Genomic DNA, 449221 nt, shown 5'->3' on the forward strand with positions numbered 1-449221 from the left:
GTGATCTCCAGGAGGTGGCGGGAGTCGAGGCCGAGGATGGGCCGTCCGTCCGAGGTCAGGTTGCCGATGCGGGACAGCGCGGCGGTGATGCGCTCGGCCGCCTCGAACGTGGGCGCATAAAGAAGGTGATGCACCTTCCGTGTGCGTTCACCCTTTTTGTAGATGGTTGAGATCTCGACGGAGAGCAGAAAGCGCACCGGCGCCCGGCAGGCGGGCGGTAGGGTACGGGCCACCCGCCGCTCCAGCTCGGGCCGCAGCCGGAACAGGCCCGGTTCGGCGGGAACGAGGTTCTGCCGCAGCTCCTCCATCCACGCCGGATGCGTGAAATCCCCGGTGCCCACGACCGATACGCCTTTGCGTCCGGCCCACCAGGCCAAGTGTTCAAGGTCACAGTCCTTGCTGCAGGCGCGGGAGTACTTCGAATGGATATGAAGGTCCGCGTAGAACATCACGTCGTCGCCGCCGTCTCTCGATCGTCCGACCCAACCGCATTGGATCCTGCCATGCCCCGGGACTTATGATCGCCCGATCGCCGGGGCGGCCGGATTCCCCGGAAGCCCTTGCTCACAGGGGATCGCGGACTCCGCGGCGGTGGTCCGCGCGGCGCATTCCCATGCACCGTGGGGCTTAAGGGATGCTTCGCGGCTGTTATTCGCGATGCCGGAGGTGTCGCTAAAACGGAGAGACGCCCGTTTACTGAACGAGCTGCCGCCGGCGTCGTACGGGCGCTCGAAGCCTCAGACGCTGCGGGAACGCCGATGGCGGGCCCGTACGTTGATCAGTCGGCTCGGGGCCGGACTCGACCAATCCCGCGCCACCGTGCGGCCCAGATGTTCGCGGACGTCGGGCCCGAAAGGGGGCGGTGCACCTCCCGGCGAGGTGCTGGGAGACAATTTCATGGTGAGGATGCAGGTCCAAGAGCACAGCGTTCGGGGCAGGCGTCCGTTTAACCCGACCGGAACGGAAGGCGTGGGTTGGATGTGGAAGGACCTGGCGGCCCTCGCGCCGCCACTCACGGTGGCGGCCGCGTTCTTGGCAGGCGTGTTCTGGGTGGTGCGGCGAGAGATGGGCGGTAAGCGACGGCGCGAACGTACCCCCGAGAAGCGCCGGAGCGGCGAGTAACCCGGAGGATCCGGAGCGATTGCCGGGGATAACGCTGCGTAACGGGCGTGCTAAACTCGGATCTGTGGTTCGAATTGTCATCGGCCACCGTCGCGGTATATCTTTGGCAACCGAATGCAGTTTGCTCCGGTGAAAGGTCAGTCTCCATGGCAGAGCAGATCATTAAGCGCCTCATCGACGACCTCGATGGCGGCGAGGCGGAGGAGACGGTTCCGTTCTCTATCGACGGTGTCTCCTATGAGATCGATCTCAGCAGCGACAACGCGAAGAAGCTGCGTGATTCTCTGTCGCCGTTCGTGGAGCACGCGCGGAGGGCCGGTGTGGGACGCCGCCGCCGCAGCCGTGCCGCCTCGAGCCGCGAGCGTAGCGCGGACATCCGTGCGTGGGCGAAGGCGCGTGGGATCAAGGTCAACGAGCGTGGCCGCATCCCGGCGACTGTCGTCGAAGAGTACGAGCGCGCGCACTGACCCGCGGCACAGAGAAGTCAGACCGGCCCGTTGCCCGAGTTTTGTCGGCGGCGGGCCGTTCGCTTGCGGCGTACGGGGAACATCCGGGGCCCGCGCGGTAGTTGGATGAGGATGAACAGTCCTAGCCCGGGGAATCTTCTCTGGTACGGCGCCGAGGTAGGGACCGCGGGGCGGGCTAGCATGCGGGAGGACAGGGTCGGACATCCCGGCTTCTGCCCGACCGCTCTGTGAGGAGCGACGAGATGTTCGAGAGGTTTACGGACCGCGCGCGGCGGGTTGTCGTCCTGGCTCAGGAAGAGGCCAGGATGCTCAACCACAACTACATCGGCACCGAGCACATCCTCTTGGGCCTCATCCACGAGGGCGAGGGTGTTGCCGCCAAGGCTCTGGAGAGTCTGGGCATCAGCCTCGAGGCCGTCCGCCAGCAGGTCGAAGAGATAATCGGCCAGGGGCAGCAGGCTCCTTCGGGACACATCCCGTTCACTCCGCGGGCGAAGAAGGTCCTTGAGCTGTCGTTGCGTGAGGCGCTGCAGCTCGGCCACAACTACATCGGGACCGAGCACATCCTGCTGGGCCTGATCCGCGAGGGTGAGGGCGTGGCGGCCCAGGTCCTGGTGAAGCTGGGCGCCGATCTGAACCGCGTCCGCCAGCAGGTCATCCAGCTGCTGCACGGTTACCAGGGCAAGGAGCCGGCGTCGTCCGGCGGCCCGTCGGAGGCGGCGCCTTCGACCTCGCTGGTGTTGGACCAGTTCGGCCGCAACCTGACCCAGGCCGCGCGCGAGGGCAAACTCGACCCCGTCATCGGGCGAGAGAAAGAGATCGAGCGGGTCATGCAGGTGCTGTCCCGCCGTACCAAGAACAACCCGGTGCTGATCGGGGAGCCCGGCGTCGGCAAGACCGCCGTCGTGGAGGGCCTGTCCCAGAAGATCGTCAAGGGCGAGGTTCCCGAGACGCTGAAGGACAAGCAGCTCTACACGCTGGACCTCGGCGCCCTGGTCGCCGGTTCCCGCTACCGCGGTGACTTCGAAGAGCGCCTGAAGAAGGTGCTCAAGGAGATCCGCACGCGCGGCGACATCATCCTGTTCATCGACGAGCTGCACACGCTCGTCGGGGCGGGCGCCGCCGAGGGCGCGATCGACGCCGCCAGCATCCTGAAGCCGATGCTGGCCCGCGGTGAGCTGCAGACCATCGGCGCCACGACGCTGGACGAGTACCGCAAGTACCTGGAGAAGGACGCCGCGCTGGAGCGCCGTTTCCAGCCGATCCAGGTGGCCGAGCCCTCGCTCAGCCACACGATCGAGATCCTCAAGGGCCTGCGGGACCGCTACGAGGCGCACCACCGCGTGTCGATCACCGACAGCGCGCTGGTGGCCGCCGCCCAGCTCGCCGACCGCTACATCAGCGACCGGTTCCTGCCCGACAAGGCGATCGACCTCATCGACGAGGCCGGCTCGCGGATGCGGATCCGCCGCATGACCGCGCCGCCGGACCTGCGCGAGTACGACGAGAAGATCGCCGACGTGCGACGCGAGAAGGAGTCCGCGATCGACGCGCAGGACTTCGAGAAGGCCGCCGCGCTGCGCGACAAGGAGAAGCAGCTTCTCCAGGCCAAGGCGCAGCGGGAGAAGGAGTGGAAGGCCGGCGACATGGACGTCGTCGCCGAGGTCACCGAGGAGCTCATCGCCGAGGTCCTCGCCACGGCCACCGGCATCCCGGTCTTCAAGCTCACCGAGGAGGAGTCCGCGCGGCTGCTCCGCATGGAGGACGAGCTCCACAAGCGGGTCATCGGCCAGAACGACGCCATCAAGGCGCTGTCCCAGTCGATCCGCCGTACCCGCGCCGGCCTGAAGGACCCGAAGCGTCCGGGCGGTTCGTTCATCTTCGCCGGCCCGTCCGGTGTCGGTAAGACGGAGCTGTCCAAGACCCTGGCGGAGTTCCTGTTCGGCGACGAGGACGCGCTGATCCAGCTCGACATGTCCGAGTTCATGGAGAAGCACACGGTCTCGCGGCTGTTCGGCTCCCCGCCCGGTTACGTCGGGTACGAAGAGGGCGGCCAGCTGACCGAGAAGGTCCGCCGCAAGCCGTTCTCCGTCGTCCTGTTCGACGAGATCGAGAAGGCCCACCCGGACATCTTCAACTCGCTGCTGCAGATCCTGGAGGACGGTCGCCTGACCGACGCCCAGGGCCGGGTCGTCGACTTCAAGAACACCGTCGTGATCATGACGACGAACCTCGGCACCCGCGACATCTCCAAGGGCGTCTCCGTCGGCTTCGCCCGGGAGAACGACCAGCAGGGGTCGTACGACCGGATGAAGGCGAAGGTCAACGAGGAGCTCAAGCAGCACTTCCGGCCCGAGTTCCTGAACCGTGTCGACGACACCGTGGTCTTCCACCAGCTCACGCCGAAGGAGATCATCCAGATCGTCGACCTGATGATCGCCAAGGTGGACGAGCGGCTGAAGGACCGCGACATGGGCATCGAGCTTCGTCAGGAGGCCAAGGACCTGCTGGCCGAGCGCGGGTACGACCCGGTGCTGGGCGCCCGTCCGCTGCGTCGCACGATCCAGCGGGAGATCGAGGACAACCTGTCCGAGAAGATCCTGTACAACGAGCTGCGCGCCGGCGAGATCGTCATCGTCGGTGTCGAGGGCACCGGCGAGACCGCCAAGTTCACCTTCACCGGTGAGCCGAAGCCCGCCTCGGTGCCCGACTCCCCGCCGCCCGCGGCCGAGTCGGTCAACCACCCGTAGTACGAGCACGTCAGAGGCCCCGCGTTCCGCACGGAACGCGGGGCCTCGTCGTTGCGTCAAATGGTCATTGCGAAGTGGATCGTTATCCGTGCGGTCTCTCGCAACGCCTCCGGACTAACTGGGGCGTTTTACGCAAATCGGGTGATGCGTTCCCCAACCAGAGTGGGGTCGCAACAAAAACGAAAGGAACGACATGTCGATCGTAGGCATGAGTGGTGTGGACCTGAGCAACTTCGACCTCGTCGTCAAAGCAGGCGAGGAGGTCGAACGCGCCGACGTCACCGGCCTCGTCGCCGTCCTCAACGGCGGGAAGCTGCGGGCCGACACCGTGACCGGTCGCCTCTTCGTGTACGAAGGCGGCCAGGCCACGATCGGTGAGGTCACCACCGACGACAACCCGGGCATGATCGGCAGCATGATGCGAGGCGGCGTCGACCTCCTCGGCCGGGCGACGATCGGCAAGGTTCACAGCGGAGGCCACGTCTGGGTCTCCGGTGTCGCCGATGCCACCATCGGCGAGGTGTCCGGTGCCGAGAGCCGCGTCGTCCTCAGCGAGGGCGGCCACGCGACCATCGGTGAGGTCTTCGGCGAGGCGATCGTCACCGTCGAGACCAGCACCAAGGCCGTGATCGGCGAGATCCGCGGCCAGGGCAAGGCCATCGTCAAGGGCCGGGCCACCATCACCAAGGTCTTCGACGAAGGCTGCGTCGAGGTCGGCGGGCACGTCGGCGTCGGCACGGTCATCGACTACGGCCGTGTCGATGTGGAGCTCGGTGGTGAGGCCGGGATCGGCAAGGTGTCCCGCAAGGGCCGCCTCCGCGTGTGCCGGGGTGCCCAGGCGACCGTCGGCGACCTCTTCGACAAGGGCATCGTCACCACGTGGAGTGCCGAGGTCACCATCCTCAAGGCCCACGAGGGCGGAGTCGTCGACGGCGGAGACGAGAACGTGGTCACCATCGTCGAGGACCTCCGCTAACCGCTTCGGCGCCGACGCGTCGGGGTTCCAACACACGATCATTCGATCGCTCCCACATGCGAGAGGGCCCGCACCAGCGGGCCCTCTCTTCGTTGTGGGTGGACGTGTCGAACGCTCGGTGAAGCTGAGCTGGGCACCCGAAATAGTGCGGGATGTCGGCTGGTGGCAGGCTGTTGACCGAGCTTTTCGCTCGCCGCGCGGCATTCGAGGGAGAGGGAGACGAATGGAGTACGTGAAACTCGGCACGACCGGCATGGACGTGTCGCGGATCTGCGTGGGGTGCATGAGCTTCGGCCTGCCCGACCGGGGGAACCACGCCTGGACCCTGGACGAGGAGCAGAGCCGCCCGCTGATCCGTCGCGCCGCCGAGGCCGGGATCAACTTCTTCGACACCGCCAACGTCTACTCGGACGGCACCAGCGAGGAGATCGTCGGCCGGGCCCTGGCCGACTACGCCCGGCGAGACGAGATCGTCCTGGCGACCAAGGTGCACGGGCGGATGCGGCCCGGCCCGAACGGCGGCGGGCTGTCCCGTAAGGCGATCATGACGGAGATCGACAACAGCCTGCGCCGTCTCGGCACCGACTACGTCGACCTCTACCAGATCCACCGCTGGGACCCCTCGACGCCCATCGAGGAGACCATGGAGGCGCTGCACGACGTGGTGAAGGCCGGCAAGGCCCGCTACATCGGCGCCTCGTCCATGTACGCCTGGCAGTTCGCCAAGGCGCAGTTCACCGCGGAACGGCGCGGGTGGACGCGCTTCGTGACCATGCAGAACCACTACAACCTCCTCTACCGAGAGGAGGAGCGCGAGATGATGCCGCTCTGCGCGGACCAGGGCGTCGGCGTCATCCCGTGGAGCCCGCTGGCCCGTGGCCGTCTCACCCGCGCCTGGGACGAGACGACCCACCGCACCGCCACCGACGAGTTCGGCAAGACCCTCTACCAGGAGGGCGACCGGGAGATCGTCGAGGCCGTCACCGAGATCGCCGAGGCACGTGGCGTGCCGCGCGCCCAGGTGGCGCTCGCCTGGGTGCTGAGCAAGCCGTTCGTCACGGCGCCGATCGTCGGCATGGGACGGGACCGGCACCTCGACGACGCCCTGGCCGCGTTGGAGCTGCGGCTCACCGACGACGAGATCGCCCGGCTGGAGAAGCCCTACACCCCGCGCGCGGTCGCCGGCTTCTGATCCTCGGTCATCCCACGGACGGGTAGACCTCCACATCGCGCGCACGGCGGGCCGCGCGCTTGAAGACCTCCGTCTGCGTGGGGCGCTGGGCGATTTCAGTGAGTGTTCCGGAATGACGCATTTTTCAGGTGGGTGGCCCGCCATTCTCCGAGCATTCCGCTCGGTGGCCGGGTCACCCGCCGTCGATCCGGTCGCCGCGCCCCTGGCACCGCATTGATGATCTTGTGAGGGGGTGGCCTGTCCTGGATTAAGATCACTTGCTCCAGGCACCTTACGGAAGGTCGCGCGTGGAGACGAGCGAGGTCAACGGCGGGTCGACGGGCGCCGCGCAGGGGTCGGATCTGCGCATCGACATCGCGCATTCCGCGCGGATCTACGACTACATGCTCGGCGGTAAGGACAATTTCGCGGCGGATCGCGCCGCGGCCGACGAGATCGCCAAGCACCTGCCCACCCTGCCGGTCTCGATGCGGGCCAACCGCGACTTCATGCTCCGTATGACCCGGTATCTGGTCACCGAGCTGGGCATCCGGCAGTTCCTGGACATCGGCACCGGTCTGCCGACCTCCCCGAACCTCCACGAGGTCGCCCAGGGGATCGCGCCGGAGACCCGCGTGGTGTACGTCGACAATGACCCGATCGTGCTGGCGCACGCGCGGGCGCTGCTGACCAGTTCCGCCAAGGGCAGGACCGCCTACATCGACGCCGATCTCCGGGACACCAAGGCCATACTGGAGTCCGCCGACCTCCGCGACACCCTGGACCTGAGCCGGCCGGTCGCGCTGACCCTCATCGCGATCCTGCAGTTCTTCGTCGACGAGGACGAGGCCCTTGCGGTCGTACGGTCCCTGATGGCGCCGCTGGCGCCCGGCAGCGTGCTCGCCCTGTCGGTGGTGCCCACGGCGGACGAGGAGAGTCCGCTGGCGAGCGGGGTGCAGGCGTACCGCTCGCAGGGCATTCCGATGAAGATGCGCACCGCGGCCGAGACCGAGCGCTTCTTCGAGGGCCTCGACCTGATCGAGCCGGGGGTCGTCAAGGTCACCGAGTGGCACCCCGGCGGGCCGGTCGACCTGGCTGATCCGGTGCCCCACATGGTGGGCGGCGTCGCCGTCAAGCGCTGAACCGCTTTCAAGGATTCACGGATCCGCGCCGCTACCTTGCCGACGGGCGGCAGGGCCGGACGGTCCTACCTGGTTCGGCATCAAGGGTCGAACCGTCCATCCGCTGCTCTCGCGGAAGGACCCAAAAAGGGCGAAATGGAAGGGTCCCGAAATGAACCGTAAGCCGCCTCAACTTCTCTCGTGTGGCAACTGCTACGGAACGTGTGCCTGTAAGTCCCTGAGGTCCGTCGCGGACTACCTCCGGGAAGAAGCCGCCGCCGACATGGCGGAAGGCAACGTCAGCGGCGCGGCCGAGAACCTGGCAGCCGCTCGCGTGCTCGACCGCGGCCTCTGATGATCAACATGGCCGGCCGACAACGGCCGGCGGCTGGCCCCCGGACGCGCGATGCGCGTCCGGGGGCCAGGTCTTACCGATGCCCAGCAGTTGGAATGCCTTCTCGCGCCGCAGGACTCATGAGCGCCGATGCCGCGCAGGGACCGACGGCGTCGGCCGCCTGGCGTCATCGCCTGGCAAACCGGATACGACAAGGGCGGCGGTTGATCGGTGCCGTCGAACCCGACGACACCGTCGGCACCTACATCGTCAGCGGCATGGCAGACCGGTAAGAGCGTGACCGCGGTCAACCTGAGCTGGAACGGCCACCTGCGCCCCGGCGCGTCCGCGGCCGTCGGGTTCACCGGCGCCTGGACCGGCCGGAATCCGGTGCCGACGGCGTTCACCCTGAACGGGCAGAAGTGCGGTAGCTGATCAAAGGCTCGGAGGCCCGCCACCGTGCGGGCCTCCGGCTCGGGCCGCGCCGTCTCGCGGGTCCGGCCGGGGTGTGAGTCCGCGGCTCAGGTCTCACCATCGGCCGCGCGGGCGGCCGGCGCGGCGTCGTCGCCCGTGGCCGGGACCGCCGGGGGGACGGTCCGGGCCCACTCGGCCCAGTCGGCCAGCGCCTGGTAGATCCGGGTCGCGGCCTCCACGGCCACGCGCATGGACCGGGTCTGGCCGCTCGTCCCGAAGTCACCGCGGTCCTTGGCCGCCGCGTAGCCGCGCGCGACCTCGGCGATCTCGGCGAAGAACTCCTGCTCGCGGCGCAGGTGCGCCTGGAGGTCGTCGGGCTCCATGAGCCAGAAGAAGAACGACCGGAGGACGGACTCGATGCGGAGAGTGTGGTCGACCTTCTCCTCGGTCAGCCAGCGGCGTATCTCGGCCAGTCCGGTCTCGGTGATCCGGTACGCCTTCCGGCCGCGCGGGCCGTGGCTGTCCACCTCGATCATCCCGGCGTCGGAGAGCCGGGACAGCTCCGCGTAGATCTTCGGGTGCTGGGCCGGCCACACCGGACCGAGGTGCTCCTCGAAGCGCCGGGCCAGGTCGTAGCCGCTGGCCGGTCCTTCGGCGAGCAGCCCGAGCAGGCCATGCCGCAGCGACACTGCCTCACCGTCCTCACTCGTGAATCGGACGTCCATCTTGACATGTCCTCCTGGGACGGCTCATGATCCTCATGTCCCAAAGTACATGTCCCAAGGTACATGTGAGGTCGAACATGAGTCAGGCAGCGCAGCGGAACGAGCGCGCGGTCTTCGTCACCGGAGCCGCCGGAGGAATCGGCACCGCGACGGTCCGCGCCCTGGCCGAGCGGGGCTACCGCGTCTACGCCGGGGTGCGCCGCGACGCCCCACACCTGCGAGAACTGCGGAGAGTGGACCAGATCCAGGCCGACGTCACCGACCCGGACAGCGTCGCCGAGGCCGCCGCGGAGGTCGCGCGGCTCCAGGACGGCCAGGGCCTGCACGCCGTCGTCAACAACGCGGGGATCATCATCCAGGGCCCCCTGGAACTGGTGCCCGCCGACGAGCTGCGCCGCCAGTTCGCCATCAACGTCTTCGGGCCCGCCGAGGTCGTACGGGCGTTCGCGCCGCTGCTCTGGAAGGGCCACGGCCGCCTGATCAACATCAGCGCTCCGACGGGCAGGCTCGCGGCGCCGTTCGCCGCTCCGATCTCGGCGAGCAAGGCCGCGCTCGACTCACTGTCCGACGCCCTCCGCATCGAGCTCGGAGCACAGGGCATCGCCGTCGTCACCGTCATCCCGGGGGCCGTCGAGACGCCGATCTTCGCGAAGGCGGATCAGGCGGCCGAGGCCGCCCTCGCGGACGCCGACCCCGCGCGCCTGGCGCTCTACCGGCCGCAGCTGGCGGCCGTGGGCGCCGCCCTCGCGAAGATGCGGCAGTCCAAGCCCGAGACGGTCGCCGCCACGATCGTCAAGGCGATCGAAGCGTCCCGGCCGAAGACGCGGTACCTGGCCAACTCCGACGTCCGGCCGATGCTGCTCATCGCACGGTTGCCCGTCAGGCTCCGGGACCGGCTGATCGTACGGGTCCTCGGCCTGGCCAAAGCGACCTGAACTCACCTGGATCACGAGGGGGAAGAGATGACGAACACCGGGATCGCCCTGGTCACCGGGGCCACCGCCGGGCTCGGCCAGGCCGTCGCCAAGGCCCTGGCGGAGTACGGGACGCACGTCCTGGTGCACGGCAGGGACGCCGACCGGGCCGCCGCCGTCGCCGACCGGATCGAGAAGGCCGGCGGCACCGCCGAGATCTACCTCGCCGACCTCGCCTCGCTCGCGCAGACCCGCGAGCTGGCCGACCGGGTGCGCGCCGACCACGGCAGGCTCCGGCTGCTGGTCAACAACGCGGGGATCGGCGCCGGCCGCCCGCCGTACCGCAGACGGCGGCTGAGCGAGGACGGCCACGAGCTGCGGTTCGCCGTGAACTACCTGGCTCCGGTGCTGCTGGCACGGCGGCTGACGCCGGCCCTGCGGGACGGGGCACCCGCGCGGATCGTGAACGTCGGCTCGGTCGGGCAGGCCCCGGTCGACCTCGACGACCTGCGGATGGACGCGCACTACACCGGCGCCCAGGCGTACTACCGCAGCAAGTTCGCGCTCGCCGCGTTCACCTTCGACCTGGCGGAGGAACTGGCGGACACCGGTGTCACCGTCAACTGCCTGCACCCCGCGACGTTCATGAACACCCACATGGTCCGGGAGGCGATGATGCCGCCCATGTCCACGGTCGGCACGGGGGCGAAGGCGGTGCTGAACCTCGCGGTCGGGCCGGCCGGCGGCGCGGCCACGGGCCGGTACTTCGACGGCGGGAAGGAGGCGAGGGCACACGAAGGCACCTACGACCCGGCGATCCGCGCCCGGCTGCGCGCCGTCACCGCCGAGCTACTGGCGCCCTTCCTCGGCGACGGCGCCGGGAGCGCCGTACGGTAGCGGTCTCAGTGGCCGATGGCACCGTCGATGCGTTCGCGCAGCAGGTCGGCATGGCCGTTGTGCCGGGCGTACTCCTGGATCATCAGCGCGTACACCCAGCGCAGGGTCATCTCGATGCCCCGGCGCGGGTCGAGGAACGTCTCGTCGAGCGAGCGCCCCGCCGTCACCTTCCGGACGAGCTCGACCTCGCGGGCGTACGCGGCCAGGTCCGCCTCCGCGTCGGCGCCGGCCACGTCGAACTCGGCGTTCAGGTCGTCGTCGGTGCAGTACAGGTAGCCGGGCCGCTCTCCGGCGAACCGGTACCGGAACCAGTCGCGCTCCACCTCGGCCATGTGGCGGACCAGGCCGAGCAGCGACAGGCCGGACGGCTCGACACTGCGCCGCTTGAGCTGCTCGGCGGTCAGCCCGCCGCACTTCCACAGCAGCGTCCGCCGATGGTGGTCCAGCCACGCCTCCGCACTCGCGCGCTCGTCCGCCGCCAGCGCCGAGAAGGGAACAGGATCGCGGGCGATCTCCGGCGCCGTCCAAGTCATGGGCTTACGCGAGGCCATGCGATGACCTCGACGCAGTTGGAATCCCCGGTGCCCCTGTAGGTTGCCTTGCGCCACCGAAGCTGCACCTCGACGCAGTTCGAGTCCCCGTCAGCGCTGTAGCTGCTCTTCCGCCATCCACGCATTTTGTTACGCCTCCTCCGCATATGCCTCGATCATCTCCGCGGACATGTCGGGTGGCAACGCCAGGGCAGCGAGTTGCTGAAATGCCCGGTGCGCCCGAAGCACCTCTCCCGGAGTGTCGATTAGCTGACCGCGTGACCAGCCGTCGGAGTACGCGACGTCAGGCGCATCAGGGAAACGCATGACGCTGATCGGCCCACCGATCGCTTCGTGCAGGCAGGCAGAGAAGGGAAGGATCTGGATGGTGATGTTTCGGCGAGGAACAGCCAGCCTCTGTAGTTGCTCGCGGAAGGCCGCCGGATCACCGATTCGGCGGCATAGGACCGCTTCGTCGCTGATCGCGTGGAGTAGAGGTGGAGGTTCTTGATCGAGAATCCGCTGACGCCGCATCCGAAGTTGGACCAGCTCTTCGACCTCTTCTGGGGATAGATGCCGACGGGCTCGATGCACTAAGCGGGCATACGCCTTTGTCTGAAGTAGCCCTGGTACCAGTCTCATGTCGTATTCGTAGATCGTGTCCGCGCGCTGCTCAAGCTCGATGCGGTCGCCGAAGGGGCTGCCGTCGTCTTGGGCCTTCTTGGAGAGTTCGGTCATGACGCCGGGGAGGTTGAAGAGGGCGTCGGCGTGTTCGCCGAGGCCGGGTGGGGGCTTGCGGCGGCCTTGCTCGACGGAGGCGACCGTCCAGACGGACCAGGGGACGCGCTCGGCGAGTTGTTCGCGAGGCCAGCCCATGCGCTCGCGGTGGCGTCGTAGTTCGGTGCCGAAGTAGGAGACGAAGCCGGAGGAGTTCGCCATGGGTACGGGCTCCTTGTACGCGTCGGGGGAGAGCGGAGGGGTACGAGCTGCAGTCATTCCGCAGCGTAATCACTCGGTGACATCATCGTCAGGCAGATGGAAAAGTCCGATCACAGGAGGTCACCGTGCAGATGAAGATTGAGGGCGTGTACGTCTCAACGTGCGCCCATGTCCCCGAGAACACGGCACTGCGGGTCGTCCGGCACGCGGACGAGGAGATCACTTCCGTGCGGTTCGGCGAGGACGAACTGCTCGTCGTCGAACTCGACGACGCCATGATCCCAACCCTCGTCGAGGCCGTCCAAGGCGCCCGCCCGCCCAAGGCCGACACCGCCTGATCGAGGGCCTGGAACCGGGGTGTACGCATCCCGGCTCTGCCGGGTCCTGCGCACATCGCCTCTGGGGGTCAGCGGGGGAGGGTGAACCGGCCGTCGTCCAGGGGGTCGATGAGGCCGTCCTCGATGAGCGACGCGAGGGCGCGCTCACGCTGCCGTACGTCGTCCCACGCGTCATCGAGCGCCGCGCGCTCCACGGGGCCGCTGGCGTGCCGCAGAACGGCGAGGAGACGGCCCCGGCACTGGCGGTCCGTCCCGGCGTACGTCTGCCCCTTCCGGGCGGGGCCGTCGTACGGGGGCTTGCCCGCCAGCCGCCACGCGCAGGAGGCGATCACCGGGCAGTCGGCGCAGCGCGGAGTCCGGGCCGTGCATACGAGCGCCCCCAGCTCCATCACCGCCACGCCCCAGGTCGCGGCCGTCTCCGCGTCCGGCGGCAGCAGCGACTCGGCGAGGCGGACTTCGCCGGCCGTCTGGGTCTTCGGCGGGTACTCGACGCCGGTGACCATCCGGGCCAGCACCCGGCGCACGTTGGTGTCCAGCACCGCGTGCCGCTGCCGGTAGGCGAAGCTCGCCACCGCCGCGGCCGTGTACGCGCCCACGCCCGGCAGCGCGCGCAGGTCGTCGTACGCGGGCGGCACCTGCCCGTCGTGCCGATCGACGATCGCGCGGGCGCTCGCGTGGAGGTTGAGCGCGCGCCGCGGATAGCCGAGCCGTCCCCAGGCGCGGACGGCCTCGCCCGGCGGCTCCGCGGCCAGCGCGGCGGGCGTGGGCCAGCGGGTCAGCCACGCCTCGTAGGCGGGCAGGACCCGGGAGACCGGCGTCTGCTGCAGCATGATCTCGCTGACCAGAACCGCCCAGGGGGAGGCGTCCGGCCGCCGCCAGGGCAGATCCCGCGCGTGTTCGGTGTACCAGCTGAGAATGGGCTCGGCGTAGGTAGGTCGGTGCATGGTGAGTTCGATCCTGACACGGCGGGTCGCGATAGCACGCACTGATCAAAAAAGGATACTTAGCGTATGGACTCCGATACGCAGGGGGACCTGGGGGAGGCGGACGCCTACTGGCGCCGCCGGGTCTACGTCCTGGCCGGGGGGATCACCGCCATCGGCCTGATGGCGTGGGCCTGCTCGGGTCCCGATCACAAGAAGTCGACGGCCCAGGTGCGCAACGCCGCGGCCTCGGTGACGCCGCTGCCGGTCACCGTGACCCCGGCGGCGACACCGGCCGCTCCGACGGCCACTCCGAAGGCCACGGTGACGGTCACCGTGACGCCCGGCATACCCGCCGCGAAGCCGCGCGGCGGGGATCCCTGTGACGACGCGGACGTGGTCGTGGGGCTGACGCCGAGCAAGGACGTCTACCAGGACAGGGAACACCCACGGTTCCGGATCAGCGTGGTGAACACCGGCCGCCGGGCCTGCACGTTCGACGTGGGCGGGAAGGCGCTGCGGCTGCGCATCACCTCCGGCTCGGACCCGGTCTGGTCGTCCGACCGGTGCGCCGCCGGCCCCGCCTCCGATCTCCAGCTCCTCCGGCGCGGGGTGCCGTACATCGCGGACGTCGACTGGGACCGCACCCGCTGCGGCGGCGACTCCCGCGCCCGCCCGGGGACGTACGTCGTCACCGCCAAGAGCGGCGGCGTCCGGCCGCAGAGCCAGGTCTTCCGCCTGCGCTAGGAACCCGTCCGGTGGATCGTGCGGTGCTCCATGCCGGCACGGAGGCCAGGCTGAGCACTGCCCGATGGCGGCGGGTTCGTCACCCCGGCCGACCGGGTCGACAACCGGGACGGCTCCCGTCCGCCGCCCGCGTCGTACCGAATGCTCGGCGACCGCCGAACGTCGGCATGCGGTAGTTGCGTGACGATCGTGCCGCGGCACAGTAGCCGCTGAGGCCCGACAACCGCGGGCGACAACGAAAACCGTCGTCCGTGTGCCATTGCACGCGGGCCGAATGACAACGGAGATTCCTCATGCACGCGATGCTCATTCACGTGGTGATCATCCTCGCCACCTGCTTCAGCTTCACATTCCCCTCCCTCGTCGTCGGCGCTCTCCTGCACCGCGACAACGGCATCGTCTTCGCCAGCGCCGGCGCCGGCATCAGCTTCGTCTTCGTCATCGTCGGCGCCGTCCTCGGCGGATGCTCCGGCGTTATCGCCGGCGTCTTCCTGGCCCTCGTCGTCATCCGGGTCATGATCGGCGTCCGGCGGCGCGTCCTGAAGCGCCGATGACGGCGGGGCTCACTCGGTGAACCGGCTCGGCGGCCGGTTCCGCCCGCAAACGTCTGGTCCTGCGGCCTCGGCCACGGGAGCAGGTTCCCTCGAATCCCGCGCCGCACATCCGGCAGCACGGTAACCCCTGAAGCTCGCATACCGCGGGCGGCAGTCAAAAACCCATCGTTCGCGTGCCATTGCGCGCGGGCCAGATGACAACGGAGATCCTCATGCCCTTCATCGTGACGATTCTCGGTATCGTCCTCATGCTCGCGGTCGCCTTCGGCGTCGGTGCGCTCATGAACGGCACCAATGGCATCGATGGCGTCGCCTTCGGCGTCATCACCTTCCTCGTCGGCCTCCTCGGCGGCTACGTCGGCGCCTACTACACCGGCGGGAACGGCACCTACGTCGGCGGCTACGTCGGCCTCATCCTGGGCTGCATGGTCGCCAGAAAATTCGGCCTGCGCCGCTGACGGCAAGGTTCACTTGGCGGACCGGCTCGGCGGCCGGTCCCGCTCGCAAGCGTCTGGTCCTGCGGCTTCAGCCGTGGGACCAGTTCTTTTTTCGGGCCCGTATCGCGCATCCGCCGCGCCGAACAGTCCTGATGGATCGGCATCCTTGCCGCCAGGACGGGTAGGAGGCGGGCCACAGCGATCCACGGAAGAAGGGGAGTCGACATGAGCGCTCAGGACAAGGCCGCCAACACCGGCGACAAGATCAAGGGTAAGGCGAAGGAAGCGGTCGGCAAGGTCACCGGAAACGAGGAGATGGAAGCCGAGGGCAAGGCCGACCAGGTCAAGGGTGACGCGAAGCAGGCGGGCGAGAAGGTCAAGGACGTCTTCAAGGACTGATCCCGGCGATCCTTTCTGGAACGCCGGTATCGAACGTAAGGCCGCAGCCGGGAGCTGCGGCCTTACGCGTGGGTCCTGTCGGCGGCGCTCCACGCGGGGCGGCCGGTTTCGTGCGTCCCTGCCGCCGGGTGGACCGGTCGCGTCAGACGTAGCGTTCGAGGATCGAGGACTCGGCCAGGCGGGACAGGCCCTCGCGGACGCTGCGGGCGCGGGACTCGCCGACCCCGCCGACCGACTGCAGGTCGTCGATGCTGGCGGCGAGGAGCTTCTGCAGGCCGCCGAAGTGCTCGACGAGGCGCTCCATCAGCAGGGCGGGCAGGCGGGGGACCTTGGCGAGCAGCCGGTAACCCTTCGGGCTGACCGGTGTGTCCAGCGGGTCGTTGCCGCCGAAGTCGAGGACGTCCGCCACGGTGGCCAGGTCGAGGAGCTCGGAGGCCGACAGCTGGTTCAGCGCGGCGAGGACCTCGTCGACCGAGCGGGTGTGGTCCTCCGGCTGGTAGTCGCGCACGATCAGCTCGCGGTCGATGTCGACGCCGGAGACCAGCTCGTCGAGCTGCAGGGACAGCAGCCGTCCGTCGGTGCCGAGCTCGACGACGTAGCCGTTGATCTCGTCGGCGATGCGGCGCACCATCTCCAGGCGCTGCACGACCGCGCTGACGTCGCGCGCGGTGACGAGATCCTCGATCTCCAGCGCCGACAGCGTGCCGGAGACCTCGTCGAGCCGCAGCTTGTAGCGCTCGAGGGTGGCGAGGGCCTGGTTGGCGCGGGACAGGATGGCCGCCGAGTCCTCCAGGACGTAGCGCTGGCCGTCGAGGTAGAGGGCGATGATCCGCATCGACTGGCTGACCGACAGCACCGGGTAGCCGGTCTGGCGGGCGACCCGCTCGGCCGTGCGATGCCGGGTGCCGGACTCCTCGGTCGGGATCGTCGGATCCGGCATCAGGTGCACGCCGGCGCGCACGATGCGGGTGCAGTGGGCGTCGATGACGATCGCGCCGTCCATCTTGGCCAACTCGCGCAGCCGGGTGGAGGAGAACTCGACGTCGAGCTCGAAGCCACCCGTGCACAGGCCGGCGACGACACGGTCGTAGCCCATCACGATCAACGCACCGGTGTGGCCCCGCAGGATGCGTTCCAGCCCGTCGCGGAGCTGCGTCCCCGGAGCGATCGCGGCAAGCGTTGCGCGGCGTCGCTCGTCTCTGCCCTTGTCTTGTGCTGGCACGTGACCCCCGGAGGTCTCTGAACGGCGGTCAGTTTATCGGTGAACGCGAAAAGCCGACCCGCTCCCCTCGTCCGACGGCGGTCGCGCGGCGGTCACGCGTCCGCTCCCGCCGTCGCGAACGCGAGGCCGATCGCCGTCCACACGTCGTCCACTTCTGTCACTTGCATACCCTCATCCGTCACGATCGTGCCACCGGCGCGGCCGGATGTGGGGTCGAGTGACCCGCCGGGCACGATGGCGCGCCGGTAGCCGAGCCGGGCGGCCTCGGAGAGCCGCCGCTTGGCCGCCTGCACGCCGCGCACCTCACCGGCCAGCCCGACCTCGCCGAAGGCGACCAGGTCGGAAGGCAGGGTGGCGTCGTTGGCCGCGCCCGCGACGGCGAGCGCCACGGCCAGGTCGACGGACGGCTCGCTGAGCCGCACGCCGCCGACCGTCGCGGCGTACACGTCGCGGTCGTGCAGCTTGATGCGGCAGCGGCGCTGCAGCACCGCGAGCATCATCGCGATCCGCGCGGAGTCCAGCCCGGACGTCATGCGCCGCGGGTTGGCCAGCGGGGAGGGGGCGACGAGCGACTGCACCTCCGCGACCAGCGGCCGCCGGCCCTCCAGCGTCACCGTCACGCAGGTGCCCGGCGCGGGCTTCTCCTGGCGGGTCAGGAACAGGCCGCTGGGATCGGCCAGCCCGATGATCCCCATCTCCGACAGATCGAAGCAGCCCAGCTCGTCGGTGGGGCCGTAGCGGTTCTTCACCGCGCGGATCATGCGGAGCCGGCTGTGCCGGTCGCCCTCGAAGTAGAGCACCACGTCCACGAGGTGCTCCAGGACGCGCGGACCGGCGATCGAGCCGTCCTTGGTCACGTGGCCGACGACGACCGTGGTGATGCCGCGCTCCTTGGCGACCCGGATCAGGTTGGCCGCCACCTCCCGGACCTGGCTCACCCCGCCGGCGGCGCCGTCCACCTCGGCGGAGCCGATCGTCTGGATCGAGTCGACCACCAGCAGCTCCGGGGCGACGGCGTCGACCTGGCCGAGAACGGCCGCCAGGTCGGTCTCGGAGGCGAGGTAGAGCCGGTCGGCGATCGCGCCGATCCGGTCGGCCCGCAGCCGCACCTGCTCCGCCGACTCCTCACCGGTCACGTACAGCGCGGTGCCGCGGTCGGCGTGCAGCGCCGCGACCTCGAGCAGCAGGGTCGACTTGCCGATGCCGGGCTCGCCGGCCAGCAGCAGCACCGCACCCGGCACCAAGCCGCCGCCGAGCACGCGGTCGAGCTCGTCCAGCCCCGTGGCGGTGGTCTGCGCGGCCTGCACGTCGACCTCGCCGATCGGCCGGGCCGGCGCGCTGACCGGCCCGGGCGTGACGACCCGCGCCGGTTTCGCCGCGCCCGCCACGTCGACGGTGCCCCACGCCTGGCACTCGCCACAGCGCCCGACCCACTTGGAGGTCTGCCAACCGCACTCGGCGCAGCGGTACGCCTGCTTCACGCTCTTCGCCATGCCCGCGACTGTACGGCCCGCCGCCGACAAATGAGAGTGACCTCGGTGACGGTGGGTGACATAGTAGTCACTGGCCGACTTCGGACAGGTATGTTGACTGGGCCTGTCCGTCGGCCCTTACTTGCGGGCAGAGGGGCAGGGGAGGGCGCGATGCGCAGGTGGCCGGCACTCATGGCGTTGATTCCGACGCTCGTCGCCGGTGGCTCCGGGCGGGCGTGCTCCGCCACCGGCGCCACCGGTGTCTCGGCGCGGGAGGCCGCCGCCGCCGGCCGCTACGTCGCGCTCGGCGACTCGTTCACGGCGGGGCCGTTGATCCCGCACCGGCACGGCACTCCGATCGCCTGCCTGCGCTCCGACCACAACTATCCGTCGCTGGTGGCGCGGATGCTGCAGCCCGCCTCGTTCACCGACGTGAGCTGCAGTGCCGCCACGACGGAGAACATGAGCCGCGCACAGTCCGTCCTGTTCGGCAAGAACATCCCGCAGCTCGACGCGGTGACCGGCGACACCACCCTGGTGACGCTCGGCATCGGCGGCAACGACATCGGCTACAGCCGGATCGTGCTGACCTGCGCGACGCTCAGCCTCGCCAGTCCGCACGGCGCGCCCTGCACGCGCTACTACGGCTCGACCCTGGACCAGCGGATCTCCGCCACCGCGTCGAAGGTCGCCGCGGTCCTGCATGCCGTCCACGCCCGCGCCCCGCGCGCCCGCGTCCTGGTCGTCGGCTATCCCCGGATGCTGCCCGCCCGTACGGGCTGCTGGCCGAACGTCCCCACCGCCTCCGGCGACATCCCGTTCCTCGACCGGTTCGAGCGGCATCTCAACACGATGCTCGCCGAGGAGGCCCGGCGCGGTGGTGCGGGCTTCGTCGACGCGTACCGCACCGCCCAGCGGCACGACATGTGCTCCACGGACCGGTGGGTCGAGGGGATCCTGATCACGAACCCGGCCGCGCCCGTCCATCCGAACGCCAAGGGCATGCAGGCCGTCGCCGACCGCGTCCTCGCCGTGCTCGGCGCGTCCCGCGTGACCGGTGACTGATCCGGGTACGTGTCAGTAGCGCCGCCACCACAGGTTGACGGCGTAGTCGACCTCACAGCCCTCGACCTCGCTCAGGAACTCCGCGGCGAGCTCGGCCGGAAACTCGATCTTCAGTACGGCCTCGAGGTCCGCGCGGTCGTCGAAGCGCCAGCGAATGTCCAGCGGCGTACGGGAGAACCCATGCCGAGACCAGAACCGCTCGACGGTGACGGGGTCGTAGGACGGCAGCCAGCGCCGGAACCACGCCCCGAACGTCGACCGCGTGGCGTCGTTGTCGATGAGGAACGCCGCGCCCCCGCGTCGTACGACCCGGCTCAGCTCCGTGAGGCCCGGTTCGCAGCCGGGCCCGAAGAAGTACGCCCAGCGGGCGTGGACCACGTCCACCGACGCGTCGGGTACCGGGAGCGCCTGGGCCGCGCCCACGCGCACGGCCACGTCGGGGACGCCCGCGACGCGGCGGCGGGCGAGGCCGGCCAGTCCGGCGTGCGGTTCGACGCCGACGACCTTCGCGGCCGTCCGTGCGAACGCGGGCAGGTGGAAACCGGTGCCGCAGCCCACGTCGAGCACCACCGCGCCGTCCCACGGCCGGATCTCGCGCATGGCCTGCTCGATCCGGCCGTCCGGGTCGACCGCGCGGTTCTCCAGCTCGTAGACCTGCGGACTGTTCCAGATGTTGGGGCTGGCGATGGCTCCAGGGGCGATCACGCCTCCACGGTAGACGGCGCCGGCGGTGATCGCGCCGCCACGGTGGACGGCGCCGGCGGTGATCGCGCCGCCACGGTGGACGGCGCCGGCGGTGGTCACGCCGCCACGGTGGACGGCGCCCCGGAATACCACACCGTCACGGCCGGCGCCGGGACGGCTGGCCGGACCAGCCGATGGAACGCATAGGCTTGCCGATTGTGGAAGAAGTCCTCCAGGTCCCCGACGCGCCCATCGTTCTGTCCTCGGCGTCGGTCTACCCGGAGAAGACGCCGGCCGCGTTCGACCTCGCCGCGCGCCTCGGGTACGACGGCATCGAGATCATGGTCACCGCCGATCCGGCGAGCCAGGACATCGACGTGCTGCGCAGACTGTCCGACTATCACCAGATTCCGATCACGTCGATCCACGCGCCGTGCCTCCTGCTGACCCAGCGGGTCTGGGGGCGGGAGCCCTGGGGCAAGCTGATGCGCTCCAAGGACACCGCCGAGAAACTCGGCGCCGACGTCGTCGTGGTCCATCCCCCCTTCCGCTGGCAGCGTGAGTACGCCCGTGAGTTCGAGCAGGGGCTCGCCCGCATGCAGGAGGAGACCGACGTCGTCTTCGCCGTGGAGAACATGTTCCCCGTACGGGCGCGCACGGCCGAGGTCGGGATGTACTCCCCGCATTGGAATCCCGTCGACCTGCCCTATCCCAGCGTGACGGTCGACCTGTCGCACGCCGCCGTGTCCGGCTCGGACCCGCTGGAGATGGCGGACGCCCTCGGTGACCGGCTCGCGCACATCCACCTCGCCGACGGCATCGGCATCGTCAACCGCGACGAGCACCTGGTCCCGGGCCGGGGCAACCAGCCGTGCGCGCAGATGCTCGAGCGGCTGGCCGCCCAGCGGTACACCGGCCAGATCGTCGTCGAGATCAACACGCGCCGTGCCACCGACCGCGAACAGCGGGAGAGCGACCTCGCCGAGTCGCTGGCGTTCGCGCGCCTGCACCTGGCCGCGGCCGCCTCCGCCGGCCACTGGCAGGTGAACTCCGAGGGCGAGGTCACGCCCTCGTGACGGCGTCGGCGGCCCCTCGGACCAGTGATGAGGGGCGCCGCGGATGACGGCGCCGACGCGCCGCCCGGGACGCCGGCCGGGACCGTCCTCGTCGCGGGACGACATCCTGGCGGCCGCGCGCGTGCTGTTCGGCGAGCGCGGCTACGACAAGGCCTCGATCCGGGCCATCGCCCGCGAGGCGAGGGTGGACCCGGCGCTGGTCCACCACTTCTTCGGGTCCAAGGAGGAGCTCTTCGCGGCGGCGATGGAGTTCCCGGTGGACCCGTCGGTGTTCCTCGGGCAGGTCATGGCGGGTCCGCGGGCGCAGATCGGCGAGCGGATGGCGCGGACCTTCCTGCGGATCTGGTCGGATCCGCGGCTGCGCCCGCAGTTCGTCGGCATCTTCCGGTCGGCGGCCACCACGGAGCAGGGCGCGGCGCTGCTGCGGGAGTTCATCACCCGGACGATCCTGACCCGCGTCGCCGACACCCTGGACCTGCCGCCGCTGAACCTCGCGGCGGCCGCGGCCCAGATGATGGGCGTCGTGATGCTGAAGTACATCGTGCAGGTCGAGCCGATGGCGTCGGCGACCGAGGACGAACTCGTCGCGCTGCTGGCGCCGACGCTCCAGCGGTACCTCGAGGGCTGATCCGCCCGTCCCGCCGATCAGGAGTCCGCGAGCGTGGCGCTGATCGTGGTGTGCACCGTCTTCAACACTCGGCCGCTGTGGTCGTAGGCGCGGACGAGCAGCGTCTTGTCGGGGGACGCCTCTCGTACCGGTCACGGGTCTTCTCTCGTCCTGTCATGTCGGTAGACGCGACGGGAGAGCGCCACTATGCCCCGATCGCGGAGCGGATTCGGAGTCCTGTGGGCGATCGGTGACGAAGCTCGGAGCCCTTGACACGTCAGGGGCGCAAGCCTAATTTCAACGCATGATGAATTCCGTCATCGAGGCTCGGGACCTCCGGGTCGTGCGGGGCGGGCGTCCGGTCCTGCACGATCTGACCTTCGACGTGCCGCGCGGTTCCGTCGTCGGCCTGCTCGGGCCGAGCGGCTGCGGCAAGACGACGCTCATGCGGGCCGTCGTCGGCGTGCAGATCGTCCAGGGCGGCACCGTCACCGTGCTCGGCCGCCCGGCCGGCCACCGCGAGCTGCGCCACCGCGTCGGCTACGCCACCCAGCGGCCGGCCGTCTACGCCGACCTCACCGTGCGGGAGAACCTGCGCTACTTCGCCGCCGTGCTCGGCGCCCCGAAGGGCGACGTCGACCGGGTCACCGACGAGGTCGGCCTCGGCGGCGCCCGCGACCAGCTCGTCGCCGCCCTGTCCGGCGGCCAGCTGAACCGGGTGAGCCTCGCCGTCGCGCTGCTCGGCCGGCCGGAGCTGCTCGTCCTGGACGAGCCGACGGTCGGGCTGGACCCGGTGCTGCGCGGCGAGCTGTGGGAGCTGTTCCACGAGCTGGCCGGTCGCGGGACGACCCTGCTCGTCTCCAGCCACGTCATGGACGAGGCCGCCCGGTGCGAGCGGCTGCTGCTCATGCGGGAGGGCCGGATCATCGCCGACGACACGCCCGGCGCGCTGCGCGACCAGACCGGCACCGGCGACCTCGAGCAGGCCTTCCTCAAGATCATCGAGCGGAGAGAGAAGGTGGGCCGGCGGTGAGCGTCACTGTCACCCTCGCGACGGCCCGGCGGATCCTGAGCCAGCTCCGGCACGACCACCGAACGCTGGCGCTGATCGTGGTCGTCCCCAGCCTGCTGATGGTCCTGCTGCGGTACGTCATGAACCGGCCCGAGGCGTTCGACCGGTTCGGGCCGATGCTGCTCGGCGTCTTCCCGCTGGTCGTGATGTTCATCGTGACCAGCGTCGCCACGCTGCGGGAGCGGACGAGCGGCACGCTGGAGCGGCTGATGACGATGCCGCTCGGCAAGCTCGACCTGCTGCTGGGCTACGCCCTGGCGTTCGGCGTCACCGCGCTCGTCCAGGTCGCGGTCGTCGCCACCATCTCCCTCACCTGGCTCGGCCTGGACCTGCGGGGGTCGGTGTGGACGCTCGTGGTCCTGACCCTCCTCGCGGCCCTGCTCGGCGTCGCGCTGGGGCTGTTCACCAGCGCCTTCGCCCGTACGGAGTTCCAGGCGGTGCAGTTCATGCCGGCGTTCATCCTGCCGCAGGTGCTGCTGGCCGGGCTGTTCGTGCCGCGCGACCAGATGTCCACGGTCCTGCGGTGGATCGCCGACGTGCTGCCGCTGTCGTACCTCGTCGAGGCGATGCGGGAGCTGACCGGCCACTCCGGCCTGACCGGCACGCTCGGGCGCGACATCGCGGTCATCGCCGGCTGTACGGTCCTCGCCCTCCTGCTGGGCGCCGCGACCCTCCGCCGCCGTACGCCCTGACGCGGTCAACCCGAGGGAGATCCATCGTGACCGGCCTCGTCAAGGCTGGCATAGCCTGATGGGCGATCGGGACAGTGTGGTCCTCAGGGAGAGGGGGAACCTTGCTCCGCCAGGCTCTCTTGGCCGCCTCACGCAGCGGTGGCGTACGCCGGATCGTCGAGACCGCGCCGTACAGCAGGAACGTCGTTCGCAGGTTCGTCGCGGGGGAGACCGCCGCCGACGTCCTCACCACCACCGACCGGCTGATCTCCGATGGTCTGCTGGTCACCATCGACCATCTCGGTGAGGACACCGTCGAGGCCGTCCAGGCCAAGGCGATCACCGCCGAGTACGAACGGCTCCTGGAGCGGGTCGCCGAGGCCGGGTACGGTCCCCGCGCCGAGGTCTCGGTCAAGCTGACCGCGCTCGGCCAGTTGCTCGACGACGGCGAGCGCATGGCGCTGGAGAACGCCCGGCGCGTCTGCGCGGCCGCCCGGCAGGCGAACACCACCGTGACCCTCGACATGGAGGACCACACCAGGGTCGACTCGACGCTGCGCATCCTGAAGGAGCTGCGGCAGGACTTCCCCGACACCGGCGCGGTCATCCAGGCCTACCTCCGCCGCGCCGAGGAGTACTGCGCCGACCTCGCCTACGAAGGATCACGGGTACGCCTGTGCAAGGGCGCCTACAACGCCCCCGACTCGGTCGCGTTCACCGGCAAGGACGCCGTGGACAAGTCTTACGTGCGGTGCATGCGGGTGCTGATGGCCGGGCGCGGCTACCCGATGCTGGCCACCCACGACCCGCGGCTCATCGAGATCGCCGGCGCGCTCGCCGTGCTGAACGAGCGGAGCCCGGACGGCTTCGAGTACCAGATGCTGTACGGCATCCGCCCGAACGAGCAGCGGCGCCTGACCGAGCTCGGCGGCCAGGTGCGCGTGTACGTCCCGTACGGCCGGGAGTGGTACGGCTACCTCATGCGCCGGCTCGCCGAACGCCCCGCTAACGTCGGGTTCTTCCTGCGGTCGCTCGCCTCGAAGTCCTGAGACCTCGAAGTCCTGAGCGAGGAACGCGGAGAGAGAAGGACCGCCCCGGCCGGATTGGGGATAACGCACACACGGGAGGTGCGGGCCGGGGCGGTCCGGTCAACGGGCCCGGAGGCCCTGATTCTCACGGTGTTCCCATCGATTACTTGTCCGCTGGACCGGATGGTGTTCCCGTGAGGGGCGCGTGACGCCTGTCACAGCGGACCGGTCGTCTTGCTTCCCGGTCCCTGGCGGTCGCCGTCGGATGAGCCGCGGCGACCGCCAGGGGAACGGGTCAGCCTCCGGTGTAGGCGCGGATGATGGTCTGGTCGACCTTGCCGCCGCCGGAGTCGGTGGCCTGGACGCGCAGCGAGACGGCCTGGTCCTTCGCCGCCGTGGGCAGCTTGGCGGTGTACTTCGCGCCGCCCGCGGCGGTGACGGTGGCGGCCTGCCAGGTCTTCCCGTCGTCGAGCGAGGTCCACAGCTTCAGGCCGGTGGCCGTGGCGGCGGCCGCTCCCGCGACGCGGGCGACGGTGAAGGTCGCGGTGTCGCCGTCCGGGTGGTTGAGCACGTCCAGCGGCAGCGCGTAGTCCACCGTCAGCAGCGGCACCCGCTCCTCACCCGGCTTCGAGCGGAACGTCCACGTCGTCGAGGTCTTGGTCGACATCGGCAGCAGCTTCGACACGTCCACGTCGTAGCCGAGCCGGTAGGTGCCCGCCTTCGCCGGAACGCTGAAGTCGCCGTAGGAGTGCGTGCTCGTCCCGGCGAGGCTGTCGCCCACGTACAGCCGCATCGTGCGCGACGTGGAGCTCTCCCAGACGGGGTCGCCGAGCAGGCAGTCGAAGCCGTCCGGCAGATCCTGCAGGTCGACCAGTTCGACGTGGATGTTCCCGCGGGCCCGGGTCGTCGGCCCCGGCTGGCACCCGCTCGCCGACGGCTCCGTCGCCGAGTAGGGGCCCGGCCGGAACGGCTGGCGGAACCAGTCGTTCGTGTAGGTCCGCCCGGCCTCGTAGCGCCGGATCGGCAACTGCGTCACCCAGCCGTACTTGGCGATGTCCGTGCGGAACGCCTCGTTGATCCACTGAACGCCGGCCTCGCCGGACACGTAGTCGATCCGCGTCGAGCCCGCGGGAACCTCGCTGGACGCCTCGTTCACCAGGAAGCCGGCCGGAGAGACGCCGTACCGCTTCTCGGTGTCCGGGTGGGAGGTGTCGCCGACCAGGGCGCCGAAGCGCTCGTCGATCCGCGCGAGGTCCTTGGCGGTGGCCGTGTACTCCACCGTCGCGGGGACCTCGGACCCGAGGCCGTGGAGGATGTCGTAGACCGTCTTCCCGCCGTCGGTCAGCCGGCCGTAGGCGTACGCGCGGAACGTGCCGGTCCGCGCGGGAGCGATCGGCGTGCTGTACACGGTGGGGGAGCCGTCGAACGCGAGCACGCCGGTGCCCCAGACTCCGGCCCCGATGCCGCGTTCGGCCATGAGGCCCTGGACGGCGCTCGGGTCGGCCGTCGTGCCCGGCGCGGACAGCCGCACGGGCTGTGCCCGGGAGCCGTCGAGCGTCACGGTGGTGTCGCCCTGCACGGTGACGTCGGTGTCTCCGGCGAATGCGGAGCGGGCCTTGCCCTCCGTGGTGTCGTCCACGCTGCCGAGGACGGAGTAGTGGCCGGCCGGCACGGTGATGCTCGTGACCCCGCCGGCCGGGATCTCCGTCCCGTTGTCGTACAGATCGGGGTTGTCGTTGTTCACCACTCCGACATAGCCGCCGAGCGCCCCATCGGGAGTGCCCGGGATCGGCGTGGCCTTCAGCGTCAGCGTGTGGGTCTCCGGTTCGGCGGTCGCGCCGACCGGGACGCGAAGGGCGACGCCGTCCGCCGTGGCGGTGACCGCGCCGCTGTAGTGGCCCGCCGTCGACAGGCGACCGGGGTCGAGCGTCAGCGTGACGGACGCCGACCCACCGGCCGGGACGTTCACCGTCGCGGGCAGGCCGAGCGCGGCCACGCTCTCGCCCTGTGGGGTGGCGAGGTGGGCGGCGAGCTTCAGCGTCACGGCGGCCGATCCGCTGTTCGTCCAGCTCAGCTGCTGGGTGAGGGCCTTGGTCGACCCGTGCGGGATCGATCCGAACGAGACGGCCGACTGGTCGCCGAGGACCGTCGCCGCAGTCGCGGCGCCCACGTCCAACCGTCCGGCGCCCGTCTCGTAGACCGTCCCCGACGCCTCGTGCGCCGTGGTCACCAATGCCGCCTTGAGCTGCGTCGATGTCCAGGACGGGTGTTTTTGCAGCAGGTCGGCCGCCGCGCCGGCGACGTGCGGGGTGGCCATGGAGGTGCCGCTCGCGGAGGTGTACCGCGCGTCGATGAGGTGTCCCATCGACGTGCCCGCGGCGCGGGCGGCGACGATGTCCACGCCGGGAGCGGAGATCTCCGGTTTCAGTAGCGCGCCGCCACGGCTGGAGAAGCCGGCGACCTTGTCGTCCCCGTCCACCGCGCCGACGGTGAGCGCCGACGGCGCGACACCGGGCGACTCGATGCTGTCGGGGAGCCCGTCGTTCCCGGCCGCGACGACGAACAAAGTGTTGTCCTTCGCGGTGAGCTCCTCGACGGCCTTGGCCGTCGGGTCGTTCGCCGGGTCGTCGGTCCAACCGCCCAGGCTCATGCTGACGATCCTGGCCTTGGGCGCGGCCCACTCCATGCCGGCGATGACGTCGGAGTCTCGGCCGCTGCCGTCGTCGCCGAGAACCTTGCCGATGAGGAGGTCGGCGTCGGGGGCGACGCCCTTGCGCTCACCGTGAGCGGCGGCGCCGGTCCCGGCGATCGTCGCCGCGACGTGCGTGCCGTGCCCGAACCGATCGACGGTGTCGGCGCTCTCGCTGAAGTTCTGCTGCTCGGCGATGCGTCCCTGGAGGTCCGGGTGGGTGGCGTCGACGCCGGTGTCGAGCACGGCGACCTTGACGCCCTTGCCGGTGGCGCCGGCCTTCCAGGCGGCGGGGGCGCCGATCTGGTCGAGGTTGTGGTCGAGCGCCTGGGCGTGGACCTTGCGGTCGAGCCAGATGTGCTGGACGTCCCCGGCCAGCGCGCTGCGGGCCAGCGCGGGCCCCTTCGCCCTGGGCTGGCGGACCGCGGTGGCGCCGATGCTGCGGAGGGTCCGGCCGCCCGCGGCGAGCGCCTTCACGCCGCCACCGCTCTTGACGATCAGCGGCAGGCCGGTGCTCGCGCCGTCGTCGTCCCCGTCGTTGATCAGGGTGGTGACGTCGAAGAGCGCCGGGTCGTAGACCTTCCCGAGCTTCCGGACGACGTCCTGGGGGATCACCCGGATGGTCCCGTCCGGCCGGATGTCCCGGACGAAGGGGATCTTCTTGCGGCCCGCTCCCGGTTCCACCGAGACGAGCGGCGGGCGGTTCGCGGCGGTCTGCACGTGGACGACGTCCCCGGTGAGGAGCGTCACCGTCCACGACCTCCCGGCGGGGAGCTTGGTCGTCTTGGGCTTCGCGGCCTGCCGGGCACTGGCGGCGGGCGCGGCGGAGGCGGTGTGGGCGGTGGCCGGAACGCCGGCGGCCACCACTCCGGCGAGCGTGATCGCCACGCCCGCTCTGGGTCTTCTCATTGGGACTCTCGATCCTCATGGACAACACCTGTCACAAGGGATTCGCCGAACGAGCCCCGATCTTTCCGGCCGAATCGGATCTTTTCGGCGTCCGCAGGTCAGGGCGCCGGCCGTACGGGCGGCTCGGTACGCTTCTGGGAGACGGGAGGCTGGAGACGATGATCGCGATTCTCGGCGCCGGCAAGATGGGCGAGGCGCTGCTGTCCGGAGTCCTGCGGGCCGGGCGCAAGCCCTCGGAGCTGCTGGTCACGACGCGGCGCGAGGAGCGGGGCGCGCTGCTGCGCGAGCGGTACGGCGTGCAGGTCGCCACCAACGCCGAGGCCGCGGCGACCGCGGACACCCTCGTCCTGGCCGTCAAGCCGCAGGACATGGACACGCTGCTGCGGGAGCTACGGGACCACGTCCCGGCGGGCCGCCTCGTCATCTCGATGGCCGCCGGCATCCCGACCGCGTTCATCGAGGAGCGCCTGCCCGACGGCGTCGCGGTCGTCCGCGTCATGTCGAACACGCCCGTCCACGTCGACGAGGCGATGAGCGTGATCTCCGCGGGCACGCACGCCGGGGAGGAGCACCTGAAGCTGACCGAGGAGCTGATGAGCCCGGTCGGCAAGGTGCTGCGCATCCCCGAGTCGCTGCAGGACGCCGCCACCGCCCTGTCCGGCAGCGGCCCCGCGTACTTCTACTACCTCGTCGAGGCGATGGTCGACGCGGGCATCCTGCTCGGCATGCCGCGCGCGGCGGCGCTCGAGATGGTGATCCAGTCGGCGGTGGGCGCCGCGATCATGCTGCGCGACTCCGGCGACCACCCGGTCATGCTGCGCGAGGCGGTCACCTCGCCCGCCGGGACGACGATCTCGGCCATTCGCGAGCTGGAGCGCCACGGCGTGCGCGCCGCCGTGATCGAGGCCATCGAGGCCGCCCGCGACCGCGGCCGCGAACTCGGCGCGGGCTGACCGCCGTTCCCCGGCCGATCACGATGTAAGAGACGACCCCAGGGTTCGCGGCCCTTCAGTGGGACCAGGTCACACTCCCGCTGATCTGTGACCTGGTCTTTCTCTGCGCTTCACGATGCGGGAGCACGGGCTTGCCGAGGTCACGCATTCGGTGATTCGTCCGTCCGTGCCGCGAGACGGTGTGCCCTGGCCCCGAATCATTCTGCGATGTAATCGCGTAGATGCGGTGAGTGATGGTTATTCTATGTAGTCACAAAGACACCATCAGCAACGGTCGTACGGGAGAGCCATGCACAGCGAGACCCCTCAGCCCAGCCGCCGCCCGGGCAACCTGTTCTGTCGCGTCCGAGGAGGCGTCGTGGGCGTCGCGGCGGCGGCCGGGATACTGCTGCCGGTGGCCGGGAGCGTTCCCGCCCACGCCCAGACCCAAAAGGTCTACACCGCACCGGGCGCGACCACCTTCACCGTGCCCACCGGGGTGTCCCAGATCAGGGTCGTCCTGACCGGCGCCGGAGGAGGCGGCAGCATGGGGACCGGCAACACCGTCTACCTGTCCGGCGGCAGTGGTGGGGGCGGGGGCGCCACCTCGTTCTGCACCCTGGCCGTCCATCCCGGTGACAACATGACCATCACCGTCGGCGCCGGCGGCGCCGCACCGAACGGCGACGGCCTCGCCGGGACGGCCTCCTCCATCGCCTACGCCAACGAGGGCGGCGCCAGCGCCGACGCCGGCGGCGGCGGCCATACCGGTCCCGGCGGCCACGAGGACGCCGGCGGCGCGGGAGGAATGAATGCCACCTGGTGCGCCGGCAGCGATGCCGGTCAGAACTTCGGCCAGGCCGGCACGGCGGGCGTCAAAGACGCGGGAGGCCCCGGAGGCGCGCCCGGCGCCGGGGTATCCAGCGCCTGCCCGGCCGGTACCGGCCGAGGCGGAAACGGCGCCGACTCAGCTCCTGCCCCCTACCGGCGCGGCTTCCCCGGCGCGAACGGCTGCGTCGTCCTCGTCTACTGACACCCCACGACAGCACCGACGCCTCCGGCCGGAGGCCGATGAGCAGGTACGAGAGCTGCCGGCCCGCGTCGGGCCGGCGGACAAGGGGGTCATCGTGGAGAGCGGAGCGCCGGCGGAGGTCTTCGACGAGCCACGGAGCCCCCGGACCCGTGCCTTCCTGGCGAACGTTCGCTGAGTCGCGCCGTAAATTCTCGGCCGTACGTTGAACCGAAGCGGCCTCGCGAACGGTGATGCAGGTATGGGCCTGATACTTCGCCTGCTCGTCGTCGCGGGGCTCGCGGTCGACGCGTACGTCCACTTCCACCTGGCCGGTGACCTGGGATCGGGCGGCGGCCTCACCGAGGGCACGCTGTTCTGGATCCAGGGGGTACTGGCCGCGCTCGTCGCCGTGCTGGTACTCCTCCGCGCGACTCGCCTGACCTACGGGATCGCCTTCGTCGTCGCGGCGAGCGCCCTCGGCGCGGTGCTGCTCTACCGCTACGTCGACGTCGGCCCGCTGGGGCCGTTCCCGAACATGTACGAGCCGGTCTGGTACGCCGAGAAGGTCGTCACGACCGTCGCCGAGGCGGTGGCCACCGTCGCCGCCGCCCTCGGCCTCTGGCAAACGTCGCCACGACCACGAACGACCGGGTGAGGGAACGCCGAGCCCGGCCCGGCCGGCTTGGAGCCATCCAAGCCGGATCGACCAGCCACTTTGACGCCGACGTTGACGGGCCAACCTCGACAAACCGGCCATCGCCCCGTCCACAACGGCGGCGACGTGGTCACGCCGACGGCAAAGTCACCGCGACACCGTGACCGACGGGGCTTCACCGGGTGACGCGGCGGCCGCGAGCGATCTCGGCGGTCTCGATCTCCCGCCGGGCGCGCAGCAGCAGCCCCACCCATGACCGGTACGGCCGCCAGGCCTCGGCGATCGCCGCGAGGCGCGCCGGGCTGGGGTCGTGCAGGCCGTACTCGTGGGCCATCTCGTCGTGCAGCCGCCGCTCGGAGGCGGGGAAGACGTCTGGGTGCCCCGCACCCCGGATGAGGATCAGCTCGGCGGAGAACAGCCCGATGCCGGGGATCCGCTGCAGCTCGACGAGGGCCTGCGCGGTCTCGATCGCCCGCAGCCGGTCGGCGTCCAGGTCGCCGTCGAGGGCGGCGTGGGCGATGCCGTGCAGGCGCTCGATCTTGACCGGCGGCAGCCCCGGCACGTCGGTGACGGCGAGCAGCCGCTCCGGTCCCGGGAAGCTCGCCACCCCGCCGACGACGTCGCCGAGACGCTCCGCCATGCGCTGCTTGATGGCGGCGGCCTGGGCGATCCGGATGCGGTGCCCGATCACGGTCCAGCAGGCCGCCTCGTACGGCGAGTGGAACAGCACCGGCCGCAGGCCCGGGAAGCGGTCCCGGAGCCGTACGACGTGCGGGTCGTCGAGTTCGGCGAAGCCGGTGCCGTCGACGTCCAGCGACAGGATCCGCCGGGCGTGCTCGGCGGCCGCCGTCACGTCGTCGGGGTGCGCCTCGATCTCGGCGTGGACCGTGTCGCCCTCCTGACGGAGCCGTACGCCCACGGGACGCCAGGACGGCGCGGCGGGGAAGGCGAGCGCGAGCGTGCCCCGGTGCCGCCCGGCGTCCGGCCGGCCCGCCGGCGTGAACCCTTCCAGGAACCGGATGCTCGCCGCCAGGTCGAACGGCCCCCGCACGGCGAGCGCGACATTTTCCGTCATACCGCGATGGTCACACTGAGGTACGACGTTTTGCCGCGCTACAATCGAGCCCATGCGAGGAATGCTCAACAGCAGTAGCTGGTGGGTCGCCTGACGGCGGCCGACCTCTCCTCGCGTACCCACTCGACGGCCGCCGCCTCGGCGGCCGTTTCTCGTTCCGCCGGGTGCGGTGGCCCTGTTCACAAGGAGTCACCGTGGCCCGCGTCCTCAGCCTCTTCACCCCCTCCGGCCGCCCGACCCTCGGCAACCTGCTGGGCGCGCTGCGGCCGTCCGCGCTGCGCCTGACCGCCGACGCGGCCCGTACGGATCACGTGTACGGGATCTCCGACCTGCACGCCCTCACGAGCCCGCACGACCCCGCGCTGCTGAACGAGCGGGCGCTGGAGCTGGCCGGGCTGGCCGTCGCGGCCGGCATCGACCCGGAACGGTGCGTGTTCTTCCGGCAGAGCGCGGTCCCCGCGCACACCGAGCTGTCGTACCTGCTGGAGAGCACCGCCCACTACGGCGAGATGCAGCGGATGATCCAGTTCAAGGAGAAGTCGGCGCGGCACGAGGTGGTGCGCCTGTCGCTGCTCACCTATCCGGCGCTGATGGCCGCCGACATCCTGCTCTACCAGGCGACCGACGTCCCGGTCGGCGCGGACCAGTCCCAGCACCTCGAACTGGCCCGTGACCTGGCGGAGCGCTTCAACCGCGCGTACGAGCCGGTGTTCACGCCGCCCCGTGCGGTGCTGCCGAAGGCCGCGGCGCGCGTCATGGACCTGGCCGACCCGTCGCGGAAGATGAGCAAGTCGATGGACTCGCCGGGAACGATCTACCTGCTCGACCCCGTCGACGTCGTACGGCGCAAGGTCATGCGGGCGGTCACCGACTCCGGCTCGGACGTGACGTACGACCCGGAGGGCAAGCCGGGCGTGTCGAACCTCCTGGCCATCCTGTCCGCGTGCACGGACACGCCGGTCGAGTCGCTGTCGTACTCCTCGTACGGCGAGCTGAAGCGGGCCACCGCCGACGCGGTGATCGCGCTGCTCCAGCCGCTGCAGGAGCGGTACGCCGCCATCGCCGCCGACCGCTCGGGGCTGGAGAAGACCCTGCGCGAAGGGGCGGAGCAGGCCCGCGACCTGGCCGCGCCGACGCTGGCGGCGGCCCGGCGCGCCATCGGCCTGACGGCCGCCTGAAGGACCTCCCCCTTAACGGGTCCGCCGCCCGGTCGCACCGACGCGACCGGGCGGCGCGATCAGAAGCCTTCGAGAAGGCTGCGTTCCACCGGTCAGGGGTGCCCTGTCGGTACACCCTTCAGCAGTGCCTTCCTCCCACCCGGACGACGGCCTTTGATGGGTGACGGCCACCTTGCCCACCCCGGAGCACTCGGGAAGCGGGCTTCGAATCGAAGGAGCGATCTCCATGCGTGTCCACGCCTACGCCGCACCGGCCGTCGGCGAGCCGCTGACCCCCACGACCATCGAACGGCGTGACGTCGGCCGGGGCGACGTTCTCATCGAGATCAAGTACGCCGGCATCTGTCACTCCGACATCCACACCGTAAGCGGCGACTGGGGCACTCAGCCCTACCCACTGGTCCCCGGCCACGAGATCGTCGGCATCGTCACCGAGGTCGGCGCCGCCGTCACCCGGCACCGGGTGGGCGACCGCGTCGGCGTCGGCTGCATGGTCAATTCCTGCGGGCGGTGCGTCAACTGCCGCAACGGTGACGAGCAGTACTGCCGGGAGGGGATGGTCCCCACCTACGCGGGTGTCGACCGGGACGGCACCGTCACGCAGGGCGGCTACTCCACGCACGTCGTCGTCGACGCCGACTTCGTCCTGGCAGTGCCCGAGGGCATCGACTTCGCCGCCGCGGCGCCGCTGCTGTGCGCCGGCATCACCACCTACTCGCCGTTGCGCCACTGGGGCGCCGGGCCGGGCAAGAAGGTCGCCGTCGTGGGCCTCGGCGGACTCGGGCACATGGCCGTCAAGATCGCCCACGCCATGGGCGCCGAGGTCACCGTGCTCTCGCAATCCCTGAAGAAGCAGGAGGACGGCCTGCGGCTCGGGGCCGACCATTACCACGCCACCGGCGACCCCGACACGTTCGAGCGGCTCGCCGGCCGGTTCGACCTGATCGTCAACACCGTCAGCGCCCGCATCGACGTCGACGCCTACCTCGGCCTGCTCGCCGTCGACGGCACCCTGGTCAACGTCGGCGCCCCCGCCGAGCCCCTGAGCGTCAACGTGTTCTCCCTCCTGAGCGGCCGGCGTTCCTACGCCGGGTCGATGATCGGCGGCATCGCCGAGACGCAGGAGATGCTGAATTTCTGCGCCGAGCACCACATCGGCGCCGACATCGAGCTGATCTCGGCGAATCAGATCAACGAGGCCTACGAGCGTGTTCTGGCCTCCGACGTCCGCTACCGGTTCGTCATCGACACCGCCACCCTCGGCTGACACGGAGCGCGACCGAGCGGGGCAGAGGGACGCTACGGCGACGTCACCGTTGGCCGACGGAGATCGTAGAGAGCGGCCCTCATGTGTGAGGGCCGCTCTCTTCCGGTGCCATGGCCGGCCTCCGGCCATGGCTCTTGTCGCTTCGGCTCCGTCTACCGGCGACCGAAGGAGATGATCCTCCTCGCGGTCCAGGACAACCCGGCGCCGATGGCGAAGCCGATCGTGACCGCGAGCGCGGCGTGGTGTCCCCATCCCACCTCGGCCATGATGGGGGGCTCGCGGGTCAGGCGGCCTCGGGGACGGAGCCGTGGTCGACGTCGCGGCGGATGAAGTGCGCGGCCTCCCGCATCGCCTCACTGGCCTCCGGTATCAGGCCGTTGAACATCTGGAACACGTGCATCTGGCCGGGCCAGACCTGCAGCTCGTAGTCGGCCCCCGCCTCGGCCAGCGCGTCGGCGAACTTCTCGGCCTCGTCCCGCAGCACCTCGATCCCGCCGACCTGGATGAGGAAGGGCGGGAGGTCGGCGCTCGCGCAGGTGAGGAGCGACAGGCGTGGATCGTTCCAATCGCCGCCCCCCACGTACAGGCGGCCGAACCGCGTCGCGACGGCCGGGACGATGAACGGGTCCCGGCGCAGCATCGGCGAGGTCAGCGCCAGTTCGCCGGTCAGGTCGATCCAGGGGGAGAAGAGCACCACCTTGCCGGGTGTCGGCAGGTCCGTGCGGCACGCCTCCCCGGCCAGGGCGGCGGCCAGGTGCCCGCCGGAGGAGTCGCCCACCACGGTGATCCTCTCGGGCGGCAGGCCACGGGCCAGCAGCAGGCGGTACGCGTCCAGGGCGTCCTCGAACGCCGCCGGGAACGGGTGCTCCGGCGCCTGCCGGTAGCGCGGCGCGAGCACGGGCATCCCCGTGTCCATGGCCAGCCGGGTGGTGATCACCCGGTGCGTGCGGGGCGAGCAGATCGCGTACGCCCCGCCGTGCAGGTACAGGATCACGCCGCGGCTCGCGTCGCCGCCGGGCGGCCGCAGCCACTCGCCGCGGACCGGGCGCCGGATCTCCGGGAGGTCCACGCACGGGTCGTTGAGGGGCTGGACGTGGACGCGGGGGTCGGCGCGCAGGCAGTGCGAACCCGCGCCCAGGAGGGTGCGCCACACCCGGACGCCGGTCGGCCCGCCTTTGACGCGGCCGGAGAAGGGCCGGACCCCCAGCCGGATGGCCGCGGCCAGCGCACGGCTCTGGGAGCTGGGGGTCCGCTCGTACGGGGGGAGTTCGGCATCTGCGACGTACGTCATGGCAACCGCCTCCTGGGCCAGGAGTCACCTAGTTAGTTAGATGCCCCACATGTCCGGTTCTTCACGTCACAAACTTGTAGAGTTAAGCGCTACATGTCTGACATCTGGCAAATTCCGGGAGGCCTGGCATGTCGCTGCAGCCGGTTCAACGGGCGTCCGCCGTCGAGGCCGTGCTCGACCAGATGCACGCCCAGGTCGCCTCCGGCGCCTGGGCGGTCGGCGCCCGCATCCCCGGCGAGCACGAACTCAGCGCCCGGCTGCGGGTCAGCCGGCCCGCCGTACGGGAGGCCATCCGCGCCCTGAGCCACGTCGGCGTGCTCGAGGTCCGGCGCGGCGACGGCACCTACGTGCGCAGCGCCGCCGACCCCCGGCCACTGCTGCGGCGGGTCGAGCGGGCGTCGCTGCGGGACGTGTTCGAGGTGCAGCTCGCCTATGACGTCCAGGCGGCCAAGCTCGCCGCCGTGCGCCGTACACCCGAGGACCTGCGGCGACTCGAGGGCCTCCTGCGCGACCGCGACGCCGCCGAGGCCCCCGAGGCCTTCGGCGAGGCGGACTCCGGCTTCCACCTGGGCGTCGCCGAGACCGCGCGGAACGCGCTGCTGACCGAGGCGTTCCGGTTCTTCCGGCACCGGCTGCGCGAGTCGCTGAGCGCCCTCCGCGAGGACCGCGACCTGCCCGAGGGCGGCCCCGAGCCGCACCACGCCGTGCTGGCGGCGATCGCCGACGGCGACCCTGAGGCGGCCGGCCGCGCGGCGGCCCGCGTCGTCGAACCCACCCTTCGCGCCCTGGAGGACGTCCTGTGAGGCGCTACGCCGGCATCGCGCTGATCGTCCTGGTCGCGCTCAACCTGCGTCCCGCGATCGTCGCGGTCGGTCCGCTGCTCCGCCAGATCCAGGATGACCTGCACCTCTCCGGTACGGCGGCAGGCGCGCTGACGACGCTCCCGCTGGTCTTCTTCGGCTCGTTCGGCCTGGTGCTGCCCCTGCTGCGACGGTCGCCGCGCGGGGAACGCCTGCTGGTCGCCAGCATGCTCGTGCTCGTCGTCGCGCTGCTGGTGCGCGTGCTGCCCTCCCAGATCGCACTGTTCGGCGGGGCGCTCCTGGCCGGGATCGCGATCAGCGTCGGCAACATCGCCGTCCCGTCGATCATCAAGCGGGACCATCCCCAGGCGATCATGGCGGTCACGGCCGTCTACACGATCGCGGTGACCGTCGGCGCGGCGGTCTCCTCGAGCGTCGCGGTGCCGATCGAGCACGCCACCGGATCCTCCTGGCGGCTTCCGCTCGCGCTGCTGGCCATCCCCGCGGGCCTGGCCGCGCTCGCCTGGCTGCCGCGCGCCCGCCGGGCCGCCGCCGCGGTACCGGCCGCCGAAGGCTCGCCGCAGGTCTGGCGGTCCGGGCTGGCCTGGCAGGTCACCGCGTTCATGGGCGTCCAGTCGCTGCTGGCGTACGTCGTCTCCGGCTGGCTGCCGACGCTCTGCCAGGACCGGGGGCTGAGCGAGACGGCGGCCGGCTACGCCCTCGGCGTCACCAGCCTCCTGCAGGCCGTCGGCGCGCTGGCCGTCCCGGTGATCGAGCGCCGGCTGCGCGACCAGCGGCCCCTCGTCGTCCTGGTCGGCGTGCTCTGCCTGATCGGCTTCTCCGGCACCGCCTGGGCGCCGATCGGCTCGGTCTGGCTGTGGATCGTCGTGCTCGGGCTCGGACAGGGCGTCGGCTTCGCCACCGCCCTGTCGTTCATCGGCCTGCGCTCCGCCGACGCGCACGTGGCCGCGCAGTTGTCGGGGATGGCGCAGGGCGTCGGCTACGTGATCGCCGCACTGGGCCCGCTCGCCGTCGGCGCGGTGCACGACGCCACGCACGGCTGGAGCGTTCCGTCGATCATCCTGCTGGTCGTGTCGGTGATCCTCGTAGTGCCCGGCCTCGGCGCCGGTCGTGCTCGCACGATCGGCGCCGAACCCGAGCCCGTCCTCGTCAGCCGCCCGTGACCTTCGGCGCGCTGTCCGCGACGGTCACCTTCAGCTGAGCGGTCGACTCCGTGACGGTGCCGACGGGCGCCTGGCCCTTCTCCGCGTCCGTCACCACCGCTCGCCGGCCGAGGAACAGGTACGTCTTCGGGTCGAAGATGTACTCCGACCGCTCGCCCGCGTCCTCGTCGGTCCGGGCGACCGCGATGCCCTGACGACCCGCGGCGTCCTCGGCCCGCCCCACGGCCTGTGCGCCCGGGATGGTCGCGGCGGCGCGGAACAGCGCCGCGCGCTGTGCGGACGGCAGGTAGGCCTCCGTCAGCATGGCGCCGACCCGCGACCACGCCTCCCGGTCGCCTTCCAGGGTCCCCGGCCTCAGATGGTCGTACAGGTGGGCGCGCATGCCCTGGGGGTCGGCCGGCAGCCGGCTGAGGTACGCGTAGTCGTTGCGCAGGTACTCGGCCCTCTGGTCGACGTCCGCCGCTCGCGTCGGCCCCGACGCGCCGACCTCCTTCTCGGCCTCGGGCGGGATCGGCCACTTCCCGTACCGCTTGGGCGGCAGGACGGTCTCCGTCAGGACGCCGCCCGTGGCCCGGCCCTCGACGGGCAGCCAGATCTTCCGGCGGGAGCAGGCCAGGTAGCGGAAGTTGCCCTTCTCGTTGTTCACGTCCGAGGTCTCGTCCGCCTGCGACTCGAAGACCAGGAACTGGCCGGGCCTGGGGTGCAGCTCACGCTGCCTGGTCGCGGCGTCGGCCGCGCGGTCGAGGGTCTGCACGACAGCCACCGGCACGGCCATCGGCGTGTACGACGCCTTCGGATCGCTCGAACCGCCACCGGTGAACACGATCCCGGCGACCGCCGCTGCGGCCAGCCCGGTCGCGACGGCGCCCAGGCCGATCCGCAGTGGCCACGCCCTTCCCTGCCGGGCCGGCCGCGGCAGCCGGGCCGACCCGGGGGCCACGATCTCGGACAGCAGCCGGTCCTCCTCGGCGCGCAGGTCCGCCAGGGCGGGCCGGGGCACCTCCGCGCGCAGCAGGTTGAGCTGGGTCATCTCATCCATGTTCGATTTCCTCGCTGACAGAAGTGGGATCGACGCCGCCGAGTTCCGCGCGTAGCTTCTTCCGGGCCCGGTTGACGCGGGAGCGCACCGTTCCGATCGGCACCCCGAGCGCCTGGGCGGCCTCCTGGTAGCCGAGCTCGCCCCAGGTCACCAGCAACAACGCGTCGCGGTGACCGGCGGGCAGCCTCCTCAGGGCGGCGGCCAGGCGCCGCCGTACGGCCCCCGCGCTCACCCGCTCGTCGGAGCGGGTGAACGGATCGGTGACCGGGTCGATCCCGGTCCGCTCGAGGGCGCGCAACTGCCGCACCTCGGTGCGCTGGTGGCGTCCGATCCGATTGGTCGCGATGCCGTACAGCCAGGGACGCGCGCTCGACCGGGTCAGGTCGTACCGGTCCCGCTGCCGGAACGCCGCCAGGAAGGTCTCCGCGACGACGTCCTCGGCGGCGTCCGCGCCCAGGCGGCGGGTGACGTACCGCTTGATGTCGGGTGCGTGCCGACGGAACACCTCGGCGAACGCATCGGGCTCTCGCCGGGACCGCTCGATCACGGAGGCGTCGTCGGCCTCCGTGGCGGTCCGGCTCGTCTCGCTCATACTCCGGCCTCTCGGCTTTCGGTCAGGACGACCGTTGTTGCCCGCCCGGAGAAGGCCGGTTCCCGCCCGGAGGCCGGATCACGAAAAAGGGGTCAGACGCGGGTGGGGCGGCGGACGAGTTCACCGCTGCAGCTGGCGCAGACGTGGGACAGCATCCGGGTGCACGGCCCGCAGTAGGAGCACTCGTAGCTGCAGATGTAGGCGAGGCCGTTCTGGTCCAGGGGGGCGGCGCAGCGTTCGCACGCGCCGCGCATCTCGAGCGCCATGGGCGCGCAGCCTACCGGTACCGTGACCGGTGGACGCTTCGCGGGCGCGGTCGGGAGGTAACAGCGGTGAGTGCCTCGTTTCGGGTCTTCTGGGACGACCGGCTGGTGACGTACGACTTCGGGGACGAGCACCCGATGAATCCCGTCCGCGTCGAGCTGACGATGGCGCTCGCCCGCGAGCTGGGCGTGTTCGACGCGCCGCACGTGTCGGTCGAGGGGTTCGAGCCGGCCGACGACGCGCTGCTGACCCTGGTGCACGATCCGGCCTACATCGAGGCGGTGCGCCGGGAGCGGCTCGACGTCGCGCGGGGCCTGGGCCTGGCCGACAACCCGGTCTTCGCCGGCATGCACGACGCGTCCGCGCTGGTGGCCGGCGCCTCGGTGGCGGCGGCACGGGCCGTCTGGACCGGCGAGGCCGAGCACGCGGCCAACATCGCCGGCGGGTTGCACCACGCCATGCACGGCGCGGCGTCCGGGTTCTGCGTCTACAACGACCCGGCGATCGCGATCGCCTGGCTGCTCGCCCAGGGCGCGGAGCGGGTCGCGTACGTGGACGTCGACGTGCACCACGGCGACGGTGTCCAGGCGGCGTTCTACGACGACCCGCGCGTCATGACGATCAGCCTGCACGAGACGCCGCGGACACTCTTCCCCGGCACCGGGCTGCCGAAGGAGACGGGGGCGCGGGGCACGTCGGTCAACGTCGCCCTGCCGCCCGGCAGCGGCGACCGGCACTGGCTGCGCGCCTTCGACGCGGTGGTCCCGCCGCTCCTGCGCGAGTTCCAGCCGGAGATCCTGGTCACCCAGCAGGGCTGCGACAGCCACGAGCTCGATCCCCTCGCCCACCTGACGCTGAGCGTCGACGGGCAGCGCGCCGCGTACCAGGCACTGCACCGGCTGGCGCACGAGACGGCCGGTGGGCGCTGGGTCCTGACCGGCGGGGGCGGGTACGAGCTCGTCCACGTCGTCCCGCGCGCCTGGACCCACCTGCTCGCCGAGGCGGCGGGCCGGCCGATCCCGCCCGACACGCCGACCCCGGAGTCCTGGCGGGAGTTCGTACGACGCCGCACGGGGCAGCGGGCGCCCGAACGCATGACCGATGGAGCGAACACGGAGGTGCGGCCGTGGGCGAGGGGGTACGACCCGGCGGATCCGGTGGACCGGGCGATTCAGGCGACGCGGCAGGCGGTGTTCCCGGAGCACGGCCTGGACCCGATGCCGTGAGCCTTGCCGATCAGCCGGTCCCGACCCGCGACGAGCTGCGCGAGCACCTGGTCCGTACGCTGATCGCCGGGGTGGTCGCCACGCCGCGCCAGGGCAACCTCCTGCACTACCGGCGGATGGCGGCGCGCAGACCGGACTACCTGTTCGGGCTCGAGCTGGAGCGGGACTGGGGGTTCGAGCAGATCTTCGCGCTCATGGTGGACAGGTGCGGGATCGATCCGGATCCGGCGCACCTGTACGGCGACGACACGATCGACCCGGATCGGACGATCGACGCCCTGGAGGCCCTGGCGGGCCGGCTCGCGCAGGCGGCGGAGCGCCGGGAGACGGTGGTGCTGGCCACCGGGCATCCGGACGGGCTGCTGCCGGTGTACGTCGCGGTGGGCCGGGCGCTGCGGGCGCGCGGCTGCCGGGTGCCGACGCCCGCGTCCGGCTGGGCGTACGACGTGCGGACGGCGCGCGGCGTGGAGCGGCGGGAGATCCGCTATGTGGAGGGCGTCGCGACGCTGGCCACCGGCGCGGACCTGCACCATACGCACGACGCGGACCCCATGCGCGCGATTTTGCGCGAGCTTTCCGACGGCGGCGGACCCTGGCCGGATCTGGTCATCGCGGACCACGGATGGGCGGGCGCGGCGGGCCAGGCGGGCGTCGACACGGTCGGGTTCGCGGACTGCAATGATCCGGCCCTGTTCGCGGGGGAGGCGGAGGGGAAGGTCCGTACCGTGGTTCCCCTGGACGACAACGTGCTCCCGGATCACTACACCCCGCTCACTGTGTATCTTTTGACACATTCGAGCCTGATTGATTGAACTCCCCTCTTGCGACTCGGGAATCACGATTTACGCTGGAGGAAAGTACACGGCCGTGATCAAAGTCACCCAAAGGTCTGACGCGCGGCGTGTGGAAGAGGGCGTCCGATGAGCTCAGGCGAGCGACCTCTCAGCGAGGTCAGGTTCCTGACTGTGGCCGAGGTGGCTGCGGTGATGCGGGTGTCCAAGATGACCGTATACCGCCTCGTTCACTCGGGAGAACTACCGGCGATTCGCGTGGGACGTTCGTTCCGCGTACCAGAGCAGGCTGTCCACGACTATCTGCGGGACGCGTACATCGAAGCGGGCTGACGCTCGCGTTCCTCACCGGGAGGCGGAGGCCTTCGCGGCGAGTGGCGGCGGCCCACGACCGATCGGCGTCGAGGCGGCGGTACCCTTGGGCACCGGGCCATGTGCCCGCCAAGGGTGCTGATCGCCCGTCTCCTGCTGATCATCGAGTGAGGGTTCCGTGGGCTCTGTCATCAAGAAGCGTCGTAAGCGCATGGCCAAGAAGAAGCACCGTAAGCTGCTGAAGAAGACGCGCATCCAGCGTCGCAACAAGAAGTAACGCAGCCGTCCACGGATGGGGGGACACCGGTGCCGTCGACGCGTCCCTCCGCGAGTACAGCGTCAGGCCCCGGCGCGAGCCGGGTGGTCCTGGTCACGGGCGTTTCCCGGTGGCTGGGGGCACGGGTGGCCGAGGCGCTGCAGGCCGAGCCGAGCATCGAGCGGGTCATCGGCGTCGACACCGTGCCGCCCGAGGCGTCCCTCGGGCGCACCGAGTTCGTCCGTGTCGACATCCGTACGCCGAGCATCGCGAAGATCATAGATTCGGCGCGCGTCGACACCGTCGTGCACCTGAACCTCGTGACGATGACCGCGGCCGCGCGGATGACGACCAAGGAAGTCAACGTCATCGGCACGATGCAGCTGCTGGCCGCCTGCCAGCGGTCGGCCGCCATGCGCAAGCTGGTGGTGCGGTCGTCGGCGGCGGTGTACGGCTCGTCGCCTCGTGACCCGGCCGTGTTCACCGAGCTCGACGAGCCGGTGGCGCCGCCGGCGCACGGCTACGCCAAGGACGCGGTCGAGGTCGAGGGGTACGTCCGGGGGCTGGCCCGGCGCCGCTCCGACCTGCTGGTCTCCGTGCTGCGCTTCGCGAACTTCCTCGGACCGAACGTCGACAATCCGCTCAGCCGCTACTTCCACATGCCGGTGGTGGCGACGGTGCTCGGGTTCGACCCGCGGCTGCAGTTCATCCACGAGGACGACGGGATCGAGATCCTGCGCCGGATGGCCGTCGAGGACCATCCCGGCTGCTTCAACGCGGCCGGCGACGGCGTCGTGCTGCTGTCCCAGGCCCTGCGCCGGGCCGGTCGGCCGATCGTCCGGCTTCCGTCGCCCGCCGTGCAGACGCTCGGCGACGTAGGCCGCCGGTTCGGCGGGCTGAAGGGCTTCTCGCCCGAGCTGCTGCGCTGGCTGACCTACGGCCGCGTCATCGACACGACGCGCCTGACGACCGAACTGTCCTGGCGTCCGAAGTACAGCTCCGAAGAGGCCTTCGCCGACTTCATCGATTCGCAGGGGCTCGGGCGAAGCCTGCGGACGGAAATCTTTGACCTGGTCACCGGCGGGGTAGGGGGCTTCAGCAGGAGGTGACCGCAGTCTGATGTCCGAGGAAGCGAGAGCGGTGATGGGGCACGAGGCCGAGGTGATCCCACTTCACGGCGACACGCCCGAACACCGCACCCAGCCACCCGGGGAGCTCGAGCAGAAGATCGCGTCGGCGCTGCGCTTCGTACGCCACCGGCTGGGCGGCGACTACCACGTCGACGAGTTCGGCTTCGACCCGGAGCTGAACGACACGCTGCTGATGCCGCTCGCCCGTCAGCTGTACGAGCGGTGGTTCCGCGCGGAGATGTTCGGGCTGGAGAACGTCCCGGACACCGGGCCCGCCCTGGTCGTCGGCAACCACTCCGGCACGCTCCCGCTGGACGGCGTCATGCTCCAGGTCGGGCTGCACGACCACCACCCGGCCAAGCGCAACCTCCGGCTGCTCGGCGCCGACCTCGTGTACCAGATCCCGATGCTGGCCCACCTGGCCCGCAAGAGCGGGCACACGCTCGCGTGCCAGGCCGACGCGGCCCGGCTGCTGGCCAAGCGCGAGCTGGTCGGCGTGTTCCCCGAGGGGTTCAAGGGCGTCGGCAAGCCTTACAGCCAGCGGTACCGGCTGCAGCGGTTCGGCCGCGGCGGGTTCGTCGCCACCGCGCTGCGCGCCCAGGTGCCGATCGTCCCGGCCGCGATCGTCGGCGCGGAGGAGATCTACCCGAAGATCGCCGACCTGCGGCCGATCGCCCGGCTCTTCGGCCTGCCGTACTTCCCGGTCACACCGACGTGGCCGATGTTCGGGCTGCTGGGCCTGGTCCCGCTGCCGTCCAAGTGGATCATCGCGTTCGGCGAGCCGATCATGACGGACGAGTACGACCCGGAGCAGGCCGACGACCACATGACCGTGCTCAACCTGACCGACCAGGTCCGCGAGACCATCCAGAACATGCTGTACGACCAACTCCGCCGCCGCGCCTCGATCTTCTTCTGACGGCATTTGACTTAGAGCGCGCTCTAAGGGGCAGCCTGGTCCCCATGGAGAAGAGAAGACTGGGCACGCAGGGACTCGAAGTGTCGGCGCTCGGCCTGGGCTGCATGGGCATGACCTGGGCGTACGGTCAGGGTGACGACACCGAGTCCGTCGCCACCATCCACCGGGCGCTGGAGCTCGGCTGTGACTTCTTCGACACCGCCGAGATCTACGGCCCCTGGACCAACGAGGAGCTCCTCGGGCGGGCGCTGCACGGCCGCCGCGACGAGGCGGTCGTCGCCACGAAGTTCGGCTTCGACATAGCCGAGAACGGCGAGCGCCGGGGGCTGAACAGCCGTCCCGAGCACATCAAGCAGGTGCTGGAGCAGCAGCTTCGGCGGCTCGGCACCGACCATGTCGACCTGCTCTACCAGCACCGGGTGGACCCCGACGTGCCGATCGAGGACGTCGCCGGCGCCGTCGGCGAGCTGGTCCAGGAGGGCAAGGTCCGCTTCTTCGGCCTGTCCGAGGCCGGCGCGCAGACGATCCGCCGCGCGCACGCGACGTTCCCCGTCTCGGCGCTGCAGTCGGAGTACTCGCTGTGGGAGCGGGGTCTCGACGACGAGATCCTGCCGGTCGTCCGCGAGCTGGGCATCGGCCTCGTGCCGTACTCCCCGCTCGGCCGCGGCTTCCTCACCGGTGACGTCCGCCGGGCCGAGGACTACTCGGAGGACGACTACCGCCGCACCGACCCGCGCTTCCAGGGCGCCAACTACGACGCCAACGTCAAGGCCGCCGAGGCGGTCCGCGAGATGGCGGCGGGCAAGGGCGTGACGGCGGGGCAGCTCGCCCTGGCCTGGCTGCTGCACCAGGGTCAGGACGTCGTGCCGATCCCCGGCACGAAGCGCCGCACGCGGCTCGAGGAGAACCTCGCGGCCACCGAGGTCCGGCTCACCGACGCGGAGCTGGCCGAGCTGGAGTTGCCGGTGTCCGGCGCCCGGTACCCCGAGACCATGCTGCGCATGGTCCGCCGCTGACCGACAGCGGCACGACCGAGCGGCCCGCTCCTCCGTGCGCCGGCCTCCGGCCGGTCCCGGGTGGGGGATCTCGAGAGCCGAGATCCCCCCATCCGGGGCGTCCGCGTCAGGGCCTGAACCCCCGGGCGAAGTCCTCCACAGTGGTGGGACGGACGGCGCGGATGTTCGGCAAAAGCCCCGCCCGCGATCCGACCGGCATGCCGTCGTGACGGCAGCCGACACGCCGGCCGGCTTCGAGTAGGTCGTCATCGCGGCTCGGATCGGAACGCCCGGCGGTAAGCGCCTGGTGTGGTGGCCAGGGTGTTGAGGAAGCGTCTGCGGAGGTTGGTGGCCGAGGAGAGACCGACGCGGCGGGCGATGGCGTCCACCGGGAGGTCGGAGGACTCCAGCAGGTCTCGGGCCGTGGCGATCCGCCGGGCGAGCAGCCACTGCCCCGGGCTGGTGCCGAGCTGCTCGGCGAACCGCCGGGTGAGGGTGCGCGCTGAGACGCCCGCGTACACGGCCATGCTCTCGACGGTCACCGGTTCGCTGAGCCTTCCGCTGATCCACTCCAGCAACGGCGCGAGCGTGCCGTCGATCTGCGCGGGGTGTGGAGGCGCCGAGTACTGCAACTGCCCGCCTTCGCGGTGGGGCGGCATGACCATGGTCCGCGCGATGTGCGCCGCGTACCGGGCGCCCTGGTCGCTGCGGACCAGGTGCATGCACAGGTCGAAGCCCGCCCCGGCGCCGGCGCTGGTGGCCACGTCACCGTGGTCCACGTACAGCACATCCGGGTCGGCCCGGATGCGCGGGAATCGCGCGGCGAGCTCATCCGCCAGCGCCCAGTGGGTGGTCGCCTGTCGTCCGTCGAGCAGACCGGCGTGCGCCAGCGCGAAGGCGCCGGAGCAGATGCTGACCACCCGCGCCCCGCGGGAGTGCGCGCGGCGCAGTGCCTCGATGACCGCGGGGGAGGGTGGCTTCTCGGTGGGCAGCCAGCCCGGGACGACCACGGTGTCGGCCCGGCCGAGTGCCCCCAGTCCGTCGGGCACGACCATGTCGTACCCGGCGTGCGTCGCGACCGGGCCAGGGCGTTCCGTGCACACGCTGAAGGTGTAGCGCGTCGGGAGTCCTTGCCGCTCGATCCCGAACACCTGAGCCGCGCAGGCGAGTTCGAAGGTCGATTGCGGTGGGCGGACGAGCGCCACTACGCGATGCATGGCGGGAAAGTACCGCGTGATGTCTTTCCTGACACTCGGCGGGGCGGCGGTTCGCCGCCAGGCTGGTCCCATGACGACAGAACAGAACACGCCTGCCCATGTCTGGTCCGCCGTCCAGGACGCCCCGGTCCAAGAACTCTTCCCGGGCATCCGTGCGCGCCCGCTGTGGCACGGGGACAATGGCGCGAAGGCCTATGTGCTGGAGATGGACGCGAACACCTGCTGGCAGGGAGTCGACGTCCATGAACCGGGTCCCGAAGAGGTCTTCGTGGTCTCCGGGGTCTTCAACGACGGAGAGCGGGACTACCCGGCTGGTTCCTTCATCCACGCCTCCGCAGGTTCCTCGCACGTACCGCAGACGACCACGGGCTGCACGCTGTTCCTCTTCTACCCGGAGGGGTAGATCACCCGTCCCCGCTTCAGGTCCGCCCGGATCATGCGCCCGGCCGGCCCGGCGCGGGCCGGTGTACGGCTCAGTGGTCGCGGTAGTGGCGGCGGAGGGCGACGCCGGCGGCGACGCCGCCGGCGAGGGCGCCCGCTCCGGCGGCGGCCGGCAGCGCGACCATGGTGACCTTGCGGCCGGTGCGGAAGTCGTGCACCGGCCAGCCGTGTTCGCGGGCGTGTTCGCGCAGGTCGGCGTCGGGGTTGACGGCGTTCGGGTGGCCGACCGCGGTCAGCATCGGCAGGTCGTTGAAGGAGTCGCTGTACGCCGCGCAGCGCGACAGGTCCAGGCCCTCGCGCTTGGCGAGCGCCCGGACGGCGCCGGCCTTGGCCGGGCCGTGCAGGAGGTGGCCGACGAGGCGTCCGGTGTAGACGCCGTTCTCGGTCTCGGCGACGGTGCCGAGGGCGCCGGTCAGACCGAGCCGGTGCGAGATGATCCGGGCCAGCTCGACCGGCGTGGCGGTGACGAGCCACACCTGCTGGCCGGCGTCCAGGTGCTTGAGCGCGAGCGCGCGGGTGCCGTGCCAGATCCGGTCGGCCATCTTGTCGTCGTAGATCTCCTCGCAGAGACTGACGAGCTCGCTGACGCTGCGCCCGGCGACGAACGCCAGGGCCGCCTCGCGCGCGGTGCTGATGTGCTCGGCGTTCTCCGCGCCGCGCATCCGGAAGGCCGCCTGGCCCAGCGCGAACAGCGCCAGGTCGCGGACGGTGAACAGCTTGCGGGCGGCGAGCCCGCGCGCGAAGTGGTAGATGGACGCGCCGCGGATCAACGTGTTGTCGACGTCGAAGAACGCCGCCGCGCTGGGATCGGGGACCGGAGCGGGCGTGTCCACCGCGGCGGCGGCCGCCGCGGCCTCACCGGCCAGCTCCGCGTCATCGGCACCATCGTTCCAAGGCCACAACCGCATGAGACGAGCGTAACCAGTTTTGATCAGTGGTAACCGAGAGGGACCGTCAGTGTCTTCTCCGCAGCGGCGTCAACGGACGTCGCGCGGAACGACCCGCGCGAGGGAGCGTACGGCGCGGTGCTGGAGCGCCTTGACCGCGCCGCTGTTCTTGCCCATGACCGTGGCGGTCTCCGCGACCGACAGGCCGTGCAGGAACCGCAGGACGACGCACTCCCGCTGCTCCGAGCCCAGACCCCGTACGGCGGCGAACAGCGCCCGGTGGGTCCAGGCGTCCAGGACGGCGCGCTCGGGCCCCTCCTCCCAGCGGTCCCCTTCGTCGGGCTCGGCCGTGCAGATCTCCATGCGGTACCGGCTGGACTTGAAGTGGTCCAGGATGAGGTTGCGGGCGATTGTGACGAGCCAGGCGCCGAAGTCCTTGCCCTGCCAGGTGAACACGCTCATCCGGCGCAGCGCCCGCAGGAAGGTCTCGCTGGTCAGGTCCTCGGCGAGCGGGTGGGCGCCGACCCGGTAGTAGACGTAGCGGTAGACGAGGTCGACGTAGCGGTCGTACAGCGCGGCGAACGCCTCGGACTCGCCGGCGCGGGCGCGAAGCACCAGGTCGCGCAGCTCATCCTGGTCGCCGGCCGGGTCGAGGTCGACCGGCCCCCGGGGCGACACGGGCGGGGGGTCGAGGGCGAGGCTGCGCATGCGGACTCCTCGGTGCTGATCGGCCACCGGGTGTGTCGAAACATGCTAGATACCAGTGAGTAACTGGTGCAATGGTGACGGATGATGAATCCCGTCTTATATCCGCGCGGCTGGTACATAGCGATTTCCGGAACGGACCGGGGGATCCGTTACCTGTCCGCTCCGGAGATCGGGCACCATTGGGGCGATGGTGAACGTCGCGGTAGCGCTTCTGGCGACCCTCGCCGCCCTCGGGTGCGCGGGGCTCCTCGGCATGCGCGCCCTGCCCGAGCGGCGGATCCACCTGTTCGCCTGGACGGGCACCCTCGTCGCGCTGGGCATCGCGCTCGCCGCGATGACCATGGGCTACGCGGCGGGCTTCTCGCCGGCCCTCCTGCGGTGCGTCACGCTGTTCGGCGCCCTGCTGGCGCCGTTCAGCCTCGCGCTCGGGGTCGTCGAGATGGTCGCGCGCACGGTCCAGGCGAGGTTCGCGGCCCGGCTGATCGCCGGCTCGTACGCCGTGGTGGCCGTGGTCATCATCCTGCTCGACCCGATCATCGGTACGTTCGGCAAGAGCCTGCCGAAGATCGCGGGCCACTACTCCTCGCTGCCCAACCTGGTCGTGAACGGGGGGCACGTCTTCGCGGTCGTGTCGCTCGTCTCCTGCGTGGCGGTCACCGCGACGCGCGGCAACAAGCGCGACCGGCGGGCGACCGAGATCATGCTCACCGTCGCGATGGTCGCGTTCGCGGGCGTCCTCCTGGTCACCGCGACCCGCGGCTTCCTGCCGGGTCCGCTGGCGCCGCTGGCGCTCGGCGGCGCCGTCGCCCTGACCTGGTACGGCGTCTCCCGGGTGCTGCCGAAGCCGGCCCACGACGCCGAAGACGAAGACGAAGAAGCGGAGCCGTACGACGAGATGTCCAACTACGCAGGGCAGCCTCCCCTTGGCCGGCCGTCCGGTCCGCCGCCGCAGAGCTCCCAGGGCCGTCCGGGCGGCGGGCAGTACCCCGCGCAGCCGTCACCCGCGCCGCCGGCCGCCGTGTCCGGGGGGCTCCCGTTCCCGCTCGGGCAGTACGGCCGGATCACGATGTACACGCTCCACGACGGCCACCAGGACGCGTTCGACCGGCTGGCCGCCGAGGTCACCCGCGCGGTGATCGAGCGCGAGCCGGGCACGCTCGTCTACGCCTGCCACGCCGTCGACAACGCGCCGTTGCAGCGGATCTTCTACCAGCTCTTCCGCGACGCCGCGGCGGTGGAGAACCACACCCGCCAGCCGCACGCGCAGCGCTTCGCGGGCGAGGTGCGCAACCACGTCGCGAGCACGAACGTCATCGAGCTGACCACCACGGCCGCGAAGGTCGCACCGCCGCCCGACCCCCAGCGCCCGCCACGCCCGCAGGAGCCGCAGCGCGGTGCGTACGACGCCCAGCGGCCGCACCCGGACCCGCAGCGTCCCCCGTACGACGCCCAGCGCCCGCAGGAGCCGCAGCGCGCCCCGTACGAAGGTCAGCGTCCACAGGACCCGCAGCGCGCCCCGTACGACCCTTCCCGGCAGCCCCGCGCGGCCCAGCGCCCCCATGACATGACCGGCCCGCGCCCGGTCCAGCGGCCCGTGCAGGACCCGGGCCGTCCGCCCCACGACATGACCGGTCCGCGTCCGGCCCCGCCGCGGCCGAACGGACACTCCGGGCCGCCGCAGCCCCCGTCGAACCCGTCGAACCCCGGCGTACGCTGGCCCCATGGCTGACACGCCTCGCGTCCTGCTGCTCGGCAAGCCGGGCTGTCACCTGTGCGACGACGCCCGCGAGATCGTCTCGCGGGTGTGCGACGAGCTCGGCGTCGGCTGGGAGGAGCGGGACATCACCGCCTCCGAGGAGGACACGCGGCTCTACTGGGAGCAGATCCCGGTGACCTTCGTCGACGGCGTCCAGCATGACTTCTGGCGGGTCGACGAGCCACGCCTGCGCGCCGCACTCGGCGCCTGACCAGGCTGTCAATGTCTTCTCCGTCACATCGCGCGGCGTTCCGGGACGCCTCGGGAGGGGCGGCCGAACCGGCCGGAGGCCTTGCTGAGCTGCGGGTCGAGGGCCACGAGACGATCCCTCGAGGCGGTCGGGCGAACCTACAGAAGTGGTCTCCCGACTTTGTGCATGCGTTCACAAAGGCTTAATCTGAGGAAAGTCCAGGCGACCGGGCCGACGGGCGACTCAGGACCGGCCGCGCGTCGAGTCTCGAAGAGCAGGCTTGTGACCCGTCGATCCACCCTCGGTGCGCGAAACCGGGGCATCCCAGAGGCGACCGTCGCCAGGCTGCCGGTCTACCTCCGCGCCTTGCACACGCTCGCCGAGCGCGACATCGTCACCGTCTCGTCTGAAGAACTGGCCGCCGCGGCGGGCGTCAACTCGGCCAAGCTCCGCAAGGACCTGTCCCACCTCGGGTCGTACGGCACCCGGGGCGTCGGCTACGAGGTGCAGTACCTCGTCTACCAGATCTCCCGCGAGCTCGGCCTCACCCAGGACTGGTCGGTCGCCATCGTCGGCCTCGGAAACCTCGGCCGTGCCCTCGCGGGCTACGGCGGGTTCGCCTCCCGCGGGTTCCGGATGGCCGCGCTGCTCGACGCCGACCCCGTGATCGTCGGCGAGCGCATCAACGGCCTGACCGTCGAGCACATCGACAAACTCGAGCAGATCATCGCGGACTGCGCGATCTCCATCGCGGTCCTGGCCGTGCCCGCGTCGGCCGCCCAGCCGGTCTGCGACCGCGTCGTGTCGAGCGGCGTTACGAGCATTCTGAACTTCGCCCCCGTTGTCCTGGCTGTGCCAGAAGGGGTCGATGTGCGTAAGGTCGACTTGTCGATCGAGCTTCAGATCCTCGCGTTCCACGAACAGCGCAAGGCCGGCGGCCCCGCCGGGGTGGAACAGGAGTATCTCGAAGCGGTGGACGGCTCATGAGCCGAGGGGACGTGACGACACGGCCGCTCCGCTGCCCGGGGCCGTCGGGTGAGGGACGGGAGCACCAGTGAGCATTCTCGTGGTCGGGCTGAGCCACCGCAGCGCCCCGGTCGCGTTGCTGGAACGCACCGCGGTGACCGGGGAGCGGCTGGTCAAACTCCTGCACGACGTCCACGGCTCGCCGAACGTCAGCGGGGCCGTCGTGGTCTCCACGTGCAACCGCATCGAGGTGTACGCCGACGTCGACAAGTTCCACGCCGGTGTCTCCGCCATCTCCGAGTTGCTCTCGCAGCACTCGGACGTGTCGCTGGACGAACTCTCCCGGCACCTGTACGTCCACTACGAGGAACGCGCGGTCCAGCACGTCTTCTCGGTGGCCTGCGGCCTGGACTCCATGGTCGTCGGCGAGGGTCAGATCGCCGGCCAGCTCCGCACCGCCCTCAAGCTCGCCCAGAAGTACGGCACCGTCGATCGGGCGCTGAACGAGGCGATCCAGCAGGCGCTGCGCGTCGGCAAGCGGGCACGGAACGAGACCGGCATCGACCGGGCGGGCGCCTCGCTCGTCACCGTCGGCCTGCGCCGGGCCGGCTCCCTCACGGGCCGGCGCGCCCTGGTGGTGGGCGCCGGTTCGATGAGCTCGCTCGCCGCCGCCACCCTCGCCCGCGAGGGCATCGGCGAGATCGTCATCGCCAACCGCACGTACGAGCGGGGCGTGCGCCTGGCCGAGGCGACCGACGCCCCGGCACGGGCGATCCGCCTCGAGGACCTGCGGCAGGCGATCGCCGAGGCGGACATCGTCGTCTCGTGCACCGGGGCCGCCGGCCTCGTGATCACTCCGGACATGGTCCAGGGCCCGGTCTTCCTCCTCGACCTCGCCCTGCCGCACGACGTCGACCGGGCCGTCCGCGACCTGCCCGGCGTCACGCTCGTGGGCCTGGACGACCTCAGCGCCGGCGAGGACGCGCCGGCCGAGGCCGACACCGACGCCGTCCGGCGGATCGTGTGCGAGGAGGTCAAGGCCTTCCAGTTGAGCCTCGTCGCGGCGACGGTCGCCCCTACAGTGGTCGCGCTGCGCAGCAAGGCCGCCGAGGTCGTCGAGGCCGAGCTCGGCCGGCTCGGCGGCCGGCTGCCCGAGCTCGACGACAAGGTACAGGCGGAGATCGCCCAGACCGTACGCCGCGTGGTCGACAAGCTGCTGCACGCCCCGACCGTGCGCGTAAAGGAACTGGCGGCCTCACCAGGCGGCGACACGTACGCCGACGCGCTGCGTGAACTCTTCGACCTCGACCCCAAGGCCCCGGAGGCGGTCATCCGGGCGGAGGACGTCCTGTGACACTCAAACTGGGTACCCGCCGCAGCCTGATGGCCATGACGCAGTCCGGCCTGGTGGCCGACGCGCTGACCGCCCGTACCGGCCGGGCGGTGGAGCTCGTCGGCGTGACCACCGAGGGCGACGTCTCCAAGGCGCACCTGGCCCAGATGGGCGGCACCGGCGTGTTCGTCAACAGGCTGCGCGAGCGGCTCCTGTCCGGCGAGATCGACTTCGCCGTGCACTCCCTCAAGGACCTGCCCACCGGACCCGCCGAGGGCATCGTGCTCGCCGCGGTCCCGGCGCGTGACGACCCCCGCGACGCCCTCTGCGGCCCGGCCAAACTGGCCGACCTGCGGCCCGGGGCCCGGGTCGGCACCGGCTCGCCGCGCCGCGTCGCGCAACTGCGGGCGATACGGCACGACCTCGACGTCGTGCCGATCCGCGGCAACGCCGACACGCGCCTGCGGAAGGTCACCGACGGCGAGGTGGACGCCGTCGTGCTGGCGTATGCCGGGCTGAACCGCATCGGCCGCCTGGAGGCCGTCTCGGAGATCTTCGAGCCGGACCAGATGCTGCCCGCGCCGGGCCAGGGCGCGCTGGCGGTGGAGTGCCGGGCCGATCGCGACGATCTCATCGAGCTCCTCGCGACCCTCGACCACGCCCCGACCAGGGCGGCCGTGACGGCGGAGCGGACACTGCTGGCCACGCTGGAGGCGGGCTGCTCGGCTCCCGTGGGCGCATACGCTGCATGGGAAGAGCAAATTGTGCATCTGACCGGAGTCGTTGTCGGGTATGACGGTGAACGGCAGATTCGGTTGTCGGAAAGCGGCTCCCCGGACGATTCAGAGCGCCTAGGACGCGATCTCGCGGTCAGGATGCTCGCGGAGGGGGCCGACCAGTTGATGGGGGAGAGCACATCTTGAGCCCCGCGAGCAAAAAGGCCGCGTACGACGAGGGCGAGGCCCCCGCGATGGCCGGGACGACCCCCGGCGAGCGGCAGGGCATGGTCGCGTTCGTCGGTGTCGGCCCGGGCGACCCGGAGCTGGTGACGCTCCGGGCGGCCAGGATCCTCGGTAAGGCCGACGTCATCGTGGTCCACGAGACCCTGGCGCCGCCGTACCGCGCACACTTCAACCCCGCCGCCGACGTGGTCGGCCCGGCGGGCGTCAGCCTCGTGAGCCTGGCCCGGTCGGGCAAGGTCGTCGCGCGGGTGTTCGGCGGTGACCCCGGGCTGGGCTGCGCCCTGACCGAGGACGTGAAGACCTGTGCCAAGGGCAAGGTGCCATTCGAGATCGTTCCCGGCGTCTCGTCCGTCACCGGCGTCCCCGGGTACGCCGGCATCCCACTGACGGACGGCAAGCACCGCGAGGTCGTGATCGTCGACGCCCAGGAGGGCGGGGTCGACTGGAGCGCCCATGCGAACGCCGCCACCCTGGTGATCCTCGGCGTCGAGAACACCATCGGCGAGGTCGCCAAGGGCCTGATGGCCGCCGGCCGGTCCGACACGACCCCGGTGGCGGTCACCTCGATGGGCACGACCACCGAGCAGTACACCGTCGACTCGACGCTGGCGAAGGTCGCCTCCGACACCAAGCACCTGGAGTCCCCGGCGCTGCTGGTCGTCGGCGACGTCGTCCGCTGGCGCGACAAGATGTCATGGTTCGAGTCCAAGCCGCTGTTCGGCTGGCGGGTGCTGGTGCCGCGCACCAAGGAGCAGGCCGCGTCGCTGTCGGACCAGCTCCGCTCGTACGGCGCCGTGCCCGACGAGGTGCCCACGATCTCGGTGGAGCCCCCGCGCACGCCGCAGCAGATGGAACGTGCCGTCAAGGGTCTCGTCACCGGCCGCTACGAGTGGGTGGTCTTCACCTCGACCAACGCCGTGCGCGCCGTACGCGAGCGGTTCGAGCAGTACGGCCTGGACGCCCGCGCGTTCGCCGGCCTCAAGGTCGCGGCCGTCGGCGAGCAGACCGCCGCCGCGCTCGTGGAGTTCGGCGTCAAGCCGGACCTCATGCCGAAGGGGCAGCAGTCCTCCGAGGGGCTCGTGGAGGTCTGGCCGCCGTACGACAAGGACCTCGACCCGATCAACCGGGTGCTGCTGCCGCGCGCCGACATCGCCACCGAGACGCTCGTCGCCGGGCTCACCGAGCTGGGCTGGGAGTGCGACGACGTGACCGCCTACCGGACCGTACGGGCGGCGCCGCCGCCGGCGCCGATCCGCGAGGCGATCAAGGGCGGCGGGTTCGACGCCGTGCTGTTCACCTCGTCCTCGACGGTCCGGAACCTGATCGGCATCGCCGGCAAGCCGCACAACGTCACGGTCATCGCCTGTATCGGCCCGCAGACCGCGCGCACGGCGGAGGAGTACGGTCTGCGCGTCGACGTGCTGGCGGACAGCCCGTCCGTCAGCGCCCTCGCCGAGGCGCTCGCGGAGTACGGTTCCAAGCGGCGGGCCGCCCAGGTCGAGGCCGGTGACCCCCTCCGCAAGCCGAGTGAGATGCGCCGCGGCGCCCGCCGGCGCAAGTGATGAGCTGAAAGAAGGTCGTTGTGACCGCGCAGTTCCCCGTCGTACGTCCCCGGCGGCTCCGCCGCACCCCCGCGCTGCGGCGGCTGGTCGCCGAGACCCACCTGCACCCGAGCGACCTGGTGCTGCCGCTCTTCGTCAAGGAGGGCATCACCGAGCCGCAGCCGATCGCGTCGATGCCGGGCGTCGTGCAGCACACCCGGGAGTCCCTGCGCAAGGCGGCGCACGACGCGGTGGAGGCCGGCGTCGGCGGGCTGATCCTGTTCGGCATCCCCGCGGTCAAGGACGGCCGCGGCTCGGCCGCCGACGACCCGGCCGGCATCGTGCAGAAGGGGCTACGCGACCTGTCCGCCGACCTCGGCGACGCCACGGTGCTCATGGCGGACCTGTGCCTGGACGAGTACACCGACCACGGGCACTGCGGCATCCTCACGGGCTCCGGGGAGGTCGACAACGACGCGACCCTGGAGCGCTACGCCTCCATCGCCGTCGCCCAGGCCGCGGCGGGCGTGGACGTCGTCGCCCCGAGCGGCATGATGGACGGCCAGGTCGCCGCGATCCGCACCGCCCTGGACGAGGCCGGCTACGGCAACGTCGCGATCATGGCGTACGCCGTGAAGTACGCCTCGGCGTTCTACGGCCCGTTCCGCGAGGCCGCCGAGTGCGCGCCGCAGTTCGGCGACCGGTCCGCCTACCAGCAGGACCCGCCGAACGCCGAGGAGTCGATGCGGGAGGTGCTGCTGGACCTGGACGAGGGCGCCGACTTCGTCCTGGTCAAGCCCGCGCTGACCTACCTCGACATCGTCCGCCGGGTACGCGACACGGTGCACGTCCCGGTCGCCGCCTACCAGGTCAGCGGCGAGTACGCCATGGTCGAGGCGGCCGCCGCGCAGGGCTGGATCGACCGCGACCGGATCATCATGGAGACGCTGATCTCCGCCCGCCGTGCGGGCGCCGACATCATCCTGACCTACTGGGCCACCGAGGTCGCCCGCTCCCTGCGCGCCTGAGGTGAACCCGCTCTCGAAGCCGTGCTGATGGGTCGCTCGCGCCGCCTCACTCGCTTCGCGAGCGACCTCGTTCCTCGGCCGCTCACTCCGCTCGCTGCGGCGGCGTCGCTCCGGTGACCCGCCGCATAGCAGGTCACGGCTTCGCCGCTATTCGGGGGTTCCCACAACTCGCGAAACCGCGGCGCGTCATCATCGAAAGAGGAGCGGAGGGGGAGCAGGATGCTGGACGTAACAGCGAAGCGAACGAACCGGTCGGCCGGCCGCCGCAAGACGGGCGAGTCGGCCAGGCGCGAGCGCATGGCGGCCGCCGTACAGGAGTACGCCGCCCTGGGCTGGCCCTGTTATCCGGGCGAACATCCGGCGACCGACGGCACGCGGGCGTGTTCCTGCGACCGGATCGGCTGTCCGTCGCCCGCGGCGCATCCCCGGTCCCAGGTGTGGCAGCGGCAGGCCACGGTCGACGTCGACACCCTGGGACGCTGGTGGGCGGGCGACCCGGAGGCCAACGTCGTCCTGCCGACCGGGCGGGTCTTCGACGTCTTCGACGTGCCGGCCGCGGCGGGCCGCGCGGCCCTGGACCGGATGGAGCGCGAGGGCGTACCGGTCGGCCCGGTGGCCGCCCACGGTGACGAGCGCTACCTGTTCTTCGTCGCCACCCGTGGCGCGCCCGTCGACGAGGACGAGTGGTGGTCCTGCCACCTCGACACCGTCCCGGAGACGATCGCCGACAACCCCGGGATGCGCTGGCACTGCCGCGACAGCTACGTCGTCGCGCCGCCGTCGGTGCTGCCGTTCGACCGCGCGGTGACCTGGGTCAGGGCGCCGCACGGTGCGCCGCTGCCCGACCCGCTGCGGCTACTGGAGATCCTGGCCGACGACGCCGAATGACGTCTGGGAGACTCGTGGGGTGACTTCCACGAATCGTTCCGAAGCACTGTTCGACCGGGCCGGTGCGGTCATCCCGGGCGGCGTGAACTCCCCGGTGCGCGCCTTCGGGGCCGTGGGCGGCACCCCGCGGTTCATCGCCTCGGCCCGGGGCGCGTACCTCGTCGACGCCGACGGCAACGAGTACGTCGACCTGATCTGCTCGTGGGGCCCGATGATCCTCGGGCACGCCCACCCGCAGGTCGTGGAGGCCGTGCACCACGCCGTGGAGCAGGGCACCTCGTACGGCGCCCCGACCGAGGGCGAGGTCCTGCTCGCCGAGGAGATGGTCGCCCGCACGCCGATCGACGAGGTCCGCCTGGTCAGCTCCGGCACCGAGGCGACGATGTCGGCGATCCGGCTGGCCCGCGGCTTCACCGAGCGTCCGAAGATCGTCAAGTTCGCCGGCTGCTACCACGGTCACTCCGACGCGCTGCTGGCCGCCGCCGGGTCCGGCGTCGCGACGTTCGGCCTGCCGGACTCGCCGGGCGTCACCGGCGCGGCCACCGCCGACACGATCGTGCTCCGCTACAACGACATCGCCGCCGTCGAGGAGACGTTCGGTGAGTACGGCCACGAGATCGCCTGCGTCATCACCGAGGCGTGCCCGGCCAACATGGGCATCGTCCCGCCGACCCAGGACTTCAACGCCGCCCTGAAGCGCGTCTGCGAGCGGCACGGCGCCCTGCTCATCGTCGACGAGGTCCTGACCGGCTTCCGCGTCTCCCGGTCCGGCTGGTACGGCCTGGAGGGCGTCGCCGGCGACCTGTACACCTTCGGCAAGGTGATGGGCGGCGGCCTGCCGGCCGCGGCCTTCGGCGGCCGCGCCGACGTCATGGACCGGCTGGCTCCCGCGGGCCCGGTGTACCAGGCGGGCACCCTGTCCGGTAACCCTCTGGCCACCGCCGCCGGCCTGGCCACGCTCCGCGCCGCCACCGACGAGGTCTACGCGCGCATCGACCACGCCGCCACCGCGGTCGCCCAGGCCGCGACGGAGGCACTGACCAAGGAGGGCGTGCCGCACCGGCTGCAGACCGCGGGCAACCTCTTCTCGATCTTCTTCGCCGAGGATCCGGTGCTGGACTTCGAGCAGGCCCAGCGCCAGAACACCCGCCGCTACGCCGCGTTCTTCCACACGGCCCTGGACCACGGCGTCTACCTGCCCCCGTCGGCGTACGAGGCGTGGTTCCTGTCCGCCGCCCACGACGACACGGCATTGGAACGCATCGCGGAAGCCCTCCCCCACGCAGCGAGAGCCGCCGCCGAAGCGGTGTGACCCATCACCGCCGAGACTTTCCGTCGCCATGGCGACGGAAAGTCTCGGCACTGTCGGTCAGGCGTCTGGGGACAAGGCTTCGACGATCTCCTCCGCGCGGGCCGTGGCGGCCTTGGGTTCGGCGTCGGGGTTGCCGACGAGGGGGTCCCAGTTGAGGTCGTAGAAGAGTTCGGTGACGCCCTGCTCGGCGAGCCAGGCGGTGTCCTCGCGGATCTGGTCGTAGGAGCCGGACAGGCGCAGGCGCTTGCCGGCGTCGTAGGTGACCTCCTCGCCCGCCCGTACGACGCCGCGGACGACGACGCGGACCGCGTCGGGGTCCCTGCCCGCCTCCTCGGCGGCCTGCCGGACGGTGGCGATCTGCTCGTGGATGCGGGACAGGTCGGTGGCGCTGCGGCTGAGCCAGCCTTCCGCGATCCGGCCGGCGCGCTTCAGCGCGGCCTCGGCCACGCCGCCGAGCAGTACCGGCGGGTGCGGCTTCTGCACGGGCTTGGGGGCCTGGCGGCTCGGCGGGATCGTGTAGAACTCACCGTCGAACTCGCTGACCTCGTCCTCCCACAGCGTGCGCAGCGCCGCGACGAACTCCTCGGCGCGCGCGCCGCGTCGCTCCTCCGAGGCGCCGCTGGCGACGAACTCCTCGTGCTGCCAGCCGGCGCCCAGGCCGAGGTCGAACCGCCCGTTGGACAGCACGTCCAGGGAGGCGACCTCCTTGGCGAGGTACACGGGCGTGACGAACGGGAAATTGATCAGGGAGACGCCGAGGCGGATCCGGGAGGTGCGGGCGGCGGCGTAGGCCAGGGTGACGAGCGGGTCGAGCACGCTGCGGTACACCGGGGCCAACGCCTCCCTGTCGGCCGGGGTGAGCAGGCGGTGGAACGCCCACAGCGAGTCGTATCCGAGGTCTTCCGCGCGTTCCGCGAAGTGACCGACGTTCCGTGGGGTGGCCCATGCCCCCGACACCGGGGCGCCGAATCCGATCCTCATGGATCTAATCCTCGCAGCCGTTGGAGCGCGGCGGTATGGGGCCGCCATCTCATCGCGCGGTGCGGCGTGCGGTTTCGCGTACGCCGGCGAGGATCAGCTCGATGCCGTCGTTGAAGGCGCGGTCGCGTCGCTCTCGCGGCCAGTCGCCGGCGCCGGTCTTGCGTGCCTGCTCCTCGATCGTGAAGCCGTTGACGTAGGCCAGGAGGGTGTCCACGGCGAGGACCGCCGTCTCGGCGGGGACGCCTCCGGCGGTCTGCGCGGCGACGAGGCCGTGGAAGGTGGCGACGGCCTCGCTGCCCGGGTGATGGAAGGTGGCGATCAGCCGCGCGCCGTCTCGGTGGGCCAGCATGAGCTCGCGCATGGCGATCGCGACGGCGCGCAGCCGCTCCTCCCAGGAGCCGCCGGGAGACGGGGCGGCGTCGGCCGGTGGCGTGGACAGGTACGCGACCATGGCGTCCAGCAGGGCCTGCTTGCTCGGATAGTGCCGGTACAGCGCGCTCGCCCGTACGCCGAGGCGGCTCGCCAGGAGGCGCATGGTCAGGCCGTCCAGGCCCACCTCGTCGAGCAGCTCGACCGCCGCCCGAAGCACCTCCGCGCGTCGCTGCCCCATCGTTTCCTCCCGGTTGACAGTTCGGCACCCGTGATGTGAACAATGTACACGTGAACGTTGTTCACTTGGAACGGAGGATGAGGCGATGACCGAGCGGGACCTCGGAAGGGTGCTGGTGATCGGGGCGGGGATCGGCGGGCTGACGCTCGCCCACACGCTCGTCGGCGCTGGTATCGACGTGCGCGTGTACGAGGCCGACGACGACACCGGCGATCGACCCCAGGGGTATCGGATCGGGTTGGCGCCCGCCGGGATGGCGGGACTGCGCGCGAGCCTGCCAAGGCGGCTCTACGAACTGGTCGAGGCCACCAGCGGAAGTCTCACCGGGCCCGGCCTGCTGTTCGACGAACAGCTCACCCTGCTCCACAGCGACCTGGAAGGACCGGCGGCGGACGCCCGGGCGATGGACCGGCAGGTACTGCGGCGGATCCTCCTCGGAGGCCTTGGGGACCGGGTCGCGTACCGCAAGCGGCTCACCGGCCTCATGGAGAGGGCGGACGGGCCAGTGACCGCGCACTTCGCCGACGGCACGGAGGCCACCGGTGACGTGCTGGTCGGCGCCGACGGCGGAAACTCGGTGGTGCGCCGGCATGTGGCGCCCGAGGTGCGGCTCGTCCCAGCGGACCTGTGCGGGGCGATGGGACGCACCCCCATCACCGAGCGCTTCCTGCGACTGGTGCCAGGCCGCGGCACGATGGTGAAGGGCCCGGGGATCACGCTGATGCTGGGACGCATGCAGTTCGGCACCGAGCCGTCCGCGGCGGCCGCCGAGCTCGCTCCCGGCCTTGACATGCCGTACCGCGACAGCTACGTGCGCTGGGTGCTGCTGGTGCCGCCGGACCATCCCGCGGCCGCCGACGCGGGGCGCGGCCGGTGGGACGCGCGCGAGGTGGTCCTAGGGCTCATCGACGGCTGGCATCCCGATCTGCGGGAACTGGTGCGCTCGGCCGACATGAGCGCCATCGGCAGATCCAGGATCTACGACCGGCCGATGCCGCCGTGGCCGGCGGGCCGGGTCACGTTGCTCGGCGACGCGGCCCACCTGACGCTGGCCAGCGGCGGGAACGGCGCGACCACCGCGATCCAGGACGCCGTCCGGCTGTGCGCGCGCCTGGACGAGGTCCGCCGTGGCGAACGCCGGCCGGCCTCGGCGCTGGCGGTGTACCAGGCCGACCTCCTCGAACGCGGTAACGCGGCGGTGGAGGCCGGCAAGGAGGCGCTGAAGAGGTTCGTCCCGGCGGGGGAGACCGCGGACCTCCCGCGCGCCGCCCACGGCGCGGAGGGATGACAGGATGCGCGACTACGAAAAGGGCCGGGTGCGTTCCGCCGACGGCACGACGATCGGCTACCGGATCTACGGCGACGGCCCCGCACTGATCCTCCTGCACGGCGGAATGCTGGCGTCGCAGCATCTCACCAAGCTCGCCGACGCCATGGCGGCCGAATACACCGTCTACGTGCCCGACCGGCGCGGACGCGGGCTCAGCGGCGGACACGGTGACGACTTCCACGTGAGTCGTGAGGTGGAGGACGTACAGGCGCTCGTCGCGGAGACCGGAGCGTCGATGATCTTCGGCCTGAGCGCGGGCGCGCTCGTCGCACTGCGCGCGGCGCTCGCTGTCCCCGCGCTCGACCGAGTCGCCCTGTACGAGCCTCCCCTGTCCGTCAACGGCTCCGTACCGATGGAGTGGCTGCCGCGCTACGAGCAGGAACTCGCCGAGGGCAGACTCGCCGCCGCGCTGATCACCGTGTTCAAGGGCCTGCGGACCGAGCCGTTGGCCAACTGGATTCCGCGATCGGTGCTCCTGCCGCTGCTGACGATCGGCTCGCGCCTGCTACGCGAGTCCTCGGGCGATGACGTCGCGGTCATGGAGCTCATACCGACGGAGCGCTTCGACATGCAGATCATAAGGGAGATGGCCGACACGTTGCCGGACTACACGGCGCTGCAGGCGCGGGTGCTGCTGCTCGGCGGGTCGAAGAGCCCGGCCTACCTGATCGAGCCGCTGGAGAGACTCGCGACCATCCTCCCGCACGCGCGGAGCGCCATCCTCCCGGGCCTCGGTCACTCGGGGCCGGAGAACGACGGAGACCCCGGTGCCGTCGCCCAGGCCCTGCGCACATTCTTCAACGAGCAGTGACGTTCATGGCCGGAGTTCTGCTCCGATGGAACGAGGCCGGAGCGCCGCCTCCGATCCTCATGCGATCAATCCTGCCAGTGCGTCCAGCGCCCGGATCACCACCTCGGAACAGGGCGGCCGCAGCGGCGATCGTACGGTGGCGTCGGCGATCAGGCCGCGCTCGGCGAGCACCGCCTTGATGACGGTGGGGGAGGGTTCGGCGAACAGCGCGTTCACCAGGGGCAGCAGGGCGTCGTGGAGGTCGCGGGCGCGCGCGGCGTCCCCGTCCCGTACGGCGTCGGCCAGTGCGGCGAACGCCGCCGGGGCGACGTTCGCCGAGGCCGTGATGCCGCCCGCCGCGCCGAGTTGCAGCATCGGGTACAGGAACGCGTCGTCGCCGCCGAGCACGCCCCGGCCCTCGGCGAGCAGCGTCAGGGTGTCCGCGTCGATCGCCCCCGGGCAGTGCTTGATCCCGGCGACGTGCTCGGTGGCGAGCAGTTCGAGGAGCGTCTCGACGCGCAGCGTCTTCCCCGTCCGGTACGGGATGTTGTAGACGATCAGCGGTACCCCGGCCGCCGCGCCGATCGCCGCGAAGTGCTCGAGGACGCCCTCGTCGGTGGGCCGGAGGTAGTACGGCACGACCGCGAGGAGCAGGTCCGCGTCGACGGCACGGTCGATCGCCTGCCGGACGGACTCCTCGGTGCCGATCGTCCCCACGCCGACGGTGAGCGGCGCGCCGTACTCCTCGCTGATCTTCCGGCACGTCGCGATGACCGTACGCCGTTCGTCGGCGGTGAGCAGGGCGGCCTCGCCCGTGGTGGCGAGCACGACGAGTCCTGCCGCGCCCTCGGTCAGGACGTGGTGGGCCAGGCCTTCGAGGGAGGGGACGTCGAGGGCGCCGTCGGGCCCGAACGGTGTGACGAGCGGAACGTGGATCCCGTGGAGCATGAGGTCACCTCTCGGCGAGCGCGGCGGCCGGGGCGTCGGCCCGGGGGCGGACGGCGGCCGTACGGCGGCGGAGGCTGCCGAGGGCGACGCCACCGACGATGAGGACACCGGCGACCAGGTCGGGGACGGTGATGCGCTCGCCGAGCAGGAGCGCGGCCGAGGACACCCCGAACAGCGGCACCAGCAGCGAGTAGATCGCCACCTGACCGGCGTCGTACCGGCGCAGCAGCCACCCCCAGAGGCCGAACCCGACGAGGGTCGACAGGTACGCGATGTAGGCGAGCGCGCCCAGGCCGCCGGCGGAGATGTGCGCCAGCGCGTGCAGGTCCGTACGCGGCCCCTCGAAGATCAGCGAGAGCGCGAGCAGCGGCAGCGGCGGGATCAGGCTGACCCAGACCATGAACCCGAACATGTCCGGCGGCTGCGCCTTCCGCATGCCGATGTTGGCCAGCCCCCACATGCCCGCCGCGCCGAGGCACAGCGCGAACGCCAGCACGGGCCCGCCCTGGCCCAGCGACCCGGCGATCACCGCGATGCCGGTGAAGGCCACGAGCATGCCCGCCACCTGCGCCCGGCGCATGCGCTCACCGAGCATCGGCACGGCGAAGGCGGCGGTGAACAGCGCCTGCGTCTGCAGCACGAGCGACGACAACCCGGCCGGCATCCCCAGGTGCATGGCGATGAACAGCAGGCCGAACTGCCCGACCCCGAGCGGCAGTCCGATGAGCGTCATCCGGTGCCACGGGATCGCGGGCCGCCGGACGAACAGGACCGCGGGGAACGCCGCCGCCACGAACCGCAGGGCCGCGAACAGCAGCGGCGGCAGGGCGCCGAGCCCCACATGGATGATGACGAAGTTGAATCCCCAGATCGCGGCGATCAGCACCGCGATCGCGATGTCCCGAGGTCTCATGACTCTGATCGTCGCGGTCGCCATTCTTTAGGACAAGCGAATGTTCCTTAAGCTCTCCATGTAGCATGCCTACATGCTCGACCTGGAGCGGCTTCGTGCCCTCAACGCCGTGGCCACGTACGGTTCCGTCAGCGCCGCGGCGGAGGTCCTTCACGTCACGACCTCGGCCGTCTCCCAGCAGGTCGCCAAGCTGGAGCGGGAGACCGGACAGAAGCTCCTGGAGCGCAACGGCCGAGGGGTCCGGCTCACCGACGCCGCCGCGCTCCTCGCCGCGCACGCCGAGCGCATCCTCGCCATGGTCGAGGCCGCGGAGTCCGACCTCGAGGCCCAGCGTGGCGCCGTCGTCGGCGAGCTCGCCATCACGGCGTTCCCCACGGCGGCGCGCGGCCTGATGCCCGGCGCGCTGGGGCGGCTCGCCAAGGAGCACCCCCTCCTGACGGTGACGCTGCGCGAACTGGAACCGCACGCCAGCCTGCCCCTCGCCGCCCGCGGCGAGATCGACCTGGGCGTCGTCCAGGACTGGTTCAACGTGCCGCTCGCCATCCCGGACGGCCTGGTCAAGGCGCCGCTGCTCGACGACGTCGCGGACCTCGCCCTTCCCGCCGACCACCCGCTCGCCGATCGCGAGGTCATCGACCTGGCCGACCTGCGCGGAGAGATGTGGATCGCCCAGTCGGCCGGCGCGATCTGCCGCGACTGGCTGGAGCACACGCTCCGGACGGCCGGCCTGGAGCCGCGCATCAGCCACACCGCCGACGAGTACGCCACGCAGCTCGCCCTCGTGGCGGCCGGACTGGGCAGCGCCATCCTGCCGCGCCTGGGCCGCTGCGACGTCCCGCCCGGTGTCCGCATCGTCGCCGTGCGTCCCGCGCTGACACGGCACGTGTACGGGATCTGGCGCGCCGAGGCGGCCCGCCGTCCGGCCATTCGCGCCGCCGTCGCCGCCCTCCGCGCCGCCGCCACGGACCTGGGGCTGAACGCGCCCGTTCCTCACGGAGAGTGACCGAGTGTCCCGCCACGGGTAGGGGCGCGACATGTGGACACGAGCAACGATCGAAGGAATGATCGCCGGACTCGTCGGCGCGCTGGCGATGACGGCCAGTGAGAAGCTCGAACAACGATGGACGCGGCGCCCGGACTCCCACGTCCCGACGCGGACGCTGGAACGCCTGACGGGCCTCTCGGAGCACCCCCGGCGGCAACCGCGTTCGCGCAACCTCGCCATGCATCTCGGACAGGGCATGCTCATGGGCGGGCTGCGCGGGGTGATGGCCACGGCCGGGCTGCGCGGCCCCTGGGCCTCGGCGATGTTCGGGGTGGTCCGCCTGACCAACGACCAGATCCTGGAGAACGCGACGGGCGTCGGCGCTCCGCCCTGGACCTGGCCGCGCCGCGAACTCGCCGTCGACCTGCTGCACAAGGGGGTCTACGCCGCCGCGACCGGCCTGGTCGCCGACACGCTGGCCGCCTGGCACGGCCCGGGTCCCGGCCAGTGGCACGCGGCCCTGCGCCGGGGACGCCGCGGGGACGTCGCACCGGTCCCGAGACGGCGACTACGCCCCGCGGTCCGGTGACCACCCAAAATCATTCTTTTTTCGCGAATTTTGGATCGCGACTTCATTCCCGCAGGTCAACGAGAAATGCGAACACGCTGTTCGCGTTTGCCGTCCCCGGAAGCGCTGGCGAGGATGAACGCCCTTGATCGATCGCGCAGCGGGGAGACGTCATGCCGATACTGGTCACCGGAGCGACCGGCACGGTCGGGAGCAGCCTCGTCCGGCAACTCGTTGCCGCCGGTCAGGAGGTCCGGGCCGTGACCCGCGATCCCGCCTCGCGGGCGGCCGCCGCCCTGCCGCCGGAGGCCGAGGTGGTCGCCGGGGACTTCGGTCGGCCGGAGAGCCTGGTTTCCGCCCTTCGCGGGGTCGAGCGGATGCACCTGGTGGCGATCGGCGAGTCGCTGACCACCGGCCCCCGGATCCTCGAAGTCGCGAAGGAGGCCGGCGTACGGCGGATCGTGCACCTCGGCCACAACGATCCGAGCCGCGACGACGACGATCCCATGGAGGCGCGGCACCGCGTCCTGCACCGGACCATCGAGAACTCCGGTCTCGAGTGGACGCACATCTTCCCCGGCGAGTTCATGGCCAACACCCGTGAGTGGGTCGCGTCGATCAGGACGGAGAGCGTCGTGCGCGCCCCGTTCGGCGACTGGACCAGCGCGATGGTCCACGAGGCCGACATCGCCGCCGTCGCCCTGGCCGCCCTCCTGGAGGACGGCCACATCGGGCGGACCTACGTGCCGACCGGCCCGGAGCCCGTACGACGCCGCGACGCCGTACGGCTGATCGGCGAGGCCATCGGCCGCGAGGTCCGGTTCGTCGAGCTCACCCCCGACGAGGCGCGGGAGCACTGGAAGGACCGGTACCCCGAGCAGGTCATCGAGTGGTTCCTGGAGATGGGCCGGTACCTGGACGGCAACGCCTGGGTCTCGCCCGTGGTCGAGGAGGTCACCGGCCGTCCGGGCCGTACCTTCGCCCGGTGGGCCGCCGACCACGCCGCCGACTTCCGCTGACCGGCGAGCCGTCCGCGACTCGACGGCGGCTCAGCCCTTGATGAACGCGAGCAGGTCGGCGTTGAGCTCGTCGTGGTGGCTGGCGAAGATGCCGTGCCCGGCGGTCGGGTACTCCTTGTACACGGTGCCCGGGATGATCTCGGCGGTGCGGCGGCCGGTCACGTCCACCGGCGCCGAGAAGTCCGCCGCGCCGTGGACGACGAGCGTGGGGATGGTGATCTCGCGCAGCCCGGCGCGGTGGTCGGTGTGGAACAGCGCGTGCTGGAACTTCAGCACCGCCCACGGCGAGGTGGCCTCGCACTCCCGGATCATCCAGGCGATAAGGGCGGGGGACACCGCCGGGCCGAGGTGGGTGGCGAAGAAGACCTGGGCCTGGTCGGAGAGCCACTTGGGTCGGTCGGCGCGGATCTTGGCCTGCATGGCCTCGAAGAGGGCCTCCGGGATGCCGGCCGGGTTGTCCTCGGTCTGCTTCAGGAACGGCAGCATCGCGGAGATGAACACGGCGCGGGCGACGCGCTCCTCGCCGTGCCGGGCGAGGTAACGGGCGATCTCGCCGCCGCCCATGGAGTGGCCGACGAGGGTGACGTCCCGCAGGTCGAGGTGCTCGATCAGCGCGGCCAGGTCGTCCGCGGTGGTGTCCAGGTCGTATCCGCCGGAGGGCCGGTCCGAGCGCCCGTGGCCCCGCCGGTCCAGCGCGACGCACCGGTAGCCCCGCTCGACGAAGAAGGGGATCTGGTACTCCCACATGTCGGTGCTGAGCATGCAGCTGGCGACGAAGACGATCGTCGGGCCCTGGCCGTAGTCCTCGTAGGCGAGGCGGGTTCCGTCAGCGGTCTCGAAGAACATGGGGTCGCTCCTTGGTCTGTCTCGCGTGGTCCGACGTCATGAATCCTCCCGGCGTACGGGAACGGGGTCGATTACGTCCGAGGTAACAGGCGGCCCTACCGGCGATCTTCTTGAAGGTGATCGGTAAAGGCGGCGGGGGCCGTCGGAAGTACTGGTGAAAGGTCACCGACTCACCGAAGGGCAGGGACTCCGTTGGGCGACTCCGAGGACTCCCGAAGACGCTTCACCGAGCTGTACGACGAGAACTACCGGCGCGTGCTCGGCTACGTGATCACGCGCGCCGAGCCGGACGTGGCGGAGGACATCGTCAGCGAGACGTTCGTCATCGCGTGGCGCCGCCTGGACGACATCCGCGAGCCGGCGCTGCCCTGGCTGCTGGGCGTCGCCCGGAACCTCCTGCGCAAGCAGTGGGACAACGGCTCCCGGCGGCGTGCGCTGGTCGACCGGGTCACCGCGATGACCACCGACGAGGACCTGGTGGCGTGGGACGTCGCCGACCACGTCGTGGAGCGTGACAGCGCACTGGCGGCCATCGGCGGGATGTCCGAGAACGACCTCGAGGTCCTCTCGCTCGTCATGTGGCACGGCCTGGCCCCGCGAGAGGCCGCCAAGGTCGTCGGCTGCTCGACCGCGGCGTTCTTCGTCCGCCTGCACCGCGCGCGGCGCCGCCTCGCCAGGGCGATCGACAGCGCCCCCGCGCCCGATGCCCGCCGCCCCGTGTCCCGCGCCGCCGACAAGGCCGCCCGATGAACCCTGGAGCCAAGTTGAACCGCGACCCCGACGACCTGTTCCGTACGCTGAAGCCCGTCGGCCTGGAGACGATGGCCGCCGAGGCGCACTCCCGCCGCCGCGAGCGGGATCTCGCCGAGGCGTGGGATGGCGGCGACTCCGGCCGCGCCGTCTCGGTGCCGACCGCGCGGCGCCGGATGCCGCGCCTGCTGGTGGCCGGACTGGCCGCCGGGGCGGTCGCCGCGAGCGCGGCGCTCGTCATCGTCGCCACGGACGGCTCCGGGACCTCCCCCGGCGCCCGGCCGACCGCGTCCCGCACCGTACGACCGCTGGACGCCCGCGCCATCCTCCTGACCAGCGCCGAGAGCGCCGCCAAGGCACCCGCCACCACCGGGGCCTACTGGTACACCCGCGAACGCGAGACCTCGATCTTCACCACTTCCGATTTCCGCAAGGCGGCGCAGAAGAGGATCGCCAGGCGGCTCGGCGAGAAGAGTCTGCGGTTCCCGCCCTTCACCGCGTACGTGAGCAAGACGCAGGACAGCTGGTTCGGCCGCGACAGGCGGGACCGCACGATCACCGGCATCGACCCCAGGATCACCTTCCCGTCACCGGCCGACGAGGCCGCGTGGAAGAAGCTGACACCCAAGGAGAAGGAGTGGTTCGGCGTCGACCCGGCGGGCAAGCCGCACGTGAACAACTACGACTTCTCCGACCTGAAGCCGAACATCGCCCAGCGGGACAAGGCGATCGAGGCCCTGACCAGGCTGCCCACCGACCCGGCCGGCCTTCAGAAGACGATGCGGACCTGGTTCAAGCACGAGAACCAGTTGTCCGACCAGCACGACGGTGAGCCCATGGGCGACAGCTTCGCCCAGTACGTCTTCGGCGAGGCGCAGGACCTGCTGGCCGGGCCGCTGACGCCGGGCGCGAAGGCCGCGCTGTACCGGCTGCTCGCCGAGCAGCCGGGCATCCGCTACCTGGGCACGGCCGATGACCCGATGGGCCGCAAGGGCGCGGTCCTGGCCCTGGGGGGGAACGACGCCCGGCCGGGGAAGGGCTTCGAGATCCGTCTGATCATCGACCCGCGGTCGGGGCGGCTCCTCGCCCAGGAGTCCGGGGACCGCAAGGCGCCCAGCCTGACCATGACGTACGAGGCGATGGGCTGGGTGAACAGACTCGGCGCCCGCCCCTGAATCGGCCGGCCGAACCTGGCTGGGCGGCGCGTGGATCCTCTGCCGGCGCGACGCCTGATCCGCCGTCTGACCCGTCCGGACGGGTCAGACGGCGCGGAGAAGGTCGGTGAGGGCGCCGAGGACGGCGTCGGGGCGCTCCTCGTGCATCCAGCGTGCCCGACGTCGTCGAGGACCCGCTGTTCGCCGCGCGGGACCGACGCGGCCAGTTCCGCGTGGATCGTGCGCTTCATGTCGTTGATCTCGCGCAGCAGGTCCTCGGGCCACAGGTGGGCCTGGGTCGCGTCGTGCCCCAGGGCGGTCAGCACGATCAGCGGTACGTCGGGCAGGTCCGGGGCGTTCCGGAGCTCGTCGGCGACCTCGGTGTAGAGGTTCTTGTCCTCGTTCCAGGCCGTACGCCACGCGGTGAGGTGGTGCTCGATGAGCGGTCCGCGAACGGCGTCGGGCCACTTCGCGAAGTGCCCGGCGAGCGCGTCGCGGGAGCGCTGGAGCTGTTCCTCGGTCGGCTCCGGCAGGTCCCGGCTCTTCATCCGCTCCAGCATCTCGGGCACCTGCCGGGGCGCGCGGCGCAGGAAGTCCTCGTGGGTTGGGTCCAGCAGGAGCAGCCCGGCCACCTCGCCGGGGAAGCGCTGCGCGTAGTGGCGCGCGTAGGCCCCGCCCAGGGAGTGCCCGACCAGCACGTACGGGCCCGGAACCCCGGCGGCGGCCAGCAGGTCGCGCAGTTCGTCGGTGACCTCACCGGCCGTACGGGGCAGCTCGACCGGGTCGCTCCAGCCGGTGCCGGCCCGGTCGTAGAGCACGCCGGTCGTCAGCCGGGCGACGCGGTCGTGCAGGTTCACGTAGTCCAGGCCGACGAGGCCGGCCCCGGCCAGGAGGACCACGGCGGGCTCCCCGGCGCCGGACCGGTGCAGCATCAGCCGCCGGCCGCCCACCTCGTACAGCCGCCCCAGCGGGGGCTCGGTCCGGTGCTCCGGTGTCGTGGATCGCATGCGGGACGCCTCCAAGGATTATTCTCAACTTTGAGAAAGGTATCAGTCGTGAGATCGTTAGGCCATGGACCCGGTCGATCTGCTCCTGCACCCCGTGCGGCTCCGCATCGTGCACGCGATGTCGGGCGGGCGGACGCTCACGACCGCGCAACTGTCCGCGCTCCTGCCGGACGTCTCGAAGGCGACCCTGTACCGGCACGTCGGCCTGCTGGCCGAGGGAGGGCTCCTGGAGATCGACGGCGAGCAGCGGGTGCGCGGCGCCGTCGAACGGACCTACCGCCTGCGCCGGGCCCGCGCCGTGATCGACGCGGAGACGGCCGCGTCCGCCTCACCGGATGACCACCGCCGCGCCTTCGCCACGGCCATGGCCACCCTCCTGGCCGAGTTCGACGCCTACCTGGACCGCGACGCGGACCCGGCCCGCGACCTGGTCGGCTACCGGCAGCACGCGATCTGGCTCAGCCCGCGCGAACGCGCCGAGCTGATCGGCGAGCTGCGCGACGTCATCGTCTCCCGGATGACCAACGAACCCGCGCCGGACCGCGTCCGCCACCTGCTCAGCCCGATCCTCTTCCCCGCTGAGAGCCCGGGCGACCCGGCATCCGGTCACCGGCCATAGGCCTCCGGGCGAGCCCGCCGCTAGGGTTTCACATGGATGTGAAGGTCCAGCCGAACCATCGTGGAGTAGGTATGCGCATCGGCGAGCTGTCGCGGCGGACCTCGGTCAGCGCCAGGTTGCTTCGGTACTACGAGGAGCAGGGACTGCTCGTCCCGGAGCGGCTGCCGAACAGCTACCGCGAGTACGCCGAGGACGCCCCCGTGATCGTCGCCCAGATCCGCGGGCTCCTCGACGCCGGGTTGTCGACGGACGTCATCCGGGAGCTGCTGCCGTGCGCCGAGGGCAGGACGCCCCGGCTCACCGGCTGCCCGGAGCTGCGCGGCCTCCTCCGGCAGTCCCTGGACGGCATGCAGTCCCGCATCGACGCCCTCACTCGTAACCGGGACGCGCTCCAGCGTTACCTCGAGGCGACCGAGACCGTCGCACCCGCGCCGGGCTGACCGGCCGGAGTAGGGTCGGAGGGTGCGCTTCGCGATCTCCATCCCGCAGTTCTCCGGCGACGGTGAGTTCGATCCGGCCGCGTTCCGCGCCTACGTCGTACGGGCGGAGGAGCTGGGCTTCCACAGTGGCTGGACCCAGGAGCAGGTCCTCGGCTCGATGCCCAACCTGGGCCCGATCGAGACCATGACGTACGCCGCGGCCTGCACCGAACGCCTGCGGCTGGGCTGCGCGGTGTTCGTGAGCACCCTGCACAATCCGCTGCACCTGGCCAAGAGCATCAGCACGCTCGACCAGCTCAGCCGGGGCCGGCTGGAGGTGGGCGTCGGCACGGGCGGGCGGGGCAGGGCGTTCGCGGCGTTCGGCGTCGACACGGACGCCTTCGTCGCCCGCTTCACCGAAGGCATCCGGCTGATGAAGGCGTGCTGGACCGAGCCCGAGATCGCGTTCCCCGGCCGGTTCTGGCAGCTCGACGGCCAGGCGATGGAGCCGAAGCCGTTCCAGAAGCCGTACCCGCCGCTGTGGTTCGGCGGCAACCACCCCAACGCGCTCCGCCGCGCGGTCCGGTACGGCGACGGCTTCTTCGGCGCGGGGTCGCAGACGACCGCGCAGTTCGCCGACCAGACGCGGGTCGTACGGGAGGCGCTCGACGAGGCCGGCCGCGACCCGGGCGACTTCCGGATCGCCAAGCGCGTGTACATCGCGGTCGACGACGACGCCGCGCGGGCCCGCCGGCGCATGACCGACGCGCTGAACCAGGTGTACGGCCGCTCCGGCGGGGACGAGCTGACCCCCGTCGCGGTCTTCGGCCCGCCCGACGAGTGCGTGACCCGGCTGCGCGAGGTCGCGGACGCGGGCGCCGAGATGATCCTGTTCACCACGCTCTTCGACGAGGCCGAGCAGATGGAACGCCTGGCCGCCGAGGTCATGCCCCACCTGTCCTGAAACGGCGAAGGGCCGACGACCCAGTGGCGGGTCGCCGGCCCTTTCCGGCCCGGCTCGGCGATTCCCCGGCCACGTTCCTGGGGGCGGCCGGTTCAACCGTCGGGCGGTCAACGAAGCGCTGCCAGCGCTCCACGGCCCCCGCAGGAACCGCGTTCAAGATCATCTTTATGATGACACAGCCGGAGCGGCCACCGGTAACCAAGATCATTCGGCAGGCGTGATCTCCAGCACGTTCCCCGGACGGTCTCTGCCTAAGAAGTCCCACAGCATGAGTGGGACCTAAACAGGGGAGACGGCAATGAGCTGGAGGCAGAGGCGCGAGACGGAGAAGCTCCTGCTGGCTGTGGTGCCCGCAATCGTGCAGCAGGCGAGGTCCGAGGCCGCGGGCAAGGACAAGGCGTCCCAGACCGGGACCGAGGCCAAGGGCGAGCAGCCTGAGCAGTCCGAGCAGCGGTGACGGCAGAAGAAGCCTGACCGCGCAACCATGGAGGGCCCCAGCCGTTGTGCTGGGGCCCTCTTCTCGTGTGCCGGCGGAGCTCGCATCGGGGCCGCCCGGTCTGGAACGCTCGTGCCATGGACGGCATCGGGCTGCGGTCGGCGACACCGGACGACGCGGACTTCTGCTTCGAACTGCACAGGCTGGCCATGGGGGAGTATGTCGCCGCGATCTGGGGCTGGAACGACGCGGACCAGCGCGAATATCAGCAACGGGCCTTCGACCCCGGCCACTGGCAGATCATCACGGTCGACGGGACCGACGCGGGCCTGTTCATCGTCGAGGACCGGCCGGAGGAGCTCTACCTCGGCCGGATCGAGCTCCACCCCGACCACCCGGGCCGGAGCATCGGCGGAACCCTCATCCGGGGACTCATCGACCGCGCCCACGCGCAGGGCCGGCACGTCACCCTGGACGTCCTGACCGTCAACATCCGGGCGTACGCCCTCTACCGCCGCCTCGGCTTCCAGGAGAAGTACCGCCACGGCGACGGCGGCATCAAGATCCGGATGAGGTGCGCCTGACACCGTACGGACCACGGCGAGCACCGGCCCCTCACCTCCGCGCCCGCCGTGGCCCTCGCCGCGCGACCGGCTTCGGGGGAAGACCCGACCGCGCGGAGCCTCGGTCACCCGCCGCATCGCGCCCAGACCGTCTTGCCGTCGTCCTCCGGCCGCCAGCCCCACGCGGTCGCGTACGCCTGGACGATGAACAGCCCGCGGCCGTCCTCCTCGTCCAGCCCGGCGGCCCGGATCGCGGGTTCGCCGTCGCCGGAGTCCCGCACCTCGACCAGTACCGCCCGGTCACCCGGACGGCTGATCGTCAGCTCGAACACGGCACCGAGCCGCGCGGCGTTGGACACCAGCTCGGTGGTGACCAGGTGCACGTCGTCCAGCAGCTCCGGCAGCGCCCAGTCCCGCAGCCGCCGCTCGACCGCCAGCCTGGCCACCTTGGCGGCACCCGGATGCGGTCCCAGCTTGAGGGAGTACGAGTCGGCGGTCATGGGCCCTGCCCGTCCTGAGGAGGATTTTCGATTCGCGTCTCACCCTGTTGTCATGTGACTACTCTCGGCAATGGAAGGAGCTCGACAACCCCCGACAGCTTCAGCCCGGAGGGCGACATGGGATATCGGCGCGAGATGGATCCGACGACATCGGTGGCGGCGCTCTTCGCCTACAAGCTCCGGAAGTACCGTGACGCGAACGGCTGGACCCAGGACGCCCTGGCCGACCGCGTCGGCTGCACCGGCGACCTCATCTCGAAGATCGAAACCGCCAAGCGCTCCGCGACGACGGCGATGTCCGGGGACTTCGACCGGCTGTTCGCCCTCGACGGCTACTTCGCCGAGCTACAGCCCCTCGCCGCCCGTGAGCTCGCCCTCGGCTGGTTCCGCCCCTTTCTCGAAGCCGAGGGAACCGCGTCCTCGATGCACATCTTCGAGCCAACGGTCATCACCGGGCTGCTTCAGGACGAGGCCTATGCGCGGGCAATGCTCACCGCAGGCAACCACCCTGACAAGGTCGACCAGCTCGTCGCCACCCGCATGGAGCGCCAGGAGATCCTCCGCCGGGACGAGCCCCCGTGGTTGGTCATCCTGCTGTCCGAGTACGCCATCCGCCGCAAGATCGGCGGCCCCGAGGTGATGCGCGCCCAACTCCAACGCCTTCTCGACGCAATGAAGGAACCCAACATCACCATTCAGATCCTTCCGGAGGACGCGCAGATTTATCTCAATGGCTCGTTCACGCTCCTGAGCTGCGACGGAAGGAAGGACGTAGCCTACGCCGAGACCCCTATAGGCGGTGGGGACCTGATCGACCAGCCTCGGCTCGTCAATGCACTTAAAGTACGATTCGATCTGATCCGCTCTGCGGCGCTCCCGGCCACGGAGTCGGAAAAGCTCATCCGCACCATCATGGAGAGTGTGTGAGCATGACAGATCTTTCATCTGCCCAGTGGCGTACGAGCACGCGGTCCGACCAGCAGGGCGGCCAGTGCGTGGAAGTGGCCGTCGTCGAAGAGGCCCGTGGCGGCGCCTGAGCAGGTGACGCGGACCGGGTGCATCGCGTGCGAGCTGAGTTCCGGGGTGCGGCCGTTGCCGGGTGGGCGGCTGCATGAGAGTTCGGGGCTGGTCGTGGAGCACTGCGTCGGGCCGCTCGGCGTCGGGACGCTGGTGATCAAGCCGCTGCGGCACGTCGTCCATGTGGCCGACCTGGACGAGACCGAGAGCGCGGCGCTCGGTCCGCTCCTGCGGCGGACGGCGGCGGCGGTCACGGAGGTGATCCGGCCGGAGCAGGTCTACGTCTGCCTGTGGTCGCACATGGACCGAGAACCCGGTCACATCCACTTCGTCGTCCAGCCGGTCACCAAGGTCGACATGGTCCGCTTCGAAGCGGCCGGCCCGGAGCTCCAACTCGCGATGTTCCGCGCCGGCGAGTCGCCGGGGGAACCCGAGGTGGACGCCGTCTGCACCCGACTACGCCCGCTCCTCGCCGACCAAAGCCAGTGATCCACCTCATCGGAGGCCCGGACAGCTGTTGCGTTCATTTCGTCTGTTGCGCATACTGCGGTTAGGGGAAGGGGGTAGCTGTGGCTGGTGCCCAGGTCAAGCGATCAATAGAGCCGGGAGCGATAGACGCCGAGGTTGCGGCACGTGCGCTCAGGCGTATCAAGGACTACCTCATGCGTCATCCGGATCGCGAGAACATTCCGGTTACCGGTGAGCTCGGTGGTGAAGAGGCTGTGGTCCTCCCGCGCGAGGCCGTGAGCCTGTTTGCATACATCCTCGCCCAGGCGGCAGAGGGCAGGGGGGTTTCAGTGATCCCGTCGCATGCCGAGTTCACCACTCAGCAGGCAGCGGATGTGCTGAACGTGTCCCGCCCGTTCCTCATCGGCCTCTTGGAGGCCGGAAAGATCCCTTATCGGATGGTGGGAAGGCATCGCCGCATCACCGTTGAGGCGCTGATGGAGTACAAGCGGCGTGATGACCAGGAGCGGCGCGCTGCTGCCGACGACCTTGCCGCGCTCGGTCAGGAACTCGGAGCTTGACCGTGGCCTTCGTCGTGGTCTATGACGCTAACGTCCTATATGGGAACACGGTTCGTGATCTCCTCATTCGCATCGCACAGGCGGGTATGGTCCAGGCCAAATGGACTCACAAGATCCTGGATGAGATGCTCGTGAATCTTGCGGCGAACCGTCCCGACATACCGGCGAAAAAGGTCGCGCGTCTGCGCGACCTCATGAATGCCGCCATCCGGGATTGCTTAGTAGAAGGTCATGAGTCGCTCATAGAAGGCTTGAAGCTACCGGATCCCAATGACCGGCATGTTCTCGCGGCCGCGATCAAGGCGGGTGCTCAGGTCATCGTAACGTCCAACCTGGCGGACTTCCCGGCAGAGGAGCTCGCGGTCTGGGGGATAGAGGCGAAGTCACCAGACGACTTCCTGCTCGACCAGATCGACCTGGACGACCGGATCGTCTGGGCCTGCATTCAGCAGATCGTCGATTCTCGTGTGAATCCGCCGGAGACGATCGAGGATGTGCTTGACACGTTGGAACGGGCTGGTTTGGTGGAGTCCGTCGCCGCGTTGAGAGACGGCCGGTACTCGATCTGAATCGACCATGTCACTCGGTCCGCTCCTGCGGCGGCGGTCACGGAGGTGATCAGGCCGGAGCAGGTCTACGTCTGCCTGTGGTCGCACATGGACCGAGAACCCGGTCACATCCACTTCGTCGTCCAGCCGGTCACCAAGGCCGACATGGCGCGCTTCGAAGCGGCCGGCCCGGAGCTCCAACTCGCGATGTTCCGCGCCGGCGAGTCGCCGAGGGAGGCCGAAATAGACGCCGTCTGCGCGCGACTACGCCCGCTCCTCGCCGACCAGATTCAGTGAGTGCCCCGGATTTTGTCGCTGGAACAACGAGAATCCTCGGCAGAGAAGTCGACCACTCAGCAGGCGGCGGACGTGCTCCGGGGGCCTCGTCGCGTTCGAGGCTGTCCCCCCAGGAGGGACGAAGTGGCCGCCGACGGGACAGGCGCGGAAGACAGTCACCCACCCGGCTGTTTGATTCGGCGCGATTGTCCACGTCGGTGGCGTAGAGCATTACGGGTGAATCCGCTGCAGCGTGGATCCGCCGCCACGAAAACAGGGTGCTCCCCGGTGGTGTCCGACCTTCCCCGAAGGCGCGTTGTGTCCCTGCGGTGTGGTGGCCGGGTCGTCTCGACGTCAGGTCAGGCGGGTGGCGGTGATACCGCCGTCGACGTAGAGGGTGGCGCCGTGGATCATGCGCGCCTCCTCGGACGCGAGGAAGGCGACGGCTTGGGCGATGTCCTCGGGGGTGATCGGGACTCCGGCCGGAGTCCCGGCGGCCATCTGTTCGATCACGGGGCGGGCGCTCTCGTTGCCGGGAGTCAGGGTGATGCCGGGAGCGACGGCGTTGACCCGGACACCGCGTGAGCCGAATTCGGCGGCCCAGCTCCGGGTCATCTGCTCGTCGGCGGCCTTGGTGGCGGTGTAGAGAGCGGCGAACGGACTTCCCACGGCCGCCATCCAGGATCCAATCGTCACGATCACCCCGGATCCCCGGGCCGCCATTTCCGGCGCCATCTGGGCGACGAGCACATGCGGCGCCCGGATGTTGACCGCGAGCATCGCGTCAAGGGCGTCGTCGGGGAGTTCCGGCGTGGACGTCGCGGGATAGATGCCGGCGTTGTTCACCAGGATGTCCACCCGCCCGCCCGCGGCCACCGTGGCCCGTACGGCGAACTCGCGCACCGCGTCGCAGTCGCCCGCCAGGTCAGCGGGGACGAAGTCGGCCTTGCCGTCCGCGGCGCGGATCCCGGCCACCACCGCCTCGCCACGCCGGGGGTCGCGGCCGCTGACGATCACGTGGGCGCCACGTGCCGCGAGCACGCGGGCGATGGCGGCGCCGATGCCACTGGTCGATCCGGTCACGACGGCGCTGCGGCCGTGAAAGGGCGGTACGGGGGAGGGCTGGAGTTCGTTCGATGAGGTCATGCCGCCATTTCACGGGCCCCATCGGCACGCAACCAGCGCGAGTGTTCCCTAGGCACGGCATGACCAGGCAAGTCGGTGGCGGCGGCCGTACCGTGGGGGCATGAGTCGCGACCGCTCCGCTTTCGGCGCCTTCCTGCGGGCCCGCCGAGACCGGCTCACTCCCGCCCAGGCCGGGATCGAGGCGTTCCCCGGCCGCCGGCGGGTGCCCGGCCTGCGCCGGGAGGAACTGGCCATGCTGGCGGGCCTGAGCACCGACCACTACAGCCGGCTGGAACAGGGCCGGCAGGCGACGGTGTCCGAATCCGTGCTCGCCGCGCTGACGCGGGCCCTGCGGCTGAACGAAGTGGAGGCCGCACATCTTCGGGACCTCGCGGCTCCGGCGACCCGTACCCGCAGGGCGGTGCCGGAGGCGCAGCGCGCGGATCCGGGACTGCTGCGCCTGGCCGCGACCCTGGACCACGTCCCGGTGCTGTTGCTCGGCCGGCGTTCCGAGGTGCTCGCGCGCAACGCCCTGCTCGAAGCCGTCCTCGGACGCGCTCTGCCGCCGGGCTCATCCTTCCTGGACTATCTGTTCCGCGATCCCCTGGCCCGGGAGCGCATCGTCAACTGGGCCGAGTTCGGCGCCCGATCGGTCGCCGCGATGCGCATGGAGGTCGGCAGGCGGCCGGACGACCAGCGGCTCCTGGCCGCCGTGCGCGACCTGCGGCGTACCGACCCGGACGTCGCCCGCTGGTGGGACGACCACACCGTGCGCGACTACGCCTCGGTTTCCAAGCGCATCGCGCATCCGGAAGCCGGGCTTCTCGACTTCGCCATCGAGATCGTCACCGCACCTCACGTCCCCGATCAGCACCTCATCGTGTACACCGCCGAGGCCGACTCGTCCACGGCCCGGATACTGCCGATCCTGGCCAGCTGGGCCACCCCGACGCGAGCTCCTTCGACTCAGAGTTCCAGGACGGCGCGGTAGTGGGCGCGACCGCGGCGGACGTGATCCAGTGCCTCGTCCATGCGCGTGGCCGGGAAGACCTCGACCTGCGGGCGGATGTCGTGCCGGGCCGCGAAGTCGAGCATCTGGCGGGTCTCTGTCGGTGAGCCGGTGACGCCTCCGACGAGGGTCCGTTCGCCGGGCAGGAGGCTGAGGGGGGTGACGGTGAGCGCGCCGTTGGGGAGGCCGAGGACGCACAACGTCCCGCGCGGGCGCAGGGTCGCCAGGTAGGCGTCCCACAGCAGGTCGGCCGAGACGGTCGAGAGGACGAAGTCGAACGAGTTCGACACCCGATCGAGCCCTGTCCCCTCGTTCGTCGCGACGAAGTCGTGAGCGCCGAACCGGCGGGCGTCGTCGCTCTTGCCGGGCGTCGAGGAGATGGCGGTCACGTGGCATCCCCATTTTGCGAGGAACTGGATCGCCAGGTGCCCCAGGCCACCGATCCCGACGACGGCGACGCGGTCCGTCGGTCGAACCGAGTGATGGAGGAGCGGGGGGAAGACCGTCGTCCCGGCGCACAGGAAAGGCCCCGCGTGCTCAGAGGCGATGACGTCGGGGATGGGTTGAACGTGCCGCCAGTCGCCGGCGCGGACATGGCTGGCGAAGGCTCCTCCGGTCCCGCGGACCACCACGTTGTCCTTGGCCGGGCAGAGTTGCTGCCGGCCGCTGAGGCACCATTCGCAGGCGAAACATGATCCGGCCGTGGCCCCGACGCCCACGCGTTGACCGACGGCCAACCGCGTGCGATCGACCGCGTCGCCCAGAGCCTCGACCACGCCGACCGCTTCATGGCCCGCGACCACGGGGAAGTTCGAGATCCCCCACTCGTCGTCGATCATGCCGAGGTCGGTGTGGCAGATCCCGGAGTGGGTCACCGCGACCTCGACCTCGAGTGGCCCCAGGGGCTCCGGTTCGTACTCACGTACCTGCACAGGGCCGCCCGCCTGTTCGACCGCGTACGCACGCCTCGTCATCGCTTGTTCCTTCCAAGTAACTAACTAGATAGTTACAATGTAGCGTCGCTTCCGAACCTGTCAACCAACTGGTCGGATAGCATCGGCGGATGCGCGTCCGCGATGCCGAGGCCACCCGCCGCAACCTCCTCGCCGCCGCCACCGCCGACTTCGCCGCCTACGGCATCGCCGGCGCTCGGGTCGACCGGATCGCGGCCGAGGCCGGCGTGAACAAGGCGCTGCTGTACTCCCACTTCGGCGACAAGCTCGGGCTCTTCGACGCCGTTTTCCGCATGCATGCGGGCGCCGTCGTGGAGGCGACCCCGTTCACCGCCGACGATCTCCCGGACTACGCGGTACGCCTGTACGACGCGGCCGTCGCACGGCCGGAGTTGATCCGGCTGGCCGCCTGGGCGCGCCTCGAGCGCGTCGGGACCGGGAACCTCGTGACCGACGAATCAGCGAGTGCGGCCAAACTGCGGGCGATCGCCGACGCGCAGCGGTCCGGCTTCATCACGCCCGCGATGGAGCCGCAGGACGTGCTCGCGTTGGTCATCGCGATGGCCTTGACCTGGTCCTGCGCGGGCCTGTCCTACGTCGCCACTCCCGACGATTCCCCCGCGGACCATGAGCGCCGCCGGCAGGCCCTGTCCATGGCGGTGTCCCGGGCCTTCGCTCCCTGAGAGGGAAGCACGCCAGGGCAGGCACGCCGCGGCGGGGCGGCAGAGGGGACAGGTCAGGCGTCGGGCCAGACGCGGCGTTTGGCGGGGACGGCCATCAGGTCGCCGACGACGAAGTCCTGTTGCGGGCCCTGCCAGGCGAACGGGATGAACACCGCGAGGGCGCAGCCCGCCTGGTGCTCGACCTCCATGGCGATCGCGTCGACGCTTCCCGGCGGGGCCGGGGCGGGGTCCTTCCGCCAGTCCGTGGACCGGCGGAGCCGGACGTTCACGGGGGCGGTGTCGCCCGGCGACGGCTCCTTCATGCGCACGTAGTAGGTGATGACGGCGCACCGGAGCTCGGCCTCGCGGGCGCGGTAGCCGTCGGCGAGGTGGCGTAGCGCCCCGGCGGTGGCCGTCTCGTCGTAGGCGTAGTCGGCGTCGTACTGCCCGGCCTTCCGCAGCACGCCGTCGGCGTCCATGACCAGGCCGAACGGGTAGAGCATTCCCGCGTCGGGCTCCGGGCGGAGTCTGCCCTCGGCGCCTTCCAGGGCGGCCGCGAGGCAGGCGTCCATGTCGCCTCGGGCCCGTCGTGGGACGGAGCCGTCCATCAACATCAGCGTCAGGGTCTGCATCGGATGCGGATAGGTGGGCGGGAAATCGCCTGCGGCTCGCCAGGAGGACACGGCCCGAAATCCTAATCGACGAAGATGCGCCAGGTAAGGCGACTCCGACGGATGAAAAGGGGTTTCGTCCTGGTCGGGGCCCGGCTCTGATGGGTGCCGTCGGCCGGGACCGTACGAAAGGCTCGGCGAACAACGCCGCCCCGCGAGGCGACTCGTCCATGTTTGCGCATTTTGTGACGGCGTTTACCGAGACTTCTGCCGGCGGGGAGCCGCGCGGATGGTCGGAGCGGCGCGCTACGGTCTGCGGCCATGGCTCACCGGACCTACGAGGAGTACTGCGCGGCCGTGGTGGCCGAGGTCGCGCGGTTCGTCGCGATACGCGGACGCGGAGATCGCGGTCGGCCACGAGCCGCACGTCGACGCGGCCACGGCGGCCGACGGGATCGAGGAGCTCCTGGAGAACCTGCCGTCCTTCGGGTGGGTCGCCGAGCGCGTACGCGAGCTGGGCCGCGACGGCGAGACGCTGCACCTGCACGCCACCGATGGGGACGGCGAGTGGATGATCCGACCGGGCGACGGCGGTTTCACCTGGGAGCGCGGTCACGGCAAGGGCACGGCCGCCGTACGGGCGGCGACCGGGGACCTGCTGCTGCTCGTCTACGGCCGCCTCCGGCCCGACGACGAACGGCTGGAGGTCTTCGGCGACCGCGACCTGCTGTCCGCCTGGCTGACGGCCACCGCCCTCTGACGCGCGGCCACGCCCGCTGACACGCGATCGCCCGTCCCCGCTGGGGACGGGCCGGTCCCGGCGCCGTCCGGGTCCCGGCGATGGGCGCCTGGCCGGCGGCCACCGCCCTGTGACACGCTCAGCGGGACAGGTCGCCGTCCTTCTGCCAGGAGCTCCAGGAGTAGTTCCAGTACTTCCAGTCGCCGTCGTTCGGCTCGTCGACGAAGCGGCGGCTCGTGCCGGTGATCTTGACGATGTCGCCGCGTTGCGCGATGCCGAAGAAGTAGCGGGCGCCGGCGCGGGAGGTGCGGACGCAGCCGTGGCTGGCGTTGCGGTCACCGAGGGCGTCGTACTCCCCGACACTCTGGTGGACGTACTCGCCGCCCATCGAGATCCGCACCGCCAGGTGGACGTCCTCCTTGTAGTAGTCGCAGCCGGACTGGCCCGGCTTGCAGTTCGGCGACTCCATCTGCACCACCTGCTTCTTCTCCCTGGTCAGGTGGATGCCGCTGGTGGTGGTGTACTCCCGGGTGGTGCCCTTGCCCATGCTGATGAGGAACGTCCGCAGCACGCCGTCGTGGTCGACCCTCATCAGGTGGGTGCGGGAGTCGGCGACCGTGATGTTCGACGCGCCGATGGTGAAGGTCCTCGTGACGTCCGTCGTCCCGTACACGCCCTTGGCGGCGCGTACGCCGGCCAGGTGTGCGGTGAAGGTCACGTTCTGGTGCGGCTGCCAGTAGCGGCGGGTGCGGTAGACGGCCTGCCGGTCCGACATCCAGTGCCAGGCGCCCCCGTCCGCCCTGTCCGCCCGAACCTCGAGGGCGCGTGTGACCTGGGCGCGGTCGGCCACCGGGCCGTCGAACGTCACGATGATCGGCATTCCGACGCCGACCTTCTCGCCGGCCTGCGGCGTGACGTCGGCGATGGCGATCTGATGCGCCGCCGACGCCGTACGGAACCGGCTCATCACCGCGGTGACCCGGCCCGTGGAGCTCCGGGCCGTGGCCTTCACCCGGTACCAGACGCCGGGCTTGAGGGTCCAGATGGTCTTCCACGACCTGTGGTCGGCGTCGAACGCGCCCGGCGCGTCCGTGTCGTCCTGCCGTACGTCCACCTGCTCCAGCCGCCCCCCGGAGACGGTGACCTCGACGCTCCGGTCCGGCCGGACGGTGCGCCTGCCGTCGGCCGGGCTGATCTTGATCGTCGCGTCGGTCGCGACCGACGCCGCCTGCTGGCCGCCCCCGGAGCAGGCCGACGTCACGGCGACGGTCGCGGCGGCGATGGCCGGGCCGGCGAACAGCCGCCGATTCCTCATGTGAATCTTCACTTTCTATGAGATGCGCGTACGGCGGGCAGGTTCGCCGGAGCGGCGTACGACACAAGCATCTGTCGAGACGCCGCCGAACGCCGAGATTCCGCACGGCGTGTCCCCGACGCCTACGCCTGATGGCCTACCTGCGTGGCGTGTCACCTGCATCGCGTGCAGGTAACGCGCGATGCGGGTTTTCGCCGGCCGCCGGTCGATCGGTGCCGCCGGGCGGGCGACTCGCCGGTCCGGTCGGCGCTGCCGCCTCCGGGGGCCGGTAGTGTTGGGGCGCTATGAAGACGATCGTTCATCTGCTGCGCCACGGCGAGGTGCACAACCCCGAGGGTGTCCTGTACGGGCGGCTGCCGGGCTACCACCTCAGCGACGACGGCCGGCTGATGGCGAAGGCGGCGGCCAAGTGGTTCGACGGGCGTGACATCACCGCGCTCGTGTCCTCGCCGATGGAGCGCGCCCAGGAGACCGCCGAGCCGATCGCCGAGACGCTCGGCCTGCCGGTCGGCACCGACGAGCGCCTGATCGAGGCCGCCAACCACTTCGAGGGCCGTACGTTCGGCGTCGGCGACGGATCGCTGCGCCGCCCGGAGCACTGGCCGTTCCTCTGGAACCCCTTCCGGCCGTCGTGGGGCGAGCCGTACGAGGAGATCGCCCGGCGCATGCTGGCCGCGATGGCGGCCGCGCGCGACGCCGCGCGCGGGCACGAGGCGGTGTGCGTCAGCCACCAGTTGCCGATCTGGGTGACGCGGCGACGGGTCGAGGGCCGCCGGATGTGGCACCACCCGGGGCGCCGGCAGTGCTCGCTGGCCAGCGTGACCAGCTTCACCTACGACGACGACCGCATCGTCAAGGTCGACTACGCCGAGCCGGCGGGTGAGTTCTCCCACCGCCCCGGTGTCCCCGGCGCCTGAGCCCTCCTGCACAATAGAGCTGAGTACTACACGATGTAGTAGTAGGAGTGTGCCCGTGACCCCCCGTGCCCTGACCCTTCCGGCGGTGATCCTGCTCGGTGTCGGCGTGCTCGCGGGATGTGCGGGCACCGGCGCCGTGCAGAGCGGCGCCGGCAACTCCGACTCGCGGTACGTCGCGGGCGACAACTCCAGCCAGATCATCAAGAACCGCAAGCCCGCCCCCCAGGTGAAGGGCACCACGCTCGACGGCAGGCCCTTCGACCTCGGCGCGCAGAGCGGCAAGGTCACGGTCGTCAACTTCTGGGCGTCCTGGTGCGCGCCGTGCCGCGCCGAGGCGCCGACGATGGAGCAGATCTACCAGCAGACCAAGGGCTCGGGCGTGCAGTTCCTGGGCGTGGACATCAAGGACGGCAAGGACAACGCGCAGGCGTTCCTCCGCACCTTCAAGATCACCTATCCGAGCCTGTACGACCAGGCCGGGCAGGTGGCGCTGGCCTTCCGTGACATCCCGCCGAACGCCGTGCCCTCCACGCTGATCATCGACCGGCAGGGCAAGGTCGCGGTCCGCATCATCGGGAGCGTGCCCTACTCCCGCCTCCGGGACCTCGTCACCAAGGTCGCGGCCGAGAAATGAGCCCTACCGCGATGCGCCGTCGTGCCGTGGCCGCCTCGGCCACGGTCGTACTCGGCGGTGCGCTCGCGGGCTGTGCCGGCACCGGCGCCACCGGAGCGCGGCAGTCCTCCTACGCGCCGTACGAGCTCTTCACGGACCGCAGGCCCGCGCCGCAGGTCACGGGGACGACGCTGGACGGGAAGAGCTTCGACCTCGCCGCCCTGCACGGCAAGGTCGCGGTCCTGAACTTCTGGCAGTCCTACTGCGCTCCCTGCCGCGCCGAGGCGCCCGCGCTGCAGAAGGTGTCCGCCGAGACGAAGGCGTCCGGGGTGCGCTTCGTCGGCGTGGACGTACGTGACGCCAAGGAGGCCGGCAAGGCCTTCGCCCGCACCTTCAAGATCGATTATCCGAGCATCTACGACCAGGCCGGGCAGGTGGCGCCGGCCTTCCGCGACGTGCCGCTCACCGGCGTGCCGACCACGCTCGTCATCGACCGGAACGGCCGCGTGGCGGGCCGCATCGTCGGCGGGACGTCGTACTCCGCCCTGCGCGACCTGGTCACGAAGATCGCGGCGGGCCGATGAAGCGCGGCCGTACGGGGGTGAGCGCGTGGTGAGCACCATCACCAGCGGATCGCTCGTCATGGCGGTCCCGGTCGCGGCGGCGGCCGGGCTCGTGTCGTTCCTGTCCCCGTGCGTGCTGCCCCTCGTCCCGGGCTACCTCTCGTACGTCACCGGCATGAGCGGCGCGGACCTCGGGGAGCGGCGGCGGGGGCGGCTGCTGCTCGGGGTCGCGCTGTTCGTCCTGGGGTTCACGGTCGTGTTCGTGAGCGCGGGGCTGGCGTTCGGCGGGTTCGGCGCGCTGCTGCAGCGGCACGCCGCCGTGATCACGAAGGTGCTGGGCGCGGTCACGATCCTGCTCGGACTGGCGTTCATGGGGTTCATCCCCGGGCTGCAGCGGACCGTGAAGTCGAGCCGGCTGCCCGCCGCCGGAGTGGCGGGCGCACCGCTCCTCGGCGCGCTGTTCGGCCTCGGCTGGACGCCCTGCATCGGCCCGACCCTCGCCGCCGTGCAGGCGATGGCCTACACCGAGGCGAGCGCGGCGCGCGGGGCGCTGCTGTCGTTCGCCTACTGCGTCGGTCTGGGCGTGCCGTTCCTGCTCACCGCCGTCGCGTACCGTAAGGCCCTGGGCGCGTTCGGCTGGGTCAAGCGCCACTATCAGGCCGTGATGCGCATCGGCGGCGGCCTGCTCGTCGCGATCGGGCTGCTCCTGGTCACCGGGTTCTGGAGTGACCTGACGATTCAACTGCAAGGCTGGGTCTCCGGCTTCAAGACGGTGATCTGATGAGCTTCGACAAGGGGGTACGCCCGTGAGCGTCGACGCTCCTGAGACGCAGGCCGCGCCGCAGGCGCCACGGGAACGCCCGGCGGGCATCGGTCTGGTCGGCTGGCTCCGGTGGGGCTGGCGGCAGCTGACCTCGATGCGGACGGCCCTGGTCCTCCTGTTCCTCGTCGCGCTCGGCACCGTGCCCGGATCGTTCCTGCCGCAGCGCGGGCTCGCGCCGGAGAAGGTCACGACCTTCTTCCAGCAGCACAAGACGCTCGCGCCGGTGATGGACAAGCTGTCGCTGTTCGACGTGTACGCCGCGCCCTGGTTCGCGGCGATCTACATCCTGCTGTTCGTGTCCCTGGCCGGGTGCGTGCTGCCGCGGGCCAAGCACCACGTCGACCAGTTGCGGTCCCGGCCGCCGAAGGCCCCGCGCAACCTCGGCCGGCTGCCGGAGGCGGCGTCGTACGAGACGGCCGCCGCCCCCGACGAGGTGCTCGCCGAGGCGCGCGGCATCCTCAAGGGCCGGCGGTTCCGCGTCGACACGTACGACGACGCGGTCGCGGCCGAGAAGGGGTACCTCCGCGAGACCGGCAACCTGGTCTTCCACTTGGCCCTGCTCGTGCTGCTGTTCGCGGTCGGCTCCGGCGCGGCGTTCGGCTACAAGGGCAACGTCCTGGTGACCGAGGGGGAGGGCTTCTCCAACACCCTCGCCTCGTACGACGCGTTCAAGGGCGGCCGCAGCTTCACCGCCTCGAAGCTGCCGCCGTTCACCGTCTGGCTCGACTCCTTCTCGGCGAGCTACCTGCCGAGCGGCCCGAACCGCGGACAGCCGACCAACTTCTCGGCCAAGATCCGGTACCAGAACGGCCTGCGGTCCTCGGTCAAGTCCTACGACCTGAAGGTCAACCACCCGCTCAACGTGGACGGGTCGCGGGTCTACCTCCTCGGTCACGGCTACGCGCCGCGCTTCACCGTGCGCGACGGCAAGGGGCAGGTCGCCTTCCAGGGGGCCGTGCCGTTCCTGCCGACCAACGAGGCGACGTACGCCTCCGAGGGCGTCATCAAGGTGCCGGACGCGCAGCCCGACCAGCTCGGCTTCATCGGCCTGTTCTGGCCCACCGCCGTGCCGAACCAGCAGGGCAAGGTCGTCTCGGCCTTCCCCGCCGCGTGGAACCCGCAGGTCGCGCTGTTCGCCTTCAAGGGCGACCTCGGCCTGTCCAACGGCGCCCCGCAGTCGGTGTACCGGCTGGAGACCGCCAAGCTCAAGCCCATCCTGATGGGCAACAAGGTCAAGCCGCTGGCGGCCGGCCAGACGCTGCAACTGCCGGGCGGCGCCGGGTCGGTGACCTTCGACGGCTACCGGCAGTACGTCACCCTCCAGGTCAACCACGACCCCGGACGCGTCCCCGCGCTCGCCGCCGGCATCGTCGCGATCGCCGGGATCGTGACCTCCTTCCTCGTGCGCCGCCGCAGGGTGTGGGTCCGTGCGACGGCCGCGGACGGCGGGCGTACCGTGGTCCAGGTCGGAGGGCTCACCCTCGGCGGCGCCACTCCGGACTTCGAAGCGATCGTCGAGCGGCTCAAGACAGCCGCCCCCGAAGAGTCCCGGAGCACGGCTCCGGACGAACCCCCGAACACAGACGAGGAGTGACGACCGTGGTCGACACCCATCTGGCCAATCTGAGCAACCAGTTGATGCTCGGTGCGGTGCTGCTCTACGTCGTCACCATGGTCGGATACGCCGCCGACATCTCGTTCGGGCGGCGGCGCGTCGCGGCCGTGCCGCAGGAGGCGAAGGTCCTCGTCGGCGCGGGCGGCCCCGAGGACGTGCAGGACGTCGAGGAGGTCCAGGACGAGGACGAGGGGCGCCGGATCGACTGGGGCCGGTTCGCGATCCTCCTCAACGTGCTCGCCTGGGGCGTGCACGGCGCCGAGATCGTCACCCGGGGCATGGCGGCCGACCGCGTGCCCTGGGGCAACATGTACGAGTTCGTGTCCGCGATCACATTCGCCGCGGTCACCGTGTACCTCGTGATGCTCTGGCGCTACAAGACCAACTGGCTCGGCCCGTTCCTCATGGTGGCCGTCGTCATCGCGCTCGGCATCGCCACGATCTGGCTGTACGACGACCCGGGTCCGCTCCGCCCGGCGCTGCACTCGTACTGGATCGCCATCCACGTGACCGCCGCCGTGACCGCCACCGGAACGTTCACCGTCGCCGGCGTCGCCACGATCCTCTACCTCCTCAAGGCCCGCCGGACGCCGCCCAAGCCGGGCGGTCTGCTGGAGCGGGTCCCCGACGCCGAGACCCTCGACCGCATCTCCCACCGCACGATGATGTTCGGCTTCCCGATCTGGACGTTCGCCATCATCGCCGGCGCGATCTGGGCGGACTCCGCGTGGGGCCGCTACTGGGGCTGGGACCCCAAGGAGACCTGGTCGTTCATCACCTGGGTCGTCTACGCCGGGTACCTCCACGCCCGCGCCACCGCCGGCTGGCGGGGCCGCAAGGCTGCCGTCATCTCCCTGATCGCCTTCGCGTGCCTTCTGTTCAACTTCTTCGGAATCAACTACCTCGTCTCCGGGTTGCACTCCTACGCTGGTTGATTATTCAGCTCCCACTGGCAACTTTTTACGCACACCGTGCGTCACATGGGTCGTGGGTGAATCTGGGAGGACTCGCGTGGGTAGAAGGCGGTCGGCCGTTGGCATGATGGCGATGGTGGCCCTGCTGGCCGGTGCGTCCGCGTGTACGGGCAGCAGTGAGGCGGGCACGAACGGCAAGGACGGCACGAAGGCCCCTGACGCCCAGGTGCGCGTCACTCCCGCCAACGGCACCGCCGCCGCGCGCCCGGACCAGGGCGTCGCGGTCGCGTCCTCGGGCGGAAAGCTCGAGCAGGTGACGGTCGCCTCGGGCAGCACGCAGGTGCCGGGCGACTTCACCCCCGACCACACGCAGTGGAAGACCAAGTGGACGCTCAAGCCCGGCGCGTCGTACACCGTGAACGTCACGGCCAAGAACGCCAAGGGCAAGACCACGACGACGCAGAGCACGTTCAAGACGCAGCCGGCCACCCAGACCTTCAAGATCGCTGACATCACGCCGATGCCCGGCGAGAAGGTCGGCGTGGGCATGCCGATCATCGTGAAGTTCGACAAGCCGATCGCCAACAGGGCGAACGTCGAGCGGGCGCTCGAGGTGAAGTCGGACAAGGGCGACACCGGCGTCTGGCACTGGATGTCGAGCACGGAGGTCGTCTTCCGCACCCAGAAGTTCTGGGGCTCGCACCAGAACGTCACGTTCACCGCCCACCTCGCCGGCGTGCGCGGCCTCAAGGGCGTGTACGGCAAGGCGGACGTGTCGCGGTCCTTCAAGATCGGCGCGTCCAACGTCACCGTGGCCAACGCCAAGACGCACTACATGAAGGTCGACCACGACGGCGTCGTCAAGAAGTTCCCGATCAGCACGGGCGTGGGGTCGACGACGGAGTACACCACGACCAGCGGCCTGCACATCACGCAGGAGAAGTCCGAGAGCGTGACGATGGAGTCGCCCGGCCGCAAGCCCGGCGACGCCGGCTACTACAAGGAGGTCGTGCACCTCGCGGTCCGGATCACCAACCGCGGTGAGTACGTCCACCAGAGCGTCGGGGAGTACGACGCCCTCGGCAACCGCAACGCCAGCCACGGCTGCGTCCGCACCTCGCCGACCGGCGCCCGGTACTTCTACGACATCGCCCAGCGCGGCGACATCGTGAACGTCACCGGCACCAGCCGCAAGCTGTCCAACGAGGTGGACTCCAACGGCTGGGTGTTCTGGGCCCTGTCGTGGAACAAGTGGGTCGCGGGCAGCGCCCTGCACTGACCCGCCGACCAGCGCTTCTCCGACCCCGGCCGCCCGCGTGGCGCCGGGGTCGGCGCGTTTCCACGCCCTAGGGCTCCTCGCCGCGGAGGCGACGGTCCAGTTGACGGAGGAATTCCGGGTCGTCGTCCGGGCCGAGCGGGCCCCGCCGGTCCAGGGGTTCGACCTCGTCCCCGCCGGCGTCCCGTGAGGTGAGGAACTCCGACGGCCACCCGGTCACCCCCGCCCGGACGTATCTGCGGCGCCGGCCGAACAGCAGCCAGGCGACCGCACCGAGTTCGAAGCCGAGCAGCACGACGAGGAACCACGCGAACTTCGGCAGGTGCCGGGTTTCGAATTCATCGGTCGACAGGACCTCGAAGAGGCAGAAGAGCCACACGCCGAGTGCGACAAGGACGAGCACGACGGCAAGGACGAGCATGGTCGCAGAGTAACCCGCCCACCTGAACGTCGCCGCAGAGGTGGCCGCACCGGGCCGCAGAACCGGCCGCACCGGGCCGTGGAGGTGGCCGCAGTGGGCCGCCGGATCAGCGGAGCCTGGGATGACGGGTGGCCGCATGCTCGCTTACGCTTCGGCGTAGCCGAGGCGAGGGGACGTGTCATGCGGTACCGGGTGAACCGTCGCCAGCAGCTCGAGGCGCCGGCCGCAGACTCCCGGACCGGGCGCCACCGCCGGAGCAAGGACTCCGCCGGCGACGCCGATCGGACGGCTGCCGCCGACCGGCCCGTCGCCCGCCCGCGCCGCCTGCAGCCTAGGGACGCGCTCGGCCGTTTCCGCAAACTGCGCCCGGACGAGCAGCGGCGGCTCACGGACCGCGCGGACACCCCACTGCCCGAGCGGCCCGTCGAGCGGCGCTACACCTGGCGCGACTTCGAGCTCGACGACGAGCTGCCGCGCGCGGCGCCGCACCGGCCGGACGCGCCCGACCTACGGGACGGACGCCGGCACTGCGGATCGCTGGAGGACGTCCTTTACCGGCAGTGGCCCGCCGACGGCGCGCCGGTCTCCCCGGACGTCGTCCGGGCCGTGGACAGCCTCGCCGAGCTGCCCGACGTGCTCAAGGACAAGCTCGCCGAGAGCCTGAACGGCATCTACGTGGGCTCCGGCGGGGTTCCGGACCTCGACGACATGGCCTATCTGCGCGGTGAGCCGCTGCCGTCGGGCAAGGCGACCTGGGACATCTGCGCCGGGGCGTACGGGGACCGAACGATCGTCGTCGGTGACCGTCCGTCACCAACTCCGGACGTGATGCTGCACGAGATCGGGCATGCTCTTGACGACATCGACGGCAGGATGACCGACGAGGGCGGTCGACAATGGCAGTCCGACACTCCGGAGTTCCGGGCACTGTACGCCCAATGTCTTCCACACTTGGAGAGTGCCTTTCACCGGCAGGCGGAGGATCTCGGTCGGCACGAGTTCTTCGCGGACGCCTTCGCGGCGATCGCGTCGCACCAACGACCGGCGCTTGTCGACATGCTTGGCGGGGATACCCGAACGGCGTTGAATGTAATGCTTTTCTTCAACCGCAAATACGGGATTTAGGTGATGCGCGATGTACGTGATCAGGCTCCCCGGCGGAAACCTACGGGTGCCCGCGAGCGTGCTGGCCCGCGGGCGGCAGGCGCACGGCGGCTCGGGGAGCGTGATCGGCCAGGCCTATGTGGAGATCGGCCCGGAGGATCCCGACTACCAGCGTCTTCTCGCGCAGTCGATCTCGGAAGAGGAGATGGCGGAGAAGCGTCGTCGCTGGCGCGAGGATGATGAGGCGCTGCGCGCCGAATTCGAGGAGTTCAAGGCCCGACAGTCGGAGGAGTGACGGCGAGGTCCGGTCGCCGCCTACCGACCGTCTACCGGCTCAGTTCGCTGCGTACCGAGGACTCGACCGGCTCCTCGCCCCTCAGGAGTGCGTGCACCTCGGATTCCCGGAAACGGCGGTGGCCGCCCGGCGTCCGGATGCTGCTGATCCGGCCCGCCGCCGCCCACCGTGTTACCGTTTTCGGGTCGACCCGGAACAGGGCGGCGACCTCACCTGGGGTCAGCAGGCGCTCGCTCGTACTCTCCACGTTTTCTCTCCCCCTTTGTCCCGCTCTCGTCGCGGGTGGACTGTTTCTCAGTCTGCCGTGTCAAGACCGATTTCTCCCTTGTTTTCGGAAAACATCACGCTGCGTAGTTTTGTGACATGCAGTAATGACTGCACGTGACGGATCAGTTGCGGGCCCTCGGCCGTACGGTCGGCCCGTCGCCCACAGTGACGCCGTGACGGCCCCGAGGGGACGGCGAGATGACGGCGGTCACACGCTGAGATGACGGCGGCCACACGCCGAGATGGCGACCGTCGCCCCCGGACGCACCGACCCCACGTAGGGTGCTCGCTATGCCCGATCTTGTAACACCGGAGGAGATCGAGGACGCCGCCCGGCGGCTGTCCGGGGTCGCGCTGCGCACCCCTCTGGTGCCGCTCCGCGGCACCAAGTCCTCCGTTCCTCTCCTGCTCAAGGCCGAGTCGCTGCAGCCGGTCGGCTCCTTCAAGCTCCGCGGGGCGTACGCCGCGGTCAGCGCCCTGCCCGAGGAGGAGCGGAAGAACGGCGTCATCGCGCACTCCAGCGGCAACCACGCGCAGGCCGTGGCGTACGCGGCGAACGTCCTCGGCATCCCCGCCGTGCTCGTCGTCCCGACCACGATCCCCGCCGTGAAGGCCGAGGCCTGCCGCACGCTCGGCGCCGAGATCGTGTTCGTCGAGCCGACCATCGAGGCCCGCGTGGAGACGGCCGACCGGCTGGCGGCGGCGCACGGGTACGCGCTCATCCCGCCGTTCGACGACGCGCGGATCATCGCGGGGCAGGGCACGATCGGCCTGGAGATCCTCGAGGACGAGCCCGAGGTGGACGCGGTCTTCGTGCCGGTCAGCGGGGGCGGCCTGATCGCCGGCGTCGCCACGGCGATCAAGGCGAAGCGCCCCGAGACCAAGGTCATCGGCGTGGAGCCCGAGCTCGCCGCCGACGCGCGCGACTCCTTCCGCGTCGGCCGCCGGATCGGCTGGCCGGCCGCCGACACGATCCGCACGATCGCCGACTCCCTGCGCATCGAGCGCGTCGGCGAACTGCCGTTCGAGCACATCCGCGCGTACGTCGACGACGTCATCGTGGTCTCCGAGGACGAGATCCGCGCCGCCATGCGGCTGCTCGCCCGCCGCGCGGGTCTGGTCGCCGAGCCGGGCGGCGCGGTCGCGGCCGCCGGGCACCTGGCGGCGACGGGCGCGCGCGGGCGGCACCACGGAGGGCGCCCGCAGCGTCACGTCGCCATCGTCTCCGGCGGCAACGTCGACCCGGCCCTCTACGCGGAGATCCTCGGCGACTCCGGAGAACCCAGCACGAAGTGACGGATAACGGTCCCGGGACCGGCGGCCCGGCCCCGGGATCGAAGTGATGGATAACGGTCCCGGGACCGGTGGGTCCGGTCCCCGGGCCGAAATGACGGATCACGGTCCGGGGATCGGCGGGCCGGTCCCTGGACCGACCTTCGCGAAGGGGGGATAGTCTCAGAACGTCATGCGTTCCGTATTCATTTACACCCTCGCCCGGCTGGCGCTGTTCGGCGCGACCGCCGGAGTGCTGTTCCTGACCGGGGCGCGTGGGTTCCTGCTCCTCGCGCTGGCCATCCTGATCAGCGGCATCATCAGCTTCGTCCTGCTGTCGCGTCAGCGCGACGCCGTCTCGTCCTCCGTGACCAGGCGCGCCGCCCGGATGCGGGAGAACCTCGCCGCCGGCGCCGCCCGCGAGGACGACGATGACGAGCCGGCCTCCTCCGCGACGGTCCGTGCGGAGAACCGGGAGCCCACCGCCTGATTCAGCGGTTCAGCGGACGGCGTGGTGCAGAGCCACCGCGCCGAAGGTGAGGTTGCGCCAGCGCACCGAGGTCCAGCCCGCCTCCTGGATCAGCCGGGCGAACGCCGCCTGGTCGTGCCAGGCCGCCGTCGACTCCGCGAGGTAGTGGTAGGAGTCGGGGTTGGAGCTCGCCTTCGCCATCAGCGGCAGGCCGACCTTCAGGTGCAGGCCGTGCAGGGTCCGCAGCACCGGGTTCGGCGGCCGGCTCACCTCGCAGACGAGCAGCCGCCCGCCCGGCCTCGTCACTCGGCGCATCTCCGCCAGCGCCTGGACCGTGTCACTGACGTTGCGGATGCCGAAGGAGATCGTCACCGCGTCGAAGGACTCGTCGGCGAACGGGAGCCGCATCGCGTCCCCGGCGACGAACCGGACGCCCGCGTAGCCGTTGCGCCGCACGCCCTCCTGGAGCATGCCGAACGAGAAGTCGCACGCGGCGGTCCGCGCCCCGGCCTCGGCGAAGGGCACCGAGGAGGTGCCGGTCCCGGCCGCCAGGTCGAGGACCCGCTCGCCGCGTCGTACGTCGAGGGCCTTGACGACCTCACGCCGCCACAGCCGGTCGAGCCCGCCGGTCATCAGGTCGTTGAGCAGGTCGTAGCGCGCGGCGGTGCGATCGAACATCGCGGCCACCTCGGCCGGTCGCTTTTCCAGGGATGCCCGGGTCATGAGAGGTAAGCGTACGCAAGCGGTCGGTTAACGCGGCACACGGGCAGGCGCGTACGATCGGGCAGCGCGCATGGTTCCCGAGCATCGAGGGGCAAGGTTTAGACTCACGGTGTAGGGAGCTTGTGAAGCGCTTCACAAAAGAACATGGAGAGCCAGATCGCACCCCGGGTCGCACCCGGCTCCTCGCAGCCCCGTACGATCCGTCGCGGCATCGCCCCGCCCTAGGGGCGGACTACCGAAACCGTGCACCCGAAGGATTCTCGTGACCGAGCCAGTGTCCATAACGCAGAAGGACCCCGAGACCGAGGCCGACGTCATCGTCGTCGGCGCCGGCCCGGCGGGCTCGACCACTGCCTACCACCTGGCGCAGGCAGGGCTCAACGTCCTGCTCCTGGAGAAGACGACGTTCCCGCGCGAGAAGGTGTGCGGTGACGGCCTCACCCCCCGCGCCGTCAAGCAGCTGGTGAAGATGGGCGTCGACATCGACGCGCCCGGCTGGATCCGCAACAAGGGGCTGCGGATCATCGGCGGCGGCGTCCGGCTCGAGCTGCCCTGGCCGGACCTGGCGAGCTACCCGGACTACGGCCTGGTCCGCACGCGGATGGACTTCGACCAGATCCTCGCCGAGCGCGCCGTCGCCGCCGGCGTGAAGCTCCACATGAACACCAACGTCACCGGCCCGGTCCTCGACGACCGCACCGGCCGGATCACCGGCGTCGTCGCCAAGACCGCCGACGGCGAGGTGACCTACAAGGCGCCGCTCGTCGTGGCAGCCGACGGCAACTCCACCCGGCTCTCGCTCGCGATGGGGCTGCGCAAGCGCGACGACCGGCCGATCGGGGTGGCGGTCCGGCGCTACTACACGAGCCCGCGCCACGACGACGACTTCCTCGAGTCCTGGCTGGAGCTGTGGGACGGCGACCGGCTGCTGCCCGGCTACGGCTGGATCTTCGGCGTCGGCGACGGCACCTCCAACGTCGGCCTCGGTCTGCTCAACACCAGCGAGGCGTTCAAGAACGTCGATTACCGCGCGCTCCTGCGCAGCTGGCTCGCCGGGATGCCGGAGGAGTGGGGCTACCAGGAGGACAACGCCACCGGCCCGGTGCGCGGCGCGGCGCTGCCGATGGGGTTCAACCGGACCCCGCACTACACGCGCGGCCTCCTGCTCGTCGGCGACGCCGGCGGGATGATCAACCCGTTCAACGGCGAGGGCATCGCGTACGCGATGGAGTCCGGCGAGATGGCGGCCGAGATCATCGCCCAGGCTCTGGCCCGGCCGACCCCGGCGCAGCGCGAGCGTGCCCTGCACGACTACCCGCGCGTGCTCAAGGAGGCCTACGGCGGCTACTACACGATCGGGCGGATCTTCGTTAAGGCGATCGGCGACCCGCGGATCATGAAGTTCGCGACGCGCCACGGCCTGCCGCACCCGACGCTGATGAGGTTCACGCTCAAGCTGCTCGCCAACCTGACCGATCCGCGGGGCGGCGACGCGATGGACCGCGTCATCAACGCGATGTCGAAAATGGCTCCGGCGGCGTGAGACGAGAGAAGAAATGATGATCGCCCTGCCTAGGATTGGGAATCCCGCCCGTGCACAGCGGCCATGCCGCGTCGGCGGCGCGCTCGAAGGCAATCACCCAGAGGGGGGTGTAGGGATTTGAACCTCTACGTTCCTATTGTCGTACTCGGCGCGCTCGCGCTGCTGTTCGCGGTGGGCTCGGTCGTCATGGGGTCCTTCACGGGACCCAAGCGCTGGAACCGCGCCCGTCTCGAAGCGTACGAATGCGGTATCGAACCGACGCCGCAGCCGGTCGGCGGTGGCCGCTTCCCGGTGAAGTACTACCTGACCGCGATGCTGTTCATCGTCTTCGACATCGAGATCATCTTCCTCTACCCCTGGGCGGTCGCCTTCGACCACATGGGGCTGTTCGGTCTCGTCGAAATGGTGCTCTTCATCGTCACCGTCCTCATCGCGTACGCCTACGTGTGGCGACGCGGTGGTCTGGAGTGGGACTGACAATGGGTCTTGAAGAGAAACTCCCCGCAGGCGTCCTGCTGACCACGGTCGAGCAGGTCATCGGCCTGGCGCGCAAGAGCTCGGTCTGGCCGGCGACGTTCGGCCTGGCCTGCTGCGCCATCGAGATGATGGCGACCGGCGACCCGCGCCACGACTTCTCCCGATGGGGAATGGAGCGCGCCTCCGGCTCGCCGCGACAGGCCGACCTGATGATCGTGGCCGGCCGGGTGAGCCAGAAGATGGCCCCCGTGCTCCGGCAGATCTACGACCAGATGGCCTCGCCCAAGTGGGTCATCGCGATGGGCGTGTGCGCCTCCTCCGGCGGCATGTTCAACAACTACGCGATCGTCCAGGGCGTCGACCACATCGTCCCCGTCGACGTCTACCTGCCCGGCTGCCCGCCGCGGCCGGAGATGCTGCTGGACGCGATCCTCAAGCTGCACGACAAGATCCAGAACACCAAGCTGGGCGTGCACCGCAAGCGGGAGATCGAGGAGCTGGAGAAGGCCCGGCTCCGCCAGCTTCCGCTCCTGGACCAGCCCGAGGTGGTGTCATGAGCTCCCAGCACCCTGAGCAGCAGGCCGAGCAGGCCGCCGACCAGCTCCCGGCGCACGCCGAGGAGGAGCGGCGGGAGCAGCCGATCGCCCGGATGGGCATGTTCGGTGCCAAGACCACCGGCGACACCTCCGGCTACGGCAAGCTCGTCATCCGCCAGGCCCCCAAGGTCTCCAGCCCGCGCCCGTACGGCGGTCCGCGCACGACCGGCGCCGAGGGCGAGTTCGACGAGATCGCGGACGCGTTGGAGCGTGCCTACCCCGAGTTCGGCGAGGCGATCGAGCGCGTCGTCGTGGACCGGGGCGAGCTGACGCTCGTCGTCCGCCGCGAGCACCTGCTCCAGGTCGCCCAGGTCCTCCGCGACGACCCGGCGCTGCGCTTCGAGCTGTGCACCGGCGTGTCCGGCGTGCACTACCCGGCGGAGACCGGTTCGGAGCTGCACGCGGTCTACCCGCTGCTGTCGATGACCCACAACCGGCGCGTCCGGCTCGAGGTCACCGCCCCCGACGCGGACCCGCACGTCCCGTCGCTGATCACGGTCTACCCGACCAACGACTGGCATGAGCGCGAGACGTACGACCTGTTCGGGATCGTCTTCGACGGCCACCCGGCGCTCACCCGGATCATGATGCCGGACGACTGGCAGGGCCACCCCCAGCGCAAGGATTACCCCCTCGGCGGGATCCCCGTCGAGTACCGCGGAGCCAAGGTGCCCCCGCCCGACGAGAGGAGGTCCTACGTATGACCGCCACGGACTACGACGCGTACGGCACGGGCGAGGCCGCTGAGGGCACCGTCTACAACGTCAACGGCCAGGACTGGAAAGAGGTCGTGGACGCCGCGGCGTCCGGCGACGAGGACCGCATGGTCGTCAACATGGGTCCGCAGCACCCGTCGACGCACGGCGTGCTCCGGCTCATCCTGACGCTCGACGGCGAGACGGTCGACGAGGCCCGGCTGGGCATCGGCTACCTCCACACCGGCATCGAGAAGAACATGGAGTACCGGACGTGGACCCAGGGGACCACGTTCTGCACCCGCATGGACTACCTCGCGCCGCTGTTCAACGAGGCGGCGTACTGCCTCGCGGTGGAGAAGCTGCTCGGCGTCACCGACGACGTCCCCGAGCGGGCGCAGGTCATCCGGGTGATGATGATGGAGGTCAACCGGATCTCCTCGCACCTGGTCGCGATCGCGACGTTCGGCCTCGAGCTCGGCGCGACCACCGTGATGCTCAACGGGTTCATCGAGCGTGAGTACGCCCTCGACATCTTCGAGATGGTCGCGGGCCTGCGCATGAACATGGCCTACATCCGGCCGGGCGGCGTCGCCCAGGACCTGCCGCCGGGCGCGATCGACAAGATCGGCGACTTCGTCAAGCGGGAGAAGCAGCGGCTCAAGCAGCTCCGCAAGCTCCTCGACGCGAACCCCGTGTTCGTCGCGCGGACCAAGGACATCGCCTACCTCGACCTGACCGGCTGCATGGCGCTCGGCGTCACCGGTCCGGTGCTGCGCTCCGCGGGCCTGCCGTGGGACCTGCGCAAGACCCAGCCGTACTGCGGCTACGAGACGTACGACTTCGACGTGCCGACGCAGCAGACCTGCGACGTGTACGGCCGCTACCTCGTCCGCATGGCGGAGATGGAAGAGTCCCTGAAGATCATCGAGCAGTGCCTCGACCGGCTGAGCTCCGGCTCCGCCAAGTCCGGCCCGGTGATGATCGAGGACAAGAAGATCGGCTGGCCGGCGCAGCTCGCGCTGGGGCCGGACGGCATGGGCAACTCGCCGAACCACATCGCGCACATCATGGGCCAGTCCATGGAGGCCCTCATCCACCACTTCAAGCTGGTGACCGAGGGATTCCGGGTGCCGGCCGGCCAGGTGTACGCCGCGGTGGAGTCGCCGCGCGGCGAGCTCGGCTGTCACGCGGTCAGCGACGGCGGCACCCGCCCGTACCGCGTGCACTTCCGCGACCCGTCGTTCACCAACCTGCAGGCGGCCCCGGCGATGTCCGAGGGCGGCCAGGTCGCCGACATCATCGCCGCGGTGGCGAGTATCGACCCGGTCATGGGGGGAGTCGACCGATGAGCTTCGAGCCAGAGGTCCAAGCGCGGCTCGAGCGCGACGCCAAAGAGATCATCGCCAAGTACCCGAAGACGCGGTCGGCGCTGCTGCCGATGCTGCACCTGGTGCAGTCCGAGGTCGGGTACGTCAGCGACGACGGCATCCAGTTCTGCGCCGACACGCTGGGCATCACGCCCGCGCAGGTCACCGGCGTCGCGACCTTCTACACGCAGTACAAGCGTGAGCCGGTCGGCGAGTACCACGTCGGCGTCTGCATCAACACGCTGTGCGCGATCATGGGCGGCGACCAGATCTGGGAGGAGCTGTCCGAGCACGTCGGCGTCGGTCACGACGAGGCGACGGAGGACGGCAAGATCAGCCTCGAGCGCCTCGAGTGCAACGCGGCCTGCGACTTCGCTCCCGTGATGATGGTCAACTGGGAGTTCTTCGACGACATGACGCCGGAGAAGGCCAAGCAGCTCGTCGACGACCTGCGCGCCGGCAAGCCGGTCGCGCCGACCCGCGGCCCGTCCTCGGTGTGCTCCTGGAAGCAGGCGTCGCGGGTGCTCGCGGGCTTCAACGACGGTCGCGCCGGCGAGGGCGTGCAGGCCGGCCCGGAGTCGCTGGAAGGCCTCGAGCTGGCCAAGCGCGAGGGCTGGACCGCTCCTGAGCCCGAGGAGACCAAATGACGACTCTGACCCCCATCCTCACCAAGACGTGGGACCAGGCGGACTCGTTCACGCTGCGCGGGTACGAGAACGCCGGCGGGTACCAGGCGTTCCGCACGGCCCTGGGCATGAACCCGGACGACATCATCCAGGCGGTGAAGGACTCCGGACTGCGCGGCCGTGGCGGCGCGGGCTTCCCGACCGGCCTGAAGTGGGGCTTCATCCCGCAGGGTGACGGCAAGCCGCACTACCTCGTCGTCAACGCGGACGAGTCCGAGCCGGGCACGTGCAAGGACATCCCGCTGATGATGGCCAACCCGCACGTGCTGGTCGAGGGCATCATCATCAGCTCGTTCGCGATCCGCGCGAACCACGCCTTCATCTACGTGCGCGGTGAGGTCCTGCACGTCATCCGCCGCCTCCAGCAGGCGGTCGCGGACGCGTACGAGGCGGGCTACCTCGGCAAGAACATCCTCGGCTCCGGCTTCGACCTGGAGCTCGTCGTCCACTCCGGCGCCGGCGCGTACATCTGCGGCGAGGAGACGGCGCTGCTCGACTCGCTCGAGGGCTACCGCGGTCAACCCCGGCTCAAGCCTCCCTTCCCGGCGGTGGCCGGCCTCTACGGCGGCCCGACTGTGATCAACAACGTCGAGTCGATCGCCAGTGTTCCCGGCATCATCGCCAACGGCGCCGACTGGTTCGCCTCCATGGGCACCGAGAAGTCCAAGGGCTTCGGCATCTTCAGCCTCTCCGGGCACGTCACCCGGCCGGGCCAGTACGAGGCGCCGCTGGGCATCACGCTCCGCGAGCTGCTCGACATGGCGGGCGGCATCCGGGGCGGGCGCCGGCTGAAGTTCTGGACGCCGGGCGGCTCCTCGACCCCGCTGTTCACCGACGAGCACCTCGACGTGCCGCTGGACTTCGAGTCCGTCGGCGCGGCCGGCTCCATGCTCGGCACCCGGGCGCTGCAGCTCTTCGACGACACGACCTGCGTCGTACGGGCCGTCCTGCGGTGGAGCGAGTTCTACGCGCACGAGTCGTGCGGCAAGTGCACGCCGTGCCGCGAGGGCACCTACTGGTACAAGCAGATGCTCAAGCGCCTGGAGAAGGGCGAGGGCAGCGAGAAGGACCTCGACACCCTCCTGGACCTGTCGGACAACATCCTCGGCCGGTCGTTCTGCGCCCTCGGCGACGGCGCGACCAGCCCGGTGACCTCGTCCATCCAGTACTTCCGGGACGAGTACATCCAGCACTTCGAACAGGGCGGCTGTCCCTTCGACCGGGCCGCCTCGACCGCGTGGGCAGGTGGAAAGTGACCGTCACCAGCGACAGCACCGGGGTCGAGAAGCGCGAGGACCTGATCTCCGTCACGATCGACGGCTTCGAGATCAGCGTTCCGAAGGGCACGCTGATCATCCGGGCCGCCGAGCTGCTCGGTATCCAGATCCCGCGGTTCTGCGACCACCCGCTGCTCGACCCCGTCGGCGCGTGCCGGCAGTGCCTGGTGGAGATCCCGGACGCCGGCAACGGGCGGCCGATGCCCAAGCCGCAGGCGTCCTGCACCACCACGGTCATGCCGAACATGGTGATCAAGACGCAGCTCACCTCGCCGGTGGCCGACAAGGCCCAGCACGGCGTGATGGAGCTGCTGCTGATCAACCACCCGCTGGACTGCCCGATCTGCGACAAGGGCGGCGAGTGCCCCCTGCAGAACCAGGCGATGTCCAACGGCCGCGGCGAGTCCCGGTTCGTCGAGACGAAGCGGACGTTCCCGAAGCCGCTCGCGCTGTCCTCGCAGGTCCTGCTGGACCGCGAGCGGTGCATCCAGTGCGCCCGCTGCACGCGGTTCTCCGACCAGATCGCCGGCGACGCGTTCATCGACCTGTTCGAGCGCGGCGCCAAGGAGCAGGTCGGCGCGGCCACCGACGAGCCGTTCCAGTCCTACTTCTCCGGCAACACGGTGCAGATCTGCCCGGTCGGCGCGCTGACCGGCGCGGCGTACCGCTTCCGCTCCCGGCCGTTCGACCTCGTGTCGACGCCGAGCGTCTGCGAGCACTGCGCCTCCGGCTGCGCCCAGCGCACCGACCACCGGCGCGGCAAGGTGACGCGCCGCCTGGCCGGTGACGACCCGCAGGTCAACGAGGAGTGGAACTGCGACAAGGGCCGGTGGGCGTTCACGTACGCCACCCAGCCCGACCGCCTGACCCACCCGCTGATCCGTAACGAGGACGGCGTGCTGGAGCCGGCGTCCTGGCCGGAGGCGCTGAGCGTCGCGGCCGAGGGCCTGGCCCGCGCCCGCGGCAAGGCCGGCGTGCTGACCGGCGGCCGGGTCACCCTCGAGGACGCCTACGCGTACAGCAAGTTCGCGCGGATCGCGCTCGGCACCAACGACATCGACTTCCGCGCCCGCGCGCACTCGGCCGAGGAGGTCGAGTTCCTCGCCGCGACCGTCGCGGGCCGTCCGATCACGGTGTCCTACACCGACCTGGAGAACGCCCCGGCGGTGCTGCTGGCCGGCTTCGAGCCGGAGGAGGAGTCGCCGATCGTCTTCCTGCGGCTCCGCAAGGCGGCCCGCAAGAAGGGCCTGAAGGTCTACTCCGTCGCGCCGTACGCCACGCGCGGCCTGCGCAAGATGTCCGGCACGCTCCTGGCCACCGCGCCGGGGGCCGAGGCCGAGGCCCTCGGTGACCTGATCACCGGGACCGCCCTGGACGACGCGGGCAAGGCCGCCGCCGAGCTGCTCAAGGCCGACGGCGCGATCATCCTCATCGGTGAGCGGCTCGCCGCGGTGCCGGGCGCCCTGTCGGCCGCCGGCCGGCTCGCGACCGCCACCGGCGCCCGCCTCGCGTGGATCCCGCGCCGGGCCGGTGAGCGCGGCGCGGTCGAGGCCGGCGCGCTGCCGACCCTGCTGCCGATCGGCCGTCCGGTCACCGACGCCGCCGCGCGCGGCGAGGTGGCCCGGGCCTGGACCGTCGGCTCGCTGCCGGCGACGCCGGGCCGCGACACGACGGGCATCCTCGCCGCCGCGCGGGACGGCGGGATCGACGCGCTGCTCATCGGCGGCGTCGACCCGTACGACCTGCCGGACCCGGCCGGAGCGCTCGAGGCCCTGGAGAACACCCCGTTCATCGTCAGCCTGGAGCAGCGGGTCAGCGCGGTCACCGACCGGGCCGACGTCGTGCTGCCGGTGGCGACGGTGACGCAGAAGGCCGGGACCTTCGTCAACTGGGAGGGCCGCGGCCGCCAGTTCGACGTCGTGCTGAAGACCCCCGGCGTGATGTCGGACCTGAAGGTGCTGGCCGCCATCGCCGACCAGCTCGACGTCCACCTGGGCCTGCCGGACTCGGCGGCGGCCCGCCGCGAGATGGCCGCGCTCGGCGCGTTCCGCGGCGACCGGCCGAGCCTGCCCAGCGTGCCCGCGGCCGTACCGGCCGAGCCCGGCAAGGGCGAGGCGCGGCTGGCCACCTGGCGGATGCTGCTCGACGCGGGCCGGATGCAGGACGGCGAGCCGTACCTCGCGGGCACCGCGAAGACGCCGGTCGCGCGGCTGAGCGCGGCCACCGCCGCGGAGATCGCAGCGGACGGGAAGGTCACCGTGGCCACGGCGCACGGCGAGATCACCCTGCCGCTGGAGATCGTCGACATGCCGGATCGCGTGGTCTGGCTCCCCGAGAACTCCCCGGGCTGCGCGGTCCACCGGGACCTGGGCGTTTCGGCCGGGGCGGTCGTGAAGATCCAGAACGGGAGCGTCGCATGAACGCCACCCACGTCCTCGCCGAGGGCGCCACGCTGAACAGCTTCGGGCACGACCCGTGGTGGATCATCGTGCTCAAGGCGCTGGTGATCTTCGTGTTCCTGCTGCTGACGGTGCTCATCACCGTCTGGGCGGAACGCCGGATCATCGGCCGGATGCAGCTGCGTCCGGGTCCGAACCGCGCCGGCCCCTTCGGCATCCTGCAGGCGCTGTTCGACGGCATCAAGGGCGCGCTGAAGGAGGACATCGTCCCGCGCGGCGTGGACAAGGTCGTCTTCTTCCTCGCGCCGATCCTCGCCGCCGCGCCCGCGATGGTGTCGTTCTCGATCATCCCGTGGGGCGGGGTCGTCTCGATCGCCGGCCACAAGACGCCGCTGCAGCTCGCGGACCTGCCGGTCGCGGTGCTGCTGCCGCTGGCGATGGCCTCGATCGGCGTGTACGGCTTCGTGCTCGCCGGCTGGTCGTCCATGTCGCCGTACGCGCTGCTCGGCGGTCTGCGCTCCAGCGCTCAGGTGATCTCGTACGAGATCGCGATGGGTCTGTCGTTCGTGGCGGTGTTCCTGTTCGCCGGGACGCTGTCCACCTCGGAGATCGTCGCGGCGCAGGCGCACGGCACCGCGTTCAAGGTCGCCGGGATCACGTTCCACACGCCGTCCTGGTACGCGATCCTGCTGCTGCCGTCGTTCGTCATCTACATCTTCACGATGATGGGGGAGTCCGGCCGTATCCCGTTCGACCTGCCCGAGGGCGAGGGCGAGCTGGTCGCCGGCTACCACACCGAGTACTCGTCGCTGAAGTTCATGATGTTCTACCTCGCCGAGTACGTGAACATGACGACGCTGTCGGCGCTGTGCACGACGCTGTTCCTCGGCGGCTACCGCGCGCCGTGGCCGATCACCTGGTTCTGGTCCGGGGCCAACTCCGGCTGGTGGCCGATCCTGTGGTTCCTGATCAAGATCTGGATGTTCACCTTCTTCTTCATCTGGCTGCGCGCGGCCCTGCCGCGGGTCCGCTACGACCAGCTGATGAAGCTGGGCTGGAAGGTCCTCATCCCGGTCTCGCTCGGCTGGATCCTGTTCGTGTCGGTGGTGCGGGCCCTGCGCAACGAGCACCACGACGTCGGTCCGATCATGATCGTCGCCGCCGTCATCGTCCTCCTCCTGCTCATCGGGTCGTTCCTGTGGGAGCGGGTCGCGGCGAGCGAGGCGCAGCCGGAGGAGGCGGAGGCCGCGGCCGAGCACGACCCGATGGCGGGCGGCTTCCCGGTGCCGCCGCTCGACGCGCCGCACTACCACGGCGTCGGCAACGGCCGTGCGCCCAACTCCGCGGAGGCCACCCGTGCTTGATTTCCTGAACCCGATCAAGGGGTTCGGCGTCGCGTTCCACCAGATGCTCAGTAAGACCGAGGTGGTGGAGTACCCCGAGGTCAAGAAGCCGACGGCACCGCGCTTCCACGGCCGGCACCAGCTCAACCGCTGGCCCGACGGCCTGGAGAAGTGCGTCGGCTGCGAGCTGTGCGCATGGGCGTGTCCCGCCGACGCGATCTACGTCGAGGGCGCCGACAACACCGAGGAGGAGCGGTTCTCCCCGGGTGAGCGGTACGGCCGCGTCTACCAGATCAACTACCTGCGGTGCATCCTCTGTGGGTTGTGCATCGAGGCGTGCCCGACCCGGGCGCTCACGATGACCAATGAGTACGAACTCGCCGACGTCAGCCGCGAGAGCCTCATCTACACCAAGGAGATGCTGCTCGCGCCGCTCACCGAGGCCATGGAGGCCCCGCCGCACCAGATGCGTCTCGGCGAGACCGAGGAGGACTACTACCGCCTCGGCGCCAAGAGCGATTCCAAGGACGGTGCCAAATGACCGGGGTAGTGGCCGCGGGCGCGCACCAGACCGGCGAGAGCGCGATCTTCTGGATCCTCGCGATCGTCTCGGTCGGGGCGGCCCTCGGCATGATCCTCACGCGGAAGGCCGTGCACTCGGCGCTGATGCTGGCGGCGGTGATGTTCTCGCTCGCGGTGCTGTACGCCGTGAATGAGGCGCCGTTCCTGGCGTTCGTGCAGGTGATCGTCTACACCGGCGCGGTGCTGATGCTGTTCCTGTTCGTCGTCATGATCATCGGGGTCAGCTCGACCGAGTCCCTGGTCGAGACGATCAAGGGCCAGCGCGTCGCCGCCGCGATCGTGGGCATCGCGTTCGCCGTCCTGCTGTTCGTCGGGTTCGGTCACGCGACGCTGCCGAGGACCGCGGGCCTGAAGGACGCGAACGCCAATGGCGGCAACGTCATGGGCCTGGCGCGGCTGATCTTCACCAAGTACGTCTTCGCGTTCGAGGTGACCAGCGCCCTGCTGATCACCGCGGCGCTGGGCGCGATGGTCCTCGCCCACCGCGAGCGGCTGCGTCCGAAGCCGACGCAGAAGCAGCTGTCGAAGGAGCGGATCAAGAGCGACCGCGTCTCGCCGCTGCCGCCGCCCGGCACGTACGCCCGCCACAACGCCGTCGACATGCCGGCCCTGTTGCCCGACGGCAGCATCTCGGAGCTGTCGGTCAGCCCGGTGATCGCCCGGCGCCGTACCGGCGAGCACGAGGACCTGCACGGCGCCTCGCCCGAGGTGGTCGCCCGTGAGGGGACCAAGACGGTCAAGGCCGTGATCGAGAAGCCGGTCGAGGTCGAGGAGGAGGAACAGTGACGGGCCACTACCTGGTTCTGTCCGCCATCCTGTTCACGATCGGCGGGATCGGCGTGCTCATTCGCCGCAACGCCATCGTGGTCTTCATGTGCGTCGAGCTCATGCTCAACGCCACCAACCTGGCGTTCGTGAGCTTCGCCCGCATGCACGGCAGCCTCGACGGGCAGATCATCGCGTTCTTCGTGATGGTCGTGGCCGCGGCCGAGGTGGTCGTCGGACTGGCGATCATCATGACGATCTTCCGGAGCAGGAAGTCCTCGTCGGTCGACGACGCGAACCTGCTGAAGTACTGAGGACATCCCGATGACCACGATGAACGCTGTTCTTGCCGCCGGTGGGCCGGAACTCCACCCCCAGGCGGCCGAGGGCGTCCAGTCCGTCGCCTGGCTGCTGATCGCCCTGCCGCTGGCCGGCGCGGCGATCCTGCTGCTGAGCGGGCGCCGTACCGACAAGTGGGGCCACCTGCTGGGCACCGCGATGTCCCTGGGCGCCTTCGTCGTCGGCGTCCTCACCTTCTTCCAGATGCTGGGTCAGGACGCGGAGGGGCGCAGCCGTGTGGTGCACCTCTTCCACTTCATCTCGGCCGGCTCCCTGAAGGTCGACATGAACCTGCTGGTCGACCCGCTGTCGATCAGCTTCGTTCTGTTGATCACCGGGGTCGGCTCGCTGATCCACATCTACTCGATCGGCTACATGGCGCACGACCCGGACCGGCGGCGCTTCTTCGCCTACCTGAACCTCTTCGTGGCGGCGATGCTGCTGCTGGTGCTGGCCGACAACTACGTGGGCCTGTACATCGGCTGGGAGGGCGTGGGTCTCGCGTCGTACCTGCTGATCGGGTTCTGGCAGCACAAGCCGAGCGCGGCCACGGCGGCCAAGAAGGCGTTCATCGTCAACCGGGTCGGTGACTTCGGCCTGTCCGTCGCGATCATGATCATGTTCGCGACCTTCGGCTCGCTGAGCTACCAGGACGTCTTCGGCCAGGCCTCGCAGGCGTCGCACAACACGATCACCGCGATCGGCCTGCTGCTCCTGCTCGGCGCGTGCGGTAAGTCCGCCCAGCTCCCGCTGCAGTCCTGGCTCCTGGACGCCATGGAGGGCCCGACCCCGGTGTCGGCGCTCATCCACGCGGCGACGATGGTCACCGCGGGCGTCTACCTCATCGTCCGCTCCCACGCGATCTTCGAGCTGTCGCCGGACGCGCGCCTGCTCGTCACGATCGTCGGCGTCGCCACGCTGCTCGCCGGTGCGATCATCGGTTGCGCCAAGGACGACATCAAGAAGGCCCTCGCCGGCTCGACGATGTCGCAGATCGGCTACATGGTGCTCGCCGCCGGCCTCGGCCGCCCCGGCTACGTCTTCGCGATCGCGCACCTCATCGCGCACGGCTTCTTCAAGGCCGGCATGTTCCTCGGCGCCGGTTCGGTCATGCACGCCATGAACGACGACGTGAACATGCGCAAGTACGGTGGCCTGCGGAAGGTCATGCCGATCACGTTCGCGACGTTCGGCCTCGGCTACCTCGCCATCATCGGGTTCCCCGGCCTGTCCGGCTGGTGGACCAAGGACGGCATCATCGACGCCGCCTTCGAGAAGGGCGGCACGTCCGGCCAGATCCTCGGCTGGCTCGCGCTGCTCGGCGCCGGCATCACCGCGTACTACATGTCCCGCGTGATGTTCATGACGTTCTTCGGCGAGCCGCGCTGGGACGAGGACGTGCACCCGCACGAGTCCCCGAAGGTCATGACCGTCCCGCTGATCCTGCTGGCGATCGGTTCGATCGCGGGCGGCGCCTTCCTCATCGCCGGCGACCGGTTCGCGAAGTTCCTCGCGCCCGTCGTGGGCGAGCCCGAGGAGGCGCACAAGCTGATCACGCCGTACACCGGGATCGTGTTCGCGCTCATGGTGGTCGGCATCGGCCTCGCGTACGTGCAGTACCTGCGCCGCCCGATCCCGCGGACCGCCCCGGCGGGCAACCCCGCCGTGACCTTCGCCCGCAAGGACCTGTACGGCGACGCGCTGAACGAGTCGCTGCTCATGCGGCCCGGTCAGTGGCTGACCCGCCTCACGGTCTACTTCGACAACCGCGGCGTCGACGGCCTCGTCAACGGCCTCGCCGCGTTGATCGGAGGGACCTCCGGCCGGGTCCGGCGCGTGCAGACCGGTTTCGTCCGCTCGTACGCACTGTCCATGTTCGTCGGCGCCGCGCTGGTCGTCGGTGCCCTGTTCCTGGTGAGGATCTAGTGGTCGCCACGACTTCCCTGCCGCACCGGAAGGTGGCCTCATGCTGACCGCCCTCATCGCGATCCCGGCCGTGGGCGCACTGCTCGTCGCGCTGCTGCCGAAGGGCCGTGACGCGCTGGCCAAGCAGGTCGCGCTCGGCATCACGCTCGTCGTGGCGGTGCTGTCCATCGTCATGGCGGTGCAGTTCAAGACGGACGGCGCGCGCTTCCAGTTCACCGAGAAGTACTGGTGGATCAAGCAGTTCGGCGTGCACTACGCGGTCGGCGTCGACGGCGTCGCCCTCGTGCTGATCCTGCTGTCGACGATCCTCGTCCCGCTGGTCGTGCTGGCCTCCTGGAACGACGCGGACCGCTCGGGCGGGGTCGACGCCCCGCCGAAGCGCTCGGTGAAGACCTACTTCGCGCTGCTGCTGGCGCTCGAGGCGATGATGGTCGGCGTCTTCGCGGCGACCGACGTCTTCCTCTTCTACGTCTTCTTCGAGGCGATGCTGATCCCGGTGTACTTCATCATCGGGTCCTACGGCGGGCCGCAGCGCTCGTACGCCGCGGTGAAGTTCCTGCTGTACTCGCTGTTCGGCGGCCTGCTGATGCTCGCCGCGGTGATCGGCCTGTACGTCGTGTCGGCGAACGCGGGCCACGGCACCTTCCTGTTCGACGAGCTGCGCAACCTGCACATCGCGCCGACCACCGCCAAGTGGCTGTTCCTCGGCTTCTTCATCGCCTTCGCGATCAAGGCGCCGCTGGTGCCGTTCCACACCTGGCTGCCGGACGCCGCGGGCCAGGCCCCGGCCGGCGCCGCCGTGCTGATCGTCGGCGTGCTGGACAAGGTCGGCACGTTCGGGATGCTGCGGTTCTGCCTGGAGCTGTTCCCGGGCGCCTCGAAGTGGTTCACGCCGGTGGTGCTGACGCTGTCGGTGATCGGCATCGTGTACGGCGCGGTCCTCGCGATCGGCCAGGTCGACATCAAGCGCCTGATCGCCTACACGTCGGTGTCCCACTTCGGCTTCATCACGCTGGGCATCTTCGCGATGACCTCGTCGGGTCAGAGCGGCGCGACGCTGTACATGGTCAACCACGGGTTCTCGACCGGTGCGCTGTTCCTGCTCGCCGGGTTCATGATCTCCCGTCGCGGGTCGGCGCGCATCGACGCGTACGGCGGCGTGCAGAAGGTCGCCCCGCTGCTGGCCGGCACCTTCCTCGTCGCGGGCCTGTCCGGTCTGTCGCTGCCGGGTCTGTCGAGCTTCGTCTCGGAGTTCATGGTCCTGGTCGGCACGTTCTCCCGCTACAAGGTGCCCGCGGTCATCGCGACGGTCGGCATCATCCTCGCCGCGATCTACATCCTGTGGATGTACCAGCGGACGATGAACGGCCCGACCGCCGAGGCGGTCAAGGGCATGAGCGACCTGTCCAAGCGTGAGCTGATCGTGGTGGCGCCGATCGTCGCGATCATCGTCGCGCTCGGCTTCTACCCGAAGCCGGTGCTGGACGTCATCAACCCGTCGGTCAAGCAGACCCTGGTCCAGGTCCACAAGCAGGACCCGAAGCCGACGGTCGCCGAGAAGGGAAGCCACCAGTGACACCCGTCTACATGGCGGCGGGGGACATCCCGACCCCCCACATCGAGTACGGGCGGCTCGCTCCGACCCTGATCGTGCTCGGCGCGGCGTGCCTCGGTGTGCTCGTCGAGGCCCTCGCGCCGCGTACGCAGCGGTACGGGCTGCAGGTGCTGGTCTCGGTCGTCGGCCTGGTCGGAGCGTTCGCCTGGACGATCGCGCTCGCCCTCGGCGACCAGCCGCACCACGTCGCCGCGATGGGCGCGATCGGCGTCGACGGACCGACCCTGTTCATCCAGGGCACGATCCTCGTCCTCGCCCTGATGTCGATGCTGCTGATCGCCGAGCGGACGCACGAGGACAGCCCGTTCACGGCGCAGGCCTCCACGGTCCCCGGCAGCCCGGAGGAGCGCGAGAGCCTTGTCGCGGGCCTCGTGCAGACCGAGGTCTTCCCGCTGGTGCTGTTCGCGGTCGGCGGCATGCTGATCTTCCCGGCCGCCAACGACCTGCTGACGATGTTCGTGGCCCTGGAGGTCCTGTCGCTGCCGCTGTACCTGCTGTGCGGTCTGGCGCGGCGCCGTCGCCTGCTGTCGCAGGAGGCCGCGGTCAAGTACTTCCTGCTCGGCGCGTTCTCCTCGGCGTTCTTCCTCTACGGCACCGCGCTGCTGTACGGCTTCGCCGGCTCGGTGCGGCTGTCGGACATCGCGGCGGCGATCAGCAAGCAGGGCGGCACCGAGCCGCTGCTGCTCGCGGGCGTCGCGCTGCTCGCGGTCGGCCTGCTGTTCAAGATGGGCGCCGCGCCGTTCCAGGCGTGGAAGCCGGACGTGTACCAGGGTGCTCCGACGGCGATCACCGCGCTGATGGCCTCCTGCACCCTGGTCGCCGCGGTCGGCGGTGTGCTGCGGGTCTTCTACGTCGGCCTGGAGACGCTGCGCTGGGACTGGCGGCCGATGATGTGGGCCGTCGCGATCCTCACCATGCTGGTCGGCGCGATCGTCGCGATCACGCAGACCGACGTGAAGCGCATGCTGGCGTACTCCTCCATCGCGCACGGCGGATTCCTGCTCACGGGCGTCATCGCCACCAACAAGGCGGGCCTGTCCAGCACGCTGTTCTACCTCGCGGCGTACGGCTTCACCACCGTCGGGGCGTTCGCGGTCATCACGATGGTCCGGGACGCGGGCGGCGAGGCCGGGCACCTGTCTCGCTGGGCGGGCCTGGGCAAGCGTCAGCCGCTCGTCGCCGGAACGTTCGCCTTCTTCCTGCTGGCGTTCGCCGGTATCCCACTGACCAGCGGGTTCACCGGGAAGTTCGCGGTCTTCCAGGCCGCGATGGCCGGCGGCGCGATGCCGCTGGTGATCGTCGGTGTGGTGTCCTCCGCCATCGCCGCGTTCTTCTACGTCCGGGTCATCGTGCTGATGTTCTTCAGCGAGCCGCTGGCGGACGGGCCGAGTGTGGCCTTCAGCCCGACCACCGCGACGGCGGTCGCAGTTGGGGCGTTCGTTACCCTGGTCCTCGGCGTGATTCCCGGCCCCGCGCTGCACCTGGCGCAGTCGGCCGCAAATCAGCTGTTCGTCCGCTGAAACTGGGGAGAAGTCTGTGAGTAGTGCCCTTCTGGGCCTTCCGGCCGTCGATGACACACTCGCAGCAGGCATCCAGGAGAGACTGGCCGAGGTCGAGGAGGCGCTGCGGGACGCGGTGCAGAGCGACTACGCACTGATCACCGACGCCTCGCGGCACCTCACCGACGCGGGCGGCAAGCGGTTCCGGCCGATGCTGGTGCTGCTGGCCGCGCAGTTCGGCGACCCGGCCGCGCCCGGGGTCATCCCGGTCGCGGTCGTGGTGGAGCTGACCCACCTGGCGACGCTCTACCACGACGACGTGATGGACGAGGCCGTGATGCGCCGCGGCCAAGCCTCGGCCAACAACCGGTGGAACAACACCATCGCGATCCTCACCGGCGACTACCTGTTCGCCCGCGCCTCGGACATCCTCGCCGACCTCGGGCCGGAGGCGGTGCGCATCCAGGCGCGGACGTTCGCCCGGCTCGTGCGCGGGCAGATCCTGGAGACCGCCGGCCCCGCCGCCGGCACCGATCAGCTCGACCACTACATCGAGGTCATGGCGGGCAAGACGGGCTCGCTGATCGCCGCGTCCGCGCAACTGGGCGCCCTGCTCGCGGGGGCCGGCCCGGAGATCGTCGAGACGCTCACCTCGGCCTGCGAGAAGATCGGCGTCGCGTTCCAGCTGTCCGACGACATCCTCGACATCGCCTCGGAGTCGGAGGAGTCGGGCAAGACGCCGGGCACCGACCTGCGCGAGGGCATCCGTACGCTGCCGGTGCTGCACGTGCTGCGCTCGGTTGCGGACGAGGACGCCCGGCTGCGCGAGCTGCTCGACTCCGACCTCACCGACGACGCGCGGCACGCGGAGGCCCTGACCCTGCTGCGCGCCCACCCGGCGATGGACCGGGCCCGCGCGGACCTGCGCCGGTGGGTCGACGAGGCCCGCGCCGAGCTGCTGACCCTGCCGGACGTACCCGCGCGTGCGGCGTTCCTCTCCCTCTGCGACTTCGTCCTCACCCGCACCGCGTAGGCCGCCGAGCCACCGGCGGCGGTCACAGCGCTTCGGTCATCATGACGCCGCCGCCGCCGCTCGCGCGCGACGGCGGCGGACGGCGCCCCTCAGCCGCGTCGGCGGCGGACGAGCAGCATGCCGGCGGTGCCGAGCAACAGCACCGCCATGCCCGCGATGATCGCCACGAACGGCAGCTTCGAGTCGTCATGACTCTGCGAGGCCGTGGGCGTTGCGCTGAGGCTGCTCACGGCCGGGTGCGGGGACGCGGTGTGCCGCTCCGCGGGCGGCGACGCGACCGGCACCGACGTGTGCGGGCCGGTCTTGCCGACCCTCTCCGTCACCACGACCTCGCCGTGGACCGTACGGCCGGCTCCGCAGGACGCGACGATGGCGTACTTGCCCGGCGACAGGTCCTTCTTGATCCTCGGGTCGCCCTCGCCGGTGTCCGCCTTGCCGTACAGGGCGACGTCGCGCGTGAACGCCAGGGACTTGGCGATGTGGGTCGTCGGCCCGACGCTGCAGTCGGGCACGGAGATGTGGATTCGCTGCCCGGGACGCGGTGAGTGCGGTGAGACGGCGATGCCGTCCGCGGCGGCGGGCGCGGCGCCCAGACCGGTCGCCGCTACGGCCACGACGGCGGCCGCGACGGCCTTGGGAACTGGTCGCACTGCTTCCTCCTCGGAGCCTGCCGGCTCTCGGGTCCATGTCCGGTCTGGGCCAAGTCCACTCCGGGACCTGCAAGTTACTGCATACCTTGATCAAGCGTGGAGATGTTAGGGCTACGCTATGGGTTCGCTTTGCCGGTGTTAGCAATTGTGATGGACGGGGTGACTGGTGCGGGCGACGCGAATCATGCCTATTGTCCTGATTCCGGCGGCATTGGTCGCAGTCGCGGGACCGGCGCTCGCACGATCGGGTCATGGGGGCGGCACCTCGGTCAGCGTTCAGGCGGACGACCCGTACGGCGTCTCCGACCCCGCCACGCTCGCGTTCTGGACGCCGAAGCGGATGGCGGCGGCCACGCCGCTCGACGGACGCCCGACCCAGGCGGCCAGTGGCAAGATGGGCGTGGCGTCCAGCCGGCCGACCGCCAAGACGTGGACCGGCAGCCCCGTCGTCGGTGCGCTGTTCCTCAGCAACGGAAGCGGCAGCCACTACTGCACCGCCAGCGTCGTCAGCACGCCCAAGAAAAGCCTGATCCTCACCGCCGGCCACTGCCTGTACGGCACCAACGGCTGGGCGAAGAACATCGTCTTCGTGCCGCGCTACAGCAAGACCAAGGGCGCCCGCCCGTACGGCGCGTGGACCGTCAAGTACATGTACGTCGACTCGCGCTGGAAGAAGAAGCGCGACCCGGACCTCGACTTCGGCTTCGCGGTGGTCGGCACGCGGAACGGCAAGCCCATCGCGAGCGTCGTCGGCGCGAACCGGCTCGTCATCAACCAGGGCTACACGAACCGGGTCCGCGTCATCGGATACCCGATGAAGAAGTACTCCTCCGTCGACAAGCCGATCTACTGCAACGTCACCACCCACAAGGCGTTCAAGTATCAGATCTACTTCGACTGCAACGGCTTCTACGGCGGCACGAGCGGCAGTCCCTGGATCAAGAACTACAACACCACCACCCGGCGTGGCGACGTCCTCGGGGTCATCGGCGGCTACCAGGAGGGCGGCAAGTACGACTGGCGGTCGTACGCCTCCGTCTTCGACAAGGACGTCAACAACCTCTTCACGACGGCCAAGAAGCACGGCTGAATCGCGACACGGCTCGGGAAAACCCGGCGGCGGCGCGGCGATGATGCAATAGTTCCTCTTCGTGTACGCGTGCGCACGGAGGGTGGGTCCCTGGTGAAGACCACACGACTGCTCTGTGCCGTCCTGGCCGGCCTGACGCCGCTCACCCCGCTCCCGCGTGCCTCGGCCGTCGGCGGGCACGCCGTGCACGCCGTCACCTTCGTGGACCGCACCGCCGGAACGCGCAGCGCGGCCTACTGGACCGAGCGGATGATGGCGACCGCGACGCCCGTCGACGCTCGCCTGACGCGGCAGGCCGGGCCGCCCGACGCCATGCCGGCGGCCGGTTACACCGGCGGCAGCCGCGTCGTCGGGGCGCTGTTCCTCAGCAACGGGACCGGCCGGCACTACTGCACCGCCAGCGTGGTCGGCTCCGCCAAGCGGAACCTTTTGATCACCGCGGCGCACTGCCTGTACAGCCCGAGCGGCCACGCGTGGAACCGGAACCTCGTCTTCGTGCCGAAGTACAGCCGCGGCCGCCGCCCGTACGGCACCTGGCCGGTATGGCTGATGGTCGCCGACCAGCGCTGGATCGACCACGGCGACCAGGACGCCGACGTCGCGTTCGCCGCCGTGCAGGAGATGAACGGCCGGCGCATCGCCGACGTCGTCGGGGCGAACGAACTGCTGATCAACACGGGCTACGCCAACCGGGTCACGGTGATCGGTTACCCGTCGCGGGCGAACGACCCGAGTGACCGGCCGATCCGCTGCACCGGCCCGACGTACCGGTACGCCGACGCCCAGCTCCGGTTCGACTGCGGCGGCTTCACCGGCGGCACGAGCGGCAGTCCGTGGATCTCCGACTACGACGACCAGGCGCAGCGCGGTTACGTGATCGGCGTGATCGGCGGCTACCAGAAGGGCGGCGACACCGACTGGCGGTCCTACAGCCCCCTGTTCGACGACGACATCGGCCGCCTCGCCGTCACGGCGAACGACCAGGCCTGAGCCGCGGGTGCTCCGCGGTTTGCTACTGACGGCGGCCCTGTCCTCCATGACGGTGCCGGTCGCCGCGGCGAACGTCGCGGGGATCCGCGCGGTCGGCCACGTCGCACCGGACGCGGCGCGGGACGCCGCGTACTGGACCGTCTCCCGGATGGCGGCCGCGACTCCGCCGGAGGTCCGGTCGGGACACCACGCGCCCGGACCGCCCGCGGGCATCCCCCGGGCCAGGCCGGGCGGCGGCAGCCGGGTCGTCGGCGCGCTCTTCTACCGCAACGGACGTGGCGACCACTACTGCACCGCCAGCGTCGTCCACACGCCGAAGAAGGACCTCATCCTCACGGCGGCCCACTGCCTGTACGACCCGGGCGACCGGGCCTACGCGACGCACATCGCGTTCGTCCCGGCGTACCGCACCGCGCGGCCCCACCCGTACGGCGTCTGGCCAGTCCGCAGGACCTGGCTGGACTCGCGCTGGACGAGCCACGGCGACCGGGATCTCGACTTCGGCTTCGCGGCGCTGGGCAGGGTCGGCGGCCGCCACATCGTCGACGTCGTCGGCTCGAACCGGCTCCTGGTCGGCCAGGGGTTCACCAATCGGGTGACGGTGATCGGGTACCCGGTCAAGGCCCACAATCCGGCCGACCGGCCCATCTGGTGCGCGAACCGGACGTTCAAGCTGTCGCGGCACCAGGTCGGCTTCGACTGCAAGGGCTTCTACGGCGGCACCAGCGGCAGCCCGTGGATCGTCCGGTACGACAACAGGACGCAGAGCGGCATGGTCATCGGGACGCTCGGCGGGCACCAGCGGGGCGGCTCGACCCACTGGCGTTCCTACAGCGCCCTCTTCGACGGCGACATCTCCAAGCTGATCGCCAAGGCCGACGAAGAGGCCTGACTCAGACGGCCTCGGGCACCGGCTCGGGCCGGAGCGCCGCGCGCCGCTTCGACCGGGCCGCGCGCAACCCGTCCGCGGTGAGCATCGCCAGGGCCGCCCAGACCAGCAGGAAGCCGACCCACCGGCTCGCGGGCATCGCCTCGTGCTGGACCAGCAGGCCGATCAGGAACTGGATGACCGGCGCGAGGTACTGCAGCATGCCGATGACGGTCAGCGGCACTCGCGTCGCCGCGGTGTTGAACAGCATCAGCGGGATCGCCGTGACCACGCCCGCGCCGACGAGCAGCGTGACGTGCCCGGCTCCGTGCCCGGTGAAGGTCTGGTGCGGCGCGAGCAGCGTGTACGCCAGCGCGGGCACGAACAGCACCGCCGTCTCGATCGTCAGGCTCTCCGCCGACCCGGTCGCCGCGAACTTCTTGACGAGGCCGTACGTGCCGAAGCTGCCGGCCAGCAGCAGCGCGATCCACGGCAGCCGGCCGTAGTCCGCGGCGAGCACGCCGACGGCGACCACGCTGACCCCGATCGCCGCCCACTGCCACGTCCGCAGCCGCTCGCGGAAGACCAGGACGCCGAGCAGCACGCTGACCAGCGGGTTGATGAAGTAGCCGAGGGCCGCCTCGATCGTGTGCCCGCTGTTCACGGCGTAGATGTACGTTCCCCAGTTGACCGTGATGATCAGTGCGGCGAGGGCCAGCAGCAGGATCCGCCGCAGTCCCATGGTCCGCAGCCACGTCCAGTGCCGGCGCACGGCCAGGATCACGACGACGGCCACCAGCGACCAGATCATGCGGTGGGCGAGGATCTCCAGCGCCCCGGCCGGCTTGAGCAACGGCCAGTAGAGCGGGAACAGTCCCCACATCGTGTACGCCGCGATGCCGGACAGAATGCCACGACGGGTATCAGCCACGGCCGAATCATATCAAGCCGTAATTAGCGTAAACGCTTCACGGTAATGTCAAGCGCTGCTTCACAGACGGGGGTCCGTTTGCGCCGAGGGATACCCTGCAAGGGTGTTCGGATTCGCAAAGACGACGATGGTGACCCCCGAAGAGGCCCTCCCGGGCCGTGACACCCCCATGCCGGTCGCCGAGCGGCACACCGTGCTCGGCACCCCGCTCGCACCGCCCTACCCGCCGGGCACCGCGATCGCCGAGTTCGGCGAGGGCTGCTTCTGGGGCGTCGAGCGCGCCTTCTGGAAGATCCCCGGCGTCGTGTCGACGGCCGTCGGCTACGCCGGCGGCTACACCCCCAACCCCACCTACGAAGAGGTCTGCTCCGGCCGCACCGGCCACACCGAGGCCGTGCGCGTCGTGTACGACCCGGCCAAGATCTCCTACGACCAGCTGCTCAAGGCGTTCTGGGAGGGCCACGACCCGACCCAGGGCATGCGCCAGGGCAACGACGTCGGCAGCCAGTACCGCTCGGTCATCTTCTACCGCGACGACGCCGAGCGCGACGCCGCCCTCGCCTCCCGCGAGTCGTACCAGAAGGTCCTGAACGCCGCGGGCTACGGCGAGATCACCACCGAGATCGTCCCCGCCGGTGAGTTCTACTTCGCCGAGGACTACCACCAGCAGTACTTGTCGGACGCCAAGAACCCGAACGGCTACTGCGGCGTCGGCGGCACCGGCCTCACCTGCCCGGTAGGCGTGGCGCGCGCCGAGTAAGTCACCTGCTCCGAAGGCTCCCGAGGGCCGGCAGGAAGGCTCGGTCTCCTCGCCGGCCCGAGATCGGGCCGGAGTGGCCATACCCCTCGGACGCCGAGAGCCTCGGTGAACTGTCATGGTGTGTGGCGGCACCGACCTGCCGGTCCGGTAGGCACCAGGAAGCTGGACGGCTGAGGCTGATCGATCGGCTGCGGCGACCCGAAAGTGTTCGGTACATTTAGTTTCCTCGAAATCGAACAAACTAAGGGTCGGCTATGCCGCGGGGACGTCCATCGCGTATCACGGTGTATCAGCGGCTGGAAGAGGCCGTAGCAGAGCTGCGCGAGCGGCTGGGCGGGCTGCCGACACCGGCTGAGGCAGAGGACATCTGGTCCGATATCTGGCACCAAGAGGCGCACAACAGCACCGCCATCGAGGGAAACACGCTCGTTCTGCGGGAAGTCGAGCGGCTCTTGGAGGAGGGCAAGGCCGTAGGCTCCAAGCCCCTCCGCGACTACATGGAGGTACGCGGCTACGCGGACGCGGCGCACTGGGTCTACGGACAGGCGCTCGAACCGGGGGAGTGGAACAACGGCGAACTGCTGACACTCCATGAGGTGCGCTCGGTACATCACATGGCGATGACGCCGGTATGGACGGTGGACCCGCACCCCCACGCGACCGATGCCGAGGGGCCGGGCTGCTTCCGTCGACACGAGATCGCCCAGTTCTCAGGTGGCATGAAGCCGCCTGCCTGGAACGAGATCGATTCCCTCATGCGTCAGTGGACCGATGATGTGAACGCTTTGCGGTACCCGAGCGGAGCGCCGTTCCCTGAAGTACTGGCGCGTGTACACAACGCCTTCGAACGCATCCATCCGTTCCTGGACGGAAACGGTAGAACGGGCCGACTCCTGCTCAATCTGCTGCTCGGCCGATTGGGCTACCCGCCTGCGATCATCTACAAGCGAGATCGTGAAAGGTACCTCAAAGCCATGCGGCGAGCCGACTCCGACGATTACGGCCCGCTCGGAGAACTGATCGCCAGGAGTGTCACCGCGAACCTGCATAGGTTCGTCATCCCGGCGGTGGCGGGACCCGCACGTCTCGTCCCTCTGGCGGCGCTCTCGGCGCCAGATCTCAGCGAGAACGCGTTGCGAGTCGCTGCGATCCGTGGTCGGCTGCGTGCGGTCAAGGGGGACGACGGCATCTGGCGGAGCAATAAGAACTGGGTAGACCAGTACCGGGCCAACCGCTACAAGCGAAGGAGCTGACTGGCTCAAGATGAACGATTACGCCGCAAACGACTACCACCAGCAGTACTTGTCGGACGCCAAGAACCCGAACGGCTACTGCGGCGTCGGCGGCACCGGCCTCACCTGCCCGGTGGGCGTCGCCCGCGCCGAGTAGGCAGCGGACGGACGTGGACAGGCCGGGCTGGTACGGAGTCCGTTGCGTCATCCGCTGGCCGCAGAATACGGCGTACGAGGAGAGCATCACCGTCTGGCGCGCGGCGTCCTTCGGCGCGGCGATCGAGAAGGCGGAGACCGAAGCGCGTGACTACGCGGCAACGTGTGGTGGCGAGTACACCGATCTGGCCCAGGCGTTCTTCATCGGCGACGAGAACCTGATCACGGACGGTGCCGAGGTCTTCTCGCTGATCCGGCGAAGCGGCCTGGGACCCGACGACTACCTCACCACGTTCTTCGACACAGGCGATGAGCATCAGGGCACATCGCGTGAACCCTGAAGCCGGCAGGGTCCTCTATGTGGTCGTCTGTGCGGCTTCTGTGGCCTCGGACGTTGAGGACCTGGTGCTTCTTGCTCAGGCGGCGGGATGGCGCGTCTACGTGATCGCCACTCCGCTGGGCCTGCGCTTCATCGATGCCGACCGGCTCGCCTCGTTGACCGGCGAGCCGGTACGGAGTGTCAATCCGCTCAAAGCGTGGAGATGGTGTGATGTCACTTCGGTCCTGAGCCGATCGACACATCACGATGACGCTCAGGAGCGTGATCGCGCTCCTGCGGCACCCAGCGTTCGCTGTTCGGTATTGACCGAACAGCGAACGCTTGGAATGCTGGACTGCATGGATCCTGCGGCTCTGGCCGTCGACGCCTTCGCGCAGTTGGGCATCGACGCCCGACTGCCTGTTGACGCATCCGATTGTGGTGCCGATCTCGTGCTGGACCCGGACGGTATCGGGTTCAAGGTCCAGGTGAAATATCGCGCTTTGGTGACCGACGATGTGGCGGAGCGGCTGCTGTTGGAGACGATGCAGCGAGATGCGGCTCTCCTAGTGGTCGCCGACCGGGTGACCGATGTGGCGCGCGCGGTGCTGACATCCCGGCGTGCGGGCTACCTCGACTTGCGGGGTCGGCTGGCACTCCGTACGGACCGCCTCGTGATCGACGCCGAGGTTGAGCCGGTGAAAGAGCGGGCCGGGCGCACCGGCGCACTGAGCGGCAAGGCGGGGCTGGAGGTCGCGACAGCACTGCTGATGCATCCCGAGCGAGCGGTGGTGGTACGCCAACTGGCACGCGAACTGGGGCGATCACCCAGTACGGTCTCCGAGGTCCTTGCCGCTCTACGGCAGGACAACCTCATCGATCCTGGCAACGCGGTCACCGGTTCGCAGCTGTTCTGGCAGGTTGCCGACCGATGGCCCACTTCACGGACCTATCTCGCCCGGCCGCCGATGCCCGGTGAGGCGAGCTTGACCGCCCCGCTGCGACTCGGCCTCGATGATGTCGAGCACATGTCCGGGTGGGCGTTGACCGACTCCGCTGCTGCGGTCGCCTACGGTGCACCCTTGGCATTTCGCTCTGATCAGGTGCTCGATTTCTACGTGCCCGATCACTCTGTCGTCCGGCGTGCGACGACTCTGCTCGGAACCGCCGGCGGCACCTCGCACGCACGGGCCACAGTGCGCGCTGCCCCCGTGCCCGCGGTCGTGCAGGGGAGAATCAACCTGGAGACGAACGCGCTTGAGTGGCCTCTCGCGCATCCGCTGTTCGTCGCGCTGGATCTGGCCCAGGACGTTGGCCGGGGCCGCGAGATCCTCGCCGCCTGGACTCCTGATGATCGGTGGACTCGTGTCTGGTAGCCGCGTCACCTTCGTGGGCGATGCGATGGCCGCAGTCGTCCAGGGTGTCATCGAGGTCCGTACGCTCATCGGCCAGCCACCCGTCATCGTCGGTGGGCTCGCGGTCCTGTCGCGCTTGTCGAGTCCCTATCGTGCCACGGTCGACCTAGGGCCTGTCTCGAAGTGCGGCTTGTGTCCGGATGACGGCGTGTCGTGATCGATAAGTAGCGAGGCCTCCGGTAGGTGGTTCAGCGACCAAGCAGAACCTGTAACCGGAGGCCTCGTGGCCACCCTAGCGGTGACGAGGCGGTTCGACCTGACCGATGCGCAATGGGCGCGGCTGGAGCCCCTGCTGCCCGTGCCCACCCGGCCAGGTCGGCCGTCGAAGTGGACGAAACGCCAGCTCATCGATGGGATCCGCTGGCGGGTCCGCGTCGGGGCGCCCTGGCGGGATGTCCCGGAGTGTTACGGCTCCTGGCAAGCGGTCTATGGATTGTTCCGCCGCTGGCAGCGGGCGGGAGTCTGGCAGCGGATCCTCACCGGGCTCCAAGCACGAGCTGATGCGGCCGGTTTGATCACCTGGGATGTCAGCGTGGACTCCACGATCGCCCGGGCCCACCAGCACGCCGCCGGGGCCCGCACCCGCCTCGAGGAGCAGAACGAGCCTCCAGGCGGCGGCCTGGCCGACGAGCCGGCAGATCACGCGCTGGGCCGCTCACGCGGCGGGTTGACCACCAAGCTGCACCTGAGCTGTGAGCAAGGCCAAAAGCCGATGTCGATCGTGGTGACCGGCGGCCAGCGCGGGGACAGTCCGCAGTTCATCGGAGTCCTGGCCGCCATCAGCGTGCCCCGGCTGGGCAGGGGCCGACCCCGGACCAGGCCGGACCGGGTCCTGGCCGACAAGGCCTACACCTCCCGCGCCAACCGCGCTCACCTGCGCCGACGCGGAATCAAAGCCACGATCCCCAGCAAGGCCGACCAGGACGCAGCCCGGCGCCGCAAAGGGTCCAAGGGCGGCCGGCCACCCGCCTTCGATCTGGTCTTGTACCGGCAGCGTCACGCGGTCGAGTGCGGCATCAACCGGCTCAAACGCAACCGGGCCGTCGCGACCAGATACGACAAGCTCGCCGTCCGCTACGAGGCCACCATCCACATCACCGCCATCAACGAATGGCTCCACTCACTTCGAGACAGGCCCTAGACGTCGTCGATCGTCTGGTCGGCGGCGTGCCTCATCTTGAGGTGCTCCGCGCGGCCGACGGTGCCAAGCCAGTTGAACCGGCGGCGGTCCTACTGCCCACCCCGTACGGCGCAGTGAAGGTCGACGTGCTCGAAGTCCGGCAGGCAGAACTTGACCAGCCCAGCGACGACCCGGGTGATCGCCTCCATGCTTCGGCACACGCCTGGGCCAACGACACCGCAACAGATCTCACCATCGAAGTGATCCGTACGAACGGCGAGCGGGTCGAGGTCATCACGCCGGTCGCCGAATCGGGCCCGCTGATCGCAATGAAACTCCAGGCAGTGATGAACCGATCTGCCGACAAACACGGCACCGACCTGCTCGATATCGTCCGCCTCACCTTTGACGAGGCGACACGGCCTGCCTCGCTGGCTCAGATCCGTGCCGTCGACGCCGCGGTTGCATACGACATCGCGCTCCATGTCGACCTCTGGTTCGTACGCCGGCGCCAGGAAACGCTCCACTGGATACGTAACGCAGCCGGTGCGGATGTCACATTCGACGATCTCGACCTCGTCGCGGAGTTGCTGAACGCCGCCGCGCAGCGCGGGTGAGGAACATCGGGTAACAGCACCGGTCCGCTTTCAGTCATCAGCTGGTCATCGGGCCACTGCTGGACCGTCTCATCGAGCTCCGGGAAAACCCCTGGGATGCACAGGCTGTGGTGGAGCGGCAGATCGAGCGCGACCTCCTGGAAGAGACCCTCGCGGCAAAACAGGAAGGTCGTACCGGATGCTCGGCAAAGGCCCGCCCGTGGTGCCGATATGAAGGCTTTTGCCGTCGTCCTGGGCTGCGGTCGCCGAGCATTCGGTACGCCGGTTCGGTCCGGAACCTGTTGATCTTCTGCGGCGTCCCATTTGTACACGGGACGGCCGATGCTCCCCGGTGGGGGCACCGCCCCGTGAGATGGGAGCACGGTGCCCAGTTACCTGCAGACGCTGCCACTGCACACGATCACCGAGGTGTACGGCGAGGCCGGCTTGCGCGACCGGTTCTCCCGCGAGATCGAACGGTTCGCCGAGCCGGACTGGCGTCGGCTCAACAAGGCGCTCGCGCTGGCGAGCGACCTCCACCGCCAGGATCGGCGGGTGCGCGAACCGGTGGTCAACCATCTGCTGCGCGTGGCGCTGCGGGTGATGTGCCACTACGAGGTGGACGACGTCGACATCATCGTCGCCTCTCTCCTGCACGACTCCGTCGAGGACCATCCCGTCGAATTGGCGGGGGATGGCCATGAGGACTCCACCGAGGCCGCCTTGGGTGTCCTGTCCGCGGAGTTCGGTCCACGCGTCGCCGAGCTCGTACGTGCTGTGACGAATCCGGCGTACGACCGGACCCGTGACGTTCACGCCCAGTATCGAGCGCACGTCGTCACCAGCCTGGACCGTCACCCTGCGGCCCGCGTCATCAAGGTGTCCGACTTCACCGACAACGGTGTCGGGCTCGTTCACACCACCGGCCCGAAGCTCCGCAAGCTCGCCATGAAGTACCGCCCGCTCGTCCCCGAGCTGAAGGAACTCGTCAACCGCCCCGACACCCCGCTGGCGGCCCAGGTCAGGCTGCACATCATCGGCCAACTCGACCGCGCCGACCAACGGTTCACCGCCATTCTCCGAGGGCCCGGCGAGCGCTGGTAGGGCGGCGCGAAAACGGGTTGGCGGGGCCGCGTTCGGGTTGATAGCTTCTCCCGAAGCCGTGAGACCACGCCAGGAGGTGAGACCCATGAACGTTGTACGCAGGTGGGTGCTCCCCCTCGTTGTCACGGTTGGGCGATTGACGTAGGGGTCGCCGGGAGCGCCTGGACAACGAGGCATTCCCGAAAGGCAACACCTATGCATTCTGTGCGTTTCACCGCGGAGACATCGTCGAACGGTGTCGTCGAACGCGACTTCATGGTGGGCGAGGTTCCCGGCGTGCTCTGGTCGCCCGTATCCGGCTCCGACCATGCCCCGCTGGTGCTGATGGGTCACGGTGGCGGCCTGCACAAGAAGACGCCGGGACTCATGGCCCGCGCCCACGACACCGTGACCAGGTGGGGTTTCACCGTGGTCGCCATCGATGCGCCCGGACACGGCGACCGCCCGCGTATGGCGGAGGACGAGCAGGCCCGCGCCGACATTCAGCAGGCCGTGGCGGCAGGCGAGATCGAGCGCTTCGAGTCGATCAGCGTCCGCTACAGCAACTCACTCGCTGAGCGTGCCGTACCGGAATGGCAGGCGACCCTGGACGCCCTGCAGGAACTGCCCGAGATCGGCGCCGAAGCGCCGATCGGCTACGGGGGCGGCATGTCGTTGGGCACCGCGATCGGAATCCCGCTGACGGCGGTCGAGCCCAGGATCAGCGCCGCGATCTTCGGCGGCGGGTTCTTCGCTCACGAGGCCCTGCTCGAGGCGGCGAGGCGGATCACCGTCCCGGTCCAGTTCCTGCTTCCGTGGGACGAAGAGTACGTCGGTCGCCAATCCGTCCTCGCGTTGTTCGACGCATTCGCCTCTGAGGACAAGACGTTGCTCGCCAACCCCGGCACCCATCGCAGGATGCGCTGGGTCGGGGTCGACGACGAGTTCTTGGTCCGGCATCTCGGCCGGGCCGGCACGTCACCGGCCTGACCTGACCGGTATCGGCGTCCGGCTCCGCGCCGGACGCCGATACCGCCGTCCCACGCGAGGGCGATGTCGGGTAGAGCCGTCGCAGATCGATTCGCGATGGATATGTGGCTTTTGCGTGATCCGTCGTTATCGAATGGAAGTCCAGATTGGTGCTAGAGGTGGCGTGTAGCTGATTGTGAAGCCGGCCTAGATTCTTCGGCAAGAGCGATACTTACCTGGGCGGAGGCCGAATTTCTTGGGTAATCAGCAAAACGCGTGGCAATGCAGGTAGCAAGCCGCCGGCCTGCTACCGCTCACACCTAAGGGGGACATGTGAGGCTTAAAATGATAGCTCTGGCGGGCACGGTGCTGGCGACCATGACCGTGGGAGTTGCGGCGCCCGCCTTCGCGGCGTCGCAGGCGGTTCCGCAACCGCCCCGGCAGCGCGAGTCGCAGGACACGTCGCGGGCGGTTCCACGACCGCCCCGGCCGGGCGCGCCGACGATCGCGGATGTCCCAAGGCTCCCCCGTCGTACCGCCGACGAAGATCTTTGTCCCATACCCTCGCTCTCCAGCGATCCCTCTGGCATTACGTGCGATATCGAGGGTGGAGTTTTTCGGTATGACCGTGTTACTTCGCTCCTGGATTAATGACTCCAAGGGCTGTGGTGGTGGTCAGCGATCGTTGAATACATGTGAATCAACGGGATGGTCGGGCGCGATCGGTGGCCGGTGTCCTGCCTTGGGGCGGGAGGCCGGTGCCCGCAAGCTCGTTGGCGATCTCGGGCTGGCGCGCCTGCCCGCAGTTTCCCAAGTCGGGTGTCCGGGTCGTCCGGCCGCAGACCGGCCACCAGGCTCCCCAATTCAGCCCGGCGACCTGCGTGGCCTCTGCCGGCCGCGACGACACGGCCAGGCCGCTGACCACGGCCGCACCGCCTAAGCCCGCGCGGAGCAGGGCTCGTCTGCTCAGTGCCTTGTCGGAGTGGGTCATGCCACCCTCCCGTCAGTGAAGGACACTTGGAGTCCAACCGATATCCGGGTTCTATGTACGAACGGCGGCCAGTGCAACGCGTTGACCGAATCCCGCCAACGCTGCGCACCCCGACCTTGACGTCGTTGCGAACGTCGGCGGGTCGTGTGATCAACAGCACGATGCCGCTCGGAGAGCGGTCGGCACAGTCCCTCCTGACTAGAGTCCGAGCCCTTTTCACAGGGCCCGACAAAAGGAGCATCACATGGTCGCCAAGGACTGGAAGGCCTCCAAGGCCAAGCAGCAGCCCAGCGGGTCGCAGAAGCAGCCGGCCAGCGACACGCGGCTCGGCCTCACGCGGGCCCGTCAGGACGGCACCGGCGAGACGCGCCAGAAGGCCTGGCGCAACACCGGCGGCACGCACAACTAGCTGTCGGTGAGGACCATCCCACGCGGGTGAGTCCACGTTGACAGCGAGCCGCTCTGGCTCAATAGCAGCCCCCCTCTGGGGGGCTGCTTTCTTTTCACAGGAGTGTACGTAGGGTAATCACCCTCCTTCGTGTCTCGACTTTCATCGGCCTGAAGTGCGGGAAGTTTGGCATCGGGCATGGCGGCACCTCGTTTCGAACGGCCGTTGGTCGTGTGAGCGACAGCACAATGCCGTTCGGAGAGCGGTCGGAACAGTCCCATGTGACCAGAGTTCAAGCCCACGCTTTGCGGGGCCAGACAAATGGAGCATCAGATGGCCAAGAACTGGCAGGAGTCCAAGGCGAACCAGGTTGCCAGCGGGGACTCGCGGCGGGACGTCGTGATCACGGAGGGCCACCTCTCCGAGGCCCGTCAGCAGGCCGGCGAGGACCAGGAGACCGCGGACGAGAACGTCCGCCACAGCCACAACTAGCCGCTGGCGGTCGCGACCATCCCCTGCGGGTGAGTCGTACTGACAGCGAGCCCCCTTCAGCTCGACGGCAGCCCCCCACCCGGGGGGCTGCCTTTTTTAACCGGGCTTGTACTTAGGGTAATCACCTCTTTCGTGCCTTGGCCGACTTCCATCGGCCTGAAGTGCGGGAAGTTTGGTATCGGGCATGGCGGGCATCTGCTGGCACACCTACCTACAAGGCATGAAGGGGAGCGCGGCGATGGGCGTGATGTTCCGCAAGCGGCAGAAGTTCGGACCGCTGATCCTCAATTTCACCGAGCACGGTTTCTCTTCCTGGAGCATCAAAATCGGCCGCTGGTCGTGGAACTCCCGGTCCCGGGCGCACCGAGTCGACCTGCCCGGTCCGCTGTCCTGGAAGCAGAACAAGTCCCGCAGGCGGGACCGCGTCGAGCATCGGTGATCGCGGAGTTCAGCGCAGGGACGTCGGCGTAGGAGTGGTCTCGGCCGTCTCCACGGCGGGCTCGCCGAAGCGGGCGAGGGCGAGTGTGCCCGCGACGGCGATCAGGAAGCCCAGCACGGCGCTCCAGGCGTACCCGTGACGGGTGCCGTCGCCGAGGAGGAACACTCCGACCAGTGCCGGCACCACGGTCTCGGCCACGACCATCGCGGCGGTGGTCGTGGTCACCGAGCCGCGCTGCAGCGCGGTGGCGAAGAACAGGAACGCCGACAGGCCGCCGCCCGCCACGACGTACGTCGCCGGGTCGCGCAGGAGGTCGAGCGGGGACAGGCTCACCAGCACCCGCGCGCCGATGGCCACGAAACCGAACCCCAGGCCCGCGACGAATCCGAGCACGGCCGACCGGGTCTCTCCGCGCAGGCGTCCGGCCGCGAGGCCCGCCACCGCCATCGCGACGGCGCAGCCGAGCAGCGCGAGCCGGAACGCCAGGCTCACCGATGCCGGGTTCTCGTGGCCGGCGGCCAGGCCGAGCAGCGCCAGCCCGACGCAGACCGCGGCGACCGCGCCCCACTCGCGGGCGGACAGCCGGATGTGCAGGACCCAGGCGGCGACGACCGCGGTGACCGCCAGGTTGGCGGCGATCACCGCCTGCACGACGAACAGCGGCAGGGACCGCAGCGCCGCCAGTTCGGCGACGAAGCCCAGGAGATCCAGCGCCGTGCCGACCAGGAACGGGAGCCGCCGGATGAGGCGGACCAGCAGCCGTGGATCGACGCCCGCACCCGTCGGCGTCGTGCGCGCGGCGAGGGCCTGCAGCACGCTCCCGGTTCCGAAACAGATCGCGGCGGCGATCGCCCCGAGCAGACTCCAGACCATCCCCCGAGCCTACGGCCCGACCGAGCGGCCTGTCCGCTCCGACCGCGACGCGGGTCAGGAGGCCATGGTTGTCCCGCTGATTGGGCCTTATCGGGCCATTTCCTACTGGCTGGTCATCTCGGTTGTTTCGGGACGTATAACTATGATCACGCCATGAAGTCACGTCACTTCGCTGGAATCACGGCAGCGCTCGCGGTAACGGCAACCCTCTTCTCGGCACTTCCCGCCCAGGCGGCCTCGTCCGTTCAGATCTACCGGGTCTACTACGACTCCCCGGGCTCCGATAACCGGAGCAACACGAGCCTGAACGCCGAGTGGGTCCAGATCATCAACCGTGGCTCGACTTCCCGTTCCCTCACCGGCTGGAAGCTGCGCGACCGGACCGGATACACGTACACGTTCGGCAGTTTCCGGCTGGGCGCCCGGAAGACCGTCTATGTCCACACCGGCAGGGGTACGGACACGACGAAGAACCGCTACTGGGGCCGGCGGGCCTACGTCTGGAACAACACCGGCGACACCGCCTACCTGCGCAGCCCCTCCGGCTCTTTGATCGACAAGTGCTCCTGGGGTTCGTCGGGCAGTTCCCGGTACTGCTGAGACGAGTCGACTGATCACTGGCGATCGCGGTGCTCTATCGGCGCCGAACGCCAGTGCTCAACGTTCCGGCCGCTGCGATACTGCGGCGCATGGCGAATCCGACTTCTGTCCTCGAGGTCGCGTACAGCGACCTGATAGCCCTGGTCGAGAAGCTGGATGACGACGCGGCCTGGCGGCCCACCGGGTGCGCGGGCTGGGCAGCGCGTGATCTGGTGTTCCATCTGCTGGGGGACGCGCAGCGGGCGCTGGTGGCGCTCGGGACCCCGGCGACCGGGCCGGCGGACGTGGACGCCGTCACCTACTGGCGGGCGTGGCGGCCGGGAGACCCCGACGCCGATCTCTCGCGGCGCAACACCCGGATCATGGCGAGCGTCTGGTCGGGCATCCGCCCGCTGGCGGACCTGTACGCGGAGACGGCGCGCGCCGTGCTCGTCCACGCGCGCCGGTTCGAAGGCGACGAACTCGTCGCCACTCAGGGGCACACGCTGACGGTCGGCGACCTGCTGGCGACGCTGGCGGTGGAGGCGGGCGTGCACCAGCTCGACCTCACGGCGCACCTGCCCGGCCCGCCGCCCGCACCTCCGGTGCTCCGTCTCGTACGGGACGTGCTGGACGGGCTCATCGGCCGGCCGGTGGCGCAGGACTGGGACGACGCCCACTACGTGCGGGCGGGCACCGGGCGTACGCCGCTCACCGCCGCGGAGCGGGAGTCCCTCGGCCCGGCGGCCGAGCTCTTTCCCGTCTTCGGCTGAGGCGGGCGGTGGGCCGGTGCCCACCGCACCGCCGTCCCGGAAATCCACCGTCCGTTCGCCGCGACGCACCGCCGGCCATCGCGGTTTCCGCCGTCCGTTCGCCGCGACCCAGCGCCCGCCGTCGCCGGATCCGCCATCCGCGACCCGCCGTCTGGATCAGCGGACGGTGGTGTCCGACTGCTCCTCGGCCTCGGCGAGGAGGTCGCCCGTCCACAGGCGGCGCATCTCCGGGCAGTCCGCCAGCAGTCGATCGAGCGGGCCCTGGCCGACGACGCGGCCGCGGTCGAGGACCACGATTCGGTCCGCTCGTTCGAGAGCCGCGCGGCGATGCGAGACGACCAGCAGCGTCGCCGGTCCGCGGCCGTCCCGGGCGGCGCCAGCGATCCGTTCCCACAGCAGCCGTTCGGTCTCGACGTCCAGCGCGGAGGACAGGTCGTCGACGACGAGCAGGTCCGGCGCCCGTACGAGGGCCCGGGCGGCCGTGGCCCGTTGCACCTGGCCGCCGGACAGCCATACGCCCCGGGGACCGACGAGCGTGTCCAAGCCGTCCGGCATGTCCGCCACGTCCGCGTCGAAGGCGGCGAGCTCGATCGCGGTGGTGAGCCGGTCGTCGGCCGCGCCGAGCAGGAGGTTCTCCCGGAGCGAGTCGGAGAACAGCCGGGGGAGCTGGCTCGCGTACGCGACCCGGCCGGGGACCAGGTACGTCCCCGGGTCGTCGACGGGCCGGCCGTTCCAGGTGATCGTCCCGGCGTCCAGGGGCACGAGCCCGAGCAGCGCCCGTACGAGGGTGGTCTTGCCGGCCCCGACGGCACCGGTGAGCACGGTGAACGAGCCGCGTTCGATCCGCAGGTCGACGGCGTCCAGGCCGCGGCCGCCGCCGTACCGCACGGTGAGCCCGCGGCCCTCGGCGACCTGCAGCGGGTCGGGGTGCGGCGGCGGTGTCCGGACCGGTGGCGGCTCCCGGCGGAACCAGACGCCGCTCACCCGCGCCAGGTCGCGGACGTCCTCGTGCGGCGCCATGAGCCGGCCGAGGCGTTCGGCGGCGACGGCGCCCTGCGGCAGGCGGTACAGGAACGTGCCGAGGGAGCGCGGCAGCGCGGTCAGCCAGCCGAGATAGCCGGTGAAGAGCGCCAGATCGCCCACGGTGAAGGTCCCGTGGTGCATCGCGGGGGCGGCGATGAGCAGGACGAGGCCCATGCCGATCTCCACGGTCGCGCCCGTCACCGTCTCCAGCAGGTCGGTCGCCAGCCGGTCCCGGACGGCGGCGTCCCGCCGCCGGCGGTTGTGCGCGCGGAGACGCGCCAGCACCGCGTCCTCGGCCCCGGCCGTCTTGATCGCCAGGATGCCCGCGAACGCGTCGCCGATGTGGGCCGTCACGACCGCGCCCAGCCGCCGGGCGCGCCGGTGCAGCCGCCGGATCACCGTGCCGAGCAGCCGGCTGAGCACCCCGGCGGCGAGCATCGGCAGTACGAGCGCCAGCGTCACGACGGGGTCGATCGCCGCCATGATCACCAATGCGGTGACGCCGAACAGCGCGGTGCCGGCCAGGTCCACCAGGTCGTCGGTGACCTGGACGAGGTCGTCCACGTCGTCGCGCAGCCGGGCCAGCGCCTCACCCGACGAATGCGGCAGCCGGGTCGCGGCCGTACCGCGGGCGGTGAGGATCGAGCGCAGCACGTTGACGCGCAGCGTGGTCGCCGCGGCCTCCCACCAGTACACCCCGTACGCCCACGCGGTGACGAGGTTCAGGCCGCGGACCACCTCCAGCCCGACGAACGCGGCGCAGAGCCACAGCGCGTCCCGAAGGTCGGCGGCCCGATGCCCGCTGAGCTGGTCGAACAGCCGTTTCAGCAGCAGGCCGCCGCCGATGGGGAACAGGTAGGTCGGCAGCCACAGCAGGCCGCCGAGGACGTACCGGCCCAGCCCGGAGGAGCGGGCGAGGCCGGCCATCACGGTCGGCACGGGCCTCATCGCGCCACCCCCGCCGCGCTCAGCAGCCGCGCGAACCGGCTGCCGGGGTCGGCCGCCAGTTCCTCCCGGCGGCCGAACTCGACGATCCGGCCGCCGTCGACCACCGCGACGACGTCCACCCGCGCCAGGGAGGACAGCCGGTGCGCGATGAGCACGCCGGTACGGTCGGCGAGAAGCCGGTCGACGACCTCCTCGATGCGCCGTTCGGTCGCCGGGTCGAGCCGGCTGGACGCCTCGTCCAGCACCACGAGCCCCGGATCGGTGAGCAACGTCCGGGCGAACGCCAGGAGCTGCGCCTCACCGGCTGAGACGCCGACCGCGTCGCCGCCCAGTGCGGTGTCGAGGCCGTCGGGCAGGTCGGCCAGCCAGGCGCCGAGGCCGACCTCCGCGAGGATGTCGCGCAGCCGCCGGTCGTCGGCGAGCGCCGGGCGGAACAGCGTCAGGTTGTCCCGCACGCTCGCGGTGAACAACTGCACGTCCTGGGTGACCACGCCGATCCGCCGCCGTACGGAGTCCGGGTCGGCGTGTCGCAGGTCCAGCCCGCCGACCCGCACAGTGCCTCCGGTCGGGTCGTACAGGCGCAGGACGAGCCGGGCGATAGTGGTCTTGCCGCTGCCCGTACGGCCGACCAGGCCGAGCGTCTCGCCCGGTGCCAGCGTCAGGTCGATTCCGGACAGCACCGGCGCGTCGTCGTCGGCGTACGCGAAGTCGACGCGGTCGAACCGCAGGTCGAGCGGGCCGGACGCCGGCAGCGGTCGCGGATCGGCGGGTTCCGGCAGCGTACGGCGTTGGGACAGCAGGTCCCGGACGCGGGCGACGCCCGCCAGGGCCGCCTGGTACTGCCGCAACTGGTCGATCAACCGCTCGAACGGCGTCCGTACCATCTGCGTGTACTGGAACAGCAGCACGGCGGTGCCGACGGTGAGCGTCCCGGACTGGCGGGCCCACGCGGCCAGCGCGAGCACCAGCGCCGTGCCCGCCGCGAAGGCCACCGACGTGCCCGCGAGCAGGCCGCTGCCGATGCGCTCGGACCGGAACTCCGCGCGGTACTTCCGGCCACTGGCCCGGTGCACGCGACGTACGGCGTGCTCGCCGGCGCCGTTGGCGCGGATGTCCTCGAGGCCGGCCAGCCGCTCCTCGATGTCGCCGAACAGCGCGGCGTACTTCGCGCGGGAGCGGGCGGCCGCCGGCACGGCCAGCCGTTGCGCCTGGGCCATCGCGAGCCCGATCGCCGCGCAGTACGCGAGGAGCAGGGCGCCGACGCGCGGCTCCACGGACAGCATGACGACGAGCACGCCCGCCAGGAGCAGGGCGCCGGCGACGACGTCCAGCAGGAAGGCGACGACGAACTCGGCGATGGCGACGACGTCGCCGTCGACCCGTTCGATCAGCTCGCCGGGCGTACGGCGTCCGTGGAAGCCCAGGTCGAGGCCGAGCGCGTGCTCGGCCAGCCTCTCGCGGAGGCGGTTGGTGCCGTCCCAGGCCAGGCGGCTCGCCAGCCAGGCGGTGAGGGTACGGGCGCCCTGCCCGGCGACGGTGAGGGCCAGGTAGCCGACGGCGACGAACATCAGATGGCGGGTGCTCGCGCCGCCGATTGCGTCGTCGACGAAGCGCCGGGTGAGCTGCGGCGCGGCGAGCGGGAGCGCGGTCGCCGCCGTGACGGCGGCGGCCAGGGCCGCGGTCGCGCGAGGTCCCGGGCGAAGGCAGCCCAGGACGGTGGTCGAAGTGGGGTTACCGGCGTCTCTCCGCGCCGGTCGGGTCGATGGTCGCACGTGGCGTCGTGTCCTTAGCGTAGGTGGCGATTGCCTGCTGGGTGGACACGTACGCAGGACGCATGACCATCTCCTCGGTCGACTGCTCGTACGCGGGGAGTACAACAGAGGGCGGCCACGGCGGGCAACGGAATTTCCGCCAGGGCATATCGTGCGAGGTGGGCTGATCGACCGCGTGGGGCGGCCGACGAGGGGTGAAGGGTGCGTGGTCCGGTGGCCGGTGCGGTACGGAACTGGGCGGGCAACATCGGCTTCCAGGCCGAGCAGGTCCGCTACCCGGCCTCTCTCGACGAGGTACGCGGCCTGGCGGGGCGCGGCTCGAAGGTGCGCGTGCTGGGCAGCGGCCACTCCTTCAACGACATCGCCGACACGCCGGACACCCTGGTCTCCCTGGCGAAGCTGCCGGCGGCCGTGGAGATCGACAGCGCCGCGGCGAGGGTACGGGTCGGGGCGAGCGTGCGGTACGCCGAGCTGAGCCGGGAGCTGCACGACAAGGGCTACGCCCTGCCCAACCTGGCGTCCCTGCCGCACATCTCCGTGGCCGGCTCGATCGCGACGGCGACGCACGGCTCCGGTGAGACGAACGGCAACCTGGCCACGGCGGTGTCCGGGCTCGAGCTGGTCACCGCCGGCGGCGACCTCGTCGCGCTGAGCCGTGAGCGGGACGGGGACCGGTTCGCCGGAGCGGTCGTCGGGCTCGGGGCCCTCGGGATCGTCGTGAGCGTGACGCTGGACCTCGGCCCGACGTTCGACGTACGGCAGCGGGTGTACGAAGGGCTGCCGCTCGAGGTCCTCGACGAGCGCTTCGCCGAGGTGGTCTCCGGCGCGTACAGCGTGAGCCTGTTCACCACGTGGCGCGAGGCGCTGATCGACCAGGTCTGGGTGAAGCAGCGCGTCGACGCCGCGGGCGGGGACGCGATGCCGGAGGAGTGGTTCGGCGCCCGGCCCGCCGACGGGCCACGGCACCCGGTCCCCGGGATGTCCGTCGTCGCCTGCACCGAGCAGCTCGGCGTGCCCGGTCCGTGGTTCGACCGGCTGCCCCATTTCCGGCCCGACTTCGCGCCGAGCAGCAGCGGCGACGAGCTGCAGTCGGAGTTTCTGCTGCCCCGGTCGCACGCCGTCGAGGCGCTGCACGCCCTGAACGAGGTCCGGGACCGCATCGCCCCGGTCCTGCAGGTCTGTGAGATCAGGACCGTCGCGGCGGACGACCTGTGGATGAGCACGTCCTACGGACGGGACACGGTGGCCGTGCACTTCACCTGGGTCAAGGACACCGGCGAGGTGCTCCCCGTGCTCGACCTGGTCGACGAGTGCCTGGCGCCCTTCGACGCCCGGCCGCACTGGGGCAAGCTGTTCACCACTCCCGCCGACGCGCTGCGCGCGAGGTACCCGCGGCTATCCGACTTCCACGCCCTGGCCCGCCACTACGACCCGAACGGCACCTTCACCAACGACTTCCTCACCCGCCACCTCTTCGCCGCCCTCGACTGACCGGCCGCAGCATCACTCGAAGAGCGCGTCGACCGTGCGGACGATGACGGAGCGTTTGACCCAGGCTTCGATCTGCGCGACGTCGGTGCAGGCGGTGATGCGTTCGCGTGCTTCGTCCGGAACCGGGACACCACGCGCGTCGAGTACCTGGAGGAGGGTGCGCACCCTGCCCCGGACCTCGCCCTCGGCCTCGCCCTCGGCGTAAGTTCTGCGGAACGCGTCGCTTTTGTAGGGGGATGTATCGCTTCGCATCATTGCCTCCAATTCGGTGGCGGGTGCCTCGGGTAGCGCCGCGAGCACGACATCAATGTACAGTTCCGCGCGGTCGCCGTCCTCCATCGCGGCGACCGCGCAAAGCAGGGCATGAAAGATCCTCGCCCGGTTATAGGCGGCCCCGTGCGTCATGGTCGACATGACGGCCAGCTCGGGTGCGCGGACGGCCTCCGCCGCGTCGGTGACGACCGGGACCGCCTCGGGCTTGAGCACCAGAGGGGTCAGGGTCCAACCCGGATGGCCGAGCTCGATCGGCTCGGCGCACCAGTCACCGATGGCGGCGTCCGCGCAGATCACCAGCAGGATGGCCGGGCAGCGGGTCCGCGCGCGCAGGCCCGCGAGGTAGACCGGCCAGCTCCACCGCTTGCCCTGGTCCCGCCCGAGCTGGATCTCCACCACCACGGCCAGCACGGGGGAGGCCGCCTCGAAGACCACCACGGCGTCCGCACGGAACTCCGCCGGGTTCCACTCGGTGAGATCGCCGGATTCGACCCGGACGGTTTTATAGTCCGGGATGTTAACTTTTAATGCGTTATGGAGGATTTCCGCCGCCAAGGCCGGACGGTTCTTGAAGAGCAAGGCGAGCGATTCGTGACTCAGCGATGGCATGGCCGGGACTTTAAACCGGCCATGCCGGCGGCTGCGAATTGATCACTCGCCAATTGCGATAAATGGCGATTAATTAGGCGAGTTCGGGGCGGTAGGTCGTCAGCCAGTCGTTCAGGGCGACGATCCGCTCCATGGCCATGCGGTCCTGCTGGAGGCTGGCCCGGCCGATCGGGCGGCGCAGGGCCGTGCGCGCGGCGTCCTCGTCGACGTAGGGCCGTACGGGCGCGTTCGGGTCGGCGAGGATGCCGGACAGGCGGTCGCGCACCGCCCGTTCGTAGCTGGGATTCTGCGTGGCGGGGTACGGGCTCTTCCGTCGCCGCACGACCGACTCGGGGAGGAGGTCGGCGGTCGCGCCGCGCAGCAGGCTCTTCTCCCGGCCGTCGTAGGTCTTGTGCGACCACGGCGTGTTGAACACGTACTCGACGAGCCGGTGGTCGCAGAACGGCACGCGGACCTCCAGGCCGACCGCCATGCTCATCCGGTCCTTGCGGTCCAGGAGGAAACGGACCATCCGGGTGAGGTGGAGGTAACAGATCTCCCGCATGCGGCGCTCGAGGCCACTCTCGCCGGGCAGCCGGGGCACCTCGTCGATCGTCTGGCGGTACCGCGCGGCGAGGTAGGCGTCGGTGCGCCGGCCGAGGTCGCGGTCGATGAGGTCCTGCTCCCTGCCCAGGCCGTGGCGCCAGGGAAAGCCCTCGGCGGCGACCGCGGCCGGATCGTGGAACCAGCGGTACCCCCCGAAGACCTCGTCGGCGGACTCGCCCGACAGCGCCACGGTGGAGTGCCGCCGGATCTCGGCGAACAGCAGGTACAGCGAGGTGTCCATGTCGCCGCCGCCGGGCAGGTCCCGAGCGCGCATGACCGTCTCGACGGCCTCCGGCGAGGTGAGGTTGTCGCTGCTGAGGACGACGTCGGTGTGGTGGGTCCCGACGTGCTTGGCGACGTCATGGACGTACGGCGTGTCGGCCGTGTCCCGCATGGCGTCGGGCACGAACCCGCCACTCTCGTCGGTGAAGTCCACCGCGAAGGTGCGTACGGTGCCGGTTCCCAGGGCCCGGTCGGCCAGCGCGGTCAGGGCGCTGGAGTCCAGCCCGCCCGACAGCAGGGTGCACAGTGGCACGTCGGAGATGAGCTGCCGTTCGACGATGTCCTCGAGCAACTCGCGGACGTGGCGGACGGTCGTGGGGACGTCGTCGGTGTGCTCCCGGGCGGTGAGCGCCCAGTAGCGCCGGTCGGTGACCCCGTCGCGTGAGACGCGGACGACATGCCCGGGCTCGACCTCGTACATGCCGTCGAAGACGGCGTGGCCGGGGGTCTTGGCGGTGGAGAGCAGTTCGAACAGGCCGTCGCTCCGGACGCGCGGGGTGAAGAGCGGATTGGCCAGGATGGCCTTGGGCTCGGAGCCGAACAGCACTCCGTGGCGGGTCGGCGCGTAGTACAGCGGCTTGATGCCCATCCGGTCCCGGACCAGCAGCAGTTCCTCGGTCCGCCGGTCCCACAGCGCTAAGGCGTACATCCCGTTCAGGCGCTCGACGAGGTCGGCGCCCCAGCGCAGGTACGCCTGCAGGACCACCTCGGTGTCGCTGCGGGTGCGGAACCGGTGCCCGTGGGATTCGAGTTCCCGGCGGAGCTCACGGAAGTTGTACGTCTCGCCGCTGTAGACCAGCGTCGCGGGTCCCTCGCTCATCGGCTGCGCGCCGCCCTCGATGTCGATCACGGCGAGGCGCCGGTGCCCCAGCGCGATGTGCGGGTCGATCCAGAGCCCTTCGGCGTCCGGGCCGCGGAGCGCCATCGTGCGCGTCATCGTGAGCGCGGTGTCGCGCTCGAGAGTGAGGTCGCGGTCGTAATCCACCCAGCCGGCTATGCCGCACACGGAACGCCTCCTCATTGGATGCATCATGCACGTAACAGACGCTAACTCCGTCTGTCAGAAACATCCAAGTAACAAACCTCACGGTCTACGAGGCTGGACATCCGGGACGAACCGTGCGCCGCTCAGCCGACGGCCGGTTCGTCCTCGCCGTTCACGACGCCGGGGAGCCAGTCGAGCGACCCGGTGGCGAGCGCCTCATCCGCGAGCTTCTTCCCGGTCGGCGTCTGCAGCGCGGCGAGCGAGCTGTCGATCCACGGCTGGATGGTGTGATGCCCCTGGTCCCGGTACTCGATGGCCTGCAACAGGCATTCGAGCTTGTCGGCGTCGCGCGCGCAGCGGGCCTCCAGGCTGGTCCGCTGCTCGTACTCCGCGACCGAACCGGTGATCAGGTCGGCCACCGGGGCGGGCAGCCCGCGAACCTGATCCGCGGTGACCTGCTCGTTGGGCATGCGGGTGACGTACCGCTTGGCGAGGTACGGCAGGTCGGTGAGCCGGGTCTCCTGGCTGTCGTGAAAGAGGCTGAGCAGGATGGCCCGCTCGGGGCTCGCGCCCTCCAGGGCGGCCAGCACGCCGGCCAGCACCGCAGCCCGGAAGGAATGGTCCGCGATGCTCTCCGGCGCGGCGACGCCCGCGACCAGCCAGCCGCTCCGCTTGTAGCGCTTGAGCAGTCCCATCTCGTAGACGAACTCCGTCAAGCGCGCCAGCTCATCCGGCATGCCTTGCCCCCTCACTCTCGGCCGCCCGGGTATCTCACGGTAGACGACTTTTCCCAGATCAGACGGTAAGCGGAGGGCAGATCTCGGCCGGGCCCCCGGACCGGGAGTGGAACCCGAGCCGCCGGGTAGCGTTCCGGCATGATCGGACGACTGCAGGAACTCGTCATCGACTGCGCCGACCCGCCGAAGCTGGCCCGCTTCTGGACGGCCGTGGTCGGCGGAGAGGCCGTCGACCGCGATCCCGACTGGTCCTACGTCGATCCGCCGGACGGGCCGCTGCGCCTGGCGTTCCAGCTGGTGCCGGAGGGCAAGGAGGTCAAGAACCGCCTGCATCTCGACGTCGAGGTCGCGGACATCGACGCGGCGCGCGAACGCCTCTGCGCCGAGGGCGCCACCGCCGTCGAGGACCTGCGCACCGACGGCCACGGCCGCTTCCAGGTGATGCGGGACCCGGAGGGCAACGAGTTCTGCCTCTTGGACTGATCATCGATCGGTCCCGCCGGACCGCGTGGCACCGGTGGGTGGCCGTGCGCTCCGAGGCCCGGCCGGGCGTCGCGGCGCGGCGGGGCATCCGTCAGCCGGTCGCCAGGTGGGCGGTGACGAAGTCCAGGACCTCGGGGGACGCCTTCGGCAGTGAGCCGCTGTCGAACGGCGGTCGCGGGTCGTACTCGGTCCACAGCTGGATCGCCTGCGCGGCGACGTCGCCGCCGATGTGGGCGGCCAGGGTCAGCGCCATGTCGATGCCGGCCGAGACGCCCGCCGCCGTCACCACGTTGCCGGCCGTCACGACGCGTTCGGGGACGTATGTCGCGCCGGTGGCCTCGAGCTCCTTCCGCACGGCCCAGTGCGTGGTCGCCCGCAGGCCGTCGAGCAGCCCGGCGGCGCCGAGGATCAGCGAGCCGGAGCACACGGAGGTGGTCCATCGGGTCGTGGGATGCACGCGCCGGACCCAGTCGACGTACCGCCGGTCACCGAGCACGACGTCGCGGGTGCCCGGCCCGCCCGGCACGAGGAGGACGTCGCATCGGTCGATGTCGTCGAACGCGGCGTCGGCCACGACCGTGAGCGCCCCGTCCGTACGGACAGGGCCGCGTTCGGCCGCCGCGAACACCGTCGTGACGCCCGGCAGGCGCGACAGCACCTCGTACGGCCCGACGGCGTCGAGCGGGGTGAATCCTTCGTACAGCGCGAACACGATCCGCATGGGAATGCTCCTCATCGGGATGCCACGGATGAACGGAACCGGCGGCGGTAGTCGCCGGGGGTGACGGACACGGTCCGCTTGAAACTGCGGTGCATGGTCTCGGGAGTGCCGAAGCCGCACTCGCGGGCGATGACGTCGAGCGGGCGGGCGGTCGTCTCCAGCAGCCGGCGGGCCGCCTCGACCCGCACCGACTCGACGTACGACCCCGGAGTCACGCCGACGTCGTCGCGGAACACGCGGGCGAAGTGCCGTGGGCTCAGCCCCGTCCGGGCGGCGAGGGCCTCCACGGACAGGTCCGCGGTCAGATGGTCGGCGATCCACCGCTGCAGTTCCCGCATGCCGGGCCGGTCCGGCCGCTGCGCGGCCAGTTGCGCGCTGAACTGCGCCTGTCCGCCCGGCCGCTGCACGAACACGACCAGCTGCCGGGCGACCGCCCGGGCGGCCGCGGCGCCGCAGTCGTCCTCGACCATCGCGAGCGCCAGGTCGATCCCCGCGGTCACGCCCGCCGAGGTCCAGACCGGATCGTCCCGTACGAAGATCGGATCCGGATCGATCTCCACCGAGGGGAACCGCTCGGCCAGCAGGCGGCAGGCGGACCAGTGCGTGGTCGCCCGCCGGCCGTCGAGCAGCCCGGCCCGCGCGAGCAGGAACGCGCCGCTGCACACCGAGCCGACGCGGCGGGCGCGTCGCGCGGTGGCCGAGATCCACGCGATCGTCCGCTCGTCGTGGATGGCCTCCGCCGTGCCGGGACCGCCGACCACGATGAGGGTGTCGACGGGGTCGTCGTGGAAGGCGCGATGGGGGAGGACCGCCAGGCCGCTGGACGACTCGACCGGCGTACGTTCGGCGGCGACGACCTCGGTGGTGTAGCCGCCGGCCAGGTCGAAGACCTCCAGGGGGCCGGTGAGGTCCAGCGACTGGAAGCCGGGGTGGACGAGGAACGTGATCCGCACGTCCTCAGCGTCGCCGCCCCGGTGACGTGTCCGCAATGACGCGGATATGACGATTTCAGCCATCGTCCGTCGGTGGACCGGCAGGGATCCGCCGGTCCACCGCCCCTCAGAAGTCGAACAGGACGCTGATGCTCTCCCGGCGGTGGATGCGGGCGATCGCCTCGGCGAACAGTGGCGCGACCGAGACCTTCTGCACCTTCGGCGACAGCCGTACCGGCTGGTTCTCCACCGTGTCGGTCACGTAGAGCCGCGAGATCGGGCTGGAGTCCAGCCGCTCCATCGACTTGCTCGTGAACACTCCGTGCGTCACCGCCGCGCGCACACTCCGCGCGCCGTGCTCCATCACGGACTCCGCGACCTCGGTCAGCGTGCCGGCCGTGATCGTGAAGTCGTCGACGATCACCGCGTCCCGGCCGCGTACGTCACCGATCAGGTCGACGACCCGCGCCGTCTCGCTGTGGTCGACGCGCTCCTTGTCGGCGATGGCGAGCGGCGCGCCGAGCCGCCTGGCGTACTTCCGGGCCTGCTTGGCGAACCCCGCGTCCGGCGACACGACGACGAGGTCGCCCGAGTCACCGATGGCCTCGGCGAGCAGGGGAAGGGCGTACAGGTCGTCGACCGGCCGGGTGAAGAACCCCTGGATCTGCGGCGCGTGCAGGTCCATCGTGACGACCCGGTCGGCCCCGGCCACCTCGATCGACTGCGCGCACACCCGGGCACGGATCGACACCCGCGGCTCGTCCTTCTTGTCGGCCTTGGCGTAGCTGAAGTAGGGCATCAGCACGGTCACCGACGCGGCGCTGGCCCGCTTGAACGCGTCGATCCAGAACAGCAGCTCGACGAAGTTGTCGTTGGCGGGGAACACCGTGGACTGCACCAGGTGCACGTGCCGGCCCCGGACGTTCTGGTTGACCTTCACGAACAGGTTGCCGTCGGAGAAACGGATCACCTCCCCGCGACCCGGCTTCACGCCCAGGTGGTCGCAGATCGCGGCGGTCAGCCGCGGACTGCCCGTTCCGCCGAACACCAGCAGCTCTTCGAAGTCGGAACCGGTCACCAGCATCGCCTCCCGCGCCGTCCGCCACGATCATCCCCGGAACGGCCGTCTTCGTCACTATCGATCTGCCGTGACCCGGTCACCGGCCGGACGGCTGTACGAGACCGTTCTCCCAGGCCCACGCGGCGATCTGCACCCGGTTACGGACGCCGAGCTTCGACTGGACGCTGGCCAGGTGGCTCTTGACCGTGCTGACCGAGATGAAGAGCTCCGCGCCGATCTCCTGGTTCGTACGGCCCCGGGCGATGGCCCGGATGACCTCGGTCTCCCGTACGGACAGCGGTACCGCCGGAGGCGCGGTGGGAGTCCTGGCGGGCGCCAGGTGCCTGAGCAGCCGTACGGTGACCGACGGGGAGATCAGGACGTCGCCGGTGCTCGCGGCGCGTACGGCCTCGACGAGCAGGGCCGGGCCGGCGTCCTTGAGGATGAAGCCGACGGCGCCCGCGCGCAGCGCTCCGTAGACGTACTCGTCGAGGTCGAAGGTGGTCACGATGACGACCCGGAGCGGATCGGGAACGCTCGGGCCGGCCAGGACACGGGTGACCTCGATGCCGTCGAGGCCCGGCATCCGGATGTCGACCAGGCACACGTCGGGCCGCAGCCGCCGGGCCAGGGCGACGGCCTCGGCACCGTCGGCGGCCTCGGCGACGACGCTGATGTCCGGCCGATCCTCCAGGATGAGCCGGAGCCCGCCGCGGACCATCGCCTGGTCGTCGGCGATCAGCACCCGGGTGGTCATGGGCGGCTCGAGGCGGGCAGGGTGGCGCGCACCGACCAGCCGGCCCTGGGGCGCGGACCGGCGGCGAGGGTTCCGCCGAGGGCCTCGACGCGTTCGCGCATTCCGACGAGACCGTACCCGCCGGAGTGGGGGAAGTGCGGCGAACCGGCCGGGGCGGCGTCGTCGGTGACCTCGACGGTGATGTCACGCCGGTCGTGGGCGAGGGCCACGGTGACCTCCTGGGCGTCGGAGGCGTATCGCGTGATGTTGGTGAGCGACTCCTGGACGACCCGGTAGACGGTCGCGGTCACCTCCGGCGGCCACGCGGGGTCCGGTGGTCCGTCGGGCAGGTCCAGCCGTACGGCCGGGCCGCGCCGGGCGAAACGCTCGACCAGCTCGGCCAGCGCCTCGGGCCCGCGGGCCGGCCCACCCGCGTCGTCGGCGTCCCGGAGCAGGCCGATGACCTGGCGCATGGACGCGAGCGCCTCGGTGGCGGCGGCCTCGATGCCCGCCAGCGTCTCGTCGAGGTTCCCGGCGTTCCGGCGGGCGGCGATGCGGGCACCCTGCGCCTGGAGCACGATGCCGGTGATGTGGTGGGCCGCCGAATCGTGCAGTTCCCTGGCCAGTTCCAGGCGCTCGCCCCGACGTACGGCCTCGATGGCGGCCTCCCGGCGGGCGTCGAGGCGGCGCAGCACCAGCCCGGCCCCCACGGCGGCGACCCATCCCTGCGCCATGATCCAGGTCGCGGAGTAGGAGACCGGAGCGCCGGTGGCCAGGAAGTGGGAGTACCGCTCGAGGCTGCCGGCCACCACAACCGCCCCGCCGGCCGCGACGGCCGCCGCCGTACGGACCGGCAGCACCCTGACCGCCGCGGCGATGAGCACGGACAGGGCGAGGATCGCGGCACCGGCCGGCTCGCCGGACAGGCCCCAGCGCCAGGCGACCGCTTCGGCCACCCCGGCGACGGCGAGACCGGTCGCCGCGGCCCACGTGCGGGAACGCTCCCGCAGCAGGGCGGCGGCCGAGACCACCGCCCCGACGGCGAGGGTGAGCGCCCAGTCGCCGTGCCGGTCCATGAGGGTGTGGATCTCATAGCCCAGCGTCGCCGCGAACGCGAGGCCGAGCCCGGCGTTCACGGCCGTCCGGGGCCGCTCCACCAGGCGATCCAGCAGGTCCATGCCGCCCAGGCTACGGATTCGCCGCCGTCGCCGAATCAGCCGAAAGTACGACCGGTTCGGCCGGAACCGTACTTCCGGCCGGTACACGCGCCGAGCAGAGGCCCGCACAGTGAACCGCATGCCATTCACGGAGAGAACGTCATGAGTGTCGTCCTGCGGGCCCAGGGACTGGGCAAGAGATACCGGCGGCGCTGGGCGTTGTCGGACTGCACCCTCGAGGTCCCGGCCGGGCGGGTCGTCGGACTGGTCGGCCCGAACGGGGCCGGCAAGTCGACGCTGCTGGGCCTGGCCGCCGGCCTGCTGACGCCGACCTCGGGCACGATCGAGGTGTGCGGCGAACGCCCCGCCGCCGGGTCGGCACAGCTGGCCAAGGTCGGCTTCGTCGCCCAGGACACGCCGACCTACGCCCGGCTGACCGTCGCGGAGCACCTCAAGCTCGGCTCCCGGCTGAGCCCGGGCTGGGACATGCGGCTGGCGACCGAGCGGGTGCGGCGGCTCGGCCTGCCCCCCGACCAGCGGGCCGGGAACCTGTCCGGCGGCCAGCGCGCCCAGCTCGCCCTGACCCTCGCGCTCGCCAAGCGACCCCGGCTGCTGATCCTCGACGAGCCGGTCGCCGCCCTCGACCCGCTCGCCCGGAACGAGTTCCTCCGGGAACTTGGCGACGCCACCGCCGACCGGGAGATCAGCGTCGTGCACTCCTCCCACCTGGTGTCCGACGTCGAACGGGTCTGTGACCACCTCATCGTGCTCGTCGGCTCCCGCGTGCGGATCGCCGGCGACGTCCGCGAGCTGCTGGCCGCACACCACCTGATCAGCGCGCCGCACTTCGACCCCGCCGGACTCCCCCCGGGCGTGCACGCCGTCTCGGCCGACCGCACCGGCCGGGGGACCACCCTGCTCGTCCGCGCCGACGGCCCGATCGACGGCCACGGGTGGACGGTCGCCCCGGTCGGCCTCGAGGAACTCGTCCTCGCCTACATGAGCGGGTCCACCCCGGTGCTGGAGGGACAGCGATGATCTGGCTCGCCTGGCGGCAGCTCCGTACGCAGGCGGTCGTGGTGTTCGGCGCGATCGCCGTCCTCGCCGTCCTCCTCGCGGCCACCGGCCCCCGGCTCGCCCACCTGTACCACGTCCACGGGAGGGCGTTCCTCGACGACCTGGGCAGCACAGAGAGCAGCCTGTACCTCATCGGCACCTTCGCCGTGCTCTTCACGCCCGCCCTCATCGGCACGTTCTGGGGCGCTCCGCTGGTCACCCGGGAGCTGGACGCCGGAACGCACCGGCTGGCCTGGACTCTGACCACCCGCACCCGCTGGCTGGTCGTCAAGCTCGGGGTCGTCGGCCTCGTCGCGATCGCCGCCACCGGACTGCTCAGCCTCGCGGTGACCTGGTGGAACGGCCCGATCGACGCGGCCATCGCCGAGAACAGCGGCGCTCCCGGCCACGGAGTCTTCCTGCTCCCGCGCATGCAGGCCCTGGTCTTCGACACGCGCGGGATCGCCCCCCTCGGCTACGCCGCGTTCGCCTTCGTCCTCGGCGTCACCATCGGCGTCGTCGTCCGGCGGACCCTGCCCGCGATGGCGCTCCTCCTCGCCCTCTTCACCGTCGTCCAGGTCACGATGGCGGTGGGAGTCCGGTCGCACCTGCTGCCCCCGGAACACGTCACCACCAAGATCACCTCGGCGAACCTCACCCTGATCGACTTCACCGGGCACCTCACGGTGAAGGTCGACGAGCCCGGTGCCTGGATCGTCTCCCAGCACACCGTCAACGCCGCCGGCCGGGTGGTCGCCCCGCCCTCCTGGGTGGAGCAGTGCCCGCTGGAGAACCGGCAGGGGTCCCAGGCCTGCTTCGACCGGCTCTCCGACCTCGGCTACCGGCAACTGGTCAGCTACCACCCCGCCGGCCGTTTCTGGGCCTTCCAGTGTGAAGAGGCGGCGATCTACCTGGTCGTCGCGCTCTCCCTGGCCGGATTCTGCGTCTGGTGGATCCGCCGGCGCCTGTCCTGACCGCTCCTCGCCCGGTGAAAGGACTCCCTGGAAATGCGGACCAACCGTCTTCTCGGGCCTGGCACGGTCGGTGCCAGGCTTCTCCGACCCGCCACCGCCGTATGGGCGGCCGGCCTGCTCGCCGCCGTCGCCGTTCCCGCCGTGCTTTCGCAGTCGGGCGACCGGGCGGCGGCGACGGCCGCCGCGTCGGAGTCGCGGACGACGCCGGTGCTGCGGTGGCGATCCTGCGACGGGGACTTCGAGTGCGCGACCGCGCGGCTGCCCCTGGACCACCAGAACCCAGGCGGGCGGACCGTCAGTGTCGCCGTGATGCGGCACCGGGCGACCGACACCGCGCACCGCATCGGCTCGCTGTTCGTCAACGGCGGCGGCCCGGGCCCGCAGCTCGCGGGCTTCACGGCCGCCTACGGGCGGGTGCCGGCGGCCTGGAGAGCTCGGTACGACATCGTCGACTTCGATCCCCGAGGGTTCGGCCAGAGCACCGCGGTGCGCTGCTTCCCCACCGCCGACGCGGAGAGCGCGTTCCTGGCCGGCGCGCCCATCGGCTTCCCCGTCGGGGCCCGGGAGACATCGGCCTGGGTCCGTACGTGGTCGCGCTTCACCGCGCGCTGCGCGAAGCCGGGTGACGCCCTCCTCCAGCACGTCAGCACCGCCGACGTGGCCCGTGACATGGACCTGCTCCGCCAGGCCGTCGGCGATCCCACGCTGAACTACGTGGGTCTGTCCTACGGCACCCTGCTCGGCACCACGTACGCCAACCTGTTCCCCTCCAAGGTCGGGCGGATGGCCCTGGACGGCGTCGTCGACCCGGCCGCGTGGACCGACGGGAAGGACGGGCTGCCGAGCTTCGTACGCGAGGGCAACGACCAGGCCTCCGCCGCGGTCCTCCGGGACTTCCTGGGCCTGTGCGGCAAGGCGGCCGTGAGCGCCTGCGCCTTCTCCGCGGGCACCCCGGCGGCGACCCGCGCCAAATACGACACGCTGCTGCGCCGGCTCCGCCGTCATCCGGTGACCATGGGCACTCCGCCGGACACACAGACCTGCGGCTACGCCTGCGGAGTCCTCAGCGTCCCCCTGGGGAGCGTGGCCACGTGGCCGGAGGGGGCCGGCCTGCTCCAGCAGATGTGGGAGAAGACGTCCGGGCGGACCACCACCGCGGCGAAGCGGCAGGCCGGTGCCGGTGACCCCGCGCCGGAGACGTACAGCGGCCGGGAACAGTACTTCGCCACAGTGTGCTCCGACAGTCCGAACCCGAGCGATCCGCGGGCCTACGAGACGGCGGCACGACTGGCCTACGCCAGGTCGGGGCCCTCGGCCCTGGACTCGGCCTGGGCGACGGAACCGTGCGCGGGATGGCCACTGGGCAAGAGTCGCTACACCGGGCCGTGGAACCGGCGTACGGCCAACCCCATCCTCCTGCTCAACAACACCGAGGACCCGGCCACCTCCTACCGACAGGCGGTCACCGTGTCCCGGACGCTGGCCCGCGCGCGCCTCCTGACGGTCGAGGGGTACGGCCACACGGTCTTCTCGAATCCCAGCTCGTGCGCCATGGATCACGAGACCCGCTACCTGCTGACGGGAGTCCTGCCGTCGGCCGGCGCCGTCTGCAAGCAGGACACCGCCCCGTTCTCCTGACCGCGAGGTGACGCCGAGGTGGTGCCGGGAGCAACGGGGGCGGGTGCTCCCGGCACCCACGCGTGTAAAACGCTCGGCCGGGTGGGGAGGAACCATCGATGGACGTTCTGATCAGAGACGCTCTGGACGCCGACGCTCCCGTGACCGCCACACTGCTGACGCAGCTCGGCTATCCGTCGACCACGGAGCAGACCGCCGACCGGATCGCGAGATGGCGGTCGGACCCACTGAGCCGTGTCATCGTCGCGACGCTGAACGAGCGCGTGGTCGGCGTGCTCGCCTTCCACGCGATCCCCTTCTTCGAGCGCGACGGCAGCCGCGGGAGGGTGGTGTCCCTGGTGGTGGACGAGAACGCCCGCGGGCACGGTGTCGGGGCCCGGCTGATGAGCTTCATCGAGGCGGAGGCACGCCGCCTCGGCTGCGAGGACCTCGAGCTCACCAGCAACCGGCGCCGCACCGGCGCGCACGCCTTCTACAAGCACCTCGGCTTCGAGGACGCGTGCCACCGCTCCGCCCGATTCGTCCGCCCGCTGAGCGAATCCCCGGGCTGACCCGGGAAGCCGGGTCAGCTGACGACGTCCTTGGTGCGGAAGCGGCGGACGGCCAGCGCGAGGAAGACGATGGCGTACGAGGCGGACAGGGCCGTGCCCTTGATCATGCCGGTCCACTCCAGGTGCGGCTGGAGGGCGTCGGTCCAGGCGAACGTCCAGTGCGTCGGCAGGAACTCCCGCCAGTGGCCGAGCGCCGTCACCGCGTCGATGATGTTGCTGAGGATGACGAGGCCGACCGCGCCGCCGACCGCGCCGAGCGGCGAGTCGGTGGTGACCGAAAGCAGGAACGCCAGGGCGGCGACGACGAGCTCGGACGCCAGGATGTAGCCGACGATGATGAGCATCCGGGTGAGGGCCGTGCCGTTCGGCAGCGCGACGTCCCCGCCCGGCACCCGCAGGCGGGCCCAGCCGAAGACGTAGATCCCGGTGATCATCGCCATCGTGGGCAGGCTGACCACGGCCAGCGCGGCGTACGCGAGGGCCACGATCAGTTTCTGGCGCAGCAGCCGGACGCGCGGCACCGGGGCGGCGAGCAGGTACCGCAGGGACGCCCAGCCCGCCTCGCTCGCCACCGTGTCGCCGCAGAACAGCGCCACCGCCACGACGAGCAGGAAGCCCGCGGATGCGAACAGCGTGAACGCCGTGAAGTTCAGCGCGCCCGCCGTCGCCACCGTGACGAGGCCGGGGGTGTTCGCGTCGTTCCCCGACGGCGAACCGCCGAGCTTGAAGGCGGCGGCGAGCACCCAGGGCAGCGCCAGCAGGACCACGAACGCGATCCAGGTGCGGCGCCGGCGCAACTGGCGGACCGCCTCCACGCGCAGCGGCAGGGTTCGACGCCGCCGGTACGTGGGATCCTCGGCCACCGGCCCTCCCCGAGTCATGAGCCGTCTCCGATCAGCGCGAGGAACGCGTCCTCCAGGCGGCGGTGCGGCGTCACGCGATCCACCGGAACGCCGCCGGCGACGAGGGCGGCGACCACGGCCGCCGGCGCGAAGCCGTTCAGGCGCACGAGGACGCCGGGGGCGTACGGCTCCGCGGCCTCGACGCCCTCCAGGGCGGTGAGCACGCTCATCGCACGGTCGACCTCCGGTGTGCCGATCAGGATCGAACCGTCGTGGCCGGCGATCTCGGCGACCGGCCCCGCGGCCACGAGTGTGCCCCGGTGCATGACGACGACGTCGGTGCAGGTCTGCTCGACCTCGGCGAGCAGGTGGCTGGAGATGATGACGGTCCGGCCGGCGGCGGCGTACCGCACGAGGACCTCGCGCATCTCGGCGATCTGCGGCGGGTCGAGGCCGTTGGTCGGCTCGTCGAGGACGAGCAGGTCGGGCAGGCCGAGCATGGCCTGCGCGATGGCCAGCCGCTGCCGCATCCCCTGCGAGTAGGTGCGCACCGGCCGGCGGATCGCGTCGCCGAGCCCGGCGATCTCGAGGGCCTCGTCGAGGTACGCCTCGCCGCGCCCGGCGGCCTTCCAGTACAGCTCGAGGTTGTCGCGGCCGGACAGGTGCGGCAGGAAGCCGGGGCCCTCCACGAACGAGCCGAGCCGGGACAGCACCGGGGCGCCGGGCCGTACGGGTTCGCCGAAGATGCGGATCTGCCCGGCGTCGGGGTGGATGAGACCCATGAGCATCCGCAGCGTGGTGGTCTTGCCGGCGCCGTTCGGGCCGAGCAGGCCGCAGACCTGGCCGCGTTCGACGCGGAACGACAGGTCGTCCACCGCGAGGTGGCCGGTCTTGTAGCGCTTGGTGAGCCCGGCGATCTCCAGCGGCACCTCGGGGTCGCCGGGTTCGCCGCCGCGCCGGCGCCGCCCGCGTCCCGTCGCGACGAGCACGACGGCCGCCGCCACCGCGATCGCCGGGAACCCCCACACCCACCAGGGCAGCGGGGTCGGGGGCGTGCGCAGCGCCGGATCGGCGGGGACGGTCAGCGGGGAGTCCACGGACACGCGGTAGGAGGCGGCGCGGGTCGGGGAGGCGAACCCCATGTCGGTGGTGCTGAACACGACCCGGACGCGGTGGCCCGCGTCGAAACGGTGGTCCAGTGCGGGCAGGGCGACATCCGCCGTGCCGTCGACGTTGAACGGGGCGGCGAGGCGGCGGGCCGGTTCGGCCTGGCCGTCCGGCCCGACGTCGTACACCTTGGCGAACAGCGTCGCCCTGCCGCCGGCGACGTGGACGCGTACGCGCGCGGACCCGGTGAGGGTCAGCGGCGCGTTCAGGGGTTCGGTCTCGAACACCGCCGACTGGCCCGGCATGTCGAGCTGGGCGCCGCCGGTGCCGAACCCGCTCACGCCGCCGAGCGCGCCGAGCCCCGGAAGCGTGGAGACGGAGGCAGGGGATCCGCCGGGCGGGTTCTGGATCGTCTGCTCCTGCCCGCCGAGCGGGAGCGTACGGCGGGTGGCGCCGGCCAGGCCCGGGTACCGGGGTGCGGTCGCGGCGGTGACGACGACGCGCTGGGTGGAGGAGTCGATGCCGCCGCTGCGGGTGACGGTGAAGCCGGCCCCCTCCTCGCCCGACGTCGCCGTACGGTCGCCCTTGAGGTAGCGGTCGAACCAGCCCGTGACCAGGCCGCGGACGCGCGTGGTCTCCGGGTCGCCGCCGTCGTGCCCGCCCTGGAACCAGACGACCTTCACCGGCGCGCCGCTGACCGCCCGCGCGTTGCCGTCGGCCTGGTCGAGGGGGAACAGGGAGTCCGACTGGCCCTGGACCAGGAGGGTCGGGACGTGGATCCGGCCGGCGACGGACGAGATGCTGGACCGGCGCAGCGTCGCGACGGCCTCGGGCGTGGGCCCTCCGGTCTCCGCGACCTTCTGGTACATCGCGCACAGCGACGGCAGGAACCGTCCACAGCCTGTGGACGACGCGCCCGCGGTGAAGAAGATGCCGGCCCAGACCTTCTTGAACACGCCGTTCGCCGCGCCCTTGCCGGTGGCGTCGGGGAACAGTGAGTCGGCCAGGTCGTACCAGGTGATCTGCGGGGCGATGGCGTCGACGCGGTGGTCGTACGCGGCGGCCAGCAGGGTGATCCCGCCGCCGTACGACTGTCCGGCGATGCCGACGCGCGGGTCGCCGGGTGCGTCGAGCCGCACCTCGGGACGGCGGGCCAGCCAGTCGATGAGCTGCCGGACGTCCTTCACGTCGTAGTCGGGGGAGTCCAGGGTGATCTCCCCGTCCGAGCGGCCGAAGCCGCGCGCGGACCAGGTGAGCACCGCGTACCCGTGCCGGGCCAGCCGCTCCGCCTCGTCACGGGTGTCGTCCTTGCTGCCGCCGAACCCGTGCGCGAGCAGCACCGCGGGGGCGCGGCCGTGACCGGCGGGCGCGAAGAAGGTCGTGTCCAGGCCGACGTGCCGGTCGTCATGCGGCCCGTCGACCACCGCGATGCGCTGCTCGGTCGTCCGTACGCTCGGCGGCCCGGGCAGCGCCGCCCAGGTCACGCCGCCCGCCAGCACGGCCGCCGCACCGACGATCGCCGCCCACCGTCCCCGCCTCATGCCCGTAGACCTTAGGGCCTGTCTCAAAGCCGCCGGAGACAGGCCCTGGCGGTGTGTAACAGAACCCGGACATCGTGCGGACAGTGCCATGACACTGGGTCGCGATCTTGGTCGGCATGTCGTCTCCGAGCACCTTCGACGTCCGGACCCCGGTACTGCCGCGTACACCGGTGGCCCGCCCGCGTCGCCGGCCGTCCTGGCCGCTGCTGGTCCTGGCCGGTTGGCTCGCCCAGGTCGGCATCCGGTTCGCGCTCACCGGGGGGCAGAGCGTCCCGGCGGCGTTCCCCGACGAGAGCGGGTACCTGCTCGCGGCCCGGTGGCTCACCGGAGGGCCGGGCGGTGACCTGTCGGGCAGCACCTTCTACCAGGGCGGCTACCCGCTGCTGCTGACCCCGGCGTTCTGGCTGAGCCACGACCCGCAGACCTGTTACCGCATCGTGCTGGGGATCAACGCCCTCGTCGGCGCGGCGATCTTCCCACTCGGCGTCGTCGCGCTGCGCCGGATGCGGCTGGCCCGCTCACAGGCGTACGCGCTGGCGTTCGCGGCCGCGCTGCTGCCCGCCGCGACGGTCTTCGGCGGGCTCGCGCTGACCGACGCCGTCCTGCCCACTCTCCTCCTCGGCTGGCTGCTGGCGCTGCACTCCTTCCTCCGCGCCTGGTCCCGGGGACGGACCGCGTCGGGGGACGCCCGCCGGGCGTACGCGCGGCGGACCGTGACGGCCGGCTCGCTGGCGAGCCTGGCCGCGGCGTACGCCTACACCGTGCACGCCCGCGGCTCCGTCATCCTCGCCGTGCACGTCCTCATCCTGGCCGGTGTGCTCGCCCGCGATGTGCTGCGGCGGGAGCCGACGCGCCGCCTCGGGACGAGGCTGGCCCCCATGGCGGTCGTCCTCCTCGCGGCCGGTGCCGGGTGGGCGCTGAACGGCGCGGTACGGGCCGCCCTGTACCCCCGCGGTGTCCGTGACCTCGGTGGCCTGCTGTCGACGCGGCTCACCACGGTCGCGGGCCTGGAATGGGCCGTGTGCGGCGCGGCCGGGCAGATCTGGTACCTCGTCGTCGCCACCTGGGGGCTGGCGGGGATCGGCCTCGTCGCCGCCGCCCGTACGCTCTGGCGGCCCTGGAGCGACCCGGCCGACCGGATCCTGTCCGGCGTCCTGCTGGCCGCGACCGTCGGCACGGCCCTGGCGTCCTCGGCGGCGCTGCCGGACGAGCATCGGGTCGGCAACTACTTCTACGGCCGTTACCTTGCCTGCCTCGCCGTCGCGCACGCGCTGTGCGGGCTCGCGGTGCTGATCCGGCGGCGGCACGCCGTCGTCGGGTACGCGTTCGCGGCGGGGGTCGTGCTCGCCGGGGCCGGGCTGTCCGCCGCGGTGTACGCCGGGGACCGGCTCACCCACTACACCTTCATCGCGTTCGACTTCCCCGAGACGTGCTTCCTCACCTGGGACTGGACGTCGTTCCGGCTCGGCGCGGCCTCGCTCACGGCCCTCGGGCTGCTGGGCGTGCTGGTCGCGGTGGCGTTCCTGCCGCGCCCGGCGTGGACGATCGCCGTCGGGCTCACGGCCTTCAACCTCGTCGCGGCCCTCGTCATCGCCAAGCCCTGGCTCCCGGCGCGCGAGCCGATCTTCCGGCCCGGTCCGCCGCGTGGCGGGGTGGCCGTCGACGCGGGCCTGACGTGGCGGGTCTGGGTGCGGCAGACGTACCAGATCTCCTGGACGCGGGTCGCCTTCTTCCACAGCGCGAGCGAGGCGCCACCGGCCGGAACCTGCATGGTCATCGTGCCGGTGCCGGACCGTACGGCGCCCGAGGCGTCGTGGCCGCGGCACCCGGCCGGCTGGCGCGTGGCGTACTCCGGCACCTCGCCCGCGCCCTGGGCGGCCTGGGAAAGTTCGCCATGTCCCAGAACTGTTACATGATCTTTTCGTTCCGACTATTGCGCCGGGCGTCCTGATAATGAACGCGTGGCGACAATCTTGCTCGTGGAGGACGACCCTTCGGCGCGCGCCGGTCTGGAGTTCGCGCTGACCCGGCTCGGACACTCCGTGACCGCCCGCGAGACCGGCGAACTCGGCCTGGAGCAGGTACGCGCGCAGCGCCCGGAGATCGTCATCCTCGACGTCATGCTGCCGGGCATCGACGGCGTCGAGGTCTGCCGCCGGATCCGCGCGGAGGACTCCCTGCCCGTCATCCTGCTGACCGCCCGCAGCGACGACATCGACGTCGTCGTCGGCCTGGAGGCCGGGGCCGACGACTACATCGTCAAGCCGGTCGAGCCGCGCGTCCTGGACGCGCGGCTGCGGGCGGTGCTGCGCCGCGTCGAGCGCGCGCCAGGGGACCGTTCCACCCACGGCGACCTGGTCATCGACCGCGGCACGATGAAGGTGCGGCGGGCCGGTCAGGACGTGCACCTGACCGCCACCGAGCTTCGGCTCCTGCTCGAGCTCTCCCGGCACCCCGGCCAGGTGCTGACCCGGCAGCAGCTGCTGGCCTCCGTCTGGGAGCACGACTTCCTCGGCGACTCCCGGCTGGTGGACGCCACCGTGCAGCGCGTCCGGTCCAAGATCGAGGACGTGCCGTCCCGGCCGAAGTACATCGAGACCGTACGCGGCTTCGGCTACCGCTTCGTCGCCTCATGATCGGCCTGCGCGCCCGGCTGGTCGCGGCGTTCGCCGCCGTGGCGCTGCTGGCCTCGGCGGTCACCGCCGGGATCGCGTACTGGCTGGTGCGGCTGGCGATGCTGGAGCGGGTGCAGAACGCCGTCGTCAACGACGTCCGCAACGCCCTGGCCCAGACGGTGCCCACGCAGCTGCCCGGCACGACCCTGACCCCCGACCTCCTCCAGCCGATCAGCCGGGCCCTGGCCCGCCAGCCCGGCCGTCAGTCCTGGGTGCTCGGCGACGACCTCGGAGGTTGGGCCACGAGCGGTGCGCACTTCACCCACCTGCGCATCCCGCCCAAGCTGATCGCCGCCGTCCGCGGGCCGGGTCCGCACGACCGGCTCGCCCGGCCGCTGCGCGGCCAGCAGATCTACTTCCAGCGGATCACCTCGCGCGGAGTGCCCTACCTGGTCGTCGGCACGCCGGTCTACCTCCCGACCACGCGTGGCCGCACCGCCAGCCCCATCGAGGCGTACGTCATCGTGAGCCTTCAGCGCGAACGCGACGACCTCGACCGGATGGCCAGTTCGGTCGCCGCCGGGAGCGGGGCCGCCGTCGTCGTCGCGCTGCTGCTGGCCCTGCTCGCCGCGCGCAGCGTGCTGCGGCCGGTCCGGCGGCTGGCGGTGGCGGCGCAGGGCCTGGGCGCCGGCGACCTGGAGCGGCGGGTCGAGGTCCGGGGCCGCGACGAGCTCGCCCGCCTCGCCCGGATCTTCAACTCCAGCGCCGAGGCCCTGGAGGCCAGCGTCACCGAACTCCGGGAGATGGAACGGTCGGCCCGCCGGTTCGTGGCCGACGTGTCCCACGAGCTGCGCACGCCGCTCACCGCGATGACCGCCGTCACGGACGCCCTGGAGGAGGAGGCGACCGGGAGCGCCGCCACGGCCGCCGGGCTGGTGGCCGAGGAGACGCGCCGGCTGCGCACGCTGATCGGTCACCTGCTGGAGATCAGCAGGTTCGACGCCGGGGCGGCGGCGCTGGTCCTGGACGACATGGACCTGCCGGAGCTCGTCCGGCAGAGCCTGCGGCTGCGCGACTGGACCGGCGAGGTCGAGGTCGACCTGGTCCCGGACCTGCGCGCCCGCGTCGACCCCCGGCGCTTCGACATGATCCTGGCGAACCTGGTCGGCAACGCGCTCCGGCACGGCGAACGACCCGTCACCGTACGGCTGCGGCGGTCGTACGTCCCGGACGGGCCCGGCATCCGGCTGCGCGTGTCCGACAGCGGGCCCGGCATCCCTGAGGAGGTGCGCAAGCACGTGTTCGAGCGCTTCTACAAGGCCGACGCCGCGCGGACCCGCAGCGAGGGCAGCGGCCTCGGCCTGGCCATCGCCCGCGCCAACGCCGAACTGCACGGCGGCGAGCTGACCCTGCTCGACACCGAGACCGGCACGACGTTCGAGCTGTGGCTGCCCAACCGGCCCGAGGACTCCGCGTGACGGCCCGCCTCGCATTCCGCGTCATCTTCGCCCTGGTCACCGTGCTGCTCGGCACCGCCTGCGGAGTACGGCCCACAGGGGTGATCGGGGCCGGCGAGCCGGCCGTGGCCCAGCAGGCCGTGCCCCAGACGACCGTCTACCTCGCCCGCGGCGGCCGACTGGTGCCGGTCCGCCGCGTGGCCTTCCCCGGCGCTCCCCAGGCCGCGCTGTACGACCTGTGGCAGAGCGGGGCGACCGGGGACGAGCTCGCGGCGGGCATGTGGAGCCCTCTCATGAAGATCATGGTGCACGACATCAGGGTCCGGGACGGGATCCTGACGGTCGAGTACGAGCGGGGCGGGCCGATGAGCCGGCTGCTGATGGCCCAGATCGTCTGTTCCGGGACCGCCCAGCCGGACATCCGGCGCGTACGGATGGCCGGCTGGAGGTACGTGGGGCCCGGCCCCGACCAGCAACCGGAATTCGACGACCAGCATCCCTCGTTCGGCTGGACGGTCGTCGTCGGCCGCGAGCGGAAGTGCTCGGACTACGGCAAACTGATGGCCCCCTGACCGGTCCTCAGAGCGAGCGGACTGCGGGCAGCAACTCGCGTTCGGCCCAGGAGATGAAGGAGTCCTGGTGCTCGCCGCCGATCTGCACGATCGCGACCTCGTCGAACCCGGCGTCGACGAAGCCCTTGATCTTCTCCACGTGCTCGTCGACGTCCGGACCGCACGAGAGCTGCTCGGCGACCTGCTCCGGAGTGACGAACTGACTCGCCGACTCGAACGCGCCGGTCCCCGGCAGGTTGGCGTTCACCGGCCAGCCGAGGCCGAACCACCGGAACTGCTCGTGCGCCCGCTTGACCGCCGCCTCCCTGTCGGTGTCGTACGCGATGGCGATCTGCCCGACCCGCGGCTTGCCGGACCCGCCGGAGGCGTCGAACATCTCACCGAGCTCGCCCTTCGGCTCGGTGGCGATCATCATGTCGGCCTGCTCGCCCGCCACCCGGCAGGACTCGGGCCCCGAGACGGCCACACCGATCGGCACACGCTGGTCGGGCAGGTCCCACAGCTTGGCCGCCTCGACGTCGAAGTGGGCGCCCCGGTAGTCGATCGTCCCGCCGTCGAACAGCGCGGCGATCACCTCGACGGCCTCGCTCAGCATCTCGTGCCGGACGCTCGCCATCGGCCAGCCCTTGCCCACGACGTGCTCGTTGAGGTTCTCCCCGGCGCCCAGGCCGAGGCGGAACCGGCCGCCGGCCAGGATCTGCACGGTGGCGGCCTTCTGGGCCACGATCGCCGGGTGGTAGCGCATCGTCGGGCACGTCACGAAAGTCATCAGCGGGATCCGCTCCGTGGCCTGCGCGGCGGCCCCCAGGATCGCCCAGGCGTACCCCGCGTGGCCCTGCGCGGGGAGCCAGGGGAAGTAGTGGTCGCTGATGACCGAGAAGTCGAACCCGGCGTTCTCCGCGGACCGGACGTCGCGCACGAGTTGGTCCGGAGTCGCCTGCTCGCACATCATCGTGTAACCGATGGCAACCATGTTCGTTCCCCTCTCCGTGGTCCTCAGGCCGGCCGAGACCCGCACCCAGGGTGATCGGTGACCAGACGCTCATACCCGGCTGCGGCGAGTGAATCATGGGTGACGCACGTAAGATCCAACGCGAGTCGGCCGTGGCCTTCCAGGTTCGGCGCAGAGTTCTGCGGCACGGATTACCCGGCCAGGACCGGCGAAAACCTGGAATATGGCGCGTCCCGCCCACGGACGCAGAGCCGCCCGGTCTGGCGCGCCGGGCCGTCCGCATGATGCGATTGACCTGATTCATGCCCCGGCGAGAGACTTCCGCCCGCCCCCACGCGGAGGAGAAGACACCTTGAGGTTCGCGGTTCACCGGTCCGCCCGCCGACCGGCCTCCCCGCACGGACAGGCCCCGGAGCCCGGTGCCGACGCCGAGGACACGACCCGTCCGATGCCTCCCGTCGAGTCCCCGCAGGCCGCCGGCGAGCCCGGGCCCGGTACGCCGCCCGCCGCCGGGGCCGGGCCCGAGACGCCGCCCGCCGGTCGGACCGGCCGGTCCGTCGGCGACGCCGAGAGCACGACCCGTCCGATGCCCCCCGTCCGGTCCCCGGAGCCCGGCACCGACGCCGCGTCCGGCCGGACGCGGTTGATGCCGCCCGCCGGGTCCCCGATCACCCCGATGCCACCGGTCGGCGCCGGCACGACAACCTCCGGCGGCGCAGAGCCGTCCTCCACCGGGAGACCGGAGGATCGGAGGTCGGTGATGCGGATCGCGCGGCGGCCGGAACGCGGGGTCGCGGCGGGACCCGCGCGACGGGCCGGCGGCCGGCCGGGGCTGATCGCGGCCGTCGTCATCCTGTGGCTCGTCATCGCCGCCATCGCGCTGACCGGCACGCTCATCGTGGCGTTCTCCCAGGAACATCCGGCGCGCTTCGCCGCCCCGCTGAAGATCTATCCGGTCGCCCAGGCGATCCCCGGCCAGCAGTGCCCGCCCGGAGTGCAGGGGATGATGGGCCAGAGCGGCATCGGTCCGGTGTGCTATCAGCTGACGACCGGCATCACCATCAAACGGGTGAACGACATCCACGTCGAACGCGCCAAGAAGAGCGGCGGGTACGCCGTGTCGATCAGCCTCGCCCCGGCGGACGGCCGGGCGCTGAAACGCCTCACCCGCAACGCCGCCGGCCGCACCTTCGCACTGACCGTACGCGACCAGGTGGTGGCCGCCCCCCGGGTGGACGCCCCGATCACCAAGGGCCGGGTGCTCATCACCGGCAACCTCGGCCAGAGCGCCGCCCAGGAGATCGTGAACCGGCTCAAGACCGGAAAGGGCGCGCCGGTGCCCACCCCGGCCCCCGTCTGGACGCCTCCCACGCAGACCCCGACGCCGAGCCCCACCCTGACCACGCCGTCGCAGACGCCCACCCCGAACCAGACGTCGACGTCGCCGAGCCCGACGCAGACCGGGACCACGACTCCGACTCCAGGCGCGACGACGACCTCGAGCAACCCGCTGTCGGTCTGATCAGCGGCCGAAGGAGCCGTGCCGCCCGGCGCCGTCCCGGAACCGCTGGACGCCGGCCAGCCCGGTCTCCTCGAGTACGGCGCGGCCGTGGCGGAACTCGTTCGCGATCGCCGCGTCCTCCTCCAGGCCCTGCTGCTCCAGCATGGACATGCGGTCGTGCCGCAGGCAGTCCTGCGGGAACCCGGCGATCTCGGCGGCCAGCTCCTCCGCGGCCGCGCGCGCCCGTCCCGGCGGCACGACGCGGTTGACCAACCCCATCGCGTGCGCCTCCGGCGCCGGCACGGCGCGGCCGGTGAGGACGAGGTCCGCCGCCCGCGACTCACCGATCAGGCGCGGCAGGCGCACGGTGCCGCCGTCGATCAGGGGGACGCCCCAGCGGCGGCAGAAGACCCCGAGCACGGCGTCCTCCTCGGCGACGCGCAGGTCGCACCAGACCGCCAGCTCGAGGCCGCCCGCGACGGCGTGCCCGCTGATCGCCGCGATCACGGGCTTGGACAGCCGCATCCGCGTCGGACCCATCGGACCCTGCGCGGAGTGGGATACGTCATGCGCGGAGGCGCCCGCGCTGGGCGGATCGAGCCGGTTGCCGCGGTCGGTGCCCATCGCCTTCAGGTCCGCGCCCGCGCAGAAGGTGCCGCCCTCGCCCCAGAGAACGGCGACGCTCGCCGCGGGATCGGCGTCGAACTCACCGAACGCCTCGGCCAGCGCCCGCGCGGTCGGCCCGTCCACCGCGTTGCGCACCTCGGGACGGGCCAGCACCACCGTCGTCACCGGACCCTGCTTCTCCACCCGCACGCTCATGGAACCGAACGATTCCATGATTCGCGCGCGGGTGGAACAGCGTGTTCAGCGCCTCGCGGGTGTCAGTCGATGCGCCAGGTGTCTCCGCTGCCGAGCAGGCCGGCCAGGTCGCCCGGGCCCTGCTGGGCGATGGCCTCGTCGATCTGGGTCCGCATCAGCTCGTCGTACGACGGGCGCTCGACGTTGCGGAAGATCCCGATCGGCGTGTGCTCGAACGCCGGCGAGTCGAGCCGGGACAGCGCGAACGCCAGGGACGGGTCCGGGTTCTTCGCGTCGTGCACGAGGATGTCCGGGGAGTCCGCCGGGACGACCTCCAGCGAGCCGGAGACCGACCGCCGCAGCGCCTTGTCCCGGTTCGCGCCGAACACGACCGGCTCACCGTGCTCGAGGCGGATCGTCACGTCGTCGCGGGTCTCGGGGCTCTTCAGCGGCGCGAACGCGTCGTCGTTGAAGATGTTGCAGTTCTGGTAGATCTCGACGAGCGCCGTGCCGTTGTGCGTGGCGGCCTCCCGCAGCACCGACTGCAGGTGCTTGCGGTCGGAGTCGATCGTCCGGGCCACGAACGACGCCTCCGCGCCGATCGCCAGCGAGATCGGGTTGAACGGCGAGTCCAGCGAACCCAGCGGGGTCGACTTGGTGATCTTCCCGACCTCCGAGGTCGGGGAGTACTGCCCCTTCGTCAGCCCGTAGATCCGGTTGTTGAACAGCAGGATCTTCAGGTTGACGTTGCGGCGCAGCGCGTGGATCAGGTGGTTGCCGCCGATCGACAGCGAGTCGCCGTCACCGGTCACCACCCACACCGACAGGTCCGGGCGCGAGGCCGCCAGTCCCGTCGCGATCGCCGGAGCGCGCCCGTGGATCGAGTGGAACCCGTAGGTGTTCATGTAGTACGGGAACCGCGACGAGCAGCCGATGCCCGAGACGAAGACGATGTTCTCCCGCTTCAGGCCGAGTTCCGGCAGGAACCCCTGCACCGCCGCGAGGATCGCGTAGTCACCGCACCCGGGGCACCAGCGCACCTCCTGGTCGGTCTTGAAGTCCTTCGCGGTCTGCCGCTCCGGATCCTTCGGCACGAGGGCGAGGGGATCGCTCATGAGTTGATCACATCCCGGATGACGTCCGCGAGTTCTTCCGCCTTGAAAGGCAGGCCGCGGACGCGGTTGTAGCCGATCACGTCGACGAGGAAGCGGCCGCGCAGGATCAGCGCGAGCTGGCCCAGGTTGATCTCCGGCACGATCACCTTGTCGTACGAGCGCAGCACCTCTTCGAGGTTGGCCGGGAACGGGTTGAGGTGCCGCAGGTGCGCCTGCGCGACCTCGCCCCCGGAGTTGCGGACCCGCCGCACGGCCGCGGTGATCGCGCCGTACGTGCCGCCCCAGCCGAGCACGAGCACGCGCGCGTCACCGTCGGGGTCGTCCACGGCCAGCGGCGCGATGTCGCGGGCGATGCCGTCGATCTTCGCCTGGCGCAGCCGCACCATCAGGTCGTGGTTGTCCGGGTCGTAGGAGATGTTGCCGCTGCCGTCGGCCTTCTCGATGCCGCCGATGCGGTGCTCCAGCCCCGCCGTGCCCGGCACGGCCCACGGCCGGGCCAGGGTCTCCGGGTCGCGCTCGAACGGCTGGAACTCCTCCTCACCCGGCTGCGCGAAGGCCGGATCGATCTCCGGCAGCGCGTCGACGTCGGGGAGCTGCCACGGCTCGGAGCCGTTCGCGAGGTACCCGTCGGACAGCAGGATCACCGGGGTGCGGTACTTCACCGCGAGGCGCGCCGCCTCGACCGCGGTCGCGAAGCAGTCCGACGGCGTGCGCGGCGCCACCACCGGCACCGGCGCCTCGCCGTTGCGCCCGTACATCGCCTGCAGCAGGTCGGCCTGCTCGGTCTTGGTCGGCATGCCCGTCGACGGGCCCGCCCGCTGCACGTCGATGACGACCAGCGGCAGCTCCGTCGCGACGCCGAGGCCGACCGTCTCGGCCTTCAGCGCGAGGCCCGGGCCGGACGTCGTCGTCACGCCGAGCGCGCCGCCGAACGACGCGCCGAGCGCGGCGCCCACCGCCGCGATCTCGTCCTCGGCCTGGAACGTTCGAACCCCGAACCGCTTGTGCTTGGACAGCTCGTGCAGGATGTCGGAGGCCGGCGTGATGGGGTACGAGCCGAGGAACAGCGGCAGCCCGGACCGCACGCTCGCCGCGATCAGCCCGTACGCCAGGGCCATGTTGCCGGAGATGTTGCGGTACAGCCCCGGTGGCAGCGTCGCCGGCTTCACCTCGTACGACACCGAGAACGACTCGGTGGTCTCGCCGTAGTTCCAGCCCGCCTGGAAGGCCGCGATGTTGGCCTTCATGATCTCGGGCTTCTTGGCGAACTTGACCTCGAGGAACCGGACCGTCGCCTCGGTCGGCCGGTGGTACAGCCAGGACAGCAGGCCGAGCGCGAACATGTTCTTCGCGCGCTCGGCGTCCTTCTTGGAGATGTCGAAGTCCTCGAGCGCCTTCACGGTCATCGAGGTCAGCGGCAGCGAGTGCACGCGGTACTCGTCGAGTGAGCCGTCCTCGAGCGGGTTGGCCGCGTACCCGACCTTGGCCAGGGCGCGCTTCGTGAACTCGTCGGTGTTCACGATGAGGTCCGCGCCGCGCGGCAGGTCGCCGACGTTGGCCTTCAGAGCCGCCGGGTTCATCGCGACCAGGACGTTGGGCGCGTCGCCCGGCGTCAGGATGTCGTGGTCGGCGAAGTGCAGCTGGAAACTCGAGACGCCGGGAAGCGTGCCGGCCGGCGCGCGGATCTCGGCGGGGAAATTGGGCAGTGTTGACAGGTCATTGCCGAACGCGGCCGTCTCCTGAGTGAAGCGGTCGCCGGTCAGCTGCATGCCGTCACCGGAGTCCCCGGCGAAACGGATGATGACGCGGTCGAGTTGCCGGACCTGTTTGGTCACAGAGCAGGACCTCCTCGACGCGCGGCACTCGGGCGGAGGGAGGCGTCCGCATCCGACGTGCCACTTAGGCTTACCTTCATGCTACGTCCCGGATCACGTGGTTATTTCAACATTCGCGGCTAGAGGCGCGCTTGTGAGATGCGTCGCAGCGCTCGAAGATCCGCCCCGTTCACGTGCCCGCCCCGTACTGACTTCCCAGGCCACGGCGTCGGCATACATGTGAACGGCGGCTCGGCGCGCCGCGTCGGGCGGCCGGATCAGGCCGCCGGCTCCGGACACAGCGCGCTCGCCGACCGGCACAGGTCGACGTGCAGCCGCGCGAAGAGCAGGAGTCCGGACACAGTGCCGAACTATATGGCCTCAGCCTCGGCTTTCGCCGAAGCGGGCGGGCACGGCATGTCCCCGGGCGGCCGTGAAGGCCGGGGAAGCCGGGCGGCGCGCGGCGTGAAACCCCGTGAAACCACGGACGGTGGGCGCCGGGTCCGTGGCCCCGGCGCCCGCCGTCCTCAGCCGGTCCGCTGCTCCTGCGTCAGCTTGCTCAGCAGCGCGTTGACGTCGGAGGTGGAGTTGATGGTCGTGGCGAACGACGGCATCGCATGGACCGAGAAGTTTCCGTTGTGCGAGCGGTACCAGGACGACCACTTCCCGCCGCTCGTCCGGCAGGACAGCCCCACCTGGGAGTCCACCTTCGTCGTGGCCGAGTCGGTGCAGGTGGTCACGGCGGACCCGCCCTTCGTGGCGCTGAACACGACCTTCATCGTGACGCGGACGTCTCCGGTCGAGTCGCCGAGCGTCGTCGCCCGGACGTCGGCCTTGACGGTGCAGCCCGACTCGGTGCAACTGCCGAATTTCATCGCGCTGACCGGCAGCACGGAGAGGTCGGGGTCGTAGGCGTTCTTCAGCGCCTGCACGTCGCCGCGCAGCCCGCTGAACAGCGTGCCGGCGCCCGCCGACGTCAGCGGCGTGACGTCGAACCCGTACCGCTCCGCCCCCGAGGCGCCCTCGATCCGGAGCAGCCGGCGGGGCTCGCTCTTCGTGATGTAGTACGTCCGGGTGCTGACCCTCATCTTGATGGCCTGCACGCCGTTGACCCTGGTCCGCGCGGCCAGGGGGTCGTTCGGGGCCTGGCCGAGGACGGACGCCAGCCGGGAGGGCGCCAGGTCGGCCAGGTCGAGCAGCGTGAGGTCGTCAGGAGCCCGCGTCCACGTGTTACTCGCCTTCTCGGCGCCGGTCGAGGACAGCCCCTCGTCGTTCCAGAAGCCGCTGCCCGCCTTCAGGTAGGTGGTTCCGCCGACATCGACCCGGGAGACCTGCGAACCGCCCCCGGTGAAGGTGCCACGAGCGCTCCCCGCCTTCGTGACGCTGAACGTCGCCTGACTTCCGGCGTACGTTCCCGTCAGCGTCACCCCGCCCGCCTTGCCGATCGTCTGACCCGCCTGGCGCGCCGCCTTGCCCGACGTCGTCTTGGGGTCGTCACCGGAGCGGCCCAGAGCCGCGACCCCGATGACGGCGAGAACGACGAACACCACACCGGCGCCGGCCAGCACCGCGATGAGAACGCCCTTCGACTTCTTCGCGGGCGGCGGCGGGAACCCGTACGGCTGGGGCGCACCCCAGGTCTGCCCGCCGCCCCAGCCCTGCGGCCCGCCGGGGTTCTCCCACGGTCCCGCGGGGCCTCCGGCGTACGGTCCGGGCCCCCCGGGGTTCGGCCCGTACGGTCCGGGGCCGGCCGGGTTCCCCACGTAGGGGCCGGGTCCCCCGGCGCCGTCCCCGTACGGCCCAGGCCCGCCCGGCCCGCCGGGGTATGGCCGGCCCGCAGGACCACCCGGGTAGGAGCCGGGCCCGCCGGCGTTCTCCGGATAGGGAAGCGCGCGGCCGGGGTTCTCCGGGTGCGGGCCGGGGCCGGCCGGGGCGCCCGGGTACGGAGCGGGTCCGCCCGGCGAGGCCGGGTCCGGAACGCCGGACCACCCGGCGTCACCGCCAGGCCCGCTCGGCGGGCCGGCGGGTGACGTTCCCTGGTGCGCAGGGGCAGGGGGAGCAGGCGATGGAGATCCCGACTGCCCCGGCCACACGCCGGTCTCAGCGGGCGGCCCGGAAGGCTCCGGTCCCGCGCCGGTGGGCCCGGCCGGTTCGTCCGAGCGCGGTTCTTCGCCGGGGGAGGCCGGCTCGGTGGCGTCCTGGACCGGCCCACTCGCCTGCACGGCCTCCGTGGCCTGCCCTGATGCCGCGTGCTCCGGCGGGGCGGCCTGGTCGAACGCCGGCTGTCCCGGCGCGGCCTGCCCTGGCGCGGCGTGCTCCGGTGGGGCGGCCTGGTCGAACGCGGCCTTCCCCGGCGCGGCCTGCTCCGGCGGGGCGGCCTGCGGGTCAAGCCTCGATCCTGCTCCTTGTGGGGACGGTTCGCGTGGGCTGGACGGGGGCGTCTGCGCTGGACCTTCGCCCGGCGCGGACGGATGCGCCCCTTCCGGCGCTCCTGCGTGCTCGGTCTCCTCCGGCTTTTCCGGCTGTCCCGGCGACGGCTCCTGAACGCCGTCTCGCTCCGTGCTCAATTGATGTCCCCTGTATAACGATCGACGCCGAGACCCTACGTTTGCGGTGATCGTCGGACAAGGCGGATAAGCGGTCTGTTACCCGGTCGATGCCCGTACGAGTGGCACTCCGTGGAGGTGGACCCGCCCTGCTGCCTGCGCCGATGCCGCCGTCGAGTGCCGGCGACACTTCGGACGCTCTGCGTAGCGGCGCGTTGAGGTTCGTCGGGGAGAGGAGCCGAAGGGCCGAGCTGATCGGGGCGGCGATCGGCGCGAGGCGGGCGAATCGCCCCGCTGGATGCGGCGTTCGCCGAGCCTTTGGGGCAGGCACCGCGCCGGGGGTGGTCGTTCCGAGAGTTGTCCACAGGCTGTGGAAAGGGTGGTGCGGGTCATCCGGCCTGCCGGATGCTCTGGACCCATGGACCCGGTCATCTTCGTCACCCGAAACGGCGGAGCCGTCACCCGCGCGCGGCTGCTGCGCGTGGCCGGCCGCCGGTCGCTGGACCAAGCCCTCGCCGAGGGGCGGCTGGTCCGCCCGTTCCGGGGCACCTTCGCCTTACCCGGCACGCCGCGGTCCGGTACGGAGGGGTCGTCTCCCGCACATCGGCCGCGCGGCTCTGGGGTTGCGAGCTGCTCCGGCCATCGGAGGCCTGTCATGTGACGGTGCCGGCCAAAAGCAGGAAACGGGTGACCGCCCCCGACGTCCGGCTGCACTACGCCGACCTGGTGCCGAGCGACCTGCACGGTCGGCCCTGGTCGCTCGCCTGCCTCGCCCGTACGGTCGTGGACTGCGCGCGCACGCTCCCGCTGGGCGAGGCCGTGGTGGTCGGCGACTCGGCCTTCCGCCGTGGCCTCGCCCGCGTCGCCGAGTCGTGGGACGCGCTGGACGCCGAGGACCTGTCCGGCCGGGCCGTGGCGTCGCGCGGACCGGGAGCGCGGCGCGTCCGCCGTGCCCTCGGCCTGCTGGATCCCAGGGCCGAGTCGGTCCTGGAGTCGGTCTTCCGGATGCTCGTCCACCTCGCGGGGTTCCCGCCGCCGGCGACCCAGGTCCGGCTGCTGGACGGGCAGGTGAGGGTCCGTCGGCGCATGTGGTGGTCGAAGTGGAGGGCTACGGGGCGCACTCCGGCCGGTCCGCCTGGACCGAGGACTGCCGCCGCCACAATCGCCGGCTGCTCGGCGGGTACCGCTCACTGCGCTTCACCTGGGAGGACGTCCTTCATGGCCGGGACTACGTCGTCGAGACCCTGCGCGTCGCGTTCGAGCAGGCCGGTGTGCCGAAGGCTCGGCGAAGTTGAGCGACAGGGTGGCGCGGTGCCCGGAACACCTGGATCGTCCGCCCGGCAGCCGACCCTTCATCGAGCGTTCCGCCCGTGCGCCCCCCGGCGGGACGGCACGGGACCGCCCGCGTCGGCCTGTAGTCGTGGCGGCTCGGCGGCGGGCCGTTCAGCGAGTGTTCTGTTCGTCCTCGTGGTGGCGAGGGTCGAGCCGGAAGACCGCGATCGCGGTGGTGTGCGGCGTGATCTGCTCGACCGGGGCGTCGATGGCGAAGGGGAGTTGCGGATCCTCGTATCCGGCCTGCGGAAGGTAGGTCGCCATGACGCGCGCGGCCTCTTCGCCCTCGACCAGGACGGGGACGTAATCGGTGTCCGTGCCGTGCGGGCCGTCGCGTTCCACGGTGCACCGGCCGGCGGCGAGGAGGTTGCGCACCCAGTCGCGCCGACGGGTCGCCGAGCAGAGGTAGAGCCTGCCGTCGACAGGAGTGACGTTGACCGGGAACGGCCGAGGCCGGCCGCTCCGGCGTCCCACGACCGAGATCACCCGTGGCACCGGTCTGCCTTCGCGGTAAGGGTCAGGGGCGTTCTTGCGCAGGCCGTTGATCGCCTGCGCGTTCAACGCGCGCCAGTCGATGGTGGATGCGTCCATGGTGAAGACTCCTCCGAAGATAACCGGACCGACGGTCCGGAATCGGTTCGGTACGATACGGACCGGTGGTCCGGTTGGCAAGGAGGAGAATCGATGCCCGGCAAGCCCGAGCGGGCCGACGCTGCCCGTAACCGGCAGGCGATCCTGGCGGCCGCCGCCGCTCTCTTCGACCGCGACGGCGCGGAGGCGGTGTCGATGAGCGAGATCGCCACGGCGGCCGGTGTCGGCAAGGGCACGCTGTTCCGCCGATTCGGAGACCGCACCGCCTTGATCGAGGCGGTCATCGAACCCCGGGTCACCGCCTTGCGCGACGCCGTCGAGGCCGGCCCGCCGCCGCTCGGCCCCGGCGGTCCGCCCGCCGCCGCGCTGCACGCCTACCTGGATGCCCTGCTCGACTTCGTCTGGGCCAACCGAACCCTCATCCGCGCGCTCGAACACCGCGGTCCGCACGCCTACTACGCGAACGCCGCCAGCCGGTTCTGGATCGACGAGCTCACCCGTCGCCTCACCGCGGCCCGCCCCGGCGACGACGCCGAGTACCTGGCGCACGCCCTGTTCACCGCGCTGCGCGCCGACGTCATCGACTATCTCGTCACCGTTCGCGAGATGCCGCCGGACCGCATCCGAGCCGGCCTGCACGGCCTCGCCGCCGTCCCTCCGGACGACTGACCGCCGCAGTGTGCCGAAGGCTCGGTGAAGTCGGGTGACAGGGAAGCGAAGCGCCTGGAAGATCCGGATCGTCGGCCTGGCGACCGACCGTTCGCCGAGAGTTCCGCCCGCCCCCGGCCCACCCCGGCGGAGGCGGCCATCGACCGCCCGCGATGGCCCGCGCCCGCGGTGGGCCGTGCCTGCGGTGGGCCGTGCCTGCCTCGGCCTGTGCCCGCGATGGCCGAGCACTCCGCTCGCCTTCCTCCGCCTGGGAGCCGGGCGCATGTCGCGTGGCGGGCGGGTGAGGTCGTCCGCAGCGGATGATCCGATTACGCTGAGGTTCGTGCACGGCTATTACGGGACTTACCTGACGGTCGTCGTGCTGTTCGTGATCGGCGGTGCGATCGTGGGCGGCGCGTTCCTGGCCAACCGGGCATTGCGCCCGCACCGGCCCACCCCGGAGAAGCTCACGACGTACGAGTGCGGTGTCGACCCCGTCGGTGAGGGCTGGGCGCAGTCGTACGTCCGCTACTACGTCTTCGCCTACCTGTACGTCGTGTTCGCGGTCGACGCGGTGTTCCTGTTCCCCTGGGCGACGGTCTTCTCCGCCAAGGGATACGGCTACGTGACGCTCGGCGAGATGTTCGTCTTCCTCGCCTTCATCGCCGCCGGCCTCGCGTACGCCTGGAAGAAGGGCGTCCTGGGCTGGGTCTGAGCCGCCGACCATGGTCAGTCGTCCTGCGGCAGCAACTCAGCCGGGTCGAACTCCACCGGGAACGGCAGCGTGACCCGGCCTTTCGCCCCGCCGGCCAGGCGTTCGGGTGCCGATACGAGCCGCTCTCGGTCGACATGGGGGTCGATGTACGCAACGTGATTGATCGACTACGCTGTCGGTTGCACACTATGACCGATCTGTGACAACTGTGCCCCAAGGGTCCCGCCGTCATCCACCTTGTCGCCGGTGCGGTGCGAGGACGCGTAAGAATGGGGGCATGGGTGCCGTCGATCTCCCCGAGCCGCGTATCGGGCCCGCCTCCCGGCTCGCCCCGAAGCCGATCAAGTTCGTGCTCAACTGGGGGCGGCGGTACTCCCTGTGGGTGTTCAACTTCGGCCTGGCCTGCTGCGCCATCGAGTTCATCGCGACGTCGATGTCCCGGCACGACTTCATCAGGCTGGGCGTCATCCCCTTCGCGCCGGGGCCGCGGCAGGCCGACCTGATGGTGGTCTCCGGCACGGTCAGCGACAAGATGGCGCCGGCCGTGAAGCGGCTGTACGAGCAGATGCCCGAGCCGAAGTACGTCATCTCCTTCGGCGCCTGCTCCAACTGTGGCGGCCCCTACTGGGACTCGTACTGCGTGACGAAGGGCGTCGACCAGATCATCCCCGTCGACGTGTACGTTCCGGGCTGTCCGCCCCGGCCGGAGGCGCTCCTGCACGGCATCCTCAAGCTGCAGGAGAAGATCGCCGCCGAGTCGCTCGGCGAGCGGTACACCGGGGACGGTGAGGCCGTCGCGCCGCCACCGCCGGTCGTACGCCGGCCGCCCACGCCCGCCGTCCTGCGCCGCCCGCTCGTGCTGCCGCCCGTGCCCGAGCCGGAGGAGATCGAGGCTGCCGAGCAGCCCACGCAGAGTTTCCCCGCGCTGGGCGAGGACGTCGCGTCGACCAGGACGCAGGAGCTTCCGCCACCGGTCGTCCCGGCGCCGGAAGAGGACCGGGCCGGCACCGGGGACAGCGTCGAGACGCAGGACCTACCCGTTCCCGAGCTCCCCGCTTCCGGCGAGTCGCCGTCCGCCGCCGCGGAGACCCAGGAACTCCCGACAGTGGACTCCGGCACGATCCAGGATTCGTCCCCGCTGGACTCCGAGACGACGAAGGACCTGCCGCTGCCGGACGAGCCGGGCGTCGCGGAAAGCCCGACCGAGGAGCTGCCCACGGTGCCTGAGGCGGGGCCGGGCGCGGAGCGGTCGGCTTCAAGGGGGCACGATGAGCCGACCGAGGTGCTGCCCACGGTGCCCGAGACGGGGCCGGGCCGGGAGCGGCCGTCCTCCAAGGGGCCGGACGAGCCCACCGAGGTGCCGCCCGCGGTCGACGAGGACGCCGGAACCGAGCCGGCCGCGGCGCCGGACGATGCCGGGCGCGCGGGGGAGGCGCGGGAGTCGCAGGCCGGGGCGAAGAGAAAGGCGCGGCGGTTGAGCGGCCGGTTGCGGAAGTTCGCCGAGCCGCCACCCGTGCAGGGTGACACCGACCACACGATCATCCCGGGGCTGAGCGATGACGATTGAGCTGGCGGTGTCGTGGGCGCGCCGGTTCGGTGACGACGTGCGGGCCGAGGAGTCCTTCGGCCTGCTGACCGTCGACGTGCCGCCGGAGCTGTGGGAGGAGGCGCTGACGTTCGCGCGCGACGAACTGGACTGCGGCTTCTTCGACTGGCTCACCGCCGTCGACGAGCTGGAGCGCGGGTTCGTGATCGTGACGCACCTTCACTCGCTCGAGCAGAAACACCACCTGCTGATCCGTACGACGGTGCCGCGCGAGGACCCGCGCCTGGTGAGCGCGACCGCGATCTACCGTGGCGCGAACTGGCACGAGCGGGAGACGCATGAGATGTTCGGCGTGATCTTCGACGGGCATCCGGACCTGCAGCCGCTGCTGCTGCCGGACGGGTTCGAAGGGCATCCGCTGCGCAAGGAGTTCGTGCTGGCGGCGCGGGTGGCCAAGCCCTGGCCGGGCGCGAAGGAGCCCGGCGAGTCCGGGCACGGAGCGCCGAGCCGCCGCCGGATGCTGCCGCCCGGCGTACCCCAGGACTGGGGTCCCGCCGCCCGGCAGGGCGCCGGCGCGGAGGCGCGCCGGGGTGCACGCCCCGGTGCGGCCGAGGCTCCCGGGGAGCAGCCGCCGCGTCGCCGGGCGCGCGGCATCGACCCGGAGGGCGGCGATGTCTGACGTCCTGGTCGTCATCGTCAAGCTGCTGCTGGTCGTCGGCGCGTTCGCCGTGCTGCCGCTGCTGGTCGGGCAGGCCGAGCACAAGGTCATGGCCCATATGCAGGGCCGCCTCGGGCCGATGTACGCGGGGGCGTTCCACGGCTGGGCGCAGCTGGTCGCGGATGGGGTGAAGTTCGCCCAGAAGGAGGACGTGATCCCGGCCGCCGCCGACCGGCGGGTCTTCTCGCTCGCGCCGGCGGTCGCGCTGATCCCGTACCTCGTCGTGCTGGTCGTGGTGCCGGTCGGGCCGAGCGGTCAGGTGGCCGTGTCGATGGACGCCGGGCTGTTCTTCGCGCTGGCGATGATCGGCGTCGGCGTGCTGGGCGCGATCATGGCCGGCTGGGCCAGCGCGAACAAGTACAGCCTGCTCGGCGGCATGCGGGTCGCCGCGCAGCTGCTGTCGTACGAGCTGCCGATGGTGCTGGCCGCGTCGTCGGTGGCGATGGCGGCGGGCAGCCTGAACCTCACCACGATCGTCGACCAGTGGCGGTGGTGGTGGCTGCCCTGGCAGGTGATCGGCGGGGTGGTCTTCTTCATCGCTGGCCTGGCCGAGCTGCGCCGTCCTCCGTTCGACATGCCGGTCGCCGACTCCGAGATCATCTTCGGCCCGTACACCGAGTACGCCGGGTTGCGGTTCGCCCTCTTCCTGCTGGCGGAGTACGCCGGGATCGTGGTGCTGGCCGCGCTGACGACCGTGCTGTTCCTCGGCGGCTGGAAGGGACCGGCGCTCGACCACGAGCTCGGCTGGCTGTGGACGCTGATCAAGGTGTTCGTGCTGTCGTTCGTCGTGATCTGGCTGCGGGTGAGCTACCCACGGCTGCGCGAGGACCAGCTGCAGAAGCTCGCCTGGGCCGGGCTGGTCCCGCTCGCCCTCGTCCAGCTGGCCCTCACCGGCGTCATCAAGATCGCCATCGGCTGAGTCCGGCCGGTCGACCCCACGCCCGCCCACGATCGTGGGCGGGCGTTCCTTTTCCCTGCCGGGGCCGCTTGACGGCAGTTGGTTAACAGCATTAGCTTCATGGCTATGAGCATTAGCCACGAGGAGATGACGATGACCGAGTTCCTGAGCGTCGACGGCGGACGGATCGCGTACGAGGTGGCCGGTGAGGGGCCGCTGGTCGTGCTGGCACCCGGCATGGGCATCCTGCGCAGCGCCTACCGCCACCTCGCATCCCGGCTCGTCGCGGCCGGATTCCGGGTGGCGAGCACCGACCTGCGCGGGCACGGCGAGTCCAGCACCGGCTGGGCCTGCTACACCCGCACGGACACGGCCGGGGACCTGCTCGCGCTGATCCGGCACCTGGGCGGGCCGGCGGTCGTCGTCGGCCACTCCTTCGCCGGCGGGGCCGCCACCATCGCGGCCGCCCAGGAGCCCGAGCTCGTCGGCGCCGTCGTCGAGATCGCCCCCTTCACCCGGGCGCAGAAGCTCGACCTCGGCGGGTTCCTGCGGATCGGGCGCTACCGCAAGGGCCTGGCCCTGCTGCTGAGGACGGGGCTGTTCGGCAGCGTGGAGGCATGGACCCGCTACCTCGACCACGCCTACCCCGGCACGAAGCCCGCCGACTTCGCCGACCAGGTCGGCGCGATCCGCGCGAGCCTGAGCGACAAGGACCGCATGACGGCCGTGCGCAAGATGGGGCAGTCCAAGCCGACCGACGCCGGCGCGCAGCTCCCGAACATCACCTGCCCGGCCCTGGTCGTCATGGGCACGCTCGACCCCGACTGGGCCGACCCGAAGGCCGAGGCGGACGGCGTCGTCGCCGCGATGTCCGCCGGGCGCGGCACCGTGGCGATGATCGAGGGCGCCGGGCACTACCCGCACGCGCAGTTCCCCGAGAAGGTCGCCGCGGTCATGGTGCCGTTCCTCAAGCAGCACACGGCCGCCTGACCGAGAAGGAGCGACCATGCCACGAGGCAGACTGACCCCGGCCGACGTCGTGCGGGCCGGCGCCGAGCTGGCCGACGAGGTCGGCTACCAGGACCTGGCGATGGGCGCGCTGGCCCAGCGGCTCGGCGTCCGCACGCCGTCCCTGTACAAGCACGTCGACGGCCTGGACGACCTGCGACGCCGGGTCGCCACCCTCGCGATGACCGAGCTCGGCGAGGCCGTACGGGCCGCCATCCAGGGCAAGGCCGGCTCGGACGCGCTGGGGGGCTTCGCCCGGGCGTTCGCCGCGTACGTCACCGCCCACCCCGGCCGCTACACCGCGACGATCGGCGCCGAGGTCACCGGGCCCGGCGACGAGCTCTACGACGCGAGCGCCCGGGTGCTCGAGTCGATGGCCGCGATCCTGCGCGGGTACGGCGTCGAGGACGGTGAGATGGTGCACGCCCAGCGCACGCTGCGGTGTCTCTTCCACGGGTTCGCCGCGCTCCAGGCGGCCGGCGGTTTCCAGTGGAGCGGCGACGCCGACGAGAGCTTCGACTGGATGATCGGCTTCATCGACCGCGGCCTCACGAGCGAGGCGGCGGTTCAGGACCTGAGGTAGTGCAGGACCGCCAGCACCCGCCGGTGGTCGTCGCCGGACGGCGCCAGGCCGAGCTTGGTGAAGATGTTGGCGATGTGCTTCTCCACCGCCCGGTCGGAGACGACGAGGGTCTTGGCGATCGCCGCGTTCGCCCGGCCCTCGGCCATCAGGGCCAGCACCTCCCGCTCCCGCGGCGTCAGCGCGCCGACGCCCTGGTGACGGGCGCCCAGCAGCTGGGCCACGACCTCGGGGTCCAGCGCGGTCCCGCCCGCCGCGACCCGCCGCAGCGCGTCGACGAAGTCGTCCAGGTCGGCGACGCGCTCCTTGAGCAGATAACCGACGCCCCCGGGCGACCGGGCGAGGAGGTCGGCGGCGAACCGCGTCTCGACGTACTGGGAGAACAGCAGGATCCCCGTACGCGGGTGGTCACGGCGCAGGTCGATCGCCGCCCGCAGCCCCTCGTCCGTGTGCGTCGGCGGCATCCGGACGTCGATGACGGCGACGTCCGGGCGGTGTTCGGCGACCGCCTCCCGCAACGCCATGGCGTCTCCCACCCCCGCGACCACCTCGTGGCCACGTACGGCCAGCAACTGGGCCAGCCCCTCCCGGAGGATGACGGCGTCGTCGGCGATCACGATGCGCATGGGGCGGGTCCTCACGCCTGAGAAGGGAGTTCGACGGTGATCACGGTAGGACCACCGGGAGGACTGACGACCTCCAGGAGGCCGTCGACCGGCCGGATCCGCTCGGCGAGGCCGGGCAGGCCCGAACCCGCGCCGACGACCGCGCCGCCCGAGCCGTCGTCCCGTACGCGCAGCCGCAGGCGATCCTCGTGCTGGACCACCTCGATCTCGGCACGGGTGGCGCCGCTGTGCTTGATGACGTTGGTCAGCAGCTCCGCCGCGCAGAAGTACGCGATCGACTCGATCGCCGCCGTCGGCCGTACGGGGATGTCGGCGCGCAGCTCGACGGGCAGGCCGGCGCCCGCCACGAGGGTGGCCAGGGCGGCGTCCAGCCCGCTGTCCAGGACCGGCGGGTGGATGCCGCGGACGAGCTCGCGCAGTTCGGTGACGGCCTCCCGCGCCGTCGCCTGGGCGGCGGTGGCGAGGTCCCGTACCGGCCCCTTCGGCGCCGTCTCCCGCAGCAGGGTGAGCTGCATGGTCAGCGCGACCAGCCGGGCCTGCGCGCCGTCGTGCAGGTCCCGCTCGATGCGGCGGAGCGTCGCGGCGGCGTCGTCGACCGCGCGCGCCCGGGTCTCCTCCAGCGTGCGGATGCGCGCGGCGGCGGAGGAGTCGCCGAGCAGCCGCCGGATCAGGATCCGGTCCAGCAGCACGACCGCGTGCACCGCGCGCGGCGCGACGAACAGCAGGACCGCGCCGACGGCCGAGACGAGCAGCGCGCGGGGCCAGGTGTCGAGGTGGAAGGCGCCGACCACGAAGCCGTGCCGGATCATCCCGCGCTCGTCGCGGGTCGTCACGTCGTTCCAGCCGAACGCGCGCTGCAGCGGATAGGTGAGCGCGACGACGCCCCATCCCCACGTGAACAGGATGACGTAGAGATGGAGCAGGGCGAGGGGAGGCCGCACGAGGAGGTACGCCATCGCCCGCCAGCCGGCGGCGTCGCTCAGCACGGCCTGGACCCGGCCGTAGAGACCGGTGCCGGGACGGTGCGGCGCGGGCGGCCGTACGCGCTCCCCGAGGAGGCGCCCGGCCAGTGCGCGGTGCAGGCCGCCGAACCGCCGGGCGCCGATCAGGGCCACGGCGAGCAGGGGGATGCCGACGGCGGTGACGGCCAGGCCCGCGCCGAGCGCGAGCGTCACCACCGCGTAGCCGAATCCGAGGACGGCCGCCGGCACGCCGAGCACGGCGTACAGCAGCTCGGCCGCCGCCCGCCACCCGAAGGCCGCCCGTGCGGCGGCCACCGGCCGGAGTGCCGCGCCGAGGGTCATCCGTTCCATCGCCCCAGAATCCGGACGTGCAGCGCGGTCAGCCCGCGCAGGATCCACGGCATGAGGTACAGGAACGGCAGCCCGCCGAAGACCGCGTGGAACGCCCACACTCCGGCGAACGTGGGGCCGCCCCACGCGTGCTCGTACGATCCGCCCATACCGATCAGCCAACGTACCGGGTAGGCCAGGTTGAGGACCACGAGCGACCACCCGTAGCCGGTGATCACGATGCCGGCGAGGGCGAGCGGCAGGGCGGCGATCCCGCGCAGCCGGGTGACCCGGACGCCGCGGCCGAGGAGCGCGCCCGCCAGCCGGCGCTGCAGCCGCCCGCCATCGGCGACCGCCGGCAGCGCCACGGCCGGCGCCAGCAGGACGTAGGCGGTGCGCCGCCAGGGCTCGGCGGTGAAGGGCGCCCGCCACCAGGCGGCCGTCGGGGATCCGGAGGTCAGCACGGTCATCGAGGTCTCCTCGGTCGAGCGGCGATGTCGTGCCTCAATGCTCGCGTTCGAGCAGGTCACCGGGCGATCGTGGCAGTACGGAACCCGGGGGTTCGGTTTACCCCACCCAGGGCTGGCCGCATGCGGACGTCGACGCCATGGCTGCCGTGCCGGGCCGATCCCGGACGGTCTTCATCGGTCTCGCGATCACAACGATGCGAGTCCCTGACCCCGCCCACGGGAAGGCATGGGCGGCGACACAACAGGAGGCAACGAAATGGCCAGGTGCGACACCTGCGGCAACGAGATGGACGAGCACTGGCGAGGTGCTTGTCCCCAGAACAGCGACGGCACGCCGGCCTACCGGAAGACGCTCGGAGACAGGGCCAAGAGCACGGGCCGCAATCTCCTGGCGCCCCGGCCGAAGAAGATCAACAAGGGCTACACCGCGTAGGCGCAGCCGAGCCGGGGGCGGGAGGGGCTACCCCTCCCGCCCCCTTCCTTCGGCCGACCGTACGGTCACTGTCGGCGTGGCCGCGTGCCCCGTGGGCCCCGGCGTCAGGTGAGGAAGAGGCCGTACTCGGCGAGGTCGGGGACGATCCGGGGTGGCAGGTCGGCCTGCAGCGCCAGCTCCTCGGCCGAGATGAACGCGCCGTGCTCGGCCCGGCAGCGGACGATCCGGTCGGCGATCTCCGGTGTCACGCCCGGCAGCAGGCGCAGCGCCTGGGGCGGGGCGTGGTTCACGTCGATCAGCCCGCCGTCGTCGTACGCGCGCGGGTCGAAGTCGGGTCGGCCGATGCGCAGCTCGTGCGCCAGCCCGCGGTCCTCCAGCGCGATCCGGCGGGCCTCCGCGCGGAGCGTCCGGCGGTACCGCGCCGCCTCCACGACCCGGCGGTTCCGCTGGTCGCTGGGGTCGGCGGGCGGGTAGAGGCGCTGGCGGGCGCCGAGGGCGTGCATGGTGCTGACGAGCCAGGTGCCCAGCAGCAGGAGCATGCCGACGGTGTGCGGCCGGTCGCCCTGCGCCTCGATCGCCTCGTACGCCGCCGTGAGCGCCGCCGCGTACCCCGCGGCGGCCACCGCCATCCCCGCCGACCGGCGCCGGACCGCCGCGTACAGGAACGAGACCGGCGAGCCGAGGCCGACGGTGACGAGCGGGACCGCCGCCCAGCCCAGCCCGTCCGAGGGAGGGCGCGGCGGAAGCCGCGACGGCCCTCGTCCGGGCGGGGGCATCGGCGACCGCGTCATGGGCCGATGGTAAGCCGGAGGACCGCCGAAGCGCCGCACCCCGGTTCGGCACGATGGGTATACGGTCGATTCGGAAAGACGCTCCCGATACGTAATCATGGTGACCCGTGGCACGGCTTCCCGGAACTGGCCTGGCGAAGGGGCTCGCGGTGACGCTGCGCACGATGACGCGCCGGTCGATCACGCGGCAGTACCCCGAGGTGCAGCCCGACCTGCCGCCGCGCAGTCGTGGCGTGATCGCGCTGTTCGAGGAGAACTGCACCGTCTGCATGCTCTGCGCCCGTGAGTGCCCCGACTGGTGCATCTACATCGACTCGCACAAGGAGACGATGCCCGCCCCGGAGGGCCGCCGGGCGCGGACGCGCAACGTCCTCGACCGGTTCGCCATCGACTTCGCGCTGTGCATGTACTGCGGCATCTGCATCGAGGTCTGCCCGTTCGACGCGCTGTTCTGGTCCCCGGAGTTCGAGTACGCCGAGTACGACATCAACGAGCTGACGCACGAGCGGGACCGGCTCCGCGAGTGGATGTGGACGGTGCCGCCGCCGCCCGCGCACGACCCCGGCGCCGAGCCGCCCAAGGAGCTGAAGCCGAGGTGACCGCGGCGGACGTCGTCATGGTGCTGCTCGGAGTGGTCGCCGTGGGCGCCGGCGTGCTCGTGGTCGCGACGCGGCAACTCGTGCACGCCGCGCTGTGGCTGGTCGTGTCGTTCGGCGCGCTGGCCGGTTCGTACCTCATGCTGACGGCGGAGTTCGTCGCCTGGGTGCAGGTGCTGATCTACGTCGGCGCGGTCGTCGTGCTCCTGCTGTTCGGGATCATGCTGACGCGCGCCCCGATCGGGCGTTCGGAGGACCTGGACTCGGGCAACCGGATCGTCGCCCTCGTCGTCGCGGTGGCGACCGCGGGCGTCCTGGTGACGACGCTCGTCCGCGGGTTCCGTTCGGCGTACGTGCCGATCAAGGACCGGGTGGGTAGCGGCTCGTCGCACACGCTCGGCGGGAGCCTGTTCCAGACGTGGGTGCTGCCGTTCGAGGCGCTGTCGGTGCTGCTGCTGGCCGCGCTGATCGGCGCGATCGTGCTGTCCCGTACCGACATCCGCGGTGCCGGGCCGGAGCCCGAGGAGGACCCGGAGCCCCGACGCCGGCCCGCCGCGCCCCGGGGCGCGGTGGCGCGGCGGCTCGGCGCGGCGAAGCGGCGGCCCGCTCCCGACGATGAGGACACCATCGTGCTGTCCCGCGTGGACGAGGAGATCTGATGCATCTCGTCTACCCGGTGGTGATCGCGGCGCTGCTCTTCGCCGTCGGCGTGTACGGCGTGCTCGCCCGGCGCAACGCCATCCTCGTGCTGATGTCCGTCGAGCTCATGCTCAACGCGGTCAACCTGAACCTCGTCGTCTTCGACATGCGGTGGGCCGACCGGCTGCACGGCGGTCAGGTGCTGGCGCTGTTCGTCATCGTGCTGGCGGCCGCCGAGGTGGGCATCGGCCTGGCGCTGGTGCTGCTGATCTACCGCAACCGCCGTACGGTCGACGTCGACCGGCTCCGTACCCTCGCCGAGGGCGACCGGGAACCCGACCTCGACGTCGGCGCCATGACCGACGACGAAGGGGTGCGCCGGTGATCGTCGTGGCGGCCGTCGCGGTCGTGCTCCCGTTCGCGGCCGCCCTGGTCGGCATGCTGTTCGGGCACACCGTCTCGCATCTGCTGTCCCCGCTGGCCCGTCGGTTGCGGACCTCGTCGCCGGGCACGACGCGGCGCGGCGCGCTGGTGCTGGCGCGGCGGATGCCCGCGAACGGCCCGGCGCTGATCGCCGTCGTGCCCGTCGCCGCGTCCACCGTGCTCACCGCCGTGCTGACCGTGGCCCAGGCGCGGAACCCCGCGTCGCACGTCGGCACGCTGACCCGGGTCCCGACGGGGACGGCGTGGATCGCGCTGTCCCTGCAGGTCGACGGGCTCGCCTCCGTGGTCGCGTTCCTGGTCTGCTGCGTGGCGCTCGCGGTGCAGATCTACTCCGTCGCCTACATGCGCGACGACCCGCGCTACTCCTCCTACGCCGCGTTCGTGTCGCTGTTCACCGCGGCGATGCTGCTCGTGGTCCTGTCCGGCGACCTGCTCGTGCTGTACGTCGGGTGGGAGGTCATGGGCATCTGCTCGTATTTCCTCATCGGGCACTACTGGCACGACCGGGCGACCTCGCGCGCCGCCGTGAAGGCGTTCCTCGTCACCCGGCTCGGCGACGTGGGGTTCCTGTTCGGCATCTTCGTGCTGGGCCTGGCGGCGCACTCGTTCCAGATCCGGGTCATCCTCGGGTCGCTCCCGTACATGTCGCACACCGCACTGCTGGCCGGCACGCTCCTGCTGCTGTGCGGCGTCGCGGGCAAGAGCGCGCAGTTCCCGCTGCACACCTGGCTGCCGGACGCCATGGCCGGCCCGACGCCGATCAGCGCCCTGATCCACGCCGCGACGATGGTCGCGGCGGGCGTGTACGTCGTCGCCCGGCTCTACCCGGCGTTCTGGTTCGCGCCCACGTCGCTGGCGGTCCTCGGCGTCATCGCCGCGATCTCCATGCTGGGCGCCGCGCTCGCCGCGCTCGCCCAGGACGATCTCAAGCGGGTGCTGGCCTACTCCACCATCAGCCAGCTCGCGTACATGGCGGCCGGTCTGGCGGTCGGCACGCGGGACGGCGCGATGTTCCACCTGCTGGCGCACGGGGCGTTCAAGGCGCTGCTGTTCCTCGGCGCGGGCTGCGTGATCGTCACGGCCGGCTCCAACCTGATGAGCGCGATGGGCGGCCTGCGCCTGGCCATGCCGGTGACGTTCTGGTCGATGACGGTCGGCTTCGCGGCGCTGGCCGGGATCCCGCCAGCCAGCGGCTTCTTCAGCAAGGACACGATCCTGTCCCAGGCCTGGAAGGCGACGCACCTCGCGGGCTCGCCGTCCCGCCATGACGCCATCTACATGCCGGTACGGCGCATGATCCCAGCAGACTCGCACGCACGTGGGGTCACCGAGGGATACTCCTACGCGCTGCGGCAGGCCCTGCACGGGGCCCCGCCGGCCATCCCGTCCTGGGTGGCGTGGCTGGTGCTCGTCACCGGGCTCCTGACCGCCGTGGTCACCGCCGCGTACGCCACGCGGACCTGGCTGGTGACGTTCTTCGGGGAGCGGCGGTCGGCGTTCCGGGCGCGGGAGGCGACGCCGCTGATGCGCTGGCCGGTCGCGGTCCTCGCCGTGCCGTCGCTGCTCCTCGGCCTGGTCGGGCCGTTCAGCGACCGGCTCCGGCCCGAGTGGGGCATGGCGGTGATCTCGCTGCTGTGCGCCGCCGCCGGGGCGGGCGGCGTGTACCTCGTCTGGAACAACGACCCGGCCCTGGACCCGGTCCGCCTGCTCGGCCCGCTGCGGCCGGTGCTGCGGGCGGCCTTCTACGTGGACACGGTGTACGACGTGGCGATCGTACGGCCGGTGCGGGCCCTGGCCCGGCTCGTCGTCCACGCCGACGAACGCGTCGTCGACGCCGGTGTCGAGGGCTCCGGCCGGGGCGCGCGGCGGCTCGGCGGCCTGCTGCGGGTCACCGAGAACGGCAACGCGCAGGCGTACGTCTCCGGGCTCTTCGCGGGAGTGGTGCTCATCGTGGTCGCGGTGGTGGTGCTGACATGATCCTCGCGGCGAAGCGGGTGGTGCCGACATCGATCCGCACGGCGAAGCGGGCGGTGTCGACATGATCCTCGCGGCGATGCTCGCGGTGCCTCTCCTCGGCGCGCTGGGGATGCTGGCCCCCCTGCCAGGAAGCCCGCGCCGGGTCACCCGCCTGGCGAGGCTGTACGGCCTGGTCGTGTCCGGCGTGACGCTGGTGCTGGCGGTCGTGGCGGCGGCCGCCTTCGACTACGGCCGGCGCGGCGCGCAGCTCGGCGTGGACGTTCCCTGGGCGAAGTCCATCGGGCTCCGCTTCCACCTGGGCGTCGACGGCATCTCGCTGCCGCTCGTCGTGCTGACGGCGACGCTGACGTTCCTGTGCATGATCTACACCGCCCGGGTGCTGCCGGCCCCGGCCGAGTCGCGGGACGGGTCGCCGCAGGCGCTGATCGGGCTGGTCCTGCTGCTCGAGGTCGGGATGCTCGGCACGTTCGTCGCGCTGGATCTCCTGCTGTTCTTCGTGTTCTTCGAGGTCGTCCTGATCCCGATGTACTTCGTGATCGCCGACTGGGGCGGCTCGGGCGGCAAGGACGCGGCACCGCGGGCCCGGGCGGCGGCGAACAAGTTCATCCTCTACACGCTGCTCGGCTCCGGCCTCCTGCTCGTCGGCATCCTCATCGTCGCGGTGAACGCCCACACCTTCGACATGACCGCCCTCACCGCCCGGCACGGCGCCGGCCTGTCGCACGGCCTGCAGGTCGCGGCGTTCGGGCTGCTCGCCCTCGGCTTCGCGGTCAAGACGCCCATGTGGCCCCTGCACACCTGGCTGCCGGACGCCCACACCGAGGCGCCCACCGTCGGCTCGGTGCTGCTGGCCGGGGTGCTGCTGAAGATGGGCACGTACGGCTTCGTCCGCATCGCCGTGCCGATGGCGCCGGAGGGCGCGAAGGTCTGGGCGCCCTGGCTCGGTCTCCTCGCCGTCATCGGGATCGTGTACGGCGCGCTGGCCTGCCTCGCGCAGCGCGAGCTCAAACGCATGATCGCCTACTCGTCGATCGGGCACATGGGCTTCGTGCTGCTGGGCATCGCGACGCTCACACCCGTCGGGCTGAACGCCGCGCTGTTCGGCAACATCGCGCACGGCCTCATCACCGGCCTGCTGTTCTTCCTGGCCGGGGCGGTGAAGGAGCGGTACGGCACCGGCGACCTGGACGCCCTTGGTGGCGGCATGCTCGCCAAGGCCCCGTACCTCGCGTCCATCCTCACGTTCGCGGCGGTGGCCAGCATGGGACTGCCCGGCCTGGCCGGTTTCTGGGGTGAGATGCTCGCCCTGCTCGGCGCGTACGAGCCGCACGCGGGGCTGCCGAGGCCGACGTTCATCACCTTCATGGCCGTCGGCGGGCTCGGCGCGGTCCTCACCGCGGCGTACTTCCTGCGGCTGCTGTCCAGGGTCACCCACGGTCCGGTGGCCGAGCACTGGCGCACGGCGCGGTTCGCCGACGTGCGGTCGCACGAACTGCTGGCCTGGACCCCGCTGATCACCGCGACGCTGTTCATCGGGCTGTGGCCGAAGACGCTCCTCGACCTCACCGACGGGGCCGTACGCCTGCTCCTGGGGGGACGATGATCCAGTCGATCGACTACCTGGCGGTCCTCCCGGTCCTGATCGTCGCGGTGGCGTCCGTCGTCGTGCTGCTGGCCGACGCGTTCGGCGCGCCGGCGAAGGCCGTCGGCGGGCTCACCGTCGTGCCGCTGGTCGCGGCCGCGGTGGCGCTGCCGTTCGGGCATGGGCGGTCGACGTTCTGCGCGGCCGCCGTCCGGCCCGGCGAGCACGTCTCCTGCTCGTACGCCGCCGACGACTTCACCGTGCTGTTCCAGGCGGTGGTGCTGCTGGCGGCCATCGTGGTGGTGCTGCTGTCGCACGGCGAGATGCGGCGGTCCGCGCTGCCGGTGGGGGAGTACCACTTCCTGCTGCTCGCCGCGATTCTCGGGGCGCTGCTGCTGGCGGCGGGCCGGGACCTGATCACGCTGGTCGTCGCGTTGGAGACGCTGTCGCTTCCGGTGTTCGCGCTGGTCGCGCTGCGAAGGTACGACGGGACGGCGTCCGAGGCGGCGCTCAAGCTGTTCCTCGTGTCGGTCGTGTCGTCGGCGGTGACGCTGTTCGGGATCAGCCTCGTGTACGGCGTCACCGGCGCGATGCACCTCGACCGGGTGGCCGCCGGGCTGGCGCACGTCCACGGCGACCTGCGGCCCGTGGCGGCCGCGGGCATCGTCCTGACCGTCGCCGGGTTCGGCTTCAAGATCGCCGCGGTGCCCTTCCACTTCTGGGCGCCGGACGTCTACCAGGGCTCTCCGCTGCCGGTCGCGGCCTTCCTGTCCGTCGTGTCGAAGGCCGGCGGGTTCGCCGGGCTGACCCTCGTGCTGACCGTCGGCTTCTGGCCGTACGGCGACACGTGGGGCCCGCTGATGGGCGTGCTGGCCGCGGCGACCATGACGCTCGGCAACCTCCTCGCGCTCCGCCAGACCGACGCCGTACGGCTGCTGGCGTGGTCCTCGGTCGCCCAGAGCGGCTACATCCTGGCCCCGATGGCCGGGGGAGCGCATGTCCGCCCGCACGAGTGGATGACGGCCACGGCGGCGTACGTCGCCATGTACGCGATCATGAACATCGGGGCGTTCGCGGTCGTCACGGTCGCCGCCCGGCGCGGCATCCGCGACCTGGAGTCCTACCGGGGCCTCGCCCGCGTCAACCCGGGCAGCGGCTTCGCGCTCGCGTTCTTCCTCCTCTGCCTGGCCGGCCTTCCCCCGGGCGTCATGGGGCTGCTCGCCAAGGTCGTGGTCTTCCGCGCGGCGGTCGGCGGCGCCGCGACCTGGCTCGCCGTGATCATGGCGGTGAACACCGTCCTCGGCCTGTACTACTACCTGACCTGGGCCACGCGGCTCTTCGCCGTCGGAAAGGCCAGGCGCGTACGGGTCGGCCGCGCGGGCGGCCTCGCGATCGCGGTGGCCCTGGCCGGGGCCGTCGCCGTCTCCGTGGCCCCTGAACTCGTCCTGCACGCGGCCGCGCTCGCCGTCCCCTAGGGCCTCCCTCCTCCGCCTCGCGAGGCACCACCTGGACACCGCCCGCTACCGGCGGGGACTTCGAGACAGGCCCTGACAGGGAACATCCCTCCAGGTCAGCCCGTTGATCTAACGGGGACAAGGGGAGGTGCCGCAGTTGCGTTTCAACGGTGTCAAGACGGCCGCCCTGCTGGGGGTCATGTCGGCGCTGATCCTCCTCATCGGAGGCGCGCTGGGCGGCCGTGCCGGTCTGACGATCGCCCTGGTGATCGCACTGATCACGAACGGCGTCGCCTATTTCCTCAGCGATCGCATCGCCCTGTCGGCCATGCGCGCCCGGCCGGTGAGCGAGGTCGAGCAGCCCGCGATGTACCGCATCGTCCGGGAGCTGTCGACCGGCGCCCGGCAGCCCATGCCGCGCCTGTACATCTCGCCCACGATCGCGCCGAACGCCTTCGCCACCGGCCGCAACCCGCGCAACGCCGCGGTCTGCTGCACGACGGGCATCCTCCAGCTCCTGGACGAGCGGGAACTGCGGGCGGTCCTCGCGCACGAGCTGTCGCACGTCTACAACCGCGACATCCTGATCTCCTCGGTGGCGGGAGCCCTCGCCGCCGTCGTCACCTGGGTGGCGAACCTCGCCTGGTTCATCCCCCTGGGCAACTCCGACGACGAGGACGGTCCCGGCGTGCTCGGCGCGCTGCTGATGATGGTTCTCGGCCCCATCGCGGCCACGATCGTGCAGCTGGCCATCAGCCGCACCCGCGAGTTCCAGGCCGACGCCTCGGGCGCCCAGCTCAGCGGCGATCCGCTCGCCCTGGCCTCCGCCCTCCGCAAGATCGAGGGCGGCACGCGGCGACTGCCGCTTCCGGAGGACGGCCGCCTGACCGCGGTGAGCCACCTCATGATCGCCAACCCGTTCCGGGGGGAGGGCGTCGTCCGCCTGTTCTCGACCCACCCCCCGACCGCCCAGCGCATCGCCCGCCTCGAGGAGATGGCCGGCTACCGGAGGTGACGGGCGCCGACCGTCCGGCGTCGGCCGGGGGTCAGGCCGTCAGGACCAGCGGGCCGTCCGCGGTGATCGCGATGGTGTGCTCGAAGTGCGCGGCCCGGCTGCCGTCGACCGTCGCGACCGACCAGCCGTCGGCGAGCGTACGACCCTCGCAGACGCCGCTCTCGATCAGCATCGGTTCGATCGCGATGACCAGACCCTCCCGCAGCCGCAGGCCGCGCCCCGGCCGCCCCCGGTTGGGAACGTGCGGGTCCTCGTGCATGGCCGTCCCGACCCCGTGGCCGCCGTACCCGTCCAGCAGCCCGTACGGCCCGGCGATCGTCTCCACGGCGTAGCCCACGTCGCCCATTCGCCCACCGGGCACGGCGGCCTCGATCGCGGCCGTCAGCGCCGCCCGGGTGGTCTCCATCAGCCGCCGGGCCTCGTCGTCGACCTCGCCGACGGGCACCGTCACCGCCGCGTCACCGTGGTAGCCGTCAACCTCCGCGCCGAAGTCGATCGACAGGATCTCCCCGGCCTCGAGGACGCGCCCATCCGGAAGGCCGTGCACGATCACGTCGTCCACTGACAGGCACAGCACTCCCGGGTACGGCATGGGAGCCCAGGAGGGGTGGTAGTCCAGGAACGACGACCGCGCCCCGTGCTCCTTGAGACAGGCGACCGCGATGGCGTCCAGCTCCGCGAGGCTGACGCCCGGCCGGACCGCGTCGGTCACCCTGCGCAGCGTCTTCCCGACCACCTGGCCCGCCGCACGCATCCGCTCGATCTCGGCCTGACTTCTCAGTGTCACCATGCCGTAGATTTTAATACCAGCCATATAATCCTGCGCATGGTGCGAACCCCGCTGACCGAAGACCAGCGCGACCGCGGCCGGGCCCTCGGCCAGGTGCTGCGCGCCGCCCGCGGCCCGCGCAGCGCGGCGTCCGTCGCCGCCGAGGCCGGCATCTCCCTCGACACCCTCCGCAAGATCGAACGCGGCGCCATCGCGGCCCCCACCTTCTTCACCGTCGCCGCCCTCGCCCAGGCGCTCGACCTGGACCTGACCGACCTCGCCCGCCGCCTGACCTCCGAGGACCGCTCCCGCCTCGCCGGCTGAGCCGAGCCCGTCTCGGGTCGTACGGCGGCGCCGAGGGTGATTTTCGGGCGGATGGGTGGGGCGGGGGCCTCAGGCGTCGGGTCCGTACACGACGCTCGGCGGTCGTCCCCACTCCCGAGCGATTTGCCGCACTATGCCCACCGCGTGCGGCCCCTTCGCCGAGCGTTTCGCTCGGCCCCGGCTCGCCCGAGCCGGGATGGCCATAACGTCTTGAGGCGGTGCGATCGGAACGGGCCCGCCCCGGCCCGGGCCCGGGAAAGAGGCCCGGGCGCATGGCGGCAGCGCCTAGAAGCCGCCGGGGACGGCGACTCGCCAGGCCGACGTCTTCGTCGTCAGCGGTAGTTGGTGAACTGCAGGGCGACGTCCAGATCCTTGCCCTTGAGCAGGGTGATCACCGTCTGCAGGTCGTCCTTCTTCTTCGAGCTGACCCGAAGCTCGTCACCCTGGATCTGCGCCCGCACACCCTTCGGGCCCTCGTCCCGGACGATCTTGCCGATCTTCTTGGCGTCCTCCTGGGAGATGCCCTCCTTCAGCCCGATGGTGAGCTTGTAGAGCTTCCCGGACGCCTTCGGCTCGCCCGCGTCGATCGACTTCAGGGAAACGCCGCGCTTGACCAGCTTCTCCTTGAAGACGTCGAGGACGGCGTTGGCCCGCTCCTCGCTGTTGGCCTGAGCCTCGATGGTCTCGCCGGACCACCGGATCCCCGCGTCGACGTTGCGGAAGTCGAACCGGTTGGCGATCTCCTTGGCGGCCTGGTTCAGAGCGTTGTCCACCTCCTGCCGGTCGAGCTTTGACACGATGTCGAATGAGCTTTCCGAAGCCACGGTTCATGTCCTCACGGATAACGACGATCTCTCTCCAGAGCCTAGTCCGTGAAGGTTCCTCAGCCGGACGTGCGGCAGCGGGCCCCGGCCGGTGATCCGAGGTTCGGCGGGAGCCGGAGCGTCGGGCGGCCGGGGCAAAAGTGACCTGGTGGCCGATGGTTCGGAGCTCGGCGATGAGGCGTGCGGTCACGCGTTCGGGGCCGTGGCGGTTGGGGAGGTAGTCCGCGCCGAGTTCGGGCGTGCCGATGACCGGCTCGTGCCCGGCTATGACCGGTATTCAGCGCGCGACGGCGATAACGGCCTTTTCTTGGCGGTCCGGTGATGGTGGCCGCCCTTTGATCGGGTTACGGCGCATTGCGATGGCCCGGGTATTCGCACGCCGGGCGGCTTCGACCGGGACCGGCCGCAGGCGCCGGTCCCCCTGCGCCGCCGGCGGGAGAAACGCCGCCCGGCCGACTCGTGGTCGCCATAGGAGGAGGCCGGGCGGTGGTGGAGGAGGCCCCGCCGACCTGGGTGCAGAGCTCGGGCTCGACCATCTTGACCCCTTCCTCCTGGATAGCGGTACTGACGTCGACGATCCGCCGGTTCTCCGGCGGGTCCGTCGAACGCATCGTGGCCGAGCACCACGCGTACCCGCAGGCGGCCGTGGCCACGCCCGCCACGGCAGCGCCGCCCTCGTCCGCAGTCGGACCAGCGGCCCGGCGGGGTTCCGCCCGCCCCGAAGGTCTGGCGGATCACCGACTGGATCATGCGCCGTCGATCCTCGCTCCTCGACCAACACGGTCATTCCATGATCACGTCGCCTGATGCGGCCTGGTGAGGCCCCGCCCGCTTCGCAGCCACCGACGCCGGTGCCCCAGCGACCGAAACCGATGTCACCCTTGGGCCCAGAGTCCGCTATCCTTCAGAGCGTCGCTACGGCGGCTTACCCGGCGGGTTGCCCGAGTGGCCAATGGGAGCGGACTGTAAATCCGTCGGCTTAGCCTACCCAGGTTCGAACCCTGGACCCGCCACAGTAGGTAGAACGGCCCCTGACCAGCAGAGATGCGGTCGGGGGCCGTTTCGTTTCTTGATCGTCCCAGGCGGCCATCGGCCACCGGATGCAGCCGTTTGCCACAGCTCCCGGAATATACGCGGAATGCATCCGGGCGTGTCTCCGCAGGTAGACCCCGGGAAACGGCGAAGGGCTCCGGCGTGAACCGGAGCCCCGACAGGGTCGATCAGATCCCTCGCCGAGCGCGTCGCTGATCCGCTTGTTGGCGCCGGAGTGGCGCGACATGGTGGATCAAGTCGACACGGTCGACACGACGATCGCCGCCAATCGGGACGGCTACCGCTACGCCGCCGTCGACGGCACGGGAATGACGCCCGAGCGGACGGTGGCAGCGATCATGGGCGAGTTCCCGGAGATATACGGCACGTAGCTCTCAAACGTCTAGGCCGCGCTGCCGTGATCATGTGACTGGGGTGCCGACGATCTCGCCCCGCTTTGCCATCGGTGATGTGGTGGCGTTCTCCATGGCCGGCGCCTACGCCTGGAACATCTCCCACCAGGACTTCCTGCCGCACCCCAAGCCAGGACACCACTACCTCGGCGACGACTGGATCCGGCCGCCGCCAACGACACCAGAGCCCCCGAATCGCTGAGACGCGACGCGGGGGCTCTGAAGTATCTGGATGGCCATAGGCGCCGTTGAAGGTCGCCTTCAGCCCGGTTAGGAGAAGGGCTTGGCGTGAAGTCGCCGGGCCCCTTGCCTTGTTGCTCAGCGGCATGCGTCAGGACGTATGTCCAGGTTCACGCCGCGTTGCCGCTCTGGCTGGGTTCCCCGAGGTAGAACAGGATGTGGGTACCGTCGCCCTGTACGTGGTCGGGAAGCACCGAGAGGGCCCAGCGATAGAGGCCCTCGCGCGTTGTCATGCCGTAAACGGTCGTAGCCCTGGTGGACTGGCCATCACCGGATCCGTCGCTCTCCCGCGCCGCGCAAGATCACAGCCCTGATGCGTCAAGTCCCAGCCGCTACGCGGTCGACAGGTCCCGCCGCCCGACGTTGCGCACGGTCAAGTCGGGACATCGGCGAACTCGGCACTCGACCGCAGGCTTCTTACAGACATTCGTGTCTATTGATCGGTTGGATGCTCTCGTCTGCGCCCGACGGTCGCGTTATGTTCGGCCCATGGTGGGAGCGGACGGGTGGTTGCTGGCGGGTCGGTACCGGTTCGTGGAGCCGATCGGGCATGGCGGGATGGGAGTGGTCTGGCGAGCGTTCGACACCGGCCTGGATCGTGAGGTCGCCGTCAAAGAGCTGCGGCTGCCTGAGTGGGTCGGGGAGGAGGAGCGCCACCGCTGGTACGCCCGAATGGAGCGGGAGGCGCGCGCCGCCGCCCGGTTGAAACACCCCGGCATCGTGACCGTGTACGACCGGGTAGTGGAGGACGGCCGCCCATGGATCGTGATGGAACTCATCCACGGCGGATCCTTGGCCGATGAGCTGAAGCGACACGACCGGCTGCCAGTGCGTCGTGTGGCCGCCATCGGGCTGCGGATGCTGGAGGCGGTGTCGGTCGCCCATGCCCAGGGCGTCATCCACCGCGACATCAAACCCGCCAACGTGCTCCTCGAAGGCGATCGGGTCGTGCTGACCGACTTCGGCATCGCCGCGCTGGAGGGAGATGTCACCCTCACCCGGACCGGAGCGATCCTGGGCACGCCCGTGTACATGTCACCCGAGCAGGTGGCCGGCAGCCCCGGTCCCGAGTCGGACCTGTGGTCGCTGGGCGCGACCCTGTACGCCGCCGTCGAGGGCCACCCGCCATTCACTGGCCCCACAGACGGAGCGGTCTTCGCGGCCATCGCCACCCAAGACCCCACCCCGCCCGCCCATGCCGGTGCCCTCGCCCCCGTCCTGAACGGTCTTCTCCGCAAAACCCCGTCCGAACGGCTCACCACCAAAGAAACAGGCGGCCTCCTCACCTCACTTACCAGCGTGCCATCACCGGAGCGGGACGAGTCCGAGGACCGCGGGTCATCTGACGACACGATCACCGACCGCAATAAGATTAGTGGTCCGGACTCTCCGGAAAAACTGACCTTCCATGTCCGCCCTCCCGCCCATATGGTCATTGCGAATATTTTGGTTGCGTTCGTGGTGGTAACCGCAGGGGTCGCCTACTGCGCGTTCGGTAGGCCCGAAAGTGCTTTGGTGGTGTGCTGGGCAGTGTTCCTACTACTGCCGGTTACAATTGGGGTGCTGGTAACTCCGTTCGGCGGCAAGTTGATTATTTCGCGGGAAGGCATCGAGTTTCCGCATTGGGGATTCAGTGACGTTGAGTACTTTTTTGGGGGTCATGATTTTAGGGTGAAGTGGTCGAATGTGATCGACGTTGTCGTCGCGTCCGAAAGTAAAAGTGATTCACCTGCGAGCGTGTTGACCATCACTTCCAAGCCGGCCGCGCATATACATAAAAAGTTGGGCAGGGAGGCGGTGGTTCGACGTATTGATGTAAACCTTGAAATGCTGCGTGAAGCCTTCCGTGAATTTGCTCCTGGCAAAACGCGGATCCGATAACGTTCGATTCCGGCTGAGGCGGTGACGACCGGGGATCGTAGGCGGAATCGCCGACTCTCTGTAAATCCGTCGGCTTAGCCTACGTTTCATGATCCCTTGTTCCCCGCGAGTCCCCCTTGATCACCGGCCTATCTGGCACGCGTGTGGCGGCGGAGCCTCACTTTGCAGCCGTAGACCGGCACGTCTTCGATGGCGAAGATCTCGCGTCGGTACGGACACAGCAACTGAGGTTCGCCCGCTGCTCGTTTGTCGGTGCCGACCTTCGCCACGCGACCCTCGATGGGTGCTTCTTCAAGATGTGCGACTTCCGGGGCGCTGACCTCCGAGGGGCGTCGTTGAGGGGCACGAGTCTTGCCGGTTGTGATCTTCGCGACGCTGATTTGCGTGACGCCGACCTCACAGGAGGTCTCCTCGGATACGTCAACACCGGCAGCCATCCCTATGGTCTGACCGACGCCACCGGCGCGAATTTCGCCAATGCCCGTCTTCGCGATCTCCAAGTTGACCGCGTCATCGGGTGGGGCGGATAGGAGGCGCTTCCGGCTCCGGGATGGGAGCCACACCGGGCACAGGTGGGTTGGTGGTTGAGGTGGAGGCCTGGTCATCCCGCCCGCCTTCGTCCCAGGACAAGCCGAGCAGTCCAGGCCCCAGGGGCGAAGGGCGGTCTTCCGCTGGGAGCTCCACCTTCACCCCTGGGGCCTGGTCCGCTCCCCTGAGGGTGGGACGAAGACAGACGGGATGACCAGGCCGGGGAAGCCGTGCGCAGGGCGCGGAGCTAGCCAAAGACCATGCGGTGCCCGCGGGCCGTGTCCATGTATTCGCGGACCCGGTGGATCAGGCCGTCCCGGAGCTCGAAGACGAAGCAGTAGTCGTTGGCGTAGTGGTTGCCGTTGGCCAGAGTCGCCGTCATGGTCTCCTCTACGATCACGCGCTCGCCGTCGGCGTAGAACCCGTGGAAGGTGACGGTGACGTCTCGCACGAAGAAACGGGAGAAGTCCTCGGCGAGGAAGCGCACGATCGCCTTCTTGCCGACCAGATGGCTGGAGCCCCCCAGCGCGACGGCGGTAGCGTTCTCTGGTGGCGCAAGCCACTCAGCGTCGTCGGTAAAGACCGCAGCAATTCGGTCGGCGTCGTGACTGGCGAACGCCTTCCATGCGTCCTGGACGATGGTGCGGCTCTGCTGTGACATGCCGTGACGCTAGCTGGGCGCGGGCGTAGGGACTGGCGGCTCTCCGCCATCACCCTGAGCAACGTTTATCTGCGGTCAGCGCTCGGGCGGGCGGGCGATCCTAGGCGGGCAGGGTGGCGAGCCAGCGGGTGAGGATCTCGTTGACCTCCGTACGGCGCTCCTGCTGGATCCAGTGGCCGCAGCCGTCGATGAGGTGCGAGGAGACCAGGCCGGGCAGGGTGACGGGGTAGGCCTCGATGGCGTCGGCCATCCAGGTGGTGGAGGCGTCCAGCGCGCCGCCGATGAACAGGGACGGCTGGGTGATGGGGGCGCCGTCGAGGTCGACGAGGTCCTCCCAGTCCCGGTCCATGTTCCGGTAGCGGTTGAGCGCCCCTCTCATGCCGGTCCGCTCGAACTCGGCGGCGTACACGTCGAGGTCGGCCTCGCCGAGCCAGGCGGGTAGCCGGCCGGCGGGGAACCGGTCGCGCAGTGTCCCGCCCGGGGAGACGAAGTGCGGGTCCGGGGCGCCGGCGGCCGGCATGGTGTCGGCGGACAGCGCGGCGTAGAAGCCGGCGAGCCAACCGCGGACGTCCGGTTCGATCTCGGCCTCGGCCCGGCCGGGCTCCTGGAAGTAGCGGACGTAGAACTCCTCGTCCCCGCCCATGTGCGCGAAGATCTCGCCCGGCCGTGGTCCGCCGCGCGGGGCGTACGGCACGCTCAGCAGGCCGACCGCGCGGAAGACGTCGGGCCTCAGGAGGGCGGAGTCGGCGGCGATGGTCGCGCCCCAGTCGTGGCCGACGATCACCGCCGTGCGCTCTCCCAGCGCGCGCACCACGGCGACGTTGTCCTCGACCAGTTCCAGCATCCGGTACGCGGCCACGTCCTCAGGCTTGGAGGAGCGGCCGTAGCCCCGTACGTCGACGGCGACGGCCCTGTAGCCTGCCGCGGCCAGTGCCGGCAACTGGTGGCGCCAGGAGTACGACGTCTCGGGGAACCCGTGGACCAGCAGCACCAGCGGCCCGGAGCCCTGCTCCACCAGGTGGATGCGGCCGGCGGTGGTCGGGACGAGACGGTGCGTGAGGTCGGTGACCGGTACGGACTGCGGCATTGGTTCCCCCAGGGTTTCGATGCTCGCCGAGTAAGTGCGTCGGCTGAATCATCCGGCGACCGGTGTAGCTGCCGCGCGTTCTGTTGCCGGTTCGGCAAATCGCCCGATCCGCTTGCGTACGGACGGGAGCCGGCGCGTACGGCGCAACGGGAGCGCGCGACGGTTCGCGGCGTACGTGCGACTAGGTGATCGGTGCGGCGGTCCTGGTCAGTCGCAGGATCCGGTGGACGCGGGGGTGTGGTGCGCCGGTCAACCGGACGGACCCGCCGAGGGTCTCGGCGTACGCGGCGGCCTTCCGTATGACGGCCAGGCCGGAGCAGTCGATGAAGGTCAGGGCGCTGATGTCGAGGACCACCTGAGAGCGGCCGTCGCCGAGGTGGGTGAACAGGGCCGTGCGCAGCCGGGCGGCGTTGGTCGCGTCGATCTCACCGGTCAGGACGACGTTCACCTGATCACCCACGACGCTGATGGTGATCACGACGGTGGTGCCGATCGGGTCCCCGGCCGGTGTCGGCCGAGGAGCAGGCTGTGTCAGCACCTTTTGAGCGTCCACCCGCCCGCAGCAAGGGTCAAGTCTTCATGAAATAATATTCGGTAAACGTGAGTCAGGAGTCGGGGTCGGTCGCCGCGTGGCGCGCGACCGGAAGAGGAGGCCAAGTGGGGCGGCACGGCGGCACGGTCGATGAGAAGCCCTGGACCTTCCTGACCAACCATGCCCGGGTGCTGATCGTGATCGCCCGCAACCCGCAGTCGCGGCTACGCGACATCGCCGACACGATCGGCATCACCGAACGCGCCGCCCAGACGATCGTGAACGATCTCGAAGGAGCCGAGTACATCTCCCGCACCAAGGTCGGGCGCCGGAACCACTACAGCGTCGATCCCACCCGTCCGTTCCGGCACCCCGCGGATGCCGACCACCGCGTCGAAGGACTGCTCACCCTGTTCAGCGACCACGACGACGACAAGCAGAGTGCGGACGAGCCCGACGCGCCGGCGGTGACGGAGTGAGCGCCGCGCAGCGGCCGGTCTCCATTCTCATCGTCGAGGACGACCCGGGTGACCAGATCCTCATCCAGGAGGCCTTCGCCGAGCATGACGCCGGCGCTCCGGCGCGACTCATCCTGCTGGAGGACGGGGAGCAGGCCCTCGACTTCCTCTACCGGCGCGGCCCATACGCCGACGCGCCCCGCCCGGACCTGGTGCTCCTGGATCTGAACCTGCCGAAGTACAACGGGCGGGCGGTGCTGGAACAGGTCAAGTCCGATCCGGAGCTGCGGTCGATCCCGGTGGTCATCTTCACCACGTCCGCGAACATCGACGACATCAGCGCCATCTACCTGCTGCACGCCAACGCCTACGTGACGAAACCCGTCGACCTCGACGCCTTCACCGCCGCCCTGCGCAACATCAAGGGTTTCTTCGTCCACACCGCCCGCCTGCCCGGTTCCCGGTACGCGGCCTGAGGCCGTCGACGCCGGCCGACCGATCGCCGAGCCCGGATCCGCACGAAGGCAGCGGACTCGGGCTCGGCGTGCTCAGCGGGCGTACGGACTGCTCGGGCGGGTCGGCGTCAGGCCCGGTCGGCGCCGAGCTCGGGCACCGACGGTCCGGCCAGCTCGGCAGGGGGCGGGCCCGGGTGGAGGATGCCGAGCCGCTGCGTGGCGCGGGTCAGGGCGACGTACAGGTCGTTCCGGCCACGCGGTGAGGCGGCCAGGATCGCGGCCGGGTCGGCGATCAGGACCGAGTCGAACTCCAGGCCCTTGGCCTGGCGTACGGTCAGCATGACCACCCGGCGCTCCAGGTCGGGATCGGCGCCGTAGGCCAGTTCGGGGACGGCGGCGGTGACGACGGCGGCGAGTTCGGCGAGCCGGGCGTCGGGGACGATGACGGCGAGGCGGCCGTCATCGTGCGCCGCCGCCTCGCGTGCGGTCACCTCGGCCAGGACCTCTGGGAGGTCGGCCGGCGCGGCGGCCAGACGCCAGGGTGACCGTCCCGTCTCCCGTACCGAGCGGGGCGGCCGCAGGCCGGGGTCGAGCGCGGCGAGCAGGTCGGCGGCGACGGCCATGATCTCGGCCGGGGTGCGGTAGTTGACGGTCAGCTGCGCGAGCCGCCACCGGTCGCCGACGTGCGGCCGGAGTACCCGCTCCCACGAGGACGTGCCGGCGGCGTCACCGGTCTGGGCCACGTCGCCGACGATCGTCATCGAGCGGCTCGGGCAGCGCCGCATGAGCAGCCTCCAGGCCATCGCCGACAGCTCCTGCGCCTCGTCCACGATCACGTGCCCGAACGTCCAGGTCCGGTCGGCGGCGGCCCGTTCGGCCACCGTCCGGTGGGTCACGACCTCATGCCGCTCGGCGAGGGCCTCCTCCCCGAGCAGGTCGGCGGCGGTGAGGATCTCGGCTTCATCCCCCTCTTGCAGGTCGACGGACCGCGAGCCGATCGTGATGTCGAGCACGCCTCGCGCGTACGCGATCTGCTCCCGGCGTTCGGCCGCCGCCCGTGCCCCGGCCTTCGCCTGCGCGGCGGCCGCCCGGTCGTCCTCGCCCAGCAGCTCGGTCGCCTCGTCGAGCAGGGGCACGTCCGCCGGGGACCAGCCGCCGCCGGGCGCCCGCAGCAGCAGGCTCCGCTCCTCCTCGGTGAGGCCGGGCGCGGCCGACGCGAGCCGCCGCGGATCGGCGAACAGGTCCTCCAGCAACCGCTGCGGTGTCAGGCTGGGCCACAGCTCGGCGAGGGCGGTCCGTACGTCCGCACTGGCGGCGAGTTCCCCGCGCAGGTCGGCCAGATCGGACTCGTCGAGCAGCGACCGTGCCTCCTCCGTGGAATCGAGCAGGTCCTCGGGGTACCCGGCCGCGAGCAGGGCCCGTACGTCCGCCTCGCCGAGCACGCCCTGCCCGTCGCCGCCGTCGAGGGGCCGCCCGCCGTCGTCGAGGACGACGGCCTCGATCCGCTCGGCGACCTGCCGGGTGAGCAGGTCGAGGACCTCGCGGACGAAGATCCGCCGCGCCTGGTTGTGCAGCACCGGACCGCTGAGCGCGACCGCCGCGGCACGCCGGTAGTCCTCCTCCTCGAGCCGTAGCGCCTCGCCGCCGTACGGGATCTCCACCGGACCGCCGGGCGGGGCCTGCCGGTCCCGTACGGCGGCGGCCACCACCTCGACCATCAGCGCCCTGCCCTTGACCTCGGCGACTGCGGGCGGCTCGGCGCGCCGGGCCTCGACGCCGGGGAACAGCCCGCCGACCGTGGACAGCAGCACGTTCGTCTCGCCGAGGCCGGGCAGCACCTGGCCGATGTACCGCAGGAAGGTCGCGTTCGGGCCCACGACCAGGACGCCGCGTCCGGCCAGGCGCCGGTGGGTGTAGAGGAGGTACGCGGCGCGGTGCAGCGCGACGGCGGTCTTCCCCGTGCCCGGCCCGCCCTGTACGACCAGCACGCCCCGGTGGTCGGAGCGGATGATCTCGTCCTGTTCGGCCTGCAGGGTCTCGACGATGTCCCGCATCCGGCCGGTGCGCCCGGCGTTGACCGCCGCCAGCAGCGCGGCCTCCCCGATCAGCCCCTCCCCGCCGGCGGTGTCCAGCGCCTCGCTGTCCAGGATCTCGTCGTCCAGGTCCACCACCCTGCGGTGGCGCGTGGTGATGTGACGACGGCGGCGTACGCCCTCCGGCGCGGCGGCCGTGGCCACGTAGAACGGGCGCGCGGCCGGCGCGCGCCAGTCGACCAGCAGCGGATCGGCGTCCTCGTCGGAGTCGTCGAGGATGCCGATCCGGCCGATGTAGTGGCGTCCGCCGGCGCGCAGGTCGAGCCGCCCGAAGCACAGGCCGTTCTCGGCCGCGTCCAACCTCGCCACCCGCTCGGTGTACCGGGCGAACGCGGACTCCCGCTCGACGCGCGCCTGCCGGGTCCCGTCGTTCTCCCGGAGCACGCCGGTCAGCCGCCCGGAAGCCTGTTCGCGCAGCTCGTCGACCCGCTGATAGAGCATCGCGACGTATTCCTGTTCGAGCTCGAGCTCGCTGTTGGACAATTGTCCCCCTCTGCTGATATAATTGTTGTAAGAACTGCGAAACTTGTCGAAATAACAGAAGTCGGCAAACCAGCGTAGTTCTTTTTTCATTTCCGGGAAACCGCTCCGGACCGGTACGCGGAGAGGGTCTTCGACCCGGCACCCACACTGCCTCGCCGGCTCGCCGAAGAACAGTCTTGTTCTTCCTCCGACGTGTCAGTCTCCACGCTCGACTGGGAGAGGTGGGGGCGGCGCTGTTCAACCGAGGCCGAGCGCGCGGCGCTCCGTCGCCGGAGCGCCGCAAGTGTTGAATGCCACCATGACCACACAGCGTCCGGGCGCGCTCATGTCCGCGCATGAGGGACTCGTCGAAGCACCGATCGACCAGGTACGCGGCGCGGTCCTCGCCGTGCCGACCGGACGGCTCCGGGGGGCGGAGGCGCCGCTCGTCCTCGGCTCGATGGACGACCGGTACGTGACGGTCTCCGGCGGCCCGAGCACGTTCACCGCCGCCGTGGCGGGGGTTCCGCTCACGATCGAGGTCGATCGCGACGCCGGCTGGGTGCAGGCGCGCGGCCAGTGGTGGTGGTGCGGCCGGTTCCAGGTGGCGGAGCACGCGGAGGGGACGCTGGTGACGCAGCAGACCTTCAACTGCGCGACCGGTCCGGTCGCCAGGCTCGTACCGCTGACGGTCGGTCGCGGGCACCGGGCGAACGGCCGGGGCGCGTTGCTGCGGGTCCTGGAGGAGCTGGCCGGCCGCCTGCACTGTGCCGCGAGGCCGCTGTCCGACTGACGGGGAGAAGTCCTCGACGGTCCCTCGCCCCGCTATTCGGAGATCCGCTGAGACGCGACGTCACGGCCGGACAGGACCAGGACGAGCGGCACCGACAGGAGCGCGCACGACAGGGCCGCCAGGGCCGGGTACCCGCCGGCGGACAGGAGGAGGGTGGAGGCCAGACTGGCGGCGGCCGCGATGCTCCACACCGTCGCGTCGACCGCACCCTCGACGCGGGCCCGCTCCGCCGCGGGCAGGTCGCGGGCGAGCAGGCCACTGCCGCCGACGAAGCACAGGTTCCACCCGTAGCCGAGCAGGAACAGCGCGCCGGCCCGGAGCACCAGGTCGCCTCCCGGCGCGATCGCGGCGAGCAGCGCGGAGACGGCCAGCGACAGCAGTCCGGCGAGCATGACCGGTCGCGCACCGACGCGGTCGAACAGCCGCCCGGTGAGCGGCGACAGCGCGAACATGCCGAGCGTGTGCGCCGACAGGGTCATCCCGACCGCGCCCAGCCCGTGGCCGTGCATGTGCATGTCCACGGGGGTGGCGGTCATGACGGCGACCATGACGACCTGCGCCGCGACCATGACCGCCAGCGCGGTCCGGGCGGCGGACGTGCGCACCAGGTCGCGCAGCGGCACGGGCGAGGCGGCTGCCTGGACACGACCCGCGGGGGCGCCCAGGGCGGCGGCCACCGCGACCGTACCGGCGACGGCCGCGGCCAGGAACGGCCCCGTCATCGCGGGCGCGCCGAGGCGGTGCGCGGCGGTGCTCGACGGGTCGAGCAGCAGCGGGCCGCCGACCGCGCCGACCGTCCCGGCCCAGACGAGCGTGCCGAGGGCGAACCCGCGTCGGTGCGCGGGGTACAGGTCGGCGGCCGCGTAGCGGGACAGCTGCGCCCCGGCGTTGCCGAGGCCGAGAACCAGCATGCCGAGGGTCAGGATCAGGACGTCGCCGACGGTCACGGCGACGATCGCGAGGCCGGCGCCGAACGCGGCTGCGGCGTACCCGAGGACCAGGCCGGCGCGCCGGCTCCGCCGTCCCGCGAGCCAGGTCAGGGCGAGCGCGCCGACGCCCGTTCCGATGACGCCCGCGGTGTTGGGCACCGCGCCCCAGGCCGCGCCGAGCCGGTCGCCGGCCACGATCGTGCTCACCGCACCGGTCATGGCCATCGCCGCGTTCATCAGGGCCGCTCCGCAGAACAGCGCCGTCATCGGGCGTCCGCGTGGGGCGGACACGGTGTTCGGAGGGTTCATCACAGGGGGCGTTCGCATGCATAAGACGCTAGGAATTCCGCCGTCGCGGCAGAACGGGCGATGAGCGGAGATTCGGGTGATCCACCGCTTGTTCGTAAGGAGATATCCGGTGCAGGGTTTTCGCATGGACAGACCGCTGGATCAGACGGATTGGCGCATCCTCGCCGAGCTGCAGCGCGACGGGCGCCTCTCCTACAAGCGGCTCGCGCGGAACGTCCACCTGTCACCGCCGGCCGTCGCCGAGCGCGTCCGCCGGCTGGAGGAGGCCGGGGTGATCAGCGGCTACTCGGCGCGGATCGACGCGGCGCGGGCCGGCCTGCCGCTGACGACGTTCGTGCAGATGCGGTGCGCGCTCGGCAGGTGCCTGCTGAACACGACGACGGCCGAGGACTTCCCCGAGGTCACCGAGGTGCACAAGCTCAGCGGAGGCTGGTGCTCGATGCTGCGGGTCCGCGTCGCGTCGATGCGGCACCTGGAGGGGCTGCTCGAGCGCCTCGGCGAGCACGGCGAGATGAACACCCACATCGTCCTGTCGACGGAGTACGAGGGGCGCCCCGTGGAGGCTCCGGTGGAGGAGGAGCGTCCGGTCACGCGGTCGTCCGGCTGGGCCCGCTGACCGGTCGCGCGCCGCTCAGCACGCGAACAACCGCTTGCCGCTCAGGGCGCAAGCAGTCGCACGCCGCTCAGCGCGCGAACAGCCGCGCGGCGTTGTCGTGGCAGACGGCCCGCAGCCAGTCGTCGCCGAGGTGAAGCCGCGTCAGCGCCGCGAGCTGGTGGGCGTACGAGTACGGGATGTTCGGGAAGTCGGTGCCCAGCAGGACGCGATCCCCGAGGTCGGCCAGGCGGGGCGTCAGCTCGGCGGGCCACGGGTGCATGCCCTCGGCGAAGTCGGTGAACGCCATCGTCGTGTCGAGACGAAGGCCCGGATGGCGGTCGGCGAGGTCGAGGAACTCCGCGTACTCCGGCATGCCCAGGTGCGCCACGATCGGGATCAGGCGGGGATGGCGGGCGAGGACCTCGGCGAACACCGCCGGACCCGTGTGCGGGCCCGCCTCCGGCCCGGACCCGCAGTGCACGACGACCGGGGTGCGCGACTCCGCCAACAGGCCCCAGACCGGGTCCAGCAGCGGATCACGGGGGTCGTACGCCCCGACCTGGATGTGCGCCTTGAACACCCTGGCGCCGTCCTCGATCGCCGCGGCGACGTACGCGCCGGCCTCCGGCTCGGGGAAGAAGGTGGCCGTGCGCAGGCAGTCGGGCGTGCGCGCGGCGAAGTCGGCCGCCCAGCCGTTGAGCCACTGGGCCATCCCAGGACGGTGCGGGTAGAGCATCGCGGTGAACCGCCGCACCCCGAACCCTCGCAGCAGGCGCAGCCGCCGTTCCTCCTCGTGGCGGTACCGGATCTCCCAGCGAGGGCGGCCGTCCGTCTCGGCGAACCGGTCGAAGTACGCCCAGACCTTGGCCAGGACGTTGGACGGCATGAAGTGGGTGTGCACGTCGATGAGGCCGGGGAGGCCGAGGGACCGCCAGAACGCCGGGATCTCCGCGTCGTCCGCCGGGGGCCGTACGGTGCGTTGATCGCCGGGGGAGGACATGGTCCGCATCATCCCAGGGCGCGGAGTCCGGCCGGTCACCACGTCCCGGTGTGGGCGCTCACAGAGAGTCAGAGCCGACGGCGATCAGACGGGTGCGCCCGATTACAGTGGTCCCGGACAAGAATCCGATTCGGTTATCGGAGGACGCGTGGACGCCAAGGACTTCGCAGACGTGCTCGACGCCGTACGGACCTTCGTCCGCGAGCGGGTGATCCCGCGCGAGGACGAGATCGAGACCACGGACCGCATCCCGGAGGACCTCCGGCAGGCCGCGGGCGACATGGGCCTGTTCGGCTACGCGCTGCCGGAGGCGTACGGCGGGCTCGGCCTGTCGATGGGCGAGGAGGTGCGGCTCGCGTTCGAACTCGGATACGCCAGCCCGGCGTTCCGGTCGATGTTCGGCACGAGCAACGGCATCGCGGGGCAGGTCCTCGTCAAGGCCGGGACCGACGAGCAGCGGGACCGCTGGCTGCCGCGGCTGGCCGCCGGGCAGGCCGTCGGGGCGTTCGCGCTGACCGAGGCGGAGGCGGGTTCGGACCCCAGCACGCTGACGACGAAGGCCGTGCGCGACGGCGACCACTACCGGATCGACGGGGCCAAGCGCTTCATCACCAACGCGCCCGAGGCCGACGTGTTCATGGTCTTCGCCCGGACCGGCGGTGAGGGGTCGCGGGGGATCTCGACGTTCATCGTGGAGGCGGGCACGCCCGGCCTCACCGTCGGGCCGTCCGACGAGAAGATGGGCCAGCGCGGCGCGCACACCGCCGAGGTGAACCTCGACGGCGTACGGGTCCCGGCGACGGCGATGGTCGGCGAGGAGGGCACCGGGTTCCGCACCGCGATGGCCTCGCTCGCGCACGGCCGGCTGCACATCGCGGCGGTGTGCGTCGGCGTGGCGCAGCGCCTCCTCGACGAGACGGTCGCGTACGCCAAGGAGCGGCGCCAGGGCGGCCGGGCGATCGGGGAGTACCAGCTGATCCAGGGACTGATCGCCGACTCGCAGACCGAGCTCTACGCGGGCCGCGCGATGGTGCTGGAGGCGGCGAGGGCGTACGACGCGGGGGAGGACCGCAAGCTCGGCCCCTCCTGCGCGAAGTACTTCTGCTCGGAGATGGCCGGCCGCGTCGCCGACCGTGCCGTCCAGACCTTCGGCGGCATGGGTTACATGCGCGGTGTCGTCGTCGAGCGGCTCTACCGGGACGTGCGCCTGTTCCGGATCTACGAGGGGACGAGCCAGATCCAGCAGGTGGTCATCGCCCGCCACCTGCTCCGCTGACGCGGCGGGCGTGCCGCCAGAATGGGCGCCATGCCCGATATGACGACGTATGAGGTTTTCATCGCGACCGCCGTCGGGTTCCTCCTCGTCCCCGGTCCGGCGATCCTCTACACGATCGCCAGGAGCGTGGACCAGGGGCGCGCGGCCGGCCTGGCGTCCGCCGCCGGCCTGTCCACCGGTGACGTCATCCAGGTCGCGGCGGCGACGTTCGGCCTGTCGGCGATCGTCGCCGCCTCCGCCACCGCGTTCACGACGGTGAGGTACCTCGGCGCGGCGTACCTGATCTACCTCGGCGTACGGCGCGTCCTCAGCCGGGACGCGGCGGCGGAACGGCCCGACGGCCGCGCCCGGCTGTCCCGAATCTACGGGCAGGGCGTGCTGGTCAACGCCCTCAACCCGAAGAACGCCCTGTTCTTCCTCGCCTTCCTGCCGCAGTTCGTCAGCGCCGACGCCCCCGCCTGGCCGCAGGTGCTCCTGCTCGGCATGACGTTCGTCGTGTGCGGCGCGGGCGTGCGCGTGATCTACTCCCTCGCCTCGAACGCCGTCGCGCGCCGACTGCCGCGCGGCCGGGCCGGAGGGCGCGCCTCGCGGTACGTCTCCGGCGGCCTCTACATCGCGCTCGGCGTCGCCGCGGCCACGACCGGGTCCGCCCGGCGCTGAGCGCGCCCGGAACGGGCTCAGACGGCGGGGCAGCGGGTGCCGCGCCGCAGGGCCTTGGGACCCGGCCGGGAACCTGCGGACCTTGATCACGTTAGGGCCGGGATCGCCGCCGTCGCCGGGCTCTCAGGGGCAGGTCAGGGTCGGCTCAGGGGCAGGTCAGGGGCGGTCGCGAGGGCTCCGCGGGGGACCCGGACGGCGGGCGGTGAGCGGGGGCGGCGAATCGATTTCGTGTCGGAGCCGCGCAGCGTGTATGGTTACGGAGCGCGGAAGGGCGCACGCCCCCTTAGCTCAGTCGGCAGAGCGTCTCCATGGTAAGGAGAAGGTCTACGGTTCGATTCCGTAAGGGGGCTCTAGCAGCCGATATCCCGGTCCGCGGCAGTGGGCCGGGGTTTCGTCTGTTCGGGTACGCACGGAGAGTCCGGTATTCTTTTCTCCGGTCGTCCCGACCACGCGGCGGAGTAGCTCAGTCAGGCAGAGCAAGCGGCTCATAATCGCTGTGTCGCCGGTTCAAGTCCGGCCTCCGCTACCACCTCACCGCCTCCCCTCTCGCAGGGGAGCGGTAGGTCGCTGTCCAGTGTCCCTCACCAGAAAGGCACTCCCTCGTGGCTGCCACCGACGTACGGCCAAAGATCACGCTGGCCTGCCAGGAGTGCAAGCACCGCAACTACATCACGCGGAAGAACCGGCGTAACGACCCGGACCGCCTCGAGCTGAAGAAGTACTGCCCGAACTGCCGCAAGCACCAGGCGCACCGCGAGACCCGCTGACGCGGGAGCGGGCTCGCCGGTCGGCGTTCCCTGACGTTCGCAGCCCGTCCCGGCCTGGTCGCCGGGGCGGGCTGAAGCGCGTCTGTTAACGTCGCAGCATTGATCACCTGGCGCGGACGCGGGTACTCCCCGGGGAAGGGACGGATTGAATGGCGCTCAACCGCGATTTCATCGGGCGGGCGTTCCCGCCGTCGGAGCCGTACGAGGTCACCCGGCTGAAGATCCGGGAGTTCGCGGACGCCATCGGCGACCTGAACCCGATCTACCGTGACCCGGAGGCGGCCAAGACCGCCGGGCACCCCGACGTGATCGCGCCGCCGACCTTCCCCATCGCCATCTCGATCATGGGCTCGTCCCTGACCGACCCCGAGCTCGGCCTCAACTACGCGATGGTCGTCCACGGCGAGCAGCGGTTCGAGTACAACCGGCCCCTGCACGCGGGCGACGTCGTCACGGCCGAGTCGACGATCGCCGGCATCCGCTCCATCGGGCGCAACGAGCGCCTCGACCTGCAGACCGTGATCAAGACGGTCGACGGCGAGCACGTGTGCACGGCCCACAACGTCATCATCGAGCGAGGTGCCTGACATGACCGCCACGGTGAAGTACGACGAGGTCGAGGTCGGCCAGGAACTCCCCGCCAAGACCTACCCGGTGCAGCGGGTCGACCTGGTGAAGTACGCCGGCGCGTCCGGTGACTTCAACCCGATCCACTGGGACGAGCCGTTCGCCAAGTCCGTCGGCCTGCCCGACGTGATCGCGCACGGCATGTTCACGATGGCGCAGGGCGGCCGGTACGTCACCGACTGGGCCGGCGACCCGAGCGCGGTCGTGGACTACGGCGTGCGGTTCTCCTCGATGGTCGTCGTGCCGCACGACGACGGCACCGAGATCGAGATCAGCGGTGTGATCGAGGACAAGCTCGACGACAACCGGGTCGTGGTCGCGCTGACCGCCCGGTCGGGCGGCCAGAAGGTCCTCACCCGCGCCAAGGCCACGGTCCGCCTCGCCTGATGGCGGTCCGCTGCGAGCAGGTCCGCCTCGCGGGCTACACGACACTGCGGCTGGGCGGCCCGGCGCGCTGCTTCGTCGAGGCCACGACGGACGACGAGCTCATCGACGCCGTCGGCCGCGCCGACCGGGAGGGCGAGCCGGTGCTCGTCCTCGGCGGCGGCAGCAACCTCGTGGTCGCCGACGAGGGCTTCGCCGGCACCGCCGTGCACGTCGCCACGCGCGGCGTCACCACGGGGCCCGGCGAGTCCCGCGACGCGGGGCGTGGCGTGACCACGGGTCCGGGCGGCTCCCGCGCCGCCGGGCCGGCGGCGTCCCGCGACGGCCGCGTGCTCGTACGCGCCCGCGCGGGCGAGGAGTGGGACCCGTTCGTCGCCCGGTGCGTCGAGGAGGGCCTGTCCGGGGTCGAGTGCCTGTCCGGCATCCCCGGCCTGCTCGGCGCGACTCCCATCCAGAACGTCGGCGCGTACGGCCAGGACGTCAGCGAGACGATCGTCGAGGTCCGCGCGTACGACCGCGAACGCGGCGAGGTCGTCGTCCTCGACCGCGACGCCTGCCGGTTCGGGTACCGCAGCAGCGCCTTCAAGGGCGCCCACCGGCATGTCGTGCTGGAGGTGACGTTCGCCCTCGAACACGACGACCTGTCCGCCCCGATCCGGTACGCCGAACTGGCCCGGACGCTCGGGGTCGACCCCGGCGAACGGGTGCCGCTCCGGGACGCCCGCGAGGCCGTCCTCGGCCTGCGCCGGGGCAAGGGCATGGTCCTCGACCCCGCCGACCCCGACACACGAAGCGCCGGATCGTTCTTCACCAACCCGATCCTGGACCCGGACCAGGTCACCGACCTGGAGAAGCGCGTCGCCGACCGGCTCGGCACCGGCGCCGTGTTCCCGCGCTACCCGGAGCCGGACGGCCGTACGAAGACCTCGGCCGCCTGGCTGATCGACAAGGCCGGCTTCACCAAGGGGTACGGCCGGGGTCCGGTCCGGATCTCGACCAAGCACGCCCTCGCGCTGACCAACGCCGACGGCGGACGCACCGAGGACCTCCTCGCCCTGGCGCGCGAGGTCCGCGACGGCGTCCGCGCCGCCTTCGGCGTCACGCTGGTCAACGAACCGGTCTTCGTCGGCGTCAGCCTCTGACGCGGATCGACCGCTCTCCACCGGTCGAGGCCGAACGGCCCCGAACTCCTTCTGACGACGCCGTCCCGCCCCGCTCGGCGCGGGGCGGGGCTTTTCACTTGCCGGAAACTTCTTGCCGACGCCGGTGCGGCCCGCACGGTCTTTCACAAACCCACAACCAAGACGTCGGGAGACGACATGAACCAGACCTTCGAGTACACGTTCCTGAACGGCAAGCGCGACGACGATGGCGACGGTGCCAAGGGTGGCCGCTCCCCACTCTCCCTGGAGGTCGTCGCCGATCGGTCCACGCGGCCGCGCGTCGAGAACCTCCTCGCCGACCTGGGATTCACGTACGAGGGCGCCTGGGTGGAGGAGAAGGGCGGTGCCCACCGGCTGTGCGCCACCATCCAGGAGGCCGACCAAGGGGAGGCGATCCGCCTGGGACACGGCCTCGAAGCGCTCGGGCTGTCGGAGACCCCTAAAGCCGACCACGCGGGCGGCTACCCGGCCACTTCCTACTGACGGGAGGGGCCCCAAGGCGACTACGGGCCGCCAGGCCCGCCGGATCGACCATCCGGCGGGCCTGGCGGCCCTTCCGCGTCCTACGCCCGTCCGAGTACTAGCCGTCGGTGAGCGGAACGGTGATCGTGACGACGGACGGGCCGCCGGGTGGGCTGGAGACGTGCAGGTCGGCGTCGACGACGTCGAGGCGGTCCTCGATGCCGCGCAGGCCGGTGCCGCCCACCGGGTCCGCGCCGCCGACGCCGTTGTCCGTGACGGTGACCCGTAGGACGCCCGGGCGGCCGGTGAAGGCGACCTCGGCGGCGTCGGCTCCGCTGTGCTTGACGACGTTGCTCAGGCACTCGGCGACGGCGAAGTACACGGCCGTCTCGATGGCGGCGGGCAGGGCGGGAGGCGGGTCGCCGATCACGGTCACCGGTACGGCGAGATCGAGGACGAGCGCGCGGACGGCGTCACCGAGACCACGGTCGGCCAGGACCGCCGGGTGGATGCCGTGCATCACGGTGCGGAGGTCGTCGAGGGCGGCGACGGCGGTCGCCCGGGCCTCGTCGAGCAGGCGCGCCGCGGCGTCGGGGTCGCGGCGGAGCAACTCGCCGGACAGGCCGAGCGTGAGCGCGAGAGAGACGATGCGGGCCTGGGCGCCGTCGTGCAGGTCGCGTTCGACGCGCTTGAGTTCGGCGGCCTGCCGGTCCACCGCCCCGCGGCGGGAACGGGTGAGCCGGGCGACACGGGCGGTGAGTTCGCGCTCACGCGCTCCGGGAGGCCGGCCGGCCACCCACGCGTGGAGCGACAACACGGCGGACAGCGCGAGGGCCTGCCAGATCGGCCAGAAGTAACCGCCGCCGCTCAGCGCCCAGACGGCGAGGTCGACCAGCACGAGCAGGGCGCACAGCGCGCCGTCGACGGCGAGCCACCGGCGTCGGCCGGGCCGGACGCGCAGCGCCCGGCGCAGCAGGAACTCGGCGGCCAGCACGGTACCGACCCCGAAGTACACCCAGCGGGGCCAGAACTCGTCGACGCCGGTGACGGCCCAGGCGAGGGTGGCCGCGGCGCAGGGTGCCGCGGCCACACCGACGCGGGCGACGGCCCGCCGCCGACAGGTCGTCATCCGGCGGTCCGCCGTGCCGGCCGGTAAGTGATCCGTCGCAGCAGTGTCTCGGCCGGTCCGCGGTACGCCGCCGCGCTCATCGCCTGCGCGGCCGCCAGCGACATCGCCCACACGGCCACCGCGGCGAGGAGGGCGGCGTAGGTGCCGCCGAGGTGCAGCGCCCATGGGGAGAACAGCGCCAGCCAGGCCACCGACTGGAACAGGTAGCCGCTCAGCGAACGCTGGCCGAGTGCGCTCACCGGGCCGAGCAGCGCCCGTCCGCGCGGTGCCCCGCTCAGCCTCAGCGCCAGCAGACCGAACAGGGCGACATAGCCGGGCCCGCCGTACTCGCCGGTGATCGCATGGACGCGCGCCATGGCCTCGACGGTACCGGCGTCGACGTGGAGGACGCCGGCGGCCACGAGCGCGTAGGGCAGGGCGCCGGCGAACGCCGTGCCGAGGCTGACGATGGCGGTGCGACGGAGGAGGGTTCGGTGCGCGGCCGGCTCCTCCAGGACGCGGCGGCGCGCGGCCCAGATGCCCAGCCACACGATGACGATGAACGGGACCACGGTCGCGGTGTGCACTGGCCACTCGGTGAGCCGGTCGAGCAACGAACGCCCGTACGACGAGGCGGCCAGCGAGTGGTTGGGGGTGTTGGTGAGGGTGGCGTGCCCGACTCGGGCGCCGGCGATGGCCTGCCAGGTCAGGACGACGGCGCTGACCGACTGGAGGCCCCACAGCCAGAGGACCACCCGGTGGAACCGCTCGCCGCGGCGCAGCAGGAGGAGGGTCGCGATGATCCCCACGATCCCGTAGGCACCGAGGAAGTCACCCCAGTACAGCAGTATTCCGTGGACGAACCCGAAGCCGATGAGCGCGGTGTTGCGGCGCAACAGGACGCGCCGCTCGTCGGCGCCCGCGGCGCGGTGCCGGGAGGCCAGCTGGACGAGGCCGTAACCGAACATGACGGCGAAGACCGGGTACGCGCGGCTCTCGACGAGCATGGCCGCCAGGAAGTTCACGACGCGCTGCGCGCCGTGCGGCGTGCCGTCGAGGCCGGGCTGGCCGGCGAAGGCGAAGTTCCCCGCGTTGGCCAGCGCGATGAACAGCAGCATCGCGCCACGGGCCAGGTCGGGTGCGAGTGCGCGCTCGGCGCGCCGCACGGGTCCGGCGGGGGACGCGGCCGGTGATGGGAGGGAGGGTGTGGTCGTCATGGCGCCAGCCTCGTCGAGCGCCGCCCCGGCCACGAGGAGGCTGGATCTCCCATGATGGGGGTACTGGTACCCCTATCCGTCGAGGTACGCCAGGACGGCGAGCACCCGCCGGTTGTGGTCGTCGGACGACTGCAGGCCGAGCTTGGCGAAGATGTTGTTCGTGTGCTTCGCGACCGCCTTCTCCGTGATGAACAGGGCGGTGCCTATCGCGGCGTTGGACCGGCCCTGCGCCATGTGGGCGAGCACCTCCCGCTCGCGGGGGGTGAGCCGGTCCAGCGGCAGCACTCGCTCGCGGTTGTCCAGCAGCCGCGCCACGACCTTCGGGTCCAGCGCGGTACCGCCGGCGGCGACCCGGCGCACGGCCTCGACGAACTCGCCGATCTCGGAGACCCGGTCCTTGAGCAGGTAGCCGATGCCGCCACGGCCGTCGGCGAGCAGTTCCCGCGCGTAGAGCCGCTCCACGTACTGCGACAGCACCAGAACCGGAAGCCCCGGCACCTCGGCTCGCGCGGCCAGTGCGGCACGCAGTCCTTCGTCGGTGTGGGTCGGTGGCAGGCGGATGTCGACGATGGCCACGTCCGGCCGCCGCGCGATCAGCTCACGAAGCAGATCCGGCCCGTTGTCGACCGCGGCGACCACCTCGAAGCCGTACGCCTCCAGCATGCGGATCAGACCGTCCCGCAGCAGCGTGAGATCCTCGCCCACTACGACCTTCACGGCGCAACCGTAGCCGAGGACGCGGGATCCGGCTCCTCGGCCGCGGGGCACGCCGCCGTCGCGTGCCGGGTTCGTCGAGGCGTTCGCCCGGTCAGGGGAACAGGACGTGGACGACGTCGTCGATGCGCGTGCCGTCGAGGCGGTCGAAGCGGGACCGCTGAACGCTCTCGCGGACGAACCCGGCCTTCTCCAGCACCCGTTGCGACGCCACATTGTCCGTCATCGTCCCGGCCACGAGCCGCTGCACGCCGATCTCGAAGGCCCAGACGCTGACCAGCCGTACGGCGCGGGTCGCGACACCCTTGCCGCGGAACTCCGGCCGCATGCTGTAACCGACCATCGCCTGCCGGCTCCACCCCTCGTTGTAGAGGCTGATGTCCCCGGCGAACGCGTCGCCGACCCTGATCACGAACTCCGCGCGGTGGCCCGCCAGCCACTCGCTCGCCGCGTGCTCACAGCGCCGTGTGATCTCGCCGCGGGGCCGCTCCTGCGTGTAGACGGACCGGTGGCGGACGTCCGGCAGGTTCACCAGCGCCCACACGTCGTCCGCGTCGGCCGGACCGAGCGGGCGCAGGCTCACCTCGCCGTCGCGCAGTTCACCGTTCCGCAGGTCCGGGAGCGGTCGCGGGACCGGTCCGGGAGGGTCGCCCGGCAGCCAGGCCCAGACGACCTCGTCCGCCCGGCCGCCGCCGTCCGGCCCGCTGCCGCGCCGTACGCACTCGCGCGTGAATCCGCCGTTCAGCGCGACGCGCTGAGAGACCGTGTCGGCGACGTGGGTGACCATCTCCAGCCGCCCCTCGGCCTGCTCGGTGAGCGTCCGCACGGCCTTGCTCGCGACTCCCCGGCGGCGTTCCTCGGGGATCACCCAGACGCTCAGCTCCCGTACGCCGGGCCGGGCCTCGATCAGGCTCAGCCCGCCGGCCAGCCGGTCACCGTCGAGAACGGCGTGCGTGACGGGGATGTACGGGGCCAGCCGTGCGGCCTCTTCGGCAGTCGCGGTACGGAGGATCACGGTGTCCGATCATTCCATTTCGTCCGTCGCCGTGCGGGTCGTTCCGGGCCGAGTCCCGAGCCAGGCGTCCACGCCGTCGAGGAGCCGTTTCTGGGTCTCCGCGGGCGCGGCCGAGCCCCGGATCGAGGAGCGCGCCAGCTCGGCCAGCTCCTCGTCGGTGAACCCGTGGTCCCGGCGGGCCAGCTCGTACTGAACGGCCAGCCGCGACCCGAACAGCAACGGGTCGTCGGCGCCCAGCGCGATCGGCACCCCCGCCTCGAACAGGCGCCGTAGCGGCACGTCGCCGGCCGCGCCGTAGACGCCGAGACCGACGTTGGACGCCGGGCACACCTCGAGGGTGACGCCGCGGGCCGCGACGGTGTCCATGAGGGTCGGATCCTCGACCACGCGCACGCCGTGCCCGATCCGGTCGGCGCCCAGCCCGTCGAGGCAGGCCCGTACGCTCGCCGGCCCGAGGAGCTCGCCGCCGTGCGGCACGGAGAACAGCCCGGCACGCTTGGCGATGGCGAACGCCCGGTCGAAGTCGTACGCCCGGCCGCGCCGCTCGTCGTTGGACAGCCCGAAGCCGACGACCCCGCGCCCGGCGTACTGGGCGGCGAGCCGCGCCAGCGTGCGGGCGTCGAGGGGATGCCGGGTGCGGTTGGCCGCGATGATCACGCCGATGCCGACCCCGGTGGCCGCGGCGGCCTCCCGCGTCGCGTCCATCACCAGGTCGGTGAAGGCCGTCACCCCGCCGAACCGGCCGGCGTACCCGCTTGGGTCCACCTGGATCTCCAGCCAGCCGGAGCCCTCCGCGGCCTCGTCCTCGGCCGCCTCGCGCAGCAGCCGCCGTACGTCGTCCTCGTCGCGCAGCACCGAACGGGCGATGTCGTACAGGCGCTGAAACCGGAACCAGCCGCGTTCGTCCGTGGCGCGCAGCCGGGGAGGCCACTCCTCGACGAGGGCGTCGGGCAGGTGCACGCGGTGCTTGTCGGCGAGCTGGACGAGCGTGCTGTGCCGCATCGAGCCGGTGAAGTGGACGTGCAGATGGGCCTTGGGCAGAGCGGTGATGGGACGGGCCTCCATGCACCGATCTTGCCGTATGCGCTGCTCGGGCCTGCGGCGACCTCCCCCGAACGGCATGGATGCACGGCCGCGGAAAAAAGTTTGAGAAGCCGTGCAACCCCCCTTGGGACCCACGCGTATATGAGGGGCGCGAGAGTCAAACAGCGCTGAAAGGGATAGACGTGATCCTGAACCTGAAGCTGGCTGCACTGGCCACCGGTGCCGCGGGCGCCATCGCCGCCGGCGGCGTCGCCTACGCGACCGTGGGGAGCAGCTCGCCGGCGCCGTCCGCCAAGCCGGTCGCGGACACCGCGAAGAAGGTCGCCCAGCAGGCCGAGGCCGCGGCCCCCACCGCCGCGCCGACCTGCGTGACCGTGCCCCAGACCAAGCTGCCGAAGGGCAAGCTGCCGAAGGGCGAGGTGCCCAAGGCCGAGCTGCCCAAGGACAAGCTCCCCAAGGCCGAGCTGCCGAAGACCGGCGAGAAGCCGAACCTGCCGCTGCCCGCGGACAAGGCGGAGGCCCCGGCGACCGTGCCCACCGGCAAGGTGAAGGCCCCCGAGGGCCTGCCGACCGACAAGGCGAAGGTCCCGGCCGCCAAGGTCCCGGCCGCCAAGCTCCCGAACGGCAAGGTTCCGACCACCCTGCCGACCTGCGCGCCCGGCTCGACCCAGGCCACCCAGAGCACGCCGAAGTCCGACACCCCCGTGGCGAAGCCGGGTCTGCCGAAGGTCGGCGTTCCCGAGGCCAAGCTGCCGTCCTGCGACTCGGTCCCGGCCGTGATCAAGACCACGCGCTCCAAGGCGAAGGACATCACGCTGCCCACCGGCCTGAGCCTCGCCACCACCCACACCCACACGGTCACCGTCCAGAGCGGCAAGATCTGCGCCGTCACGCAGAAGTTCGCGGCCGCGGGCGGCAAGTACCTCTCGGTGGAGCGGCTGAACGTTCCGCCGCAGGTCACGGCCAAGGAGCTGGCGGCGGACCTGAAGCTGCCCGAGGGCAACCTGGTCTCGGCCGAGGGCACCCAGACGTGGCAGAGCCCGCTGAGCACCGGCATGCTGTGGATCTCGGACAAGGGTTACGCGATCTACCTGACCGGCAGCCCCGCCTACTCGGCTCAGCTTCCGGCGATCGCCACGCAGCTGCGGCAGCTGCACTGAGGCTCGGCGCGGGTGGCCCCTGCGCGGTGGGCCACCCGCGGCCGATTCACATGGATAACGGGCCTACGACGGACGGAGTGCCTTGGCGCGTCGAGATGACGAGTCATTCGTCGAGTTCGTGGCGCAGCGTGGGACGGCGCTGCTTCGGACAGCCCAGCTGCTGTGCGGGGGGCGGACGGATGCGGAGGATCTTCTGCAGACGGCCCTGGAGAAGGCATATCGGCACTGGGGCAGGATGAGACCCGACGCCGATCCAGAGCCGTATGTCAGGAAGATCCTGGTCAACCTGTCCGTCAGCCGGGCCAGACGATGGCGGGTGCTGCGGGAGGTCCAGATGGCCGCCCCGCCGGAGACGCCGACGGCGTCCGAGGCGGGCACCGTCGAGCTGCGCGGCGTGCTCATCGAGGAGCTGAGGCGCCTCGGCCCGCGTCAGCGGGCCGTGCTGGTCCTGCGGTACTGGGAGGACATGTCCGAGGCGGAGACGGCCGCCATGCTCGGCTGCTCGGTCGGCACCGTCAAGAGTCAGGCCGCGCGGGGTCTCGCCCGTCTCCGCGAACGAATGGGAAAGTCCGCACAGGCGGCGGCGTCGAGGGGGTGAACCATGGATCTGGAGGACGAGCTCCGGCAGGCCATGGCGGAGCATGTCACGGGGGTGTCCGCGCCCGGCACGCTGGCGCATGAGGCGAAGCGCCGCCATCAGCGGACGGTACGACGGCGGGCGACCGTCGCGGTGGCGGCGGCCGGGGTCGTGGTCGCCATCGCGGTGATCCCGACCTATCAGGCGATCCGCCCGCAACCCGTCAGCGCTCCGGGACCCGAGGGGCGGCACCACGGGACGGGCGGGGCCACGACGGCCGGGTCCGCCCCGCCGTCGCCGTCGGCGGCGCGGAGCAGCGGCTCCACGGCACCGTCCGCCGACCCATCCGCCACGACCCGCCCGGGTGCGCGGCCGTCGCGGCATCCGAGCAACGGCACGCACGGCACCGTGCCGGACATCGGCCGGGCGCTGCTGGCGTACCTCCCCGCGGGCATCGACCCACACGACACCTGCCACACCGCGAGCACCGGCGCCCGCCGCACCACGACCTGCCGCTGGACCGGCCCGGCCGGCTGGATCGAGGTACGACTCGTGCGCGACGACACGCTCAAGGGACCCGGCGACATGGGGTTCACGCCGTCCGCGGCGCAACACGCCGAGGTGCACGGCCATACCGCCCTGCGCGCCGCCGCGAGCGCGACGTTCGGCCAGGTCATGTGGATCGAGCGGTCGGGGCTCGGCGTCTGGGTCGGGGTCAGCCCGACGCTCGGCACCCACCTCATGCGGGTCGCCGAGGGCGTCCGCGTCGACTGAACCCCGCCGACCGGGCCGCCGCGCGCCGACCGAGCCCGGCTGGAGGCCGGCCGGCTGGGGAGACCGACCGGCTGGGGAGACCGGTCGGCCGACCGGGGGGCCGGTCGGGTGGGGGATGAAGCCGGGGGCCGATCGAGTCGGGGCGATCGAGCCGGTCGGGGTCGACTCGGCCCGCCCCGAGTCGACCCCGACCGGCGCTGCGGCGTGGACCGTCGCAGCGATCGTCAGGGCCATACCGGAGACGCCCCACGAGCACCGTGGCACTCGTGGGGCGTCGTGGTGTCCTCAGGGGTCAGTGGGCCTCGGACAGCAGCTTGGCCACGCGGCCGACGCCTTCGGCCAGGTCCTCGTCGCCGAGCGCGTAGGACAGGCGGAAGTAGCCCGGCGTGCCGAACGCCTCGCCGGGGACCAGGGCCACCTCGGCCTCCTCGAGGATCAGGGCGGCCAGCTCGACGGAGGTCTGCGGGCGCTTGCCGCGGATCTCCTTGCCCAGCAGCTCCTTGACCGACGGGTAGGCGTAGAAGGCGCCCTTCGGCTCGGGGCACAGGACGCCGGGGATGTCGTTCAGCATCCGCACCATCGTCTTGCGGCGCCGGTCGAACGCCGTGCGCATCTCCGCGACGGCGGACAGGTCACCGGACACCGCGGCGAGCGCCGCGGCCTGTGAGACATTGGCCACATTCGAGGTCGCGTGCGACTGAAGGTTCGTCGCGGCCTTCACGACGTCCTGCGGGCCGATCAGCCAGCCCACGCGCCAGCCGGTCATCGCGTAGGTCTTGGCCACTCCGTTGAGCACGAGGGTGCGGTCGGCCAGCTCCGGCACGACCACCGGCATCGAGGAGAACTCCGCGTCCCCGTAGACCAGGTGCTCGTAGATCTCGTCGGTGACGACCCACAGGCCGTGCTCGGCGGCCCAGCGACCGATCTCGGCGACCTGCTCGCGGGTGTACACCGCGCCGGTCGGGTTGGACGGGGAGACGAACAGCAGCACCTTGGTCCGGTCGGTGCGCGCCTGCTCGAGCTGGTCGACGCTCACCAGGTAGCCGGTGGTCTCGTCGGCGACCACGTCGACCGGTACGCCGCCCGCCAGCTTGATCGACTCGGGGTAGGTCGTCCAGTACGGGGTCGGCACCAGCACCTCGTCGCCCGGGTCGAGCAGCGCGGCGAACGCCTCGTACACCGCCTGCTTGCCGCCGTTGGTGATGAGCACCTGCGACGCCTCGACCTCGTAGCCGGAGTCGCGCCTGGTCTTCTCCGCGACAGCGGCCTTGAGCTCGGGCAGCCCACCGGCCGGCGTGTACTTGTGGAACCGCGGGTTGTGGCACGCCTTGACGGCGGCCTCCACGATGTAGTCCGGAGTCGGGAAGTCGGGCTCGCCGGCGCCGAATCCGATCACCGGACGCCCCGCGGCCTTCAGCGCCTTGGCCTTGGCATCGACGGCGAGCGTCGCGGATTCGGAGATCGCGGCGATCCGAGCGGAGATTCGAGAGCTCATACCGCCTATCGTCGCAGACGGCGCGGCAGGTCTCAGCCCGATATCCCCCTTACGGAGACGGGGCTCCGGAGGGGCGCGGCGGACCTGATCGGCGTTTGGTTCGACGCGGGGGCGGTTTGAGACGTAGACTGCGTGACCTAGTGGCGTCCTGCATGGTTCACGCGTGCCATGATGTGGCGACACTGCGAAGGGCAGTAGCTCAATTGGCCAGAGTCCCGGTCTCCAAAACCGGTGGTTGGGGGTTCGAGTCCCTCCTGCCCTGCGGAATACGGTTCGTGCACGGCATACGTGCGCGGGCGTACTAAAGCGCACGCCCACACCGGAAGTTCGCGACACAACCGACGAGGGGATGCGTCGACACCAATGGCGACCGAGACGCGCGGCGAGACCGCGACCAAGGACAACGGCAAGTCCGTCAAGAAGCGGACGTCGCCGCTTCTGTTCTACCGCCAGGTGGTCGCTGAGCTTCGCAAGGTCATCTGGCCTACGCGCAACGAGCTCATCACCTACACGACCGTGTCGCTGGTCTTCGTGATCATCGTCGTGGCGATCGTGTTCGGTCTCGACAACGCCTTCTCCTGGGTTGTGCTGAAGCTCTTCGGCTGATCGCGTGCCGGATTCCATCAGCAACCCACACCGAGAGAAAGAGTGACCGTGTCCGAGTCCCCAGAGCTTCACGACGAGGCCATCGAAGAGGCCGAATCGGTGGAAGCGCCGGCTTCGGCCGAGGCTGAGGAAGTCGCCACGGAGTCCGACGAAACGTCCGCCCAAGCGTCCGAAGAGGCGTCCGACGAGGCGTCGGACCCGGTCGAAGAGTTCACCACGCAGCTGCGGCTCCTTCCGGGCGAGTGGTACGTCGTTCACTCGTACGCCGGTTATGAGAACCGCGTGAAGACCAACATCGAGCAGCGCACCCAGTCGCTCAACATGGAGGACTTCATCTTCCAGGTCGAGGTGCCGCAGCACGAGGTCACCGAGGTCAAGGGCGGCAAGCGTCAGAAGGTCAACGAGAAGGTCCTGCCGGGCTACATCCTGGTCCGCATGGAGCTCACCGACGAGTCCTGGGCGGCCGTCCGGAACACGCCGGGCGTGACCGGCTTCGTGGGCCTGTCGAACACCCCGTCGCCGCTGCACCTCCGGGAGGTGGCGACGCTGCTCGCGCCCGAGCCCGAGGAGCAGGCCAAGACCAAGGAGACGGCGAAGGCCGCGGCCACCGTCGACTTCGAGGTCGGCGAGTCGGTCACCGTCATGGACGGCCCGTTCGCCACGCTGCCCGCGACCGTCAACGAGATCAACGCCGAGGCGCAGAAGCTCAAGGTGCTGGTGTCGATCTTCGGTCGGGAGACTCCGGTCGAGCTGTCCTTCAACCAGGTCTCCAAGATCTGACGACGGAGCACGCCGCTCCGGCGAATACGCTCCACAGACGACCCCGCGTGCCCGCGGGGAAGACGGTCCCAACGCGGTGGTCGACGTTCCATCCGCCGCGTCGCCCGTGTGTACGGGAGTGGGGACCGACGAAGAATCGGAACGAAAGGGTGAGGCATGCCTCCCAAGAAGAAGAAGGTCACCGCGATCGTCAAGGTCCAGCTGCAGGCCGGACAGGCGACGCCCGCGCCGCCCGTCGGTACCGCGCTCGGTCCGCACGGCGTGAACATCATGGACTTCTGCAAGCAGTACAACGCTGCGACGGAGTCCCAGCGCGGCAACGTCATCCCCGTAGAGATCACCATCTACGAGGACCGTTCGTTCACCTTCGTCACGAAGACCCCGCCGGCCGCGCAGCTGATCAAGAAGGCCGCCGGCGTCGACAAGGGCAGCAGCGAGCCCCACAAGACGAAGGTCGGCTCGATCACCCGCGACCAGCTCCGGGAGATCGCCGCCACCAAGATGCAGGACCTCAACGCCAACTCGCCCGAGCAGGCCGAGAAGATCGTCGCCGGCACCGCCCGCTCGATGGGCATCACGGTCGCCGACTGACCCGCACCCGCCGACGAGCGAGTGCGACAGTAGGCGCCGTGTCCGGCACGGCGTGTGCCGGATGACGGGCTCGGCCGCGGACTCCGCGGGGGCGACGTCCCCGCGGGGAATGCCGTCGGCCCGGCCGAAACCTCATGTGGGAGGGCCGCGCGCAGGCCCGGACCACAAGCTCCAGATCAGGAGAAGAAGATGAAGCGCAGCAAGGCGTACCGCAACGCCGACAACAAGATCGACAAGTCGGCGCTCTACAGCCCGGCCGAGGCCGTGAAGCTGGCCAAGGAGACCTCGCCGACCAAGTTCGACGCCACCGTCGAGGTCGCGTTCCGGCTCGGGGTCGACCCCCGTAAGGCCGACCAGATGGTCCGTGGCACCGTCAACCTGCCGCACGGCACCGGTAAGACCGCCCGCGTGCTGGTCATCACCGGTGGCGCGAAGGCCGACGAGGCCCGCGAGGCCGGCGCCGACCACGTCGGCTCCGACGACATGATCGAGCGGATCCAGGGCGGCTGGCTCGACTTCGACGCGGTCGTGGCGACCCCGGACATGATGGGCAAGGTCGGCCGCCTCGGCCGCGTGCTCGGCCCCCGTGGTCTCATGCCGAACCCGAAGACCGGCACCGTTACCACCGACGTGGCCAAGGCCGTGTCCGACATCAAGGGCGGCAAGATCGAGTTCCGCGTGGACCGCCACGGGAACCTGCACTTCATCGCCGGCAAGACGTCCTTCTCCGAGAAGCAGCTCGTGGAGAACTACGCCGCCGCGCTGGAGGAGATCCTGCGGCTCAAGCCGTCGGCGGCCAAGGGGCGTTACATCAAGAAGGCGACCCTGAGCACGACGATGGGCCCGGGCATCCCGGTCGACCCGAACGTCACGCGCAACCTCGCCGCGGAGCTGGAAGAGTCCGCGGCGAGCTGACGCAGTGAGCACCGCGGTGAGCTGACGTATCAGCGAAACGCGCAAAGGGGCGTCCCCGTTTCGGGGGCGCCCCTTCGCGTTGCGTCATCCCCCGGTACGACTTACGTCGCACTCGGGCGAATGGGATCTGGTCCCCATGGGGGATGTTTACAAGATCTACGGAGGTAACACTCAATAGTGCTGGAACCAGAGGCGTTCGCGCTCTCATCGAGCCGGGGGCCGTACGCGATACGCAGGAGGGTTCAATGGTTCGTCGATATGCCGTGGGTACAGCCGCCGGTGCCGCCTTGGTCGTTTCCCTTGCCGGGTGCGGGGCCGCCGGGAAGGACGGCGCCGGCGCGGTGAACGTCTCCGCCGCCCAGGCGATCACTCTGGCGGCGCAGAAGACCAGCACCGTCAAGTCGTACAAGGTCGACATCACCGAGAGCGGCAGCGGGAAGGCCGCCTCGAAGGCGCACGGGGTCGTACAGGTCCGGCTCAGCCCCGAGCTCGCCGCGGTCGGCACCCTCGACTCGGCCGGCTTCGGCGGCCGCTCGGTGGGGACCGGCCTGCGGGCGATCCTTCTCGGTGACGCCCTCTACGGGAAGGTCCCCTCGCAGCTGTCGCAGTTCGCTGGCGGCAAGCAGTGGGTGAAGTTCTCCGTCTCGCAGGCCGCGCAGCAGGCCGGTGTGAACCTGAACGACATCCTCAAGCAGGCCGATCCCGCGCAGCAGACGAAGATCTTCACCAGCTCGAAGGACGTGCGCAAGGTCGGTACGCAGACCATCAACGGGGCGAAGACCACGCACTACACCGGAACGATCACCGCGCAGGACGCCGCGGCGCAGCTGTCCGGTAAGGCCAAGCAGTCGTTCCAGGACCTGTACCAGAAGAGCGGTGCGAAGAAGGTCGTGTTCGACCTGTGGGTCGGCTCGGACAACCTGCCGCGCAAGCTGACGGCCAAGGGCGCCGAGTCGGGCGGTTCGGCCACCGCCACCATGATCTACAGCGACTTCAACAAGTCGTTCAGCGTGTCCGCGCCGCCGGCGAACCAGGTCGCCGATGGCTCGCAGCTCCTGCAGAACTGGGGCTCCGGCCACTGAGTCCGGTAGTGCGGACGGCCCGGCCCCCCGGGCGGTTCGGAATGGCGCGCCCCGCGGCTCGGACGCCGCGGGGCGCGCCCTTTTCTCCAGCCCGACGCAGCCCGACGGCCGCCGCGCCACCGCCGGATCGAAGGCTCGGCAAAGGACCCGTGAGTGCGGATTTGGTCGTCTCGGCGGGATCGCGTACGCTGTTCTACGCCGAAGACCGCCGGTCGTCACCCACGGGGTGACTGAAGGTCCCGCACAGCGGGCGGCCCGCGTAGGTGACATTGAGAGCTGAGACGTGACCGGGTGCTGGTCATGTCATCCGCCCCGTGCGCCTGCGCCGGGGCGTTCGTCGTTTCTCGGGCCTTCTCCACCGGCGCACATCTGGAAGGAGGCCCATGGCGAGGGCGGACAAGGCGGCAGCGGTCGCCGAGCTCAAGAGCGAGTTCGAGAGCTCGAGCGGTGCAGTGCTGACCGAGTACCGCGGGCTCACCGTGGCGCAGATCAGTGAGCTGCGCCGATCGCTCGGTGAGAATGCACGTTTCGCCGTGGTGAAGAACACGCTGACCAAGATCGCCGCGCGCGAGGCCGGGGTCACCGAGGAGCTCGAGCAGCTGCTCCAGGGCCCGTCGGCGATCGCGTTCGTCAAGGGCGATGTGGTCGAGGCCGCCAAGGGCCTGCGTGACTTCGCCAAGGCCAACCCGAACCTGGTGATCAAGGGCGGCGTCGTCGACGGCAAGCCGATGACGTCCGAGGACATCACCACGCTCGCCTCCCTCGAGTCCCGCGAGGTCCTCCTCGCGAAGCTCGCGGGTGCGATGAAGGCGTCGATGGGCAACGCCGCCGCTCTCTTCAACGCCCTGCCGGTCAAGGCCGCTCAGCTGGCCGAGGCCCTGCGGGTCAAGCGCGAAGAGGAAGGCGGGGCCGCCGAGGCCCCTGCCGAGGCGCCGGCCGAGACGTCGGACGAGGGTTGATCCCGCGGTCGTAACAGACCTGAATTACCCATCCGCGTGAGCGACGCGGGTTTTCAACAGGAGGAAGCAACACCATGGCGAAGCTCAGCACCGACGAGCTGCTCGACGCGTTCAAGGAGATGACCCTTCTCGAGCTCTCCGAGTTCGTGAAGCAGTTCGAGGACACCTTCGACGTCAAGGCCGCCGCCCCGGTCGCGGTCGCCGCCGCCGCCGGCGTCCCGGGCGCCCCGGCTGAGGCCGTCGAGGAGAAGGACGAGTTCGACGTCATCCTCGAGGCCGCCGGCGACAAGAAGATCCAGGTCATCAAGGAGGTCCGTGGCCTCACGAGCCTGGGCCTGAAGGAGGCCAAGGACCTGGTCGACGGCGCGCCGAAGCCGCTGCTGGAGAAGGTCAACAAGGAGACGGCCGACAAGGCCAAGGAGGCCCTGGAGAAGGCCGGCGCGACGGTCACCGTCAAGTAAGGCGTCTTCTCCACGGCGCTTTCTCAGCGCTCTTCGAGGGCGGTCACCCTTCCGGGTGGCCGCCTTTCGGCGTTACCGGGCGAGGAGGTCGTTCGAAGGTCTTACCTATCAAGCGCTTGGTTGATACGATTCGGGCCCATGTACGTGATCATTTCCAGACCGTCCGTAGACGTCTGCCGGGCTCCGCCCGCCGGGCATCCTCTTCACAAGTGAACTGTTGGACCGCTAGTCTCATAAGTCGGTTCTGAGTAACGATCTGCTTACAAGGCAATCTCCGTCCCAGCGGCGATGGTTTTACCTCTTCCATTCGAGCGAGGGATGACTACGGTAGGTGGACGCGGCACGCACGATGGCCCCCGGCCACTGATCAGTGGCTCTGTGTGACCCGGCAACGTAACCCATCGGTAACTCGCTCGTTGTACCGGACACCCATGGGCCGGCTGGACGAAAGGTGACGAGTGGGCGTCGAAATCAGAGTCGAAGGGCTGACCAAGTCCTTCGGGCGTCAGGTCATCTGGGAGGACGTCACCCTGACGCTGCCCGCCGGTGAGATCTCCGTCCTTCTCGGACCCTCCGGAACCGGCAAGTCGGTGTTCCTCAAGACGATGGTCGGCCTGCTCAAGCCGGACCGCGGCCACTGCTGGATCGACGGCAAGGACATGCCGAACCTCCGCGAACACGACATGTACGAGGTGCGGAAGCTGTTCGGCGTCCTGTTCCAGGACGGCGCGCTGTTCGGCTCGATGAACCTTTTCGACAACATCGCCTTCCCGCTGCGCGAGCACACGCGCAAGTCGGAGTCCGAGGTCCGGCGCATCGTCCTGGAGAAGATGGAGATGGTCGGCCTCGGGGGAGCGCAGAACAAGTTCCCCGGCGAGATCTCCGGCGGTATGCGCAAACGGGCCGGGCTCGCCCGCGCGCTCGTGCTCGACCCGCAGATCATTCTCTGCGACGAGCCCGACTCCGGCCTGGACCCGGTCCGCACGGTCCTGCTGAACCAACTGATCGTCGACCTCAACGCCGAGATCGAGGCGACGATCCTCATCGTCACCCACGACATCAACACCGCCCGTACGGTGCCGGACAACATCGGCATGCTGTTCCGCCGCGAGCTGGTGATGTTCGGGCCGCGCGAGATGCTGCTGTCGAGCGAGGAGCCGGTGGTCCGGCAGTTCCTCAACGCGCGCAAGGTCGGCCCGATCGGCATGTCCGAGGAGAAGGACCTGTCCGAGCTGGAGGCCGAGGCCCGCCTCGGCCGCGACCCGGGACCGCTGCCGCCGATCCCGCCGCAGCTGATGACCAGCGACGGGCGCCTCCGCCGGACCCAGCACGCTCCCGGTGAGTGGCTGCGCGCGCACGGGGTCATTCCGCCGGACGGCTCGTTCATCGACGAGATGGGCCGCGACTGGCTCGAGGAGTGGCCGCGGTACGTCGCCGCCATGTCGGCCGGTGCCGGACAGCATCCCGAAGGGGCGCACTGATGGCGCGCGCCGGCAAGGTGGCCGACGGCGTCGCCAACGCCACGCTGCGCGAGCCCGGTCGCTTCTTCGCCCTGTCGCTGGACACCTTCCGGGCGTTGTTCAAATGGCCGTTCCAGTGGCAGGAGTTCCTGCAGCAGGCGTGGTTCATCGTCAGCGTCACGGTGGCGCCCACCATCATGGTCGCCATCCCGTTCGGCGCGATCCTGTCGTTGCAGGTCGGCAACCTGATCCGGCAGCTCGGCGCGCAGTCCCAGACCGGCTCGACGGCGGTGCTGGCGATCGTCCGGGAGGCCAGCCCGATCGTGACGGCCCTGCTGATCGCGGCGGCGGCCGGCTCGGCGATCTGCGCGGACCTGGGCGCCCGGAAGATCCGCGAGGAGATCGACGCGATGGAGGTGCTCGGCATCAACCCGCTGCACCGCCTCGTGGTGCCGCGCGTGCTGGCCTGCGCGTTCGTCGGGCTCTTCCTCAACGGCATCGTCTCGGTCGTCGGCATCGCCGGCGGCTACGTCTTCAACGTCATGCTGCAGGGCGGCACGCCCGGCGCGTACATCGCCTCGTTCAGCGGCCTGGCGCAGCTCTCCGACCTGTACCAGGCCGAGGTGAAGGCGGTGGTGTTCGGCATCACCGCCGCGCTCGTCGCCTCGTACAAGGGCCTGACCGCCTCCGGCGGCCCGAAGGGCGTCGGTGACGCGGTGAACCAGACCGTGGTCATCGCGGCGATGGCCCTGTTCGTGGAGAACTTCGTGCTCAGCGCGCTGTACTTCCAGCTCGTCCCGCAGAAGGGCATGTGATGGCGGCCGGCACCTGGGGCGGGTTCCGCACCGCCAAGCGCGTCATCGACGCTCCGCTGGAGCGCCTGGAGGGCTTCGGCCACCAGATGGCGTTCTACGTACGGGCGTTCGCGTGGGTCTGGCGGGTCGTCCTGCGCTACAAGAAGGAGGTCGTCCGGCTGCTCGCCGAGGTCAGCCTCGGCACCGGCGGCCTGGCCGTCATGGGCGGCAGCGTGGCGATCGTCGGCTTCATGACCTTCTTCACCGGTACCGAGGTCGGCCTGCAGGGCTACAACGCCCTGAACCAGATCGGCAGCGCCGCCTTCAGCGGCTTCGTCTCGGCGTACTTCAACACGCGCGAGCTGGCCCCCACGGTGTCCGCGCTGGCGCTGTCGGCCACGGTCGGCTGCGGCTTCACCGCTCAGCTCGGCGCCATGCGGATCAGCGACGAGATCGACGCGCTCGAGGTCATGGGCGTGCCATCGCTGCCGTTCCTGGTGACGACGCGACTGGTGGCCGGCATGCTCGCCGTGATCCCGCTGTACGTCATCGGCCTGCTGGCGTCGTTCGTCGCCACCCGGCTGATGGTGACCGTGTCGTTCGGCCAGTCCAGCGGCACGTACGACCACTACTTCTACCTGTTCCTCCCACCCCACGACGTCCTGTGGTCGTTCGGGAAGGTCCTGGTCTTCGCGATCCTCGTCATGCTGATCCACTGCTACTACGGCTTCAACGCCAGCGGCGGACCGGCCGGCGTGGGCCTGGCGGTCGGCCGCGCCGTCCGTACGAGCCTCGTGGTCGTCAACATCGTGGACCTGCTCATGGGGATGGCGATCTGGGGCGCGACCACGAGCGTACGGATCGCCGGCTGAGACGAGAGGTGTGAGTGCGCGATGACGATTGCTGAGCCGGGGGAGGACTCATGAGCTACACCCCGCCCTTCGGCTCGTGGTCCGAGCGGCTGCGCTACCGCCTGTACGGGCTGGCGTTCGTACTGGTGGTCCTCCTGCTCGTCGTGCTCATGGTGATGCAGTACAACAAGGCGTTCACGCCCGTCTACCACGTCACCGTCGACAGCGACCGGGCCGGCCTGCAGCTGGTCCCGCACTCCGACGTGAAGGTCCGCGGCCTGATCGTCGGGGAGGTCAGGAAGATCCGCCAGACGCAGAACGGCGCGGCGATCGACCTGGCGATCGACCCCGGTAAGGCCCGGCTGATCCCGGCGGCCTCCTCGGCGCGGATGCTGCCCAAGACGGTGTTCGGCGAGAAGTTCGTCGACATCGTCCCCCCGGCGGGCACGCTCGGCGGCCGTCACCTGAAGAACGGCGACGTCATCCCGCAGGACCGCTCCACCACCGCCGTGGAGGTCAACCAGGTCCTCAACGACGTGATGCCGATCCTCGACGAGGTCGAGCCGGCCAAGCTCAACGCCACTCTGAACGCCCTGGCCACCGCGCTGCAGGGCCGCGGCGACCAGATCGGTCAGATGCTCGTCGACGCCGACGACTACCTCAAGCGGCTCAACCCGCACCTGCCCACCGTCATCCACGACCTGCGACAGCTCGCCGTCGTCAGCGACAACCTGAACGGCGCCGCGCCGGACCTGATCTCGATCATGCAGAACCTCCAGACGACGAACCGCACGATCGTCGACAAGGAGCCCCAGCTCGTCGCGGCGCTCGACAAGGGCATCGGCCTCACCGGCCAGGCCACGGAGTTCACCGCCGACAACGAGCCCCGCCTCGTCGGGGCGATGATCGCCAACCGGAAGGCGCTCGCGCTGGTGGCCAAGTACTCCCCGGGCGTGCCGTGCGTGTTCCAGGGCATGGCCAAGCTGACGCCCCGGCTGATCGACGCGATGGGCGGCCGCCAGCCGGGCGTGCACGTCACGCTGGAGCTGGTCAAGCCGCGTCCCGGGTACAAGCCGGGACTGGACCGCCCGGAGTTCAAGGACTACCGCAATCCCCGCTGCTACGGCCTGCCGAACCCGAAGGTGCCGTTCCCGCAGTACCAGGAGCTCGACGGGACCGAGGACGACCAGTGGTGGGCGGGCGGCGCGGGCCGCTCCCTGTCGAGCGTCCTGGTCAAGCCGGGCAGCTCCACGGACGACGACTCGCTGCTCAAGAGCCTGATGGGACCGGCCATGGGCACCAGCGCCGGCCAGGTCTCCGACCTCGCCACGCTGCTGTACAAGCCCGCCGCCAACGGAATGGTGGTGACCGTCAAGTGAAGACCACCTCGGCGGCGATCAAGCTGATCATCTTCGCGGTGATCGCCACGCTCGCCACGGCGGTGCTCGCCGTCACCATCTCCAACACCCAGTTCGTGCCGAGCCGGAACTACAACCTGATCTTCACGGACGCGGCGGGGCTCAACACCGGCGACGAGGTCCGGATCGCCGGCGTGCGCGTCGGAGAGGTCAAGGGGATCAAGCTCTACCAGGGGCACTTGGCCAAGGTCACGGTCTCCGTGGTCGACGACCAGACCCTGCCCCGCAGCACGCAGGCCCAGCTGCGGTACCGCAACCTGATGGGCCAGCGGTACATCTCGCTGACCGAGGGCTCCGGGCAGGGCGGCACGCTGCCGACCGGCGGGACGATCCCGAAGGAGCAGACCCAGCCGGCGCTGGACCTGACCGCGCTGTTCAACGGCTTCCGGCCGCTGCTGCGGGCCATCAAGCCGCAGGACGTCAACCAGCTCGCGTACCAGATCATCCAGGTGCTGCAGGGCGAGGGCGGGACCGTCAACGGGCTGCTCGCGCACGTCGCCTCCCTGACCGAGACCCTCGGCAACCGCGACGAGGTCATCGGCCGGGTGATCGACAACCTCGACAAGGTGATCGCCACCATCGACTCGCGCGACGAGGAGGTCTCCGGGCTCATCACCAACCTGAAGAGCCTGGTGTCCGGGCTGTCCGGCGACCGGCACGCGATCGGCGAGTCGCTGGTCAGCGTCAACCAGCTCATCTACACGACCAACGGCCTGCTCACGGACGTGCGCCCGTCGGTCAAGGCCGACATCGCCACGCTCGGCCACCTGTCGAAGGTGCTCGCGGCCAACGGCGGCGAGCTGGACAAGGCGTTCGCCGCGATGCCGACCAACTTCATGCTGCTCGACCGGGCCGCCTCCTACGGCTCCTGGTTCAACTTCTACCTGTGCAGTCTGGACGCGCGGATCGGGCTGCCGGGCCAGGTCTCCTTCAACACTCCGCAGATCCTGAACGAGAGTCCCCGATGCAAGGGGTGATCAGGTGAACGAGGCAGCGACGAGGGGAGTGGAACGGTGAGAGTCTCCTTCCGGGACCGGGACCCCCTGACGATGGGGATCATCGGCATGTCGTCGGTGGCCCTCCTCGTGTTCGCGGCGTTCAACCTGACGCTCCTCGAGGGCGGGACGACGTACCACGCGGCGTTCACCGAGGCCAGCGGCCTCAAGCCGAACGAAGAGGTGCGCGTCGCCGGCGTCAAGGTCGGCAAGGTCAAGAGCGTCGCGCTGGAGGGCGACCACGTGCGGGTCGGCTTCACCGCCGGCTCCCACGTCCGCTTCGGCACCCAGTCGCAGGTCCGGATCAAGATCTCCACGTTGCTGGGCGCGCACTACCTCGAGGTCGATCCGAGGGGCGACCGCCGCCAGTCGCCGCACACCGAGATCCCCACCTCGCGCACCGCCCCGTCGTACGAGGTCGTCCCCGCCCTGCAGGACCTGTCCGGACAGCTCCAGAAGATCGACGTCCCGCAGCTCGCCACGGCGCTGGACACCCTGAACCAGACGCTGCAGTACTCCCCGGACAACGTACGCCGGACGCTGAGCGGCCTGCAGAAGATCTCCCGGGCCATCTCCTCCCGCGACGACGAGCTGACCGGCCTCCTCGGCCACACCCGGAGCCTCACCGGCCTGCTGGCCGACCGCAGCGGCGACCTCGCGCAGCTGGTGTCGAGCGGCGGCCTGCTGCTGCAGGAGCTCAACGACCGGCGGCAGGTGATCACTTCGCTGCTGTCCGGCACGGTCAGCCTCTCGAACCAGATCACCGGGACGATCGAGGAGAACCGCGCCACGCTGAACCCCGCGATGCGGCACCTGCACAGCGTCGTGAACATCCTGCTGCGCAACCAGAACAACCTCGACAAGGCGGTCAAGACCCTGGGTCCCTTCGTCAGCGTCTCGGCCGACGCCACCGCCCAGGGCCGGTGGTTCGACGGTTACCTGCAGAACCTGATCCCGCTCCCGATCGCGATCGGCCCGGCCCAGCCGGCGACCGGTGGCGACGCGAGCGGGTCCGGCAAGCGCACGCCCAGCGGTACGCCCACGTCCGGCACGGGCCGTTGAGATGAGAGGTACGTACGAGGTGTCTCGATCGGAGCGGCCGGCGCGCGGCCGAGCGGCGCGGATCGTTGCGACGGCGCTCACGCTCACCGCCGCCGTCTCGGGCTGTACGTTCCGGGGCGTGTCGAACATGCCGCTGCCCGGCGGTATCGACACCGGCTCCGACGCGTACGACGTGAAGATCGTCTTTTCGAACGTCCTGGACCTGGTGCCGCAGTCGCAGTGCCGCGTCAACGACGTCCCGGTCGGCCGGATCACCAGGATCCGCCTGGTGAACTGGAACGCCGAGGTCACCTGCCGGCTGCGGCGCTCGGCCGACCTGCCGGCCAACGCCGTCGCCACGATCTCCCAGACCAGCCTCCTCGGCGAGAAGTTCGTGGCGCTGTCCGCGCCACAGGGACAGACGCCCCAGGGGAGGCTGACGCAGGGCGCGGAGATCCCCCTCGACCGCACCACCCGCGACACCGAGGTCGAGGAGGTGCTGTCGGCGATGTCCATGCTGGTCACCGGCGGCGGCCTCGAGCAGATCTCCACGATCAACCACGAGCTGAACGCCGCGATGCAGGGCCGCACCACGCAGATGCGCGACCTCCTGGACCGCGTCAACGTCTTCGTCGGCACCCTCGACCGGCAGAAGGCGCAGATCGTCACCACGATCGAGAAGGTCGACCGGCTCGCCGCCACGCTCGCCCGGCACAACCAGACGATCGCCGACACGATCGACAGCACCGGCCCCGCGGTGAAGATCCTCGCCGCGCAGCGGCAGGACCTCACCAAGCTCCTGGTCAACATGGACCGGCTCGGCACCGTGGCGACCCGGGTGATCAACCGGTCGCACGACGACACGGTCGCCAACCTCAAGGACCTGCAGACGGTGCTGCAGAACACCGACAAGGCCAGCAACGTCATCCCGAAGATCCTGGGCGGCCTGTTCACGTTCCCGTTCCCGCAGACGGTCTCCCAGGCGCTCAAGGGCGACTACGGCAACCTGTTCGCCACCCTGGACCTCGACGTCGGGAACATCGCGCACAACTTCCTGACCGGGACCGCCCTGGAAGGGGCCGTGAAGGGCGCTGAGAAGCTCCAGGCGTCCCTGCCGGCCCCGCACACGAGCGTTCCGGACAACCCTCTGGGCGTCCTCCCAGAGGGCGGCTCAAGCGCCGGTACGAATCAGAGCGGCTCGCAGCAGGGCGGCGGCGGCATCCTGCCACCCCTCGGAATGGGCGGCGGTGCCCCGGGTGACGACCTGGGCGCCCTGCTGAGCGGAGGCACCGCATGATCATCAAGCGCGGCGTCAAGATCCAGCTGACGATCTTCGCGATCATCACGGTCCTGACCATGGCCTACACGCTGGTCAACATCATCGGGATCGGCCAGACCGTCCTCGACCTGCGGTACCGCGTCTACGTCGACATGTCCGACTCCGGCGGCATCTTCTCGAACGCCGAGGTGACCTACCGCGGCGTCACGGTCGGCCGGGTCGGGCCGCTGCGCCTGACCAAGAACGGCGTCCGCGTCGAACTGCGGATCAACCACGACCGCAAGGTGCCCGCCAACGGCGTCCAGGCCTACGTGCTCAACCGCTCGGGCGTCGGCGAGCAGTACATCGACCTGCGCCCCGCCGGGAACGGCCCGTCGCTGAAGAACGGCGACGTCATCCCGCGCGACCACACCCACCTGCCGGTGCAGACGTACGAACTGCTGCACAACATCGACGCCCTCGTGCGCACCGTGAACCCCAAGGACCTCGGAACGGTCATCGACGAGCTCGACAAGGGTCTGTCGGGCGAAGGTCCGGACCTGCAGTCGCTGCTCGATTCCAACAAGAAGATCCTGGCCGCGCTGAACGACACCTACCCCGAGACGATCGCGCTGCTCAACAACGGGCGCACGGTGCTGGACACACAGGTCGACGAGGGGTCGGTGTTCCGCGAGTTCTCCCACAACCTCGCGTCGCTGACCGCCGAGCTGAAGCGCGACGACCCCGACGTCCGCAAGTTCCTGAACACCACGCCGGGCGCGCTGGACCAGGGCCAGGACCTGCTCGACCGCCTAGAGCCGACCCTGCCCACGCTCCTGGCCAACGGCTCGGTCATCGGGTCGGTGCTGACCTCGCGCACCGACCAGCTCCGGACCATGCTGATCACCTACCCGCTCATCGTCGGCGGCGCGTTCAGCGTCACCCCCGGCGACGGCACGGTGCACTTCGGCCTCGAGCTCAACTTCAACCGGCCGCCCGTCTGCACCGAGGGCTACAAGGGCACGACCATCCGCTACCCGCAGGACACCCGTCCGGCGACCATCAACGCCAAGGCCTCCTGCAAGGCGCCCAAGAACGCCGCCACCGCCGTACGCGGGTCCCGCAACGCGCCACCGCCCGGGCCGTATCCCAAGCTGCCCGCGGGCGCGACGTCGGGGGCCGGCTTCCCGTACGAGACCTCGACCGGCACCGGCTCGAGCGGCGGCGGGGACGCCGCGAAGCAGGCGTCGGCGAGCGGGCGGTCGGCGGTGACCGGCGGCTCGTCGACGGGGGACTCAGGCTCCGGACAGACGGCCTCCTCCGGGCTGCAGACGCTGTTCGTCAGCGGCTACGATCCCCGGACCCGCGTTTACGTGGGGCCCGACGGTAAGCAGTACCGCCTGGGCAAGGTCAGTCAACTGACGGGAGACGCTTCATGGCAGACGCTTCTGCTGAGCCCGATCGTCGGCTGAGCGGCCGTCGCCTGGGGGTGACGCTCGCGCTGCTCGGAGTCGTCCTCCTCGCCCTCCTGGTGCCGGTGGGCTACCTCGCCGACAAGACGTACGCCGCCGACACCCGAAGGGCCGACATCGCGTCGGTGCAGACCGTCGCCCGCCGGGTCGTCACGAACTTCTACTCGATCGGCTACCAGAACTTCGACCAGGACGCCCAGCGGGTCTACGCCGACATGTCCGACAAGTTCAAGGCGCAGGCGGTCCAGCAGCTCGGCACGACCTGGAAGCAGACCGTCGTGAACAACAAGCTGATCTCCAGCGCCGCGGTGTCCGCCTCAGGAGTGATAGACATCCAGTCCAAGTCGGCCGAGGTCATGGTCACCGTCCGCAGGACCGCGCAGTCCGCCCAGGTCACGACGCCCGCCTCGACGTGGCAGAGCGCCCAGGTGCAGCTGACCAAGATCGGTGGTCACTGGCGGGTCTCCGGGATGGGAGGGCTGCAGTGACCGCGCTCACCAGGCGCAAGGGCGCGCCGGCCGAGGACTCCGCCGAGGAGACGGCGGCCGAGCGCACGGCGCGGCGGTCGCCGGCCACGGCCCCGCTGGCCATCCTGGTCTGCGCCGTGCTCGTCGTGGCCGTCGGCTGCCTGGACCTGTGGTACCGGGTGGGCCAGGACGAGGCGGTCCAGCACGCGCGTGAGGACGGCCTGGCCGCCGCGCAGTCCGCCGCCAAGGACCTGCTGTCGTACAACCACCAGACGCTGGACTACGACCTGAAGAAGGCGGAGTCCGAGATGACGCCGGCGATGGCGAAGTCCTACGCCGAGTACTGGAAGATATTCCGGACGTCCGTGGAGAAGAGCCAGACCCAGGCGCTGACCCAGATCCAGGTGGCGTCGGTGACGCAGGCGACCGCCGGTCGGGTCGAGGTGCTCCTCTTCGTGAAGATGATCTCGGTCAACGCCGCGCACAAGGAGCCCCAGGTCGATACGTCGTGGCCGCGCCTGCAGATGAAGAAGGTCGGCAAGAAGTGGCTCATCGACGGCCCGCGGATGACCACCCCGCCGCCGGCCTCCTCCGGCGCCACCCCGACGCCGACGCCGACCCCCTCCGCGTCCAAGAAGCGCTGATCGTTTCCGGCCCCGCGACACCCTCCGCGTCGACGAAGCGCTGATCGTTTCCCGCCCCGTGGCGCCGTCCGATCCGAAGAGATTTCGAGAAACGTGACGCCGCCCCGTGCCGGGGCGGCGCGCCGACCTGCGCGAGGACGGCCAGGGGCCCGCTTCCCCGTAAACTATGGGCTTCCTCACGCTGATCGATCGGGCGGAATGTCCATGTCTAGTCTTGACGTGGGGCCGCTGACGAGCGATGCTGCGGAGCAACTGTGATGCATACCGTGGCTCTGCGCTCGACAGCGGTGTGGCGTTCGGCTACACTGCCCCTTTGCGCTGCCCTCTGACTATCCACACATCGACACCCCCGTTTCGGCGGGGTCTATCGGCGTGGATCGTCTGGCGTGCGCGTCGTCAGTCCGCCGCGAGCCCTCGGAAGGACCACTCTTGGCAGCCTCGCGCAACGCCTCGACTACCGCAACCGGTCCGAACCGCGTTTCTTTCGCGCGTATCAAGGAGCCTCTGGAAGTTCCGGACCTCCTCGCGCTGCAGACCGAGTCCTTTGACTGGTTGCTCGGTAACGAGAGGTGGAAGGCCCGGGTCACTGCGGCCCAGCAGGCCGGTCGTAAGGACGTCCCGACCCAGTCGGGACTTGAGGAGATCTTCGAAGAGATCAGTCCGATCGAAGACTTCTCCGGCACCATGTCCCTCTCGTTCCGTGATCACCGGTTCGAGCCGCCGAAGTACTCCGTCGAGGAGTGCAAAGACAAGGACATGACCTTCTCCGCCCCGATGTTCGTGACGGCGGAGTTCATCAACAACTCCACGGGGGAGATCAAGAGCCAGACGGTGTTCATGGGTGACTTCCCGCTCATGACCCCGCGCGGCACCTTCATCATCAACGGCACCGAGCGTGTCGTCGTCTCGCAGCTCGTCCGCTCGTCCGGCGTCTACTTCGACCGGGCCCTGGACAAGACGTCCGACAAGGACCTCTTCGGCTGCAAGGTGATCCCCTCCCGGGGTGCATGGCTAGAGTTCGAAGTCGACAAGCGTGACAACGTCGGCGTCCGGATCGACCGCAAGCGCAAGCAGAGCGTCACCGTTCTGCTCAAGGCGCTCGGCTGGGACGACGCCCGCATCCTTGAGCGCTGGGGCGACTACGAGTCGATGCGGATCACCCTGGAGAAGGACCACACCACCGGGCAGGACGACGCCCTGCTCGACATCTACCGCAAGCTGCGTCCGGGCGAGCCTCCGACGAAGGAGTCCGCGCAGACGCTGCTCGAGAACCTCTACTTCAATCCGAAGCGCTACGACCTGGCGAAGGTCGGCCGCTACAAGGTCAACAAGAAGCTCGGCCTCGACCTGGACCTGACCCAGGGCACCCTGACCGAGGACGACATCGTCACCACCATCGACTACCTCGTCCGGCTGCACGCCGGCGAGGAGGAGATGACGGGCCCGGCGGGCCACGCGATCCCCGTCGAGACCGACGACATCGACCACTTCGGCAACCGTCGTATCCGCTCGGTCGGCGAGCTGATCCAGAACCAGGTCCGCCTGGGCCTGGCTCGCATGGAGCGCGTCGTCCGCGAGCGGATGACCACGCAGGACGTCGAGGCGATCACGCCGCAGACCCTGATCAACATCCGCCCGGTCGTGGCGTCGATCAAGGAGTTCTTCGGCACCTCGCAGCTGTCGCAGTTCATGGACCAGACCAACCCGCTGGCGGGTCTGACGCACAAGCGGCGTCTGAACGCGCTGGGTCCCGGTGGTCTGTCCCGTGAGCGGGCGGGCATGGAGGTCCGTGACGTCCACCCGTCGCACTACGGCCGCATGTGCCCGATCGAGACGCCGGAAGGCCCGAACATCGGTCTGATCGGCTCGCTGAGCTCGTACGGCCGGGTCAACTCCTTCGGCTTCATCGAGACGCCGTACCGCAAGGTCGTCGACGGCCGGGTCACCGAGCAGATCGACTACCTCACCGCGGACGAGGAGGACCGGCACGTCGTCGCCCAGGCGAACACGCCGCTCCAGGACGACGGCACCTTCGTGGAGAACCGCGTCCTGGTCCGCCGGAAGGGCGGCGAGGTCGAGTTCATCCCGCCGTCCGAGGTCGACTACATGGACGTCTCGCCGCGCCAGATGGTGTCGGTCGCGACGGCCATGATCCCGTTCCTCGAGCACGACGACGCGAACCGCGCGCTCATGGGCTCCAACATGCAGCGCCAGTCCGTCCCGCTGCTGCGCAGCGAGGCGCCGCTGGTCGGCACCGGCATGGAGTACCGCGCGGCGACCGACGCCGGTGACGTCATCACGGCCGAGAAGGCCGGTGTCGTCGAGGAGGTCTCCGCCGACTACATCACCGTGATGAACGACGACGGCACGCGCACCACCTACCGTGTCGCCAAGTTCAAGCGGTCGAACCAGGGCACCTGCTTCAACCAGAAGCCCATCGTCGACGAGGGCCAGCGGGTCGAGGTCGGCACCGTCGTCGCCGACGGTCCGTGCACGGACAACGGCGAGATGGCGCTCGGCAAGAACCTCCTGGTGGCGTTCATGCCGTGGGAGGGCCACAACTACGAAGACGCGATCATCCTCTCCCAGCGTCTGGTGCAGGACGACGTCCTGTCCTCGATCCACATCGAGGAGCACGAGGTCGACGCCCGTGACACCAAGCTGGGCCCGGAGGAGATCACCCGGGACATCCCGAACGTCTCCGAAGAGGTCCTGTCCGACCTGGACGAGCGCGGCATCATCCGCATCGGCGCCGAGGTCACCACGGGCGACATCCTGGTCGGCAAGGTCACGCCCAAGGGCGAGACCGAGCTGACCCCGGAGGAGCGCCTGCTGCGCGCCATCTTCGGCGAGAAGGCCCGCGAGGTCCGCGACACCTCCCTGAAGGTGCCGCACGGCGAAGAGGGCAAGGTCATCGGGGTCCGCGTGTTCAGCCGGGAAGAGGGCGACGAGCTCCCGCCGGGCGTGAACGAGCTGGTCCGGGTGTACGTCGCCCAGAAGCGCAAGATCACCGATGGTGACAAGCTCGCCGGCCGTCACGGCAACAAGGGCGTCATCTCCAAGGTGCTGCCGGTCGAGGACATGCCGTTCCTGGAGGACGGCACCCCGGTCGACATCGTCCTCAACCCGCTCGGCGTGCCGGGCCGGATGAACGTCGGCCAGGTCCTGGAGACCCACCTCGGGTGGGTCGCCAGCCGGGGCTGGAAGGTCGACGGGGACGACGCCGAGTGGAAGCGCCAGCTGAAGGCCATCGGAGCCGACGCCGCCGACGCGGGGACCAACGTCGCCACTCCGGTGTTCGACGGTGCCCGCGAGGAGGAGATCACCGAGCTGCTCGACAGCACCCTGCCGAACCGCGATGGCCAGCGCATGGTCCAGAAGACCGGTAAGGCGCGGATGTTCGACGGGCGGACCGGTGAGCCCTTCAAGGACCCGATCGCGGTCGGTTACATCTACATTCTGAAGCTGCTCCACCTGGTCGACGACAAGATCCACGCGCGTTCGACCGGCCCGTACTCCATGATCACCCAGCAGCCGCTCGGCGGTAAGGCCCAGTTCGGTGGCCAGCGCTTCGGTGAGATGGAGGTCTGGGCGCTGGAGGCGTACGGCGCCGCCTACGCCCTCCAGGAGCTGCTCACCATCAAGTCCGACGACGTCCTCGGCCGCGTGAAGGTGTACGAGGCCATCGTCAAGGGCGAGAACATCCCTGAGCCGGGCATCCCTGAGTCCTTCAAGGTGCTGATCAAGGAGATGCAGTCGCTGTGCCTGAACGTCGAGGTGCTCTCCAGCGACGGCATGTCCATCGAGATGCGTGACACCGACGAGGACGTCTTCCGCGCCGCGGAAGAGCTCGGCATCGACCTGTCCCGGCGTGAGCCGAGCAGCGTCGAAGAGGTCTGAGGAACGGGGAGCCGACGAGTGAACGACGTGGGCGGCGGCACGGGCGCGCGACAGCGCCCGGCCGCCCGCCCGCCGAGTGAGCGAGACGGCGTTTCGGACCTCGGAATCGGCAAACGACAACAGGGGACTGGTTAAGAAAGTGCTCGACGTCAACTTCTTCGACGAGCTGCGGATCGGCCTGGCCACGGCTGACGACATCCGGCAGTGGTCGCACGGCGAGGTCAAGAAGCCGGAGACGATCAACTACCGGACTCTCAAGCCGGAGAAGGACGGGCTCTTCTGCGAGAAGATCTTCGGTCCGACCCGGGACTGGGAGTGCTACTGCGGTAAGTACAAGCGCGTCCGGTTCAAGGGCATCATCTGTGAGCGCTGCGGCGTCGAGGTCACTCGCGCCAAGGTGCGGCGTGAGCGGATGGGTCACATCGAGCTGGCCGCGCCCGTCACGCACATCTGGTACTTCAAGGGAGTGCCGAGCCGGCTGGGCTACCTGCTGGACCTGGCGCCCAAGGACCTCGAAAAGATCATTTACTTCGCGGCCTACATGATCACGCATGTCGACGCCGAGCTGCGTGAGCGCGACCTGCCGTCGCTGGAGGCCAAGATCTCCGTCGAGCGACAGCAGCTCGAGCAGCGCCGCGACGCCGACATCGAGGCCCGGCAGAAGAAGCTCGAGACCGACCTGGCCGAGCTCGAGGCCGCCGGGGCGAAGGGCGACCAGCGCCGCAAGGTCCGTGAGGGCGCCGAGCGGGAGATGAAGCAGCTCCGCGACCGGGCGCAGCGCGAGCTCGACCGGCTCGACGAGGTCTGGAGCCGCTTCCGCAACCTCAAGGTCCAGGACCTCGAGGGCGACGAGCTGCTCTACCGCGAGATGCGCGACCGCTTCGGCCGTTACTTCGAGGGCGGCATGGGCGCCGCGGCCATCCAGAAGCGTCTGGAGAACTTCGACCTCGACGCCGAGTCCGAGCGGCTGCGGGAGACCATCCGCAGCGGCAAGGGCCAGAAGAAGGCCCGCGCCCTCAAGCGCCTCAAGGTCGTCTCCGCCTTCCTCAACACCCGCAACAGCCCGCGGGGCATGGTGCTCGACTGCATCCCGGTCATCCCGCCGGACCTGCGCCCGATGGTGCAGCTCGACGGTGGCCGGTTCGCCACGAGCGACCTCAACGACCTGTACCGCCGGGTCATCAACCGGAACAACCGGCTGAAGAGGCTGCTCGACCTCGGCGCGCCCGAGATCATCGTCAACAACGAGAAGCGGATGCTGCAGGAGGCCGTCGACGCGCTGTTCGACAACGGCCGCCGCGGCCGGCCCGTCACCGGGCCGGGCAACCGTCCGCTCAAGTCGCTGTCCGACATGCTCAAGGGCAAGCAGGGCCGCTTCCGGCAGAACCTCCTCGGTAAGCGCGTCGACTACTCCGGTCGTTCGGTGATCGTCGTCGGCCCGCAGCTGCGGCTGCACCAGTGCGGTCTGCCCAAGCAGATGGCGCTGGAGCTGTTCAAGCCGTTCGTGATGAAGCGGCTGGTCGACCTCAACCACGCGCAGAACATCAAGAGCGCCAAGCGCATGGTCGAGCGGGCCCGCCCGGCCGTGTGGGACGTGCTCGAAGAGGTCATCACCGAGCACCCGGTGCTGCTCAACCGGGCGCCGACGCTGCACCGCCTGGGCATCCAGGCCTTCGAGCCGCAGCTGGTCGAGGGCAAGGCCATCCAGATCCACCCGCTCGTCTGCACCGCGTTCAACGCGGACTTCGACGGTGACCAGATGGCCGTGCACCTGCCGCTGTCGGCCGAGGCCCAGGCCGAGGCGCGCATCCTGATGCTCTCGACCAACAACATCCTCAAGCCGTCGGACGGCAAGCCGGTCACCATGCCGACCCAGGACATGGTCATCGGTCTGTTCTGGCTGACGACGGAGAAGGAGGGCGCCGACGGCGAGGGCCGCGCGTTCGCCAGCCTCTCCGAGGCGATCATGGCCTACGACCGGGGCGACCTGCACATCCAGGCCAAGATCCACGTCCGGCTGAAGGACATCCCGCCGCCGCGCGGCTGGACGGCTCCGGAGGGCTGGGAGGCCGGTCAGCCGATCCGCCTCGAGACGACGCTCGGCCGGGCGCTGTTCAACGAGGCGCTGCCGTCGGACTTCCCGTTCGTCAACTACGAGGTCGGCAAGAAGCAGCTGTCGGCGATCGTCAACGAGCTGGCCGAGACCTACCCGAAGGTCGATGTCGCGAACGCGCTGGACGCGCTGAAGGACACCGGCTTCCGGTGGGCGACCCGCTCCGGCGTGACCATCGCGATCGACGACGTCATCGCTCCGCCGAACAAGGCGGACATCATGGCCACCTACGAGCGCCGGGCCGACAAGGTCCAGCGCGAGTACGACCGCGGTCTGATCACCGACGACGAGCGCCGTCAGGAGCTCATCGAGATCTGGACCCACGCCACGGCCGACGTCGCCAAGGACATGGAGGCGGCCTTCCCCGCGACCAACCCGATCTGGATGATGATCAACTCCGGTGCGCGCGGTAACCCGCTGCAGCTCCGGCAGATCGCCGGTATGCGTGGTCTGGTCTCCAACCCGAAGGGTGAGACCATCCCGCGTCCGATCAAGTCGTCCTTCCGTGAGGGTCTGTCCGTGGTCGAGTACTTCATCGCCACGCACGGCGCCCGAAAGGGTCTGGCCGACACCGCCCTGCGTACCGCCGACTCGGGTTACCTGACCCGTCGTCTGGTGGACGTCGCGCAGGACGTGATCGTTCGCGAGGACGACTGCGGCACCGACCGTACGATCAAGTTCCCGATCGCGACCAAGAACGCGGACGGCAGCCTCACCAAGGTCCCGAACTCCGAGAACAGCCTCGTCGGCCGCAACATCGCCGAGGACGTCGTGGTGGACGGCACCGTCCTGTTCCCGGGCGGCACGGACCTCAACGACGTGGTGCTCGACCGCCTCATCGAGGCGGGCCTGGACGAGGTGCGCACCCGCAGCGCGCTGGTCTGCGAGTCCAAGATCGGTGTCTGCGCGATGTGCTACGGCCGTTCGCTGGCCACCGGCAAGCTCGTGGACGTCGGCGAGGCGGTCGGCATCATCGCCGCCCAGTCGATCGGCGAGCCCGGCACCCAGCTGACCATGCGGACCTTCCACACCGGTGGTGTGGCCGGTCAGGACATCACGCACGGTCTGCCCCGTGTCACGGAGCTGTTCGAGGCGCGCGTCCCCAAGGGCGTCGCACCGATCAGCGAGGTGGCCGGCCGGGTCCGGATCGACGAGACCGAGAAGACCCGCAAGATCGTGGTCATCCCGGACGACGGTGGCGAGGAGATCGCCTACCCGGTGCCGATGCGGTCGCGGCTGAGGGTCAAGGACGGCGACCACGTCGACGTCGGCCAGCAGCTCATCGCTGGTGCCATCAACCCGCACGAGGTGCTGCGCATCCTCGGCCCGCGCGCGGTCCAGCTGCACCTGGTCGACCAGGTACAGGAGGTCTACCGGTCGCAGGGTGTGTCGATCCACGACAAGCACATCGAGATCATCGTTCGGCAGATGCTGAAGCGGGTCCAGGTGCTGGAGTCCGGTGACACCGACATGCTGCCGGGCGTCGAGCTGGTCGAGCGGCCGAAGTTCGAGGAGCTCAACCGCGCCGTCGTGGCCGAGGGCGGTCAGCCCGCGGTCGGCCGGCCGCAGCTCATGGGCATCACGAAGGCGTCGCTGGCCACCGAGTCCTGGCTGTCGGCGGCCTCCTTCCAGGAGACGACGCGGGTCCTCACGGACGCGGCGATCCACGCCAAGTCCGACCCGCTGGTCGGCCTGAAGGAGAACGTCATCATCGGAAAGCTCATCCCGGCCGGTACCGGCATGCCGCAGTACCGCAACATCCGGGTCGAGCCGACCGAGGAGGCCAAGGCCGCGGTGTACTCCGTCGGGTCCTACGACGAGGGCGCCGAGTACGCCTTCGGCCAGGGTTCCGGCGAGGCCGTGCCGCTGGAGGAGTACGACTTCGGTCAGTACAACCGGTAGTCACAACGGGTGGACCACCACCAGGCAGGGGCCGTCTCCGGATCTTCCGGAGGCGGCCTTTCGCCGTTTCGTCACGAGCGTGTGGGACGGCGGTGATTTGCGGTCATGCCGGTGACCAGGCACTCTGGTTCGGTGAACCAGCGGAGGACGCCTCGACCGGTGGCCGCCGGACAGACCGGGAGAGCGTGATGCGACGCCCCCTCCCGAGTGCTGTCACAGGGCCGGTCCCCCCGAGGCGAGCCGCCCGCGGAGACGGCGCTGAAGGAGTCCGACGATGACCGAGCAGAACGGCGGCCAGGGATCCCACTGGCCCCCGCCTGAGCAGCAAGGATCATCCGAGCCGCCCGGCGCCGACCAGGGCGCCGCCGCGGATGGTCAGGAGCAGCCGAAGGACCCGACGCCGCAGGGCCTCTCGGACGACGTCCTCGAGTCGGGCCGTACGGTGATGTTCGGCGCCCCGCGCCGCCCCGTGACTCCGCCCGCGTCCGAGGAGAAGCCCGACGAGCCCGGCTCCGGCGAGGCCGGCACGGGTTCCGGCCCTGGTTCCGGTGAGCAGACCCCGTCGCCCTACGGCGCGCCCGGACAGCCGGGGACGTACTCCACGCCGGGTGCGCCGCCCGCGTACGGCACGCCCGGAGCTCCGCCGCCTCCGCCGCCGTACGGCCAGCAGCCCTACGGCCAACCGGGCACGCCGCCGTCCTACGGCCAGCCCGGTTACGGCCAGCCCGGTTACGGCCAGTCTCCGTACGGCACGCCGGGCGAGCAGCCCGCGCCGTACGGCCAGCCGCCGTACGGGCAGCAGCCCCCCACCGGGCAGCCGCCGTACGGCGGGCGCCCCGACGAGCAGCCGCCGTACGGCCAGTACGGCGCGCCGCCGCCCTACGGGCAGCAGCAGCCCTACGGCCAGGCGCCGTACGGTCAGCCGGGGGCGCCGTCGCAGTACGGCCAGCAGCCCTATGGCCGACCGGACGAGCAGCCGCAGTCTCCCTACGGCCAGCCCGGTTCGCCGCACGCCCAGCCGGGCCAGCAGCCCGGTTCGCCGTACGGCCAGGCCCCGGAACAGCCGGGTTCGCCGTACGGGCAGCCGGGCGAGCAGTCCGCGTCGCCGTACGGGCAGCCCGGTGAGCAGCCGGGTTCGTCGTACGCGCAGCCTGGGCAGCCGTCTGCGCCGTCCTACGGGCAGCCGGCGGGTTCGCCCTCCTCCGGCCAGGCCGGTGAGCAGGGCGACCGGCAGCAGCCGTCTCAGGGCGAGCAGGCGCCGTACGGCCAGCCGGGGTCCGCCCAGCAGCCCTACGGTGAGCACTTCGGATTCCCCCCGAGTTCGCCGTCCTTCGGTGAGCAGGGCGGGAGCGCGAGTTCCGGCCTTTCGTTCCCCGACCAGGGGAGCGCGGAGGAGGACGCCGCCGAGCGCACCACGTTCGAACCGCGGTCGGAGTCGACCGGCGAACGTCCCGCACCGTCCGCCGAGGGCGGATTCGGCGCGCCGGCGACCACGGCGTTCCGCCCAGAGGGGGAGAGCGGCACGGGCACCGGCGAGTACCAGCCGCCTTCCTCTTTCGGGGCGACCGCACCGAACTCCGGTACCGACGCGGCGCAGCCGCCGTCCACGATGCTGGACCACCCGCTCGAGACGGGTTCGTCCGGCGGCGAGCAGTCATCGCCGACCGGCGACCTGCCGCCCTTCGGCGCTCCGGGGGGCGACGCTTCGTCGTTCGGAACGCCCGGCGGTGAGGCTCCGCCGTTCGGCGCGCCCTCTTCGGACGAGTCGGCGTCCGGCGGATCGCAGCCGGCGGACGACCGGGACGATGACGAGAAGGACGGCGTGGAGCGCACGATTCTGGTGCCGCCTCCGGAGGCCGGTTTCGCGAGCCAGAGCCGGGCCGAGGAACAGCCGCCGTCGTACGGCTCCGACCAGCCCGCCGCCGGCGCGTCCGACGTGGACGGCATCAGCACCACGGCCTTCGCCCTGCCCTCGTCCCCGGCCCCGACCGGCGACTCCGGCCCGTACCCCACGCCCTCCGGCGGGGACTCGGGCCCGTACGCCGCGCCGTCGACCGGGGATTCGGGCCCGTACGCGGCGCCGTCCGGCGGGGAGCCGGGCCGGCAGCCATGGGCGTCACCGTCGGGTTCGCCGGCCTCCGCGGGGGAGCAGGGCGGCGGTTCGGAGTCCTCCGGCCCCTCGGGATTCGGGCAGCCGCAGGGCTTCCCGCCGCCGGGTTACGGCCAGCCCGCTTACGGTCAGCAGCCGGGTTACGGCCAGCAGGGCTACGGTCAGCAGCAGGCGGGCCAGCAGGGCACCGGCTCTCAGGCTTACGGCGAGCAGGCGGGTACCGGCCAGCAGGGCCAGGGGCAGCAGGGCCAGGGCCAGCAGCCGTACGGTCAGCAGGCCTATGGCCAGCAGGCCTATGGCCAGCAGCAGGGCTACGGCCAGCAGGGCTATGGGCAGCAGCAGGCGGGCCAGCAGGGCTACGGTCAGCAGCAGCCCGGCCAGCAGCCCGGTCAGCAGCAGCCCGGTCAGCAGGGTTACGGACAGCAGGCCTATGGCCAGCAGCAGGGCTATGGCCAGCAGGGTTACGGTCAGCAGCAGCCGTCGCCGTACGGTGGCCAGCAGCCCTTCGGGCAGGAGGGCGGCTTCCCCGGTTACGACCAGGCGTCGTCGTCCTCGTCCGGCGACGATTCCAAGCGCAAGCTCTACCTCGCCCTGGGCATCGGCACCGTGGTGCTGGTGATCCTGATCATCGTGCTCTTCATGTCCCTGTGACGCCGGGAGCGCGAGGGCGCCTCTTTCATCACGCGGACGGGTAGGACAGAATGCCGACGGGAACATCCGTCGGCATTCTGGCGTTCTCCGCGTGAACGTCCCCCGCCGATTTTCGGCGTGGCGGGACTTGTTTTGACCTCATGCTCGGGTGTTAGGTAGTCTCTCCCTTCGTGCCCGCGGTTCGCGGGTTCATCGTGCGCGCACGGTCTCGGCGGCCACCCTCGTGGTGGTCGGTCCGATCGGCGTGCGGTACGGATCCGACTCCCCCCGAGTTCGTCCGGCCCGGCATGGGCAGGCGACGAGGTGGCGGGCGCGACACGCCCGACCACGGGGGTGGGGGACGAGGAAAAAACTGCAGGTCCTGGCCGCGTAAGTGGTTCGTGACCTGGAGCCGTGCGAGAGCGCGGCAACCAAACGAAGACTTACCGGCTCGGTACGAGGAAGACGGAGACGCGGTGCCCACGATCCAGCAGCTGGTCCGTAAGGGCCGGCAGGACAAGGTGACCAAGAACAAGACCCCGGCGCTCAAGGGGAGCCCGCAGCGCCGTGGCGTCTGCACGCGCGTCTACACGACGACGCCCAAGAAGCCCAACTCTGCGCTTCGCAAGGTCGCCCGTGTCCGGCTGACGAGTGGGATCGAGGTCACGGCCTACATCCCCGGCGTCGGACACAACCTGCAGGAGCACTCGATCGTGCTCGTGCGCGGTGGCCGTGTGAAGGACCTCCCCGGTGTTCGGTACAAGATCATCCGGGGGTCGCTCGACACCCAGGGTGTCCGGAACCGGAAGCAGGCGCGCAGCCGCTACGGCGCGAAGAAGGAGAAGAGCTGACATGCCTCGCAAGGGTCCCGCAGGCAAGCGCCAGCTGATCGCTGACCCGGTGTACAACTCACCGCTGGTCACCTCGCTGGTCAACAAGGTCCTGCTCGACGGTAAGCGGTCGATCGCGCAGAGCATCGTGTACGACGCACTCGAGGGTTGCCGCGAGAAGACCGGCAACGACCCGGTCGTCACGCTGAAGCGAGCGCTCGACAACGTGAAGCCGACCCTCGAGGTCCGCAGCCGGCGCGTCGGCGGTGCCACCTACCAGGTGCCGGTCGAGGTGCGCCCGGCGCGCAGCACGACGCTGGCGCTGCGCTGGCTGGTGCTGTACGCCCGGCAGCGCCGCGAGAAGACGATGACCGAGCGGCTGATGAACGAGCTGCTCGACGCGAGCAACGGCCTCGGCGCGAGTGTGAAGAAGCGCGAGGACACCCACAAGATGGCGGAGTCCAACAAGGCCTTCGCGCATTACCGCTGGTAATCCCCAGCATCTAGTCGTACGAGACAACGAGGACGCGAGAAGTGGCTACTCAGACCGGCGTAGACCTGGCCAAGGTCCGGAACATCGGGATCATGGCCCACATCGACGCGGGCAAGACCACCACCACCGAGCGGATCCTGTACTACACCGGCGTCAACTACAAGATCGGTGAAGTCCATGAGGGCGCGGCCACCATGGACTGGATGGAGCAGGAACAGGAGCGCGGCATCACGATCACGTCCGCCGCGACGACCTGTCACTGGACGGTTGACGACGTCGATCACACCATCAACATCATCGACACGCCGGGTCACGTGGACTTCACCGTCGAGGTGGAGCGTTCGCTGCGCGTCCTCGACGGTGCCGTCGCGGTGTTCGACGGTGTCGCCGGTGTGGAGCCGCAGTCGGAGACGGTCTGGCGGCAGGCCGACCGCTACAACGTGCCGCGGATCTGCTTCGTCAACAAGCTCGACCGCGTCGGCGCGGAGTTCCACCGCTGCGTCGACATGATCGTGGACCGCCTGCACGCCACGCCGCTGGTGCTGCAGATCCCGATCGGCGCCGAGGCCGACTTCAAGGGTGTCGTGGACCTGGTCCGCATGAAGGCCCTGGTGTGGAGCGCCGAGGCCGCCAAGGGCGAGATGTACGACGTCGTGGACATTCCGGAGTCGCACGCCGACGCCGCCCGTGAGTGGCACGACAAGCTGGTCGAGACGCTGGCCGAGGCGGACGACGAGATCATGGAGCTGTACCTCGAGGGCCACGAGCCCACGACGGACCAGCTGATCCCGGCCATCCGCCGCGCCACGATCGCCGGCAACCTCACCCCGGTCACCTGCGGCACCGCGTTCAAGAACAAGGGCGTCCAGCCCCTGCTCGACGCGATCGTCAACTACCTCCCGTCGCCGCTCGACGTCGAGGCCATCAAGGGCCATGACGTGCGCGACGAGGAGAAGGAGATCGAGCGCAAGCCGAGCGAGGACGAGCCGTTCGCGGCGCTGGCGTTCAAGATCATGAGCGACCCGCACCTCGGCAAGCTGACCTTCATCCGGGTCTACTCCGGCGTGCTGGAGTCCGGTTCCTCGGTCCTGAACAGCGTGAAGGACCGCAAGGAGCGCATCGGCAAGATCTACCGCATGCACGCGAACAAGCGTGAGGAGATCGAGCGCGTGGGCGCCGGCGACATCGTCGCGGTGATGGGTCTCAAGCAGACCACCACCGGCGAGACGCTGAGCGACGACAAGAACCCCGTGGTGCTGGAGTCGATGAACTTCCCGGCGCCGGTCATCAACGTCGCGATCGAGCCGAAGACGAAGGCCGACCAGCAGAAGCTGGGCACCGCGATCCAGCGGCTCGCCGAGGAGGACCCGTCCTTCCAGGTGCGGACCGACGAGGAGACCGGCCAGACCATCATCTCCGGCATGGGCGAGCTGCACCTCGAGGTGCTGGTCGACCGCATGAAGCGCGAGTTCAAGGTCGAGGCCAACGTCGGTCGGCCGCAGGTCGCCTACCGCGAGACGATTCGCCGCAAGGTGGAGAAGGTCGAGTACACCCACAAGAAGCAGACGGGTGGCTCGGGCCAGTTCGGTCGCGTGATCATCGACCTGGAGCCCATCGGCGGCGGCAGCGACGGCTACGAGTTCGAGAACAAGGTCACCGGTGGCCGCATCCCCCGGGAGTACATCCCGTCGGTGGACGCGGGCTGCCAGGAGGCGGCCGAGTTCGGCGTGCTCGCGGGCTACCCGATCGTGGGCGTCAAGGTGACGCTGCAGGACGGGGCCTACCACGACGTCGACTCTTCGGAGCTGGCGTTCAAGATCGCCGGGTCCATGGCGTTCAAGGAGGCGGCTCGCAAGGCCGACCCCGCGCTGCTGGAGCCGATGATGGCCGTCGAGGTGACCACGCCCGAGGACTACATGGGTGACGTCATCGGCGACCTGAACGGCCGGCGCGGTCAGATCCAGGAGATGGGCGAGCGCTCCGGCGTCCGCGTCATCAAGTCGATCGTTCCGCTGTCGGAGATGTTCGGCTACGTGGGTGACCTGCGCAGCAAGACCCAGGGCCGGGCTGTGTTCACCATGCAGTTCGACTCCTACGCCGAGGTTCCGGGGAACGTCGCGCAGGAGATCATCGCCAAGGCTCGGGGCGAGTAACCGCACCGTGCCGCGCCGCGGCGCACACAAGACCAACCACTGAAGCAATGCGGTCGTCTAGACGGCCGAGGATCGCAGCAAGGAGACACCGGTGGCCAAGGCCAAGTTCGAGCGGACGAAGCCGCACGTAAACATCGGCACCATTGGACACATCGACCACGGTAAGACCACGCTTACCGCGGCGATTACCAAGGTGCTCCATGACAAGCACCCCGACCTCAACCCCTTCACGCCGTTCGAGGACATCGACAAGGCGCCGGAGGAGCGCGAGCGGGGCATCACGATCTCGATCGCTCACGTCGAGTACCAGACGGAGAAGCGTCACTACGCTCACGTCGACTGCCCGGGTCACGCCGACTACATCAAGAACATGATCACCGGTGCCGCCCAGATGGACGGCGCGATCCTGGTGGTGGCGGCGACCGACGGCCCGATGCCGCAGACCAAGGAGCACGTGCTCCTGGCCCGCCAGGTCGGCGTTCCGTACATCGTCGTGGCCCTCAACAAGGCCGACATGGTCGACGACGAGGAGATCCTCGAGCTCGTCGAGCTGGAGGTCCGTGAGCTGCTGTCCGAGTACGAGTTCCCGGGCGACGACGTTCCGGTCGTGCGCGTCTCGGCGCTCAAGGCGCTCGAGGGCGACGCCGAGTGGGGCGCGAAGATCGCCGAGCTCATGGACGCCTGCGACGAGAACATCCCGGAGCCGGTCCGTGAGACGGACAAGCCGTTCCTGATGCCGATCGAGGACGTCTTCTCGATCACCGGTCGCGGCACCGTGGTCACCGGCCGCATCGAGCGTGGCGTCGTCCACGTCAACGAGACCGTCGACATCATCGGCATCAAGGAGACCGCGACCACCACCACGGTCACGGGCGTCGAGATGTTCCGCAAGCTGCTCGACGAGGGCCAGGCCGGTGACAACGTCGGTCTGCTCCTGCGCGGCATCAAGCGCGAGGACGTCGAGCGCGGTCAGTGTGTCATCAAGCCGGGCACCAACACCCCGCACACCGAGTTCGAGGCTCAGGTCTACATCCTGTCCAAGGACGAGGGTGGCCGCCACACGCCGTTCTTCAACAACTACCGTCCGCAGTTCTACTTCCGGACCACGGACGTGACCGGCGTCGTGCACCTGCCCGAGGGCACCGAGATGGTCATGCCGGGCGACAACACCGAGATGCGCGTCGAGCTCATCCAGCCGATCGCGATGGAGGAAGGCCTCCGCTTCGCGATCCGCGAGGGCGGCCGCACCGTCGGCGCCGGCCGAGTGACCAAGATCATCAAGTAGTAACCCCGTGTGGCGGCGGCCGGGCTCGCCAGCAGAGCCCGGCCGCCGCACCACGATGAGAAGACCCAGCGGCACTAGGAAGTAAAGGACACCGAGGCCACCATGGCGGGACAGAAGATCCGCATCCGGCTCAAGGCCTACGACCACGAGGTCATCGACACTTCGGCGCGCAAGATCGTCGAGACGGTGACGCGCACGGGCGCGAAGGTCGCCGGCCCGGTGCCGCTGCCGACCGAGAAGAACGTGTACTGCGTCATCCGCTCGCCGCACAAGTACAAGGACAGCCGCGAGCACTTTGAGATGCGCACGCACAAGCGTTTGATCGACATCATCGATCCGACGCCCAAGACGGTCGACTCGCTCATGCGGCTCGACCTGCCGGCCGGCGTCGACATCGAGATCAAGCTCTAAGGACGCATCGAGAGATGAGTAAGCAGAGAAAGGGCGTCCTGGGCGAGAAGCTCGGCATGACCCAGGTTTTCGACGATGAGGGCCGCATTGTGCCGGTAACCGTCGTCCAGGCCGGGCCGTGCGTCGTCACCCGGGTCCGCACCCCCGAGAGCGACGGCTACTCCGCCGTCCAGCTCGGCTACGGGCAGATCGACCCGCGCAAGGTGAACAAGCCCCTCACCGGGCACTTCGAGAAGGCCGGCGTCACGCCGCGCCGTCACCTCGTCGAGCTGCGCACCGACGACGCCACCGAGTACGAGCTCGGCCAGGAAGTCACCGTTGAGGCCTTCGAGGCCGGCCAGCGGATCGACGTCACCGGCCGCAGCAAGGGCAAGGGCACCGCGGGTGTCATGAAGCGCCACGGCTTCAAGGGCCTCGGCGCCTCGCACGGTACCCAGCGCAAGCACCGTTCGCCGGGTTCGATCGGCGGCTGCGCGACCCCGGGTCGCGTGTTCAAGGGCCTGCGCATGGCCGGTCGGCACGGCAACGCCCGCATCACCGTCCAGAACCTCACCGTGCACGCCATCGACACCGAGAAGAACCTGCTGCTGATCAAGGGCGCGGTTCCCGGTCCGAACGGCGGCCTCGTCCTGGTTCGCACCGCCGCGAAGGGGGCGAAGTAAGTGAGCAAGCTGGACGTCGAGCTGGCCCCGGAGATCTTCGAGGCCAAGGTCAACGTGCCGCTGATCCACCAGGTGGTCGTGGCGCAGCTGGCCGCGGCACGCCAGGGCACGCACAAGACCAAGACCCGCGGTGAGGTCTCCGGTGGCGGCAAGAAGCCGTACCGGCAGAAGGGCACCGGCCGGGCACGTCAGGGCTCCACCCGTGCGCCGCAGTTCGCCGGCGGTGGCACCGTCCACGGCCCGCAGCCGCGTTCGTACGAGCAGAAGACGCCGAAGAAGATGAAGGCGGCCGCGCTGCGCGGCGCGCTGTCGGACCGCGCTCGGTACGGCCGCGTGCACGTGGTGTCGAACCTGCTCGAGGGTGACACGCCGAAGACCAAGACGGCGCTCGCCGCGCTGCGCGAGATCACCCCGGCGGACAAGGTCCTCCTGGTGCTCGACCGCGAGGACGAGCTCACCTGGAAGAGCCTGCGCAACGTCCCCGAGGTCCACGTGATCGTCGAGGACCAGCTGAACACCTACGACGTGCTCTGCAACGACGACGTGGTGTTCACCGAGGCCGCGTACCAGGCCTTCGTGGGCCGTGTGAGCGGGAAGGAGAGCGCGCAGTGAAGATCGCCGACCCGCGCGACATCCTCATCGCGCCCGTGATCTCTGAGAAGAGCTACGGGCTGCTCGATGAGAACAAGTACACGTTCGAGGTCCGCACCGACGCCAACAAGACCCAGATCCGGCAGGCCGTCGAGGCCGTCTTCGGGGTCAAGGTGACGGGCGTGAACACCATCAACCGGCAGGGCAAGCGCAAGCGCACCCGGTTCGGTTACGGCAAGCGCAAGGACACCAAGCGGGCCATCGTGAGCCTGGCCGACGGTGAGCGGATCGACATCTTCGGCGGCCCGGTCTCCTGACCGGGATCGCTGAAGCAGACAAGGGATGAACGAAAAAGATGGGCATCCGTAAGTACAAGCCGACGACCCCTGGGCGTCGCGGTTCGAGCGTGGCCGACTTCGTCGAGGTCACCCGGACCGAGCCCGAGAAGTCGCTGGTGCGTCCGCTCCCGAAGAAGGGCGGCCGTAACGCGCACGGCCGCATCACCACCCGGCATCAGGGTGGCGGCCACAAGCGGGCCTACCGCGTCATCGACTTCCGGCGCGCCGACAAGGACGGCGTCCCGGCGAAGGTCGCGCACATCGAGTACGACCCGAACCGCACCGCGCGGATCGCGCTGCTGCACTACGCCGACGGGGAGAAGCGCTACATCCTCTGCCCGACCGGCGTGAAGCAGGGCGACGCGATCGAGAACGGTCCGGGCGCCGACATCAAGCCGGGCAACTGCCTGCCGCTGCGCAACATCCCGACCGGTACGGTCGTGCACGCCATCGAGCTGCGGCCGGGCGGCGGCGCCAAGCTGGCCCGGTCGGCCGGCTCCGGCGCGCAGCTGCTCGCCAAGGAGGGCAAGTACGCCACGCTGCGTATGCCCTCCGGTGAGATGCGCATGGTCGACGTTCGCTGCCGCGCCACCGTCGGTGAGGTCGGCAACTCCGAGCAGTCGAACATCAACTGGGGTAAGGCCGGCCGTATGCGGTGGAAGGGCAAGCGCCCGACCGTCCGCGGTGTCGCGATGAACCCGATCGACCACCCGCACGGTGGTGGTGAGGGCAAGACCTCCGGCGGTCGCCACCCGTCGAGCCCCTGGGGCAAGCCCGAGGGCCGCACCCGCAAGGCGAACAAGCCGTCCGATCGGCTCATCGTCCGTCGTCGTAGCAAGAAGAAGCGGTAGGAGCCCACCATGCCACGTAGCCTTAAGAAGGGCCCTTTCGTGGACGACCACCTCATGAAGAAGGTGGACGTGCAGAACGAGAAGGGCACCAAGAACGTCATCAAGACGTGGTCGCGGCGCTCCATGATCGTGCCCGACATGCTCGGTCACACGATCGCCGTGCACGACGGTCGCAAGCATGTTCCGGTGTTCGTCACCGAGGCCATGATCGGTCACAAGCTCGGGGAGTTCGCCCCGACGCGGACGTTCAAGGGCCACATCAAGGAAGACCGTCGCAGCCGACGCGGCTGACCGGAAGTACTGAGAGCGAGGAAACAGCGATGGAAGCCAGGGCCCAGGCGCGGTACGCCCGCGTCACGCCCAGAAAGGCCCGCCGCGTGGTGGACCTCATCCGTGGCCTGCCGGCCGCGGAGGCTCAGGCGGTGCTGCGGTTCGCCCCTCAGGCTGCGAGCGAGCCGGTGTACAAGGTGCTCTCGAGCGCCATCGCCAACGCCGAGCACAACAACCAGCTCGAGGTCGACACGCTCTGGGTGAGCCGCGCGTGGGTCGACGAGGGACCGACGCTGAAGCGTTTCCGCCCGCGGTCGATGGGGCGTGCGTACCGCATCAACAAGCGGACGAGCCACATCACGGTCGTGGTCGAGTCGCGGCTCGAGGGCGAGAAGTCCAACGGCCGTAAGAAGACGAGGAGGACCCGCTAGTGGGGCAGAAGATCAACCCGCACGGGTTCCGGTTGGGCATCACCACCGACTTCAAGAGCCGGTGGTACGCCGACAAGCTGTACAAGGACTACGTCAAGGAAGACGTGGCGATCCGCCGGATGCTGACCCGCGGCATGGACCGCGCCGGCATCTCCAAGGTCGAGATCGAGCGCACCCGTGACCGCGTCCGCGTCGACATTCACACCGCCCGTCCCGGCATCGTCATCGGTCGCCGTGGCGCGGAGGCCGACCGCATCCGCGGCGACCTCGAGAAGCTGACCGGCAAGCAGGTCCAGCTGAACATTCTCGAGGTGAAGAACCCTGAGGTCGACGCGCAGCTCGTCGCCCAGGGCGTCGCCGAGCAGCTGTCCAGCCGGGTCGCGTTCCGCCGTGCGATGCGCAAGGCCATCCAGAGCGCCATGAAGAGCGGCGCCAAGGGCATCAAGGTCCAGTGCGGCGGCCGCCTCGGCGGCGCCGAGATGTCGCGCTCGGAGTTCTACCGCGAGGGCCAGGTGCCCCTGCACACGCTCCGCGCCGACATCGACTACGGCTTCTACGAGGCCCGCACCACCTTCGGCCGGATCGGCGTGAAGGTCTGGATCTACAAGGGCGAGGCTCCGACGAGCCGCGCCGAGCGCGAGGCGCAGCAGGCCAAGGAGCGGGCCGCCGGCGGCGGCGGCCGGCGCGAGCGGCCGCAGCGTCGTGGTGGCGGCGGCGGCGGTGGCCGTCGTGGCGAGCGCGGTGGCGACCGCGGTGGCCGGCAGCAGCAGGCCGCGAGCGCGCCCAGCGGCGCCGAGCAGCAGCAGTCGAACGAGGCGGCCACGCCGTCCAGCACGGGTGAGGGGAGCTGAGTAACCAATGCTGATCCCGCGCAGGGTCAAGCACCGCAAGCAGCACCACCCGAAGCGGCGTGGGATGGCCAAGGGCGGCACGAAGGTCACCTTCGGTGAGTACGGCATTCAGGCCGTCGAGGGCGCCTACGTGACCAACCGGCAGATCGAGGCCGCTCGTATCGCCATGACCCGGCACATCAAGCGTGGCGGAAAGGTGTGGATCAACATCTACCCCGACCGTCCGCTGACCAAGAAGCCGGCCGAGACCCGGATGGGTTCCGGTAAGGGCTCGCCGGAGTGGTGGATCGCCAACGTCAAGCCCGGCCGCGTGATGTTCGAGCTGGCCGGCGTCCCGGAGCCGCTCGCTCGCGAGGCGCTGCGCCGCGCGATGCACAAGCTCCCGATGAAGTGCAAGTTCGTGAAGCGTGAAGTGGGTGAGGCGTGATGGCCAAGGGCCTTACCGCTGACGATCTGCGGACCCAGCCCGAGGCTGAGCTCGTCACCAAGCTCAAGGAGGCGAAGGAGGAGCTGTTCAACCTCCGCTTCCAGGCGGCGACGGGCCAGCTCGAGACTCACGGACGGCTTCGGGAAGTGAAGCGGGAGATCGCCCGCATCTACACCGTGATGCGGGAGCGTGAGCTCGGCATCGTCGAGTTCGCCGAGGAGCCCGTGGAGGAGTCCACCGATGAGTGAGCAGAACACCGAGACGCGGAACTACCGCAAGATCCGTGAGGGTCTCGTGGTCAGCGACAAGATGGACAAGACCGTCGTCGTCGCCGTCGAGGACCGCGTCAAGCACCCGCTGTACGGCAAGATCATCCGCCGTACCACGAAGTACAAGGCGCACGACGAGGGCAACGCCTGTGGCGTGGGCGACCGGGTTCGTCTCATGGAGACCCGGCCGATGTCCGCCACCAAGCGGTGGCGCGTCGTGGAGATCCTTGAGAAGGCCAAGTAGCTGGCAGTCGCCGCCGAGCGACTGAGGATCGAATCCGCCAGGCTCACAACGAGAACCGGCGTGAAATACAGGAGTTGACGTGATCCAGCAGGAGTCGCGACTCAAGGTCGCCGACAACACGGGTGCCAAGGAGATTCTGTGCATCCGCGTTCTCGGCGGCTCGGGTCGGCGCTATGCGGGCATCGGTGACATCATCGTCGCCACCGTGAAGGACGCCCTTCCCGGTGCCGGCGTCAAGAAGGGTGATGTCGTTAAGGCCGTCGTCGTGCGCACCCGCAAGGAGCGGGGCCGTCCCGACGGCTCCTACATCCGCTTCGACGAGAACGCGGCCGTTCTGATCAAGGACGGTGGCGACCCTCGGGGCACGCGTATCTTCGGCCCGGTCGGTCGGGAGCTGCGCGAGAAGCGGTTCATGCGCATCATCTCGCTGGCGCCGGAGGTGCTCTGATGAAGATCAAGAAGGGCGACGAGGTCGTCGTCATCGCCGGCAAGGACAAGGGCGCGACCGGGAAGGTCATCTCGGCCGACCCCAAGCGTGAGCGCGTGGTCGTCGAGGGCGTGAACATGGTGAAGCGCCACTCCAAGGAGACGAACCAGGGCCCGCGCGGCGCCAAGGAGGGCGGGGTCGTCACCGCGGAGGGGCCGATCCACGTCAGCAACGTGATGCTGCTGGAGAACGGCAAGCGCACTCGCGTCGGCTACAGCATCAACGAAGACGGCACGAAGGTCCGCGTCTCGCGCCGTACCGGTAAGGAAATCTGATGACCGCCGATACGACTACGCAAACCCCGCAGCCGCGGCTCAAGCTGCGCTACCGCGAGGAGGTCGCGCAGAAGCTGCAGGACGAGTTCGGCTACGCGAACGTCATGCAGATCCCGGGCGTGACCAAGGTCAAGGTCAACATGGGCGTCGGCGACGCCGCCCGCGACTCGAAGCTCATCGAGGGCGCGGTTCGCGACCTGACGACCATCACCGGCCAGAAGCCGGCCGTCGCGCGGGCGAAGAAGTCCATCGCGCAGTTCAAGCTGCGCGAGGGCATGCCGATCGGCGCGCACGTGACGCTGCGCGGCGACCGCATGTGGGAGTTCCTCGACCGCCTGCTGTCCCTGGCGCTGCCCCGGATCCGTGACTTCCGCGGCCTGTCGCCGAAGCACTTCGACGGCAACGGGAACTACACGTTCGGGCTCACCGAGCAGGTGATGTTCCACGAGATCGACCCGGACAAGGTCGACCGCCAGCGCGGCATGGACATCACGATCGTGACGACCGCGACGACCGACGACGAGGGCCGGGCGCTCCTGCGGCACCTGGGCTTCCCGTTCAAGGAGAACTGAGATGGCGAAGAAGGCTCTGATCGCCAAAGCGAACCGGAAGCCCAAGCACGCCGTGCGCGCCTACACTCGGTGCTCGCGGTGCGGGCGTCCGCGTGCCGTCTTCCGCAAGTTCGGCCTGTGCCGGATCTGCTTCCGGGAGATGGCGCACCGCGGCGAGCTGCCCGGCATCACCAAGTCCAGCTGGTAAATCCACCGGCTTTTCGATAAATGACCGATCGGGCGCCTGGACAAGGCGCCCACGACCGCGTCGAAGGTCCGTGACGTACGGAAACCGCGGCGAGGAGGGCCAGTAGGCCATGACGATGACCGACCCGATCGCAGACATGTTGACCCGTCTGCGGAACGCGAACTCGGCATACCACGACACCGTGGCCATGCCGTACTCGAAGATCAAGGCGCACATCGCCGAGATCCTCCAGCAGGAGGGTTACATCTCGGGATGGAGCGTGGAGGACGCCGAGGTCGGCAAGAAGCTCGTAGTCGACCTCAAGTTCGGCCCGAGCCGGGAGCGCTCGATCGCCGGGCTCAAGCGGGTGTCCAAGCCTGGCCTGCGGGTCTACGCGAAGAAGGACAACCTGCCGAAGGTCCTCGGTGGTCTCGGCGTCGCGATCATCTCGACGTCCTCCGGCCTGATGACCGACAAGCAGGCCGGCAAGCACGGTGTGGGCGGGGAAGTCCTCGCCTACGTGTGGTGAGGGGAGGGACCCAAGCATGTCGCGTATTGGACGTCTGCCCATTCCCGTCCCCAGCGGCGTCGACGTCAAGGTCGATGGCCAGGAGGTCACGGTCAAGGGCCCGAAGGGCGAGCTGAAGCACACGGTCGCCCGGCCGATCGAGGTCGCCCAGGAGGGCGGCGAGATCAAGGTCGGTCGCCCCAGCGACGAGGGCCCGGTCCGTGCGCTGCACGGCCTCACCCGGTCGCTGATCAACAACATGGTCATCGGCGTGACGCAGGGCTACAGCAAGACGATGGAGATCGTCGGCGTCGGCTACCGCGTTCAGGCCAAGGGCAGCAATCTCGAGTTCTCGCTCGGCTTCAGCCACTCGATCACGGTCGAGCCCCCGGCGGGCATCACCTTCCGTGTCGAGCGGCCGACCCAGTTCGTGATCGAGGGCATCGACAAGCAGAAGGTCGGCGAGGTCGCCGCGAACATCCGCAAGCTGCGTAAGCCCGACCCGTACAAGGGCAAAGGCGTGCGGTACCAGGGTGAGCAGATCCGCCGCAAGGTCGGAAAGGCTGGTAAGTAGACATGGCTGCGAGCAAGACTCAGGTCCGCAAGCGGACCGCGTCGCGCGCCGCGTCGCGGACCCGCCGGCACCTGCGCGTCCGCAAGAAGGTCCAGGGCACGCCGCAGCGGCCGCGCCTGGTCGTGACGCGTTCGACCAAGCACATGTTCGCGCAGATCATCGACGACCTGGCCGGTCACACGCTGGCGTCGGCGTCCACGCTGGACCCCACGCTCCGTACGGCCGAGGGCGACAAGACCGCCAAGGCGCGCAAGGTCGGCGAGCTCCTCGCCGAGCGGGCGCGCGAGGCGGGCATCAGCGCGGTGGTCTTCGACCGCGCCGGGCACCGCTACCACGGCCGCATCGCGGCCCTGGCGGACGGCGCCCGAGAGGGCGGGCTGGACTTCTGATGGCTCGTCAATCGCATCTGATGACGCACGAGAAGAGGAACCACTAATGGCAGCACCACGTCGTGGCGGCGGCGAGCGGCGCGACCGGCGTGATGACCGCCGCGGTGGCGCCGACAAGGGACAGTCGTACATCGAGCGCGTCGTAGCGATCAACCGGGTCGCTAAGGTCGTCAAGGGCGGCCGGCGCTTCAGCTTCACGGCGCTGGTCGTCGTGGGTGACGGCAACGGCACCGTGGGGGTCGGTTACGGCAAGGCCAAGGAGGTGCCCGCGGCGATCGCCAAGGGTGTCGAGGAGGCCAAGAAGCACTTCTTCAAGGTGCCGCGGATCCAGGGCACCATCCCGCACACCAGCCAGGGTGAGGAGGCCGCGGGCGTCGTCATGCTCAAGCCGGCCAGCCCCGGTACCGGTGTGATCGCGGGTGGCCCGGTGCGCGCGGTGCTGGAGTGCGCGGGCATCCACGACGTCCTGTCGAAGTCGCTCGGCTCGTCCAACGCCATCAACATCGTGCACGCGACGGTGGCGGCCCTCAAGCAGCTCAACCGGCCCGAGGAGATCGCGGCCAAGCGGGGTCTGCCGATCGAGGACGTCGCCCCGGCCGCGATGCTCCGCGCCCGTGCCGCGGGCAGCGAGCCCCGGCAGGAGGTGGCGTCATGAGCAACCTGAAGATCACGCAGGTGAAGTCCAAGATCGGTGGCAAGCAGAACCAGCGTGACACCCTGCGTACGCTCGGGCTCCGGCGGATCGGCGACAGCGTCGTCCGCGAAGACCGCCCCGAGGTGCTCGGGATGATCAACACCGTTCGCCACCTCGTGACCGTCGAGGAGGTCGACTGACCATGGGTGCAGAGACTCCGCTGCGGCCGCACCACCTGCGGCCCGCGCCGGGCGCCCACAAGTCCAAGGTCCGCAAGGGCCGCGGCGAGGCGTCCAAGGGCAAGACGGCCGGACGCGGTACCAAGGGCACCAAGGCCCGCAACACCGTGCCGGCCGGGTTCGAGGGCGGCCAGATGCCGCTGATCCGCCGGGTTCCGAAGCTGAAAGGTTTCAAGAACCCGTTCCGGGTCGAGTACCAGGTCGTCAACGTGGCCAAGATCGCCGAGCTCTTCCCCGAGGGCGGCGAGGTCACGCCGGAGAGCCTCGCGGAGAAGGGCGCCGTGCGCGCCGGCCGCCTGGTCAAGGTCCTCGGCACTGGTGACATCTCCGTAACGGTTCAGGTCAAGGCGCACGCCTTCTCCGGTTCCGCGAAGGAGAAGATCACAGGTGCCGGAGGCACTGCGGAAGAGCTGTGAGTCAAAGCCCTTGCGGGATTCGCCCCCGCCTTGCGGTGGCGGGGGCGGCAATCCCCGCAAGGGCTGTTAGAGTTCGACCGGCGATACTGTCGCCGCAACTTGAGGATCGACCGAGGGCCGTGAGCGGCCGCCGGCCGGAAACCGCGCAGGAGGAATGGTGCTGACCGCGTTCACTCGGGCGTTTCGAACACCCGACCTGCGCAAGAAGCTGCTCTTCACGCTGTTCATCATCGCGGTGTTCCGGCTGGGCTCTCAGCTGCCGGCACCGGGCGTGAACACCGGCGCCGTGCACCGATGCGTGGACGTCGTGAGCAAGGGGGCCAACGCCAATGTCTATGGCCTGGTCAACCTGTTCAGCGGCGGCGCGCTGCTGAAGCTATCGATCTTCGCACTGGGCATCATGCCCTATATCACCGCGAGCATCATCCTTCAGTTGCTCACCGTGGTGATCCCTCGCCTGGAGGCGCTCCGTAAGGAGGGCCAGGCCGGGACCACGAAGATCACGCAGTACACCCGCTACCTGACGATCGGCCTGGCGATCCTCCAGGGCACCGGCATCGTCGCGATGGCGAGCACGGGCAACCTGCTCCAGGGTTGCACCGAGGACCTGCTCTGGAACAAGGGCTGGTTCACCATCGTCACGATGGTCATCGTCATCACCGCGGGCACGTCGGTGATCATGTGGCTCGGTGAGCTGGTCACGGACCGGGGTGTCGGCAACGGCATGTCGATCCTGATCTTCACCCAGGTCGTCGCGGTCTTCCCGTCCGAGTTCTGGAACATCTACAAGACCAAGGGCGGCTTCGTCTTCGCGATCGTGCTCCTCGTGGGCATCGCGATCGTCGCCGGCGTGGTCTTCGTCGAGCAGGCGCAGCGCCGCATCCCGGTGCAGTACGCCAAGCGGATGGTCGGCCGACGGATGTACGGCGGCACCTCGACCTACATCCCGCTCAAGGTGAACCAGGCCGGCGTCATCCCGGTCATCTTCGCCTCGTCGCTGCTGTATCTCCCGCAGCTGATCGTCCAGATGTGGCACAGCTCGAACCCGGTGGCGACGTTCATCAACAAGTACCTGGTCAAGGGCGATCACCCGATCTACATGGCCCTGTACTTCCTGCTGATCATCTTCTTCACCTACTTCTACGTGGCGATCACGTTCAACCCGACCGAGGTCGCGGACAACATGAAGAAGTACGGTGGGTTCATCCCGGGTATTCGCCCGGGGCGGCCGACCGCCGAGTACCTCGACTACGTGCTCACGCGGATCACCGCTCCCGGTGCGCTGTACCTTGGACTCATCGCGCTGGTCCCGATGGTGGCGTTCGGCATCATCGGTGCGAGCCAGAACTTCCCGTTCGGCGGCACCAGCATTCTGATCATGGTCGGCGTCGGGCTGGACACGGTGAAGCAGATCGAGAGCCAACTCCAGCAGCGTAACTACGAGGGCTTCCTGCGGTAGTGCGAATCGTGCTCGTGGGCCCCCCGGGAGCGGGCAAGGGGACTCAGGCCCAGTTCATCTCATCGCATCTGTCGGTCCCGAAGATTTCGACAGGTGACATCTTCCGCGCCAACGTGAGCGGTAACACGCCCCTCGGCCGTAAGGCCAAGGAGTACATGGACCGCGGCGACCTCGTCCCCGACGAGGTGACGATCGCGATGGTGCGCGACCGGCTCGCCGAGGACGACGCGCAGGAGGGCTTCCTGCTCGACGGCTTCCCGCGGAACGTTCCGCAGGCGGAGACGCTCAAGAAGATCCTCGCCGAAATGGATCTGCGGCTCGACCTCGTCCTCGAGCTCGTGGTCGACGACGACGAGGTCGTCCGGCGGCTCTCGGGGCGCCGTACCTGCCGCAAGTGCGGGAAGATCTGGCACGTGGTCTTCGACCCGCCGTCCAAGGAGGGCGTCTGCGACGTCTGCGGCGGCGAGCTGTTCCAGCGTGACGACGACCGCGAGGAGACCATCAGGCACCGCCTGGAGGTCTACCAGGAACAGACCGCACCCCTCGCGTCGTTCTACGCCGATGAGGGCATCCTGGTCGGTATCGATGCGACAGGGCCCGTCGAAGAGGTCACCGAGCGGGCGCTCGCCGCGCTTCGTCCCTTCACCGACTGACCACGGTGGTGAGGCGCGGCCGGATTCCTCCGGGCGCGTCCGGATCTACCTGCGGAGCGGAGAGTGTGGAAGAAGCGTAAGTCGGCCATTCAGATCAAGTCGCGTGGCGAGCTGGACGTGATGCGGGAGGCCGGCCTGGTCGTCGGCCGCACACTCCAGCGGCTCACCGAGGCGGTCAAGCCCGGCATCACGACGGCGGACCTGGACGCGATCGCGGAGGACTCGATCCGCTCTGAGGGCGCGACACCGTCGTTCAAGGGCTACCAGGGGTTCCCGGCCTGCATCTGTACCTCGGTCAACGAGGAGATCGTGCACGGCATCCCCAGCCCGTCGAAGGTCCTCGCCGAGGGCGACGTCATCTCGATCGACTGCGGCGCGATCGTCGACGGCTGGCACGGCGACTCGGCCGTGACGGTGCCGGTCGGTGAGATCACCCCGGAGGAGCGCAGGCTCCTCGAGGTCTGCGAGGAGTCGATGTGGCGCGGCCTGGCGGCCGGGCTGGCCGGCGGCCGGCTCAGCGACATCGGGCACGCCGTCGAGACGTACGTCCGCGGCCAGGGCGACTACGGCATCGTCGAGGAGTACGTCGGCCACGGCATCGGCACGGAGATGCACATGGACCCGGCCGTGCCCAACTACGGGCTGCCGGGCCGCGGGCCGGTGCTGGTACCGGGCATGTGCTTCGCGGTCGAGCCGATGGTCAACCTGGGCACGGCCGAGACCCTGCTGCTCGACGACGACTGGACCGTCATCACCGGCGACGGCCGGCGCTCGGCGCACTTCGAGCACACCTTCGCCGTCACCGAGGACGGCCCCTGGGTGCTCACCGCCCTCGACGGCGGCGCCCGCCTCAAGGACGCCTGAGCGCTCCTGCGGTCGCCGGTTGCCGGTCGCGACCTGAGTGCCCCGAGTTCTGGTCGCCGGGACGACGAGAAGTCCCGGCACAGAGAAGTCTCTGCGCTCGGCCTGTGATCGCCGCGGCTGTGGATCGGGGTGTGGCGCGGCGTAATCTCTGGATTAAGGAATCCGGGGGCTCCTGAGGGAGAGGATCGACCATGGCGCTCAATCCCGAGATCCGCGCCTCCGACGCCGATCGTGATCGGGTCGCGGCTGCGCTGCGGGAGCACTGTGCTCAGGGGCGCATCGGCGTCGACGAGTTGAACGAGCGCCTCGACCTCGCCTACCGCGCGCGAACGCTGGGCGACCTGCAGAAGGTGACCAGCGACCTCCCCGAAGAGGACATGTACGAACTGCCGGTGCCGGCGTATCGGCAGTCGACGCCCGCCCACCGTCCCGGGGGCGGTCTCCAGCGGACGGGGATGCGGGCGGGCTGGGCGACGTACGCGTCGGTCAACCTGGTCTGCTTCGTGGTCTGGCTGCTCACCGCCGTGACGGCGGGCGCCTGGTACCCGTGGTGGATCTGGGTGGCGGGCCCGTGGGGCGCGCTGATGCTGGCCGGGCAGTTCTTCGGACGAGGGGAAGAGCGCCGCTGAGCGGAGCTCCGAGCGGGCCGTCTTGCATGGATCCGGATGGTCCCTGATGAAGACCCTGACGCATCGCCGGGCGTTCAGTCGGTGAGCGCGGGGGAGGGATCCCGGTTCGGGGGGACGGCTCCGGAGGCGTGCAGGAAGAACGCGCGGGCGACCTCGATCGCCGCGGCGGCGTCCAGGAACCCACGGTCACGGGCGGCGGCGTCGAGCGCATGTCCGTCCATCGCCACCACACCCCACCGATCGGCGATGTGGGCGCGCAGCAGATCCTGGCGGAGGTGGTGCACGGCCCGGTGCGGAGCCGTGGCCGCCACGGCGTCGTTGACGCTCCAGGCGGCCGCCACGGCCGCCGCGCTGTCCAGGTCCGGTCTGATGAGGAACGCCGTCTTCGCCAGGGTGGTGAGCCGGGCGTGCCCCGCCGCGTCGAACCGGGCCGAGCGAACGAGGATGTGCAGCAGTTGCTCGTCCTCGCTCAGGCCGTGGATCTCCTGGGGGCTCAGCCAGTACTGCGCCTGTTCCTCGTCCAGCGAGCCTCGATCAAGGCCGCCGGCACGCGCGGTCTCGATCGCGCGTCGCTCGATCACGGCGGGGTCGTCGCCGGGCGAGCCTCCGGTGATCCAGGTGAGGGCGGCGTGCCGCCACCGGGCCGGGAAGCCCGGGTCGTACAGCTGCTGGTGCTGGAGTTCCGCGACGACCGGGATCCTTCCGGCGCCGGGGCGGCGGACATGGAAGCGTGTGATCCACTGTTCGATCTGCGTCGTCCGCCATGAGGTGCCGGCCCACTCGCTCGGATCGGGTGGTGTGAGCCTTCCGTCGGCCACCAGGCGGAGTGCCTCGACCGCGTCCGCGTACTTGGCGTCGACGGCCTCGGGGCGATCGTTCCGCCAGTGGGTCATCCGGTCGACGGCGTCCCGCAGGCTCGCGTCGTCGGCGACCGCGTCGGCCAGCGCGCGCGGAGTTCTCGCCGGGTAGTAGAGCTCTCGGGCGACGGCGAGCAGGCGGTCCGCCTCCGTCCGGCCGATCGCCGCGGCGTTCACGGCGTCGCCGAGGCGTATCCGGACGTCGACCAGCGGGACGGACAGCGGGCGGAGATCATCGGGCGTATGCGCGACGGCGACCTCGTCATCCGCCTCGATCCGGCCGTCCCGGTACATCTCGAAGATCCGGCCGACGCCCCGCATGCCGAACGGATACAGCTCCGCCGCGCGAAGCGCGCCCATGCTGGACGCGCCGACGACGGAGACGCCCTCGGCGAGCAGCAGCAGGATCTCCTTGTGCCGGACGGGCGGGGTGGAGTGGAAGACACCGTCGATGATGACCACGATGTCGCCCGCCGCGCAGCCGAGGGCGAGCAGGTCGCCGTGGCGCACCGGAGGATGCGTATGCGCCTCGGGCAGGATCCGCCCGACCTGCTCGGCGCCGATGGTGGGCCCGCAGAAGACATGGACGGTCACGCGGCCCCCTCGCCCCTCGTTTCGGCCTCGGCGCGGACGCTCGAGTGCAGCGTCTGCCGTGTTCCCGGGCAGAGCACCTTCACCACCGCGAACTCGTCCCGATCGGCGAGCACGACCCGGAGCGGGGAGGAACCCGTGACCGCGCCGATCCGTTCGGCGAGCCGGTCCGCCTCCTCGGTGTCCGTGGCGAAGTGCGCGCCGGGGACCGTGCTCTTCACCCGATCCCACGCTTCCAGCGGTCCGGGGGTCACCGGACGCGGGAGATGAACGGGACGGTACGCCGCCGATGCCAGATCGTCCCGAGTGCCGGTGATGTGGGTCAGCCGTGCCTGTACGGCCTCGGTGACGGCGCGCGACAGCGCGACGGGCGGGTCCGCGTGCGCACCGGCACCGAACATGACCGATGCAGGTGAGTCCTCGTGCCACAGATGGGCGACCACACAGGGCACGCCCATCCTGTTCGGCACGTACTCGATCTCCAGCCACGCGCCGGCACGGGAGACGCGCTCGACGAGTTCCGCGCAGTGATCGTCGGAGACGCTCGCCGGGTCGATGTACCGACGGCTCGACGCGGGGACGCCCCGCAGGGCGTGCACGGCGTCACGCTCGATGACCTCGTACAGGGCGTGCACGGTCGCCTCTGCCACGGTGTTTCCGGAGGCGAGGCCGTTGGAGCTCTCCATGAACGCGGGGACACGCCAGTCGGCCGGAGGGTGCCCCATCCGGACCGCACCCCGGGGCACCGGCACCGAGGTCCGCTCGACCAGGTCGACGGCCTGGATCCAGTCCAGCCGTGTCCGCTCGGTGAGCAGGCTTCCCCGCATCCCGGCCAGTTCCTTGATCTCGTACGGGAGGTCGAGTTCCGATGAGGGTGTGTCGAGGAGGCCGGGTGCCGGGACGGCGTTCTCGGCGTGCCAGAGTTCGACGGCCTCCATGGCTCCGGAGATCTTCGCGAGCAGGAGCGTCGCGCCCTTCCCCTGGGAGACCGACAGGGTCGTCGCCAGCGGGCGGACCGCCATCACGACCGGGATCCCGATGATGTCCAGACCGGTGACGTCGGCGAGCCGGGTGATGCCGTAGTCCCTCAGCAGCGGCCGGATCGACTCATAGGTCTCCTCCGGCGTCCGAACGCGGTGGGTGCCCGTGAAGAACACCTTCTGCATCGTTCCTCCATGGCGAACACCCCGGTCACGGCCCGTCGAGGCCATGATCGGGGCTTCCCGGGGCCGGTCCGCTCAGGAGGCCGGTACGTAGACGGTCTCGTCGTTGGCCGACAGCCCGTACGTGATGTGAGCCTGCGCGTGCCCGTACGCCGGGACGGCCTCGGCGGTGTACGTCGTCTCGTCGTTGGCCGACAGCCCGCAGGTGGCGTGTGTCTGCGCGTGCCCGTGCGCCGGAACGGGCTCAGCGGTGAACAGTTCGTCCAGGTCGGCGATCGCCACGTGCGCGGCGGCGGTGCCCTGCGGGAGCGGGTGTCTCGTCATCTGCTCTCCTGTCGCCAGCCGGCCACGGTGATCGTCCGAGGCCGGGTCAAAGAGGGAAAAATACCGCGTTCAAGATCATATCGGCGGTGATCGTCGCGGCGCGGAATGAAGTGCCCCGTCGGCTGGTTGTGACGAGGGTGACGCCCCGACACGGGGTCCGGAGCTTGATTTCGGATTTCGTGCCGCGTGACGTACACTCTTTTGTCGGTCCCGTGTTGGCTCATGCCCGCATGTCATTGCGGTGAGTCGGTATCCCGCGGAGGCCGTTCTCCTGACGAACCGATCAACGAAGCGCGGAGGACATGCCCAAAAAAGAAGGGGCCATCGAAATCGAGGGCACCGTCGTCGAATCACTCCCGAACGCCATGTTCCGGGTGGAGCTCGACAACGGGCACAAGGTGCTCGCCCACATCAGCGGCAAGATGCGGATGCACTACATCCGGATCCTGCCCGATGACCGCGTCGTCGTGGAGCTGAGCCCCTACGACCTCACGCGCGGTCGGATCGTCTACCGATACAAGTAACCACCCACTGGGGTTGCCTTCCCCGCGTATAGTCGGTTGGTGAGCCGTTTCGGCGTGCTCGCCTGCGGCTCGGCAGCGCGGGGGTGACCCTGCACGAGGAGACCCAGTGAAGGTCAAGCCGAGCGTCAAGAAGATCTGCAGCAAGTGCCGCATCATCCGGCGGCACGGCCGGGTCATGGTCATCTGCGATGACCCGCGCCACAAGCAGCGTCAGGGCTGACAACTCAACAGCAACCGCGCCACGGGCGACCTGGCGCGGTCGCGCATATTCCGACGTTCCGCGGCTCCCCTGAGGAGCAACCCCCGGTCGGAGGCCGGGGCCCCACCCGGGCAGGGGTGGGGGTGCGGGGCGCAGACCTCCGTGAAACAGAAGGGAACTGCCCGAGATGGCACGCCTCCTCGGCGTCGACCTCCCGCGCGACAAGCGCCTCGAGGTCGCTCTCACCTACATCTTCGGCATCGGCCGTACCCGCGCCCTCGAGACCCTGAAGGAAACCGGCATCAACGGTGACCGTCGGGTCCACGAGCTCGGTGACGACGAGCTGATCCAGCTCCGTGACTGGATCGAGGCCAACTACCGGATCGAGGGCGACCTGCGCCGCGAGATCCAGGCCGACATCCGTCGCAAGATCGAGATCGGCTGCTACCAGGGCATTCGGCACCGCCGCGGCCTGCCGGTGCACGGTCAGCGGACGCAGACCAACGCGCGTACGCGCAAGGGCAAGAAGAAGACCGTCGCCGGCAAGAAGAAGGCCGGCAAGAAGTAGTAGTCCTCGGCCCCTCGCCCGGGGCCGACGGATCGACGACCTCCAGGAGATTTGAGAGCAGATGCCGCCAAAGAGCCGCCCCGGCGCCAAGAAGGTGCGCCGGAAGGAAAAGAAGAACGTCGCTCACGGGCACGCCCACATCAAGAGCACGTTCAACAACACGATCGTCACGATCACGGACCCCGTGGGCGCCGTGATCGCATGGGCCAGCGCCGGTCACGTGGGCTTCAAGGGCTCGCGTAAGTCGACGCCGTTCGCCGCTCAGATGGCGGCCGAGGCCGCCGCCCGCCGCGCCATGGAGCACGGCATGCGCAAGGTCGACGTCTTCGTGAAGGGCCCGGGTTCGGGCCGCGAGACCGCGATCCGGTCGCTGCAGGCGACCGGCCTCGAGGTCGGTTCGATCCAGGACGTCACCCCGGTGCCGCACAACGGCTGCCGTCCGCCGAAGCGTCGCCGCGTCTGAGTTAGGGAAGAAGAGAGATGGCTCGATACACCGGCGCCGACTGCAAGCTGTGCCGCCGCGAGAAGATGAAGCTGTACCTCAAGGGCAGCAAGTGCGAGGGCCCGAAGTGCCCGATCGAGATCCGCCCGTACCCGCCGGGTGAGCACGGTCGCGGCCGTCCCAAGGAGAGCGAGCACATGCTCCAGCTCCGGGAGAAGCAGAAGGCCCGTCGCATCTACGGCGTCCTCGAGGCCCAGTTCGTCAACTACTACAAGGAGGCGAACCGCCGGACGGGCAAGACGGGTGACAACCTGCTGAGCCTGCTCGAGCGCCGCCTCGACAACGTCGTCTACCGCGCGGGCTTCGCCAAGAGCCGCGACATGGCCCGGCAGCTGGTCAAGCACGGCCACTTCCTGGTCAACGGCAAGAAGGTCGACATCCCGTCGTACCGCGTCAGCGAGCGCGACATCATCGAGGTGCGCCCGAAGTCCCTCGAGGACACCCCCTTCGTGGTGGCGCGCGCCGAGGCCGGCGACAGCCGGGTCCCGGCGTGGATCGAGGTCGTCCCCGACCGCATGCGCATCCTCGTGCACTCCCTCCCGGTCCGGCAGCACATCGACGCGCCGGTCCAGGAGCAGCTCATCGTCGAGTGGTACGCCAAGCGCTGACGTCCACTCGTGCGGGCGCACGTCTCATGGCGTGCGCCCCGCAGTGCGAGATCGCGGCAGTCATATAGCGGGCGCCGCGGGAAGGAAGTAAGAAATGCTCATCGCCCAGCGACCGACTCTCACCGAAGAGCAGGTCGACGAGTTCCGGTCGCGGTTCACGATCGAACCGCTGGAGCCGGGCTTCGGCTACACCATCGGCAACTCGCTTCGCCGTACGCTCCTGTCCTCCATCCCGGGTGCCGCCGTCACGAGCATCCGGATCGAGGGCGTGCTGCACGAGTTCTCCACGATCCCGGGCGTGAAGGAGGATGTCACCGACATCATCCTGAACCTCAAGGAGCTCGTCGTCTCCTCCGAGCACGACGAGCCGGTCGTGATGTACCTCCGCAAGCAGGGCCCCGGTGAGGTCACCGCCGCCGACATCGCGCCGCCGGCCGGTGTCGAGGTGCACAACCCCGAGCTCCACATCGCCACGCTGAACAACAAGGCGAAGCTGGAGATGGAGCTCACCGTCGAGCGTGGCCGGGGTTACGTCTCCGCCGCCCAGAACAAGCAGCCGGGCCAGGAGATCGGGCGGGTTCCGATCGACTCGATCTACTCTCCGGTCCTGAAGGTCACCTACAAGGTCGAGGCGACGCGTGTCGAGCAGCGCACCGACTTCGACCGGCTGATCGTGGACGTCGAGACCAAGCCCGCGATGCTGCCGCGCGACGCGGTGGCGAGCGCCGGCAAGACCCTGGTCGAGCTGTTCGGCCTGGCCCGGGAGCTCAACGTCGAGGCCGAGGGCATCGACATGGGCCCGTCCCCGACGGACGCCGCGCTCGCGGCGGACCTGGCGCTGCCGATCGAGGAGCTCAACCTCACGGTCCGGTCCTACAACTGCCTCAAGCGCGAGGGCATCCACACCGTGGGTGAGCTCGTGGCCCGCAGCGAGCAGGACCTGCTCGACATCCGCAACTTCGGCGCCAAGTCGATCGAAGAGGTCAAGCAGAAGCTCAACGACATGGGCCTCACGCTGAAGGACTCCCCGCCCGGGTTCGACCCGACGGCGGCGGCGGACGCCTACGGCGACGAGGACCAGAGCTACGCCGAGACCGAGCAGTACTGATCAGTTGACCGGGCGGCCCCCAGGGGCCGCCCGTCGTCACCGACACTCGGCGGGGCCGACGGCCTCGCCGGACCGACACCGGTACCTCGTACGGCCGGTGCGGGTTGAAACAAGGAGAAGTTCATGCCCACGCCCACCAAGGGCCCTCGTCTCGGCGGCAGCCCGTCGCACCAGCGCATCATCCTGGCGAACCTCGCCACGGCGCTGTTCGAGCACGGCCGCATCACGACGACCGAGGCCAAGGCCCGGCGGCTGCGTCCGCTGGCGGAGAAGCTGATCACCAAGGCCAAGCGCGGTGACCTCGCCGCGCGGCGCCAGGTCCTCACCGTCGTGCGGGACAAGGGCGTCGTCCACACGCTCTTCACCGAGATCGGTCCGCGGTTCGAGAACCGTCCGGGCGGCTACACCCGGATCACCAAGCTCGGCCCGCGCAAGGGCGACAACGCCCCCATGGCGCTGATCGAGCTGGTCGAGGAGGCCGCGCCGTCCGCGGTGACGACCCGTACGACCGCTCCGGCCGCGGAGGCCCCGGCGCCCGCCGCCGAGGAGACCGAGGAGACCCCGGCAGCGGCGACCGAGGAGCCGGCGGCCGAGGCCCCGGCCGCGGAGGCCACGGCGGACGACACCGAGGCCGACGAGAAGAAGTAGCGCAACGTTTACGACGCAGCCCGCCGCGCCCCTACGGGACGGCGGGCTCGTTGTTTGAAAGACTTGTGTTCGACGCGCTCGGCCGCCGGTGCCGGATCTGCTCGGCCGCCGGCAGGCGGGAGCCGTCGATCCGTTCGTTGACGTTCACCCCTCAAGGGACGTCCATCCGTCTATGAAGGAGAAGCCGGTGGTTCGCCGTCTGCGGCCCCGTTCGACGGCTGAGGGGCTCGGCGCGCCCGCGGGGTGCGCCCGGACGCGACTCCGCCGCGCCGTCACCGACGCGCTCACGGTAACAGAAGGGGGGAGGCGGCGTTCCGCGTTCGGCCCGAAGGCCGAGACCGACGCGCCGCGAGCCCGATGACCGCTCTGGTACGACTCCGGCTCGACCTCGCCTACGACGGCGCGGAGTTCGCCGGCTGGGCGCGGCAGCCGGGGCGGCGAACCGTCCAGGGTGTCATCGAGGACGCCCTGGGCCGGGTTTTGCGGCTGGACCCGCCGCCGGTCCTCACGGTCGCGGGTCGTACGGACGCCGGGGTGCACGCGCGCGGCCAGGTCGCGCACGTCGTCCTCCCCGTGGCGGCCTACTCCCAGGTGGGCGGCACACTGCCGCGCCGGATGGCCGGCGTGCTGCCACCGGACGTGCGGATCTGGCGGATCGAACAGGCGCCCGACGGCTTCGACGCGCGGTTCTCCGCCCTGTCACGCCGCTACGCCTACCGCGTCTGCGACAACCCGGTGGGCGTCGACCCGCTGCGCCGCCACGAGGTGCTGTGGCACCCTCGGCCCCTCGATCTGGACCGGATGAACGCCGCCACCGCGCTGCTGCTCGGCGAGAACGACTTCGCCGCGTACTGCCGCAGGCGCGAGGGCGCGACGACGATCCGGAGGCTGCTGCGGTACGACTGGGAGCGCGAGTCGGCCGACGTCGCCGTCGCCACCATCGTGGCCGACGCCTTCTGCCACTCCATGGTGCGCGCCATCGTGGGCGCGCTGCTGTCGGTCGGCGACCGCCGCCGTCCGGTCGAGTGGCCGGCCGAGGTCCTCTCCGCCCGCGTCCGCGACTCGGCGGTGCAGGTCCTCCCGCCGCACGGCCTGACGCTGGAGGAGGTCACGTACCCGGAGGCCGGGCTGCTGGCCAGCCGGGCCCAGGAGACCCGCCGGGTCCGGGTCCTCGGCGCGACCGCCCCGGAGGAGCGCCAGGCCGGCTGACCCGGCCCGGAGCAACGCGCCGCGCGCCCCGAGCCCGGCGTGGGGGAACGCGGACGTCGCCAGGAACACGACGACATGCATCCGGGCTCGGCGCGGCGTGGGTGAGGGCGGGCGTCGATGGGAAGAAGACGACGACGCGCGTCCAGGCCCGGCGTGGGACGGGACGCGCGTCGCCTGCCGGTCAGCTCTTCGCGCGGACCTCGATGGCCTTGCCGGTGTCCGTGCGGAAGCCGAACGCGACGTCCTTGAGCGTCGTGTCGTCCGGCTTCGGCTTGTGGGCGTCGGTGAACATCGCGTACGAGTAGATGATGTACCGGCCGCGCTGAATGCTCGCCGCGTAGCCGCCGCCCTGGTCGATCTTGGGAGCGTCGGTGGCCTTCATCCCGCGGAACCACTTGTAGTGCTCGGCGTCCTGGGCCTTCATCGCGGCGGCCGCGGCGGCGTCGGTGGGCATCGCCGCGATCCCGGTCGTCACCGCCAGCTTCTTGTCGTCGGAGACGAAGGTCGCCCGTACGACGCGGCGGCAGTGCTGACGGGTCAGCTCCACGCTGAAGGGCCCGTTGGCGGTCAGGTTGCAGTGGTCGTTCGGGACGGTCTTCATCAGGACGAACGTGTGCCCGGCGATCTTGAGCTGCTGATCGGGGAAGACCTCGGTGACGCTGAGCGGCTTGGGGTCCTTCTTCTCGTCCCTGATGTCGATGGGCGTCGGCTTGGGTTTGGGCTTGGGCTTCGGCTTGGCCGACGTGTGGGTGGGCGTCGGAGCGGCCGGGCTGGGCGTGGGCGGCTGCTGGGCATGGGTCGGCGGAGCGGACGCCGCGTGCTCCTTCGGCGCGTCGTCGGACACCGTGGTGTAGGCGATGACGCCACCGCCGCCGAGCACGAGCGCGGCGAGCGCGCCGGCGCCGATGAGCAGCGCGCCACGTGCTCCGGCCGCGCCCGCGGCGCCACGCCAGCGTCCGCCGGGGCCGCGCGGACCGCCGGGCCCGTCGGAGGGAGGGCCGGGTTCGCCCGAGCCGATCTGGGGAGTGGGCCGGGTGGCGTCCATCTCCGGCTCCGGTTCCGGCTCCGTGGGCGCCTCGGGGATCGTGCCCGGCGGGAGGATGGCGTCGGGGGTGAGCGGGGGCATGGTGCTCTCCGCCGCGGAGAGCGGCGGCTCGCCCGCGCGTCGTGCCACGGTCAGGGCGGCACCCGTCTCCGGCTCCAGGACGTCCGTCACGGTCCTCTCGGCGGCTCCCGGGGCCGAGTCGTCGACCAGGCCCGATGAGGCCGCCGAGGCGGGTCCTGGGGGCCCTGCGGCTCCGGCGGAGGGCTCGGCCGGACGATCCGTCGTCCCCAACCACACCGTCGCGTTCGCGTTCGGATCGGGTGACGCCGGGCCGCCATCGGTCCCGTACGGGGCGCCGGGAACGTCCGTGGCCGGGCCGTACGCCGGTGCCGAGGGAGGCGGGGCGTCCGGTACGGGACCGGCCGCCGGGGGCGGAGCGCTGTAGCGGTGCTCCGGGGCGTCCGTCGGGCGGGGTGAAGACGTACCCGCCGAGCGGGGGCCGGTCGGCGGGTCGGAACGGAGGTCCGAGGGCGTCGCGGCCGTCGGTCGCTGCGGCGGGGCCGTCTCCCGGTTCTCCGCGTCGGGCGCGGGAGATCCGGGACGCGGGAGTGGCGGGGTCATGCTCTCCTCGGCGTCAGGCGTCGGGGGCGGTCCGGAACGGGCCGGGTCGCCCGGCGGCACATCGGCGGGCTGGGGGGTGACGAGGGGATCAGCCGGTGTACGACGGCCGGGCGACGCCGGCGTCGGTGGAGGCTCCGACCCTTCCGTTACGGACGGTACAAAAGTCTCGTCACGGCCAGACGTGGGTCACTAGAGTATTAGCGAGCGGTGTCCTTTATGCGGGTTTGCCAACCATTGACCGGTAGTTCAGAGCTGGTCGCAGATTGCTACCGACTGTCGCATTCTGCACGAATGCGGTCACACTCGCGTAGTCACTCTGTGTGATTTTCTTGCCGGTCGGGTACTGCACCCAGCTCATGATGAGGTAGTGGCCGTCGGGGTCGGAGGTCGTGAGCGACAGCCCCTTACCGATCTTGCTGGTGCTCCCGGCGCCCGGCAGCGGCAGGACGTACGCGTCCTTCGGGCGGGACGCCTTCTGCGCGTACTTGGCCGTGGTCGCCGTCTTGAGGTTGACCACGCCGATGGTGCCGATGAACTTGCCGTTGCTGTACGTCGCGCGCAGCACCTGGGTGCACCCGGCCTTCACGAGGGCCTTGCGGAACGTGGTGCCGTGCACGGCGCTCGCGCACTTGGGGTCCGAGCGTCGCGTGGTCAGCACGTAGGTGCGGCCGCCGGCCTTGAACTTCTTGTTCTTGAAGACTTCGGCGAGGGTGAGCGGCTTCGGGTCCGTGGCCCGGGCGGCGAGACGCTCGCCCTTCCCGGTCTCGGTCGGCGTGGGGGTGGGGGTCGCGGTCGGGGTCTTCGGGGGCGCGGCGGCGGGCTTGGACGCCGCCGTCGGCTTCGGCTCGGGGCCGCCGCCCGAGGACAGCGCGAACGCCGCTCCGCCGCCGATGACGACGACGCCCGCGGCGACCGCGGCCCCGATGATCAGGAGCTTCTTCCTGCCGCCCGGCCGCTCGTCGCCGGGTACGTCCGCGGCGGGGTCCTGGCCGTAGGCGCCTGGCATCTCGCCGTACCGGCCCGGCCCACCGGGTCCGCCCGGGGCGTTGTAGCCGCCTGGAGCGTCGAACCCGCCCGTGCCGCCGTACGGGCCCTCCGCGGGACCGCCCGGTCCGGCGTCGTAGCCGCCGGCGTCCTGGCCGAAGGACCGTGTCTCCTGCCCGTAGCCGCCCGGCTGCTCGGTGCCGTACGAGGAACCCCCGTAGGAGTTCGGGCCGCCGTACGAACCGGCGGCGTCCTCGTTCTGGGACGTGCCGGAGCCGTACGGGCGTTCGAAGAGCGAACCGCCGCGGGAGGCCTCATCCTCGGCCGGGCCGTACGGCGACTGCGGCGGCTGCGGAGGTACCCAGCCGCCGGGTTGCTGTTTATCACCCGGAAAAGCCATGACCGCGACCCTACCTGCTCATTTGCGTGTTCAGGCGGTTACTTAAAGCCGAAGTCCTGTGTCCACCACGGGCCGCCCGACCCATAAGCGACGCCGACTCCGATGGCTTTCAAGCTGCAGTTCAGAATGTTCGCCCGATGGCCGGGACTGTTCATCCAGCCTTGTACGACGGCCTCCGGGGTCGCGTAGCCCTTGGCTATGTTCTCCGCGCCGGGGTCCGCGTAGCCGGCCGCCTTGATGCGGTCCCAGGGGGTCCGTCCGTCCGGCGAATTGTGGTCGAAGTAATTCCGGTCACGCATGTCCGCCGAGTGCGCCCGGGCGGCGGTCCGCAGCCGGGTGTCGACGCGCAGGGCCGTGCAGCCGTGGGCGGCTCGCTGCTCGTTCGTGAGACGCACCACGGCGCTCTCCGCCGCCGCCGCCTTGCTCGTGCTCTTCGACGGCGTGGCGGTGGCCGTGGACCGGGTGGCGCTGGGGGTGGCGCTGCTCTTGGGCGTCTTCCGCTTCGGCGTCGGGCTCTTGGACCGGTGGGACGCCTTCGACGGGCGGGCCGACGGGCTCGGGTCGACGGAGGGGCGGACGGCCGATCCCTCGGGACTGGGGAAGACGGCGACGTCACGCGCCGGCGTGGTGGCCGGCGAAGGGGAGTGCTGCTGCGCGGCACTCCAGAGCGACCGGGCGGCGATGCCGCCGGAGACGAAGACCGCGATCGCCAGCAGCACGAATGCCTGGACGCGGCGTTTGACGCGCTTCGCGGACAGGGGATCCTCCCGGGGGGCAGCGGAGGACCAGCACTATAGGCCTACGAAGCCGGTCAAGTCCGGCGTTCTCCGATACTTCCCGGTATAGGGTGTCCAAGAGGACAGCCGTACGATCGTCGCCTCGTGACGACGGAAGACGGTCCGCGACGCTCGCTTTGCCCGCTGGCGTGCGGGCCGGTAGTCTGCTAGTTCGTTGTGTGCGTCAGCGTGCCCGTGATCGGGTCGCTCGACCCACCGGGCCTGCGGCGGCTACTAGGCCGTCCGGCGGACCCAGTCTCTGTCAGACACGAAACGAAGGCTTACGACCGTGCGCACCTACACCCCTAAGCCTGCTGACGTCCAGCGTCAGTGGCACGTCATCGACGCGACCGATGTCGTGCTGGGTCGGCTGGCCAGCCAGGTCGCAACGCTGCTTCGGGGTAAGCACAAGCCGATCTACGCCCCGCATCTCGACACGGGTGACTTCGTCATCATCGTCAACGCCGACAAGGTGGCGCTGTCGGGCAAGAAGCTCGAGCAGAAGAAGGCCTACCGCCACTCCGGTTACCCGGGTGGTCTGCGGTCCATCGCCTACTCGGACCTGATGAAGAAGAACCCCGAGCGCGCCGTGGAAAAGGCGATCAAGGGCATGCTTCCGAAGAACACGCTGGGCCGCAAGATGTTCAGCAAGGTGAAGGTCTACGCCGGCCCCGACCACCCGCACCAGGCCCAGCAGCCGGTGCCCTACGACATCAAGCAGATCGCGCAGTAACGCGCGGCATCGAAAGAGATCCAGAGGAGTACCGTGGCCGAGCCCACCGGTGTCGAGACGCCCGTTGAGGGTGCCGAGTTCGAAGAGTACGTGGGGGACTACACCACCGAGTCCCCGGAGGCCGTCGCCGACGAAGCTCCGCGCCCGGTGCTGACCGGCCCGGCCGCCGGCACCGGCCGTCGCAAGGAGGCCATCGCGCGCGTCCGCATCGTCCCGGGTTCCGGGAAGTGGACGATCAACGGTCGCTCCCTGGACACGTACTTCCCCAACAAGGTCCACCAGCAGGTCGTGAACGAGCCGTTCGTGACCCTGGGCCTCGAGGACCAGTTCGACGTCATCGCCCGCGTGAGCGGCGGCGGCGTGACCGGCCAGGCCGGTGCGCTGCGCCTCGGTATCGCGCGCGCCCTGCAGCTGGTCGACCCCGACAACCGCCCGCCGCTGAAGAAGGCCGGCTTCCTCACCCGTGACGCGCGGGCCAAGGAGCGGAAGAAGTACGGTCTCAAGAAGGCCCGTAAGGCTCCGCAGTACAGCAAGCGTTGATCGCGCCTGTCCGCCGGCCCGGCTCCGCCCTGGTGGTGGCTGCGGCTCGTGGACAGGACCTCGGCGGTCCCGCCATCCGGCGGGACCGCTGATCGCTTTTTCCCGCGGTCGCGCCTGGGCGGGCGTATCCGGACGCGACCGGTCCGTGCGTTCGATGGTGGGGTGTTGTGGTGGCGCGTCTGTTCGGGACCGACGGCGTACGTGGAGTCGCGAATCGCGACCTGACGGCTTCCCTGGCGCTCGACCTGTCGGTCGCGGCGGCCCGCGTCCTCGGCGAGGTCGGCGCGTTCGAGGGGCACCGCCCCGTCGCGGTGGTCGGCCGGGACCCGCGCGCGTCCGGTGAGTTCCTGGAGGCCGCGGTCGTGGCCGGGCTCGCCTCGGCCGGGGTCGACGTCCTCCGGCTCGGCGTGCTGCCGACGCCCGCCGTGGCGTACCTCACCCAGTCGCTCGGCGCGGACCTGGGCGTCATGCTCTCCGCGTCGCACAACCCCGCCCCCGACAACGGCATCAAGTTCTTCGGCCGGGGCGGCCACAAGCTCGCCGACGAGATCGAGGACCAGGTCGAGGCCCACCTCGGCCAGGACTGGGCCGGCCCGACCGGGCCCGGCGTCGGGCGGGTCCGCGACGCGCACGGCGAGGTCGAGAGCTACATCGCGCACCTGCTGTCGACGCTGCCCGGCTCGCTGGACGGCGTGAAGGTCGTCGTCGACTGCGCGCACGGCGCCGCCTCGGGCGTCTCCCCGGAGGCCCTGCGCCGCGCCGGCGCGACCGTGATCGCGATCGGCGCCTCGCCCGACGGCCTCAACATCAACGACGGGTACGGCTCGACGCACCTGGAGCGCCTGCAGCGCGCCGTGGTGGAGAACGCCGCGGACGCCGGCATCGCGCACGACGGCGACGCCGACCGCTGCCTCGCGGTGACCGCCTCCGGCGAGGCCATCGACGGCGACCAGATCATGGCGATCCTGGCCCTGGAGTTGCGCGACACCGGGAAGCTGCCCGGCGACACGGTCGTCGCCACCGTCATGTCCAACCTTGGTTTCAAGCTCGCCATGCGGGACCAGGGCCTCAACGTCGTCGAGACGGCGGTCGGCGACCGCTACGTCCTGGAGGCGATGAAGGCCGGCGGGTACGCCTTCGGCGGCGAGCAGTCCGGCCACGTCATCATGCTCGACCACGCCACCACCGGAGACGGCGTGCTCACCGGGCTGCACCTGCTGTCCACCATCGCCCACCGCCGTCGCCCCCTCGACGAGCTGGCGAAGGTCATGACCCGGCTCCCGCAGGTGCTGATCAACGTCAAGGGCGTGGACAAGTCCAAGGCCAAGACCTCTCCCGAACTGGCCGCCGCCGTCCAGGCCGCCGAGGCCGAGCTGGGAGACGGCGGCCGGGTGCTCATCCGCCCGAGCGGCACCGAGCCCATGGTGCGCGTCATGGTCGAGGCGCAGGCCGAGGACCAGGCCCGCGTCGTCGCCGAGCGCCTCGCCGAGGCCGTCCGCGCCGCCCTCTGATCGCGGATCGCTCGTCCTCCGACCATCGTCATCACTTTACGTGGGTGACCGATACCGCTCGTGACGGCACGGGTACGTCGATCATGACGGCCGTGCCGCCGAGCGGCGGTCACCACGAGACGAAGGTCGAGCACCCATGACATCAGTGGCGCGTGTCACCGAGATCAGCGCGATCTCGGAGTCGAGTTTCGAGGACGCCGTGAAGGTCGGCATCAGCCGGGCCGGGGAGACCCTGCGCAAGCTCAAGTCCGCCTGGATCAAGGAGATGGAGGTCCAGCTCTCCGAGAACGGGGACATCAGCGGCTACAAGGTCAACATGCTGGTCACCTTCGTCCTCGAATAGGACCTCGTACGGGTCAGGAGGCCCGAGCCGCGCGGGTGGACGCCCGCTCGGCCATGCGCCGTACGACCCCCGAGCCCGGGGAACCGCCGAGGGCGTGTGACAACGGATGGACGAGCCGGGCACCGGGCACGCGCAGTGCACCCATGAACGCGAACCTCGTCCGATCCGCCTCGGCCACCGCCGCCATTCCGCCCACCAGGAAGCGGCTCTGCATCCAGCACCATCCCGGCCTGAGCACGACGTCGAACCGCGCTCGCTGCCCGAACCGTCCCCGCGCCCGCGCCTCGAGCCGGTCCCCGTCCGCCCGGGTGACCCGCATGGCGCGGACGTCGGTGAGCAGGTGCGGGAACTCGTTCTCAAGGTCGGCGGCGACCGCCCACACCTCGTCGAAGGGCACGGCCAGCACGTCCTCGGCGTACACCGCGCCGGGGACGGTCGCCGCCATGATCCGCAGGCGGCGTACGGGATCGAGGTCGGCCTCGGGCCAGTTCGTGTCGGTCATCGCCATGCCTTCCGGAAGCTGAGCCGCGCCCTGTGCAGCCGTGACTTCACCGTCCCCGTCGATATCTCCAGCAGTTCGCCGACAGCCCGTTCCCCGTGACCCTCCAGGTCTCGGAGCATGAGGACCGCACGGTGCTCCGGTGACAGCCGGCGCAGGACGTCATGGACGTCCGCGGCCAACTGCGGGTCGCCCGGCTGCGGTACGTCGTCCAGCTCGGCGGGCCGGGTGCCCTGCGCGCGGCGCGCCATCCGTACCGCCTCCCGGATCGCGATGGACCGGGCCCAGCCGAAGACCGCGCCGGGATCGCGCAGGCCCCGGAGGCCGCGGAAGATCGCGATGAGCGCCTCCTGCGCGGCGTCCGGGCCGTCGTCCAACGCGATCGGGCCGCAGATCCGGCCGACGTACGGGGCCAGGAGGTCGAGCAGATCGTGCATCGCCATGCCGTCGCCCCGCTGTGCCGCCCGGACCAGCGCGGCGGCACGCTCCGAGTCGCCGTTCACCCGATCGGTTCCTCCACTCCGGCCGACGCGGTGGACAGCAGGCCGATCATTCCGGCGACGAGGTCGGGCCGCTCATCCGCGAGGTAGTGGCCGCCGGGGACGACGCGGACCTCGAGGTCGGTGGCGTGCCGCTCACCGCCCGCCAGCGCGTCGGGGGACATCGCGAAGTCGCTCGCGCCGAACAGGAGCGTCGTCGGCACGGTCAGCCGGAGTGTCCGGTAGGAGCCGCGAACGAGCCGGGGGATGTCCCGCAGGACGTACTGCCAGTGCAGCGCGTGGCCGGCGTGCGCCCGCTCGCGCGGCCGTACGGATTCGGTGAACTCGTCGAGCTCGGCACGTTCCCACACACCGGCGTCGGTCACCCCCTTGCGGAGGATGTACCTGGTGAACGCGGGCCAGTGCCGCAGCACCGCGCCGCCGAGCATCGGGTACTCCCACAGGATCGTGTACCACATCCGCCACGCGTGCCGGATGAGGCGCCGGTGCTCCGGCCATGGATGGATCATGCCGAGCGCCAGGAACCGGTCGAAGCGTTCCGGCGCTCGGAGACAGGCCATGAAGCCGACCCACGCCCCCCACTCATGGCCGACCAGGAGCGGCCGGTCCAGACCCAGCGCGGTCATGAGCGCGAGCACGTCGTCCACCCGGGTGTCGGTGTCATAGCCCCGCTCGGGCGCCTCGGACCACCCGAATCCCCGGAAGTCGGGCATGACCAGCCGATGGTGGCCGGGGAGCAGCGCCACCACGTGCCGCCACGCGTACCAGTGCTGCGGGAACCCGTGGAGGAACAGGACCGGCGTTCCATCCGCGGGGCCCGCCTCGGCCACGTGGAAGCGCACTCCGTTCGCCTCGACGAACCGGTGCGTCACTCCCTCGACCTGCGGCATCTCTCGCATCCGCGCTCTCCTCCCTACGGCCGCCGACCCGATGAGCCGGCTCTCATCCATAGGGAGGAGCCCATTCGCCGGAACGTTCCCGGCGATTCGCACGAGATCGCCGGCGGACGGGCACCGGCCCGCTAATCCGTGCCGGTGATGGAGAGGGTGCGGAGCTTCCAGCCGGCGTAGGCGACGCCGAGGACGGTGACGGCGATCAGCAGCGGCACCGCGGTGGCCGAGCCGACGTCCGCCTTGACCGCGGTCGCGTTGGTCACCATGTCGGCGACGCTGATGCCCCACTGGCGGATCGACAGGGTCTTGGCGCCCGAGGCGTACCGGGCGATGAGGTTCTCCCAGACCAGGGCGTAGATCAGGCCGATCGTCACCGCGAACCGGCTGAGCACCGCGATGGCGAGGAAGAGCGCGCAGTAGGCGACGCCGGCGACCAGCGCGCCGATCGCGAACCCGGTCGCCAGGCCCGCGGTCAGCCCGGTCATGATGACACCCGCGACGAACATCGGCACGACGCCGAAGGCGACCACGAGGACGACCGCGACCACGTACTTCGTCGTGGAGATCACCGGACGCGCGATCGGCTTGGTCATGATGTACATGATCTGGCCGTCGTCGATCTCCGGGCCGATCACGCCGGTGCCCGCGAGCAGCGCGAGCAGCGGCAGCAGCGCCCCGAGCCCGAACTGCGTGAGCAGCATCGTGGCGTTGTCCAGGTCGGCGTGCCCGCTGACCCGCAGGCCGATGCTGAGCGCGAGCAGCAGGGCGGGCAGGAGGAACAGCAGCAGGATCCGCCGCCTGCTCAGCATGGCGCGGAACGTGATGGAAGCGATGACAGTGTTCATGACGCCACCAGGTAGGAGAAGACGCTCTCGAGGGACTCGTCGGCGGGGGCGACCTCCCACAGCCGGATGTCCGCCTGCCGGGCCACCTGCGGCAGCACGAGGGAGAACCGCTGGAAGTCGACGGCCTCCACCTCCAGGCCGCCGGAGGTCAGTTCGACTCCGCGCGTCGACGGGTCGGCGATGAGCGCGGCCGCCAGGCGCCGGTCATCGCTGGACCGGACCACGAACATGTGCGGCCGGTCGGTCATCAGCCGACGGATGGCGCGGAAGTCGCCGGAGGCGGCGTGCCGCCCGGCGACCACGACCTCGATGTGGTGCGCGAGCCGCTCGACCTCCTCGAGGATGTGCGAGCTGAACAGCACCGTACGGCCCTCGGCGGCCATCTTCCGGATCAGGTCCATCAAGTGCAGCCGCTGGCGCGGGTCCATCCCGTTGAACGGCTCGTCGAGCAGCAGCACCGGTGGGTCGTGGACCAGCGCGGAGGCCATCTTGACCCGCTGCTTCATGCCCTTGGAGTAGTTGCCGATGATCCGGTCGGCCGGGTCGACCATCTCCACCATGGCGAGGGCGCGTTCGGCGGCGGCCTCGGGGTTCGGCAGGCGGTGCAGCTTGGCCATCGCGCGGACGAACTGGCGGCCGGTGAGGAAGTCGTACGCGGTCTCCCGCTCGGGCACCAGCCCGATCTGCCGGTACACCGACGGGTTCTTCCAGATGCGCTGCCCGTCGATGGTCACCTGTCCGCTGGAGGGGGCGAGGAAGCCGCCCATCATGTGGATCAGGGTGGACTTGCCGGCGCCGTTCGGCCCGAGCAGGCCGGTGACGCCGGGGCCGATCGTCATGCTGACGCCGTTGACGGCGACGACGTTGCCGTACCACCGGGAGACGTCCTGGATCTCGAGCCGGCTCACTTGGCGCCCGCCTTCCGGAAGCGCAGGTACAGGATCGCGGCGGAACCGACGATGAGGGCGGCGCACACGAGGGTGAACACCGGTCCACCGAGGCCCGGGGGCGGTGGTTCGGGCGCGGCCTGCTTCGCGCGCAGCGCCCAGACCTGCACGCCGTCGATGAGGTTGAACGGGGCGAACATGCCCGCCCACTGGGCGACCCCGAACTGCGTCTGGTTCTCGGCGATGCCCTGGATGGCGGCGACCGCCGTGGTGCTGAGCAGGTAGACCGCCATGACCGCGGTGACGCCGAACCCACGGCGGGGCGTGAACGCGGCCACGACCAGGCCGAGGCCGGCGAGCACCAGGGCGTAGAGCAGGCACCCGACGAGGGCGGCGAGCCAGTGCGCGGTGTGCGTGCCGAGGTGCGGCTGCTTCGTGACGAGCGCGCCGATGAACAGGATCGTCACCGGCGTCGCCAGCAGGATGACCAGCGCGGTCGCGAACGCGCCGTACTTGGCCAGCACGTAGTCGAGGCGGCTCAGCGGCCGGGAGAAGTACAGCGGCGTCACGTGGAACCGCAGGTCGCGGGAGGCGATCACGGGTGCCTGCGCTGCCAGGAAGATGGCGATCAGCGGCTGCAGGTAGGTGGCGTAGGCGGAGTAGCGGATGAGGTCGATGCTCCGCCCGCCCGCGAGCTGGGCGGCGATCGCCGTGATCGCCACGCTGATCGCCGCCGGCAGCAGCATGATGGCGAACAGCAGGAACGGCATGATCTTGGCCTTGACCGGCCGGCCCAGGCCGTACGCCGCGCGCAGGTTGTGGACGAACAGGGACCGGACGGCGTACGCCCGGCCGAGACGCTTGCCGTCGTAGTGCCGGTATCCGATGTCGTGGATGACGCTCGTCACGTCGAGAACACCTCTTCGATGCGGTGGCGGCGGTTCTCCATGCGGACGAGCGCCAGGCCGAGGTCGGCGACCGAGTCGCGTACGACGTCGTAGGTGGTCTCGCCGGCGATGTCGACGAGCAGCAGGCGGCCGTCCGGGCGGACGTGCAGCCCGGTCCGTGCCAGGTGCTCGCCGAGGCGGTCCATCTCCTCCTCGACCTCGACCGCCAGCACGCCGCTGGCCTGGGTGAACGCCGAGACCGCCTGCGACCGCAGGAGCCGCCCGCCGTCGATGATCACCAGGTGGTCGGCGACGCGTTCGAGCTCGCCGAGCAGGTGGGAGGTGACGAGGACGCTGATGCCGAACTGGCCGCCGATCCGCCGGACCAGGGCGAGCATCTCGTCGCGACCGGCGGGGTCGAGCCCGTTGGTGGGCTCGTCGAGGAAGACGAGCTTCGGGTCGTGGACGAGGGCCTGGGCGAGCTTGACGCGCTGCCGCATACCGGTCGAGTAGCCGCCGATCGGGCGGTACCGCTCCTCGTACAGGCCGACGTGGCGCAGGGTGTCGGCGGCGCGCTCGCGGGCGGCGGTGGCCGGCAGGCCGGAGATCCGGGCGACGTGCACGATGAACTCGGTGGCCGACACGTCCGGCGGCAGGCAGTCGTGCTCGGGCATGTAGCCGACCAGCTCACGGATCTTCATGGACTCGCGAGCCGTGTCGAGGCCGAGCACCTGGGCCTGCCCGCTCGTGGGTTCGAGGAGGCCGAGCAGGATCTTGATGAGCGTCGACTTGCCCGCGCCGTTGGCTCCGACGAGCCCGACGACACCGGGTTCGACGTCGACCGTCAGCTGATCCAACGCGAGCACGCCGGGGAACCGCATGGACAGCCCCCGCGTGGCGATGATGGACATGATCCGAACCTAGTGGAGCGACGGTGCGCCCGTCGTCACTCTTCGGCACTACGCTTCGCCCCCCTTTGGGATGACTGCGCGTGCCTTCCGGATGATGCCCGGTAGTCCGATGGCGGACGCGCGGTCGGCGCGTCCGCCCATCGGGCGGTGCTCAGCCGGCGGGTGATGCTCAGCCGGCGGCGGCGATGCCGGGAGGCGCGGCGGCGAGGGCCGCCTTGATCGCGTCGATGAGCGCCAGCGCCGACTCCTCGGTGAGCTCCACCGCGATCCGCGCTCCCGGGCCGAGCTCCGGCGCGGTGAAGTCGATGTTGACGGTGTGCTCGAAGGGCGCGTGGAACGGGTGGTCGACGTACACGGCGGCCTGCGTCAGCGGGAACCAGCCGTCGGGCCCCTTGCCGCTGCCCGCCATCGCGACCAGCTCAGTGACGTAGGTGCACATCTCAGGCCCCCAGGTAGCGGTCGAACCAGCCGAAGACGCGCTGCCAGCCGTCGTTCGCGGCCTGCGGCCGGTAGTTCGGCCGGTCGACGGCGAAGAACGCGTGGCCGGCGCCCTCGTACACGTGGAAGTCGTACGTCTTGCCGTGCTTCTTCAGCGCCTCCTCCAGCTCCTTGACCTGGTCGGGGGAGGGGTACTGGTCCTCGGCGCCGAACAGGCCGAGCAGCGGGCAGGAAAGGTCCGGGGTGCGGTCGACGATGGGCCGCACCGCCATCGGGAATTTCTCGGGCACCTCGCCGACGACGAAGGCGCCGTAGCAGTCCACCGCCGCGTCGAGCTCGAGTGAGCAGGCGGCCAGGAACGACTGGCGCCCACCGGAGCAGTACCCGATCGTGCCGACCTTGCCGTTCGAGGAGGCCAGGCTCCTGAGGTAGCGGACGGCGGCGTCGACGTCGCCGACGAGCCGCTCGTCCGGCACGCCGCCCGCCGCGCGGGAGGCGGCCGCCGCGTCGTCCGGGGAGGCGCCGGGCGCGTCCCGGTAGTGCAGGTTCGGCATGATCGCCGTGTAGCCGTGCGCGGCGAGCTTGCGCACGATCTCTTTGCTCGGCTCGTCGTAGCCGGGCATGTGGTGGATCACCACCACGCCTCCGTACGGGCCCGGTCCGAGGGGCCGGGCGAGGTACGCCTCGATCGGGTCGTCGCTGTGGCCGGTCAGCGGGATCGTTTCGGCCATCATCGCGTCGTACATGGTTAGCAAGGCTACCGATTCCCGGTGCCGCCGGATGGGGTCACTGGAGCCCGCGGACTTCCGCGCCGTCGCCCGTCCCCGCAGGCCAAATCGCCAGATTTCGTGATCGTCAGATATGGCAGCATTCATCCGTCAAACCTGGGCAAAAAGCCAGCAAAAATGAGGTGAGGATCATGCTGTCGTGGCGCGTACGGACGATGTCGCTCGTGATCCCGGCGGTGCTCGCCGCCGGATGCTCGGCCAATGGGGTCCAACCGACCGGCGGAGGAGGCTCGGCACCCCACGCGACGAAGGGCGACGAGGCGACCGCCCGGAAAGAGCTGAGCCAGGTCAAGGTCGCGGTACCGGATCCGATGACGGGATACAGCCGGGACAAGTACGGACCCGCCTGGAAGGACGAAGACCACAACGGCTGTGACACGCGGAACGACATCCTCGCCCGCGACCTGACCCACGTGAAGAAGCGCGACAAGTGCGTCGTCATCTCCGGTGAGCTGCAGGACCCGTACGCCGGCAAGGACATCGACTTCACCAAGGCGCACGCCTCCGAGGTGCAGATCGACCACATCTTCCCGCTCGCCCTGGCGTGGCGGATGGGCGCCCACGAGTGGGCCACGGACAAGCGCGCGCAACTGGCCAACGACCCCGGCAACCTGCTCGCCGTCTGGGGCCGCCCGAACATGCAGAAGAGCGACAAGGGGCCGGCGGAGTGGAAGCCCCAGAAGTCGTTCCAGTGCACCTACGCCGAGAAGTTCATCGGGGTGGCGCACACCTACCGGCTGTCCGTGACCCGTGCGGACCGTACGGCGCTGCTGTCGATGCTCGACGCCTGCTGACCGCGACCGGTCGTTCCGATCCTCCGGAGCCGTGACATTCGTACCGGTCCACCGTGGATCGATGGATCTGCCGGACGCATCCCCGTTCCCGCGAAGCTTGTGGCAACAACGAAGCCGAGCGAAGGAACGAAGATGGCACAGATCGTCACGGCCGACCGGCCCGCCGCGAAGGGGACGGGCACCGCGCCGGCGGACCGCTCGCAGGCGGCGGACCGGTCCACGGGTCGGCAACTGGCCCGCAACCTCACGCCGCTGGTGGTCGACGTCGCCATCCCCACGGGCGGGTACTACCTGCTGCACAAGGGTCTGGGCGTGGACGTGGTCACCTCGCTGGCGCTCAGCGGCGTGGTCCCGGCGGTGCACACGGTCGTCGACGCGGTCCGCCACCGCGTGTTCAACGGCCTGGCAGGCCTGATGCTGGCGGTCAACGTCGTCGGGATCGTGCTCAGCTTCGTGACCGGCGACGCCCGGCTGATGCTGGCCAAGGACTCTGGCGTGAGCAGTGTGATCGGCCTCGGCATCCTGATCTCCGCCTTCCGCGGCCGCCCGCTGATGTCGGCCGGCCTCAAGCCCTTCATGACCAAGGGCGACCCCGCGAGGATCGCCGCGTGGGACCGGCTGTCCGCCGGGTCCGCGGCGTTCCACCGCCTCGAACGGCGGTTCACCGTCATCTGGGGCCTGGCCCTCCTCGGCGAGTGCGCCGCCCGCCTGGTCGGCGCGTTCACCCTGCCCATCGACACGATGGCCTGGTTGTCGACCGTCATCCTGCTCGGCGCGATCGCCGTCGGCATCGTCGTCGGCGGAACCGCCAGCGGACCGATGGAGAAGCTCGTCGCCGCCGAGACCGAGTCCTGACCCCGAAGGGAAGACGACCATGCGCGCCAAGGGCATCAACTACGACACCGGTTTCCACCCCGGCGGGGAGAACAGCCGGAAGACCTTCGACTCCGACGTCGTACGGCGGGAGATGCGGATCATCGCCGACGACCTGCACTGCACCGCCGTGCGGATCTCCGGGGGCGACCCCGAACGGCTGACCGTCGCCGCCGAGCACGCCGCCGCCGCCGGGCTGGAGGTCTGGTTCGCCCCATTCCCCTGCGAACTGACGGCGGAGCAGATGCTGCCGCTCTTCACCGACTGCGCCGAACGGGCCGAGGACATCCGGCGCGGCGGCACCGAGGCCGTCCTCGTCACCGGCTGCGAGGTCAGCCTCTTCGCGGCCGGCTTCATCCCCGGCGACGACGTGTACGCCCGGATCGACGCGCTCGTCTCCGGCGACCCCGCCGTGTACGCGACGATGCGCGAGGTCCCCGCCCGGGTGAACGCCTTCTTCGCCGAGACGGTGGCGGCGGCCCGCAAGCGGTTCGGCGGCCGGATCACGTACGCCGCCGGGCCCTGGGAGGACATCGACTGGACCCCATTCGACCTGGTCGGCGTCGACGCCTACCGCGCCGCCGAGAACGCCGGCCGCTACGTCGAGGAGCTCCGCGCGCACTTCCGGCACGGCAAGCCGGTCGCGGTCACCGAGTTCGGCTGCTGCACCTACCGCGGCGCCGCCGCCCGCGGCGGCACCGGCTGGATGATCGCCGACCGTGACTCGGACCCGCCCCGCCTGGACGGCGTCTACGTACGCGACGAGGCCGAGCAGGCGGCCTATATGCGCGAACTACTGCAGATCTTCGAGCGGGAGGGCGTCGACAGCGCCTTCTGGTTCACCTTCGCCGGCTACGGCCTGCCGCACCGCGCCGGCGACCCGATCCACGACCTCGACCTGGCCTCGTACGGCGTCGTCAAGGTGCTGGAGACCGGCCACGGAACGGCCTACCCCGACCTGACCTGGGAACCGAAGGAGTCCTTCCACACCCTTGCCGCCGCCTACGCCGACTGAGGCGACCGCTACCGTGTCACCTCGGTAGGACGAGATGGGAAGGTGCGGGGATGACGGTCTGCATGCTGGCCCGGGCGTTCGTGAACGCCGAGGGGGAGTACGGAAATCCGGCCCTCGTCGTCATCGAGCCCGACGGCGCGTCCGTGACCGCGGACGAGCGCCAGGCCCTGGCGACCCGACTGGGAATCCCCGCGACCGTCTTCGTCCGAGACGACGCCCGCGGCGTCGTGGCCATCCACGGGTCGTACGGTCAGGCGATCCGCTTCGGCGGTCACCCCCTGCTCGCCACGGTCGAGGTCCTCCACCGGCTCGGCTCCCCGGTCACCGAACTCGTTCCGGAGGCCGGACCGGTCGCCTGCCGCCGCGACCAGGACGGCACCGTCTGGATCACCGCCCCGGCGGCGTGGTCCAAGCCTTGGCGTCACCTGGAGATGGACCGGCCCGAGACGATCGACGCGCTCGCCGGACTCCCGGAGGGCGAGGACTTCACCCAGGTCTGGGCCTGGCTGGACCGTACGGCCGGTCGCGTACGCGCCCGGCTGTGGGCACCCCGGATCGGCAAGGGCGAGGACGAGGCGTGCGGCAGCGCCTCGATGCTGCTCACCCTCAAGCTGGGCCGCCCACTCGAGGTCGTCCACGGTCGGCACGGCGCCATCATCCGGACCGACCCGATCGACGACGTCCGCGTCGAACTGGGCGGACGCTGCGTCGTCGATCCCCCCGCTCCTGAGCTCACCGCCCAGATCACCGACTTCTACGCGACGGCGAGCGCCTGAGCGAACTCCGACGATCGGCCTGAATGCAGGTCACCGAGTTCCACGAGACGGCGGGTGAACCTCATGGCGCCAGGGCGGAGTGCCCTCCTTTTTCGGGCCGGCTCCTGACGGGAGACGAATTCTCCGCTGAGTGGACGGCGCGTGATGAGACGACGAGGCCCTGGGCCGGGGCGGTCAGGTGGATGGTTCGGTGCTGTCGGTCACGAAGTCGCGGAGTAGAGGGAACGCCGTCCCGGGGGCCTCGCGGAAGACGCCGTGACCGGTGTCCGGGAGGACGTGCAGGCGGACGGGTGCGTTGGTGATCGCCTCGGTGAGGCGGCGGGCGGCCGGTTCGGTGGCCACCGGGTCGTCCGCGCCGGTGAGGACGAGCGTCGGACAGGTCAGCCGGTCGAGCCGGTCCCAGGGATCGAACCGCGCGGCGAGGACGTGCCTGAAGTGTTCGAGGACGTCGTGGTTCCACTGGATCCGGGCCAGCCGGTCGGCGGCGTCCGGGTCGCCGCCGGACTTCCGGGAGTACAGCGGAAGACAGACGCTCTCCCACGCCGCACGGATCTCGTCGCCGCTCTCGCCGGCCCAGTAGCGGCGGGCCACCTCGCGCGCCTCGGCGCCGCCGAGACGTTCGAACACGGCCAGCCGCTCCTCGGTGGGGCCCGGCATCACGCTGTCGAGGACCAGCTTGGAGACGCGTTCCGGGTGACGTAGGGCCGCCGTCAGGGCGACCCACCCGCCGCTGGACGTGCCCACCAGGGTCGGGTCGACGATGCCGAGGGCGTCGCAGAAGTCGACGACGTCGTCCGCCCACCGGTCCCACGTCCAGGACCCGGGACCGGCCCGGTCGGACCGGCCGCTGCCCCGCTGATCCAGGTACACCACCTGGGCGAACTCGGTGGCCGCGCCGAACCCTGGCTTGAACACCGAGTGGTCGGCGCCAGGGCCGCCGTGCAGCACGACGATCGTCGGTCGCTCCACCATGGTCGCCCCGTCCGGGACGAGCTGACACCCGTCAACGTCGAAATAGAGAACGACGTCATTCACGCGGACCCGCACCGCCCCATTGTGGGGGAATCCGGGACCCGCGAACTGGCCGACATCGGTCCTTGCCGTCTCTGTTGACGGCGGAAAACCGGCGAACCGGACACCCTGCCGTCCCCTCCGGCGACAATGAGGCAACGGCGACTACACAGCAGGTGCTGGCGCCTGAGTATGTGCACGTCAGCAAGGACGACTTTCCGAACGCTCGGCGGCGGCAGGCGCGGCAGATGCGGCTCGTGGAGGAGGCCCTGGCGGAGGGTTTGAGCGTCGCCGTCGACAACACCAACCCCTCGCCTGAGGAGTGGTGGCCGCTGGCCGAGGCCGCGCGGCGGCACGGGGCGAAGGTGGTCGGTTACTGGTTCCCGCCCGACGTCGCCGGTTCGCTGCGCCGCAACGCCTCGCGTACCGGGAGGAATCGAGTGCCCGACGTCGGTGTCTTCGCCACCCTGAAACGTCTGCGCCGTCCGCGGCCGTCAGACGGCTTCGACGAGCTGTACGAGGTCCGGATCGACGGCGCGGGCGGATTCGGTGAGGTCAGGGGGGTGCTGAGCACGGGCCGTTCGGAGTGCCTGGCGGGGTGATCAACCGCGGGGCAGGGAAATGACGAACCGCCCGGCCGCGTCGATGACGATGTCTCCGTCAGCCGTACGGGCCAGGCGTCGGGCAAGTGCGAGCCCGAGTCCGACGCCGTCGTGACCGTCGTCGGGGTTGGCGCGTCGGCCCGGTTCGAACACTGCGTTACGGAGCTCCACCGGTACGCCGGGACCGTCATCGGTGATGATGATCTCCACGTTGGCAGTGCACTCCACTGTGATCTGGTTCCGCGCGTAGCGGCGGGCATTGCTCAGCAGGGGCACGAGGATGCGTTCGACCAGGTTCGCGGGTACCCCAGCCATCACGTCGTTACCGGCTACGACGATCGGCGGCCCCTCCGTGCTGCGCTCGGCCACGTCACGGGCCAGGTGGAGCAGCGAGCATCGGCCCCGGACCTGATCGGTGGGGATGGTGAGCAGGGATTCACAGATCCGCTGCATGGTGGCCGCGCTCGCCGCGATCGCTTGATGTGAGGCGTCTCGTTCAGCGACGGTGCGGTTTCGCGCGATCAGCCAGTCGATCTCTGCGGTGATCTGGGCCAGCGGGGTCCGTAGTTCGTGTGAGAGTTCAGCGGTGAGCTGTTGTTCGTGGCGCAGGACGGCGGAGAGCCGATCGAGTAGCTGATCTAGGTTGCTCGCCAGCCCGGCGAGTTCGGCAGGACGGTGTTCCGAGCCGAACCGGTGATGGGTTCCGTGCTCTCCCCATTGCGTGGCCTGCTCGCTCATCTGTGCTACCGGCCGGAGGGCACCGCGAACGACCGCGCGAGTCAGCGGGTAGACGCCGAAGAGCAACAGCAGGGCGAGGATCGCGGAACCGGCGAGCACCAGACGGGCCAGGTCGCTGTAGGGGTCAAGATCAACCGCGCTGACCACCGTGCCCACCCGCCGGCCTTCGGACGTCACCGGCAGCGAGTAAACCCTCCAGGCGTACGGCGTCTTGGTGTCCATGAAGGTCTTGCGCTGCCCGGCCATGCGGTCCGCGCTCGCCTGCAGCCCCTTGGGCGCTCTTGGGCGCTCGATGGCTGTGTGACCCTGGTAGATCCAGACTCCGACGTCCAAAGCGCGGTCGTCGGAGGGTTCCAGCACTTGGATATGGCCGTCCGGCCAGGTCTGGAGGGTCGCTGCCACGGCCGCCGCCCGGGTCCGCAGTAGGTCATCGGCCTGTCTACGCAGCTGCGTGTGAAGCGCCAGGTTGAAGACCACGGTGAGCAGCGTGACCCAGATCGCCGTCGTGGCCAGCGCGAGCAGAGCGAGGCGACCGCGCAGAGTCGCCGGCGTGAGGCCCCTCATGCGAATCGGTAGCCGACGCCGCGTATGGTGCTGATGCCCCGCTCACACCCGGCTTCATGGAGCTTACGGCGCAGGCGCCTCAGGTACTGGTCGAGGGTGTTGTCACTGACCTGGGCGCCTTCGGGCCAGGCCGAGCGCACCAGGGCATGGCGCCGGACGACCGCGCCGGGGTCTGCCATCAAGGAGGCCAGTAGCCGGAACTCGGTGGGTGTGAGGGGCATCTGTGTGCCGTCCGGGGTCTTCAGGACGTGTGCGACCGGGTCCAGCCGCAGCCCGTCGACCTCGGTGGCCGCCTCGCGACCGGCTCTGCGTAGCACCGCACGGACTCTGGCGGCGAGTTCGGCCAGGTGGAAGGGCTTGGCGAGATAGTCGTCGCCGCCTGCGGAGAAGCCCGAAAGCCGGGACGTGAGGCCGTCACGAGCGGTCAGGAAGATGACCGGCATGTCCAGCCCGGCAGCGCGCATGGCCTGACAGACGTCCCTGCCATCGGAGTCGGGCAACCCGATGTCAAGCACGACTGCGTCGATCTGGTCATCAATCGTCCGCAGCGCGCCTGCTCCGTCCGCGGCTGTCAACACCTCGAACTGCTCCTCGCGCAGGCCCCGGGCGAGAACGTCACGAAGTCCGTGGTCGTCCTCGACGACCAGGACGCGGTGAATGGTCACACGGTCAGGTTACGGACCTTCCCGTAACCTGAGCCCACCTGCCTGCCGAAGCGTTCAGGTTGTGTTCAGGCACGCCGTGCCAGCCTTCCCCGATGACAACAACTCAGCAGATCCGGATGGGCGAACCGACCGGCCGGCAGATGCTCAACAAGGTGCCTGAGGTCACGGTCTGGTTCTGGATCATCAAGATCCTCTGCACGACCGTCGGTGAGAGTTTCGCCGACTACATCAACACCACGCTGGGCTTCGGCCTGACCAACACCATGCTGTTGTTCACCGCGGTATTCGCGGTCGTGCTAACGGTCCAGTTCCGTACCAAGCGCTACAGCCCGTTCCCGTACTGGCTGACCGTCGTGGTGGTCAGTGTCACCGGCACGCTGTATACCGACATGCTCACCGATGAGCAACACGTCCCGCTGTGGTTGAGCTCGACGGTGTTCTCGGTCCTGCTGGCCCTCGTCTTCGGAGTCTGGTGGCTGCGCGAGCGGACCCTGTCGATCCACAGCATCACGACCTTCCCGCGTGAGGCGTTCTACTGGCTGACCGTCCTGGTGACGTTCGCGCTGGGCACCGCCACCGGTGACTGGACGCTGGAGCTGACCAACTGGACACCCGCGCAGTCGGTGTTCCTGCCGCTGGGCCTCATCGCGTCGATCACCGCCCTGTGGAAGTTCGGCGCCAACCCGGTCCTTTCGTTCTGGCTGGCCTACATCCTCACCCGACCGCTCGGCGCCAACATCGGTGACTGGCTCGCCTCCCCGAAGGTCGCGGCCAACCCCGGCGACCCGGTCGGACTCGGCCTGGGCACCTTCATCACGAGCCTGATCTTCCTCGGCGCCATCCTGGCGACGGTCATCTACCTGTCGATCAGCCGCAGCGACGTCGCCGAGACCTACGAGGCGACCCACGCGCCGTCGGCCACCGCCAACGCGCGCAAGGAGCGCATCGCGCTGGGAGCCTTCGGCGTGATCGCCGCCGGCACCGCCGCGCTGATGGTCTGGGCCCACAACCAGCCCCACGTCACCTGCGACCCGACCGGTCAGAGCGAGACGATGCCGGCCTGCCCGAAGCCGGCCCTGACCGGCGACCAGACGACCGCCGCAGTGGCGAAGTACGAGAACCTCGCCCAGACGGCGATCACCCAGGACCGGGCCGGGAAGGCCGCGGCCTCCCACGCCACCGTGCAGAAGATGCGCGATGACTGGGACGCCGACGCCACCTCGCTGCAGGCGGTCAACAAGAAGACCTGGACCCTGCTCGACAACCAGATGGACGCGGTCCTCAAGACGTACGCCATCGACCACGGCCACATCAAGCCGGCCCCAGCCGCCAAGCAGGAGAAGCAGCTCAAGGTCCTGCTGGCCGACTTCAAGAGCCACCGCTTCTGAATGGGCGCGTGAAGTAGGCGGATCACCCTCCTGCCCCGCGGGGTGGCCGGTACGGGCGGCCGACCGCCGGAGCCTGACTCTCGGCTCAGCCGCCCCCCCGACGCCCAGCACACCCCGATCACCTGACTCCGCAACACTGCGGCTCCCATTTTCCCTGGCCGCCTACCTCAAGATCGGTTGACCGCCCACCACCAGGCACGATGGCCGCCCACCACCACCCCACGGGCCGCCAGCCTCCAGGACCGGAGGCCGCCAATCACCAGAACCAAGGCCGCCTACCACCGCTTCTGGATGGCCGTCAGCACCGAGCTCATGACCGAGGCGGCGCGCACGCTGCTGACCGAGCTCGGCGGACGCCGCCCGCTGTGCGCTGAACGGCTGGTGCTACTGCACCCTGCGCGGTGCGGGTCGCTCGGCCCGGCAGGCCACGCGGACCCTGCACGGGACGAATGTCGCGGACAAGAACGAGCTGCTGTTCGCGCGCGGCGTCAACTTCAATGACGTGCCCGTCTGGCAACGTCGCGGGATCGGGCTGTGGTGGGAGAGCTTCGAACGGCCGGGGGGTGGGAGCCGCCGGAGGTTCCGGACCCGGCTGGTCCGTCCCCGGAAGGCGCTCCCGCCCCCATGGGAGGGCCGGCGCGACGGCTCTACGCGGGTTGGAGGACGGCCTGGATCTCCATGATGATCTGGACCTTCTCCCCGAGGGCGACGCCGCCGCCGGGGATCGGGCCGTTGTAGCTGATGCCGAACTCCATCCGGTCGATCTCACCGGTGGCGGTGAACCCGGCGCGGGCGCCCACGGCCGGGTCGGGGGCGAACGGGTCGACACCGAAGCCGTTGATCTCCAGCTGCAGCGGGACCGGCCGGGTGACGCCTTTGAGCGTCAGCTCGCCCTCCATCAGGAAGTCGTCACCGTCAGGACTGATGCCGGTCGAGCGGTAGGTCATCGTGGGGTGCTGCTCGACCTCGAAGAAGTCGGCGTTGCGCAGGTGCTCGTCCCGTGGGGCGTTGGCGGTGTCGATCGAGGTCATGTCGATGGTGGCGGTCACCTCGGACTTCAGCGGGTCCTCGGCGGTGACGATCTGGCCCTCGAAGTGGGTGAAGTGGCCGCGTACCTTGCTGATCATCAGGTGCCGGACGGCGAAGCCCACGTGGGAGTGGGCCGGGTCGATCGCCCAGGTGCCGGCCACGTAGCCGGGGATCTCGATCAGGTCGGCGGACATGGTTGCTCCTTGAGTTCTTCTGGAGAAGTGTCGGTGGCGCCAGGCCGGCGCGTCAGGCCAGGTGGGATCGGGCTGCTGGAGTCCGTCCTCACGGCCCGAGAAGCGGTGTGCTATCCCCACTGGCCGGGCTGGTAGTCGCCGGCGGGCTGCTGAGTGATGACGTTCAAGCGGTTCCAGGTGTTGATCACGGCGATCAGGGACACCAAGGCGGCGAGCTGGTCCTCGTCGTAGTGCTTGGCGGCGTTCGCCCAGGCCTCGTCGGTGACGCCGCCGGCGGCGTCGGCGATGCGGGTGCCCTGCTCGGTGAGCTCGAGCGCCGCGCGCTCGGCGTCGGTGAAGACCGTCGCCTCCCGCCAGGCCGCGACCAGGTTGAGGCGCACCGCAGTCTCCCCGGCGTGCGCGGCGTCCTTGGTGTGCATGTCGATGCAGACGGCGCAGCCGTTGATCTGGCTGGCGCGGATCTCCACCAGCTGTTGAGTCGCGGTGGGCAGCGTCGAGTCCGCCACGGCCCTGCTCGCCGAGTTGATGTACTTGATGACCTTGGCCGCGACCGGGTTGCTGCGGTGGTCGAACCGGGCGTCCATGCTGATCTCCTTCTCGTTTCCGTTCCTACCTCCACCGACGAAACAGCCCGGCGAAGTGTGAGCCGCCCGGAAGGAATCTGCGTGGTCCGGACGTCCCGGCGCTGCGGCACCTCTTGTCCGCCGGGGACGGCACCGTACGGGTCGTGACGCTCGCGCCGGAGCTGTCCGGCGGGATGGATCTGCTGCGCGAGGTCGTCTCGGCCGGTGTGATCGCCGCGGTCGGGCACACGACGGCCGACTTCGACCAGGCCCGGCAGGCGTTCGCGTCCGGGGCGCGCCTGGCGACGCACCTGTTCAACGCGATGCGCGACTTCCACCACCGCGACCCCGGCCCGGCCGGGGCCGCGCTCGCCGACGACGCCGTCACCTGCGAGCTGATCAACGACGGCTTCCACGTCCACGAGGAGGCGGTCCGCATCGCGGTGAACGCCGCGGGCGCGGAGCGGATCGCGCTCATCACCGACGCCACCCCCGCCGCCGGAATGACCGACGGCGACTTCCACCTCGGGCCGGTTCCGGTGTTCGCCCGCGACGGCAGGGTGACGCTGTCCGACGGCACGATCGCGGGCAGCACCCTGACGATGGACGCCGCCGTCCGGCACGCGGTCCACTGCGTCGGTCTCCCGATCACCACGGCGGCGATCGCCGCGGCCACGACCCCCGCCACCGTGCTCGGTATCGCCGACCGTACGGGCAGCATCCATCCCGGCAAGGACGCCGACCTCGTCGTCCTGTCCGACCGGCTACGCGTCGAGACGGTGCTCCGGCGCGGCGCGGTCGTCCACGGGAACCTGCCCTAACGCCGCGTCGGCGCCGTCTCCGGACGGTCGGCGGTCTCGGCGGAGACCTCGGTCAGGAGGCGGAGGGCCGCGGCGGACGGGGAGCCCGGCTCGGCCGACCAGACCATCACGCGCTGGCCCCGGTCGTCCGGCAGCGGCATGACCTCCTCCGACAGGGTCAGCGCGCCGACCAGCGGGTGGCGGTACTCGCGGGTGTTGTACGCGCAGTCGCCGACCGGGTGCGTCGACCACAACGCCGCGAACTCCGGGCTCTTCATCGCCAGCTCGCCGACCAGCGCGGTCAGATTCGGGTCGTCGGGGTAGCGGCCGGCGGCCAGCCGCAGGTAGGCCACGGCGTCCCGCGCCTTCTTCCGCCAGTCCGCGTACAGCTCCCGGGTGTGCGGGTCCAGGAACAGCAGCCGCGCCATGTTCGGCCGGTCGGCCGGGCGGTCGGGAGCGTCGAAGTCCAGGTGCCCGGCGAGCAGCGCGTGGGCCATCGGGTTCCAGGCGAGGGCGTCCGTGCACCGCCCGATCACCATGGCGGGAACGTCCCCGAACGACTCGATCATCATCCGTACGCCGGGCCGTACCCGCTCCGGCCGGGGCCGCCGCCGGGCGGCCGGTTCGGGACGGGCGAGGCCGTGCAGGTACGCGCGCTCGTCCTCACCGAGGTTCAGCGCGCGGGCGATCGCGTCGAGGACGGCGTCGGAGGCGTTCTGGCTCTGCCCCTGTTCCAGCCGCGTGTAGTAGGCCACGCTGACGCCGGCGAGCTGGGCGAGCTCCTCGCGCCGCAGGCCCGGCACCCGGCGCCGCCCGCCGTAGTGGGTCAGCCCGACGTCCTCGGGTCGTAGCCGCGCGCGACGAGATCGCAGGAAGTCTCCGAGTTCGGGCCGTTTGTCCATGTCTCCGAGTATGTCGCCTTCCCCGGCGCTGAGCCTGACCCTGCCAGTGGTACCAACCCGCGGCGTACGCGGGACAGAGGGCTGGGTACGGCCCGCCGCGCGGCGCAGTCTCTTCACCGACGAACTTCTCATCACCGAAAGGGGCGGTCATGGCCGTCTTGGAAGAGGTCGCCGGGAGGGCCGACGTACGGCCCCGGATGACGTCGCGGCAGCGCATGGTCCTGGTCCTGTTGCTGGGCGCGCAGTTCATGCTGGCCGTCGACTTCTCGATCCTCAACGTCGCGCTGCCCGCCGTCGGCGACGGCCTGGGATTCGGACTGCACGCGCTGCAGTGGGTCGCGAGCGGGTTCGCGCTGCCCGCCGCGGGACTGACCCTGCTGTCGGGGCGGGTCGCGGACCTGTTCGGCCGACGGCGGATGTTCCTCGCCGGCATGGCGCTGCTGGCCGCCGGATCGCTGATCGGCGGTCTCGCGGCCACGCCGACGATGCTGCTCACCGGGCGGGTGCTGCAGGGCGTCGCCACCGCGATCAGCACGCCGGCCGCGCTGTCGCTGCTGACCACCGCGTTCCCCGAGGGGGCGCTGCGGGACCGGGCGCTGGGGCTGAACGGCGCGCTGATGTCGGCCGGGTTCACCGCCGGCGCCGTGCTGGGCGGCGTGCTCACCGACCTGCTGAGCTGGCGCTGGGCGTTCCTCGTCAACGTGCCGATCGCGCTGCTGATCCTCACGGGCACACCGCGTCTCGTCTCCGGCGGCCGCGCCTCCGAGGGCGCCCGGCTCGACGTTCCCGGCGCGCTCACGGTGACGGGAGGGCTGCTCGCGCTGGTGTACGGCGTGACGGCGGCGGGGGAGAAGGGCTGGACCGCGCCGGTCACCCTGGCCGCGTTCGCCGTCGCCGCGGCGCTGCTGGTGGCGTTCTGGTTCGCCGAGGCACGGGCGGCGGCGCCACTGGTCCCGGTGCGGATCCTCCGGCGGCGTGCGGTGGTCTGGGGGAACCTCGCCGGGCTGATCGCCTTCCTCACCGAGACGTCGCTCGTCTTCCTGATGACGCTGTACCTGCAGGAGGTGCTGGGCTACTCGCCGCTGGTCACCGGCCTGGCGTTCGGTGTCCTCGGCGCCGGGACCGTCGTCGGCGGCCTGTTCGGCGCCCGGACGATCGCCCGCCTGGGCACGTACCGCACCCTGGTCGGCGCCTTCGTCCTGCAGGCCGCCGCGACCGCGTCACTGGCCGCGCTCGGCGACGCCCACCGCTGGATCCTGCTGTTCCTCGTCGCCACCTTCGTCGGCGGCGTGGGCAACATGCTGGCGATCGTGGCCTTCATGGTGACCGCGACGTCGGGGCTGCCGGACGGCGAGCAGGGGCTGGCCACCGGGCTGGCGACGATGACGCAGCAGATCGGTATCACGATCGGCATCCCGATCATGAGTGCGATCGCCACCGCCCGTACGAGCGCGCTCGGCGGCCCGCACGCCCAGGCCGTCCTCGGCGGAGTCCGGTTCGCCGTCCTCGCCAACGCCGCCATCGTGCTGGCCGGCGCCCTGCTCACCGCTCTGTTCCTGCGCCGCCGCACGGCGCGCTGACCACTCTCCGGTCAGGTCATCGGATCCGGGTGGGCCGTCGACGGCGGAGCCCTCCGTCGGCTCTGACGACCCGACCTACGAAACGGAAGAAGTCATGCGGTACCTCACACGATCGATCGCCGCGGCACTGTCCGCGCTCGCCATCGGGCTCCTCGCCCTGCAACCGTCCGGACGGCCGGCCACGGCGGACACTCAGGTCTCCGCCTGGACGGGCGCCTGGTCGGCCGCGCCGCAGCGCCCCAGCACGGGATTCGAGCCGAACTGGGCGGAGGCCGGTTTCTCCGGCCAGAGCGTCCGCCAGACCGTGCGCGTCACCACCGGCGGCACGACCGTACGGATCCGGCTGTCCAACGCCTACGGCACCTCGCCGGTGACGGTGACGGCCGCGACGATCGCCCGCGCCGGGACGGGCGCGGCGGTGCGGGCCGGTTCCGTCCGGCGGCTGGCCTTCGGCCGGTCGCGGTCGGTGTCGATCCCCGCGCGGGGGGACGTGCGCAGTGACGCGGTCGCCTTCCGCACGCGTCCCCTCGAATCGCTCACCGTGACCCTTTACTTCGCGGGCACCACCGGGCCGGCGACCTTCCACTCACAGGCCTACGCCACGACGTACCGGGCGACGGGAGATCACACCGAGGACGCGACCGGGACCGTCTACGCCGACCGGACGCACTCCTGGTACTACCTGTCGGGGGTCGAGACGGCAGGGGGCCCGCCGCGACGCGGTGCGGTCGTCGCCTTCGGCGACTCGATCACCGACGGTTTCGGCTCGAGCGACGACGCGAACCACCGCTACCCCGACGAACTCGCCGCGCGGCTGACCGCTCTGGGCCGGGAGCAGGCCGTGCTGAACGCCGGGATCGGCGGCAACCTGGTCCTCAACGACTCCGCGTGGTACGGGGAGCGATCCTCGGCGCGGTTCGCCCGGGACGTCCTCGACCAGCCCGGCGTCGGCACGGTGATCGTGCTGGAGGGCATCAACGACCTGGGCTTCAGCGAGGTGGACAAGCCGACCTACAAGCCGAATCCGCAGGTCTCCGCCGACGATCTCATCGCTGGGTATCGCGCGCTGATCCGGCAGGCGCACGCGCGGCACGTGCGGGTGCTCGGAGCCACGCTGCTGCCGATGAAGGGCTCGGACCACTACGGCCGGCGGTCCGAGGCCGATCGGGAACGGGTGAACGACTGGATCCGGACCTCCGGAGCGTTCGACGCGGTCGCCGACTTCGACCGAGCGCTGGCCGACCCCTCGGACCCGCTCGCCATCCGGGCGGCGTACGACAGCGGAGACCACCTGCACCCGAACGACGCGGGCTACCGCGCCATGGCGCAGGCGATCGACCCGGACCGGCTCTGAACACCGCGGCGCCGGGCGGAAGCCGTCAGGCTCCGCCACGGCGCCGCCGTTCGGGGCCGCTCGCGGCAGGCCGCCCGGTGCGGGCGGCGCGGGGGGGTCAGGTCAGGACGCTCACCGTCTCCGTCCGTGAGGCGTGCTGACTCCAGAGGTGCTCGGCGACGTCGTCGGGTTCATGAGTGAGTCCCGGCCCGACGGCGCCGACGACGAAGACCGGCCCGCTCACTGGGCGGTCCATCCGCCGTCGACGGCGACGAGCGCGCCGGTGACGAAGCTCGCGGCGTCGGACACGAGGAACGCGATGGTCTCGGCGACCTCCTCAGGACGCCCGATGCGGCCGATCGGGTGGGCCGGGCCGAAGGAGGCGAGCATCTCGCGGCCGTCCTCCACGACGCCCTCCATGATGTCGGTGTCGATCACTCCGGGCAGCACGGCGTTGGAGCGGATGCCCTTGGGGCCGCCCTCGATGGCGAGCACGCGCGTGATCTGCGCCAGGGCGCCCTTCGACGCGGCGTAGGCCGTCTGGGTCTCGAAGGCGACGACCGAGGACACCGAGGCGACCGAGACGATCGCACCGCCGCCACCGGCCTCCATGACGCGGAAGGCCTCGCGGGCCTGGACGAAGTTGCCGCGGGCGTTGACCCGCAGGATGCCCTCGAAGTCCTCGACGGTGGTCTGGGTGATCGGCTTGTTGAGGGTGCGGCCCGCGTTGTTCACCAGGATGTCGAGCCGCCCGAACCGGTCGGTGGCGAGCCGCATGGTCGACCGCGCGAGGTCCTCGTCGGCGACGTCGCCGACCAGCGCCGCCACGTTGTCGGGATCGCTCGCGGCGAGTTCCTCGACCGCCTCGGAGCGGTCGGTGACGACCAGCCGCGCACCGCGTGCACGCAGCAGGACGGCCGTGGCGTGGCCGATGCCGCGGGCGGCGCCGGTGACGACGGCGACCCGGCCGGTCAGGTCCCAGGAGGCGGGGAGGGAAGAGTTCTCGTGAGTGGTGCTCATGACTTCCTTCATGGTCTTCTTCTGCGGGGCAGGTCAGCGTTGGCGGGCCGGCCGTACGACGATCTCGTTGACGTCGACGCCGGGCGGCTGCGCGAGGGCGTACGAGACGGCCTCGGCGACGGCGTCCGGCTCGATGGCATGCGCCCGGTAGGTCCGCATGGCCGCCGCGGCGCCGGGCTCGGTGATGGAGTTTGCGAGCTCGGAGGTGACCACTCCGGGAGAGATGGTCGTGACGCGGATCGAGGGATCGGATTCCTGGCGCAGGCCCTCGGTGATCGCCCAGGCGGCGTACTTGGTCCCGGAGTAGACGGCGCTGGTGGGCACCACCTGGTGGGCGCCGATGCTCGCGATCGTGACGAAGTGGCCCCCGCCCTGCTCGGTGAAGACGGGCAGGGCCGCGGCGATCCCGTGCAGCAGCCCGCGTACGTTCACGTCGATCATGCGATCCCACTCGTCGACCAGCAGGGAGTCCAGCCGCGACAGCGGCATGACCCCGGCGTTGCCGACCAGGACGTCGACCCGTCCGAAGCGGTCGCGCGCGAACTCGACGAAGGTGCCGAGGCTCGTACGGTCGGTCACGTCGAGCGGCACCGGGTGCATGCCGCCGCCGGCGTGGGCGGCCTCCCGCGCGGTGCGTTCGGCGAGCTCCCGCAACCGGTCGATCCGCCGCGCGCCCGCGACCACGTGGTGTCCCTCGCGGACCAGCCGGGCGGCGATGGCCTCGCCGATGCCGCTGCTGGCCCCGGTGACGAGGACGACCTTGTGCTCGGGTGGGGTCTGGGCCCCTGGGCGGTTCGTTGGCATGACCACCACACTGGGGGCGCCGGCCGAGGTGGGGAAGGGAGCGATCCTCCCTGGGAGTAGCGCACCCAGGAAGCGGGCCGGCCCGCGACCTACGATGGCGGCATGACCTCCTCCGATCTCGGCGCCTACCTCAAGGCCCGGCGGGCACAGGTCACGCCTGAGCAGGCCGGCGTTCCCAGCATGGGGCACCGCAGGGTCCCCGGCCTGCGGCGCGAGGAAGTGGCATCGCTGGCGGGCGTCAGCGTCGACTACTACGTCCGTCTCGAGCAGGGCCGGGAACGCACACCGTCCGCGCAGGTGGTCGAGGCCCTGGCCGTCGCCCTGCGCCTGCCGGAGGACGGCCGCCTGCACCTGTTCCGCCTGGCCGGACTGAGCCCACGCGCCCGCAGCGCCGCCGTGAACGACCACGTCGACCCGAATCTCCTGCAGCTCATGAGCGCCTGGCCGAACAACCCGGCCATCGTCTACAACCGCGCCTTCGACGTCCTCGCGTCGAACGCGATCGCCGACGCGCTCTTCCACGACTGGGCGCACTCGCGCAACCTCATGCACGTCGTGTTCACCGAGCCCGCCGCACGAAGCTTCTACGTGGACTGGCACGACGTCGCGCGCAACTCGGTGGCCGGCTTCCGGCTCGGCTACGGCGAGGCGCCCGACGATCCGCGGATCCGCCAGGTGCTCACCGAACTGCTCGAGGAGAGTCCGGAGTTCGCCCGGCTCTGGGCCCGGCACGACGCCCGGGGCAAGGCGCTGGAGAGCAAGTGCTTCCACCACCGCGACGTCGGACCGCTGACGTTGTCCATGCAGACCTTCGACGTCCGCTCCAGCCCCGGCCAGGAGCTCGTCGTCTACCACGCGGAGCCGGCCTCGCCGAGCAGCGAGGCCCTGAGCCTCCTCGGCTCCCTCGCCGCCGGCGCGCGTCAGTGAGCCTGAGCGTCTGCCGCGCCGCGTCCGCCAAGCATTGATCGTCCTGCTCAGGCTCTACGAGGAGACCTGGTGGAGTGGATGGCCGGGCCGCCAGGCACGAAGCGTTGTCCGTTGATGACCGGCACGGCCTGTTTCTGGCTCATCGCGCTGGCGATCGCTGCGTCTAGAGCGCAGCGATCGCCAGGAATACGGGCTCAGCCGCGTACGGCGGCAGATCAATCAACGAGCGAACAATGAAGTCGCCCGATCAAACAACGGGTCCCTTATCCAGGTGACTGTGGCTCCCGCACGAAGGCGGGAGCAGCGGAATCAGATCCCCTGAAAGGAGATTCCGGTGAGATCACCGAATCAGCACGGCGACCCGTCCCCCCGCAGGGTGCTGCGGCACGTCGTCACGGTCGCCATCGCGATCCTGTGCACCCTGACCGCGGCCGTCACGACCGCCTCGACGACGTCCTTCGCCAAGGCCGCGTCCTACGAGGTGACGGCCTCCGGGCCGGACACCACGGCGAACTCCGACGTCTCGGCCGCCGACCCGACCGCGACCACCGACCCGGAGGACGCGCTCCCCGAGCGGGGGCTCAGCACTCGCGGCGGACCGATCTCCCGCGCCGAGGTCATCAGCCGGGCGAAGTACTGGTACGACAACAGGGGAAAGATCGACTACGACATGGGAGGCCAGTACGGCGACCCGGACAGCGCCGACCATACGTACCGGACGGACTGCTCGGGCTTCGTGTCGATGGCGCTGCACCTCACCGACAGTCGGAACACGGTGACTCTTCCGGAAGTCGGTACGGAGATCCCCCGGACCGAGATGCAGCCCGGCGACTACACCGGGATCCTCGGCCCGGGCACGGAGAACGCCGCCGGCCACGTCCGTCTCTTCGAGAAGTGGGCGGACCGAAGCGCCGGCACCTACTGGGCCTACGACTTCGGCGAGACCCCGGTCGCCCATCAGATCTACCAGCTGAGCACGGATGAGCGGCGGGGCACCGTCGACTGGACCGCCTACCGCTACGACAACATCTTCTGATCTCCGGCACGGACGGCCCCGGCGCTCGCCGGGGCCGTCACGCGTCAGGCGTCTGTGAGCGTCAGGAGCTTGGTGACGGTGTTCCAGTTGCGGACGGTCATCGGGACGCCGAGGCGGCGCTCGAGGGTCGGTCCGAGGGTCGAGCGGCCCTGCCCGTTGGGGAAGTAAAGATAAAGAACCGATTCGCCCAATCCGACCTCCTCGGGGGCGAATTCGGCTGGTTTGAGGGCGCGGAGTCGCTCCGGGGCCGGCGGCTCGGCCAGGAACGCCACCGCCGACCTGGCCGGGTCGCGGACCTCCAGGGGGTTGCCCTCGACCACCGCGGCCAGCTCGGCCGCGGTCCGTACGACGACCGGGACCGCACGGCCCAGCCGGGCCGTGAGACGGTCCTCGATCGCGGCGGCGATCCGCTCCGTCGGCTCCTCCGGCGCGGTGAACACGGCGTTCCCGCTGTTGAGGTGCGTGCGCACGTCCGTGTAGCCCAGCTCGGCCAGCCACGCGCGCAGGTCGGCCATCGCGAGCCTGCTGTTGCCGGTGACGTTCACCCCCCGCAGGAGGGCGGCGTAGCGCGCCATCGGCTACTCGACGGTGACGGACTTGGCGAGGTTGCGGGGCTGGTCCACGTCATGGCCCCGCGCGGTGGCCAGCTCGCAGGCGAAGACCTGCAGCGGGACCGTCGCCACGAGCGGCTGCAGGAGCGTCGGCACGGCCGGGACGCGGATCAGCGTGTCGGCGTACGGCGCGACGGTCTCGTCGCCCTCCTCGGCGATGACGATCGTACGGGCGCCGCGGGCGCGGATCTCCTGGATGTTGGAGACGATCTTGTCGTGCAGGATCGGCCGGGCGCGCGGCGGCACGACGACCACCACCGGCAGGTCCTGCTCGATCAGCGCGATCGGGCCGTGCTTCAGCTCGCCGGCGGCGAAGCCCTCCGCGTGCATGTACGCGAGCTCCTTGAGCTTCAGCGCCCCCTCCAGGGCCACGGGGAAGCCGACGTGCCGGCCGAGGAAGAGCACGCAACGCTCGTTGGCCAGGGATCGGGCCAGCTCGCGGACCGGCTCGACGGTGCCCAGGACCGCCTCGACCTTCTCCGGCATGGTGGCGAGCAGCTGGATCATGGCGAAGACCTCGTCGCCCCACTTGGTCCCCCGGACCTGCGCGAGGTACAGCGCGATGAGGTACACGGCGACGAGCTGGGTGAGGAACGCCTTGGTCGAGGCCACGGCGATCTCCGGGCCGGCGTGGGTGTACAGCACGCCGTCGCACTCGCGGGGGATCGTCGAGCCGTTGACGTTGCAGATGCCGAGCACGTTGGCGCGCTGCTCGCGCGCGTGCCGCACCGCCATCAGCGTGTCCATGGTCTCGCCGGACTGCGAGATCGCGATGACCAGGGTGGTGCGGGTGAGGATCGGGTCGCGGTAGCGGAACTCGCTGGCCAGCTCGACCTCGCACGGGATCTGCGCCCAGTGCTCGATGGCGTACTTGGCGATCATCCCGGCGTGGTACGCGGTGCCGCAGGCCACGATGATGATCTTCTCGACGTCGCGCAGCTGCTGGTCGGACAGGCGCATCTCGTCGAGGGTCAGCCGGCCGTCGGCGCCGACCCGGCCCAGCAGGGTGTCGGCGACCGCCCGCGGCTGCTCGGCGATCTCCTTGAGCATGAAGTAGTCGTGGCCGCCCTTCTCGGCGGCGGAGACGTCCCAGTCGACGTGGTACTCCTTCACCGGTGCCGGGGCGCCGGCGAAGTCGGTGACGGTGACGCCCTCCGGGCGCAGCTCGACGACCTGGTCCTGGCCCAGCTCGATCGCGTCGCGGGTGTGCGCGATGAAGGCGGCGACGTCGCTGGCGAGGAAGTTCTCCCCGGCGCCGACGCCGACCACGAGCGGTGAGTTGCGGCGCGCGCCGACGACGAGGTCCGGTTCGCCCGCGTGCACCGCGACCAGCGTGAACGCGCCCTCGAGCCGCCCGCAGACCCGTCGCATCGCCTCGGTGAGGCCGGCGCCCTTGGTCACCTCCTCCTCCAGGAGGTGCGCGACGGCCTCGGTGTCGGTGTCGGAGGACAGTTCGTGGCCGCGCTCCTCCAGTTCGACGCGGAGGGCGGCGAAGTTCTCGATGATGCCGTTGTGCACGACCGCGACCGCGCCGGTGCAGTCGACGTGCGGGTGGGCGTTGCGGTCGTTGGGCGGCCCGTGTGTGGCCCAGCGGGTGTGGCCGATGCCCGCGCGACTCTGCGGCGGCGGGCTCTCGGCGAGCGCGTCCCGCAGGTTGACGAGCTTGCCCGCCCGCTTGGTCACCGTCAGTTTCCCGTCGGCCAGCACCGCCGCGCCGGCCGAGTCGTACCCTCGGTATTCCAACCTGGCGAGCCCGTCGACGACGACGTCGAGAGCGGCCTGCGACCCGACGTACCCCACGATTCCGCACATGGCACGCCACCCTAATGGCTCCAGGTGAGCGGGTAGACCAGTGCCGCCCCGACCGTCCAGTTCCGGCAAAGGTCACCAGAAGTTAACTTCAGTAAAGGCTAAGGTTTCCTCCATGATCGCTGATGGGGAGGGTATGCCCAGCCCCTATGTGGAGTTCGGCCGCGAGGAGTGGCGGGCGCTGCGCGCCGAGACGCCCCTGTCGCTCACCCCGGACGACCTGGAGGCCCTGCGCGGCCTGAACGACCGGACCGACTTCGCCGAGGTCGAGGAGGTCTACCTGCCGCTGGCGCGGCTCATCGGCCTGTTCGCCGCGGCCGACGGCCGCCTGCGGGACGCGGTCGGCGCCTTCCTCGGCGACCCGGTCGCCCCGACCCCGTTCGTCATCGGCATCGCCGGGAGCGTCGCCGTCGGCAAGTCGACCGTGGCCCGCCTGGTGCGGACGCTGCTCGCCCGTGGCCCCGGCGAGCCGAAGGTCGAACTCGTCACCACCGACGGCTTCCTCTATCCGAACGCCACGCTGGCCGAGCGCGGGCTGATGAACCGCAAGGGCTTCCCGGAGTCGTACGACCGCCGCGCGCTGCTGGGGTTCGTCTCCGCGGTGAAGGCGGGTGCCGCGGAGCTGTCCGTCCCGGTGTACGACCCGCTGTCCTACGACATCGTCCCCGAGGCCCGGCAGGTCGTCCGGCGGCCCGACATCCTCATCGTGGAGGGCCTCAACGTGCTGCAGACCGCCCGGCCGGGCGGTCTGGCGCTGTCGGACCTGTTCGACTTCTCCATCTACGTGGACGCCCGGGTGAATGACGCCCGCCAGTGGTACATCGACCGCTTCTTCGCGCTCCGGCGCACCCTCTTCACCGACGAGCGCTCCTACTTTCACCCGTACGCGCGGGTGGACCCGGACGAGGCGGCGGCGTACGCGGAGCGGATGTGGCGGGAGATCAACGAGGTCAACCTCGTCGCCAACATCCTGCCCACCCGGGACCGCGCCACCCTCGTCCTGTGCAAGGACCACGACCACCGGATCCACCGCGTACGCCTGCGCCGCATCTGACCCCGCCCGGCGGCGGCCGCCCGGCGAGGCCGACCTCAGGCGGCGCGCTGGGGCCGTACGGCCAGGAGGGAGCAGCAGCCGCCCAGCACGGCGGTCGCGGCCAGCGCGACGCTCGTCACGGCCAGGGCGTGGCCGGTCGGCGGCGCGATGCTCAGGAACACCGTGCCGAACGTCGCGACCCCCACGACCTGGGAGAGCTGGTTCATCGTGACGAGCAGGCCGCTGGCGTCCGCCGCGTCCGCGACCGGGACCTGCGCGAGCGCGAGCGTCAGCATCGGGCTGAACGCCCCGCCCAGGCCGAGGCCGGTCAGGGCCATCGCCGCCTCCAGCCCCGCGCCGCCGTGCTGGAAGACCGCCAGCCCCAGGTAGCCGAGGGCCGCGACGAGGAACGCCGCCGGGACCAGCAGGCGGTGCCACCGGGCGGGCACCCGCCGCCAGTACAGGCTCGCCAGGGCGAATCCGCCCGCCCCGGGGATGAAGGACAGCCCGGCGTGCAGCGGGCTGTCGCCCAGGCCGCCCTGCAGGTGCAGGGCCAGGCTGAACAGGAAGCCGCCGAACGTCCCCATGGCCAAGAAGATCGCCGCACCGCCGACGAGGACGCCGGGCGTGCGCAGCAGCCGGCCGGGGATCAGCGGCGCGGTCGCGCGGCGCTGCAGGACCACGAAGATCGCGAACAGGACGACGCTGCCGGCCAGCATGGCCCAGCCCCACCCGGGCCAGCCCTCCTCGTGCCCGAGCACGAGCGGCACGACGAAGCAGACGACGGCCGCGGACAGGCCGAGCACGCCGGGAACGTCCAGCCGGCGGCCCCGCTCGCCGCGGTCGCCCGGCAGGACGCGCGGCCCGAGGACGAGCAGCGCCACGCCGATCGGGACGTTCACCAGGAACACCGGCCGCCAGCCGGTGCCGAAGAGGTCGGCGCTGACGAGGGCCCCGCCGATGACCTGGCCCGCGACCGCGCCGCCGGACAGCACGGCCGAGTAGACGCTGAGCGCGCGGGCCCGCGCGGCGCCGGTGAAGTTGCGCTGGATCAGGCTCATCACCTGCGGCACCATCAGCGCGGCGCCCGCGCCCTGGACGAGCCGGAACCCGATGAGCAGGCCGGTGCTCCCGGCCAGCCCGCAGGCCAGGGACGCCCCGGTGAAGACCGCCAGCCCGCCGAGGAAGGCGCGCCGGTGCCCGAGGATGTCGCCGAGCCGCGCCCCGGTGATGAGCAGCACGGCGTACGCGATCGTGTAGCCGGCGATGACGAGCTGCAGGCCCGCGCCGGACGCCTGCAGGTCGGTACGGATGGTGGGGGCGGCGACGTTGACCACGGTCACGTCGAGGACCGCCATGAACTGCCCGAGCATGATGAGCGTCAGCAACCCGCCGCGGCGGATCGGCGCGTGCGCCGCGGGGGCGTCGAGGGTGATCTGGGCCATGCGCCGAGCCTGCGGGCGGAACGATACGGGTGGTGAGAGCCCACTGATACTGGTGTTGACAGCACCTGGCACGGACGTCCGGCATGCCGCACCATGGACGGGTGAGCACGACGACCATCCGGAGGCGGACCGAGCTGGCCGCCTTCCTGCGCAGCCGACGGGACCGCATCACCCCCGCCGACGTCGGCATTCCGGCCGGGTTGCGTCGGCGCACACCCGGGCTGCGCCGCGAGGAGGTCGCCCAGCTCGCCGGGGTCGGCGTCACCTGGTACACCTGGCTCGAACAGGGCCGCCCGATCAACGTGAGCGGCCAGGTCCTCGACGCGATCGCCCGTACGCTCCGCCTCGACCAGACCGAGCGCGAGCACCTGTACCGGCTGGCGGACGTGGCCGCGATGCCCGGCCGGGCGCCGCACGACCGGCTCGAACCGCAGGTGCAGACCGTCCTCGACGGCCTGGTCCCGCTGCCCGCCACCGTCATGTCCAGCCGGTACGACGTGCTCGCCTGGAACACCGCCTACGCCGCGGTGTGGCCGGCCATTCAGCAGGCCGACGAGACCAAGCCCCGCAACCTGCTGTGGCGGATGTTCGTCACCCCGGAGTGCTGCAACCAGATGCTCAACCGGGACACCGAGCTGCCGCAGATGGTGGGGATGTTCCGGGCGGCGTTCGCCCGGCACCTCGGCGAGCCGTCCTGGACCGGGCTGGTCGAGCGCCTGTCGGCGGCGAGCCCCGAGTTCGCGCGGATGTGGGCGGCGCACGACGTCGCCGTGCCCTCGACGCGTGTGAAGATCTTCCGGCACGCCTCCGTCGGCGAGATCCGGCTGTCGGTGGTGAACTTCGCGGTCACCGCCGCGCCGGAGACCCGGATGGCGGTCTACACGCCGGCCGACGAGGAGACCCGTGAGCGCGTCGCGTGGCTGGTCGACCATCCCGGCGCGCCCGCCGTCGACCACGTCCACGCGGCCCCCGTACTCCCGGAGTGATAAACCTGGTCGAGTGATCGTCGGAGTGGGGATCGACGTCGTCGACGTCGCCCGGTTCACCAGGTCGCTGGAGCGCACGCCGGGCCTGGCGGTCCGGCTCTTCACCGACCGTGAACGCGGGCTGCCCCCGCGGTCCCTCGCCGCGCGGTTCGCCGCCAAGGAGGCCCTGGCCAAGGCGCTGGGCGCGCCACGCGGGCTGCGGTGGACCGACGCGGAGGTGCGCCGCGCCGAGGACGGCCGCCCGAGCCTGCACGTGACGGGCACCGTCCAGGAGGCGGCCGAACGGCTGGGCGTCACCACCTGGCACGTGTCGCTCAGCCATGACGGCGGCGTCGCCGTCGCGGTGGTGATGGCGGAGAACGCCCGATGAGGGATTCGCAGCGGTGATCGTGGCGAGAACGTCCCATGAGGAGGCGAGCGTGATGCGGTACGCGCACGAGGTCGACAAGGTCCGGGCCGCCGAGCAGGCGCTGATGGCCCGCCTGCCCGAGGGGACGCTCATGCGGCGGGCCGCGGCCGGCCTGGCCTCGGTGTGCGCCCGGATCCTGCGGCCGCGGAGCGAGCCGGGCCTGGGCGTGTACGGCTCGCGGGTCGTCCTGCTGGTCGGCAGTGGCGACAACGGCGGCGACGCCCTGTACGCGGGCGCCGGCCTGGCGCGGCGCGGCGCCGGCGTCACCGCGATCATCGCCGGGACCAAGGCCCACGAGGGCGGGCTCGCCGAGCTGCGCGCCGCCGGCGGCCGCGTGCTGCCCGTCGCGGACGAGGAGCGGGTCGCCGACGGGATCGACCGGGCCGACCTGATCATCGACGGCATGCTCGGCATCGGCGGCCGGGGCGGGCTGCGCGAGCCGTACGCCGGTCTCGCCCGGCGCGCGGCCGACAGCGGGGCGATCGTGGTGGCCTGCGACCTGCCGAGCGGCATCGACGCGAGCACCGGCCAGGTCGCCGGCCCCGCGGTCCGGGCGGACGTGACCGTCACCTTCGGGACGTACAAGCCCGGTCTGCTCGTCGACCCGGGCGCCGACCACGCCGGCGTGGTCGAACTGATCGACATCGGGCTCGGCCCGTACCTGCCCGACCCGGACGTGTGCGCGCCGGTCGCCGAGGACGTCGCCGCCCGGTTGCCCCGCCCGACCGGGGAGTCGAACAAGTACCGGCGGGGCGTCGTCGGCATCCTGGCGGGCAGCGAGACGTTCACCGGAGCCGCCGTCCTGGCGGTCGGCGGGGCGGTGCGCGCCGGGGCCGGCATGGTGCGGTTCGCCTCCTCCGAACACCCGGTGGAGCTGGTCCGGCACCGCTGGCCCGAGACCATCACCACGGTCATCGGGGACTCCATCGACAAGATCGGGCGGGTCCAGGCGTGGGTCGCCGGCCCCGGGCTGGGCACGGACGAGCGGGCCGAGGCGCTGCTCGCCCAGGTCCTCGCCACGGAGCTGCCGGTGCTCGTCGACGCGGACGGGCTGACCGTGCTGGCGCGGCGCCGCGACCTGCTGTGGCGGAGCGCGCCGACCGTCCTGACCCCGCACGCGGGGGAGCTGGCCCGGCTGCTGGGCACCGACGCCGACGAGGTCGAGGCGCGGCGGCTGGAGCACGTGCGCCGCGCCGCCACGGAACTGGCCGCGACGGTGCTGCTCAAGGGCTCGACGACGCTCATCGCCGAGGCCGACCGGCCGGTGCGGGTGAACCCCACCGGCACGCCCTGGCTGGCGACGGCGGGCAGCGGCGACGTGCTGTCCGGACTCACCGGCACGCTCCTGGCCGGCGGCATGCCGGCGATCGACGCGGCCGCCGCCGGGGCGTACCTCCACGGCCTGGCCGCGCGGCTGTCGGCCGACCCGTACGGCGAGGGCGCCGCGCCGATCAGCGCGTACGACGTCCTGGACGCGCTGCCCGCCGCGTTCCGCGTCGTGTCCGGCTGACCGCCGTCACCTCGGCGCGGACGGCCGGAGCCCGTCGTGTGCGGCCGACCACCGTCGCCTCGGCGCGGATGGCCGGAGCTCACCCCGGCGGCTGCCACACTGGAGGTCATGATGATGAACGTCCCCGCAACAGCGCACGTCGACTTGGCGGCGATCAGCCACAACGTCGGTGTCCTCCGCGAGAAGGCCGCGGGCGCCGAGGTGATGGCGATCGTCAAGGCCGACGGGTACGGGCACGGCATCATCCAGGCCGCTCGCGCCGCGCTGGCGGGCGGGGCCTCCCGGCTCGGCGTCGCCACGCTGGCCGAGGCGCTGACCGTGCGGCGGGCCGGCGTCGACGCACCGCTGCTGTGCTGGCTGCACGGCGCGGGTGAGCCGTTCGACGAGGCCGTCGCCGCCGACGTCGACCTGGCCGCGAGCTCGGTGCACGTCGTCGAGGACATCGCGGCCGCCGCCGCCCGCGCGGGCCGTACGGCGCGCCTGCACCTGAAGATCGACACCGGGCTGTCCCGCGCCGGGGCGACGCTCGAGGACTGGCCGTCGGTCGTGGACGCCGCGCTCCGCGCCCAGGCGGAGGGGTGCGTCCAGGTGGTCGGGATCTGGTCCCACATGGCGTGCGCGGACGAGCCGGGTCACCCGTCGATCGCCGCCCAGCTCAGGACCTTCGACGAGGCCGTCGAGTTCGCCGAGAAGGCCGGCGTGCGCCCCGAGGTCCGGCACATCGCCAACTCCGCCGCGACGCTGACGATCCCGGAGGCGCGCTACGACCTCGTACGGCCCGGCATCGCGGTGTACGGCCTGAGCCCGATCCCGTCGCACCCGGCCTCCGACGGGCGCGAGGACCACAACTTCGGCCTCCGGCCCGCCATGACGCTCACCGGGCGGCTGATCGTCACCAAGCGCGTCGCCCCCGGCACGGGCGTCTCGTACGGACACCGGTACACCACCGACCGGGAGACCACCCTCGGCGTCGTGCCCCTCGGGTACGCCGACGGGATCCCGCGCGGCGGGACCAACCTCCTGGAGGTCTGGGCGGCCGGCCGCCGGCGGCGCATCGCCGGCACGGTCTGCATGGACCAGTTCGTCATCGACGTGGGCGACGACGAGATCCACGCGGGCGACCAGGTGATCCTCTTCGGCCCGGGCGACCGGGGCGAGCCCACCGCTCAGGACTGGGCCGACCTGCTCGGCACGATCTCCTATGAGATCGTGACCCGCATCGGCGCACGCGTCCCCCGCGCGTACGAAGGATCCCCCGCATGAACAAGAAGCGCATCGGACTGATCGGCGCGGCGGTCGGCACGGCCGGCGCGGTCGGCGTGGGCGCGGTCGTCGCCGCGCGCAAGTACGCCGTCGGACGGGCCCGGCTGACCCCCGACCCCGACGCCGGCGAGCCGTTCGGCGAGCTGCACGGACGGCCGCTGACCGTCGAGGCGAGCGACGGCGTGCCCCTGCACGTCGAGATCGACGGCCCGGACGACGCCCCCCTCACCGTGGTCTTCTGCCACGGCTACTGCCTGAACCAGGACTGCTGGCACTACCAGCGGCGCGACCTCGGCCGCGACGACGGCCTGCGGATGGTCTTCTGGGACCAGCGCAGCCACGGCCGGTCCGGCCGCAGCGACCTGACCCACGCCACCGTCGACCAGTGCGGCGCGGACCTGCTCGCGGTCCTGGAGGCCACCGTGGACCCCGGCACGCCGGTGGTCCTGGTCGGCCACTCCATGGGCGGCATGACCATCATGGCGCTGGCCGACGGCCATCCGGAGCTGTTCGAAGACGGCCGGATCGTCGCCGTCGCCCTGGTCAACACGTCGTCGGGCGAGCTGGCGGAGCTGAGCCTGGGCCTGCCGATGGCGTTCGGGAAGGTCTTCAAGGCGGCGCTGCCCCGGGTGACGCGCAGCCTGGGCAAGCGGGCGGAGCTGATCGAGCGCGGCCGGAAGGTCGGCGCGGACGTCGCCTTCATGGTCACCCGCCGGATCGCGTTCGGCGACAAGCACGTCAGCCCCACGGTGGTGGACTTCCTCGAGCAGATGATCCGCTCGACGCCGATCGACGTGATCGCGGAGTTCTACCCGACGCTCGCCGCCCACGACAAGCTCGCGGCGCTGCAGGTGATCAAGGACCTGCCCGCGCTGGTCGTCGTCGGTGACGAGGACCGGCTGACGCCCGCCGCGCACGGGCGGACGATCGCGGCCGTGCTGGAGGACGCCGAGCTCGTGGAGCTGTCCGAGGCGGGCCACGTCACGATGATGGAGCACCCTGAGGTCGTAACCCGGGCGCTCATCCGGCTGATCGACCGGGTGCGCCCTGTCGCGGAGGAGGAGCGGTCGGCGTGAAACCCATCCCGGTGCCCACCGATGAGGTCATGCGCGAGCTGGGCCGGAGGCTGGCCGCAGCGCTGCGCGGCGGCGATCTGGTCGTGCTGTCCGGGCCGCTCGGCGCGGGCAAGACCACGCTGACCCAGGGCCTGGGCGACGGGCTCAAGGTCCGCGGGCCGATCACGTCGCCGACCTTCGTGATCGCGCGGGTCCACCCGTCGCTGGCCGGCGGGCCCGCGCTGGTGCACGTCGACGCCTACCGCCTCGGCGGGCTGGACGAGGTCGACGATCTGGACCTCGACCTGCAGGACGCCGTGACCGTCGTCGAGTGGGGCGAGGGCATGGTGGAGGAGCTGTCCGAGGACCGGCTCGAGGTCACGATCGAGCGCGGGGACACGGAGGAGCGCACCGTCCGGATCACGGGCGTCGGCGCCCGCTGGGCGGACTCGCCGGTCGACCACCTGCTGTGATCGGCGGATTTGGACCGGTCCCTTCCTGTTCGGGCGCAGACGTAATCGAGATCTTGCAATACCCTCACCAGTAAATCTCACCTTCCTGGCGAATCAGGACATATGACTCGAGGGGGAGAGATCTGGTGAGTGGCCGTCGTCGCGCCCCCCGCCCGGCCGGACGCCGCAGACGCGTCTGGGCCGTCGCGGGCGTCCTCGCATTGGTCGTCGCCGTCTGCGCCGTCGCGGCCCTCGCGCTCCTGCGGCCGGGCAAGGCCCGGACCACGGCCGTCAAGGCCGGGACCGGACCGCAGAGCTCGCCGATGACCGCACCCGACGGCTCCGAGCGCGACATCGTCCCGGACGCCTGCACGGCGCTGAGCCAGAAGGTCGCCGATCAGCTCACCCCGGGCGCGGAGGCCACCGAGATGAGCCAGGGCGCCCAGCCCGACCAGCACAGCGAATGCGCGTGGAGCCTCTTCGGGAACACCCGCCGGCAGCTCACCGTCGAGCTGCGCGCCCTCACCGCCGACGGCGCGACCAGCGCGACCGGCGTGGCGACCCGGACGTTCGGCCAGGAGTGGGAGTCCGACCGCGCGGGCAAGGAGCTCGCCGACACGGTCAAGGTGCGGGACAGCCGGGGCGTGAGCGGCGTCGGTGAACAGGCGTACGTCGTCTACACGGTCGACGATTCCGGGATCGGCGACGCCGTCGCCAACGCCCGCCTCGCGAACGTCCTCGTCACCGTCCACTTCTCGGGCGGCGACGAGAAAGACGGTGACGCCAAGCCGATCTCCTCCTCGGACGCCGCCAACGGCGCCCTCTCCGCCGCCCGCGACGTGATCTCCGAGCTCCAGTCCCAGTCCTGACGGGGCCGACCGGCTGAGGTGATGCCGTGGGCACGCTACGCTCATAGGTCGTGCTGGTCTTGGCTTTTGACACTGCGACCGCCGCGGTCACCGTCGCCCTGAGCGAGGGCACCGCCGGCGGCGTCCGGCTGCGCGCCGAGTCCAACGCGGTCGACCGGCGGCGGCACGCCGAGGTGCTCGCCCCCGCGATCGCGACCGTGCTCGACGAGGCCGGGGTGACCCGGGCCGACCTGTCGGCCATCGCGGTCGGCGTGGGGCCCGGCCCGTACACCGGCCTGCGCGTCGGCCTCACGACCGCCCGCGCGCTCGGCGCCGTGCTCGGCATCCCCGTCCACGGCGTCTGCACGCTCGACGTCCTCGCCTGGCAGTCCGGCCGCACCGGCCCCTTCGTCGCGGCGACCGACGCCCGGCGCAAGGAGGTCTACTGGGCCTCCTACGCCTCGTCCCGCGCCCGGAGCACGGGTCCCGCCGTGGGCAAGCCCGCCGAGGCCGCCGAGCCGGGCCTGCCCGCCATCGGAGAGGGCGCGCTGCTCTACGCCGACACACTCGCCGGTCAGGAGCCCGCGCTGCCGTCCGCCGCCGCGCTCGCCGACCTGGTCCTCACCCGGCTGTCCGGCGGCGCGGGCCCCGACCTCCTGGAGCCCGTCCCGCTGTACCTCCGCAAGCCCGACGCCCGCGAGCCCGGCCCGCGTAAACGGGTGACGCAGCCATGACGCTGCGCGCGATGAGCGCCGACGACCTGTCCGACGTCCTCGCGCTCGAGCCCGTGCTGTTCCCCGAGGAATCCTGGTCGGAGCAGGCCTACCTCGAGGAGCTGGCCGATCAGACCGGCACGCGGCACTATGTCGTGATCGAGGACGGCGACGGCCGCTTCGCCGGCTGGGCGGGGCTCGCCGCCGTCGGTGGCCAGGCCGACATCCTCACCATCGGCGTCCGGCCGGAGCTGCAGGGGCGGGGGTTCGGCGCCCGGCTGCTGACCGCGCTCCTCGACGAGGCCGCCGCCCGTGGCTGCCCCGAGGTGTTCCTCGACGTCCGCGCCGACAACGACCGGGCACGGCGGCTGTACGAACGATTCGGCTTCACCCCGGTCGGCGTCCGCAAGCGCTACTACCAGCCCTCCGGCGTGGACGCCATCGTGATGGTCCGTGACTCGCGGCGGAGCGCAGTGCCCGCCGGACAGGGAGTGCAAGCATGAAGGACGAACCCCTGGTCCTGGGGATCGAGACGTCCTGCGACGAGACGGGCATCGGCATCGTCCGCGGTCACACGCTGCTCGCCGACGCGATCGCCTCCAGCGTCGACGAGCACGCGCGCTTCGGCGGGGTCGTCCCCGAGGTCGCGTCGCGGGCGCACCTGGAGGCCATGACGCCGACCGTGGACCGCGCCCTGGCCGACGCGGGCATCACCCTGAACGACATCGACGCGATCGCCGTCACCGCCGGCCCCGGACTCGCCGGGGCGCTCCTCGTCGGCGTCGCCGCCGCCAAGGCCTACTCCCTCGGCCTCGGCAAGCCGCTGTACGGCGTGAACCACCTCGCCGCCCACGTCGCCGTCGACCAGCTCGAACACGGCGCGCTGCCGAAGCCGTGCGTCGCGCTGCTCGTCTCCGGCGGCCACTCATCGCTGCTGCTCGTCCCCGACGTCGCCTCGGACGTGCGCCCGCTCGGCGCCACCGTCGACGACGCGGCGGGGGAGGCGTTCGACAAGGTCGCGCGGGTGCTCGACCTCGGCTTCCCCGGCGGCCCGTACATCGACCGGGCGGCACGGGAGGGCGACCCCGGCTCGGTGTTCTTCCCCCGCGGCAAGTACGACGACGGCACCTACGACTTCTCCTTCTCGGGCCTGAAGACCGCGGTGGCCCGCTGGGTCGAGGCCCGCGAGCGCGCCGGCGAGCCGGTCCCGGTCGCCGACGTCGCCGCGGCCTTCCAGGAGGCGGTCGTCGACGTGCTGACCAAGAAGGCCATCGCCGCCTGCAAGGACAACGACGTGTCCCACCTGCTCGTCGGCGGCGGCGTCGCGGCCAACTCCCGGCTGCGCGCCATGGCCCAGGAGCGCTGCGAGGCGGCCGGCATCGAGCTGCGCGTGCCCCGGCCGAAACTGTGCACCGACAACGGCGCCATGGTCGCGGCCCTCGGCTCCGAGCTCGTCGCCGCCGGCCTCGCCCCCTCCGACCTCGGCCTCCCCGCCGACTCCTCCCTCCCCATCACCCAGGTCCTCGTCTAGTGCCGTGTCAACCAACGTTGGTCGTTTTGGCCGTGTTGGTTGATCCTCGCTTGGGGCGAGCGACTCCCCACGGGGGTGGGGCGGGCCGCGGCCGGCCATTGGACCTTTTGACGGTGCCGTGATGGGGGCGTCGTCTTGGGTCACGCCGGGCTGGTCCGGTACCGGGGAGGTGCCGTCCGGCTCGACGGTGCGTGATCACCACGGGGAACGGGTTCTTGGTGGTGATGGTGCCGCCCGGTCCTCGCCGGGCGATGTTGGCGCCGCCGACCAGGTCGCGGTGCCCGCTGAAACCACAATGCATGCAGGTGAAGCGGCGGCCGGTGGGTTTGGGTACCCGCCGGTCGCAGGACGGGCAGGTCGAGGACGTGCCGCGCTCGTCCACGAGCACGACGCGGATCCCGGCCTGCTCTGCCTTGTCCTTCAAACAGCGGAGCAGGTAGCCGACCCGCCAGTCCCGGACGCGTTTGTTGTGCCGCCGCCCGGCGTTCAGGCCCAGCACCCCTCGCGGGTCACCGATCACCAGCGTCCCGATACGGCGCTGCACTGCCCAGCCGATCACGGTCTTGGCCGCCTCGTGCTGGGCCTGCCTCACGCGGCGTTTGTGCCGGGCCTCCAGCTTCCGCTGCCGGGCCCGGAACTTCCGCCACCGTCGCGACCCCACTTGCCCCGGCTTCGGTGCCCGGGCGGCCATCGTCCGGCGGCGGTATTTGCCGTCTTTGAGATGCAGGTGGGTTTCGGTGCGGATCGCCCGCCCCGACACGATGAGACCTTCTTTGTCGGGTCCGGCCACCGCGAACGGATGAATCACTCCCGGATCCACTCCGGCCACCCGGTCCGGGTCGGGCTCGGTGCCGGGCTCGTAGGTGGCGACGGGGACTTCGGCGGTCACCTCGACGAACAACCGGCGGCCCTCGTTCAGCAAGGTGACCGACCGGACCTGCTCGATCGGGTAGGGCACCTGTCGGTCCAGCCGCACCCGCAACGGCGGCCACCCGCGACCGGCGGGAAGTCGTAACCGCTGGTCCTCCAGGGTGAAGATGCCGTGGTAGTACCGGACCGGCACCAGGCGGCGTTTGCGGCGCGGGAACCGGGCTGAGGCGTCCCCGTCCTTGCGGCGTTTGGCGGCGGCGAACCACGCGTCGCTGTAGCGGCGTAGCACCGACCGCGCCCCCTTGGTGTCCAGTTCACCGAACGTGCCCGGACCGGCCGCCGACAACTCCCGGCACAACGCCTGATACGAGGCCACGGCGGGCAGGCCGCGCTGGCGCCGCCACCGGTTCATATCCAGCACGCACGCCCACACGTCCCCGGCTGAGGCAAGCAGCCCGAAACACCGCTCCCGCTGGCCGGGCGTGAGACGCAGACCGACCCGGGCGGTACGCATCACCGTCCGGGCGGCATCGGGATCAACACGTCGAGGCATGAGGTGATTACAGCAGGTGCCTGCGACAGAACAGAGACGGTCGGCGGTGCCGCACTACCAACCTCCCGAATCGATGATCGCAAACGCCTCATCTCCGGGAGCCGGCACCAAGACGGCGCGTCATCCCAACAGGGCCAACGTTGCTTAATGCGGCACTAGCATTCCGGCGTTCGCCGGGGACCTGGACGCTCCGGACGACGGCGAGGGGCGTCCATCGACGCTTCCACAATGTCGGTGGTGGCACCGGGTGGCGCAGTGTGGCACTCAGGCATAGCATCGGGATATGGCCGCGCAACCTGAGATCACCCAGCGGGATCTGCGGAACCGCTCCAAAGAGATCATGGACGCTGTCGAGCACGGGCAGGCGTTCACGGTCACCAGGGACGGTCACCAGATCGGTGAACTGATCCCCCTGCGTCGGCGTCGCCGGTTCGTCCCCCGTGAGGAGTTCGCCGCGATGTCCCGTGGCGCTTCCGCCATCGACATCGACGCGTTCCGCGCCGATCAGGATGCCGCCCTCGACCACGACGCGGCCGACCCCTATGGCCGCTGAACGTCATCCGCAGGGCCTGCTCGACACGAACATCGTGATTCTGCGGAACTGGATCGATCCCGCCGAACTGCCGGACGAGATGGCGATCAGCGCGATCACACTCGCTGAACTGTCGGCAGGTCCCCACCAGGTCCGCCCCAACAGCGAACAGGGTGACTACGACGAGCATGCCGAGCGTGCTCGACGGCTTGACGTGGTGCAGCGGGTGGAGCACGAATTCGATCCCATCCCGTTCGGAGTCGAGGCCGCGCGGGCCTTCGGCAGAGTCACCGCAGGGGTCGTCGCCGCAGGCCGCAAGCCGCGCCGGCGAGCGGCCGACCTGATGATCGCTGCGGTGGCGATCGCCGAAGGGCTACCGCTGTTCACCACGAATCCCGACGATTTCCGGGGCTTGGACGAGCTACTGGCAGTCGTTCCGGTAACGCGGCCCGTGGTCGAGCACACGCGGCGATCGGATCCCCGCTAACAGATCGAGTCGGCGCCGTATTCGCGAGGCCGGCCGGATATCGGGGCGTGTCTCAGCGGGCCGGCCGTACCGAATGCTTGGTGATCGTGGGCGCGAAGTGGGGCGAACTTCGCAGATTTGCGGTTCGGCTCCGGTCTTGACCGGGCGTTCGGTACGGCGACGAGGTGATGGCCGGAACGGCGACCACCCGGGCCGCCGCCGATGACGGGGACCCGGGGTCGTCTTCGCGTCGCGTCGGTGGTCAGGCGCTGACCGCCTTCTTGTAGAGGCGGGTCGCCAGCGGGATGAACACGATCAGGATGACGGCGATCCAGAGCAGTGATGCCGGGATGGCGTGCTGGATGGGCCAGGCGCCGGAGGTCTTCAGCGCGGCGTTGGTGTTGCCGAAGAGCTCACGTGCGGCCTGGGTGAAGGTGGAGACGGGGTTCCACTCGGCGACGACGCGGAGGGGTGTGGGCAGTTTGGAACTGTCCAGGAAGGCGTTGGAGACGAACATCAGCGGGAGCGAGACCATGGTCGCGATGTTGTTGAAGCTCTCCGGGGTGCGCAGGGCCAGCGCGACGGTCGCGGTGACCCAGGAGAACGCGTAGGCGAACAGCAGCAGCAGCCCGAAGCCGAGGACGGCCTCGTAGGGCGAGGTGTGCACCCGCCAGCCGACGATCAGTCCCATCACCGCCATGACGACCAGGCTGGCGAGGTTCATCAGCAGGTCGCTGACGGTCTGGCCGATCAGCACCGCGGACGGGGCCATGGGCAGCGAGCGGAATCGGTCGAAGATGCCCTTCTGCAGGTCCAGGGTCAGCGTGTAGCCGGTGGTCTGCGCGCCCATGATCACGGCTTGGACGAAGATGCCGGGGAGCAGGAACTCCCGGTACGACATCCCCGGGATGTCGATGACGCTGCCGAAGACGTAGGCGAACAGCAGCACGAACACGATTGGGAACATGATCGCGGCACCGAGCAGGTCCGGCGACCGACGGATCTTCAGGGTGTTGCGCCTGGCGATGGTCCAGCCGTCGGCGATGGGCAGGGTGAGCGCGTTCATCGGATGGCCTCCTGGGCCTGCGGGTCGGTGCCGGACGCCTGGTGCCCGGTCAGGGTGAGGTAGACGTCGTCGAGGGTGGGCCGCCGCAGCCCGGCGTCCCGGACCCGGACTCCTTCGTCGGCCAGCCGGCCGAGAACCTGGCGGAGCGCCTCGGGGCCGTCGGTGACCGGGATGGTGATCTGCAGCGACTCCGGCACGGTCCGCATGGCGCCGACGGCGACCCAGGCGAGCGTCTGCCGGGCGGTCTCCAGTTCGGCGGCGCTGGTCACGGTCAGTTCGATGCGGTTGCCGCCGACCTGGTCCTTGAGCTCGTCGGCGGTGCCGTGGGCGATGGCGCGGCCGTGGTCGACGACCAGGATCTGGTCGGCGAGGTGGTCGGCCTCTTCCATGTACTGGGTGGTGAGCAGCAGCGTGGTGCCGCCTGCGACGAGTTCGGAGATGGTGTCCCACAGCGCGGCGCGGGCGCGGGGGTCCAGCCCTGTGCTGGGTTCGTCCAGGAACAGCACCGGCGGGTCGGCGACCAGCGCGCCGGCGAGGTCGATGCGGCGGCGCATGCCGCCGGAGTAGCCCTTCACGGGCCGGTCGGCGGCGTCGGTGAGGTCGAAGCGTTCGAGCAGCTCGCGGGCGCGGGCCTTGCTGCGCTTGGCGCCCAGGTGGTACAGCCGCCCGACCATCTCCAGGTTCTCGGCGCCGGTGAGGTGCTCGTCGACGGCGGCGTACTGGCCGGACAGCCCGATGCGCGCGCGCAGCCGCCCGGCGTCGGTGACGACGTCGCATCCGGCGACGGTGGCGCGGCCGCCGTCCGGCGGGAGCAGCGTGGTCAGCACCCGTACCGTCGTGGTCTTTCCGGCGCCGTTCGGGCCGAGCAGGGCGAGCACCGTCCCTTGCGGGACGGAGAAGCTCAGCCCGTCCAGGGCGGACACCTCGCCGTATCTCTTGACCAGTCCTTCGGCTGTGATCGCGTCGCTCATGAAGGTCTCCTTGCTGGTGTTCGGGGGCAGGGCCGGCGCAGGTCGATGTCGCCGTGGTGAGGGTGCGAGCATCGTCGGGCAGCGTCAGGACGCGGTGTGACGTGGATTTGCCACACCGCTCCTGGGACGGAGGGGATCGAAGAGGGGGAATCGCCCGGGTCTCTGGCGGGACGTGGGCGAGGCGGTCGCGCTACCGGTCTCGTGACTCGGCGGGGACACGGAGGGAGGCCCGGAGCGCGGTCGGAAGAGAGGAGAGCCGGTCGGCGGATCGGTGCCGCCTCGTGGTCGGGCGCCGCGCGGCGCCGTACGGCTCAGTCCTGAGAGGTCAGGGTGGCCCGGCGGATCACGATGTCGCCGAGTCCAGTGCGGGCGCGGACCTCCACGGTCCGGTCGGCCTCGCCAGGACCGTCGGTCTCGTCCAGCATGTTGTGCACGCTTCCGGCGGTGGCGTGCACGTCGAGCCAGGCGGCCGTGCCCTCCACGACACCGACCTCGAGCTGACCGGCGCCGGTCTGCATGACGACGGTGCCCTGAGAGATCTCACCGATGCGGATCCTGCCCGCCGCGGTCTTCGCGTCGACGTCGGCATGCGCCTGGTCGATCTCGATGTCACCACTGGCGGAGCGGACGCGGACGTCACCGGAGGCCTCTCCGGTCCAGGTGCTTCCGGAGGAGGTCTTGAGCGTGACGGCACCGCCGGCGTGGCGGAGGCGTATCGCGCCGACCCCTGTGGTGATCTTCACGTCGCCCGCCACACGGCCGGCCGTGACGTCCCCGCCGCCGGTCCTCGCCTGCAGCGTGCCGGCGTCCTCCAGCCGGATGACGCCGGCGCCGCTGGAGAGCTCGCAGTCGCCGAGCCGTCCCGCGCAGTGGATGCTGCCGAACCCGGATGAGGCGTGCAGGTCGGAGCCGACAGGGAGCTCGACGTCGATCTGGACGGCAGCGTCCTTGCCGGGGCCCAGGATCCGACTGGCGCGCCGCTTCGGCCCTTTGACCAACAGTCGTCCGTGGGCGTATTCGACCGTGGTCTCCTCCGCGGCTCGGACGTCGCTCGCCTTCGACGCGTCGGCGGGCCGCACCTCGACGACGGTGTCGCCGCGGTCGGACGCGGTGACGCGGAACTCGGCGATGGAGGCGTCGAGCGTCGCGGAGATCGGCTCGGGGGTTGCGAATGTGGGCATGATGCTGTGCTGCCTCTCTGGTCTCAGGGGCGAGGACCCCGCCGCTGGTCGGTGATGGTGAAGGGGTCCGGGTCAGCGGGCCCAGCCGGTGTAGCGGTTGCCGCGCGAAGCCGAGCGTCTGCGGACGTCCTGCGTGGGGCTCGTACGCTCCACGGCCTCGGCGATCGTGCGGACGAGCCAGGCGTTGACCGAGAGTCCTTCCCGGTCGGCGGCCTGTTCGGCCCTGGTCTTCAGCTCTTCGGGGAGGCGGAGGCTGATCCGTGAGACGGCGCCGTCCTTGGTGCTGTAGGACACCGGCGCGGCGGGCTCCGCCGGTGGCGCCACCGCGGCGGCGGCCTCCCCCTCCGAGCCGCCAGGGGGCGACTCCACGACGAACTCTGGCTCACCCCTGCGAAGGCGCACGTCCACCGAGCCGGGCGCGAGCTCCCGGGTGATCTCCTCGGCGGCAGCCGACAGGGCGTCCAGCAGGGCGAGCCGGATCGCCGACTCCAGTGGCGCGGTGAGCCGCTCGGCGAGCTCGCGGGACTCTTGGCCGCCCGCCTCGGCGGCGATCGCGAGCTCCTGGCGGAGCTGGGCGACGTACGACTCCAGGTGCATGACGCCAGCATGGCATGTCGCGTGGCGTCATGACAAGCGGCATGTGACGTCACTTTGACGTCACGATGCCGTCTCCGTGTGCGCCGCCTCGCGAGGCGTCCTCCCGAGTGGTGTGCGGCACGGTGGCCGACTGTGATCTACCCCACTGTCTCCTTCGATTATTGGGAAAATAATAAATTCCCCCTGTGGAGCGAATGACAGAAGCGCTGATGAGGGGTGGATGGCGGGCGCTCGGAGGAAGTACATCTTTCAAATGTTCTCTTGTGATCGTGTGGCCGGGTGTGGACAGGGCTGCGGGGGTTGAACCGTGGATTTCGCCGTAATAACGTCCGTGAGCGAAAGGGATTCGCGACTTAGCGCGTTGCGACAGATCCCTTTGGGAAAGGTCCGATCGGCAAGCGAGAGAACGCCCCAAAGGCCGACTCTCGCACGCCGAAATGGCCATCGAACACGGCTCGGCATGGCAAAGGAGGTTGGAACACGCGTGCCCGATTCGCTGCGAGGTGGAGGCCGGTGGACCACCACGGTGGCCGCATGTGCGCTGGTCCACGCGCCCGTGCGCGTGACCGCTGAGGGTCGGTGGAACGGCGGCTTCCGCCGCTACACCCGGACCTTCTTCAATCGATGCGCGGCGATCCGCGCGACCGGAGGCGTCATCTTCGTCTGCTGACGGGAGACATTCCAGGTGCACCGAGGCTTCACTCGGCTGTAACTTTCACGAGCTTCCCCTGGACGTCGGCTCGGGACTGGCGGGGCCCCGAGCCGACGGAACTCCCTTCCTGTGCCGGTTCCTAAACACCGGCGCGGTTTCGCTGCCCCTGTTCTTATTCTTTCACCGCAATTCGTCGGCGCGCGCCACAAAGAGGTGGACATGCGACGCTTCATTCTTCTCGGCCGCACGCTATCGGCCGCCGCGGCCGTTACGGCCACGAGCGCGAACGCCGCCATCGGCCGGCCCTCCGTAGCGGCGGGAGGGTCAGAAGCTGGCCGGGGCGCCGAGGTCGGCGAGCGCGTGGTCGAGCAGGTCCTCCAAGGCGGGGATGTCGCGGGCGGCGATCGTCCGATCGGGCTGCTCGGGCAGCAGGTCGAGGACCGTGCGCAGGTCCCAGTACGGGTCGTGCCGGTAGCCACCGGACACCTGGTCGAAGGAGGTCGAGAAGCGGTCGGCGGCCGTGACGTCGTAGCGGAGGGCCAGCGCGCGGCGCATGTGGGCGATGTCGATGGCGACCGGACCGTACGACGCGTTGGACCAGTCGACGATGCCGGTGAGGCGGCCGCCGGCCCACAGCGTGTTGTCGGGGTGGTAGTCGCGGTGGATGAAGTGTGCCGCGGCGCCCGGCGTGGGACCGGCGGCGACATCGAGGGCGTGCTCCCACAGCGCCGGTCGCCGGGCGTGTCGCGGGGCGAGCCGGATCTCCAGGCGGTTGTACGGCCGGTAGGGCGGCATGGTCGACGCCCCGGCGACGGCGTGGACGGGCAGCAGCGCGGCGGCCAGCTGGATGAGGTATTCGGAGAGTTCGGCGCAGGAGGGGCGGGGCGGATGGCCCGGCAGCCGGGTGATCAGCAGCGCGGGGACGTCACAGTGCGCCCCGGAGGGGTCCGCCGCCACCAGCGCGGGGGTGGGGATCTCGCACGCGGTGAGCAGGGTCAGGGCCGCGATCTCCAGCTCGGGGGAGAAGTCGATGTCGAGCACCGGCCAGCCGGACGACGCCCAGCGGCGCAGCACCAGGCGATGCACGGTGCCCGAGCGGCTCTCGGCGAGTACCGCGTGGTTGACATGGGCCAGCCCGCCGATCATGGGCCGGACCATTTTCACCTCACTGCCGGGCCCCAGGCATTTTTCGATCCAGCGCAGCGTGGCGGTGCTCGGCGGATCGGAGAGCGTGGGGAAGGTCACGACCTCCATGAAAACGGATTCGGCCGAGGATCGGTAGTGATTTTGACGATAGGAGGCAGACCGAACGGCATGTCATTGCGGGCTCGGCGAGTGAATTGCCGTTAATGATGCAATTAATGGAGAGTGGCCGCTCTGGGGTGAATTGCGAGCGGCCATCCCCTCAGTCCTTGCCGTCCCGTCGCGGCCGCAAGAGCGCCTCGGCCAGCGCCAGCATCGTCTCCTCCAGCGTGACGAGCCGTTTCATCAGGTCCTCATGGACGGTCGTCACCTGCTTGGTCACGTCGTGCTGCACGCCGACGACCCGCTGGGAGACGTCGTCGTGCACTCCCACCACCTGGCGCAGAAGGTCCTCTCGAAGGATCTCCATGTGCTTGGTCAGGTCGACGCGGGACGCCTCAATGATCTTCGACAGCGTCTCCTCGGTCTCGTCTCGATCGGGTCGCGCCCGCAACTCGTCGAGGAGGGGGTCGACCGCCTCGGACAGGCGCTTCTCCAGGGCGTCGAACCGGTCGGTGGGGTCGATGAACGGGCGGTCGCCGATCGCGGCGATCTTGCGGTGCAACTCGTTGATCTCCAGCGTCGCGGGCAGCCGGTCGAGCTGCTGACCGACCCCTTCGACGCGGTCACAGGCCCCGTCCACCTTCGCCTCCAGCGCCGGGAAATGACCCTCGACGCCGCGGATCTTGCCGGACAGGCCCTCCAGCCGGCCGTCGATGCCGTCGAGGCGGCCACCGACCCCCTCGACCCGGCCGTTGACGGCCTCCAGCCCCTGCTCGACCCGCTCGGCCATGTCGTGCAGCGACTGGTCGACCTTGCCGGCCACTCCGTTGATCTCGTGCTCGAGCTTCTCGGACCGGTGCCCGAGGTCGGCGAGCGTCTTGTCCAGCCGGTTGAACCGGACCGACGCGGCCTCCATGGTGCCGGCGAGCCGGTCGAGCCGCTTGGTCAGGTCGTCCATCTGCTGGGCGGCCTGCAGCGTCGCCTCGGTGATGCTCCGGCTGGAGTCCAGTACGGCCTGGATCCGGGCCAGCCCCTCGTCGACGTTCTCGGCGATGACGCCCACGTCGGCCCACAGGGAGGGCAGCTCGGCGACCGGCTTGACCTTATCGCCCACCGACTCGATGTGCTCGGCCAGCCCCTCGGCCCACTCCGGGGGCTTGCCGGACAGCTCGTCGACCTGTCCGCGGACGGTGTCGAGCTGGGTCGTCAGCCCGGTGAGCTCACGCTCCCGGACCTCACGGAGTAGCCACTCTATTCCCTCCAGCCGCTGGTGGATCTCGTCCATCAGCTGGCCCGTCGAACGCTGCTCATAGACATGATCTTGCGCCGCGCGGGCTAGCAATTCTCGCATTCGGTCCGAGACCGGCTGACCCCCTGTCTGCAGGAAGTTGTGATTGGTGTCCACCCGGGTACTCCTTCGTCTGCCCTGCCGGAAATAGCGGCGGCATGGATCGCGAGGAGACACTCTATTGAGCGGACCAAGGTCATCGAGCCGGAGAAAAGAAATTCAGGGGAAAGAGATTATGTCCGGTGCGGCAAAGCGCCCTTTTTCAGGCGCGGCGATGCCGGCCCTCGTACGAGATCCCGGCCGGGTGGCCGCAGACGGCGGGGGCGTGGGAGGTGCCGCGCCACATCAGGCGGTCGAGTTCGCCCCGTCCGAGGAACACTCCACGGCAGCGGGAGCACTCCTCGAACACGATGCCGCCCCGCTGGAAGGTCACCATTCCGGCACCGCACTTCGGACACCGCAGTACGGCGTCGGCCATCGTCGTCCCCCGTCTTCGCCCGCACCCGGATCGCGGGCGCCCGTCATCGCGCCCGCGGCGCGGCCTACCGGTCGCCAAGAGTAGTCAGGCGGACACGGCCGTCACCGTGGTCTTTGCCGGACGCTGGCGTGTCGCCCCCAGCCCCGGGCGGACGACCTGGCCCGCCGCCGGATGAGGACGGTCGCGGTCCCGCCCGCTCCCCGCGTGCCCGCCTGCGCCGCGCGTGCCCGCCTGCTCCGCGCGTGCCCGCCTGCTCCGCGCGTGCCCGCCCGGTCCGCGCGCTCAGGCTTCGCGGCAGATGAGGGCGGTCGGGGCGTCGCCCACGCGGGTGAGCACCAGGACGCGCGCCTCGGTGCCGTCGGTGCGCAGGTCGCGGCGCAGCCGTTCGACGTCTCCGGCGAAGCCGCGCTTCATGATCGTCAGAGTGCCGGTCCGCTGGGCGCGCAGCGCCGCCCGTACCCGCTTCACGCCGAACGGCAGGACGTCCAGGATCTCGTACGGGCGCGCGAACGGCGTCGCGCGCAACGCGTCGGAGGTGATGTAGGCGATCCGCGGGTCGGCCAGCGCCCCGTCGAGCAGGGCCGCGGCCTCGGCGACGAGGTGGGCCCGGACCACGGCGCCGTCCGGTTCGTACAGATAACGGCGCCAGCCGGCCACCGGCGGCGCCCCGAGGTCCGGATCGACCACCAGGGTCGCCGGCTCCCGGTCCTGCCGCAGCAGAGTCGCCCGGCGCGGCGTCTCGCCCGCCAGGTCGCCGAGCCACAGCGCCGCCTCCTTCACCTCCCCGGCGTCGGAGATCCACTCCGCCTCCGCGCCCGGCGGGACCGCCTCGTGCGGGATGCCCGGGGCGACCTTGACGCAGGCGCCCGGCGCGCGGTCGGCGAGGTCCAGCACCGTGCCGAGCGGCGGCAGGTACGCGTCCGGGTCGAACACCCGCCCGCGGGCCGTACGGCGGCCGGGGTCGGCGAAGACGGCGGCGTACCCGCCGGGGTCCTGCGCGGCGGCGTCGCCGATCCGTACGTCCGCCAGGTCCGCCAGGCCGAAGGCGCGGAGGTTGGCCCGCGCGACGGCGGCGGTGAGCGGATCGAGCTCGACGCCGACGCCGCCGACGCCCGTACGGGCGCGGGCGAGGAGATCGCCGCCGATGCCGCAGCCGAGGTCGAGCACCCGGCCACCTCGGGAGAGCCGGTCGGCGAACCGCCGCGCCCGGTGCCGGGCGACGCTGGCACGGGTGGCCTGTTCGAGGCCCTGCGGGGTGAAGTACATCCGGTCCGCGTCGGCGCCGAACTTCGCCCGGCCGCGCTCCCGGAGCCGGGCCTGCGTCAGCGCCGCGCCGACGAGGTCGGCCGGATGGCGGCCCCGCAGGCGGGCGACCATGGCCGGCAGCGTGCGCTCCTCGACACCGGCGGCGCCGATCTCGCCGAGCAGCTCTTGACCTGCGGGGGTGAGGAGCTCCTCGAACGCGGCGATGTCCACCCGAAGACGGTAGTCGCCGGACGCACCCGGGATGCACCTGACCACCGGCGAAGATTCACAAACGACTCATATAACGACAGGTGGGCGGCACGCGGGGGCCCGTGTTGACGGGTTCCCGGACCCCGGCATAATCTCCAACTGGCACTCTCCCCATGAGAGTGCCAATCAAGCGACAGGCTGGTCTGGCACCCGCGACGGCAGGCCACCATCGTCGCGTCTCCAACATGCGGCTGGCCGATCTGGTCGGCCGAGGATACGCAATCGAAGGGGAAGGTCAGATCGTGTCGACCGCCACCAAGGTTGTTCTCAAGCCGCTCGAGGACCGCATCGTCGTCCAGCCTCTCGAGGCCGAGCAGACCACCGCGTCGGGTCTGGTCATCCCGGACACGGCCAAGGAGAAGCCCCAGGAGGGCACCGTCCTGGCCGTCGGGCCGGGCCGCTTCGACGACAAGGGCGAGAAGCGCGTACCGCTCGACGTCAAGGTCGGGGACGTCGTCCTCTACAGCAAGTACGGCGGCACCGAGGTCAAGTACAACAACGAGGATTACCTCGTTCTGTCGGCCCGCGACGTGCTCGCCGTCGTCGAGAAGTAAGACACCCGAACAGATGCGCCGCCCCGGTTCCGCCCGATGAGGGCGGCCGGGGCTGCGCACGTCCACGGACATCCATACTTGGAGCTTCCCAATGCCGAAGATCCTGGAGTTCGACGAGGGAGCGCGCCGCGCCCTTGAGCGTGGCGTCAACGCCCTCGCGGACGCCGTCAAGGTGACGATCGGCCCGCGCGGCCGCAACGTCGTCATCGACAAGAAGTGGGGCGCCCCCACCATCACGAACGACGGTGTCACCATCGCGCGTGAGGTGGAGCTCGACGACCCGTACGAGAACCTTGGCGCGCAGCTCGCCAAGGAGGTCGCCACCAAGACCAACGACATCGCGGGTGACGGCACCACCACCGCGACGGTCCTGGCGCAGGCGCTCGTACGCGAGGGGCTGCGGAACGTCGCCGCCGGCGCGTCGCCGATCAGCCTCAAGCGGGGCATCGACGCCGCCGCCAACTACGTCTCCGAGCAGCTGCTCAAGTCGGCCCGTGAGGTGACCGACAAGGAGTCGATCGCGCACGTCGCCACCATCTCCGCCCAGGACGCCAAGATCGGCGAGCTCATCGCCGAGGCGTTCGACAAGGTGGGCAAGGACGGTGTCATCACCGTCGAGGAGGCCCACACGATGGGCCTGGAGCTGGAGTTCACCGAGGGCCTCCAGTTCGACAAGGGCTACCTGTCGCCGTACATGGTGACCGACCCGGAGCGCATGGAGGCGGTCCTCGAGGACGCCTACATCCTCATCCACGACGGCAAGATCTCCAACGTCACGGAGTTCCTGCCGCTGGCGGAGAAGGTCGCCCAGACCCGTAAGCCGCTGCTGGTCGTCGCCGAGGACGTCGAGGGCGAGGCCCTGGCGCTCCTCGTGCAGAACAAGCTGCGCGGCACGTTCGTCAGCGTCGCGGTGAAGGCGCCGGGCTTCGGCGACCGCCGCAAGGCGATGCTGGAGGACATGGCCGTCCTCACCGGCGGCCAGGTCGTCACGGAGGCCGTCGGCCTCAAGCTCGACAGCGTCGACCTCGACGTGCTGGGCCGCGCCCGGCGCGTGACGGTCACCAAGGACGCCACCACGGTCGTGGACGGCTCGGGCGAGGCGGCCGCGATCGAGGACCGGATCCGCCAGATCCGCCGCGAGATCGAGGGCAGCGACTCCGACTGGGACCGCGAGAAGCTCCAGGAGCGCCTCGCCAAGCTGGCCGGGGGCGTCTGCGTCCTGCGCGTCGGCGCGGCCACCGAGGTGGAGCTCAAGGAGAAGAAGCACCGCCTCGAGGACGCCATCTCCGCCACCCGCGCGGCGATCGAGGAGGGCATCGTCTCCGGCGGCGGCAGCGCGCTGGTGCACGTCTCCAAGGAGGGCTTCGACGCCCTCGGCCTGTCCGGTGACGAGGCCACCGGCGCCGAGGCGGTCCGCCGCGCCCTGGTCGAGCCGCAGCGCTGGATCGCCGAGAACGGCGGCTGGGAAGGCTACGTCGTCGTCTCCAAGGTCGAGTCGCTGCCGGTCGGCTCCGGCTTCAACGCCGCCAGCGGTGAGTACGGCGACCTGATCGCCCAGGGCGTCATCGACCCGGTGAAGGTGACCCGCTCCGCGGTCAGCAACGCCGCGTCGATCGCCGGCATGCTGCTCACCACGGAGGCGCTCGTCGCCGACAAGCCCGAGGAGGAGCCGGACGCCGCCGCGGGCGGCCACGGCCACGGCCACGGTCACTGATCATCGACCGGCCGCGACACTGCGGCCGACGGATCACACGGATGCCCTCGCCACGCGCCTGGCGGGGGCATCCGTCGTTCATCGGGCACGCTCGGTGACGGCGGTCAGCGCCGTCATCACACTCAGCGACCGTGATCGTTCGCGTGGTCACACTCAGCGACCGCAATCGCGTTGGGATCAGCACTGTGACCATTCCGTTGTCGTCAACGATGCAGACAGGCGCGATCTCGGTGGGCATCATGCTTTCGTGACCGAGGGAGCGATCGCCGGGGCCGCGGTTCGGGGTGCCACCGCCGAACTACGGGGGAGACGACCGGCTAAGGCGGACGACAATGACCTCAGGGAACTCACGATCCTTGCCGTTCAGGGAGACCCCGAAGCGGTCGAATCCCTGATCGGGCGGGTCCGCCCGATGGTCGTGCGTTACTGCCGGGCACGGCTCGGCCGGGTGTCCGGGCAGTACCACATCGCGGACGACGTCGCCCAGGAGGTGTGCATCGCCGTCCTCGGCGCGCTGCCGCGCTACCGCGACATGGGCCGCCCTTTCGCGTCCTTCGTCTTCGGTATCGCGTCGCACAAGATCGCCGACGCGCTGCGCAGCGCCATCCGGGCGGCCGTGCCGACCGAGGACCTGCCCGACGGCCCCGACGAGGGCCCGGGCCCGGAGGAGACGGTCGTCCGCTACATCGAGGCGGAGCGCGCGCGGGGCCTTCTCGACCGGTTGCCGGATCATCAACGGGAATTGGTTCTCCTGCGGGTGGTGGCGGGTCTGTCCGCCGAGGAGACCGGTAATGTACTGGGCATGTCAGCCGGGGCCGTACGCGTCGCCCAGCACCGGGCTCTCGCCCGTCTTCGAGCGATGGCGAGTGAGGAGTCGATCGCTTGACCGAAGGGGGTTCCGCCACTCCCGAGCCGCTCGACCTCAGTGAGATCACCCGCAGCGGCGATCTGTTCGACGCCTTGGCCGCACGCCGCGTCACCGATCCGGGTTCCGGATCCGCCGTCTCCGACGATCCGGCCGCCCGCCTGCTGGCCGCCCTGGTCGCCGACGTCGACACGGGCGCGCCGCCACTGCCCGGCCCCGCCCGCGTCTCCCGCGCGACGTCCAAGACCTCCGGGCGCCCCGTGGTCCGGGCGTTCGTCACCTTCGGCGCGGTCGCGGTCATGCTGACGACGGCCGGTGCCGCGGTCGCGGTCGGCGGGGGAGGCGGCGGGCCGAAGGCGCACGCTCCATCGGCCCGGCACCAGCTCACGGAACGCTCCAAGGCCCGCATCGAGTCGGTCGGCCGGGCGCTCCCCAGCGGGCCCCGGCCCACGGTGGACCGGACCCCGGCCGACAAGGCGGACCCCACTCCGACCACGACCAAGGCGTCCGGGCCGCACACCCCCGAGAAGGGGCGCGGCTCCGCTTTCGCCGGGCCTCCGTCGGCGCGGCAGTCCGGCAGCCCCTCGGCGACCCCCACCCCGACCCCGACCCCGAGCCCGTCCGCGGGGACGCCGACCGAGTCGCCCTCGCCGGTCTCGACCTCGACGCCTGCCACCCCGCAGCCCGACGACACCGCCATCGCCCCGCAGCGCCGGGTCACCGGGGCGAAAACGGGCGCGCCGGGCCGGACGCCACGCGCCCGGTAAGGCGCCGGAACCGGGGACGACCAGGCCCTAGCTCGACTGGCCTTCCTCGCTGTCGATGACGCCGTCGACGTACCCGCGGGCGTACTCCCAGCTCACGTAGTCCTCGGGGGCCGCGGCGATGGCCGGCTCGTGGACCCGGGGCAACCCCTCGTCGAGCAGGTGGCGCAGGTTGCCGTGCAGGAGGTCCCAGTCGATGTGATGCGCGCGACCGCAGTCGCCGCATTCGACGGTGAGGCCCTTGATGCCGAGAGGCTCCAGGAGAGCGCGGAAGACCTCCAGGTCGGCGAGGTCGGCCAGCACGTCCTCCCGCTCCGTCGTGCTCAGCGGAGCGGTCTCGTCGCCCGGATCGCCGAGCGCGGCCGCCGGGTCCTCGGGATCATTCGCGAACGGATCGAGCGGAGCGTCATCGTGCACAAACCCACGCTACCCGAGTATCGGCCGCCGATTCGTGCCTTGTCGCCGCGCTTGGCCGGTCGTTCGACGCGGACGACTAGGATGGGAGGAACGCTTCGCTGATCAGGCCCGACACCGCGACCCCTTCCGGATGATGCCCATGACTTTCGCGCCCGAGCCCGCCAAGTTCGCCCCGCAGGGGCTCACCTACGATGACGTGCTGCTCGTGCCCGCGTACTCCGATCTCGGACCGGGCGACGCCGACACGACGAGCCGCCTGTCGCGATCGATCACGCTGCGCATCCCGCTCGTGTCCGCCGCGATGGACACCGTCACCGAGGCGCGGATGGCCGTCGCCATGGCCCGCCAGGGCGGGCTCGGCGTGCTGCACCGCAACCTGCCGATCGACGAGCAGGCCCAGCAGGTCGATCTCGTCAAGCGCTCCGAGGCCGGCATGGTGAACAACCCGGTGACCTGCTCGCCGGACGACACCCTCGCCGACGTCGAGGCGCTGTGCGCCCACTACCGGATCTCCGGTGTTCCGGTGACCGACGCCGACGGCGTGCTCGTCGGCATCGTGACCAACCGCGACATGCGGTTCGAGACCAACGCCGCGCGCCCGGTGCGCGAGGTGATGACCCGGATGCCGCTGGTGACGGCCCCGGTCGGGGTCTCCCGTGACGAGGCGTTCGCGCTGCTGCGCGCCAACAAGGTGGAGAAGCTTCCGCTCGTCGACGGCGCCGGCCGGCTGCGCGGCCTGATCACGGTGAAGGACTTCACCAAGAGCGAGCAGTACCCCCTCGCCACCAAGGACTCCGCCGGCCGCCTCGTGGTCGGCGCGGGCGTCGGTGTCGGCGAGGAGGCCGAGCTGCGCGCGAAGGCGCTGGTCGAGGCCGGTGTCGACGTCCTGGTCGTGGACACCGCGCACGGTCACTCCCGCGGCATGCTCGACATGGTCGCCAAGCTCAAGGCCAACAGCGGCGCCGACGTCATCGCGGGCAACATCGCGACGCGGGCCGGGGCGCAGGCGCTCGTCGACGCCGGTGCGGACGCCGTCAAGGTCGGGGTCGGCCCCGGCTCGATCTGCACGACCCGGGTGGTCGCCGGTGTCGGGGCGCCGCAGGTCACCGCGATCTACGAGGCGGCGCTGGCGTGCCGGCCCGCGGGCGTACCGGTGATCGGCGACGGCGGCCTGCAGTACTCCGGCGACATCGCGAAGGCGATCGCCGCGGGCGCCGACACGGTGATGCTCGGGTCGCTGCTCGCGGGCTGTGAGGAGAGCCCCGGCGAGCTGATCTTCATCAACGGCAAGCAGTACAAGACGTATCGGGGCATGGGCTCGCTCGGCGCGATGAAGAACCGCGAGCGCGGCGGCTCGTTCAGCAAGGACCGGTACTCCCAGGAGGGCGTGTCCGGCGAGGACAAGCTGATCCCCGAGGGCATCGAGGGCCAGGTGCCCTACCGCGGGCCGATCGCCGCCGTTTCGCACCAGCTGATCGGTGGCCTGCGCCAGGCGATGTGGTACACCGGCTCGCGCACCATCGGCGACCTGCAGGAGAACGGCGTGCTGATGCCGATCACCGGGGCGGGACTGCGGGAGAGCCACCCGCACGACATCCAGATGACCGTCGAAGCGCCCAACTACCAGGTTCGCTGAGAGTTTCTTCCGGCCGTGGCCCGCTGCGGTCACGGCCGGCGCATGGGAGAGGACGTACATGGCTGAGGTCGAGATCGGGCGGGGCAAGAGCGGCCGTCGGGCGTACGCGCTCGACGAGATCGGCATCGTCCCGTCGCGGCGCACCCGGGATCCGGAGGAGGTCAGCGTCGCCTGGCAGATCGACGCGTACCGCTTCGAGATGCCGCTGGTCGTCGCCCCGATGGACAGCGTGGTCAGCCCGGCGACGGCGATCGCCATCGGGCGCCTCGGCGGCCTGGGCGTGCTCGACCTCGAGGGGCTGTGGACCCGGTACGAGAACCCCGACTCCCTGCTGGCCGAGATCGCCTCGCTGGACGACGCCACCGCGACGCGGCGGCTGCAGGAGCTGTACGCCGAGCCGATCAAGGAGGAGCTGATCGGGCGGCGCATCGAGGAGATCCGGGACGCGGGCGTGACGGTCGCGGCGCGACTGTCGCCGCAGCGCACGGCGCAGTACCACAAGGCGGTCATCGACGCCGGGGTCGACCTGTTCGTGATCCGCGGCACGACGGTCAGCGCCGAGCACGTCTCCGGGCGGGCCGAGCCGCTGAACCTCAAGCAGTTCATCTACGACCTCGACGTCCCGGTGATCGTCGGTGGCTGCGCCACGTACACCGCGGCCCTGCACCTCATGCGCACCGGCGCGGCCGGCGTCCTCGTCGGGTTCGGCGGCGGTTCGGGCCACACGACCCGTACGGTCCTCGGCGTCGCGGTGCCGATGGCGACGGCCGTCTCCGACGTCGCGGCGGCCCGCCGCGACTACCTCGACGAGTCCGGCGGCCGGTACGTCCACGTCATCGCGGACGGCGGCATGCGCCAGTCCGGTGACATCGCCAAGGCCCTCGCGGTCGGCGCTGACGCGGTGATGGTCGGGTCGCCGTTCGCGCGGTCGACGGAGGCCCCCGGCCGGGGCTACCACTGGGGCAGCGAGGCGCACCACGAGGAGCTGCCGCGCGGCAAGCGCGTCGAACTCGGGTCGATCGGCACGCTGGAGCAGATCCTGTACGGCCCGTCGAACGTCGCCGACGGCTCGATGAACCTCATCGGCGCGCTCCGCCGGGCCATGGCCACCGCGGGCTACTCCGACCTCAAGGAGTTCCAGCGCGTCCAGGTCGTGGTGGCGCCGCACTGAGCCTTCCGCACGGAGCCGCGTGCCGAAGCTCACATCCGTCCCTTTGACCCAGTGCGTCGGCCGGTAAGTGTTTTGTGACGGCCGGGGTACCGACGTAGCGTGGTGACGCAGACGTCGAGGGAGTAGGGCATGGCGGTTGAGGACTCTGAGAACCAGGTGAACCGGTCGCGCCTCGGCCCGGCCGAGCGCGCGGCGGCGCTGGACCGGATCGGCGGCGGCGAGGAGTTCGACGTCGTCGTCGTCGGCGGCGGGATCGTCGGTGCCGGCGTGGCCCTGGACGCCGCGACCCGGGGCCTGAGCGTGGCGCTGGTGGAGGCCCGTGACTTCGCCGCCGGCACCTCCTCCCGGTCGTCCAAGCTGATCCACGGGGGCCTGCGCTACCTCGAGCAGCGCGACTTCGAGCTGGTCCGCGAGGCGCTGACCGAGCGCGGGCTGCTGCTCGGCCGGATCGCGCCGCACCTCGTACGTCCCGTGCCGTTCCTGTTCCCGATGACCCACCACGTGTGGGAGCGCGCCTACATCGGGGCGGGCGTGGCCCTGTACGACGCGCTGTCGCTCTCGATGGGGCAGGACCGTGGCGTGCCCCATCACCGGCACCTGACGCGTACCCAGGCGCTGCGCATCGCCCCGTCGCTGCGCCGGGACTCCTTCGTCGGCGCGATCCAGTACTGGGACGCCCAGGTGGACGACGCCCGTTACGTCATGATGGCGCTGCGCACGGCGGCGGCGTACGGCGCGCAGATCGCCTCCCGCACGCAGGCCGTGGGCTTTCTGCGCGAGGGCGAGCGGGTGACCGGCGTACGCGTGCGGGACCTGGAGTCGGACCGGCAGCTCGAGGTGCGCGCCAAGCAGGTCGTCAACGCGACCGGGGTGTGGACCGACGACATCCAGGAGCTCGTCGGCGGGCGCGGTCAGATCCACGTTCGCGCGTCCAAGGGCGTGCACCTGGTGGTGCCCCGGGACCGCATCCACTCCTCCAGCGGGGTGATCCTGCGCACGGAGAAGTCGGTGCTGTTCGTCATCCCGTGGGGCCGGCATTGGATCATCGGCACGACCGACACGGCCTGGGACCTGAACAAGGACCACCCGGCCGCGTCCAGGGCCGACATCGACTACGTCCTCGAGCACGTCAACGCCGTGCTGAACACGCCCCTCACCCATGACGACGTCGAAGGGGTGTACGCCGGGCTGCGCCCGCTGCTGTCGGGCGAGTCGGAGGAGACCTCGAAGCTGTCCCGCGAGCACGTGGTCGCACACCCGGTGCCGGGCCTGGTCGTGATCGCCGGCGGCAAGTACACCACCTACCGGGTGATGGCCAAGGACGCCGTGGACGCGGTCGCGCACGGGCTGGACGGCAAGGTCCCGGAGTCCTGCACGGACCAGATCGCCCTGGTCGGCGGCAACGGCTTCCAGGCGGCGTGGAACGCCCGTCACCGCCTGGCGGAGTCTTCGGGGGTGCACGTGGCGCGCGTCGAGCATCTGCTGCGGCGCTACGGCACGCTGACGGAGGACCTGCTCGCGCTGATCGAGGAGCGCCCGGACCTCGGCAGGCCGCTCGAGGGCGCCGACGACTACCTGCGCGCCGAGGTCGTGTACGCCGCGACCCACGAGGGCGCCCGGCACCTCAACGACGTGCTGACCCGGCGGACGCGGATCGCGATCGAGACGTGGGACCGGGGAATCGGCGCGGCGCGCGAGGCCGCCGAACTGCTCGCGCCCGAGCTGGGCTGGTCGACGGAGCAGACCGAGCGGGAGATCGAGTACTACCACAAGCGCGTCGAGGCGGAGCGCGACTCCCAGGCGCAGGTGGACGACCAGGACGCCGACGCGACCCGTCGCGGGGCACCGGACATCGTCCCGATCGCCACTCCCTGAGGTTTACCTCAACGCCTGACATTTCGGCGGCCGGTTCCGGCCGCCCAATCCTCGCTGAATATCGGCATATGTCGGCTTTTGACAGCAGTGACTCCTGTAGGGTTTCCGGGCTAATGGTGCTAATGCCCGAAAAATCCGGCTTGGACAGGAGTCCGCGTGGCAAGGTCGCTGACGCGCACGGTGGCAGTACTGACGACCGGCCTGCTGGTCGCCGGAATCGCGGCGGAGGGTGACGCCGCCCCTTCCACGCACGGGCGCGCGGCCGCCGCCGTACGGGCGGTCGGGTCCGGCATCGACGCGCAGGCGCTCAGTGAGACCGAACTGCTCGGCGCCCAGGCCAAGAAGAAGAAGGTGAGCGTACGGACCGGTCCGGTCTTCAACTCCCCGACGGGCAGCAAGACCAAGCAGCACGCGATCGCGACCCAGGTCGCCCAGCTCATCGCCGGCGCGCCCAAGGGCGCGGTCATCTACGTCGCGATGTACCACTTCTCCACGCAGGACCTGGCCACGCAGCTCGTCAAGGCGAAGAAGCGAAAGGTCAACGTACGGGTGGTCCTGGACAATGAGTCCGCGGGCTACAAGGCGTACAAGACGCTGAAGAAGGCGCTGGGCACGAACCGGAAGAAGTCCTCCTGGGTCACCCTGTGCGCGAAGGGGCGGGGCTGCATCGGGCCGCAGTTCAACCACAACAAGTTCTTCCTCTTCTCCACCACGCGTAAGTCGAAGAAGGTCGTGGTCCAGACCTCGGCGAACGCCACGTACAACGCGCGGGACCTGCAGTACAACGACGCGCTGACGCTGAAGAGCGCGAGCGTGTACGCGGCCTACCGGCGCTACTTCTACGACCTCGCGAAGCAGCACCACACCGGCAATTACCACCGGACCGTCCGCGCCGGAAAGTACCGGATGGACTTCTTCCCCTGGTCGACGGGCGACCCGGTCAGCCAGGCGCTGGACAAGGTGTCATGCACCGGCGGCACCCGCCTCCGGATCGTCATGGGCCACTTCACCTGGCGGCCGATCGCGCAGCGCCTCTGGAAGCTGGACGACGCCGGGTGCCGGGTCCAGGTCGTGTTCGGGCACGTGGGCCAGTCGGCCCTGCGGGACCTGACGAAGAAGGGCGGCCGCCACGGCGGTCCCGAGGTGCGGTACCTGCCGGAGAACGGCCACGCGTACGAGCACTCTAAGTACCTGCTGCTCGACGGCCGCTACCAGGGCAAGACGCAGAAGGTCGTGTTCACCGGCAGCAGCAACTACACCGACCCCGGCTTCCACGCCCACGACGAGGCGATGATCACCATCGCCGACGCCGCCCTGGAGAAGAGCTACGTCGCGAACTTCGGCACGGTCTTCGGGCGCGGCAAGGCCATCACGTCCGCCGACGCCGGGATGAAGGCGTCCGGCGTCGTGGAGCCGGACTACGCCGACGACACCGCCGAGAGCGACAACTGACGCCGGGCCCCGGGCCGTCGCGGGTGGCCACACCCGACGTACGGCCCGGGGCGTGCGTCACTCCAGGGACGAGCCCAGGAGGAGGCCGACGCCGGGGCCGTACAGCTCGGCCGGCACCCGGTCGGGGTCGAGCAGGTGCTGCAGCGCCAGCCCGAACTCGATCGCCATGGCGAGCGAGGCCCGGTCCTCGGGGGATATCTCCGACGAGCCGGTGGACAGGCCGGCGGCGATCTCCTCGCGGCGGGCGTGGTACCAGTCGGCGATCCGCCAGCCCGCCGAGAAGTCGCGCATCCCGAACAGCCACAGCTCGACCAGCAGGAGCGCCCGCATCCGGGTCTCCTCGTCCGACATCCGCTCCACGTAGTGCCGTCCGATGTCGGCGGACCGCTCGTCCGGCGAGCGCTCTGAGTCGCGCAGGGCGGGGCAGGTGCCGAGGCCGGGCTCGGCCTGGGTGTAGCGCTCCAGCAGGGCGAGGACCAGGTCCGACTTGCCGGCGAAGTTGGAGTAGACCGCGCCCTTCGTGAGCCCGGCCTGGCCGGCGATCTCGTCGAGCGAGGCTCCGCGGATCCCCCGCTCCGCCCACAACCGCTCCGCCGCGTCCAGGAGAGCGGCCCGGGTCTGGGCCCGCCGTTCCTGCCGGGGTGTGCGGACCTCTTCATTGCCGGCGGACCGGTCCGGGCCGGAGATCATTCTGCCCCCTCGTCTCGACGGTTCCTCACGTCACTCTCCGGAATACACCGTGTACCGCAATCCGAGCCAGCAAATGCAGAACAAGGTGACTCCGGAACGCACGGAAATGGCATTGAGGACAGGAGATGTGGTGCTGACCACGCAGGCGAATCATTACTGGGTAGTAGCCATGAGGAGGACTCGCGTCTTAGAGTTCCGTGCATGAACGCACCCGCAGCGGCGTCCATCGACGCGCGCGTCACCGTTCCCGACCTGCCCGCGGAGGTGGTCGAGCGGCTCACCTCCCGCGTCGCCTCCAGTGGCGCGACGGTCCGGATCGCCGCGCCGTTCACCGGAGAGCCGGTCGCCACGCTGCCCGTCTCGACCGGTGCGGACGTCACCGCCGCGTACGAGCGCGCCCGCGTCGCCCAGGAGTCGTGGGCGCGGCTGTCCCCGGCCCGGCGCGCCGAGCCGTTCCTGCGGTTCCACGACGCGATCCTCGACCGCCGCGCGGACATCCTCGACCTCGTCCAGCTCGAGACCGGCAAGGCCCGCCGGCACGCCTTCGAGGAGGTCCTCGACGCCGCGGGCAGCACGCTCTACCACGCGCGCCGGGCGCCGGGCCTGCTGCGGCCGCGCCGCCGCCAGGGCATCATGCCCGCCGCCACCCGCGTCATCGAGCTGCGTCATCCCAAGGGCGTCGTCGGGGTCATCTCGCCGTGGAACTACCCCCTCGCCCTCGGCCTGACCGACGCCGTACCCGCCCTGCTCGCCGGCAACGCGGTCGTCCACAAGCCGGACACCCAGACCGCGCTGTCCACCCTGTGGGCGCTCGACCTGCTCATCGAGTGCGGACTGCCCGAAGAGCTGTGGCAGGTGGTGATCGGCGAGCCCGAGCGGATCGGCGACCCGCTGATCGAGGGCGCCGACTACGTCGCCTTCACCGGCTCGACCCGCGGCGGCCGGGTCATCGCGGACAAGGCCGCGAACCGGCTGATCGGCTACTCGCTCGAACTCGGCGGTAAGAACCCCATGCTGGTGCTCGACGACGCCGACGTCGACCGGGCCGCGCAGGGCGCCCTGCGCGCCTGCTTCACCAACGCCGGCCAGCTGTGCATCTCGATCGAACGCCTCTACGTCGACGAGAAGATCTACGACCGGTTCGCCGAGCGCTTCGTGCATCGGGTCAAGAACATGCGGCTGGGCGCCGGATTCGACGCGGACATGGGCTCGCTCACCTCCCAGCGCCAGCTCGACACCGTCACCCGGCACGTGGAGGACGCCGTGGCGAAGGGCGCGCGGATCCTCGCCGGCGGCCGGCCGCGCCCCGGCGTCGGGCCGTACTTCTTCGAACCGACCGTCCTGGAGAACGTCTCGCCGGAGATGGAGCTGTGCGCGGGCGAGACGTTCGGCCCGGTCGTCGCGCTGTACCCGTTCTCCTCCGACGATGAGGCGGTGCGCCTGGCGAACGGCACGCCGTACGGGCTCAACGCCAGTGTGTGGACCCGCGACGTCGGGCGGGGCCGCCGGCTGGCCGCCCGGATCAAGGCCGGCACCGTGAACATCAACGAGGGGTACGCCGCCGCGTACGGCTCCTACGACGCGCCCATGGGCGGGATGAAGGAATCCGGGGTGGGCCGCCGGCACGGCGCCGAGGGACTGCTCCGCTACACCGAGGCCCAGACGGTCGCCAGCCAGCACGGCTTCGGCTTCGAGCCGGTCCTCGGCATGTCGTACGAGACGTACGCCGCCCTGCTCGCGAACGGTCAGAAACTGCTGAAACGCCTTCGCCTCAGGTAGGAGCGCACGCATGGACTACGACGTCCTGGTCATCGGATCGGGCTTCGGCGGCAGCGTCACCGCCCTCCGCCTCACCGAGAAGGGGTACCGCGTCGGCGTGCTCGAGGCCGGGCGTCGCTTCGACGACCCCGACGGCCCGCCCGGCCGGCGCCACCAGGACCTGCCGAAGACGTCTTGGCGCACCCGCCGCTACCTCTGGGCGCCCGGCCTCGGGATGACCGGCATCCAGCGCATCCACCTGCTGCGCGGCGAGCGGGGCTCCCGCGTCCTCGTGCTCGCCGGGGCGGGGGTCGGCGGCGGCTCGCTCGTCTACGCGAACACGCTGTACGAGCCGCCGCAGCCGTTCTTCGACGACCCGCAGTGGCGGCACATCACCGACTGGAAGGCCGAGCTGCGGCCGTACTACGCGCAGGCCAAGCGGATGCTGGGCGTCCGTGTCAACCCGACCATGACCCCCGCCGACCGGGCGATCAAACGGGTCGCCGACCGCATGGGCCGCGGCGAGACGTTCCACCTCACCCCGGTGGGCGTCCTGTTCGGCGCGGAGCAGGGCGAGGCCGTCGACGACCCGTACTTCGGCGGTGCCGGACCGCGCCGCACGACCTGCACCGAGTGCGGCTCGTGCATGACCGGCTGCCGCGTCGGCGCCAAGAACATGCTCACCGAGAACTACCTCTACCTGGCCGAACACGCCGGCGCGAAGATCATCTCCATGGCGACCGTCACCGCCGTGCGGCCCCGCCCCGGCGGCGGGTACGACGTCGAGGTGACGCGGACCGGACGGCGCGGCGCGCGCTGGCGGCGCACGCTCACCGCCGAGCAGGTCGTCCTCTCCGCCGGCACGTACGGCACCCAGCGCCTGCTGCACCGGATGAAGAACTCCGGCACGCTGCCGCACCTGTCCGACCGCCTCGGCGTACGGACCCGGACCAACTCCGAGGCGATCCTCGGCATCGAACGGTTCCGGAGCAAGGGCGAGGACCACTCGCGCGGGCTGGCCATCACCTCGTCGTTCCACCCGGACGAGCACACCCACATCGAACCGACCCGGTACGGCCCCGGCTCGAACGCCATGGGCGGCCTCCGCTCCCTGCTCATCGACGGCGGCGGCCGCGTGCCCCGCTGGGTCAGGTTCCTCGGGCAGTTGGTCACGCACCCGTGGGACCTCGTCCGGCTGCCGAACCTGCGCAACTGGTCACGGCGCACGATCATCGCGCTGGTCATGCAGACCAACGACAACTCGATCACGGTCGAGCCGTCGCCGTCCGGCCGCGGCCTGCGGGCCCGCCGCGGTCACGGCGAGCCGAGTCCGACCTGGATCCCCCAGGCGCACCGCGCGGTCCGGATGCTCGCCGAGGAGATGGGCGGCTTCCCGGGCGGCACCTGGCTCGACCTGTTCAACATCCCGACCACCGCGCACTTCATCGGCGGCTGCACGATCGGGAACTCGCCGGAGGAGGGCGTCATCGACCCGTACCACCGCGTGTACGGCCACTCCGGCCTGCACGTCGTGGACGGGTCCACTGTCTCGGCCAACCTCGGCGTGAACCCCTCCCTCACCATCACCGCCCAGGCCGAGCGGGCCATGGCCCTCTGGCCCAACTGCGGCGAACCGGACCCCCGTCCGGACCTCTGCGCGGCGTACACGCGCATCACCCCCGTGGCCCCGAAGAACCCGGCCGTCCCCGCCGACGCCCCCGCCGCCCTCCACCTCCCCATCACCCCCGCCTGACCGACGCCTCTGTGCGGTTGTCGCGGGAGATGTCCAAGAAGGATCTTCTCGGGGTGGCGTGCCCGAATGGCGGCTCTGGGGAAGGTTGCGTACTGCGATGCGATACGCACGCTACGTAATCAGACTACGCGGAGGTGTTGGACGATGGCCATTTCGATGGACATGAACAAGGTGCTGGACCGGAACTACGAGGACATGGACATGAAGAAGCTGGTCGACGCCCCGGTGGAGGCTCTGGCCGGCGTCAGCGAGAGTGACGCGGAGATGCTGAAGAAGGCGTTCGGCATCAAGACGATCGGCGACATGGGCCGCAACAAGTACATGCAGGCCGCCTACGCGATCGTCCACATGGCGGAGGCATGTAAGTAGCGGCCGGACGTACCGCATCGCCGTCGCCATGGACTCCTGATCGCCCTGCTGTGCCCGTCGATGGCGACGGCGAAGACCTGCCGAACCACGTCAGGATCGGTAGGCGGTCAGGAGGGACTCGCGGTCCTCGGCCGGGAGGTGGCGGACGGCCTCGCGGAAGGTGACGCCGGAGATCCGGTCGGTACGCCCACGGACCCAGGAGGTCACCCAGCCGGGGTCCCGCTTGGACAGCTCGCGCAGGACCCAGCCCAGCGCCTTGCGGATGAAGAACTCCCGCTCCTCGATGAGCGCGTCCCCGTACTCCGACAGGCGGGTCAGGTCGGCCTCGCCGGTACGGATGCCCCGGATCAGGGCGAGCAGCGCGGTCCGCCGGATCCAGAGGTTGTCATCGCCCGACCACAGATCGAGCGTCATGGCCAGCCGCGGGTACCGCCAGATGAGGAGGCCGACGACCTTGATGGCGAGGACGTCGACGTACGCCCAGGTGTGCGACTCACGGATCATCTGCTCGATGATCGGCAGATCCCTCGCCTTCAGCAGCGCCCAGTTGCGGACCAGGACCTCGACGGCGGCCATCCGGGACTCGTGCACGGGCTCGTGCCAGAGGTCGCGGGCGAGGGCCAGGGTCTGTTCCCGGGATCTTCCGGCGGCGGCGCGGACGGCGACCTTGCGGATGGCGGGAACCGGGACACCGAGGTGCAGCAGGTCGCTCTTCAGATAGCGCTTCTCCTGCTCGGCGCGGGCGGGATTCCCGAGGGTGCGCAGCTCGGCGACGATGCCGTCGGAAGGGTTCACGCGGTCAGTATGGGGCGTTGGTCCGACGGTGGCGGCGTTCGCGCAGGCAGTAGGCCCCTAGACTGGGGACATCCCGAACTTCCGAAAGGCGTTCTCGGTGTCCGTCGAGTCAGTCGAGCAGTCCTTCGACACGGTCCTCGTTGTCGACTTCGGCGCGCAGTACGCGCAGCTCATCGCCCGTCGCGTGCGCGAGTGCCACGTGTTCAGCGAGATCGTGCCCTCGACCATGCCGGTCGAGGAGATGCTGGCCAAACGGCCAAAGGCGATCATCTTGTCCGGCGGTCCCGCGTCGGTGTACGAACCGGGCGCGCCGGCCGTGCCCACCGGCCTGTTCGACGCCGGAGTGCCCACCCTGGGCATCTGCTACGGCTTCCAGGCGATGGCCAAGGAGCTCGGCGGCACGGTCGCCAACTCCGACATCGCCGAGTACGGCGCGACGCCGCTCACGGTGCTCGACCAGGGCCGGCTCCTGGCGGGGCTGCCCACCGAGCAGTCGGTGTGGATGTCGCACCGCGTCACGTGCAGCGTCGCCCCGACCGGCTTCATCGTGACCGCCAGCACCGCGAGTGCCCCGGTCGCCGCCATGGAGGACGCCGCCCGCGGGCTCTACGGCGTGCAGTTCCACCCCGAGGTGATGCACACCGAGCACGGCCTGCAGGTGCTCAGGCAGTTCCTGGAGGCGGCGGGCTGCCGGCCGTCCTGGACGATGGTCAACATCGTCGAGGAGTCGATCGAGGCCGTACGCGCCCAGGTCGGCGACAAGCGGGCGATCTGCGGGCTGTCCGGGGGCGTCGACTCCGCCGTGGCCGCCGCCCTCGTGCAGCGGGCCATCGGCTCGCGGCTGACCTGCGTGTTCGTCGACCACGGGCTGCTGCGCAAGGGCGAGGCCGAGCAGGTCGAGAAGGACTTCGTCGCCGCGACCGGCGTCGACCTGAAGGTCGTCGACGCGGCCGACCGGTTCCTCGGCGCGCTGGAGGGCGTCACCGACCCGGAGACCAAGCGCAAGATCATTGGTCGGGAGTTCATCCGGGTCTTCGAGGAGGCCGCCCGCGAGGTCGTCGAGGAGCACGGCGAGGCCGTCGAGTTCCTCGTGCAGGGCACCCTCTACCCGGACGTCGTCGAGTCCGGCGGCGGCACCGGCGCGGCCAACATCAAGTCCCACCACAACGTCGGCGGGCTCCCCGAGGATCTTCAGTTCTCGCTGGTGGAGCCGCTGCGCACGCTGTTCAAGGACGAGGTGCGCCGGCTGGGCGAGGAGCTCGGCCTGCCGGCCGAGATCGTGTGGCGGCAGCCGTTCCCCGGCCCGGGTCTGGGCATCCGGATCATCGGCGCCGTGACCCGCGACCGCCTCGAGGTGCTCCGTGAGGCCGACGCGATCGCCCGCGAGGAGCTCACGCGCGCCGGCCTCGACCGCGACATCTGGCAGTTCCCGGTCGTGCTGCTCGCCGACGTCCGCTCGGTGGGGGTGCAGGGCGACGGCCGCACGTACGGCCACCCCGTCGTGCTGCGCCCGGTGACCAGCGAGGACGCCATGACGGCCGACTGGGCGCGGCTGCCGTACGACGTGCTGCAGCGCATGTCCACGCGGATCACCAACGAGGTGGCCGAGGTCAACCGCGTGGTCGTCGACATCACCAGCAAGCCGCCGGGCACCATCGAGTGGGAGTGACTCCCAGGCCGTGTCCCCGGCCCGGCGCGGCGCTCGCCGACCGGGCTGGGGCGCGGGTCACGCCGGGGTGAGCACGCCCTCGGCGTCGAGGGTGGCGGCGACCCCGTTCACGACGGCGGCGATACGCAGGCCCTCCTGCACGAGCTCCCGCGACAGGCCCTGCTCGCGCAGCGTCTTCTCGTGGGAGTCCAGGCACCGGCCGCAGCCGTTGATCGCCGACACGACGAGGCACCACAGCTCGAAGTCGGCCTTCTCGACGCCCGGGTTGCCGATCACGCTCATCCGCAGCTTCGCCGGCAGCGTCGAGTAGGTCTCGTCCTCGAGCAGGTGCGTCGCGCGGTAGTAGACGTTGTTCATCGCCATGATGGCCGCGGCGGCCTTGGCCGCCTGGAACGCCTCCGCGGACAGGTGGTCGGCGGCGTCCTCCGACAGCGCCGTGATGACCTGCGGGCTGCGGGTCGCCAGCGCGGCGGCCAGGACGGCGCCCCACAGCTGCTGCTCCGACAGCTGCGACGTGGACGTCACCGATCCGAGGTTCAGCTTGAGGTCCTTGGCGTACGCCGGCAGGGCGCTCTTCAGGGTGTCGACACCACTCATTGGTTACCTCCGAGGAGACCCCGCCTTCAGGCGGGGGATGAATCGGACCGGCCGGCCGCAGTACCAGCGGCCGGCCGGCGATGAGGCGGTCGATCAGGCGCCCGCCATCAGCTTCTTGGCGTCGAGCGTGGACTCGCCCTTGTTCCAGTTGCAGGGGCAGAGCTCGTCGGACTGCAGCGCGTCGAGGACCCGCAGGACCTCCTTGACGTTGCGGCCGACCGAGCCCGCGGTCACCATCGTGAACTGGATCTCGTTGTTCGGGTCGACGATGAAGGTCGCGCGCTGGGCCACGCCCTCGTCGGTGAGCACGCCGAGCTCCGCGGACAGCTCGCGCTTGACGTCCGACAGCATCGGGAACGGCAGCTCGCGCAGGTCCGGGTGGTCCTTGCGCCAGGCGTAGTGGACGAACTCCGAGTCGATGGAGACGCCGAGCACCTGCGCGTCCCGGTCAGCGAACTCCTCGTTCAGCCGGCCGAACTCCGCGATCTCCGTCGGACAGACGAAGGTGAAGTCCTTGGGCCAGAAGAACACGACGCGCCATTTGCCGTCGTAGGACTTGTGGTTGATCCGCTCGAACGCGTTGTCGGGGTCGAGCGAGACGCACGCCGTGAGGTCGTACTCCGGGAAGTGATCACCGACCGTGAGCACTCGTTGGCCTCCTTGCCAGACGGGTGTTGGATGTGTTCCAGGGTGCCTTAGGTATCGTTGATCTGCGAAATCGGCTCCCCCGAAGGATTTCGATAGGAGATTACTATCAGTCGCCCGACCGTCGCCCAGCTTCGCGCGTTTCTCGCCCTGGCGGAGCACCTGCACTTCCGGGAGGCCGCGGCGGCGCTCCGGTTGAGCCAGCCCGCGCTGTCCGGCGCGGTGGCGGCTCTGGAGGAGACGCTGAACGCCCGCCTGGTGGAGCGCACCACGCGGCGGGTGCTGCTCACCCCCGAGGGCGAGCGCGTCGCGCGCCGCGCCCAGCGGGTGCTGGCCGAGCTCGACGGCCTGGTCGAGGAGGTGTCCACGCCGCGCCGCCCGTTGAACGGCCCGTTGCAGGTCGGCGTCATCCCGACCGTCGCGCCCTACCTGCTGCCGGCCGTGCTGCCCGACCTGGTTCGCGGGTACCCCGACCTGCGGCTCGCCATCCGCGAGCAGCGGACCGCCGCCCTGGTGGAGGACCTGCGCGGCGGCCGCCTCGAGGTCGCGATCCTGGCCCTGCCGGCCGATGAGGGGCTCGCCGAGATCCCGCTGTACGAGGAGGACTTCGTCCTGCTCGCGCCGGAGTCGTACGGGCTGGGTCCCGGGCCGGTCGGCCGCGACGTGGTCCGCGACCTGGACGTACTGCTGCTGAACGAGGGGCACTGCCTGCGGGACCAGGCCCTGGAGATCTGCCGGGAGGCCGGCGCCAGGCCCGGCGACGCCACGTACGCGACGAGCCTGGCGACGCTCGTCCAACTGGTGTCCGGCGGTCTCGGCGTGACGCTGGTGCCCGAGTCGGCGCTGCCGGTCGAGACGCGCCGTGACGAGCGCCTCACCGTGACCCGGTTCGAAGATCCCGCGCCGTATCGCCGGATAGGGATCGCCTATCGGCCGACGAGCCCGCGCGCCGACGACTTCGCGCTCCTCGCCGAGACGGTCCGGGCGGCCGTACGCGCCCGCCGCTGGCGGGTCCGGCTACAGGACGTCACCGGCCCGGAGGACGCCGGCCCGGAGGACGCCGGCCGCGCCGCCGCCCCGGCCGGCACCGGCTGAGGCGCGGACGACTCCCCAGAGTCCGGAACGATGGCTGATTGTCCGAATCCGCACTCTCCGGCGCGATCCGTTGTTGAATGATCTCCGATCGTGATCATCGCCGTACGGGGAGGCGACCATGCAGGAGGACGCGGGGCTTCATAGGGGGCTGGTGCTCGCCGGTCGTTACCGGTTGGAGGACCCTCTCGGCCGGGGCGCGATGGGAGAGGTATGGCGCGGCGTCGACCTGCGCCTGCGCCGTCCGGTCGCCGTCAAGTTCCTTCCGGCGCACCTGCTGTCCGACCAGCACGCGGTCGCGCGGTTCCGCCGCGAGGCCGAGATCGCGGCCGGACTCCAGCATCCGGGCATCACCGTGATGTTCGACATCGAGCGGCACGATCATCTGCTGTTCCTCGTCATGGAGCTGCTGCAGGGCAGCGACCTGAGCAGTGTGCTCGCCGGTCACACCGGCGGCCTCCCCGTCGATCAGGTGATCGCGCTGGGGGTCCAGATCGCCGACGCGCTCGCCGCGGCGCACGCGCGCGGCGTCGTCCATCGCGACATCAAGCCGGCCAACCTGTTCCTGCAGAACGACGGCCGGGTCAAGATCTGTGACTTCGGGATCGCCCGGCTGGCCGACGCCACGACGGTCACCGGGACGGGCGTCTCGATCGGAACACCCCGCTACATGGCGCCGGAGCAGTTCGAGGGCCGCCAGGTCGACCACCGAACCGACCTGTACTCCTTCGGCTGTGTCCTGTACGAACTGCTCACCGGCGGTCCCGTCTTCGCCGACACCGCGGGTGTCGCGTCCGCGATGTACCAGCATGTCAGCCGGTCGCCGGTGCCGCCGCGCTCGATTCGCCCGGAGATTCCGGACCACCTCGACGGGCTGGTGCGCGCCCTGCTGGCCAAGGATCCCGCGCACCGGCCCGCGAACGCCACCGCGGTCGCGGAACTGCTGCGCCGGCCGGCGGGCGGTGCCGGGGAGGCGGGCGGCCAGAGCTCCGACATCGGATTCGCGCCGACCCTGTCTCCCCCGGCCGCGCCGTCCGGCGCCGGACCCGCCGGAGCCGCGACCGCTACACAGGTCGACGCCCCCCGCTCCCGGAAGCGCAGGACCGGGCCGGTCGTGGCGGTGGGGATCGTCGTGGCCGCACTCGTGGCCGGCGGCGCCTTCTTCCTCGTCAAAGGCTCCGGGTCCCGACAGCATCCCGCCCACGCGCAGGGACGGACGGGCACGACCCGCGCGCCCGCTCCGGTCACCGGTCCCGTCGTTCCCGGCTGGCGGCTCGTACGGTCGCCGGAGCACGGTGTGGCTTACGACGTGCCACCGGGCTGGCACGTCCAGCTGTCCAGCACGACCCTGGGGTACGCGGACGCGAGCGGCAACACCTCTCAGGTGATGAACGGCACGGCCGAGCTGCCCCATCCCGGGTGCACCGGCGCCGATCTGAACTACCACGCCCAGACAGGGCTGACCGGCGGCAAGGGCGTCGCCGCGGTCTCCGCCCTGTCGGCCGCCCAGAGCTACCAGCTGACGGGGATCGCGGGGAGGACCGCGAACCAGTGGGCGAACGGCGAGTACACCACCGCCGCGGGCCGGGTACCGTCCGTCGTCGAGGGAAACGACCGGACGGCGACCCTGCGCGGGTCTCAGGCCATCGAGTCCACGGCCACCGCGACGACGAAGGGCGCCCGCAAGCGGTGTGAGCCGCCGGGCGGCGTCGTCCACGCCGTCGCGATGCCGGCGGCGCAGGGCGCTCCGATCGTCTTCATCGCGATCGCGGACCAGGGCGCCGGGCAAGTGGCCGACGCCGAGCTACAGAAGATCATCGGCAGCGTCCGCCCGCTCGGCTGACCGCCCCGCCGCGCGCCGAGCGGGCACCCGGGCCCTGGCGGAGAGCCACTCCGTCAGGACGGCTCTTCGTAGGTGATGTCGTACTTGGCGGCGATGGGGTTGAGCTTGCGCGCGTCGAACCTTCCGCCGGTGGTGATGCGCGATCTGGCCTCGATGAGGTCCTCGACGAAGCACTCCCAGCCGCCGGGGGAGGAGATCTGTAGCACGCGCGGAGGCGGCGTCGAACCCGGGCGCAGGGCGTGCCGGACGCCGTGCGGCAGCAGCACGAACTGCCCGGGCGTGACCGGGTGGACCCGGTCGGCGAACTCGACGAGGAGCTCGCCGTCGAGCACGTAGATGCTCTCGTCGGCCTTGTGATGGACGTGGCGCGGGATCTCCTGGGCGACGACCATCTCCAGCAGCGACAACCGATCCTCGGTGTCGGTCGAGCGGACCTTGGAGGAGAAGGCCGGCGGCACCCGTAGCCGACCGGGCCTCGCCTCGCCCTTCGCCAGGACGTAGAAGCGGCTCTTGTCGCCGTTCTCCGTGATCTCCCCATCGACGCCGTAGCGCGTGCCGTACGGGGCGACGTCCTCGTGGTGGCCGTCCCAGCCGCCCGGCGTGCACAGCTGCAGCGCGTGCGTGGGCGCGTCGGACAGGCGCCGTACGGCGTGGGTGACGCCACGGGGCAGGAAGGCGCACATGCCCTCGGTGAGCCGGTGGGTCGCGCCGTCGAACTCGACGCCCAGCTCGCCGTCGAGCACGTAGACGATCTCATCGAAGGTGTGGACGTGCGGCAGGGCGTCGCCGTCGTGGTTCTCGACGAGGGTGAAGCGCCCGTCGGTGTCGGCGGCGCCCGCCTTGGCGGTCGTCCCCGGTGGCAAGGGGATGCTGGTGGGGCGTGACGCGCCGGCGTCGAGCAGGATGAAGCGGTCTTCGGACATGATTTATCCTTCCGGAAGCGGATTCGGAATCCGCTTCCGTATCGAGTCTAGAGTGAGGAACGTCCCGAATGCCAGAGAACGCGGCTCGCAGGTCTCGCGCCGACGCCGAACGCAACCGCGGCCGGGTGCTCCAAGCGGCCGACGAACTGTTCGCCGAGCACGGTGACCAGGTGCAGATGGCGGACGTGGCCCGGGCGGCGGGCGTCGGCGTCGGCACCGTGTACCGGCACTTCCCGACGCGGCAGGCACTGGTCGAGGCGGTCGCCGAGGTGCGCTTCGCCGAGATCCTCCGGCACGCGCGTGAAGAGTGCCTGCCCCTGCCCGACACGCGCCAGGCCCTGGCGGGCTTCCTGGCGCGCATCGGCCGGGTGCACGAGGAGGGGCGCGGGGTGTCCAGTGCCATCGAGGCCGCCCTGGGCGACACCGAACCGCGCGGTCAGATCGGCGCCGACCTGCTGGCGGTCGGTGCGGAGTTGGTGGAGCGCGGCCGGTCCGACGGCACGCTGCGCCCCGATGCCAACGTCGCCGACCTCTACATGATCGCGGGAGCGGTCGCCGCCATCAGCCGGAACGCCGTGGGCGACTGGCGCCGCTTCATCGACATCGCCCTCGACGGCCTCGGCCCCCGGCCCTGAGCCCGCCGGCGGCGGGACGAACGCTCGGTGAACGCGGTGGCGAAGCGGGGCGAATGCCGCAGGGCGGTTCGCCTGCCGCGACCTTTACCGAGCTTTTTGCCCGGCCACGGCCGCAAGAGGGCGACCGATGGCAATCGGGCCGGATCAGCGGCGGCGCCGGATGAGACGCCAGAGGACCAGCAGCACCGCCACGGCGGCGGCGACCGGAGCGGCCCGCTTGATGACGGCCGGACCGGCGACCTCCAGCAGATCGATCGGCTCCGCCTCACGCCGGGCCGGTGTCGTGGCGGTCCGGGCCGCCGTCGTCGGCTTCGGGGCGCGCGCGGCCTCTTCCGCCGACTCCGCTGGGAACCCGGTACCGGTGCCGCTCTCCGCCGGAGTCCCGGTGGCAGCGGCGCTCTCCGCCGGGGCCCCGGCGGCGTCCTGGTCGGCGACCGCCTCTTCGGCCGTGGCCGCGCCGGCGGCCGCCTCCTCGACCCTGGCCTCGGCGGAGGCGCCGGTGTCCGTCTCGGCGGCCAGTTCGGTGGCGAGGTTGTCGGCGAACCGGCCGATCAGCTTGCCGCCGACCTCGGCGAGGATGCCCCGGCCGAACTGCGCGGGCCGGCCGGTGACGTTCAGTTTGGTGTGCACGGTGACGCGCGTCCGGCCGTCTTCCTCGTGCAGTTGCGCCTGGACCGTGGCGGAGGCGGTGCCCGGTCCCCGTGCCTCCTTGCCGGACGCCTCGATCACGACCGTGCGGGCCTCCTCGTCGCGCGAGGCGATGCGGGCCGTGCCCCGGTAGGTCACGGTCATCGCGCCGAGACGCACCTTCAGGCGGCCGGTGAACTCGTCGGTGTCGGCCGCGTCCAGCGTCGCCCCCGGCATGCAGGGCGCGATCCGCTCGACGTCGAGCAGCACCCGCCACGCCTGGTCCACCGGCACCGGAACGGTGAACTCGTGGTCGAGTTCCATGCGTGGCCTCCTTGCGATCGGCGGTCTGCGGGTGACGTTACAGGGCAAATGGTGCGGTGACCCGCGCCCCGCCCACCTCAGGCGCAATCCGGTGCGTACCCGAGGCGAGCGGGGCGACACCGGGGTGTCAGACGCCCGCGGCGGCCGCGAGGGCGCGGGCGGTCAGGACGCGGGCGAGGTGCCGCCGGTACTCCGCCGAGCCGTGCAGGTCGCTCGGCGGACTCGTGCCCTCGGGGGCGTCCTGCGCCGCGGCCTGGAACGCCTGGCGGGAGGCCGGCCCGTCGGCGACGGCCGTCTCGACGGCGTACGCGCGGACCGGCGTCGAGCCCATGTTCGTCAGGCCGACGCGCGCCTCGGCGATCTCGCCGTCCGTGCGCCGGACGAGGCACGCGACGCCGACGATCGCCCACGCCTGCGCCGTACGGTGGAACTTCTCGTAGTGGAATCCCCAGCCGGTGTACTCCTTGGGCAGGCGTACGCCCAGGAGGATCTCGTCCGGCTCCAGCGCCGACGTCAGGTAGTCGGCGAAGAAGTCGCGGGCGGGGATCTCCCGCGCCGACGTGACGAACACGGCGTCCATCGCCAGCGCCACGGCGGGCAGGTCACCGGCCGGATCGGCGTGCGCGAGGGAGCCGCCGATCGTGCCCCGGTGGCGGACCGCCGGGTCGGCGACGGTGGAGGTGGCCGCGGCGAGCAGCGGCGCGTGCGCCTGGATCAGCGGGTCGCGGATCACCTCGTAGTGCGTGGTCATCGCCCCGACGAGCACCGAGTCGCCGTCGTCGCGCACCCCGCGCAGCTCCGGCAGGCCGGAGACGTCGATGAGCACCTCGGGGTAGGCCAGCCGGAGCCGGAGCAGCGGCAGCAGGCTCTGCCCGCCGGCGATGACCTTGCCCTCCTCGTCCGCCTCGCGCAGGGCCGCGACCGCGTCGCTCAGCGACGACGGCCGTACGTAGTCGAAGGTCGCCGGGATCATGCCGCACCTCCCGCGGAACCAAGGCCGCCGCCCGCGCCGGGTTCGGGCGCGCCTTCGGGCGGGGCCGAACCCCGGCGCGCGCCGGTCAGCGCCCGCCAGACCCGTTCGGGCGTGCAGGGCATGGGCACGTCGTCGACCCCGTACGGGCGCAGCGCGTCGACGATCGCGTTCACGACCGCCGGGGTCGAGGCGATCGTGCCGGCCTCACCGACGCCCTTGACGCCCAGCGGGTTCGTGGTCGCCGGGGTCTCCGTACGGTCGGTGGTGAACGTCGGCAGGTCCGCCGCCGAGGGGATCAGGTAGTCGGCCATCGTGGTCGTCGTCAGGTTGCCGTCGGCGTCGTACACCGCCTCCTCGTACAGCGCCTGCGCGATGCCCTGCGCCAGGCCGCCGTGCACCTGACCCTCGACGATCAGCGGGTTGACGACCTTGCCGACGTCGTCGACGGCGACGTACGAGCGGATCTTCACGAACCCGGTCTCGGTGTCCACCTCGGTGGCGCACAGGTGCGTGCCGTGCGGGAAGGAGAAGTTCTCCGGGTCGTGGGTCGCCTCGGAGTCCAGCGACGGCTCGAACCCCTCGGGCAGGTCGTGCGCCGCGAACGCGGCGAGGGCCACCTCCTGGAGCGTACGGGCCTGGCCCGGGACGCCCTTCACCGCGAACGACCCGGCGGAGAACTCGATGTCCCGCTCGTCGGCCTCCAGCAGGTGCGCGGCCATCCGGCGCGCCTTGTCGATCACCTTGTCGCAGGCGTTGAACAGCGCGACACCGCCGACGGCGAGGGAACGCGAGCCGTACGTGTCCATGCCCTTCGGCGAGACGCTGGTGTCGCCGTGCAGCACCCGGACGTCCTCGAACGGCACGCCGAGCCGGTCGGCGGCGATCTGCGCCCACGCGGTCTCGTGCCCCTGCCCGTGCGCGGACGACCCGGTGACGACCTCGACCTTGCCGGACGGCAGCACCCGTACGGACGCGTGCTCCCAGCCGCCCGCGCCGTACGACAGCGAGCCCAGGACCCGGGACGGCGCCAGCCCGCACATCTCGGTGAAGGTGGACACGCCGAGGCCCAGTTGCACGGGGTCGCCCCGGTCCCGCCGGTCGGCCTGTTCCGCGCGCAGCTTGTCGTACTCGAACAGCCGTAGGGCCTTCTCGGTGGCGGCCTCGTAGTTGCCGGAGTCGTACGTCAGCCCGGAGATCGTGTCGTACGGGAACTCCTCGTGCCGGATCCAGTTGCGCCGGCGTACTTCGAGCGGGTCCAGGCCCAGCTCGTTCGCGAGCTCGTCCATCAGCCGCTCGATGCCGAACGTCGCCTCCGGCCGGCCCGCGCCCCGGTACGCGTCGGTGGGCGTCTTGTTCGTGAACACGCCGGTGCAGGTGAAGGAGTACGCGTCCATCTTGTAGATGCCGTTGAACATGAACGCGCCGAGCAGCGGGACACCGGGCGTGACCAGCATGAGGTAGGCGCCCATGTCGGCGAGCAGGTCGACCTTCAGCCCGCGGATCCGGCCGTCGCGGTCGGCGGCGAGCGCCAGCCGCTGGATCTGGTCCCGGCCGTGGTGGACGGCCATGTTCCCCTCACTGCGCGACTCGGTCCACTTGACCGGGCGGCCGAGCCGCCGGGCCAGCAGCAGGCAGACGACCTCCTCGCCGTACACCTGCAGCTTCGAGCCGAAGCCGCCGCCGACGTCGGGCGCGACGACCCGCAGCTTGTGCTCGGGGATACCGGTGACGGTCGCGAGCATCAGCCGCAGGATGTGCGGGATCTGCGTGGCCGACCACAGGGTGTACTCGTCGCCGACGGCCGAGCAGACGACGGCGCGGGGCTCCATCGCGGTCGGGATCAGCCGCTGCTGGACGTACCGGCGCTCGATCACCACGGGCGCGTCCCGGAAGGCCGTGTCGAGCTCACCCGCCTCGAAGACCCAGGTGTAGCTCTTGTTCGTGCCCTTGTCGGTGTGGACGAGGTCGGCGCCCTCCTCGATCGCGCGCTCCATGTCGACCACCGCGGGCAGTGGCTCGTAGTCGACGTCGACGGCCTCCAGCGCGTCCACGGCGGCGTACCGGTCCCGGGCCACGACGACCGCCACCGGCTCGCCGACGTACCGCACCTCGTCGACCGCGATCGGCGGGTGGTCGGGCAGGACCATGTCCTCGGTGACCGGCCACGCGCACGGCAGGCTGCCCTGCTCGTCGGCGAGGTCGGCGCCGGTGAAGACGGCGATCACACCGGGCCGGGCGCGGACGGCCTCGACGTCGATCCGGGTGATCCGGGCGTGACTGATCGGGCTGCGTAGGAACGCCACGTGCAGCAGGCCGGGCAGTTGGATGTTGTCGGTCCAGGTGGTGCGCCCGGTGATCAGCCGGGCGTCCTCCGTACGCCTGCGGGCGCGGCCGACCTCCGCCTTCGCGTCCGGCACGCTCGGGGTGACCTGCTCGGCCACCGCCTCAGGAGCTATCTCGCTCATGAGCGGGCCTCCTCGCGCTGCTCGGTCGACTCGGCCTGGCGCATGTCGTTGGCGGCGCGGCGGACGGCGCGGACGATGTTCTGGTAGCCGGTGCAGCGGCACAGGTTGCCCTCGAGCCCGTCGCGGATCTCCTCGTCGGACGGGTCGGCGTTCTCCCGGAGCAGGTCCAGTGCGGCCATGATCATGCCGGGGGTGCAGTAGCCGCACTGCAGGGCGTGCTCCTCGTGGAACGCGCGCTGCATCGGGTGCAGGTTCTGCCCGTCGCCGAGGCCCTCGACGGTCGTGATCTCGTGCCCGTCCGCCTGCACGGCCAGGACGGAACAGCTCTTGACGCTGAGGCCGTCCACCAGGACGGTGCAGGCGCCGCAGTTCGACGTGTCGCAGCCGATCGGGGTGCCTACCTTGCCCAGCCGGTCGCGAAGATAGTGGGCGAGCAGGAGACGTGGTTCGACGTCGTCGTCGTATCTCACGCCGTCGACCTCTACCGACACGCGCGGCATACGTCCCTCCAGGATGTGCGTTTTCCGATACGGGCAGGGCCGTGCCCGGAGGCCCTGCGGACGTGCCGGAACGACGCCCGATCGCGTACGCGAGGCGGGCCGGACCCGCCGGTCGCGTACGCGAGGCAGGCGGCGCTCACCGGCCGCGCGCCCGGCTCCCGGTGCACGGGTGGTGGTGCTCGGGCGTCAGTCGTGGTTGAACTGGTGGTGACTGTTCACCTTGTGACTGCGTCGGGCGCCTTCACGGTGCTTGCGACGGATCTTGGCGGCGGCTCGTCTGATGCGTTTCGCACGGCTTCGCGACATCGCTTGCTCCAGTGGCAGGAGGCGTGACGTGTTGTCAACGTAAGCCCGGAACGCCGGGAAAGGCCAGAGGGGGAACGAAACCTGACGGCGGGTTGACCCTGCCTCGGCCGTCCGGCGAACTCCCGGTGACACGCGTCACCGCGCCCCCGATGCGTGCGCCGTCCGGGGTGGGCTCCGCCCACACCGCGGACGCCGACCGATTGCGCCATTCGGCGGCTGACCTCACCGGCCGCTGTGATGTGGTTCTCTTTCCCCATGTCGGCCACGTGCCGGTCGAATGGGTCGTCGTCGACACGATGCGCACGAACGGCGTTCCGGCATCGCGTGAGGATCGTGAGGCGGCGGTGACGGGGCTTTCGTCGGAAGGTTTCCAGCGAATTGTCCGAAGCGGTGGCATTGTGTTGTCCCGTCGCGTTTGAACGGAGGGGCCGTGACGAGTGTCGAGGAGCGTGTCGCCGGTGATCCTGGCCGGGCGGTCGCGGACGGGGAGGCCTTCGGCCGCCTGGTCCGCACCCTGGCGCTCGCTCGCCGCCACCGCGTCTTCCTCCCGGTTCTCGCGTCGGCCGTCGTGCTCCGCCTGGTCGCGATGCTGGGTTTCCAGGGCGCCATGTGGTTCCCCGACTCCTATGACTACGTCAGCGGAGCCCTGAGCCTCACACCCAACCTGATCCGGCCGAGCGGCTACTCCCTGTTCCTCTGGCTGTTGTCCCCGTTCCACAGTTTCGCCCTCGTCGTGCTCGTCCAGCACGCGATGGGCGTCGCCGTGGGCGTGATGGTGTACGCGCTGCTGCGGCACCGGTTCGGGCTGCCCGGCTGGGCGGCGTCCGTCGCCGCGGTCCCCGCGCTGTTCGACGCCTTCGGCATGCAGCTCGAGCACCTGATCATGTCCGACACGCCGTTCACCTTTCTGCTCACGCTGGCGATGACCCTCGCGCTGTGGGAGAAGAAGCCGAGCGCCCGGCGGATGGCCCTCGTCTGCCTGCTCGTCGGCCTCGCGGCGGTCACCCGCTCGGTGGGCCTGCCGATCCTCGTCGTCACCCTCGCCTGGCTGGTCGTACGACGGGCCGGGCGCCGCGCCGTCGTCGCGGGACTCGTCGCCGGGCTGCTGCCCGTCGCGTTGTACGCGGGGTGGTTCTCCTCCCGCACGAACCGGTTCGGGCTGACGTACAGCACGGGGATCTTCCTCTACAGCAGGACCATGCCGTTCGCGGACTGCCGGAAGATCAAGCCGCCGGTCGGCGAGCTGCCGCTGTGCATCGACACGCCTCCCGCGAAGCGAGGCCGGTCGCAGTTCTACATCTGGGGCCGGGTCTCGCCGTTCCATCGGCTCGGCGCGCGCAAGTTCACCCCGGACATCGAGAACCGGGCCGGCGACTTCGCCCAGCGGGCCATCATCGCGCAGCCGGGCGACTACGCCGAGACCGTGACCTCCGACCTGCTGCGGACGTTCCGGTGGCACCATCCGCCGTTCCCGGACTCCGACACGTACGACTACTACCTCTTCCAGCCGCACCCGCCGCAGCCGCCGTCCACGGCGGTCGCGCGGATGCGACCGTACGACCCCGGACACGTGACGACGAAGGTCGTCCGGCCGTACGCCTCGGTCATGCGGGTCTACCAGCGTTACTTCTTCGTGCGCGGCACGGTGTTCGGCCTGATCCTGTTGCTGGGGCTCGGTGCCCTGGTGCGCCGGCGGTGGGACGCCCTGCTGCCCTGGACGATCGCGGTGGTGGCCATCGTCGTGCCGCCGACCACCGCGGAGTTCGACTACCGCTACGTGATCCCCGCGCTGCCCGCCGCCTGCCTCGCCGCCGCCCTCGCCTTCACCCGGCGAACCGGCGAGACGGATGACGTCACCGACCGGAGGGAACCGGTCCACGCGATCTGAGGTGCTACTGGCCTGAGTCACTTCGTGGCGCTACGTCACCTCCTCCACACAGTCCTTGGAAAGCCTCGCAGCGGGCGGGGTAGACAAAGAGGGAGCAGTGATTCAAATGGCCGATGACTGGAAGATCCTCGAGTCCTGCACGGACGGCCAGGGGCACAGCTACGGCGAGCCCAAGGACGTCCAGTACAAGGACGGGAACGGCGCGACCCAGACCGTCAAGCGGGCCGAGTGCGACAACGGCTGCGGGACCGGCCGCGTCAGCTCGGAGTACTAGGCGTCGGCCGACGAGACAGCGGCTCGCGGCGAGGCTGATCCGGCCTTGGCGCGCTGAACGCGGGAGCGGCTCCGTACTCCGTACGGGGCCGCTCTTTCCTTTCCCCTGGAGGAGTGACCGAGTGTCCGTATCGAAGCGGACGGAACGCTCGGTGAAGGGGTGAGTCGCCCGCTGGTTCTGCGCCCTATCGGCTGGTCCCGGATGTCGGTCACCGAGCCTTCGGCGCGCCCGGGGCCGGGGCGCGCATGGGTTCGACGGGAGGTCATCGCTTCGGCGGGAGGGGAACGGAGATGACCTTCTTGATGAGCCGCACCGCCTTGTCGATCTCCTCCGCGCCGCAGATCGGCTTGTCCCAGGACCACCACCAGCAGAGGCGTTCGTTCTCATCCGGCTTGGCCGTGATGATCTCGGCGAGGTGATTACTGGTCCCCGGGACGTGGACGTAGATCCGGGTGGGGCCCTGCTGCTGGGCGTCCAGGCCGGCCTCCTGGCACGCGCTGGTCAGTCTTCCGGCGAGCTCGTGAACGTCCTCGGTCGAATTCTCGATCATCGTCACTCCTTGCTGTCGATTGACTACAAAGATTGACCGAGAAGTCGTACGCTAGGAGCCCCCAATAGCTGGACCGTGAGCACACAACAGGCACGTCCCCCGGTAGTGCGAAAGGTGTGCAGGAGATGTCGGAAAACCGAATGACCGCGCGGCAGTTCGTCGGCAAGGAGATCCGTCGCGCCCGCGAATCGAAGCAGCTCACCCGCGCCGAGCTGGCGAAGACCTTTCCGGTCTCGGAATCCCTCATCGCCTCCTGGGAAAACGGGCGACTCATCCCCGAAGCCGGAATACCTACCTCACCTAATGAGCACTTTGGGGCTTCCCGCCCTAATCCTGCGTATACTCGACGATCTGGTCAGCAGGGAGGTCGCACCCGAGTGGCTCGGCAAATGGACGGAAGCGGAGGCTGATTCGTCGGCCCTGCTCGCGTTCGCGCCGCTCGTGGTGCCCGGTCTCCTGCAGACGGATGACTACGCCCGCGCGGTCCTCTGTCTCGGGAAGCCGGCTCCCCTTGATCTCGAGGGGCAGGTGAGCGTGCGACTGGCGAGACAGAAGGTGCTGACCCGCGAGGACCCGCCGCTCTACCACGCCGTGCTCGACGAGGCGGTGATCAGGCGCCCGGTCGGCGGCCCGGAGGTCATGCACGATCAATTGATGCGACTGGTGGAGCTCTCACGACGCGATCACATCATCGTCCAGGTGATCCCGTTCAGCGTGGGGGCGCACGCCGGATTCGCCGGCGGCCCGATCGAGCTGGCGAGCATCGACGGCGCGGAGGTCGCCTACGTCGATAATGCGCTCCGCGGGGACGTGGTAGAAAAAACGGAAGACGTGGCAGCGATCCGGCGACTCTGGCAGATGCTGAGCGCCAAGGCGCTGCACGAAGACGCATCCATCGAGCTCATCACGAAGGCAGCGGAAACATGGGCAACCTGAGCTGGCGTAAGTCGACGCGCAGCACGAACAACGGCGGTAGCTGCGTCGAAGTCGCCGTTGTCGAGGAGAGCGGCAAGTAACGTGAGCGGCGCCGGATAGGCGCCGTTCCCCCGGACGTCCCCCGTCCTTGCTTACCGGAGCCAAGGGCGGGGGATTTCTCATGTCCGGCGGCTGCGGCGGGATCAGCGCTCGCGGATCAGGAGGGGCTGGTTGACGTCGCCGATACGGCCGTCGGGGTCGGAGACGGTGGCGTGGGTGACGCCGAGGCCGTCGTCGGCCAGGTGGGTGCGGCAGGCCAGGTGCACCCACTCGCCGTCGGGGTGGCGCAGGAGCGTGGTGGTCATCGTGGGCGGGATGGACAGCCAGTCCTGGATCGGCAGCGTTGCCGACAGCCCGTTGGCGGCGTCGGCGACGATCAGCGTGCGGGCCAGGCCGGTCATCTTCTGGCCCGCGATCAGCGGGATGCGTACGCGGGTCCAGACCTCGGCGAAGCCGGAAGGTCCGTGGCCGCCGCGAATGAACCGCCATTCGATGGCCTGGCCATAGCCCCAGTCGTTCATACCGAGCAGTGAGTGCCACTCGTCCGGTTTCTGGGGGATCGGCGGCGGCGGGACGCGTTCGGTCTCCGCCGGTGGAGTCGGGCCCGTCGCGATGTGCCAGGTGCGGGCCGTTACGGCGGTCTTCTCGTCGACGACCAGGTGCGCCTCGGTGAGGCGGACCTGCCGGCCGGGCCGCAGCGTGGTGACCTCAATGCGGGCGGGACGGCGCGGAATGGGGACGAGGAAGTCCACCGAGATCCGTGCCAGGCGCATCTCGGGCCCGACGGTGGCGTCGATGACGTGAGCCAGCAGCGCGGTCGGGGGTCCGCCGTGCTGCGCGCTGCTGTCCCAGGGGCTCTCGGTGGCGATTGTCGGCTCGTAGACGTCGTCGCCGGCCGGTAGGTAGAAGGCGTCGGGCTGATCGCTCATGCCCCAATCCTCCGGGACGAGGTCGCGGCCGTGGCAGGGGGGCCTTGGTCTCGCTGGGCGGCCCATCGCGTTTCGTGCTGTCTACTGAGCGGAGAAATCTCTCCGCTCAGTAGACAGTCCTGGCGGACACGATGTCACCTCGGCGGGCGCTTTGCCGGAGCCGCCCGTTCCGTTCCCGGGGCGGTCCTCAAAGCCGTACCGATCGGTGGTCGGCTCCGCGCCGGGCTTCTGCGGTCGCCCGAACGTTCGCGTACGCGTCCTGCGCCTCGAACCTCGGGTCGGATTTTCGCCAGCGGACGCGGACGAAAAGGGGCAAGGTCGTCCAGGGTCGAAGATCGCAGCGGCGTGAGGACGGGGAAGATGCACAAGGTCGCCGAGTTGAAGGTGCTCTACTTCGGGACGCCGGTGGTCCTCATCGGCTCGCGGAACGAGGACGGTTCCTCGAACCTCGCGCCGATGTCGTCGGCGTGGTGGCTGGGCGACTGCGCCATGCTGGGCCTCGGCAACACCGGCCAGACGACCGCGAACCTCCGGCGGGAACGCGAGTGCGTGCTGAACCTCGCGTCCTCGGCGATGGTGGACGCGGTCGACCGGCTGGCGCTGCTCACCGGGAGGCCCGACGTGCCCGAGGGCAAGCTGCGGCAGGGGTACCGCCACGAGCGGGACAAGTTCGGGGTGGCCGGGCTCACCGAGCAGCCCGCCGACCTGGTGAAGGCGCCGCGCGTCGCGGAGTGCCCGATCCAGCTCGAGTGCGTGGTCGAGGCGATCCACCCGTTCGAGGGCCCGGATCTGCGCGCGACGGCGTTCCAGGTGAGGGTCGTCCGCGCGCACGTCGAGGAGGACCTGATCATTCCCGGCACGCACTACGTCGACCCGCTGCGGTGGGACCCGCTGATCATGAAGTTCTGCGAGTTCTTCGGCGGCGGCCAGAACGTCCACCCGTCCCGGCTCGCCGAAGGATGGGAGATGCCGCACCGGATGAACCACTCGGGCGGCGATTCGACGCGGGGGTCGACCAGGCCCGGCGGGACCTCGGCTGCCATGTCGTCGCCGCCCGGCGCCCCGGTCGAGACGGATCGCGCGTCGAGGGCGACCGCGTAGCGGTCCTTGCGAGGACGGCGCGGCGTTTGACGCGGTGCGGTAGCGGCCTGCACACTTGGTGTCATGCCAGCGCGCCTCATGCCGACCGCCCACGTGGCCCCTTGCCACGCGGTCGCCGCGCTGTGTCCTTCGTGTTGTTGTCGCTGACCCCGCTCAGACCGACCGTCAGCCTGCGGCATGCGCCGCGCCACCGAAGGACTCCCGGTGAACCTTTCCGTCATTCCGGATCTGACTCTGCAGGGCGCCGACAGCCCGTACGCCACCCGTCCGACCGTCACGATCGGCCGCCTGGCCGGGCTCGTCCGCACGCTCGCCGCCAGTCCCGTCGACTGGTGGCACCTCGCCCGTTTCGACGGCGTGCCCGTACGGCTGCCGGGCGAGGCGGAGATCTGGCTGTCCGCGTGGCCGCCCGGGTACCGCGCCGCTCCCGCCGCCGACGTGCTCGCGGTGCTCGCCGGAGAGCTGTCCGAGCGCACGATCACCGATCACGGCGTCGCCGAGCGTGCGCTACGGGCGAACCGGATCCGCGTGTACGGCGCCGGGCACCCGCGCGAGCTCCTGAACCCCGGCCCGGCGTACGCGGTCAGCCTGCACGCCACCGTCTAGCCCGGCGTACGAGGTCCGGTCCGGCGTACGGGGTGGGGCCGCACACGTCCGCTTGGCCCGGCGTACGAGGTCGGGCCGTACGCGCTCGCCCGGTCCGGTGTACGGGGTCGGGCGGCACGCGACCGTCAGATGAGCGTTCGGTGAACACCGTCTCTGACCCGCTGCAACTCCGATATTTCGGCCTTACGGTCATGTCACATGTCCCGCGTCTTTTCCTGGGTGATGCTGGGGGTGAGCATCGTCGCGATGGGCGCGGCGATGACGCTCGGCACCTCGGCGGCCGTGCCGTACTTCGGGCCGACCTGGCCGTTCCTGACCTTCGGCGGAACCCCGTCCTCGGCGACGGTCACCACCCTGACGTGGACCGCGGCGGTGGCCGCGGGAGCGGGGGTGCTCGCGGGGCTGTACGCCCTGCGTCGGGGCGCGTGGGTGAGCCCTCGGCGGCTGCTCGTCGCCGGGGCGGTCGCCGCCTGCGTCTACGCGCTGCTGCCGCCCACCGGCTCCGTCGACATGATGAACTACGCCATCTACGGGCGGATCGCCGACCTGGGCCGGGACCCGTACGTCACGACACCCCTGCGGCTCGCCCACACCGGTGACCCGGTCGGCCTGCTCCTGCCCAGCGGCTGGCAGCGGGTGCCGACGGTGTACGGGCCGGTGATGACGTTCATCCAGTGGCTCGCCGCGCACTTCGGCGGCAACTCGATGGCGCGGATCATCTTCCTGCTCAAGTGGGCCAACGCGGCCGCGTTCATCGGCACCGGGGTGATCCTGCACCGGATGACCGGCCCCGACCCGGTCCGCCGGCTCCGTGCCTGCCTGCTCTGGACGGCCAACCCGCTGATCCTGTTCTGGATGGTCGGCAGCGGGCACGCGGACGCCTTCGCGGTCTTCTTCCTGGTCGCGGCCCTGTACGCGGCGCGGCGCTCTGCCTTCGCGGGCGGCCTGCTGGGCGGCGCGGCGATCGCCGTCAAGGCGTCGTTCCTCTTCCCCGCCGCCGGGCTCGTCGTCGCCGCCTGGCTGGCCCCGGCGCGGTTCCGGCGCGCGTCGGCCGCCGTGGCCGGCCTCCTGCTGGTCGGCGGGGGCGGCTACCTGCTGGCCGGGCCGGCGGCGCTGCACTCGCTCAACGCGCGGCTCGGCCGCAAGAAGGACCGGTACCTGCCGGTTCCGGAGTACATCCTGACCCACCACGGCCTGTACGTGGTGTGGATGGGCGCGCTCGCGGTCGCGCTGACGGCCTTCCTGTGGTGGCGGTCCGGCCTGCCCTTCGCGCTGTGGCGACGGCCGTCCGACGCGGCACGGCGGCTGCCGCTGGACGTGCTGCCCGTGGCGGTGCTGGCGTTCGGCACCACGCTGGTCTCGCCGCTGCAGTACCCCTGGTACGACGCCATGCTGCTGCCGATCCTGGCGCTGCTGCCGTACCGTCGCCTGGACTGGACGCTGATCGTCCGGGGCGTCATGCTCGGGCTGTTCACGCTCCCCGGCGTGCGCGTCAACGGGTACCAGCACCTCGGCGTGCGGTGGGCCAACCTGCTCTGGCTGCTTGTCTTCGTGTTCATGGTGTGGTGGGGGACGCGCCGGACCGCCGCCGAACCACCCGCCGAGGCCACGGCCCTGGCCCCGCCGTCCGCCGCGTCACCGCCGTCGTCCTCGCCCGCCCCGGCCACGTAAGCGGCGGGGAACGTTTCGATGACAGGCCGAAATGTCGCGCACCTAGCGTGAGGATCATGATCAGTGAGACCTACGACGACGCGGGCGTCTCGGCGCCGCATCTGACGATCGCGCCGCGCATCCTCTACTTCGGGACGCCCGTCGTCCTGCTTTCCACCGAGAACGCCGACGGCGGCTTCAACCTCGCGCCGATGTCATCGGCGTGGGCGCTCGGCGACGTCGTGGTCCTCGGCCTGGGACCCGGTTCGCAGACCGCGGCCAATCTCGCCGAACGGCCGGATCTCGTGGTCAACCTGCCGGGGCCCGGCCAGTGGGAGGCGGTGGAACGGCTGGCGCCGACCACCGGACGTGATCCGGTCCCGCCGTACAAGCAGGGCGTCTTCAGCTACGAGCCGGACAAGTTCGGCACCGCCGGTCTGACGGAGGCGCCCTCGGAGGCGGTTCGGCCGCCGCGCGTTCGCGAGTGCCCCCTGCAGTTGGAGGCGACCGTCACCCGCCTGCGGCCGGACGCCGGCGAGTCGTTCCTCATCGCCGAGGCGAAGGTCCTGCGGGTCCATGCGGCGGAGGACATCGTCGTGCCCGGCACCTCCCATGTCGATCCGGCCCGCTGGAGCCCGCTGATCTACAACTTCCGGCACTATTTCGGCCTGGGGTCGCGGCTCGGCCGTACCTTCCGCGCGGAGTACTGAGCCCCGCTGGTGGTCCGCCGCGTCGGCGCGCCGCGCATGGAAGGCGTTCAGCGGGCGCGCGGTTCGCGGCGCCGGGCGCGGAAGATCACGCGGAACACGAGGACGACGCCCAGCGCCACGGGGATGCCCGGGAGCACCCAGGTGGGGGGACTGCCGGCGAGGTAGCGCATCGCGATGCCGAGGAACACCACCGCCGCGATCAGTGACGACAGGTCGAACCTATGCCGGGACACGCGTGACCTCCATGTCGCCCACCCTGCCGCGGAGGCGCAGCGCGATGGTCGGCGCCGCGCCCGCCGGGCGCACCTCCGGGTCGAGCACGCGGTTCACCTTGGCGCGCGGGCCGCTCGTGATCTGCCGGTCCACGGTGATGTCGCCGAGGAACGACTGCGCGTCGAGCTCGACCCGTGCCGTGGCGGGCAGCCGGACCGTGAGCACGCCGAGCGTCACGGTCGCGGTGACGCTGACGAGCTGCCCGGGGGCGAGCGGCACCGTGGTCAGGTCGACCGTGCCCTCCCCGATGACGACCTTGTGGGACTGCTCGGCGCTCGACACGTCGGCGGGGCGCCAGGCCATGGTGTGCGTCCTTCGCGCGACGGCCGGGTCGCCGGCGATCGAGCTCGATGCCAGTGCCAGAGACATGATCGCTCCAACGATGATCAGCTTGCGGTCCCGGCCGAACCAGGAGCCGATGAGAAGACCGGCCGCGACCACGACGAGTGCGCCGGCGATGATGATCTGAAGGCGGCCGAGATCCGGTCGCCGGTCGCCGGCGGCGTACAGCACGCCCGCCACCAGGACCGCGGTCACCAGCGTGCACACCGTCAGGTAGGACCTGCGCCGACGGGGAACGACCGGCGAGGGTCTCGGCGGCGAGGGGGGAGGCGGTTCCGTCGTGAACGGTTCCGTTTCGAGCGGTTGCGTTTCGAGCGGTTCCGCGCGCGCCAGACGAGCGAGATCGATCATACCGTCGGGCGCTCGATACGGGGGAGGGGTGGGGGCGGCCGGGGGAGCCCACGATGACAGCGGCCGGCCCTTCACGGCCTCCGGCAGGCCGCGCGCCATCCCCACCAGGTCGACGCCGCGGGAGCGCGCGACCAGGAGCGTCAGCGCGAACACCACGAACGCCGAGAGCGCGTCCGGCGACCCCCAGTCGCCCACGGCCGCGAGCACCGTCGCGGCGCCCAGCGCCGCGCCGAGCAGCGCCAGCGCGCCGTCGCCGTCGAACAGCCGGCGGCTGACCCGCTCGATCTTCGACGGCCCGCCGTCGGGCGCGCCCATCAGCAGGAACGCGCCGATGTACAGCAGGACACCGACCCCCGTCGTCAGGACGAGCAGCGCGAACCCCACACGGAACACCACCGGGTCGATGCGCGTGTAACGCGCCAGGCCGGCGCACACCCCCGTGATGAGCCGGCCCTCCTGCGCCCGGGTGAGCCGCCGTGGCGGCGCGCCGCTGTCCTCGGTCATGTGAACATCGTCGCGAACGCCGTCACCGATCACCATCCGGGACACCCCTGACCCGTCCCTGAGCATCTCGGGGTCGGCCCAGGGACAGCCCCGATGCGATCACGCGCGCAACGTGTGACGATCGGTGTGTGCCCGAAAACCCTGGTGAGGCCGCCGACGCTCCCCCGCGCCTCGAACGACGCGCCGACGGCCGGGTGGCCGCCGGCGTCTGCCGTGGCCTGGCCGACCACCTGGGGCTCGATCTCGTCATCGTCCGTGTGGGGTTCGCCGTGCTCATCGGCGCCGGCGTGGGTGTCATCCCGTACGTCGCGCTGTGGCTGCTCGTCCCGCCGCGGGCCGGCGTGCAGCCGCGCCGCGACTGGACCCAGCTGTTCGGGTACGGCGTGGTCGTCTGCGTGCTGTCGGCGTTCACGTTCACCTCGGTCACCGAACGCCGGGCGCTGTGGCCCCTCGTGGCGGGCGGCATCGGCGTCGGCCTCATCTGGCAGCAGGCCGACCCCGAGCATCGGCGGCGCTGGGTCCGCAACACCCGTTCCCTGTGGATCCGCAGCGTCGTCGGCGCCGCCCTCGTCATCGCGGGCCTGGCCGCCTTCCTGTTGCAGAACATCCAGCACCTCGGCCAGGTCCTGGTGGGCTCGACCATCGTGCTCGCCGGGGTGGGCGTCATCGTGGCGCCCTGGCTGCTGCGCCTGTGGCACGACCTCGACGACGAGCGCCGGGAGCGGATCCGATCACAAGAGAGGGCCGAAGTGGCCGCACACGTACACGACTCGGTGCTGCACACGCTCACGCTGATCCAGCGCAACGCGCACGATCCGAAAGAGGTCCAGCGGCTGGCGCGCGCCCAGGAGCGGGAGCTGCGCGCCTGGCTGTACCAGCCGAAGGCCGACGCCGAGCAGGCGCTCGCCCCGGCCGTACGCAAGATCTCCGCGGAGGTGGAGGACTACCACGGCGTGCCCATCGAGGTCGTGTGCGTCGGCGACTGCCCGCTGGAGGACCGGCTCAGCGCGATGCTGCAGGCCGCCCGCGAGGCCATGGTGAACGCCGCCAAGTACGGCGGCGGCCCGAACGGAGAGACGCCCTCCGTCTCGGTCTACGCCGAGGTGGACGGCGACGAAGTGATGATCTTCGTACGGGACCGAGGCCGGGGATTCGACCTCGACGGGGTACCGGCGGATCGCATGGGCGTCCGGGAGTCCATCATCGGACGCATGGAGCGCAACGGCGGCAGGGCGGAGATCCGCACGGCTCCGGGCGAGGGAACCGAAGTGAGACTGGAGTTGAAACGGTCATGACCCGAGTCGTACTGGTCGACGATCACCAGATGTTCCGCAGCGGCGTGAAGGCCGAGCTGGGCGACTCTGTGGAGATCGTCGGCGAGGCGGGAGACGTCGACGAGGCCGTGGAGGTCATCGCGGCGACCCGGCCCGACGTCGTGCTGCTCGACGTCCACCTGCCGGGCGGCGGAGGCGTCGAGGTGCTGCGCCGCGTGCTCGGCGGTGCCCGGAGCGGACCGGCCGAGGCGGCGTCGGCCGAACAGGCGGCGACGACGCGCTTCCTGGCGCTGTCGGTGTCCGACGCGGCCGAGGACGTCATCGGCGTGATCCGCGGCGGCGCCCGCGGCTACGTCACCAAGACGATCTCCGGCCCGGAGCTGACCGGCGCGATCGGCCGGGTGGCCGAGGGTGACGCCGTCTTCTCGCCCCGCCTGGCGGGGTTCGTGCTGGACGCCTTCGCCGCGACGGACGCGCCGTCCATCGACCCCGAGCTGGACCAGCTCACCCAGCGCGAGCGGGAGGTGCTCCGGCTGATCGCCCGCGGCTACGCGTACAAGGAGATCGCCAAGGAGCTGTTCATCTCGGTGAAGACCGTGGAGACGCACGTGTCGTCGGTGCTGCGCAAGCTCCAGCTGTCCAACCGCCACGAGCTGTCCCGCTGGGCCGCCGCCCGCCGCCTCGTCTAGAGGGTGACCTCGCGCAGCTCACCGGATTCGACGTCGAAGACGAACCCGCGCACGGAGTCCTTGTGCGGGACGAACGGGTTCGCCTTGATCCTCGCGATCGACTGGCGCACGTCCTCGTCCACGTCGGTGAACGACTCGACCGCCCAGTCCGGCCTGAGACCGGTGTCGGCGTACAACTGCTCGCGGAACCCGTCGTCCGTGATGCCCTGCATCCCGCAGCCGGTGTGGTGGATCAGGACGATCTCGCGGGTGCCGAGCATCCGCTGGCTGATCGACACCGAGCGGATCACGTCCGGGGTGACCACCCCGCCGGCGTTGCGGATGATGTGCGCGTCGCCGATCTCCAGGCCCAGCAGGCCGAACATGTCGAGGCGGGCGTCCATGCACGCGACGATCGTCAGGTGCCGCGACGGTGCGGCCGACATGCCCTCGGCGTCGAAGCCGTCGCGGTAGCGCCGGGCGTTGTCCAGGAGTTCATCGGTGACGGACATGAGTGACGGCTCCTCTACTCAAAGTGGATCACTACATTCCATCACGAAGTCCGTTTCCGGAATTCGCCGCCTCCCCTGGACCCGTCGCTACCATGGAGGCGATGTCAGATGACAGTGCGCACGAGCGGTACCTGCTCCTCATGGCGTGCGGGCGACTGAGGCTGAAGCCCACGACGACCAGGGACCTGGACCGCCTTCCCCGATACGTCGTCCCGGACGACGTATCGCCAGTGGATCTTCTCTTGGCCGAACGCGATGACGAGCGCATGCTGGACATCGCAAGCTCGGTCGGGTTGCCGACCGCGGCACCCGGGCTCGAATGACGGACCGCGGTCAGCGGCGGAGCATGGGGACGTGGGGGATGCCGTCCTCGACGTACTCCGGGCCGTCGACGACGAAGCCGTACTTCGCGTAGAAGCCCGCGACCTGCGTCTGCGCGTCGAGCCGCACCGTACGGTCGCCGACGGCCTCCAGCGCCGCCTCCATGAGCCGCCCTGCCAGCCCGGCCCCGCGCGCGTGCGGTGCCGTCACGACCCGGCCGATCCGCGCGCCGTCCGGGTCGTCCAGCACGCGCAGGTACGCCTCCGGCGCGCCCGAGTCGCCGGACAGCCAGACGTGGCGGGTGCCGGGCTCGGTGTCCCGGCCGTCCAGCTCCGGGTACGGGCAGTTCTGCTCGACGACGAAGACGTCCACCCGGAGCTTCAGCAGCGCGTACAGAGTGCCGGCGTCCAGCTCCGTGAACGACGCGACCTGCGGTTCGGCGTCACCCATGACCGACGATCCTAGTGCCGTGTCAATCAACGTTGGTCGTGGAATGACCGTGTTGGTTGATCCTCGCCTTGGGCGAGCAACTCCCCACTGGGGGGTGGGGCGGGCCTCGGCCGGCCAGGGGACCCTCGGGCGGTGCCGTGATGGGGGCGTCGTCGGGGGTCACGCCGGGACGGTCCGGCACCGGGGAGATGCCGTCCGGCTCGACGGTGCGTGATCACCACCGGGAACGGATTCCTCTCGCTGGTGGTGATGGGTCCGCCCACGCTGCGGTGGGCGATGTTGGCGCCGCCCCCGCACCCACAACGGCGGGCGCCCACGGGCGACCGCCAGTCGCAGGCGCTGCCCGTCGATGGCGAAGCTGCCGTAGCGGAACCGTACCGGCATCAGGCGGCGTTTTCGGCGCGGGAACCGCGCCGAAGTATCACCCTCGGCGCGGCGTTTGGCGGCGGCGAACCAGGCGTCGCTGTAACGACGCAGCACCCCTTCGGCGCACACCGAGTTCAACTCACCGAACGCGCCGGGCCCGGCCTGGTGCAGTTCTCGGCACAGCTGCTGGAAGTTGATGATCGGCGCCAGGCCGCGCTGCCGCCGCCACCGGTTCATATCCAGCACGCACGCCCACACGTCCCCGGCCGCGACCAGCAACCCGAAACACCGCCGCCGCTGCGCGGGCGTGAGGCGCAGGCCGACCCGGGCGGTGCGCAGCACCGCCCGACGGGCTCCAGGATCAATACGTCGAGGCACGGAGCGATTACAGCAGGTGCCTACGACAAAATCCGGCACCCCCTGATCGCCGGGGCAACCAGGCCGTTGGACAATTCCGAAGAATGGCCGATTACGCGAACAAGGTTATTTGACGCGGTACTAGGAAGCGGGCGGGCCCGCTCCTCACAGCAGGGCGGCGAGCAGGCGTTCCTGGAAGGCCGATACGTCGCTGCCGACGGCGACCTTGACGACCGGGCGGTCGCCCTCGTCGGCGTACGAGCGGCGGTCCCACAGGGTCGTGCCGCGGGTCCGCTCGCCGCGCAGCTCGACGCGTACGGGCCGCTCGGCGTACTCGCCGAGGGACGGGTCGACGGCCAGCATGGCGGCCAGCGCGTCGTGGACCACCACGCCCCGGGTACCGAGCGAGGCCGTGTAGGCGGCCGTGTAGAACTCCAGGATCCGCGCGGCGAACCGGGCGAGGTCGGAGTCCGCCTCGGCGAGCCGGTCCAGCCACACGCCGTCCAGCGCGGTCGGGTGGGTGGCGTCGAGCGGGACCAGCGTGACCGGCCAGCCCGCGCTCAGCACGAGCTCGGCGGCCTCCGGGTCGTGCCAGATGTTGGCCTCGGCGTGGCTGGTGACGTTGCCCTGGTGGTCGAACGCCCCGCCCATCACCACCACCTCGCGGAACATCGTCGGCAGCGACGGCTCCAGCAGCAGCGCGATGGCGAGGTTGGTCAGCGGGCCGACGGCCACCAGCGTCAGCTCGCCGGGCCGTTCCCGGCCGAGCCGGATGATCTGCTCCGGAGCGGAGATCTCGACCGGGCGGCCCGCCGGGGCGGGCAGGTTCGTGTCGCCCAGGCCGTCCGCGCCGTGCCAGTCGGGCGCGTAGTCCACGTCCTGGGCCATGGGGCGGACGGCGCCCACGGCGACCGGCACGTCGGGCAGCCCGGCGCGTTCGAGGACCCGGAGGGTGTTGAGCGCGCCGACCTCCGGGGCGACGTTGCCGTGCACGGTGCCGACGGCGACCAGCTCCGCCTCCCCGGCCTTCACGAGGCTGGCCAGGTAGAGCAGGGTGATCGCGTCGTCGACGCCGGTGTCGCAGTCGAGCAGGATCTTCGGTGCCACGTCGTCCGTTCCTCGTGGAGATGGTGATTCGGGAGAGGTCGTACGGCCGGGAGCGTTACTCGGCCGGGACGACCTGGAAGACCTCGGCCAGGCGGCCTTCGGGCAGGCCGCCGAGACGGGCGCTCGCGCCCATCCAGGTGCGCAGCATCTGCTCCAGGTCGTCGCGGTGGGAGACCTGGCTGGCGTGCGCGCGCAGCGCCGCGAGCTTGCGGTCGAAGACGTCGGTGACGTCGACGTACTGGTTCAGCGACGGCCCGCCGGTGATCCAGATCTCCCGGGCGGTCCAGGCCTCCAGCCCCTCGGCGCGCAGCTCCGGGAAGGCGTACGGGTTGCGGGCGTCGGGGTAGACGGCGTCGAACGCGGCCGAGCCGACCGCCCGGTGGTCCGGGTGCCCGGCGTAGATGCGCTCGTAGTTCCGCTCGGGGCTGGGGATGACGACCCGGTCGGGCCGGACCTGCCGGATCACCCTGGCGATGTCGCGGCGCAGGTCGAGGTTCGCCTCGACGCGCCCGTCCGGGTAGCCGAGGAAGCGCAGGTCGGTGACGCCGACGCACTTGGCGGCCGCGGTCTGCTCGGCCCGGCGCAGCGGGCCCATCTCCTCGCGCGGAACGTCGTCGTCGAAGCCGCCCGCGTCGCCGTCGGTGACGAGGAGGTAGGAGACCTCGATGCCCGCGTCCACCCAGGTGGCGACCGTGCCGGCGCAGGAGAAGTCGATGTCGTCGGGATGGGCCATCACCACGAGGGCGCGCTGAACGTCGTCGATCACGGTGGTCATCATAGGAAATCCACCGCTTTAACCCATCAATCAGCCACAACTCTGGCGCCCGAGGGGTCCTCAGAGGTATCCCGGAGACCATGAAGAAACTGATCGGTGAGGTCGACGACGTCGTCCTCGACACCCTGCGTGGCATGGCGGCCGCCCATCCGTCCCTGCGGGTGGACCTGGACCAGCGCGTCATCGTCCGCGCCGACGCCCCGCGTACGGGCAAGGTCGGGCTCGTCTCCGGCGGCGGTTCCGGGCACGAGCCGCTGCACGGCGGCTTCGTCGGGTACGGCATGCTCGACGCCGCATGTCCCGGCGAGGTGTTCACCTCACCGGTGCCCGACCAGATCCTCGCCGCGACCACCGCGGCGTCCGGCGGGGCCGGGGTCGTGCACATCGTGAAGAACTACACCGGCGACGTGCTGAACTTCCAGATGGCCGCCGAGCTGGCCGAGGACGAGGACATCGAGGTCGTGCCCGTCGTGATCGACGACGACGTCGCGGTCCAGGACAGTACCTTCACCGCAGGGCGGCGGGGCACCGGCGCGACCCTCTTCGCCGAGAAGACCGCCGGCGCGCTGGCCGAGGCCGGCGGGTCGCTGCAGGACGTCGCCGCCGTGGCCCGCGAGGTCAACGAGCGGACCCGTTCCTTCGGCGTCGCGCTCACCGCCTGCACCGTCCCGGCCGCCGGGCGCCCGACGTTCGAGCTGGGCGCGGACGAGATGGAGCTCGGCATCGGCATCCACGGCGAGCCCGGCCGCGAGCGTACGAAGCTGCGCCCCGCCCCGGAGATCGTCGACGTGGCGCTGTCGGCGATCGACGAGGACATGCCGCTGTCCGGATCGGAGGTCCTCGTCCTGGTGAACGGCATGGGCGGCACCCCGCTCATGGAGCTGTACGGCGCGTACGCCGCCGTGGCGGACTGGCTCGGCGGGCACAACGTGACGGTCGCGCGCTCGCTCGTCGGCAACTATGTGACCAGCCTGGAGATGGCGGGCGTGATGATCTCGGTCCTGCGCCTCACGCCGCGGCTCACCGAGCTGTGGGACGCGCCGGTGGAGACGCCCGGCCTGCGGTGGGGGCGGTGATGGACACTCGTCGCTGGATCGAACGCTTCGCCGAGCTGGTCGCGGCGGACGCCGACCGCCTGACCGGGCTCGACGCCGCGATCGGGGACGCCGACCACGGCGCCAACCTGAATCGCGGCCTGCGGGCGGCGGTCGAGGCCGTCGGGCCGGACCTGCCGCCCGGCAAGGTGCTGATGGCCGCCGGCCGGGCGCTGGTGTCCAAGACGGGTGGCGCGTCCGGACCGCTGTACGGCGGCGCGCTGCGCCGGGCGGGCAAGGCCCTCGGCGACGCCGCCGACGCGGACGCCGCCGCGCTGGCCGGCGCCCTGCGCGCCGCGCTCGACGCCGTACAGGAGCTGGGCAAGGCCGTCGAGGGGGACAAGACGATGGTCGACGCCCTCGCGCCGGCGGTCGCCGCGTACGCGGCCGCGGCCGGTGACGGACCGGCCATCGCCGCTCAGGCCGCCCTGGACGCGGCGGAGAAGGGCGCCGAGGCCACCGTGCCGCTGCAGGCGCGCAAGGGCCGCGCCAGCTACCTCGGGCCCCGCAGCGTCGGCCACCTGGACCCCGGGGCCGCCTCGACCGTCCTGCTGTTCCGCGCTCTCGCCGACGCCGCCGGGGAAGGGTGATCCGGCGGCTTGCGCCTGACGTGGCGTCAGGACCTACCGTCCCGTTCATGACGCCACACGCGGACACCGGCCGGACGCTGGCGGTGGGGGAGCTGGCCCGGCTGACCGGGCTGACCGTACGGACCCTCCACCACTACGACCGGCTCGGTCTGCTGTCGCCCGCCCGGGACTCGGCCGGCCGGCGGTGTTACGGCCCCCCGGAGGTTCGCCGCCTGCACCGGATCCTCGCGTTGCGCGGGTTCGGGCTGTCCCTGGCCGAGATCGCGGAGGTCCTGGACGGGGCGGGGACCGACCTGCGGGCGCTGCTGCGCCGGCAGCTCGAGCAGACCGAGGAGCGGATCGCGGCGGCCGAGCGGCTGCGCCGCACGCTGCTGGCGGTCATCGACGCGTCGGCCCGGAACGACGAGGGGGCCGGCCCGTCGGTCGAGGAACTCGTCGAGCTCATCGAGGTGATGATGACGATGGACCGCAAGCTGACGCGCGAGGAATTCGAGGACATGAACCGGCGGCGGCAGGAGGCGATGGACCGGTTGAGCCCGGAGGAGATCGCCGGGCTACAGCGGCGGCGCGCCGAGGCGGCGTCCCGGCTCAGCCCCGAGGAGCTCGAGGAGATGAGCCGACGGCGGCGGGCGCTCCTCCCCGACGGCGTCGACGTCGCCGATGAATCGTGACCGGCGGCTTGCGCCTGACCCGACGTCAGGACTTAGCGTCGCCGTCATGACGCCAGACGCGGACGCCGGCCGGACGCTCTCGGTGGGAGAGCTGGCCCGGGCCGGCGGGCTGACCGTACGAGCGCTCCACCACTACGACCGGCTCGGTCTGCTGTCACCCGCCCGGGATTCGGCCGGGCGGCGGTGTTACGGCCCGGCCGAGGTCCGCCGGCTGCACCGGATCCTCGCGTTGCGCGGGTTCGGGCTGTCCCTGGCCGAGATCGCGGAGGTTCTGGACGGCGGGGGGACCGAGCTGCGGGTGCTGTTGCGCCGGCAGCTCGAGCAGATCGAGGAGCGGATCGCGGCGGCGCAGCGGCTGCGCCGCACGCTGCTGGCCGTCATCGACGCGTCGGCCCGGAACGCCGAGGGGACCGGTCCGTCGGTCGACGAACTGGTCGAACTCGCGCGAATCCGACCGGCCGCGGGCCCGATCGGCCGCCAGCAGGATGAGGTGGGATGCATCAGATGTCCCGAAATGCGGCACCATCTGGTGCATGAGCACCGTGGGAATCGTGCTGATCTCGCACAGCCGGGCCCTCGCCGAGGGAGCCGCCGAACTCGCCGCCCAGATGGGTGTCGGCGAGGTCGCCGTACGGCCCGCCGGGGGTGACGGCGAGGGCGGCCTGGGCACGAGCATCGACCTCGTCGAGCAGGCCGTGCGGGAGGCCGACGGCGGGGCCGGTGTCGTGCTGATCGCCGACCTCGGCTCTTCCGTGCTGACCGCCCGGACGTACCTGGAGGAGCTCGAGGACGCCCGCGCCGGCCGCCCCGGCGATCCGGAGACGACGGTCGTGCTGGCCGACGCGCCGTTCGTCGAGGGCGCCGTCGCGGCCGCCTCGGCCTCGGCCGGCGGTGCCGACGTGACCGCCGTCGTCCGCGCCGCGAACGAGGCGTACGCCTTCCGCAAGACCTGAGAGCGGCGCGCGGCTGTCGCCGACACCCAATACTCTTCATTGAGTGTCGACGCTCGTAAGCCATCCTCTTCTCGACGGCCTCAATGCCGCCCAGCGCGCGGCGGTCGCCCACCAGGGCGGTCCCCTGCTGATCGTCGCGGGCGCGGGCTCGGGCAAGACCCGGGTCCTCACCCACCGGATCGCCTACCTCCTCGCCGAGCGGGGCGCGCAGCCCGGCGAGATCCTCGCGATCACGTTCACCAACAAGGCCGCCGGGGAGATGAAGGAGCGCGTCGACGCGCTCGTGGGGCCGCGCTCCCGCGCGATGTGGGTCATGACGTTCCACTCCGCGTGCGTGCGCATCCTGCGCCGGGAGGCGAAGCGGCTCGGCTTCCCGTCGAGCTTCTCGATCTACGACCAGGCCGACTCGCAGCGGCTGATGGCGCTGGTCTGCCGGGAGCTCGACCTCGACGCGAAGCGCTACCCGCCGCGGAGCTTCTCCGCCCAGGTCTCCAACCTCAAGAACGAGCTGATCGACTACGAGACCTTCCGCGACCAGGCCTCGACGCACATGGAGAAGACCCTCGCCGAGGCGTACACGATGTACCAGACGCGGCTGCGGCAGGCCGGCGCGATGGACTTCGACGACCTGATCATGACGACGGTCAACCTGCTGCAGGCCTTCCCCGACGTTGCCGAGCACTACCGGCGGCGGTTCCGGCACGTCCTCGTCGACGAGTACCAGGACACCAACCACGCCCAGTACATCCTGGTCCGCGAGCTGGTCGGGCAGTCCGGCGACGACCAGGTGCCGCCCGCCGAGCTCTGCGTGGTCGGTGACGCCGACCAGTCGATCTACGCCTTCCGCGGCGCCACGATCCGCAACATCCTGGAGTTCGAGCGCGACTACCCCGACGCGGCGGTCATCCTGCTCGAGCAGAACTACCGGTCCACCCAGACGATCCTGTCGGCGGCCAACGCGGTGATCGAGCGCAACGCCGACCGAAAGCCCAAGCGGCTGTGGTCCGACCAGGGCGAGGGCCCCAAGGTCAGCGGGTACGTCGCCGACAACGAGCACGACGAGGCCGCGTTCGTCGCCCAGGAGATCGACCGGCTCAGCGACGAGGAGGACGTCGCGCCCGGTGACGTGGCGGTCTTCTACCGCACCAACGCCCAGTCGCGAGTGTTCGAAGAGGTCTTCATCCGGGTCGGCCTGCCGTACAAGGTCGTCGGCGGCGTCCGGTTCTACGAGCGCAAGGAGATCCGCGACCTGCTCGCCTACCTCCGGGTGCTCGCCAACCCCGAGGACACCGTCAGCCTCCGCCGCATCCTCAACGTTCCCAAGCGGGGGATCGGCGACCGGGCCGAGGCGTGCGTGGAGGCCCTCGCCGGCCGCGAGCGGATCTCGTTCTGGCAGGCGCTGCGCCGCGCCGAGGAGGCGCCCGGCATCGCCACCCGCTCGCTGAACCAGATCAAGGACTTCGTCGCGCTGCTCGACGAGCTGCAGGACATGGTCGAGACCGCGACGCCGACCGACCTGATCGAGGCGATCCTGACCCGGAGCGGCTACCTCGCGGAGCTGGAGGCCTCCCGCGACCCGCAGGACGAGACCCGCATCGAGAACCTCCGTGAGCTGGAGTCCGTGGCGGCCGAGTTCGAGGAGCGCCTCGCCGCCGGCGTGGCCCCGCCGGCGGCCGGCCCGGCCGACGAGGAGGAGGCCGAGCCGGCGCCGATCGCTGCGGAGGGGCGGCTCGTGGAGTTCCTGGAGCAGGTCGCGCTCGTCGCCGACGCCGACCAGATCCCCGGCGGTGAGGCGGGGGTCGTGCCGCCGGGCGACCGCGGCCAGGAGGGCGTCGTCACGCTGATGACCCTGCACACGGCCAAGGGCCTGGAGTTCCCGGTCGTGTTCCTCAGCGGCATGGAGGACGGGGTCTTCCCGCACCTGCGCTCGCTCGGCGACGCCAAGCAGCTGGAGGAGGAGCGGCGGCTCGCCTACGTCGGTATCACCCGCGCCCGGCAGCGGCTCTACGTCTCCCGCGCGACGATGCGCAGCTCCTGGGGCGCCCCCTCGTACAACCCGCCGTCGCGGTTCCTCGGCGAGATCCCCGACAAGCTCGTCGAGTGGAAGGGCGGCGGCCAGGGCGCGCAGGCCACCCCGGCCATGGCGTCGCTGTCGCAGCGGCCGGGCGTGCGCTCCCCGGGCAACCGCGTGGTGCCCGCGCTGTCCCCCGGTGACCGGGTCGTCCACGACTCGTTCGGCCTCGGCACCGTCGTCTCGGTCGACGGGGCCGGCGAGAAGGCCGCCGCGACGGTCGACTTCAAGGGCGACTACGGGGTGAAGCGCTTCGTCCTCCGGTACGCGCCGATCGAAAAGCTCTGACGTCCCGTACGCGTACGCCAAGGGGCCGAAAAGGTTGCACGGCCGATATGGCCGGATGCGGGCGTCGACATGTGGCGCGCGGACCGTCATGATGCACCTGGGAGCACCTGCGGCCCGTTGGGAGGAAAATGGGGCGGTTCGCGCGGCGTCTCCTCGTCGCGGTCGTGTCCGCGCTGAGCACGACCGTAATCACGTCATCGGTTCTCGCGTCGCCCGCCGTGGCCGCCCCGGGACGGCCGGTGACGCCACCGGCCGGCGGTTACCACATTCCCGCCTACCGCCCGGCGCCGGCGACGCAGCGACTGGTGGTCTGCAAACCCGGCGCCCACCTGACCGGTCTCGCGCAGCAGTTGGCCGCCGAGTGCGGCTACCACGACATCCAGGCGGCCGTCGACGCCGTCCGGCAGCGCGGCACCACCATCTACGTCCTTCCCGGCACCTACCGCGAGCGGCCGAGCCTGGCCGCGCCGTCCGGGGCCTGCCGCGCGCTCGCCGACGCGGCCACCCTGACGTACGAGCAGCAGCGCGCCTGCCCCCACCTGCGCAACCTGATCAGCGTCTCCGGCCTGGGGGACCTGCAGATCGAGGGCGTCGGCGCCGGGGTCGTCGTCCAGGGGGACCGGCCGATCGGCGTCCGCGCCGACCACGCCGACGGCTTCTACCTGCGGGGCATCACGGTCGAGGGGTTCAAGGAGGACGGCGTGGCCGTCGTCGAGACCGACGGGTTCGCCCTCGACCGGGTCGTCGCGCGCGACGACGGCCAGCACGGGCTCGCGGCGTACGCCACCGACCACGGCGTGATCGCCGACTGCGAGGCGTCCGGCAACGGCGACGCGGGCATCGCCACGGCCTCCGCCTCCGACCAGCGCGGCGACCGGCTGTCCGTGGAGATCCGCGGCTGCCGTTCGCACGGCAATCTGATCGGCTACTCCGGGACGGCCGGGGACTCGGTGTACGTCCACGACAACGAGTTCTCCGGCAACGCCACCGGCGCGGTGCTCGACAGCAGCGTGCAGGCGGTCGGCATGCCGCAGAACCACGCGATGTTCGTGGCGAACCGTGTGTTCGGCAACAACGCCGACCCCTACCGCGACTGCGGCTCGCACTGCCCGGCGCGCGCGGTCCCCGTCGGCACCGGCATGCTCCTGGCGGGCGGCGACGAGAACACCTACGCGAGCAACTTCGTCTACGACAACTGGCGCTACGGCATCGCCCAGTACTGGATCCCGGCGAGCCGGCGCGGCGAGACCGACCCCGCCAAGCAGCGGGACACCTCGCACGGCAACCGCTACGTCGGCAACCTGATGGGCGTGACGCCGTTCGGGGCGTCCGCGCCGAACGGCGTCGACTTCTGGTGGGACGAGCAGGGCGACGGCAACTGCTGGCAGAACAACGCCTCCTCGTGGGGGCGGCCGCGCAGCGACCCGGCGGCCCTGCCCGACTGCGACCACCCCTCCTCCGGCGGGCCGTACGCCCAGCAGGGCAACCCCGCCAAGACCGCGGTCGTGACCGCCTGCGCGGGCTACGCCCCCGGCCGCCGGCAGCCCGCGGGCTGCACCTGGTTCACGGCGCCGTCGAAGCCCGCGGCCTGACCCGCGGTGCCGCGCGCGGGGCCGGTCGGCGCCGTTCCCGCGCGTAACGACTAATCTGCGGAACAGTCCACGTACCCCGGTAGGAGGCAGTAATGGCGGGTCCGATCCGCGTCGTCATCGCCAAGCCCGGTCTCGACGGCCATGATCGCGGCGCGAAGGTCGTCGCCCGCGCGCTGCGGGACGCCGGCATGGAGGTCATCTACACGGGGCTGCACCAGACCCCCGAGCAGATCGTCGAGGCGGCGCTGCAGGAGGACGCCGACGGCATCGGGCTGTCCATCCTGTCCGGCGCGCACATGACGCTCTGCGCCAAGGTGGTCGAGCTGCTGAAGGACCGCGACGCGCTCGACATCACGGTCTTCGTCGGCGGCATCATCCCGGACGCCGACATCCCCGAGCTCGAGAAGCTCGGCGTCGCGAGGATCTTCACGCCCGGCGCCACCACGCAGGAGATCGCCGAGTGGGTCCGCGGCAACGTCGGCGGCGACGACTGATCCTCAGCCCGGAGGAACCGGCAGCGGGGAGCGTTCGGCGCTGAGGGCCAGCACGACCAGGGCGGACGTCCAGCCGAGCGGGGCGACCCCGGCCTGCCGGCCGTCGTCGTCCACCTTCTCCGGGAACGACCCGAGCGACGAGCGGTGCGCGATCAGCCAGTCGAGCCAGTCGTGCTTCCCGAACCTGTCACCGATGGCCGCCGCCTCCAGCGCGAACAGGCCCGTCTCCGGGGTCCACGCCGCGCCGGCGCCGTACCTCTCGCCGGGCACCGCGCCGCCCTTCGGCAGCCGCAGCCGGTCCCGGATCCGGGCGACGGCGGCCAGCACACCGGGCGCGGGGGGCGCGAACGGCGGGGCCAGGAAGGTGACGGACGCGTCCACGGCCCCGCCGGGGATCGGCGAACGCGGATAGCCGTACGGCCCGAAGCGCCGCTCGATGGCCGTGGCCAGCCGGTCGGCGGCCCGGTCCCAGCGCTGCGCCGCCGCGGCGTCGCCGTGGTCGGCGGCCAGCGTGGCGGCGGCCCGCAGCCCGGCCAGCATGGGCGCGCAGACGCCGAGCGTCGGCGCCTGGGGCGCCTCCTCCCGTGCCGGGCTGCGCTCCCAGTAGTCCGGGGACGGCGGCGGCAGGCCGTCGCCGCGCAGCGCGGTCGCGGACCGGTCGGCGGCCCGGCGGACCATCGGCCACAGCGTGTCCAGGTCGACCGCATGGGGGTCCTTCGCGCGCAGGAACCAGGTCGCCCACAGCACCCAGCCGAGGCTGTCGAGCTGCACTTCCCGGCCGTCCGCGACGGCCGTGCCGTCGGGCAGGTAGCGGGCGGCCCACAGACCCGTCGGCGCCTGGGCGCGGGCGAGGAAGTACAGCACCCGCTGGGCGTCGCCGCCGTGCCCGGTCGCCGCGAACGCCGCGACCGTGAACGCCGCGTCGCGCGGCCAGACATAGTTCCACGCGCCGTACCAGGACGCGGTCGAGGCGCCGTTCGGCAGGGTCAGGATGCGCAGGTCGAGCAGGGCGCGGCCGGCCGCCTCGCGCTGTTCGGGCGTGCTGCCGGGAACCGTGCCGGCGGCCAGCCACGCCTGGTCGGAGTGGATCGCGTCGGTCACCCGTGAGTCGTCGCGGGGGAGGGTCACCGGTTCGTCGCCGCCGAACGGGATGAGCCGCGCCCGGCCGTCGGGGAGCAGAAGGACGTTGCTGTCCGGGGCGTACGAGCCGCCGGCCGCCTCCTCCGGCGCGATCGGGACCCGCGCGAACGGCCAGCCGCCGTTGCCGAGGAGACCGGGACTCCGCCACGGGGAGTCGCCGGGCCGCGGGAGGGCCGCGGCGCAGGTGGCGCTGAGCGAGGCCACGAGGAGCAGCAGGGCGACACGGCGAACGCTTCGTGCGGTCTTCCGCGTCACTCGTGCACCTCCCGTGCCGTCTCCTGCCCTTACCAGCGGCTTCCGCCGTCGATGACGTTCCAGTACATCAAACCGTGCAGGGCACTTTGGCGACATCGACTCCTTACCCGGCCGCCATCCGCGCGACGCGTTCGGGCGGACCCACCGGCCCCCGCCGTGTCGTAGAAGGACTAGGCTGCCTGGTCGGAGCGGACCGCTGGACGCGGTCGTTATCTGTCGATCCCGTTAAGGACGGACCCCCGTGGACCTGTTCGAACATCAGGCGAAGGAGCTCTTCGCGGAGTACGGCGTCCCGGTCCCCACCGGCAAGATCGCCAAGACGCCGGAGGAGGCCCGCGCGATCGCCGACGAGTTCGCCGCGGCCGGCACCTCGCGCGTCGTCGTCAAGGCGCAGGTGAAGACCGGCGGCCGGGGCAAGGCCGGTGGCGTGAAGGTCGCCGACTCACCCGCCGACGCCGAGGAGAAGGCGCGGCAGATCCTCGGCATGGACATCAAGGGCCACACGGTCCACAAGGTCCTCGTCGAAGAGGCCAGCGCCATCGCCCAGGAGTACTACTTCTCGTTCCTCCTCGACCGCGCGAACCGGACGTTCCTGTCCATCTGCTCGGTCGAGGGCGGCATGGAGATCGAGGAGGTCGCCGCGACCAAGCCGGACGCGGTGGCCAAGGTGCCGATCTCGGCCCTGGCCGGCGTCGACCGGGCCAAGGCCAAGGAGATCGCGACCGCCGGCCGGCTGCCGGCCGAGGCCCTGGACGGCGCGGCCGAGCTCATCGAGCGGCTCTGGGCCGTCTTCGTCGACGAGGACGCGCTCCTCGTCGAGGTCAACCCGCTGATCCTCACGCAGGACGGCCGGGTCGTGGCGCTGGACGGCAAGGTCACCCTCGACGACAACGCCACCTTCCGCCAGGCCGAGCACGAGGCCCTCGAGGACAAGGCCGCGGCCGACCCGCTCGAGGCCAAGGCCAAGGAGAAGGACCTCAACTACGTCAAGCTCGACGGCTCCGTCGGCATCATTGGCAACGGCGCGGGCCTGGTCATGTCCACGCTCGACGTCGTCGCGTACGCCGGTGAGGAGTTCGGCGGCCAGAAGCCGGCCAACTTCCTCGACATCGGCGGCGGCGCCTCGGCCGAGGTCATGGCCAACGGCATGGAGATCGTGCTGGGCGACCCCGACGTCAAGAGCGTCTTCATCAACGTGTTCGGCGGCATCACCTCCGGGGACGCCGTCGCGAACGGCATCGTCCAGGCCGTCAAGCTGCTGGGCGACCGCGGCGAGACCGTCGACCGGCCGATCGTCGTCCGGCTCGACGGCAACAACGCCGAAGAGGGCCGGCGCATCCTCAACGAGGCCGCGATCCCGGTCATCCAACAGGTAGAGACGATGGACGAAGCGGCGCGCCGTGCCGCCGAGCTGGCCGCGCAGGGGGCATGAGATGGCGATCTGGCTGACCGAGAACAGCAAGGTCATCGTCCAGGGGATGACCGGCGGCGAGGGTTCTAAGCACACCGCCCGCATGCTGCGCGCCGGCACGAACGTCGTCGGCGGCGTCAACGCCCGCAAGGCCGGGCAGACCGTCACGCACGAGGGCCGGAACCTCCCGGTGTTCGGCACCGTCGCCGAGGCGATGGAGCAGACCGGCGCCGACGTGTCGGTGGTCTTCGTGCCGCCGAAGTTCACCAAGGACGCCGTCGTCGAGGCCATCGACGCGGAGATCCCGCTGTGCGTCGTGATCACCGAGGGCATCCCGGTGCACGACAGCACCTGGTTCTGGAAGCACGCGGTCGAGAAGGGCGGCAAGACCCGCATCATCGGCCCGAACTGCCCCGGCATCGCCTCCCCGGGCAAGTCCAACGCCGGCATCATCCCGGCCGACATCACCTCCCCGGGCCGCATCGGCCTGGTGAGCAAGTCGGGCACGCTGACCTACCAGATGATGTACGAGCTGCGTGACATCGGCTTCTCCACCTGCGTCGGCATCGGTGGCGACCCGGTCATCGGCACCACCCACATCGACGCGCTCGAGGCGTTCCAGGCCGACCCCGAGACCGACGCGATCGTGATGATCGGTGAGATCGGCGGTGACGCCGAGGAGCGCGCCGCCGCGTACATCGAGCAGCACGTCACCAAGCCGGTCGTCGGGTACGTCGCCGGTTTCACCGCCCCCGAGGGCAAGACGATGGGCCACGCCGGCGCGATCGTCTCCGGCTCCTCCGGCACCGCCCAGGCCAAGAAGGAGGCCCTGGAGAAGGTCGGCGTCCGGGTCGGCAAGACCCCGAGCGAGACCGCCCGCCTCATGCGCGAGATCATGTCCGCCTGATCCACGCGAGGCAGCCTCCGAAGACGCCCGGCCGGGACCACCCCGGCCGGGCGTCTTCGCGTCCACGCCCTCACGCCTAAGGCGGTGGCCATGGAAGCTTCGTCGGGTGTCTGGCGGGGCTTCTTGCATGGTGCGCTCGGTAAGGGAAGGGCGACACGCCGGGCGGGTGTGCGGAATCGCCGGTTCGGCGCTGCCAGCATGGTCCCCATGACCACGACCGATCACGACGACGCGGAGCTCGAGGACACCGACCCGTCCCCTGTGGCCGAGACCGTGACGCGGCCGCTCGCCGTCACCGGCATCGTGGCGGCCGTCTGGGCGGCGGGCATCGGCCTGACCGTGCTCGTCACGATCACGCTGATCGGCTGGATCGCCGCGCCGCGCAGCGCGCTCGGCACCGGCCTGCCCGGTGTCTTCCGCACGGCGGTCGGGTTCTGGCTCGTGGCGCACCACGCCGGTTTCACGGTGCCGCACGGCCGGGTCGGGCTGCTGCCGCTCGGGCTGATGATCCTGCCGGGCATGCTGCTGTTCCGCGCCGGCGGGTGGATCGCGCGGACCGGCCGGGTGCGGGGCCGCTACCGGATCGGCGTGACGCACGCCGCGTTCGCGCTGGCCATCCCGTACGCGGTGCTGTCCGGCCTGCTCGCGCTCCTGGCGCGCTCATCGGCCATCCAGCCCTCGGCGTGGCAGGGTCTGCTGCTGTGCTTCCTGCTGGCGATGTTCGCCGGAGGCCTCGGGGCGGCGCGGACGCTCGTCTCGACGACGAACCGCGCGCCCTGGGTCGCGATGCTGGGGCTGCTGCCCCGGCGGGCCCGTTCGGTGGCCGCAGGAGTCACCGGAGCGACGGCCGTCCTGCTCGGCGCCGGCGTTCTGATCTTCCTCGCCTCGCTGCTGTTCCACTTCTCCGAGGCCGAGAACCTCTATGGCGTGCTCAAGCCGGGCGTCGTCGGCGGAATCCTGCTGACCCTGATCGGGCTGGTGTACCTGCCGAACGCCGCGCTGTGGGCGGTCGGGTACGCCGTGGGGCCCGGGTTCGCGGTCGGGGCCGGCACGAGTGTGTCGCCGTCCGGGGTGTTCGTCGGCATGATCCCGGCGTTCCCGCCGTTCGCGGCGCTGCCGGAGCCGGGACCGGCGCCGGCGGTGTCGCTGCTCGCGCTGGGGGTGCCGTTCATCGCCGGCGCCGTGGGCGGCGTCTTCACGATCCGGTACCAGCCGACCGAGGCGACGGAGGCGGCGCCGCTGTGGGGGTTCGTGTCCGGTGTGGTCACCGGCGGCGTGATCGCCTTCCTCGCCGCGCTGTCCGGAGGTCCGCTCGGCGGCGGCCGGATGGCCGTGATGGGGCCGTCCGCGTGGCAGGTCGGGCTGCTGGCCGCGCTGGAGGTGGGCGTGTCGGCGGCGATCGCCGCGTGGATCGCCAACTGGCGGCTGCTGCGTCGTAGGCCCGCCGCCCAGGAGACCCCGGACGACGAGCCGGACACGGAGGAGCTCGAGTTCGAGGAGCCGGACCCGGTGCTGGCCTCCGTCGACGAGCCGCTGCCCGAGGGCGTCATCCCGATCGGGGACTGGACGGGCCCGCGGGGCGCGGCGTCGCGGTCGCGCGACGACGGCGGCCCCGGCGATGTCTCACCGATCCGGAGACGGCCGCCGCGCGACTGACCGGCCGATCAGGGCCAGGCCGGGGGCTGCTTCCGCAGGGAGTCCTTCGGCAGGTGCAGCTTGCGCTCGATGCGCGGCAGGTACTCGTCCTGGCAGGCCTTCTTGTCCTCGATCGTGAGGGCCGACTCGCGGCACGTGACGTAGCCGTTGAACTCGTCCCACATCACCGCGTAGAGCCCGATCTGGGAGAGCGCCAGGACCAGGCTGATCGTTCCCAGCACCACCCCGGCGACCGCGCCGGGCGCCGGGGCGAGGACCCGTCGGGCCTGCTTGCGGGAGCGCAGGCCCGCCACGACCGCCCAGAGCGACAGCGCCACCCCGGCGGGAAGGAACAGCAACGTCATGACGAGCCCGGCGATACCGAGAAGCCGCGCGCGGGGGCCGCCGCGCTCGGGTGCGGTCGGCGGCAGCGGCGGACGGGGTGGTTCGGGGAGCTGCGTCTGCGGCCCGGCCTGGTCGTGGCCTGGCGCGTCACTCACTGGTCCTCCTGGTGTCGGCTGAGCCGAGCCGAGCGGCGGCCGATAGGCTGGTACGGCCCGCCCACCAGTCGTTCCTGGGAGTTACGGTGTCCGCCCGGCTCGTCGTCCTCGTATCCGGTGCGGGGACCAACCTACAAGCGCTGCTCGACGCGTGTGTCGATCCAGCTTATGGCGCTCAGATCACTGCCGTGGGCGCCGACCGCGACGACATCGAAGGCCTGCGCCGCGCCGAACGCGCCGGCGTGCCGACCTTCGTCGTCCGGGTGAAGGACCATCCGACGCGGGACGCGTGGGACGCCGCGCTGACCGACGCGGTCGCCGCGTACGACCCTGACCTGGTCGTCTCCGCGGGCTTCATGAAGATCCTCGGCAAGCGGTTCCTCGACCGGTTCGCCGGCCGGGTGATCAACACGCACCCCGCGCTGCTGCCCGCCTTCCCCGGCACCCACGGGGCGCGCGAGGCGCTGGAATACGGCGTCAAGGTGTCCGGCTGCACGGCGCACTTCGTCGATGCCGGCGTCGACACCGGACCCATCATCGCCCAGGAGACCGTGCCGGTCCTGGACGACGATGACGAGGACTCGCTGCACGAGCGGATCAAGGCGGTCGAACGCCCGCTGCTCGTCGGCACCGTGGGCCGTCTGGTCCGCGAGGGATGGACCATCGAGAACAGGAGAGTGAGGATCGGGTGACCCGTATCGCGATCAAGCGGGCGCTGATCAGCGTCTACGACAAGACCGGTCTCGAAGGCCTCGCCAGGGGCCTGCACGAGGCCGGTGTAGAGATCGTTTCCACCGGGTCGACCGCCGCGCGCATCGCCGAGGCGGGCGTCCCGGTCATGAAGGTCGAGAAGCTCACCGGCTTTCCCGAGTGCCTCGACGGCCGGGTCAAGACCCTGCACCCGAAGGTGCACGCGGGGCTCCTAGCCGACCGTCGCAACCCCGACCACGTCCAGCAGCTGGAGGACCTGCACGTCGAGCCGTTCGACCTGCTGATCTCCAACCTCTACCCGTTCCGGGAGACCGTCGCCTCCGGCGCGACCCCGGACGAGATCGTCGAGCAGATCGACATCGGCGGCCCGGCGATGGTGCGCGCCGCCGCCAAGAACCACCAGACCGTGGCCGTCGCCGTCGACCCGTCCGCGTACGACCAGGTCCTCGACGCCGTGCGCCGCGGCGGCTTCGAGCTGCGGGAGCGCAAGCGGCTCGCGGCGCAGGCCTACGCCCACACCGCCGCGTACGACGTCGCGGTGGCGTCGTGGTTCGCGAGCGCGTACGCGCCCGACTCCGACACCCGCTGGCCGGACGTCATCGGCGCGGTCCGCACCCGCAAGAGCGTCCTGCGCTACGGGGAGAACCCCCACCAGGAGGCGGCGCTCTACACCGACGACCAGGGCGGCCTGGCCGGGGCACAGCAGCTGCACGGCAAGGAGATGTCCTACAACAACTACGTCGATGCCGACGCGGCCCGCCGCGCCGCGTACGACTTCACCGAGCCGTGCGTCGCGATCATCAAACACGCGAACCCGTGCGGCATCGCGATCGGCGCCGACATCGCCGAGGCGCACCGCAAGGCGCACGCCTGCGACCCGGTGTCGGCGTACGGCGGCGTCATCGCCACCAACCGGCCGGTATCGGCCGACATGGCGCGTCAGCTCGCCGACATCTTCACCGAGGTGATCGTCGCTCCGGGCTTCGAGGAGGAGGCCCTGACGCTCCTCACGGCCAAGAAGAAGAATCTCCGGCTGCTCGTCTGCCCGGAGGGCCCGGCCGCCGAGGTGGACACCCGGCAGATCGACGGCGGACTGCTCGCCCAGACGCGGGACCGGATCGACGCCCCCGGCGATGACCCGGCGAACTGGCAGCTCAAGACGGGTGAGCCGGTCGACGAGGCGACCCTCCGCGACCTGGCGTTCGCCTGGCGCGCCTGCCGCTCGGTGAAGTCGAACGCCATCCTGCTGGCCGCCGACGGCGCGACCGTCGGCGTCGGAATGGGCCAGGTCAACCGGGTCGACTCCGCCCGCCTCGCGGTGTCCCGCGCGGGGGACCGCACCACCGGCTCGGTGGGTGCCTCGGACGCCTTCTTTCCCTTCCCCGACGGCCTTCAGGTGCTCGCGGACTCCGGAGTCACGGCTATTGTCGAACCCGGCGGATCGATTCATGACGACGAGGTGATCGAAGCGGCCGCCAAGGCGGGCGTCACCCTCTACTTCACGGGGGTCCGCCACTTCTTCCACTGACCCCAGCAGGTCGCCGGGGCCTCCGCCCCGGCGACCGCATCCCCCAGGGAGACCTCGTGGCGAACGGATTCCTCGAGTTCGGCGTGGCAGCGATCATCCGCAGCGCGGCGCTCACCGACCAGGTCCGCCCGTTGATCGGCCTCGTCGCCGCCGTGCTGGCCGCCGTTCTCGCGGGATCCGCGAGCTGGCACCTGACCGACCGCCTCGTCGCCTGGCGTCAGCGGGCGAATCAGGACGAGCTGTAACCTCCCTCGGGTCGAACGAGCCTCAGCCTTTCCCGCCTGAGAGGATTAAACGGTGACCGCACGAATTCTCGACGGCAAGGCGACCGCGGCGGCGATCCGCGCGGAATTGAAGCAGCGCGTCGACGCGCTGCGCGAGCAGGGCATCGTCCCCGGGCTGGGCACCGTGCTCGTGGGCGACGACCCGGGCAGCCAGGCGTACGTCGCGGGCAAGCACCGCGACTGCGCCGAGGTGGGGATCGCCAGCATCCGGCGCGACCTCCCGGCCACCGCCACCCAGGCGGAGGTCGAGGCGGCCGTGGACGAGCTGAACGCCGACCCGACCTGCACCGGCTACATCGTCCAGCTGCCCCTGCCGAAGGGCCTGGACGAGCAGCGGGTCCTCGAACGCATCGACCCGGCCAAGGACGCCGACGGCCTGCACCCGGTCAACCTCGGGCGCCTGGTGCTCATGCAGCCCGGCGTGCTGCCGTGCACGCCGCGCGGCATCGTCGAGCTGCTGCGCCGGTACGACGTGCCGCTCCGGGGCGCCGACGTCACCATCATCGGCCGGGGCATCACGGTGGGCCGGGCGCTCGGCCTGCTGCTCACCCGCCGCTCCGAGAACGCCACCGTCACCACCTGCCACACCGGGACGAAGGACCTCGCCGCGCACACCCGCGAGGCGGACATCGTCGTCGTGGCCGCCGGCGTACCCGGCCTGCTCACCGCGGACATGGTCAAACCCGGTGCGGCCGTGCTCGACGTCGGGATCACGCGCACCGACGAGGGCCTCGTCGGCGACGTCCACCCCGGCGTCCGCGAGGTCGCCGGCTGGGTCGCGCCCATGCCGGGCGGCGTCGGCCCCATGACCCGCGCCATGCTGCTGGCGAACGTCGTCGAGGCCGCGGAGAAGGCCTCCGCCTGAGCCGAACGGCCCCAGGGCACCGCCGGACGGCCTGTCGTGGGCCGTCGACGCGGCGGTGCCGTCGGCCGCTGTCTCGGTAAGGCCGGCTTGGCCGGTTCACGCTCGGTAAGGCCGGCCCGGTCAGCTCGCGCGCCGCCCCGGGGCGGTGGGCTGGCCGGGTGCCGTCGGCTGACGGGGCTGCGGCGGCGTGCCCGGCCGGGATCCGTCGGGGCGACGGGCCGGCTCCGTCGGACGGCCCCCCTGGGGCGGCACCTGCACGGGCGGCAGCGGGCGGACGAGCCCGAGCGCGATGACCTCGTTGGCCAGCCGGGTTCGCCGGTTGGCGCCCTCCGGGATGCGGAACTTCTGGTACAGCCGCAGCAGGTGCTGCTTGACCGCGGCCTCGGTCACCACGAGGTCGGTGGCGATCTCCCGGGCCGTGGCGGGCGCGACGAACGCCTCGTCGGACAGGGCGGGCCGGCACAGCGACGTCAGCACGTCGATCTCGCGGCGGGTGAGCTCCGGAGCGACGGCACGGCGCAGTTCGACGTCCGGATCGACGTCCTCGCGCGGTATGCCGCCGAGCCGGCAGCGCGCGGCGCCGAAGCTGACCACGTCACCGTCCTCGAGCACGCGCCGGGCGATCGGCCGTCCGTTCACGCGCGTGCCGTTGCGCGACAGGCCGAGGTCCACGACGTAGACGTACGGACCGCGGCGGACCAGTTCGGCGTGCAACCGGGACACGCTGGGATCGTCGAGTCGTATGTCCACCCCTCGACCTCGCCCGACGGTCATGACCTCAGAGCGCAGTGGCAGTACCGTGCCGGTTTCTTCGATCCGTATGTACGGGCCCTCCACAGCGGTCCCTCCAGTAGTTAGCGACCCCTGTCTGCCTGGTTACCCGGACCGGCCATGGTCACACCCGCCTACCGGTGGGTAAGGCCGAGTACACCGGAGATTACGGGACATTCGCCCCTCCGGGAAGGGCCCCGGGAGCGCCCGGCGGCGGTCTCCCCACGGCCGCCGGGCGAGCGCGACGGGCGCGCCGGATGAACGACGGGCCGTGCCGGATGACGCGGTGCGCCCACCGTCCGCGCCATAGGTGGGCGGGTCACGCGCGGGCGCTGCCAAGATAGGGGTATGTCGGAGCAGTACGGGCCACCGGAGTCCTACGACCCGTCCCTGGGGGACGTTCCCGCCGCGGCGCAACCCGCCCCGGGGCCGAAGACGCCGCCGTCCCCACGGCGTGCGGAGCGCGCACCGGCCCGTCCGGCGGTGCCACGATGGCTCGGGCAACTGCCGTACATCTTCGTCCTCTGCGGCGTCGCCGCCGGCCTGGCCGTGGTCGCGACCAACCACTTCCGGCGGGGCAGCATGCTGATCGCCGCCTCCGTGTTCATCGGCGCGCTCGCCCGGCTGGTCCTCCCGGAGAGCCAGACCGGGATGCTCGCGGTACGGCGCCGGTGGGTCGACGTCATGCTCATGACGGTCGCCGCGGTCGGTGTCACGCTTGTCGCATTCGTCGCGAAGGGGCAGTGAACTGCCGGAGTCGCGGGCGCCGGCACCGTGCGCCCGGCTCGGCGCCGTGCGCTGACGTCCGCGCGACGACGGCGTGCGCTGACCTCCTCCCGGAAGCCCCACCTCTTTGCTCGACCCGCGAATGGGCAGTGGGATGATGCAGGCTGCAGGTAAGGAGCCCGTAGCGATACTGGAAAATGTGCGCCAGGTCACTCATGCTGATCGGAATGTTCCCCCCATCGCGGTCGCTGGACGTCGCGGGGTGTTCCCCCGCGCCGGGGTGGGTCGCATTCCAACCCCCGAACACCTGGGGCTCCGCGAAACCCGTCTGGTCGATAGGAAACGTGAGGGATCGACTGAGACCTGCTGAGGGCGGCCGACCCCGCCCGTCTGTCTCGATATGAGAGTTGCTGACGAATGTTGTTGAGCGTGAAGCGGAGCACCCGGTGACTGATTCGACCATCATCTACACCCACACGGACGAGGCACCCGCCCTGGCGACGTATTCGTTCCTGCCTGTGATCCAGGCATACGCCTCGACCGCCGGCGTCACCGTGGAGACCCGTGACATCTCCCTGGCCGGGCGCATCATCGCCGCCTTCCCGGAGTACCTCACGGAGGACCAGCGCATTCCGGACGCGCTCGCCGAACTGGGCGAGCTGGTCGACACCCCCGGTGCGAACGTCATCAAGCTGCCGAACATCTCGGCCTCGATCCCCCAGCTGAAGGCCGCGATCGCCGAGCTGCGGGAACAGGGCTACGCGCTGCCGGACTACCCGGACGAGCCGAAGACCGATGAGCAGCGCGACGTCCGAGCCCGGTACGACCGGATCAAGGGCAGCGCGGTGAACCCGGTGCTGCGCCAGGGCAACTCCGACCGCCGGGCCCCCGCGTCGGTCAAGAACTACGCCAAGACCCACCCGCATCGCATGGGCGCCTGGACGGCGGAGTCGCAGACGAACGTCGCGCACATGACGGCCGACGACTTCCGGTCCACCGAGAAGTCCGCGGTGATCGCCGAGGCGGGCGCGCTGCGGATCGAGCTCGTGGGCGACGACGGCTCCACCACCGTCCTGCGCGAGTCGGTACCCGTCCTGGCGGGCGAGGTCGTCGACGCGTCCGTCATGCGCGTCGCGGCGCTGCGTGAGTTCCTCGCCGCGCAGGTCGCGCGCGCCAAGGCCGAGGGCGTGCTGTTCTCGGTGCACCTGAAGGCCACGATGATGAAGGTCTCCGACCCGATCATCTTCGGCCACGTGGTGCGCGCCTTCTTCCCGAACACCTTCGCCAAGTACGGCGAGACGCTCGCGGGGGCCGGCCTGACGCCGAACGACGGCCTCGGTGGGATCTTCCGTGGCCTGGAGTCGCTGCCCGACGGCGAGGAGATCAAGGCGTCCTTCGACGCCGAGCTCGCCGCGGGCCCGGACCTCGCGATGGTCGACTCCGACCGGGGGATCACCAACCTGCACGTCCCCAGCGACGTCATCGTCGACGCCTCGATGCCGGCGATGATCCGCACCTCCGGCCACATGTGGGGCCCGGACGGCCAGGAGCACGACACGCTCGCCGTCATCCCGGACAGCAGCTACGCCGGTGTCTACCAGGTCGTCATCGACGACTGCCGGGCCAACGGCGCCTTCGACCCGTCGGCGATGGGCTCGGTTCCGAACGTCGGCCTGATGGCACAGCAGGCCGAGGAGTACGGCAGCCACGACAAGACCTTCGAGATCCCGGTCACCGGTACGGTGCGGGTCCTCGACGAGGCGGGCGACGTCGTCCTCGAGCAGACGGTGGGCGCCGGCGACATCTTCCGCATGTGCCAGACCAAGGATGTCGCGATCAAGGACTGGGTCAAGCTCGCCGTCACCCGTGCCCGCGCGACCGGCGACCCGGCCGTGTTCTGGCTCGACCGGGACCGCGCGCACGACGCCTCCCTGATCGCCAAGGTCGAGCGGTACCTGCCCGAGCACGACACCGCGGGCCTGCAGATCGAGATCAAGTCCCCGGTCGAGGCGACCGCCTTCTCCCTGGAGCGGATCCGCCGTGGCGAGAACGCCATCTCCGTCACCGGCAACGTGCTGCGGGACTACCTGACCGATCTGTTCCCGATCCTGGAGCTGGGCACCAGCGCCAAGATGCTGTCGGTCGTGCCGCTCATCAACGGCGGCGGTCTGTTCGAGACGGGCGCCGGCGGCTCGGCGCCCAAGCACGTGCAGCAGCTCGTCAAGGAGAACTACCTGCGCTGGGACAGCCTCGGTGAGTTCCTCGCGCTCGCGGTCAGCTTCGAGCAGCTCGCGCAGACGACGGACAACGCCCGCGCCCAGGTCCTCGCCGACACCCTCGACCGGGCCACGGAGACCTTCCTCAACGAGGACAAGTCCCCGACCCGCCGCCTGGGTGGCATCGACAACCGCGGCAGCCACTTCTACCTGGCCCTGTACTGGGCGCAGGAGCTGGCCAAGCAGACCGACGACGCCGACCTGGCCAAGGCATTCGTCCCGCTCGCCGAGACGCTGACCTCGCAGGAGAGCAAGATCGTCGACGAGTTGCTCGCGGTTCAGGGCTCCCCGGCCGACATCGGCGGCTACTACAACCCCGACCCGGCCAAGGCCGCCGCCGTCATGCGCCCGTCGCAGACGCTCAACCAGGCTCTCGAGACGCTCGCCGCCTCACCGGCGTGACGCCCACACCGGGGCCGCGTGACCGCGCCCAGGCCTGATCTCCCGCATTCCGCGAAGGCCGCCCGCCACACCTTGGGTTCTAGTGGTCGTTGCAACACCTCTGTTGAGGGGATGCGATGGCCTTTGAGATCCGGGAGAACCGGGGGCGGGCTCAGGGACGTAAGAAGCTTGTCCGTGAGCGCGAGGAATACTTGCGGCTCATGGGTGAGGGCTTGAGTAACAGGCAGGCGTGCCAGATCGTCGGGATCAACCGGCGGACTGGCATGCGCTGGCGTAACGGACGGGCTCCGTCCGCGAGGCAGGCGGGGGCGTCACCGATCACTGTGGTGGCGCCCCCGTCGGGTCCGTCTCGCTACCTGCGCGAAGACGACCGGGTTCATATCGCCGACCGGCTCGAGAACATGGTCGCGAAGCACAGTCGGGGTGCCCGGGCTGCTGGCGCGGGGGCCGCGATAGGCGGTGCGGGGGCGGAATCGGGCGCGCGATAGCCTGACGCCTGGACTATCTCGACGACGAGAGACCCGATCGGAGCTCCGCTCGGCGCTCGACCCGGGCCTCGTACCAGCTGGAGACCACGATGACTCGCACTCCCGTCAATGTGACCGTCACCGGTGCCGCCGGTCAGATCGGCTACGCCCTGCTCTTCCGCATCGCCTCCGGGCAGCTGCTCGGCGCCGACGTACCCGTGCACCTGCGCCTGCTGGAGATTCCGCAGGCCGTCAAGGCCGCCGAGGGCACCGCGATGGAGCTCGACGACGCCGCCTTCCCGCTGCTGGCGGGCATCGACGTCACCGACGACGCCAAGCGGGCGTTCGACGGGACCAACGTCGCCCTCCTGGTCGGCGCCCGCCCGCGTACGAAGGGCATGGAGCGCGGCGACCTCCTCGAGGCCAACGGCGGCATCTTCAAGCCGCAGGGCGAGGCGATCAACGCCGGCGCCGCCGACGACGTGCGGGTGCTCGTGGTCGGTAACCCGGCCAACACCAACGCGCTGATCGCCAAGTCGCACGCCCCGGACGTCCCGGCCGACCGCTTCACCGCGATGACCCGACTCGACCACAACCGCGCGATCGCGCAGCTGTCGAAGAAGGTCCAGGCGCCGGTCACGGACATCAAGAAGGTCGCCATCTGGGGCAACCACTCCGCGACGCAGTACCCCGACATCTTCCACGCCGAGGTCGCCGGCCGGAACGCCGCCGAGGTCGTGAACGACGAGGCCTGGCTGCGTGACACCTTCATCCCGACGGTCGCCAAGCGCGGCGCCGCCATCATCGAGGCGCGCGGTGCGTCCTCGGCGGCCTCGGCGGCCAGCGCGGCCATCGACCACGTCTACACCTGGGTGAACGGCACCCCCGAGGGTGACTGGACCTCCATGGCCGTGGTCTCCGACGGCTCGTACGGCGTGCCCGAGGGCCTGATCTCGTCCTTCCCGGTCGTGGCCAAGGGCGGCAAGTGGGAGATCGTCCAGGGCCTGGAGATCGACGACTTCTCGCGCGAGCGCATCGACGCCTCGGTGCGCGAGCTGGAGGAGGAGCGCGACGCCGTCCGCGGCCTCGGCCTGATCTGAGCGAGGGTCACAGGCCGTCTCTCTCTGTGTGATCGAGTTGACGCGGAGCGTGACTGCTGTAACTCTTGCTCGCAGAGTGGCCTCATCAAGCGCCATTGCCGGCCAGCAGTGGTCGTGCCCCGCGTCAAGGCCGTCTGGGGTGGCGTGCAGACGGACACGAGGAGCTTGGAGGAGACTCACCGCAGCCAGCGGTCGCCCTTCGGTTCATTCCAACCCCCCAGCCGAGGAGGCGGTAAAGCACCATGGGAGTCATCGAGGAGATCCAGACCCGGGTCACGACCCTGGAGCGGCGCATGGACGACCATGACACCACGCACACCCGGATCGAGCGGCGGCTCGACCAGCTCGCGGGCGACGTGGCCGAGCTCAAAGGCGACGTGGCCGAGCTCAAAGGCGACGTGGCCGAGCTGAAGACGGACATGGCGCAGGTCAAGGCGAACACTGCGGACCTGGGCGAGATCCGAGCACGGGTCGCGGTCATTCCGGAGCTGATGGCCGGGCAGGTCGAGCTGCGGGAGATGGTCGCGAAGCTGCTCGCGCGGTCCGAGGCGGGTGGCCGCTCCTGACGCGGTCTGCCGAACGACGGTGAAGGCCGCCGGGTCCCTGAGCGGGATCCGGCGGCCTTCGCCGTCAGTGCCCGCAATCGGCGCGGGCCGCCGAGGGTCTCGGCGAATCATCCGGCGCGGGCCCACCGCCGTCGTGGGTCCGCGGCCCTCCCGCGTGGGTCAGGCCGACCGGCGGGCGCGCCAGGTGAGGTATCCGGCCGTCAGCAGCGGCCCGGCGATCGCGACGAGCAGGAGGGGGACGCCCAGCCAGCCGGGCAGGGCGGTGCCCGTGCACTGGCCGCCGTGCCGGTGGCCGCCCGCGTCGTCCACGTACACGCATTCCCGGGTCGGGGCGAAGACGACGAGTGCCGCGGCCACGGCCAGCCCGCCGGGCCAGATCAGCAGCCCGGCGGCCTTGTCACGCAGCGTCCAGCGCGACGAGCCGAGGAGCATCACCGCCCCGATCAGCCAGCCGACCACCGGGAGCAGCACTCCTCCGACGAGGAGCAGGAACACCGTTATCGCCTCATACCGCCGCATGCCACCAAGGATGGCGGTGCGGGCGATCCCGGTGTGTCAGGACACGCGGCGGGCGCCGACCGACGGGACGGCGTCGATGAAACGGGGCGCCTCCCAGCCGCGGTCGGCGTACGCCTCGGTGACGGCCGTTCGCACCCGTTCTTCGCGGTCCACCGGGGTCAGGGCGATCACCGAGCCGCCGAAGCCGCCGCCGACCATCCGGGCGCCGCGCGCGCCCGCGCGTACGGCCTCCTCGACGGCGACGTCGGCCTCCGGCCAGGAGACCTCGAACTGGTCGCGCAGCGACAGGTGCGAGGCGGTCAGCAGCGCGCCGACCTCGGCGACGGCGCCGGCCCGCAGCAGGCCCACCGCCGCCTGTACGCGGTGGTCGTCGGTGACGACGTGCTGGGTGCGGCGGCGCAGGACCGGGTCGTCGAGGACCCGCAGCGCGGCGGCGAGGTCCTCGACGTCGCGCAGCGCCGCGACGCCGAGCACCTGCGCGGCCTTCTCGCAGGCGGCGCGGCGGGCGGCGTACCCGCCGTCGACCAGCTCGTGTTCGGCGCGCGTGTCGATGACCAGGAGGGACAGGCCGGTGAGGTCGAGCGGGACCTGGGCGGACAGCCCGCTGCGGCAGTCGAGCAGGAGGGCGTGGCCTTCGGCGCACAGGAGCGAGGCGGACTGGTCCATGATCCCGCAGGGCATCCCGACGAAGTCGTTCTCGGCGCGCTGGGCGATGCGGGCCAGCTCCGGCCGGGGCACCTCGATCCCGTACAGGTCGCACAGGGCCAGCGCGACGGCGCACTCCAGCGCCGCCGACGACGACAGGCCGGCTCCCTGGGGCAGGTCGGAGTCGATGAGCACGGACGCGCCGCCGACCTCGTGGCCGGCCTCGCGGAGCGCCCAGGCCACCCCGGCGGCGTAGGCGGCCCAGCCGCTGACCTGGCCCGGCTTCGCGTCGGTGACGCGTACGGGGTCCGGTGACTGCAGGGAACGGAGCTCGAGGACGCCGTCGTCGCGGCGGGCGGCCGCGACCGAGACACCCTGGGCCAGAGCGAAGGGCAGCACGAAGCCGTCGTTGTAGTCGGTGTGCTCGCCGATGAGGTTGACGCGACCCGGGGCGCGCCAGACTCCTTCCGGATCACGCCCGAAGCAGTCGCGAAAATCCATGATCACCGTGCCTATCGTGTGGGCGCTGATCCTATCGGCAGCCCGTCGGGGAAGAGGTCCGCGGTCGCTCGTTCGAGGGCGATGCGGACGGCGCCGGTGGCGACCGCCTCGTCGCCCAGCGCGGACACCCTGACCTCGGGAGGGGGCGGGCACAGCGCGGCCAGCCGCTCGCGCAGCCCATCGACGATCAGGTCGCCGGCGCGGGACAGGCCGCCGCCCACGACGACGACGGCGGGATCGACGGCGAGGAGCAGGGCGGCGGTGCCGGTCGCCAGGTCGGCGGTGAACTCGCCGACGGCGGCCGTGGCCCGCGCGTCGCCGGACCGGGCGGCCGTGAAGACGGCGGCCAGGTCACGGCTGCCGGGACAGGCGGCCAGCAGGCGGTCCGGCGCGTCCTCCCAGCCCAGGACGCGCAGCAGGCCGAGCTCGCCGGCGCCGCCCCGGTGCCCGCGGTGGAGGCGGCCGCCGATGAGGACGCCTGCCGCGACGCGGTTGCCGGCGAGAACGCAGACGGCGTCCTGTACGTCCTGGGCCGCCCCGCGCCAGTGCTCGGCGATGGTCGCGAGGTTGGCGTCGTTCTCCACGAGCATCGGCACGCCGGCCCGGGCGGCCCCGGCGGCGGGCGCCTCGGTCTCGGCGAGGGCTGGAGCCGGCATGCCCGCCGCCAGCGCGTGACCGAGGTCCAGGTCGGTCCAGTCGGGCAGCACGGTGCACAGGGTGACGACGCCGTCCCGGACGACGCCGGGGGTGCCGAGGCCGATGGCGCGCAGGCGGTCCGGCGCGACCCCGCCTTCGTCGAGGGCGCGGGCGAGGGTGGTGCGCGCGGCCTCGAGGCGTTCGGCGCGGCCGCACTCGGGTTCGACCACGCTGCGGCACACCTGCCGGACCTCGCCCTCGAGGTCGGCGAGGAAGACGAGGACCTTGTGGACCCCGATGTCGATCCCGGCGACGAATCCCTCCTCGGCGCTGAAACGGAAGCGCCGCGCGGGCCGCCCGGCGCCGCCGGGCTCGGGCGGCAGTTCGCGGACGATCCGGTCCCGCACGAAGCCCTCGACGACGTCCTCGACGGTCGGGCGGGAGAGCCCGGTCACCGCGCTGATCTCGGTGAGCGTGCGAGGGCCCTCGGCGTAGAGGGCCGCGAGCACGTCCGTGGAGTTGAGCCGCCGCAGCCGGGACGGGTCGCCGCCTCGTCTCACCATGACCCCCTTGACACCCGCCGCCCGTGCGACGGATCCTCTGCGATATTAAACAACCTTCTATTAATAACTCGGGGGTGTCGATGCCGGTGACCCTGGCCCTCGTCGGAGCGGGGATGCGCGGTTCGGACTACGGCCGCCGCGCGGTCCGCGACGGCCGTGCCCGCGTCGTGGCGGTGGCCGATCCCGTCGCCGAGCGTCGTGAGCGGGCCGCGGCCGAGCACGGGCTCGGGCCGGACCAGGTGTTCACCGACTGGCGTGAGCTGGCGGCGCTGCCCCGGCGGGCCGACGGCGTCATCGTCGCCACCCGGGACGGCGAGCACGTCGAGCCCGCCGTCGCCTTCGCCGAACGCGGCTACCACCTGCTGCTCGAGAAGCCGATGGCGCCCACCGAGGCCGGATCGGCGGCGATCGCGGCGGCCGCCGAGCGCGCCGGGGTGATGCTCGCGGTGTGCCACGTGATGCGCTACTCCGCCTACACCCGCACGTTGAAGGGACTGATCGACGCGGGGCGGATCGGCGCCGTCGCCGGCGTGCAGCACCTGGAGCCGATCGGCTGGTGGCACTTCGCCCACTCCTACGTGCGCGGCAACTGGCGGCGCGCGGACGAGTCCTCCCCGATGCTGCTGGCCAAGTGCTGCCACGACATCGACTGGCTGGCCCACATCATCGGCCGGCCCGCGGTGCGCGTGTCCTCCTTCGGCGCGCTCACCCACTTCCGGCCCGAGAACCGCCCCGAGGGCGCCGCCGACCGGTGCCTCGACTGCGCGGTGGAGCCGTCCTGCCCGTACTCCGCGCCGCGCACCTACCTCGGCTTCGTCGGCGACCCGGCGCGGACGCACTGGCCGCTGAGCGCCCTGACCTTCGACCCCTCGCCGGAGGGAGTGCGCGCGGCCCTGCGCGACGGGCCGTACGGCAGATGCGTGTACGCCTGCGACAACGACGCCGTCGACCAACAGGTCGTCACGATCGAGTACGAGGGCGGGGTGACCGCGTCGTTCACCGCGAGCGCCTTCACGCCCATGGGGTTCCGCAAGACGCGGATCTTCGGCTCGCACGGGTTCATCGAGGGTGACGGCGTCCGGCTCACGGCCGACGACTTCGTCTCCGGCACCCGGGAGGTCATCGAGACCGACGAAGGGGTGGAGGTCTCGCTGGCCGGCGACCACGGCGGGGCGGACCAGGCCCTCGCCGAGGCGTTCGTGGCCGCACTGGCCACCGGCGACCCGTCGCTGCTCCTCTCGGACGCCCGTACGTCCCTGGCGAGCCACCGGCTCGTATGGGCGGCCGAACGGGCCCGGCACACCGGCACCGTCGTCTCCCTCCCGGACGGCGCGACCCCCGCCCCCTGACGCCCCAAGCACCCGACCCCACCCGCGGAGTGACCATGAAGCACCGTTTCCCGCGCCGGAGCCTCCTCGGCGCCGTCCTGGCCCTCGGGCTGTGCGCCTGTGGATCCTCCGGAGGCTCCTCCGGGAGCTCCGGCGACTCGGCCGGCAGTGGACCCATCACCTGGGCGAGCTTCAAGGAGCCGACCGGCACGCTCCGGAAGGTCGTCGACGGCTGGAACGCCGCGCACCCGGACGCGAAGGTCACGCTCGTCGACCTGCCCGAGGCGGCCGACGCCCAGCGTCAGCAGCTCGTCCAGAACGCTCAGATCAAGTCGACGGCGTTCGACGTCGTCACGCTGGACGCCGTCTGGACCGCCGAGTTCGCCGCGAACCAGTGGGTCGAGCCGATCACCGGCCTGGACGCGAGCGGGTTCCTCACCCCGTCACTGCGGACCGGGCAGTACCGCGGAAAGCTGTACGCCGCGCCGTGGCTCACCGGCGCCGGGCTGCTGTACTACCGGACCGACCTGCTGAAGAAGGCCGGCATCGCCGGGCCGCCGAAGACCTGGCAGGAGCTCACCGACGACTGCGCCAAGGTGCGGAAGTCGGTCGACATCGGGTGCTACGCCGGGCAGTACGACAAGTACGAAGGTCTCACCGTCAACGTCACCGAGGCGATCGACAGCGCGGGCGGGCACGTCCTGGACGCCTCCGGACGGCCGGCGTTGAACACGCCGGAGGCCCTCGCCGGACTGCGGTTCCTGACCGACGGTCTGAAGAACGGCCTGATTCCCAAGGCCGCCCTGACCTACCAGGAGGAGAACGGCCGGCGGGCCTTCGAAGCCGGCGAGCTGCTGTTCCACCGCAACTGGGGCTACGTCTACGCCCTGGCCGGCAAGACCGACGGCTCCAGCAAGGTCGCGGGCAGGTTCGACGTGGCGCCGCTGCCCGGGCGCATCGGCCCGGGCATCTCCACCCTCGGGGGGAACAACGTCGCGATCTCCGCCTTCTCCAAGCACAAGAAGACGGCCCTGGACTTCATCCGGTACGTCACCGGCGCCGAGGCCGAGAAGACCTTCGGGCTGGGCAGCGCGTACCCGATGTCCCGCCTCGCGCTGTACTCCGACCCCGCGATGGTCAAGGCGCAGCCGTACCTGCCGACGCTGGCCACCTCCATCCAGAACGCCGTGCCGCGGCCCGAGGCCGTCCGCTACGGCGACGTCACGACCGCGATCCAGGAGGCGGCCTACGCGGCGCTGCGCGGACAGCAGAGCCCCGAGCAGGCCCTGTCCGGCCTCCAGGCCCAGCTCGGCCCGCTCACCGCCCACTGAGGCCCTCCCGGACGGGGCACGCCACGCCCGGAGGAAGGCGCCGCTCAGGCCGGAGCGGCGCCGCTTCGGGCGCGACGCGCGGCTCCAGCCGGGAGGCGCCGCCACGGCCGGGACGGGTCGTCCCGGCCTACCGCCGCGCGAACGCCCAGGCGTCCGTGACCATCGCCCGCAGGTCGCGCTCGGGCTTCCAGCCGAGCCGGTCGGAGATCTTGGCGGAGGAGGCGATCAGCACGGCGGGGTCGCCGGCCCGCCGGGGGCTCTCCACCGCCGGGATCTCGTGCCCGGTGACCTCGCGGCACACGTCGATGACCTCGCGGACCGAGTAGCCCGAGCCGCTGCCCAGGTTGAAGATCTCGTGCTCGCCCGGCGCGCAGGCGTCGAGGGCCAGCAGGTGCGCCTCGGCCAGGTCGACGACGTGGATGTAGTCGCGGACGCAGGTGCCGTCCGGCGTCGGATAGTCGGTGCCGAAGACCGCGACCGACTCGCGCTCGCCGAGTGGCACCTTCAGCACGTTCGGGATGATGTGCGTCTCGACCGTGTGCCGCTCGCCGAACCGCCCGTACGCGCCCGCGACGTTGAAGTAGCGCAGGCTCACCCCGCCGAGGCCGTACATCCGGGCGTACTCCGCCAGCGTCGTGTCGATCGCCAGCTTCGACGCGCCGTACGGGTTGGTCGGACGAGTCGGGTCGGTCTCCAGGATCGGCGTCCGCTCGGGCTCGCCGTACGTCGCGGCGGTGGAGGAGAACACGATGCGCGGCGTCCCGTGGGTCCGCATCGCGTCGAGCAGGGCCAGCGACTCACCGAGGTTCTTGTCCCAGTAGAGGCCGGGTTTCTCCACCGACTCGCCGACGAGGGACTTGGCCGCGAAGTGCAGCACGCCGTCGAACCCGGCGGCCAGCGTCTCGTGGGCCGCCTCCCGGAGCGTGCCCCGGATGAGCCGCGCGCCGTCCGGCACGGCGTCGGCGTGGCCGGTCGAGCAGTCGTCCAGCACGACGACCTCGTGCCCGGCCTCCAGCAGCCGGGCCGACACGACGCTGCCGATGTATCCGGCGCCCCCGGTGACGAGAAGTTTCATTTGACCTCCAAGCTTTGCGGGTACGCTTTCAGCTCTAGTCTTTCCGAACAACCCACCTGGACATGGACGACCCACATAGTTACAGGCGTTTCTCATGAGAGAAACGCTGGTGAGCGCCGCGATCGTCCTCGCGCTCATTCTCGTCGAGGCGCTGTTCGTGGCCTCCGAAATCGCTCTCGTGTCGCTGCGCGACAGTCAGGTCCGCCGTATGGGCGAGCACGGTCGGCGCGGCACCGCGGTGGCACGGCTCGTCAGCGACCCCAACCGCTTCCTCGCGGTCGTGCAGATCGGCGTCACGCTGACGGCGCTGCTGTCATCCGCGTACGGCGCGATCACGCTGTCCGAGACCGCCAAGAAGGCCCTGATCCGAGAAGGCATGTCGGAGGGGCTCGCCGGGTTCATCGGCGTCGTCGGCGTGACCCTGATCATCTCGTACGTCACGCTCGTCATCGGCGAGCTCGCACCTAAGCGGCTCGGCCTGCAGCGGGCCGAGGGCACCGCGATGATGGTGGCGCCGTTCCTCGATCGGATGGCGAAGGTGTCGCGGCCGGTGATCTGGCTGCTGTCGAGGTCGACCAACCTCGTCGTGCGGCTGCTCGGCGGCGACCCGGAGACCTCCCGTGAGGCCATCACGGCGGAGGAGATCCGCTCGCTGGTGGCCGGCACGACGGAGATCGCCCTGGACGAACGGAACCTGATCGAGGAGGTGTTCGACGCCGGGGAGCGCCAGCTGCGCGAGGTGCTGGTGCCCCGCACGGAGGTGGAGTTCCTCGACGCCTCGACACCGCTGGCGAAGGCCGCGCGCACCACCACCGGCAGCCCGCACTCCCGGTATCCCGTCTACCGCGACTCCCACGACGACGTCATCGGGTTCGTGCACGTCCGCGACCTGCTCGATCCGCAGCTCGCGGGCCGGTCCACTCCGGTCGGCGAGCTGGTCCGGCCGGTCCTGTACCTGCCGGCGAGCAAGCGGGTGCTGGCCGCGCTGTCGGAGATGCGGCGCGAGGGTCACCACCTGGCGATCGTCGTCGACGAGTACGGCGGGACCGCGGGGATCGTCACCCTCGAGGACCTGGTCGAGGAGCTCGTCGGGGAGATCCGCGACGAGTACGACGTCGAGGACGCCCACGCCCGTCGCCTGCACGGCGGCGCGCTCGAGGTCGACGGTTTGCTCAACCTGGACGCGTTCGCCGACGAGACCGGCCTGGAGCTGCCCGAAGGGCCGTACGAGACGGTCGCGGGCTACCTGATGGCCGTTCTCGGACACCTGCCGCAGGTCGGGGAGAACGTCGAGGTGAACGGTCATCGCCTCACCGTCACCGAGGTGGACGGCCGCCGTGTGTCACGCGTCCGCCTCAGCCCGCCGCCGACCCCACCGGCGGACACCGAGGAAGCCTGAGAGAATCCAGCTATGCCCATCGAGTCCAGCCCGTCCGCCCCGCGTCCGCGGGTCCTGTCCGGCATCCAGCCGACCGCCGACTCCTTCCACCTCGGCAACTACCTCGGCGCGCTCCGGCAGTGGGTCGCCCTCCAGGACACCCACGACGCGTTCTACTGCATCGTCGACCTGCACGCGATCACGGTGGAGACCGACCCGGAGGTGCTGCGGCGGCGCACGCGGGTGGCGGCCGCGCAGCTGTTCGCGATCGGGCTGGACCCGGAGCGCAGCACGGTGTTCGTGCAGAGCCAGGTGCCCGAGCACGCGGAGCTGCAGTGGGTGCTGTCCTGCATCACCGGGTTCGGCGAGGCCGGCCGGATGACGCAGTTCAAGGACAAGTCCGCCAAGCAGGGCGCGTCGAGCACCTCGGTGGGCCTGTTCACGTACCCGATCCTTCAGGCCGCCGACATCCTGCTCTACCAGGCGGACCAGGTGCCGGTCGGGGAGGACCAGCGGCAGCACCTGGAGCTGACCCGCACGCTCGCGCAGCGGTTCAACCACCGGTTCGGGGAGACCTTCGTCGCCCCCGAGGCGTACATCCCGAAGGCCGCCGCGAAGATCACCGACCTGCAGGACCCGACGGCGAAGATGAGCAAGTCCTCCTCCTCGCCGCAGGGCATCGTCGACCTGCTGGACGAGCCGGGCCCGCTGCGCAAGAAGGTCATGCGTGCGGTCACCGACACCGGCACCGAGATCAAGGCCGACGAGGAGAGCAAGCCGGGCATCACCAACCTCCTGCGGATCCACTCCGCGCTGTCCGGCACCTCCATCGAGGACCTCGAGCGGCATTTCGAAGGCCAGGGGTACGGCGCGCTGAAGAAGGAGCTCGCCCAGATCCTCCTGGACACCTTCGTGCCGATCCGGGAGCGCACCGGCAAACTGCTCGCCGACGAGGCGCAACTGGACCGGATGCTCGCGGTCGGCGCCGACCGCGCCCGCGAGGTGGCCCGCGAGACGATGGAGACGGTCCGCGACCGGGTGGGGTTCCTGGGCCGTGCCTGACGCCGAGGAGCGCACGATCGGGGTGGCCGTCGCCATCCCCGATCCGTACGGTCCCGAGCTGCAGAGCCGCCGCGCCGCGCTGGGCGATCCGCTCGCCACGTCGATCCCCGCCCACATCACCCTCGTGCCGCCGACGCGGGTGCCGGTCCCGGCGCTCGACGACATCGACCGGCACCTGCGCGGCGTCGCCCTGGGCGAACGCCCGTTCCACATCCACCTGCGGGGGACCGGCACGTTCCGGCCGGTGTCGCCGGTGGTGTTCGTCGCGCTCGCCGAGGGCATCGGCGACTGCGAGCGCCTCGAGTACGAGATCCGCCGCGGTCCGCTCGCCGTCGAGCGCCCGTTCCCGTACCACCCGCACGTCACCGTCGCCCACCACCTCCCGGACGACCTGCTCGACCAGGCGTTCAAGGAGCTCGCCGGGTACGAGGCGGAGTTCCCCGTGGACGGCTTCTGGCTGTACGAGCACGGGCTGGACGGCGTGTGGCGGCCCCGGTGGCACTTCCCGTTCGGCGACCACGCATACCGTTCATGATTGCTCACTCCGGGTGAATCTTCTCGCCACACTGGGGTAGTGCCCCACCATGGCGCCGGTGATCAGCGGGGTGCAGCGCGGGGTCTCCTCGGTCGAGGAGCATGTCAAGGGATTCCTGCGCGCGCTTCGGGCGCGCTGGCGGTGGTTCGACCACCTGGGCCGGGCCTACGAGCGCTACCAGCGGTACCGCGGGGACCGGATGGCCGCCGCCCTGACCTTTTACGGGTTCCTGTCCTTCTTCCCGCTGGTCGCCCTGGCCTTCGCCGTGATGGGGTACGTCGTCGCGATCAGCCCCGGCGCCCGCGAGTACGTCACCAAGGCGATCTTCGAACTGCTGCCCGGCCTCGCCGACAAGCTGCCCGTCCAGCAGATCGCCGCCGCCAAGGCGGGGGCAAGCGTGTTCGCGCTGCTCGGCCTGTCGTGGAGCGGCCTGGGCTGGATCGGCGTCTGGCGCGAGTCCCTGCGCACCATGTGGAAGGGCGACCCCGAGCACGACGCCAACCCGGTGATCAAGAAGCTGTCGGACCTGGCCGTCCTGGTGGTCCTGGGCCTGACGCTGCTCGCCTCTGTCGCGCTGTCGAGCCTGACCACCTCGGCCACCCACGCCGTCCTCCACTGGACCGGGCTGTCCGACGTGCCGGGTGCCGGCACCGTCCTGCGGCTGGTGGCGATCGGCGTCGCCATCGCGGCGAACACCTTCCTCTTCCTGGTGCTGTTCGCCCGCCTCTCCGGCACCCGCGCGTCCTGGCGGCGGCTGCTGCGGGGCTGCGTGTTCGGGGCCGTGGGCTTCGAGGGGCTGAAGCTGCTCGGCACTTACCTCATCGGGCACGTCATGCGCAATCCGCTGTACGCGTCGTTCGCCGTGATCGTCGGACTGCTCATCTGGATCAACGTCGTGTCGCGCTTCATCCTGTTCACCGCGGCCTGGACCGCCACGCGCCGGGCGGTGCTCAACGTGGACGAGGAACCACCGGCCCGGACCGAAGGGGCCTAGCCCGCCGCACACCCGCCCCGTTGCCCAGTATTCTGGTTCATTAGTAGAGTGGGGAACCAGTTAAGCAACGGAGGCATGATGTCACTCCTCGATGACGGCGGGCCGATCTTCGCCCAGATCGCCGCCGAGCTGGCGAACCAGATCGCCGACGGCACCGTGGGCGAGGGCGAACGCGTCCCGTCCAGCAACGAACTCGCGGCGTTCTACCGGGTCAACCCGGCCACGGCGGCGCGCAGCCTCACCACGCTCTCGGACGAGGGCCTGGTGGAGAAGCGGCGGGGCGTCGGCATGTTCGTCGCGAAGGGCGCGCGGGACCGGCTGGTGCGCGCCCGGCGGCGCCACTTCGCCGACCGCTACGTACGGCCGCTGGTGGTCGAGGCGGCACGGCTCGAGATCGGGCTGGACGAGCTGCTCGGGCTGGTCCGCGAGGAGCTGGCCTCCGCCGAGGTGACGACGGGAGAACGGGCATGACGCCGGCGATCTCGGTGGCCGGGGTCACGCGCCACTACCGCGGCCATCAGGCGCTGACCGATGTCACCTTCGAGATCGACACTCCGTGCATCGCCGGACTGCTGGGCCGCAACGGCGCCGGGAAGACCACGCTGCTGCGCATTCTGGCCGGCCAGGAGTTCACCACCTCCGGGCGCGTGCACGTGTTCGGGGACGGGCCGCTGGAGAACGACGCGGTGCTGCGCCGGATGATCCTCGTACGGGAGGACCAGACGTACCCCGACCTGCGGGTCCGGCACGCGATCAGGGCGGCCTCGCTGCTGTACCCGAACTGGGACGCCGAGCTGGCCGGCACGCTGCTGGACGCGTACGAGCTGCCGCCGGCCCGGCCGATCAAGAAGCTGTCGCGCGGCATGCGGACCGCGCTCGGCATCATCATCGGGCTGGCCACCCGCGCCGAGCTCACCCTGTTCGACGAGCCGTACGCGGGCCTGGACGCGGTCGCCCGCACCTTCTTCTACGACCAACTGCTGGCCGACTACACCGCCCACCCGCGGTGCATCGTGCTCTCGACCCACCTCATCGACGAGGCCGCCGAGCTCCTCGACCGCGTCCTGGTCATCGACCACGGCCGGCTGGTCCTCGACGCGCTCACCGACGACCTGCGCGGCGCCGCCACGGTCGTCACCGGCCCGGCCGGCGGCGTGGAGCGGTTCGTCGCCGGCCGCACGACGCTGAACCGGCGCACGATGGGCACGCAGACCACGGCGGTGATGATCGGCCGGCTCGACGAGCGCGATCGCGAACTCGCCGACCACCTGCGCCTGCGCCTGGAGGGGGTCACCCTTCAGCAGCTCGCGGTCTACGCGGCCGAGCACCACGACCAGTCCGGCCTCACGGCAGCGAGGGCATCCTGATGCGCCACACCCCGATCGTCACCGTCGTCCGCTACCTGCTCCTCGACCGCGTCACCTACCTCGTACTGCCCTGGGTGTGGGCTGCCTTCGGCTTCATCCTCGACGTGGTGATCCTGCGACTCACCCCGGCCGGCCACACCGACCACCGCTGGGTCGGCGGCCTGGCCGCCGCCTTCCTCGTCGTGCTCATCGTGGGCGCGCAGTCCGTCGCCCGCGCCCTGCCGTTCGCCCTCACCCTCGGGGTCAGCCGCCGCGCCTACTTCCTCGGCGTCACCGCACTGGCCCTCGCCCTGGCCGTGTGCTTCGGGCTCGTGGTCGCGGTCGGCCAGATCCTCGAACGCGCGACCGGCGGATGGGGCCTGCACATGGCCTACTTCCGCGTCCCCTACCTCCTCGATGGCCCCTGGTACCTGTCGTGGCTCACCGCGACGACGACGTTCGTCCTCTTGTTCGTCTACGGGATGTGGTACGGCCTGGTCCACCGCCGCGCCGGGCTGCCCGGCACCATGATCTTCGGCGCGACACAACTCGGCGTGCTGGCCCTCGCCGCGATCATCGCGACGTGGGCGCACGGCTGGGCGGACATCGGCCGTTTCCTCACCACCATCACCGCCACCGGTGTCACCGGCGTCCTCGCCGCCGCCGTCGCCGTCATGCTCGCCGGCGGCTTCGCCACCATCCGCCGCCTGACCATCTGAGACCGCGTCGCCTGGAGTCAGTCCTCGTCGGCCGGCTCGTCCTCCACACGTCGCACCGGGTTCGGCGCGGTCTCCCGGGCGGACGGTTCCGCCGGGCCGGAGGACAGCGGGGCGCCCGCGACCTTCACGTCGCCGCGGTGCGGCGACCCGGACCCGGACTCGGGACCGGTCCGCGTCGCCTCGTCGCGGGTCTCGGACGCGGCGCCGGACGGCGGCCGCTCCGGGCCGAAGGTGCGGACGCGACCGCCGGCGGGCGGCGGGGCCGCCGCCTCGGCGAGCGCCGCCCGCCGGCGCCGGCGCAGGCCGAACAGGAGCCCGGCGACGATCGCCAGCAGGGCCAGGCCGCCACCGCCGGCGGCGCCCAGCTTGCGCCAGTCGGGGCCGTCGGCCGGGGAGAGACGCACCGTGTTCGGCCGCTTCGTCGCCGCCGCTGGGGGCTTCTTCGGCTGCGGCGGCGGGATCGGGTCGACGAGCGTCCCGGCGGAGCCCGCCTTCGCGCGCTCCTCGAAGCCCCAGTCGAGCAGGGCGCGCGCGTCGTCCCAGAAGTCGGACTGGGCGTGCATCAGCGAAATGATGATCGTGTGGCCGTCGCGGGTGGCCGCGCCGACGAAGCTGCCGAGCGCGTGGCTGGTCCAGCCGTTCTTCCCGCCGATCATGCCGCGGTAGGGCCTGCTGCCGATCAGCAGGTGGTCGTGCGTGCCGATCTCGTAGCCGCCGGTCTTCTTGCCCTTCTCCCGCTCCTTCTTGTCCGGCGGGGCCGGCCAGTGGTACAGCGTCGCGCCGACGTACTTGCGGAAGTCGGGCAGCGTCAGGCCCTGTTTCATGATCAGCGCGAGGTCGTACGCGGAGCTGTGCTGCTGGGCGAGCGTGAGCGGCGGGTCGTCGTCGAGGCCGTTGGGCGTACGCGCGACCGTGTCCAGGGCCTGGATGCGGTGGGCCTCGGCGTTCATCTGCTCGAGGGACGGCGCGAGCCCGCCGTTCGCCTCGCACAGGGCGATGGCGGTGTCGTTGCCCGACTGCATCAGCAGGCCGTGGAACAGGTCGCGCACCGTGTAGGTCCACTTGGTGTCCATGCCGACCGCCGACCCGGACGCGTTCACCGCGTTCTGTGACGGCTTCATCTTCTGGGTCGGGTTCAGGCGCGGGATGAGCGTGATCGCGGTCAGGGTCTTCAGCGTGCTGGCGGGCCGGTACTCGCCGTGCGGGTCCTTCGCCGCCAGGATGCGCCCGGTCTCCAGGTCGGCGATGACGTACGACGACGCCTGGATGTGCGGCGGAGCGGACACCCCGGCGGAGTGGTCCCAGATGTAGCCATGCTTGCTCAGCTCGGGCCCGCCGACGACGGTGTCGGCGTGGGCCGGAACGGCGTACAGCGGCGCGACAACCCCAGAAATGGCGACGAAGGCGATCAACGTTCGCATGGCGGCCCAACGGTAGAGGACGGGTACGGGAACGACACAGCGGGTGTACCCCCAATAATGAGGCCTGACGAAGCCCTCCAGAGGCGCCTCCGGTTTCTTGATCGGACTTGCCCTATTCGTGATCTTTGGGCCGTGGATGCCGACCAAGAATTTGGGCGGCGATCCCACCCGATCTACCGCCTTCCGGCCACTCCCGGCGGGTCGGTCGCGGTGTGAAGTAGGCCACCTTGTGGCCGCCGTGTACCGCGGAGACGATCGGTCGTACGATCGCACAAGGGTGCGGATGGGTCGCGCGGCATGTGCGACCAAGACTGTTTCCGCAGGTCAACAGCTTGATTGGGAAGGTGATGGTCGGTATGCGTTCGGAGTCGGGGCTGCCGATCGAACCCGTCTACGGGCCCGCGGCGCTGGAGGGGTTCGACGCCGCCGAGCGGCTGGGGGAGCCGGGCGCGTTCCCGTTCACACGCGGCGTCTACCCGACCATGTACACCCAACGGCCCTGGACGATGCGGCAGTACGCCGGGTTCGGCACCGCGGCCGAGTCCAACCGGCGCTACCACCAGCTCATCGAGGCCGGCACCGCGGGCCTGTCGGTGGCGTTCGACCTGCCCACCCAGATGGGGTACGACTCGGACGCCGACCTCGCCCGCAGCGAGGTCGGCAAGGTCGGCGTCGCGATCGACTCGATCGAGGACATGCGCGTGCTGTTCGACGGCATCCCGCTGGGCGAGGTGTCGACGTCGATGACGATCAACGCGCCCGCGGCCGTGCTCCTGCTGCTCTACCAGCTCGTCGCCGAGGAGCAGGGCGTCCCCGCCGACCGCCTGACCGGGACGATCCAGAACGACATCCTCAAGGAGTACATCGCGCGGGGCACCTACATCTTCCCGCCGAAGCCCAGCCTGCGGCTCGTCGCCGACACGTTCCGGTACTGCAAGAACGAGATCCCCAAGTGGAACACGATCTCGATCTCCGGCTACCACATGGCCGAGGCCGGGGCGACGCCCGTACAGGAGATCGCGTTCACCCTCGCCAACGCCAAGGAGTACGTCCGGGCGGCCGTCGAGTCGGGGCTGGACGTCGACGCGTTCGCACCGCGCCTGTCGTTCTTCTTCGTCGCCCGGACCACCCTGCTGGAGGAGGTCGCGAAGTTCCGCGCGGCCCGCCGGATCTGGGCGCACCTCATGTGCGAGGAGTTCGGCGCGAAGAACCCCAAGTCCCAGATGCTGCGGTTCCACACCCAGACCGCGGGCGTCCAGCTCACCGCCCAGCAGCCCGAGGTCAACCTCGTCCGCGTCGCGATCCAGGCGCTCGGCGCGGTCCTGGGCGGCACGCAGTCGCTGCACACCAACTCCTACGACGAGGCGATCGCGCTGCCCACCGAGAAGGCCGCGCGCCTCGCGCTGCGCACCCAGCAGGTGATCGCGCACGAGTCGGACCTGACGCGCACGGTCGACCCGTTCGCCGGGTCGTACGCCGTCGAGTCGATGACCGACGAGATCGAGGAGGCCGCACGCGCCCTCATCGACCAGGTCGAGGAGATGGGCGGCGCGGTGAGCGCCATCGAGAAGGGCTTCCAGAAGGCCGAGATCGAGCGGTCGGCGTACCGCACGGCGCTGGAGATCGACGGCGGTGACCGGGTCGTGGTCGGCGTCAACCGGTTCCGTACCGAGGATGATGAGCCGTACGAACCGCTGCGCGTCGACCCGGCCATCGGGGAGGCCCAGGCCGAGCGGCTCGCGCGGTTGCGGGCCGAGCGCGACAACGACGAGGTCCGCCGGCGCCTCGACGACCTGCGCCACCTCGCGGAGAAGGAGGGCGCGCAGGCGGACACCGGCGACGTCTCCGCGGGCGACGGCAACCTGCTGTACCCGCTCAAGGAGGCGCTGCGGGCCCGCGCCACGGTCGGCGAGGTCTGTGACGCGCTGCGCGACGTCTGGGGCGTGTACGTCCCCGCCGACGCCTACTGAGCCCTGCCCCCATCCCCCGGCAGCGAGGAGTCACGGATGAGCGACGAGTGGCGGGCGAACATCGACGCCCTGGAACAGACGGCCCGGTCGATGATCGCGCTGGGCGAGGAGCTGGACGCGGCGGACTGGACCCGGCCGACCGAGTGTCCCGGCTGGTCGGTCCAGGACCAGTACGCGCATATCCTGGGGATCGAGCGCTGGCTGCTCGGCGAGGCCGCGGACGACGAGCCGCGGACGGTGGCCAATACCGCTCTCGACGTCGAGGGGTTCCGCTCCTGGCCCCCGGAGAAGGTCCTCGGCGAGCTGCGCGGGGTGATCGATCGGCGTGTCGCGTCGCTGCGATCCGACGCCGTCGACCTGGCCCAGGTCGTCCCCACGCCCTTCGGCCGGGACATGCCCTACGGCGCTTTCATGGCGCACCGGGCGTTCGACGTGTGGATGCACGAACAGGACGTACGCCGCGCGACCGGGCGTCCGGGCAACCTCGACGGTCCCGCCGCCGAGGTCAGCGCGAGGATCCTCGGCGACTCCCTGCCCTTCGTCGTCGGCAAGCGCGGACGGCCCGAGCCGGGTCAGACGGTCGTGGTCGAGACGCCGGAGCGTCGCTGGTGCGTCGCGATGGGCGCCGACCGCCGGGCCCGTTTCGCGGAGGAGCCGTCGGGACCGACCGTACGGCTCCGCATGGACTGGGAGACGTTCCTCCGGCTCGGCGGCGGCCGCGTGGCGCCGTCCGGGGCGGAGGTGCAGGTCAGCGGAGACGGCGACCTGGCCGGCCGGGTGCTCGCGGGCATGGCCATAACGCCCTGAGCGGATGTCCGGACCAGTGGCTCATGATCAATCTGGTCATTAGTGAGGATTGCTCGTAGCCGGATCGGATGGCACCGGTCGCCCGATGGGTGCTCCAGAAGAGTCAACCGCGCATCGCGGGGCAAAGACCTCCCGAGACGGCGCGTGGTCGGCGGCATGATGGTCACCGATCGGGGCGGTTTCGGTGCTCACCCTCGGCACCCGACGTGCTGGCCGAATTACGCCACGCGGACGCGATTAACCTGCAAGGATTGAGGGACGGAGGTTGGCCGTGGCCATCGAGTTCAACGCTTCACGGGGTGCCACGCTCGGCATCGAGTGGGAGCTCCAACTCGTCGACGACCAGACGCGGCGCCTCCGCCAGGACGCCGGACAGGTGCTGGGGGCGCTGCCCGGGCTCAGTGAGGCCGAGCGCAACCCCAAGATTCGCCATGAGCTCATGGAGTCGACCGTGGAGATCGTCACAGACGTGTGCCACACGGTCTCCGAAGCGCGCGCCGACCTGGCCGCCACCATGGCCGAGCTCCGCTCCGCCGCCGAGCCCCGGGGCATCGGGCTCGCCTGCACCGGCACCCACCCGATCAGCGACTGGCGCGACGCGGAGATGGCGCCGATCCAGCGCTACGCCGAGCTCGTCGAGCAGTACCAGTGGCTCGCCCGGCGCATCCAGACGTTCGGCGTGCACGTCCACGTCGGCATCCGTTCCGTCGACAAGGCCATCCCGATCGTCAACGCCCTGTCCGCCTACCTGCCGCACTTCCTCGCGCTCACCGCGTCGAGTCCGTTCTGGTGCGGCCAGGACACGGGGCTGGCCTCCAGCCGGGCGATCGTCTTCGGGTCGCTGCCCACCGCGGGACCGCCGCACCTGCTGGCGGACTGGGCGGAGTTCGAGGCCTACATGGACACGCTGCTGCGCGCCCAGGCGATCAGTAGCATCAAAGAGGTCTGGTGGGACATCCGGCCGCACCCCGATTTCGGAACCATCGAAATTCGGATGTTCGACGGCATTCCTACCCTTCGTGAGGTAGGAATGGCCGCGGCACTCTGTCAATCCCTCGTCGAACTCTTCGATCATCAGCTGGATCGTGGTTACACTTTGCCCAGCCCGGCCACGTGGGTCGTGCGCGACAACAAATGGCGCGCGACTCGGTACGGCCTCGACGCCATCGTGATCACCGACGATCAGGGAGCCACCGCTCCGCTCCGCGACGAGCTCTACGAACTGGTCCGGGAGTTGGAGCCGATAGCGGACCGGCTCGGCTGCGCCGAAGATCTGAAGGTGCTCTCCGACGTCCTCGACCAGGGCGCTTCGTACGAGCGGCAGCGCGCCATCATCAACGATGGCGGCAGCCTTGAGGACGTCGTTACCGCGGCTCTCACGGAATGCCGGGAGGACCGGTTCGTCAATCCACGGGAGGTGACACATGCGGGGGCCTGAACTCCCCGGTAATGAGCCAGTGGGAGGAGGGCTGAGACCGCAACTCGACTCGTTTCTGGCCGAGAACGAGACCGATCTCATCGCCTTCCGCCGGGATCTGCACATGCACCCGGAACTCGGCTTCGCCGAACACCGCACGACGGCTCGCCTGATCGAGGCGCTGACCGCGGCGGGGCTGCGACCGCAGCGACTGCCCAAGGGCACCGGCCTGATCTGCGAGGTCGGCAACGGCGACGGCCCGGTGGTCGGCCTGCGCGCCGACATCGACGCCCTTCCGCTGACCGACGAGAAGGACGTCGCCTACCGCTCCACGGTGCCGGGCGTCTGCCACGCCTGCGGCCACGATGTGCACACGACCATCCTGCTGGGGGTCGGCCGGTTCTTCGCGCGGCAGGCCGCCGCCGGCCTGGTGCCCGGCAAGGTGCGGCTGATCTTCCAGCCGGCCGAGGAGACGCCGGGCGGCGCACTGGACGTCCTGGCCGCCGGCGGCATCGCCGGGGTCGACCGCGTCTTCGCCCTGCACTGCGACCCTCGCCTGGAGGTCGGGCGGCTCGGCCTGCGCGTCGGCCCGATCACCGCGGCCTGCGACAAGGTGAACGTCCGGGTCGCCGGTCCGGGCGGGCACACCGCGCGCCCGCATCTGACGGCCGACCTGGTGTACGCCCTGGCCAAGATCGTCACGGAGCTGCCGGCCGCGCTGTCGCGGCGCGTGGACCCGCGCTCCAGCCTGAGCCTCGTGTGGGGCCGGGTGTCGGCCGGGTCGGTGGCCAACGCCATCCCCGACGACGGCATCGCCCAGGGCACCGTGCGCTGCCTCGACGACGAGGCGTGGCACTCCGCGCCCGAGCTCATGAAGACCCTGCTCGACTCGGTGGCCAGCGCGTACGACGTGAAGGCCGAACTCGACTACGTCCGCGGCGTGCCGCCGACCGTGAACGAGCGGACGAGCGTCGAGATGTTCCGCACCGCCGTCGAAGCGGTCATCGGTGAGGACGGCGCGGCGGGCACGCCCCAGAGTCTCGGCGGCGAGGACTTCGGCTGGTACCTCGAGTCGATCCCCGGGGCGCTGGCCAGGCTCGGCGTCGCGACCCCCGGCATGGCCGGCGCGTACGACCTGCATCGGGGCACCTTCGACGTGGACGAGCGGAGCATCGGCGTCGGGGTCCGGATCATGGTCGCCACCGCCCTGACCGCACTGTGGGAGAGCCGGCGCGCGAGCGCCGCCGAGCCCATCGGGGAGCCCGCGGCCTGACGCGCACGCCCGGGTCGCTCGACGGTTTCGGTCGCCACCCGGGCGGTCCTCCTTACCCTGGTAGCGCGCACTGCGGTCTGACCAGTGACGATGCGCTTTCGCCTTGATAACGGACGCGTTGCGACACGGTCGCTTTGGCTCGTTCCTCCCCTGGCTGCGACTATGGTCCGAGAGATTCGTGCCATGACGCACATTTCGGGCGGGGTCTAATTGGAGGAGCTACCTTGCGCCGTGCAGTGAAGATGACCGCCGTCGCGGCGAGCGCGGTGCTTGCACTCAGCGCCGCCGGCTGTGGCGGCAAGAAGGCCAACACCGGCGGCGGTGGTGGCGGCGAGGGCAAGAAGACCGTCAAGGTCGGCCTCGCGTACGACGTGGGCGGCCGTGGCGACAAGTCGTTCAACGACGCCGCGTACGCCGGCCTGCAGAAGGTCCAGAGTGAGCTGAAGCTCGACGTCAAGGACATCGAGGCCAAGGAAGGCGAGAGCGACAACGACAAGATCCAGCGGCTGCAGCTGCTGGCCCAGTCGGGCTACAACCCGGTGATCGCCGTCGGCTTCGCGTACGCGGGCGCGCTGGGCAAGGTCGCGCCGAAGTTCCCGAACGTCAAGTTCGCGATCATCGACGACGACACGATCCAGCAGCCGAACGTCGCGGACCTGCTCTTCGCCGAGAACCAGGGCTCCTACCTCGTCGGCGCGGCGGCGGCCAAGAAGTCCAAGACCGGCCACATCGGCTTCATCGGCGGCGTCGCGACCCCGCTGATCAAGAAGTTCGAGGTCGGGTACATCGCGGGCGCCAAGAAGGTCAACCCGAACATCAAGGTCGACTCGAAGTACATCTCCCAGCCGCCGGACTTCGGCGGCTTCAAGGACCCGGCCAAGGGCAAGACGATCGCCCAGGGCATGTACGACCAGGGCGCCGACGTCGTCTACACAGCGGCGGGCCTGTCCGGCACCGGCTCGCTGCAGGCGGCCGCCGCGGCCAAGAAGTGGTTCATCGGCGTCGACTCCGACCAGTACCTGACGGCGACCGCCGACGAGAAGCCGTACGTGCTGACCTCGATGCTCAAGCGCGTGGACACCGCGGTGTTCAACTTCGTCAAGGGTGTCGGTGAGGGCCAGTTCCAGAAGGGCGACCAGCGGTTCACCCTCCAGAACGACGGTGTCGACTACTCCAAGTCGAACCCGACGGCGCTGGGCGACCTGCCGGCGACCCTCGACGACCTGAAGCAGCAGATCGTCTCCGGAAAGATCACGCCGCCCGAGAAGTGACGGCGGTAAGGGCTCGGGCCCGGGTGGACGGCTTCGGCCTCCCTCCCGGGCCCACTGGTGCGGGAGCAGGTCATGTCCACGACTGAGCCGGCGGTCGAGCTGCACGGCATCACCAAGCGCTTCCCCGGCGTCGTGGCCAACCACGACATCGACATCGCGGTCGCGGCGGGCACGGTGCACGCGATCGTCGGGGAGAACGGCGCAGGCAAGTCGACCCTGATGAAGATCCTCTACGGCATGCAGCGGCCGGACGAGGGAACGATCAAGGTCAACGGAGAGGTCGCCGACCTCCATTCGCCGTCCGACGCGATCGCGCGCGGCATCGGCATGGTCCACCAGCACTTCATGCTGGCCGACAATCTCACCGTCCTGGAGAACGTCGTCCTCGGCGCCGAGAAGCTGCACGGCATCGGCGGCGGGGCGCGGCGCCGGATCCGGGAGATCTCCGACCAGTACGGGCTGGGCGTCGAACCGGACCGGCTGGTCGAGGAGCTCGGCGTCGGCGCCCGCCAGCGCGTCGAGATCCTCAAGGTCCTCTACCGCGGAGCGCGGATCCTCATCCTCGACGAGCCCACCGCGGTGCTCGTGCCGCAGGAGGTGGACGAGCTCTTCGCCAACCTCGAGGAGCTCAAGCGCGAGGGCCTCACCGTCATCTTCATCTCGCACAAGCTCGACGAGGTCCTGAAGGTCGCCGACGCGATCACCGTGATCCGCCGGGGCACGACCGTGGCCTCCGCCGATCCCAGGGAGGTCTCCGCCCGGCAGCTCGCCGAGCTGATGGTCGGCAGCGAACTGCCGGTCCCGGAGCTGCGCGAGTCGACGGCGACCGACGTCCCGGTGCTGACCGTCGAGGGCGTGACCGTCCGCGACGCCACGGGCCGAGCCGTGGTGGACGGGGTGTCCCTGACCATCCACGAGGGCGAGATCCTCGGCATCGCCGGGGTGGAGGGCAACGGCCAGGCCGAGCTCGTCGAAGCGATCATGGGCATGCTGCCGGTCGAGTCCGGCGTCGTCCGGCTCGGCGAGGACGACCTGGTCGGCCGGTCGACCCGGCACCGCCGGGAGATGGGCATCGGGTTCATCCCCGAGGACCGGCACCGGCACGCCCTGCTGCTGGAGTCCCCGCTGTGGGAGAACCGCGTCCTGGGCCACCAGACCCGGTCCCCGAACGTCAAGGGAATCCTCATCGACCGCGCCGGCGCACGCCGCGACACGGAGCGGATCGTCGAGGAGTACGACGTGCGGACCCCCGGCATCGACGTCAGCGCGGCCTCGCTGTCCGGCGGCAACCAGCAGAAACTGATCATCGGCCGGGAGATGTCCGGGAACCCGAAGCTGCTGATCGCCGCGCATCCGACCCGTGGGGTCGACGTCGGCGCCCAGTCGGCGATCTGGGACCATCTGCGACGGGCGCGGGCCGAGGGCCTGGCGGTGCTGCTCATCTCCGCCGACCTCGACGAGCTGATCGGCATGTCGGACACCCTGCGGGTGATCCTGCGCGGCCGGCTGGTCGGGGAGGCCGACCCCGCGACCATCACTCCGGACGAACTCGGCTCCCTGATGACCGGCGCCGCAGAGGGGAGCGTGGCATGATCTCCAACCTGCTCGCGAAGTCCTACGCGCGGACCGTGATCGCGGCGCTCGTCGCGCTCGTCTTCGCGGTCGTCGTGACCTCGATCGTGCTGTCGATCAGCGGGTTCAACCCGCCGTCCACGTTCCAGGCGATGTTCGACTTCGGCAAGGAGCCCGACAGCGTCGTCAACACCGTGAACCGCGCGTCGGCGTACTACCTGTCCGCGCTCGCGGTGGCGATCGGGTTCCGGATGAACCTGTTCAACATCGGTGTCGACGGGCAGTACCGCCTCGCGGCCATGCTCGCCGCCGCGGCGGGCGGGGCGTGGGCGCTGCCGGCGGGACTGCACCAGATCGTGGTCATCGTCGTCGCGGCCGTCGTCGGCGGCGCGTGGGCGGGCATCGCGGCGATCCTCAAGGTGACGCGGGGCGTCAGCGAGGTCATCTCGACCATCATGCTGAACTTCATCGGCACCGGCGTGATCGCGTTCCTGCTCAGCCCGGACCGGCTCGCGGCGAAGGTCGCGGGCAGCAACAACGTCGGCACCAAGCCCATCGGCTCGTCGGGCCGGGTGCCGGGGATCTCCTACCCGGGCAGCGACCTGAAGATCTACGGCCTCGTCCTGCTCGCGGTGCTGGCCGGCCTCGGGTTCTGGTTCGTGATCAACCGCACGCGGTTCGGCTTCGACCTGCGGGCCACGGGCCTGTCCGAGAGCGCCGCCGTCGCGAGCGGCGTGGACGCCAAGCGCATGGTCGTCATCGCGATGGTCCTGTCCGGCGCGGTCGCCGGCCTCGTCGGCATGCCGCAGCTGCTCGGCGGGTCCTACTCCTACTCGCTGGACTTCCCGACCGGGATCGGCTTCACCGGCATCGGCATCGCGCTGCTCGGCCGGAACAACCCGGTCGGCATCGCCTTCGCGTCGCTGCTGTGGGCGTTCCTGGACCAGTCGTCGCAGATCCTCGAGTTCAACGACATCCCCAAGGAGATCGTCGCCATCACCCAGGCGGCCGTGCTGCTGTCGGTGGTCGTGGTGTACGAGATCGTCAACCGGGTGGGCCGGCGCATGGACCAGCGGCGCGTCGCCGCTGAGCTCGGAGAGGTGGGAGTGGCAGCGTGAGCGAGCGAAGCGAGCGAGCCATGGGCACAGCATCCTTGGTCACCCCTCCGACGAAGGAGGGCTCATGATCGACCAGGAGGTCCGGACGCCTGCGCCGCGGATCGGCGGCGCGCGCGGGTTCCGCGGCCGGAGGGCGCTGACCGCCGGACTGGGCGCCTTCGTCGCCCTGATCCTGCTGCGGCTCATCACCGGCGAGAGCGACATCACCTCCAGCGGGACGATGAGCGCGACGCTCGGGCTCGCCGTGCCGATCGGGATGGCCGCGATGGGCGGCCTGTGGTCCGAACGCTCCGGCGTGGTCAACATCGGCCTCGAGGGCATGATGGTGTTCGGCACCTGGGGTGCGGCCTTCGGCGCCTACTTCAGCGGCAGCCCCTGGCTGGGTCTCCTCTGCGGGATCGCGGCCGGAGCGCTGGGCGGTCTGCTGCACGCCGTCGCCACCGTGACGTTCGGCGTGGACCACATCGTCTCGGGCGTCGCGATCAACATCCTGGCGCCGGGCGTCGCGCGCTATCTGTCGGACCTGCTGTTCAACGGGGAGCCCGGTGGTGGCGCCACCCAGTCGCCGCAGCTGCCCAACTTCCCGACGTGGAGCGTGCCCGGCGTCGGCGGCCCGCTCGGCGACCTCGAGAAGCACCACTGGATCCTGATCTCCGACCTCGCCGGGCTGATCCGCGGGCTGCTGACGAACCTGTCCCCGGTCACCCTGGTCGCGGCGGCCCTCATCCCGATCTCGTTCTTCCTGCTGTGGCGTACGCCGTTCGGCCTGCGGCTGCGGTCGTGCGGGGAGAACCCCCTCGCCGCCGAGTCGCTGGGCGTGAAGGTCTACACGATGAAGTACGCCGCGGTGGTGATCTCCGGGGCGTTCGCCGGCGTCGGGGGTACGTTCCTGGCCATGGTGGCGTCCTCCAACTACCAGGAGGGCCAGGTCAACGGCCGTGGCTTCATCGGCCTCGCCGCCATGATCTTCGGCAACTGGCGGCCGGGCGGCGTCGCGGCGGGCGCCGGCCTGTTCGGGTACACCGACGCGCTGCAACTGCGCGGCGGCGCCGGCGCGGTGCACGCCATGCTGCTCCTGCTCGGCGTCGGCCTGCTCGCCCTCGCGGTCTGGCACGCGTACCGGCGCCGGATGGTCACGGCGGTGGTCTCGGCGGTCGTGGCCGTCGGGCTCCTCGCCTGGTTCTTCCTGACCGACGAGCTGCCCAAGGAGATCGTCACCTACAGCCCCCACATCACGACGCTGCTCGTGCTGGCGTTCGCGGCGCAGCGACTGCGCATGCCGGCCGCCGACGGGCTCACCTACCGACGCGGCGGAGGACACTGATGGCCGACATCGACTGGGACGCCCTCCGGGCGGCCGCCCGTGCGGTGATGGAGAAGGCGTACGTCCCGTACTCCCACTTCCCGGTGGGCGCCGCCGGGCTGACCGACGACGGGCGGATCATCGCCGGCTGCAACGTGGAGAACGCCTCGTACGGCGTCGGCCTGTGCGCCGAGTGCGGGCTGGTCTCGGCGCTGCACGGCACGGGCGGCGGCGGCCGGCTGGTCGCCGTCTCCGTCGTGGACCGCCACGGCGCCCCGCTGATGCCCTGTGGACGCTGCCGTCAGCTGCTGTGGGAACATGGCGGCCCCGACATGCTGCTGGAGACCGTCAGCGGCATCCGGCCGATGCGCGAGGTTCTGCCCGACGCCTTCGGCCCCGACGACCTGGAGAACCGAGCTTGAACTTCGACGCCGTCGACGTCATCCGTACGAAGCGGGACCGCGGAGAGCTGTCCGACGAGCAGATCGACTGGACGATCAGCGCGTACACCGAGGGCGTCATCGCCGAGGAGCAGATGTCCGCCCTCGCGATGGCGATCCTGCTGAACGGCATGAGCCGGCGCGAGGTCGCCCGGTGGACCGACGCGATGCTGCGCTCCGGCGAGCGGATGGACTGGTCCGGGCTGAGCCGCCCCACGGCGGACAAGCACTCCACCGGCGGGGTCGGCGACAAGATCACCCTGCCGCTGGCGCCGACCGTGGCCGCCTGCGGCGCCGCCGTGCCGCAGCTCTCGGGCCGCGGCCTCGGCCACACCGGCGGCACCCTCGACAAGCTCGAGTCGATCCCGGGCTGGCGGGCGTCGCTGTCCAACGAGGAAATGCTGGCCGTCCTGGACCGGGCGGGCGCGGTGGTGTGCGCGGCCGGCACCGGCCTCGCACCCGCCGACCGCAAGCTGTACGCCCTGCGGGACGTCACCGGCACGGTCGAGTCGATCCCGCTGATCGCCAGCTCGATCATGTCGAAGAAGATCGCGGAGGGCACCGGCGCGCTGGTGCTGGACGTCAAGGCCGGCTCCGGCGCCTTCATGAAGAGCGTGGTGCACGCCCGCGAACTGGCCCGCACGATGGTCGACATCGGCACCGACCACGGGGTGAAGACCGTCGCGCTGCTGACCGCCATGGACACCCCTCTCGGCCGTACGGTCGGCAACGCGCTGGAGGTCGACGAGTCCGTCGAGGTCCTGGCCGGCGGCGGCCCGGAGGACATCGTCGAGCTGACCGTCGCCCTGGCCCGGGAGATGCTGGCCGCGGCGGGCGTCGCGGGCACCAAGGACCCGGCCGACGCGCTGCGGGACGGCTCCGCGATGGACGTCTGGCGCACCATGATCTCCGCGCAGGGCGGCGACCCGGACGCCCCGCTCCCGGTCGCGAAGGAGACCCACGAGGTCGTGGCGACGGAGTCCGGCGTGCTGTCCCGGCTCGACGCCTATGGCGTCGGCGTCGCGGCGTGGCGTCTCGGCGCCGGCCGGGCGCGCAAGGAGGACCCGGTGGTGCACGCCGCGGGCATCGTCCTGCACGCCAAGCCGGGCGACATCGTCCGCGCGGGCCAGCCGCTGATGACGCTGCACGCCGACGACCCGGCGCGCTTCGAGCGCGCGCTGGCCGCCCTGGACGGCACCGTGGAGGTCGGCGAGATGGAGGACGCCCGGCGGCCGCTCATCCTGGAGCGGATCGCCTGATCAGGCGCCGGAGGACGCGGCGGCGAGGACGAAGACGAAGAGGATCAGCAGTCCGAGGACGATGAAGGCGCTGCCGATCGCGCCCAGCACCACGCCCGCCGTCGCCTGACCGTCGCCGCCGAGGTACCCGCCGCTCTCGCGGATCCGCCGCTTGGCCGACAGCCCCATGAACAGGGCGATCGGCGCCAGCAGGCCGCACACCACGAGCCCGAGGATGCCGAGGACCATCGAGGCCGTCGCTCCACTGTCGTCCTGTGCGGGCGGCGGGGCCGGGTACTGGTACATAGCGGAACCATAGAGGAACCCGGCCGATCTCGATACGACTCAGCGGCCAGACCCTCGGGACCCGCGTCGGACGGGTCCACGACGGTCGGGGCGGGAGGCCGCACGGCGTACGAGAGCGGCCCGGCGCGGACCTGAGAGGCGCGGACGGCCGGTAATGTGCGTGGCGTGACGAACCGTCCTGTGCTCGACGACATCCGGCGGGCCCCCAAGGTGCTTCTCCACGATCACCTCGACGGTGGGCTGCGGCCGGAGACCATCGTCGACCTCGCCCGTGAGACCGGCTACGACGCGCTGCCCGCCACCGACCCGGCGGAGCTGCGCACCTGGTTCGCCGAGGCGTCCGACTCCGGATCGCTGGAGCGCTACCTGGAGACGTTCGACCACACGGTCGGCGTGATGCAGACCGCCGAGGCCCTGACCCGCGTCGCGTACGAGTGCGCCGAGGACCTGGCCAAGGACGGCGTCGTGTACGCGGAGGTGCGGTACGCGCCGGAGCAGCACACCCGCAACGGACTGACGCTGAACCAGGTCGTCGAGGCGGTGCTGCGCGGATTCGCGGAGGGCGGCCGCGACCACGGCATCCGCGTCGGCACGCTGCTCACCGCCATGCGCCACCAGGCCCGCAGCATGGAGATCGCCGAGCTGGCCGTCCGGTACCGCGACGAAGGCGTCGTCGGCTTCGACATCGCCGGGGCCGAGGCGGGCTACCCGCCCACCCGGCACCTCGACGCCTTCGAGTACCTCCAGCGGGAGAACGCCCACTTCACCATCCACGCGGGCGAGGCGTTCGGCCTGCCGTCGATCTGGCAGGCCATCCAGTGGTGCGGCGCCGACCGGCTCGGACACGGCGTGCGCATCATCGACGACATCGGCGAGCGTGAGGGCGAGAGCCCCCGGCTCGGGCGCCTCGCCGCGTACGTCCGGGACAAGCGCATCCCGCTGGAGATGTGCCCCAGCTCCAACGTCCAGACCGGCGCCGCCAAGTCCATCGCCGAGCACCCGATCGGGCTGCTCCGCCGCCTCTACTTCCGGGTCACCGTCAACACCGACAACCGGCTGATGAGCGGCACGACCCTGTCGGAGGAGTTCGCCAAGCTCGTCGAGGCGTTCGACTACGGCTGGGACGACCTGCAGTGGTTCACGGTCAACGCCATGAAGTCCGCCTTCCTCGGCTTCGACGAGCGCCTCGAGCTGATCAACGGTGTCATCAAGCCGGGGTTCGCGCAGCTGAAGTGGCGATCGCACTCGTGACCGCCGCCGTGTTCCCCAAGACTCCGCCCGGCGCGAAGGTGTTCCGGTCGACGGCCGCCCGTTTCTTCGGCTGGGCCTGGATGGTCTTCGCCGCCATCAACCTCGTCGACATCCTGTGGCGCGGCCGCGACGCCGCCTCGCTGGTCGCCGCGATGGTCATGCTGCTCGGCTGCGGCGTCGCGTACGTCGGCGCGCTGCGGCCCCGGATCGTCGCCGACGAGGAGGGCGTCCGCCTGCACAACCTGCTCCGCGACGTCGAGGTGCCCTGGCGCGGGGTCGAGCGGGTCGAGGGCGGCGACGCCGTCTACGTGCACGGAGGCGGCCGCCGGTTCCGCGCCTTCGTGCTGCAGATCTCCCCGCGCAACCGCGCGCGGTTCGAGGCGAAGGCCCGCCGTCAGGAGCGGAAGCTGCCCGACCACGTCGCCGACTACGTCCAGGGACGCACCCAGACCGACTTCGCGGTCGAACAGCTCCGTGAGCTGGCCGGGGAGCGCTCCCGGCGCGGCGAGGACGGCGGGACCGAGCCGACGGTCACGTGGGCCTGGCCGGCCGTCCTCGCGGTCGCCGTCCCGGCGGTCGCCTTCCTCGTCGCCCTCGTCATCGCCCTGCTCTGACCCGCCCCCCGCGTACGGCGGCTCAGCGGGTCACCGCCTCCACCGCCGGCATCCGGATCGCGCGCCGGGCGGCGCCGAGACCCGTCCCCAGGGTGAGGACCGCCGCGACGGCGACGACCGCCAGGTAGGTGCCGGCGCCCGCGTCCGGCAGCGCGTGCCCCGTCCGGGCGATGCTGTAGGGCACGATCGTGAACAGCCCGGCGACCGCCCCGGAGACGATGCCGAGCAGCGTCAGGATGACGCCCTCCACCGCCACCGTCCACAGGACCTGCCCCGGCGTGATACCGACGAGCCGCTGCCGGGCGAACTCGCCGCGCCGGTACGTCATCGCCGCGATCAGCGTGTTGATCAGCATGATCGCCGAGAACACCACCAGCATCCCGATGACCGTGAAGTTCAGCGTCTCGGTGGTCTTCTGGTCGGCCGTCGCCACCGTGCCGGACGCGGCGGTGGCCGCGTTCTCGATCCACTGCATGTAGAGCGTGCCGGTGGAGATCCCGGTGAACAGGATGATCGGCATCAGCGTCGCCGCGAGCCGACCGGCCCGCCGCCGCACGTACTGGACCGTCAGGTAGGCGGGGACCCCGGCCACCCGCTCGAGCGGGCGGGCGAGCACGGCCGTCACCCGGCCGATCAGGACCGGCCCCGCCAGCGCCAGGCCGATGGAGACCCAGATGGAGGTCTGCCCGGCCGTCTGCATCGCGTCGATCCCCTTGCCGCGCATCGCGGTCGCGGTGGTCACGGCCAGGCTCGCGCCCAGGACGAGGAGGACCACCGCGGCGGCCTTCCGCTTGCGGCTCATCCGGGCGTCACCCGTGGCGGCGTTCCGCGCCGACTCGGCCGCACGCGTCCGCACGACGCCCCGTACCGTGATGACCGCCGCGGTGGTCGCGGCCGTCAGCGTCACGCCCAGCCCGATGCCCAGCGCGTACGGCCCGAAGGCGTAGTCGATGCCGCCGGCGACGCGCTTGCTGGAGATCAGCAGCGACAGCAGAGCCCGGCCGGCCAGGGCCGCCGGCGCGATCGCCACCAGTCCGGCGACCAGCGCGACGACGGCGGTCTCGCTGACGATCATCCGGCCGATCTGCATCGGCGTGGCGCCCACCTGCTTCAGCAGCGTCATCTCGGCGTCCCGCTGCCGCACGACCAGGGTCAGCGTGGACGTGGCCGAGAAGATCACCATGATGAGCCCCCAGCCGCCGACGACCGAGGCCATGGTGATGAGCGAGTTCCTGCTGGCGGAGGGCACTCCATCGCTCATGGCGGTGTCCAGCAGCGAGGCGAAGGCCATCACCATCGCCGCCCCGAACACCATCGAGACGAACGTCGCCAGGAACCCGCCGGCGCGATGCCGCAACGAGCGAAGAGCCAACCCGAACATGGTCAGACCTCCGTCCGGTCGCGCCGCGCGGTCCGGTCGCCCAGGTGCGTCATCCGCTCCGCCACGGCCTCGGCCGTCGGCCGGGCGAGCTCTCCGGCGAGGCGACCGTCGGCCAGGAACAGGACCGAGTCCGCGTACGAGGCGGCGACCGGGTCGTGGGTCACCATCACGACGGTCTGGCCCTGCTCGTGCACCGCCCGCATCAGAAGGCTCAGCACCTCACGCGCACTGCGCGTGTCGAGCGCGCCGGTCGGCTCGTCGGCGAAGATCACCGACGGGTTCGTCACCAGGGCCCGCGCGATGGCGACCCGCTGCTGCTGACCGCCGGACAACTCCGCCGGCAGGTGCCGCAGCCGGTCGCCGAGACCCACCTTTGTCAGGATCTCGCGGGCGTACCGGCCGTCCACCTTCCGGCCGGCCAGCCGCAGCGGGAGCGTCGTGTTCTGCAGTACGTCCAGGGTGGGGAGCAGGTTGAACTGCTGGAAGATGAAGCCGATCCGCCGCCTGCGGAACTTCGTCAACTCGGTCTCGGAGCCACCGCTCATCTCGGCGCCGTCGACGAACACCTTTCCGCCGGTCGGCCGGTCCAGCCCCGCCGCGCACTGCAGCAGGGTGCTCTTACCGGAACCGGACGGCCCCATGACGGCCGTGAACGTCCCCTTCCGCAGACTCAGTGAGACCCCGTCCAGCGCGGTCACCTGAGTGCCCTCCGCGCCGTAGACCTTCCGCACCGAGACGACCCGTAGCGCCTCGGAACCGCTCGTGGGGAGCGTGACCTGTCCGTTCATGACCCTCGCCCTTCCAAGGCGCCGTTGCACGCCGTATGAGGACGAAACTAGGGATGACCGGAGGACATCTCGATGGGCCCAGCAGGCCGACAGGGGTGTACCTAACGACACCATCGGGCCTTCACTCGCCGAGCAGCAGGATCTCCAAGAACGCGTCCGGCGCGTCTCGGAGCACATTGTGGCTGCTGGAAAGGGTGTGCACCCGCCAGGCGGGATCCTCGGCCAGCCGCGCGTGGACCTCGGCGAACGGTGAGCCGTCCCAGCCGTTCAGGTACACGTAGTCCCGTGCCTTGATCTCGCCGAGGCCGTTCCCACGCAGCCGGAGCCGCTGGAGGAAGGACGCCAGGGGGTGCGCGGTCGCGCGGGGGTCGACGCCGGGCGGCGGCTGGACCGAGAAGCCGTCCGCGGCCGCTCCGTCGAGGAACAGCCGGCGGAAGGCCTCGGTCGTCAGCTCCCAGCAGGACTGCCCGTCCTCGGGCACGTAGGCGTCGCTGTAGACCAGGCGGCGCACCGAGCCGGGCTCGGCGCGATCGGCGACCCCGGTGATGACCATGCCGCCGTAGCTGTGCCCGACGAGCACGGCGTCGGTGACCTTCTCGGCCGCGAGGACGGCGAGCACGTCGTCGACGTGGGTGTCGAGGTTCACGGCGGGAGAGGCCAGGTGGGCCCGGTCACCGAGCCCCGTCAGGGTCACGGGCAACGCCCGGTGCCCGGCGGCGCGGAGCCGGTCGGCCATACCGGAGTACTGCCAGCCGCCGTGCCACCCACCCGGAACGAGAACGAAGGTCGCCATGTCCGCCCCTCTCTGTCGATCAAGGTGGATGACTCTAATAGAGTGTCTCTAATCGAGGCAAATGGGAGAGCTGATCGTGCTGACGCTGTGCATCCTCGGATTCCTGGCGGAGGAGCCGCTGCACGCCTACGAGCTGCGGGCGCGCATCTCCGGGCTGTCCGGGCACATCCGGCCGGTGAGCGACGGCGCGCTGTACCCGGCGCTCAACCGCCTGCGCGCCGCCGGGTTCCTGGAACGGCACGAGGAGCCGGGCCGGGGCGGCACCCCGCGTCAGGTGCTGACGCTCACCGACGCCGGACACGCGGAACTGCTCCGCAGGCTCGCCGGCCCGGCCGAGCTGGAGATCACCGACCGGAACTCGTTCATGATCCTGCTGGCGTTCCTCGGCCGACTGCCCGACCCCGCCGACCAGCTCCGCGTGCTGCGCCGCCGCCTGGCCTTCTACGACCAGCCCGCCAGCTACTTCTACGCCGACAGCCGCCCGCTGCGGGCCGCCGAGATGACCGACCGGTTCCGCCGGGGAATGCTCAGCATCGCCGCCGAGACCAAGCGAGCCGACATGCGCTGGCTCCGCCAGATCATCACCGAACTAGAACAAGAGCTCGGCAGGGAAGGTGACCAGCTCCGTAGAGACAGCGAAGCCGCCCCGGGGGGCGGCGGGTGACGCTGGGCCGGGCGGAGCCCGGCATCGGGGGGTCCGGGGGGTCGCCCCCCCGGGTGGACACCCGGAAACAGCGAAGCCGCCCCGGGGGGCGGCGAGTAACGCTGAGCGAGAGCGGACGACGGGATTCGAACCCGCGACCCTCACCTTGGCAAGGTGATGCTCTACCAGTCTGAGCCACGTCCGCGTGACCCCTTAAGAATAGCGGATCTCAGGACTAGATGAGACCGGCGTCGTGGGCGAGTAGGGCGACCTGGACGCGATTGTTGAGTTCCAGCTTGGCCAGCAGCCGGGAGACGTGGGCCTTCACGGTGGCGACGCTCATGAAGAGCTCGGAGCTGATCTCGGCGTTCGACTTGCCCTGGCCGATGGCGACGACCACCTCGCGCTCGCGGTCGCTGAGGCGGGCGAGGCGTTCCTGGGCCGGGTTGGGCCGGGTCTGGGCGACGTGGGCGATGAGGCGGCGGGTGACGCTGGGGGAGAGGATCGGCTCGCCCGCGGCGACACGACGGATGGCGTTGATGATCTCGCCGGGCGGGGTGTCCTTGAGGAGGAAGCCGGCGGCGCCGCCGCGCAGAGCCCGCAGGACGTGTTCGTCGGCGTCGAACGTGGTCAAGATGATGATCTCCGGGGCTCCCTGGCGGGCCCGGAGCGCCTCGGTCGCGGCCAGGCCGTCCATGCGGGGCATCCGGATGTCCATGAGGACGACGTCCGGCGAGTGCTCGGCGACCAGCGCGGCGACCTCGGTGCCGTCGCCGGCCTCCGCGACGATCCGCAGATCGTCGGCGCCGGCCAGCATCATCGACAGGCCCGCACGGACCAATGCGTCATCGTCGACGATCAGCACGCGAATGGTCACGAGGGACACACTAACGGCGCGCGCCGAGCAGCGACGCGTCCCGCCCGATCGGGGCCGGGCGTCACCGCTCATTCGGGGTCAGGCGGCCCCGCCCGGCGCGCCGGCCGGCGTGGTCTCGCCGCGCCAGGGCAGCCACGCCCGGACGCGGAACTCCCCGTCCGGGGTCGGGCCGTGTTCGAGCCGGCCGCCGGACAACATGGCGCGTTCGGCGAGTCCGATCAGCCCGGTGCCCGAGCCGGGAATGCCCGACGCGGCGTTGACCAGCGGGTTGCGGACCTCGATGGTCAGGTCGGTGCCCGCCGACCCGTCGACGATGACGCTCACGGTCGCCTTCGGCGCGTGCTTGCGGGCGTTGGTGAGCGCCTCCTGCACGGTGCGGTAGGCGCTGCGCCCGAGCGCGCCGGGGACCGCGTCGACGTCGTGCAGCCGGTTCTCGTAGGTCACGGTCATCCCGGCCCGCCGCGACTCGTCGATGAGCGTGGGCAGGTCGCCGAGGTTCGGCTGGGGGCGCTCGGGCGTGTCCTCGGTCGCGTCCTCGCGGAGCACGCCGATCACCTCGCGCAGGTCCTGGAGGGCCTGGTGCGCGCTCGCCCGGATCACGCCCGCCGCCTTGGCGATCTCGGTGGGAGGAGCGTCGGGACGGAACTCCAGCGCCCCCGCGTGCACGCTGAGCAGCGAGATGCGGTGGGCGAGGACGTCGTGCATCTCGCGGGCGATTCGCGCGCGTTCCTGCTGCCGGGCCTGCGTGACGCGGAGCTGCTGCTCGGCCTCGGCCCGCAGCGCCCGCTCCCGCAAAGACAGGATGAGCTGCCGCCGCGCGCGGACGAACATCCCCCACGCCACGACCGCCGCGCTCACCACGACGCCCCACACGACCCCGACCCAGTACGACTCCGTGGGATCGGGGAACACGGCGGTGTAGATCGCACCGGTGACGAGGTGCACCACAGCGACCGCGGCCACCGTACGGAACGGCCGGTGCACGGCCACCGTGAACAGCGCGATGCACCCCGCCCCGGAGACGCTCGCCGAGGCCAGGCTCACCACGCCCAGGGCGACCGCGAGCTCCACAGGGTGGCGCCGGCGCCACCACAGCGCGAGGCAGCCGAGCGCGCCGATCAGCACGTCGGGCAGCCGCGGCGGATGATGGACCCCTGAAGACCCGTGGGAGGTCGCGAACAGCATGAAGCCCCCGAAGAGCACCGCCAGCACGAAGCAGGCGATGTCGACCGCCCAGTCGCGAGCGGACCGGGGGACCCGCTCGGCCGGGTCGGGGGCCGCGAGCAGGGCGGGGAGGAGGGACGGGTGGTCGGGGCGGGACACCGCCATACCGCTCATGGTCCCCAACGGTAGGTCCCCGCCCGGCGGACCGGCATCGGCCGAAAGTCGACTCCGCCGTGACCTCGGTCGAGGCCGCGGATCCGTACGGCCACGCCGGGCGGGTTCGTCCACGAGCGTCAGAGCCCGAGGACTCCGGCGAGGTCGTCGCGGAGCGCGGCGAGCGCGGCGTCGGCGGTCGTACGGGCCTCGGCGACGGAACCGGTCACCGGCTCGACGACCTCGAGGTAGCACTTGAGCTTCGGCTCGGTGCCGGACGGACGGACGACGACACGGCCGCCCTCCGACAGCCGGAAGCGCAGGCCGTTCGTCGGCGGGAGGCCGCCCAGCCCGGCGGACAGGTCGTCGACGTCCGTCACCGTACGGCCGCCGAGCCGGTCCGGCGGTGTGGCGCGCAGCCGGTCCATCGCGTCCGTGATCAGCGACAGGTCGGCCACGCGTACCGACAGCTGCGCGGTCGCGTGCAGGCCGTAGCGGCGCGCCTGGTCGTCGAGGAGGTCGAGGAGCGTACGGCCCTCGGCCTTCGCCTCGGCGGCGAGCGCGGCGACGGCCAGCGCGGCGCCGATGCCGTCCTTGTCGCGTACGGGGACGCCGTCGTCACCGCCGACGCAGTAGCCCAGGGCCTCCTCGTAGCCGTACACGAGCCGGTCGTGGACGGTGCCCGCCTTCATGATCCACTTGAAGCCGGTCAGTGACTCGGCGTACCGCACGCCGTGCGCGGCCGCGATCTTGCCGAGCAGCGACGAGGACACGATCGTCGTGACGACGAGCCGGTCGGCGCCGCTCGTGTGCCGCAGGACGTGCTCGGCCAGCAGCCCGCCGACCTCGTCCCCGGTCAGCATCCGCCCGCCCACGGCCACCGCGCAGCGGTCGGCGTCCGGGTCGTTCGCGATGACCAGGTCGTGGCCCTTGCCCAGGTCGAGGGCCAGGTCCATCGCGCCCGGCTCCTCGGGGTTGGGGAAGGCGACGGTCGGGAAGTCCGGGTCGGGCCGGGACTGCTCGGCGACGACGTCCGGCGGCACGAACCCGTTCCACGCGAACGCGCGGGCCAGCACCTCCCCGCCCACCCCGTGCAGCGGCGTGTAGGCGGCCGAGACGTCCCGCGCGGTGCCGAGCGGGAGCCGCGACAGCGCGTGCAGGTAGGCCTCGACGATGCCGTCGTCGAGGGCGTTCCACTCCACGCCGCGCGGCAGCTCGTCGATCCGCCCGACCGCGTCGATCGACCGGGAGATCTCCGCGTCCAGCGGCGGGATGATCTGGGCGCCGTCGCCCCAGTACACCTTGTAGCCGTTGTCGCGCGGCGGGTTGTGGCTGGCGGTCACCATGACGCCCGCGTCCGCGCCGAGGAAGCGGACGGCGTACGCGAGGACCGGCGTCGGCAGCGGCCGCGGCATCAGGTGCACCGTGACGCCCGCCCCGGCGAGCACCGCGGCGGAGTCCTCGGCGAAGACGTCGGACTTGTGCCGCGCGTCGTAGCCGATCACCACGGAGGCCCCGTTGCCGGGCCGCTCGAAGCGTTCGGCCGCGTCCTCGGAGGTGAGCACGGCGGCGAGGCCGGCGGCGGCCCGCATGACCGTCACCCGGTTCATGCGGTTCGGGCCGGCCCCGAGCTCGCCGCGCAGGCCCGCCGTGCCGAACTCCAGCTTCGCCCCGAACCGCTCGGCCAGCGCCGCCTCGTCGCCCAGCAGGGCCCGCAGTTCCTCGCGGGTCTCGGGGTCGGGGTCCTGGTCCAGCCACTCCTCGGCCTGCCGCCGGTAACCGTCGCTCACGTGTCCGTCCATTCCGATGAAGGCTCAGAGGGCCCGCAGGGCCTTGCCGAGGAGTCCGCCCATCCGCTCGGCGGCGGCCCGCCCGGCGGCCAGCACCTCCTGATGGTCCAGCGGCTCGCCGGTCAGGCCGGCGGCGATGTTCGTCACCAGGGAGATGCCCAGCACGTCCGCGCCGCCCTCACGCGCCGCGATCGTCTCCAGGACGGTGGACATGCCGACCAGGTCCGCGCCCATCGTGCGGAGCATGCGGATCTCCGCCGGCGTCTCGTACGACGGGCCGGGCAGCGCGGCGTAGACGCCCTCGGCGAGCGTCGGGTCGATCTCCTTGACGAGCGACCGCAGGGCGGGGGAGTACGCCTCGGTCATGTCGATGAAGGTCGGACCGGAGATCGGGTTCTGGCCGGTGAGGTTCAGGTGGTCGCTGATCAGGACCGGGTCGCCGACCTTCTGCCACTCCGGGCGGGTGCCGCCCGCGGCGTTGGTGAGCACGACCGTCTTGACCCCGGCGGCCAGCGCCGTGCGGATGCCGTGCACGACCGGCCGCACGCCCCGCCCCTCGTACAGGTGGGTGCGGCCGAGGAAGACCAGCGCCCGCCGCGTGCCCACCTCGATGACGCGGATCGTGCCCGCGTGGCCCGGCACGCCCGGCTCGGCGAAGCCGGGAAGCTCGGTGACGGGGAACTCGTCGGCGGGCGCGCCCAGCGTGTTCGCCGCCGGAACCCAGCCGGACCCCATCACGAGGGCGACGTCGAAGGAGTCGGCGGTCAGGCGTCGCTTCAGCGCGTCGGCCGCCGATCGGGCCAGTTCGTAGGCGTCATTGCTCACAAGCGGACAGACTACCCACGCCGAACGCGCTGCTCAGTCGCCGAGCGACTTGCACGGCCGGGTGCGCAGATCCTTGACGTAGTCGTCGGGCGCCCCGGCCCTCTCCGCGGCGTCCGCGAGGATGCCGAGATACCGCGCCGACGGGAGCCCGCCCTCGTAGGCGTCGAGCACGTAGAGCCACGCGAGGACGTCGCCGTCGAGGGTGGCGATCCGCACCCGGATCTTCCGGTAGACGCCGAGGGCCGCCCCCTCCCACTCGTCCAGGGCCTGCTCGTCGAACTCGGGGACGTCGTAGAGCACGACGAAGACGTGCTCGTCGGCGTCCTCGACCACCGTGGCGAGGGCGCCTTCGAAGCCGACGTTCTCACCGCCGAAGGTCAGCCGCCAGCCCTGGAGCCAGCCGGTCGTGCGCAGGGGCGAGTGCGGAGCGCGCTGCGCCATCTGTGCGGGATCCATGTTGGAGGCGTACGCCGCGTACAAGGCCACGGTCGCCCAGCGTACGGCCTTAACGGACGCGACGGCGCGTCAACCCCGGGAGTGCGGGAGAATGACCGATATGACACGCGTAGCCATCATCGGAGGCGGCCCCGGCGGCTACGAATCCGCCCTGGTCGCCGCACAGCTCGGCGCCGACGTCACGCTCGTGGAACGCGACGGGCCCGGTGGGGCCTGTGTCCTCACCGACTGCGTTCCGTCCAAGACACTGATCGCGACGTCCACCCGCATGGCCGTCCTGTCGGAGTCGGCGTCCCTCGGCGTCCGGTTCTCCGGCGGCCCGGACGGCGAGGTCGGCGGGCCGGAGGTCGATCTTCCGCTGGTCAACAAGCGGGTCAAGGAGCTGGCCTGGGCCCAGTCCGCCGACATCGAGGACCGCGTCGCGGACGAGGGCGTCCGGATCATCCGCGGCGAGGGACGGCTCGTCGACCCGCAGATCGTGGCCGTCGGCGACGAGCGGATCCACGCGGACGTCGTACTGATCGCCACCGGCGCGACGCCACGGGTGCTGCCCGGCGCGGAGCCCGACGGCGAGCGCATCCTCAACTGGCGTCAGCTGTACGAACTGCCCGAGCTGCCCGAGGACCTCATCGTCGTGGGCTCCGGCGTCACCGGCGCCGAGTTCGCCGGCGCGTACCTCGCGCTCGGCTCGCGCGTCACCCTCGTCTCCTCCCGCGACCACGTGCTGCCGAACGAGGACGAGGACGCCGCGCGGGTCCTCGAGGAGGTCTTCCAGCGGCGTGGCATGAACCTCCTGGCCCGCTCCCGGGCCGCCGGGGTGAAGCGCACCGGCGACGGCGTCGAGGTGACGCTCACCGACGGCCGTACGGTCACCGGCTCGCACTGCCTCATGACGGTCGGCATGGTGCCCAACACGCACGGGATGGGCCTGGAGGAGGCCGGCGTACGGCTCGACGAGCGCGGGTTCGTGCAGGTCGACAAGGTCTCCCGCACGTCGGCGCCGCACGTGTACGCCGCCGGGGACTGCACCGGCGTGCTGATGCTCGCCTCGGTCGCCGCCATGCAGGGCCGGATCGCGATGTGGCACGCCCTCGGCGAGGCCGTGCAGCCGCTCAAGCTCGGCTGGGTCGCGGCCAACATCTTCACCGACCCGGAGGTCGCCACGGTCGGCGTGTCCCAGGCGCAGATCGACTCCGGCGAGGTCCCGGCCCGGATCGTGAAGCTGCCCCTCGCCACCAACCCGCGCGCGAAGATGCAGGGCTTCCTGGACGGCTTCGTGAAGATCTTCTGCCGGCCGGCCACCGGCATCGTGCTCGGCGGCGTGATCGTCGCGCCCCGCGCCGGCGAGTTGATCCTCGGCCTGTCCGTCGCGGTGCAGCAGCACCTGACCGTCGACCAGGTCGCCCACACGTTCGCGGTGTACCCGTCCGTGTCCGGCAGCATCACCGAGGCCGCCCGCCGCCTGATGCAGGAGTCGGCCTACTGATCCGCGCCAACCGGCCCGTGGCGGCGGGACCCGGCCCAACCGGCCCGTGGCGGCAACAGCGGGCCTAACGGCCGGTGGCGCCCCACGTGAGGGACAGGCCGGTCGCGGCGCGGTCGGTGCTGATCTCCATCATGCTCCCGAGGATGGTGGCGTGGTCGTCGACGACGGCGGCGCCGTCGAGCGTGTAGGTGATCCGCTCACTCGTGAACACCGGGCTGCCCGCCGGCTCCTCCAGGTGCTCCGCGAGGGCGGCGTCCAGCAGCCCGGGACGGATCGTCTCGGCGGCGCGGGCCACCGCGACCCCGGCGTCGGCGAGCGCGCCGTACAGCGAGACGCCGGTGAAGTCACGGTCGCGAACCCGCTCGGCGTACGGCTGCCGGACCCAGGACACCTGATGGATCGCGGGGCGCCCCGCGAACTCGCGTAGCCGCTCCAGCCGCAGCGCCGTCTCGCCGGGCCGGGCGCGCAGCCGCGCGGCGACGCCGGCCGGAACCTTGCGCACGGACCGCCCGAGCACCACCGTGCGCACCTCGTGTCCCTGCTCCCGCAGATCGTCGGCGAGGCTCCGGAGCGACCCGAGCTGGTACGCCAGGTGCGGCGGCGCGACGTACGTGCCGCGCCCGTGCCGCTGCACGATCAGCCCCTCGTCGCTGAGCCGCCGCAGCGCCTGCCGGAGCGTCATCAGGGTCACCCCGTACGAGGCGCTCAGCTCGCGCTGTGGAGGGAGCGCCTCACCCGGGGCGTAGTGACCCGCGCGGATCTTCGCGGCGAGATCGGCGGCGATGGTGCGGTACCTCGCCTCGTGGCCGGTGTCCCGGGCCATCGGCCTCCCTCTTCTCCGCGCGGCTCGCCGTGCGCTCAGGTCTTCTCGTCGAGTGCTCGGCGAATCTTAACCAGGAAGGCTCCGACGTCGTCCGGTCTGGACCCGTCCAGCACCTGCCGCATCAGCGCCGCGCCGATGACGACGCCGTCCGCGCCACGGGCGGCCGCCACCGCCTGCTCCGGGGTCGAGATGCCGAACCCGAGGAGCACGGGACGGTCGGTGCCGCGCTTGATCCGCTCGGCCGTCGTGTTCGCCGACGCGGCGAGCGTGGCCCGCTCACCGGTCGTCCCCATCAGCGAGACGGCGTAGACGAACCCGCGGCTGCGCCGGCCGATCTCCGCCAGCCGCGGTCCCGGCGTGGCGGGGGAGGCGAGCAGCGCCAGGTCGACGCCCGCGGCGGCCGCGACGTCCGTCAGCTCCCCGGCCTCGTCCACCGGCAGGTCCGGGACGATCAGCCCGGTGACCCCCGATTCCCGCAGCGCCGCGCAGAACGCCTCCGCCCCGTCCCGCAGGACCAGGTTGTAGTACGTGCTGGCGACCAGCGGCACGGCCGGTTCGCCCAGCGCGGCGAGGTCGGCGAGGATCCGGCGCGCCGACGCGCCCCGCGCCAGTGCCGCGCCCGAGGCCTCCTGGATCGTGGCGCCGTCGAGGGTCGGATCGCTGAACGGCAGCCCGACCTCGATCGCGTCGGCGCCCGCCTCGGCGAACGCCCGAAGGTACGCCGCCCAGTCCGGGGTGATCCCGCCGGTGAGGTAGGGCATCAGCAGCGTACGGCCCGCGTCGCGGCGCGCCCGCAGGTGCCGCTCCAGCGACCCGAGCGTCATCGTTCCGCCGTTCACGCGACGACCTCCATCAACGTCGAGATGTCCTTGTCGCCCCGCCCCGACAGGGTGAGCATCACGGTCGCGCCGGGCGGCAGCTCACCGTCGCCCGCCGCCCGGATCACCCACGCGACAGCGTGCGCCGACTCCAGCGCGGGCACGATCCCCTCGGTCCGGGCGAGGCGTACCGCCGCGTCGACGACCTCCTCGTCGGTGACCGTGACGTACCGGGCCCGGCCCAGGTCGCGCAGGTGGGCGTGCTCGGGGCCGACCCCCGGGTAGTCCAGGCCGGCCGCGATCGAGTGGGCCTCGGTGATCTGACCGTCGTCGTCCTGCAGGAACCGCGAGCGGAAGCCGTGCAACACGCCGTCCCGGCCGAGGGTCGCTCCGGCGCCGCCCTCGGCCTCGACGCCGACGAGCCGCGCGGGACCGTCGGCGAACCCGGCGAACGTGCCCGCCGCGTTCGACCCTCCCCCCACACAGGCCACGACGCAGTCCGGCGCGCCGGCGGACAGCTCGGCGGCGCACTGGCCACGCGCCTCCTCACCGATCACCCGCTGGAACTCCCGGACCATCCACGGGTACGGGTGCGGCCCGACGACGGAACCCATGCAGTAGTGGGAGTCCTCCAGCGCGCCCACCCAGTGGCGCATCGCCTCGCTCGTCGCGTCCTTGAGCGTGCGGCTGCCCGTCGTCACCGGGACCACCTCGGCGCCGAGCAGGCGCATCCGGAAGACGTTCAGCGCCTGGCGCTCGATGTCGCGCTCGCCCATGAAGACCGTGGCCCGCAGGCCCAGCAGCGCCGCGGCGGTCGCGGTCGCCACCCCGTGCTGCCCGGCGCCCGTCTCGGCGATCAACCGGGTCCGGCCCATCCGGACGGCCAGCAGCGCCTGCCCCAGAACGTTGTTGATCTTGTGGGAGCCCGTGTGGGCCAGGTCCTCCCGCTTGAGCAGGACCTCCACCCCCAGCTCGGCGGACAGGCGCCGCGCCCGGGTCAGCGGCGTCGGACGGCCGACGTGCTCGGCCAGCAGCGCCGCGAGGGCGGCGCGGAACGCCGGATCGGACCAGGCCGCCCGGAAGGCGTCCTCCACCTCGCCGCACGCCGCCACCAGCGACTCCGGCACGTACCGGCCCCCGTGGCCGCCGAACCTGCCGCGTGCCCCGGGATCCCCCATCGCCGTGGCCCGGGGGACCGCCCTCCGCGCCGCGCGCGGCCGTACGTCCGTCACCATCTCGCCTCCCTCAGGTTATATAACTCATAGATGAGTTCTATAACTCTTTCAGTGTGACACAGGAGAGAGAGAACGCACCAGCACGTTCGTCCGGGCGACGCGTTCGCCGGGAACCCGGGCATGCGAAAGGCCCGGCCGGGAACCGGCCGGGCCAGGGGAAAAAGTTGTCCACAGACTGTGGACGGTCACTGTGGACGAGCCCTGTGGATTACGCGGAACGCCAGGTCAGTACCGGGGAGGACCGGGTCGCGGCTCGTCGGGTACGGGGAGGCCGTGCTGCCGCAGCCGGGCCCGGCGGATGTCCCCGGCGCTGATCACGACCACGAACGCGCTGCTCAGCAGCGCCAGCGCCACGACGGCCACCCGGATGCCCGCCTCGGCGGGGAGCAGCGCCAGCCCCACGCACACCGGCACCATGAGAACGAGGTGGCGGGCCATCATGCGGCCACGCCACCCCGCGTCCATCAGATCGTGCCGTACCCAGCTGAGGTTCTCCGGCGGAAGCCGGAACCCCATGATGTAGCGGGCCCGCCGGAGCGGGCCCGGGTCACCGGGTAGCCGGGTCAGCGGAGACCTCCATCACCAGTCGCCGCCGCCCCCGAAGTCGCCGCCGCCACCGTCGAAGCCTCCGAAGTCGCCGCCGCCGATGTCGAAGCCACCGCCGCCGCCGTCTCCACCGCCGAAGCCCCAGTCACCGCCGTTGTCGTTGCCGGCGTCGTACCCGGCCGCGTAACCCGCGTCGTACCCGCCGCCGTGGCCGCCCCAGCCCCCGCTGAAGATCGAGCCGAGCGCGGTGCCGATCAGCAGGCCGCCGAGCATGTCCCCGCCGCCGAAGCCGGAGTAGTAGCCACCGGCGTACGGCGCGTACGCCGGTCCGGCGTCCCAGTACGGCCGCCGCTGACCGCCGATCGTGACCAGGCGGGCGTCCGGGTCCATGCCCGACAGCACCCGCTGCGCGTCGGCCGCGCAGGCCGGCACCGACCGCGGCGCGCCGCCCCCGGGCGCCCACATGACGTCCTGCACGGACGGACCGTGCTGCGGGTTGAAGAAGCACGGCGCCCGCCGCTCGGGAACCGGCCGGCCGTCGAGACGGGCCCGCACCGCCGTCATGTAGTACCGGCCGTCCTCCAGCGCCTCGGTGACCTTGCGCATGTCCTCCGGACGGTGCGCCGCGTCGACCGCCGCCTTGGCGCGGTCGTAGGAGTCCATCGCCCGCTGGTAGTCGTCCCGGGCCGCCGGGTCGAGGCCCGAGTCCATGACGTTGAGGTTCAGCCCGGTGATGTCCTCACCGAGTCGCGTCACGTCCTCGTACACGCTCTCCTTGAGCTCGGCCAGCTGCCTGGCCTCCCGCTCCTTCCGCCGCTTGCGGGCGAAGAAGATCAGGCCCACGACGCCCACGACGATGAGGACCAGGACGCCCAGCACCACGAACCCGGCCGTGGCCGAGCCGGACTTCTTGTCGGAGACGGCCTTGTCGAAGCGCTTGTTCAGGTTGAGGAGCAGGTCCTTGAGGTTGGACGAGTCGCCCCGCGCCTGGGTCACCAGCTGCCTGACCTTGCCGCTGCCCAGCCCCTCGTGGGAGCCCGCGAGGATGCGCTCACCCTTGCCGTCGAGCAGGATCAGCGTGCCCTTCCCGCCCAGCGCGGAGTCGAGCTGGCGCAGGCCCGCGCTGGTGACGCGGTTCTCCTTCACCACGGCCATCCGGACGGTCGAATCGTCGTCCTTCAGCGCGTTGATCACGGTCTGCCGGTCGGAGCCGGACATCGACGCACCAGAGTCCTGGGACACGTAGAGCCGCTGGCTCTTCAGTCCCTGGACCACGCTCTGGAACGGGTCGGCGCTCGCCGGAGCGGCGAACGCGAACAGCAGTGCGACGACGGCGGCCACGGCGGCGAAAATCGTCGAACGGCGAATCTTCATGACGCCTCAGGTGATCAGTGTGGTTGCTTTGACTAGCTTCGACGAACCAGCGGGCGGGATGGTTCCGTACACGCGAGGTATCCCCACGCTGAACCAGGCCATCCCTGAGTCGAGGGTAACCGATGGCGAACCCCGCGCTACCCTCCGCTCGTACGCCGCCCCACCGTGAAGCGCGTCTCTCCGTCGCCGGCTCAGGAGTCCTTGATCTCGCAGATCACGGCGCCGTTCGAGACCGTCTGACCGACCTGCGCGGCCAGGCCCGTCACCGTGCCCGCCTTGTGCGCCGTCAGCGGCTGCTCCATCTTCATGGCCTCGAGCACCACGATGGTCGCCCCGGCCTCGACCGCCGTACCGTCCTCGACGAGGATCTTCACGATCGTGCCCTGCATCGGGCTGACCAGCGCGTCCCCGCCCACGGCCGCCGCCCCGGCCTTCTTACCGCCCTTGCGCCGGGCGGGCGCCGCACGACCGCCTCCCGGGTTCGGGTCGCCCGCGGCGGACCCCCCCAGTCCCGCGGGGAGCACCACCTCGAGGCGCTTGCCGCCGACCTCGACGGTCACCCGCTCCCGCTCCGCCGGCTCGGTCGCCTCGACCGCCGCGTCGTACGGCGCGATCGTGTTGTCGAACTCGGTCTCGATCCAGCGTGTGTGGACCCGGAACGGCTCGTCGACGAACGCCGGGTCCTCGATCACCGTCCGGTGGAACGGGAGGACCGTCGGCATGCCCTCGATCTCGAACTCGGCGAGCGCGCGCCGGGCCCGCTGCAGCGCCTCCGTTCGGTTCGCACCGGTGACGATCAGCTTCGCGATCATCGAGTCGTACATCTGCGGGACCGTCATGCCCTGCTCGAAGCCCGAGTCCAGGCGCACGCCCGGACCGCTCGGCGGGCTCCACCGGGTGATCGTGCCCGGAGAAGGCAGGAAGTTGCGCCCGGCGTCCTCCGCGTTGACGCGGAACTCGATCGAGTGGCCGCGCAGCACCGGGTCGTCGTACCCGAGCTCCTCGCCCTCCGCCACGCGGAACTGCTCGCGTACCAGGTCGACGCCCGCGACCTCCTCGGTCACCGGGTGCTCGACCTGGAGCCGGGTGTTCACCTCGAGGAACGAGATCGTGCCGTCCTGGCCCACAAGGAACTCGCACGTGCCGGCGCCGACGTATCCGGCCTCGCGCAGGATCGCCTTGGAGCTGGAGTAGAGCGTGGCGAGCTGATCCTCGCTGAGGAACGGCGCCGGCGCCTCCTCCACGAGCTTCTGGTGCCGCCGCTGCAGCGAGCAGTCACGCGTCGAGACGACCACCACGTTGCCGTGCTGGTCGGCGAGGCACTGCGTCTCCACATGGCGCGGCTTGTCGAGGTACCGCTCGACGAAGCACTCCCCGCGCCCGAACGCGCCCACCGCCTCGCGGACGGCCGACTCGTACAGCTCGGGGATCTCCTCCATCGTGCGCGCGACCTTCAGCCCGCGCCCGCCACCGCCGAACGCCGCCTTGATCGCGATGGGCAGCCCGTGCTCGCGGGCGAACTCCACCACCTCGTCGGCGTTCTCGACCGGGTCCTTGGTGCCCGCCACCAGCGGAGCGCCGACCTTCTGCGCGATGTGCCGCGCCTGCACCTTGTCGCCCAGCGCCATGATCGCGCTCGGCGGCGGCCCGATCCAGGTCAGCCCGGCATCGATCACCGCCTCGGCGAACTGCGCGTTCTCGGAGAGGAAGCCGTAGCCGGGATGCACGGCGTCGGCGCCGCTCTCCTTGGCGATCCGCAGCAGCTTGTCGATGTCGAGGTAGCTCTCGGCGGCCGTCTGCCCGCCCAGCGCGTACGCCTCGTCCGCCACTCGCGCGTGCAGCCCGTCCAGGTCGGGTTCCGAGTAAACGGCCACACTGCCGATCCCCGCGTCCCTGCACGCCCGCGCGACACGGACGGCGATCTCACCCCGGTTGGCGATCAGGACCTTGCGCACGTACGACTCCTCGCTCTCGCTGATCGAAGAGAGTCTAGGCAACCCCGCTTCCATCATCCGCAAGGGCCGCCGGGTTGCCGCGATCTCCAATGTAACCGAGCACTTGCTACGCCGTTGCCGACCCCCTCCCCTCAGCGGCCTCGCCGGCCGTGCGGACCGCCCGGCCCGGAGCCGCCGCCCGGCCCCCGGGGCGGTCGCTCAACGTCGCGGTGGGCGGGCAAAAAGCTCGGATAATCATCTGAGCTGCGGTGCATTCGTGCGCTTTCATCCCGCTTGCCGCGAGGACCCACGCCCGTTCACCGAGACTTCCGCTCACTCGTTCTCGCTCCGACCGGCGGGTGCGCCCGGCCGGTCGAAGATGGTCGTCATGATCGATCCGGGGCGAGCGCCGCGCGGCGAGACGGCGGAGAGATGAACCCGATGTCTGGGAAGGCCCTCGCCGTCCTCAGGGAACGGGACTTCCGGCGGTTCTTCATCGGGCAGTCGGCGTCGCTGCTCGGCGACGGCATGGTGGGGGTCGCCCTGGCGTTCGCGGTCCTGGACCTCACCGGGTCACCGGCCGACCTCGGGTACGTCCTGGCGGCCCGGACGATCCCCATGATCGCGGGTCTGCCGGCCGGCGGGGTGCTCGCCGACCGGCTGCCCCGGCGCTGGATCATGGTGGCCGCCGACCTGGCGCGCTTCGTCGGCCAGGGAACGATGGCCGCACTCCTGGTCGGCGGGCACGCGGCGATCTGGGAGCTCGCGGCCTGCCAAGCCGTGCACGGTATGTCGGCCGCCCTGTTCAGTCCCGCCTCGACGGGCCTCGTCCCCGCGATCGTCCCTGGCGAACACCTTCAGCAGGCGAACGCGCTGCGGGGCCTGGCGCTCTCGATCGGCAGGATCGGCGGTCCCGTCCTGTCCGGTCTCCTGGTCGCGACGGTCGGCCCCGGATGGGCGATCGCCGCCGACGCGGCCACCTTCGCGATCAGCGCGATCATGCTCGCCCGGCTACGCCTGCCCGCGCACCGGCCCGCACCGGCACAGTCCTTCGTGCGCGACCTGCGGGAGGGCTGGACGGAGTTCAGCTCCAGGACCTGGGTGTGGACGCTCGTCGCGGCGGCGTCGCTGACCAACCTGCTGTTCGCGGCCTTCTACGTCCTCGGCCCGGCGGCCACCGCACTGGCGTCCGGCGGCCCGGCCACCTGGGCCGCCATCCAGGCCGTACTCGGTGTCGGGGCACTCATCGGCGGCCTCATCGCGTTGCGCCTGCACCCGCGCCGTCCCCTGCGGACCGGCGTGTCGGCCCTCGCCCTCTCGTCCCTGTCCACCCTGGGACTGGCCGCGCACCTGCCCGTCGTCCCGATGGCGGGCCTGGCCCTGCTCGGCGGCATCGGGATGACGCTCTTCAACACCTTCATGGAGACCTCCATCCAGCACCACGTCCCCGCCAAGGCCCTCTCCCGGGTCAGCGCCTACGACTGGTTCGGGTCCTACGCCTGTCAGCCCATCGGCCAGGCCACGGCCGGTCCCCTCGGTGCCGGACTCGGCATCCACCCGGCCCTCTGGCTCGCCGGCACCCTCCAGTTCCTCGTGGCACTCGCCACCCTGGCCGTTCCCGCGATCCGCCGGCTCCCGGCCGGAGCCGGGAACATGCCCACGCCCGCGCACTCGGAGGCCTGAGTACGGGACGCCGCTACGTCGCCTTGTGTAAAACGCTCGACGACCTTCCCGAGGCCGCAGGAATTTCACCCGGTTTCTTCCGATTGCGGCAACCCCGCTTCCGGTCATCCCCGAGACTTCCGCAGTTTGTTCATCATCCGTGCCGTCTTTCGATCTTGCGCAGGTCGGTGGCCGGAAGCGGACAAGAGAAAGGCTTCCGCCGGCGCTCGCGTCAATGCTTAATTGGCACGGCAAAAGACAAAAAGTCGTTCGGCTAATGCTCCACGGTCGGAGGGGTTCAGGCCGTGCCGGCCCTGCGGCCGCGGCCTGGAGCGACCGCAGGTCCCGTGTGCACAAGCGCCGTCAGAGCCCTGCGACCTGCCCGTCCACGTCATCGAACGGCATCAGCTCCATCGCCGTCCGCAACGGACGGCAGCGGACCGGCCGAGCGACCCGGATCCATGGCGAAAGGAGAGGTCCGATGGGTGGCATCTACGGTGGTGATCCCGAGGCCATGAAGAGGCTCGCCGGCCTCTTCCAGAAACACGGCCAAGAGCTCGACCAGATCATCCGGGACCTTAACTCGAACACTGAAAGCAGTCAGAGCATCTGGCAGGGGCCCGGGGCCAATCGGTTCCGCGAGGCCTGGGCGCAGGCGAAGCCGTCGTTCGACAAGATGGTCGTCGCCTTCCAGGAGGCCCACCGGGACATCAGCAGCAGAGCCGAGGGTTTCCGCAACGTCGGGAAGTAGCCCGCGGGGCGAGAGTTCGGTCATGGCCGGCCTCAGGTCCGTCGCGTGGCCACGGCCGCCTGGATCGGCATGGCCTGGCCGGGGTGGACGTGCAGGCCGCGGCCGGTGGGGCCGTCCAGGGAGATCTGGCGGGGGAGCCGGAGGTTGAAGACGTCGCCGTCATCCGGTGACGCCACCGCGAGGAGGACGCCCGTTCGGGAGCGGCGCGTCTCGGAGATGAAGCCGCTGTAGCCGCGCGCCAGGTCCTGTGTCGTTCCGGCGATGATCAGGGCCTGTTCGGCGTCGCGGGCCGCGCGCAGTGCGCGGACCAGGACGTCGTCGAACGGGGTGTTGTCGAGCAGCTCGGCGTCGTCGACCACCACGACGTACCGGCTCCGGCCCTCCACGACCTCCTCGAACCGGTACGCGTCCTCCGGCCCCTCCAGGACGGCGAGCACGCCCGGCTCGCCGCGCAGGTCCCGCAGCGGCGACCGGCGCGGGCAGACGAGGACGACCGGCACGGTGCCCTCGCCGATCCGCGGGTCGAGCAGCGAGCTCACCATCGTCATCAGGACCGTTGAGCGCCCGGAGCGGGGCGGGCCCGCGACGGTGAAGCCGGGGCCCTCGGCGAGGAGGTCGACGCCGATCGGGCCGAGTTCGTCGCCGCCCGCGCCGACGAGCGCCCACAGCGGGGACGGCGCGGCGAAGTCGGGGTCGAGGGCCAGGGCCTCGCGGTAGGTCACGTGCACCGGCAGCTCGTCGACGTGCAGTGGCCGTTGGGCGGGGCTCGGCCGGTCGTACGTCCGCTCGGCCTCGCGCGCCAGCCGCTGGAGGGCGGCGACCTGGGCGGTGCCGGCGGCGACCTCGGTCAGGAGGGCGATGTGGGACTCGCGCAGGGTGCCGCCGTCCGGGCCGACCGCCTCGAGCACCCGGCCTGGCGGCATGTCCGAGGGGACGTGGCGTTCGTTGATGCCGGCGTAGGTGTAGTCGTTCGGGTCGGCCATGCGGAGGATGAGCCGGCCGTCGAAGACCGTGGAGACCTGGCCGGTGAGGCCGGAGCGGTCGCCGGTGAAGACGGCGCGCAGGCCGACGGCGGCGCCCTCGCGCAGGAGGCGCAGGAGGGAGTCGACGAGGCGGCCGTAGTCGTAGTTCTCGAACGCGGCGACGTAGCCCTCCCAGCGGTCGAGCACCAGGAGCATCCAGGGCAGGCGTTCGGCGGGCGCCGCGGCGGTGCGCTGCTCGGCGAGGGAGGAGAAGCCGGTGGCGGCGAGGATCTGCTGGCGGCGGCCGACCTCGGCGTGCAGGCGGGCGAGGAGGCGTTCGAGGCGTTCGGTCTGGTCGCGGGTGACGACGGCGCCGCAGTGCGGGAGGGCGACGAGGGGGAGGAGGGCGTTCCCGCCGCAGTCGATGCCGTAGAGGTGGACGTCGGCGGGGCCGCAGGTGGCGGCGAGGGAGCCGGCGAGGGTGCGCAGGACCGTGGACCGGCCCGAGCGTGCCGAGCCCGCGACGTACAGGTGGCCGCCCTGTAGGAGGTCGAGGGCGAGGACGGAGCGGGACTGGGCGGAGGGCAGGTCGGTCAGGCCGAACGCGAGCGGCGGGACGTCGTCGTGGTCGGTGAACACGGCGGGCAGGTCGTCGAGCGTCAGGCGGGCCGGCAGCGGCTCGAGCCATGGGGGCGGCTGATCGTCGAGGCCGGCGCGGTCGGCGGCCTCGCGGATCGCGGCGACGAGCGCCTTCAGGTCGGTGACGGTGGCCGCCTCGTCGTCGGGCGCGTCGGTCACGGCGAGGGGGCGGCCGAGGCCCTGCCAGGGGAGGGGGAGGACCTGGGCGGGCATGCCGGTGAGGGCGCCGGGGCGGCGTCCGCCGATCCGGGCCGACTGCACGGCGTGCGGGGCTGCGGCGCCGGAGCGTACGTAGCAGCGGCCGGGCGTGGACTTGGTGATCCGGGCGGCGGACGGGTCGTCGATGACGTCGGTGGACTCCTCGGCGGCGGTGACGCGCAGCGCGATCCGCAGGTTGGTGTTGGCGCGGATGTCGGCGGTGACGACGCCGGCGGGGCGCTGGGTGGCGAGGAGCAGGTGGACGCCGAGGGACCGGCCGCGGCGGCCGATGTCGACGAGGCCCTCGACGAAGTCGGGCAGCTCGGTGGCGAGCGTGGCGAACTCGTCGATGACGAGGACGAGGCGCGGCACCCGGACGGCGGCGCGGGGGTCGCCGTCGTCGTACAGCTCGCAGTAGTCCTCGATGTCCTTGGCGCCGGCGTGCAGCAGGATCTCCTCGCGGCGCCGCAGCTCGGCGCCGAGGGACTCGAGCGCGCGTTCGGTGAGGTGGCCGTCGAGGTCGGTGACGACTCCGGCGACGTGCGGCAGTGCCGCGCAGTCCTTGAACGCCGCGCCGCCCTTGTAGTCGATGAGCACGAACGTCATCTCGTCGGGCCGGTTCGCCACGGCGAGCGACGCGATCAGGGTCTGCAGGAGCTCGGACTTGCCGGCGCCGGTCGTGCCGGCGATCAGTCCGTGCGGTCCGTCGACGCGCAGGTCGACGGTGAACACGCCGTCGGCCGACACGCCGATCGGGACGGCGGTGGTACGGCCGCCGGCCGCCCAGATCGCCTGGACGTGGGCGGCGGTGGGGTTCGGCATGCCGAGGATCTCGAGGAGCCGGGACTCGCGCGGGACGGCGGACTCGGCGTCGTCGCGGGACACGTCCCGTACGGGGGCGAGGGCGCGGGCCATGCGGTCGCACCAGCCGGTGGAGACCTGGTCGGCCAGGATCGGGCCGACGGAGTCGAGGCCGTGGCCGCGCAGCCGTACGTGTGTCGGCCGGTCCCAGTCCCAGACCGCGACGGCGGTGCACTCCTCGGGCAGGAGGCGCTCGTCGTCGTCGACGCAGATCGCGTGCAGGCCGTACGTCGGGCCGCTGGACAGGACCTGCGGCATGCCCGGCATCCGGCGGAGCCGCCGCGCGCCGTCCATGACGAGCAGGATGTTGTACGGGCCGGAGCCCTGGGCGGCGCCGCCGAAGAGCCCGCCGGCGGACCGGTCGGCGGCCCGGCGTCGCTCGGTGACGCGGATCGCGAGTTCGGTGATGCGGTGCGCGACCGACTCGGGGTCCGCGCCGATGAGGGCGACGCACTCCTCGCCTTCGCGGGGGGCGGAGTGCGGCAGCCAGCGGACCCAGTTCCAGTGCTCGGCGCCGTCGGGGTCGGCGCAGAGCACGACGATCGCGAGGTCGCGGGGGCTGTGCAGGGCGGCGGCCTGGGCGACGAGCCATCGGGCGAGCGCCCGGGAGCGGTCGCGCGGCCCGGCGAGCCCGATGACGCCGAGGTCGGCGAGCGGCAGCGTCACGGGGACGGCGCGGGCGACGGGATGTTCGGGCATGACGGGGTCGGCGTCGCCGCCGCGACCGGGGACGAGCTCGATGTCCGCGGGCCGGTCGGCGAGGCCGACGCGGAGGTGCAGGGTGTCGGCGTCGGAGCGGCGGCGTTCCCAGAGCCGCCGCCGGGGGCCGGTGGCGGTGAGCAGCACCTCGGCGGGGTCGGGCGCGAGGGCGCGGCGGTCCTGCTCGTCGGTGCGGCGCAGGTGCTCCAGCGCGGCGTCGAACTCCTCCTCGGCGCGCCGGTAGTCCTTCATCGCCTTCTTGTAGGACTTGCGGCCGTACATCCGGTCGCCGATCCACTCGCCGACCTGGACGACGGGGTACGCGAACGCCATCAGCGCCCAGTACCACTGGCGCGTGACGACGGCCATGACGATGCCGGTGGCGGCGAACAGCAGCGAGCCGAGCAGCCGGAGCCGTTCGCGCTGCGTCTTGGGCGGCTGCTGCGGGACCTCGAGCGTGGAGCGCCGCTCGGGCGGCAGCAGGCGGGGCGGCCGGTTGTAGGCGAGCCCGCCGTCGTCCAGCGGTGCGAGGTGGGCGTCCGGAGCGGTGGCCGGGACGTGGGTCAGCACGGACGATCCGACGGTCAGCACCCCGCCGGGCGGCCACGTGGCGGTGCCGTCGAACGCGGTCCCGTCGAGGAGGGCGTCGCCGACGGCGGCGACGGCGACGGTCACGGTGACGCGGTGCGACTCGACCGTGATGGTGAGGGCGTGCGGCGGCACGGACGGGTCGTCGAGCCGTACGTCCACGTCAGGGCCGTTGCCGAAGGTCGTCTCGCCGATGCCGAGGCGGTGCACCGCGCCCGCGGCGGGGCCGCCGGTGACGCGGATCTCCGCGCTTCCGGTGGGCTCGGCCAGGACGGTCGCGACGGCGCCGGCCGGGTCGAGGGCCACGAGGGCGCCGTCGCGCAGGACCCGTGCGGCGGGCACCGCCGGGTCGAGCATGCGCCCGCCCGCCCAGAGCGGAGGCGCGGGTTCGGCCACCCAGCGTGCGCTTGGTAGGTGTACGACTTCCGCGAGGGCCTCTTTGACCGGCTCGGTGTTGAGCGCCGTAATTAGTGATCTCGCAACGGTTTCTACCGTCATATCGGAATCACCGTTGACCACGACGTCACGGGGACCTTGATCGGTCATCACCGTGAGCGAGATTCGCATTACCCCTCCGGATTCGCCGTCTGCCGGACCAGGATAGAGAGGGTGCCGGGGTCTCTCCAGCCGGTCCGGCGGAGTGCAGTCTTGATCACTTAACTAGTGGCCGACATCCGGGGCGAAACAAACTGTGGAGGCCGCATTGACGCGGAGCGGTAAGGACGGAACGATGGTTCGCCGCGTCCCGTCAACGCCGACAGTCCGCAATCCCCCGAATTGGCGGAGTATCCAGTGACGACGAGCAGTGATCGAAAGAGCGTCGCCGACACCTCCGGGCGGCCGTCGCTCGCAGTGGCGGCCGGCCACCGGATTCCCGTGCCGCCCCGCGAGCGCAAGCCGGCGATGGCGGCGCTCGCCGTTCTGCTCATCGTCGGAGGTGCGCTGGTCAGCGCCTATCTGGTGATGGCCAGCGGGCAGCGCGTCCCGGTCATCCGGATCTCCAAGCCGGTCGCCGCGGGGCAGCGGATCCCGGCGTCCGCGCTGGAGGAGGTCCAGGTCTCGTCGACCGGCGGCCTGGACTACATTCCGTGGCGGGACCGCGTGAAGGTCACGCAGACGTACGCGACCGTCACCCTGGTCAGTGGATCGCTCCTGACGAACGGGATGATCAGCACGGCCGCCTCGGCGGCCAAGGGCACCGTCGTCGTCGGGCTCGCGCTCAAGCCCGGTCAACTCCCGGCGGGCGGCCTGCACCCGGGCGACCGCGTCGCGGTGTACGCCGTGGCGGTGCAGGGCCAGACCGGCATCGCGGCCGGGGCGGTGCTCGCTCCCGCCGCGATGGTCTACGACGTCGCCGAGCCCGGTCAGAACGACGTCCAGAGCGACCAGGTCCAGGTGTCGGTGACCGTGCCCACCGACGAGGCGCCGCTCGTCACCCAGGCGGCGTCGGCGGGCGCGGTCGCGGTGGCCGTCCTCGCCCCCGGCGAGCAGGCGTCCGGGAAGCGGGCGCGCGCCGCCACCGCGCCGAGCGCCGTACCCCCGACGCCGCAGCAGTCCACGACCGACCAGGAGCCGACCGGCCGGCCGACCGACCGGCAGCCGGCCCCGGGCCGTACGGCACACCGGTCGACCGCGGCCACGCCCGGCGGCCCGACGGGCAGGCCCTGATGGGGCTCATCGTCCTCGCGGCCGACAAGGGAGCGCCGGGCGTCACCACCGCCGCCATCGCCATCGCGGCGGTGTGGCCGCGCCCGGTGCTGCTGGCCGAGTGCGACCAGGCGGGCGGCGACCTGGTGTACCGCCTGCCCGCCGAGGACGGCGGCATGCTGAACCCCGCGCGCGGCATGCTGAGCCTGGCCGCCACCGCGCGGCGCGGGCTGCGCGCGGACCAGGTCTGGGAGCACACGCAGCGGCTCGTCGGCGGCCTGGACGTGCTCGTCGGCCTCACCAACGCCGAACAGGCCCAGGGGCTGACCTGGCTGTGGAGCCCGCTCGGCCGCGCGTTCGCCAACCTCACCGCCCCGGACCCGTACGCCGACGGCGCCGCGCGCGCCGGGAACGACGCCATGCCGGACGCCGGGCACGCCGGGAACGGCGCGACGCCGAGCGACGGGAGCGTCACCCTGCCGGACGGCGGGCACGCCGGGAACGGCGCGACGCCGAGCGGCGGGTTCCCCGTCCAGGGCGGCGCGCCCGTGAGCGGAGCGGGCGGTCCCGCGAGCCAGATCCCCGTCGACGTGGTGGCGGACTGCGGCCGGCTGGGCGCCGGATCGGCCTTCACCGACCTGCTGCGCGAGGCGTCCACGATCGTCCTGTTCACCCGCGCCACCCTCGAACACGTCGCTCACCTGCGCGAACGCATTAACTCGCTCGCCTCCGAACTCGGCGGTCACGCCGCGCCGCCGATCGGTGTCGTGGTCGTGGCCGATCCCCGCGAATACCGCGGCTCCATCACCGAGGTGGGCCGCATCATTTCCAATGCCAAATTGCCCGCGAGTGTTCTGGGGGGTTTCGCGCTGGATCCCAAGGGTGCTGAAATGCTGAGGGGACGTTGGGGCGGGAGGCTTGACAGATCGCTGCTGATTCGTTCGGCCCGGCAGATCGCGGGCGGGCTCGCCGCGCGGGCCGCGGGCGGCCCGGACACGGGCCGCGAGGCGCAGGGAGCGGCTAGTGGATCACAGTCTCGTTAAGCGACTCCGGCAGGAGGTCGGCGGCCGGCTCGCCGACCAGCGGCGGCTCGACGCCGCGAACGGCCTCGCGCCGATGGTCTCCGAGGACGAGCGGCAGTTCGCCCGCGCCCTGATCGGGCAGGTCCTCGAGGAGTACGCCCGAGCGGAGATCGCGGCGGGCCGGCGCCCGCCGAACGCCGAAGAGGAGGAGCAGCTCGCGGCCGGCGTGCACGCCGCGCTGTTCGGCGTCGGACGGCTCCAGCCCCTGCTCGAGGACCCCGAGATCGAGAACATCGACATCAACGGCTGCGACCGGGTGTTCGTCGGGTACGCCGACGGCCGCGAGGTCATGGGCGAGCCGGTCGCCGAGTCCGACGAGGAGCTCGTCGAGCTCATCCAGATCCTGGCGGCCTACAGCGGGCTGTCCAGCCGGCCCTTCGACTCCGCCAACCCCCAGCTCGACCTGCGGCTGCCCGACGGGTCCCGGCTGTCCGCCGTCATGGACGTCACCGTACGGCCCGCGCTGTCGATCCGCCGGGCCCGGCTCGGCAAGGTGTTCCTGTCCGACCTCGCCGGCAACGGCACGCTGAGCACCGAGCTCGGCCTGTTCCTGCGGGCCGCCGTCGCCGCCCGCAAGAACATCATGATCGCCGGGGCGACGAACGCCGGAAAGACGACGCTGCTGCGGGCCATCGCCAACGAGATCCCGACCGCCGAGCGGCTCATCACCGTCGAGCGCGCGCTCGAGCTCGGGCTCGACCAGTTCCCCGAGCTGCACCCGAACGTCGTCGCGCTGGAGGAGCGGCTGCCGAACTCCGAGGGCCAGGGCACGATCACGATGGCCGGGCTCGTCCGCCGGTCGCTGCGCATGAACCCCTCCCGCGTCATCGTCGGCGAGGTCCTCGGCGACGAGATCGTCACGATGCTCAACGCGATGACGCAGGGCAACGACGGCTCCCTGTCCACGATCCACGCGAACTCCTCGTGGGAGGTCTTCAACCGCATCGCGACGTACGCCCTGCAGTCCGACGAACGACTGCCGATCGAGGCGACGCACATGCTCATCGCAGGTGCCATCGACTTCGTCATCTTCATCGAGAAGCGCAACGACTACGCCCAGGGCGGCCGGCTGCGGCGCTTCGTCTCCAGCGTTCGCGAGGTGACCGGCTGCGACGGCCGGGTGCTGTCCAGCGAGATCTTCGAGCCCGGCCCGGACGGCTCCGCCGTGCCCGCCGCGCCGATCGCCTGTGCCCAGGAACTCGTGCCGTTCGGCTACGACCCGGCCGCCGGGGTCCCCTGGTGACGGGCGGTCTCACCGACCTGGCCGCGCTGCCCGCCATCGTGGCGGGCGCGATGGTCGGCGGCGGCGTGCTCCTGCTCATCGTCGCCGTGCGCGGCGTACGGCCCCGGCCCGGCCGGCCGACCGGGCGCAGCCGCGAGGACCTCATCCGCACGCTGAGCACGCGTACGGCGATGGCCGCCATCGCCGGCGTTCTCACTCTGATCGTCACGCGGTGGCCGGTCGCCGCCATCGGCACCGGTCTGCTCGTCCTCGGCTGGAACACCATCGGCGGCGGAGCCGCCGAGGAACGCCGCGCGATGGCCCGGCTGGAGGCGCTCGCCGCGTGGACCGAGTCGCTGCGCGACACGATCGCCGGCGCGGTCGGCCTCGAACAGGCCATTCCCTCCTCGCTGCGGGCCGTGGCCCCGGTGCTGGAGCCGCACGTACGGGCCCTGGTCGACCGGCTGCACACGCGGGTGCCGCTCGCCGACGCCCTCCGCAGGTTCGGCGACGAACTGAACGACCCGTCCGCCGACCTCGTGGTCGCCGCGCTCATCCTGAACGCGCGGCTGCGCGGCCCCGGCCTGCGCGACATGCTCGGCGCGCTGTCCACCTCCGCCCGCGCCGAGCTCGACATGCGGCGCCGCGTCGAGGCCAACCGGCGCACCACGCGCCGCAGCGTGCAGATCGTCGTCGGGGTCTCGGTCGGCACGGCACTGCTGCTCGCCGTCTTCAACCGGTCCTACGTGAAGATGTACGACTCGTTCGTCGGCCAGCTCGTCCTCGCCGTGGTCGTCGGGCTGTTCGCCCTCGGGTTCGTCTGGCTGCGCCGGCTCGCCAAGTACGAGATGCCGCAGCGCTTCCTCGGCGGGGCCGACACCGACCGGCCCGGAGTCCCCGCCGAGGTGCCCGAGACGGTCGCGCGCTGGCAGGGCCGGACCGGCACCGGCCCGAACCCCACGGTCAAGGGAGGCACCCGATGACGACCGCACTGCTGGCCGGGGCGGTCCTCGGACTCGGCGGCTACCTGCTGTTCCGCGCGCTGTTCCCGCCCCGGCCGGGGCTGGCCGCGCGCCTCGCGGCCTTCGACACGGCGCGCCGGCGCGGCGAGACCGGGCCGGAACGCCGCCCCTCCGGCGACTCGGGCCGGTTCCCCGGGCTGCGCGCCCAGGCCGGCCGCTCGCTGGCCGCCTTCTACGAGGCGCGGGGATGGCAGCAGCGCTCGGTACGCGCGGACCTGGCCCTGTTGGACCGGTCCTTCGAGGGGTTCCTCGCGACGAAGTTCCTGCTGTCGGCGGCGGCGATCGTGTTCATCCCCGTCCTCGTCGGCTACTTCGCGATCCTGGGCCTCGGCGTCGCGGTGGCGGTCCCGGTCTGGGTCGGCCTGTTCTTCGCGGTCATCTTCTTCCTGCTGCCGGACCTGCAGCTGCGCCAGGAGGCGGGGGCGCGGCGGCGCGACTTCCGGCACGCGGTCAGCGCGTTCCTCGACCTCGTCGCGATGAACCTCGCGGGCGGGCGCGGCGTTCCCGAGGCGCTCATGACCGCCGCGCGCGTCGGTGACGGCTGGGCCATGCGCCGCATCCGCGACGCCCTGTCCAACGCCCGCATCACCGGCATCACTCCCTGGCAGGCGCTCGGCCGGCTGGGCGAGGAGGTCAGCGTCGACGAGCTGCGCGACCTGTCCGCCGCCCTCGCGCTGGTCGCCGACGACGGGGCCAAGGTGCGCCAGTCGCTCGCCGCCCGCGCGGCCAGCATGCGCAGCCGCGAGCTGTCCGACGTCGAAGGCCGCGCCGGCGAACGCTCCCAGTCCATGCTCGTCGCGCAGCTCCTGCTGTGCGCGGGCTTCTTGATCTTCCTGGCCTATCCGGCGGTGATGCGGGTGATGGCCGCGTGACGTCGATCTCCACCAGTCCCCGCTTCGCGCAAGGAGTGCCATGAACCCGATGAACGATCCTTTCGTGGCGTATGTCTGGTCGTCGGTGCAGGCACGCATCGAGCGGCTGCGCGACGACACCGAGCGCTCCCGCGGCGCGTCCGCGATCGAATGGGCGATCATCACCGGCCTGCTGGCGATGATCGCGCTCGGCGTCGGCGTCGTCATCTACCGCAAGGTCCGGTCCGCCGCGAACGACATCAAGACCAAGTGACCACCTGATGGACAAGAGGACGGACCGTGGCGCGAGCACCCTGGAACTCGCGCTGCTGACCC

Annotated in this window: 471 protein-coding genes, 5 tRNA genes and 3 pseudogenes (2 of these 479 only partly in view); 326 read left to right on the top strand and 153 right to left on the bottom strand. The window is 70.9% G+C overall.

The genetic code is table 11. The features are described from left to right. A protein-coding gene (locus tag ABD978_RS10075) for a UvrD-helicase domain-containing protein (protein WP_345352012.1) crosses the window boundary here: on the bottom strand, positions 1-452 show its 5' end (the start). The gene continues 2998 nt to the left of window position 1, outside the view; only the first 452 of its 3450 coding nucleotides appear in the window; it begins with the start codon at positions 450-452; the stop codon falls past the left edge of the window. Between the two features lie 816 nt (positions 453-1268). Here ABD978_RS10075 and ABD978_RS10080 point away from each other — a divergent pair. From ABD978_RS10080 to ABD978_RS10110, 7 genes are all read left to right on the top strand, one after another. Further along, positions 1269-1589: a histone-like nucleoid-structuring protein Lsr2 gene (locus ABD978_RS10080; protein WP_252779361.1), complete on the top strand. Its 321-nt coding sequence runs from the start codon at positions 1269-1271 to the stop codon at positions 1587-1589. A 242-nt stretch (positions 1590-1831) separates the two neighbouring features. After that, positions 1832-4339 (top strand): ATP-dependent Clp protease ATP-binding subunit, encoded by a 2508-nt coding sequence (locus ABD978_RS10085; RefSeq protein ID WP_345352015.1) that lies wholly within the window; start codon positions 1832-1834, stop codon positions 4337-4339. 193 nt (positions 4340-4532) lie between these two features. Continuing rightward, positions 4533-5315 carry a hypothetical protein gene (locus tag ABD978_RS10090; protein WP_345352018.1) on the top strand — a complete coding sequence of 261 codons (783 nt, stop codon included), beginning with the start codon at positions 4533-4535 and terminating at the stop codon, positions 5313-5315. A gap of 223 nt (positions 5316-5538) precedes the next feature. Further along, positions 5539-6507: an aldo/keto reductase gene (locus tag ABD978_RS10095; RefSeq protein ID WP_345352021.1), complete on the top strand. Its 969-nt coding sequence runs from the start codon at positions 5539-5541 to the stop codon at positions 6505-6507. A 287-nt stretch (positions 6508-6794) separates the two neighbouring features. Then, a complete protein-coding gene (locus ABD978_RS10100) occupies positions 6795-7628 on the top strand; it encodes an SAM-dependent methyltransferase (protein ID WP_345352024.1) in 834 nt (277 codons plus the stop codon). Between the two features lie 453 nt (positions 7629-8081). Beyond that, positions 8082-8234 (top strand): hypothetical protein, encoded by a 153-nt coding sequence (locus ABD978_RS10105; protein ID WP_345352027.1) that lies wholly within the window; start codon positions 8082-8084, stop codon positions 8232-8234. Between the two features lie 4 nt (positions 8235-8238). Beyond that, a complete protein-coding gene (locus ABD978_RS10110) occupies positions 8239-8376 on the top strand; it encodes a cellulose binding domain-containing protein (protein WP_345352030.1) in 138 nt (45 codons plus the stop codon). A gap of 86 nt (positions 8377-8462) precedes the next feature. On the opposite strand, the gene ABD978_RS10115 is transcribed toward ABD978_RS10110, so the two are convergent. After that, entirely contained in the window at positions 8463-9080 is a 618-nt protein-coding gene (locus ABD978_RS10115) for a helix-turn-helix transcriptional regulator (protein ID WP_345352033.1), read from the bottom strand. 77 nt (positions 9081-9157) lie between these two features. Between ABD978_RS10115 and ABD978_RS10120 the strand changes: the two genes are divergently transcribed. Beyond that, a complete protein-coding gene (locus ABD978_RS10120; RefSeq protein WP_345352036.1) occupies positions 9158-10015 on the top strand; it encodes an SDR family NAD(P)-dependent oxidoreductase in 858 nt (285 codons plus the stop codon). A 27-nt stretch (positions 10016-10042) separates the two neighbouring features. Further along, entirely contained in the window at positions 10043-10891 is an 849-nt protein-coding gene (locus tag ABD978_RS10125; protein ID WP_345352039.1) for an SDR family NAD(P)-dependent oxidoreductase, read from the top strand. 5 nt (positions 10892-10896) lie between these two features. Here the strand turns inward: ABD978_RS10125 and ABD978_RS10130 are convergent, their stop codons facing one another. The 3 genes from ABD978_RS10130 to ABD978_RS10140 are packed head-to-tail and all read right to left on the bottom strand — an operon-like array spanning position 10897 to position 12360. Further along, the gene (locus ABD978_RS10130; RefSeq protein WP_345352042.1) at positions 10897-11424 is read right to left on the bottom strand and encodes a DinB family protein; all 528 of its coding nucleotides are present in this window, start codon (positions 11422-11424) and stop codon (positions 10897-10899) included. Then, entirely contained in the window at positions 11421-11588 is a 168-nt protein-coding gene (locus tag ABD978_RS10135; protein ID WP_345352045.1) for a DUF397 domain-containing protein, read from the bottom strand. The genes ABD978_RS10130 and ABD978_RS10135 overlap by 4 nt, the downstream gene beginning before the upstream one ends. Beyond that, positions 11572-12360: a helix-turn-helix domain-containing protein gene (locus ABD978_RS10140; RefSeq protein WP_345352048.1), complete on the bottom strand. Its 789-nt coding sequence runs from the start codon at positions 12358-12360 to the stop codon at positions 11572-11574. Before ABD978_RS10140 ends, ABD978_RS10135 begins: the two co-directional genes overlap by 17 nt. A gap of 125 nt (positions 12361-12485) precedes the next feature. Between ABD978_RS10140 and ABD978_RS10145 the strand changes: the two genes are divergently transcribed. Then, positions 12486-12698: a hypothetical protein gene (locus ABD978_RS10145; RefSeq protein ID WP_345352051.1), complete on the top strand. Its 213-nt coding sequence runs from the start codon at positions 12486-12488 to the stop codon at positions 12696-12698. Positions 12699-12766: 68 nt separating this feature from the next. Here the strand turns inward: ABD978_RS10145 and ABD978_RS10150 are convergent, their stop codons facing one another. Then, on the bottom strand, positions 12767-13642 hold the full coding sequence (locus ABD978_RS10150) for an HhH-GPD family protein (protein WP_345352054.1): 876 nt from the start codon (positions 13640-13642) through the stop codon (positions 12767-12769). A gap of 66 nt (positions 13643-13708) precedes the next feature. Between ABD978_RS10150 and ABD978_RS10155 the strand changes: the two genes are divergently transcribed. From ABD978_RS10155 to ABD978_RS10170, 4 genes are all read left to right on the top strand, one after another. Then, positions 13709-14368: a hypothetical protein gene (locus ABD978_RS10155; RefSeq protein WP_345352057.1), complete on the top strand. Its 660-nt coding sequence runs from the start codon at positions 13709-13711 to the stop codon at positions 14366-14368. Between the two features lie 293 nt (positions 14369-14661). Further along, positions 14662-14922 carry a hypothetical protein gene (locus ABD978_RS10160; protein ID WP_345352060.1) on the top strand — a complete coding sequence of 87 codons (261 nt, stop codon included), beginning with the start codon at positions 14662-14664 and terminating at the stop codon, positions 14920-14922. Positions 14923-15134: 212 nt separating this feature from the next. Further along, complete coding sequence (locus ABD978_RS10165) at positions 15135-15380, top strand: hypothetical protein (RefSeq protein ID WP_345352063.1); 246 nt, start codon at positions 15135-15137, stop codon at positions 15378-15380. A 204-nt stretch (positions 15381-15584) separates the two neighbouring features. Beyond that, positions 15585-15758, top strand: a complete 174-nt coding sequence (locus ABD978_RS10170) for a CsbD family protein (RefSeq protein WP_345352066.1) — start codon at positions 15585-15587, stop codon at positions 15756-15758. Positions 15759-15900: 142 nt separating this feature from the next. On the opposite strand, the gene disA is transcribed toward ABD978_RS10170, so the two are convergent. Both disA and radA read right to left on the bottom strand, forming a co-directional pair. Beyond that, positions 15901-16980 carry a DNA integrity scanning diadenylate cyclase DisA gene (disA, locus tag ABD978_RS10175; protein ID WP_345352069.1) on the bottom strand — a complete coding sequence of 360 codons (1080 nt, stop codon included), beginning with the start codon at positions 16978-16980 and terminating at the stop codon, positions 15901-15903. 92 nt (positions 16981-17072) lie between these two features. After that, positions 17073-18473, bottom strand: a complete 1401-nt coding sequence (gene radA, locus ABD978_RS10180) for a DNA repair protein RadA (protein WP_345352072.1) — start codon at positions 18471-18473, stop codon at positions 17073-17075. Positions 18474-18623: 150 nt separating this feature from the next. Between radA and ABD978_RS10185 the strand changes: the two genes are divergently transcribed. After that, complete coding sequence (locus ABD978_RS10185; RefSeq protein WP_345352075.1) at positions 18624-19517, top strand: SGNH/GDSL hydrolase family protein; 894 nt, start codon at positions 18624-18626, stop codon at positions 19515-19517. Between the two features lie 12 nt (positions 19518-19529). Here ABD978_RS10185 and ABD978_RS10190 read toward each other — a convergent pair whose 3' ends face one another. After that, entirely contained in the window at positions 19530-20117 is a 588-nt protein-coding gene (locus ABD978_RS10190) for a class I SAM-dependent methyltransferase (RefSeq protein WP_345353672.1), read from the bottom strand. A 302-nt stretch (positions 20118-20419) separates the two neighbouring features. Here ABD978_RS10190 and ABD978_RS10195 point away from each other — a divergent pair, with 302 nt between their 5' ends. The 5 genes from ABD978_RS10195 (at position 20420) to ABD978_RS10215 (ending at position 24676) form a co-directional block, all read left to right on the top strand. Further along, a complete protein-coding gene (locus tag ABD978_RS10195; protein ID WP_345352078.1) occupies positions 20420-21277 on the top strand; it encodes a sugar phosphate isomerase/epimerase family protein in 858 nt (285 codons plus the stop codon). A gap of 43 nt (positions 21278-21320) precedes the next feature. Then, complete coding sequence (locus tag ABD978_RS10200) at positions 21321-21905, top strand: TetR/AcrR family transcriptional regulator (RefSeq protein ID WP_345352081.1); 585 nt, start codon at positions 21321-21323, stop codon at positions 21903-21905. Between the two features lie 283 nt (positions 21906-22188). Continuing rightward, on the top strand, positions 22189-22917 hold the full coding sequence (locus ABD978_RS10205; RefSeq protein WP_345352084.1) for an ABC transporter ATP-binding protein: 729 nt from the start codon (positions 22189-22191) through the stop codon (positions 22915-22917). After that, the gene (locus ABD978_RS10210; RefSeq protein ID WP_345352087.1) at positions 22914-23648 is read left to right on the top strand and encodes an ABC transporter permease; all 735 of its coding nucleotides are present in this window, start codon (positions 22914-22916) and stop codon (positions 23646-23648) included. The genes ABD978_RS10205 and ABD978_RS10210 overlap by 4 nt, the downstream gene beginning before the upstream one ends. 101 nt (positions 23649-23749) lie before the next feature. Continuing rightward, positions 23750-24676 carry a proline dehydrogenase family protein gene (locus tag ABD978_RS10215; RefSeq protein ID WP_345352090.1) on the top strand — a complete coding sequence of 309 codons (927 nt, stop codon included), beginning with the start codon at positions 23750-23752 and terminating at the stop codon, positions 24674-24676. A 274-nt stretch (positions 24677-24950) separates the two neighbouring features. On the opposite strand, the gene ABD978_RS10220 is transcribed toward ABD978_RS10215, so the two are convergent. After that, positions 24951-28253 carry a S8 family peptidase gene (locus ABD978_RS10220; RefSeq protein WP_345352093.1) on the bottom strand — a complete coding sequence of 1101 codons (3303 nt, stop codon included), beginning with the start codon at positions 28251-28253 and terminating at the stop codon, positions 24951-24953. 158 nt (positions 28254-28411) lie between these two features. Between ABD978_RS10220 and proC the strand changes: the two genes are divergently transcribed. From proC to ABD978_RS10235, 3 genes are all read left to right on the top strand, one after another. Next, complete coding sequence (proC, locus tag ABD978_RS10225; RefSeq protein WP_345352096.1) at positions 28412-29206, top strand: pyrroline-5-carboxylate reductase; 795 nt, start codon at positions 28412-28414, stop codon at positions 29204-29206. A 358-nt stretch (positions 29207-29564) separates the two neighbouring features. After that, entirely contained in the window at positions 29565-30218 is a 654-nt protein-coding gene (locus tag ABD978_RS10230) for a glycine-rich domain-containing protein (RefSeq protein ID WP_345352099.1), read from the top strand. A gap of 238 nt (positions 30219-30456) precedes the next feature. Then, positions 30457-30852: a hypothetical protein gene (locus tag ABD978_RS10235; protein WP_345352102.1), complete on the top strand. Its 396-nt coding sequence runs from the start codon at positions 30457-30459 to the stop codon at positions 30850-30852. A 175-nt stretch (positions 30853-31027) separates the two neighbouring features. On the opposite strand, the gene ABD978_RS10240 is transcribed toward ABD978_RS10235, so the two are convergent. Further along, a complete protein-coding gene (locus tag ABD978_RS10240) occupies positions 31028-31927 on the bottom strand; it encodes a DNA-3-methyladenine glycosylase family protein (protein ID WP_345352105.1) in 900 nt (299 codons plus the stop codon). A gap of 194 nt (positions 31928-32121) precedes the next feature. Between ABD978_RS10240 and trpS (ABD978_RS10245) the strand changes: the two genes are divergently transcribed. Further along, complete coding sequence (gene trpS, locus ABD978_RS10245) at positions 32122-33105, top strand: tryptophan--tRNA ligase (protein WP_345352108.1); 984 nt, start codon at positions 32122-32124, stop codon at positions 33103-33105. A 226-nt stretch (positions 33106-33331) separates the two neighbouring features. Beyond that, positions 33332-34372, top strand: a complete 1041-nt coding sequence (locus ABD978_RS10250; protein ID WP_345352111.1) for an NAD(P)-dependent alcohol dehydrogenase — start codon at positions 33332-33334, stop codon at positions 34370-34372. Positions 34373-34655: 283 nt separating this feature from the next. Here ABD978_RS10250 and ABD978_RS10255 read toward each other — a convergent pair whose 3' ends face one another. Then, entirely contained in the window at positions 34656-35663 is a 1008-nt protein-coding gene (locus ABD978_RS10255) for an alpha/beta hydrolase (RefSeq protein WP_345352114.1), read from the bottom strand. Positions 35664-35791: 128 nt separating this feature from the next. Here ABD978_RS10255 and ABD978_RS10260 point away from each other — a divergent pair, with 128 nt between their 5' ends. Next, complete coding sequence (locus ABD978_RS10260) at positions 35792-36466, top strand: FadR/GntR family transcriptional regulator (protein WP_345352117.1); 675 nt, start codon at positions 35792-35794, stop codon at positions 36464-36466. After that, positions 36463-37647 (top strand): CynX/NimT family MFS transporter, encoded by a 1185-nt coding sequence (locus tag ABD978_RS10265; RefSeq protein ID WP_345352120.1) that lies wholly within the window; start codon positions 36463-36465, stop codon positions 37645-37647. Before ABD978_RS10260 ends, ABD978_RS10265 begins: the two co-directional genes overlap by 4 nt. On the opposite strand, the gene ABD978_RS10270 is transcribed toward ABD978_RS10265, so the two are convergent. The 3 genes from ABD978_RS10270 to ABD978_RS10280 all read right to left on the bottom strand — a co-directional run bounded on the left by ABD978_RS10270 (position 37634) and on the right by ABD978_RS10280 (position 39544). Further along, positions 37634-38686: a CU044_5270 family protein gene (locus tag ABD978_RS10270; protein ID WP_345352123.1), complete on the bottom strand. Its 1053-nt coding sequence runs from the start codon at positions 38684-38686 to the stop codon at positions 37634-37636. The genes ABD978_RS10265 and ABD978_RS10270 overlap by 14 nt on opposite strands. Beyond that, complete coding sequence (locus tag ABD978_RS10275) at positions 38679-39278, bottom strand: RNA polymerase sigma factor (RefSeq protein ID WP_345352126.1); 600 nt, start codon at positions 39276-39278, stop codon at positions 38679-38681. The genes ABD978_RS10270 and ABD978_RS10275 overlap by 8 nt, the downstream gene beginning before the upstream one ends. Before the next feature lie 92 nt (positions 39279-39370). After that, on the bottom strand, positions 39371-39544 hold the full coding sequence (locus tag ABD978_RS10280; protein WP_345352129.1) for a DUF1272 domain-containing protein: 174 nt from the start codon (positions 39542-39544) through the stop codon (positions 39371-39373). A gap of 135 nt (positions 39545-39679) precedes the next feature. Between ABD978_RS10280 and ABD978_RS10285 the strand changes: the two genes are divergently transcribed. From ABD978_RS10285 to ABD978_RS10315, 7 genes are all read left to right on the top strand, one after another. After that, positions 39680-40768, top strand: coding sequence for an acetoin utilization protein AcuC (locus tag ABD978_RS10285; RefSeq protein ID WP_345353673.1), 1089 nt, complete (start codon positions 39680-39682; stop codon positions 40766-40768). Next, a complete protein-coding gene (locus ABD978_RS10290; RefSeq protein ID WP_345352132.1) occupies positions 40765-41580 on the top strand; it encodes a phosphatase in 816 nt (271 codons plus the stop codon). The genes ABD978_RS10285 and ABD978_RS10290 overlap by 4 nt, the downstream gene beginning before the upstream one ends. A gap of 108 nt (positions 41581-41688) precedes the next feature. Then, positions 41689-41892 (top strand): helix-turn-helix domain-containing protein, encoded by a 204-nt coding sequence (locus ABD978_RS10295; protein ID WP_187233448.1) that lies wholly within the window; start codon positions 41689-41691, stop codon positions 41890-41892. A gap of 157 nt (positions 41893-42049) precedes the next feature. After that, entirely contained in the window at positions 42050-42148 is a 99-nt protein-coding gene (locus ABD978_RS10300; protein ID WP_018654693.1) for a 30S ribosomal protein bS22, read from the top strand. Positions 42149-42273: 125 nt separating this feature from the next. Then, positions 42274-43236 carry an NAD-dependent epimerase/dehydratase family protein gene (locus tag ABD978_RS10305; protein ID WP_425550690.1) on the top strand — a complete coding sequence of 321 codons (963 nt, stop codon included), beginning with the start codon at positions 42274-42276 and terminating at the stop codon, positions 43234-43236. A gap of 10 nt (positions 43237-43246) precedes the next feature. Then, entirely contained in the window at positions 43247-44176 is a 930-nt protein-coding gene (locus ABD978_RS10310; RefSeq protein WP_345352140.1) for a lysophospholipid acyltransferase family protein, read from the top strand. Positions 44177-44220: 44 nt separating this feature from the next. After that, on the top strand, positions 44221-45192 hold the full coding sequence (locus ABD978_RS10315) for an aldo/keto reductase (protein ID WP_345352143.1): 972 nt from the start codon (positions 44221-44223) through the stop codon (positions 45190-45192). Between the two features lie 245 nt (positions 45193-45437). Here ABD978_RS10315 and ABD978_RS10320 read toward each other — a convergent pair whose 3' ends face one another. Next, a complete protein-coding gene (locus ABD978_RS10320) occupies positions 45438-46388 on the bottom strand; it encodes a GlxA family transcriptional regulator (RefSeq protein ID WP_345352146.1) in 951 nt (316 codons plus the stop codon). A gap of 70 nt (positions 46389-46458) precedes the next feature. Between ABD978_RS10320 and ABD978_RS10325 the strand changes: the two genes are divergently transcribed. Next, a complete protein-coding gene (locus tag ABD978_RS10325) occupies positions 46459-46791 on the top strand; it encodes a cupin domain-containing protein (RefSeq protein WP_345352149.1) in 333 nt (110 codons plus the stop codon). A 70-nt stretch (positions 46792-46861) separates the two neighbouring features. On the opposite strand, the gene ABD978_RS10330 is transcribed toward ABD978_RS10325, so the two are convergent. Together ABD978_RS10330 and ABD978_RS10335 are read right to left on the bottom strand one after the other, a co-directional pair. Beyond that, complete coding sequence (locus ABD978_RS10330; RefSeq protein ID WP_345352152.1) at positions 46862-47737, bottom strand: HAD family hydrolase; 876 nt, start codon at positions 47735-47737, stop codon at positions 46862-46864. Between the two features lie 69 nt (positions 47738-47806). After that, complete coding sequence (locus tag ABD978_RS10335) at positions 47807-48424, bottom strand: sigma-70 family RNA polymerase sigma factor (RefSeq protein WP_345352155.1); 618 nt, start codon at positions 48422-48424, stop codon at positions 47807-47809. Positions 48425-48611: 187 nt separating this feature from the next. On the opposite strand from ABD978_RS10335, the gene ABD978_RS10340 reads away from it, so the two are divergent. From ABD978_RS10340 to hemL, 9 genes are all read left to right on the top strand, one after another. Further along, positions 48612-50153: an antibiotic biosynthesis monooxygenase gene (locus tag ABD978_RS10340; protein ID WP_345352158.1), complete on the top strand. Its 1542-nt coding sequence runs from the start codon at positions 48612-48614 to the stop codon at positions 50151-50153. Next, positions 50146-50391 (top strand): glutaredoxin family protein, encoded by a 246-nt coding sequence (locus ABD978_RS10345; protein WP_345352161.1) that lies wholly within the window; start codon positions 50146-50148, stop codon positions 50389-50391. Before ABD978_RS10340 ends, ABD978_RS10345 begins: the two co-directional genes overlap by 8 nt. A gap of 261 nt (positions 50392-50652) precedes the next feature. Continuing rightward, on the top strand, positions 50653-51357 hold the full coding sequence (locus ABD978_RS10350; protein ID WP_345352164.1) for a redox-sensing transcriptional repressor Rex: 705 nt from the start codon (positions 50653-50655) through the stop codon (positions 51355-51357). Positions 51358-51424: 67 nt separating this feature from the next. Then, positions 51425-52690, top strand: coding sequence for a glutamyl-tRNA reductase (locus ABD978_RS10355; protein ID WP_345352167.1), 1266 nt, complete (start codon positions 51425-51427; stop codon positions 52688-52690). Positions 52691-52719: 29 nt separating this feature from the next. Then, complete coding sequence (gene hemC / locus ABD978_RS10360; RefSeq protein ID WP_425550705.1) at positions 52720-53592, top strand: hydroxymethylbilane synthase; 873 nt, start codon at positions 52720-52722, stop codon at positions 53590-53592. A 47-nt stretch (positions 53593-53639) separates the two neighbouring features. Beyond that, positions 53640-55193, top strand: coding sequence for a bifunctional uroporphyrinogen-III C-methyltransferase/uroporphyrinogen-III synthase (locus ABD978_RS10365; RefSeq protein WP_345353674.1), 1554 nt, complete (start codon positions 53640-53642; stop codon positions 55191-55193). Between the two features lie 20 nt (positions 55194-55213). Beyond that, positions 55214-56200, top strand: coding sequence for a porphobilinogen synthase (gene hemB, locus ABD978_RS10370; protein ID WP_345352173.1), 987 nt, complete (start codon positions 55214-55216; stop codon positions 56198-56200). 219 nt (positions 56201-56419) lie between these two features. After that, positions 56420-57088 (top strand): bifunctional DNA primase/polymerase, encoded by a 669-nt coding sequence (locus ABD978_RS10375; RefSeq protein WP_345352175.1) that lies wholly within the window; start codon positions 56420-56422, stop codon positions 57086-57088. A gap of 19 nt (positions 57089-57107) precedes the next feature. Continuing rightward, positions 57108-58400, top strand: a complete 1293-nt coding sequence (gene hemL, locus ABD978_RS10380; protein ID WP_345352178.1) for a glutamate-1-semialdehyde 2,1-aminomutase — start codon at positions 57108-57110, stop codon at positions 58398-58400. 57 nt (positions 58401-58457) lie between these two features. Here the strand turns inward: hemL and ABD978_RS10385 are convergent, their stop codons facing one another. Further along, a complete protein-coding gene (locus ABD978_RS10385; RefSeq protein WP_345352181.1) occupies positions 58458-59381 on the bottom strand; it encodes a TIGR03619 family F420-dependent LLM class oxidoreductase in 924 nt (307 codons plus the stop codon). Positions 59382-59430: 49 nt separating this feature from the next. Then, positions 59431-59991 carry a TetR/AcrR family transcriptional regulator C-terminal domain-containing protein gene (locus ABD978_RS10390; protein ID WP_345352184.1) on the bottom strand — a complete coding sequence of 187 codons (561 nt, stop codon included), beginning with the start codon at positions 59989-59991 and terminating at the stop codon, positions 59431-59433. An 85-nt stretch (positions 59992-60076) separates the two neighbouring features. Between ABD978_RS10390 and ABD978_RS10395 the strand changes: the two genes are divergently transcribed. After that, the gene (locus tag ABD978_RS10395) at positions 60077-61279 is read left to right on the top strand and encodes an FAD-dependent oxidoreductase (protein ID WP_345352187.1); all 1203 of its coding nucleotides are present in this window, start codon (positions 60077-60079) and stop codon (positions 61277-61279) included. A gap of 4 nt (positions 61280-61283) precedes the next feature. Continuing rightward, entirely contained in the window at positions 61284-62132 is an 849-nt protein-coding gene (locus tag ABD978_RS10400; protein ID WP_345352190.1) for an alpha/beta fold hydrolase, read from the top strand. A gap of 57 nt (positions 62133-62189) precedes the next feature. On the opposite strand, the gene ABD978_RS10405 is transcribed toward ABD978_RS10400, so the two are convergent. Together ABD978_RS10405 and ABD978_RS10410 are read right to left on the bottom strand one after the other, a co-directional pair. Next, complete coding sequence (locus tag ABD978_RS10405) at positions 62190-63059, bottom strand: dihydrodipicolinate synthase family protein (RefSeq protein ID WP_345352193.1); 870 nt, start codon at positions 63057-63059, stop codon at positions 62190-62192. Positions 63060-63063: 4 nt separating this feature from the next. Next, positions 63064-63972 (bottom strand): EamA family transporter, encoded by a 909-nt coding sequence (locus ABD978_RS10410; protein WP_345352196.1) that lies wholly within the window; start codon positions 63970-63972, stop codon positions 63064-63066. Between the two features lie 73 nt (positions 63973-64045). On the opposite strand from ABD978_RS10410, the gene ABD978_RS10415 reads away from it, so the two are divergent. The 3 genes from ABD978_RS10415 (at position 64046) to ABD978_RS10425 (ending at position 66544) form a co-directional block, all read left to right on the top strand. Continuing rightward, positions 64046-64975: a LysR family transcriptional regulator gene (locus ABD978_RS10415; RefSeq protein WP_345352199.1), complete on the top strand. Its 930-nt coding sequence runs from the start codon at positions 64046-64048 to the stop codon at positions 64973-64975. 31 nt (positions 64976-65006) lie between these two features. Then, positions 65007-65546: a hypothetical protein gene (locus ABD978_RS10420; RefSeq protein ID WP_345352202.1), complete on the top strand. Its 540-nt coding sequence runs from the start codon at positions 65007-65009 to the stop codon at positions 65544-65546. A gap of 152 nt (positions 65547-65698) precedes the next feature. After that, a complete protein-coding gene (locus tag ABD978_RS10425) occupies positions 65699-66544 on the top strand; it encodes an NmrA family NAD(P)-binding protein (protein WP_345352205.1) in 846 nt (281 codons plus the stop codon). Positions 66545-66574: 30 nt separating this feature from the next. Here the strand turns inward: ABD978_RS10425 and ABD978_RS10430 are convergent, their stop codons facing one another. Next, positions 66575-67390: an alpha/beta fold hydrolase gene (locus ABD978_RS10430; RefSeq protein ID WP_345352208.1), complete on the bottom strand. Its 816-nt coding sequence runs from the start codon at positions 67388-67390 to the stop codon at positions 66575-66577. 192 nt (positions 67391-67582) lie between these two features. Here ABD978_RS10430 and ABD978_RS10435 point away from each other — a divergent pair, with 192 nt between their 5' ends. Beyond that, positions 67583-68140, top strand: coding sequence for an RNA polymerase sigma factor (locus ABD978_RS10435; RefSeq protein WP_345352211.1), 558 nt, complete (start codon positions 67583-67585; stop codon positions 68138-68140). A gap of 14 nt (positions 68141-68154) precedes the next feature. Then, the gene (locus tag ABD978_RS10440; protein WP_345352214.1) at positions 68155-69315 is read left to right on the top strand and encodes a CU044_5270 family protein; all 1161 of its coding nucleotides are present in this window, start codon (positions 68155-68157) and stop codon (positions 69313-69315) included. Positions 69316-69476: 161 nt separating this feature from the next. On the opposite strand, the pseudogene ABD978_RS10445 reads toward ABD978_RS10440, so the two are convergent. Next, a pseudogene (locus ABD978_RS10445) lies at positions 69477-70301 on the bottom strand (alpha/beta hydrolase); the annotation flags it as partial. Between the two features lie 64 nt (positions 70302-70365). Here ABD978_RS10445 and ABD978_RS10450 point away from each other — a divergent pair. From ABD978_RS10450 to ABD978_RS10470, 5 genes are all read left to right on the top strand, one after another. Further along, complete coding sequence (locus tag ABD978_RS10450; RefSeq protein ID WP_345352217.1) at positions 70366-70920, top strand: helix-turn-helix domain-containing protein; 555 nt, start codon at positions 70366-70368, stop codon at positions 70918-70920. A gap of 71 nt (positions 70921-70991) precedes the next feature. Further along, on the top strand, positions 70992-71360 hold the full coding sequence (locus ABD978_RS10455; RefSeq protein WP_345352220.1) for a MerR family transcriptional regulator: 369 nt from the start codon (positions 70992-70994) through the stop codon (positions 71358-71360). Positions 71361-71382: 22 nt separating this feature from the next. Beyond that, entirely contained in the window at positions 71383-72303 is a 921-nt protein-coding gene (locus ABD978_RS10460) for an LLM class flavin-dependent oxidoreductase (RefSeq protein WP_345352223.1), read from the top strand. Positions 72304-72601: 298 nt separating this feature from the next. Continuing rightward, complete coding sequence (locus ABD978_RS10465; RefSeq protein ID WP_345352226.1) at positions 72602-72760, top strand: hypothetical protein; 159 nt, start codon at positions 72602-72604, stop codon at positions 72758-72760. Positions 72761-72876: 116 nt separating this feature from the next. Beyond that, a complete protein-coding gene (locus tag ABD978_RS10470; RefSeq protein ID WP_345352229.1) occupies positions 72877-73323 on the top strand; it encodes a GNAT family N-acetyltransferase in 447 nt (148 codons plus the stop codon). Between the two features lie 104 nt (positions 73324-73427). Here ABD978_RS10470 and ABD978_RS10475 read toward each other — a convergent pair whose 3' ends face one another. Continuing rightward, positions 73428-73802: an ATP-binding protein gene (locus ABD978_RS10475; RefSeq protein WP_345352232.1), complete on the bottom strand. Its 375-nt coding sequence runs from the start codon at positions 73800-73802 to the stop codon at positions 73428-73430. Positions 73803-73937: 135 nt separating this feature from the next. Here ABD978_RS10475 and ABD978_RS10480 point away from each other — a divergent pair, with 135 nt between their 5' ends. From ABD978_RS10480 to ABD978_RS10505, 6 genes are all read left to right on the top strand, one after another. Beyond that, on the top strand, positions 73938-74729 hold the full coding sequence (locus tag ABD978_RS10480) for a helix-turn-helix domain-containing protein (RefSeq protein ID WP_345352235.1): 792 nt from the start codon (positions 73938-73940) through the stop codon (positions 74727-74729). 2 nt (positions 74730-74731) lie between these two features. Further along, a complete protein-coding gene (locus ABD978_RS10485; protein ID WP_345353675.1) occupies positions 74732-74839 on the top strand; it encodes a DUF397 domain-containing protein in 108 nt (35 codons plus the stop codon). Next, on the top strand, positions 74826-75308 hold the full coding sequence (locus ABD978_RS10490; protein ID WP_345352238.1) for an HIT family protein: 483 nt from the start codon (positions 74826-74828) through the stop codon (positions 75306-75308). The genes ABD978_RS10485 and ABD978_RS10490 overlap by 14 nt, the downstream gene beginning before the upstream one ends. Positions 75309-75388: 80 nt before the next feature. Then, a complete protein-coding gene (locus ABD978_RS10495; protein ID WP_345352241.1) occupies positions 75389-75847 on the top strand; it encodes an excisionase family DNA-binding protein in 459 nt (152 codons plus the stop codon). Positions 75848-75849: 2 nt separating this feature from the next. Continuing rightward, a complete protein-coding gene (locus ABD978_RS10500; protein ID WP_345352244.1) occupies positions 75850-76416 on the top strand; it encodes a VapC50 family PIN domain-containing toxin in 567 nt (188 codons plus the stop codon). Positions 76417-76461: 45 nt separating this feature from the next. Continuing rightward, a complete protein-coding gene (locus ABD978_RS10505; protein WP_345352247.1) occupies positions 76462-76692 on the top strand; it encodes a hypothetical protein in 231 nt (76 codons plus the stop codon). A gap of 333 nt (positions 76693-77025) precedes the next feature. Here the strand turns inward: ABD978_RS10505 and ABD978_RS10510 are convergent, their stop codons facing one another. Then, complete coding sequence (locus ABD978_RS10510) at positions 77026-77817, bottom strand: SDR family NAD(P)-dependent oxidoreductase (protein ID WP_345352250.1); 792 nt, start codon at positions 77815-77817, stop codon at positions 77026-77028. A 100-nt stretch (positions 77818-77917) separates the two neighbouring features. Here ABD978_RS10510 and ABD978_RS10515 point away from each other — a divergent pair, with 100 nt between their 5' ends. Further along, positions 77918-78787 (top strand): helix-turn-helix domain-containing protein, encoded by an 870-nt coding sequence (locus tag ABD978_RS10515; protein WP_345352253.1) that lies wholly within the window; start codon positions 77918-77920, stop codon positions 78785-78787. Here ABD978_RS10515 and ABD978_RS10520 read toward each other — a convergent pair. Beyond that, positions 78763-79779: an NAD(P)-dependent alcohol dehydrogenase gene (locus ABD978_RS10520; RefSeq protein ID WP_345352256.1), complete on the bottom strand. Its 1017-nt coding sequence runs from the start codon at positions 79777-79779 to the stop codon at positions 78763-78765. The genes ABD978_RS10515 and ABD978_RS10520 overlap by 25 nt on opposite strands. Before the next feature lie 89 nt (positions 79780-79868). Here ABD978_RS10520 and ABD978_RS10525 point away from each other — a divergent pair, with 89 nt between their 5' ends. Further along, positions 79869-80441, top strand: coding sequence for a TetR/AcrR family transcriptional regulator (locus ABD978_RS10525; RefSeq protein ID WP_345352259.1), 573 nt, complete (start codon positions 79869-79871; stop codon positions 80439-80441). Between the two features lie 53 nt (positions 80442-80494). Here ABD978_RS10525 and ABD978_RS10530 read toward each other — a convergent pair whose 3' ends face one another. Continuing rightward, entirely contained in the window at positions 80495-81052 is a 558-nt protein-coding gene (locus ABD978_RS10530) for a hypothetical protein (RefSeq protein WP_345352262.1), read from the bottom strand. A gap of 268 nt (positions 81053-81320) precedes the next feature. On the opposite strand from ABD978_RS10530, the gene ABD978_RS10535 reads away from it, so the two are divergent. Beyond that, on the top strand, positions 81321-81791 hold the full coding sequence (locus tag ABD978_RS10535; RefSeq protein WP_345352265.1) for a hypothetical protein: 471 nt from the start codon (positions 81321-81323) through the stop codon (positions 81789-81791). A gap of 118 nt (positions 81792-81909) precedes the next feature. Here ABD978_RS10535 and ABD978_RS10540 read toward each other — a convergent pair whose 3' ends face one another. Continuing rightward, on the bottom strand, positions 81910-83085 hold the full coding sequence (locus ABD978_RS10540) for a L,D-transpeptidase (protein ID WP_345352268.1): 1176 nt from the start codon (positions 83083-83085) through the stop codon (positions 81910-81912). A 284-nt stretch (positions 83086-83369) separates the two neighbouring features. Between ABD978_RS10540 and ABD978_RS10545 the strand changes: the two genes are divergently transcribed. The 7 genes from ABD978_RS10545 (at position 83370) to ABD978_RS10575 (ending at position 89809) form a co-directional block, all read left to right on the top strand. After that, positions 83370-84002 (top strand): histidine phosphatase family protein, encoded by a 633-nt coding sequence (locus tag ABD978_RS10545; protein ID WP_345352271.1) that lies wholly within the window; start codon positions 83370-83372, stop codon positions 84000-84002. 55 nt (positions 84003-84057) lie between these two features. Next, positions 84058-84636 carry a TlpA family protein disulfide reductase gene (locus ABD978_RS10550; protein WP_345352274.1) on the top strand — a complete coding sequence of 193 codons (579 nt, stop codon included), beginning with the start codon at positions 84058-84060 and terminating at the stop codon, positions 84634-84636. An 11-nt stretch (positions 84637-84647) separates the two neighbouring features. After that, on the top strand, positions 84648-85199 hold the full coding sequence (locus ABD978_RS10555) for a TlpA family protein disulfide reductase (protein ID WP_345352277.1): 552 nt from the start codon (positions 84648-84650) through the stop codon (positions 85197-85199). A gap of 58 nt (positions 85200-85257) precedes the next feature. Continuing rightward, positions 85258-85959: a cytochrome c biogenesis CcdA family protein gene (locus ABD978_RS10560; RefSeq protein ID WP_345353676.1), complete on the top strand. Its 702-nt coding sequence runs from the start codon at positions 85258-85260 to the stop codon at positions 85957-85959. A gap of 25 nt (positions 85960-85984) precedes the next feature. Next, positions 85985-87595 carry a cytochrome c biogenesis protein ResB gene (gene resB / locus ABD978_RS10565; protein WP_345352280.1) on the top strand — a complete coding sequence of 537 codons (1611 nt, stop codon included), beginning with the start codon at positions 85985-85987 and terminating at the stop codon, positions 87593-87595. 5 nt (positions 87596-87600) lie between these two features. Beyond that, a complete protein-coding gene (ccsB, locus tag ABD978_RS10570) occupies positions 87601-88551 on the top strand; it encodes a c-type cytochrome biogenesis protein CcsB (protein ID WP_345352283.1) in 951 nt (316 codons plus the stop codon). Between the two features lie 76 nt (positions 88552-88627). Next, entirely contained in the window at positions 88628-89809 is a 1182-nt protein-coding gene (locus tag ABD978_RS10575) for a L,D-transpeptidase (RefSeq protein ID WP_345352286.1), read from the top strand. Between the two features lie 67 nt (positions 89810-89876). Here ABD978_RS10575 and ABD978_RS10580 read toward each other — a convergent pair whose 3' ends face one another. Further along, complete coding sequence (locus tag ABD978_RS10580) at positions 89877-90227, bottom strand: PLD nuclease N-terminal domain-containing protein (RefSeq protein WP_345352289.1); 351 nt, start codon at positions 90225-90227, stop codon at positions 89877-89879. 180 nt (positions 90228-90407) lie between these two features. Between ABD978_RS10580 and ABD978_RS10585 the strand changes: the two genes are divergently transcribed. Both ABD978_RS10585 and ABD978_RS10590 read left to right on the top strand, forming a co-directional pair. Continuing rightward, complete coding sequence (locus ABD978_RS10585) at positions 90408-91352, top strand: hypothetical protein (RefSeq protein WP_345352292.1); 945 nt, start codon at positions 90408-90410, stop codon at positions 91350-91352. 10 nt (positions 91353-91362) lie between these two features. Continuing rightward, positions 91363-91626: a hypothetical protein gene (locus ABD978_RS10590; protein WP_345352295.1), complete on the top strand. Its 264-nt coding sequence runs from the start codon at positions 91363-91365 to the stop codon at positions 91624-91626. A 31-nt stretch (positions 91627-91657) separates the two neighbouring features. Here the strand turns inward: ABD978_RS10590 and ABD978_RS10595 are convergent, their stop codons facing one another. Further along, positions 91658-91873 carry a BldC family transcriptional regulator gene (locus ABD978_RS10595; RefSeq protein WP_252779585.1) on the bottom strand — a complete coding sequence of 72 codons (216 nt, stop codon included), beginning with the start codon at positions 91871-91873 and terminating at the stop codon, positions 91658-91660. 311 nt (positions 91874-92184) lie between these two features. Here ABD978_RS10595 and ABD978_RS10600 point away from each other — a divergent pair, with 311 nt between their 5' ends. Both ABD978_RS10600 and ABD978_RS10605 read left to right on the top strand, forming a co-directional pair. Then, a complete protein-coding gene (locus ABD978_RS10600) occupies positions 92185-93189 on the top strand; it encodes a threonine ammonia-lyase (RefSeq protein ID WP_345352298.1) in 1005 nt (334 codons plus the stop codon). Positions 93190-93358: 169 nt separating this feature from the next. Then, a complete protein-coding gene (locus tag ABD978_RS10605; RefSeq protein ID WP_345352301.1) occupies positions 93359-93655 on the top strand; it encodes a DUF4229 domain-containing protein in 297 nt (98 codons plus the stop codon). Positions 93656-93664: 9 nt separating this feature from the next. Here the strand turns inward: ABD978_RS10605 and ABD978_RS10610 are convergent, their stop codons facing one another. Then, positions 93665-94357: a demethylmenaquinone methyltransferase gene (locus ABD978_RS10610; RefSeq protein ID WP_345352304.1), complete on the bottom strand. Its 693-nt coding sequence runs from the start codon at positions 94355-94357 to the stop codon at positions 93665-93667. Positions 94358-94619: 262 nt separating this feature from the next. On the opposite strand from ABD978_RS10610, the gene ABD978_RS10615 reads away from it, so the two are divergent. From ABD978_RS10615 to ABD978_RS10690, 16 genes are all read left to right on the top strand, one after another. Then, positions 94620-95900: a geranylgeranyl reductase family protein gene (locus ABD978_RS10615; RefSeq protein WP_345352307.1), complete on the top strand. Its 1281-nt coding sequence runs from the start codon at positions 94620-94622 to the stop codon at positions 95898-95900. 117 nt (positions 95901-96017) lie between these two features. Beyond that, a complete protein-coding gene (locus ABD978_RS10620; RefSeq protein WP_345352310.1) occupies positions 96018-96377 on the top strand; it encodes an NADH-quinone oxidoreductase subunit A in 360 nt (119 codons plus the stop codon). 2 nt (positions 96378-96379) lie between these two features. Beyond that, a complete protein-coding gene (locus tag ABD978_RS10625) occupies positions 96380-96934 on the top strand; it encodes a NuoB/complex I 20 kDa subunit family protein (protein WP_252802605.1) in 555 nt (184 codons plus the stop codon). Continuing rightward, positions 96931-97677, top strand: a complete 747-nt coding sequence (locus ABD978_RS10630; RefSeq protein WP_345352313.1) for an NADH-quinone oxidoreductase subunit C — start codon at positions 96931-96933, stop codon at positions 97675-97677. Before ABD978_RS10625 ends, ABD978_RS10630 begins: the two co-directional genes overlap by 4 nt. Further along, positions 97674-99020, top strand: coding sequence for an NADH-quinone oxidoreductase subunit D (locus ABD978_RS10635; RefSeq protein ID WP_345352316.1), 1347 nt, complete (start codon positions 97674-97676; stop codon positions 99018-99020). The genes ABD978_RS10630 and ABD978_RS10635 overlap by 4 nt, the downstream gene beginning before the upstream one ends. Then, positions 99017-99685, top strand: a complete 669-nt coding sequence (nuoE, locus tag ABD978_RS10640; RefSeq protein WP_345352319.1) for an NADH-quinone oxidoreductase subunit NuoE — start codon at positions 99017-99019, stop codon at positions 99683-99685. Before ABD978_RS10635 ends, nuoE begins: the two co-directional genes overlap by 4 nt. Then, positions 99682-100980, top strand: a complete 1299-nt coding sequence (nuoF, locus tag ABD978_RS10645) for an NADH-quinone oxidoreductase subunit NuoF (RefSeq protein ID WP_345352322.1) — start codon at positions 99682-99684, stop codon at positions 100978-100980. The genes nuoE and nuoF overlap by 4 nt, the downstream gene beginning before the upstream one ends. After that, positions 100977-103421: an NADH-quinone oxidoreductase subunit G gene (locus ABD978_RS10650; protein ID WP_345352325.1), complete on the top strand. Its 2445-nt coding sequence runs from the start codon at positions 100977-100979 to the stop codon at positions 103419-103421. Before nuoF ends, ABD978_RS10650 begins: the two co-directional genes overlap by 4 nt. After that, positions 103418-104764, top strand: a complete 1347-nt coding sequence (nuoH, locus tag ABD978_RS10655) for an NADH-quinone oxidoreductase subunit NuoH (RefSeq protein WP_345352328.1) — start codon at positions 103418-103420, stop codon at positions 104762-104764. The genes ABD978_RS10650 and nuoH (ABD978_RS10655) overlap by 4 nt, the downstream gene beginning before the upstream one ends. Further along, complete coding sequence (gene nuoI / locus ABD978_RS10660; protein WP_345352330.1) at positions 104757-105284, top strand: NADH-quinone oxidoreductase subunit NuoI; 528 nt, start codon at positions 104757-104759, stop codon at positions 105282-105284. The genes nuoH (ABD978_RS10655) and nuoI overlap by 8 nt, the downstream gene beginning before the upstream one ends. Then, positions 105281-106111 (top strand): NADH-quinone oxidoreductase subunit J, encoded by an 831-nt coding sequence (locus ABD978_RS10665; RefSeq protein ID WP_345352332.1) that lies wholly within the window; start codon positions 105281-105283, stop codon positions 106109-106111. The genes nuoI and ABD978_RS10665 overlap by 4 nt, the downstream gene beginning before the upstream one ends. Further along, complete coding sequence (nuoK, locus tag ABD978_RS10670) at positions 106108-106404, top strand: NADH-quinone oxidoreductase subunit NuoK (protein WP_252779706.1); 297 nt, start codon at positions 106108-106110, stop codon at positions 106402-106404. The genes ABD978_RS10665 and nuoK (ABD978_RS10670) overlap by 4 nt, the downstream gene beginning before the upstream one ends. Positions 106405-106423: 19 nt before the next feature. Then, entirely contained in the window at positions 106424-108355 is a 1932-nt protein-coding gene (gene nuoL / locus ABD978_RS10675) for an NADH-quinone oxidoreductase subunit L (RefSeq protein WP_345353677.1), read from the top strand. A gap of 40 nt (positions 108356-108395) precedes the next feature. After that, positions 108396-109931, top strand: a complete 1536-nt coding sequence (locus tag ABD978_RS10680; RefSeq protein ID WP_345352336.1) for an NADH-quinone oxidoreductase subunit M — start codon at positions 108396-108398, stop codon at positions 109929-109931. An 11-nt stretch (positions 109932-109942) separates the two neighbouring features. Beyond that, positions 109943-111490, top strand: coding sequence for an NADH-quinone oxidoreductase subunit NuoN (gene nuoN / locus ABD978_RS10685; RefSeq protein WP_345353678.1), 1548 nt, complete (start codon positions 109943-109945; stop codon positions 111488-111490). 16 nt (positions 111491-111506) lie between these two features. Beyond that, positions 111507-112502: a polyprenyl synthetase family protein gene (locus tag ABD978_RS10690; RefSeq protein ID WP_345352339.1), complete on the top strand. Its 996-nt coding sequence runs from the start codon at positions 111507-111509 to the stop codon at positions 112500-112502. Positions 112503-112591: 89 nt separating this feature from the next. Here ABD978_RS10690 and ABD978_RS10695 read toward each other — a convergent pair whose 3' ends face one another. Then, the gene (locus ABD978_RS10695) at positions 112592-113152 is read right to left on the bottom strand and encodes a hypothetical protein (RefSeq protein ID WP_345352342.1); all 561 of its coding nucleotides are present in this window, start codon (positions 113150-113152) and stop codon (positions 112592-112594) included. A 211-nt stretch (positions 113153-113363) separates the two neighbouring features. On the opposite strand from ABD978_RS10695, the gene ABD978_RS10700 reads away from it, so the two are divergent. The 3 genes from ABD978_RS10700 to ABD978_RS10710 all read left to right on the top strand — a co-directional run bounded on the left by ABD978_RS10700 (position 113364) and on the right by ABD978_RS10710 (position 116124). Continuing rightward, positions 113364-114242 (top strand): trypsin-like serine peptidase, encoded by an 879-nt coding sequence (locus ABD978_RS10700; protein ID WP_345352345.1) that lies wholly within the window; start codon positions 113364-113366, stop codon positions 114240-114242. Between the two features lie 93 nt (positions 114243-114335). Next, positions 114336-115232: a trypsin-like serine peptidase gene (locus ABD978_RS10705; RefSeq protein WP_345352348.1), complete on the top strand. Its 897-nt coding sequence runs from the start codon at positions 114336-114338 to the stop codon at positions 115230-115232. A gap of 46 nt (positions 115233-115278) precedes the next feature. Further along, entirely contained in the window at positions 115279-116124 is an 846-nt protein-coding gene (locus ABD978_RS10710) for a trypsin-like serine peptidase (RefSeq protein WP_345352351.1), read from the top strand. 1 nt (position 116125) lies between these two features. Here the strand turns inward: ABD978_RS10710 and rarD are convergent, their stop codons facing one another. Further along, positions 116126-117031, bottom strand: coding sequence for an EamA family transporter RarD (gene rarD / locus ABD978_RS10715; protein ID WP_345352354.1), 906 nt, complete (start codon positions 117029-117031; stop codon positions 116126-116128). A 103-nt stretch (positions 117032-117134) separates the two neighbouring features. Between rarD and msrA the strand changes: the two genes are divergently transcribed. From msrA to ABD978_RS10775, 12 genes and pseudogenes are all read left to right on the top strand, one after another. Next, positions 117135-117791 (top strand): peptide-methionine (S)-S-oxide reductase MsrA, encoded by a 657-nt coding sequence (gene msrA, locus ABD978_RS10720; RefSeq protein ID WP_345352357.1) that lies wholly within the window; start codon positions 117135-117137, stop codon positions 117789-117791. A 284-nt stretch (positions 117792-118075) separates the two neighbouring features. Then, positions 118076-119044, top strand: coding sequence for a Fic family protein (locus ABD978_RS10725; RefSeq protein WP_345352360.1), 969 nt, complete (start codon positions 118076-118078; stop codon positions 119042-119044). 19 nt (positions 119045-119063) lie between these two features. After that, positions 119064-119180, top strand: a pseudogene (locus tag ABD978_RS10730) (peptide-methionine (S)-S-oxide reductase MsrA); the annotation flags it as partial. Between the two features lie 13 nt (positions 119181-119193). Beyond that, a complete protein-coding gene (locus ABD978_RS10735) occupies positions 119194-119520 on the top strand; it encodes a hypothetical protein (protein WP_345352363.1) in 327 nt (108 codons plus the stop codon). Beyond that, a complete protein-coding gene (locus tag ABD978_RS10740; protein WP_345352366.1) occupies positions 119510-120874 on the top strand; it encodes a helix-turn-helix domain-containing protein in 1365 nt (454 codons plus the stop codon). Before ABD978_RS10735 ends, ABD978_RS10740 begins: the two co-directional genes overlap by 11 nt. A gap of 262 nt (positions 120875-121136) precedes the next feature. Then, on the top strand, positions 121137-122054 hold the full coding sequence (locus tag ABD978_RS10745; RefSeq protein ID WP_425550691.1) for an IS5 family transposase: 918 nt from the start codon (positions 121137-121139) through the stop codon (positions 122052-122054). A gap of 26 nt (positions 122055-122080) precedes the next feature. After that, complete coding sequence (locus ABD978_RS10750; RefSeq protein ID WP_345352369.1) at positions 122081-122650, top strand: hypothetical protein; 570 nt, start codon at positions 122081-122083, stop codon at positions 122648-122650. 363 nt (positions 122651-123013) lie between these two features. Then, positions 123014-123733, top strand: coding sequence for an HD domain-containing protein (locus ABD978_RS10755; protein ID WP_345352372.1), 720 nt, complete (start codon positions 123014-123016; stop codon positions 123731-123733). Positions 123734-123928: 195 nt separating this feature from the next. Then, the gene (locus ABD978_RS10760) at positions 123929-124702 is read left to right on the top strand and encodes a dienelactone hydrolase family protein (protein ID WP_345352375.1); all 774 of its coding nucleotides are present in this window, start codon (positions 123929-123931) and stop codon (positions 124700-124702) included. A 1214-nt stretch (positions 124703-125916) separates the two neighbouring features. Further along, positions 125917-126081: a hypothetical protein gene (locus ABD978_RS10765; protein ID WP_345352378.1), complete on the top strand. Its 165-nt coding sequence runs from the start codon at positions 125917-125919 to the stop codon at positions 126079-126081. 312 nt (positions 126082-126393) lie between these two features. After that, on the top strand, positions 126394-126552 hold the full coding sequence (locus ABD978_RS10770) for a hypothetical protein (protein WP_345352381.1): 159 nt from the start codon (positions 126394-126396) through the stop codon (positions 126550-126552). 184 nt (positions 126553-126736) lie between these two features. Next, on the top strand, positions 126737-126991 hold the full coding sequence (locus tag ABD978_RS10775) for a DUF4236 domain-containing protein (RefSeq protein ID WP_345352384.1): 255 nt from the start codon (positions 126737-126739) through the stop codon (positions 126989-126991). Positions 126992-127000: 9 nt separating this feature from the next. Here ABD978_RS10775 and ABD978_RS10780 read toward each other — a convergent pair whose 3' ends face one another. Further along, positions 127001-127864: a DMT family protein gene (locus ABD978_RS10780; RefSeq protein WP_345352387.1), complete on the bottom strand. Its 864-nt coding sequence runs from the start codon at positions 127862-127864 to the stop codon at positions 127001-127003. Positions 127865-128017: 153 nt separating this feature from the next. On the opposite strand from ABD978_RS10780, the gene ABD978_RS10785 reads away from it, so the two are divergent. Both ABD978_RS10785 and ABD978_RS10790 read left to right on the top strand, forming a co-directional pair. Next, positions 128018-128464 carry a lamin tail domain-containing protein gene (locus ABD978_RS10785; RefSeq protein ID WP_345352390.1) on the top strand — a complete coding sequence of 149 codons (447 nt, stop codon included), beginning with the start codon at positions 128018-128020 and terminating at the stop codon, positions 128462-128464. 89 nt (positions 128465-128553) lie between these two features. Further along, complete coding sequence (locus ABD978_RS10790) at positions 128554-129216, top strand: maleylpyruvate isomerase N-terminal domain-containing protein (protein ID WP_345352393.1); 663 nt, start codon at positions 128554-128556, stop codon at positions 129214-129216. Between the two features lie 156 nt (positions 129217-129372). Here ABD978_RS10790 and ABD978_RS10795 read toward each other — a convergent pair whose 3' ends face one another. Together ABD978_RS10795 and ABD978_RS10800 are read right to left on the bottom strand one after the other, a co-directional pair. Beyond that, positions 129373-131187, bottom strand: coding sequence for an ABC transporter ATP-binding protein (locus ABD978_RS10795; RefSeq protein ID WP_345352396.1), 1815 nt, complete (start codon positions 131185-131187; stop codon positions 129373-129375). Then, positions 131184-132959, bottom strand: a complete 1776-nt coding sequence (locus ABD978_RS10800; RefSeq protein WP_345352398.1) for an ABC transporter ATP-binding protein — start codon at positions 132957-132959, stop codon at positions 131184-131186. Before ABD978_RS10800 ends, ABD978_RS10795 begins: the two co-directional genes overlap by 4 nt. A 201-nt stretch (positions 132960-133160) precedes the next feature. Between ABD978_RS10800 and ABD978_RS10805 the strand changes: the two genes are divergently transcribed. Further along, a complete protein-coding gene (locus tag ABD978_RS10805) occupies positions 133161-134450 on the top strand; it encodes a D-arabinono-1,4-lactone oxidase (protein WP_345352401.1) in 1290 nt (429 codons plus the stop codon). Between the two features lie 12 nt (positions 134451-134462). On the opposite strand, the gene ABD978_RS10810 is transcribed toward ABD978_RS10805, so the two are convergent. From ABD978_RS10810 to ABD978_RS10820, 3 genes are all read right to left on the bottom strand, one after another. Next, positions 134463-135332, bottom strand: a complete 870-nt coding sequence (locus ABD978_RS10810; RefSeq protein WP_345352404.1) for a hypothetical protein — start codon at positions 135330-135332, stop codon at positions 134463-134465. Between the two features lie 73 nt (positions 135333-135405). After that, entirely contained in the window at positions 135406-137205 is a 1800-nt protein-coding gene (gene asnB, locus ABD978_RS10815) for an asparagine synthase (glutamine-hydrolyzing) (protein WP_345352407.1), read from the bottom strand. Positions 137206-137327: 122 nt separating this feature from the next. Continuing rightward, the gene (locus tag ABD978_RS10820) at positions 137328-137921 is read right to left on the bottom strand and encodes an HD domain-containing protein (RefSeq protein ID WP_345352410.1); all 594 of its coding nucleotides are present in this window, start codon (positions 137919-137921) and stop codon (positions 137328-137330) included. Positions 137922-138059: 138 nt separating this feature from the next. Here ABD978_RS10820 and ABD978_RS10825 point away from each other — a divergent pair, with 138 nt between their 5' ends. Then, entirely contained in the window at positions 138060-138404 is a 345-nt protein-coding gene (locus ABD978_RS10825; protein WP_345352413.1) for a VOC family protein, read from the top strand. 91 nt (positions 138405-138495) lie between these two features. Here the strand turns inward: ABD978_RS10825 and ABD978_RS10830 are convergent, their stop codons facing one another. The 5 genes from ABD978_RS10830 to ABD978_RS10850 all read right to left on the bottom strand — a co-directional run bounded on the left by ABD978_RS10830 (position 138496) and on the right by ABD978_RS10850 (position 143031). Continuing rightward, positions 138496-139125, bottom strand: a complete 630-nt coding sequence (locus tag ABD978_RS10830) for a DJ-1/PfpI family protein (RefSeq protein ID WP_345352416.1) — start codon at positions 139123-139125, stop codon at positions 138496-138498. Positions 139126-139136: 11 nt separating this feature from the next. Further along, positions 139137-140072 carry a GlxA family transcriptional regulator gene (locus ABD978_RS10835; protein ID WP_425550706.1) on the bottom strand — a complete coding sequence of 312 codons (936 nt, stop codon included), beginning with the start codon at positions 140070-140072 and terminating at the stop codon, positions 139137-139139. Between the two features lie 112 nt (positions 140073-140184). Next, the gene (locus ABD978_RS10840) at positions 140185-141135 is read right to left on the bottom strand and encodes a ribose-phosphate diphosphokinase (protein ID WP_345352422.1); all 951 of its coding nucleotides are present in this window, start codon (positions 141133-141135) and stop codon (positions 140185-140187) included. A 79-nt stretch (positions 141136-141214) separates the two neighbouring features. Continuing rightward, positions 141215-141874 (bottom strand): response regulator, encoded by a 660-nt coding sequence (locus tag ABD978_RS10845; protein ID WP_345352425.1) that lies wholly within the window; start codon positions 141872-141874, stop codon positions 141215-141217. After that, positions 141871-143031 carry a sensor histidine kinase gene (locus ABD978_RS10850; RefSeq protein WP_345352428.1) on the bottom strand — a complete coding sequence of 387 codons (1161 nt, stop codon included), beginning with the start codon at positions 143029-143031 and terminating at the stop codon, positions 141871-141873. The genes ABD978_RS10845 and ABD978_RS10850 overlap by 4 nt, the downstream gene beginning before the upstream one ends. Before the next feature lie 141 nt (positions 143032-143172). On the opposite strand from ABD978_RS10850, the gene ABD978_RS10855 reads away from it, so the two are divergent. From ABD978_RS10855 to ABD978_RS10870, 4 genes are all read left to right on the top strand, one after another. Continuing rightward, complete coding sequence (locus ABD978_RS10855) at positions 143173-144048, top strand: ABC transporter ATP-binding protein (RefSeq protein WP_345352431.1); 876 nt, start codon at positions 143173-143175, stop codon at positions 144046-144048. Further along, on the top strand, positions 144045-145040 hold the full coding sequence (locus ABD978_RS10860; RefSeq protein ID WP_345352434.1) for an ABC transporter permease: 996 nt from the start codon (positions 144045-144047) through the stop codon (positions 145038-145040). The genes ABD978_RS10855 and ABD978_RS10860 overlap by 4 nt, the downstream gene beginning before the upstream one ends. A gap of 33 nt (positions 145041-145073) precedes the next feature. Then, positions 145074-146678, top strand: coding sequence for an alpha/beta hydrolase (locus tag ABD978_RS10865; RefSeq protein WP_345352437.1), 1605 nt, complete (start codon positions 145074-145076; stop codon positions 146676-146678). A 98-nt stretch (positions 146679-146776) separates the two neighbouring features. After that, positions 146777-147229 (top strand): GNAT family N-acetyltransferase, encoded by a 453-nt coding sequence (locus ABD978_RS10870; protein ID WP_345352439.1) that lies wholly within the window; start codon positions 146777-146779, stop codon positions 147227-147229. Positions 147230-147243: 14 nt separating this feature from the next. Here the strand turns inward: ABD978_RS10870 and ABD978_RS10875 are convergent, their stop codons facing one another. Both ABD978_RS10875 and ABD978_RS10880 read right to left on the bottom strand, forming a co-directional pair. Next, positions 147244-148092, bottom strand: a complete 849-nt coding sequence (locus ABD978_RS10875) for an ABC transporter permease (protein WP_345352441.1) — start codon at positions 148090-148092, stop codon at positions 147244-147246. A 14-nt stretch (positions 148093-148106) separates the two neighbouring features. Next, positions 148107-150719, bottom strand: a complete 2613-nt coding sequence (locus ABD978_RS10880) for an alpha/beta fold hydrolase (RefSeq protein ID WP_345352444.1) — start codon at positions 150717-150719, stop codon at positions 148107-148109. A gap of 116 nt (positions 150720-150835) precedes the next feature. On the opposite strand from ABD978_RS10880, the gene ABD978_RS10885 reads away from it, so the two are divergent. Genes ABD978_RS10885 through ABD978_RS10900 form a run of 4 tightly spaced genes read left to right on the top strand, consistent with a single transcriptional unit; the run spans position 150836 to position 155363 of the window. Further along, complete coding sequence (locus tag ABD978_RS10885) at positions 150836-152635, top strand: hypothetical protein (RefSeq protein WP_345352447.1); 1800 nt, start codon at positions 150836-150838, stop codon at positions 152633-152635. Positions 152636-152680: 45 nt separating this feature from the next. Further along, positions 152681-153355, top strand: coding sequence for a response regulator (locus tag ABD978_RS10890; RefSeq protein WP_345352450.1), 675 nt, complete (start codon positions 152681-152683; stop codon positions 153353-153355). Further along, the gene (locus ABD978_RS10895; RefSeq protein ID WP_345352453.1) at positions 153352-154812 is read left to right on the top strand and encodes an ATP-binding protein; all 1461 of its coding nucleotides are present in this window, start codon (positions 153352-153354) and stop codon (positions 154810-154812) included. Before ABD978_RS10890 ends, ABD978_RS10895 begins: the two co-directional genes overlap by 4 nt. Continuing rightward, positions 154809-155363: a hypothetical protein gene (locus tag ABD978_RS10900; protein ID WP_345352456.1), complete on the top strand. Its 555-nt coding sequence runs from the start codon at positions 154809-154811 to the stop codon at positions 155361-155363. Before ABD978_RS10895 ends, ABD978_RS10900 begins: the two co-directional genes overlap by 4 nt. 7 nt (positions 155364-155370) lie before the next feature. Here ABD978_RS10900 and ABD978_RS10905 read toward each other — a convergent pair whose 3' ends face one another. Then, positions 155371-156336, bottom strand: a complete 966-nt coding sequence (locus tag ABD978_RS10905; protein WP_345352459.1) for a TIGR03557 family F420-dependent LLM class oxidoreductase — start codon at positions 156334-156336, stop codon at positions 155371-155373. A 331-nt stretch (positions 156337-156667) separates the two neighbouring features. Here ABD978_RS10905 and ABD978_RS10910 point away from each other — a divergent pair, with 331 nt between their 5' ends. Beyond that, the gene (locus tag ABD978_RS10910; protein ID WP_345352462.1) at positions 156668-157837 is read left to right on the top strand and encodes a SecDF P1 head subdomain-containing protein; all 1170 of its coding nucleotides are present in this window, start codon (positions 156668-156670) and stop codon (positions 157835-157837) included. Here ABD978_RS10910 and ABD978_RS10915 read toward each other — a convergent pair whose 3' ends face one another. From ABD978_RS10915 to ABD978_RS10930, 5 genes are all read right to left on the bottom strand, one after another. Further along, positions 157838-158638 (bottom strand): crotonase/enoyl-CoA hydratase family protein, encoded by an 801-nt coding sequence (locus ABD978_RS10915; RefSeq protein WP_345352465.1) that lies wholly within the window; start codon positions 158636-158638, stop codon positions 157838-157840. It abuts the gene before it with no gap. 62 nt (positions 158639-158700) lie between these two features. Then, complete coding sequence (locus ABD978_RS10920; RefSeq protein WP_345352468.1) at positions 158701-159732, bottom strand: 2-oxoacid:ferredoxin oxidoreductase subunit beta; 1032 nt, start codon at positions 159730-159732, stop codon at positions 158701-158703. Next, complete coding sequence (locus tag ABD978_RS10925) at positions 159729-161567, bottom strand: 2-oxoacid:acceptor oxidoreductase subunit alpha (protein WP_345352471.1); 1839 nt, start codon at positions 161565-161567, stop codon at positions 159729-159731. The genes ABD978_RS10920 and ABD978_RS10925 overlap by 4 nt, the downstream gene beginning before the upstream one ends. A 257-nt stretch (positions 161568-161824) precedes the next feature. After that, entirely contained in the window at positions 161825-161908 is an 84-nt protein-coding gene (locus ABD978_RS43825) for a putative leader peptide (protein WP_364402014.1), read from the bottom strand. A 165-nt stretch (positions 161909-162073) separates the two neighbouring features. Next, complete coding sequence (locus ABD978_RS10930) at positions 162074-163309, bottom strand: hypothetical protein (protein WP_345352474.1); 1236 nt, start codon at positions 163307-163309, stop codon at positions 162074-162076. A gap of 1874 nt (positions 163310-165183) precedes the next feature. Here ABD978_RS10930 and ABD978_RS10935 point away from each other — a divergent pair. Continuing rightward, positions 165184-165387: a hypothetical protein gene (locus tag ABD978_RS10935; protein WP_345352477.1), complete on the top strand. Its 204-nt coding sequence runs from the start codon at positions 165184-165186 to the stop codon at positions 165385-165387. Positions 165388-165535: 148 nt separating this feature from the next. Here the strand turns inward: ABD978_RS10935 and ABD978_RS10940 are convergent, their stop codons facing one another. Beyond that, positions 165536-166015 (bottom strand): nitroreductase family deazaflavin-dependent oxidoreductase, encoded by a 480-nt coding sequence (locus tag ABD978_RS10940; protein WP_345352480.1) that lies wholly within the window; start codon positions 166013-166015, stop codon positions 165536-165538. Between the two features lie 93 nt (positions 166016-166108). Here ABD978_RS10940 and ABD978_RS10945 point away from each other — a divergent pair, with 93 nt between their 5' ends. The 7 genes from ABD978_RS10945 to ABD978_RS10975 all read left to right on the top strand — a co-directional run bounded on the left by ABD978_RS10945 (position 166109) and on the right by ABD978_RS10975 (position 172131). Then, the gene (locus ABD978_RS10945; protein WP_345352483.1) at positions 166109-166684 is read left to right on the top strand and encodes a TetR/AcrR family transcriptional regulator; all 576 of its coding nucleotides are present in this window, start codon (positions 166109-166111) and stop codon (positions 166682-166684) included. A gap of 322 nt (positions 166685-167006) precedes the next feature. Then, positions 167007-167378 carry an NADH-quinone oxidoreductase subunit A gene (locus tag ABD978_RS10950; RefSeq protein ID WP_345352486.1) on the top strand — a complete coding sequence of 124 codons (372 nt, stop codon included), beginning with the start codon at positions 167007-167009 and terminating at the stop codon, positions 167376-167378. A 277-nt stretch (positions 167379-167655) separates the two neighbouring features. Then, positions 167656-168945, top strand: a complete 1290-nt coding sequence (gene nuoB / locus ABD978_RS43830) for an NADH-quinone oxidoreductase subunit NuoB (RefSeq protein ID WP_425550692.1) — start codon at positions 167656-167658, stop codon at positions 168943-168945. Next, a complete protein-coding gene (locus ABD978_RS10960; protein WP_345352489.1) occupies positions 168935-169603 on the top strand; it encodes an NADH-quinone oxidoreductase subunit C in 669 nt (222 codons plus the stop codon). The genes nuoB and ABD978_RS10960 overlap by 11 nt, the downstream gene beginning before the upstream one ends. Continuing rightward, entirely contained in the window at positions 169596-170561 is a 966-nt protein-coding gene (gene nuoH / locus ABD978_RS10965) for an NADH-quinone oxidoreductase subunit NuoH (protein WP_345352492.1), read from the top strand. The genes ABD978_RS10960 and nuoH (ABD978_RS10965) overlap by 8 nt, the downstream gene beginning before the upstream one ends. A 99-nt stretch (positions 170562-170660) precedes the next feature. Beyond that, positions 170661-171530, top strand: a complete 870-nt coding sequence (locus ABD978_RS10970) for an alpha/beta fold hydrolase (protein WP_345352495.1) — start codon at positions 170661-170663, stop codon at positions 171528-171530. Positions 171531-171546: 16 nt separating this feature from the next. Then, entirely contained in the window at positions 171547-172131 is a 585-nt protein-coding gene (locus ABD978_RS10975) for a TetR/AcrR family transcriptional regulator (RefSeq protein ID WP_345352498.1), read from the top strand. Here ABD978_RS10975 and ABD978_RS10980 read toward each other — a convergent pair. Genes ABD978_RS10980 through ABD978_RS10990 form a run of 3 tightly spaced genes read right to left on the bottom strand, consistent with a single transcriptional unit; the run spans position 172116 to position 174516 of the window. Further along, the gene (locus ABD978_RS10980; RefSeq protein WP_345352501.1) at positions 172116-172754 is read right to left on the bottom strand and encodes a LuxR C-terminal-related transcriptional regulator; all 639 of its coding nucleotides are present in this window, start codon (positions 172752-172754) and stop codon (positions 172116-172118) included. The genes ABD978_RS10975 and ABD978_RS10980 overlap by 16 nt on opposite strands. Before the next feature lie 11 nt (positions 172755-172765). Further along, the gene (locus ABD978_RS10985) at positions 172766-174067 is read right to left on the bottom strand and encodes a sensor histidine kinase (RefSeq protein ID WP_345352504.1); all 1302 of its coding nucleotides are present in this window, start codon (positions 174065-174067) and stop codon (positions 172766-172768) included. After that, positions 174055-174516, bottom strand: coding sequence for a hypothetical protein (locus ABD978_RS10990; RefSeq protein ID WP_345352507.1), 462 nt, complete (start codon positions 174514-174516; stop codon positions 174055-174057). Before ABD978_RS10990 ends, ABD978_RS10985 begins: the two co-directional genes overlap by 13 nt. Before the next feature lie 256 nt (positions 174517-174772). Between ABD978_RS10990 and ABD978_RS10995 the strand changes: the two genes are divergently transcribed. After that, positions 174773-174949, top strand: coding sequence for a hypothetical protein (locus ABD978_RS10995; RefSeq protein WP_345352510.1), 177 nt, complete (start codon positions 174773-174775; stop codon positions 174947-174949). Between the two features lie 104 nt (positions 174950-175053). On the opposite strand, the gene ABD978_RS11000 is transcribed toward ABD978_RS10995, so the two are convergent. Then, positions 175054-175740: a ComEA family DNA-binding protein gene (locus tag ABD978_RS11000; RefSeq protein ID WP_345352513.1), complete on the bottom strand. Its 687-nt coding sequence runs from the start codon at positions 175738-175740 to the stop codon at positions 175054-175056. 107 nt (positions 175741-175847) lie between these two features. On the opposite strand from ABD978_RS11000, the gene ABD978_RS11005 reads away from it, so the two are divergent. The 7 genes from ABD978_RS11005 to htpX all read left to right on the top strand — a co-directional run bounded on the left by ABD978_RS11005 (position 175848) and on the right by htpX (position 183447). Next, positions 175848-176339, top strand: a complete 492-nt coding sequence (locus ABD978_RS11005) for a NuoI/complex I 23 kDa subunit family protein (protein ID WP_345352516.1) — start codon at positions 175848-175850, stop codon at positions 176337-176339. Beyond that, positions 176336-176995 (top strand): NADH-quinone oxidoreductase subunit J family protein, encoded by a 660-nt coding sequence (locus tag ABD978_RS11010; protein WP_345352519.1) that lies wholly within the window; start codon positions 176336-176338, stop codon positions 176993-176995. Before ABD978_RS11005 ends, ABD978_RS11010 begins: the two co-directional genes overlap by 4 nt. Beyond that, complete coding sequence (gene nuoK / locus ABD978_RS11015) at positions 176995-177360, top strand: NADH-quinone oxidoreductase subunit NuoK (RefSeq protein WP_345352522.1); 366 nt, start codon at positions 176995-176997, stop codon at positions 177358-177360. Before ABD978_RS11010 ends, nuoK (ABD978_RS11015) begins: the two co-directional genes overlap by 1 nt. Next, positions 177357-179396, top strand: a complete 2040-nt coding sequence (locus ABD978_RS11020; protein WP_345352525.1) for an NADH-quinone oxidoreductase subunit 5 family protein — start codon at positions 177357-177359, stop codon at positions 179394-179396. The genes nuoK (ABD978_RS11015) and ABD978_RS11020 overlap by 4 nt, the downstream gene beginning before the upstream one ends. Positions 179397-179457: 61 nt before the next feature. Then, entirely contained in the window at positions 179458-180999 is a 1542-nt protein-coding gene (locus tag ABD978_RS11025; protein ID WP_345352528.1) for a complex I subunit 4 family protein, read from the top strand. Next, on the top strand, positions 180996-182453 hold the full coding sequence (locus tag ABD978_RS11030) for an NADH-quinone oxidoreductase subunit N (RefSeq protein WP_345352531.1): 1458 nt from the start codon (positions 180996-180998) through the stop codon (positions 182451-182453). Before ABD978_RS11025 ends, ABD978_RS11030 begins: the two co-directional genes overlap by 4 nt. A 136-nt stretch (positions 182454-182589) precedes the next feature. Then, positions 182590-183447 carry a zinc metalloprotease HtpX gene (gene htpX, locus ABD978_RS11035; protein WP_345352534.1) on the top strand — a complete coding sequence of 286 codons (858 nt, stop codon included), beginning with the start codon at positions 182590-182592 and terminating at the stop codon, positions 183445-183447. A gap of 31 nt (positions 183448-183478) precedes the next feature. Here htpX and map (ABD978_RS11040) read toward each other — a convergent pair whose 3' ends face one another. After that, positions 183479-184237: a type I methionyl aminopeptidase gene (map, locus tag ABD978_RS11040; protein WP_345352537.1), complete on the bottom strand. Its 759-nt coding sequence runs from the start codon at positions 184235-184237 to the stop codon at positions 183479-183481. A 36-nt stretch (positions 184238-184273) separates the two neighbouring features. Between map (ABD978_RS11040) and ABD978_RS11045 the strand changes: the two genes are divergently transcribed. After that, complete coding sequence (locus ABD978_RS11045; protein WP_345352540.1) at positions 184274-184540, top strand: helix-turn-helix domain-containing protein; 267 nt, start codon at positions 184274-184276, stop codon at positions 184538-184540. Positions 184541-184872: 332 nt separating this feature from the next. Here the strand turns inward: ABD978_RS11045 and ABD978_RS11050 are convergent, their stop codons facing one another. After that, positions 184873-185364: a YajQ family cyclic di-GMP-binding protein gene (locus tag ABD978_RS11050; RefSeq protein ID WP_345352543.1), complete on the bottom strand. Its 492-nt coding sequence runs from the start codon at positions 185362-185364 to the stop codon at positions 184873-184875. 931 nt (positions 185365-186295) lie between these two features. Here ABD978_RS11050 and ABD978_RS11055 point away from each other — a divergent pair. The 3 genes from ABD978_RS11055 (at position 186296) to ABD978_RS11065 (ending at position 187011) form a co-directional block, all read left to right on the top strand. After that, positions 186296-186377: transfer RNA gene (locus ABD978_RS11055), tRNA-Tyr, on the top strand. A gap of 264 nt (positions 186378-186641) precedes the next feature. After that, positions 186642-186788, top strand: coding sequence for a hypothetical protein (locus tag ABD978_RS11060; protein WP_345352546.1), 147 nt, complete (start codon positions 186642-186644; stop codon positions 186786-186788). A gap of 43 nt (positions 186789-186831) precedes the next feature. Next, positions 186832-187011, top strand: coding sequence for a hypothetical protein (locus tag ABD978_RS11065; RefSeq protein ID WP_345352549.1), 180 nt, complete (start codon positions 186832-186834; stop codon positions 187009-187011). A gap of 148 nt (positions 187012-187159) precedes the next feature. Here ABD978_RS11065 and ABD978_RS11070 read toward each other — a convergent pair whose 3' ends face one another. Next, positions 187160-187282: a hypothetical protein gene (locus ABD978_RS11070; RefSeq protein ID WP_345352552.1), complete on the bottom strand. Its 123-nt coding sequence runs from the start codon at positions 187280-187282 to the stop codon at positions 187160-187162. A gap of 256 nt (positions 187283-187538) precedes the next feature. Here ABD978_RS11070 and ABD978_RS11075 point away from each other — a divergent pair, with 256 nt between their 5' ends. Both ABD978_RS11075 and ABD978_RS43835 read left to right on the top strand, forming a co-directional pair. After that, positions 187539-188930, top strand: a complete 1392-nt coding sequence (locus tag ABD978_RS11075; protein WP_345352555.1) for a serine/threonine-protein kinase — start codon at positions 187539-187541, stop codon at positions 188928-188930. Between the two features lie 143 nt (positions 188931-189073). After that, positions 189074-189460 carry a pentapeptide repeat-containing protein gene (locus tag ABD978_RS43835; protein ID WP_425550707.1) on the top strand — a complete coding sequence of 129 codons (387 nt, stop codon included), beginning with the start codon at positions 189074-189076 and terminating at the stop codon, positions 189458-189460. Between the two features lie 245 nt (positions 189461-189705). Here ABD978_RS43835 and ABD978_RS11085 read toward each other — a convergent pair whose 3' ends face one another. The 3 genes from ABD978_RS11085 to ABD978_RS11095 all read right to left on the bottom strand — a co-directional run bounded on the left by ABD978_RS11085 (position 189706) and on the right by ABD978_RS11095 (position 191744). Further along, complete coding sequence (locus ABD978_RS11085) at positions 189706-190119, bottom strand: nuclear transport factor 2 family protein (protein WP_345352561.1); 414 nt, start codon at positions 190117-190119, stop codon at positions 189706-189708. A gap of 100 nt (positions 190120-190219) precedes the next feature. Continuing rightward, complete coding sequence (locus ABD978_RS11090; protein WP_345352564.1) at positions 190220-191206, bottom strand: alpha/beta fold hydrolase; 987 nt, start codon at positions 191204-191206, stop codon at positions 190220-190222. A 181-nt stretch (positions 191207-191387) separates the two neighbouring features. After that, entirely contained in the window at positions 191388-191744 is a 357-nt protein-coding gene (locus ABD978_RS11095) for an STAS domain-containing protein (protein ID WP_345352567.1), read from the bottom strand. A gap of 119 nt (positions 191745-191863) precedes the next feature. Between ABD978_RS11095 and ABD978_RS11100 the strand changes: the two genes are divergently transcribed. Next, positions 191864-192217 carry a helix-turn-helix transcriptional regulator gene (locus tag ABD978_RS11100; protein WP_345352570.1) on the top strand — a complete coding sequence of 118 codons (354 nt, stop codon included), beginning with the start codon at positions 191864-191866 and terminating at the stop codon, positions 192215-192217. Next, positions 192214-192672, top strand: coding sequence for a response regulator (locus ABD978_RS11105; RefSeq protein ID WP_345352573.1), 459 nt, complete (start codon positions 192214-192216; stop codon positions 192670-192672). The genes ABD978_RS11100 and ABD978_RS11105 overlap by 4 nt, the downstream gene beginning before the upstream one ends. Before the next feature lie 107 nt (positions 192673-192779). Here ABD978_RS11105 and ABD978_RS11110 read toward each other — a convergent pair whose 3' ends face one another. Continuing rightward, entirely contained in the window at positions 192780-195227 is a 2448-nt protein-coding gene (locus ABD978_RS11110) for a HelD family protein (RefSeq protein WP_345352576.1), read from the bottom strand. Between the two features lie 298 nt (positions 195228-195525). On the opposite strand from ABD978_RS11110, the gene ABD978_RS11115 reads away from it, so the two are divergent. Continuing rightward, entirely contained in the window at positions 195526-195999 is a 474-nt protein-coding gene (locus ABD978_RS11115; protein WP_345352579.1) for a hypothetical protein, read from the top strand. Between the two features lie 32 nt (positions 196000-196031). Here ABD978_RS11115 and ABD978_RS11120 read toward each other — a convergent pair whose 3' ends face one another. Next, a complete protein-coding gene (locus tag ABD978_RS11120; RefSeq protein WP_345352582.1) occupies positions 196032-197255 on the bottom strand; it encodes an MFS transporter in 1224 nt (407 codons plus the stop codon). 106 nt (positions 197256-197361) lie between these two features. Between ABD978_RS11120 and ABD978_RS11125 the strand changes: the two genes are divergently transcribed. Further along, positions 197362-197853, top strand: coding sequence for an Lrp/AsnC family transcriptional regulator (locus ABD978_RS11125; protein ID WP_345352585.1), 492 nt, complete (start codon positions 197362-197364; stop codon positions 197851-197853). 67 nt (positions 197854-197920) lie between these two features. Here the strand turns inward: ABD978_RS11125 and ABD978_RS11130 are convergent, their stop codons facing one another. Continuing rightward, on the bottom strand, positions 197921-198832 hold the full coding sequence (locus tag ABD978_RS11130; RefSeq protein WP_345352588.1) for an amidohydrolase family protein: 912 nt from the start codon (positions 198830-198832) through the stop codon (positions 197921-197923). Positions 198833-198980: 148 nt separating this feature from the next. Here ABD978_RS11130 and ABD978_RS11135 point away from each other — a divergent pair, with 148 nt between their 5' ends. From ABD978_RS11135 to ABD978_RS11175, 9 genes are all read left to right on the top strand, one after another. Further along, positions 198981-200108: an acyl-CoA dehydrogenase family protein gene (locus tag ABD978_RS11135; protein ID WP_345352591.1), complete on the top strand. Its 1128-nt coding sequence runs from the start codon at positions 198981-198983 to the stop codon at positions 200106-200108. Between the two features lie 30 nt (positions 200109-200138). After that, positions 200139-200768 carry a LysE family translocator gene (locus tag ABD978_RS11140; RefSeq protein ID WP_345352594.1) on the top strand — a complete coding sequence of 210 codons (630 nt, stop codon included), beginning with the start codon at positions 200139-200141 and terminating at the stop codon, positions 200766-200768. 277 nt (positions 200769-201045) lie between these two features. Continuing rightward, positions 201046-201118 (top strand) — tRNA-Thr (locus tag ABD978_RS11145). A gap of 102 nt (positions 201119-201220) precedes the next feature. Then, positions 201221-201297 (top strand) — tRNA-Met (locus ABD978_RS11150). A 73-nt stretch (positions 201298-201370) separates the two neighbouring features. Then, a complete protein-coding gene (gene rpmG, locus ABD978_RS11155; protein WP_252780260.1) occupies positions 201371-201535 on the top strand; it encodes a 50S ribosomal protein L33 in 165 nt (54 codons plus the stop codon). 149 nt (positions 201536-201684) lie between these two features. Further along, positions 201685-202122 carry a MaoC family dehydratase N-terminal domain-containing protein gene (locus tag ABD978_RS11160; RefSeq protein WP_345352597.1) on the top strand — a complete coding sequence of 146 codons (438 nt, stop codon included), beginning with the start codon at positions 201685-201687 and terminating at the stop codon, positions 202120-202122. A gap of 1 nt (position 202123) precedes the next feature. Beyond that, positions 202124-202549, top strand: a complete 426-nt coding sequence (locus ABD978_RS11165) for a MaoC family dehydratase (protein ID WP_345352600.1) — start codon at positions 202124-202126, stop codon at positions 202547-202549. After that, entirely contained in the window at positions 202549-203688 is a 1140-nt protein-coding gene (locus ABD978_RS11170; RefSeq protein WP_345352603.1) for a UDP-N-acetylmuramate dehydrogenase, read from the top strand. The genes ABD978_RS11165 and ABD978_RS11170 overlap by 1 nt, the downstream gene beginning before the upstream one ends. A 177-nt stretch (positions 203689-203865) precedes the next feature. Next, positions 203866-204192 carry a hypothetical protein gene (locus ABD978_RS11175; protein ID WP_345352606.1) on the top strand — a complete coding sequence of 109 codons (327 nt, stop codon included), beginning with the start codon at positions 203866-203868 and terminating at the stop codon, positions 204190-204192. Positions 204193-204289: 97 nt separating this feature from the next. On the opposite strand, the gene ABD978_RS11180 is transcribed toward ABD978_RS11175, so the two are convergent. The 5 genes from ABD978_RS11180 to ABD978_RS11200 form a co-directional block, all read right to left on the bottom strand. Beyond that, positions 204290-205300, bottom strand: a complete 1011-nt coding sequence (locus ABD978_RS11180) for a sensor histidine kinase (protein WP_345352609.1) — start codon at positions 205298-205300, stop codon at positions 204290-204292. Next, positions 205297-206496 carry a DUF418 domain-containing protein gene (locus ABD978_RS11185; RefSeq protein WP_345352612.1) on the bottom strand — a complete coding sequence of 400 codons (1200 nt, stop codon included), beginning with the start codon at positions 206494-206496 and terminating at the stop codon, positions 205297-205299. The genes ABD978_RS11180 and ABD978_RS11185 overlap by 4 nt, the downstream gene beginning before the upstream one ends. A gap of 72 nt (positions 206497-206568) precedes the next feature. Further along, a complete protein-coding gene (locus ABD978_RS11190) occupies positions 206569-207213 on the bottom strand; it encodes a LuxR C-terminal-related transcriptional regulator (protein WP_345352615.1) in 645 nt (214 codons plus the stop codon). A 91-nt stretch (positions 207214-207304) separates the two neighbouring features. After that, positions 207305-208225, bottom strand: a complete 921-nt coding sequence (locus ABD978_RS11195) for a GNAT family N-acetyltransferase (protein WP_345352618.1) — start codon at positions 208223-208225, stop codon at positions 207305-207307. A gap of 9 nt (positions 208226-208234) precedes the next feature. Continuing rightward, positions 208235-209290 carry an adenosine deaminase gene (locus ABD978_RS11200; RefSeq protein WP_345352622.1) on the bottom strand — a complete coding sequence of 352 codons (1056 nt, stop codon included), beginning with the start codon at positions 209288-209290 and terminating at the stop codon, positions 208235-208237. A gap of 161 nt (positions 209291-209451) precedes the next feature. Here ABD978_RS11200 and ABD978_RS11205 point away from each other — a divergent pair, with 161 nt between their 5' ends. From ABD978_RS11205 to ABD978_RS11215, 3 genes are all read left to right on the top strand, one after another. After that, positions 209452-210429 carry a hypothetical protein gene (locus ABD978_RS11205; RefSeq protein WP_345352625.1) on the top strand — a complete coding sequence of 326 codons (978 nt, stop codon included), beginning with the start codon at positions 209452-209454 and terminating at the stop codon, positions 210427-210429. A gap of 82 nt (positions 210430-210511) precedes the next feature. Then, complete coding sequence (locus ABD978_RS11210) at positions 210512-211027, top strand: SigE family RNA polymerase sigma factor (protein ID WP_345352628.1); 516 nt, start codon at positions 210512-210514, stop codon at positions 211025-211027. A 3-nt stretch (positions 211028-211030) separates the two neighbouring features. Then, entirely contained in the window at positions 211031-211780 is a 750-nt protein-coding gene (locus tag ABD978_RS11215) for a hypothetical protein (protein ID WP_345352631.1), read from the top strand. Between the two features lie 292 nt (positions 211781-212072). Here ABD978_RS11215 and ABD978_RS11220 read toward each other — a convergent pair whose 3' ends face one another. Next, the gene (locus tag ABD978_RS11220; RefSeq protein ID WP_345352634.1) at positions 212073-213275 is read right to left on the bottom strand and encodes a pyridoxal phosphate-dependent aminotransferase; all 1203 of its coding nucleotides are present in this window, start codon (positions 213273-213275) and stop codon (positions 212073-212075) included. A 188-nt stretch (positions 213276-213463) separates the two neighbouring features. Here ABD978_RS11220 and ABD978_RS11225 point away from each other — a divergent pair. From ABD978_RS11225 to ABD978_RS11470, 50 genes are all read left to right on the top strand, one after another. Further along, positions 213464-213537 (top strand) — tRNA-Trp (locus ABD978_RS11225). 101 nt (positions 213538-213638) lie between these two features. Then, complete coding sequence (secE, locus tag ABD978_RS11230) at positions 213639-213881, top strand: preprotein translocase subunit SecE (protein ID WP_345352637.1); 243 nt, start codon at positions 213639-213641, stop codon at positions 213879-213881. A gap of 48 nt (positions 213882-213929) precedes the next feature. Further along, positions 213930-214661 (top strand): transcription termination/antitermination protein NusG, encoded by a 732-nt coding sequence (gene nusG / locus ABD978_RS11235; RefSeq protein ID WP_345352640.1) that lies wholly within the window; start codon positions 213930-213932, stop codon positions 214659-214661. Positions 214662-214817: 156 nt separating this feature from the next. After that, positions 214818-215252: a 50S ribosomal protein L11 gene (gene rplK, locus ABD978_RS11240; protein WP_345352643.1), complete on the top strand. Its 435-nt coding sequence runs from the start codon at positions 214818-214820 to the stop codon at positions 215250-215252. Between the two features lie 189 nt (positions 215253-215441). Further along, positions 215442-216167, top strand: coding sequence for a 50S ribosomal protein L1 (gene rplA, locus ABD978_RS11245; RefSeq protein ID WP_345352646.1), 726 nt, complete (start codon positions 215442-215444; stop codon positions 216165-216167). A 245-nt stretch (positions 216168-216412) separates the two neighbouring features. Continuing rightward, positions 216413-217249, top strand: a complete 837-nt coding sequence (locus ABD978_RS11250) for an SCO4651 family lipoprotein (RefSeq protein ID WP_486303911.1) — start codon at positions 216413-216415, stop codon at positions 217247-217249. Positions 217250-217632: 383 nt separating this feature from the next. After that, positions 217633-218208: a 50S ribosomal protein L10 gene (rplJ, locus tag ABD978_RS11255; RefSeq protein WP_345352652.1), complete on the top strand. Its 576-nt coding sequence runs from the start codon at positions 217633-217635 to the stop codon at positions 218206-218208. Between the two features lie 74 nt (positions 218209-218282). Further along, complete coding sequence (rplL, locus tag ABD978_RS11260; protein WP_345352655.1) at positions 218283-218669, top strand: 50S ribosomal protein L7/L12; 387 nt, start codon at positions 218283-218285, stop codon at positions 218667-218669. Positions 218670-219127: 458 nt separating this feature from the next. After that, positions 219128-220150, top strand: coding sequence for an ABC transporter ATP-binding protein (locus tag ABD978_RS11265; RefSeq protein WP_345352657.1), 1023 nt, complete (start codon positions 219128-219130; stop codon positions 220148-220150). Beyond that, positions 220150-220944, top strand: a complete 795-nt coding sequence (locus ABD978_RS11270) for an MlaE family ABC transporter permease (protein WP_345352660.1) — start codon at positions 220150-220152, stop codon at positions 220942-220944. The genes ABD978_RS11265 and ABD978_RS11270 overlap by 1 nt, the downstream gene beginning before the upstream one ends. Further along, a complete protein-coding gene (locus ABD978_RS11275) occupies positions 220944-221795 on the top strand; it encodes an MlaE family ABC transporter permease (RefSeq protein WP_252780356.1) in 852 nt (283 codons plus the stop codon). The genes ABD978_RS11270 and ABD978_RS11275 overlap by 1 nt, the downstream gene beginning before the upstream one ends. Positions 221796-221845: 50 nt before the next feature. After that, entirely contained in the window at positions 221846-223153 is a 1308-nt protein-coding gene (locus ABD978_RS11280) for an MCE family protein (RefSeq protein WP_345352663.1), read from the top strand. Then, complete coding sequence (locus tag ABD978_RS11285; protein ID WP_345352666.1) at positions 223150-224169, top strand: MCE family protein; 1020 nt, start codon at positions 223150-223152, stop codon at positions 224167-224169. The genes ABD978_RS11280 and ABD978_RS11285 overlap by 4 nt, the downstream gene beginning before the upstream one ends. Before the next feature lie 36 nt (positions 224170-224205). Further along, positions 224206-225249 carry an MCE family protein gene (locus ABD978_RS11290; RefSeq protein WP_345352669.1) on the top strand — a complete coding sequence of 348 codons (1044 nt, stop codon included), beginning with the start codon at positions 224206-224208 and terminating at the stop codon, positions 225247-225249. Between the two features lies 1 nt (position 225250). Then, on the top strand, positions 225251-226525 hold the full coding sequence (locus tag ABD978_RS11295; RefSeq protein WP_345352672.1) for an MCE family protein: 1275 nt from the start codon (positions 225251-225253) through the stop codon (positions 226523-226525). Then, a complete protein-coding gene (locus ABD978_RS11300) occupies positions 226522-227958 on the top strand; it encodes an MCE family protein (RefSeq protein WP_345352675.1) in 1437 nt (478 codons plus the stop codon). The genes ABD978_RS11295 and ABD978_RS11300 overlap by 4 nt, the downstream gene beginning before the upstream one ends. Continuing rightward, complete coding sequence (locus tag ABD978_RS11305) at positions 227922-228446, top strand: hypothetical protein (protein ID WP_345352678.1); 525 nt, start codon at positions 227922-227924, stop codon at positions 228444-228446. Before ABD978_RS11300 ends, ABD978_RS11305 begins: the two co-directional genes overlap by 37 nt. Beyond that, positions 228443-229069 (top strand): hypothetical protein, encoded by a 627-nt coding sequence (locus tag ABD978_RS11310; RefSeq protein WP_345352681.1) that lies wholly within the window; start codon positions 228443-228445, stop codon positions 229067-229069. Before ABD978_RS11305 ends, ABD978_RS11310 begins: the two co-directional genes overlap by 4 nt. 429 nt (positions 229070-229498) lie before the next feature. Further along, complete coding sequence (gene rpoB, locus ABD978_RS11315) at positions 229499-232969, top strand: DNA-directed RNA polymerase subunit beta (protein ID WP_345352684.1); 3471 nt, start codon at positions 229499-229501, stop codon at positions 232967-232969. 139 nt (positions 232970-233108) lie between these two features. Next, on the top strand, positions 233109-236984 hold the full coding sequence (locus ABD978_RS11320; protein ID WP_345352687.1) for a DNA-directed RNA polymerase subunit beta': 3876 nt from the start codon (positions 233109-233111) through the stop codon (positions 236982-236984). 274 nt (positions 236985-237258) lie between these two features. Beyond that, positions 237259-239745, top strand: coding sequence for a hypothetical protein (locus ABD978_RS11325; protein WP_345352690.1), 2487 nt, complete (start codon positions 237259-237261; stop codon positions 239743-239745). Positions 239746-240200: 455 nt separating this feature from the next. Further along, a complete protein-coding gene (gene rpsL / locus ABD978_RS11330) occupies positions 240201-240575 on the top strand; it encodes a 30S ribosomal protein S12 (RefSeq protein ID WP_019632621.1) in 375 nt (124 codons plus the stop codon). A gap of 1 nt (position 240576) precedes the next feature. After that, positions 240577-241047 (top strand): 30S ribosomal protein S7, encoded by a 471-nt coding sequence (gene rpsG / locus ABD978_RS11335; RefSeq protein WP_252780395.1) that lies wholly within the window; start codon positions 240577-240579, stop codon positions 241045-241047. Positions 241048-241088: 41 nt separating this feature from the next. Continuing rightward, on the top strand, positions 241089-243200 hold the full coding sequence (fusA, locus tag ABD978_RS11340) for an elongation factor G (protein ID WP_345352694.1): 2112 nt from the start codon (positions 241089-241091) through the stop codon (positions 243198-243200). Positions 243201-243291: 91 nt separating this feature from the next. Continuing rightward, positions 243292-244485 carry an elongation factor Tu gene (gene tuf, locus ABD978_RS11345; protein WP_345352697.1) on the top strand — a complete coding sequence of 398 codons (1194 nt, stop codon included), beginning with the start codon at positions 243292-243294 and terminating at the stop codon, positions 244483-244485. Positions 244486-244587: 102 nt separating this feature from the next. Then, positions 244588-244896, top strand: coding sequence for a 30S ribosomal protein S10 (rpsJ, locus tag ABD978_RS11350; protein WP_141956729.1), 309 nt, complete (start codon positions 244588-244590; stop codon positions 244894-244896). A 14-nt stretch (positions 244897-244910) separates the two neighbouring features. Further along, a complete protein-coding gene (gene rplC, locus ABD978_RS11355) occupies positions 244911-245558 on the top strand; it encodes a 50S ribosomal protein L3 (protein ID WP_345352701.1) in 648 nt (215 codons plus the stop codon). Beyond that, positions 245559-246170, top strand: coding sequence for a 50S ribosomal protein L4 (rplD, locus tag ABD978_RS11360; RefSeq protein ID WP_345352704.1), 612 nt, complete (start codon positions 245559-245561; stop codon positions 246168-246170). Further along, entirely contained in the window at positions 246167-246466 is a 300-nt protein-coding gene (rplW, locus tag ABD978_RS11365) for a 50S ribosomal protein L23 (RefSeq protein WP_252780425.1), read from the top strand. Before rplD ends, rplW begins: the two co-directional genes overlap by 4 nt. A 38-nt stretch (positions 246467-246504) precedes the next feature. Beyond that, a complete protein-coding gene (gene rplB, locus ABD978_RS11370; protein ID WP_345352708.1) occupies positions 246505-247338 on the top strand; it encodes a 50S ribosomal protein L2 in 834 nt (277 codons plus the stop codon). Between the two features lie 9 nt (positions 247339-247347). Next, on the top strand, positions 247348-247629 hold the full coding sequence (gene rpsS / locus ABD978_RS11375) for a 30S ribosomal protein S19 (RefSeq protein ID WP_252780430.1): 282 nt from the start codon (positions 247348-247350) through the stop codon (positions 247627-247629). Between the two features lie 29 nt (positions 247630-247658). Continuing rightward, positions 247659-248039, top strand: a complete 381-nt coding sequence (rplV, locus tag ABD978_RS11380) for a 50S ribosomal protein L22 (RefSeq protein WP_345352712.1) — start codon at positions 247659-247661, stop codon at positions 248037-248039. Beyond that, a complete protein-coding gene (rpsC, locus tag ABD978_RS11385; protein WP_345352715.1) occupies positions 248039-248890 on the top strand; it encodes a 30S ribosomal protein S3 in 852 nt (283 codons plus the stop codon). Before rplV ends, rpsC begins: the two co-directional genes overlap by 1 nt. A gap of 7 nt (positions 248891-248897) precedes the next feature. Continuing rightward, positions 248898-249317: a 50S ribosomal protein L16 gene (rplP, locus tag ABD978_RS11390; RefSeq protein ID WP_252780460.1), complete on the top strand. Its 420-nt coding sequence runs from the start codon at positions 248898-248900 to the stop codon at positions 249315-249317. Further along, positions 249317-249565 (top strand): 50S ribosomal protein L29, encoded by a 249-nt coding sequence (gene rpmC / locus ABD978_RS11395; protein ID WP_252780978.1) that lies wholly within the window; start codon positions 249317-249319, stop codon positions 249563-249565. The genes rplP and rpmC overlap by 1 nt, the downstream gene beginning before the upstream one ends. Further along, positions 249558-249830, top strand: coding sequence for a 30S ribosomal protein S17 (rpsQ, locus tag ABD978_RS11400; RefSeq protein ID WP_345352726.1), 273 nt, complete (start codon positions 249558-249560; stop codon positions 249828-249830). The genes rpmC and rpsQ overlap by 8 nt, the downstream gene beginning before the upstream one ends. A gap of 79 nt (positions 249831-249909) precedes the next feature. Then, positions 249910-250278 carry a 50S ribosomal protein L14 gene (rplN, locus tag ABD978_RS11405; RefSeq protein ID WP_252780494.1) on the top strand — a complete coding sequence of 123 codons (369 nt, stop codon included), beginning with the start codon at positions 249910-249912 and terminating at the stop codon, positions 250276-250278. Then, a complete protein-coding gene (rplX, locus tag ABD978_RS11410; RefSeq protein WP_345352729.1) occupies positions 250278-250592 on the top strand; it encodes a 50S ribosomal protein L24 in 315 nt (104 codons plus the stop codon). The genes rplN and rplX overlap by 1 nt, the downstream gene beginning before the upstream one ends. Then, on the top strand, positions 250592-251164 hold the full coding sequence (gene rplE, locus ABD978_RS11415; RefSeq protein ID WP_345352732.1) for a 50S ribosomal protein L5: 573 nt from the start codon (positions 250592-250594) through the stop codon (positions 251162-251164). The genes rplX and rplE overlap by 1 nt, the downstream gene beginning before the upstream one ends. Position 251165: 1 nt before the next feature. Beyond that, positions 251166-251351 (top strand): type Z 30S ribosomal protein S14, encoded by a 186-nt coding sequence (locus ABD978_RS11420; protein WP_252780511.1) that lies wholly within the window; start codon positions 251166-251168, stop codon positions 251349-251351. A gap of 109 nt (positions 251352-251460) precedes the next feature. After that, complete coding sequence (rpsH, locus tag ABD978_RS11425; RefSeq protein WP_252840830.1) at positions 251461-251859, top strand: 30S ribosomal protein S8; 399 nt, start codon at positions 251461-251463, stop codon at positions 251857-251859. Between the two features lie 16 nt (positions 251860-251875). Beyond that, complete coding sequence (gene rplF, locus ABD978_RS11430) at positions 251876-252412, top strand: 50S ribosomal protein L6 (protein ID WP_345352745.1); 537 nt, start codon at positions 251876-251878, stop codon at positions 252410-252412. Positions 252413-252414: 2 nt separating this feature from the next. Further along, on the top strand, positions 252415-252801 hold the full coding sequence (rplR, locus tag ABD978_RS11435; protein ID WP_252780529.1) for a 50S ribosomal protein L18: 387 nt from the start codon (positions 252415-252417) through the stop codon (positions 252799-252801). A gap of 46 nt (positions 252802-252847) precedes the next feature. Then, positions 252848-253456, top strand: a complete 609-nt coding sequence (gene rpsE, locus ABD978_RS11440) for a 30S ribosomal protein S5 (RefSeq protein WP_345352752.1) — start codon at positions 252848-252850, stop codon at positions 253454-253456. Beyond that, complete coding sequence (gene rpmD / locus ABD978_RS11445; protein ID WP_345352755.1) at positions 253453-253635, top strand: 50S ribosomal protein L30; 183 nt, start codon at positions 253453-253455, stop codon at positions 253633-253635. Before rpsE ends, rpmD begins: the two co-directional genes overlap by 4 nt. A gap of 2 nt (positions 253636-253637) precedes the next feature. Beyond that, positions 253638-254090 carry a 50S ribosomal protein L15 gene (gene rplO, locus ABD978_RS11450; protein WP_345352758.1) on the top strand — a complete coding sequence of 151 codons (453 nt, stop codon included), beginning with the start codon at positions 253638-253640 and terminating at the stop codon, positions 254088-254090. Positions 254091-254247: 157 nt separating this feature from the next. After that, the gene (secY, locus tag ABD978_RS11455) at positions 254248-255549 is read left to right on the top strand and encodes a preprotein translocase subunit SecY (RefSeq protein ID WP_345353680.1); all 1302 of its coding nucleotides are present in this window, start codon (positions 254248-254250) and stop codon (positions 255547-255549) included. Continuing rightward, the gene (locus tag ABD978_RS11460) at positions 255549-256202 is read left to right on the top strand and encodes an adenylate kinase (RefSeq protein WP_345352761.1); all 654 of its coding nucleotides are present in this window, start codon (positions 255549-255551) and stop codon (positions 256200-256202) included. The genes secY and ABD978_RS11460 overlap by 1 nt, the downstream gene beginning before the upstream one ends. A gap of 63 nt (positions 256203-256265) precedes the next feature. Further along, positions 256266-257066, top strand: coding sequence for a type I methionyl aminopeptidase (gene map, locus ABD978_RS11465; protein WP_345352764.1), 801 nt, complete (start codon positions 256266-256268; stop codon positions 257064-257066). A 191-nt stretch (positions 257067-257257) separates the two neighbouring features. Next, the gene (locus ABD978_RS11470) at positions 257258-257695 is read left to right on the top strand and encodes a DUF1707 SHOCT-like domain-containing protein (protein WP_345352768.1); all 438 of its coding nucleotides are present in this window, start codon (positions 257258-257260) and stop codon (positions 257693-257695) included. Positions 257696-257769: 74 nt separating this feature from the next. Here ABD978_RS11470 and ABD978_RS11475 read toward each other — a convergent pair whose 3' ends face one another. The 3 genes from ABD978_RS11475 to ABD978_RS11485 all read right to left on the bottom strand — a co-directional run bounded on the left by ABD978_RS11475 (position 257770) and on the right by ABD978_RS11485 (position 260630). Further along, positions 257770-259146, bottom strand: coding sequence for a TfuA-like protein (locus ABD978_RS11475; protein ID WP_345352771.1), 1377 nt, complete (start codon positions 259144-259146; stop codon positions 257770-257772). Next, positions 259143-260309 carry a YcaO-like family protein gene (locus ABD978_RS11480; RefSeq protein ID WP_345352774.1) on the bottom strand — a complete coding sequence of 389 codons (1167 nt, stop codon included), beginning with the start codon at positions 260307-260309 and terminating at the stop codon, positions 259143-259145. Before ABD978_RS11480 ends, ABD978_RS11475 begins: the two co-directional genes overlap by 4 nt. 72 nt (positions 260310-260381) lie before the next feature. Beyond that, positions 260382-260630 carry a hypothetical protein gene (locus ABD978_RS11485; RefSeq protein ID WP_345352777.1) on the bottom strand — a complete coding sequence of 83 codons (249 nt, stop codon included), beginning with the start codon at positions 260628-260630 and terminating at the stop codon, positions 260382-260384. Between the two features lie 302 nt (positions 260631-260932). Here ABD978_RS11485 and infA point away from each other — a divergent pair, with 302 nt between their 5' ends. From infA to truA, 8 genes are all read left to right on the top strand, one after another. Beyond that, positions 260933-261154 (top strand): translation initiation factor IF-1, encoded by a 222-nt coding sequence (gene infA, locus ABD978_RS11490; protein WP_067912209.1) that lies wholly within the window; start codon positions 260933-260935, stop codon positions 261152-261154. Between the two features lie 106 nt (positions 261155-261260). After that, complete coding sequence (gene rpmJ, locus ABD978_RS11495) at positions 261261-261374, top strand: 50S ribosomal protein L36 (protein ID WP_252780562.1); 114 nt, start codon at positions 261261-261263, stop codon at positions 261372-261374. 166 nt (positions 261375-261540) lie between these two features. After that, positions 261541-261921, top strand: coding sequence for a 30S ribosomal protein S13 (gene rpsM / locus ABD978_RS11500; RefSeq protein WP_345352782.1), 381 nt, complete (start codon positions 261541-261543; stop codon positions 261919-261921). Between the two features lie 61 nt (positions 261922-261982). Next, the gene (gene rpsK, locus ABD978_RS11505) at positions 261983-262384 is read left to right on the top strand and encodes a 30S ribosomal protein S11 (protein ID WP_345352785.1); all 402 of its coding nucleotides are present in this window, start codon (positions 261983-261985) and stop codon (positions 262382-262384) included. A gap of 17 nt (positions 262385-262401) precedes the next feature. Next, entirely contained in the window at positions 262402-263031 is a 630-nt protein-coding gene (rpsD, locus tag ABD978_RS11510; protein WP_345352788.1) for a 30S ribosomal protein S4, read from the top strand. A 94-nt stretch (positions 263032-263125) separates the two neighbouring features. After that, positions 263126-264139 carry a DNA-directed RNA polymerase subunit alpha gene (locus tag ABD978_RS11515; RefSeq protein WP_252840846.1) on the top strand — a complete coding sequence of 338 codons (1014 nt, stop codon included), beginning with the start codon at positions 263126-263128 and terminating at the stop codon, positions 264137-264139. Between the two features lie 123 nt (positions 264140-264262). After that, positions 264263-264787 carry a 50S ribosomal protein L17 gene (gene rplQ, locus ABD978_RS11520; protein ID WP_345352793.1) on the top strand — a complete coding sequence of 175 codons (525 nt, stop codon included), beginning with the start codon at positions 264263-264265 and terminating at the stop codon, positions 264785-264787. A 357-nt stretch (positions 264788-265144) separates the two neighbouring features. Further along, positions 265145-265996, top strand: a complete 852-nt coding sequence (gene truA, locus ABD978_RS11525; RefSeq protein ID WP_345352796.1) for a tRNA pseudouridine(38-40) synthase TruA — start codon at positions 265145-265147, stop codon at positions 265994-265996. A gap of 181 nt (positions 265997-266177) precedes the next feature. Here the strand turns inward: truA and ABD978_RS11530 are convergent, their stop codons facing one another. From ABD978_RS11530 to ABD978_RS11540, 3 genes are all read right to left on the bottom strand, one after another. Then, a complete protein-coding gene (locus ABD978_RS11530) occupies positions 266178-267212 on the bottom strand; it encodes a hypothetical protein (protein WP_345352800.1) in 1035 nt (344 codons plus the stop codon). Between the two features lie 664 nt (positions 267213-267876). Next, positions 267877-269046 carry a hypothetical protein gene (locus tag ABD978_RS11535; RefSeq protein WP_345352803.1) on the bottom strand — a complete coding sequence of 390 codons (1170 nt, stop codon included), beginning with the start codon at positions 269044-269046 and terminating at the stop codon, positions 267877-267879. A gap of 38 nt (positions 269047-269084) precedes the next feature. Next, positions 269085-269765, bottom strand: a complete 681-nt coding sequence (locus tag ABD978_RS11540) for a CAP domain-containing protein (RefSeq protein ID WP_345352806.1) — start codon at positions 269763-269765, stop codon at positions 269085-269087. Positions 269766-270111: 346 nt separating this feature from the next. Between ABD978_RS11540 and rplM the strand changes: the two genes are divergently transcribed. The 4 genes from rplM (at position 270112) to ABD978_RS11560 (ending at position 272949) form a co-directional block, all read left to right on the top strand. Further along, positions 270112-270555 carry a 50S ribosomal protein L13 gene (gene rplM / locus ABD978_RS11545; RefSeq protein WP_345352809.1) on the top strand — a complete coding sequence of 148 codons (444 nt, stop codon included), beginning with the start codon at positions 270112-270114 and terminating at the stop codon, positions 270553-270555. 33 nt (positions 270556-270588) lie between these two features. Continuing rightward, positions 270589-271095, top strand: a complete 507-nt coding sequence (gene rpsI / locus ABD978_RS11550) for a 30S ribosomal protein S9 (protein ID WP_345352812.1) — start codon at positions 270589-270591, stop codon at positions 271093-271095. Positions 271096-271265: 170 nt separating this feature from the next. Continuing rightward, positions 271266-272606, top strand: coding sequence for a phosphoglucosamine mutase (glmM, locus tag ABD978_RS11555; RefSeq protein WP_345352815.1), 1341 nt, complete (start codon positions 271266-271268; stop codon positions 272604-272606). Between the two features lie 136 nt (positions 272607-272742). Then, positions 272743-272949, top strand: coding sequence for a dodecin family protein (locus tag ABD978_RS11560; protein WP_345352818.1), 207 nt, complete (start codon positions 272743-272745; stop codon positions 272947-272949). Between the two features lie 13 nt (positions 272950-272962). Here ABD978_RS11560 and ABD978_RS11565 read toward each other — a convergent pair whose 3' ends face one another. From ABD978_RS11565 to ABD978_RS11605, 9 genes are all read right to left on the bottom strand, one after another. Next, the gene (locus ABD978_RS11565) at positions 272963-273451 is read right to left on the bottom strand and encodes a hypothetical protein (protein WP_345352821.1); all 489 of its coding nucleotides are present in this window, start codon (positions 273449-273451) and stop codon (positions 272963-272965) included. Continuing rightward, positions 273448-273951: an RNA polymerase sigma factor gene (locus ABD978_RS11570; protein ID WP_345352824.1), complete on the bottom strand. Its 504-nt coding sequence runs from the start codon at positions 273949-273951 to the stop codon at positions 273448-273450. The genes ABD978_RS11565 and ABD978_RS11570 overlap by 4 nt, the downstream gene beginning before the upstream one ends. Further along, the gene (locus ABD978_RS11575; RefSeq protein WP_345352827.1) at positions 273948-274847 is read right to left on the bottom strand and encodes an alpha/beta fold hydrolase; all 900 of its coding nucleotides are present in this window, start codon (positions 274845-274847) and stop codon (positions 273948-273950) included. Before ABD978_RS11575 ends, ABD978_RS11570 begins: the two co-directional genes overlap by 4 nt. A gap of 122 nt (positions 274848-274969) precedes the next feature. Beyond that, positions 274970-275686, bottom strand: coding sequence for an ABC transporter permease (locus ABD978_RS11580; RefSeq protein WP_345352830.1), 717 nt, complete (start codon positions 275684-275686; stop codon positions 274970-274972). Continuing rightward, positions 275683-276594: an ABC transporter ATP-binding protein gene (locus tag ABD978_RS11585; RefSeq protein ID WP_345352833.1), complete on the bottom strand. Its 912-nt coding sequence runs from the start codon at positions 276592-276594 to the stop codon at positions 275683-275685. Before ABD978_RS11585 ends, ABD978_RS11580 begins: the two co-directional genes overlap by 4 nt. Continuing rightward, entirely contained in the window at positions 276591-277481 is an 891-nt protein-coding gene (locus tag ABD978_RS11590; protein WP_345352836.1) for an ABC transporter permease, read from the bottom strand. Before ABD978_RS11590 ends, ABD978_RS11585 begins: the two co-directional genes overlap by 4 nt. Continuing rightward, positions 277478-278371 (bottom strand): ABC transporter ATP-binding protein, encoded by an 894-nt coding sequence (locus tag ABD978_RS11595; RefSeq protein ID WP_345352839.1) that lies wholly within the window; start codon positions 278369-278371, stop codon positions 277478-277480. The genes ABD978_RS11590 and ABD978_RS11595 overlap by 4 nt, the downstream gene beginning before the upstream one ends. A 169-nt stretch (positions 278372-278540) precedes the next feature. Continuing rightward, the gene (locus ABD978_RS11600; RefSeq protein WP_345352842.1) at positions 278541-278810 is read right to left on the bottom strand and encodes a DUF6295 family protein; all 270 of its coding nucleotides are present in this window, start codon (positions 278808-278810) and stop codon (positions 278541-278543) included. A 1-nt stretch (position 278811) separates the two neighbouring features. Beyond that, the gene (locus tag ABD978_RS11605) at positions 278812-279555 is read right to left on the bottom strand and encodes a dienelactone hydrolase family protein (RefSeq protein ID WP_345352845.1); all 744 of its coding nucleotides are present in this window, start codon (positions 279553-279555) and stop codon (positions 278812-278814) included. Positions 279556-279728: 173 nt separating this feature from the next. Here ABD978_RS11605 and ABD978_RS11610 point away from each other — a divergent pair, with 173 nt between their 5' ends. The 4 genes from ABD978_RS11610 to ABD978_RS11625 all read left to right on the top strand — a co-directional run bounded on the left by ABD978_RS11610 (position 279729) and on the right by ABD978_RS11625 (position 283055). Beyond that, positions 279729-280391 carry an HNH endonuclease family protein gene (locus tag ABD978_RS11610; protein ID WP_345352848.1) on the top strand — a complete coding sequence of 221 codons (663 nt, stop codon included), beginning with the start codon at positions 279729-279731 and terminating at the stop codon, positions 280389-280391. 132 nt (positions 280392-280523) lie between these two features. Then, entirely contained in the window at positions 280524-281246 is a 723-nt protein-coding gene (locus ABD978_RS11615; RefSeq protein ID WP_345352851.1) for a VC0807 family protein, read from the top strand. Positions 281247-281265: 19 nt separating this feature from the next. Further along, positions 281266-282279: a glycoside hydrolase family 113 protein gene (locus ABD978_RS11620; RefSeq protein ID WP_345352854.1), complete on the top strand. Its 1014-nt coding sequence runs from the start codon at positions 281266-281268 to the stop codon at positions 282277-282279. Between the two features lie 50 nt (positions 282280-282329). After that, on the top strand, positions 282330-283055 hold the full coding sequence (locus ABD978_RS11625; protein WP_345352857.1) for a PhzF family phenazine biosynthesis protein: 726 nt from the start codon (positions 282330-282332) through the stop codon (positions 283053-283055). A gap of 174 nt (positions 283056-283229) precedes the next feature. Here ABD978_RS11625 and ABD978_RS11630 read toward each other — a convergent pair whose 3' ends face one another. Next, the gene (locus ABD978_RS11630) at positions 283230-284027 is read right to left on the bottom strand and encodes an alpha/beta fold hydrolase (RefSeq protein ID WP_345352860.1); all 798 of its coding nucleotides are present in this window, start codon (positions 284025-284027) and stop codon (positions 283230-283232) included. A 215-nt stretch (positions 284028-284242) separates the two neighbouring features. Between ABD978_RS11630 and ABD978_RS11635 the strand changes: the two genes are divergently transcribed. Further along, a complete protein-coding gene (locus ABD978_RS11635; RefSeq protein WP_345352863.1) occupies positions 284243-284668 on the top strand; it encodes an AAA family ATPase in 426 nt (141 codons plus the stop codon). Here ABD978_RS11635 and ABD978_RS11640 read toward each other — a convergent pair whose 3' ends face one another. Both ABD978_RS11640 and ABD978_RS11645 read right to left on the bottom strand, forming a co-directional pair. Continuing rightward, on the bottom strand, positions 284669-285970 hold the full coding sequence (locus ABD978_RS11640; RefSeq protein ID WP_345352866.1) for a sensor histidine kinase: 1302 nt from the start codon (positions 285968-285970) through the stop codon (positions 284669-284671). Continuing rightward, complete coding sequence (locus tag ABD978_RS11645) at positions 285967-286635, bottom strand: response regulator transcription factor (RefSeq protein WP_345352869.1); 669 nt, start codon at positions 286633-286635, stop codon at positions 285967-285969. Before ABD978_RS11645 ends, ABD978_RS11640 begins: the two co-directional genes overlap by 4 nt. A gap of 92 nt (positions 286636-286727) precedes the next feature. Between ABD978_RS11645 and ABD978_RS11650 the strand changes: the two genes are divergently transcribed. Then, entirely contained in the window at positions 286728-288023 is a 1296-nt protein-coding gene (locus ABD978_RS11650; protein WP_345352872.1) for a COG4705 family protein, read from the top strand. Positions 288024-288417: 394 nt separating this feature from the next. Continuing rightward, complete coding sequence (locus tag ABD978_RS43840; protein ID WP_425550708.1) at positions 288418-288705, top strand: hypothetical protein; 288 nt, start codon at positions 288418-288420, stop codon at positions 288703-288705. On the opposite strand, the gene ABD978_RS11655 is transcribed toward ABD978_RS43840, so the two are convergent. Both ABD978_RS11655 and ABD978_RS11660 read right to left on the bottom strand, forming a co-directional pair. Further along, complete coding sequence (locus ABD978_RS11655; protein ID WP_345352875.1) at positions 288671-289246, bottom strand: YceI family protein; 576 nt, start codon at positions 289244-289246, stop codon at positions 288671-288673. The two genes, ABD978_RS43840 and ABD978_RS11655, sit on opposite strands and share 35 nt — an antisense overlap. Positions 289247-289356: 110 nt before the next feature. Then, positions 289357-289830: a carboxymuconolactone decarboxylase family protein gene (locus ABD978_RS11660; RefSeq protein WP_345352878.1), complete on the bottom strand. Its 474-nt coding sequence runs from the start codon at positions 289828-289830 to the stop codon at positions 289357-289359. A 143-nt stretch (positions 289831-289973) separates the two neighbouring features. Between ABD978_RS11660 and ABD978_RS11665 the strand changes: the two genes are divergently transcribed. Next, the gene (locus ABD978_RS11665; protein WP_425550693.1) at positions 289974-290630 is read left to right on the top strand and encodes an N-acetylglucosamine-6-phosphate deacetylase; all 657 of its coding nucleotides are present in this window, start codon (positions 289974-289976) and stop codon (positions 290628-290630) included. Here ABD978_RS11665 and ABD978_RS11670 read toward each other — a convergent pair. Further along, positions 290627-291511 (bottom strand): helix-turn-helix transcriptional regulator, encoded by an 885-nt coding sequence (locus tag ABD978_RS11670; RefSeq protein ID WP_345352884.1) that lies wholly within the window; start codon positions 291509-291511, stop codon positions 290627-290629. The two genes, ABD978_RS11665 and ABD978_RS11670, sit on opposite strands and share 4 nt — an antisense overlap. 149 nt (positions 291512-291660) lie before the next feature. Here ABD978_RS11670 and ABD978_RS11675 point away from each other — a divergent pair, with 149 nt between their 5' ends. After that, positions 291661-293091 carry an MFS transporter gene (locus ABD978_RS11675; protein WP_345352887.1) on the top strand — a complete coding sequence of 477 codons (1431 nt, stop codon included), beginning with the start codon at positions 291661-291663 and terminating at the stop codon, positions 293089-293091. A 94-nt stretch (positions 293092-293185) separates the two neighbouring features. Beyond that, on the top strand, positions 293186-294445 hold the full coding sequence (locus ABD978_RS11680) for an SGNH/GDSL hydrolase family protein (RefSeq protein WP_345352890.1): 1260 nt from the start codon (positions 293186-293188) through the stop codon (positions 294443-294445). Positions 294446-294542: 97 nt separating this feature from the next. On the opposite strand, the gene ABD978_RS11685 is transcribed toward ABD978_RS11680, so the two are convergent. Genes ABD978_RS11685 through ABD978_RS11695 form a run of 3 tightly spaced genes read right to left on the bottom strand, consistent with a single transcriptional unit; the run spans position 294543 to position 296248 of the window. Beyond that, entirely contained in the window at positions 294543-294668 is a 126-nt protein-coding gene (locus ABD978_RS11685; protein WP_345352893.1) for a hypothetical protein, read from the bottom strand. Next, positions 294665-295444: an SDR family NAD(P)-dependent oxidoreductase gene (locus tag ABD978_RS11690; RefSeq protein WP_345352896.1), complete on the bottom strand. Its 780-nt coding sequence runs from the start codon at positions 295442-295444 to the stop codon at positions 294665-294667. Before ABD978_RS11690 ends, ABD978_RS11685 begins: the two co-directional genes overlap by 4 nt. Before the next feature lie 33 nt (positions 295445-295477). Further along, on the bottom strand, positions 295478-296248 hold the full coding sequence (locus tag ABD978_RS11695; RefSeq protein ID WP_345352899.1) for an SDR family oxidoreductase: 771 nt from the start codon (positions 296246-296248) through the stop codon (positions 295478-295480). 102 nt (positions 296249-296350) lie between these two features. Between ABD978_RS11695 and ABD978_RS11700 the strand changes: the two genes are divergently transcribed. After that, on the top strand, positions 296351-297175 hold the full coding sequence (locus ABD978_RS11700) for a helix-turn-helix transcriptional regulator (protein ID WP_345352902.1): 825 nt from the start codon (positions 296351-296353) through the stop codon (positions 297173-297175). A 334-nt stretch (positions 297176-297509) separates the two neighbouring features. Further along, a complete protein-coding gene (locus tag ABD978_RS11705) occupies positions 297510-298211 on the top strand; it encodes a hypothetical protein (RefSeq protein ID WP_345352905.1) in 702 nt (233 codons plus the stop codon). A 44-nt stretch (positions 298212-298255) separates the two neighbouring features. Here ABD978_RS11705 and ABD978_RS11710 read toward each other — a convergent pair whose 3' ends face one another. Together ABD978_RS11710 and glmS are read right to left on the bottom strand one after the other, a co-directional pair. Continuing rightward, positions 298256-298786 (bottom strand): DUF1697 domain-containing protein, encoded by a 531-nt coding sequence (locus ABD978_RS11710; protein WP_345352908.1) that lies wholly within the window; start codon positions 298784-298786, stop codon positions 298256-298258. Between the two features lie 3 nt (positions 298787-298789). Beyond that, complete coding sequence (gene glmS, locus ABD978_RS11715; protein ID WP_345352911.1) at positions 298790-300634, bottom strand: glutamine--fructose-6-phosphate transaminase (isomerizing); 1845 nt, start codon at positions 300632-300634, stop codon at positions 298790-298792. A 112-nt stretch (positions 300635-300746) separates the two neighbouring features. On the opposite strand from glmS, the gene coaA reads away from it, so the two are divergent. Continuing rightward, the gene (gene coaA, locus ABD978_RS11720; RefSeq protein WP_345352914.1) at positions 300747-301685 is read left to right on the top strand and encodes a type I pantothenate kinase; all 939 of its coding nucleotides are present in this window, start codon (positions 300747-300749) and stop codon (positions 301683-301685) included. Positions 301686-301720: 35 nt separating this feature from the next. On the opposite strand, the gene ABD978_RS11725 is transcribed toward coaA, so the two are convergent. Beyond that, entirely contained in the window at positions 301721-303109 is a 1389-nt protein-coding gene (locus ABD978_RS11725) for an MFS transporter (protein ID WP_345352917.1), read from the bottom strand. 101 nt (positions 303110-303210) lie between these two features. Here ABD978_RS11725 and ABD978_RS11730 point away from each other — a divergent pair, with 101 nt between their 5' ends. The 10 genes from ABD978_RS11730 to tsaD all read left to right on the top strand — a co-directional run bounded on the left by ABD978_RS11730 (position 303211) and on the right by tsaD (position 311876). Next, on the top strand, positions 303211-304095 hold the full coding sequence (locus tag ABD978_RS11730) for a helix-turn-helix transcriptional regulator (RefSeq protein WP_345352920.1): 885 nt from the start codon (positions 303211-303213) through the stop codon (positions 304093-304095). A 13-nt stretch (positions 304096-304108) separates the two neighbouring features. Then, on the top strand, positions 304109-304465 hold the full coding sequence (locus ABD978_RS11735) for a holo-ACP synthase (RefSeq protein WP_345352923.1): 357 nt from the start codon (positions 304109-304111) through the stop codon (positions 304463-304465). 52 nt (positions 304466-304517) lie between these two features. Continuing rightward, complete coding sequence (locus ABD978_RS11740; RefSeq protein ID WP_345353681.1) at positions 304518-306014, top strand: NAD(P)H-hydrate dehydratase; 1497 nt, start codon at positions 304518-304520, stop codon at positions 306012-306014. Between the two features lie 114 nt (positions 306015-306128). Next, a complete protein-coding gene (gene alr, locus ABD978_RS11745; protein ID WP_345353682.1) occupies positions 306129-307277 on the top strand; it encodes an alanine racemase in 1149 nt (382 codons plus the stop codon). Further along, a complete protein-coding gene (locus ABD978_RS11750; RefSeq protein ID WP_345352926.1) occupies positions 307274-308353 on the top strand; it encodes an alpha/beta fold hydrolase in 1080 nt (359 codons plus the stop codon). Before alr ends, ABD978_RS11750 begins: the two co-directional genes overlap by 4 nt. A gap of 29 nt (positions 308354-308382) precedes the next feature. Next, a complete protein-coding gene (gene tsaE, locus ABD978_RS11755) occupies positions 308383-308805 on the top strand; it encodes a tRNA (adenosine(37)-N6)-threonylcarbamoyltransferase complex ATPase subunit type 1 TsaE (RefSeq protein ID WP_345353683.1) in 423 nt (140 codons plus the stop codon). A gap of 125 nt (positions 308806-308930) precedes the next feature. Beyond that, positions 308931-309653: a hypothetical protein gene (locus ABD978_RS11760; RefSeq protein WP_345352929.1), complete on the top strand. Its 723-nt coding sequence runs from the start codon at positions 308931-308933 to the stop codon at positions 309651-309653. A 50-nt stretch (positions 309654-309703) separates the two neighbouring features. After that, entirely contained in the window at positions 309704-310366 is a 663-nt protein-coding gene (gene tsaB, locus ABD978_RS11765; RefSeq protein WP_345352932.1) for a tRNA (adenosine(37)-N6)-threonylcarbamoyltransferase complex dimerization subunit type 1 TsaB, read from the top strand. Beyond that, positions 310363-310848 (top strand): ribosomal protein S18-alanine N-acetyltransferase, encoded by a 486-nt coding sequence (gene rimI / locus ABD978_RS11770; RefSeq protein WP_345352935.1) that lies wholly within the window; start codon positions 310363-310365, stop codon positions 310846-310848. Before tsaB ends, rimI begins: the two co-directional genes overlap by 4 nt. Continuing rightward, entirely contained in the window at positions 310845-311876 is a 1032-nt protein-coding gene (tsaD, locus tag ABD978_RS11775; protein WP_345352938.1) for a tRNA (adenosine(37)-N6)-threonylcarbamoyltransferase complex transferase subunit TsaD, read from the top strand. Before rimI ends, tsaD begins: the two co-directional genes overlap by 4 nt. A gap of 7 nt (positions 311877-311883) precedes the next feature. Here the strand turns inward: tsaD and ABD978_RS11780 are convergent, their stop codons facing one another. After that, the gene (locus tag ABD978_RS11780) at positions 311884-313299 is read right to left on the bottom strand and encodes an RNA-guided endonuclease InsQ/TnpB family protein (RefSeq protein ID WP_345352941.1); all 1416 of its coding nucleotides are present in this window, start codon (positions 313297-313299) and stop codon (positions 311884-311886) included. A gap of 283 nt (positions 313300-313582) precedes the next feature. Here ABD978_RS11780 and ABD978_RS11785 point away from each other — a divergent pair, with 283 nt between their 5' ends. Together ABD978_RS11785 and ABD978_RS11790 are read left to right on the top strand one after the other, a co-directional pair. Further along, positions 313583-313852 (top strand): type II toxin-antitoxin system Phd/YefM family antitoxin, encoded by a 270-nt coding sequence (locus ABD978_RS11785; RefSeq protein ID WP_345352944.1) that lies wholly within the window; start codon positions 313583-313585, stop codon positions 313850-313852. Beyond that, entirely contained in the window at positions 313842-314318 is a 477-nt protein-coding gene (locus tag ABD978_RS11790) for a type II toxin-antitoxin system VapC family toxin (RefSeq protein ID WP_345352947.1), read from the top strand. The genes ABD978_RS11785 and ABD978_RS11790 overlap by 11 nt, the downstream gene beginning before the upstream one ends. Positions 314319-314559: 241 nt before the next feature. Here ABD978_RS11790 and ABD978_RS11795 read toward each other — a convergent pair whose 3' ends face one another. From ABD978_RS11795 to ABD978_RS11810, 4 genes are all read right to left on the bottom strand, one after another. Beyond that, positions 314560-315363: an ABC transporter permease gene (locus ABD978_RS11795; protein ID WP_345352950.1), complete on the bottom strand. Its 804-nt coding sequence runs from the start codon at positions 315361-315363 to the stop codon at positions 314560-314562. Further along, complete coding sequence (locus tag ABD978_RS11800) at positions 315360-316334, bottom strand: ATP-binding cassette domain-containing protein (protein ID WP_345352953.1); 975 nt, start codon at positions 316332-316334, stop codon at positions 315360-315362. The genes ABD978_RS11795 and ABD978_RS11800 overlap by 4 nt, the downstream gene beginning before the upstream one ends. A 311-nt stretch (positions 316335-316645) precedes the next feature. Continuing rightward, positions 316646-317515 (bottom strand): DUF4097 family beta strand repeat-containing protein, encoded by an 870-nt coding sequence (locus ABD978_RS11805; RefSeq protein WP_345352956.1) that lies wholly within the window; start codon positions 317513-317515, stop codon positions 316646-316648. 72 nt (positions 317516-317587) lie between these two features. Beyond that, positions 317588-318112, bottom strand: coding sequence for a toxin-antitoxin system HicB family antitoxin (locus ABD978_RS11810; RefSeq protein WP_345352959.1), 525 nt, complete (start codon positions 318110-318112; stop codon positions 317588-317590). Positions 318113-318596: 484 nt separating this feature from the next. On the opposite strand from ABD978_RS11810, the gene ABD978_RS11815 reads away from it, so the two are divergent. Beyond that, positions 318597-318782: a subtilase-type protease inhibitor gene (locus ABD978_RS11815; RefSeq protein WP_345352962.1), complete on the top strand. Its 186-nt coding sequence runs from the start codon at positions 318597-318599 to the stop codon at positions 318780-318782. A gap of 306 nt (positions 318783-319088) precedes the next feature. Here the strand turns inward: ABD978_RS11815 and ABD978_RS11820 are convergent, their stop codons facing one another. The 4 genes from ABD978_RS11820 to ABD978_RS11835 all read right to left on the bottom strand — a co-directional run bounded on the left by ABD978_RS11820 (position 319089) and on the right by ABD978_RS11835 (position 323251). Beyond that, entirely contained in the window at positions 319089-320018 is a 930-nt protein-coding gene (locus tag ABD978_RS11820) for an aminoglycoside phosphotransferase family protein (protein WP_345352965.1), read from the bottom strand. Between the two features lie 151 nt (positions 320019-320169). After that, complete coding sequence (locus tag ABD978_RS11825; RefSeq protein WP_345352968.1) at positions 320170-321414, bottom strand: coiled-coil domain-containing protein; 1245 nt, start codon at positions 321412-321414, stop codon at positions 320170-320172. A gap of 145 nt (positions 321415-321559) precedes the next feature. After that, positions 321560-321775, bottom strand: coding sequence for a TFIIB-type zinc ribbon-containing protein (locus tag ABD978_RS11830; protein WP_345352971.1), 216 nt, complete (start codon positions 321773-321775; stop codon positions 321560-321562). Positions 321776-322057: 282 nt separating this feature from the next. Beyond that, a complete protein-coding gene (locus tag ABD978_RS11835) occupies positions 322058-323251 on the bottom strand; it encodes a class I SAM-dependent methyltransferase (RefSeq protein WP_345352975.1) in 1194 nt (397 codons plus the stop codon). Positions 323252-323532: 281 nt separating this feature from the next. Between ABD978_RS11835 and groES the strand changes: the two genes are divergently transcribed. The 4 genes from groES (at position 323533) to ABD978_RS11855 (ending at position 327190) form a co-directional block, all read left to right on the top strand. Further along, positions 323533-323844 (top strand): co-chaperone GroES, encoded by a 312-nt coding sequence (gene groES, locus ABD978_RS11840; protein ID WP_141956791.1) that lies wholly within the window; start codon positions 323533-323535, stop codon positions 323842-323844. Positions 323845-323935: 91 nt separating this feature from the next. Beyond that, entirely contained in the window at positions 323936-325558 is a 1623-nt protein-coding gene (gene groL / locus ABD978_RS11845; RefSeq protein ID WP_345352978.1) for a chaperonin GroEL, read from the top strand. 247 nt (positions 325559-325805) lie between these two features. Then, positions 325806-326444, top strand: a complete 639-nt coding sequence (locus tag ABD978_RS11850; protein WP_425550694.1) for a sigma-70 family RNA polymerase sigma factor — start codon at positions 325806-325808, stop codon at positions 326442-326444. Then, entirely contained in the window at positions 326441-327190 is a 750-nt protein-coding gene (locus tag ABD978_RS11855; protein WP_345352981.1) for a hypothetical protein, read from the top strand. Before ABD978_RS11850 ends, ABD978_RS11855 begins: the two co-directional genes overlap by 4 nt. A gap of 27 nt (positions 327191-327217) precedes the next feature. Here the strand turns inward: ABD978_RS11855 and ABD978_RS11860 are convergent, their stop codons facing one another. Further along, positions 327218-327604 (bottom strand): DUF5319 domain-containing protein, encoded by a 387-nt coding sequence (locus ABD978_RS11860; RefSeq protein ID WP_345352984.1) that lies wholly within the window; start codon positions 327602-327604, stop codon positions 327218-327220. Between the two features lie 139 nt (positions 327605-327743). Here ABD978_RS11860 and guaB point away from each other — a divergent pair, with 139 nt between their 5' ends. The 4 genes from guaB (at position 327744) to ABD978_RS11880 (ending at position 333738) form a co-directional block, all read left to right on the top strand. Further along, positions 327744-329240, top strand: coding sequence for an IMP dehydrogenase (gene guaB / locus ABD978_RS11865; protein ID WP_345352986.1), 1497 nt, complete (start codon positions 327744-327746; stop codon positions 329238-329240). A 58-nt stretch (positions 329241-329298) separates the two neighbouring features. After that, a complete protein-coding gene (locus tag ABD978_RS11870) occupies positions 329299-330411 on the top strand; it encodes a GuaB3 family IMP dehydrogenase-related protein (protein WP_345352988.1) in 1113 nt (370 codons plus the stop codon). A gap of 129 nt (positions 330412-330540) precedes the next feature. Next, positions 330541-332286, top strand: a complete 1746-nt coding sequence (glpD, locus tag ABD978_RS11875) for a glycerol-3-phosphate dehydrogenase (RefSeq protein WP_345352990.1) — start codon at positions 330541-330543, stop codon at positions 332284-332286. Between the two features lie 156 nt (positions 332287-332442). After that, positions 332443-333738 carry a phospholipase D-like domain-containing protein gene (locus ABD978_RS11880; protein WP_345352992.1) on the top strand — a complete coding sequence of 432 codons (1296 nt, stop codon included), beginning with the start codon at positions 332443-332445 and terminating at the stop codon, positions 333736-333738. A gap of 57 nt (positions 333739-333795) precedes the next feature. Here ABD978_RS11880 and ABD978_RS11885 read toward each other — a convergent pair whose 3' ends face one another. Continuing rightward, a complete protein-coding gene (locus tag ABD978_RS11885; RefSeq protein ID WP_345352994.1) occupies positions 333796-334428 on the bottom strand; it encodes a TetR family transcriptional regulator in 633 nt (210 codons plus the stop codon). Between the two features lie 201 nt (positions 334429-334629). Here ABD978_RS11885 and ABD978_RS11890 point away from each other — a divergent pair, with 201 nt between their 5' ends. The 3 genes from ABD978_RS11890 to ABD978_RS11900 all read left to right on the top strand — a co-directional run bounded on the left by ABD978_RS11890 (position 334630) and on the right by ABD978_RS11900 (position 338308). Then, positions 334630-336207: a succinic semialdehyde dehydrogenase gene (locus ABD978_RS11890; RefSeq protein WP_345352996.1), complete on the top strand. Its 1578-nt coding sequence runs from the start codon at positions 334630-334632 to the stop codon at positions 336205-336207. Between the two features lie 10 nt (positions 336208-336217). Further along, entirely contained in the window at positions 336218-337939 is a 1722-nt protein-coding gene (locus ABD978_RS11895) for a GMC oxidoreductase (protein WP_345352998.1), read from the top strand. A 144-nt stretch (positions 337940-338083) separates the two neighbouring features. After that, positions 338084-338308 (top strand): hypothetical protein, encoded by a 225-nt coding sequence (locus ABD978_RS11900; RefSeq protein WP_345353000.1) that lies wholly within the window; start codon positions 338084-338086, stop codon positions 338306-338308. Between the two features lie 90 nt (positions 338309-338398). Here the strand turns inward: ABD978_RS11900 and ABD978_RS11905 are convergent, their stop codons facing one another. Continuing rightward, complete coding sequence (locus ABD978_RS11905; protein WP_345353002.1) at positions 338399-339103, bottom strand: DNA alkylation repair protein; 705 nt, start codon at positions 339101-339103, stop codon at positions 338399-338401. Between the two features lie 97 nt (positions 339104-339200). On the opposite strand from ABD978_RS11905, the gene guaA reads away from it, so the two are divergent. Beyond that, on the top strand, positions 339201-340772 hold the full coding sequence (gene guaA, locus ABD978_RS11910; protein WP_345353003.1) for a glutamine-hydrolyzing GMP synthase: 1572 nt from the start codon (positions 339201-339203) through the stop codon (positions 340770-340772). A gap of 57 nt (positions 340773-340829) precedes the next feature. On the opposite strand, the gene ahpD is transcribed toward guaA, so the two are convergent. After that, positions 340830-341369 carry an alkylhydroperoxidase, AhpD family gene (gene ahpD / locus ABD978_RS11915; protein ID WP_345353005.1) on the bottom strand — a complete coding sequence of 180 codons (540 nt, stop codon included), beginning with the start codon at positions 341367-341369 and terminating at the stop codon, positions 340830-340832. Between the two features lie 93 nt (positions 341370-341462). Next, a complete protein-coding gene (locus tag ABD978_RS11920) occupies positions 341463-342017 on the bottom strand; it encodes a peroxiredoxin (protein WP_345353007.1) in 555 nt (184 codons plus the stop codon). A 105-nt stretch (positions 342018-342122) separates the two neighbouring features. On the opposite strand from ABD978_RS11920, the gene ABD978_RS11925 reads away from it, so the two are divergent. Next, on the top strand, positions 342123-343109 hold the full coding sequence (locus tag ABD978_RS11925) for a hydrogen peroxide-inducible genes activator (protein WP_345353685.1): 987 nt from the start codon (positions 342123-342125) through the stop codon (positions 343107-343109). A 118-nt stretch (positions 343110-343227) separates the two neighbouring features. Continuing rightward, a complete protein-coding gene (locus ABD978_RS11930) occupies positions 343228-344949 on the top strand; it encodes a serine/threonine-protein kinase (RefSeq protein WP_345353009.1) in 1722 nt (573 codons plus the stop codon). Between the two features lie 53 nt (positions 344950-345002). Here ABD978_RS11930 and ABD978_RS11935 read toward each other — a convergent pair whose 3' ends face one another. After that, complete coding sequence (locus ABD978_RS11935) at positions 345003-345872, bottom strand: cupin domain-containing protein (protein ID WP_345353011.1); 870 nt, start codon at positions 345870-345872, stop codon at positions 345003-345005. A gap of 68 nt (positions 345873-345940) precedes the next feature. Here ABD978_RS11935 and ABD978_RS11940 point away from each other — a divergent pair, with 68 nt between their 5' ends. Continuing rightward, on the top strand, positions 345941-346507 hold the full coding sequence (locus tag ABD978_RS11940; protein WP_345353013.1) for a TetR/AcrR family transcriptional regulator: 567 nt from the start codon (positions 345941-345943) through the stop codon (positions 346505-346507). A 144-nt stretch (positions 346508-346651) separates the two neighbouring features. Here ABD978_RS11940 and ABD978_RS11945 read toward each other — a convergent pair whose 3' ends face one another. From ABD978_RS11945 to ABD978_RS11960, 4 genes are all read right to left on the bottom strand, one after another. Beyond that, complete coding sequence (locus ABD978_RS11945) at positions 346652-347458, bottom strand: SRPBCC family protein (protein ID WP_345353015.1); 807 nt, start codon at positions 347456-347458, stop codon at positions 346652-346654. Between the two features lie 127 nt (positions 347459-347585). Continuing rightward, entirely contained in the window at positions 347586-348431 is an 846-nt protein-coding gene (locus tag ABD978_RS11950) for an FAD binding domain-containing protein (RefSeq protein ID WP_345353017.1), read from the bottom strand. Continuing rightward, positions 348428-350896 carry a xanthine dehydrogenase family protein molybdopterin-binding subunit gene (locus ABD978_RS11955; RefSeq protein WP_345353019.1) on the bottom strand — a complete coding sequence of 823 codons (2469 nt, stop codon included), beginning with the start codon at positions 350894-350896 and terminating at the stop codon, positions 348428-348430. The genes ABD978_RS11950 and ABD978_RS11955 overlap by 4 nt, the downstream gene beginning before the upstream one ends. Further along, on the bottom strand, positions 350893-351396 hold the full coding sequence (locus tag ABD978_RS11960; RefSeq protein WP_345353021.1) for a (2Fe-2S)-binding protein: 504 nt from the start codon (positions 351394-351396) through the stop codon (positions 350893-350895). Before ABD978_RS11960 ends, ABD978_RS11955 begins: the two co-directional genes overlap by 4 nt. Positions 351397-351827: 431 nt before the next feature. Here ABD978_RS11960 and ABD978_RS11965 point away from each other — a divergent pair, with 431 nt between their 5' ends. The 3 genes from ABD978_RS11965 (at position 351828) to ABD978_RS11975 (ending at position 353864) form a co-directional block, all read left to right on the top strand. Beyond that, a complete protein-coding gene (locus ABD978_RS11965) occupies positions 351828-352121 on the top strand; it encodes a hypothetical protein (protein ID WP_345353023.1) in 294 nt (97 codons plus the stop codon). An 11-nt stretch (positions 352122-352132) separates the two neighbouring features. Beyond that, positions 352133-353590: a hypothetical protein gene (locus ABD978_RS11970; RefSeq protein WP_345353025.1), complete on the top strand. Its 1458-nt coding sequence runs from the start codon at positions 352133-352135 to the stop codon at positions 353588-353590. A gap of 106 nt (positions 353591-353696) precedes the next feature. After that, a complete protein-coding gene (locus ABD978_RS11975; protein WP_345353027.1) occupies positions 353697-353864 on the top strand; it encodes a hypothetical protein in 168 nt (55 codons plus the stop codon). Between the two features lie 262 nt (positions 353865-354126). On the opposite strand, the gene ABD978_RS11980 is transcribed toward ABD978_RS11975, so the two are convergent. Next, on the bottom strand, positions 354127-354414 hold the full coding sequence (locus ABD978_RS11980; protein ID WP_345353029.1) for a hypothetical protein: 288 nt from the start codon (positions 354412-354414) through the stop codon (positions 354127-354129). 140 nt (positions 354415-354554) lie between these two features. Between ABD978_RS11980 and ABD978_RS43845 the strand changes: the two genes are divergently transcribed. The 3 genes from ABD978_RS43845 to ABD978_RS43850 are packed head-to-tail and all read left to right on the top strand — an operon-like array spanning position 354555 to position 355430. Continuing rightward, a complete protein-coding gene (locus ABD978_RS43845) occupies positions 354555-354824 on the top strand; it encodes a helix-turn-helix domain-containing protein (RefSeq protein ID WP_425550709.1) in 270 nt (89 codons plus the stop codon). Next, the gene (locus ABD978_RS11985; RefSeq protein ID WP_345353031.1) at positions 354718-355350 is read left to right on the top strand and encodes a DUF5753 domain-containing protein; all 633 of its coding nucleotides are present in this window, start codon (positions 354718-354720) and stop codon (positions 355348-355350) included. The genes ABD978_RS43845 and ABD978_RS11985 overlap by 107 nt, the downstream gene beginning before the upstream one ends. Next, positions 355338-355430, top strand: coding sequence for a DUF397 domain-containing protein (locus tag ABD978_RS43850; protein ID WP_364397635.1), 93 nt, complete (start codon positions 355338-355340; stop codon positions 355428-355430). The genes ABD978_RS11985 and ABD978_RS43850 overlap by 13 nt, the downstream gene beginning before the upstream one ends. A 102-nt stretch (positions 355431-355532) precedes the next feature. On the opposite strand, the gene ABD978_RS11990 is transcribed toward ABD978_RS43850, so the two are convergent. Further along, positions 355533-356318 (bottom strand): thioesterase family protein, encoded by a 786-nt coding sequence (locus tag ABD978_RS11990; protein WP_345353033.1) that lies wholly within the window; start codon positions 356316-356318, stop codon positions 355533-355535. Between the two features lie 360 nt (positions 356319-356678). Here ABD978_RS11990 and ABD978_RS11995 point away from each other — a divergent pair, with 360 nt between their 5' ends. From ABD978_RS11995 to ABD978_RS12010, 4 genes are all read left to right on the top strand, one after another. After that, complete coding sequence (locus tag ABD978_RS11995) at positions 356679-357419, top strand: flavin reductase family protein (protein WP_345353035.1); 741 nt, start codon at positions 356679-356681, stop codon at positions 357417-357419. A gap of 204 nt (positions 357420-357623) precedes the next feature. Further along, on the top strand, positions 357624-358025 hold the full coding sequence (locus tag ABD978_RS12000) for a cupin domain-containing protein (RefSeq protein WP_345353037.1): 402 nt from the start codon (positions 357624-357626) through the stop codon (positions 358023-358025). Between the two features lie 198 nt (positions 358026-358223). After that, a complete protein-coding gene (locus ABD978_RS12005) occupies positions 358224-359696 on the top strand; it encodes an MptA/MptB family glycosyltransferase (RefSeq protein ID WP_345353039.1) in 1473 nt (490 codons plus the stop codon). Between the two features lie 56 nt (positions 359697-359752). Beyond that, positions 359753-360385, top strand: coding sequence for a flavin reductase family protein (locus ABD978_RS12010; protein WP_345353041.1), 633 nt, complete (start codon positions 359753-359755; stop codon positions 360383-360385). Between the two features lie 47 nt (positions 360386-360432). On the opposite strand, the gene ABD978_RS12015 is transcribed toward ABD978_RS12010, so the two are convergent. Together ABD978_RS12015 and ABD978_RS12020 are read right to left on the bottom strand one after the other, a co-directional pair. Continuing rightward, on the bottom strand, positions 360433-360618 hold the full coding sequence (locus ABD978_RS12015; protein ID WP_345353043.1) for a hypothetical protein: 186 nt from the start codon (positions 360616-360618) through the stop codon (positions 360433-360435). Continuing rightward, positions 360605-361855: a PspC domain-containing protein gene (locus ABD978_RS12020; RefSeq protein WP_345353045.1), complete on the bottom strand. Its 1251-nt coding sequence runs from the start codon at positions 361853-361855 to the stop codon at positions 360605-360607. Before ABD978_RS12020 ends, ABD978_RS12015 begins: the two co-directional genes overlap by 14 nt. A gap of 128 nt (positions 361856-361983) precedes the next feature. On the opposite strand from ABD978_RS12020, the gene ABD978_RS12025 reads away from it, so the two are divergent. Next, positions 361984-363150 carry a PspC domain-containing protein gene (locus ABD978_RS12025; protein ID WP_345353047.1) on the top strand — a complete coding sequence of 389 codons (1167 nt, stop codon included), beginning with the start codon at positions 361984-361986 and terminating at the stop codon, positions 363148-363150. Beyond that, on the top strand, positions 363147-363818 hold the full coding sequence (locus tag ABD978_RS12030) for a LuxR C-terminal-related transcriptional regulator (RefSeq protein ID WP_345353049.1): 672 nt from the start codon (positions 363147-363149) through the stop codon (positions 363816-363818). The genes ABD978_RS12025 and ABD978_RS12030 overlap by 4 nt, the downstream gene beginning before the upstream one ends. Here the strand turns inward: ABD978_RS12030 and ABD978_RS12035 are convergent. Then, complete coding sequence (locus ABD978_RS12035) at positions 363815-364309, bottom strand: beta-class carbonic anhydrase (protein ID WP_345353051.1); 495 nt, start codon at positions 364307-364309, stop codon at positions 363815-363817. The genes ABD978_RS12030 and ABD978_RS12035 overlap by 4 nt on opposite strands. A 101-nt stretch (positions 364310-364410) precedes the next feature. Between ABD978_RS12035 and ABD978_RS12040 the strand changes: the two genes are divergently transcribed. Then, the gene (locus tag ABD978_RS12040) at positions 364411-364632 is read left to right on the top strand and encodes a hypothetical protein (protein ID WP_345353053.1); all 222 of its coding nucleotides are present in this window, start codon (positions 364411-364413) and stop codon (positions 364630-364632) included. A gap of 10 nt (positions 364633-364642) precedes the next feature. Here the strand turns inward: ABD978_RS12040 and ABD978_RS12045 are convergent, their stop codons facing one another. The 4 genes from ABD978_RS12045 to ABD978_RS12060 all read right to left on the bottom strand — a co-directional run bounded on the left by ABD978_RS12045 (position 364643) and on the right by ABD978_RS12060 (position 367685). After that, positions 364643-365080 (bottom strand): GNAT family N-acetyltransferase, encoded by a 438-nt coding sequence (locus ABD978_RS12045; RefSeq protein WP_345353055.1) that lies wholly within the window; start codon positions 365078-365080, stop codon positions 364643-364645. 159 nt (positions 365081-365239) lie between these two features. Further along, the gene (locus ABD978_RS12050; protein ID WP_345353057.1) at positions 365240-365788 is read right to left on the bottom strand and encodes a hypothetical protein; all 549 of its coding nucleotides are present in this window, start codon (positions 365786-365788) and stop codon (positions 365240-365242) included. Between the two features lie 180 nt (positions 365789-365968). Beyond that, positions 365969-366910, bottom strand: coding sequence for a nucleoside hydrolase (locus ABD978_RS12055; protein WP_345353059.1), 942 nt, complete (start codon positions 366908-366910; stop codon positions 365969-365971). A gap of 55 nt (positions 366911-366965) precedes the next feature. Then, positions 366966-367685, bottom strand: a complete 720-nt coding sequence (locus ABD978_RS12060; RefSeq protein ID WP_425550710.1) for a PIG-L deacetylase family protein — start codon at positions 367683-367685, stop codon at positions 366966-366968. 80 nt (positions 367686-367765) lie between these two features. On the opposite strand from ABD978_RS12060, the gene dhaK reads away from it, so the two are divergent. The 8 genes from dhaK (at position 367766) to icmB (ending at position 375438) form a co-directional block, all read left to right on the top strand. After that, positions 367766-368761, top strand: coding sequence for a dihydroxyacetone kinase subunit DhaK (gene dhaK / locus ABD978_RS12065; RefSeq protein WP_345353063.1), 996 nt, complete (start codon positions 367766-367768; stop codon positions 368759-368761). Further along, a complete protein-coding gene (gene dhaL, locus ABD978_RS12070) occupies positions 368761-369369 on the top strand; it encodes a dihydroxyacetone kinase subunit DhaL (RefSeq protein WP_345353065.1) in 609 nt (202 codons plus the stop codon). The genes dhaK and dhaL overlap by 1 nt, the downstream gene beginning before the upstream one ends. A gap of 47 nt (positions 369370-369416) precedes the next feature. Continuing rightward, positions 369417-370040 (top strand): MerR family transcriptional regulator, encoded by a 624-nt coding sequence (locus ABD978_RS12075; protein WP_345353067.1) that lies wholly within the window; start codon positions 369417-369419, stop codon positions 370038-370040. Between the two features lie 46 nt (positions 370041-370086). After that, the gene (locus ABD978_RS12080; protein WP_345353069.1) at positions 370087-370689 is read left to right on the top strand and encodes a MerR family transcriptional regulator; all 603 of its coding nucleotides are present in this window, start codon (positions 370087-370089) and stop codon (positions 370687-370689) included. After that, complete coding sequence (gene dhaM / locus ABD978_RS12085; RefSeq protein WP_345353071.1) at positions 370574-370993, top strand: dihydroxyacetone kinase phosphoryl donor subunit DhaM; 420 nt, start codon at positions 370574-370576, stop codon at positions 370991-370993. Before ABD978_RS12080 ends, dhaM begins: the two co-directional genes overlap by 116 nt. 43 nt (positions 370994-371036) lie before the next feature. Further along, positions 371037-373352 (top strand): DNA helicase PcrA, encoded by a 2316-nt coding sequence (pcrA, locus tag ABD978_RS12090; protein WP_345353074.1) that lies wholly within the window; start codon positions 371037-371039, stop codon positions 373350-373352. A 128-nt stretch (positions 373353-373480) separates the two neighbouring features. After that, a complete protein-coding gene (locus tag ABD978_RS12095) occupies positions 373481-374944 on the top strand; it encodes a right-handed parallel beta-helix repeat-containing protein (protein WP_345353076.1) in 1464 nt (487 codons plus the stop codon). Positions 374945-375036: 92 nt separating this feature from the next. Next, positions 375037-375438 (top strand): coenzyme B12-dependent isobutyryl CoA mutase small subunit, encoded by a 402-nt coding sequence (icmB, locus tag ABD978_RS12100; RefSeq protein WP_345353078.1) that lies wholly within the window; start codon positions 375037-375039, stop codon positions 375436-375438. Between the two features lie 3 nt (positions 375439-375441). Here the strand turns inward: icmB and ABD978_RS12105 are convergent, their stop codons facing one another. Next, positions 375442-376833 carry a glycoside hydrolase family 15 protein gene (locus ABD978_RS12105; protein ID WP_345353080.1) on the bottom strand — a complete coding sequence of 464 codons (1392 nt, stop codon included), beginning with the start codon at positions 376831-376833 and terminating at the stop codon, positions 375442-375444. Between the two features lie 241 nt (positions 376834-377074). On the opposite strand from ABD978_RS12105, the gene sucC reads away from it, so the two are divergent. The 3 genes from sucC to ABD978_RS12120 all read left to right on the top strand — a co-directional run bounded on the left by sucC (position 377075) and on the right by ABD978_RS12120 (position 380807). Beyond that, positions 377075-378265, top strand: a complete 1191-nt coding sequence (gene sucC, locus ABD978_RS12110; protein ID WP_345353082.1) for an ADP-forming succinate--CoA ligase subunit beta — start codon at positions 377075-377077, stop codon at positions 378263-378265. Position 378266: 1 nt separating this feature from the next. Then, positions 378267-379151, top strand: coding sequence for a succinate--CoA ligase subunit alpha (gene sucD, locus ABD978_RS12115; protein ID WP_345353084.1), 885 nt, complete (start codon positions 378267-378269; stop codon positions 379149-379151). Between the two features lie 207 nt (positions 379152-379358). Then, positions 379359-380807 carry a cell division protein PerM gene (locus ABD978_RS12120; protein ID WP_345353086.1) on the top strand — a complete coding sequence of 483 codons (1449 nt, stop codon included), beginning with the start codon at positions 379359-379361 and terminating at the stop codon, positions 380805-380807. Between the two features lie 8 nt (positions 380808-380815). On the opposite strand, the gene ABD978_RS12125 is transcribed toward ABD978_RS12120, so the two are convergent. After that, entirely contained in the window at positions 380816-381286 is a 471-nt protein-coding gene (locus tag ABD978_RS12125; protein ID WP_345353088.1) for a DUF4190 domain-containing protein, read from the bottom strand. A gap of 86 nt (positions 381287-381372) precedes the next feature. Here ABD978_RS12125 and purN point away from each other — a divergent pair, with 86 nt between their 5' ends. Genes purN through ABD978_RS12145 form a run of 4 tightly spaced genes read left to right on the top strand, consistent with a single transcriptional unit; the run spans position 381373 to position 384674 of the window. Next, positions 381373-381978: a phosphoribosylglycinamide formyltransferase gene (gene purN / locus ABD978_RS12130; protein WP_345353090.1), complete on the top strand. Its 606-nt coding sequence runs from the start codon at positions 381373-381375 to the stop codon at positions 381976-381978. Next, positions 381975-383525, top strand: a complete 1551-nt coding sequence (purH, locus tag ABD978_RS12135; protein WP_345353092.1) for a bifunctional phosphoribosylaminoimidazolecarboxamide formyltransferase/IMP cyclohydrolase — start codon at positions 381975-381977, stop codon at positions 383523-383525. The genes purN and purH overlap by 4 nt, the downstream gene beginning before the upstream one ends. A 56-nt stretch (positions 383526-383581) precedes the next feature. After that, positions 383582-383770, top strand: coding sequence for a hypothetical protein (locus ABD978_RS12140; RefSeq protein ID WP_345353094.1), 189 nt, complete (start codon positions 383582-383584; stop codon positions 383768-383770). Positions 383771-383822: 52 nt separating this feature from the next. After that, positions 383823-384674, top strand: coding sequence for a bifunctional methylenetetrahydrofolate dehydrogenase/methenyltetrahydrofolate cyclohydrolase (locus ABD978_RS12145; protein WP_345353096.1), 852 nt, complete (start codon positions 383823-383825; stop codon positions 384672-384674). A gap of 120 nt (positions 384675-384794) precedes the next feature. Here the strand turns inward: ABD978_RS12145 and ABD978_RS12150 are convergent, their stop codons facing one another. Beyond that, positions 384795-385424 (bottom strand): FHA domain-containing protein, encoded by a 630-nt coding sequence (locus ABD978_RS12150; RefSeq protein WP_425550695.1) that lies wholly within the window; start codon positions 385422-385424, stop codon positions 384795-384797. 369 nt (positions 385425-385793) lie between these two features. On the opposite strand from ABD978_RS12150, the gene ABD978_RS12155 reads away from it, so the two are divergent. The 5 genes and pseudogenes from ABD978_RS12155 (at position 385794) to ABD978_RS12175 (ending at position 390982) form a co-directional block, all read left to right on the top strand. Continuing rightward, complete coding sequence (locus ABD978_RS12155; RefSeq protein ID WP_345353100.1) at positions 385794-386192, top strand: DUF3017 domain-containing protein; 399 nt, start codon at positions 385794-385796, stop codon at positions 386190-386192. Positions 386193-386617: 425 nt separating this feature from the next. Further along, on the top strand, positions 386618-388849 hold the full coding sequence (locus tag ABD978_RS12160; protein ID WP_345353102.1) for an NADP-dependent isocitrate dehydrogenase: 2232 nt from the start codon (positions 386618-386620) through the stop codon (positions 388847-388849). Positions 388850-388965: 116 nt separating this feature from the next. Further along, positions 388966-389244: pseudogene (locus ABD978_RS12165) on the top strand (helix-turn-helix domain-containing protein); the annotation flags it as partial. A gap of 182 nt (positions 389245-389426) precedes the next feature. Further along, positions 389427-390416 (top strand): malate dehydrogenase, encoded by a 990-nt coding sequence (locus ABD978_RS12170; RefSeq protein ID WP_345353106.1) that lies wholly within the window; start codon positions 389427-389429, stop codon positions 390414-390416. Positions 390417-390658: 242 nt separating this feature from the next. Then, the gene (locus ABD978_RS12175; protein WP_345353108.1) at positions 390659-390982 is read left to right on the top strand and encodes a YbgF trimerization domain-containing protein; all 324 of its coding nucleotides are present in this window, start codon (positions 390659-390661) and stop codon (positions 390980-390982) included. Positions 390983-391141: 159 nt separating this feature from the next. On the opposite strand, the gene ABD978_RS12180 is transcribed toward ABD978_RS12175, so the two are convergent. The 3 genes from ABD978_RS12180 to ABD978_RS12190 are packed head-to-tail and all read right to left on the bottom strand — an operon-like array spanning position 391142 to position 393846. Then, complete coding sequence (locus ABD978_RS12180) at positions 391142-391501, bottom strand: hypothetical protein (RefSeq protein ID WP_345353110.1); 360 nt, start codon at positions 391499-391501, stop codon at positions 391142-391144. A 36-nt stretch (positions 391502-391537) separates the two neighbouring features. Next, positions 391538-392647, bottom strand: a complete 1110-nt coding sequence (gene galK / locus ABD978_RS12185; protein ID WP_345353686.1) for a galactokinase — start codon at positions 392645-392647, stop codon at positions 391538-391540. Between the two features lie 11 nt (positions 392648-392658). Beyond that, complete coding sequence (locus ABD978_RS12190) at positions 392659-393846, bottom strand: ROK family transcriptional regulator (RefSeq protein WP_345353112.1); 1188 nt, start codon at positions 393844-393846, stop codon at positions 392659-392661. A gap of 80 nt (positions 393847-393926) precedes the next feature. On the opposite strand from ABD978_RS12190, the gene ABD978_RS12195 reads away from it, so the two are divergent. Then, positions 393927-395195 carry a Gfo/Idh/MocA family protein gene (locus ABD978_RS12195; RefSeq protein WP_345353687.1) on the top strand — a complete coding sequence of 423 codons (1269 nt, stop codon included), beginning with the start codon at positions 393927-393929 and terminating at the stop codon, positions 395193-395195. Between the two features lie 35 nt (positions 395196-395230). Next, complete coding sequence (locus tag ABD978_RS12200; protein WP_345353114.1) at positions 395231-396505, top strand: ABC transporter substrate-binding protein; 1275 nt, start codon at positions 395231-395233, stop codon at positions 396503-396505. A gap of 127 nt (positions 396506-396632) precedes the next feature. Here ABD978_RS12200 and galE read toward each other — a convergent pair whose 3' ends face one another. Further along, complete coding sequence (gene galE / locus ABD978_RS12205; protein ID WP_345353116.1) at positions 396633-397580, bottom strand: UDP-glucose 4-epimerase GalE; 948 nt, start codon at positions 397578-397580, stop codon at positions 396633-396635. A 94-nt stretch (positions 397581-397674) separates the two neighbouring features. Here galE and ABD978_RS12210 point away from each other — a divergent pair, with 94 nt between their 5' ends. The 7 genes from ABD978_RS12210 (at position 397675) to ABD978_RS12240 (ending at position 403614) form a co-directional block, all read left to right on the top strand. Beyond that, a complete protein-coding gene (locus ABD978_RS12210; RefSeq protein WP_345353118.1) occupies positions 397675-398979 on the top strand; it encodes a hemolysin family protein in 1305 nt (434 codons plus the stop codon). A 12-nt stretch (positions 398980-398991) separates the two neighbouring features. Beyond that, positions 398992-400020: a tryptophan--tRNA ligase gene (trpS, locus tag ABD978_RS12215; RefSeq protein ID WP_345353120.1), complete on the top strand. Its 1029-nt coding sequence runs from the start codon at positions 398992-398994 to the stop codon at positions 400018-400020. Further along, positions 400013-400555, top strand: a complete 543-nt coding sequence (locus ABD978_RS12220; RefSeq protein WP_345353122.1) for a 2'-5' RNA ligase family protein — start codon at positions 400013-400015, stop codon at positions 400553-400555. The genes trpS (ABD978_RS12215) and ABD978_RS12220 overlap by 8 nt, the downstream gene beginning before the upstream one ends. A gap of 58 nt (positions 400556-400613) precedes the next feature. Beyond that, a complete protein-coding gene (locus tag ABD978_RS12225) occupies positions 400614-401549 on the top strand; it encodes a YihY/virulence factor BrkB family protein (RefSeq protein WP_345353124.1) in 936 nt (311 codons plus the stop codon). Positions 401550-401627: 78 nt separating this feature from the next. After that, positions 401628-402020 (top strand): GntR family transcriptional regulator, encoded by a 393-nt coding sequence (locus ABD978_RS12230; protein WP_345353126.1) that lies wholly within the window; start codon positions 401628-401630, stop codon positions 402018-402020. Further along, on the top strand, positions 402017-402916 hold the full coding sequence (locus ABD978_RS12235) for an ABC transporter ATP-binding protein (protein WP_345353128.1): 900 nt from the start codon (positions 402017-402019) through the stop codon (positions 402914-402916). The genes ABD978_RS12230 and ABD978_RS12235 overlap by 4 nt, the downstream gene beginning before the upstream one ends. Beyond that, positions 402916-403614, top strand: coding sequence for a hypothetical protein (locus ABD978_RS12240; RefSeq protein ID WP_345353130.1), 699 nt, complete (start codon positions 402916-402918; stop codon positions 403612-403614). Before ABD978_RS12235 ends, ABD978_RS12240 begins: the two co-directional genes overlap by 1 nt. Positions 403615-403631: 17 nt before the next feature. Here ABD978_RS12240 and ABD978_RS12245 read toward each other — a convergent pair whose 3' ends face one another. Beyond that, a complete protein-coding gene (locus ABD978_RS12245) occupies positions 403632-405035 on the bottom strand; it encodes a D-alanyl-D-alanine carboxypeptidase family protein (protein ID WP_345353132.1) in 1404 nt (467 codons plus the stop codon). A gap of 356 nt (positions 405036-405391) precedes the next feature. Here ABD978_RS12245 and ABD978_RS12250 point away from each other — a divergent pair, with 356 nt between their 5' ends. From ABD978_RS12250 to ABD978_RS12295, 10 genes are all read left to right on the top strand, one after another. Beyond that, positions 405392-407005, top strand: coding sequence for an acyl-CoA mutase large subunit family protein (locus tag ABD978_RS12250; RefSeq protein WP_345353134.1), 1614 nt, complete (start codon positions 405392-405394; stop codon positions 407003-407005). A gap of 36 nt (positions 407006-407041) precedes the next feature. Further along, complete coding sequence (locus ABD978_RS12255; RefSeq protein WP_345353136.1) at positions 407042-407812, top strand: maleylpyruvate isomerase family mycothiol-dependent enzyme; 771 nt, start codon at positions 407042-407044, stop codon at positions 407810-407812. Between the two features lie 271 nt (positions 407813-408083). Further along, positions 408084-409250 (top strand): glutamate--cysteine ligase, encoded by a 1167-nt coding sequence (locus ABD978_RS12260; protein ID WP_345353138.1) that lies wholly within the window; start codon positions 408084-408086, stop codon positions 409248-409250. Further along, positions 409237-410502, top strand: coding sequence for an amidohydrolase (locus ABD978_RS12265; protein WP_425550696.1), 1266 nt, complete (start codon positions 409237-409239; stop codon positions 410500-410502). The genes ABD978_RS12260 and ABD978_RS12265 overlap by 14 nt, the downstream gene beginning before the upstream one ends. A 224-nt stretch (positions 410503-410726) precedes the next feature. Then, positions 410727-411773, top strand: a complete 1047-nt coding sequence (locus ABD978_RS12270) for a BMP family lipoprotein (protein ID WP_345353142.1) — start codon at positions 410727-410729, stop codon at positions 411771-411773. Positions 411774-411845: 72 nt separating this feature from the next. Next, positions 411846-413366, top strand: a complete 1521-nt coding sequence (locus ABD978_RS12275; RefSeq protein WP_345353144.1) for an ABC transporter ATP-binding protein — start codon at positions 411846-411848, stop codon at positions 413364-413366. Next, complete coding sequence (locus ABD978_RS12280) at positions 413363-414463, top strand: ABC transporter permease (RefSeq protein ID WP_345353146.1); 1101 nt, start codon at positions 413363-413365, stop codon at positions 414461-414463. Before ABD978_RS12275 ends, ABD978_RS12280 begins: the two co-directional genes overlap by 4 nt. Before the next feature lie 64 nt (positions 414464-414527). After that, entirely contained in the window at positions 414528-415787 is a 1260-nt protein-coding gene (locus ABD978_RS12285; protein ID WP_345353148.1) for an ABC transporter permease, read from the top strand. After that, positions 415787-416188: a cytidine deaminase gene (locus tag ABD978_RS12290; protein WP_345353150.1), complete on the top strand. Its 402-nt coding sequence runs from the start codon at positions 415787-415789 to the stop codon at positions 416186-416188. Before ABD978_RS12285 ends, ABD978_RS12290 begins: the two co-directional genes overlap by 1 nt. Beyond that, a complete protein-coding gene (locus ABD978_RS12295) occupies positions 416185-417465 on the top strand; it encodes a thymidine phosphorylase (RefSeq protein WP_345353152.1) in 1281 nt (426 codons plus the stop codon). The genes ABD978_RS12290 and ABD978_RS12295 overlap by 4 nt, the downstream gene beginning before the upstream one ends. Here ABD978_RS12295 and ABD978_RS12300 read toward each other — a convergent pair whose 3' ends face one another. Further along, positions 417466-417750, bottom strand: a complete 285-nt coding sequence (locus ABD978_RS12300) for a DUF4190 domain-containing protein (RefSeq protein ID WP_345353154.1) — start codon at positions 417748-417750, stop codon at positions 417466-417468. Between the two features lie 165 nt (positions 417751-417915). Here ABD978_RS12300 and ABD978_RS12305 point away from each other — a divergent pair, with 165 nt between their 5' ends. Further along, entirely contained in the window at positions 417916-419001 is a 1086-nt protein-coding gene (locus ABD978_RS12305; RefSeq protein ID WP_345353156.1) for an adenosine deaminase, read from the top strand. After that, a complete protein-coding gene (locus ABD978_RS12310; RefSeq protein ID WP_345353158.1) occupies positions 418983-419615 on the top strand; it encodes a PH domain-containing protein in 633 nt (210 codons plus the stop codon). Before ABD978_RS12305 ends, ABD978_RS12310 begins: the two co-directional genes overlap by 19 nt. 22 nt (positions 419616-419637) lie before the next feature. On the opposite strand, the gene ABD978_RS12315 is transcribed toward ABD978_RS12310, so the two are convergent. The 3 genes from ABD978_RS12315 to ABD978_RS12325 form a co-directional block, all read right to left on the bottom strand. Next, positions 419638-420996: an FtsX-like permease family protein gene (locus ABD978_RS12315; RefSeq protein WP_345353160.1), complete on the bottom strand. Its 1359-nt coding sequence runs from the start codon at positions 420994-420996 to the stop codon at positions 419638-419640. Between the two features lie 2 nt (positions 420997-420998). Continuing rightward, entirely contained in the window at positions 420999-421784 is a 786-nt protein-coding gene (locus ABD978_RS12320) for an ABC transporter ATP-binding protein (RefSeq protein ID WP_345353162.1), read from the bottom strand. A 121-nt stretch (positions 421785-421905) separates the two neighbouring features. Then, complete coding sequence (locus ABD978_RS12325) at positions 421906-422577, bottom strand: alpha/beta fold hydrolase (protein ID WP_345353164.1); 672 nt, start codon at positions 422575-422577, stop codon at positions 421906-421908. Between the two features lie 61 nt (positions 422578-422638). Between ABD978_RS12325 and ABD978_RS12330 the strand changes: the two genes are divergently transcribed. Next, the gene (locus ABD978_RS12330; protein WP_345353166.1) at positions 422639-423241 is read left to right on the top strand and encodes a PadR family transcriptional regulator; all 603 of its coding nucleotides are present in this window, start codon (positions 422639-422641) and stop codon (positions 423239-423241) included. Positions 423242-423351: 110 nt separating this feature from the next. Here the strand turns inward: ABD978_RS12330 and ABD978_RS12335 are convergent. The 6 genes from ABD978_RS12335 to ABD978_RS12360 form a co-directional block, all read right to left on the bottom strand. Next, positions 423352-423425, bottom strand: a tRNA-Gly gene (locus ABD978_RS12335). A gap of 30 nt (positions 423426-423455) precedes the next feature. Beyond that, positions 423456-424097 carry a response regulator gene (locus tag ABD978_RS12340; protein WP_345353168.1) on the bottom strand — a complete coding sequence of 214 codons (642 nt, stop codon included), beginning with the start codon at positions 424095-424097 and terminating at the stop codon, positions 423456-423458. A gap of 78 nt (positions 424098-424175) precedes the next feature. Next, complete coding sequence (locus ABD978_RS12345) at positions 424176-425435, bottom strand: sensor histidine kinase (RefSeq protein ID WP_345353170.1); 1260 nt, start codon at positions 425433-425435, stop codon at positions 424176-424178. Positions 425436-425554: 119 nt separating this feature from the next. After that, on the bottom strand, positions 425555-427216 hold the full coding sequence (locus ABD978_RS12350; RefSeq protein ID WP_345353172.1) for a phospho-sugar mutase: 1662 nt from the start codon (positions 427214-427216) through the stop codon (positions 425555-425557). Positions 427217-427228: 12 nt separating this feature from the next. Next, the gene (locus tag ABD978_RS12355) at positions 427229-428029 is read right to left on the bottom strand and encodes a purine-nucleoside phosphorylase (protein ID WP_345353174.1); all 801 of its coding nucleotides are present in this window, start codon (positions 428027-428029) and stop codon (positions 427229-427231) included. A gap of 33 nt (positions 428030-428062) precedes the next feature. After that, positions 428063-428515: a gamma-glutamylcyclotransferase family protein gene (locus ABD978_RS12360; RefSeq protein WP_345353176.1), complete on the bottom strand. Its 453-nt coding sequence runs from the start codon at positions 428513-428515 to the stop codon at positions 428063-428065. 70 nt (positions 428516-428585) lie between these two features. Between ABD978_RS12360 and ABD978_RS12365 the strand changes: the two genes are divergently transcribed. Next, positions 428586-429971, top strand: a complete 1386-nt coding sequence (locus tag ABD978_RS12365; RefSeq protein WP_345353178.1) for an NAD(P)H-quinone dehydrogenase — start codon at positions 428586-428588, stop codon at positions 429969-429971. Between the two features lie 64 nt (positions 429972-430035). Here ABD978_RS12365 and ABD978_RS12370 read toward each other — a convergent pair whose 3' ends face one another. The 6 genes from ABD978_RS12370 to ABD978_RS12395 all read right to left on the bottom strand — a co-directional run bounded on the left by ABD978_RS12370 (position 430036) and on the right by ABD978_RS12395 (position 436722). Further along, entirely contained in the window at positions 430036-430794 is a 759-nt protein-coding gene (locus ABD978_RS12370; protein WP_345353180.1) for a GntR family transcriptional regulator, read from the bottom strand. Positions 430795-430829: 35 nt separating this feature from the next. Then, positions 430830-431633 carry a tryptophan synthase subunit alpha gene (gene trpA, locus ABD978_RS12375; protein WP_345353182.1) on the bottom strand — a complete coding sequence of 268 codons (804 nt, stop codon included), beginning with the start codon at positions 431631-431633 and terminating at the stop codon, positions 430830-430832. After that, on the bottom strand, positions 431630-432847 hold the full coding sequence (gene trpB / locus ABD978_RS12380; RefSeq protein WP_425550697.1) for a tryptophan synthase subunit beta: 1218 nt from the start codon (positions 432845-432847) through the stop codon (positions 431630-431632). Before trpB ends, trpA begins: the two co-directional genes overlap by 4 nt. Positions 432848-433072: 225 nt before the next feature. After that, the gene (locus ABD978_RS12385; RefSeq protein ID WP_345353689.1) at positions 433073-433414 is read right to left on the bottom strand and encodes a DUF5313 family protein; all 342 of its coding nucleotides are present in this window, start codon (positions 433412-433414) and stop codon (positions 433073-433075) included. A gap of 12 nt (positions 433415-433426) precedes the next feature. Beyond that, complete coding sequence (locus ABD978_RS12390) at positions 433427-434767, bottom strand: hypothetical protein (RefSeq protein WP_345353184.1); 1341 nt, start codon at positions 434765-434767, stop codon at positions 433427-433429. Between the two features lie 191 nt (positions 434768-434958). After that, the gene (locus ABD978_RS12395) at positions 434959-436722 is read right to left on the bottom strand and encodes an acetyl/propionyl/methylcrotonyl-CoA carboxylase subunit alpha (RefSeq protein WP_345353690.1); all 1764 of its coding nucleotides are present in this window, start codon (positions 436720-436722) and stop codon (positions 434959-434961) included. A 420-nt stretch (positions 436723-437142) separates the two neighbouring features. Between ABD978_RS12395 and ABD978_RS12400 the strand changes: the two genes are divergently transcribed. Together ABD978_RS12400 and ABD978_RS12405 are read left to right on the top strand one after the other, a co-directional pair. Then, positions 437143-438384, top strand: coding sequence for an MFS transporter (locus ABD978_RS12400; RefSeq protein WP_345353186.1), 1242 nt, complete (start codon positions 437143-437145; stop codon positions 438382-438384). 460 nt (positions 438385-438844) lie between these two features. Beyond that, positions 438845-439114 (top strand): WXG100 family type VII secretion target, encoded by a 270-nt coding sequence (locus ABD978_RS12405; RefSeq protein WP_345353188.1) that lies wholly within the window; start codon positions 438845-438847, stop codon positions 439112-439114. 32 nt (positions 439115-439146) lie between these two features. On the opposite strand, the gene ABD978_RS12410 is transcribed toward ABD978_RS12405, so the two are convergent. Beyond that, positions 439147-443559: an FtsK/SpoIIIE domain-containing protein gene (locus ABD978_RS12410; protein ID WP_345353190.1), complete on the bottom strand. Its 4413-nt coding sequence runs from the start codon at positions 443557-443559 to the stop codon at positions 439147-439149. A gap of 294 nt (positions 443560-443853) precedes the next feature. Between ABD978_RS12410 and ABD978_RS12415 the strand changes: the two genes are divergently transcribed. The 7 genes in view from ABD978_RS12415 to ABD978_RS12445 are tightly spaced (at most 49 nt apart) and all read left to right on the top strand, a layout consistent with a single transcriptional unit that may run on beyond the window. After that, a complete protein-coding gene (locus ABD978_RS12415; RefSeq protein ID WP_345353192.1) occupies positions 443854-444729 on the top strand; it encodes a hypothetical protein in 876 nt (291 codons plus the stop codon). Next, entirely contained in the window at positions 444729-445751 is a 1023-nt protein-coding gene (locus ABD978_RS12420) for a hypothetical protein (RefSeq protein ID WP_345353194.1), read from the top strand. Before ABD978_RS12415 ends, ABD978_RS12420 begins: the two co-directional genes overlap by 1 nt. Next, a complete protein-coding gene (locus ABD978_RS12425; protein WP_345353196.1) occupies positions 445732-447033 on the top strand; it encodes a TadA family conjugal transfer-associated ATPase in 1302 nt (433 codons plus the stop codon). The genes ABD978_RS12420 and ABD978_RS12425 overlap by 20 nt, the downstream gene beginning before the upstream one ends. Beyond that, entirely contained in the window at positions 447030-447995 is a 966-nt protein-coding gene (locus ABD978_RS12430) for a type II secretion system F family protein (RefSeq protein WP_345353198.1), read from the top strand. The genes ABD978_RS12425 and ABD978_RS12430 overlap by 4 nt, the downstream gene beginning before the upstream one ends. Further along, entirely contained in the window at positions 447992-448906 is a 915-nt protein-coding gene (locus ABD978_RS12435) for a type II secretion system F family protein (protein WP_345353200.1), read from the top strand. The genes ABD978_RS12430 and ABD978_RS12435 overlap by 4 nt, the downstream gene beginning before the upstream one ends. 49 nt (positions 448907-448955) lie before the next feature. Continuing rightward, positions 448956-449159 (top strand): hypothetical protein, encoded by a 204-nt coding sequence (locus tag ABD978_RS12440; RefSeq protein ID WP_345353202.1) that lies wholly within the window; start codon positions 448956-448958, stop codon positions 449157-449159. A 7-nt stretch (positions 449160-449166) separates the two neighbouring features. Next, positions 449167-449221 carry the 5' end (the start) of a TadE/TadG family type IV pilus assembly protein gene (locus ABD978_RS12445; RefSeq protein WP_345353204.1) on the top strand. The gene runs 368 nt beyond the window's last position, so only the first 55 of its 423 coding nucleotides appear in the window; it begins with the start codon at positions 449167-449169; the stop codon falls past the right edge of the window.

Origin of the sequence: Actinoallomurus liliacearum (assembly GCF_039542035.1) — a bacterium.
Classification (GTDB): Bacteria; Actinomycetota; Actinomycetes; order Streptosporangiales; family Streptosporangiaceae; genus Actinoallomurus; species Actinoallomurus liliacearum.

What these genes read in the sequence shown, in the direction of transcription:
- ABD978_RS10080 (WP_252779361.1), top strand. Translation starts at nt 1,269, where the DNA reads ATGGCAGAGCAGATCATTAAGCGCCTCATCGACGACCTCGATGGCGGC.
- ABD978_RS10085 (WP_345352015.1), top strand. Translation starts at nt 1,832, where the DNA reads ATGTTCGAGAGGTTTACGGACCGCGCGCGGCGGGTTGTCGTCCTGGCT.
- ABD978_RS10090 (WP_345352018.1), top strand. Translation starts at nt 4,533, where the DNA reads ATGTCGATCGTAGGCATGAGTGGTGTGGACCTGAGCAACTTCGACCTC.
- ABD978_RS10095 (WP_345352021.1), top strand. Translation starts at nt 5,539, where the DNA reads ATGGAGTACGTGAAACTCGGCACGACCGGCATGGACGTGTCGCGGATC.
- ABD978_RS10105 (WP_345352027.1), top strand. Translation starts at nt 8,082, where the DNA reads ATGAGCGCCGATGCCGCGCAGGGACCGACGGCGTCGGCCGCCTGGCGT.
- ABD978_RS10115 (WP_345352033.1), bottom strand. Translation starts at nt 9,080, where the DNA reads ATGGACGTCCGATTCACGAGTGAGGACGGTGAGGCAGTGTCGCTGCGG.
- ABD978_RS10120 (WP_345352036.1), top strand. Translation starts at nt 9,158, where the DNA reads ATGAGTCAGGCAGCGCAGCGGAACGAGCGCGCGGTCTTCGTCACCGGA.
- ABD978_RS10125 (WP_345352039.1), top strand. Translation starts at nt 10,043, where the DNA reads ATGACGAACACCGGGATCGCCCTGGTCACCGGGGCCACCGCCGGGCTC.
- ABD978_RS10130 (WP_345352042.1), bottom strand. Translation starts at nt 11,424, where the DNA reads ATGACTTGGACGGCGCCGGAGATCGCCCGCGATCCTGTTCCCTTCTCG.
- ABD978_RS10135 (WP_345352045.1), bottom strand. Translation starts at nt 11,588, where the DNA reads ATGCGGAGGAGGCGTAACAAAATGCGTGGATGGCGGAAGAGCAGCTAC.
- ABD978_RS10140 (WP_345352048.1), bottom strand. Translation starts at nt 12,360, where the DNA reads ATGGCGAACTCCTCCGGCTTCGTCTCCTACTTCGGCACCGAACTACGA.
- ABD978_RS10150 (WP_345352054.1), bottom strand. Translation starts at nt 13,642, where the DNA reads ATGCACCGACCTACCTACGCCGAGCCCATTCTCAGCTGGTACACCGAA.
- ABD978_RS10155 (WP_345352057.1), top strand. Translation starts at nt 13,709, where the DNA reads ATGGACTCCGATACGCAGGGGGACCTGGGGGAGGCGGACGCCTACTGG.
- ABD978_RS10160 (WP_345352060.1), top strand. Translation starts at nt 14,662, where the DNA reads ATGCACGCGATGCTCATTCACGTGGTGATCATCCTCGCCACCTGCTTC.
- ABD978_RS10165 (WP_345352063.1), top strand. Translation starts at nt 15,135, where the DNA reads ATGCCCTTCATCGTGACGATTCTCGGTATCGTCCTCATGCTCGCGGTC.
- ABD978_RS10170 (WP_345352066.1), top strand. Translation starts at nt 15,585, where the DNA reads ATGAGCGCTCAGGACAAGGCCGCCAACACCGGCGACAAGATCAAGGGT.
- radA (WP_345352072.1), bottom strand. Translation starts at nt 18,473, where the DNA reads ATGGCGAAGAGCGTGAAGCAGGCGTACCGCTGCGCCGAGTGCGGTTGG.
- ABD978_RS10185 (WP_345352075.1), top strand. Translation starts at nt 18,624, where the DNA reads ATGCGCAGGTGGCCGGCACTCATGGCGTTGATTCCGACGCTCGTCGCC.
- ABD978_RS10190 (WP_345353672.1), bottom strand. Translation starts at nt 20,117, where the DNA reads ATGCGCGAGATCCGGCCGTGGGACGGCGCGGTGGTGCTCGACGTGGGC.
- ABD978_RS10200 (WP_345352081.1), top strand. Translation starts at nt 21,321, where the DNA reads ATGACGGCGCCGACGCGCCGCCCGGGACGCCGGCCGGGACCGTCCTCG.
- ABD978_RS10205 (WP_345352084.1), top strand. Translation starts at nt 22,189, where the DNA reads ATGATGAATTCCGTCATCGAGGCTCGGGACCTCCGGGTCGTGCGGGGC.
- ABD978_RS10220 (WP_345352093.1), bottom strand. Translation starts at nt 28,253, where the DNA reads ATGAGAAGACCCAGAGCGGGCGTGGCGATCACGCTCGCCGGAGTGGTG.
- proC (WP_345352096.1), top strand. Translation starts at nt 28,412, where the DNA reads ATGATCGCGATTCTCGGCGCCGGCAAGATGGGCGAGGCGCTGCTGTCC.
- ABD978_RS10235 (WP_345352102.1), top strand. Translation starts at nt 30,457, where the DNA reads ATGGGCCTGATACTTCGCCTGCTCGTCGTCGCGGGGCTCGCGGTCGAC.
- ABD978_RS10240 (WP_345352105.1), bottom strand. Translation starts at nt 31,927, where the DNA reads ATGACGGAAAATGTCGCGCTCGCCGTGCGGGGGCCGTTCGACCTGGCG.
- ABD978_RS10250 (WP_345352111.1), top strand. Translation starts at nt 33,332, where the DNA reads ATGCGTGTCCACGCCTACGCCGCACCGGCCGTCGGCGAGCCGCTGACC.
- ABD978_RS10255 (WP_345352114.1), bottom strand. Translation starts at nt 35,663, where the DNA reads ATGACGTACGTCGCAGATGCCGAACTCCCCCCGTACGAGCGGACCCCC.
- ABD978_RS10260 (WP_345352117.1), top strand. Translation starts at nt 35,792, where the DNA reads ATGTCGCTGCAGCCGGTTCAACGGGCGTCCGCCGTCGAGGCCGTGCTC.
- ABD978_RS10270 (WP_345352123.1), bottom strand. Translation starts at nt 38,686, where the DNA reads ATGGATGAGATGACCCAGCTCAACCTGCTGCGCGCGGAGGTGCCCCGG.
- ABD978_RS10275 (WP_345352126.1), bottom strand. Translation starts at nt 39,278, where the DNA reads ATGAGCGAGACGAGCCGGACCGCCACGGAGGCCGACGACGCCTCCGTG.
- ABD978_RS10280 (WP_345352129.1), bottom strand. Translation starts at nt 39,544, where the DNA reads ATGGCGCTCGAGATGCGCGGCGCGTGCGAACGCTGCGCCGCCCCCCTG.
- ABD978_RS10285 (WP_345353673.1), top strand. Translation starts at nt 39,680, where the DNA reads ATGAATCCCGTCCGCGTCGAGCTGACGATGGCGCTCGCCCGCGAGCTG.
- ABD978_RS10295 (WP_187233448.1), top strand. Translation starts at nt 41,689, where the DNA reads ATGAGCTCAGGCGAGCGACCTCTCAGCGAGGTCAGGTTCCTGACTGTG.
- ABD978_RS10310 (WP_345352140.1), top strand. Translation starts at nt 43,247, where the DNA reads ATGTCCGAGGAAGCGAGAGCGGTGATGGGGCACGAGGCCGAGGTGATC.
- ABD978_RS10315 (WP_345352143.1), top strand. Translation starts at nt 44,221, where the DNA reads ATGGAGAAGAGAAGACTGGGCACGCAGGGACTCGAAGTGTCGGCGCTC.
- ABD978_RS10320 (WP_345352146.1), bottom strand. Translation starts at nt 46,388, where the DNA reads ATGCATCGCGTAGTGGCGCTCGTCCGCCCACCGCAATCGACCTTCGAA.
- ABD978_RS10325 (WP_345352149.1), top strand. Translation starts at nt 46,459, where the DNA reads ATGACGACAGAACAGAACACGCCTGCCCATGTCTGGTCCGCCGTCCAG.
- ABD978_RS10330 (WP_345352152.1), bottom strand. Translation starts at nt 47,737, where the DNA reads ATGCGGTTGTGGCCTTGGAACGATGGTGCCGATGACGCGGAGCTGGCC.
- ABD978_RS10335 (WP_345352155.1), bottom strand. Translation starts at nt 48,424, where the DNA reads ATGCGCAGCCTCGCCCTCGACCCCCCGCCCGTGTCGCCCCGGGGGCCG.
- ABD978_RS10340 (WP_345352158.1), top strand. Translation starts at nt 48,612, where the DNA reads ATGGTGAACGTCGCGGTAGCGCTTCTGGCGACCCTCGCCGCCCTCGGG.
- ABD978_RS10345 (WP_345352161.1), top strand. Translation starts at nt 50,146, where the DNA reads ATGGCTGACACGCCTCGCGTCCTGCTGCTCGGCAAGCCGGGCTGTCAC.
- hemC (WP_425550705.1), top strand. Translation starts at nt 52,720, where the DNA reads ATGGCCATGACGCAGTCCGGCCTGGTGGCCGACGCGCTGACCGCCCGT.
- ABD978_RS10365 (WP_345353674.1), top strand. Translation starts at nt 53,640, where the DNA reads ATGGCCGGGACGACCCCCGGCGAGCGGCAGGGCATGGTCGCGTTCGTC.
- ABD978_RS10375 (WP_345352175.1), top strand. Translation starts at nt 56,420, where the DNA reads ATGCTGGACGTAACAGCGAAGCGAACGAACCGGTCGGCCGGCCGCCGC.
- ABD978_RS10385 (WP_345352181.1), bottom strand. Translation starts at nt 59,381, where the DNA reads ATGAGGATCGGATTCGGCGCCCCGGTGTCGGGGGCATGGGCCACCCCA.
- ABD978_RS10390 (WP_345352184.1), bottom strand. Translation starts at nt 59,991, where the DNA reads ATGGGGCAGCGACGCGCGGAGGTGCTTCGGGCGGCGGTCGAGCTGCTC.
- ABD978_RS10395 (WP_345352187.1), top strand. Translation starts at nt 60,077, where the DNA reads ATGACCGAGCGGGACCTCGGAAGGGTGCTGGTGATCGGGGCGGGGATC.
- ABD978_RS10400 (WP_345352190.1), top strand. Translation starts at nt 61,284, where the DNA reads ATGCGCGACTACGAAAAGGGCCGGGTGCGTTCCGCCGACGGCACGACG.
- ABD978_RS10405 (WP_345352193.1), bottom strand. Translation starts at nt 63,059, where the DNA reads ATGCTCCACGGGATCCACGTTCCGCTCGTCACACCGTTCGGGCCCGAC.
- ABD978_RS10410 (WP_345352196.1), bottom strand. Translation starts at nt 63,972, where the DNA reads ATGAGACCTCGGGACATCGCGATCGCGGTGCTGATCGCCGCGATCTGG.
- ABD978_RS10415 (WP_345352199.1), top strand. Translation starts at nt 64,046, where the DNA reads ATGCTCGACCTGGAGCGGCTTCGTGCCCTCAACGCCGTGGCCACGTAC.
- ABD978_RS10420 (WP_345352202.1), top strand. Translation starts at nt 65,007, where the DNA reads ATGTGGACACGAGCAACGATCGAAGGAATGATCGCCGGACTCGTCGGC.
- ABD978_RS10425 (WP_345352205.1), top strand. Translation starts at nt 65,699, where the DNA reads ATGCCGATACTGGTCACCGGAGCGACCGGCACGGTCGGGAGCAGCCTC.
- ABD978_RS10430 (WP_345352208.1), bottom strand. Translation starts at nt 67,390, where the DNA reads ATGTTCTTCGAGACCGCTGACGGAACCCGCCTCGCCTACGAGGACTAC.
- ABD978_RS10450 (WP_345352217.1), top strand. Translation starts at nt 70,366, where the DNA reads ATGGACCCGGTCGATCTGCTCCTGCACCCCGTGCGGCTCCGCATCGTG.
- ABD978_RS10455 (WP_345352220.1), top strand. Translation starts at nt 70,992, where the DNA reads ATGCGCATCGGCGAGCTGTCGCGGCGGACCTCGGTCAGCGCCAGGTTG.
- ABD978_RS10465 (WP_345352226.1), top strand. Translation starts at nt 72,602, where the DNA reads ATGAGCTGGAGGCAGAGGCGCGAGACGGAGAAGCTCCTGCTGGCTGTG.
- ABD978_RS10470 (WP_345352229.1), top strand. Translation starts at nt 72,877, where the DNA reads ATGGACGGCATCGGGCTGCGGTCGGCGACACCGGACGACGCGGACTTC.
- ABD978_RS10475 (WP_345352232.1), bottom strand. Translation starts at nt 73,802, where the DNA reads ATGACCGCCGACTCGTACTCCCTCAAGCTGGGACCGCATCCGGGTGCC.
- ABD978_RS10480 (WP_345352235.1), top strand. Translation starts at nt 73,938, where the DNA reads ATGGATCCGACGACATCGGTGGCGGCGCTCTTCGCCTACAAGCTCCGG.
- ABD978_RS10485 (WP_345353675.1), top strand. Translation starts at nt 74,732, where the DNA reads ATGACAGATCTTTCATCTGCCCAGTGGCGTACGAGCACGCGGTCCGAC.
- ABD978_RS10510 (WP_345352250.1), bottom strand. Translation starts at nt 77,817, where the DNA reads ATGACCTCATCGAACGAACTCCAGCCCTCCCCCGTACCGCCCTTTCAC.
- ABD978_RS10515 (WP_345352253.1), top strand. Translation starts at nt 77,918, where the DNA reads ATGAGTCGCGACCGCTCCGCTTTCGGCGCCTTCCTGCGGGCCCGCCGA.
- ABD978_RS10520 (WP_345352256.1), bottom strand. Translation starts at nt 79,779, where the DNA reads ATGACGAGGCGTGCGTACGCGGTCGAACAGGCGGGCGGCCCTGTGCAG.
- ABD978_RS10525 (WP_345352259.1), top strand. Translation starts at nt 79,869, where the DNA reads ATGCGCGTCCGCGATGCCGAGGCCACCCGCCGCAACCTCCTCGCCGCC.
- ABD978_RS10530 (WP_345352262.1), bottom strand. Translation starts at nt 81,052, where the DNA reads ATGCAGACCCTGACGCTGATGTTGATGGACGGCTCCGTCCCACGACGG.
- ABD978_RS10535 (WP_345352265.1), top strand. Translation starts at nt 81,321, where the DNA reads ATGGTCGGAGCGGCGCGCTACGGTCTGCGGCCATGGCTCACCGGACCT.
- ABD978_RS10540 (WP_345352268.1), bottom strand. Translation starts at nt 83,085, where the DNA reads ATGAGGAATCGGCGGCTGTTCGCCGGCCCGGCCATCGCCGCCGCGACC.
- ABD978_RS10545 (WP_345352271.1), top strand. Translation starts at nt 83,370, where the DNA reads ATGAAGACGATCGTTCATCTGCTGCGCCACGGCGAGGTGCACAACCCC.
- ABD978_RS10555 (WP_345352277.1), top strand. Translation starts at nt 84,648, where the DNA reads ATGCGCCGTCGTGCCGTGGCCGCCTCGGCCACGGTCGTACTCGGCGGT.
- ABD978_RS10560 (WP_345353676.1), top strand. Translation starts at nt 85,258, where the DNA reads ATGGCGGTCCCGGTCGCGGCGGCGGCCGGGCTCGTGTCGTTCCTGTCC.
- ABD978_RS10580 (WP_345352289.1), bottom strand. Translation starts at nt 90,227, where the DNA reads ATGCTCGTCCTTGCCGTCGTGCTCGTCCTTGTCGCACTCGGCGTGTGG.
- ABD978_RS10585 (WP_345352292.1), top strand. Translation starts at nt 90,408, where the DNA reads ATGCGGTACCGGGTGAACCGTCGCCAGCAGCTCGAGGCGCCGGCCGCA.
- ABD978_RS10590 (WP_345352295.1), top strand. Translation starts at nt 91,363, where the DNA reads ATGTACGTGATCAGGCTCCCCGGCGGAAACCTACGGGTGCCCGCGAGC.
- ABD978_RS10600 (WP_345352298.1), top strand. Translation starts at nt 92,185, where the DNA reads ATGCCCGATCTTGTAACACCGGAGGAGATCGAGGACGCCGCCCGGCGG.
- ABD978_RS10605 (WP_345352301.1), top strand. Translation starts at nt 93,359, where the DNA reads ATGCGTTCCGTATTCATTTACACCCTCGCCCGGCTGGCGCTGTTCGGC.
- ABD978_RS10610 (WP_345352304.1), bottom strand. Translation starts at nt 94,357, where the DNA reads ATGACCCGGGCATCCCTGGAAAAGCGACCGGCCGAGGTGGCCGCGATG.
- ABD978_RS10625 (WP_252802605.1), top strand. Translation starts at nt 96,380, where the DNA reads ATGGGTCTTGAAGAGAAACTCCCCGCAGGCGTCCTGCTGACCACGGTC.
- ABD978_RS10630 (WP_345352313.1), top strand. Translation starts at nt 96,931, where the DNA reads ATGAGCTCCCAGCACCCTGAGCAGCAGGCCGAGCAGGCCGCCGACCAG.
- ABD978_RS10635 (WP_345352316.1), top strand. Translation starts at nt 97,674, where the DNA reads ATGACCGCCACGGACTACGACGCGTACGGCACGGGCGAGGCCGCTGAG.
- nuoE (WP_345352319.1), top strand. Translation starts at nt 99,017, where the DNA reads ATGAGCTTCGAGCCAGAGGTCCAAGCGCGGCTCGAGCGCGACGCCAAA.
- nuoF (WP_345352322.1), top strand. Translation starts at nt 99,682, where the DNA reads ATGACGACTCTGACCCCCATCCTCACCAAGACGTGGGACCAGGCGGAC.
- nuoH (WP_345352328.1), top strand. Translation starts at nt 103,418, where the DNA reads ATGAACGCCACCCACGTCCTCGCCGAGGGCGCCACGCTGAACAGCTTC.
- ABD978_RS10665 (WP_345352332.1), top strand. Translation starts at nt 105,281, where the DNA reads ATGACCGGGGTAGTGGCCGCGGGCGCGCACCAGACCGGCGAGAGCGCG.
- nuoL (WP_345353677.1), top strand. Translation starts at nt 106,424, where the DNA reads ATGAACGCTGTTCTTGCCGCCGGTGGGCCGGAACTCCACCCCCAGGCG.
- ABD978_RS10680 (WP_345352336.1), top strand. Translation starts at nt 108,396, where the DNA reads ATGCTGACCGCCCTCATCGCGATCCCGGCCGTGGGCGCACTGCTCGTC.
- nuoN (WP_345353678.1), top strand. Translation starts at nt 109,943, where the DNA reads ATGGCGGCGGGGGACATCCCGACCCCCCACATCGAGTACGGGCGGCTC.
- ABD978_RS10710 (WP_345352351.1), top strand. Translation starts at nt 115,279, where the DNA reads ATGACGGTGCCGGTCGCCGCGGCGAACGTCGCGGGGATCCGCGCGGTC.
- ABD978_RS10760 (WP_345352375.1), top strand. Translation starts at nt 123,929, where the DNA reads ATGCATTCTGTGCGTTTCACCGCGGAGACATCGTCGAACGGTGTCGTC.
- ABD978_RS10765 (WP_345352378.1), top strand. Translation starts at nt 125,917, where the DNA reads ATGGTCGCCAAGGACTGGAAGGCCTCCAAGGCCAAGCAGCAGCCCAGC.
- ABD978_RS10770 (WP_345352381.1), top strand. Translation starts at nt 126,394, where the DNA reads ATGGCCAAGAACTGGCAGGAGTCCAAGGCGAACCAGGTTGCCAGCGGG.
- ABD978_RS10775 (WP_345352384.1), top strand. Translation starts at nt 126,737, where the DNA reads ATGGCGGGCATCTGCTGGCACACCTACCTACAAGGCATGAAGGGGAGC.
- ABD978_RS10780 (WP_345352387.1), bottom strand. Translation starts at nt 127,864, where the DNA reads ATGGTCTGGAGTCTGCTCGGGGCGATCGCCGCCGCGATCTGTTTCGGA.
- ABD978_RS10785 (WP_345352390.1), top strand. Translation starts at nt 128,018, where the DNA reads ATGAAGTCACGTCACTTCGCTGGAATCACGGCAGCGCTCGCGGTAACG.
- ABD978_RS10790 (WP_345352393.1), top strand. Translation starts at nt 128,554, where the DNA reads ATGGCGAATCCGACTTCTGTCCTCGAGGTCGCGTACAGCGACCTGATA.
- ABD978_RS10795 (WP_345352396.1), bottom strand. Translation starts at nt 131,187, where the DNA reads ATGAGGCCCGTGCCGACCGTGATGGCCGGCCTCGCCCGCTCCTCCGGG.
- ABD978_RS10810 (WP_345352404.1), bottom strand. Translation starts at nt 135,332, where the DNA reads ATGCCATCGCTGAGTCACGAATCGCTCGCCTTGCTCTTCAAGAACCGT.
- ABD978_RS10820 (WP_345352410.1), bottom strand. Translation starts at nt 137,921, where the DNA reads ATGCCGGATGAGCTGGCGCGCTTGACGGAGTTCGTCTACGAGATGGGA.
- ABD978_RS10825 (WP_345352413.1), top strand. Translation starts at nt 138,060, where the DNA reads ATGATCGGACGACTGCAGGAACTCGTCATCGACTGCGCCGACCCGCCG.
- ABD978_RS10830 (WP_345352416.1), bottom strand. Translation starts at nt 139,125, where the DNA reads ATGCGGATCGTGTTCGCGCTGTACGAAGGATTCACCCCGCTCGACGCC.
- ABD978_RS10845 (WP_345352425.1), bottom strand. Translation starts at nt 141,874, where the DNA reads ATGACCACCCGGGTGCTGATCGCCGACGACCAGGCGATGGTCCGCGGC.
- ABD978_RS10850 (WP_345352428.1), bottom strand. Translation starts at nt 143,031, where the DNA reads ATGGACCTGCTGGATCGCCTGGTGGAGCGGCCCCGGACGGCCGTGAAC.
- ABD978_RS10855 (WP_345352431.1), top strand. Translation starts at nt 143,173, where the DNA reads ATGAGTGTCGTCCTGCGGGCCCAGGGACTGGGCAAGAGATACCGGCGG.
- ABD978_RS10860 (WP_345352434.1), top strand. Translation starts at nt 144,045, where the DNA reads ATGATCTGGCTCGCCTGGCGGCAGCTCCGTACGCAGGCGGTCGTGGTG.
- ABD978_RS10865 (WP_345352437.1), top strand. Translation starts at nt 145,074, where the DNA reads ATGCGGACCAACCGTCTTCTCGGGCCTGGCACGGTCGGTGCCAGGCTT.
- ABD978_RS10870 (WP_345352439.1), top strand. Translation starts at nt 146,777, where the DNA reads ATGGACGTTCTGATCAGAGACGCTCTGGACGCCGACGCTCCCGTGACC.
- ABD978_RS10880 (WP_345352444.1), bottom strand. Translation starts at nt 150,719, where the DNA reads ATGAGGCGGGGACGGTGGGCGGCGATCGTCGGTGCGGCGGCCGTGCTG.
- ABD978_RS10885 (WP_345352447.1), top strand. Translation starts at nt 150,836, where the DNA reads ATGTCGTCTCCGAGCACCTTCGACGTCCGGACCCCGGTACTGCCGCGT.
- ABD978_RS10895 (WP_345352453.1), top strand. Translation starts at nt 153,352, where the DNA reads ATGATCGGCCTGCGCGCCCGGCTGGTCGCGGCGTTCGCCGCCGTGGCG.
- ABD978_RS10905 (WP_345352459.1), bottom strand. Translation starts at nt 156,336, where the DNA reads ATGGTTGCCATCGGTTACACGATGATGTGCGAGCAGGCGACTCCGGAC.
- ABD978_RS10915 (WP_345352465.1), bottom strand. Translation starts at nt 158,638, where the DNA reads ATGAGCGTGCGGGTGGAGAAGCAGGGTCCGGTGACGACGGTGGTGCTG.
- ABD978_RS10920 (WP_345352468.1), bottom strand. Translation starts at nt 159,732, where the DNA reads ATGAGCGATCCCCTCGCCCTCGTGCCGAAGGATCCGGAGCGGCAGACC.
- ABD978_RS10940 (WP_345352480.1), bottom strand. Translation starts at nt 166,015, where the DNA reads ATGGACGCATCCACCATCGACTGGCGCGCGTTGAACGCGCAGGCGATC.
- ABD978_RS10945 (WP_345352483.1), top strand. Translation starts at nt 166,109, where the DNA reads ATGCCCGGCAAGCCCGAGCGGGCCGACGCTGCCCGTAACCGGCAGGCG.
- nuoB (WP_425550692.1), top strand. Translation starts at nt 167,656, where the DNA reads ATGGGTGCCGTCGATCTCCCCGAGCCGCGTATCGGGCCCGCCTCCCGG.
- ABD978_RS10960 (WP_345352489.1), top strand. Translation starts at nt 168,935, where the DNA reads ATGACGATTGAGCTGGCGGTGTCGTGGGCGCGCCGGTTCGGTGACGAC.
- nuoH (WP_345352492.1), top strand. Translation starts at nt 169,596, where the DNA reads ATGTCTGACGTCCTGGTCGTCATCGTCAAGCTGCTGCTGGTCGTCGGC.
- ABD978_RS10970 (WP_345352495.1), top strand. Translation starts at nt 170,661, where the DNA reads ATGGCTATGAGCATTAGCCACGAGGAGATGACGATGACCGAGTTCCTG.
- ABD978_RS10975 (WP_345352498.1), top strand. Translation starts at nt 171,547, where the DNA reads ATGCCACGAGGCAGACTGACCCCGGCCGACGTCGTGCGGGCCGGCGCC.
- ABD978_RS10980 (WP_345352501.1), bottom strand. Translation starts at nt 172,754, where the DNA reads ATGCGCATCGTGATCGCCGACGACGCCGTCATCCTCCGGGAGGGGCTG.
- ABD978_RS10985 (WP_345352504.1), bottom strand. Translation starts at nt 174,067, where the DNA reads ATGGAACGGATGACCCTCGGCGCGGCACTCCGGCCGGTGGCCGCCGCA.
- ABD978_RS10990 (WP_345352507.1), bottom strand. Translation starts at nt 174,516, where the DNA reads ATGACCGTGCTGACCTCCGGATCCCCGACGGCCGCCTGGTGGCGGGCG.
- ABD978_RS10995 (WP_345352510.1), top strand. Translation starts at nt 174,773, where the DNA reads ATGGCCAGGTGCGACACCTGCGGCAACGAGATGGACGAGCACTGGCGA.
- ABD978_RS11000 (WP_345352513.1), bottom strand. Translation starts at nt 175,740, where the DNA reads ATGACGCGGTCGCCGATGCCCCCGCCCGGACGAGGGCCGTCGCGGCTT.
- nuoK (WP_345352522.1), top strand. Translation starts at nt 176,995, where the DNA reads ATGCATCTCGTCTACCCGGTGGTGATCGCGGCGCTGCTCTTCGCCGTC.
- ABD978_RS11025 (WP_345352528.1), top strand. Translation starts at nt 179,458, where the DNA reads ATGATCCTCGCGGCGATGCTCGCGGTGCCTCTCCTCGGCGCGCTGGGG.
- ABD978_RS11030 (WP_345352531.1), top strand. Translation starts at nt 180,996, where the DNA reads ATGATCCAGTCGATCGACTACCTGGCGGTCCTCCCGGTCCTGATCGTC.
- map (WP_345352537.1), bottom strand. Translation starts at nt 184,237, where the DNA reads ATGGTGACACTGAGAAGTCAGGCCGAGATCGAGCGGATGCGTGCGGCG.
- ABD978_RS11045 (WP_345352540.1), top strand. Translation starts at nt 184,274, where the DNA reads ATGGTGCGAACCCCGCTGACCGAAGACCAGCGCGACCGCGGCCGGGCC.
- ABD978_RS11060 (WP_345352546.1), top strand. Translation starts at nt 186,642, where the DNA reads ATGGTGGATCAAGTCGACACGGTCGACACGACGATCGCCGCCAATCGG.
- ABD978_RS11070 (WP_345352552.1), bottom strand. Translation starts at nt 187,282, where the DNA reads ATGACAACGCGCGAGGGCCTCTATCGCTGGGCCCTCTCGGTGCTTCCC.
- ABD978_RS11075 (WP_345352555.1), top strand. Translation starts at nt 187,539, where the DNA reads ATGGTGGGAGCGGACGGGTGGTTGCTGGCGGGTCGGTACCGGTTCGTG.
- ABD978_RS11085 (WP_345352561.1), bottom strand. Translation starts at nt 190,119, where the DNA reads ATGTCACAGCAGAGCCGCACCATCGTCCAGGACGCATGGAAGGCGTTC.
- ABD978_RS11090 (WP_345352564.1), bottom strand. Translation starts at nt 191,206, where the DNA reads ATGCCGCAGTCCGTACCGGTCACCGACCTCACGCACCGTCTCGTCCCG.
- ABD978_RS11115 (WP_345352579.1), top strand. Translation starts at nt 195,526, where the DNA reads ATGACCACACAGCGTCCGGGCGCGCTCATGTCCGCGCATGAGGGACTC.
- ABD978_RS11120 (WP_345352582.1), bottom strand. Translation starts at nt 197,255, where the DNA reads ATGCGAACGCCCCCTGTGATGAACCCTCCGAACACCGTGTCCGCCCCA.
- ABD978_RS11125 (WP_345352585.1), top strand. Translation starts at nt 197,362, where the DNA reads ATGGACAGACCGCTGGATCAGACGGATTGGCGCATCCTCGCCGAGCTG.
- ABD978_RS11130 (WP_345352588.1), bottom strand. Translation starts at nt 198,832, where the DNA reads ATGTCCTCCCCCGGCGATCAACGCACCGTACGGCCCCCGGCGGACGAC.
- ABD978_RS11140 (WP_345352594.1), top strand. Translation starts at nt 200,139, where the DNA reads ATGCCCGATATGACGACGTATGAGGTTTTCATCGCGACCGCCGTCGGG.
- ABD978_RS11160 (WP_345352597.1), top strand. Translation starts at nt 201,685, where the DNA reads ATGGCGCTCAACCGCGATTTCATCGGGCGGGCGTTCCCGCCGTCGGAG.
- ABD978_RS11165 (WP_345352600.1), top strand. Translation starts at nt 202,124, where the DNA reads ATGACCGCCACGGTGAAGTACGACGAGGTCGAGGTCGGCCAGGAACTC.
- ABD978_RS11170 (WP_345352603.1), top strand. Translation starts at nt 202,549, where the DNA reads ATGGCGGTCCGCTGCGAGCAGGTCCGCCTCGCGGGCTACACGACACTG.
- ABD978_RS11175 (WP_345352606.1), top strand. Translation starts at nt 203,866, where the DNA reads ATGAACCAGACCTTCGAGTACACGTTCCTGAACGGCAAGCGCGACGAC.
- ABD978_RS11180 (WP_345352609.1), bottom strand. Translation starts at nt 205,300, where the DNA reads ATGACGACCTGTCGGCGGCGGGCCGTCGCCCGCGTCGGTGTGGCCGCG.
- ABD978_RS11185 (WP_345352612.1), bottom strand. Translation starts at nt 206,496, where the DNA reads ATGACGACCACACCCTCCCTCCCATCACCGGCCGCGTCCCCCGCCGGA.
- ABD978_RS11200 (WP_345352622.1), bottom strand. Translation starts at nt 209,290, where the DNA reads ATGGAGGCCCGTCCCATCACCGCTCTGCCCAAGGCCCATCTGCACGTC.
- ABD978_RS11215 (WP_345352631.1), top strand. Translation starts at nt 211,031, where the DNA reads ATGGATCTGGAGGACGAGCTCCGGCAGGCCATGGCGGAGCATGTCACG.
- ABD978_RS11220 (WP_345352634.1), bottom strand. Translation starts at nt 213,275, where the DNA reads ATGAGCTCTCGAATCTCCGCTCGGATCGCCGCGATCTCCGAATCCGCG.
- secE (WP_345352637.1), top strand. Translation starts at nt 213,639, where the DNA reads ATGGCGACCGAGACGCGCGGCGAGACCGCGACCAAGGACAACGGCAAG.
- rplK (WP_345352643.1), top strand. Translation starts at nt 214,818, where the DNA reads ATGCCTCCCAAGAAGAAGAAGGTCACCGCGATCGTCAAGGTCCAGCTG.
- rplA (WP_345352646.1), top strand. Translation starts at nt 215,442, where the DNA reads ATGAAGCGCAGCAAGGCGTACCGCAACGCCGACAACAAGATCGACAAG.
- ABD978_RS11250 (WP_486303911.1), top strand. Translation starts at nt 216,413, where the DNA reads ATGGTTCGTCGATATGCCGTGGGTACAGCCGCCGGTGCCGCCTTGGTC.
- rplJ (WP_345352652.1), top strand. Translation starts at nt 217,633, where the DNA reads ATGGCGAGGGCGGACAAGGCGGCAGCGGTCGCCGAGCTCAAGAGCGAG.
- rplL (WP_345352655.1), top strand. Translation starts at nt 218,283, where the DNA reads ATGGCGAAGCTCAGCACCGACGAGCTGCTCGACGCGTTCAAGGAGATG.
- ABD978_RS11270 (WP_345352660.1), top strand. Translation starts at nt 220,150, where the DNA reads ATGGCGCGCGCCGGCAAGGTGGCCGACGGCGTCGCCAACGCCACGCTG.
- ABD978_RS11275 (WP_252780356.1), top strand. Translation starts at nt 220,944, where the DNA reads ATGGCGGCCGGCACCTGGGGCGGGTTCCGCACCGCCAAGCGCGTCATC.
- ABD978_RS11280 (WP_345352663.1), top strand. Translation starts at nt 221,846, where the DNA reads ATGAGCTACACCCCGCCCTTCGGCTCGTGGTCCGAGCGGCTGCGCTAC.
- ABD978_RS11295 (WP_345352672.1), top strand. Translation starts at nt 225,251, where the DNA reads ATGAGAGGTACGTACGAGGTGTCTCGATCGGAGCGGCCGGCGCGCGGC.
- ABD978_RS11300 (WP_345352675.1), top strand. Translation starts at nt 226,522, where the DNA reads ATGATCATCAAGCGCGGCGTCAAGATCCAGCTGACGATCTTCGCGATC.
- ABD978_RS11305 (WP_345352678.1), top strand. Translation starts at nt 227,922, where the DNA reads ATGGCAGACGCTTCTGCTGAGCCCGATCGTCGGCTGAGCGGCCGTCGC.
- ABD978_RS11325 (WP_345352690.1), top strand. Translation starts at nt 237,259, where the DNA reads ATGACCGAGCAGAACGGCGGCCAGGGATCCCACTGGCCCCCGCCTGAG.
- rpsG (WP_252780395.1), top strand. Translation starts at nt 240,577, where the DNA reads ATGCCTCGCAAGGGTCCCGCAGGCAAGCGCCAGCTGATCGCTGACCCG.
- rpsJ (WP_141956729.1), top strand. Translation starts at nt 244,588, where the DNA reads ATGGCGGGACAGAAGATCCGCATCCGGCTCAAGGCCTACGACCACGAG.
- rplC (WP_345352701.1), top strand. Translation starts at nt 244,911, where the DNA reads ATGAGTAAGCAGAGAAAGGGCGTCCTGGGCGAGAAGCTCGGCATGACC.
- rplB (WP_345352708.1), top strand. Translation starts at nt 246,505, where the DNA reads ATGGGCATCCGTAAGTACAAGCCGACGACCCCTGGGCGTCGCGGTTCG.
- rpsS (WP_252780430.1), top strand. Translation starts at nt 247,348, where the DNA reads ATGCCACGTAGCCTTAAGAAGGGCCCTTTCGTGGACGACCACCTCATG.
- rplV (WP_345352712.1), top strand. Translation starts at nt 247,659, where the DNA reads ATGGAAGCCAGGGCCCAGGCGCGGTACGCCCGCGTCACGCCCAGAAAG.
- rplP (WP_252780460.1), top strand. Translation starts at nt 248,898, where the DNA reads ATGCTGATCCCGCGCAGGGTCAAGCACCGCAAGCAGCACCACCCGAAG.
- rpmC (WP_252780978.1), top strand. Translation starts at nt 249,317, where the DNA reads ATGGCCAAGGGCCTTACCGCTGACGATCTGCGGACCCAGCCCGAGGCT.
- rpsQ (WP_345352726.1), top strand. Translation starts at nt 249,558, where the DNA reads ATGAGTGAGCAGAACACCGAGACGCGGAACTACCGCAAGATCCGTGAG.
- rplX (WP_345352729.1), top strand. Translation starts at nt 250,278, where the DNA reads ATGAAGATCAAGAAGGGCGACGAGGTCGTCGTCATCGCCGGCAAGGAC.
- rplE (WP_345352732.1), top strand. Translation starts at nt 250,592, where the DNA reads ATGACCGCCGATACGACTACGCAAACCCCGCAGCCGCGGCTCAAGCTG.
- ABD978_RS11420 (WP_252780511.1), top strand. Translation starts at nt 251,166, where the DNA reads ATGGCGAAGAAGGCTCTGATCGCCAAAGCGAACCGGAAGCCCAAGCAC.
- rpsH (WP_252840830.1), top strand. Translation starts at nt 251,461, where the DNA reads ATGACGATGACCGACCCGATCGCAGACATGTTGACCCGTCTGCGGAAC.
- rplF (WP_345352745.1), top strand. Translation starts at nt 251,876, where the DNA reads ATGTCGCGTATTGGACGTCTGCCCATTCCCGTCCCCAGCGGCGTCGAC.
- rplR (WP_252780529.1), top strand. Translation starts at nt 252,415, where the DNA reads ATGGCTGCGAGCAAGACTCAGGTCCGCAAGCGGACCGCGTCGCGCGCC.
- rpsE (WP_345352752.1), top strand. Translation starts at nt 252,848, where the DNA reads ATGGCAGCACCACGTCGTGGCGGCGGCGAGCGGCGCGACCGGCGTGAT.
- rpmD (WP_345352755.1), top strand. Translation starts at nt 253,453, where the DNA reads ATGAGCAACCTGAAGATCACGCAGGTGAAGTCCAAGATCGGTGGCAAG.
- rplO (WP_345352758.1), top strand. Translation starts at nt 253,638, where the DNA reads ATGGGTGCAGAGACTCCGCTGCGGCCGCACCACCTGCGGCCCGCGCCG.
- ABD978_RS11470 (WP_345352768.1), top strand. Translation starts at nt 257,258, where the DNA reads ATGGCGCTCAATCCCGAGATCCGCGCCTCCGACGCCGATCGTGATCGG.
- ABD978_RS11480 (WP_345352774.1), bottom strand. Translation starts at nt 260,309, where the DNA reads ATGCAGAAGGTGTTCTTCACGGGCACCCACCGCGTTCGGACGCCGGAG.
- ABD978_RS11485 (WP_345352777.1), bottom strand. Translation starts at nt 260,630, where the DNA reads ATGACGAGACACCCGCTCCCGCAGGGCACCGCCGCCGCGCACGTGGCG.
- infA (WP_067912209.1), top strand. Translation starts at nt 260,933, where the DNA reads ATGCCCAAAAAAGAAGGGGCCATCGAAATCGAGGGCACCGTCGTCGAA.
- rpsM (WP_345352782.1), top strand. Translation starts at nt 261,541, where the DNA reads ATGGCACGCCTCCTCGGCGTCGACCTCCCGCGCGACAAGCGCCTCGAG.
- rpsK (WP_345352785.1), top strand. Translation starts at nt 261,983, where the DNA reads ATGCCGCCAAAGAGCCGCCCCGGCGCCAAGAAGGTGCGCCGGAAGGAA.
- rpsD (WP_345352788.1), top strand. Translation starts at nt 262,402, where the DNA reads ATGGCTCGATACACCGGCGCCGACTGCAAGCTGTGCCGCCGCGAGAAG.
- ABD978_RS11515 (WP_252840846.1), top strand. Translation starts at nt 263,126, where the DNA reads ATGCTCATCGCCCAGCGACCGACTCTCACCGAAGAGCAGGTCGACGAG.
- rplQ (WP_345352793.1), top strand. Translation starts at nt 264,263, where the DNA reads ATGCCCACGCCCACCAAGGGCCCTCGTCTCGGCGGCAGCCCGTCGCAC.
- truA (WP_345352796.1), top strand. Translation starts at nt 265,145, where the DNA reads ATGACCGCTCTGGTACGACTCCGGCTCGACCTCGCCTACGACGGCGCG.
- ABD978_RS11535 (WP_345352803.1), bottom strand. Translation starts at nt 269,046, where the DNA reads ATGGCTTTTCCGGGTGATAAACAGCAACCCGGCGGCTGGGTACCTCCG.
- ABD978_RS11560 (WP_345352818.1), top strand. Translation starts at nt 272,743, where the DNA reads ATGACATCAGTGGCGCGTGTCACCGAGATCAGCGCGATCTCGGAGTCG.
- ABD978_RS11565 (WP_345352821.1), bottom strand. Translation starts at nt 273,451, where the DNA reads ATGACCGACACGAACTGGCCCGAGGCCGACCTCGATCCCGTACGCCGC.
- ABD978_RS11575 (WP_345352827.1), bottom strand. Translation starts at nt 274,847, where the DNA reads ATGCGAGAGATGCCGCAGGTCGAGGGAGTGACGCACCGGTTCGTCGAG.
- ABD978_RS11580 (WP_345352830.1), bottom strand. Translation starts at nt 275,686, where the DNA reads ATGAACACTGTCATCGCTTCCATCACGTTCCGCGCCATGCTGAGCAGG.
- ABD978_RS11595 (WP_345352839.1), bottom strand. Translation starts at nt 278,371, where the DNA reads ATGTCCATCATCGCCACGCGGGGGCTGTCCATGCGGTTCCCCGGCGTG.
- ABD978_RS11600 (WP_345352842.1), bottom strand. Translation starts at nt 278,810, where the DNA reads ATGTGCACCTACGTCACTGAGCTGGTCGCGATGGCGGGCAGCGGCAAG.
- ABD978_RS11605 (WP_345352845.1), bottom strand. Translation starts at nt 279,555, where the DNA reads ATGTACGACGCGATGATGGCCGAAACGATCCCGCTGACCGGCCACAGC.
- ABD978_RS11610 (WP_345352848.1), top strand. Translation starts at nt 279,729, where the DNA reads ATGCTGTCGTGGCGCGTACGGACGATGTCGCTCGTGATCCCGGCGGTG.
- ABD978_RS11615 (WP_345352851.1), top strand. Translation starts at nt 280,524, where the DNA reads ATGGCACAGATCGTCACGGCCGACCGGCCCGCCGCGAAGGGGACGGGC.
- ABD978_RS11620 (WP_345352854.1), top strand. Translation starts at nt 281,266, where the DNA reads ATGCGCGCCAAGGGCATCAACTACGACACCGGTTTCCACCCCGGCGGG.
- ABD978_RS11625 (WP_345352857.1), top strand. Translation starts at nt 282,330, where the DNA reads ATGACGGTCTGCATGCTGGCCCGGGCGTTCGTGAACGCCGAGGGGGAG.
- ABD978_RS11630 (WP_345352860.1), bottom strand. Translation starts at nt 284,027, where the DNA reads ATGGTGGAGCGACCGACGATCGTCGTGCTGCACGGCGGCCCTGGCGCC.
- ABD978_RS11640 (WP_345352866.1), bottom strand. Translation starts at nt 285,970, where the DNA reads ATGAGGGGCCTCACGCCGGCGACTCTGCGCGGTCGCCTCGCTCTGCTC.
- ABD978_RS11650 (WP_345352872.1), top strand. Translation starts at nt 286,728, where the DNA reads ATGACAACAACTCAGCAGATCCGGATGGGCGAACCGACCGGCCGGCAG.
- ABD978_RS11655 (WP_345352875.1), bottom strand. Translation starts at nt 289,246, where the DNA reads ATGTCCGCCGACCTGATCGAGATCCCCGGCTACGTGGCCGGCACCTGG.
- ABD978_RS11660 (WP_345352878.1), bottom strand. Translation starts at nt 289,830, where the DNA reads ATGGACGCCCGGTTCGACCACCGCAGCAACCCGGTCGCGGCCAAGGTC.
- ABD978_RS11670 (WP_345352884.1), bottom strand. Translation starts at nt 291,511, where the DNA reads ATGGACAAACGGCCCGAACTCGGAGACTTCCTGCGATCTCGTCGCGCG.
- ABD978_RS11675 (WP_345352887.1), top strand. Translation starts at nt 291,661, where the DNA reads ATGGCCGTCTTGGAAGAGGTCGCCGGGAGGGCCGACGTACGGCCCCGG.
- ABD978_RS11680 (WP_345352890.1), top strand. Translation starts at nt 293,186, where the DNA reads ATGCGGTACCTCACACGATCGATCGCCGCGGCACTGTCCGCGCTCGCC.
- ABD978_RS11690 (WP_345352896.1), bottom strand. Translation starts at nt 295,444, where the DNA reads ATGAGCACCACTCACGAGAACTCTTCCCTCCCCGCCTCCTGGGACCTG.
- ABD978_RS11695 (WP_345352899.1), bottom strand. Translation starts at nt 296,248, where the DNA reads ATGCCAACGAACCGCCCAGGGGCCCAGACCCCACCCGAGCACAAGGTC.
- ABD978_RS11700 (WP_345352902.1), top strand. Translation starts at nt 296,351, where the DNA reads ATGACCTCCTCCGATCTCGGCGCCTACCTCAAGGCCCGGCGGGCACAG.
- ABD978_RS11710 (WP_345352908.1), bottom strand. Translation starts at nt 298,786, where the DNA reads ATGGCGCGCTACGCCGCCCTCCTGCGGGGGGTGAACGTCACCGGCAAC.
- glmS (WP_345352911.1), bottom strand. Translation starts at nt 300,634, where the DNA reads ATGTGCGGAATCGTGGGGTACGTCGGGTCGCAGGCCGCTCTCGACGTC.
- coaA (WP_345352914.1), top strand. Translation starts at nt 300,747, where the DNA reads ATGATCGCTGATGGGGAGGGTATGCCCAGCCCCTATGTGGAGTTCGGC.
- ABD978_RS11725 (WP_345352917.1), bottom strand. Translation starts at nt 303,109, where the DNA reads ATGGCCCAGATCACCCTCGACGCCCCCGCGGCGCACGCGCCGATCCGC.
- ABD978_RS11740 (WP_345353681.1), top strand. Translation starts at nt 304,518, where the DNA reads ATGCGGTACGCGCACGAGGTCGACAAGGTCCGGGCCGCCGAGCAGGCG.
- alr (WP_345353682.1), top strand. Translation starts at nt 306,129, where the DNA reads ATGAACGTCCCCGCAACAGCGCACGTCGACTTGGCGGCGATCAGCCAC.
- ABD978_RS11750 (WP_345352926.1), top strand. Translation starts at nt 307,274, where the DNA reads ATGAACAAGAAGCGCATCGGACTGATCGGCGCGGCGGTCGGCACGGCC.
- tsaE (WP_345353683.1), top strand. Translation starts at nt 308,383, where the DNA reads ATGCGCGAGCTGGGCCGGAGGCTGGCCGCAGCGCTGCGCGGCGGCGAT.
- rimI (WP_345352935.1), top strand. Translation starts at nt 310,363, where the DNA reads ATGACGCTGCGCGCGATGAGCGCCGACGACCTGTCCGACGTCCTCGCG.
- tsaD (WP_345352938.1), top strand. Translation starts at nt 310,845, where the DNA reads ATGAAGGACGAACCCCTGGTCCTGGGGATCGAGACGTCCTGCGACGAG.
- ABD978_RS11780 (WP_345352941.1), bottom strand. Translation starts at nt 313,299, where the DNA reads ATGCCTCGACGTGTTGATCCCGATGCCGCCCGGACGGTGATGCGTACC.
- ABD978_RS11785 (WP_345352944.1), top strand. Translation starts at nt 313,583, where the DNA reads ATGGCCGCGCAACCTGAGATCACCCAGCGGGATCTGCGGAACCGCTCC.
- ABD978_RS11790 (WP_345352947.1), top strand. Translation starts at nt 313,842, where the DNA reads ATGGCCGCTGAACGTCATCCGCAGGGCCTGCTCGACACGAACATCGTG.
- ABD978_RS11795 (WP_345352950.1), bottom strand. Translation starts at nt 315,363, where the DNA reads ATGAACGCGCTCACCCTGCCCATCGCCGACGGCTGGACCATCGCCAGG.
- ABD978_RS11800 (WP_345352953.1), bottom strand. Translation starts at nt 316,334, where the DNA reads ATGAGCGACGCGATCACAGCCGAAGGACTGGTCAAGAGATACGGCGAG.
- ABD978_RS11805 (WP_345352956.1), bottom strand. Translation starts at nt 317,515, where the DNA reads ATGCCCACATTCGCAACCCCCGAGCCGATCTCCGCGACGCTCGACGCC.
- ABD978_RS11810 (WP_345352959.1), bottom strand. Translation starts at nt 318,112, where the DNA reads ATGCACCTGGAGTCGTACGTCGCCCAGCTCCGCCAGGAGCTCGCGATC.
- ABD978_RS11820 (WP_345352965.1), bottom strand. Translation starts at nt 320,018, where the DNA reads ATGGAGGTCGTGACCTTCCCCACGCTCTCCGATCCGCCGAGCACCGCC.
- ABD978_RS11830 (WP_345352971.1), bottom strand. Translation starts at nt 321,775, where the DNA reads ATGGCCGACGCCGTACTGCGGTGTCCGAAGTGCGGTGCCGGAATGGTG.
- groL (WP_345352978.1), top strand. Translation starts at nt 323,936, where the DNA reads ATGCCGAAGATCCTGGAGTTCGACGAGGGAGCGCGCCGCGCCCTTGAG.
- guaB (WP_345352986.1), top strand. Translation starts at nt 327,744, where the DNA reads ATGACTTTCGCGCCCGAGCCCGCCAAGTTCGCCCCGCAGGGGCTCACC.
- ABD978_RS11870 (WP_345352988.1), top strand. Translation starts at nt 329,299, where the DNA reads ATGGCTGAGGTCGAGATCGGGCGGGGCAAGAGCGGCCGTCGGGCGTAC.
- glpD (WP_345352990.1), top strand. Translation starts at nt 330,541, where the DNA reads ATGGCGGTTGAGGACTCTGAGAACCAGGTGAACCGGTCGCGCCTCGGC.
- ABD978_RS11885 (WP_345352994.1), bottom strand. Translation starts at nt 334,428, where the DNA reads ATGATCTCCGGCCCGGACCGGTCCGCCGGCAATGAAGAGGTCCGCACA.
- ABD978_RS11890 (WP_345352996.1), top strand. Translation starts at nt 334,630, where the DNA reads ATGAACGCACCCGCAGCGGCGTCCATCGACGCGCGCGTCACCGTTCCC.
- ABD978_RS11895 (WP_345352998.1), top strand. Translation starts at nt 336,218, where the DNA reads ATGGACTACGACGTCCTGGTCATCGGATCGGGCTTCGGCGGCAGCGTC.
- ABD978_RS11900 (WP_345353000.1), top strand. Translation starts at nt 338,084, where the DNA reads ATGGCCATTTCGATGGACATGAACAAGGTGCTGGACCGGAACTACGAG.
- ahpD (WP_345353005.1), bottom strand. Translation starts at nt 341,369, where the DNA reads ATGAGTGGTGTCGACACCCTGAAGAGCGCCCTGCCGGCGTACGCCAAG.
- ABD978_RS11930 (WP_345353009.1), top strand. Translation starts at nt 343,228, where the DNA reads ATGCAGGAGGACGCGGGGCTTCATAGGGGGCTGGTGCTCGCCGGTCGT.
- ABD978_RS11935 (WP_345353011.1), bottom strand. Translation starts at nt 345,872, where the DNA reads ATGTCCGAAGACCGCTTCATCCTGCTCGACGCCGGCGCGTCACGCCCC.
- ABD978_RS11940 (WP_345353013.1), top strand. Translation starts at nt 345,941, where the DNA reads ATGCCAGAGAACGCGGCTCGCAGGTCTCGCGCCGACGCCGAACGCAAC.
- ABD978_RS11945 (WP_345353015.1), bottom strand. Translation starts at nt 347,458, where the DNA reads ATGGAACTCGACCACGAGTTCACCGTTCCGGTGCCGGTGGACCAGGCG.
- ABD978_RS11950 (WP_345353017.1), bottom strand. Translation starts at nt 348,431, where the DNA reads ATGATCCCGGCGACCTTCGACTACGTACGGCCGTCGTCGCTGAGCGAC.
- ABD978_RS11955 (WP_345353019.1), bottom strand. Translation starts at nt 350,896, where the DNA reads ATGAGCGAGATAGCTCCTGAGGCGGTGGCCGAGCAGGTCACCCCGAGC.
- ABD978_RS11960 (WP_345353021.1), bottom strand. Translation starts at nt 351,396, where the DNA reads ATGCCGCGCGTGTCGGTAGAGGTCGACGGCGTGAGATACGACGACGAC.
- ABD978_RS11975 (WP_345353027.1), top strand. Translation starts at nt 353,697, where the DNA reads ATGGCCGATGACTGGAAGATCCTCGAGTCCTGCACGGACGGCCAGGGG.
- ABD978_RS11980 (WP_345353029.1), bottom strand. Translation starts at nt 354,414, where the DNA reads ATGATCGAGAATTCGACCGAGGACGTTCACGAGCTCGCCGGAAGACTG.
- ABD978_RS43845 (WP_425550709.1), top strand. Translation starts at nt 354,555, where the DNA reads ATGACCGCGCGGCAGTTCGTCGGCAAGGAGATCCGTCGCGCCCGCGAA.
- ABD978_RS11985 (WP_345353031.1), top strand. Translation starts at nt 354,718, where the DNA reads ATGAGCACTTTGGGGCTTCCCGCCCTAATCCTGCGTATACTCGACGAT.
- ABD978_RS43850 (WP_364397635.1), top strand. Translation starts at nt 355,338, where the DNA reads ATGGGCAACCTGAGCTGGCGTAAGTCGACGCGCAGCACGAACAACGGC.
- ABD978_RS11990 (WP_345353033.1), bottom strand. Translation starts at nt 356,318, where the DNA reads ATGAGCGATCAGCCCGACGCCTTCTACCTACCGGCCGGCGACGACGTC.
- ABD978_RS11995 (WP_345353035.1), top strand. Translation starts at nt 356,679, where the DNA reads ATGCACAAGGTCGCCGAGTTGAAGGTGCTCTACTTCGGGACGCCGGTG.
- ABD978_RS12005 (WP_345353039.1), top strand. Translation starts at nt 358,224, where the DNA reads ATGTCCCGCGTCTTTTCCTGGGTGATGCTGGGGGTGAGCATCGTCGCG.
- ABD978_RS12010 (WP_345353041.1), top strand. Translation starts at nt 359,753, where the DNA reads ATGATCAGTGAGACCTACGACGACGCGGGCGTCTCGGCGCCGCATCTG.
- ABD978_RS12020 (WP_345353045.1), bottom strand. Translation starts at nt 361,855, where the DNA reads ATGACCGAGGACAGCGGCGCGCCGCCACGGCGGCTCACCCGGGCGCAG.
- ABD978_RS12030 (WP_345353049.1), top strand. Translation starts at nt 363,147, where the DNA reads ATGACCCGAGTCGTACTGGTCGACGATCACCAGATGTTCCGCAGCGGC.
- ABD978_RS12035 (WP_345353051.1), bottom strand. Translation starts at nt 364,309, where the DNA reads ATGTCCGTCACCGATGAACTCCTGGACAACGCCCGGCGCTACCGCGAC.
- ABD978_RS12040 (WP_345353053.1), top strand. Translation starts at nt 364,411, where the DNA reads ATGTCAGATGACAGTGCGCACGAGCGGTACCTGCTCCTCATGGCGTGC.
- ABD978_RS12045 (WP_345353055.1), bottom strand. Translation starts at nt 365,080, where the DNA reads ATGGGTGACGCCGAACCGCAGGTCGCGTCGTTCACGGAGCTGGACGCC.
- ABD978_RS12060 (WP_425550710.1), bottom strand. Translation starts at nt 367,685, where the DNA reads ATGACCACCGTGATCGACGACGTTCAGCGCGCCCTCGTGGTGATGGCC.
- dhaK (WP_345353063.1), top strand. Translation starts at nt 367,766, where the DNA reads ATGAAGAAACTGATCGGTGAGGTCGACGACGTCGTCCTCGACACCCTG.
- dhaL (WP_345353065.1), top strand. Translation starts at nt 368,761, where the DNA reads ATGGACACTCGTCGCTGGATCGAACGCTTCGCCGAGCTGGTCGCGGCG.
- ABD978_RS12075 (WP_345353067.1), top strand. Translation starts at nt 369,417, where the DNA reads ATGACGCCACACGCGGACACCGGCCGGACGCTGGCGGTGGGGGAGCTG.
- ABD978_RS12080 (WP_345353069.1), top strand. Translation starts at nt 370,087, where the DNA reads ATGACGCCAGACGCGGACGCCGGCCGGACGCTCTCGGTGGGAGAGCTG.
- dhaM (WP_345353071.1), top strand. Translation starts at nt 370,574, where the DNA reads ATGAGCACCGTGGGAATCGTGCTGATCTCGCACAGCCGGGCCCTCGCC.
- ABD978_RS12095 (WP_345353076.1), top strand. Translation starts at nt 373,481, where the DNA reads ATGGGGCGGTTCGCGCGGCGTCTCCTCGTCGCGGTCGTGTCCGCGCTG.
- icmB (WP_345353078.1), top strand. Translation starts at nt 375,037, where the DNA reads ATGGCGGGTCCGATCCGCGTCGTCATCGCCAAGCCCGGTCTCGACGGC.
- sucD (WP_345353084.1), top strand. Translation starts at nt 378,267, where the DNA reads ATGGCGATCTGGCTGACCGAGAACAGCAAGGTCATCGTCCAGGGGATG.
- ABD978_RS12120 (WP_345353086.1), top strand. Translation starts at nt 379,359, where the DNA reads ATGACCACGACCGATCACGACGACGCGGAGCTCGAGGACACCGACCCG.
- ABD978_RS12155 (WP_345353100.1), top strand. Translation starts at nt 385,794, where the DNA reads ATGTCGGAGCAGTACGGGCCACCGGAGTCCTACGACCCGTCCCTGGGG.
- ABD978_RS12170 (WP_345353106.1), top strand. Translation starts at nt 389,427, where the DNA reads ATGACTCGCACTCCCGTCAATGTGACCGTCACCGGTGCCGCCGGTCAG.
- ABD978_RS12175 (WP_345353108.1), top strand. Translation starts at nt 390,659, where the DNA reads ATGGGAGTCATCGAGGAGATCCAGACCCGGGTCACGACCCTGGAGCGG.
- ABD978_RS12180 (WP_345353110.1), bottom strand. Translation starts at nt 391,501, where the DNA reads ATGCGGCGGTATGAGGCGATAACGGTGTTCCTGCTCCTCGTCGGAGGA.
- galK (WP_345353686.1), bottom strand. Translation starts at nt 392,647, where the DNA reads ATGGATTTTCGCGACTGCTTCGGGCGTGATCCGGAAGGAGTCTGGCGC.
- ABD978_RS12190 (WP_345353112.1), bottom strand. Translation starts at nt 393,846, where the DNA reads ATGGTGAGACGAGGCGGCGACCCGTCCCGGCTGCGGCGGCTCAACTCC.
- ABD978_RS12195 (WP_345353687.1), top strand. Translation starts at nt 393,927, where the DNA reads ATGCCGGTGACCCTGGCCCTCGTCGGAGCGGGGATGCGCGGTTCGGAC.
- ABD978_RS12200 (WP_345353114.1), top strand. Translation starts at nt 395,231, where the DNA reads ATGAAGCACCGTTTCCCGCGCCGGAGCCTCCTCGGCGCCGTCCTGGCC.
- galE (WP_345353116.1), bottom strand. Translation starts at nt 397,580, where the DNA reads ATGAAACTTCTCGTCACCGGGGGCGCCGGATACATCGGCAGCGTCGTG.
- ABD978_RS12210 (WP_345353118.1), top strand. Translation starts at nt 397,675, where the DNA reads ATGAGAGAAACGCTGGTGAGCGCCGCGATCGTCCTCGCGCTCATTCTC.
- trpS (WP_345353120.1), top strand. Translation starts at nt 398,992, where the DNA reads ATGCCCATCGAGTCCAGCCCGTCCGCCCCGCGTCCGCGGGTCCTGTCC.
- ABD978_RS12230 (WP_345353126.1), top strand. Translation starts at nt 401,628, where the DNA reads ATGTCACTCCTCGATGACGGCGGGCCGATCTTCGCCCAGATCGCCGCC.
- ABD978_RS12235 (WP_345353128.1), top strand. Translation starts at nt 402,017, where the DNA reads ATGACGCCGGCGATCTCGGTGGCCGGGGTCACGCGCCACTACCGCGGC.
- ABD978_RS12240 (WP_345353130.1), top strand. Translation starts at nt 402,916, where the DNA reads ATGCGCCACACCCCGATCGTCACCGTCGTCCGCTACCTGCTCCTCGAC.
- ABD978_RS12245 (WP_345353132.1), bottom strand. Translation starts at nt 405,035, where the DNA reads ATGCGAACGTTGATCGCCTTCGTCGCCATTTCTGGGGTTGTCGCGCCG.
- ABD978_RS12250 (WP_345353134.1), top strand. Translation starts at nt 405,392, where the DNA reads ATGCGTTCGGAGTCGGGGCTGCCGATCGAACCCGTCTACGGGCCCGCG.
- ABD978_RS12255 (WP_345353136.1), top strand. Translation starts at nt 407,042, where the DNA reads ATGAGCGACGAGTGGCGGGCGAACATCGACGCCCTGGAACAGACGGCC.
- ABD978_RS12265 (WP_425550696.1), top strand. Translation starts at nt 409,237, where the DNA reads ATGCGGGGGCCTGAACTCCCCGGTAATGAGCCAGTGGGAGGAGGGCTG.
- ABD978_RS12275 (WP_345353144.1), top strand. Translation starts at nt 411,846, where the DNA reads ATGTCCACGACTGAGCCGGCGGTCGAGCTGCACGGCATCACCAAGCGC.
- ABD978_RS12280 (WP_345353146.1), top strand. Translation starts at nt 413,363, where the DNA reads ATGATCTCCAACCTGCTCGCGAAGTCCTACGCGCGGACCGTGATCGCG.
- ABD978_RS12285 (WP_345353148.1), top strand. Translation starts at nt 414,528, where the DNA reads ATGATCGACCAGGAGGTCCGGACGCCTGCGCCGCGGATCGGCGGCGCG.
- ABD978_RS12290 (WP_345353150.1), top strand. Translation starts at nt 415,787, where the DNA reads ATGGCCGACATCGACTGGGACGCCCTCCGGGCGGCCGCCCGTGCGGTG.
- ABD978_RS12300 (WP_345353154.1), bottom strand. Translation starts at nt 417,750, where the DNA reads ATGTACCAGTACCCGGCCCCGCCGCCCGCACAGGACGACAGTGGAGCG.
- ABD978_RS12315 (WP_345353160.1), bottom strand. Translation starts at nt 420,996, where the DNA reads ATGTTCGGGTTGGCTCTTCGCTCGTTGCGGCATCGCGCCGGCGGGTTC.
- ABD978_RS12320 (WP_345353162.1), bottom strand. Translation starts at nt 421,784, where the DNA reads ATGAACGGACAGGTCACGCTCCCCACGAGCGGTTCCGAGGCGCTACGG.
- ABD978_RS12325 (WP_345353164.1), bottom strand. Translation starts at nt 422,577, where the DNA reads ATGGCGACCTTCGTTCTCGTTCCGGGTGGGTGGCACGGCGGCTGGCAG.
- ABD978_RS12330 (WP_345353166.1), top strand. Translation starts at nt 422,639, where the DNA reads ATGGGAGAGCTGATCGTGCTGACGCTGTGCATCCTCGGATTCCTGGCG.
- ABD978_RS12345 (WP_345353170.1), bottom strand. Translation starts at nt 425,435, where the DNA reads ATGAGCGGTATGGCGGTGTCCCGCCCCGACCACCCGTCCCTCCTCCCC.
- ABD978_RS12350 (WP_345353172.1), bottom strand. Translation starts at nt 427,216, where the DNA reads ATGGACGGACACGTGAGCGACGGTTACCGGCGGCAGGCCGAGGAGTGG.
- ABD978_RS12365 (WP_345353178.1), top strand. Translation starts at nt 428,586, where the DNA reads ATGACACGCGTAGCCATCATCGGAGGCGGCCCCGGCGGCTACGAATCC.
- ABD978_RS12370 (WP_345353180.1), bottom strand. Translation starts at nt 430,794, where the DNA reads ATGGCCCGGGACACCGGCCACGAGGCGAGGTACCGCACCATCGCCGCC.
- trpB (WP_425550697.1), bottom strand. Translation starts at nt 432,847, where the DNA reads ATGGTGACGGACGTACGGCCGCGCGCGGCGCGGAGGGCGGTCCCCCGG.
- ABD978_RS12390 (WP_345353184.1), bottom strand. Translation starts at nt 434,767, where the DNA reads ATGAAGATTCGCCGTTCGACGATTTTCGCCGCCGTGGCCGCCGTCGTC.
- ABD978_RS12400 (WP_345353186.1), top strand. Translation starts at nt 437,143, where the DNA reads ATGTCTGGGAAGGCCCTCGCCGTCCTCAGGGAACGGGACTTCCGGCGG.
- ABD978_RS12405 (WP_345353188.1), top strand. Translation starts at nt 438,845, where the DNA reads ATGGGTGGCATCTACGGTGGTGATCCCGAGGCCATGAAGAGGCTCGCC.
- ABD978_RS12410 (WP_345353190.1), bottom strand. Translation starts at nt 443,559, where the DNA reads ATGACGGTAGAAACCGTTGCGAGATCACTAATTACGGCGCTCAACACC.
- ABD978_RS12420 (WP_345353194.1), top strand. Translation starts at nt 444,729, where the DNA reads ATGGGGCTCATCGTCCTCGCGGCCGACAAGGGAGCGCCGGGCGTCACC.
- ABD978_RS12435 (WP_345353200.1), top strand. Translation starts at nt 447,992, where the DNA reads ATGACGACCGCACTGCTGGCCGGGGCGGTCCTCGGACTCGGCGGCTAC.
- ABD978_RS12440 (WP_345353202.1), top strand. Translation starts at nt 448,956, where the DNA reads ATGAACGATCCTTTCGTGGCGTATGTCTGGTCGTCGGTGCAGGCACGC.